This is a genomic window from Agaribacillus sp. DX54 (assembly GCF_056858335.1).
The window spans coordinates 173,015-608,763 of the sequence record NZ_JBXEQE010000001.1; the positions used below are offsets into that span (position 1 = coordinate 173,015).

A 435,749-nucleotide genomic window follows, 5' to 3' on the forward strand; every position below is an offset into this window, starting at 1 on the left:
GGTAAAAAATGGCAGGAGCCCAAAAATATGGGATATCCTATCAATACAACTGCCGATGACAATTATTTTACCTTAACTGCTGATGGGAGTGTGGGTTATTTTTCATCGAATCGTTTGGGAGGCAAGGGTGGACAGGACATTTATTATATAGATATGCCTGAGTCCGAAAGGAACATTCCCCTGACTTTGATTAAAGGTAGAATTCTGGATGGGCAAAGTTTGAAACCAATTGCCACACGGATTAAGGTAGTCAATAAAAAAACACAGGAAAAGATAGATTATGTATACAATCCCAATCCAAAGACCGGTAATTACCTGATTATATTTCCTCCTGGTGAGAATTATGATATGATTATCGAATCGGAGGGCTACCTGCCATATACCATCAATATCAATGTTCCTAATCAGGATAATTTTTATGAGTTATATCAAAAGATTTTTCTCAAGCCGATCAAGCAGTTCGGGGTGATTGTAGGGCAGGAAGTAGAGGTTAAGAATGCCTTTTTTGATACCGGGCAGGGGGATCCTATAGAGCCCAGAAAAATAAATGATGCCATGTTGGTTAACAATGACAGTCTTGATCTCTATGATATCATGGATGGTATTATCGCCTCTTCGGATACCACTGCTTTTGAATATTTGCTTGATTTGATGTACACGATGAATCCCATTGATGCCGTGGATTTTGACGATGATAACGAAAAGATTGAGTCTGCTTCACGCATATATTATTACGATGAAACCGATGAAAGTAAGCTGGAAGCAAAGCACGTGGATGGGCAAACTGTCTATTCACTGCCTACCATGTATGTTACGGAGCTTGCCGAAGCGCAGAAAAACTCAACAAAATCTTCGCTGCCAAAGGTTGATGAAAAGGTGTTGAGTTTGAAGTCCGTAGTATATTTTGATGTGGACAAAAGTGATTTAAAAGATAACTATCACAATGAATTGGAAAAAATACTGGCTACCCTGGAACAATATGAACAATTGGGAATTGAGATTTCCGGTTATGCTTCCTCTGATGGAAATGAACAGTATAACCGGGAGTTATCGGATAAAAGGGCGATCAGTGTTTTAGACTATTTTAATAAAAAGGGTGTAGTGAGACGAAGAATTGTGGCTAAGGGTTACGGTGCAAGTGGGGATCATAAGTTAAGTAATGAGGAAGCAAGGAGGGTAGAGGTCAGACTCGTGGATCTTAACAATCTTTAGGAGCATTTTTTAAGTCATAATAATCATTTTTATCATGTAAAACCTTCCGGGAGCCCCGGAAGGTTTTTTTACTGAGGTTCCTTTTTGACAATGGTAAATACCCTGCTTATATTAAATCCGAAAAAAATGTCGCCATCTGCTATATCGCCGGTGGTTTCGGAGACAAAGTAGCGTTCGAGCATTCCCCTGGAATTGGTGATATGTAATTGAAAGACATGGCCTCCGGTTTCAATGTCGAAACCCAGGGCAATGGCATTGAAGGTGTCGTCGCCGAGGTTTTCGTCATCAAAACGGTAAAAATATTCCGCATTTAAAGTGACCCTGTTGCTGAGCTTGTACCTGGCCCCAATACCCAGGGCTATCACATCGTTGTTGATTTCCGGCGTCCTTACAAGGTTTCTATGCACCAGGGTAGGGCTTAACTGAAAAGAAAAATTATTGCTGAATTTTCTGGCTAGTAATAATTGGTAAGAATAGGAAAGCCTCGAGCTGAAAACATCTTCATTGCCGGGGCTCAAATCCTCGACCCCTGTGGCAGCCATACCTGTAAAGAGCGAAAGTGTGACCGGCATGTTTTTCGCCCCGCTCGATTGCTTCAATAATTTGTATTTTGCATATGCATCGAATGTTTTTTGAAATGAACTGCGGCCTATACCTATGTTGAGATCATCTGTAATACCGTATTCCAGTCCAAACCGGATGGTGGCCTGATCGAGGCCAAACAATTCATAGAATCCATCATTGATCTTGCCGAACCGGTGTGCGATGATAAAACTCAATACCCCGCCGGCTGTGTTTTCTACGGATTGCCCGTTGATAATCCTTGTGGCTTTGAAAGTGGCATATGTATAATTGATGTTGTTCTCATCCTTTGTTTCTTCCTCCAATAACTCCAGCAAATCGTCCTGGGCCTTTAGTTGGAATAGTGTTAAAATGGATAATGTGATGAAGATTACCGGTAATTTTTTGTTCATGATTATTTGTTATAAGGTTTTAACTCTAATTCAACGCTTACCTTGACCACCTCTGCAATATTGTTAACTACGGTTTTAGGGATTTTTATATTATAGTCTTTTACTGTCACCGGGAAGGATGTTTGGGCGGTAATTGTACCATCCGATATTTCCAGGGTACCCTCCGAAGTAACTGTATTTGTCTCACCGTGAATCGTAAGTTCACCTTCGACGCTTACATGGTACTTACCATTTCCTCGCATGTTTTCCCGATCGAAGTTAACTATTTTACCTTTAAAGGTGCTTTTGGGATACTTATGCGATTCCACATAGTTTTCATTAAAGTGTTCCTGCATCAGTGCTTTCTCAAATTCAAAACCCTTCATCAACACCGACAAGGCAATCTCTCCGTTTTCACTGTTCAGTATACAGGTACCTTGATGGTTATGGGCTTCGATATTTTCCAGCGCAGCTTCTGAAAAAAAAGAGATGTGGCCTGTTCTGGTAAAATACTTGTCCTGACTATAGGAAGGTTGCACAACACTCAGACTAAAAACCAGGGTTAAAGTTAAATTTTTCATAAAATTCAGGTTCTTTGTTAATTAGTTTTAGTTATCGGGCGCCCCGGCATCGATCCAAGCCTCCAGATTTCTGATATCACAAATTGGCAAGGGGCCGTCAGGCGGCATATCCTTGTCTCGTATGGCGTGTCTCCATATGCTGCCGTTATCGACATTTTCTTTGATTTCTTCATAATTTCTTAATAAAACCCGTCCGTTGCCAGGCACATGACAGCCTTGTATGGCACAGTTGGTCAGAATAAGTGGCTCAATAGTTGCAGAGAATGATACATTGGTGGTGTCACAGTTTTGAAGACCGAAAAGCTCTTCTTCATTGTCGTAGTCACAACCGTAGACACAAATGCCTATGAAACATGCCGGCACAAGTATTTTTCTAATCATATTTCTTTTCATCATAGAATCAGTTTTCAATGTTGATTTATCATTCCTTTGTCAGGTAAGTTTATGGTTTACAGGAATAGTTACCTGCTATGGCATGATATTGCACTTTTTAAATTGTAATTCCTGCAACAGATCATCATAGCCAACACATAATCCCTTGACATTCACAAGCGTATTTTCCAATAGGTTTTCTATGTTCAGATTTAAGGTGGGATCGATTTCACAGTTCACACTTCCCTGCCGGCCTTTTAATAAGATATTGTATCCGCCGGTCTGATTTTGCTGGACAGTGGAGATAATTCCGGAAAAAGTTATTACCTTATCTACATATCTCGAAGAGGCCGTTGCCCGGTTCTTTTCAAATTCAAGGAATAACTCATCAGCAGAGAGTCGATAATCAGCCGCCGAAGAAGCAATATCCCTGTGGGGTTTGTTGTATTGGTATAAACCAAAAATTAAGATAGAGAGTGCCAGTATGATACCCGCAAATATGAGACCTCGTTTCATGTTTAAGTTGACATCAGTTTAACAGTTCAGAATAAATGGGTATAATTTTTATTAAAATAAAAGTATTTAATTCCTGGCAACCACTGAATTAATTTTCTCTGAACAGGTATAATCTTACACTGAACGGGCAATTGAGTTATTTAAGATAAACACTGAAATTCAGTCGATTTTGCCTCCGAGCCATAATTTAAATTTTCCGGACCGGTCTGTACTTACGATGGTTTCGATTGAAGAAGGGGGAGAGAGTAATATTTTTACCCTTGATTTTGAATAGCTGAACATTTGATCTATCGCCTTGATATTGATAATGAATTGCCGGTTGATTCTAAAAAAGTTTTTTGGATTAACCATACTTTCCAAGGTGTCGATGTTGTAATCAATCGGATAATTGTGCGAATCAAAGGTGCAAAGAAACACCACCTTTTCTGCTGTATAAAAATAAGCGGTATTTCCGATCTCTATGGTTTTAATCTTTTGTCCGTATTTCACTACAATTCTCTCCTGATAACTGTCCTGGTTTTCCTTCAATATCCGGAACAATTTATCATAATCAATTGCCTGAGTGGTCTTATTTTTTTTCCAATCCTTAAATTTTTCAAAGCTTTTTTCCAGTTCTTCCTGCTTGATAGGCTTTAAGAGATAGTCAATGCTATTTACTTTAAAGGCCTTGATGGCGTATTTGTCATAAGCAGTGGTAAAGACAACAGGGGCGGTGACATCTATTTTTTTAAAAACTTCAAAACTAAGACCGTCAGCCAGGTGAATATCCATGAATATCAGGTCCGGATGGGCGTGGCTATCGAACCATTCGACGCAAGATTCTATGCTGTCTTCCGAGCCAACTATTCTTGCTTCGGGAATGGTTTGCTTTATAATTTTAATAAGTCGATGTAATGCCGCTTGTTCATCTTCCAAAATGAGTATGTCTATCATGCAATTTTAGTTAACAAAGGAACGATAACTGAAAAATAGGAATCAGATCGGTAAACTTCAATTTGTTTATTGGATAATAGCAGGTACCTGTTTTTAATATTTTCCAACCCAAAACCGGTGGATCCGGAATCCGGATTTTTAGGGTTTAAGTTATTTTTAACGTAAAGTTCTTCACCCCGGTCGAAAATTTCAATAGTTAAGTTCTTTTTTTTAGACACAACATTATGTTTCAACGCATTTTCGGTAAGTAATTGAAGGGTTAACGGTGGTATAAATGTTTTTTTTGCTTTTTCACTAACGTTTACCTCAATGCTGAAGTTGTTACCATACCTCTTTTGTTGCAGGAAAAAATAATCATTCATCAACTTTAACTCCTCTTTTAAAGTAATGATTTGTTTGTCCCTGTAAGTTAAGACGTGACGAAAAAAGTCAGATAGCTTTGAGACGTAGTCTACTGCCAGTTCCTGGTTTTCTTCAATAATGGCTATCAGGGTATTGAAGCTATTAAAAAGAAAATGTGGATTTACCTGGCTTTTTAAGGTTTGAAATTGAAACTCTATGATATCTTTTTGCATTCTTTCAGATTGCTTTAACCTTTTTTCCCGGGCTTTTATATAATAAAACAAGCCTATTGCTAATCCACATATTACGCTTAAATAAAACCATGGTCTTTGCCACAGTGGAGCGACAATGGTGAAGTCAAACCTGGCGAGGTTTGATTCATACGGCTGACTGCTCAGCCTGGTTTTTACCTTAAAACTATAATCTCCGGGCGGCAATTTAGGATATGTAAAATGATAATCCTTAGAAACATTCCAGTCCAGGTCAAAGCCCTCGAGCATGTATTCATAGGATATTTCTTCCAGATGGCGGTATAAGGCACTGCGGCAGTAAAATGTCAAATGGTTTTGATCATAAAGAAATCTTTCGCCGGGGTTAACCTCGACTTTTTCAAAGAAAATGGCCACGTGCTCAATAAACGTGGTATGGCCTATTTCATCCGGGTTTTTGTATTGATCAAATTTGATCAGGCCTTTTTGGGTGGAGATCCAAATGTTACCGTGTACATCCAAATCCACTGCATTCAGCGGGTTGTCGGTAATGCTGTTTCCCAGACTGCTTTTCAGGTCATGGTATGTCGACTTATTATCCAGCAGGCCCATGCCATCCGCAAAAACTATGATAAGATTGCCGTATCTGTCTCCAATTAAACTTAAAATTGATTTTTTCTTGGGGCCTATCGCCCGGGTATGATCTTCAAATTTATCGTTGTTATACTGGTACAATTCGCCATTTGCCGTACTGAACCACATGTTTCCGTGAGCGTCTTCTGCCACTGAATAAATGACATTACTTGACAAATCATCGATAGCTCCGAAGTGTTCGATGGTTTCATTGTCAAAGACTGTGATCCCTTTTCCATGGGTAGCAAACCATGCCCTTCCCCTGGAGTCAATAAATACCTGATAAATGTAAATGGTGCCCAGGCCGTCTTCTTCGTTGAAGTTTTGGAATTTGAATGAGAAGTCTGCCGGGTTTCGGGGATTGGTTAAGCGGCACCTCGATACCCCTCCCAATGTCGCAAACCAGATATCGGATTGATAGCCGTTGATTGATAATACGTTATTGTTCACAAGGCCATGGGATTCGTTGAGGTTGGTTAATATGCCTGTGATGGGATCAAAACGGAAAACCCCGTGCTCATAGGTGCCGAGCCATAAAAATCCATAGTCATCGAGGTAGGTGCTGATGACTTTCCCCGGATCAGGCAATTGGGGAATACGAAAGTGCGTAACCTTGTTGCCTGGCTTGTTGGGATCATATTTATTGATCCCCATATCGCCGGCGTACCATATATTTCCCTGCTTGTCAGTGGCAAACGAGTTGATTTCCTGCAGGCTCCGGTTAAAGTCGACGTGAAACTCAAACCTGGGATCAGTCATTTTCAGCGTGGAGAAGTTATCACTGAACCATATGCCTCCCTGCCTATCTTTCAATAGAGACAACACCTTGGCGTTTTTAAATTCATTGGATTCTATCACCCGGTACAGGCCTCCATTATCGAAATTATAAGCAAACACCCCTTCCCGTTCTGTGGCGAGCCAGATTTCGTTCTTTTTTATTACTTCAACGTGATTGATCGGTCCGTAAGACCAGGATGGGTAATCGGTATTTATGATAGCTTCTCGTTCAAGATCATATTTGCAGAAGCCGTTTTCATACAGGCCGATGAACAGGTCACCGTCGCGGTCTGAGGTGATGGCTTTGACAATGTTGTCTTTCAGGCCATCCTCAACGTTGATCGTGCGTATCTTCGGTATACCATTTTCCAGGTGACAGATACCGATTCCCCTGTCTGTACCCGCCCATTTGCGTCCCTTTTTATCTTCAACCATGACATAAATAAAATTATCTGTGAGGCCGTCTTCCAGGTTGATATTCACAAATTCTCCGTTTTTCCGGTAAAATATACCTTCACCATATGTTGAGATCCAGATAATGCCATCTTTGTCTTCCAGGATATCGGTAACAGGTGCCACTCGAAGACTGTCTTTTTGGTTTAACCACTGCAAATGCTGATCTGCCAAAATCGCTATGCTGCCGCTTTGATAGCCCACCCATAAATGCTGTTTACGGTCCTGGTAAATACTGGTAACCACATTGCCGCCGGATTCGGAAAGCAGATACCGGGTAAAAGAGTTTCCATCATAGCGAAACAGGCCGTCGGTCGTACCCAGCCATAACAGCCCTGAGCTGTCCTGGTATATTTTGTTGATGTTGACTCCTTCGTGTTCTTTTTTGAATGGCAGCTCTTTGACCCATAGCTTTTGAGCGGTGGCAGGGCAGCGTAGGATCAAGGCGAAAAGCAAAATACCGGACCATTTGCCGGGAAAAGAATTTGTTACCATTTGTGAAGACATGTTATTCATCTTTTCACAAATTCAGCCTCTACTTCTACCGTGATCTCTTCTGCAATTTTTTGATAAACAACCTTGGGTATTTGAATGTTATGATCTTGTAAATAAACACTGAATTGGGTTGCAACCCTGATGCCTTGGTTCTTGACTGTCAATTGACACTTGATAATTCTTTCGTGAACCACGCCGTGGATGTCCAGGTTTCCTTTGGCCCGTACTTCGTACTCACCCGTTTGTTCAAGATCAATTATTTCAATCATCTTCCCCTGAAAGGTAGCGTCCGGATATTTGTGTGTTTCAAGGTAGTTTTCTCTGAAGTGCTCTTTTTGCAAAGCACTGTTAAAACCATCAAACGAATTGATGGGAATGGTAAAAGCAAACGTGTGTTTGTCAGCGTTGATTACGCCGGCCAGGTTCCTGCTGAATCCGATAATCAATTCTAACGGCGCATCGGATTTAAAGTTGACTTTTCCGGCTTTGGTAATATAAATCGTATCCTGTCCTGGAATAGTCAGTGTTAGCCAAAAGCAAAAAAATGAAACGATAGAGGAAGCCATCGCATAAAATTACAAAATTTAGACTATTCGTTAATATGATTAATTATGCAATTTAATAATTGATTTATTTGCTTAATTTTGTGGTTTCTGATTTAAATCTTCATGGGTCGGATTCATTAACAGGTAATTTTATTCAAGACTATGTTTGACAATCTTAGTGTAAAGCTGGAAAGAGCATTTAAAACCCTGAAAGGGCAGGGGTCCATTACCGAAGTAAACGTGGCTACCACGGTGAAGGAAATTCGAAGGGCTCTGATTGATGCCGATGTTAACTACAAGGTAGCCAAGGAAGTAACTGATACTATCCGTCAAAAGGCCTTGGGGCGCCAGGTACTGGTGTCGGTATCGCCCGGTCAGTTACTTACCAAAATTGTCGATGAGGAGTTGACGGCCATGATGGGTGGTGAAAAGGTTGACATCAGTATTCAGGGGGATCCTGCGGTTATCCTGATTTCGGGTTTACAAGGCTCTGGTAAAACCACCTTTTCCGGTAAACTGGCCAGTATGCTCAAGAAGCAAAGCCGGCATGTGTTGCTGGCAGCCTGTGATGTATACCGGCCGGCAGCTATTGACCAGTTAAAGGTATTGGGAGAGCAGATTGGGGTGGAGGTTTATGCTGAAACCGACCATAAAGACCCGCTTAAAATTGCCGGCAATGCCATAGCGCATGCCAAATCCGGGAACAAAAAGATAGTCATTGTGGATACCGCGGGGCGTTTGGCAATTGATGAGGAAATGATGAATGAAATCACCACACTGAAGGACCATCTGAAACCTTCGGAGACACTTTTTGTGGTGGATTCCATGACGGGACAGGATGCGGTTAATACGGCAAAGACCTTTAACGAAAGACTTGATTTTGATGGCGTAGTGTTGACCAAACTGGATGGCGATACGCGCGGGGGTGCTGCATTGTCGATAAAAACTGTTGTGAATAAACCTATTAAGTTTATCAGCACCGGTGAAAAAATGGATGCCATCGATGTTTTTCATCCCGACAGGATGGCGAAGCGGATATTGGGTATGGGGGATGTTATTTCCCTGGTTGAGAGGGCACAACAAAGTTTTGATGAAGAGGAGGCAAAAAGATTAAACAAGAAAATCAGAAAAAACCAGTTTAACTTTAACGATTTTTTATCTCAACTGGAACAAATCAAAAAAATGGGAAATATTAAAGATTTGGTGGGTATGCTGCCTGGTATGAACAAGGCTTTGAAGGGAATGGATATCGATGATGACTCATTCAGACCCATTGAGGCGATCATCAAATCAATGACAGCCAAAGAGCGGGAAAACCCTGATATCATTAATGGAAGCCGGCGAAAAAGAATTGCGAACGGAAGTGGTACTTCTATTCAACAGGTAAATAACTTATTGAAGCAATTCAATGATATGCGAAAGCTAATGAAAACCATGAATAAAATGGGGGGAAGCAAAAGAGGGTTAGCCAATTTGAATCCGTTTAGCGGATAGCCGGATCTTCATATCTTTGTGGTTAGTTTGTTATCGAATAGCGCAAGCGTCCCGTGGCTATTGCACGACTTGAGCACGTGCCTGCATGCTCATTGCTTCTGCTAAAATCTCCGTGTCTCTTTGTGTCTTGGTGCCTCCGTGGTGAAAAATGGTGAACCACGGAGGCACCAAGACACAAAGAATTTTGTCGAAAATAGTTGTGCAACACCAACACCCACGAGACGCTCGCGCCAGACGGAGGTGACAAGGAATATTTTAGCGGTACAATACGGAGTTTACCGCTTCGATGGTTCTCTTGACGTTGGGCAGGATTACTTCGATTAAAGTAGGGGCGTAGGGTAGGGGTACATCCATGTTGTTAACCCTTTTAACCGGGGCATCCAGGAAATCGAACGCATCTTTTTGTATGTTAAACGCTATGTCAGTTGCCAGCGAAGACAGCGGCCAGGCTTCTTCTACAATCACCAGCCGGTTGGTTTTTTTAACGGAATTGATGACAGTTTCGTAATCGATCGGTCTTACCGTACGCAGGTCGATCACTTCACAGGATATATCTTCCTTTGCCAGTTGATCTGCTGCTTCCAGGGCCACTTTCATCATTTTACCGAAGGAAACCAAGGTGACATCATTTCCTTCTTTTTTCACTTCCGCCACTCCTATGGGCAATAGATATTCTCCTTCGGGAACCTCACCCTTATCAGCATACATGAGTTCAGACTCCATGAAAATGACCGGATCATCATCACGGATTGAGGCTTTTAATAATCCTTTAGCGTCATGTGGGTTAGAGGGTACCACAACTTTCAAACCTGGTGTATTGGCGTACCAGTTCTCAAAGTTTTGTGAGTGCTGGGAGCTTAACATTCCCGCGTTGCCGGTAGGTCCCCTGAAAACGATGGGAACATTAAACTGTCCTCCTGACATTGATTTCATCTTGGCGGCACCGTTAATGATCTGGTCAATAGCAACAAGCGAAAAATTGAATGTCATAAATTCAATGATAGGACGCAATCCATTCATGGCAGCCCCAACGCCTAATCCTGTAAAACCAAGTTCTGCGATAGGGGTATCGACCACCCTTTCCGGCCCGAACTCGTCGAGCATACCTTGACTAACCTTATAAGCACCGTTATATTCAGCCACTTCTTCACCCATTAAAAATATTTTCGGATCCCTTCTCATCTCTTCACTCATGGCCTCGCCTAGTGCCTGCCTGAATTGTAATTCCCTCATAATACTTGAATGTTAATTTAGCGCAGTAAAAATAGGACAATGTTTGTAATTACAAAAATGAAATAGTGGTAGATTGCCCATAAATGCAAAAAAAAAGCCCTCCTGAAAGGAGGGCCCTTATATAGACTTTAGTTAATTATTTAATAGCATTTCTGAAAGCATCACCAGAAGCGTAATTCCTGAATTCAAGATCAGTCAACGCTTTTTCTTTCAGGGAGGCATCAGCAGTAACTGCTTTGGTAAGATTGCTTGTTACTCCCGATTCATTGTCAGACCTGGCGCTGGCAATGGCCGCTGCATAGTAAGCAAGAGCCATGTCGTTATCTGCCGAAGTCGCCTGCTCCAGGGTGGTGAGGGCGCTGCTGTTATCTCCGTTTAATATCTGTGCCAACCCTTTGTTAAAGAGGTTCACAGGGTTATCGGGAGCGTTTGACAGATTGCTAACAGCATCACCGTATTTGGCCATCTTTATTTCGATAGCACCTTTTACGCCATTCATTCCCCTTCTGTCTTCATTGGAAGGGCTCATGCCTTCGGCTTTTTTCAAAGCATCGTAAGCTTTAGCAACATTACCCTGCATTAAATAAGCGGAACCTAAATTCACGTAAGCTTGCGCATTTTCCTGCTTTTTGTTGGAAATTTCGAATTGTGTAATCGCTTTATCCAGGTTGCCGCCGCCGTTGTTTTTCATGGCCATTTCCAGGTAGGTAGCACCCAGATTATTATGAGACTGCCAACTATCATTTTTCTTGGTAGCGGCGGTATAAATTTGTTCTTTCTCACTTAGCGATGGGGTTAACGTAGCAGCAAAACTCAGCTCTTCATCTGAAAGCGTATCGGAACTTACCCCACCGTTAACAATACTTTTGGCCAGTACAGCTATCTCGGCATTGGTTTTTTTATCTTTAACCGTTAATATTTCTGTTTGGGCGGTTCTTAGTTTGGGATAGATATCTTTGAAAATGGTTCTGTACGATCCTAACCTTTGAAGCGCATCTTCTTTATCTTCAAACGAGCCGGCGCCATTGATTACATTCAAAATTTCAGATTTCTGATCTCCGGAGATACCATCGTAATTTTCCAATTCAGCTCTAAATTCAGTCCAATCTTCCACGACAGGCTTAAGAATGAAGTTGATGGAGTCAGCCATCCCTTTGTAGTCATATTTTCTCATTTGCCTGCGGTAGAAAGTCTCGATGGCTTCAGCTCTCTGCTGTGATAGCCGGGAGTTAATCCTTTCAGCACCTTCGGGTGAGTGAGTACCTGTAATGGTAACCGTTCTTGTGACATTTTTTTCAGCTACAAAAGCGTCGAAAAATTGGCCTCTGTCACTTCGTCTTTCAGAATATCTTAAAACCGGGCTTCCCTGCAAAAAGAAAAAATCGACGTTGGTCGGTATCAGTTCTTCCTGATCGTTATAACCGTGAGGTGCATACGCCGCATAATAGCTATTTTGCGCTAATCTTGAAGTGGTAATAATTCCTTCGGCAACATCCATCCTGGGAGTTTCTTTTGATTTGTTATTCCTTGGATCAGAAGCGACACCTTGTACCGTAAGTTTACCTGATTGCATAGCATCCTCATAAGGGAAAGAGAAATTCTCGCTTATTCTGGGCTGTTGTTCATTTGCATTGGGAAAATCCTCCTGTTTGAACTCTATACTCGTAGGTTGTGGTTGTATTTCACGATCACCAAATTCATAAAAATTGTTAACAGTGTAAACTTTACCTTTTTTCAACATCTTCACCGGTAAAGCTGCTGACATTTCAAAATTTACTGTATCAGCATGAACTTCTAGCGGGGAGGGTGTTACGGTTAGTTGCTGTTGGTCAGCCATCTTCACCATTTGGTTCAACGAACAGCCTGAAAAAGATAGAACCCCTACTAGGAATAAAGCATAAACTAGTTTTTTCATAAAAGTCATATTTAAAATTTTGGTTGTGTCGAAGTGCAAAACTATATTTATAAAATTACGAATGCAATTTATAAGTGAAAAAATCTTTAAAAAGTCGAAATAATTCCTCATTTTCTTTATTATATTTGCAAATCTTTCTTTAAAAGATACAATGCGGAAAATTCAATATTTCTTCGAGTCACAAGCTTTTGGCGTTTGCACGAAGTTAGGAGAAAAACTTAGAATACCTATTGCCAGTATTAGATTATTTTTTATTTATGCTTCGTTTTTAACCTTCGGGTCGCCAATTATTATTTATTTGTCACTCGCCTTTATCATTAACTTCAGAAAACATCTGAGGAGAAGGAACAATCGCGTCTGGTATTTCTAGAACTTCAGATCCGAAAATATCTTTGCATTTTTCAGGAAATAAGCTACCACCACAGATCCTTTATACATTTCATGCAACGGCATTGTTTTTCCCAGCTTCAACACCGCCTTTCTTTGGCCTTCAATCCTTAGAATATGTGTTAAAAAAGTCATATGGGCCCTTACAACCGCCCAAAAGTCCCTGAAAGACGTTTGACCCAGAAAGCGAATGGCTGCCACGACATCCAGCAGCCATCGCGCCGGTATTTTCCATAAAAGTTCGCTGGCAGCGGAGTTTTTATAAAGGGTTATCAGACTATTTCTGAAGTTCAAATACGTTTTAAAGGGGTTGGCTTTAGGTAAGGTGCCTCCTCCTACATGATAAACCTGGCTTTCTCCACAGTAAAATATCCTTAATCCCATCCTTTTTAACCGCCAGCAAAGGTCAATTTCTTCCATATGTGCAAAATAATGGGGATCCAATCCACCGGCTTCGAAAAAGGCTGTCGCTCTTATAAACAGGCAGGCACCGGTTGCCCAGAATATCTCCCTGTTGTCATTGTACTGCCCCATGTCACTTTCAATACTATCAAAAATCCGGCCGCGGCAAAACGGATACCCAAGCAAATCGACAAAACCGCCGGCAGCGCCGGCATATTCGAATCTGTCTCGCTCTTCGTAACTAAGAATCTTGGGTTGGCAGGCGGCAATGTCGGGGTTTTGATCCATCAGGGTAATTACAGGCTCTACCCAGTTTTCAGTAACTTCTATGTCTGAGTTAAGCAGCACGTAATAATCTGCTTCTATTTGTTGCAAAGCACGGTTATAACCCTCGCTGTAACCAAAGTTTTCAGATAGGATAATCCGTTTTATATCCTGGTGATGATTGGTCAGGAACGAAACAGAGTCGTCGGTAGATTGATTATCAGCGACGATGATTTGGTGTCCATTGCTATGTTTTTTTAACGTAGGTAAAAATTGTTTCAGATAATTCTTACCATTATAATTAAGAATGATAATAGCTACAGTGCTCATCTAAAAAAGTCCGCCGAGGTTCATGCCGGGGATATTGGGTATAATTCCTTCGGTTGATTTTTTGATTTCTTCCCTTGCCAGCTCTTCCGCCTGTTCAATAGCCTTGTTTACAGCGGCAATGATCAAATCTTTTAGCATATCCTCTTCTCCGGGCTTGGTCAGGCTGGCATCTATTTCGAGGTTTACCAGTTGCTTTTTTCCATTGGCAGTGGCTTTTACCATGCCGGCACCCGCTTCAGCGGTGGTTTCTATTTTTACCAGGTTTTTTTGTGCTTCCTGGATCTTCTCCTGGGCTTCCTTGATCTTACCCATCATTTTCATCATGTCAAACATAGTATTCATTTTTTATTGGAAGAACAAAAATATTCTTTTTAATGGTGAATTCATACTCAAAAACGGTTGTCACTACCTGCGCAAAAGTACTACGCCGCCGGTCCTGGTGGTTTTAAGGCCGGTAAAATCGGTCACATCTACCCTGTAAACATAGGTACCCTCCGGCATAAGCTTACCCTTGAAGGTACCGTCCCAGCCTACATCCGCGTTATCTGATACAAAAATGATTTCACCCCAACGGTTAAAGATCTTCATACTGAATTCCTGAAAAAATTGCCCCTGGGCTTCGAAAGAATCATTTAAGCCGTCTTCATTAGGGGTAAAGGCATTGGGCAGAAATATCAATACCTCCAGTTGTACCCTGAAAAGGTTGGACAGGCTTTCTCGGGGTAAGGGATCATTGGAAACAGCTCTTACCTGATAAAATAGAATTTGAGACCCCCTGTTCCGGGTATCGTCTGTCAGGGAAAGCCCGCTGCCTGCGGGAACTGACTCCAAAAGGTTTTGTTGATCATCGAAAATATCCACAAAATACTGATTTACCCCCACTATCCAGCCCTGGTAATCAGTCCAGTTCATAGAAACCTGGTTATCCGTTCCCAGTGAGCCTGTCAGAATTACCGGGCATGTGACCGGGCCAATGTCCGACAGGTTTCCGCATGCATCTTCATAAGCAAAGCTGTAACAATAGGAATTTCCGGGAAAACTTACATCGCTGTCTGTATAGTTGTTACTGTCCACTGTGTCTGCCACTGCTGCCGGTTCATTATTGGTTGACTTATAAACAAAATAAAGACGGGGTGATTCAGCGGATGGAATTTCCCATGTTATGTTTACCTGATCATTAGTAATGGTACTGGTCATATCCTCTACAGAGGCAGGGGTATCGGTACTGAAAGCCGTTACACAAATTTCACCGGATGTTGAAACCAAGCCGTTAGTGTAGTTACTGACGATCCGGTAACAATAGTTTTGATTACATATCACATCACTGTCATTGTAAATGGTTTGTGCAGCATTATTTATGGTACTGATGACATTGCCGTCTTTTATAATGGCATAATTGGAAAAGTTCAAATCTTCCGTAGCCCAGGTAAGGTTATTAGTATTGTTTTGGGCCACTGCGTTGAGATTTATGCTGCATATGGTATCCGAATGAATCACCGCCCCCGAGCAGGCATCTACAGCATTGATCCTGTAACAGTAATAGTTATCGACAGTATTAAGGTTTTCAATTGTGTTTAGTGAAGGATCAGTGAGGGTTTCCACCCTTTGAAAATTTTGCAGGCCGTTGACAGCCTGCTCCAAATCATAAATTATGTTGGGCGACAGGTTATAGGATAATTCAATGGTTCCGGCGCCGGCGTCAACCGCGGTCATGGTCACTGAATTGACAGTGGCCGGAACCAGGTTGTTTACCGTACTTATGTCGATAGCCCCCGTTGCGCAGTTGTCTTTCGCCCCATTGAAAATACCTCTGACAGTTATGGTATAGGTGCTTTGTGCCCCGTAGCTATGAGGGGGTACATCGTCGCCCTGATTAATAGTTAAATTACTTCCATCTCCAAAATCAATAAAAAACCGGTCATAATAGGTATCGGTAACATTGACTTTTACATTATTACCTGCACAATTCCGTACTGTAAACACTGGTTCCCTGGCTTCCGCAACTTCGATGGTAATGCTGTCTTCACGTGGGATTTGATTGGCCATGACCTCCAAAATCGTATAAATTCCCGGGGTATCGAAGGTATACGTAGTAAGATTTCCTTCAAACAGTCCATCCCTGTCGAAATCATAGGTTCTGGTTAACCCCGTGAGGCCTATTTGTGTGATATTTATTGTAAAAGGGGCACAACCTTTCAGATAATCCACTTCAAAACGGCCACCGGCACTGGTATTTTGTGCGGTTATGTTATGATGTAATAACCATAAAAAAGCCAAAAAAAAGCTATGTAGGAGTTTTAAATTCAAACCTTTAATTCAAAGACTCACCCGATGTAAAATAATATCGGTGGTGGAGATTTTACCTATAAAATGCTCTCATTTCTTATAAACGATATACTTAATTTAAAATTATTATCGGTTCAGGCGAAAGTGGGTGCGGAAATAATCACCAGCTAACAGGGAATTTTCAGCATTCAGCTATTTTTTAGGGCTTCAATGATTTCCGGCGTGGTCATTTTTTTCTGCTCGCCATTACGCATATCTTTTAAAGTCATCATATTGCTGCTCACCTCTTCTTCTCCTATCAGCAATACATAGGGTATGTTCTTTTTGTGAGCATAGTTCATTTGTTTTTTAAGCCTGGCAGGCTCCGGATAGATTTCACTTTTAACCTCAGCATTTCTCAACTGCCCCAAGACCTCGATGGCGTAAGGTTCACTGGCTTTGTCAAAATTTGTAACAAGCACAGTCGTCGTTATCGAAGTATCTTCCGGGAATAAGCCGAGCGTTTCCATGACATCATAAATCCTGTCAACACCAAATGAAAAGCCCACTCCCGAAATGCCCGGCATACCAAATACGCCTGTCAGGTCATCGTATCTTCCACCCGCGCTGACACTGCCAATATCAACATTGTTTACTTTTACCTCCAGAATAGTGCCGGTATAATAAGCTAAACCCCTGGCGAGCCTTGGGTCAAACTCGAGATGATTGTCCCCGGCTTCAAATTGGGCCAGATAGCTTAAAATGTCTTCAAATTCTCTTATTCCCTCTTGTCCTGGGCCAGAGGATGCAAGCAATGCCTTAATATTGTTTAATGTTCGATCATTGTCGCCTTCAACCTTGAGAAAGGGTTTGAGCGCTGTAATAGCCTGGTCAGAAAACGATTTGGTTATAAGCTCTTCCAGTACTTTTTCAGGGCCAATTTTATCAAGTTTGTCAATAGCTACACACAATTCACTGATTTTATCCGGTTTACCAATCATTCCGGCGATACCGGTTAATATCTTCCGGTTGTTTATCTTGATGTTATAATCCCTAATGCCCAATTTTGCAAATACTTCGTTCATCATCAGGATTATTTCCGCCTCACAGATCAGGGAGTCTGTGCCGATAACATCGGCATCACATTGATAAAATTCCCTGTAACGCCCTTTTTGAGGACGATCGGCGCGCCAGACCGGTTGGATTTGATACCTTTTGAAGGGCAGGGTAAGGTCATGGCGATTCATCACTACATACCGTGCAAATGGTACGGTTAAGTCATATTTCAATCCTTTTTCTGCGATTTTGGATGACAGGCTTCTGGCTCCTGACGTGTAATCTTCCACGGAAGTTCCGGAAAGGTAATCACCTGAATTGAGTACTTTAAAAAGTAGCTGATCCCCCTCTTCGCCGTATTTTCCGGTCAGTACAGACAGGTTTTCCATGGTAGGTGTTTCAAGTGCTTCAAAACCAAACTTTTCGAAGGTAGTTCTGATAGCATGGAAGATGAAACGCCGTTTAGCCATTTTATCCGGACCGAAGTCCCGCATTCCTTTTGGCAAACGTGGCTTTTGATTGCTCATATTTGTCTGGCATTTTTATTCAATTTCCAAAACTATTAAAAAAAAATGGATCGTCTGCAGTTTTTTAAAAGGCATTGCTGCTGTTATGAAATCTTGTTCCTGCGATAGACGATCAGTCAAAAAGACTGAAGTCAAGCTTTGGCGATTACTTGCTTTCAAAATCAGGCCACCAAAACTTTTTCCCAGCCTTAAAGATTTGTATATTTATCCTGATAACTTTTATTTTTAGCTTAAGTCAAACCTTGTCCCAAAGTGGCTTTATTTTTTAAAATTACCTTCTTAGGTGCGTGTTTGTTATTTTCCAGCCAGCAACTCAAGGCACAAAAATTTACCATTAGTGGTTACATTAAAGACAAACGTACTGGCGAAGTACTCATAGGTGCAAACATATACAATAAGGAAAATTACCAGGGCACCACCAGCAACAAGTATGGCTTTTACAGCCTTACGCTGCCAGCAGATTCCGTCAAGCTGGTCTTTTCATTTGTTGGCTATCAGCCTATAGAGACACACTTTTACCTGAATAAAGATTCGGAAATGGATGTAGGGCTGGAAGGGGTGGTCGAGCTCGATGAAATTGTTATTTCCGGCCAAGAAGAAATTGAGGAAATAACACAGATGAGTAAAATCAACATTCCTGTGGACCAGATTAAAGCGATGCCCGCACTGCTGGGTGAGGTAGACGTATTGAAGGTACTTCAGTTGCTTCCCGGTATACAATCCGGCACAGAGGGAAGCAGCGGCTTGTATATAAGGGGCGGAGGGCCAGATCAAAACTTAATCCTGCTCGATGGTGTGCCGGTGTACAATGCTTCTCACTTGTTTGGGTTTTTCTCCGTTTTCAATGCTGATGCTATCAATAATGTGGAGTTGATCAAGGGCGGTTTTCCTGCCCGGTATGGCGGTAGGTTGTCATCGGTTATTGATATTACCATGAAAGAGGGCAACAACGAAAAGCTGAGAGGCGAGGGGGCCATAGGACTGGTATCATCGAAACTAACTTTGGAAGGGCCCATTAAAAATGAGCGTACCACCTTCCTTTTTTCCGGGAGAAGGACCTACATAGATATTTTAGCCAGGCCTTTGATCAAATCTGCTACAGATGGCGATGAAATTGCAGGTTATTATTTTTATGACCTGAATGGGAAAATCAATCACAAATTCTCCAACAGGGACCGGGTTTATCTGAGTGGTTATTTTGGGAATGACGATGCCTACAGCAGATTTAGTGAAAATTATGAGCTTGATGACCACAGTGTAAGTTCTGAAGATGAATTCAGACTTGCCTGGGGCAATATTATAGCTGCGGCGCGGTGGAATCACGTTTTCAATCCTAAATTTTTCAGTAACCTGACATTGACTTACAGTCGCTATCGTTTTGATGTATCACAATATTATTCTGAAGAACGAATCTATGTCGATAGCGTTGACAGTGAGGAGGAATCTATTTCTTATTTTTCAGGAATCCGTGATTTTGGAGCAAAAATTGATTTTGAATTTATTCCGGATCCCAATCATTATATACGTTTTGGCGTTAATGCCATCAATCACACCTTTAATCCGGGCATTCTTTCTTTTCAATCTTCAGTACAAAGTGATACCACAGTGGGATCTTTTAGAACCACTGCCAACGAATTTGCCGCTTATCTGGAAGATGATATAAGGGTATCCGATAACCTGAAAATCAACGCGGGCTTTCATATTTCGGCCTTTAGTGTCGGTGATGAATTTTATACATCCTTTCAACCGAGGGTAGCTGCCAGGTATTTGCTGAACAACGGGTTTTCCATCAAAGGATCGTATGCACAAATGGCGCAGTTCATCCATTTGCTGACTAACAGTGGCATTGGCTTGCCCACTGACCTTTGGCTTCCGGCCACTGAAAGAGTGGCGCCCCAGGAAGCGCATCAATTTGCCCTGGGATTGGCAAAAACCATCAAGAAACACTATGAGGTAAGCCTGGAAGCTTATTACAAAGAAATGGAGGGGTTGATTGAATACAAGGAGGGGGCCAGTTTTCTCAATGTGGATGGGGACTGGCAGGATAAAGTTGAAACAGGCCGGGGTGATAGTTACGGTGTCGAACTGTTTGTTCAGAAAAAAACCGGCAAGTTCACCGGCTGGCTTGGCTATACCCTTTCCTGGTCCAACAGACAGTTTGATAACCTCAACTTTGGCCGGTGGTTTCCTTACAGATTCGATCGCCGGCATGATATCAGTATTACGGGCGTATTTAAAGTCAATGACCACATAGATGTCTCCGGGGCCTGGGTGTATGGAACAGGAAATTCAATCACATTGCCCAGTTCAAGGTACATAGACTACTCTAGTGTAAGTGCACTATTATTTAATGATTTTATACCGGATGGCGTAAAATATTATGATCGAAGAAATGGGTATAGAATGCGATCTTATCACCGGCTGGATCTAAGTATTGGTTTTTCAAAACAAAAAAAATGGGGTGTCAGAAAGTGGACAATTGGCACGTACAATACTTACAGCACCAGAAATCCTTTTTTCATCGATGTTCACCGCGATTTCGAGGGCAATAGAAGGTTTATCCAATATAGCCTTTTTCCTATTATTCCTGCTATAAGTTATAGTTTTAAATTTTGATTCATGAAAAAACTGCTCATAATGGTATGTGTTATTTTTTACGGTTGTGAAACCGTTGTGGAGCTGGATTTGGATTCAGGAAGCCCGAAACCGGTTTTAAATGGTATCATCAACCCGGATAGTACCCTATCAGTCCATATCTCACAATCCAAGTACATACTGGATAAAGGCCCATTTGAAATTATAAGAGGTGCAACAGTCGATGTTTATGAGAATGATCGATGGTTAGGTGAATTATTATTTGATAGTAGCACGCTCTTTTACACCCATGAAGATTTAAAACCCAAAAGAGGCATGCGTTACAGTATAGAGGTGGCTAAAGAAGGTTATGAAAACGTCATCGCAGAAACAACGATTCCTGTTGCGTTGGCTTCCATATCGGAAGCAAGCGTTGATTCGGTGTTGACTGAGGGTCTTAAACGGTTTAGATTTCATGTAACGATTGAGGACCTGCCGGGTGAGAATTATTATGAATTCGTACTTTATGCATATCTCAAAATTTTAGAATATGATAGAGAAACTCAGGTATCCACGCAAATTGACAGTATTTTGGTCCAGTTTGCGTTTTATACGGAAGATTTGAGAGCAGAAGATTTTCAGACGTCTATTATGACTAGTTATTTGTTAAGTGATAATTTGTTCAGTGGAAAAACGTATACCATTTCCTTTCATGACTCACGTGCTACTTTGTCTGGTAATCTTGCCCATGACTATTCTACGTTTATATTTGCACTAAGGCACGTAAGCAAGGACTATTATCTATACCGGCGCAGTCAGGCTTTACAATTTTGGGTGGAAGACAATCCCTTTGCCGAACCGGTTCCCGTTCACACAAACATCCGGAATGGGTTAGGGATTTTTGCCGGATACAATCAATCAACCCGGATCGTGCGTATTAAATAGAATAATTTGAAATAAATGTTTAGATTATTCAAACTATTCTATTAAATTTGCCCCTCGTTTTAGCAAAAATTACAGAAATGGCCGTTACCAGACTAAAAAGAAAAGACAGGAAGAATAAGAGCAGGGCGAATAACAGGACTAAAAGAATTCAAAATATAAACAGGCAACCTGTTATTAAACGGGTCGATATAGAAAAGATCAAGGAGGAATTTGCGAATGCAGGGAAGGCGAAGTCTTCCACTAAGAAGCCAGCCGGTACCGAGGCGCAGGATGTCGTGGCAGAGGTAAAAGAAACGGTAATTGCAGAAGAGGTAGTAGAGGCAAAAGAAGCCAAGGCCAAAAAGCCGGCTGCAAAGAACGAAGAAAGCCCTGCTAAAGCGGAAGAGGCGGTTGCTGAAGTTAAAAAAAGCCCTGAAGCAGAAGAGGTGGCCGGAAAAGCTGAAAAAAAACCTGCGGAAGCCAGTGATGTAAGTACCGCTAAGGCTCAAAAGGAGGAAACCACGGTAAAAAGTGGAAAAACAGCCGCTAAAAGTGAGGCCAAATCTGACACCAAGGAGACTAAAAACGAACCTAAGAAAGAGGCCACAGTTGCAAAAGCTATTACTAATAAAAAGGACGAAGTAAAAGAGGAAGCGGCAAAAGCTACAAAAAAGAAAGAATCAAAAAAAGAGAAGCAGGCTGAGGATAAATAATCTGAGTCTGATTTGATTGATTATGGATATAATGAGCAAGGTCAGTCACCTTGCTTTTTTTGGGCCCTTTTTCCTAATTCAATCACCTGCATGTTTTCAACTTTTTTGTTGTTGATTTCAAATCTGATCACCGTTTTCACCTTATGAAAACCATGTTTTCCTGCGGCACCGGGGTTTAAATATAACAAATTGTCCAAACGTGGGTCGGTCATTACTTTTAATATATGAGAATGACCACAAATAAAAATATCCGGGGTATGTTTCCTGAGCTTGGTATGCACCCGTAAGTTGTATTTGGGGGGATAACCGCCAATATGTGTCATCCAGATTTTCAGGCCTTCGCAATCGAATTGAAGCCATTCGGGGCAAACATTGCGGATTTCATGATTATCTATATTTCCGTAAACAGCTCTTACAGGCTTAAATTCGGATAACCGGTTGTAAAGTGCCAATGTTCCTATATCCCCTGCATGCCAGATTTCATCACAATGTTCGAAATATTGAAAGACTTTTTCATCCAGATAGCCATGTGTGTCTGAAAGTAAACCAATTTTCATATTGCTCGGAAGTGTTGGAATATCATAAAAAAAGCAGCTAATAGCTGCTAATGACATTCTAAAGTGCTTGATTATAAAATGCTAAGAACGGGGTTTAGCTTCTTTGACCACAATAGCCCGCCCGTTGATTTCGTGTTCATTCAGTGAATTGATGGCTGACCTCGCCTCAACGTCGTCAGGCATTTCTACAAAACCAAATCCTTTCGATTTGCCAGTGCCAAAATCTGTAATGATTTTAGCAGAAGCCACTTCTCCGTATGCTTCGAAGAGTTCCTTTAATTTTTCAGTCTTGACCTGATAGTCAAGATTAGCTACAAAAATGTTCATATTTTAAAATTTTTAATAAGAAAGGACTCATGTTTGGAAAGAAAAGATGTTTTGGCTAAAATTTCAGTCTAAACCTGGCAATCCTTTGTTGACTATTGTAACCAAATGTAATATTAAAAATTTGCATCTGTATCATTTTGTTAAATTTTTTCAAGATTTAATAAAATAATCCCTTTAAGCTATAAGATTACAACTACCAGTTCGTTGTTTTTAATGAAATTGCCGAAAAAAATAGCCGGTAGAATCGCGCCTATGATTTCGTCTACCGGCTAGAGGAGAGGTGTTAAGGAATAGTTAAGATTTATTATTATAAAGCCACACTTTATTTATTCATGCTTGTTACATATTTTCACTGAATATCCTGATTTCTTTAGGTTGGACGATTTCAAATTTTAGTCCCATAGGAGAAAACACCAGGTCCAAGCTTTTTTCCAAATCAGCTCTACCGTAAAAGAATCCTGTATATAACCGTTGATCGATCCCTTTTTCAGCACTTATCTTTAAGTCATATTGTCTTTCCAGTTCTTTAATCACCTCTTCCAATGGCGTCATTTCAAAATAAAATTCCCCTCTGGCCCAGGCAGATATTTTCTCAGGTTTCAGGCGCGAAATCAGTCGTAACCGGTTATTCTCTATGCGGGTAGATAGCCCGGGCGTTAAAATCTTGAAGTCATTGTGATCCTTGTTGTTCACTTTTACCTTACCAGTCAAACAATTGACAATGTACTTATTTTCCCTGGCAAATATGTTGAAGCTTGTTCCCAGCACCTCCACGGAACCATTTCTTGACATTACCTCAAATTTTTTGCCTTCTTCTACCTCAAAGAATGCCTCACCTTCCAACTGAATTTTACGGCTTTTTCCCCAAAAAAGTGCATTATATGTGATTTTGGATTCGGCATTCACGGTAACTTTTGAGCTGTCAGGAAGGTAAAAAACCACTTGTTCACCGCGTGAGGTTTCTATAATTTTGTTAGATACCTGTTGGATCACAGCGTACATGGCTATTAACAACATGACGGAAACCGCTACGCCTACCTGCCATTTAGACCACATGGGCAAAATTTTCACCTTCTTCTTCTCACGGGAAAGGATCATTCTCTCTAAATCCTCCCACACCTTATGTTTACCTCTTCCCGCCGGAACTGACAGGTGTGTCATCCACTGCATAATTTTTTCTTCCCGCTTGCTCAATAACCCTGATCTGATGTTTTTTCTTCCACTTTCCATCGTTTATATATGCATTCAAGCAATTTATTATTATTACAAGCGTTAATTTTTTTCCCCTACTTTTTTTTGAAATTTTATTAAAACTGAAAGAAAATTTTGTCTGAGGCATTTTGAAAAGCACCTTATTTGGCAAAAAGGGCAGTGTTTTTTACTTTTTCACAATCTCCACTTCAATTCTCCTGTTTTTTGCCCGTCCCTGGGCAGTTTCATTACTCGCCATGGGGTATTGTCCACCATACCCGACAATGTCTACCCGCTCTGCCGCTATACCTTTCGATACCAAATAGCTCCTTACATTTTCAGCCTGTTTTACCGTTAACTTTTGCTTTTCCTTTGTGTCACCGTTGCTGTCGCTGTGGGCGGCCAGACGGATGTGGGTGCTTTGTTTGACCTTCAGTAGTTCCACCAATTTGTCCAGGGCTTCATATGATCCGGAAGAAAGCGTGACATTATCTTCTTCGAAGAACACATTCTCCAGCACTGTTTTTGAAGGAAGGCGGTATTTGATATTTATTTTTGATACCAGTTTTCCCTTGTAATCAGGTATCTCATGTTCGGCATATTGATGGTCATAACCGAAATTTCTGTACCTGACGATGTAGGTCTGGCCTTTAGGGATCAAAATTTCAAATAAACCCCGAGCGTTGGTGATACCTTCATACATATCTTGGGTTTGCTTATTTTTGAATGTGATAATCTCTCCTTCGCTGGGGTTGTCGTCGAGGTCGGTCACCTTTACTTTTAATAAGGCTTCCGATAGGGTGGGGGCCAAAGTTTGGGAATAAGCGGTTTGGACGAGAATTGTCAGCAAAACAATAAAACCGTTTTTAACCATAGTAAGGGTAGTTAGCGTTTCATAAAAATAATCATAACTTTTATATAATAAATTTGAAAATGGTCAAACGATCACATGAAATGATAATTTTTTATTTTGTTGTTGCCGGTGTGGGTTTTCCCATTGTATGCTTAACCCGACACCAGTACTAGCTTTTGAAAGATAAAAATTTGATTTTTAATGAGTTAAATCAATATTTCGTAATTGATCCATGAGTGCTGTTGCAATAATTTTAGTATTTTAAGGTGAAGGATATTTTTTACCCTTTCCCGGGAAGAACCTTCTTTACAATTGCTCGGCAGGTTCATCTATAGACAATTTGATGGACAACATCCAAAAGAATTCTTCTCCTGGCTAAAGTTTTTTAAATTACAAAGAGACCATGTAAAGTCAGTAGAAGACAAGACGATCCAAGGACAAGCGATGAATACTTATGTAACCAAAAGCCCAGTTATTACCTCCCAACCAATTTACTGCGGCAGGAGTAACCAAAACCCTATCCCGACTATAGCAGATAACCGCTCTGAAGCATTTCAAGCGAACATGTTGCAGGATCTTGCAGGGCTTACCCCCCAAGCCCTCCGGTCAGCACAACTCCAAGCCATGGCCGATGAATATGCTATCAGCCAACCTGTTACCCTGGATAAACACTTCCTCCATAAACCCCGGCATGTGGTACAAGAGCTACAACGGAGGGCAAAGCCCGCTCACCAGTTGAAAGAAGCAGCTACTAATTTCAGTACGCGATCGACTTCCTGTCATCCGTCGTCCTATGCGCCGGTAATACAACGAAGTGTCTATGTCGGTCCAAAAGGTCAGGAGGTAAAAAAAATGCCGAAGCACCAGGAAGATCCGGATTACGATCAAGCACTTAATGAGCTGATAGAAGATAATGTACATAGGCATTTTCTCAACGAAGCTGAACTGAAAAGGTTCAAAAATCGCCAATTCGGTGATACGAGTATTGATTATATTGGCACACTTTTTTCAGCACACCTGGGATCAGATAACCCCTGGATACGGATAGATCCCACTAAGCTGACAATATTGGGGGAAGATCATTCTCATACCACTTTGTTAGATGTGGCGCGGGCTTTGCAAACCAAGCGCTTCATGTATGAGTCGATTGAAAAAATTCCTTTTAAAATGGTCAATAGGCGTTCGGGCGTTACAGAAAGTTTAAAAGACAGACATAAGCAAAAGCTAAGTAGCGTGGTCTCCCCCCTTCCCCGTGAGATCAATCCCCCGGACCACCACCTGGAAAACTTTTACAGGCGTTATGCATATGGTTTATCGTTGGTATATGAAAACATCACAAAAGATCATTCTTTGCTATCAGGGGATGCCCCCGCCGGGTTGAGCTGCTTCTTTGAAATGTTAAGAATGGCAAAAGTAATTGCTCGTCTTCCCACACCTTTCCTTTCCGGTTCGGAAAGGGAAATAAAGCAAGAATGGCATAAAAATGCAACCGAATGGAATCCTTTGATGACGAGACTCGAGGAGGAAGAAAATATTGGAGATACATTAGAGGCAGTGAGAACATCGACCGACATTTTACAACCTATGATCGAGGCATTGATCGATTACAATATTGATAACTTCGGAACTTACGGTCAACGGACATCTGTTTTCTCACGCCGTGAGCATATAGATGACGCACTAAAGAAACCCAATTTGAAAAACTTATTCCAATCAAATGATAATCATGGGGTTTTTAGACATCGTATCGACTCATGGCGTGAAAATTATATGTGGGAACGCATTCGGCATGCTGAAAAAAAACGAGACAAATATATATTGGTGGGCATGGGAGATGCCCACCGAAGGAACCTTATCAATAAGATAACAGGTTTAAATGTGGCCCGGGAACAAAGAAATATAGATCGTGGTTTGGAAGATCGAGGTCAAAGTATTGTTCATTATGGACTGGACGAATTTATAAGATCCGCTGAGACAACTGCTAAAGAAAGAGAAGATCGTGCCGGGATAGCATGAAAGGAAGTACTTTTTGAAAAAACTCCTGTCGTATAGATGAGTCAATTGAATATCTTTATAATAATACAGGGCTTTGGTGCGATTCGTTCTTCATAGAACTACTTTGTGATATATGGCTACCTTCTTTTTCGTTCAATCATGGACGATGAAACGGTGGAAAGTGACAAAGTAGTACTAGTACCGCTGCTCTAATTTGTATCTGAATACACCATCACCGGTATCTTGTCGGGCTTTTAATTTTCTGGTACCCAGATAGGTGATCTCCCATATATTGTTACGATCAAAAATTCCATTTTCCGGCTCATACAAGGTTAGGTAAAAAAAACTGTCACGATCACAGTTTCCCCCATCATCATTGCAATTACGGTCCACCTCGGTATCCCACTCCCCTTCGTCAATTTTCAGGTTTCCGGAGTCGTCCACATATTCCAGCGTTAAAAAACCATCATCATAAAAGTTAAATACAAGATTACGGTAATCTGAAGTCACCTCATTGCCGTCAATAGCCCAGCTTTCCCTGAACCTGACCCTATCAAATTCCCAGGTGCCTTCGATCCTGTCAGAAAAACTGCCGAGAATATGGTCGATATCCTGACAGGCAAAGAAACAGGAAGCAAATAAAAGTAGTATGGCGGATGGCTGTCCAATTTTCAGATACAGATTTTTCATGTGGGTCGAGGTTTGGTCTGATACACTTGGTTTACCGTTCAAAGTACAAATTCCAGGCCAAAACCATTTCAGACCGTCAAACCTCAAATTCAATCACAAATGGCGCATGGTCGGATTCGGGAAATTTGGTATCGAGGGCAAAGGCAATCGTTTCGTCATGGAGCAATTCGTTGTGGATTTCAGCGCCCCGGTAGTAGGGGATCAAAGCCTTGGAAATGAGTACATGGTCCAGCAACCGTTTATGCCCCTGGTGTAAATAGGTATACCTCGATGAATCCGGAATAGTGTTTTTCGCGGGCACCATCTCCCTCGGTATCAGGTCGGGATTACCTGTGTTTTCGACCCTTCCCCGTATGGCTTCCACCGGCACCTCACCGGGGTGGGCATTAAAATCACCGCATACTACTATTTTTGCCTTTTCATCGGCATCAAACAACTGATCTACCAGTACCCTGGTCTCCAGGGCCTGTCCCACCCGCTTCATAGATGAAATAAAAAAACCTTCACCCCAGGCATAAATCTTTTTCCATGTAAAGTTATTGATCTTTTGCCCACTGATGTTTGAAGGGATCCTGGATTTTAGATGAAGGTTGATCAGGTGAATATCAAAATCTTCTTTTACGGAGATTTTTGTGTATAAAATGGGTTTTTCCCATTGAACCGGTTTGGCTTCGGCATCGCCGGGTACGGCAGTTACCTTTTTGTAAACAGGAGCGGGAATCAGGTCGTTATGGTATTGGTTGACTTCGGTGATGGCAAACCTGCTGGCTACAACCAGGTTTCTTTTGTTAAAGGCTTCGTCGCTGTCGGTCTTGATGTGGGCCAGTTCGTAGGTAGCGTATGAAGTGGTTTGCAACAATGACTGCAGCGCCAGCAATTGTCTTTTTTCATTTGTTTTTTCCTGACCATGTACTTCCTGAAAACATAGAATATCAGCCTTTAACCTTTCAAGCTGAGGCCTCAAAACTTTTATTCGCTCCTCAAGGGAAGGGTTTTGGTCCGCTTTATCGTCCAGGTTTTCAAGGTTAAAGGTGGCAATGCGTAGTTTCATTGAATAGCAGATTTTTGACAAATTAGCGTCTCGCTAAATTAATCTGAAAACTACTGAGATTATAAAATTATTATCTTAACATGATCAAATATATTCAACCGGTGGTACGACTGAATACTACGCTCACTCAGACCTGCTTTTGCTCCTGTAAAACGGCCATGGGGGATTTATTTAGAATGGATTTGTTATGCAACCATCCGATCATGACGGTTATACTTGTGGTGAGCAGCAATAGCATGCCGATATGCTTTACATCCGGAAAAAACAACAAGTCTAAAAAGTAGGTAGTAAGCCCCCAACTTGACAAAATGGACAGTAAAATACCGGTGACCCCGGCAAACAGGCCGATAAACAGATACTCGAGCAACAAAATGGCGTTGACCTGTTTTTCACTGGCACCCAATGTACGTAACAAAACATTTTCACGGATTTTTGCCTGCCTGGTATTCAGAACCGTTGTCCCTAAAACGATCAGACTGGTAATGATACTAAATAACGCCATAAACCTGATGACGAATGCTGTTTTGTCGATGATTGTGTCTAATGTCCCCAGGATTAGCTGCAGATCTACGGAGGATACATTTGGCATCAGGTCATTGAGCTCGTTTTGCAATTGGGCTGTGCTGTTTTTGTTGGAAGAGCTGATCAGGTAGGCATAATGCTGTGGCGCTTTTTCCAGTACCCCGCTGGGGAAAACAAACATAAAATTATTTTGAATGCGTTGCCAATCCAACTTTCTGATACTGCCTACATAGGTCTTTAATGACAGGCCATGCACATTGAACTCAATCTCATCGCCCAGTTCGACATGCAGTCGGTCAGCCATTGACTTTGTAAGCGAGATAAATGTAGAGTCGGTGTTACGCTTCTTTACCGGGATAAATTGTCCTTCGATTATCTTTTCTGCGGGCAGTAACTCATCTCTGTAAGTCACCAGGTGTTCCATGTAAAGGAGCCAATTCGGAATCGGACCTCTTTCATCATTTTTCAAAGCTCCGAGCCTTTTGTTTCTGATTTTTTCAAACCTCAAAGTGATAATGGGCACAACCTGATTAACGGTCAGCTCATACTTTGTGATGAGGCTGTCTACCTCACCTTGTTGTGCTGGTTGGATATCGAACAATACCAGGTCAGTTTTATTTTGATTGCCAATAATATTGACCTGTTTTACCAGATTATTTTGAACGAGGTTTAATGTAGCGATTAAAAATGTACTCATCCCCATTACGATGACCAGCACCATGGTTTGGTTATTGGGTCTGAACAGGTTGATAAGTCCTTGTTTCCAGATAAAACCTGATCTTCTGATAAACAGGTATTTTACTATCAGGATCAAAAGCTTGGCTATCAGGTACATGGCAAGGCAAGTAAGCAAAATACCAGCCATAAAAGCGGTGCCCGTAATGAAAGATCCGGATTGAATGGTGGCCAATGTCAGGGTTACCGCCAAAATCACAACTATGATAACGATCATACCGGGAGCTTTGCGGTAATTCGTTTCCGGTTCTATTTGCAGGGCATTCAAGGGTGAGATATGCCTGATGTTTTTCAAGGGAAGAAATGAAAAAATCAGTGTAGAGGCCAAACCTGTTACGATGCCCAGAAAGACCGCTTTCCAGGAGATGTTAAAATGAAGGCTCAAAGGAATAAAATCGGATAACATCAAGGGAATATACATCTGCAGGTAATGCCCGAATATAATTCCCAACAGGCTGCCCAAAAAACCCAGGGCCATGGTCTGGATAAAGAAAATCAGCCATGCTTCCCTGGCAGCCACGCCCAGACAGCGGAGAATGGCGATGGTTTTGTGCTTTTCTTTCAGATAAATTACTACCGAACTTGCGGAGCCAATGCTGCCCAGGATCAGTGCCATAAATCCAAGCAGGTTAAGAAACCGGAATATGTTTTCAAACCCATTACCCAGGTTTTCTTTTCTGAATGCGGCCGTCTCCCAGCTTAAATTATAACTTCTTATAGCAGGTCTCAGTGAAGTTAACACGTCTTTTTCATTTTGCTGGTCTCCGGCCCTGATATATTTGCGATAGTATACCCTGCTGCCGGCCCGGATTAATCCGGTTTTCTCCAGGCTATCCAATGGCATGTAAACCGCAGGGGCCAGGGAAGCGCTGATGTTAATATTCCCGGGAATTTTGGTCACAAACCCTGCAATGGGTAGTTTTAGTTGACCTACTTTGAGCGTATCATTAACGGAAAGCCCGTATTGCAACGCGATGTTCTCATCAACTAATGCCCGGTTTCCCATGCGATAACTTGTCAAGGCACTTTCCGGGACGGTTTCGAAAGTACCATAAAACGGATAGTTTCCTTTTATGCCAACCACCTGCACCAACCGGGTGTCACCGGAGTGAGGAAATGAGACCATGGAGGAGAGTCTGGCGTCGTTGGCCTGTTCATTGGCCATGAAGTCAAAAAACAGCGAGTCCGCTTCGACAAAACTTTCATTGCCATATAAAACCACATCAGCCGCCAGAAAGGCTCTTGCCTGATTATCGATATCTTTCAACAGGTTGTCATTGAAAGAATTAACAGCAACCAGGGCAGCAATGCCGATCACGATCGAAAAAATGAACAGTATCAACCTGAACCAATTGTTTTTTCCATCTTTCCAGGCTAGTTTCCACAACCATTTATCCCTGGCAATATTCGTTTTCGGTTTTGTGACCCTAACAATTCGATCTGTGCCCATGGACCATATTTATACGCATAAAAATTATAGCTATCGTTTTCATAATTACGGAAATTAATGTTGTTTAGCTTAAAATTGAAAAATATATGGCACTGAATTATATCTGGATAGGGTTTTTTCTCGCTGCCTTTCTGGTAGGAATCGTCAGGGTAATTGGTTATTACTACAGGGATTATTTCGCCGGGGCTTTGCAAATTACTTTTGATGAAACCGATTTGTATGTTTTCCGGGATATGTTTCAAAGCACGTTTGATATGGCAGAGACAAGTGTCAGCATTGCTATCACCTTAATTGGCATCATGACACTGTGGTTGGGTATCATGAAAATTGCCGAAAAGGGAGGAGCCGTTCATATCTTGTCCAGGCTGGTAGCCCCCTTTTTCGGGAAACTTTTTCCCGAAATCCCCAAAAACCATCCGGCCTACGGGTCCATGATGATGAACATTTCAGCCAATATGCTTAGCCTTGACAATGCTGCCACGCCATTGGGCATAAAAGCCATGGAGGAATTGCAGGAAGTTAACCCTGACAAAGAGACTGCTTCCAATGCGCAGATTATGTTTTTGGTGTTGAATACCTCCGGATTAACAGTGATACCGGTAACCGTAATGGCCTACCGCGCGGCCGAGGGTGCCGCAAATCCTGCAGATATATTCATCCCGATCTTACTTGCTACCTTTTTCTCTACCCTGGCCGGGTTGATAGCCGTGGCGGTCAAACAAAAAATCAATTTATTGGATAAAACCATTTTGGCTTACCTGGGGGGAGGTACATTTTTAGTGGCCGGTATTATTTACCTCCTTTCACAAATGGATCGGCAACAACTGGAAGTAGTTACCACTTTTGCCAGCACCTTCATTATTATGGCGGTGATTACTGCTTTCATGATTTTGGGGATAAGAAGCAAAATCAATATCTATGAAACTTTTATAGACGGAGCCAAAGAGGGCTTCAAAGTGGCTGTTATGATCATTCCCTACCTGGTAGCTATGCTGGTGGGGATTGGTGTTTTCAGGGCCTCGGGGGCTATGGATTTTATCATCACATTACTCGGTGAATTTTTCGCTCTGTTGGGAGTGAATACGGACTTCGTTCCTGCCCTGCCTACAGCTTTTATGAAACCATTGAGCGGGTCAGGGGCCAGGGGTATGATGATCGAGGCAATGCGAAATTATGGAGCGGATGATTTTGTCGGAAGGCTGGCCTCCACTTTCCAGGGTTCTACCGAAACTACCTTTTACACGCTGGCAGTTTACTACGGTGCCGTAAATATAAAAAAAACCCGCTATACCGTTGGAGCCGGTTTGATTGCCGACCTGGCCGGAATCATTGCAGCGATCTTTATTTGTTATTTGTTCTTTTACCAATAAAGAAAAACTGCTATCACCCCCTGATCTTTTCAACCTTTTAAGCCAGTAGAATAGGATAAAAGTTTAAACAAATACTTAAACATTACAAGGGTATTTTATCTCCGTAATTGTATAAATCTTTTTTCCAGGCCCATTGTATTTTAGCCAACACGATAAAAAAAGATATTTATCAAAAGTAAACGATTCTAGACTATGGGCTTACCTAATCATGCACGGGAAAAAACAATTTATGACAATGCCAAAACTCATTTCTTAGGAAATTTCCCGGAGTCATTGCCGATAGAACAGGCCTATGTTCATATTGGTATTTATCTTGGATGGATTATTGAAAACCAGTTGTACTCAGAGTATTTTGAGGATGAGGCCGAGGTGCAGATGTTGCGTTTTAAAAGAAAGGAATTGAGTCCAACCATCTTAAGTGAACTTTGGGATGGCTATCTCGGGTACGAGCTCTTCAACAAGGAAGGTAACATGTTTACTTATTATTACTATGGAGGTGGCATTTATAAAAAAGACTATGAAAATTTGCTGGCATCGGATTTGCCCTCGATTTATCATGTCGAGGACTCATGGCAAAACTATGAAATGATGACTGCCAAGATTTCCGAGCGGTTCAAATCCTGGAAGGAAATGATCCGATGAAATAAAATTTGCATTAGTATTCTACACTCTTTTTATATTCTCGTTTTAAAGTTTGAAAGATCAGTTCCATTGTGAATTGGTCTTTTTTTGGGCTTGAATTTTCAACTTCAGTCAATTAAATACAAGTTAAAAACCTGCCCTATTTGGAAGCTTAAGTTTACAACTTCAGAAAATCCGGCTGAAAACTGAAAACTTATCTCTTTTTTTGAACTACTTAAACTTATTTTTTAACATAGAAAGCTTTGCCTGCAAGTCACCTTCAGGATTGTTTCCTGATTTTTCGCGCTTTTGAGTGCCACCTTTGCCGGTACTCCGGTCAGGCCCTTTTGATCTTTTGACTTTTTGAGCAGGGTTTTCATCTTTCATGGAAAGAGCGATTCTTTTTCTCGGTATATCTACCTCCAGCACAATTACCATGACCTTTTGCCGGACACTGACGACCTCCGCGGGATTGCTTACAAAACCATTTGACAGGTGGCTGATATGTACCAAACCATCCTGATGCACGCCTATGTCCACAAAAGCACCAAAATTGGTAATATTCGTGACAATGCCCGGCAACCTCATTCCAGGCCTCAAATCTTCCATTTCGTTAACTCCCTCCTGAAACGAAAAGGCCTCAAACGTTTCCCTGGGATCCCTTCCGGGTTTTGCCAACTCGTCCATGATATCCTTTAAGGTGGGAAGTCCGGTACTATCTGTGATAAAGTCCGGCAAATTTATCCCTTTGTGAAGTGATGAATCTTTTATGAGGTTGTTGACCTCACAGTTTAAGCTGGCGGCCATTTTTTCCACCACCGGATAACTTTCAGGATGTACCGCACTGCTATCCAGGGGATTATTACCACTTCTTATTCTTAAGAAACCGCCTGCTTGTTCAAAAGCCTTATCTCCCAGCCGGGGCACTTTTTTTAATCCTTCGCGGCTTTTGAAAGGCCCGTAAGTCTGCCGGTAATCTACAATATTCTGCGCTAATTGAGGCCCGAGTCCGGAGACATAGGTGAGCAATTGCTTACTGGCAGTATTTACCTCGACACCCACAGCATTCACGCAGCTCATCACCACATCGTCCAGCCCTTGTTTTAGCCAGGCCTGGTCTACATCATGTTGGTATTGCCCTACACCGATGGACTTCGGATCAATTTTTACCAACTCTGCCAATGGATCCATAAGCCGCCGCCCGATAGAGACCGCTCCTCTCACAGTGACATCATGATCCGGAAATTCATCCCTCGCTGCCTCCGAAGCTGAATAAACCGAAGCGCCGCTTTCATTGACCACTACGACCATGACATTTGATGGCAATCCCATTGTTTTTACAAAGGCTTCCGTCTCACGACTGGCAGTACCGTTACCAATGGCAATGGCCTCAATTTGATGTTCCCCGACCAACTTTTTGATAATGGCGCCGGCTTCCAGTGTTTTCTTCTGTGGTTCGTTAGGAAAAATCGTAGTGTTTTCCAATAAGTTGCCCTGTTTATCGAGGCACACCAGTTTACAACCCGTACGGAAACCCGGATCCAGCGCCATAACATTTTTTTGCCCTAACGGTGCCGCCAGTAACAACTGCCTTAAATTTTCAGAGAAAACGCGGATAGCTTCTTCGTCAGCGCGTTTTTTGGTAGACATTCTTACATCTGTTTCGATGGAAGGTTTGAGCAACCTTTTATAGCTGTCTTTGATGGCGATCTTCACCTGTTCCGTCGCCTCATTATTTCCTTTTAAAACCAGTTTTTCAATGTTGAAAATCGCGTCTTCTTCGTCAGGACCGGTGTCCAGCGTCAGGATCAACTCTTTTTCACCCCGTCTCAGTGCCAGTACCCTGTGTGAAGGGGCTGTTTTAATTTTTTCTTCCCAGTCAAAATAGTCTTTATACTTTTGTCCTTCAACCTCTTTTCCCGTAATCACTTTCGATTTGAAGGTGCCGGTCTCGAGGAACAGTTTCCGCAACTGTACTCTTATTTCCTGATTCTCGTTCACCCATTCGGCAATAATATCCCTGGCACCCTGCAAGGCATCTTCAATGGTGATTACCTCTTTTTTTTCATCCAAAAATGTGCCGGCGAAAGCCTGTACATCAAAAGGTTCCTGCTCAAAAATTTTCCTGGCCAGTGGCTCCAGGCCTTTTTCCCGAGCCATAGTGGCTTTGGTTCTCCTTTTTGGTTTATAAGGCAGGTAAATATCTTCCAGTTCTGCCATGGTTTTTGCTTCCATCACCTTTTGCTCCAGTGATTCCGTAAGCTTTTCCTGGTCTTTTAATGATTTCAGGATGGTTTCCCGGCGTTTATCCAGGTCCCTTAGTTGCTGAATCCTGTCCCTGATAGCAGTAATCGATACCTCATCGAGACTCCCGGTAGCCTCTTTTCTATACCTGGAAATAAAGGGCACCGTTCCTCCTTCATCCAATAAACTTACTGTCGCTCCTACCTGGCCGGTTGAGATGTTCAATGCTTTCGCAATCAACTGGTAATGGTTGTTTTCATTCATCATATTCCTTGTACACTTATTTGTTACTACTGTCTTGTACTACATACACTCCTTAAACCCTCATATAATTTTCTCTTCAATTGGGTGAGGACAAATTTAGGAAAAAAGGTTTACACGCAACAATTAAACCGCCTGGCCCTGAAAAAAACTGAAATCACTTGACAATATAAAAAAAGTCATGTACAAGTGGCACAGTCGATGCCTTTTGGTATGTACTGGCTCCTTTGTGCCGGGTAATTACCTCGTTGCGTCTTTCCGGATGGACTGAAAAACTCAGTGTGGATATGGATAAAAAGGCCAGGGTAATTAAACGGGATTGAGGAACACAATTACAAAATTTTTCGTTAATTCAACCTAACATTATTTTTATGCAGACATATTTATTATGACAGACAAAGTCAAAAAGATCAAAAATGAAATACTGTCCTGGTTATTACCCCTGGCTATTTTAGGGGTGATTTATATCACAGGTCTACACAGGCACATGGCGGCCGGATTGCAAAAAGCGGTGGTGGCAACCGGTATCATCAGACCTGAAACAAATCTCGATCTGGATGGAAAACCACCAATAGATTACAACTTTAAACTCAAATCTGCCGGTGGTGAAGCTGTTAATTTTGAGGATCTGAAAGGCAAAGTAGTATTTATGAATTTATGGGCTACCTGGTGTCCCCCCTGCGTGGCAGAAATGTCTGATATTCATGACTTATATGAGTCCCTCGATCGAGAGCAAGTAGCGTTTGTGATGATTTCCAGGGACAAAACTTTTGACCAAGCCAAAAAATATGTGGAAAAAAAAGGATACAACTTTCCCATCTACCAGCAGATGGAGCCGTTACCTGAATCCCTCTCTACAGATGGCATACCAACCACTTTTGTGATTTCCAAAGATGGAAAAATCGCTTTGAAAAAAACGGGGATTGCCACCTACAATACCAAAGCGTTTAAAGAATACCTTCAGGCATTAGCAAACTCATAATTGTTCATGCCCACTCGGGCGTCTTTTGTATAAAAAAAATTTAAATTCGAAAGAAAACCATCACTACTTTAACCTGATCATTCCCTTTTTTAAGGTAAACTACAGTCAGCACACTAAAAATGTAACAGATTTTTAACTTGCTTCCTATTTTTTAATTTATTTTAATTGAGTGGTTTGTTTGAAATCATAGAAAATACTGTTAACCCTTAAAAACTTAACCCCTTATGTTAATCAATGATGTAGAAAGACAGTTTGAGAAGCTGCCTACGCAAATCTTTGCCGATGCTCAGGAGGCCTCCATTTCGGTGGCCCGGACTATACGCGATTTAATTGAAAGCAAGAAAAAAAATAATGAGATGGCTGTCCTGGGTCTTGCCACAGGATCTACCCCTACCAGGGTATATGAAGAACTGGTCCGAATGCATAAGGAAGAAGGGTTAAGCTTTGCCAATGTCGCTACTTTCAACCTGGATGAATACTATCCCATGCAGCCCGAATCTTTGCAAAGCTATGTGCGTTTTATGAAAGAATACCTGTTTGATCACATCGATATAAAACGGGAAAACGTGCATATTCCGGATGGCACACTAGATCTGGGTGAAATCAATGCATTTTGCCAATCTTATGAAGAAAAGATTGCAGGATTGGGCGGTTTGGATATACAAATTCTCGGTATAGGCAGAACAGGACACATTGGTTTTAATGAACCCGGTTCCATGGCCACGTCGCGTACCAGGTTAATTACCCTCGATAAAATTACAAGGGTCGATGCTGCCAGCGATTTTTTTGGAGAAGAAAATGTGCCGAGAAGGGCTGTCACTATGGGTGTGGGAACCATTAGCAATGCAAAAAAGGTCATATTAATGGCCTGGGGAGAGGGCAAGGCCGGAATCATCAAAAAGGCAGTGGAGGGAGAGGTTACAGATATTGTGCCCGCCACGTTCCTGCAAAATCATGCTAACACCCAGGTCATTGTAGACGAAGCAGCGGCAGCAGAATTAACCAGAGTTAAGACGCCCTGGCTGGTGGGACCTTGTGATTGGACCGATACTTTAAGGCGAAAAGCCGTGACATGGCTATGCCGCAAGGTGAATAAACCTATTTTAAAGGTTACCGACGAAGATTACAACGAACACGGCATGAGTGACCTGATCACCGGGCAGGGGCCAGCCAACAAAATTAACATCAAAATATTTAATGAGCTTCAGCATACCATCACCGGCTGGCCCGGAGGCAAACCGAATGCCGATGATAGCCACCGGCCGGAGCGGAAATCCCCCTTCCCCAAGCGGGTTTTGATTTTTAGCCCTCATCCTGATGACGATGTCATTTCTATGGGAGGCACTTTGATAAGGCTGGTGGACCATGGCCACGAGGTGCATGTGGCCTATCAAACCTCCGGCAACATTGCTGTTTTTGATGACGACGTGGTGCGATTCGTAGATTTTAACCTGGATTTCAATAAGGAATTTGGTTTGGATAATGAACCGGTAGAAAAAATCAACCGGGGCATCAGGGATTTTATTGTCAATAAAACACCCGGTCAGGTAGACTCACCCGATATTCAAAAGATAAAAGGGCTGATCAGGCGAAGTGAAGCTAAATCCGCGATTCGTTACTGCGGTATTCCCGATGAGCGGGCCCATTTTATGGATTTACCCTTTTATGAAACCGGAAGAGTAAGAAAAAAACCGCTGAGTGAGGAAGACATTCGGCTTACCGCTGACCTTATCGATGAGATAAAACCCCACCAGATTTATGCTGCGGGAGACTTATCCGATCCGCATGGAACACACAGGGTATGTTTAAGTGCGATTATGCAGGCCATAAAAAGGTTGGAAAACGAAGCATGGATGCAGGATTGCTGGGTATGGTTGTACCGGGGGGCCTGGCAGGAATGGGGGGTGGATGAGATAGAAATGGCGGTGCCCATCAGTCCGTTGGAATTGCAGAGAAAGAAAAGGGCCATTTTCAAACATCAATCCCAGAAAGACCGGCCGCTTTTTCCTGGTCATGACAGCCGTGAATTCTGGCAAAGGGCCGAAGACCGGAACAGGGCTACTGCCAACGAATATGACGCCCTTGGATTAGCGGAATATGAAGCCATAGAAGCTTTTGTAAGATGGCATTTTTAAACTCCGGTAAGTCAGCAAGATTTAACTCTGATTATCTAAATCTGATAATTCTGCCAGGCAATTCATTATTTTGGCCATCTTTTTCCCACGTACCCAATGAATAGACCATTTAAAAATATATCACCCCTATTTGTACTCTGTTTTATGACATTATATTCCTATGGACAAATCAAAGAAAGTGCTGCAATAAATCGTATCTTTTCCGAATGGAATACTGCTGATTCGCCCGGTTGTGCCTTGGGAATAATGAGAGACGGACAACTCATCTATGCAAAAGGCTATGGAATGGCCAACCTGGAATATAATATTCCTAATTCGCCATCCTCGGTTTTCCGCATTGGTTCTACTTCAAAACAATTCACTGCCGCCTGTACAATTTTATTGGTAGAGCAAGGTAAACTCAGCCTGGATAAAACCCTAAAAGATATTTATCCCGATTTTCCTGATTATGCCAAAAAGATTACAATCAGGCATCTGTTAAATCATACCAGTGGCATAAGAGATTACCTTCAGTTAGCCTACTTAAAGGGTTTGGGAGATGATGATTTTTACCAGGATAAGGATATCATGAAATGGTTGGTAAATCAAAGCGACCTTAATTTTACACCCGGCAATGAATTTTTGTACAGCAACTCTGGCTACTGGTTGTTAGGGCAAATTGTGCAAGAAATAACTGGCATGAACATGGCTGATTTTGCCAAAAAAGAAATATTTGACCCTTTGGGCATGTCAAACACCCACTTTCACAACGACCACACACAAATTGTAAAAAACCGGGCTTCGGGGTATATTCCAAATGATAAGAATGGATTTAAAATTAGCATGACCACCCTTGACATGATTGGTGACGGGGGAATTTTTACCACTATCAATGATATTAAACTATGGGATGACGCCTATTACAACCCGGGTGTTTTAAGCAAGAAGTTCTGGGAGATGATGACAAAACAAGGCATACTAAATAATGGTGAAGTGATTGACTATGCTTCGGGTTTGTTCATCGGTGAATATAAAGGATTGAAAACGGTAAGTCATGGTGGTGCTTTTGTCGGGTTCAGGGCAGAGTTAATCAGGTTTCCCGAGGAACATTTTTCAGTAGCCATTTTTACCAACAGAGGTGATGCTAATCCAACAAAAATGGCTTATCAGGTGGCTGACATTCTTCTCAAAGACAAACTAGTCGATGAAGTCAATAAGAATTCTGAAAATGAAGATACAGAAATTTCCACGCCGGCCGTAGCGTTCAAACCGGAGCAACTGGTCGGTACATATGAAATAGAACCAGGTGTGGTACTAAAGCTGACTATAAAAAATGATTCTTTAAATGTGGTGCAGGAGTGGAATGATTTGACTTACAACATTAGTAGGATAAAAGGAAATACATTTGAGATATCTGAAGGTGGTGACATCCGTTTTACTTTTTTAGAATTAAAAGATGGCTTTACGCAGCAACTCGACATTTTTCAGCATGGAAGGAAGACGGAGATAAAAAGGAAGGAAGAAATCGATCTTACAAAAGTTAATTTGGAGGACTACGCAGGTAGCTATTATAGTAAAGAGCTGGATGTAAAATACCATTTTGAACTTGAAAATAACAGGCTTAAAGCCAGCATTGAAAGTAATGACCAAATGGAGTGCCGTATTTCTAAAACAGATGTATTTTCAGTGAAATTCGGACTGGTACGCTTTAAGCGATTCAAGGGTTCGGTAAATGGATTTGAATTGGATTCGGGAAGAGTGAAAAATTTGAGGTTTGAAAAAGAATGAATTGGACATGTAGGTTGAGCCCACATCTTTTTTTGATAATTGGGGATGGGCCCGGTCAATTGCTCAACAGATAAACCTGCAGACAACTTTCCAAGTATCAGTTCAATGGTAATTCCGGTACCTTTTGTTACAGGCTTACCTAACCGAATAATTAGGATCTATAACTATTCTATCTGTGTAATTCATGAACTTGTTTTGTTATGATTGCTTGATAGAACTAATTCAATCATTTATAAAGATTTTTAATTCATTTTTTACCGAGTCTATTAGCTAACCATATAGCTTAGTCTTGTATTCTTTTATTTTTGAAATTTCCTTATTTACCCGATTTATTGTTTTCATACTGTTTGGTAAAATTGTGTATCTTTGACATCAGTAAAATATGTTGGGTTTACAGCATTTTTTTGATCTTTTTCGGATTACATCTTTAAAATTTTCAGACTTTTGTCTATTTATAAAACATCCCTAAACATCAAGTCTTTTTTGCCGATACATAATCCTTTATGATGAAAAACATCTTAACGATATTATTCCTTGTTTTCACAATTAAGACATCGGGTCAAACGGCAACGATCAAAGTGGTTGCCACGAGCCATGACAATCAATATGATAAATTCGACCAGATTCTTTTTACTTTCAATGGTCAATCATTTAGCGGGGCAGACAAAGATAGCTTTAAAATCAAGTTGGAAGATGGCTTTGATTGGGGAAGGGCTGTTGTAGAAAATGATACCATAAGCTTTAAACTGAAGTTCAGACCTGACGAATCGTATACCATCAAAGCCGGTTGTTGCTGCGCGGCCTTCATTTTAACCGCCGACAGCAATCCAAACCGCGGAACCGTGCAGGTGAAAAATAAAGCAAACAGAGATTTGATAGTAGTGGTTGCCGAAGCCAACAGAGACACCATCAGATCAAAAACGACCAGTAAGCCACTGTTCGCCTATGAATCAGCCATGTGCCTTTTTAAACCGGCATCAATTTTGATTGCTGAGCCGGAGTATGCGAATGAAAAATATCAATACAATTCTGCAAAAAATATTGATTATGGTAAATTAATGAAAGAACGAAGAACATTGATCTTAAGCCGTGGCTGGTTTCATTTTCTGCACGGAGAAAAATTTGAAATTACCTATGAAGACAAAAACAACACCCTTTCTTATCAATTGAATGGATATTTGACCCCCGAAGAAATCAAAGCATATCATACATTTAAATAATCAGTATAAACGTCAATCCTCCCGCTTGCATTAACTTTCAACCCCACATTGCACCCCAAACAAATAATAATTACAACGTTTTAAATTTGAATCATCCTGGCTCCATTCAATACTTCATTTATTGATATTAAGGCCTGGCTTTCATCAACTTACCATTCCATCATTCCATAGACTCATCCACCTGCCATCTCAAGGACCCGACAACTCTCCCTTTTACCCACCTGCCATCTCCTTACCCTACATTCCATCGACCCACCTCCCGGACATTTCATCCCCTCAACAGTTTGAAAACTCACCAATATTAATCATTTTCACCACCGAAAAGTAAATAACCTCATAAACCCTTCCGAAAAGCAGCCGGAATTTCCGGCAAATTGCTGTTTATGAGAAGCAATTTATTAAGTTAGTGGCGATAAATTATTTAAATCAAAACATTTTATGAGAGACGTAGCGCTAGGCATAGACATAGGAGGCACCAACACAAAGTTTGGGTTTGTGGACAGGGAAGGTGACCTTTTGTGTGATTATTCCATTTCTACTTCAGTGCACCAGACCATCGAATCATATTTACACGCGCTGACCGACAATGTGCAAAAGGCGATGAAGACTCTGAAGGAAGAGGTAAGATTCATTGGTATAGGCATTGGGGCACCTAATGGCAACTATTACAAGGGCACCATAGAATATGCACCTAATCTTAACTGGAAGGGTGTAGTCAACTTTATTGAACTGTTAAAACAGTACTATGCCTTACCCATGGCGATCACCAACGATGCCAGCGCTGCGGCCATCGGTGAAATGGTTTTTGGAGGGGCGAAGTCCATGAAGAATTTTTTCGTGGTTACTTTGGGTACGGGTTTGGGAAGTGGATTTGTGACCAACGGCAAGCTGATTTACGGCCATGACGGGTTTGCCGGGGAACTTGGTCATGTTACCGTTAAGCCCAATGGGAGATATTGCGGATGTGGCCGGAGGGGTTGCCTGGAAACGTATGTTTCTGCTACAGGCATAAAACGCACTATCTATAAACTTCTGGCGGACTACAACGGAAACAGTAGTTTATCCGGGGTAAGTTTTAATGACCTTACTGCTGAGATGATCACAGATGCAGCAAGAGACGGGGACAAGGTGGCCCTGGAAGCATTTGAATATACCGGTAGAATACTCGGTATGGAACTGGCCGATGCTGTAGCATTGACCAGCCCCGCAGCAATTTTTTTGCTGGGAGGCCTGGCCAGGGCTGCTGATTTTATATTCGAACCGACCTACAGGCACATGGAAGCACACATGATGCCGGTCTTCAAAAATAAAGTAAAATTGCTGCCTTCGGCCCTTCAGGACAAAAACGCCGCCGTATTGGGTGCTGCGGCTTTGATCTGGAACGAACTGAAAAGTGGAAAAAATTAATGAAATAATATACACAACCTAAAATACCTTTGAAATGCCTGATCGACGCGACTTTATCAAAAAATCGGCTATGAGTACAACAATATTGGGTTCTTCACTGATTCTGGAAGCCTGTGCCAATCCGGGTTCAAAAGAACAGGCGCTTTCAACACCTGAGGTTAGTAAGCCTGTGGTGATAGCTACATGGAATAACATCAAAGCCAATGATGCTGCGTGGTCTGTACTGGAAAACAACGGTGCTGCGCTGGATGCCGTTGAGGCTGGTGTTAAGATACCGGAAGGAGACCCCGAAGACCGCAGTGTCGGTTACGGGGGAAGACCGGATCGCGATGGTAAGGTGACACTTGACGCCTGCATCATGAATCCGGAAGGGGATTGCGGGTCGGTGGTTTTTCTGGAACATATCAAACATCCGATCTCTGTAGCAAGAAAGGTCATGGAGGATACTCCTCACGTTATGCTGGCTGGTGAAGGCGCCCTGAAGTTTGCCCTGGAAAGTGGTTTCACTAAGGAAAACCTGTTAACCGAAGCGTCAGAGAAAGAGTGGCAGGAATGGCTAAAAACTGCTGACTATAAGCCGGTTATAAATATTGAAAATCATGATACCATTGGCATGTTGGCGCTTGACAATGCCGGTGATATCGCTGGGGCATGCACCACCAGTGGAGCTGCTTACAAAATGCGGGGAAGGGTAGGAGATTCCCCCATTATCGGCGCGGGATTGTACGTAGATAATGAAGTAGGAGGGGCTGCGGCAACCGGGTTGGGTGAAAAAGTAATCAAGGTAGTCGGTAGCTATCTGGTGGTGGAATTGATGCGTCAGGGCAATGCTCCCGCAGATGCCTGCCGCATGGCTGTTGAGCGGATAAAAAATAAAAATCCGGATTACAGGGATTTTCAAATAGGTTTTGTGGCCCTGAATAAAAAAGGGGAATACGGAGGTTTCAGCCTGCATAAAGGATTTGGCTACGCCCTTCATAACTCCCTGGACAAGAAATACTTCGAAGCAGCCAGCCTATTATAGCCGGCGTTTAATCATCCTGTAATTTTTCTAGAACTTTCGAACAGTTTCAATTATCCATAGTATTTACTGTTTTTAACTAAAGTTTTGGTTCTAAAAAGGATAATCAATGCGTTTTGAAGCCATTAAATCGTATGGTACATCCTGTTTGTTCCTTACGGTTCTTCTATTGTTTACCCTTAAAAACCACTATTTTGAGCCCGGAGCCGAGGCTTTGAGACTGTTTTATCGCGGAACATTTTTATTACCGATCAGTGGCTAAAATGGCGGCTAAAAACAATGCCGGAGGTACGCCATGGAGAAGATTTTTTGGTTTTGAGTGGCTACGCGCAAAAATTTGATTGACTTTTTGTAAAATTTCTGCTTTTTAGGTAAGACAATAGCCCAAATCCTCTCTGCCATCGTAAATCTTTTTGTAACTTTAAGATTATGTTAAAGTCCAATATTATTTCTTTATCAAATGTAAAACTTGCCAGGCAATATCTTTATGATCTCCTCGCTGCAAGGATAGATGCAAAGGGAAGGCAATGGCTTGACGCGAAAATTGAGCAGTTGGTCAGGGAATATAGTGAACGGGATTTTTATCTCTCCTTTAATCTTATTCCCAGGTTTACCGGAAAGCAACCATTGGCCCTGAATACCATTGAAAAGCAAAAGATGGAAAAACTAAGGGACGACCTCGATTTAAGCCATTGGACAGTAGACCAGGTTGGCCGTAACCTGATTTTGTTATATATACCATTCGATGACCTTGAATTTTACAAGAATACATTAAAGAATCTTTTCGAAACCGCAGGTGTTGACGAATTGGTGGCACTGTATGCAGGCCTGCCGCTTTCTCCTCTGGGTGAGGCGTTGAATGACCGGGCCTCAGAAGGAATACGGACAAATATGACCGCTGTATTTGATGCCATGGCCTTAAATAACCCCTATCCCAGGGACTATTTTAACGATGTGGCCTGGAATCAGATGGTACTCAAGGCTTTTTTTATGGAAAGGCCCGTCTACCGTATCTCAGGCATTGAAGACCGTCACAACGAAAAACTCGCGGGGATGATTTCAGATTATGCCCATGAACGATGGGCCGCGGGACGTATCACCATGCCGGAGATGTGGCGTGCTATTGGCCCGTTTGTCAATGATGCCGTATTAGCTGATTTGCACCGTATGCTCGAAGATCCTGATGCACTGCAACAACAGGCTGCCGCGCTTGCCTGTCACAACAGTGGTTCCGAAAGGGCGAAAACTTTAATGTTAAATCATACTGATTTGAAAGACCATATTGAAAATCATGCGATTAATTGGAACAAGATAGGTATAGAATGGGAAAGGCGTCAATATGAAAAGAAAACTTTGTACGAATAATCATAAAAACTATCGAATATGTTTATAGATCCTCATATACACATGACCTCCCGGACCACAGATGATTACACGGCCATGCGTGAAGCCGGCATTGTCGCTATTATTGAACCGGCCTTCTGGCTTGGACAACCTAGAACGGAAGTGGGATCGTTCAAAGACTATTTCAGCAGCCTGGTAGGATGGGAAAGGTTCAGGGCCAGTCAATTCGGCATTAAACATTATTGTACTATCGGATTGAATTCAAAAGAAGCCAACAATGAGGCATTGGCTGAGGAAGTAATGGATTTACTACCACTATTTGCCAGCAAGGAAGGCGTGGTGGGAATCGGGGAAATAGGATATGATGACCAGACTGATGCTGAGGATAAGTTTTTCCGGCAACAGGTTGATTTGGCGCTGGAATTAAATCTTCCTATTCAGGTACATACCCCGCACCGCGATAAAAAAGCAGGTACTTCGCGTAGTATGGATGTGCTCATTGAGCAGGGTGCCCGGCCTAATTGGGTAATTATCGATCACAATAATGAAGAAACTGTAAAAGAAGTACTTGACAGGGGTTTCTGGGCAGCCTTTACTATTTATCCCCACGCCAAAATGGGAAATGAAAGGATGGTGGAAATTGTAAAGCAATATGGCAGTGAAAGAATCTTTATCAATAGTTCTGCCGATTGGGGAATAAGCGACCCCCTGGCGGTACCTAAAACTGCAGCATTAATGAAAGAGCAGGGTATTTCTGAGCAGGCAATTCATGAAGTTTGTTACCTGAATGCCCTGGAAGCTTTTGGAAAAAGCGGACAGTTCAATGCTGTGGACTGGGAAATGGGTAATGGGGTAGATCAAAAGATGCAATTTGAAGGAAACTCTATTCTAAGAGGAGGGCAGACCCCCCTGGTAGAAGGTGCAAATGGCAACATTATCAAATAATACTGTCCGGATGCATTTAGTATTTTTTAAACTTGTCAACTAAAGCCGGACTTTTGAAAAACTCAAAATTACTTGCCTGCCTGCAATTAATGCGTCCGGCCAACATTGTCACTGCTTTTGCCGATATTATGACTGGCTTTGTTATTGGCCTGGTATCATTGGCTGAAGCTTCCGGTGTATGGAAGATCAGTGACTTTGCCAATCCTTCATTATTTTGGTTGCTGGCAGCAACATTTGGCCTGTACGGTGGGGGGGTAGTTTTTAATGATTATTTCGATGCAGAACTCGACAAAAAGGAGAGGCCTGAAAGACCTATTCCCAGTGGAAGGACCACCAAAGGAGAAGCCGCATTCCTGGGTTTTTCATTATTCGTAATCGCCCATATAAGTGCCTTGCAGGTCAATCAAATCAGCTTTTTTTTGGCCCTTGGCATCACTTTTATGGCTTTGTTTTACGACAAATATGCCAAACACCGGACATTTTTAGGTCCGGTTGCGATGGGCCTCTGCCGCGGAGGCAACCTCTTACTAGGTGTCAGCGCCTTTCCGGAAGCAATCGGGGCCAATTGGTTTCTTGTACTTATCCCACTGCTTTACATAGGAGCCATTACTTTGATAAGCCAGGGTGAAGTGCATGGTGGAAAAAAAAGCAACTTGTATATCGGACTCGTGCTTTACATTTTAGTTATTTTAATCATTTTGGTATTAGGGTTTTTCAAACAGGCAGGAAACTATTTTAGTTTAACTTTTCTCGCCCTGTTTGCATATTTAATTATTCCCCCCTTACTTAGTGCCTTAAATAAAAATGAGGCCAGGCTTATCGGCAGGGCCGTAAAAGCCGGGGTGTTGGCCTTGATTGCCCTGAATGCTTCGCTGGCAGCAACATATGGGGGTTGGTTGCCGGCATTAATTATTTTACTTTTGCTGCCGGTTTCATTGGCGTTGGCAAAAATATTTGCCGTAACATAATTTTATGCGATTGAATAGGTTATATGAGGAAAATTAGCCAAAAATTTCAGGTCCCTTTTTCATATGATGTATATTTTACTGAAAGCTTGTTTAAAGAAGGTAATGGCCTTTTGGCTGATTTGATCGATGCAAAAGATAAATCAGAAGGTGTAAAAGTATTGATAGCCATCGATGAAGGGGTGAAAGCCACGCACCCTGAATTGATTTCCAATATTACTGAATACATCGACAGCCATACCCTGAACGTTAAAATGGTTTGTCCTCCACTGGTCATGCCGGGAGGCGAAAAGGTTAAAAATGGCGGACTGCATGTGGAGAAGCTCCTGAAGGCTATTAATGAATTTGGACTGGACAGACACGCTTATTTGATTGGTATAGGTGGTGGCTCATTCCTGGACATGGCCGGCTTTGCCGCCGCCATAGCGCACAGGGGCGTGAGACATATCCGTATACCTACCACCGTGCTGGCCCAAAACGATGCGGGAGTGGGTGTCAAAAATGGCATCAACCAGTTTGGTAAAAAGAATTTTGTGGGTTCTTTCTCTCCTCCTTTTGCTGTTATCAATGATGCCTCTTTTCTCTCCACCCTTGAAGACAGGGATTGGCGAAGTGGCATCACAGAGGCCATTAAAGTGGCATTGATAAAAGACAAAGACTTTTTTTATCAAATCAGGAAAAATGCAACTGCATTGCTTCGCAGAGATGGGAAGTCCATGGCATCGCTGATTTATCATTGTGCCATGTTGCATCTGGACCATATTGCCTCCGGTGACCCGTTTGAAAAAGGTTCATCCCGACCTCTGGATTTTGGTCATTGGTCGGCACACAAACTTGAGCAGTTAACCGATTACCGCCTCAGACATGGGGAGGCGGTTGCCATTGGCATCGCACTGGACAGTATTTATTCCCATCTGACAGGTCTGCTTTCGGTTTCGGCGTTAAATGAGATATTGACATTGTTTAAAGAACTGAAATTTAATTTGTTTGTTCCGGAACTGTTGCCGGATTCCAACACACTTCCTGCTGCCAACCCACTTTTTCAGGGATTGACCGAATTCAGGGAACACCTGGGAGGTCAACTAACCATTATGTTATTGGAGGATATCGGTAAAGGGGTGGAAGTCCATGATATTGATCCGGAAAAAATGAATCGAGCCTTGTTGAAGCTGAAAAAATTTGAGGAAGACCTGACCAATGCTGCTGACAAATAAACAACACCTCACCTACTGTACAAACATCCACCGGGGTGAATCCTGGGCGGAAGTTTTTAACTATTTGAAAAAATACATTCCCGAGGTAAAGGCCCGTGTGTCACCTGACAGTGATTTTGGTATTGGACTGCGCTTATCGGATCAGGCTGGCAAAGCACTTTTAGAAGGGACAAACCTCGATGATTTCAAAACCTGGCTTAAAAAAAATCAACTATATGTATTCACACTGAATGGTTTTCCATTCGGGCATTTTCACAGGCAAAAGGTCAAAGACCACGTTCATCACCCTGACTGGACCAAACAGGAAAGGGTTGATTATACACGCAGACTTTTTAAAATACTGGCAGAAATTCTTCCGGAAGGCATGGAAGGTGGCATATCGACCTCACCTATATCCTATAAACTATGGTGGAATCACGATGATAAAGCACTCGATGAGGTGTTCGAAAAAGGGACCGATCACCTCCTGACCATTGTAAAGTACCTGATTGAAACGGCACAGGCGACCGGAAAAAAAATGCACCTGGATATTGAACCGGAGCCGGATGGCCTTCTTGAAAATACGGCCGGAGTAGTTGACTTTTACCAGCAATGGTTAATTCCCAGGGGAATAGTTTTTTTAAAGGAACACTTTGGGTTTGAGCCGGCTGAAGCCGAACGCCGTATTAAAGATCACCTGCAAATTTGTTATGATGTATGTCATTTTGCCGTGGTTTTTGAAGAACCCGCCACGGTTTTTGAGGCTTTTGAGTCGGCTGGAATAAAAATTGGGAAAATCCAGATAAGTGCTGCGTTGAAAGCCCGTTTTTCAGAAGACCATCGAAGGACAGACAGGATTCTTGAAGATTTCCGCCAGTTCGATGAGCCCATCTACCTGCATCAGGTAGTGGGAAAGGACCACAATGGCCGGAAGATTCAATACCATGATCTGCCCCACGCTATTAAACAATTCGGGGAGATTAATTTCCGGGAATGGCGATCACATTTTCATGTACCTGTTTTTTTAGATAAATATGACGAACTGGAGTCCACCAGGGAAGATATATTGAAAGTATTTTCTATCAACAAGAAGCGCCCCCTTTCCAACCATCTGGAAGTGGAGACTTATACCTGGGAAGTCCTGCCCAAGGCATTGCAGGTGGATTTAAATACGTCGATTTCCAGGGAGTTGGCGTGGGTGTTAAACAATATTTAGTCAGTAGTGTCCATGAAAAAAGTTGTGCTCATCAATGTTGTAGGCCTGACGCCGAGACTTATCGGACCTCATACGCCTTACATTAAGGATTGGATCACAAAATCAGGTTTGAAAACCATCGAGCCGGTCCTTCCTGCCGTCACCTGTTCTGCCCAATCGACCTATCTTACCGGCCAATGGCCGGCCCAACACGGTATTGTTGGTAATGGGTGGTATTTTGAAGAGGAATGCGAGGTGAAATTCTGGCGTCAGTCCAATAAACTTGTACAATCTCCGAAGATTTGGGAAGTGCTGAAAAATGAAGATCCCAAATTTACCTGTGCCAATATGTTTTGGTGGTATAACATGTACTCCACGGTAGACTATTCAGTTACCCCCAGGCCAAACTACCTTGCCGATGGCCGGAAAATCCCCGACATATATACCTGCCCGGCCGACCTGCGCGATAGTTTGCAACATCAATTAGGACAATTTCCGCTCTTCAATTTTTGGGGCCCCAAAACATCCATAAAGTCGAGCCAGTGGATCGCCGATGCCGCCAAAGAGGTAGATGTAAAATATGAACCAACCATGACCCTGATCTATTTGCCCCACCTGGATTACAATCTGCAGCGCCATGGGATTGATTTCGAAAAGATTGGCAAAGATTTGAATGAAATTGATGGGGTGTTGCAGGATTTGATAGAATTTTATGAGAACAGGGATGTCGATGTAATGTTACTATCAGAATACGGCATTACTGATGTAAACCGCGCGGTAGCCTTGAATCGTATTTTGAGGAAGGAAGGATTGCTTGAAGTTCGCTTAGAGCGTGGCAGGGAGTTATTGGATGCGGGTGCCAGCAAGGCCTTTGCGGTAGCTGATCATCAAATAGCCCATGTCTATGTTAAAGACAAGACTGATCTTGACAGGGTAAAAAACATTCTCAACGCCACAGATGGTGTGGAAAAGGTACTGGATACGGAAGATAAAAGCCAATATCACCTCGACCATCCCAGATCGGGAGATTTGATAGCAGTGGCCGACCAAAATTCCTGGTTTAGCTATTATTACTGGCTGAATGACAGCAAGGCCCCGGATTTTGCCCGTACCGTAGACATCCACCGTAAACCTGGCTATGATCCTGCAGAAATGTTTCTGAATCCCGAAATCCGGCTTCCCCTTTTACAGGTAGGATATAAACTCATCAAGAAAAAACTGGGTTTCAGAACCTTGATGGATGTCATTCCCCTTGACGATCACCTGATAAAAGGCTCCCATGGCCGCATCCCCGAATCAAAACAAGACTGGCCCCTGCTGGCAGGAAAAATTATCCCGGATACGAACCCTTCCCGTGATACCGATTCTATTGCCCCCACACAAATATTTGATATGCTGTTACAATATGTAAAAGATGACGGGTAAAAGGGTAGGATTCGGTAGGAGTCAGGAGAGAGGTCTCAGGTATTCCCGCCACCCTCAATTGCCCATTGTCAACTATAAATTGTCAATTGTTAATTGTCCATTGTCAATCCCTCCCGTTTACAAATTCTCTTTAAAATCCCTCGCATGACTGATAATTTCCGGAAAAAACTCATGAAACTCCTCGCCAAACAATTGGTAATCAGCACGGAGATCCTGGGTGGCCTTTTCCATGTGCGACTGGAATTTGGTTCTTCTGGACATGCCGAGCAAAGCCCTTTCAATGCCATCGATATGCTGGTAGGCAAGCAGCCAGTCATGTTTGACCATATAATATAATATATATCGAGCTTTCTCAGGAAGCAGGTTTTTTTTCTTCATCAAAACCGCATAAGCCTTTTGTGTAAACTCTTCCAGCGTTTCTGAGGAATAAACATACCAGTCCCTGGCCAAAAAATGATCATAAAACATATCGATAATGACACCGGCATAGTGACGGTATTTCTTCCAGAGCCTGTCCTTGCTTTTATCGACGATTTTATGGTGGTCGGTATACCAGTCAATTTCCCGGTGAAGCTTTATTCCTTTCACCATTTGGTGGGAGTAATCATGGAATTTTTTGCCTTTCACAAAATCACCAATGAAATTTCCCACCATCAAATCACCCATTTCACCGGATAAATATATGTGTGCCAAAAAATTCATCTCTTATTAAAGATAGCCATAACAATTACCAAACGAAAACCCATTTTCACATTTTATCTTTATATTTGACCATATACAGGGGTATTCATGGTTTTTGAGATTAAATATTTTGACAATAATGTTTGCAAGAATAAGAGATCTTGTTTTTGGCTATGATATCTGCTTTTTGCACGCAGGAAATCAGTTTTCAGACTATGTTGATTCCCTCGCCAACCATTTGTCTCACGATAGCTTCCGGTGTTATATAGAACGGGTTGAAGGGCTTGATTTCAGAAATAAGATAGTCGGCAATGCCATTAACAGCAGTACCCTGTTGGTGGTACTGGCAACGGAAGAAGGGGCCCATTCCGAATTTATTGAGAAAACCATAGACCTTTTTATCAAAAACCGTAAGACAGTTATCGCCATAGATATGGGTTTTTTGAAAGTGTCACAATGGTACTACCTTTTAAAAAACCAAAGGAAAATAACGGAAAAGGCTTCATTTCTTGAAAATCTTAAACCATCCAATGCTGTCTTCGATGTAATCATCAACGCTGCCACCTTCCGGGTGAAAAACAAAATTTTAAAACAAAGTAATCTGATCAGCGCCGTGCTGGTGGTAGTATCCATTTTTTTCATGCTGGGAGCTTCTTATTATATCTACTATCTGTCCGACCAGTTGACTACCAATCGTGAGTTGGTCAATGCCTCCCAGCTAACGGTAACCAGGGAGCAGGAAAATGCGAGGCTGGCCATCGAGGAGGCGGGAAAACAGCAAAATGAAGCCACCATTCAAAACAAACTGGCTTTTACCACCAGGATGGCTGTTGAGAGTAATAACATCTATGTTTCCGATCCTACGAGGGCGATTAGACTGGCTGAAACAGGCTACCGTCATTTTGAACCGGAAGAAGGCAGCAGGCCTTTAAGTATACTTTCCTCCATGTTTGATACATTTTATCAAACTTACTCTCAGCGGTATACATTTTATCAGAAGAATATTGTGTTTAACACAGCCGTGAATGATTTCCGGGAGCTCGACGGCGTAGGAAAGCTGTTGGTAGCCAATGATGATGGTAAAATCCGGATTGTCAACAAAAACGGAGCTTCGGAAGCTACCCTTGACGCGCACAGGCACAAGGTTAATAAGGTCACTTATTCCCCTGTTAATCAGTTCATTCTTACTACATCCGATGACAACACTGCTAACCTGCTGACCATTAATGGGGAGCTGATAAAGACCTTACCGGGGCATCAGGATGCCATTACCTTTGGTATGATATCCCCTCAGGGTGACCGGTTGCTGACCATGACCGATGATTCACTTCGTTTATGGGATAATCAGGGAAACCTGATTGCTACCCTTGGAGAAGAAGATGAATTCGTTAACCATGCTGTATTTTCGCCGGTAGAGGGTATTTTAGGAGCTGCTTTTGGTGATGAAGTAAAAATACTGGACTTTAAGGGGAATGTCCAGAGAACATTCACCGGCCATACTGATGAAATCATAAAGCTCAGTTACTCAGTCAATGGCAGCCGGATTATTTCGGCTTCTTATGACAGCACCGCCATTATCTGGTCCAAAGGTGGTCAAATGATCAAAAAGCTGAAGGGACATAATGGTATTGTTAACGACGCCCGGTTTTCGCCTGACAGAACGAGGGTGATTACGGTTTCTGATGATCAGTCGGCGAAGTTATGGACCTGGGACGGGCAATTTATCAGGACCATGGCCGGACACACCGATGCCGTGCTGATGGCTGAGTTTTCCCCCAATTCTTTGTACATTTTAACGGTTTCTTTGGACCATACAATAAAGGTTTGGGATAATAAAGGAAACCATTTACAAACACTAAAAGCGCATCAGGCTGCCATCACTAAAGCAAAGTTTTCATCTGACAGCAAAACCGTCACAAGCGCATCCAGGGATGGTACTATAAAAACCTGGCCTGTTGCCCCGGAATTAATCGTATCCATGGATCTTCATGCAGAGGGCGTGCAGAACATCCTGTATAGCCCGGAGGAAAAAAGTATCTGGACGGTTTCCGGCCGTGGACTGCTAAGGGTATGGGATACAAATGGAAAACTGACCAATGCTAATTTTGTGGAAAACGCTGTTGTTAACCAGATTTTTTCATCAGGTAAAGGCGAGTTTACAGGGATATTTAACGGAAAGCTCAAAAAAATGAATGCCTCTGGAAAATTTACCCGGCAATGGGATCGATTAGGAACAGAAAACCGGCTGGCTGCTATTTCTGATCAGGGACAAATTGCTGTCTTGACTGTCAACAATGCTATGAAAATTATTCCTGATCCTAAGGATACTATCATTCGATTCAGTGATTCTACCCTGGTGATTAATCACTTTACCTATGACGGTAATAAGGAACTGGTACTGGCTACCAGCAAAGGTATAGGCAAACTTGATACTGCAGGAGGCCTGAGCCTTATTGCTTTTACAAACCGGCCTGTCAGCAAGCTATTACCCGGAGGAAATGATGACCGGTTTCTGGTTCTTCTGCAAAGTGGTCAGTTGGTACTTACCGATAACCGATTCAAACCACTGCGGCAGTTCCCTAATCACTATGGGAAAATCACGGCCGCAATTGATGATGCAAAACATGAAATTGTTTTTGCCGGCACGGCGGAGGGGAGGTTGCTGCTCTTTCATTATTCGGGAGAGCTGATCGCCCATACAAAACTTCATCAGGCCCGCATTAACCGGCTTCGCCTCTCTGCCAACGGCCAACAATTGCTGACTGCTGCAGAAGATAACAGCGCTAAAATCTGTCCCACCGTGCCGGGCATCGCCGACTGGCTTGAAACATCAGGTTTGGCAGATTTTGAGAATCAATAGTTCAATGTTATTTCATCAATAAATTGGGTAGGCAACCTGCAACCCGAATCCCCGCAACCCGCTCCCCATCAAATCTTCCTCACAGAGCCACTACCAGACACCCTGCTATCAACTTTATCCGGATTTCCCTTATAATAAACACGGCCACTGCCCGACACCCTGGCTTCGATTCTTTTGGTAACATTGATTCTGCAGTTGCCTGAACCACTGATCGATATATAATACTCCTCACTTTCCAGATCTTCTGCCAATAGCCTGCCCGACCCACTGATACTTACGTCATTATAAGCACATTTCCCTGCCAGTTCAATTTTGCCTGAACCTGAAATGGAAGATTCGAGATCATCTGCTTCTGTTTCAATTTCAATTCTTCCCGACCCGCTTACAGCAAGATCCATGTTATCAGTTTTCAGCACCCCCTCCCCGAAGATTTTTCCCGAACTGCTGACTTTCAGCGCGCGAATATCTTTTATTGTGACATAGACCACCAGATCCCCACCATTCTTCCAATCCCGCCAGTTCCATCCCCTTTTATTACCTATATAAAGCCTTCCACCCCTTACCTCGACTTCCAGGTTTTCCTTTCTTCTTTCCGAAGCGTCCAGAATCACTTCCGTTTTGTTGCCTTGTTTAACAAATACCTCACCTGAAGTGGCCATGTGAACCTCATCGAATTCCAGCAATTTAAGTGTCTCCCTGTTGTCCTGGCTACGGACAGGCACAATAAAAAGGGCTATCAGTATTGTAAAAAGGTGAATTTTAAGCTTAGTGATTTTCATGATTGTTATAGGTTTGATTCTGTCCTATTATATAAGATAACACACCGCTGAAAAGGTTGCTTGCCTGCAGATTTTTTTTGAAGTCTGCCAATCATTTCATCTGAATTAATAATAATACAGTCGTAAGAATAATGCTTGAGGTTTTTCAAATTTCAAATTTTTATTTAGATTTATTGCGGTTTTATTAACAATCTGTCAATTTATACCCGGAAAATTAAAAATATTTGATAATTGGGGCATAGGGTTGCATGCTTAAATTATTGATGCCTAAATTCACGGGGTTTTTTGATGTTTTATAAAGTGATTCTTTAATTAAATTTTTATCAATGAAGATCGGTGTGCTCAAAGAAGATAATGATGCCAGAGTGGCCATCATTCCTGAAATAGCCAAGAAATTTATTGAAGAGAACAACCAGGTACTGGTGGAGACAAATGCCGGTTTACAAGCCTCTTTTGACGACAAGGCTTACACCGGGGCAGGCGCCTCGGTCATGTCCCGGGAAGAATTATTACATGATGTGGAAATATTGGTGCAGATAAATCCTCCGGGATCAGAGATTCTTTCAAGACTCGGTGAGGGCACTATTGTAGTTGCCCTGTTCCAGCCTTTTGCCGATCCTGTTGTGTTGAACTTGCCGGCTAAACATAAGTTGACAGTGATGAGCCTGGACATGATTCCGCGAATTACCCTTGCCCAATCTATGGATGTGCTTTCTTCAATGGCTTCGGTAGCAGGTTATAAAGCGGTGGTAAAAGCTATGGATCACCTGCCGAGATATTTTCCAATGCTTACCACGGCTGCCGGGAGTATACCCCCTTCCAAAGTGCTGATACTGGGTGCCGGAGTAGCTGGATTGCAGGCGGTAGCCACAAGCCGCAGGAACGGGGCTGTGGTTGAAGCTTTTGATACAAGACTGGCTGCCAAAGAAGAAGTAGAGAGCCTGGGCGCCAAGTTTGTTGAGGTAGAAGGAGCCACCGATGATAAGGATGCCGGTGGTTACGCCGTAGAACAAACCAAGGAATACAAACAAAGGCAGCAGGCTTTAATCCAGGAGAAGGCGGCGAAGGCCGATGTGGTAATCACCACTGCACAGTTGAGAGGCAAACCAGCCCCCCTGCTGGTAACCGAAGATACCGTCGACAAAATGAAGCCCGGCGCTGTAATCGTCGATTTGGCTGCCTCCGGCGGCGGCAACTGCGAGCTTACCAAAGATAACGAAGTGGTGCATCATAATGGTGTTTCTATCATCGGAGATTCCAATCTTGCCGCGAGCATGCCTATGCATGCCAGTCAGCTCTTCAGTAAAAATATCCAGAACTACTTTAAAGTTTTTTTAAAGGATGGGGTGGTGAACCTGGATCCGGACCATGAAATCATAAAGTCCAGTTGTGTGGTTTACCAGGGTGAAATCCGGTACGGTCAGACTTAATAGCTTAATTGCTTTTTTTAATCAAATTTGATCCTTAACCTAATAATTGTCATAATTATGGAACAAGCCATTCAATTTCTCGGGGACAACATTACGATGGTATATCTCTTGGTCTTCGCATCATATCTCGGAATGGAAATTATTTCAAAAGTGCCGACGGTACTTCACACCCCTTTAATGTCAGGAGCCAATGCGGTGAGTGGTGTGGTAATCATCGGGGCTATTGTTTTGATCCGCCAGGCCGATCCGGCCGATTACGCGGTGATGACCCTGGGAGTTTTGGGAATAATCTTAGCTACCATTAATGTGGTGGGAGGTTATGCAGTGACGGATAGAATGTTGGAAATGTTTAAGAAAAGAAAAAAAGCGAAGTAAAACCAAAACCTGAAATAACGTGTCTACTACAATTATCCTTAATTATACCTATTTAATCAGTATTATACTCTTCATCATCGGGCTGAAGAGATTGAGCCATCCCGATACGGCAAAAAACGGGAATTTAATTGCAGCATCAGGCATGGGGCTGGCTATTCTGGCCACCCTGGTGTACCCAATCGAAGGTGCCAGTAACAACTATGCATGGATTGCGATTGCCATGGTAATCGGGGGGGGGATCGGTTTTACGGTTGCTAAAAAGGTCAAAATGACAGCCATGCCTGAAATGGTTTCGTTGTTTAACGGCCTGGGAGGTGCCAGTACCATGTTAATATCTATTGTGGAATTTTATAACTATCCGATGGGCGTCAGTCCGCTGAACGGACAAATGATTACCACGGCCTTTGCATTGTTTGTCGGTTCTATCTCCTTCACCGGATCAATGATCGCCTATGGCAAGCTACAGGGCTTTTTAAGAGATTCATTGGTGCTTCCTTTTCCACAATTTATCAATATGACCTTGTTGATACTCGTAGTAGGTACAAGTGTTTATACCTTGATCCAGCCGGAGTTGAGTTTCAACTATGTTGTTATTTTGCTGGCCCTGTCGTTGATATACGGCGTTACTTTTGTAACACCCATCGGAGGCGGTGACATGCCAGTGGTCATTTCCCTTTTGAATTCTTTTACCGGTATCGGGGCTGCCCTGGCCGGATTGATTTACGGGAATCAGGTCATGATTTTTGGTGGTATCCTGGTGGGGGCAGCCGGTACCATTCTGACTATTCTTATGTGTAATGCCATGAACAGGTCCATATTCAATGTGATTATCGGAGGGTTTTCAGGCAGCGGCAAAACTTCTGCCGGTGATGGAAGGGAGCAGATTGTAAAAGAAGCAGCCCATAATGATCTGGCCATCCAGCTCAAATATTCTCAAAAAGTGATCGTTGTTCCGGGTTACGGATTAGCCGTAGCCCAGGCCCAGCATACCTGTCATGAACTGGAGGCCACGCTTGAAGCAGAAGGAGTAGATGTAAAATATGCCATCCATCCGGTTGCCGGCAGAATGCCCGGTCATATGAATGTACTACTGGCAGAAGCGGATGTTCCTTATCCTAAATTGCTGGAGCTGGATGACGCAAACAAAGAGTTTCCTTCTACTGATATCGTGTTGGTAGTGGGCGCCAATGATGTCGTCAATCCTGCCGCTAAGGAAGACCAGGGAAGCCCTATCTATGGAATGCCGATATTGGATGTAGAGATGGCCAAAAACGTGGTTGTCCTGAAAAGAAGTATGAACCCGGGTTATGCAGGCATTCAGAATCCCCTGTTTTTTGGGGAAAAGACCAAAATGCTTTTTGGAGATGCCAAAAGCTCCATCCAAAAGTTGATCGAAGAGGTGAACAATGCCTGATCTTTCCTTTTAACCGGGTAAGTCTCAATAAAACGGCAAACATCCTGTTATTTTCAGTGAAGCAAAATGACCCTTGTCATTTTAGGAAGGTTTAACTTTCCCTAATTTAGTTAGGCGCTGTTAAACATACTTTTCAATGAAACCATCCTGCATATTGATACTTTTCCTGATTGGCTGGCAAACCGACACATATCAGGAACAACGCAACTCCATGGTTGCCTCTCAACTGGAAAACAGGAATATCAGGGACGAAAGCACCCTTCAGGCCATGCTTAAAGTACCGAGGCACCGGTTTGTTCCCAAAGAGCAACAGCATTATGCCTATGAGGACCGGCCATTGCCCATTGGTTATGGCCAAACCATTTCTCAACCCTACATGGTAGCCTTTATGACTGAGGTGATAAAACCTCAAAAAGATTTTAAAGTGCTCGAAATTGGCACAGGATCAGGGTACCAGGCTGCGGTGCTGGCAGAAATCGTCGATAAGGTGTATACAGTGGAAATTGTACCCGAACTGGCTAACCAGGCTGAAAAAAGGTTTGAGGATTTGGGCTATTCAAATGTAAAGACCATCGATGCGGATGGTTACTTTGGCTGGGAAGAATTCGCCCCCTTCGATGCTATTGTTGTTACAGCCGCCGCAGAGTTTATTCCTCCGCCCCTGATTAGTCAATTAAAAGAAGGTGGAAAGATGGTGATTCCTGTGGGCTCGCCTTTTCTGGTGCAGACATTGATGCTGGTAGAGAAGAAAAAGGGAAAAACCACTACAAAAAGCCTGTTTCCAGTGCGTTTTGTGCCATTTACCAGGGGGAATTAGATCTATCCATGCGTCTCCTCCCAGCCCTTGCTATATTGTCAACCGCCGTTATCAGCTATCAGCTAATCCTGATGCAGATTCTGTCAATTGTGCAATGGTACCATTTTGCTTATATGGTTATTTCAATTGCATTACTGGGTTTTGGGGTGGCCGGTACGGTCATCTCACTTTTCAGGCGGGCATTGTTGAAAAATTTTGATCATCTGCTGCCCTCCTTGATGATGGCCACCGGCTTTTTCATGGCCACTGTGGTTAGTTTTTCGCAACCTTCCGGGGTAAGATTTGATTCTTATCTTTTGTTTGTGGATTATTCGCAGGCCGGAAGGCTGCTGTTTACCTATTTGGTACTGTTACTTCCTTTTTTGTCGGCAGCCCTGGCGATCGGAATGACCTTTGTCAGGTATGCAGACCGGATTGGCAAGTTGTACTTTGCCAATTTGCTGGGCTCGGGTTTAGGCGGATTGCTGGCGGTGGGTTTGAGTTGGATCATTGTTCCCCAAAAACTGCCTGTATTTATCGCCCTGCTTCCTATGATTGCTGCCTTATGGGTATTGCCGCGTCCTTTTCCCATTAACTGGCTGGCCGCTTTTGTGCTCAATCTGGGCCTCATCGTTATTTTTATTATCAGGCCTTTTTTATTATCAGGCCTTTTTCTTTTAATCTTTCTCAATTCAAAGATCTCAGCAAAACCCTGAATCTTCCCGATGTAGAGATAATTCATGAACAAAGCAGTCCTTTCGGATATATTCAGGTGGTTTCATCCCCACTTTTAAGGCACGCCCCCGGGCTAAGCCTGACCTATCCCCAAACCGTACCGGTGCGAAAGGTCATTTTTAAAAATGGAGATTGGTATGGAACCGTGGCGCCCCTTTTTCCACCGGGAGATACCACTGTGTACGATTATACGACCAGGGTGCTGCCTTATATAATCAAAGCGCGCAAAAAGGCACTGGTACTGAATTCGGGCAGTGGTGAAGATATCTCCCTTGCCAGGTCCAAAGCCACTGCCCGGATTGTGGCAGTGGAGCCAAACAGTGCAGTGATTTCTTTGCTGAAAGATGAATTGTCAAAAGAGACCCTGGGTTTGCTCGCTGCGCCTGAGCTTGTCATGCATCAGGAAGATCCCCGCACCTTTTTACTCAAAGACACTGAGAAATATGATTTGATAAGTATTCCGACCATCGGAGCTTTTGGTGGTTCTGTGGGGCTAAATGCCATTAGTGAACAGTATTTGCTGACTAAGGATGCCTTCAGGGAGATGTGGAAAAAGCTGCTTCCCGAGGGAGTGATCAGTGTAAACTGCTGGATGGATTACCCTGTCAGAAATCCTTTAAAGATTTTGGCGACTATGATCGAAGTCCTCACCGATTCAGGAGTAGAGCATCCTGAACAGTATATCGGAGCTGTTCGCAGTTGGGGTACCCTTACCATGATTGTCAAGAAAACCCCAATTTTACAGCAGGAAGCCAACCTCATACGAAGCTTTTGCGATCGGATGTTATTTGATCCGGTATTGCTGCCGGATATTAAGCGTCATGAAAGGGAGCAGTACAATATGTTGCAGGACAATGATTTTTTTCAATATGTCGATGAGCTGTTTTCTGACCAAAGGGAGACACTTTACAAAAACTATGACTTTAACATAAAGCCACCGACTGACGATCAGCCTTACTTCTCGCAGTTTATCCGTGGAAAAAGCCTTTCCCATCTGTCACAGCTCTTCGGTAATAATGCGATGGCTTTTTTCGAAGTTGGTTACCTGATGGTGATCATTACCCTGATACAAGTGACTTTAGTATCCCTGCTTCTTATAATAGCCCCTTTGTTTCATCTTGGCTGGCATGGTGGTAAAAGGTGGAGTGTATTGCTGTATTTCGGTGGTATAGGCATTGGTTTTATGTTTGTTGAGATCGTGCTTATTCAAAGGTTTATCCTTTACCTGGGTAGTCCCATTTACGCTGTCGCTGTGCTGATGTGTGCTTTGATGATTTTTTCAGGGTTGGGCAGCTATTTCACCAGCCGGCTTGAACTAAAACAGATCAGGGTTTTTACCATTTTCTTAGCGATTATTGGCCTGTTACTTGTGTATAGCTTTTCCCTTACGCCCATCCTGCAACAAACTATTGGTCTTACCGGCTTTTTGAAAATCCTGATTATGACGCTTATCATTGCTCCCTTGGCCTTCCTTATGGGGCTCCCCTTTCCCCTGGAAATAAAACGTCTGGGCCAGGAAAACCCTCGACTGGTGCCCTGGGCGTGGGCAATCAATGGCTGTGCCTCGGTAATAAGTGCCGCACTGGCCACAGTGATTGCTGTGGAAATGGGATTTAAATGGGTGACTATTCTGGCAGCGGTTGCCTACGGATTACCGCTTATTACCACAATTACTGCAAAAAAATAGAAGCATGGTTTTGCGAAATCAGTAAATAAAATATGCTCGGTGCTTTTCCTTTGTGATTTTTTATTGTGCAGAAAACACCACGTTTAGCTTCTGACCTACCTGCTTTACGATCCTTTTATTTTCCCGGTCAATCTGTTTTACCACCTTTTTTACGTTTTCAATTTCATGGTTTTTTTCGTGGCTCCTGTTGATGAACTGTTTCATGGTGTCGGCCAGGACTTGTTGGTCATGCCATTCGCCGATTAGTAATCCCAGCGGTTTGATTTCCTTTTTTAACTTTGCCCATTTGTTATCGGGCTGGTAAGTTTCCAGCAGCCTGAGTATGGCACTTATGGATTTAAGCCGTATTCTGATTTTTTGAAGATCACCGGGGTTAGAAAGTTTGGACATCAATTTTTTTATCTTTTTGATTTCCCCGGATATAAATTTTTCAGATTGGGAAATAATTTTTTTTTCTTTCATACCGGCGACCACCGACCTTATCTGGCTATTTAGTTTTTCAAACTGACCGGTATCGAATTCAACCACCGCTTTGTGAAGTTTTTTACTTGCCTGTTTCTCGTGATGCGCTAAATATTTTTCAAAAACACTGATATCATTATTCCGGAACTTTTTAATAATCAGGTGATTCACCTGTATTTCCCGAAGGTTTCCTGCATAATCAAAAAACCTCGAGAAAAGGTTAAAATGACGTTTTTTTTTGAATTCACCCTGACTCGAAATTTCTATCAGTTTCAGGATGGCACGCATCTTTTTGATGTGCACCCTAAGTTGATGAATGGGTTCTTCCTGTAGTTTCTTTTGTGTCTTTTTGAGGTATTGCAGAAACGACCGGGCGTTCCGGTCGTAGTATTTCAGTAAAACCATATTATTTTCCTTTCCCTTTATAAATGTCAACGGCTGCCAACCATGGTTAAAATTACCTAAAATCACCAGATAAAGAAAGAATACCTCCTGCTATATCCCTATATCCCCCTGCCAATCCAAACCTTAATGACACCAAACATAGTCCTCCCACCCCTAAAAAGCACCCCACCATGTCCCCTCGGGACAAAACATTGGTAGCCACACGATACGTTCGACCCACCGACATTACAACCCCGGGCCATTGAAAAGCCATCCATACGGTACACCCGATAGATGTACCATAAAATAATATTAGCAACCTTGCCCGGTTATTCCTAAATTAAGATTATATTAAGAAAATGTTAAATATAATTTAAGTATATTCTTAAAAAAAAAGTGGTCATGGTTAAGAAAAAAGAAGAAAAACAAAAAACCAAAAACAAAAAGAAACCGGCAAAATCTGCAAAAAACAAGGGGCAGGATAAGAAGAAAAAAACCGGAAAACCCACCAAAGATCAAAAGAAAACAAAGCGGTTAAAAGCCACAACGGCTAAAAAGAATACAGCGAACAAAAAGGTGGCCAAAACGGCTAAGGCAGCTAAACCAGCTAAAGTCAAGGCTAAAAAAGCAGACAAAGACAAAGCGAAGCAGGTTGAAAAGAAAGCCACAAAACCGGCAAAAAAGGCCGCCCCGAAAACCAGCGCCAAATCTGTAAAAAAAACCACCAGTGCTGCATCCCCGTCGGCGACTGCCAAATTTAATGACTCCAGTGCCCATCATAATGTCAGGATAGCTATCCGGAAGCTAAGGGCCCTTAAGAGTCTGAATGAGATTAATGCATTTGTAAAAGGGGAGAAGAGAGTGACAATTACCCGTATTATCCCGGGGGTGATTAACAGGATTAAGCGGGTTGAGCAATGAGGATAAGACAGGTGTTGAGAGGATGTGATGATGCATTGAGGGAATGATTTAGGGAGTGAGGGTAGAAGGTGTGGGTGCCGGGGTAAATTAAAAAAGGTATTGGGGAGCAGATGGTTGGGGATGCTACAAGTGTATTACCTGGTTGTCTGTGATGGAGGAGAGATCATTAAAGCTAAAAAAACGTTGTGTCTTGATTAGGTTATCCTGGCTTTTTCGGAAAAAATCGAGTAGCATGGAATCCGCGCAGGGTTTTTCGAAATGTTGATTGAAGGGGATCTCGATGGCCTGGATTTGGCTGAAATCATATTTCAGGGGGTTTTTTACAAGTATGTTCTTGATCGCAAGGGCCCGGCCTCTTTTGTCCAGGGTGTTGGAAACCCCAAAGATCAATTCCGGGTTGGTTTCAAATCCTATGTTAAAAATGTAGCTTTCTTTTTCGTTCCAGTCCAGATTTTCGCAGTCTACATACAAGGCCCCATCCCTGATGGCGATGGTTGAGTTTTTGTAGCGGTGCCCCACAGTTTTGGTCTCTATGACCACCACTTCTTTGGAATCTTCCCTGATTATAAAAGGGGCTTTGATTAATATCTGGCTGCCATCAGTTTTCTGATAATACCGGTAGTAATTCCCTTTATAATACTTTTTAAGCAATTGCAGCGCATGCCGGTCATTATGGTTTGCCCCTTTTTGATCTTCTTTGCCGTTGATTTTGAAATTTTTCCAATTGTCCCATTGTGAAAGCTCAACATCCAGGAAAGTCAGGAGTACATTGAGTTTTTTATCTTTTGCGTTGCCATTGTTCCAATAGGCCTGCAGGGTTTTACCGCTGATCCACAGGTAAGGTTTTTGCACGTTAAAATTTTGAAGGTAGCCGATAAAATCATCCATACCGGAAAGTTTGTGCCTGAAGACGATGTTCTCAAATTCATCTTCACCAAATAACAGGTATTCTTTGACCAAATAGGGAGAGGCAACGACTCTTTTCGCAACTTCCGTATTTATTTTTCTGGCTATTCTTTCGAAAAAAGTCCGTGTGAATTTCGACCAGTCATTGTCATACCTGCCTGCGTCAACCACCTTTTGAAGTAAAGGTGATTTTTCAATTTCCAGCTTGATTTTAGGTGAGATCATATTTCAAATTAACCTGCTTCATCGTTTAACAAAAGCTTAATGTCCAAGAAACGGTCGCTTAATGTGCAAGGTTTGGTTAACTTTCTTCACTAGCGTCAGAGATTTGACTTACATCTGACAGAATTTGTTATAAACATACGAATTAAATCTTTGATTAGGCGGAAATTGGAAAAGAATCAAAAATAAATCTGACCATTTTTATTTTTGATCTGACTGCTATAAATAGACCTGTAGTTAAATGAAAAAGCTACGATCATATGAAAAAACTTTTTACGCTATTAATTTCAGGTCTGTTTTGTTGTCTGGTTTTAACATCTCCGGCACAGCAACGGACGGTAAAAGGCAAAGTAACCGCAGAGGATGGCAGCCCATTGCCGGGGGCGTCGGTAAGTATTGAGGGGACCCATCTCGGTACTATTACCGATGCTGAGGAAGATTACAGCCTTCACGTACCCCCGGATGCGGCGGTGCTCGTATTCTCTTTTATTGGTTACACGAGCGCCGAAGTGATTATTGGCTCACAGGAGGTTATATAGATGCTTGACAGGGCAGAATTGCCAGGGTACGGATTAATTCATCAGGAGGCGCACAGCGGGGCCATGATTGGCCATATCGAAGATAAATTTACCATTCCGGTGGGCCTGCGCGCGGAGATTGATGCAGATCCGGGTTCCATAAAACGGGCAGAGCCGGCAGTTCAATGAATATATTAATTTAATAAATCAGGATTAATGAAATTATTTATACCATTATACTTAATCTTTTTTATTTTTCTTTCAAGTTGCATGAAAAACAATAAAGAAATCATGGAAGATAAGGATCTGCTGGAAAATCTGATGAAGTCCGAACCTGAGAAATTTGCGGAAATCCTCCAAAACAAGGATAAATATGAAACCCAGATAATCTACACCCAAATTAACCGCGACAGCAACAACGTTCCGTCTTTTAAGTCATTCTATTACAACTTTGATCATGACAGGTATTTTTACCCTGCCAGCACTGTTAAAATGCCTGCTGCCTTTCTGGCCCTTGAAAAACTGAATGAATTAGGCATCGATGGTTTGGATAAATATTCTGAAATGTTGATTGACAGTGCTTTCTCCGGCCAGTCTCCGGTTTCAGAGGACACAACTTCCGCGTCAGGAATGCCTACCATTGCTCATTACATAAAAAAGATTTTCCTGGTCAGCGATAATGATGCCTTTAACAGGCTTTATGAGTTTTTGGGACAGGAAACCATCAATAGGAAGTTGCATCAAAAAGGGTACATTGATTCCCGAATTATCCATCGACTTTCCATTCCGCTTAGTGAAGAAGAGAACCGGCACACCAATCCGTTGACTTTCAAAAGGGGAGGAGCTGTGGTTTATCAGCAACCACTGGTACGCAACGATGCGGAATTGCCGTTAAAAGGAAAGATTTTAAAAGGAAAAGGATATCTGAAAGGTGGTAATGTGGTTAATGAGCCTATGGATTTTGGCCTCAAAAATCATATTCCCCTCGACGAACTGCAACTTATGCTCCGGGCCGCCATGTTTCCGCAGTCGGTGTCTGAAGACCAGCGTTTTAACCTGACTAACCATGATTATAGGTTTTTGTACCGATATATGTCCCAGCTCCCCGCTGAGACAACTTTTCCCGCTTATGACACCACAACCTACTACGAGGCTTACAGCAAATTTTTGATGTTTGGAGAAGAAAAGGCTTCTGTTCCCCGGCACATCAGAATATTTAACAAAATCGGATTGGCTTATGGCTATATGATTGACAATGCCTATATCGTCGATTTTAAAAACAGAACAGAATTTATGTTATCGGCGGTGATACATACCAATGCCAATGAAATTTACAACGACGGCGATTATGAATATGAGCAGGTTGCCCTGCCATTTATGCAAAATCTGGGGCAAATGGTGTATCGGTATGAATTGAACAGGAAGAAAGACCACCTTCCCGATTTGTCAGAATTTATGACCGGTTATGATAAAGTGGTAGCCGCCGGTGGAGAGGTACATGCCGACTTATACCAAAACTATCCGCATTATCACCTTCCGGAATTAGATGAAAAAAGAATAAAGCGAGCAGATCTTGAACCTTTCATTGATACATTGAAAAGCGATCCGGTGTTTGAGGTCTCCAAAGTGGGCGAGTCTGTCGAAGGCAGGGAGATCAACCTGATTAAAGCCGGAAGCGGTAAAATCAAAGTGATGCTATGGTCGCAAATGCATGGCGATGAGTCTACTGCTACCCGCGCACTTTTTGAATTATTCAAATTTCTTTCAGCCCATGATGCCCTTGATTCGGTCAGGAAAAAAATTTTGCGACAAACCACCCTTTACTTTATGCCAATGCTTAATCCTGACGGTGCCGAGCAATATGCCAGAAGGAACGCCCTGTCCTTTGATCTCAACAGAGATGCCCTTAGGCTGGTCTCGCCTGAGTCGAAGATTCTTAAAAATACCCGCGACAGGTATGCGCCTGACTTTGGCTTTAACTTACATGATCAAAGTATCTATTACAATATACCTGGCACCGCCTTGCCGGCTTCCATTTCATTTCTGGCGCCAGCCTACAACTACGAAAAAGAGATCAATGAAACGCGCAGCAAGGCCATGAAGGTCATTGTTTCGATGAACAAAGCCCTCCAGGCGTATATTCCCGGCCAGGTAGGGAAGTATGACGACAGTTTTGAACCGAGGGCTTTTGGCGATAATATTCAAAAATGGGGTACCAGTGCCATTTTGATCGAATCCGGAGGATACCCTGAAGATCCTGAAAAAAAGTATCTGGTAAGGCTCAATTTCGTGGCTATCCTGACCGCCCTGGTGGATATAGCCGATGGCACCTACGCTAACCATACTGAGGAAGCTTATTACCGGATTCCTGAGAATGACAGGAAGTTATTTGATCTGCTGATCAGAAATGCGAAAATAGAAAAAAACGGTCAGCTCAACACCACCGACGTAGGCATTTTCTTTGAAGAAATGGTATCGAAAGAGACCGGAGCCATTTATTATAAAAGTGTCATTGCCGATATGGGTGATCTGTCCACCTATTATGGTTATCAGGAGATTGATGCCTCGGAAATGACATTGTCCCCTGGCAGGGTTTATCCCAACACTTTAACTGATTATAAAAAGATTGATCCCGAAGAGGCAATAAAGTGGTTAAGCCAGGGCTACACCACGATCAGGTTAAAGGCTATGCCTGCGGAAAGTGAAAAAGCAGCTTTGCCTTTGAGACTGGTGCCTGAAGGTTATAAAAACCGGCCATCTTTTACCCTTGACGATGAGGCGTATTTGCTACTGGAAAGGAATGGTAAAAACGTCATGGCCATTTGCAATGAACGAATAATAAGCTTAAATAATTAAAACCGGAACATAAAAATGATAACAACACAAAGATTGGATGACCCGGAGTTGGCTGGAACAGCGTGTATAATAACGGGTGGACTGTTGGAAACCATTCATGCCAAAACGGCACATGGTTTGATAAGGGAGTCGAAGCGGTTTGATATCGTGGCGGTTATCGATCACGAGGCTGCAAACAGGGATGCAGGCGAGGTTTTGGACGGCCGGCACCGCAATATTCCTATTCTTTCCTCCATGGCCCGGCTTATCGAGGTAAAGGGTGAAAAACCTGAGTATGCTATTATTGGTATGGCCACCAAAGGAGGCGTTCTGCCCGGGAGTCTTTACCCGGTAATCGAGGAGATATTGGCTCAGGGGATTCACATGATCAACGGGCTGCATCAACCCCTCAGTGGAATTCCTCAAATGAAAAAACTGGCAGAGGATCACGGTGCTGTGCTCTTTGATATCAGAAAACCAAAGCCTTTTGAAGATCTTCATTTCTGGAGTGGTAAGATACAGGAGGTTGATTGCCTGAAAATTGGCGTACTGGGAACAGACTGCTCAGTAGGTAAAAGGACTACCACCAAACTGCTGGACAATGCACTGAATGAAGCCGGTATCAAATCAGAAATGATCTATACGGGTCAGACCGGCTGGCTGCAGGGAACCAAGCATGGCTTCATTTTTGATGCCACCCCCAACGATTTCATTCCGGGTGAGTTGGAACATGCTATGTATAGCTGCTGGAAACATGAGCAACCGGATGTGATGCTGATCGAAGGCCAGGCCAGTCTGAAAAATCCGGGGGGGCCATGTGGATCCGAATTCATCGTTTCGGGCCTGCTGGATGGTGTAATTTTACAACACCACCCCATCAGGACACATTACAATAATTTAGAACATTTTCCGGCCACTATTTCAGATGTGATGGAAGATATAAAAATCATAGAGTTGCTCGGTAGCAGCACCTGGACTTTAACACTGAATACCGCTGAAATGACCAGCCGGCAGATTGAAGCCAGTAAGGAAGAATTATCGGCAAGAATTGGCCTGCCCGTAATTAGTCCCCTGGAGGATGGTTTAAACGGACTTGTTGAACTTATTAAAGAAAAAATGATTAAAGTATGAAAATAAAATCTATAGAGGTCTGGAGGAAAAACCTGGGCAACACCAGGCCTTACACCATAGCTTTTAAAACGGTTGACGATGTCGACAATGTATTCGTAAAAATTAACCTTGACAATGATCAATATGGTCTGGGGTCGGGTAATCCGAGTTTTCAGGTAGTTGGCGAGTCGTTGGATGACAGCCTGAATACGCTGACCGACGAAAATCTGGCATTTTTGATTGGCAGGGATATCAGGGAGTTTTACGGATTGCTTGATGAAATATTGACCCGTTTTCCCAAAACACCGGCGGCAAGGGCAGCGCTGGATATTGCTGTCCATGATGCTTTCACCAAATATCTGGATATCCCATTGGGCGTCTTTTTAGGTGGAAAAATAAAATCCCTGCCGACCTCCGTGACCATTGGTATAAAAGACGTAGCCGACACTTTGGCTGAAGCCAAGGAGTATTATGACATGGGATTCCGGGTGCTAAAGGTAAAGACTGGCAAAGATGTGGAAGAAGATATCGAACGTATGAAGAAGCTAAGGGAGTGTTATAACGGGGAAATGGCGATCCGGGTAGATGCTAATCAGGGATATACCGAACAGGATTTGATCCGGTTTTACCAGGAAACCCGTCAGCTTAACATGGAGTTGATAGAACAACCTGTACCTGCTGATCAGGTGGACCTGATGAAACAACTGCCTGCCGATATTAAGGCCTTAATTGCTGCCGACGAAAGCCTTAAGTCTGCCAAAGATGCTTTCAAACTGGCATCCCCTCCACATGCCGGCGATATATTTAATATCAAGTTAATGAAATCAGGAGGCATTCATCCGGCCAGGCAAATTGCCACGATTGCAGGGGCTTCAAACATAGATTTGATGTGGGGATGCAATGATGAAAGCTCGATCAGTATTACCGCTGCCTTACATGCTGCCTTGTCATTTAACAACACGAAATATATTGATCTTGATGGCAGCCTGGATCTTGTGGTGGATGTGGTGAATCCCGGATTTAAAATTGAAAATGGATGGATGTCAATTACGGACAGGCCGGGGCTTGGGGTGGAGTTGATATGATATCGACCACCCAATCCGGTCGAGCTGATCACCCTTTGAGCTTTGATCGTCAGTATTTTTTTGTGTTATCAGATTGTTTTGTTAGTAAATGTTTGAAATGCACTGTAATGTGTTCTTAATCTACAATTTTGTAGTCACTAGCGACAATGTATATATCATTGAAAATGCGCCACCCATTCATAGCAACTTGTCCAAATACTAGACTCCACACCATTATTTTGCATCCATTTATTGGAAGATGGGGTAAGTTAAAGGCACATACAGTCCTATTAGGCCATAGCTCGAATAAAACCATAGAAATACACACCTGAGTGACCTACTGATATGAATATTATTAAAAATCCGTTAGATTAGGATTTCGATGAAATAAATATGAGCACTACCTTGTAGTATATCGCCAATTGTTGGTAATAATTATAATAGACATAAATGATAGACAAATGATTGAATTAAGTACAGAATTATTATCACCTGATTTACTTCAACAAATAAAAAATTTACAAGGTGAAGTAGAAGAATTAAGAGAAGTTCCCCTGGATAAAATTGCTCTTGAAAAATTAAGAGAACATTTTAAAACACATCACATATTTCATAGTTCCGGAATTGAAGGAAATAGACTAACGCTTCAAGAAACTTCTATGGTATTAAAAGAAGGCATTGATATTTCTGGTAAACCATTAAAAGACAGTCTTGAAGTAAAGAACTTGGGTGTTGCATTTGATTTCCTTTATGAAATTGTCAAAGATGATGTAGAAATAACTGAACATTATTTAAAACAAATTCATAGTTTAATAATTGGAAATGATGACTCTTTGAGTCCTGGAACTTATCGTGATATTGGTGTAATTATTTCAGGTTCTGAACATACACCGCCTGAACCATTTGAAGTACCAATCAAAATGAAAGAATTATTTGATTGGATTGGAGAAAACGAAGATGAAAACCCATTAATTATTGGTGCAATTGCCCATCACGAGATGGTGAAAATTCATCCATTTAAAGATGGAAATGGTCGAACAGCTCGTCTTTTATTGAACTTAATTTTATTAAAGAAAGGATATCCAATTTGTAACATTCGAAGAGATGAGAGACCTGACTATTATAACGCATTAAGTTTGGCAGATGAAGGAGAATATGAGCCTATTGTAGAAGTTGTTACAAAAAATTGTACAAATTTATTTTCGGAGTATTTAAGAATAAAAGACGAGTCAAATAGATTGAAAGACTGGGCTAAAAGAATCGGCGCCAAAGACACTCAACAAAGGCTGGCAAAGTCAAAAGCTGAATACGAGTTATGGTTAAATAAAGTAAATCAAATTAAACTCGAATTCAAACAAGTAGTTTCAGTTATTGACCAAAATGTAGAAAGCTTTTATGTGAGTTTTTATGAATATCCTATTATAACTTTTGAAAAATATCAATTGCTAAAAGAAAATGGAATAGCTCCTAATACGAATTTCTTCTCGATCCGTTTCCATAATAACGATACAAATAGAATTTTATCAACTCTGATGTTCCGATTTTTCCGATCTGGAAATAAATATCCAAAAACGCCTAACATAATCCCATTAGAGCTAAATTATTTTGATGAGATTGATAGAGAGTTTAAGTTTATTGGATATTCAGACTATTCTAAACATATTTCTTTAAGAGCCTTTTATATTGCGGATAAGGGAGATATAGTTGTCAGATACGCTAACTCTAACCAAAAAAAACCGCATTGGGAAAAAGATAATTTTAATATGAAATTAGCAGATGTTGTCCAAAACTTTTTTGAAAATGTCTTCTCTTCAATATTAGGAGTAAAATAACTATTGCCAATCGAGTAGAAGACCGTGAGCCCTAAACCAAACCCACTTTGCGCCTCTCACCACCTAGCGTACGTGTCTCTTACTGGACGGTTCATATTTAGAATCATTCTATCTTTTCCAACGTAGAATAAGTAAAAGCACTTTTCATCAAATAAATACCGTTCATGTTTTGGACATTTTACTGGTTTCAGTAGTGTTAAAATATTATTAGGAATGATGTCACTATCAACCACTATTTTTTATAAATGCTCAAATATTATCAATTACAAAATTTCCAATCTCCGCTCCTTGTTGTATGTCCTCTCCATCTCCATAATCAATGAATCTAGCATAAGATGGTAGACTTTTTAATGACAAGGTTGGAATCATGATCCGGTTGAAGTACCCATGTTAATGAGCGATTGACCCAACCACAGAAAACCTGTTGAAATAAAGACCATAGAGGCTGCGGTAAATGTGAAAAGAAATGAGACACCGAACCGTGTTACCAGGGGCTCGAAGATTATTGGCGATAAAAACTGACCGAGGAATAAGCAGGTAGTGAGCATTCCTATATTTTTGCCTCTTAGTTCTTGCCGGCTTAGCTCCATTATCCACAGATTGGTATTTGCCATTAACAAACCAAAGCCCAATCCGGCAAAGAACATAGCCATAAGAATAACAAAAAATGAATGGGTCATACCTGTCATAAAATATCCGGTTGCCATGAGAAAAAATGCAATAGTATAGATATACGGAAAGTGCACATGTCCTTTTAATCCGGAATAAAACAAGGAAGAAATAATCATTCCAAGGGCATTGACAGCCAGTGCGGTTCCGGATAAGGTGTTCTTGTCGATGCCGATCTCATAAAGCAAAAAGGGAAGTTGGGTGGGAACAATGTAAAACAAGATCATTAAGACAATCGCATTGACGAAAATAATACGAATAAGCAGGCTCGATTCACCGGTTATGCTTCCGGTTGCGGAATAGGTTCGGGAAGGTTCATTTAAAACATTGATTATCAGTGGAATGAATGCGATAGAGGCTAAATAGAGGAGAAACGGCAGCCGCCAACTGATGTCTGCCAATACTCCGGCGACTATTAAAAATGTAACCCCTGCAAATCCAATAAAAGCTGTCTGCAACCCAATGAAATCTTTACGCTCTTCACCTTTAAAATAATCCCCAATCAGCGTTATGGTAATGGTCATAGTGATGCCAATGGAAACACCAAGCAATGCACGGCCTGTAAGGATATGGTAGATATTATTGAGATAAAATCCCGATATTCCGCTACATGCATACAGGACCAAACCTGCATACAGTAATTTTAATCTTCCGTGCTTGTCAATGTAGCGGCCTACTATGGGAGCGGTGACAGCTATGAACAAGGTGGGAAGACTAATCACCAGTTTTGATAGCAGATCTGCATGGGGTGTTTGCTTAAAAAATCGGGCAATTGCAGGAATAGAGGGAGCAACGATCGCCGCCGCCATAATAGTAAGTATGCTGAGAAAAAGCAAAGTAAGCTTTGACAAATTAATTCTGATCATCGGCGATCGGATTCATGGCTCTTTAATTTTCGGCGATAAAATGCATTACCCCATTTTTTAGTTCGAAAATGCATTATGCACTCTCGGGTTCTATCGAACTAAATTTTAGCTTACAGGTGTGCTATGGCTGTAAGTGATGGTCTAATTGGATCATTTCGCCTGTCGCCAGCCAGTGGGCACATGCTTCACCCAGCTTTTCCACAGCTTTTGTTTCATATAATTTTGAATCTTCTTCCGACAATACACCCTTCCATCTGCCGTTTTGCCCTTTATGAATAAAGGTCTTTGCCCCACCATTCCAGAAAATACCACCCAGAGGGACACTTTGATCGGCATGTGATTTCATGTAGTCAAAACTACAATGTTTAATAATTGCCTCCCAATTCAGTTTTTCCGTGTCAATGTCCAAAAACCTGGCAATCCTTCTTATTTCACCTTCCATATCTTGCTTTAGATTGGCAAAATGGACAAATAATAAATTAGGCAAATTGCGAATGTTCCACCAGGAACTCACATTTTCCCAGATCGACCACCAGGGATATCCATCTTTCTCCAGCCATTCATGATAATATTGCTTGATATCATCCACCGGTTTTTCAATGGGTGGTCCCACCAGTCCGGGGCTATCGTTTAAAGCCGCGTACCATTTTTCATTGGCTGATGCATGATGATTATACATACTCCAAACGACATCCCTTCCGTCACGCCCAATGTAAATGTACTTTGCTTTGGGTGAGTAGACCAGGGCATCTACCGGCAGGTGTGTTTTGAGGAACCGTCGATGGGTTTGAGCCTCGACTGCCGGCAGCTTTATTTCGGGCGGTGGTATCCTTAAATCAAGCCATGGTGACATTTCGGCCACAGGCAGATCTTCCGCACCATCAAACAGGAGCTGAGCAATAATCTGTTGCATCCAGGTCGTACCTGACTTTGCATAAGTGGCTATTACAATATCATCATCCCGAAATTTAAAGTCATTCCATATCGTGGAATTAAAGTGATTACTGTGCATTTCCCGGGTTTTTTTAGGCCATTTGTAATTTTCCATCATTTAAATATTTAGTTTTTTGATACGATCATTTAGGCTGATTATTCGGTGTTAGGTGTTGTATGGGCCGAGGGGGTAGCAACCGACAAGGTTTCGATCAGGTGCTTTGCCTCCATCAGGTCCCGCGTTTCGAACCCCTCCTGAAACCAGTTGTAGATACTTGAAACCAACTCGAGGCCTTCCGCAACCTTTCCTTGCGATTTCCATACTTTGGCCATACTCATTGCACTGCGCAACTCAAAGGACCTGGACTCCTGCTCTCTGGCAATTTTTATACTTTTATTAAAACAGTCCTCAACTTCCCCGAGGCTCGCTTCGCCTTTTTTTGCCAATAATAATTCACCTTTGAGCCGATAGAGCTCCGACAGAAAAAGCTGATCATCTGATTGCTTGCTTAGCGCTATTGCTTTGTTAGCTGCCTTAAGGCCTTCCGCTAATTTTGCGGTCTTCAAATACTGGTCAATGAGTACACTCATGTGCATATGAATTCCTGATAACAAGTTGCGTTCAAGTCGCCCTTTAAGGGATGTTTGTACCATTTGAAACCCTTCCTCTACTTTACCATTTTCAATCATGGTAGCCCCGAGAAACAACTTCGCTTCATTACTGAACATAGAGAGGCCGTATTCCTCACTCAACGCGATACAGGATTGTGCATGGTTCGATGTATCCTGAATATGACCACAATACAAGGATACCAAGCTGCTGATAAATGAGCATAACACCTGGGTGTAGGAACGTTGGAGTACATGGGCTTTCTCCAGTGCCCCTTTGGCTCGTGCCAGGGCCTGCTCCGGGTAACCCAGGTACCACAAGACATGGCTGCTCTGAATCATACTGAAAACCTCAGGATCTGATCCGATCAACCGGCTGAGCGTGTCCCTATCCGTAGCCTTGTATAGTGATATGGATTTGTCAAAAGACGCCAGGCTGAGTGCAAGCTTACCCACGTAGATTGAAGTTTGTCCTATCAGCCGGTATGCTTCCATAAGCACTTCATTGACCTGTAGTGATTTGGCGATGTCTAAAGCTTCCTGTGCAAAGTGGAGGGCAACCTTTGCTTTGCCTACAAATAACTGGTGGACGATCACCCCCCGAAGTGCCTGAAATAAGCTCATGCTATCTTTTTGCTGTTCGGCCAGTTCCTTCATCCGGCAACTGGCCTCGTAGGCCGCCGATGAAGAAAAACCTTCGGTCATGATGAGCACCGGCGCCTGGATGGTTAACAATTTTAATTCAAGGGTCGAACGGTCCTCTTCGTTCTCTATCTTTTCTATTAAAGTCAATCCGCGTTGCATATAAGTCAGCGTCTGGTCATAAGCCAGGTGCTGTCTTATCTTATCCCCGGCGGCGATCCAATATACCACCGCCTCGTGAAACATGCCCGCCTTTTCAAAGTGATAGGCAGCCATTTCGGGATGGTTTTCTGCCAGAACAGGTATTTTTTGTGTCAAAGCCTCGGCAATACGCTGATGAAATCGCTGTTGCTGACTCTTGAGTAGCGATTGGTAGGCAACATCTCTGATCAATGCATGTCGAAAAGTAAAAGTAGCCTTAGGAGGTACCCCGCGTTGTAAAAGTAATTCTGCTTCAACCAGTTCTCTAAGGCATGCGCCCATAGCCTTTTCCGGCATATGAGAGGCTGCATTAATAAGTTCATAGCTAAATTCCCGGCCTATGACGGCCCCAATCTGTGCCATCTTTTTGGTGTGTGACATGCTATCCAGCCGCGCGACCAGCGAGTCGTGTAAGGTAGATGGAATGGATAATGAGGAAACAGGACCACGAAGCTCATAATGATCATCGTGCTCTTGCAATATTTCCGATCCCAAAACCATTTTAGTGAGCTCTTCGACAAAAAGCGGGACGCCGTCAGTTTTTCGGATAATCTGATCAATTATTTCCCGGGGCAGTTGTTTATTGCCAGCTATTTTTATAATGATCTCCCGAACAGCTTCTCCGGGTAAATTCGACAGAGACATTGGCGTGATGTGGGGCTGCATATGCCATGGGGGATTAAGCTCAGGTCTAAAACTCAATACGGTAAGCATATTCAATGTAGGTGGCTGATCGGTCAATTGGGTAATAACCTCCAGGGAGGAAGCGTCCATCCATTGAATATCTTCAAAGACCAGCAATAAATTTTGCTCAACGGATCGCTCCAGGTACATGTGGATGAATGCGCCCATGATCTTTTGTTTTTGCTGCTCTACCGAAAATGGTGTCGGTTGATAAATAGTCCCTTCCAGTGAAAGTGCCAGGATATTGGCAAAAAGAGGGACCATCTCCTCTAAAGAAAAACCATATTGAAGCAGAAATCCTTCAAGCCGGCTTATCTTTTCAACGGAGGGCTCGTCATCACTCAATTGTAGTGCCACATGTTTGATGGCCTCTGCCAGGGGATAGAAGGCCGTTCCTTTATGATAAGGGGAGCACTGGTGAGCATTAAGCCAGGCATCACTATCTGCGGCAACATGTGCCATTAAAGCTTGCAAGATGCGGGATTTACCGACACCGGGTTGGCCGCTTAACAAAACTACCTGTGATTTGCCCTGCGTGGCATTTTGCCAAAGTTCCTTTAGTTGCTTAATTTCCTTATCTCTGCCCACCATAGGGCTCTGGTCCAGGCCATTTTGACTCGCCTCAAACCTGCTTTTTGCCATGTTTTCATGAATAACCCGGTAGATCCGCAATGGCGTGGGAATCCCTTTAACCGAATGTTCACCTTTGTCTTCACATAAAAAAAATCGTTGCAAAAGTTTGTAGGTATCGGCACTGATGAACATCGTATTCGGTTCAGCCAACCCCTCGAGCCGCGCTGCGATGTTGGGGGCAACGCCCAGGGCAAGGGGTTGACCTTGTCCGGTACCCCCCATATCGCCAATTACCACATGTCCTGTGTGAATCCCAATCCGGGCCGAAATACCGGGGCGGTTGGATTCTTCCAGATGTTTGCTGAATCGCTGAACTGCCTCTAAAATCCCCAACCCTGAACTCAGCGCCCGGTGTGCATCATTTTCATGCGCCACCGGATAACCGAAGTAAACTAAAATACCGTCGCCCAGGTATTGGGCAACATGTCCTTCATACCGGGCTACAACCTTTTCGCATACGTTCTGATATTCGGTAATCACCGCACGCAGGTCCTCCGGATCCAGTTCATTGGACAAGGCTGTAGACCCTACCAGGTCACAAAACATCACTGTCAGATGCCTTCGTTCAGCTTCATTTCCTCGTTCGGGTTGAGACACTTCGGCAGGTTGAGGCAAGTTGGATGCTTGTTTTTGCAAGATTGTCATACCACAATTGCCACAGAACTTAAACCCGGGAGGGTTTTCAAACCCGCAGGAAGAGCATAGCAAATGTTGCGGCTTACCACAATTACCACAAAATTTTATGCCATCAGGGTTCTCAAAATGACAGTTTGTACAGATCATGCCGGAATTACTACTTAACAGACAATACTCATTAGTTCGATTTAATAACTATACCTACTATCGGGCCCCGTGCATTCCATTCGGTTATTATCTACTCAATGTACCTGTCAAAGCCTTTTGGACGCTCATTAACATTGCATTCATGCGCACAAACGACTTTCCCTGAATAAAGAAATAGCATAATAAAGAAGAATGAAATGCCCTTTTCATGTAGCGACAATTAGTTGGATTTACTCTAAAATAAAGGGCAATTCCGGTATTTATAAAGGGGCTTAGGACGAAGGCCCGCATTTTTTGTCCGAATAAGCTATTTTATTTACCGGAGATGTTTTGCAAAACTTCGATCTGTTCATCGAGGATGTAAAGTTTTGTTAGTAAGCCAATTGCTATTCTCCCAACAGCTTGAATCATTCCGGATGGTTAAATTAAGATCTCCATTTAAAATTCGTAATTTCATACTTGACAATCATTACTTATGAACAATTTTTATGAAAGGATCCATTTTGAAGATTGTTTTTATAAGCATATTTTCATGGGTAGGCGCGCTTGTTTCCCATGGACAAATTGTAGATTTAGCTAGTGACAATCCTTACAAAAAAGTATTCGTAGATACCGATGATTTTGATGCTTCTTATTTAACGGTCCTGGAAGAATCGTGGGATAAAGTGAAGCATGACACAATCGGGCTTTCTATGTTAAATGATCTTGCCTATTACTGGCATACACGTAATTTAAACACTTCTCTTGCCCTGGCTAAAAAGGGGCTGGTTTTATCTGCTTCTGAAAACAATCCGTTATGGGAAGGCAGGTTTCAGATTACCTTAGGTAGTATTTTACTGAGGATGGAAAAACTAGATAGTGCTCTTACAGTACTTAAAGATGCAAAAAACAAAGTGAAGGAAGAAGATCTGGCCTTTTTAAATACACAGTTAGGGTATGTCTTCGAGCGCAAAGGTGAATTGGGCAAGGCAGCAGATTATGCATTAGCGTCTTTACGGCTAGGAGAGCAATTGGATGATAAAAAGGCCATTGCCCTGGCCTATAGCGACCTTAGCAATATTTTTTGGAAGCAATCAAAATTTGAAAGGGGGTTGGAATACGGATTGAAGTCTATCGGCATTTTTGAAAAGCGTGGCATCAAAGACCTGGATTACGATTTTACACTGTATGTGGTTGGCAATAACTATTTAGCACTTGGAAAATACGATGAGGCCCTGGCCTATTATAATCGTTCTATTGAAATGGGAGAGCAATATGGTTTTTATAACAATTTGAGCGACGTATATATTTCTTTAGTGGATCTGCATGCATACCTGAAACAATTTGAAGCCGCAGAATCTGCCGGGGCTTACGCGGTTAAATATGCCGAACTTTTGGAAAATAACTTTATGATCATGCGTTCATGGCTATCCATAGGGAAACTTCAAAACCTGGAAGGAAAAAGTAAGGAAGCCATACAAAGCCTGCAGAAATGTATTAAAGTGGCCACCCGGGATTTTGGGGATGAGTACTATTTAAGCCAGGCTTATGAAGCTTTGGGATTTGCCTTTGCAGCAACCCAGGCCTATGAAGAAGCCTATCAGGCATTTATTAAATATGATAAGCTAAAAGACAGCATTTTTACGGCTGAGGCTGACCAGCGTATCTCCCTTCTTCAAACGGAATTTGATGTCGCTCTCAAGGAAAGCACAATCAAATTGCAGGAAACAGCATTGGCGCAACAAAACACCAGGCAGATAATTATCATCGTAATCGCCAGCTTCCTGTTACTATTTGTATTGGTCCTCTATAAGAATTACCAAAGCAATAAGATGAAAAATGCTTTGCTGGAGAGGCAAAACAAAGAGAAAGAGTTTTTGTTGAAAGAGATCCATCATCGGGTAAAAAACAACCTGGAAATCGTTTCCGGTTTATTGGCTTTACAATCGGCACAATTGACTGATGCCAATGCTGTGAATGTGATGCAGGAAAGCCAAAACAGGGTGCAATCCATGAGTATGATTCATCAGAAATTATATCAGGGAACCAACCTTTCAACCATTGAAATGAAGGATTACTTTAATAACCTGGGAACGCATGTGCTGGATTCGTTCGGTATGGAAAAGCAAGTGAATTTAACATGTGAGATGCAGGCTTTGGAATTGGATGTGGATACGGCTATTCCCTTGGGATTAATTGTTAATGAGCTCCTGACCAATGCTTTGAAATATGCTTTTCCTGATAACAGGAAAGGTGAAGTAAAATTGGCGCTGGAACAAAAAGATAAGGAACATCTGTGTCTGGAAGTCTCGGATGATGGCATAGGACAAAACATGGATGAAAAGATTGGTGAGACCGGCTTTGGCATGCGGCTGGTCAATTTATTATGCCAACAGTTACAGGGTAAAATGAATCGTATGATGAAAGACGGCACCTCAATATCCTTTGAATTTAAGATCGAACATCATAACAGTTAAATCGTTTGCAGTCGTTTAAGTAATTCTTCTTTATATATTTTACTTATTGGGATAGCTCTTTTTGCCACAACAACATAAGTGCTACCCACCTCATCAATTTGTGAAATATTAATTATAAATGAGCGATGTATCCGCATGAAATGCTCTTTTGGCAATTTTTCATCCAGCGCTTTTAATGTCATTACCAACAAGTAATTTTTGTCTTTGGAATAGATACGGCAATAGTTACGCTCCGCCTCGACATAAAAGATATTGCTGATAATAATTTTCACCATCTTTTCGTGGCGCCTCACAAAAATGGAATCACTTAGTATATACTGGGAATCGGGGTTATTATTTGCAACATTTTCCCTATCCTCATGATCACCAATCCGGCTTAAGGTAAGTTCTATGGCACGCTGTAAATCAAGTTTCTTAAACGGTTTTGAAATGAATGCCTGGGGTTTCGTAGATTTAGCACGGTTAAAATGGGCTTCATCCGCATTGGCGGTAATATAGATAATAGGGGTATCGTATGCTTTTTGTATCTGTTTTGCCGTCTCAATTCCATCGAGTTTCCCTTTAAGGCGGATATCCATCAGTATTATATCCGGTTCGTTTTCTTTTATAAACAGCAATGCTTCTTCACCTCGAGGAATGATCCCAATTACTTCATATCCAAGATTTGTTAATTGTAACGAGATATTTGCCCCAATGATCATTTCATCTTCGATGATTAGAATTTTTGTTGCTGATTCTTTCATAACAAAAGGAAGCATTTCAAATTTAGATGGAAATATAACCTTTGATTACAAATTTGGCTAAATCAAACCGATGCTACATTTTCAAAATTAACATTTTCTGGTAAACAAGTTGCAAATAAACCTTACCGGAAAGTGTCCGCATTGCTGGTTCTTCGTATTGAAAGGTTCCTTTTTTAATTTGAAATAAAAATTCCTTGTGGTGCTCTTATAAATATATTAACGGCAACTTCTACAATACCATCACTAACACTAGCGTGGGCCACAAAAGCCGATATTAATGTAATTCCGAATCCGGCATAGGCCCATTCCTTCATGTTGCTTCCAAAAAATGGAAATACCAAAACTAAGGCACCTATTATTTTGGCAATTGCCAACTCAACAACTAATCCCATTTTCTCAAGTGATTTCCTGGCCGCACCGACATACGATTTTACTTTTTCAACAATACTTGCCGTTGGAATAAATGTAACCGTTTTCCATGCAGGTTATCATTGGCAAATTCCTTTTAGACAAAAAAGCCCGAGGATTTCGGGCTTTTTAATACTTAGGAAAGTGGAAGAAAATTTTGCGGGATAAAACACCAGATCCAAAAAAATCTAACTTTCCTTTTTATTTTTATTAATAATAATCTTAATTCTATAAATACAACAACGCAAAACTACCTAAAAAGTTTATAAATGCAAATTACCAAATTCAAAAACCGTACATACAATATTTTTCAAAAATTCTTTATCGAAAGGGCCCTTGAATTGTTACATGTCGGATCTATTGACTCTTACCGGGCCAGAGTAATGAATCCGAATACGATTTTGTCAGAGTTGCTGGAATGTCTTTTGCATTTCAAAAAAGGAAGAATTCTAAACTTTGAAACTGTCGAAAACATAAGGGACGAGACCAGGGAAATGCTCACAAAAGACAGCTTTATTAAGTTTAAAACATTTTCAAGAGAGTATATGATTTCATTGCTTGACGAAATGAAAAAGGACGACTATCAAAAAGTCATTAACTGCCTGAAAATCTCTATTGAAGAAAACCAAAGGTACCTCAATGAACTTATCAAAGCACTTAAAAAATTGATATTCCAAGATGACATTGATTCAGAAAACAAATTCCTGGAATTCCGGAAAATCGAATTAATCGTTGCGCCGCTGGTCACTGAATTATTAAGAAGTGGATTTTCAAAAAGTTACCTGTATCGTTTTTTATCGGCCTTCTTTGTTTATAAGCCAAAGGATACCTTTGAGCAATCTTTTGATGAGTTTATCAAGATCACAAAACGTCAAAAAAAGACTTATCATATTTATTTCAAAATCCAATCTACCAAAGAAATCAAAAAGGCTATAAATCCATTTGGAGGGAAAATTAAAGTCATCGAGGACCTTCACAGGTTAAATATGACAATGAAGGATCCAAAGTTTTCAAAAACCTTTAATAACTTTGCAACTGCTGCCTCAAGTACTACCTATTTTGAGGTGAAAGTAGATGCGCTTGACCATTTCACTGCATTAAAGCTAGCAAAAACGCCAATAGCTGAGAATCTTGATTTACTTGATCTAGGTTTTAACAATCAATATTTAAAGTTGATCCATTTAGCACTGGTAATCGATCAGTCGAACCCGCAAAACCCTGAATTTCAAACTATTCATCATCAAATGGATGGCAGATATAAAACAGGCAAAAGTATTTATGACGAATACAACAAAAAACTTCCCGAGATCATCAATAACAACAAAATATCCTCTGAGACCAAAGAGAAAATCAAATCCGCCATCCGGTATTTAAGGTTAGGGAATGAGGCGTTAGAGGTGGAACATAAGTTTATTAACTATTGGATTGGGTTAGAATATATTTTTTCAAATTACTCATCTAAATCCAGCTTTAATAGGCTTAAAAAGTTTCTCACCACCACGCACTCCGTTGCCTATCTTACAAGGAACCTTATGGAATTTAACAAATCAATTAATCGATTGGGTTTACACAAAAAACTCAAGAATTATAAAGGGCACGACACCAGGTACCTTATCAAAGAGAAACTATATGATGAATTAATGACTTATGTCACTGAATATCCATTGCTCGCATACCGGGCCTGGAAGTTTAAAAGTCGACTTTTTTCACCTGGAAATGATAAGCTTAAAAAATATATTGACAGCCATTGTAAAAATTCAGGTATACATCTGATCAGAATTTACAGGATACGAAATGAAATTGTACATGATGCCTCTATTGGCTCCAATAATGAAAACATCACTTCAAACCTTCGATACTATTTGACATTTATGCTGTATTCCCTTATAAGCCATTTCCATAAACAAAGGAAAAAAGAAAACAATATTGAAGACTTTTTTGTATTGCAGGAAATTAAACTAGGAAATTTAAAACGCAAGAAATATAACCTTGAAGACGTGTATTCGATGAAAGGTCCCATCGATTTTTTGCGCTGACCTAAGGGAAATTGAAAGATTGGGAGTCGTAAATTGCCACCTTCGGTTGGAGAAAAGCGAAAGCAGTAGCGTAGCCGCTAAGATTGATATATAAAAAAATATCCTACAACTTTTATTAAGGATTTCAAGGAATTTACAAGGCAAGTCCAAAAGGATTTTATCAAAAAAGCAATCTGATTATTTCCTCTGTGTTTTATTCTAAAAAATAAGTTGTCGCATTTTTACACTTTCAGTTCTAATCAGGATTTTAGCTTTTTTTTTAACCAAAAAACAGTTTACTAGGAAAAGTTTTATTTCGATGGTTAAGATACCGTCATTGGACTTTTCGAGGGCGGTATCTTTTTACAAAACAATTCCGGATATTGAAATAGAGGAAATAGGAATGGCCCTTCTCCCATAACCAATAGCTGAAAATATTAAAGTATCTTTTTAAATAAGATGCGGGGATACGAATCACAAAACTTCCATCATCATTAGAAATTGTTCCGACATTAGCATTTAATATCCCAATATTTACAAATGAAATAGGCTTTCCGGCGACCTGATCTAAAACGTTTCCGCTGATTTTGATTTGACCAAATGAAGGAATAATTATTACAAGAAGTAACAACTTCAACAGAAACGCTTTTTGTATCATTGCTGTACTGTTTATAAGTCAATCTAAGTGGAGGCATTTTTTATTTAACAATAATCGTACCTTACCGGGCCGATCCTGATGATAGAATGCATAAAATCCGTTACTCCAAAAATAACCATCCAAGTTTTAGGAGAAGTCACAGGTTTAAGAGGCCAACTCCTTTCAGGAATGGCTTGATTTTCAAACGCCATTTTTGATAACAGATCAAATGTTTACAATTACGAAATTTTCAACATCGACAGCACCCCGCATTATCGCTGCTACATGCACTCATTGTTCACTGATATTTTCGATCGTAGCACTTTTACTTCTTCTAAAGCTTGGATAGTTTTCTCCCACTGGCCAAAATACTTAATTGCCATTTCCTGTGTAATCACTGCATGATATTTTTCGGTGAGGAATTCTTCCTTTTTCCCCGCTAAAACCGGAAAGGAAAACATGCTGAAAAAATCAGGATCGACAAAAGAGATTTTTTCCTTAGAAGCTTTATCTCCGGAAGTAACCTCGATCCCGGGGGCTTAATGGAAACGTGTCGCATATTTCACCTGCGGGATCTCCTCTTTTACCGCAAGGGCCAGACCTACTTGCAAATAAGCGGAATATTTATAAAGATTTTCCGGATCATGGCCCCATAGGTCATAGGCCGGTCTCAAAATTTTATACTTAGTTTTTGCAGTTTCCGTAATTTTATATACATTTAGGTAATACTTATTTGTATATAAAATGAAAGGAATAAATCTTGGAGAATTTGAAGAAATAGTCATGTTGGCGGTAGCCATACTGAATGAAGATGCCTACGGTTATGCTATCAACAAAGAAATCCTGAGTCAGACAGGCCGCAAAGTTAGTTTGGGGGCCTTACATGCTGCCCTGCACAGGCTCGAGAGTAAAGGGTATTTACGTTCTCATTTAGCGGGAGCTACCACAAAAAGAGGTGGAAAAAGGCGGAGATTTTTTTGTTTGACCAATTATGGGAAAAAGGTGTTGGAAGAGAAAAGGAATATCAGGGAGAATATGTGGCTATCTATTCCGGAGGTTGTATTTAATGCCAAGTAACCCTGGTAAGTATCAACTAAATCTATTAGCAATTAAATATGGATAACCATAATAAATCCAACAGGCCAGCGTGGGCCGACAACCTATTGAGATGGCTGTGCAACCCTGCTTATCTGGAAGAAATTGAGGGTGATCTCCGGGAAGCCTTTGAAGATCGCCTGAAAAAACATAAACCCTGGGTAGCGCGGCTATATCACCTGATGGATGTGTTTAGCTTCTTAAGGCCTTCATTGCTAAAAAATCCTTTTTCCCAGTTAAACATTAATCATGCCGTTATGTTACGCAATCATTTCAAAGTCTCTCGAAGGGTCTTATTGAAAAATAAGCTTTTCTCGTTAATCAATATTGTTGGGTTGGCTATTGGTATAACCGCTTATGTGCTTATTATACAGTATGTTAAATTCGAATTTAGCTATGATCAACATCATCCTCGCGTCGATGACTTATATCGTGTGACGCTGACAACCAATTTGGGTGAGAAAGGTTTTATCACATCAGCAACCAATCATCCGGCGGTTGCCCCGGCTATGAAAGCCGATTTTCCGGAGGTGGAAAATTATACCCGTCTGTTTGAGCAGAGTATTTGGGGTACGTTTGTATTGTCCTCTACCGATAATTCGGGAGAGGTGATGAAATTAAATGCCAATGATGAGCATGTTTTAATTGCAGACAATTCCGTATTATCATTGTTTGCGGTTTCACTCCTTCAGGGAAATCCGGAAACAGCACTTAAAGACCCTCAATCGATCGTGTTGTCTGCCAGCTTTGCCGACCGTTTCTTTGGCGGTGAAGATCCAATGGGCAAAACCATCAACATCAACAATAAATTTCCTTTAAAAGTGACCGGAATATTCGAAGATCTTCCACAAAATACGCATATACATTTTGATATCCTGGTTCCATTGTCTTTCATGGATGAGGATTGGTTGAGGAACATGTGGAAATGGCCTGAATTTTACAACTACATCAGACTTAAACCAGGTACGAACCCCGGGACATTAGAGGCAAAATTTCCGGCATTTATCAAAAAATATCTCGGTGAGCTCATGAGTGAGCATGGCTTTGAAGCGAAATTCGAACTTCAACCTGTTAAGGATATACATCTCAAATCACATTTACACAAAGAAATTTCAGCCAATAGCAGCGATCGAACCTTGTATTTTTTGATCATTATCTCAGGGTTTGTGATTTTAATTGCACTTATTAATTTTATCAATTTGTCAACCGCCAAATCAATGGAGAGGGCCAAAGAAGTTGGATTGAGAAAGGTAGTTGGCGTTAGCAGGGGGGCGTTAATCGGACAATTTCTGCTGGAATCAATGATGATTAATTGTATCAGCATCATACTTTCCATCGGCCTGGTGAGTTTGTTAATTAACCCATTCAACCACCTGGTCGGATTGAATGTGTTGTCTTTAAGCATGTGGACTGAACCGGCACTTTGGCTTACACTGTTCCTTATATTCCTATCGGGAGGTATTTTGGCCGGCATTTATCCTGCTTTTGTGCTTTCAGGTTATAAACCGGTTTATGTACTGAAAGGAAAAATTCATCAAACCGGCCAGGGCGTGCTTTTGCGCAAAATTTTGGTAGTGGCGCAATTCAGCATCTCTATTACCTTGATAGTTGGCACTTTCATTGTCTATAGCCAGTTTTCCTACATGCAAAACCAGGAATTAGGCTTTGATGCAGCGCATAATGTTGTCGTTAGTGCTCCTACCGTCGTTGATTCGACCATCAACCACAAAATTGAAGTTTTTAAAAGTGAATTGCTGAGAAGCGCGCATATTAATGCTGTAACTGTTACGGATAATATTCCAGGTAAACGAATCACCTTGTCAAATACAATCAGAAAACAACATGAAGCAAAGGAAAAAGGTGTTGTCTGTTACTATGTAAATATTGATCATGACTTTTTAGATGCTTACCAGATCGATTTACTGGCCGGAAGAAATTTCACCATTGAAGATCGCTCTTCATATGGTAGAAGAAATACAAACGAAACAGAACAGCATCGGGTCATGATCAACAAAGCCGCAGCCATTGCTATGGGCTTTCCCGAACCCGAAAAGGCATTGAATGAGAAAATTATCTTTAAAGTATGGGGAACGATGGATGGAACGGCGGAAGTGATCGGTATTGTAGATAATCATCATCAACAATCTTTACAAAAAGACCTGGATCCTGTCATATTTTTGTATCCGGATTATTATACAGGTATGTATATGACTGTCAGTATAAACACACGGAATACCATAGCAACCATGGATTTTATAGGGAAACAATTTAGTGAATTCTTTCCCCATGATCCGTATAAATATTTTTTTCTGGACGAATACTTTAACAGACAATATCGAGCCGATCGCCAATTTGGACAAATATGTTTATTATTTTCAGGGTTAGCCATCTTCATTGCCGCTTTAGGGTTATTTGGGCTTGGCTCTTTTATGGCCCTGCAAAAGATCCGGGAAATCAGTGTTCGAAAAGTCTTGGGCGCCAGCCTGGTGCAGGTGGTGGTGCTACTTCCCAGGCAGCTTTTAAAGCTCATAATAATATCGGGTGTAATAGCCCTACCCATTGCTTATATTATGGTAGACAAATGGTTATCCGATTTTGCTTTTAGGATCGACATGGATTGGTGGATGTTTATGTTTCCCCTTTTGATTGTGTTCATGGTAGCCATTTTGTCTGTGCTGTTTCAATCCATAAAAGCCGGTTTGATCAATCCGGCAGATTCACTTAAGAGTGAGTAAGATGACTAATAGTTTAGATCATCATAACAATATCGCATAAATCGATTGGGAACCACATCTTAAAACAATTAGCGTGGCAATGATAGTGCTGCTTTTTTTCTCCCCACTTTTTAGCGGATTCTCATTCTAATACAGTTTTATGCAAAAAGTCCTCTTATTGTTTGCATGGCCATAAACATTTTGCCACTGTCAGGAAGCTTGATAAATCCGTACTTTTCATAAAACTTTGTGGCATCAAAATCTAATGGGGCCACAACTACTGCAAAGGAACCTATTGTTTTAGAAATTTCATAACTCCTTTTCAGGGCGTCAATTAACAATAGTTTTCCGATTCCTTTTCCCTGAAACCTTTGATCAATGGCCAATCTGCCAAGTAGTGTTGTCGGTATAGCGGTGTAGGATGTAGGAAGTTTTTTCTGAAACTTATGGGGAATCAAGTTGAATGGTATGCTATTATTCGCCAAAGTGTAATACCCTAATACCCCTTAATTAGTCGTGATTCTAAGTCTTCCAATATGAAGCAGGCTGACAATCTTCTTTTAACATCTTGATGAGCCTGGCGATGCCAATAATTGTCAGGCATATCTTTACCACAGGAGAAGTCACCTTTCTTGTGTCTTGCATTTAGTACCTCGGTGAATTGATTCATTCAGAAGATAATGATTGATATGCCCTGGCCGCTGCGAGCAAGTCTTTATTTGGTTTGACAGGGTTGGTTATGGCTTCAAAAAATATTTCACTATCTCTTTGAGAAGCAAGTATTTGCTCACTTTCCGCAATGATTTCTTTCGCCCGCTCCTGGGCTGTTAAAATAATAAAGTCTGTTAAGCTGCTGTAACCGCCAAATTAAAGCAGCCTTTTCAAAAAACTGCTTTTGTTCTTTAGAAAGCCTGGCATCAAACCTTGCCTTTTCCTGTTTTGCCATTACCATGATTATTTGTTTTGGTAAGTGTACGGAATATTTCCGTATTTGACAGAATCAGTACGGTAAAAAACAGTACGTTACAACAGTTGATAACTTTTCACCGGCTTTATTGCTTTCCCAACTGCCCCTTTAACAAAGCCACTTTTTCCTGCTCACTCTTTAACAGCTTCTCATACAATTTTTCAATTTTATCAACAGCTTCTATGTATTTATCCAAAGGGTTAAATGTAAATTGGTGATTGTGTACTCCAACCCCTTGCCCTTGGAATGCTCCTTCGTTAGTCGAACTGTCATAATTATTTTGTACAATATTATAAACTGTTGCCCCCTCTTCCAGGTTTTTAATGGATTCCGCAGTCACTCCTAAGGCTTTGGCTACACGGTCCAGCATACTGGCATCGATCTTTTCACTTTGCTCTATTTTAGAAACCGCCTGCTGACTGATGCCCAGCTTTTCGGCAACAGCTTCCTGGGTGAACCCAAGCAGCTCGCGCATTTGAAGCACTTTTCTTCCGATATGTTTTTTGAATGGTTTTGTATCAGTTTCCATGGACTAAATATATTAATTTATCATATTTCAACAAATTCGGCTTTGCCTGTTGTGCCAATACAAATAAAAGTCGTGATATCACAATTGACTATTACAGAATATACTTTCATTTGTTATTATAAATATATATTTTTTTACAAAAAAATAAATAATTATTAACAATTATTTTGATCATAAAATTATGGTAGCGTACAATGAAACAAAATTATCATCCAAATGCCCATGTTGGGATAAGGCCTATCGAATCATTGATCAAAACAAATTTAAAAAATTTGACATTCATCGATAAACTGCAAGAGAAACAGAAATAGTTATTTCATTTTTATCAGTATGCTGTTTGACCATCGATCATGCCACCGGCCTGTTTTTCCTGCAAAAAAAGAAAAAGGTTCAAATGGAATATGTCGGCACAGGGTTCTGACAAGAACAGACTTGTAAAACTTCGATTCGGCATACACACAAGTGTTGGTTATTACCTTTCCTAACGTTTGCCTGAACAACAATTCTGAAAATGAGTAATAAACAAATTGGTTTACCATAAAAACCAGTAATAACACCGGTTCATTAACTCGAATTTCCGAATCGCTGAACAGGGCGAGTGTGTAAAAAGTAAAATATCCTGTTATTCCCAAATCGATGAAGTAGTTCTTAAATCTGATGGATTTACGCGCTGAGACATCTATTGAGTTTTTACCGGTGGAGCCGGAAGCTTTGGTCATAAAATAGTATACGGTAAGTATTGATAGACTTACTATTATGATTTGAAATCCGATCATTCTAAATGGATCAAATCCTGCAGTTTCAGGTGAATTTGAACTTCCTGTAAAAATGCTCAGGCACAGATAAAAAAGATAAGCATAGATGGAAAAAATAAGCGTCAGCATCAGCCATCTGTTCAAATGACGATCTTTGGAGAAGATAAAAACCATGAGTCCAATTGTGGCAATTATCGGTATCAGCAATCCGATACTTGAACCAAGTATCGGAAACAGGGTAAAAACCGGATTTGTTAACAAATATTCTGAAAAAACACTGATAGATGCTAAATGCTCCGGAAAATAGGTAAGCTCGATGATAGTTTTTAAGGAAATTAATATCACAATTGCATGAACAATCTTCTTTTGAGTTATGTGCATACCTTTAGCCGTTGGGTATAAGAAAGGAATTATTTATCAAATTTACAGCTTAGTTTATTCAGGATTTAATTGCTCCGGGTTCAGGTTGGTATCAAAATGATGATCAATGTATTGGTGTGTTGCCATCACCAGATCAATCGGTCTCTGTTTTGAACGGCAAATACGTTTAATCCGGTTGACTTCTTCAAGGTAGTAATGCATTGCTAAGTTTGTTTTCACAATAACCACGGCTCCCGGCTATCAGCCATCCGGTGGAATACCGCAGCACATATTTTTAAATATAAGAATTTTGATTTTTCTATGATAGATTCACCGCAAGACATCTCCGGAAGGTTTGCCAGACCCGCTATACCAAAACAAATAAACCAACGACAAAAATGCAGTCACAGCTCCGGTCCAAAAGGTAGCCGGAAATTGTGTGTTATCATTATCATAGATCCATGCCGAAATCACCGCTCCGGCCCCAATGCCCAGTTCAAGTGCGATATACACGGTAGCCATAGCCTTGCCCCGGTACCTTTCGTCACTTAAGTCAATGGTCCAGGCAAAAATGGTGGGATAGTTCATCCCCATAGGAATTCCGAAAAAAAATGCTGCTATGATGAATGCTGTCCTGGAGTTGACCATTCCCAGATAGACCAGGGCCAGTGTCAACAGCACGTAGGTAATCTTCAGTACGATGACCCGTCCGTATTTGTCAGATGCCCTTCCGGCTATGATACGAACCAGCAGGGAAGATAGCGTAAAATAAGTGAAAAAGATACCCTTATTGGCGAATCCCAGGGATGAGCTAAAGTCCGGGATCACTGTCAGAATCATTCCAAACGAAAAGTACGACATCGCCATAATAATAAAAGCAGGCCATACGCTGGATTCAAAAATTTCATTTTTTTTCACCATCAGGTGATTGAGGGAAAACTTTTCCTTGTTTACCAGGCTTTCTTTCATGCCAATCAGGACTAATACAGACAGCAGCGCTGCCACGGAAGAAATCAAAAATAAGCCGTTGTATGAGTAGGCACTGGCGATGGGGCTGCCGATCGCATTGCCCAGGGCAGCACCCAGCGTGGTAAAAAAACCTAAATAACCCATGGCTTCACCTCTTACATTGACGGGGACTATATCGGCAACGTAGGCAGTGGTACCTGTCGGCTTAAAACCGGTAGAAAAGCCATGAAAAAACCTCAAAAACAGAAAGCCGGCTACATTGCTAAGCACAGGATACAATAAACCGCAGACAATGCAGACCACTGATCCGAAAATCATGACCGGTATCCTTCCGACTTTGTCTGCCATTTTTCCGCTGAAGGGGCGGGATAATCCTGCTGCCAAAGTGAATAACGAGATAAAAAGCCCCTTGTAATCTTCCCCTCCCAGGCTCGTCAGGTAATCCGGAAGTTCGGGAATGATCATGTTAAAGCTCATAGAAAACGTGAAAGAGCTTGCACACAGAAGCCAGAACTGCAAATTATAGGTTCGTTTTTTACCGGTCACGAGGCTTTCAGGTTAAAAGCCCGTAAGGTAAAAAATCTAAATGAAACCGGGATGGTTTTCCGGCTGATAATTTCGAATTTGCCGGAATGAAAACATAGCCGTCACCTTTAAAAAATCCTTGCGCATAATTGGGCCAAAACCTTTCTTAAAAATAAACCTAATTGGTAACTTAGCATCGCAAATCAATTCCGTATCACTAATTAAATTGTAAATCACAAAATGAAAGTAACAGTTGTCGGAGCAGGTAATGTTGGTGCTACCTGCGCGGACGTATTAGCCTATAGAGAAGTCGCTAACGAAGTAATATTGGTAGATATCAAAGAAGGACTGTCCGAGGGAAAGGCCCTGGATATCTGGCAAAAAGCCCCCATAAACCTTTACGATACACGCACGGTCGGGGCTACTAATGACTACACAAAAACCGCAGGGTCGGATGTGGTGGTAATCACTTCCGGTTTGCCAAGGAAACCGGGTATGTCCAGGGATGATTTAATTCAGACCAATGCAGGTATTGTTAAATCCGTCACCGAGAATGTTGTCCGACATTCGCCCGATGCGATTATCATTATCGTTTCCAACCCTTTGGATGTGATGACTTATCAGGCGCATCTGGTTTCGAAAAATGACAGAACCAGGGTCATGGGCATGGCAGGAATTCTTGATACAGCCAGGTACAGGGCATTTTTGGCAGAGGCATTAGATGTATCCCCTAAAGACATTCAGGCAGTATTGATGGGAGGGCATGGTGATACGATGGTTCCTTTACCCCGCTATACTACGGTAGGAGGCATTCCTGTAACAGAATTAATTGACGGCGACAAACTGGAGGCTATCATTAACCGTACCAAAACAGGAGGGGGTGAGCTGGTAAAATTGATGGGTACCTCGGCCTGGTATGCACCCGGCTCTGCAGCCGCCCAAATGGTTGAAGCCATCGTAAGAGACCAGCGCCGTGTATTTCCGGTTTGTGTACAATTGAATGGTGAATACGGTATTGACAACTGCTACCTTGGCGCGCCGGTTATTTTAGGAAAAAATGGCATTGAAAAGATCATTGAGCTGGATTTGAATGACGAAGAAAAAGCCCTCTTAAAGATCTCCGAAGGCCATGTAAAAGAGGTCATGCAGGTATTAGATAATATGAAGTAGCAATTTATCCCCGGTACACATGCCTATATGCTCATAAGGTAATGCTGTTTATATATTTGAAAATTGGTATGTAACCGGGTATCCTTCAGGTTAGCGGAGGGGACCTGTAACAGCCCCTTTGCTACCCTGACAGTTGAGCTTTGCAAGCCTTCCAGCCTCTTCCAACCCCAGGGAATAAGCAACCGACCAGTTCTCACAGGCCAGATTATCATCACCGGTACTTTGATAGAGCAGCCCTTGGAGGTAATAGCCCTCGGGCCGGTCGGGTCTTAAGATAACTGCCCATTCCAATGCCTCCAATGCGCCCTGATTGTCATTGATCTCCTTGGCTGCCAGCCCTAAACCGCAGTACAGGATATAATGTGAGTCAGGTATTCTTTCGGGACTAAACACCAATACAAAGGCCTTACCGTATTCCTCAATGTATTTTTTGATGGTTATTTCCTTGGCTTTCCGATAAAACCGAATAGCTTTTTCATATTCTTTCAGTTCATACGTATAAATGAGGGCTACCTGAAGGTTGGCCTCCATGTTACCGGGCATTTTCCGGGCAATGTACTGATAAGCCTCTATCGCATCATGGTAATTGCCTACCTTTCCGGAGCTTTCGGCGACTTTATTGTAAAAATCCAGAGAAAGATTTCCCTGGTACCTGAAAAGAATCTCAAAAGCATGTAAAGCCGCCTCGTAATCCTGGTTGTAATAATCATTGTACCCCTGGCGTCTTATTTCTTCCAGGTACTTTTTTTTAAGCGCGTTCACAGCCTTACGATTCCCATTTTCATCTAAATGTTTCTCTAAAATACCAAGGGCCTCGTTGAAGATACCTGCGGCGTACTTTTCGCGGGCATCTGCCAAAATATTTTCTTCCACCATCAAAAGCCTTTCTTCTTCGGCCTTTACCAGGTAGTCGTTAATGCCATCCATCACTAAATAAATTACAGAAATGACCGCCAGTATGCCAACCGCCCACCAGTTTGCTATCCTGTTTCTTTCCTTGATGTATTTGCTATAGCCCTTCTGGTAGTGATACTTTTTTGCCTGGTAATTTCCGTAACGCTTTCCAGGCTGCTCATAGGTAAAGCTTTTCTGAAATGACACATAATTAATTTTCAAATCGTAAAGTGCCCTTTTGTCCGGATCAGATAATATTTGATAAGCATTGTTAATCTCTTTGAACCTATTTTCGGCGTATTGGCTTCCCGGATTTTTGTCGGGGTGATATTGAAATGCAAGTTTTTTATACGCATTTTTTATGGCTTTTTGATCCGCCTTCTGATCTATTCCTAATAATTGATAATAATTCATTGGTTATACTTGGCTCATCAAAAAACGTTGTTTGTCAGTAGTTTCAGGTCAATACTTTATTAATACGAAAAAACGTACGCCCAGATTGCCTGAAATACTTATGATCATGCTTAAAAACTCAAATTTGCTACTAAAAATATTCAATTTATTGCTGAAAGTAGGAACAAAAAAAATTAATTTTTGTTAACTTAAAAGGTCAATGTTACAACTATGAAAAAACTAACCTTACCACTCTTTATTTTACTCGGCCTGTTAACAGGATGTTTGGGCTATAATGAATACCTGGTCGAATCGGATTACAGTTATTACGGCAAATTTAAGAATTATAAGACCTTTAATTTTATGACCAGGTCTATCAGTGATTATGACTCGTCTATGCAAAACCCTGTCATAGAACAAGCCATCAAAATAAGGTTGCAGCAGCAGGGATATAGAATGTCTGACAACAAGCCTAACCTATTGGTATCATACAAATTGTTTTATGAGGATTTTGATTTTAATGGATACAATCAGCCTGATATCGAAGATTGGGTTGAAATAGAAGATGAAGAAGAAGAATACGATCCTGTCAAATATAATCTTCGTGAAGGTACGCTACTGGTTTTATTGTTTGACAGAAAAAGGGAAAAATCCATCTGGCAGGGATATGCCTCGGGAGTTTTTGGCGGTATGGACCAGTCGCAGATCGATAAAAACATGAGGCGTGCGGTACGCTCGATTTTTGACAGATACCAGTTCCTCGCTGAAGGCTTTGTGGTGGATGACGAAGGCGACTAAGATCAGCAACCGTATATCTTATACAGTAACAGTTTACAGCAAAAACACATAAAAATAGAGGATTTAATCGGCTCCCGATAAAAGACATTAATTGTAGCGCTGGCATCACGTAGCTGTTGCACAACATTTTAGACAAAACTTTTTGTGTCTCTTTGTGTCTTGGTGCCTCCGTGGTGAAAAATGGTTAACCACAAAGGCACCAAGACACGAAGATTTTCGCCTGTAAAATATTAACCCTCCCAACCCTCATCAGACATTCGTAAAAAACTTATTGGTTTCCTCACAGACATACTGCAATGCTTCGGGCAATTCGGATAGTGACCAGGGATGTTTTCCACCGAAAGTATGATTCGCGCCGGCGACAAGATGAGTGTTTATCTTAGGGTTCCGGTTGCCCAGGTTTTTCAGCATAGCGGGTGATAGCGTTTCATCTTCTGCTCCGTGAAAGGCTACAAAGGGTATTTCAAGATTACTAACAGCTTTCTCAATGTTCAAACGATCTTCATTTTGATGGTACTGTTCATAAAACTGGTATTTCATGGGCATATTTTGATGCGTCCTTCCGTTGTAGATAAATCTTACTCCTTCTTTTTCCCAAACCGCCAATTCAGTGGCTGAAATATCGGGAGCCAGGCTATCCACCGAAGCCCATGTAGCAAGTCCCTTTACCCTTTCATCTTCGGCCGCTTTAATGATCACTACACCACCACCTCTGCTGTGACCTATAAACAATATTTTGCCGCGATTCACTTCTTCCCGAGGTACCGGAAAGGCTTTATCAAAAACATGATCAATCACCGATGTCAAATCATTCAGTTCGATCATATAGTTATTTTCCCCAAAGGCAGTTAAATCTGCAAACTCATGGGGAGCCTCCGGAGTGGTACCGTTGTGTGAAAGGTTAAATTTAAGAAACACATATTCCCTGCTGGCAAAAAATTTACTCACCAGATCAAAAGGTCCCCAGTCTTTAAACCCCTTAAACCCATGCAAAAAGAGAATGATGGGCTTGGGTTGTTGATTTTCCCGGTATCTGATGTCACAGACAATGGGCCTTTTATGAAATTTTGAACTGATCAGGGTGTTACGAATGAATTTCATGGGAAATGGTCAAATTATTGGTCTCTTTTTACTTTTGTTTTTGCATTGGGATATTTTGATTGTATAATTGTAGCACCGTATCAATGGCTATCAATTTAAAAGATATTCAAGATCCTATTGCTTCTGAAATGCTCGAATTTGAGAAGAAATTTCGCGCATCTATGAAAAGCAATGTGCTCCTCCTTGACAAAATAATGAGTTATATTGTAAAGCGCAAGGGAAAGCAGATGCGTCCTATGTTTGTCTTCCTGAGTGCGGGTGTCACAGGCCGGATCAGTGAAAGTACTTATCGAGGGGCATCGTTGATAGAGCTGCTGCATACAGCCACCCTGGTACATGATGATGTGGTTGACGATGCGAATTACCGCAGAGGTTTTTTTTCCATTAATGCACTCTGGAAAAATAAAATTGCTGTCTTGGTGGGGGACTACCTGCTGTCACGCGGGCTATTACTTTCTATTGATAATGGTGACAGCGACCTGTTGAAAATTGTTTCCGAGGCTGTAAAAGAGATGAGTGAGGGGGAATTGTTGCAGATTGAAAAGGCGAGAAAACTCGATATCACCGAGGAGGTATATTTTGAAATCATCAGGCAAAAAACGGCTTCTTTAATCGCTTCCTGCTGTGCGGTCGGCGCCTGTTCTTCCGGCGCCCCTGAGAATCAGACAAAGCGCATGAAAAATTTTGGGGAGAAAGTAGGTATGGCTTTTCAGATAAAAGATGATTTATTTGATTACGGCACCGATGAAATAGGCAAGCCTTTGGGCATCGATATTAAAGAAAAGAAAATGACCCTGCCTCTGATCTATGCCCTGAACAATGCCAGTTGGTCTGATAAGAGAAGCATTATTTATTCCATTAAAAACCAAAGCCATAAACCCAAAAAAGTGGCCGAGGTTATTCAATTCGTTAAGGCCAGCGGAGGTATAGCGTATGCGAAGGAAATTATGGATACTTATTACCAGGATGCCTGTAAAATTCTGGAAGAATTCCCTGCCTCCGACTACCGTACCTCCCTGGGCCAGTTGGTACAATTTACCATCGAAAGAACCAGGTAGTCGGGTAGTATTAATCCGCTTATTGAGTTCGCTGGCAAAGATAATCCACTACTCATCGCATAACTTAAGATCAAACAATGATTTCAGCGTATGGGCAACCCTGTGGTCATGATTCCCACCTTGCATGCATCCAACTATTCCTTTATCTGATAATGATGATTTTATATTAAAATAATTTGAAAATGTTAGATAAATTTTAGAAAAAGCAACCTGAAAACCACATGGATATTTGATTCCGGGAATTCATCCCACATTATGACCCAATGCAGGGAAATGATCTTCAGAAAGAGAAAAAAATCACAGATTAGGAGAAAAGAATTTTGAATTAATTTGTTGTAAATCAATTAAATAAACTAAATTTATGAGAAAATATCGTGATTCTTTAAAATAGACTTTATTTTTTATTGAAGCCAAAACATATGTCTGTTACCCAAAAATGTCGTTATATTTTTTGAATTATTTGAAAAAAACTTACAAAATCACTAACTTTTGTCAATTTGTGGTAGAAAGTGGTAAAAACATTTCGTAGGTTTGTGAAATAGACCGGATTCAAATTGATAAATGGCGGTAAGATTCAAGGGCGAATTTGTTTGTAAACTCGATTCCAAAGGGAGGTTGATGTTTCCTGCGCGTTTAAAAGGAGCACTGCCTGCGGTGAATACCATGAGTCTGGTTTTGAAGAAAGGTTTTGAACCTTGTCTCAACCTGTACCCTCTGGCGGAATGGGATGCTATGATGGACAAGTTTGATGATATCGATGAGTTTAGTCCCCGGGCCAGAAAATTTGAAAGGAGCTTTTTCAGGGGAGTAGAAGAAGTGGAAATGGATCGTAATTACCGCTTCCTGATACCCAAAAAGTTTATTGTAGAATTGGGTTTTGAAAAAGAAGTAAAGGTCCTTGGCGTTAATAATAGAGTGGAAATCTGGGATCCTGAGACGTTGGAGAGCTACGTGGCAGAAGGAGAGGAATTCAGTGAATTAGCTTCCGACATGATGAAAGCTGATAAAGATAAGCAAACAACCTAAGTATTTACATGGAGTACCATGATCCGGTAATGTTGCAGGAATGTATGGAGGCGCTGAATATCGATCCAGATGGAATTTATGTAGATGCTACATTTGGTGGGGGCGGTCATACAAGGGCTGTTTTGCAAAGATTGAAAAACGGCCGGTTGCTGGCCTTTGACCAGGATCATGACGCCAGGATCAATGCGGATAAAATTGACAGTCGTTCTTTTACATTTATTGAAGCCAACTTCAGGTACATAAAGCAGTTCTTAAAACTTCAGGGAATCTTGAATATCGACGGTTTACTGGCAGATCTGGGCGTTTCTTCGCATCAATTCGATACCGCAGACCGGGGCTTTTCGACGAGGTTTGATGCTAAACTTGATATGAGAATGGATAGAAAGGCAAAGGTAACCGCTCGTACAGTGATCAATGAATACACCTCAGAAGAACTCCACCGCATTTTCGGAATGTATGGGGAAGTCAGAAATGCCAAAACCCTGGCCTCGGCCATAGTCTCTGCCAGGGTCGATAAACCGATTGAAACTATTAATGATTTGAAGGGAATCATTGATCGACATGCCCCTAAAGGAAAAGAGTTTAAATATTATGCCCAGGTTTTTCAGGCGATCAGGATAGCGGTTAACGATGAGCTAAAGGCGTTGGAAGACTTGCTGTTGCAATGCGCCGGAATCATCAAAAAAGGGGGACGGCTGGTGGTCATATCCTATCATTCGCTGGAAGACAGAATGGTAAAAAATTTTTTTAACAAGGGAAAGTTTTTTGGCGAAGCTGAAAAGGACATCTACGGAAACCTGAAAAGACCCTTCGAACCTGTGAATAAAAAACCTATTGTGGCTTCGATAGAAGAAATATCCCGTAACAACCGGGCCAGAAGTGCTAAATTAAGAATTGCCAGAAAAGTTTAGAAATGCCAAAAAATACCTATAAAGTAAAAAGCAAAAAGTTAAAACAGGAGAGTGAAAGTGTTTTTTCTTTTATAGAAAATAAATTCAGTCTCAACAACTTATTCCGGAATGGCTTACCATTGAAGTATATTCCTTACATCCTTTTCATCACGGCCATAGGAGTATTTTACATCGGTAATAACCATTACACTGAAAAGACCATCAGAAAAATACATAAAGTCGAGCAACAGGTAGAAGACTTAAAAGCACATTACCGAACCTTGCAGGCAGATTATATGCATGCCAGGTTGCAATCTGAAGTAGCAAAAAAAGTAAATAAAATCGGATTAAAGGAAAGTTCGACACCACCCAAAAAGATAGTTATCAAGAAAGGTGAATATTAAGAAATCCATATTGCTAAGAGCCAGGCTGGCATTTTTATGTGTCACATTGTTTGCCGGAGCCATCGTTATGAAGCTTTTTCATATCCAGATGGTAGAGGGTGAAAAGTGGCGGAAGATCTCCGATGAAATTGGCCTGCAATATCGTACAATAAAGGCAACACGTGGCAACATTTACTCAGACAACAACAGTTTGCTAGCTACTTCACTGCCTTTTTACAAGGTAGCCTTTGATCCCACCATTGCCGAAAAGGGACTGTTTAATCAAAATATAGACTCACTAAGCTATTTACTGAGCCGTCATTTCAAAATCCACAGCCAGCTTTATTTTAAGCGTAAGATTGTCAATGCCCGTAAGAACGGCCGGAAATATGTGGTATTAAGCAAAAAGAAAATAGACTACCGGGAAAAGAAAATGATGTCAGAATGGCCTGTTTTCAGAGAAGGGCGACTAAAAGGAGGGGTTATTTTCGAAAAAGTAGGTAAACGATTCCGGCCATTTTCAGGGCTCGGACTCAGAACGATCGGATATCTGAATGAAGACAATTACGGTGCCGGTCTCGAGTACAGTTTCAATGATAAACTCGCCGGCAAAGATGGTAAGGCCTTGTTTCAGCAAATTGCCGGACGTGAATGGAAACCTGTCCACAACGGGTCGGAGGTCAGACCTGTAGAGGGACTGGACATAGAAACCACGATAGATATCAACCTGCAGGATGTGGCTAACGCCGCCTTGCTATCTGCCTTGCAGCACCTTAAAGCAGACTATGGCAGCGTGGTGGTTATGGAAGTAAATACCGGCGAGATTAAGGCTATTTCAAACCTGACCCGTTATGAAAAAAAAGGACATGTCGATTACCGGGAGATATATAACTATGCCGTACAGGATGCCACCGAGCCGGGTTCAACCTTCAAGCTGGCTTCTGTGATCGCTTTGCTGGAAGATTCCGGCGTCCTGCTCTCTGACTCTATCGATACGGGTAATGGAAAATTCAAATACCATGATCGCACTATGCCCGATGATAAACGGGGAGGATATGGAAAAATCACAGTCCGTGAGGTATTTGAGAAATCCTCCAATATCGGAACTTCAAAATTGATTTATAATCATTTCGGTTCCCATCCTCAAAAATATGTTGATTATTTAAATAGCTTCGGGTTAAACAGCTCCCTTGACTTTCAACTGGTGGGAGAGGGGTTACCTTATATCAAAAACCCTGCTGACAAATCCTGGAGCGGTACCACACTTCCATGGATGTCTATCGGTCACGAATTGCTTCAGACACCCCTGCAGACGCTTACTTTTTACAATGCTGTGGCCAACAATGGAAAAATGATTCGGCCAATACTAGTGAAAAGAATCAGTAAAGCGGGCAAAAGTGTAAAGACCTTCCAATCAGCGGTTTTGAACAAAAAGATATGTTCAGATGCTACCCTGACCAAAGTGAAGGAACTGCTGGAAGGGGTGGTGGAAAGAGGAACGGCAAAAAACATCAGGGACAGTCATTATAAAATCGCCGGCAAGACCGGTACAGCCAAAAAGGTCAAGGAAGGAGGAGGGTATAAAAGAGAATATTATACGTCATTTTGCGGCTATTTTCCAGCCGATCAGCCAAAATACAGTTGCATTGTGGTCATTGATAACCCCAAAGGATACAAACAATATGGCAGTGATGTAGCCGCCCCGGTTTTTAAAGAAATCGCTGATAAGATTTATTCACTGGATATAAAAATGCACGAGCCCCTTCCCGAAGAATTTGAAATCGAGAAGGGCATTTTCCCTGTGATACGGGCGGGGCGGCACGAGGATTTGAAAATGATTTGCAATGAACTGGGAATTGCCAATCATTCCTACACTGAGGAAGAATGGGTCAGGGCTCAGCGCAGCACTAATTTTGTTAAATGGCGCTCTAATGAAGTATCGCCTGAACGGGTGCCGAATGTAAACGGGATGACCTTGAGGGATGCACTTTACATTCTTGAAAATAACGGATTAAGAGTAAGGCATGAGGGAACCGGCAGGGTAAAATATCAATCGTACCAACCTGGTGCGAAAGCAGTAAAAGGAAGTACAATAACCCTTAAACTGGGCTAATGGCTCTATTAAAAGACATATTATATAAAGTTTCATTAGTAAGCGTTTCTGGCAAAACTGACCTGGATATCAAAGCTTTATGCTTTGATTCCAGGGAAGTTATCCGGGACAGTCTCTTTTTCGCCATAAAAGGCACCCGGGTCGATGGGCATAACTTCATCGACAATGCGGTTGATTCAGGCGCGGTAGCTGTTTTATGTGAACAATTGCCGGATCAGACGCGCGATGGGATCACCTACATACAGGTGAATGATGCCGGCCGGGCCCTTGGCGTGGTGGCATCGAACTTTTATGATAATCCCTCTTCAAAACTTAATCTTGTAGGGGTAACAGGTACCAATGGTAAAACTTCTACTGTCACACTGTTGTTCGGGCTGTTCAGGGCTTTGGGATACAATGTAGGCATGATTTCTACTGTGGAGAATCGTATCAACGATCAGGTGCTTCCTGCCTCTCATACCACCCCTGATGCGCTTAGCTTCAATCAGTTATTAACCAAAATGATCGAGCAATCCGTAACCCATTGTTTTATGGAAGTAAGTTCACATAGTCTGGTGCAGGGAAGGGTAGCCGGGGCTCAGTTTAAAGGGGCAGTTTTCACGAATATCAGCCACGATCATCTGGATTATCATGGCTCTTTCGATGCCTATATCAAAGCCAAAAAGTTACTGTTTGACGGGTTGTCCTCCAAAGCATTTGCCCTGGTAAACGCCGATGACAAACGGGGGCTGATTATGATGCAAAATACCAAGGCGAATAAAAATACTTTCGCCCTGAGAACAGTTTGCAACTTTAAAGCAAAAGTCCTTTCCAACACCTTGCATGGGTTGGAACTGGAAATCAACCATAAAAATGTGTGGTTTAAGCTTATCGGAGCATTTAATGCTTACAATTTGATGGCGGTTTATGCGTCAGCCATTCTTTTGGGAGAAAGTGAAGATGAAATCCTCACAATTTTGTCGAATCTGTCCACTGCCCCGGGAAGATTTGAACTCATTGAAAACCCAAGAAATATTGCTGCCATTGTCGATTACGCCCATACACCGGATGCCCTGGAAAAAGTGCTGTCCACTATCCGGGAATTCCGTACCGGTAATGAACAACTGATAACAGTGGTAGGCTGTGGGGGCAACCGCGACAAGAAAAAAAGACCGTTAATGGCCGAAGTTGCCTGCCGGTTTAGCGATAAAGTGATTTTCACTTCCGACAATCCGAGGGATGAGGATCCATTATCGATTATTAAGGATATGCAAAAAGGGGTAAGTCCCAGCCAATACAAAAAAACACTGGTGATTCCTGACCGGAAGGAGGCCATTAAAACAGCCGCCCTGCTTGCAGGTAAAAATGACATAATATTGGTAGCCGGAAAAGGACATGAAAATTACCAGGAAATTAAAGGTGTGCGAACACCCTTTGATGATAAACAAATATTAGGAGAAACCTTACAATAGCATAAAAAATAAGGATGTTTTACTATTTATTTAGTTATCTGGACCGCGAATTCGATCTCTTTGGAGCAGGTGTGTTTCAGTACATTTCTTTTCGCGCAGGAATGGCTGCCGTCCTTTCCTTGTTGATTACCGTTGTCTTTGGTAAAAAGTTAATAGACCTGCTGAGAAAAAAGCAAGTGGGTGAAAGCATCAGGGATCTGGGGCTGGAAGGACAAATGGAGAAAAAGGGAACACCGACCATGGGTGGTATTATCATCATTGCCGCCATTTTGTTTCCTACCCTGCTTTTTGCCCAGGTGGAAAACATTTATATCATATTGCTTTTGGTATCCACGCTTTGGCTGGGACTTATTGGCTTTCTGGATGATTACATTAAAGTTTTTAAAAAGGATAAGAGTGGCCTGGCTGGCAAGTTTAAAGTTTTTGGTCAGGTTTCCCTGGGGCTGCTGGTGGGCTTGACATTGTTTTTCCACCAGGATGTGGTCATCGGTGTATTTAACAACCTGGGAGAACAATTTCAAGACCCGGATCTGGGCAGAAACTATGAAAGTATGAAGTCGACCACCACGACACTGCCATTTTTAAAAAACAATGAACTGGATTATAAAAACATCCTGCCATTCCTCAATGAGCATTATACATGGATTACCTATACGATAGTAGTTATTTTTGTGGTAACAGCGGTTTCCAACGGAGTCAATATCACCGATGGGATAGATGGACTGGCAGCAGGTACAACAGCAATAATTGCACTGACATTGGCAATTTTTGCTTACCTGAGTGGCCGTTTTGATTTTAGTAATTATTTGAATATCATGTATATCCCTGACCTTGGAGAGTTGACAGTCTTTTGCTCGGCGCTGGTGGGGGCCTGTGTGGGTTTTTTATGGTATAATTCATTTCCCGCCCAGGTTTTTATGGGAGACACCGGAAGTCTTTCTTTGGGTGGAGTTATCGCTGTGCTGGCTCTGTGTGTCAGAAAGGAGTTACTGATCCCGATGTTATGCGGGGTTTTTCTGATTGAACTGGTTTCAGTGATTTTGCAGGTATCTTATTTTAAATACACTAAAAAGAAATATGGTGAAGGCAAGAGAATATTTAAAATGTCGCCCCTTCATCATCATTATCAGATGAAAGGAATCCACGAATCAAAAATTGTAACAAGGTTTTGGATAGTAGGGATCTTATTGGCCATATTGACATTGGCTACCCTGAAACTGAGATAATATCGCATTAGAAAAGCAGATGCAAAAAAGAATAGTCATATTAGGAGCGGGTGAAAGTGGCGTTGGAGCAGCATTATTGGCCCATGCAAAGGGCTTTGAGGTGTTTGTTTCCGACTATGGCGCCATTCAGCCCCGGTATGCGTCTGTTTTGTCGGAACACCATATTGATTTTGAGCAGGGAAAGCATACCCCCGGGCTGATTATGAATGCCCATGAGGTAATTAAAAGCCCGGGAATACCTGATTCGGCCTCTATTTTAACGGCGTTAAAAGCTAAAGGGATACCTGTGATCGGTGAGGTGGAATTTGCGGCGAGATACACCGATGCCAGCATGCTGACAGTAACAGGTACTAACGGAAAAACAACCACTACCCTGCTGCTTTACCATTTATTAAAAGAGGCAGGATTTTCAGTAGGTTTGGCCGGCAATGTAGGGCATAGCCTGGCCCGGCAGGTCATTAATGACCGTTTTGATTTTTATGTGCTGGAATTAAGCAGTTTCCAGTTGGACACACTTTTTGACTTTAAATCCGATGTGGCCATTCTGCTGAATATAACGCCTGACCACCTCGACCGCTATGATTATGACTTTGATAAATATGCAGCCGCCAAGTTCCGTATTATCAATAATATGCTGCCCGAAGACTATTTTGTCTATTTTTATGATGATGATGTCATCAAAAACAGGCTAAAAAATCATCTGCCGGATCTCACCGTATTACCCATCTCTTTAACAGAAACGTTTGAAAAAGGAGCGTTTAAAAGGAACGGTGAATTTGAATTCAGGACCGGTATTGTTGAAAATTTTAAAATTAACACTGCCGATATCCCTGTTTACGGTCAACATAACCATATCAATGCCATGGCAGCGGTACTTGCCGCCGTAGTCGCGGGGGCTGATGTTGACTTGATTAAAAAAGCACTTAAAAGCTTCAGAAATGCGAGTCACCGGCTGGAGACTGTGGGCAATATCAACAACATCTCATTTATCAATGACTCCAAAGCCACTAACGTTGACGCGGTATTTTATGCCCTGGGGGCATTTGACAAGCCGATCGTTTGGATTGCCGGCGGTACGGACAAAGGCAATGATTACAGCCAACTGAAAGCCCTTGTCAAAAAAAATGTCAAAGCCATGGTTTGCCTCGGCCTCGATAATGAAAAATTAAAGGAGGCTTTTAAACACGAAGTAAGAGAATTGCAGGAAAGTACCGATATGTACGATGCAGTGAAAAAATCTTTTGAATTTGCCCGAAGCGGGGACGTGGTTTTGCTCTCACCTGCCTGCGCCAGTTTTGATTTGTTTAAAAACTATGAGGAAAGAGGAGAGAAGTTTAAAGAAGCAGTTGCAAAACTTATTTTGAACAAAAGGGAAGTAGTTTGACATGGTAGATACAATTAAAAGTTGGATTGAAAATAATATGAAAGGTGATCCCATCATCTGGTTTATCGCCATTTCGTTGTCCATCCTGAGCATTCTTGTGGTTTACAGCGCCACCGGCACGCTGGCCTATAAAAGCTATGGTGGTAATACGGAATACTTTCTGTTCAAACAATCGTTACTCGTAATGCTTAGCCTCGCAGCGATGTGGGTAGCTCACCGTATCGACTATAAATACTACGCAAAAATATCGAGGCTGGCCCTGATCGTTGCCGCACTGTTGTTATTTTATACCTGGTCTTCCGGGGTAAATTTAAATGAGGCAACAAGATGGATTGAAATTCCCCTGATCAATCAGCAGTTTCAACCTTCTGATTTTGCTACCTTTGCACTGATCATCAACCTGGCCAGCATGCTGGCCAAAAGACAGCAAAATATTGCTGATTTCAAGGAATCATTAATCCCAATCCTTCTCTGGTGTGGGGTAATTATTACCTTGATTGCCCTGAGTAACTTTTCCTCGGCGGCATTGCTTTTTTTGACCTGCATGTTGCTGTTATTTATTGGCCGTGTGCCGGTAAAATATCTCTTCATGCTGATTGTGGTGGGAATCTTGGGCGGCATTATCGCTTTTAAGATCGGTGAACGGGGAGAGACCGTTGCGAGCCGTTTTGAGAATTGGCTGAGCCCCACAGAAATTTCCTTTCAGGCCAGGCAATCCTATATCGCCATCGCTACCGGAGGAATTACCGGAAAAGGCCCCGGGCAAAGTGATCAACGTAATTTTTTGCCTCATCCATATTCGGATTTCATCTATGCCATTATTTTGGAAGAATATGGTCTGATAGGGGGGATTTTGGTGGTGTTTTTGTACCTGGCCCTGCTATACCGGGGTATGGTGACTACGGCCAAAAGTGAGCGCCCCTTTGGAGGGCTTTTGTCGGCGGGATTAAGTTTTGCCCTTGTGCTCCAGGCCATGGTGAATATGGGTGTAGCTGTTGGGTTAGGCCCAATTACAGGACTGCCTTTGCCATTCTTGAGTATGGGGGGAACCTCTTTGTTGTTTACCGGCGTTTCTCTGGGCATCATCTTAAGTGTCAGCAGAGGTGAAAATGCTGAAAACCTTTTTAAATCGAAAAAGAAAAAAGTACCACAGTTGGTATAACATAAAAATAACGACGTTATCGAAAAGAACAGACCATATCGGGTTATTATCAGCGGAGGCGGCACCGGAGGGCATATTTACCCGGCTATTGCCATTGCCAATACTTTGAAGGCCATGAGTCCTGATATAAAATTACTGTTTGTCGGGGCGAAGGGTAGAATGGAAATGCAAAAAGTGCCTGAAGCCGGGTATGATATCATCGGTTTGTGGATCAGCGGTATCCGGAGAAAGCTGACAATTGACAATTTGTCTTTTCCTTTCAAGCTGATTTCAAGTTTGTTGAAATCGGGAAGAATCATTAACAGTTTTAAACCCGATGTCGTCATAGGAGTAGGCGGGTTTGCCAGTGGTCCGTTGTTGTACCGTGCCACCGGCAAAGGAATTCCTGCCTTGATACAGGAGCAAAATTCCTATCCGGGTATTACCAATAAGTTGTTGGCCAAACGGGTTGACAGGATTTGTGTGGCTCATGAGCACATGGAAAGGTTCTTTCCAAAGGACAAAATTGTGATTACAGGAAATCCGGTACGAAAGGATATTATTCATGCTGGCGAAAAAAGAGCACAAGCCATGCGGTTTTTTAATCTTTCGCCGATCCAAAAAACAGTTCTGATAATTGGCGGAAGCAACGGGGCCCGCACCATTAACCACAGCCTGCTCGCTGAAATTGAGCAAATTATTGAGGCCGGTATTCAGGTGATCTGGCAAACCGGCCGGTTTTACTACAAAGAAGTAAAGGAAAGCGTGCATAACTATGATCTGAGTAATTTCAGAATATTTGAGTTTTTAAAGGAAATGGATCTGGCATATGCTGCCGCCGACGTCGTCATAAGCCGTGCCGGAGCGCTCTCCATTTCGGAGTTGTGTATGGTGGGTAAACCAGTAATATTTGTGCCGTCACCCAATGTTGCCGAGGATCACCAAACCAAAAATGCCCAGGCATTGGTCGAAAAAAGTGCCGCAGTGCTGATAAAAGACAAAGATGCCAGATCGGCATTGGTGGAAGCTACCATAAAACTGATCCATGATAACGACAGGCAGATGTCTTTAAAAGCGCATATCGGAAAACTTGCCAAGCCTGATGCGGCAGATATGATTGCCAGGGAAGTTTTAAGCTTAATAAATTGAATATCAAAAACATACATATCGCTTATTTTATTGGCATCGGAGGCATTGGTATGAGTGCCCTGGCGAGGTGGTTTAAGCATCATAGTATCAAAGTAATGGGTTATGACAGGACTCCCACACCACTAACCGGTAAGTTGATAGAGGAGGGTATTGAAATTCATTTCGAAGATGATGTTGCTTTACTGCCTGCAGCATTGAGAGGCTTCAATCCGAATGCCCTGGTGGTCTATACGCCGGCCATACCGCAGGAACATAAAGAATTAAATTTTCTTAAAAATTCGGGGTATGATCTTAAAAAAAGATCAGAAGTATTAGGTATTATTACAGAAAATAAATTCACGGTCGCCGTAGCAGGCACTCATGGAAAAACCACCACTTCTTCTATGATTGCTCACCTTTTAAAAGTGGCCGGGCTTGGCAGTTCCGCCTTCCTGGGGGGAATAGCCGTTAACTATGCATCGAATTTGTTGTTAAATGACAACAAAGACGATGAAAACATCGTGGTGGTGGAGGCTGACGAGTATGATCGCTCCTTTCTAACGCTTCACCCGGATATTGCCGTGATAACATCCGTTGATGCTGATCATCTTGATATCTATGATAACGAGGCCAATATGTATGACTCATTTAAGGCCTTTATCAGAAAGATAGCAGAAGATGGACAGTTGTTTATTAATGAGTCGGTTGCCGAGTATTTACTGGACAGGCATGCCTCAAACCTGAAAGTCAGTACCTATGCGTGCAATGGTACCCGTACCTTTGCCAACAGGATCAGGATTGTTGAAGGGGATTTTATTTTTGATTTTAACTGGCCGGGAGGACAAATTAAGGATTTGAAATTGAAGTTCCCCGGTTACCATAATTTGGAGAACGCGATAGCGGCCATATCCGTAGCCCTGTCTTTAGAGGTAAGTGAGGAGCATATTCGCCATGGGATTGAAAGTTATGCCGGTGTTAGCAGGAGATTCGAGTATATCATCAAAAATGATAAATTGGTATTTATCGACGATTATGCCCATCATCCTGTCGAAATTGCGGCTTTTATCAGGTCGGTAAGGGCGATATTTCCGGAAAAAAAGTTAACGGTGATATTTCAACCCCACCTTTACAGCAGAACCCGTGATTTTGCACAGGGATTTGCTGAAAGTTTAAGCTTGGCGGATGAAGTATTTTTAATGGATATATATCCGGCGAGGGAACAACCCATCGAGGGTGTGACCGCTGATATAATATTCGATAAAATAAAGTCAAAAAGTAAAATAAAGTGCACCGCCGCGAATGTGCTGGATAAGATTAAAGCCGTGGAACCGGAGGTGTTGGCGACGATTGGGGCCGGTGACATAGATCAATTGGTTGGGCCTTTAAAACAAGTGTTAAATCCGGATGAAAATGTTGAATAAGTTAAAAATAAAAACCATCTATAAAGTCGTCTTTTCGTGCCTGGTAATCTTTTTATTGATTGGCCTTGTTGAAAAGAATCATGGTGATAAGTTTGTTCGGCAAATAGTCATCAGTGTTGAGCAGCAGTCTGACAACTTTTTTGTAGATCGCGGTGATATTCACAAACTGATTACTAACGATAACACGATTAACATCATCGGCCAGGCCATGAGTGAGGTTGATTTGAAGGAGATAGAGGAACGCATTAAAACCAATCTTTTTATAAAAAATGTGGATGTTTATAAAGATCTGAAAGGGGCGTTGATTGTCAATATCACACAACGCCGGCCCATCGCCCGGGTGATCAGGCATACAGGGCCCGATGGCTACATCAGTAAAGCGGGGGTAATCCTGCCTACATCGGAAAGGTACACGGCCCGGGTGATGCTGGTGAGTGGTGAAAATGTGGATGACATCGTGAAAGAAGGCCTGATTGCCGGTGAAGAAAACGGATCGTTGCTTGAGGTGTTGCAATACATAGATCAGCACCCATTCTGGAAGGCACAGGTCGCACAGTTAGCAATTGATAAAAACAATGAAATTACCATTTATCCACAGGTGGGAAGGCAGGTAATAAGCTTTGGAACCCCTGAGGATTACGACGTAAAATTCAGAAATCTAAAAATATTCTTTAAAAAGATTCTGCCACAAAAGGGATGGAATCATTATAAAAGAGTCAATATCAAATATAATAACCAAATTGTTTGTGAATAATTATTGAGCTATGCAACAAGAACAAATCATTGTCGGATTAGACATCGGGACTACGAAGATATGTGCCATTGTGGGGAGGAAAAATGAATTTGGGAAATTAGAGGTTCTCGGCATGGGCAAAGCAGTTTCGGATGGTGTAATCAGAGGTATTGTTACCAATATCGACAAAACCGTCAGTGCGATTGAGCAGGCGGTAAAAGAGGCAGAGGAAATGGCCGGTATCGATATCGGAGTGGTTAACGTGGGCATCGCCGGGCAGCATATCAAAAGCAGCATTCATCATGGTAGCATCACCAGGGACTCAAAAGATGGTGAGATCAATATCGAGGATGTGAAGCGGTTGACAAACGATATGCACCGGATAGTCATTCCCCCCGGAAGTGAAATCATTCATGTAATGCCCCAGGATTACATCGTGGACTACGAAGAAGGTATTATCGACCCGGTTGGCATGTCCGGGGTACGCCTGGAAGCGGACTTTCACATTATTACCGCCCAGACCAATGCGATCAATAATGTAAACAAATGCGTGCGAAGGGCGGGGTTGGAAATTGATAATTTAATTCTGGAACCTTTGGCATCCAGCCTGTCCGTATTAAGCGAGGAAGAGAAGGAAGCGGGTATTTGCCTGGTAGATATCGGGGGCGGAACAACCGATATCGCGATTTTTCAGGATAATCTAATCCGGCATACCGCGGTTATCCCTTTTGGTGGAAATATATTGACCTCTGATATTAAGCAGGGCTGTTACATACTGCAACATCAGGCAGAATTGCTGAAAACCAAATTTGGCAAAGCCATCGCTGAAACGGCTGAGGTAAACCAGATTGTTTCCATCCCCGGGTTGCGCAACCGGCCTCCTAAAGAGATTTCGGTACGAAACCTCGCCCATATCATCGAAGCCAGAATGTCAGAAATTATTGAACTGGTTCACGCCGAAATCATTACCTCGGGTTACGAGAGCAAACTTGCCGGTGGCATTGTCATTACCGGTGGTGGCTCACAACTTCAATCCCTGAAACAATTATTTGAATACATGACCGGAATGGACGTCAGGATTGGTCATCCGAACGAGCACCTGGGAAAATGTAAAATCGAAGCCGTTAAAAGTCCCATGTATGCTACTTCTGTCGGATTGGTTTTGTCAGGATTCAGGGCACTGGATGAAAGGGACAACCGGTACAACGAAGTCAAGGCGTCTTCCCCCAAAACACCTGCGAGTAAAATAGTCGACAGGGGAGGAAGCTTCTTTCAGAATATTTTAAATCGTACCAAGGGACTGTTAATTGATGACCTCGATGACAGGGACGGATATTAAACCCTGAATGAATAATCTATAGCTCAAGAATTATTATAACCAAAACACGCTAATGAAATTAAATTCTTTGGAATTTAAAATTTGTAAACCCTAAACAGGAAATCGTCATGTCAGAAAATATGTATAAATTCGATATTCCCAAGCATCATAAATCAATTATCAAGGTAATTGGTGTAGGAGGAGGTGGTAGCAATGCTGTTAACCACATGTATAATCAGGGGATTAAAGATGTAGAGTTTATAGTTTGTAATACGGACGCCCAATCCCTCAAAGGCAGTCCTATTCCTAACAAGCTTCAGTTGGGAGTAAATCTTACCGAAGGTCTTGGGGCCGGTGCTAATCCTGAAGTTGGAAAAAATGCTGCCCTTGAAAGCAAGGAAGACATAAGGGAATTGTTGAGTAATGACACAAAGATGGTGTTTATTACCGCAGGAATGGGCGGTGGCACCGGAACAGGAGCCGCCCCGGTTATCGCCAGGGTGGCCAAAGAACTTGAAATTCTTACCGTAGGTATAGTAACAGCACCTTTTGCTTTCGAAGGCCCCAAAAAGATGCGTCAGGCTGAGCAGGGTATCAAAGAATTAAAAGAAACCTGTGACACGGTACTGGTTATTCTTAACGATAATCTGAGAGAAGTTTACGGCAATTTATCTATTACCCAGGCTTTTTCGCAAGCAGATAACGTTTTATTGACCGCGGCCAAAGGAATAGCTGAAATCATCACGGTAGAAGGCTATGTGAATGTCGATTTTGAAGATGTCAAAACGACCATGAAGGACTCGGGTGCCGCCATCATGGGTTCTGCTCAGACCGAAGGTGAAAACAGGGCCCTGAAAGCCGCTGAAAAGGCTATTTCCTCTCCATTACTGGACAATAAAGACATTACCGGCGCGCAGAAAATCCTGCTTTCAATTATTTCCGGAGAGGAAGCAGAACTGCAGATGGACGAGCTTTCTGAGATCACCAATTACATCCAGGAAAAAGCGGGTGACGATGCGCAGATGATCTTCGGCCACGGCAACGACCCCGATCTTGGCGATGGCATCAGGGTCACCGTAATAGCCACGGGGTTTATGCATGACCATAACCGTTTCAACAGGGATGAAGACCGGAAAAAAGTCATCGACCTCGAGTCAAATAAGCAAATCGAGTTGTTCGAAGATGATACTATCCGTGTCAACAGCCCCCATGAAAAACCACAGGATAACAAGATAAATTACGGATTCACAGGTAGCAGCTTTGAAGTTTCCGGAGAAGAGCCCGAAAGTATCGATGGGTCTCGCCTTCAGGTTTCGGATGAGTCAGAGAATGACCGTCCGATTCGTTATTCGCTCGAGGACAAAATTGATAAAGAAGTAACTAAAGGCCTGGAGTCAAAGGGTTACGAGAGGCTGGACATCCCTGCTGACTCCAGTAATGAGTTTTTCTATAAAAAAGAGCGGCTGATCATGGAAGGAAAAAGGCGTTCTATGGAATTGAGGGCCAGCAATAACACCTCTATCAGTACTGAAAAATTCAAAAATCTGCTGGAAGTGCCTGCTTATGAAAGAAAAAAGGTCAGGTTGCAAAATATTCCCCATTCATCTGAAAAGAACATATCCAGGTATAATCTGGATGATGACTTTCAGTTGTCTAAAAACAACTCATATCTCCACGACCGGCCGGATTAGCGGTAAATGAAGGGGTGATAGCCTTCTTTGTTCGGTGGGGGCGATTTCAAATGGTATTTGGTTTAGCCTTACCTTAAAAATCAATTATTTGCCTGGCCTGGTTTTCCAGCAACTCCCGGTACAGGTTATTGGTAATGCGACCGTTGGAGGTGTTGGCTTCGATTCTTGCCAGTTTAGGTTTAAGGGCCAAAACATGCATACCACAGTAATTAAAGATATCGGTAAGATGACTGACTGCCAGCCCTCCGCCCTGGGTTCCGGAAGAAATGCCTACCAGGGCACATTTTTTGTCAGTAAAACTATCGGGGTATTTAAGACCGTCTATGAAGGCCTTGAGAACACCTGGGAATGAACCATTGTACTCCGGAACAATGAATACAAATTTTGAACAATTTTCAATAACCTGTCTGTATTTGTTAAAGTCGGCGTTCTTCCCTGAGTTTTCATATAACGCCGAGACAATGAAATCGGAAGGTACATTCGCCAGATCCAAAATGATACTTTCTTCTCCCAACTTTGACAAGATACCCTGGTATATTTTTGAGATAACCCGGGTTTTTGAATTTTTCCGATTCGTTCCGGCAATGATGACAATCATTTCAAAAGTCTCTAACTGATGTGCGAATATCTGAAAAGAATTCGGTATTACTAAGTTAAAGAACAGAAAATAAAAAAAGGAGGATTAAACAACTTAACCCTCCAAAACAAATTAGCAAGCAATTTATAAATTTATCTTTTAAAGCCGTTAGACTGCCTCGACCGTAACTTTGGTTTTGACAGTTACATTTAAGATAAAGCTTAGCGGAGCTTCTGAAACGGAGCCTGAGAAATTGATTTTTAACTGGTTTGAATCCAGCAAAATCTTTTCTAACGCATCTAACTGCTCTTCGCTTAAGGAAATTGTATAATCCTCCTCGGCAAAGAGCTTGATGTTGAGACTAGGGATATCAGCCGAAAATGTGGTCGACGCATTACCTACACTCAGTGCTCCCGACAGATTGGCGGTTTCGGGTCCTTGGTAATCAGTTACCCTGAAAGTCACGGACTCAATTTGATATTCTTTAATCTTTTCAAGGTTTTCCAGAATATCACTGTCGCTTTTTGCATCTATGGTTGTCTCATAGGCAATGTTTTGGTTAGCTTCCGTAGCGTTGACAGCAATTTGTTCTGTCAAGTCACTGTTAATATTGATTTCTGCAATGTCGTCATCACAGGAGATTACGGCAAAAACAGCTACCAGAAATCCAAATTTTTTGATAATTTTCTTCATTATTATACTCCAAATTATTTATGATCATAAAAACTTTTTAAAGTTATCATCTCAATTTTGAATTTAACGCGGACTAAATTTTGAAAAAAAACACCTGTACCAAAATTTATAGAATTCAAGAATTTTGAACGCCTGATTCCAGGCGGCCAAAGAAGAAAGTTGAGATCAGTTAAATAGATTATGCCCTATTTTGTCTTTTATAGGATTTTATGGTAAAAAACTATCACAAATTTGAGAGCTTATTTTTTGTAGAAGAAGTATTTGTTGGTTGTCCTCAATGTAATAAAACTGGCATTTTTATGCTTTACGTCAGGCTGGAATACTTTGATTTACCGATGATTACAACGCTGCTTCGATTTTGGGTTTACGATCCTTTCGGATTGATATTTCATCGGTAGTTTCATGAGCCCCATGGTATGGAACCAGGATTTTTCTTAACTTGTTATAAATAAAAGCCTTAAAAACCTGTCAGTCATGTTAAAAGATAAATCTTCTATCGAATACATTGCCGTCAAAAATGGCCTTATTGCCTTTGGCGGGCTGGTTGCTTATTTTTTCCTGATGAAAGGAGTTGGTTTAGTGCATATTGTGGAATTACGCAGTTTAAATTTCCTGATCATGGTAGGCGGTGTCTGGCTGGCCTTCCGGGAATACAAGAAGTCTCACAGTGAAGGTTTGGCCTATTTCAACGGTTTGGGTCTTGGAATAAGAACAACGGTCGTAAGTGTCGTTCCTTTCGCACTTTTTATTTTTTTCTACCTGAAACTGGACCCGGCCTTTATGGAAACCATCAGGGCCAATGAAATGTTTGGCTATCACTTAAACCCTTATTTACTCGCCTTCCTGATTGCATTTGAAGGGTCATTATCCGGTTTTTTTATTGCTTATACTTTGATGCAATATATGAAACGGAAATCTGTATCAGGGTGGTAAATTAGCCGGCCAGTAACCTACATATAATTGACAATTGACAATTGAGTTTTAATAGAAAAACTCTAATAATTGTTAACTGTCAATTCAGGCTGTGTGAAAACGAAACGCTGAAAACTTTCCTCAAAATATTATTTTAAGGAAAGTCGATAAAATCACCATATATTATTTATTTTTTCCTTCAATTAACTAAAACAGCATTTAATTTGGCTAATGTTTGCCACAATGTTGTTTTTACACGGCTTCAATGGACAATTAAGTTTTAATAAAAAAACTCCAATAATTGTCAACTGTCAATTGTAAATTGTCAATTTTAAGATCTTTAGCTGGCGAGCCGTAATTTGATTTGCAGTGTATTGCCCTAACAAAGTGAGCAACTCGAGACCGTTCGGTAGTTACTTTAAAATTAGTTTTTGTGGGGAATAGCGGTAGTTTTTGCTGTTTAATACCAGGTAGTAAATACCGGGATGTAAATTTTGAAGGTTTATTCCATTTTTGATTTCATACGAGGTATACTTTTTTCTAAGGACCGTTTTTCCCAGTCGATCGAATAGCTGCAGGTTATATGTATTTTCGGGTAAATCTTTGGTGTTGATGAAAATGGCGCCGAAGGATGGAATAGGGTAGATGAAGTTAATCTTGTCAGGAGAAAAGTCATCCAGACCGGTTACCAGGATTACGCTAAGTGATTTTTCGAGGCTGTCAATACATCCAATATTATTTGCTGTCACCAGTTTGATTACGTAATTCCCGGAAGCATCGAAGCGCTGTGAGAAAGAAGAATCAGAGGAAACAGGCAGGTGGTCCAGGAACCATTGGCGGCTTACGGAGGATGGTGAGAGGTCGCTTAATACCACTTCATTGTTCAGACCCAGGTATATGTTTTCGTTTTCAAGACTGAAATTGGCGAATTTGTCGATAACCCGGGCTTCAATTGTATTGGATTCGCTTTCAAGCAGTGAGTCGAGATTCGTATAATAAATGGTTTTTGAGGAAGTCAGATTACCGAGATCGAGGCTGTTGCCCTTGCCTATGATCCGGGTAAGGCCTTCATCTTCATAAAAATTATAGAAACTTTTATTTTGCAGGTTCAGGACAGCGGCAGTTCCTGCACAAAACTTAAACTCCCTGCTCAGAGGCCGGGGGCTTTTTTTGATGGAGATTACCTGTCCGGTTGAATCCTGACAGCCCTGGGAATTCCCGGTGATCAACGCGACAGTGATATTGGCTTCTGTCGAAGGCAGTATCTTGAATTGCTGATCGACACTTGTCAGGTTTTGACCGGTGTACCATGCCCAGGTGCTGGCATCCGGGCTTATACTATTGAAAACCAGGCTTGTCTTTTGATTGAATTCGAGCGAGTCGATATAATAGTCAAATGCCGCACTTATCTCTGAAACGTCGATAGCTACCCTTGCCGGTAGACTTTCATAAAGGGAGTCTTTATTGGATATATATAATACGGTATCTTTTTTCAGTCCTGCTACTGTAATGGCACTTCCGTTCGCAACAGGAACAGTAAGGTTTTTGTCATGATACAGGATGAGGTCGGTAGCATTGTTAGCCTGTAATATGACCGGATCATCGGGGCAAATCTGATCATCAGGGATATCGGGCCGTGGACCCCGTACCACAACCACTAATTTTTTTTCGGCAGAATCCATACAGCCTGTAACCGTTTTCACTGCTAACTTCACATTGAAAACTCCCTTTTCTACAAAGTTGATCATCGGATTTTGTGCCTTACTAAAAAAACCATTGCCAAAATCCCAATCCCAACGGATACCTTCCTGTGTCAAATCTGTGAACTGAACAGTAGTCTGGGCGCTTTCATCGATAAAAACAGTGTCAACACTCATTTGGAAATCAGCCATGGGCTCTTTAATCACTACTTTTATTTGTTCTATGTCGCCTTTGTAGGCTTCATCGGTGTTAACGACGTAGTATGATTGATCTTCGGTTAATGCATCGGTGGAGTAAAACTCTCCTTGTCCCAACAACTGGGTCGTGTCGGCATCTGCATAAAACCTGTAGTTGATCCCGGCAGAGGGATCGATATCGATGCTTTCATCCCTGCAGATATTGAAACTTTCCGAAACAGGAGGGTTTTGCAGGTAATCCGCGTAAAAATCAGTTGCCATGGTGACGGCATTTTGCAATGCGGACAGACTCTCTTCTATGGCGATAACAAAAGCCACTTTGGTGCTGTGGTTATTTTTGAGCTGAAGCGTTTTTCCCGATAAAAACTGTGCCACATCATTTCCTGCACCGATTACGCCAGCCACCTCACTTGCGCTGGTAGTCAGTAGGTTATGTTTGTCTGATTTGGCCAGTATGCCGTTATAATCGGCACTATTTCCATTTTCATCAGCCAGGTCGATCGCGTTATAAATGGCTGCATGCCCGCTGATTAGAGCGATACCCGCAAATTGATTGTTTTCAGTAGTCTCATGGATATATCCAAGTTTGTGAAGTGGATCCCAGGCCGCGGTATTGGTGGTGTATTGGCCCACGTCCCAGTCGGCATAGATGCCGGTGTATAATGCAGGTAAATCGTTACCACTCAGGTTGGTAATTCTATATTCGATGATGATAAAACTGTTGGCAGAGTCCGCCCCGGAGCCTAGCAGCTTTTGAGTGATCCTTAACCCCATCCGATCAGGTGTATTACTGTCTGCAAAGGTCGACCGCACATCGATGGGGGCCATGGAGTTACTGATGAATTGCAGGGATTCGACAGGGTTAAAGTCTGCGTTTTTTTGGCCCGACCCCAGGTCATAAATGATGTTATCAACGACTTTTCCCGCAACTGAGCCAAAAGCAATACCCATGTGGTCCAGTATTCTTTTGCCTTTAAAAATTAACCCGCTGCCAGTATCGAGGTGGCTGTCCGCATAGGCGAGGTTTCCATTACCGGCAACCGTTAACAGAATTTTTCCATTATCCAGGTTAATGTAGTCAGGATTGACTACCAGCTCAAAATATTGATAATCTGTATAGTTTATATCTTTATATCCAATGCGGAAGGTTAAGATTTCATTCGCCGGTGTTTCCGGAGCCAGGGATATGATAAAGGGAGCGTCGATATTGCTTTTCTGTTTCATAGCAGTGAGATTGCCGATATTGAAACTATCTTCAATGATTGTGACAAATGGTGAAGTGCAACTAAGCGTAGCCTCTGCGTTGGTGGTGGCGTTCAGTATGTTGATAAAACCCATGGTAATGCTGACCACATCCCCGGCGGTGGCATATGGGCCCACATTGTTGCTATAGACCAGGTCGGTCATTCTTATGGCCGGTTTATTATCAGGTGCAATAGCACTTTGTGCGTTGACACGGCCCCGGCCGAGTTTTTCAAGGTAGCTTTCATTGCCTGGTATCGTGTAGATATTGTCTGCAGTCATGCGAATTTTTTCCATCACCTGCCTGGCGTTTAAACCGGGATACCGCGATCTTACCAGGGCAGCAATTCCTGCTACCATGGGTGAGGCAAAGGATGAACCCGTCGCATTGCCATAGGCATTGCCATTCTTGGTGGTGTATTCACCCGCACCAGGCGCCATGACATCAATAAAATGGCTGTATGTGGCAAAACCGGCTTTTTGGTCATTGTTATTTGAGGCTCCTACCGAAAGCACGTTTTCGTAAGAGGCTGGGTAAAAATGGAGATCTGCGTTGGTATTTCCGGCAGCGGCAACCACAACCACATCCATTTCCAATACGGCAAAGTTAATGATATCCTGGGCGAAGTTGGAAAATGAGTTAACACTTCCCCAGGAGAGATTTACAACTTTACAGCCTTGTTGGACTGCATAAAGGATAGCCTCATAACCATTGTTAAACACGTTATTTTCTGAATCAAATATCTTAACAGGTAAAAATTTACTTTTGAAGCCAACGCCCGCAATGCCTTTCCCATTGTCGGTCCTGGCTGCACTGATCCCGGCCACTGATGTACCATGCTGGCTAAAATCTGCCGAAGGGTCATTGTCGTTGTTGGCAAAATCCCAGCCGTGGTAATTATCCACGTAACCATCTCCGTCATCATCGATGCCATTGATGGGGTCGTTTAAATTATAATAAATGTTGTCTGCCAGGTCTTCGTGATTTACATCGACACCTGTATCCAGTATGCCGATTACAACGGTGGAATCCCCTTTTTCAAATTCCCATGCTTCATAAGCGCGGATGATGGACAGATAGGTTTGATTACCACTCCCTGCGGCAGCAGGGTCATTCGGTACAAAAAGAGGCTTCGGAAGGTAGTAAGGCTCAGCGTAGAGCACATTTGGCTGTGCCAGAAGCTGATTGATTTTAGCCTCCAGGTTTTCTGTATCTTTGATGGTAATCTTATATATTTCTGACAGCTCATTTCGGTGGTTGACTGATTTTTGTCGGTAGTTTGCCGGGTTGGGTATCGCCTTTTTGAATTTACTGGCTCCGATCATGGCTGACAACCGGGCGATGCCCGGTGAGCTGGTACCACCCCTGGAGGAATATGGGGCTAATTTAACTACGATGGTATAGGGATCATAATCCAAATCAGTAACACCGTCCGGAAAACGAAAAGTCCTGGATTGCCCATTGGACGTATCTACGGGCAAGACTAAATAAAACGTAGCAAATAGTAATCGAATAAGGAGTTTTATACTGTTAAAACTGAATACTTTATCATATAATGATGACACAGGCATTGATTTAACATGGGATTATTAACTAATAGCTTTACAAAGCTAGCTTTAATATCACGGTAATATGCCGTAAAGACTTCCATAATCAGATTTGTGTAATGTTCAGGTGGAAATCGTTAGATACCGGGTCTAAAAACAAAAAGAGGGAAACCCTGCCAGGGCTTCCCACTTTTCGAATAAAACCAGGTGGCTTTAATCGATGCCTAATATTTTTTTATTTAAGACTTCATCAGAGCCAGCTCCGGCAAAGTCATCGAATGCTTTATCGGTCACGCGAATTATATGTTCTTCAATGAAAATGGCCCCTTCCCTGGCGCCATCTTCGGGGTGCTTGAGGCAACATTCCCATTCCATTACCGCCCAGCCGTCAAAGTCATATTGGGCCAGTTTGGAAAATATACCCATAAAATCCACCTGCCCGTCTCCCAGTGAGCGGAATCTTCCCGGGCGGTCTATCCAGTCCTGATAGCCTCCATAAACGCCTGATCTGCCTGTAGGGTTAAATTCAGCATCTTTAACGTGGAACATTTTGATGTAATCGTGGTATAGGTCGATATATTGGAGGTAATCCAGTTGTTGCAATACAAAATGGCTGGGGTCGTACAGCAGGTTGGCCCTGGGGTGATGATTGGTTGCTTCCAGGAATCGCTCAAATGACACACCGTCGTGCAAATCTTCACCGGGATGAATTTCGTAGCAGACGTCCACACCATGACTGTCAAATTCATCGAGAATAGGCTTCCATCTTTTTGCCAGTTCTTTAAAACCGGTTTCTACAAGGCCAGGGGTTCTTTGTGGCCAGGGATACATAGTATGCCATAACAAAGCCCCTGAAAATGTGGCATGGGCATTCAGACCAAAATTACTGCTGGCCTGAGCGGCATATTTCAGTTGTTGTACAGCCCAGGCGGTTTTTCCTTTTGAATCTCCGCTTAACGATTTGGGCGCAAACCCATCGAATAGTTCGTTGTAAGCCGGATGTACAGCCACCAATTGTCCCTGCAGATGGGTTGATAATTCAGTAATGGTTAAACCGGCTTCCTTTACGACTCCCTGTATTTCGTCCGCATAGGTTTTACTTTCGGCTGCTTGCTGCAGGTCGATGACCCGGCTATCCCAGGTAGGGATCTGAACGCCTTTGAAGCCTAAACCAGCGGCCCATTCACAAATATTTTTCAGGTTATTAAAAGGTGGGTCATCACCTAAAAACTGGGCTAAAAAAATAGCCGGGCCTTTCATTGTTTTCATATTTATGTATAAGGTTAAATCATTTAAACATATTCCATATCCGGTTAAACTGTCCCAAATTCCAGCCACTTGCTGTTTTGCTTGCTGGATGCTACTACGGTTTCGATGAACATCATGCCACGTAAGCCATCTTCAATGGCAGGAAAATCGCGGTCAACCTCTGCCAGGGTTTGATTATTCCGGTGGGCCCGTACGGCATTGGCAAAGTTGAGGTAGATGTTGGCAAATGCTTCCAGGTAACCTTCAGGATGTCCGGAAGGCAGCCTGCTGGCCTTCCGGGCGGCTTCTGAGTAGTAAGTGTAGTTGCCTCCTGTTCTGAGCACCTGCCGGGGTTGGTCTAACCATTTTAGCGTCAGGGTATTGGGATCGGACTGCAGCCATTCCAACCCGCCTTTTTCTCCGTAAACTCTTATTTTTAACTCATTTTCTTCGCCTGCTGCGATCTGACTGGCAAAGAGGATACCCTTTGCACCATTATCGAACCGGATCAGGACACTACCATCGTCATCCAGCAACCTGCCATCCACAAAGATGGTAAGATCGGCACTTAGCGCTTTCATTTTCAGGCCAGTGATGTACTCAGCAAGATTTTCGGCATGTGTTCCAATATCTCCCATACATCCTGCGATCCCTGATCTGGAAGGGTCGGTTCGCCAACCGGCCTGTTTGGAGTCAGTGTCTTCAAGTTTGGTAGACAACCACCCCTGCGGATATTCGGCCACTACTTTACGTATTTTGCCCAGCTTTCCCTCCTTAATCATAGCCCGGGCTTCTTTAACCATGGGGTAACCCGTATAATTATGAGTGAGTGCAAAAACCAATCCTGTCCGGTCAACCAATTCCTTAAGTGCTTTGGCTTCCTCTAGTGAAAAAGCTACCGGTTTATCACAGATCACATGGAAACCATTTTCAAGGGCCATTTTAGCGGGACCAAAATGCATGTGGTTTGGTGTGACAATGGAAACAAAGTCCATGCGCTCTTCTTCCGGAAGGGTCTTTTCTGTCGTGATCATTTCCTCATAACTGCCATATATCCTGCCTGGCTCCAGGTATAAAGCTTCGCCAGACCTTTTGGATTTTTCCGCAGAGCTACTGAAAGCACCGCAAACCAGGGATATTTCGCCGTCAAGATTGGCAGCCATTCGATGAACTGCGCCTATGAAAGAACCCTCGCCACCGCCTACCATTCCCATTTTTAGTTTTCCAGACATATTTATGATTGTTATTATAGTTAAAAGATGTAAAAAAATTCCGCTTCCTAATTTAACCTTTGTTTTTGATTAAGAAAACATAATCAAAACTTTCTGCAAGTGATCGTAAAATTTGACGCTTGTTTGGGAAGCTGGTTTTAGGAACGCGCATAAAAAAAGCCCTGACCTCGAGTGTCAGGGCTTAAAATTCCTGTATGATTTAACTTTTATCCCAGATAAGGGATTAAAAGATTAATATTCGAATTCGAACTTAATTTTCGAATGGCCTTGTCCTTAATTTGTCGTACACGCTCACGGGTCAGTCCCAGATCATCGCCAATTTCTTCCAACGATGATTTGGACTCATAACCGATCCCAAAAAAGCGCTTGACAACTTCTCTTTCGCGTTCTGAAAGAATTGTTAAAATTCTTTCTATTTCTACTTTCAGAGAGTCTCTGTACGCTAGTTCCTCATCTACACTCTCGGCCTCTTCATTTTCAAGCACATCGAGCAATGAATTGCTTTCCCCTTCTACGAAAGGAGCATCCACTGAAATTTGCTTGGTGGATGAATCCATGGTGTTTTTTACTTCGTCAACCGTAATGTCAAGAAATTCTGCCAACTCCTCCGCAGTAGGTTCTCTTTCGTATTCCTGCTCTATAATTGCAGCAGCATTATTTATTTTTGATAATGAACCTATTTTATTTAATGGAAGTCTGACTAGTCTTGACTGGTCGGCAAGTGCCTGCATGATGGATTGTCTGATCCACCAAACGGCGTAAGAGATAAATTTAAAACCTCTGGTCTCATCGAACTTTTTTGCAGCTTTAACCAAACCTAAATTGCCTTCATTGATAAGATCATTCAATGGTATTCTACTATTTTGGTACTGCTTAGCAACCGAAACCACAAATCGCAGGTTCGCTTTAGTTAACTTTTCCAAAGCAACTTCGTCCCCTTCTCTTATCCTCCTTGCCAAATCGACTTCTTCTTCCAAAGTCAACAGATCCACTTTAGAAATATCATTGAAGTATTTCTCCAAAGTCTGGCTGTCCCTGTTTGTAATTGATTGTGTGATTTTTAATTGTCTCATTCAGTTAACTTTTATGATGATTTAGGAACTCTTATAGTATCTTAACAATTTAATGGTTTACAAGATTTAAGTCGATTGAATTAAACTTGTAAAACCTATATATAACGAATTTATCTTGTGGTTATGCTGTTAATGCGTGATTTTAATTTGTCTTATCTACTTGTGTAAATGCAAAAAAACCTCTAAAGGTGATAACATTTTTTATTTTTTTTTGTTCCTTTGAGACCCAACAAAATATTTTAACCTTTTAATTCAAACAATTTACAACCCGTTATAAGGGCGCAAAGATACAAAAGTTCTCTAATAATATAAATGAAAATTTAAATAAAATGTTTCATTTCATGGTTATTTATTTTTCATAACTAGTTCATTATCAGTATTTACAGCATGAAAATTATCCCCTTTAGCCAAATTTAATTTTAATTTTACGTCAAAACCCCAAAAAATAAGCAAGTTTACTTAAGAAAATCACCTATTCTATTCGGAGAAATCGTATTTTCTTAAAATCCCCTCAAAACCTTTCATACAAAAAAGTTTTTTAATGGACAATTGAAAGTTGACAATGGACAATTAAATTTTAATAAAAAACCTCTAATAATTGTCAATTATCAATTATCCATTGTAAATTGTCCATTGTCAATCCCCCAAACCATTTAGTCTTTGGAGTGCCGATCTCGCCTGTTGGTCCAAACTCTGCTTATAGGGATGATTACGGAAGTTTAAAACAGTTTGAAAATACTTGTCTGCCAACGCGTAATTTTTTTGTTTTATGTATATGTGGCCGAGTTGCAGGGCAGCACTGGGTGCAAAATACCAAGGTTCTTTTTGGGTCATGCCGATGGTTTTCCTGTATTGCTGACTGGCTTCCGGTAATTTTCCCTGCAAATGTAACAACCGGGCTTTCCGGTAGACCAACTCAGTTTTATTTTTATGGGTATCGAGTCGACTGGCAGACAGACTGTTTATCAATGCTTCGGCAAGATCATAATAGCCCCCGTCGGTAGCGAGACGGATTTGCATGATCTGTACGTGTGGGAACTCATTGTTTTTAAGAAGCCTCCCGGCATATTTATCGGCTGTTGAAACAGGGGCACCCTCGACCTTGGCAATTTCATACATTTTCCTGGCTTTTTCCTGCCGGTTATTGAGCCAATAGCACAAAAACAGTTGGAACCAGGCATCTTTAATGTTATTGTCACCCTTATATCCGGAAATGAACCGGTCAAAGTAATAAGCTGCCAGTGTATAGGATTTTTTCTGGAGTAATATTTTGGCTTTTAAATAATCGAAATAATGAATACGGGCATAATCCTGTACCATTTTCTCGCTTTCCCGGATGATCTTCAGGGCTTTTTCGCTTTGATTGCTTTTGAAACTGACCGCCGCGTAAGCAAACTTTACCAAAAGGTTATCTGGAAAGGTTGCATAGACTTCACTAAATGATTGTACCAGGCTTTTATCCTGCAAAATATAAACACCGGCCAAACATTTCAGTATGGATGCTTCCAGACTGAAAAGATTGTTTTTTTCTTCAACCTGTGAGAGAAGTTGTATCCCTTCATCGATACTTCCTTTTAATCCGAACAAGTCAAGGAGCCATTGATATTTATGGGGAACAGCACCGATTAGCAGGTTTAAGGTACCCTGGGTTTTGTAGTTTGGGGTAAAACCGGGAAATTTTTCCATGTTTTCCCTCGCCAGCCTGTAAGCCTGCTTGATAGACCATCCGGCCGAAAGAGCGTCATCGAATTTCAATTTTACAAAAGCCCACTGCAACTTAATTTCACTTATTACATACAATTTATAGGGATCGTCTGAAGATAATTCCTCCAGCTTTTGAATCCGGGCTTTTTCGTTATCCCTGTATTTTTTGTAATTGGCTTGATTTTCATTTAACAATATCTCGATTATTTCGGAAAGATTGTCCAGGTAGTGAAAAAAAGCCTGTTCCTTGTCTTCGGCAGACAGTTGAAAAAGTGTATTTTTTCCATTAATTAACTGGAGGTTGAGTATCTGCTGATAAGCCAGCCTAAGGGATTCGCCCGGATTTTCAGGTTTACAATGGGCTGGAACAGCCACAAAGATGAATAAAAAAAGGTGAACGAATATGTTCACCCTCCTGAAATTTTTATCACTGTAAGTTTGAATCAATTTAACGCAGTGTTATTCCCTGATTATTTGGCTTTGCGGGATCTTTTTGTCTTTTTTTCTTCTACGAGCCCCTCTGTTTCCACATCGGCTAAAATCCTGCCGCAGTGCTCGCAGACAATAATTTTCTTTTTCTCCCTGATGTCTGCCTGCCGCTGTGGTGGCACAATGTTGAAGCAACCTCCGCAGGCCCCTCTTTTTACAGCGACTACGGCGAGGCCATTACGCGCGTTGTCCCTGATTTTATTGTAAGAGTTCAGTAATCTTTCGTCCACATCTTTGGAGGCTTTCTCCCGCGAATCCCTCAGCTTCTGTTCTTCTCCTTCGCTTTCCGAAATAAGCAGTTCGAGTTCCTGACGTTTACTATCCAAATCCTTTTTCCTTTCCTCAATCAGCGCTTTAGTAGCGTCGATTTCCTGGTTTTTATCTTCAATTTTAGCGTATGATTCTTTGATCCTTTTTTCGGAGATTTGAATTTCCAGGGTTTGTAATTCGGTTTCTTTGGTAATAGCGTCGTATTCCCGGTTGTTTCTTACATTCATCTGTTGCTCACTGTACTTTTGAATGAGCCTTTCTGAGTCTTTTATGGCATTTTTGTTTTTTTCGATCTCATTCTCCAGGTTTTCTAAATCCTGGCTGAATTTCCGCAACCTGGTATCGTATCCTTCTACTTCGTCCTCTAAATCACCGACTTCTTCGGGAAGTGCCCCCCTGACCTTTTTTATTTCGTCTAATTTTGAATCTATTTGCTGAAGTTTAAGAAGTGATGATAGTTTCTTTTCTACCGTATTGTCCATATTGTCAGTAATAACTAATCGGATTTGTTATTTGTTCTGTAAAATCGACTGCAATATTAGTAAATTTTTTACTTATAATCTCATAAATAAGTTCTTTTGTGAAAACTTCACTTTCGTAGTGTCCGATATCCATAATGATCAATTTATCCTCTGCGTCAAAAAATTCATGATATTTAAAATCGGCAGAAATATAGGCGTCAGCCCCCTGCCGCAGGGCTTTGGGCAAAAGAAAACTTCCGGAGCCACCACATACCGCCACCTTGCCTATCTTTTGGTTGACAATGCGGGTATGCCTGATGCAGGAAAGTTGCATACGCTCTTTGACATGGGTCATGAATTTTTTGACCTCCATGGGCTTTTCCAATCTGCCAATCATGCCTGCACCGACTTCCTGGTTTTGGTTTTCAACATTTTGCAGGTAATAGCCGACTTCCTCATAGGGGTGGGAATTTTTCAAAGCCTGCATCACCTCAGGGCCCTTCACTGCGGGAAAAATCATCTCTATCCGGTTTTCGGCGACCTCTTCCGGTTGATTGCGCGCGCCAATATGCGGGTTGGCAGCTTCGTTAGGTTCAAAAGTACCGGTACCTGTTACCCTGAAACTACAGTTTTTATAGTTGCCTATCTGGCCTGCACCAGCCTGATTCAATGCAGCCAATACTTCTTTTGAATTAGCCTCCGGAACGAAAGTGACCAGCTTTCGCAAGGTGTCAGCCCTCGGCGCCAATATCTTCCAATCAATTAAGCCAATTTTTTCTGCAATTTTGCGGTTCACCCCCACATGCACATGGTCCAGGTTGGTATGTGACGCGTAAATGGCGATGTCATGCTTGATGGCCTTGATGATGGTTCTTTCAACATAGTTTTTACCGTTGATTTTTTTGAGCCCTTTAAAAATAATCGGGTGGTGGGCGATCACAAGGTTGCACTTTTTTTGTATGGCTTCTTCTATTACCCCCTCCAGAGCATCCAGGCAAATCAGAATACCGGTAACATTTTCATCTTTCCGCCCGGTAATCAATCCGGCGTTGTCGTAGTTTTCCTGGTACCCCAGGGGTGCTATGGTTTCCAAATAATTGATTATGTCTTTTATTTTAGTCATATTTCACGAAATTTGCGCCCTGCATCTTTATGCTAATTTATAATTTTTATTTCTTAAACCGCTCAATTCATGCACCTGTTAGCATTATTACTGTCTCCTTTTGCCTTGATTTATGGTGGGTTAATGTGGTTTAGGAATCACCTGTTTGATATCGGATACAAAAAATCCTTTCGTTTTGATCATCCGGTTATTGCGGTGGGTAATTTGTCGGTCGGTGGTACTGGAAAAAGCCCTATGATTGAATACCTGATCAGGTTGCTGGGCGGGCGCCTGCGGCTTTCTACCTTAAGCCGTGGTTATGGAAGAAAATCAAAAGGATTTAAAATAGCTTCGGAAGGGGATAATGCTGACAGCATCGGGGATGAGCCTTTTCAGTTTTACCTGAAATACGGAGGCCATGTCAACGTGACTGTTGGCGAGGAAAGGGCCCTGGCTATTCCTGAAATACTATTTAAATATCCCGCCAATCAGGTGATACTGCTGGATGATGCCTACCAGCACAGAACAGTACAACCAAGCCTTAACATTTTGTTAACAGCCTGCAAAAAACCATTTTACAGAGACTGGGTATTGCCATCCGGCAGATTGAGGGAGCCGCGCAGTGGTGCAAAAAGAGCTGATATCATTGTGGTGACCAAGTGTCCCGAAGCCTTAAGCGAGGAGGAAATGGAAAAAATAACCGTGAAAATTCAGCCCTATGCAAAACCTGAAATCCCGGTTTTTTTTACGGCTGTAAAGTATCTTGAACCCAAGCCGGTACTGGATGATGCCAGGTTCCCCTTTGCCGATCATGTGTATTTGTTCACCGGAATAGCGCATCCCCGACCCTTGGTGCAATACATTCGCCGGAAATATAATCTTTTGTTTCATAAAAGATTTAAAGACCATCACAGTTACCGAAAGAATGACTTAAAAGAGATGATTGCTCATTACAAACAATTTAGCAATGAAAATATGGTTATGCTGACCACTGAAAAAGACCGGGTAAGACTATTATCCGAATCCGTCAGACAGGAAATCAGGCAGGTTCCCGTTTTTTATTTACCGATTGAATGCTATTTTTTAAAAAATGGCCATATTTTTGATGCGGAGGTGCAAAAAGCTTTACAGATTGATGTGTGAGCGTGATTATTATGTTTATAGAAATATTTTGTTGAAAAAAGCCTTAGTACTTATTCCATTATTGCTGGGGAGTTACTTTACAAAAGCTCAGATTGATATTGATTCATTGAGCAGGGAATCGCCATATGGTCCCTTTACCACCAGTTTTTTTACTGAAAAGCAAATCAAGTATGGCGACACTACCGGGCAATTTCTGGATACACTTCCTGATAATTTTCAGCGATTCGATCAGGTTTCGCTCAGCAATTTTCGTTTTCAGAATTTAGGAAATCTGGGTACGGCATTGTGGCCGATTTTTTATGAACCCCCAAAAATCATTGGTAAAACTTCTGGTTTTTCAAGCTACGATCATTATTTCAAGTTTCCTGACGAGATACGCTATTTTAATACAAAATCGCCTTATTCCTCTGTTACATCTGTTTTTGGAGGTGAAGGGAGAGCGGTAGTGGATGTCCGGTTTAGCAGAAACATCAATCCGTTATGGAATGTCGGATTTGACGTAACTACCATCAATGCCGATAAGCAGGTAAACTCTTCAGGGGACGGTGATAGAAATACCATATCCTGGGCGTATGATTTTTATACCTCCTTTAAAACGCCTGACGACCGTTACCAGGTGTTAGCCAATTTTTCAAGATTACGGCACCGGGTAATTGAATCGGGGGGCATTATACCACCTGAGATAGATCCTACTTCCAACCTGTTCGGATACAATGACGACGCCAAGATCTGGTTGTTGAATGCCGAAAGCAGTGAGTTGATGATAAATTATCACGTATACCATCATTTTCAGCTCACTAAATTATTTCAGGTTTATCATATTTCGAATCATACCAAAGAGTTAAATAAGTTTGAAAATGAAAACCTCAGTGCCGATGCGGCATTTTTTGACGATTTTCTTATTTCAACCGCTGAAACATTTGACCGCTCGGAACTGAAAACTTTTGAAAATGAATTGGGTGTAAAAGGCAACTATGAAAATCTGTTTTACGGTTTTTACGTAAAAAGACGGACGCTGAATTTTCAACCTAAATACCTGCCAAATCCGGGGACGGAACATGAGAATTATGCCGGAGCCTTTCTGAACTATCGGATGAGTGATAGTGCCAAAGTCAATTTTGAAGGAGAATACCTCACCGATGGAAACTATAAAATTGCTGCGACATTCCATAGCAAGTGGCTCAAACTGGGATTCGACAATACCCAATACGCACCTTCATTTTTAGTGGATAGCTATTTCGGTAATCATTATGAATGGTACAACAATTTTTCATCAGTGAATTCAGAGACGCTGACCGGCGAACTGAATGTTAAACTTGGCAAACTCAGGCTCAAACCCAAAGCCTCGTTTACCACCATTAATGATTATATTTATTTTAACACGGACAAGCGCCCGGCGCAGGCCATCGGGAGGATTACTATTTTTTCCCCGGGCGTTGATTTTAATATCAGGTTCTTCAGAAATCTTAACTTTGACAGCCAGTTCACCTATACCAGGCTTGGGGGGTCGGATGCGGATAAAATGCGTATACCTGAAATCCATGCCAGTGGGAAATTGTATTATGAAAATTTATTATTTAACGAAGTAATGTGGGCACAGGTGGGTTTTGATATGCATTGGCGATCGGCTTACTTTGCCATGAATTATGATCCAATCACACAACAATTCTTTTTACAAAACGATTTTGAAATTCCGTCCTATCTTTTGGCGGATTTATTTGTTAGTTTCAAAGTCAAAAGAATAAGGTGGTTTTTTAAGATGACCAATGTGTTACAAAACCTGGAAGCCGAAGGGTACTTTACCACACCTTATTATACCGGACAAAGACGTATCTTTGACTTTGGAGTTAACTGGATGTTTTTTGATTAAAAAATGGAAAAGAATTTACTTGGTTTAAGATTGCCTACCGATCCGAGGTGGGTTAATATCGCGGAAAAAAATATCGATGAAATTCTGATTGATCATGCTTATTGTGAGCAAAAGGCTGCTTCTTCCTGTATTTCTCTGATAGTCCAGTATCCCGACAAGGAGCTATTGGTTGAGATGCTGACACCTGTGGTGGCCGAGGAATGGAGCCATTTTGAGCGGGTGTTGGAGCAATTGCAAAAACGTGGCTATAAGCTGGGAAAACAGCGGAAAGATGAATACGTAATCGCTTTGAACAAACATATCAAAAAAGGCGGTAGCCGGGAACAGCAGCTAGTGGAAAAACTGTTGGTTAACGCCCTGATCGAAGCAAGGAGCTGTGAGCGGTTTAAAATTTTATGGAAGAAAATTCCCGATAAAGAATTACAGCAATTTTATTATGAGTTGATGGTGTCTGAAGCGGGTCACTACAAAAATTTTCTTCAACTGGCCAGGCAGTATATGGATCCTGATAAAGTGCAGGATCGTTGGAATGAATTTCTTCAAATCGAAGCGGAAATATTGAAAGGCCTTAAAGTCAGGCATGACAGAATGCACTAAAACGTTGTTTTTAGCCATAAAAATGATCGAACAAAATCAATAGATCCATGGAAATCAAATCGCTCTGTATTTTTTGCGGCTCCCGGTTGGGCCATAATGGAAAATACCATGAGGAGGCTGTGAAAATAGGGGAAATATTGGCCGAAAATGACATAAAACTGGTATATGGCGGTGGCAAGGTAGGGTTAATGGGCAGTCTGGCCGATAGTGTTATCACAAACGGCGGCGAGGTTATTGGTGTTATTCCGGGTTCCCTGGTGAATAAGGAAGTCGCACATTTTGGGTTGAACGTATTGAAGGTGGTCAACTCCATGCATGAAAGGAAGGAACTCATGTACGAGTGGTCAGATGCATTCCTGGCCTTGCCCGGAGGGTTTGGGACGTTAGATGAATTTTGTGAGATTTTTACCTGGTTTCAGATTGGTCTCCATAAAAAACCGGTTGCTTTTCTTAACAGTGGGGGCTATTTTGATTGGCTGATCAGGCATTTCGAGCATTCGGTTGAGGAGGGTTTCGTAGAAAAGGGCCTGCTTGAAAAAATACAGGTATTCAATCAAACCTCTGAAGTGGCGGCATTTCTAAACCAGTGATGCATCCCGCCAATCTGCGAATTCCAAAAAACTACTTCAAGACTATTTTTTCCAAACCTTGATACACTGTGCACTGGGAATATCACCTGTTTTTCTTTTCAGCGACAAAGCGCCTGTCTCCCGGTTGATATCAAACAACACGATGTTACCTGTGTGCCTGTTTGCAGCAACAAGCTGGTCATCAGATAAAACAAAGAAGTTCCTGGGGAAATCACCCCCTGACGGAAAATGCCCGGCAGCCTGTAAACTCCCGTCCGCCTGTACTTCGAATGATGCAAAGCTGTTGTGTCCCCGGTTGGTGGCATAGAGATACCTGCCATTTTGGGTGAGATGGATATCGGCAGACTTATTGAATTCCTGAAAACTTTCGGGCAGGGTGCCCAAGGTTTGTATTTCTGTAAGTACCCCATTGGAAGGATCCCATTTATAGGCTGTTACTGTGGCGTTTAATTCGTTAATTACATAACAAAAGTTTTTTCGGGGGTGGAAGGCCAGGTGCCTCGGACCTGCCCCGGGATGTGCCTTGACAAAAGGAAAATCATTGGGTTTCAGGGATCCTTTTTTATCATCAAATTTATAAATGAATATTTTGTCCGCGCCCAGGTCAGGGACCAGGACAAATTTATTGTTTGGACTGGCTGTAATCAGATGTGGATGAGGGGCCTTTTGCCTTTCGGGATTTACAGATGAGCCCTCGTGGTTGATTACCTGCTGCGCTTTGAGCACTTGCCCATCTTTCCCAACCGGGAAAAGGGATATGTTACCCCCGGAATAATTTGCTACGAAAGCCCATTTACCGGTTTTGTCTATGGACACATAACAAGCGCCTTTACCTTCCGAGGATTGCTCATTAATTAACGAAAGGCTGCCATTGTCTTTATCAATGGTAAATGCGGATACCTTGTTGCCAGCCACTGAGTATAAATACGGCTTTTTAGGATGAATAGTAAGGTAAGAAGACGTGCTAACGTCCCTGATTTTATGTTTGAGAGCAATTGCCTCATCTTCGAGGTTTAAGTCATAGACAAATATTCCGGCATGATTATCGGCTGTGCCCGAAGAAACAAACATAAATTGTGATGATTGACCCATCAGGTTGCTGCTCCCAATCAATAAAAACGATAAAAAGAAAAGTATAGATTTCATGATTCCAAAACTAATATTTCCGGCAGTCAGGAAAAGAAGTCCTAATTTACCGGATTTCTTTGCATGATTTTCTATTTTCACCCAAAGTTTAACCGATTATTATGCAATAATGTCTTATTTATCACAAAACTGGCGCTGGTTTGGCCCAGAAGATCCTACCGGATTATCCGAAATAAACCAAACCGGCGCCGCGGGTGTTGTTACCGCCCTCTACCATATTCCCTGCGGCGATGTATGGCCGGTTGAAGCCATAAGCCATCTCAGGCGGCAAATAGAGGCGGCAAACCTCACCTGGCAAGTAGTTGAAAGCGTAAATGTGCATGAAAGTATCAAAACGGCCTCTTCACAACGCGATGTCTTTATTGCCAATTACCAGCAAACCCTCCGGAATCTTGCTGCCCATGGGGTTAACACAGTGTGCTACAATTTTATGCCTGTACTTGACTGGACACGTACAAATTTAAATTACAGGGTGGCAGACGGTTCCTATGCTTTGCATTACAATGCATTGGCATTGGCAGGGTTCGATTTGTTCATATTGCAAAGGCCCGAAGCGGCAGATGATTACACAGAGAAACAGAAAAGGGCGGCAAAAGCCTTTATCAGTTCCCTGTCCCCTTCGGAAAAAGACAGGCTTCAGCAAACCATCATGGCCGGTTTGCCGGGAACAGATGAGGTATTTACGCTTTCTGAGTTTCGCCAACACCTGCAGACCTACCAATATATTGATGCCGGACAGTTGAAAGAAAACCTTTTTTACTTTCTGCAAAAAATAATACCGGTTGCTGAGGAGACCGGCATTAATATGTGCATTCATCCCGACGACCCCCCATTTCCGATACTTGGATTGCCCCGGGTAGTGAGTACGGAGCAGGATTTAAATGACCTGCTCCATGCAGTGGACTCACCTTGTAATGGCATCACTTTTTGTACCGGTTCATTGGGTGCGAGGGCTGAAAATGATTTGCCGGGTATGATCAGGCGGCTGGGATCACGCATTCATTTTTTTCATCTCAGGAATGTGCGGCGTACCGGAGATGGCAGCTTTTATGAGGCCGATCATCTCGATGGGAGCGTGGATATGTTCGAAGTAATGCAGGCGGTGATAGCAGAGCTCGGGAAAAGGGCGGAAAACCCTGCCAGAGGCAATGTTACGATCCCTATGAGACCTGATCATGGTCACCAACTCACTTTTGACGCAGGAAAAAAATACTACCCCGGTTATTCTGCCGTTGGCCGGTTAAGAGGGTTGGCTGAGTTGCGCGGGCTGGAGCTGGCCATCAACCGGGCCTCCTCAGAATGATTCTGAATCCGAGGCAGGGCCTTTGGCCAACCGGTTGCGCATGGACGACTGGCGTATGATCAGTTCCGTCTTAAGTACAACCGTCTCGGATTCCACCATCTCCCTGTTTTTTTTCTGTTTTAAAACCTGTTGGGCCGCAATTTTTCCCATATCTATGGCTGGGTGATTGATGGTAGTCAGTGGAGGTTCGACAATAGACGAAATCCGGTCATTATTGAAACCAGCCACAGCCAATTCTTCGGGTATCCTGATGCCCATCTCTTTGGCACACTGAATGGCACTGACCGCAGCCGAATCGTTGGCTGAAAAAATGGCATCCGGCGGGTGGGAAAGGCTGAGTAAGCGCCGGGTACCTTTCCATCCTTCTTCCATGCTCAGGTTGCTATGCAGTATAAGTTGCTCATCAACGGGCAAATTATGCTTTTTAAGCGCATGGATGTAACCGTCTTGCCTTTCTTTATAAATATTTCTGTGCTGCGCTCCGGCGAAATGGGCAATGCGTTTGCACCCCATTTCGATCAGGTGTTCGGTGGCAGTGAATGCAGCATCAAAATTATTGATAATCACCTTGTCAGTCTCCATTTCGAAACTAACCCTGTCTACAAACACGATAGGAATGTTATTTTGTCGATAGGGATAAAAATGGTTGTAGCGCTTAGTATCCATTGCCAGCGAAACGATCAGCCCTTCCACCCGGCTGGCGTACAGTGTCTGGGCTTTGGTAATCTCCTTTTCGAAAGAGTCGTTGGATTGAGAAATGATTACATTGTATCCGGCCTTGTCGGCCACGTCTTCGATACCGCTGATAAGCGATGAAATAAAAGGACGGTTTATCCAGGATACGATGACCCCAATGGCGTTGGTCTTATTCTTTCTCAAGCCCGAGGCAATGATATTGGGGCGGTAACCCATTTCTTTGGCCAGCTTTTTAACAGCCTGGGTGGTTTTCTTGCCGATGCTGAAATGATCGTTTAAAGCACGCGAAACGGTAGTCGCTGAAACGTTTAATTCTTCAGCGATGTCGTATATGGTTACTTCTTTTTTCTTTTTTTTCATGGTTTGGGCCTGCCAGCAATTAAAACTATTCGGAAGTTATCTTTTCTGTTATAAAAATGAAAAACCTCCGGAAGATTAAAATTAACACAATCGATTGTGTATTTCATAATAAATTGTTATATTTCCTCCTCATTACTAAATTATAAACTATTGCATTGACTAAATAATGGAGGAAAAAAGCATGTTTTTTTTTAAGATTTTTACGCAATCGATTGCGTAAACTGAAACTAATTCCAACCCCTGTGCAGGCTGAGCGTAGACAAATCTTTTTTACAACTGAGGATTAAAGTCCAAAACGGATTGGCAACTATTTACTTTTAACTTTAACGATATGAACTATGTTTACTGGCAGATTATTAAGCTTTCAAACCCTTTTAATGCGGACCCGGGTCATTCCCTGTGGTCTTGCAATTTTCTTTTCTATGACATTGCGAATGGTCTCTGCGCAAAATGTCGTAGTAAGTGGTACCATCACTGCCGCTGATTCCCGAGAGGGATTACCCGGGGCCAACATTATTGAAAAGGGCACGGATAATGGAACAATTTCGGATTTGAATGGCAAATTCTCCATAACGGTGAATGCCGATGCTACCCTTGTAATCAGCTCTATTGGTTACCTGACCGAAGAAATTTCAGTAGATAACCGTTCCGTAATCGATGTGGCCCTGGTACAGAATATACAGGCGTTGGAGGAAGTTGTTGTGGTTGGTTATGGCGCTGTTAAGAAAAAGGACTTTACCGGAGCAGTGGCCCAGATTGATGCCGCAGCAATATCACATCAGTCCGCCAATTCTGTTACAGATATCTTAAGGGCCAATGTTCCCGGATTGAATGTGGGTTTTTCCAACTCGCCAAAAGGTGTGAGTCAATTGGAGGTAAGGGGCAGTAACACGTTATCGGCAAGCTCCAGGCCGCTGATTGTCGTGGATGGTATGATCTACAATGGGGATCTTTCTGACATCAATCCTAATGATATTGACAAGGTGGATGTGATGAAAGATGCCAGCTCTGCGGCAGTTTACGGCGCCCGCGGGTCAAATGGTGTAATTCTTATTACTACGAAAAGGGGACAACAGGGCAAGCCGAGAGTTACGGTCAATGCAAGCGTAGGACTGGCCAGAGACTCCTTCAGGGAGCTTCCCTACGACGCACAAGGCTATGTCGATTGGAGGGTAGAGGTTTTCAAGAGTATCAATGCAGGAACTATCGAAGACACCCCCGGAAGATTCGATAACCCTGACAATCTTCCACCCGGTGTAACCCTGGATCAATGGCTGGCTTATGATGGCGCATCCGGTGACCCCACAGTGGCCTGGTTGAATAGAATCGGTTTTCAGGATATAGAAATCGAGAATTACCTGGCAGGTAGAAGTATCGACTGGTATGATAAAATCATCCAAACCGGATTACGCAGTGACCTGAACGTTAATTTATCAGGCGGCAGTGAATCATTAAAATACTTTTGGTCTATCGGTAGGATGAATAATGAGGGCATCGTAGTTGGGCGTGAATTTGGAACCATTCGTACCCGTTTAAATATTGAAGGAAAGATAAATGATTTCATTACTGTGGGGATAAATACCCAATTTGCTAACAGGGATGAAGGTTCGGTGGCTGCCAATGCCGGTGAGATATCCCGCTCTTCCCCCTGGGGTTCTGAGTTCGACGATGAAGGTAATATCAGGCTTAGTCCTCATGACGATCCGGGCGTTTCACAAAATGCTTTTCTGGCAAGAACTTTTACTGACCGTATTGAGGAATTCAACACATTAAACTCCCGTATGTACGCCAAGATAGCACTTCCATTAGGCTTTTCGTATGAGTTTGCCTTTGTTAACAGATACGAATGGAATGTGTTTTTAAACCATCGTTCCTCAAAAGATCCCGGACGTATCACCGGAGAAGCATTCCGGCAAAGCGAGAGAATTCAGGAGTGGCAAATTGATAATATCCTGAGGTGGGATAAAACATTTGGGGATCATGCTGTTAACGTTACTATGCTGGCATATGCTGAGAAATTCCAAAGATTTTTGGACCGCACCACCAATTCTTTCTTTACACCCAATGATGATTTGGGTTTTCATAATCTTTCATTGGGCACGGCTCCCGAACTGAGTGGCAATGACGAAAAAAGTACCGGAGATGCCTTAATGGCAAGGGTGAACTATTCCTATAAATCCAAGTATTTGTTGAGTCTGACGGCAAGAAGGGACGGGTATTCTGCTTTTGGCCAGGATAACAAAAGAGCAAACTTTCCCTCTGTTTCAGGTGGTTGGGTAATTTCGGAAGAAGGATTTTTTGATTTTGAGCCGATAGATTTTCTAAAGGTGAGAGCGTCATGGGGAGAAAACGGAAATCGTGAAATCGGACGTTATGCGGCCTTGTCCAGGTTAAGTTCCGGCAATAATCTGATTGTGGACGGATCCGGGAATGTTCAGTTGGTAGGTACTTTGAATAATTTCGAAATGGAAAACCGGACACTCAGGTGGGAACGTACCAGGGCCTGGAACCTGGGAATTGATTTTAGTTTCATGGGAGGCAAAATTGAAGGTTCGGTAGATGCGTATCACATGATCACCAATGATTTGCTTGTTCGAAGGGCACTGCCCAATATCATAGGATTCTCCTCGGTTTTCTCTAACCTGGGAGAACTGGAAAACAACGGCCTGGAAATGGTGGTAACTTCCCGCAACATCGATAAGCCCAATTTTTCCTGGAATACAACCTTTAATTTTTCCCTGAACAGGAACAGATTGAATAGTTTGTATGGAGATTCGGATGAAGAGGGTAATGAGTTGGATGATATTGCTAACCGGTGGTTTATAGGGCATGCTATTGATGAGATATGGGGGCAGAAGGTGTTGGGAGTATGGCAGTCGGATCAGGAAGAGGAAGCCGATGTATACGGCGTTCGACCCGGTGATTTCAGAATTTTGGACAAAAACAACGATGGCATTTTCACTATAGAGGATAACGAATTTCTGGGGTTTGCCAAACCAAGATTTCGCTGGACCATGGTCAATAGCTTTAGGTTAAGAAAAAACATTGACTTTTCTTTCGAGGTATATTCACACCTGGGAATGCGAAGAGCGTTTAATGCGGCCAAAAACAGAAGTGGTTTTATTGATCGTACCAACTCATTTCAAACGCCGTTCTGGACACCGGAAAACCCTGCCAATGACTGGGCGCGCTTGTTTTCCAGTGAGGGAAGCGCGAATTTCAACGTTTACAGAAACAACTCATTTGTGCGGTTACAAAATGTCACTTTGTCTTACACTTTCCCGCAAACAATGCTCGATAGGTTGTCTATAGAAAGTTTAAGAGTATACGGCAACATTAGAAATGTAGCAGTCTGGTCTCCGGACTGGGATCTGTTTGACCCTGAACCCTCGGAGATTGACGGGACGGCAGGTTTTACATCGACGCCCCGGTTTTTTACGCTGGGGCTGAACGTGACATTGTAATGTTTAACCCTCTAATGAAAAAACAATGAAAAGAAATAATATTAAAAAGTACGGTTTACTACTGGTGTTTTTGTTCATGTTCCTAACCATATCAAGTTGTGAAGAGGACTTTTTGGATACTGATCCGCAGTCATTTTTCACGCCGGAGAATTCGCTCAATTCCGCAAATGGTATGCGAGCGATTTTGTCTTCTGCGATGGCCAATTTAAGGGCAGAATACTATGGGGATGGTGCTCCGTTGATTACAGAAAACATCTTTTCTGAGGTAGCTGTGGAAGGCACCACCGATAAATCTGGCCCCGCCCAGGATTTGAATCTGTTGATACTGCCCGATGCGAATTTGAACAGTAACAATACCAATAGAATAGGTTGGTTTTGGAGAGAGTGGTATGAAGGAATAAAATTAGCCAATACGGTGATCACCCGGATCGATGATGCAGCATACGAATCGGAGGAAGAGAGAAATGACATATTGGGCACGGCTTACTTTCACAGAGCATACAGGTACTACAGGTTGACGCAGCAATTCGGAGATGTCCCCCTGCTGCTCAGGGAATACACACAACCGAGGTTGGATTTTGCTTCTGCGGAAAGGGAAACTATTCTGGAAAAAATGAAAGCAGATTTGGAATTTGCTGCACAATGGGTCCCGGAAGATGTACCCCGGGGGGAGGTGAGCAAAGGAGCCGTCAACCATTTGTTAACAAAGGTCAACCTCGCTTTGGCAGATTTTGATGGTGCCATTGCCGCTGCCAGCCATGTAATCGATGGTGGCAAATATGCCCTTATGACAACACGTTTCGGAGCAGAAGCAGGAGATCCTTCGAAAAATGTAATCTGGGATTTGCACAGGCCGGAGAACAAAAGTACACCGGAAAATACAGAAGCCATTATGAATGTGATTTCCAGGTTGGGGTTTGAAGGTGCAGGAAGTACAACCAGTCTTATGAGACAGGCCGTACCGTTGTGGTGGCGATTCATCAACACACCGGATGGCGCCAATGGCATGAGTGACCGCCCCAACATCGAAATTCCTCATGTGCTTTCTTTTGGCAGAGGTATCGGCCGCAATCGCGGTGTTATATATAGCACCAAGATGATCTGGACCGACCCCAATGATCTGAGACATGCACCGGGTAACTGGATGAACATGGAGGATCTTACCTATAACGCTGAGTCGCTCAGGGACGCTGATAATCCCTTCTACAATCAAAACCTGCAACTATTTAATGACGAGGGAACCATACTATGCTCCGATACCATACGTAACTGGTACGGATGGCCACATTACAAGCTATTTATACCTGATCCTGAAAGCGTCCAACCCGCAGGAGGACATTCGGACTGGTATGTTTTCAGGTTAGCGGAAACGTATTTGCTCAGAGCAGAGGCATATTTTTGGAAAGGTGACCCTGGCAGCGCAGCCGCTGATATCAACGCAGTAAGAAACCGTGCAGGCGCTGCCGATATGGCACCGGCCGAGGTTAACATTGGCACTATCCTTGACGAAAGGGCTAGGGAACTTTACTATGAAGAAAACCGGAATACTGAATTGACCAGGATGGCTTTCATTTTTGCTAAAACGGGTAAAGCCGCTTACAATGGTAAAAGCTATAGTCCGGAAAATTTCCATTTGGACAATTTTTGGTACGATAGGATCATGGAGAAAACGGATTTTTATAACCGGGGGGTGTTTACCATTCATGGCGATGAGTACACCATGAGTCCGTACCATTCATTGTATCCAATCCCGGCAAGTGCGATCAATGCCAATACACAAGGCCGGATTAATCAAAATCTTGGATATCCGGGGGCTGAGAATAACGTGCCTCCTTTAACAGAAATAGTCGATAACTGAAATCGAGTGTGGAGAGTGGGTTTGAGTGTGGGTGTGTGTTTTGTTTTGTAGGGATGTTTTGGGTGGATGGGGGGGTGAGGGTGTGGCGACGATAGAGGGGAAATATTGGGTGATTTTGGATATTTGTCTGGGTAAATTTATTAACTTTTGGAATCGATGTTTGGCAAAAAGAAAATTAAAATAGGTTCATGAATCAATTATTTGTATTAGTTATTCTTGTTTTTTCATCATTAGGATGTTATGGACACCACAAGTCCCCTGCAAAGGAAAAACCTGGGGTTTTAGCTTCATTCCGCGTATATGCCGGGCAGTATGACAGGGTCGATACGCCTGTATCTGCGGACCTCTCGGGGGTTTTTTTGAGAACCGGCACTTACGATCTGCAACTGGTAGAAACTACCGACCGTGCCAGCAGGGAAGTGGCTTCTCAAATAGAACCGGGCTATCAGGACAGGCTGTGGTGGATATTGGATGGAAAAACCGCTGCGGGAACGGTACGTGAATTTGAGTTAAGATCCATACCGCGTGATGATAAGAATAATAATTCTAAAGTGGCTTTACAAGATGTGGGTGAGGCTATTAAAGTAAAAATCGGAGGGAAAGATGTCTTAACCTATCAGTATGGGATAACCCCTGTTCCCGAAGGTGTGGACGAACTTTACGCCCGGGGAGGCTACATTCACCCGTTGAAGTCGCCTGAGGGAGAAATTCTTACCCGTATTCAGCCACCCGATCATTATCATCACTACGGTATCTGGAACCCATGGACCAAAACCGAATTTCAGGGGCGGGAAATTGATTTCTGGAACCTTATCAAGGAAGAAGGTACTGTGAGGGTAAAATCTGTAACCTCGCAGGTTCAAGGGGATGTTTTTGCCAGAATTACTGCTTTGCATGAACATATTGACTTAAAAGCACCTACGCCCGAAGGTTCGCAGGTGGCCCTGAACGAACAAATAGATATTCGCGTATGGAATTCCGTTCCTGATAACAAAGTGTGGCTGATAGATTTTATCTCAACTATGAATTGTGCCACCACAAGTCCTTTAACCATCAAAAAATACCGGTACGAAGGGTTTGGTTTCCGTGCCACAGAGAAATGGGATGACCAAAATGCCCGGCTGATGACATCGGAAGGGAAAGGCAAGGCTGACGGTAATGGCACCAGGGCCCGGTGGTGTGATGTGAGGGGGCCATCGATCGCAGGGACCTCTGGTATTTTATTTATGACACATCCTGCCAACTTTAACTTTCCCGAGCAATTGCGAATCTGGCCGGTAGGCGCTAATGATGGTAAGGAAAATGTTTTTTTAAATTTTAACCCCACCCAGGATCGCGACTGGGTTATGGAACCGGGTAAAAACTACAGGTTGAGGTACCGCATGATGGTTTACGACGGAGCGATCGATGTCAGAAGTGCTGAGAACTACTGGCAGGATCTGGCCTGTCCGCCGGTGGTGAAAGTCGAATTATACGATATGGGAGAAGAACCCAAAAGGGTGCTGGTATACACCAAAAACGGGAAGGGTTATGTACATGAAAACATTCCTCACAGTGTTGAGGCAATCAAAAAAATGGGTCAAGAAAATGGCTTTCTGGTGGATACATCAGCAGATCCCGGGGTGTTTACTGAAGAAAACATGGCCCGTTATGATGCCCTGATTTTTTCCAATACCAACAATGAAGCATTTGATACCCAGGAACAAAAAGACGTCTTCAAGCGCTACATCCAATCCGGAGGGGCCTTTGTCGGCATTCATTCTGCCTGTGGTTCTGAGCGTGATTGGCCCTGGTTCTGGAAGGTCGTGGGCGGAAAGTTTCACAGACATCCCCCAAGGCAGGATTTTGACGTGAAGGTACTGAATAAATATCACCCTTCCACCAACTTTCTGCCCGAAATCTGGAAAATAAAGGACGATGAGTGTTACTACCTCAAGCATCTTAATCCCGGGATTAATGTGTTGCTGGCAGCAGATTTAACAACTGTGAAGGACGAAAAAAACGATGGATACCCAGGCGAAGTTTTTGGTGATTTATTTCCCCTTACCTGGTATCACTATTTTGATGGTGGCAGACTGTGGTACACGGCCCTTGGGCATAAACCGGAGCACTATTCTGATCCCACATTTGTCAGACACCTGTTGGGGGGTATTGGTTGGGCTCTCAAAATACCGATTGGAGAGTGAGTTGGAGTGTGAGTTTGGGTGTGAGGGAGGGGGGGGTTGGGATATGGATAGTATTGATAAATTAAATTAAAATATGAAAAGAGAACTTAAGAAATTTGAAAAATCGCGGGTGGGGCAGGAGATGAGTAGGAGGGATTGTCTGAAGAAGTCTGCGATTGGTATGACAGGGGCGGTTTTTATGCCTGCCATTGTACCGTCAACGGTATTTGGTAAAAATGCTCCGAGTAATAAAATTAATATCGGACAGATCGGGTTTGGGCGAATAGCGCGAAGTCACGATTTGCCGGAAACCTTGAAGCACGATGTGAGCAGGGTGATAGCGGTGAGTGATGTGGATAGCAAAAGAGCGCAATTGGGTAAGGAATATGTGGAAAAATGGTATTCGGATAAAAAAGGTAAAAAGAAGTATGTCGATGTAAAAATGCATCAGGATTACCGGGAGATGCTGCTCAACAAAGATCTGGATGCTGTCATTATAAGTACCCCTGATCACTGGCATGCGCGTCCGGCTATTGAGGCGGCGCTTCAGGGTAAGGATATCTATTTGCAGAAACCCACCTCATTGACAGTAGCCGAGGGCAGGGCCTTAAGTGACGCTATTAAACAGCAAGGTGTAATTCTGCAGGTGGGGACACAGCAACGATCTACACCGCAATTCAGAATCGCGGCTGAATTAGTCAGGAATGGAAGAATAGGTAAATTACACACTGTAAAAATTGGTCTTCCGGGGGATCCGTCGGGCCCTGAAGCTCCGGAGATGCCCGTACCGAAAAACCTGGATTATGATATGTGGTTAGGATCCACACCGGAAGCATACTATACGGAGATGAGGGTACATCCCCAAAATGGTTTTTCCAGGCCGGGTTGGCTCAGGTGTGAGCAGTTTGGGGCAGGTATGATTACAGGATGGGGCCAGCATCACATAGACTCAGCGCATTGGGGAATGGATACGGAGTATACTGGCCCGGTGGAGGTTCAGGCTGTGGCCGAATTTCCAAAATCCGGATTGTGGAATGTACACGGGGATTTTATGGTTAAAGCCAGGTATGAAAATGACCTATCAATGTATATTACAGGAGGTTATACCAATGGTATCAGGTATGAAGGAACCGAAGGATGGATTTTTGTTTCACGAGGCAGCTACTCAGCTACTGCCAGCGATCCGGTTTCCAAAGAAAAGAGCAGTAAGGCGCTGGATGCCAGTAACCGTGACATCCTGACTTCAGCAATAAAGAAAAACGAAATCCATCTTTATAAAAGCGAAGATCAGCACGGTAACTGGCTGGATTGTATCAAAACCAGGAAAGAGCCTATTTCACCGGCTGAAATGGGACACAGAACCTGCACCGTGTGCCTGATAAGTCATATAGCGATGAAACTATCCAGAAAGCTTTATTGGGATCCAACCAATGAAAAATTTCGTGATGACGATGAGGCCAATGCCATGCTGATGCGACCTCAACGGTCGCCCTGGGGATATGCGCACATTGATAAACCCCGTAACTGATTAATGAAGTTTTTAACAACTAAGAAAAATAATGGTATCAAAAACCAAACACTTTTTTATGGTATTTGCCATAGCTATGGCATCATGCAGCTCACCTCAGACCCATTCAAATGATCAGGGTGGGAGTACAACAGGTACTGCACCTAAAACTAATTTTACCGGTGCCATGAATGAGATTAAACTGATGACATTAGATCCGGGCCATTTCCATGCGGCGCTCGTGCAGAAATTCAGGTATGCCCAGGTAGATCCTACCGTGCACATATTTGCACCGGGAGGAGAGGATTTGAAGCAACACCTCAATAGAATTGAACAGTTTAACAACCGGCCGGAAAACCCCACCGACTGGGAGTCGAAGCTATATACCGGTCCTGATTTTCTGGACAAAATGCTGCTTGAAAAGCCTGGCAATGTCATGGTGGTTTCCGGCAACAATGCCAAAAAAACCGAATACATTCACAAAGCAGTCAACGCAGGTATCAATGTCCTGGCAGACAAACCCATGATTATCGATCCCGATGGTTTTTTGCTGCTGAAAGAGACCTACGACCTGGCTGCCGAAAAAGGGGTATTGTTGTACGACATCATGACTGAGCGTTATGAAATTACCACTATGTTGCAAAAGGAGCTTTCAAGGCAAACCGGTTTATTTGGTGAATTGGAGAAAGGTACGCCCGATAACCCGGCTATTTCCAAGGAAAGTGTGCATCATTTTTCTAAGTATGTGGCTGGGCAACCTTTGATAAGGCCGACATGGTTCTTTGATGTTACGCAGCAAGGTGAGGGAATCGTTGATGTTTCCACGCACCTTGTCGACCTGATCCTTTGGGAGTGCTTCCCGGAAGAAGGGATAGATTATAAAACCGAAATTGCACTTATCTCTGCCGAACGGTGGGCTACGCCCCTTCATCCGGCTCAGTTCCAAAGGGTAACCGGACTAAGTGATTACCCGGATTATTTGAAAAAAGATATCATCAGAGATTCTGTCCTGAATGTTTATGCAAACGGCGCCTTTGTTTTTACCACACGGGGTGTACATGGCAAAGTATCCGTTACCTGGAATTATGAGGCCCCGGAGGGCGCAAAAGATACCCATTTCTCGGTCATGCGTGGGACAAAGACCAACCTGGTAATCAGGCAGGATAAAGCGCAACAGTATCAACCTACATTGTATGTGGAACCGGTAAAAAGCACCGGAAAGGACCATCTGGAAACCGCTCTCAGGGATGCTATCGACAAACTGTCCGGCAGATTTCCGGGATTGTCCTTTAAGGCCTCAGCCGGTGGCTGGGAAATAATCATACCGGATGTATACAAGGTTGGGCATGAAGCACATTTTGCCCAGGTAACTGAAAAGTACCTGCAATACCTCGTTGACGGAAAACTGCCCAACTGGGAAGTTCAGAATACCCTCACCAAGTACTATGTCACCACACAGGCTTACGCCATGAGCCGTTAACGACCTCCCCTTGAAGTCATAGCATGGCTCAAAGCCATACTATGACTAGAAATGTAATATGAAAGGTCAGGTGCCGGACAGATACAATATGTAAAGCATCATGAGGATAGCAGGAGTCAGGAGAGAGGTGTCAGGACACTGATTAGGGGAGGTTTTTAACTTTAGTGGATCATGCGCAAGTTAAAGACTTACAGGGGCTAATAAGTATTGTATAATGGCAGTAGCTAAGAATTCGGTGACTTTACATCGACTTCATACACCACTGCATCCATGGCCACCGTATGGGTGTTTTCCATACCAGGTTGCCAGTGGTTCGGTAATATTTGTTGAAAGCCTTCCAGTTTTATGTGTTGTGAGATGCGTTTACGAATATAGGTGAGCAGACGCATGTCCTTAATGCGTTCGTTCAACTGGAATTGACGACCGCACAACATTGGCAGCTCCCGGTCCGAATTGGTCCGCTTTAACAAGTGTTGAAAGGGCGGGGCCTTACAGTCTTTTAACCCTGGGTTCAAGGTCGGTTAATTCCGCGATGCGGACCGGATTGCCCGACTCAATACTTTTTCGCGCTGCTACCCCGATGAGGATCGACATGGCGCCGTCTCTTACACCGGCCGCCCTGTCAAAGGGGTCCTTTTGCTGTGGGTTTTTAAAGATTTTATCGTGAAGCCGTTTGTCTCCCCCTCCATGGCCACCACGTTCCATGCCCACCTGGGTGGTTTCAAAATCACTCCAGAGCTTATGCACAATAATGGGCTCGGAAGACTGGTCTTCTTTGCGGTTCTGGTTCATTTCCGCTGCGTGTAGTTCAGACTGACTTAAGTTTTCCTTTTTATAATAGGGAATATCCAGCCAGGCCTCCAGCCGGCCTTCTGTTCCATTAAAAGCAATACGCCAACCCTCAAAAGGCGAATAGGTGGTAAGGGAATAATTTACAATGGCATCATTGGCATATTTAATCTGGGCAGACATTTTATCATAGATGTTTATTTCAGGGCGAAACAAACAACTATCCCTCACGTAACCGTCATACTTTTCATTAGCCACGTACAGTTCCATGGACCGTTTGCTTTTAGTAATGTCCCAATGAAATTTACATTCCTTTTTATAATCACAGGTCCGGCAGTTTTCACCTCTGAAAGGACCATTGTGGCCATAATGCTCAAGGGCTCCATAAGCAAATACCTCTGCGGGGTCTGAGTCCAGCCACCAGTTGAGCAGGTCAAAGTGGTGGGTTGACTTATGCACCCAAAGCGTACCCCCTTCCTGCCTAAGACCATGCCAACGTCTGAAATAAGAGGCCCCATGATAGGTATTCAGATACCAGTGAAAATCGACAGAGGTTACTTTACCAATGGCACCATTCATCAGCAGTTCCTTGATTTTGGTGCTGTAGGGACTCCAACGGTAATTAAACCCGACGATCAGGTTCTTATTGGATTTTCTTTCAGCCTCGAGAATCGCCTGGCACTTCACTTCATCGATCGTCAATGGTTTTTCAGTGAGCACATCACACCCCATGTTCAGTCCTTTGATGATAAACTCATGGTGATTAGCGTCCTTGGTGGTGACGATGACCAAATCTGGTTTGGTGGTGGCCACCATCTCCTCAAAATTCGTAAACGTAGGGCAATTTACTCCTATATACTTTTTGCCATAGGCGAGCCTGCCGGGATTATTGTCACACAGGCCAACGAATTCAAGAATATCGCCATATTCTTCCACCAGGCGTTTTCCCCAGAAGCTGGTGCCCCGTACCCCTGTGCCCACCAGAGTGACCTTCAATTTTGCGCCGCCCAAACCAAACCCCCATGAGGGCAGTGATACCATAGAGCCACCCGCCAGCATGCTTACTGTGGTTAAAAAAGTCCTTCTTGAGTTTTTCATGGTTAAATTATTTACGATTTAAATTTACTGTGTGAGTTTAAGTAGATGGCATGATGATATACCCCGGCAGGGAAACCTGAATACTGCATATCCGGTTTTAAAATCATAGTAGCCCATTTATATGTCAATCTTGAAATTAAAGCTTTATCCAATACAATGCAATCGATTGCAATAAATTATTTATTTCGTCATTCGAGTAAAAGGGAAAATTTTGACAAATGTTAAAAAGTTTTCCACGTGTAGCTACCTGATTATGCTTTAATTCTGTATTTTTTAGGTCTGTTAAGCCGATCAGCCTATGAGTAATAAAAAAGTCAGTATTTACGATATTGCCGATTACCTGGGAATAGCCTCCTCCACGGTTTCCCGCGCGTTAAATGACCATGCCAGGATCAGTGAGAAGACCAAAAAAGAAGTGAGAAGGGTTGCCAAGGTACTGGGATTTGAAAAGAACCACCTGGCTACCGGCCTTATCACCAACCAATCTTTAACCATTGGTGTGGTGGTGCCTGCGGTCAACAGGAATTTCTTTGCATCCGCGATTACCGGTATCGAAAAAATAGCCTCGGAAAACGGGTACACCGTGCTCATTTGTCAGTCACATGATCTTTACGACCGGGAAGTCGAGCTCTTCGATACTTTAATTGCCAACCGGGTTGACGGTATAATAGTTTCCCTGGCCATCAATACTGAACAGTTTGACCATTTCAGAAAGGCCAGGGATGCTGGTATCCCGTTGGTATTTTTTGACCGGGTTTGTGACGAAATTGAAGACACCTTTAAAATTGTGGTGAAGGACTTTGAAGGGGCGTATCTTGGCACCAGTCACTTGGCTGAGCAAGGCTTTAAAAGAATAGCCCATATAGCCGGATATCAAAGTCAAAAGATTTTCAGAGACCGGTTGGCAGGATATAAGCAGGCATTGCTCGATGCCAACCTGCCCTACGACGAAAAGCTTGTGAAATATTGCCAGCTAACCACTGAAGATGGCACCGGAATCGCAGAAGAATTGCTTCAGCATCCACCCGGACCCGATGCTTTTTTTTGTGCCAATAACCTCACCGCAATCAGCGCTATGGCCTATGCGCTCAACCATCATATCAAAGTACCTCAGGAAATGGGCATCGTAGGCTTTAGTGAAGAAACAGTCTCGTCTCTGTTAAAACCTTCAGTGACTTCAGTGAGACAGCCATGCGAGGAAATGGGAACGCTTGCCGCCCAAAAGCTGTTGGAAGAAATAAACCAGGAGCCCGCCGGCCAGCTTGATTTTAAGGAAATCGCCCTTAGCACCGAATTGATCGTCAGAGAATCCTCGACCCCCCGTTAATCTATGTGAACACCCCCTCACCACCAATCCCAAACCTCCATCACCCACCACCAATCCCCCATTACCCACTACTAATCCCCAATCCCTCATCACCCACTACCAATCCCCACTCCCCATCGCCCACCACCGATCCCTCATTGTCAACTGTCAATTGTCAATTCCCCCTCCCCCCACTGTCTTTTCGAAGCGTTGATTTCCTCGGAATGAGTTTAGGTGCTATGATAATGGTTTTGGGAATGTAAGCGGTATCATTTTCTTCAATGGATTCTACCAGGGTTTTGGCGATGGTTTTGCCCATTTCAGTGCTGAACTGGTCAATAGAAGTAAGGCCGAAAAGTTCGGTAAAAGGTTCGTTGGCATAACCGCAAATGCCTACATCGTCCGGAATAGTATAACCCATTTCGTTCAACCGTATCATGGCACCCAGGGCGGAATAGTCACTGGAGGCAAATATGGCATCGGCACATCCTCGCTTTGTAAAAAGTTGGGTTGTAATGCTCTCTCCGTCTTCTTTGGTAACACCATTTTGAATCACTAACTCCGGCAAAAAAGGTATGCCATAATCTTCAAGCGCCTGTTTGTAGCCCAGAAAACGATCTTCAAAAATGTTAATATGCTGTGGGCCGGCGTAATGTGCGATTTTGCGATAACCTTGATCTATCATATGTTTGACGGCATCGTACGCCGCACCAAAATTATCGTTCATCACCTTATGGCCCTTTACTTTTTTTAAAACCCTGTCAAATTGAATGAGAGGAGTGCCTCTGGCAATGATACCTTCCATGATTTCCGAATCCGTGGTTTCTGCGGATATGGAAACCACCAGGCCCTCTACATTATTTCTTAGCAGGGTCTGAAAGCTGGCTTTTTCCTTTTCAAAATTTTCATTGGATTGGCAGATCAAAACATGATACCCCCGTTCGTATAAATAGGTTTCGACAGCGTAGATGACATTGGAAAAATACTCCCGGTCTACCCTCGGTACTATTAAGCCGATGGTGTGGCTGCGACCACTTCGCAATCTGGAGGCCAGTGAATTGAAATTGTAATTCAATTTTTTAGCGGTCTTCCTGACCAGGTTCTTTGTCCTGCTATTGGTGCCCGGATGATTATTTAAGGATCTGGAAACGGTTGACGCAGAGATATTGAGCTCACGGGCAATATCGTGAATCGTAGTACTCTTTTTTACCTTTTTATTGGACTTACTCATTATCTGTACGCTTATGCCTTACCGGAGCCTAAACCATAGCCATTGGTTTAACCCATTAAAATATCCCGGCTATTAGTTTTTAGGTGACGAAAACCCCGGGTTATTATAATAATACTTATATTACCTTTTTAAGTCAAAGCAAAATTGTTATTTTTGTGCAATCGATTTCATAAATTTTGCCATCATAAAAAACTTAAACGATTAGTAATTCGCCAATCTCAGGCATGGCTGCAATAACCTCGACGTCATGAAGTCTCTTAACAGAAATACCTTACAGAAACCGGCATTACCGGTAAAAATTCTACAATTTGGAGAAGGGAATTTCCTTCGCGCATTTGCCGACTGGATGCTTGATATTTTAAATGAAAGGGCCGGTTATCAATCGGGAGTGGCAGTGGTGCAGCCCATTCCACAGGGTATGGTGGCCAGGCTTGAAGAGCAGGACGGCCTTTACCACCACCTTTTGAGAGGGTTATCAGACGGAAAAATTGTAGACGAAACCCGTTTGATAACTTGTATCAGTCAATGCATCGATCCTTTTAAAGAACCAGCCCAATATTTTGCTCAGGCGGTAAACAGGGATTTAAAAATTGTCATATCCAATACAACAGAGGCAGGCATCAGGTTTGATGAGCGTGATAGGCCAAACCCCGGTGACCTGGCAGCAACTTTTCCGGGAAAACTGTCGCAGTTACTGAAAGTAAGATTTGATCATTTTCAGGGCGCCCCTGAAAGCGGATTGGTATTTATTCCATGCGAACTGATAGACCGCAATGGCGATAAACTGAAAGAAGCTATTCTAAACTATTCGGAGATATGGAACTATCCGGAGGAATTTGTTTATTGGCTGGAAAACTACAATTTTTTTGGCAATACCCTGGTAGACCGGATTGTGCCTGGTTTCCCTTCAGATGAAATTGATACCCTTCGGCAAAACCTCGGCTACCGGGATGATTTGATGGTTTCCTCCGAGTCTTTTCATCTTTGGGTCATTGAAGGGCCAGGAGAAATTGCCAGGGCATTTCCGGCTGATAAGGTTGGTTTAAATGTGAAGTTTGTACCCGACATGGAGCCTTACCGTACCAGAAAAGTAAAAATTCTGAATGGTGCTCATACCGCAATGGTGCCAATAGCACTACTCGCAGGCATTGAAACAGTCAAAGATGCAGTTGAAGATGAGGTCATTGGCCAGTTTATCAGGGAAATGCTTTTTGAAGAGATCATGCCTACCATCGATATGCCGGAAAGTGAATTGAGGGCTTTTGCTGAAAATATTATAGAGCGCTTTCAAAACCCTTTCATTCGTCATGCGCTCGAGTCAATCTCTTTAAACGCCATATCGAAATTTAAGGTACGGGTATTGCCTTCCCTGACAGGATATTTTAAAATAAAACATCAATTGCCAAAAGGATTGGTGCTGGCGCTGGCAAGCCTGATAAAACTTTATCTTTCTCCTGATTTTGAAGCAAAGGATGACAGGAAAAACCTTGAGTTTTTCAGTGAGGCAAGCGAACAAAGTACCTCAAATGATGATTTGATACAAGCCCTACTGGGCAATATCTACTTTTGGGAGATGGATCTTAATACAATACCCGGTTTAACCAGGGAGGTTCTAAGTGTATTTAACGCACTGGAAATCGGGTCTCCCCGTAATTTATTAGCAAGACAAAAATATGAATAAGGCACTGACCATTAATGATACAGATAACGTAGCGGTTGCATTGACTGACCTTCTGAAAGGTGATGTCATCCGGATAAATGGGGAGGAACTATCGCTGGTAACCAATATCAGGGCTAAACATAAAATTGCCCTTAAAGATTTTGGAAAAGGTGAAAAGGTGTACATGTACGGAGTCGTTGTAGGTGAGGCCAGCCGGGAAATTGCAAAAGGTGAGCCCATAACTACACAAAATGTAACCCATCGGGCGTCCTCCTATGAACTTGGGAACCGAAAACAAGTTACCTGGACGCCTCCTGATGTTTCTACATGGAAAGACACCACCTTTGACGGCTATCACCGTAATGACGGACAGGTGGGTACGGCCAATTATTGGCTTGTTTTTCCACTGGTGTTTTGTGAAAACCGCAACATCGAGGTGATTAAAAAGACTTTTGAAAAGACTTTGGGCCTGGAAAAGGAGGTGCGGTACGAGTCCTATCTGAGATCGCTGGTTGAGCAATACAAATCCAATGATCAAAGGTTGACAGGGATCGAACCACCATCCATCCCTGCAACACAAAATTATGTTTCTGACAAACCTGAGCTATTTGAGAACATTGATGGAATCCGTTTTTTGACCCATCAGGGGGGGTGTGGGGGGATACGTCAGGATGCGGAAACACTTTGTGGGTTGCTGGCGGGATATGTGAACAATCCCAATGTGGCGGGGGCCACCGTGTTGAGTCTTGGCTGTCAAAACGCACAAATTCAGTTGTTTAACGATGCGCTTAAAAAGATAAATCCGAATTTTGATAAGCCTGTGATTATGCTTGACCAGCAAAATACAGGCACAGAGCAGGAACTGATTACCAAAGCCATCAAAGAAACCTTTTTGGCATTAATCGAAGGCAATAAAATCCAAAGAAAACCCGCACCTCTTTCCAAATTAACCATTGGTCTGGAATGCGGTGGTTCTGATGGCTTTTCCGGTATTTCCGCGAACCCTGCAATTGGCTATACCTCTGATCTGCTGGCGGCATTGGGCGGCACGGTGATTTTGTCAGAATTCCCGGAGCTTTGCGGCGTTGAACAGGAACTTATCGACCGCTCGGTCAGGCCGGAGTCTGCAAAAAAGTTTGTCGAGCTGATGAGGGCCTATGAAAAAGCGGCAGAGAATGCCGGTTCCGGGTTTGATATGAACCCATCTCCGGGCAACATAAAGGATGGCCTGATCACAGACGCCATGAAATCAGCAGGAGCCGCTAAAAAGGGGGGCAACTCTCCGGTGAATGACATTCTGGATTATACCGAATATGCGACCAATCCCGGCTTAAACCTGCTTTGTACGCCTGGCAATGATGTAGAGTCAACGACAGGACTGGCTGGTTCCGGGGCTAATATTATCCTGTTTACTACCGGGTTGGGTACACCCACCGGAAATCCGGTTACCCCGGTAATCAAAATTTCTTCCAACTCCCGACTGGCACAGCGTATGCCTGACATTATAGACATAAACACCGGCCCTGTGATCGAAGGTAAAAAAAACATTGAGGCAATGGGCGCCGAAATACTGGATCATGTCATTCAGGTGGCTAGCGGTAAACGAATTACAAAGGCCATGCAACTGCGTCAATATGATTTTATTCCGTGGAAACGGGGGGTGTCATTGTAAATGAATGGATGACTTTAAAAATGTCTCATTAACTTATTGAACAATCACTTCGATCTCATCACCGATGTCTATTTTTCCTGTCCTTCGCGGAATAAGATGCACACCAAAGGATACACCTCCCCTTGGATGTTTCCGGTAAGTAGCCAGTGTCCTAAGTGGCTCCCGATGGGGTGATTTTTTATAGGTTACCGGATCTATGGTGCTAAAAACACATCGCTTACATGGCTGACTTACTTCAAATTCACAATGCCCGATGCGGATTTTCTTCCAGGTATCCTCCTCATAAGCCAGGCAGCTTTCTATTGTTAAATTTGGCCTGAAATGTTGCATGGTCACCGGCTGGTCGAGCCGCTGGTTGAGATCCTGCAAGGATGCATTGGATATAAGGAGCAGGGGGCATTCGTCTGCATAGGTTACCACATCGTCCGGTTTGCCTCCATATTTCGGTAAAACTTTCCTCGCAAAGTCATGGCCCATGTATACGAAAAAACACCGTACGCCCAGATACTTTGAAAAAAAACGATGGACAGCCTCACCTGTATCATAACCGCTGGCATTTTGCCCGAAGACCTCTAATTCAGGAAGTTTTTTACCGGTGTCGAATGGGACCTTCAGGGCTTGTTTTTGATCATGGAAGATAATAAGACCATCATCCTCGATCACGGTTGAAATTCCCAGCAATTCAGGAAACTCACGAGCAGTGATTACTTTTAAATTTTTGTCAAACAAAGCCCAGTTACGGTCATACTGCAATCCGTAATGTAGCACCTCGCATTCCTGCATGGTGATGCCCTTCGCTGATTTAATCGGATAAGTGGTAATTGTCGCTATTTTCAATGCGGTAAAAAAAGTTGGTTTAGCTGATGCAAAAATAAATCACTGCAAACAAATTCGGGCCTGATGTTGCATTTGATTTATGGTCAGAAATTCCGAACCTGCCAATGCTATTATTTACTATATTCATAACATAATCGTAAAAAATAATATCAAAGTTTGTATATTTCTTTTTTTTAAAGTATCCTTGTTTTTAAGTGCTATCGGATCATATGGATTTGTTTGTAGAGATTTTTGAACCTTTCGGTTGGTATGATTGCCTATTGGATTGAAAGGTCCGGATCAGATTCCACCCTAAAATTAACCTTTATTTAAACGATTTATATTTTTAAATAAATGCTATAATTCTATTTTAGATTGTTTTTTGGAATTATGAGCCCTTTTTTGGTAGAATTAACAACAATCGATAGGGAAACGGAAACTATATGAAACAATTAGTGTTACTGCTTTTTCTGTTTAATTCCGCAGCTTCTGCTGTCTGCGCGCAAATTATCAGGGAAAATTTTGAAACGCATAATCTCAAGGATGCCATATTTCTTTTTTCAGAAGCCCGATTTGGAAACTTTATCTATGAATTCGGATGCGATGGGGCTCCGGTAGACAGTTCCTCATTAGCCACTTATTTTGATAATGACGGCAGTATTTTTGTGGGCCAGCAAAAAAGAGTGACCGATTTCAGCATTAAAAGTTATAATGGTCATGTCTTTGCCCTTAACTCGCTTCAACTCTCCTCAAATCATTCTTTCTCCAATCCGGATGAGAAGGTAGTGGTAAGAGGTTTTCGTGCCGGCAAATTGGTAACTACACCTGTGACGCTTGAAATCAGGAAATTTGAACCGCCGGGACGTGATTACGATATGGCCGCTTACAAGGGATTTGAAAAGGTCGATGAAGTAAAAATTACCGGTAATGACCTGCAGTTCACCCTCGAAAGTTTTGCCTACACGCCTGGGGCCACCGGTGGTTAAAAGAAAGCTCCCCAAAAAGGATGGAAATAAAAAAAGGTAATCACCCAAATGCACCATGGTACCCCATCATGGTTTTTCTGCTTTAAGCAAATCCCGTAATTCTGATTTTCAGTTGTTTTACTGATGCGAAGAACCCATTTTTCGCCTTAGCTTTGAGAGTTGATTAACCAGAATTATTGGAATTTTTATGAAGCAGTTAATATTATTGTGGGCGCTGTTGAGCGCTGCGAGTGCAAAAGCGCAGGAACAGATAACCAAAGAGAATTTTGAAAACCAAGACCTCGGAAATGTTACATTTTTGATGTCTGAAGCCCGTTACGGAAATTTTATATACGAATTCCGGCATGATGGATTACCCGTAGACAGTTCTTCACTGGCCACCTATTTTGACAACGACGGGAGTATTTTTGTGGGTCAGCAAAAAAAGGTTACCGATTTCAGGATTCGAAGTTTTAATGGTGATGAGTTTTCCCTTAATTCTTTTCAGCTCTCTTCAAATCATCCTTATCCTAATCCGGATGAAGAGGTAATGATACGGGGATGGCGTGATGGAAAGGTAGTAACTCCTCCGGTCGCCGTTGAAATCAAATTGTTTGAGCCGCCTGGAAATGATTATGACTTCACATTATACCAGGGCTTTGAAAAAGTAGACGAAGTAAAAATTACCGGAAGCAATCTTCAATTTACCCTGGAGAGTTTTACATACAAGCTCGGCGGTGCATCTGTGGCTAAGGAAAAAGGGGAAAAAGGAGGGAAGCACTAAAAATAATTGTTGAGTATATATTAATTGAATATGATAGATTATGGAAGGGCAGCAACTTATAGACCTTAGTTACCTGGAGCAAGTGTGCAGTGGCAATAAAGCTTTGGTAGCAAAAATGATTGATTTGTTTATTCAACAGACGCCATTGCAAATGAAACAGATGTGGGAATACTCCTTAGCCGGTGATTGGCATAAATTTTTTAATGTTGCCCATAAAGTGAAGTCCTCATTGGCCATGATGGGCGTAAGGTCATTGGAATCTTCAATGGAAAATCTGGAAGAGTATTCAAAACATAAAATCCAATTACATGCTGTGCCGGATTTACTTAAACACGTAGAAAGTATGTGTACACATATTATACAGGAAATTGAAAGAAGTTATCGCCCTTCTTAAGAAAAAGACAGCTTCAAAACATGCATGCAGCAGTTAACCAATAAAATCAAAACAGGTATGATTAAAATATTTATTGTGGAAGATGATACCATGTTTGGTGAACTGATGAAAATGAAGTTGGAGGAAAATGATACATTCGATGTCAGCCTTTTCAGGAGCGGTGAAGAAATGTTCCGGGAACTTCATCAACAACCGGATATAATCATTCTTGATTATTTTTTGCCTTACAAAAACGGGGTACAAATTATCAGGGAATTAAAAAACCTCAGCAATGACCTCTCGATTATATTACTTTCCGGTCAAAAAAATGTTGAAGTCGTAGTGGAGGCTTACAATCTTGGTGCAAAAAACTATATTATCAAAAATGAAAATGCACTGGTGGAGTTGGATAATAGTGTTAGAAACCTTTGCGATACCATTAACCTGAAAAAAGAGATTGACTCGCTCAAGGGCCAGATGATCAACCGTAACAGGTACAGTAATATTGTGGGGGAAAGTGAATCCATGAAGCAAGTCTTTAGCTTAATGCAAAAAATCGAAAACTCAGATGTGCTTACCCTTATCACAGGAGAGAGCGGGACCGGAAAAGAGGTAGTGTCCAAAACTTTACATTACAACTCGTTACGGCGGCGTAAACCTTTTGTTGCCATCAATGTGGCAGCTATTCCCGATGACCTGATAGAAAGCGAGCTTTTTGGTTATGAAAAAGGTGCATTTACAGGGGCCACAGGCAGGCGGATAGGAAAATTCGAGCAAGCCAATCATGGCACCATTTTTTTAGATGAAATTGGGGAAGTAAACCTCAACGTTCAAAAAAAACTATTGAGGGTACTACAGGAGAAGAAAGTTAGCAGACTGGGCAGTAATAAGGACATCGATTTGAATGTCCGCGTCATAGCTGCCACTAATCAAAGCCTGGGAAAGCTTGTGAAAGCGCAGAAGTTCAGGGAAGATTTATATTACCGGCTCCAGGGCTTTCTGATACACCTTCCCCCGTTGCGTGAAAGAGGAAATGATGTCATTATTTTAGCCAAATATTTTCTGGAAGATTTTTGCCAATCTAACAAAATTAAAAACAAATCTTTTAGCTCCGGCACACTGATGGACCTGGTCAAATACCCATGGCCTGGCAATGTCAGGGAACTTAAATCAGTAGTGGAAAGGGCCTGTTTAATCAGCGAAGGCGAAAAAATAAACCTCGAAGATCTCATTTATTCCGAAGCCATCGACTGATTTTTTTCATTTCAAGATTAAAATGAAGAATACCCGGTTTAAGTGTTTATCTTAAACAGGTATCCGGATTAGGAAAATTACCTAATCGAAATTTAAGAAATTCCTCTATTTTTTAAATGCATTTAGGCTGCTAATTTTGTCGTAGAAAAACAAAAAGTTATTAGATGTTATCCAGTATCTTCCCTAAAAAAATTGATCGGCAGCTAGCATCACTATTACTTAAGATTTTAAATAGTCAGGCTGAAAGATTTTCAGGAATAACTATACGATCCTGTGACGTTAAAATACTCAATCTGAATCTGTTCAGAAAGCCCCTTTTATTGACCCCCGCTTCGCCCGAAGTCAGGGGGTCGATATTTTCCCGTAGTTACCGAATATTTGGTTTGGCAGAAAAGTTGACCGACAAAATTAGATTAAAACAGCATATTTGACTGGAAATTTTAAATTTCGAAAGTTCCCTATAATTGAGGCCGTCTCAAAAGTAATTTGAACGGCCTCAGTTTTTTGTATTGGGGAATTTTCTCAGGTAGGTACCCGAATATGTTTACCCTTTTGAGACAGCCTCTTTTTTTAATTCCCCGGTAACTTTAGTTGCGACGTTCACCGGTCGATCGGTAGTCTGCGGCTGCATTGCTGAATAATGTCGATTTTTCCAAACTGTCAGGGTTAAGTGAACCGATCCGTGGTTGCGGATTGTCAAAGGTTGTAAAACCCGAGGGATTAGATTGGTTGCGGTATGAGGTTGTTATCCATTGTTGGGATCTGGCTACATTGGAAACCCTCACCTCATCAATGATTCCGTCAAAAGGGTTGCTTTTGATGGCCTGGTTTAATTGTGATCCTATATTCAATCCGCCGGTTGTATTCCGGGCGACTGTATTGTTTACTTTGCTTCCATAATCGAAACCATTGACATATAGGCGAATCTTTTCCTGATCCCAGGTGAAGGCGATATAATACCAGGTATTGGTTTCCAGGTCAATAGCAGACCGTTCATAGCTATACACACCGTTATCGCCGGTGATTCCAAAGGTTAACCGCCGGCGCTCATTGCCGCCCAGAAATTGGATGAAGTAAGCATCATCACTAAAGTCAGGTTTATCCCCTTTGTAAACTACTCCGGCCCAATCCTGAAAGGAATTGACATAAATCCAGGCCTCGATGGTACCTTCTTTACCAAGATCCAGAGAGTTATGATCATTGATATGAACAATAGAGCCACTTTTGTTTTTAGTGCCTTTAAACTGTCTGGCAAGTCCCACTTTACCCGGTACCGGCTCAGTGCCAATGCTATTGCCGGAGTTCCGGCTTCCGGTAGCATCTTCCATGTTTTCGTTTAAATGCCAGATACCGGTGTAATGCGAATCCCAGGTGAACGAGGTGGATAAATCTTCCTGTATGTTTTCATTGCCGTAATACATGCTGAATCCGGTATCCGTAAACGGAGATAGTTCCTGTAGCCTTACCCAAACCAATAGCGAACCACTATCAGGATCATAGTTTTCAATTTGATGGTCCATCAACTGCCCAAACTCATCCACAAAGACAATGTCGTAGCCATGGATTTCTTCAACCATCCCGCCTTGAGCGCTGGATCTGAGTGTAGGTTCCTCAAGTTGTATTAGCAGTGGAAAGTTAAACAAAACCTGGCTGCCCCTGACTTTGGTATGATCAGCAATAAAGACTTTTTCCCACTTGAAACCCTCCAGGTCCACCATACGTTTTTCCCGCTCCTGCTCATCTTTTTTCTTTTGTCCGTAGTAAATGGCCAGGACGATCGCTGTTGCCAGGGTACCACCTATAGCCACATACTTCAGCGTTGTTTTTAACCTGGTACGATTGGACGGCCCCGGATTTAACCCTGATTTTAAACCCATAACTTAAAATACTAGTGAACTTTAAAACTAATTGCGCTTTCTGCCAGGGTGGGATGGGCCTTGTCTTTATCGGAAACCACCATCTTTTCCCTTTCTATCTGCCAGTTGATTCCCAATGCGGGATCATCAAAGGCAATTCCCCTTTCTGATTCCGGGTGATAATAGGCGTCGGTCTTGTACATGACAACGGCACTTTCACTTAATACCGAAAATCCATGGGCAAACCCTTTTGGTACAAACAGTTGTTTTTGATTCCAGGCAGAAAGTTTAATGGCTTCATAACATCCGAAACCGGGTGAGTTTTCCCTGATGTCTACGCAGACATCCAGAATCTCACCACATAACACCCGTACCAGCTTGGACTGTGCATAAGGAGGAAGTTGATAATGCAATCCCCGAATTACCCCATAGCAGCTTTTGGACTGATTGTCCTGAATGAAATTTGTGCTTATACCTAGCTCATTAAGCTTTTTCTCATTAAAGCTCTCGAAAAAATAACCCCTGGAATCACTGTACACCTTTGGCTCAATGATTACCAACCCCTCAATTTTACCTTTAATAACATTCATGGTTTACGTAACAGGCTTTTTTATCTACCAAATTCATCGGCTATGCTCCGTATTGCGTTTCAATCAGCGGCGCTGCCAGATTTACCAGTTGCTTTTCATTGATCGGTGAAAACCTCTGTGTCTCTTTGCACCTCCGTGGTGAATAATGGTTAATCACAAAGGACAATTGACAATTGATAGTTGACAATTATTTGCACCTCCATGGTGAATAATGGTTAACTACAAAGGCACTAAGACACAAAGAATTTTGTCAAAACATTGTGCAACAGTCACGAGACGCTTGCGCCAATGGTGTATTTCCACACGCCACGTATTTTGTTATTTCTTTGTAGTAGTTATGAATAACCATAGGCTTTCATCTTTTTGATACTTTTCGGCCAGTTTCCATTCGGAACCGCTAATCTTCCCCTTAATTAAATTTTTGATCTCTAAAAGGGTAAACCTGTCAGCGCTACAAACCTTTGCAGCCTCATCTCTTTCGCACGCACGCTCCGCAACCCAACCGCACTTCAGTCCCCCTGACAGGTTATTTCCTATTAGCATTTGAGTTTATATTTATAATTTAATCGCTTCGTTACGTCTCAGATCATCACTGGAATGGATCGTCCTGATCCCAATGCAATGGTAATCGAGGCCCACGCTTTTCATTTTGATGGGATCCAACACATTCCGTCCATCAAAAACGGCTTTGCCGTTCATGAGTTCAGGTATTGCTTTGTAATCCGGAAACCTGAATTCTGACCATTCTGTGATCACCAGCAGAAAATCGGCAGCAATAAGGGCATCATATTGATTTTCACAATATTCCACTTTACTGCTCAATATTTTTTTTGCTTCCTCTTGGGCAACCGGGTCGTACACCTGGATTTTACAACCTGCCGCTAACAACTTGTCAATGAGAATCAAAGAAGGTGCTTCACGCATGTCATCGGTTTGCGGCTTGAATGACAATCCCCAGAAAGCAGCTTTTTTGTTTTTTAGTTCTTCATAGCCGAAATAATCTTCCACCTTGTTATAAAGCACCAGTTTTTGGGAAGTGTTTACAGCTTCTACCGCTTCCAAAACCCGCATTTGATAGTTGTTTTCGTTGGCCGTTTTTATCAGTGCCCTGACATCTTTCGGAAAACATGAACCGCCATAGCCGATACCCGGATAAATAAATTTATTACCGATCCTTGAGTCACTGCCGATTCCTTTTCTCACCTTGTTGACGTTTGCACCCAGTAATTCGCATAAGTTGGCAATGTCATTCATGAAACTGATCTTGGTCGCCAACATGGCATTGGCTGCATATTTGGTCATTTCTGCCGATGGAATGTCCATAAACAAAATGGGATGACCATTGAGCGTAAACGGTTTGTATAAATTTTTCATGATCTTTTTTGCCCGTTCTGACTCAATGCCTACTACGATGCGGTCGGGTTTCAGAAAGTCTTCCATAGCCGCCCCTTCTTTAAGAAACTCCGGATTAGATGCCACATCGAACTCGATAGACTCACCCCTGATGTCAAGTTGGTCCTGAATGGTTTGCCTCACGATCTTTGCCGTGCCCACCGGAACCGTGCTTTTGGTGACAACGATATGATAATGGTGCATAGCCTGGCCTATTTCTTCCGCAACGGCCTTTACATGCTGCAAATCTGCGCTTCCATCCCCATCCGAAGGCGTTCCTACCGCAATAAAAATTACACCGGCGCCCTCTATTACCTTACAGATATCAGTTTCAAAATGTAGTCTTCCCTTTTCCTGATTTCTTTTTACCATGAATTCCAAACCTGGCTCGAAAATGGGTATGATACCTTTTTTAAGATTTTCGACCTTCTTTGCATCGACATCGATACAAGTGGTTTCAATGCCCACTTCAGCAAAGCAGGTTCCTGTGACCAACCCTACATAGCCGGTACCTATTACTATGATTCTCATATATGTGCTTTAATTTTTAGAATGCCCGCCTGTAGCGTACAAGACAGGGCCATTTTGATAGCGATCATTACTTTATGTTAAGTCTTGAATTAAAAAATTAATCTCCGGAGTAAATATTGCATACAAATTTAACCGGTTGATTGCCTGTATTTCAATAGAGTAAAGACCTAAATGGACATTTACGTGATTCCTTTAACCACCTGAAGTCCCATATCTAGTCATAGCATGACTATCACGCCCCCGCTGTTCTGAAAAAATCCTGTAGTGAGTCATACTATGACTCCTATGATAAGGCTACCATGTAGGAAATCCCGTATCTAGTCATAGCATGACTATCACGCCCCCGCTGTTCTGAACAAAATCCTGTAGTGAGTCATACTATGACTCCTATGATAAGGCTACCATGTAGGAAATCCCGTATCTAGTCATAGTATGACTATCACGCCCCCGCTGTTCCGAACAAAATCCTGCAGTGAGTCATACTATGACTCCCATGGTAAGCACCGGTCCTCCTGACACTACCATCATTTCAGCGCTGGATGAATAAATTCCTAATTATGGAATTAAGCATTTCCTCTATTGAATACCGGTTGCCGTTCTTATAATTTTGATAGTTGCTTAAACTGTAAGACACCTCCCTGCTTCAAAACCAATGAATTCATAATCTATTATTAGTGCCGAAGAAATGAAGGAGACAAATTTGAGGAAAATGCTGATTGCCGATGATGATCTGGGAATGAGAATGTTACTGGAAAATTTTTTTAGTCAGAAGTTTGAGGTAACGGTTAAGGAAAATGGTTTGGAGGCATTGAAATGGATGCAGAAAGGAAACGTTCCGGATTTTATCATTGTTGATATTGTCATGCCTGAACTGGATGGCTACGAATTTATTAAAAATGTAAGAAGCAGCGGCTATTTTAAAAGAGTACCGATCATTATGCTGTCAGGATTGGAAAACAGTAAAGAGAAAATTAAATGTCTGAAGTTAGGGGCCGATGATTACATGAGTAAGCCATTTAATCCGGAGGAACTGTCGGTCAGGGTGGAAAACATCATCAACAGAATGTCAGATTTTTATTCTGAAAATAACTGACAGCACTTCTTGTAAAATCAGTAGGTATGGAAGTTAAAAAGATTTTATATGTGGGTGGGGATAGCAGGTTTGCAGAATACCTGCGTTCAAACATCCCTGATTCCATTGAAATTCACTGTGAAGAAAATGGCTTAAAAGCGACGGAGTATCTGTACAATGCCAAAGAAAAACCGGAAGTAATACTTGCGGAATATGATATCCCCGGGGTTTCGGCTTTCCAGTTTCACCAGGCCCTGAGAAATGAGAGCCAGTTTGACACGGTCTCCTTTATACTCCTGACCGGTGCCAATCATCGGAAAATTAATGAAAGGGCTTTTGGTGAGGGCATAGATGATGTTGTGATCAAGTCAATTGAATTTGACAGCTTTCTGTCAAGGTTGGGTTTCCTGGTCACCTTTAGAAATGACTATCATAATTTCACTGAAAATCAAAAAGTAAATATTTACAAAATTCCAATGATTAAGCGGATTTTTGATATAGCAGTGGCATCCAGTGTACTTTTGCTTGTCTCACCTATTTTGATTATAGTGGCTATTTTAATCAAATTAGAATCCAAAGGCCCGGTTTACTATATTTCAAAAAGGGTAGGTACCGGCTACAAGATATTTGATTTTTATAAACTCAGATCCATGTATGTAGATGCCGATGCCAGATTAAAGGATTTATCACATCTCAATCAGTATACACAAAATCAGGAAACTGAGATAGTTATATCTGATCATTGTCCGGAATGTGAGCGGTTAGGGATACCGTGCTCACCGTTGTTATACATCGACGGAAAGGAACTTTGTGAAAGTTTGCATATCCTCAGAAAGAAAAGACAGGGCAGCAGTGCCTTTTTAAAAATCAAAGATGATCCCCGGATAACTAAGATCGGACAGTTTATTCGCAAAACAAGCATCGACGAACTGCCCCAGTTGGTGAATGTCATCAAGGGTGATATGTCTATTGTAGGTAATCGTCCTTTACCGTTGTATGAGGCAGAACAACTTACTTCCGATGCCTGGACAGAGCGATTCAACGCACCGGCAGGTATTACAGGTTTGTGGCAGATTTCAAAAAGAGGCAAAACGGATATGTCGGATGAGGAAAGGAAAAGCCTTGATAACCAATACGCCAGAAATAATTCCTTCGGTAAGGATCTGGCGCTGATTATCAGGACAGTACCGGCTTTGTTTCAAAAAGAAAATGTTTAGGCCGGTGAAAGAGGGGAGAATTGCTTTTTGCAGCCTGCTCATTTTGGGTCTCTTTTTCACGGCGATGGCGCCAGCCCAGATAACTCTTAATGACTCCAACGACTTTGTTCAAGCCGATCAATTATTAGCTGGTGATTTCGTGCTAATGCCTTTAGCAAAAGTAATAGATTCTGCACACTTTCACTCTCCCTCTCTTAAAAATGCCGAATTGGATCTGCAGTCACAGGAACTGGCTTTGCAAGATGCAAAACGGGTCATTTTAAAGGCTTTGAGCTTTAACGGTAGCTATGCTTATGGCACGAATGCCCGTTTCAGCAGTTCTGAAAGTTCTTCAAGTGAGCTAAACAATTCCCTGAGCGTCACCGAAAGTGCTAATTATTCACTTGGGTTAAGCATAAGGGTGAGCCTCTATGATATATTAAACAGAAAAAATGTGCTCAACCGTACTACCCTTGAAATAGAAAAGTTTAAACATAACCGGGAAGTTTTGCTGCTGGCCATCAATGAATTGGTAGTTGCCGCATACCATGATTGCCTTCTTAAGAAAAAGCTTATGGACTTGTATGCCTCTGACAAAGTGTCTGCCAGTTTAAACCTGCAGATGGCCAGAAAGCAATTCCAGTCAGGTGAAATTACCATTGTCCAGGTTACTGATGTGGTTGATTCCCATTCCAAATCCATTATCAACTTCGAATCAGCCAGGGTAGAACTCCGGATGAGCCTTTTCAAATTAAGTCAATTGTCAGGTATGCGTGTTGAGGACCTGATCATGAATGTGAATTAGTGAAATTATTAGATTTTATACGGCTTATTATCCATAACTTAAGGATCCTTCTTGTGGTGCCTGTGGTTTTGAGTACGACCGTGTTTATGCTCACGCGAAATGAAACTAAAACCTATACCTCCGGCACTACCATTTATACTGGCTTTGCCTCGGGGTATACGATTGAAGGGAATAATAAGGCGGATTTTTTTAATACCGCCATGGCATTTGATAATCTTTTAAATATTACCAAGGCCCGGGAAACACAGGAAATGGTGGCCATCAAATTGATTGCCCGTCACCTGATGCTGGAACAACCGGATATCAGGTATATTGCGCCAAAGTCATTTGTAGAGTTTCAAACACTTTTTGCCCCACAGTTGAAAGAGCGGTTGAAGGACCCGAATTCTTACGAGAATACTGTGAACAATATTATTGAATTCAAGGAAAGCAGTGATACCAATGACCTTTTCAACCTTTTAAATTCCGATCATAAATATTATTCCATTGCTGCTATCTCCACAGCGAAAATCAGGCGGGAAGGGAATAGTGACCTGATATCTGCCGAATATACCTCTGAGGATCAAAGTATTTGCAAAAACACGCTGGAAATCCTTACAGAAGTATTCATCAGCAAATATAAAAGCATCAGAGAGGATCAAACCAGTACAGTGGTCAATTATTTTGAAGACCGGCTTAACAAGGCTTTTAAGAGGTTGGCAAAAGCCGAAGATGCCTTGCTGGATTTCAGAACCAAAAACAGCATTATCAACTATTATGAACAAACCCGTTTTATTTCTTCGGAAAAGGAAAAACTGGATAAAGATTATAATGACGAAAAAATAACGCTGGCAGCGGCCCAGGCAAGTATGAACAGTATCAACAAAAAACTGAATGCAAGGGAAAAAATGATACTCAATAGCCAGGCTGTGATGCAAAAACGAAACGAACTGGCAGGTATTTCCTCCAATATCGCTATGAAAGAAATTAAGAACCCTGATTCCATAGCAACTTCCTACAAGGACGTCGGTGAAATCAGGCAACTTAAAAACAGGGCTTCTTCTATAAAGCGTGAATTACAGCAACTGGTTAGCGATTTGTATGGTTCGACTAATTCCACCAATGGCCTGCCAATACAGGGTTTGCTGGAGCGGTGGATTAACAGCGCTATAGTTATTGACGAAAGCCAGGCCAAGCTAAAAGTATTGGAGAATCGCCAGAAAGACTTTGAAAAAATATACAAAACTATGGCACCCCTGGGGGCGGAAATCAAAAAAATAGAAAGGGAAATTGAGGTTTCGGAGCAGGAGTACCTTTCATTGCTCCGCAGTTTGAATCAAAGTAAGCTGAAACAACAGAATGTTGAGCTATCTTCGGATCTCAAAATTATCGATTCACCTTTTTATCCAACCAAAACCAAGGCTTCGGCCAGAATGATTATGGTGATCGTTAGCGGGTTTGGTGGTTTTGTCTTCACACTTGGCATCGTGGTGGCCATGGAGTTTTTGGATAGTACGTTGAAGTATCCTTCCAGGGCTGAGGAGCAAACGGATTTATCCCTGGCGGGGGCTTTTCCCAAACTGGGTTCAGGTGGGGCTGGTGTTGACATGAATTATATCAACCACCGGCTCGTTGAGCAAATCGTGCAGGAAATCAAGCTGGGTGCCCGATCACTCGATTTAGCCGAAGGGCCTTGTTTTGTGGTGTTTTTTAGCAATCGCAGAGGTGAGGGAAAAACTTTGCTGATGCAAATGATCACCAGGATGCTGAGGTCACTGGGCTATAAGGTGGCCAGGGTTTCACCCGCTGGTGATGACAGTATTCCGGCTAATGACGCTGTCCATCATATAACCTATCCGATCGATAAGGATTTTTATGAATTTAAAAAGGTAGATCGACTTTTCAGACATTCTGATTTCAAGACGGCCGATTTTGATTTTGTTTTTACTGAAATGCCACCCCTGTTACATTACCAATATCCTATTGCCCTGATTGAAAAGGTGCATTTATCTTACCTGATCGTGCGGTCCAACCGGAAGTGGAACCGTGCCGATGAAACCAGTTTGAACACTTACCGTCAGATTGTTTCTCATAAACCACGGGTGATAATCAACGGTGTGAAAATTGAAACGCTGGAATCAATTATCGGGGAAATTCCTAAAAAACGGAGCTGGCTCAGGAAGACTATAAAGAGATGGGTGAAATTCGAATTCAGATCCAGAAAGCATTTTTAAGGTCATGTTAAAGAGAATTATCAGGGACAATCACTTTCTATCATTAAGCACCAACGGCTTTACGGCGCTGTTTGGCCTGTTATCCTTTATGCTCCTGGCCAGGGGCTATCACAAACAGGATTTTGGTTCGTGGGTATTGTATTTAACCGGTTTTTCTTTTGTCGAAATGCTCAAAGCAGGTATTGTACATGCCGCACTTGTAAAATTTCTCGCGGGAAAATCAGGAGAAGAGCAAAAAGTCATTATCGGATCGAGCTGGCTGATCAGTTTATTACTAAACACTGCTGTAATAGCTATTCTTTATCTGGCATTTTTTCTTATTCCTCAGAAAATCGAGTCTTGGGGTCTTTATTTGTTCTTTAAATATTATCCCCTGCTTGCCTTGTTTAACCTGCCTGTCAATTATACGAACTGGATTTACCAGGCCAGGGAAAATTTTAACCGTATTTTGCAAATAAGACTTGGGTTTGCTACGGTATTTTTATTGGTGGTGGCAGGTAATCTATGGATGAATTACTCCATTGAAAATCTGGTACAATATCATGTTCTTCTGCATCTGATGCTGGGTGTTTTGTTAATAATCACAGGAAAGAGTGGAATCGGGTATTTGCGCTATTATCAAACTCACACCTGCAAAGCGCTCTTTGGGTTTGGAAAATATAGTTTAGGCACTTTGATAGGTACTAACCTCTTAAAGAGCGCAGATACACTTCTCATAAGCTTCTTTCTCGGCCCGGCTTATGTGGCGCTTTACAGTGTTCCCTTGCGTTTGACGGAAATGCTTGAAATCCCGCTGAGAAGCCTTGTTGCCAATGCGCTTCCTAAAATCTCAACAGCCGGCAACAAGAATGACAGACAGCAGGTGAAGTCCCTCTTTTACCGGTATGCGGGGATCCTTTCGATCCTTTTTGTCCCCTTTATGCTGGCAGCCTTTGTTTTTGCGGAGGAATTGGTGACGTTGGTCGGAGGCATTGAATATGTGGATACTGCCATCGTGTTTAGAATCTTTTGTGTTTATGGTTTGTTGCTGTCCCTGGACCGGTTTACGGGAGTAACCCTGGATGCGATCAACAAACCACATTACAACCTGAAAAAAGTAATCCGGATGGCAACAGCCAATGTCGTTGGCGATATGGTGGCCATTTTTGTGATCGGAGAAATCTGGGCCGTGGCGCTGGTTACGGTTTTAAATGTGCTGGTTGGTGTTATTGTGGGCTATTACTTTTTGAAAAGACATGTACCTGTCCGGTTAAACGAGTTATTGTACGAGAGCTGGAAAGGGTTGGTCCGCCTGCTTAGGTGCCACCGAAACCCATTACCCGATAAACCTTGATTGTATGGAAAGTTTTACCAGAATCACCGGACCGGATCAATTGCGTAGCAAGGTAATTTTCATCTTGCTGACCGGCATGGGCGTAGTTCTGGGATTCCTTACGGTCAAAAAAGGCATGACATTGCCAGTCATGCTGATCGTTTTACCACCCTTGGCAGGATTCGTTGTATCGATTTTTCTGAATCCGAGAGTTGGGGTTTTATCTTTTATCATTTACTGTTTTTTCGTCACAGGTATATCCAGGTATGTCCCTGGCATTCCTTATGGTTTGGGGATGGATGGACTTCTGGTTTTATCATTGCTGGCAGTATTTTTTGGGGGATTCAGGAAAACCGACTGGTCTCCCGCCAAAAATGACCTGACCATCCTGTCGCTCATATGGTTTGTCATTAATATCCTGGAATTGGGTAATCCTTATGGGGGCAGCCCGGTCGGATGGTTTTATGGAATGAGATCAGCTACCCTATACTGGACTTTGGTAACGCCTTTAACCTTCATGCTTTTAAACAGGAAGAAAGATCTGGACTTGTTTTTATGGATAATATTAGGCCTATCCTTGTTTGGGGCACTCTGGGGAATACGGCAATACCTCTTTGGAGTTGATGCCATGGAACAACGCTGGCTTGATAATGGCGCAGCAAAAACCCATGTATTGTTTGGCAAACTAAGGGTTTTTTCCTTTTACAGCGATGCCGGGCAGTTTGGCGCCTCCCAGGCACATGTGGGCATCATGGCATTATTTCTGGCGTTTGGCCCTTTCAGTATGAAAAGGAAATTGTTATATGGGCTGATGGGTTTGATTATCATCTACGGTATGCTCATTTCCGGTACGCGCGGAGCATTATTTGTTTTGTTTGTGGCAGTAGCTGTGTATTTGTTTTTAACAAAAAATATTAAAATTCTGGTAGTGGGTGGCATTTTGGGAATAGGAGCGTTTGTCTTTCTCAAATATACCAGTATCGGGAGTGGCAATACCGAAATAGTGCGTATGAGAACCGCTCTTGACCCCAACGACCTGTCTTTTCAGGAAAGGCTTAAAAATCAACGAATATTGAGCGATTACCTCAGCACAAGACCTTTTGGAACCGGGGTGGGAACTATTGGTAACTGGGGAGTTAAATACAATGAACATAGATTCATTTCCCAAATCCCTCCTGATAGCTTGTTTGTAAAAGTCTGGGCCGAATATGGCATAATAGGATTCCTGGTGTGGCTTGGCACTCAGCTTTATATCCTGGGCAAATCCTGTGGAATTATCTGGAACCTCAGGGACCCCGGGCTCAAACAGAAACTCATGGCCCTGACTGCGGGTTCGGCCGGAATTTTACTGGCCAGCTATGGCAATGAAGTGCAAAATCAGATGCCAAGCTCTGCGATTGTTTATATGAGCTGGGTATTTACATTTATGGCGGTTAGGTGGGAAGCACAGGATAGTATATCAAAACCGAAGAAAGAGTAAAAACTTAAATAAAGCATAAAAATACAATTATGGAACCGTTGATATCTGTTATATCCGTCAACTACGATCAATCTGAACTTACCTGTTTGATGATTGCATCTTTGAAAAAATGTTCTTATAAAAATATCGAGGTGATTATTGTCGATAACGCCTCTCCCAACGATGATCCCTATTTGATTTCAGAACAACACCCCGATGTAAACCTGATCGTTTCTCCATCGAACCTGGGATTTGCGGGAGGTAACAACCTCGGGATGGAGTTGGCAAGGGGAAAGTATATCCTTTTTCTGAATAATGACACTGAGGTGGAGCCGGGTTTTTTGGAACCCATGGTCAAGGCACTTGAAAATAACCCGGACATAGGAATGGTTTCACCTAAAATCATTTACCATAATACCGGCAATATCATTCAATATGCCGGGGCAGTTGCCATTGATAGGGTTACGGGAAGGGGAAGAAAAATTGGGCACGGGGAAATAGATATTGGCCAGCATGATCAATCCGGGATAACTGATCTGGCTCATGGGGCCGCTTTGATGATTCCCATGAAGGTGATCCATGAGGTAGGCCTGATGCCCGATATATTCTTTTTGTATTATGAAGAACACGACTGGTGTGAAATGGTCAAACGGGCAGGCTACAAAGTCATGTATGTGGCCGAAGCTACCATTTATCATAAGGAGTCAATGTCGGTGGGAAAGCATTCACCCCTGAAATCTTATTTCATGGGAAGAAACAGGCTGATGTTTATGAGAAGAAATTCGCGAGGTATCGACTTTATCATGAGTCTCCTGTATTTTTTTATAATTGCTTTCCCCAAAAAAATTGTAACGCATCTGATAAAGCTTGAGTTTAAGCTGCTTTCCTCCTATGTGAAGGGGGTAAGCTGGAATTTACGTCATCGGGATGTGCGCCGGAATCCCCGGATATCGAACAGACCTGACGGTACCGGTACCGTCATTAATACCTACAAACATGAATCAGTTGGTTTTTAATTTAAAACATTTCAAATTATGGCCCTGACCGCGATTATTAAACACAGAGTGAGGGACAAATACCAGTCCTTAAAGTCGGAGCATCACGGGCTATCTTCAATAAAGATCCTGGGGTTGTTCATACGACAGTTCACCCTCGGGCTCTGGCGCCTTTTGTTGGCCAGGATATACCTTGCCCGATGTAACCGGGTAGGCAGGCTTGTATCAGTGAATGGTAAACCATTGATCAGGAATAAGGGAGCCATCCACCTGGATGATGAAGTGAGGGTTTGGTCTGACATTAACCGCGCAAAAATATTTGTCGACAAAGGTGCCTCGCTGGAAGTAGGCAGCAACTCGAGGATCAACGGTGTGCACATTTCAGTCAGCAATAAAGTCATTATTGGCCAAAATGTGAGAATGGCTCCTTATACAGTAATTATGGACAGCGATTATCACGACGTAAATAATCACTTTGCCGAAGGTGCCAGGTTACCGATAATCATTAAAGACAATGTATGGCTTGCTTTGAGGTCAACCGTTCTTAAAGGTGTGACGATCGGGGAGGGGGCGGTAGTAGCTGCCGGTGCCCTTGTTACTAAAGATGTACCGCCCTATACGGTGGTGGCGGGTGTGCCTGCGAAAGTGATTAAAAAGCTTGACAAACAACCCTTATCATCTGACTAACACTTTAAATATTTAAGTTATGGAAATAATAGCATTGATGTATAAAGTATTATGTATGATCTTTTACGGCTATTTTGTGGTGAGTGTCGGTTATATTGCTTTGCTGGCGGTCGCAGGGAACTTTACTTACCGGCCTCAAATTAAAAATAGTCCGTTAAAATCCGGAATGGCGGTATTGATCCCTGGTTATAAAGAGGATGAGGTGATTGTCGAGGTAGCCAGGGAGGCGCTTAATCAGGATTATTCCCAAAAAAACTATGAGGTTTTTATCATTGCGGATTCCTTTGCGCAGAACACCCTGGATAAACTGAGCCAACTGGCTGTTACAGTTATTCCTGTTAAATTTAAAAATTCCACCAAAGCAAAATCCATAAATTTTGCCCTGAATACACTCAATTCAAGCGATTTCGAGCTGGTAGTTATTTTGGATGCCGACAATGTTATGGCCCCTGACTTTTTGGCATGTGTCAACCAGGCCTTTCAGCGTGGCTATAAGGTCATCCAGGGACATCGTACCGCCAAAAATAAGAATACCCCGTTTGCCATCCTCGATGCGGCCAACGAGGAGATCAACAACCATTTTTTCAGAAAAGCACATCGGGTGTTGGGTATGTCCAGCGGACTAATTGGTTCGGCAATGGCTTTTGAACTCAGTTATTTTAAGAAAATCATGGCCGGTATCCATGATGTGGCCGGGGAAGATAAGGAAATCGAGCTGAAGATTTTAAAAGACAAAGTGAAAATCGAATATCTTGAAGATGCGTATGTCTATGATGAAAAGGTGCAAAGTGCGCAGGTATTTTCAAAACAAAGAACGAGGTGGATCGCCTCTCAGCTTTATTATTTCCGGAATTATATGGTCAAAGGGATACGCGATCTGCTGATAAAAGGAAATATTGACTTCTTCGACAAGGCTTTTCAAACAGTTATCCCCCCACGCATATTAATGCTGGGTGCATTGGTGATACTGAGTGCGGGGGCCTATTTTTTAAAGGTTTGGCCTGGGTTTGCCTACTGGTCCAGCCTGCTGGGTATCAACATCGTTTCCTTGTTTTTAGCCTTGCCGCGGAAGTTTTATAACAAGGATTTAATAAAGGCCCTGATCAATATTCCCAAAGCCTTTTTTTATATGTTAAAGGCCTTATTTAGTATCAGGGGGGCTGACAAGAAATTTATTCATACGCCGCACACTTCTTCCGATCACCTAAAACCATAACCACTATGCCCTGGGGAATTATAGCTATACCGGCCATGGCCTGTCTTGTTTATGGTTTTTTGTTAGGCTTAAAGTCTTTGGAAGCGGAGGAAGGGCGTTTAGTGAAGCAACAAAAACTGAATGATGAGGATCGGCATTGAAGCGCAGCGGTTGTTCAGAAGAAAAAAGCATGGCATGGATATCGTCGTGCTTGAATTAATAAAAGGTTTACAAAAAATTGATAAAGTAAATCAATATTTTATATTCACCAAGCAGGGTGCTGATGAAGGCTGTCTTGTACAGCAAGAGAATTTTACGATCATTAAAACACGCTTTGCCCCGTATCCGGTTTGGGAGCAGGTCATATTGCCCGTTTTGGCGAAAAGACACCGGCTGGACCTGCTGCATTGTACCAGCAATACCGGCCCCCTGTTTATTAATATTCCGGTTTTATTAACATTACATGATATTATATTTCTAAACAGCGAGGATAATATAAGAAACGGAGGAAATCTCTATCAAAAGTTGGGCAATCGTTACAGGAGATTTATTGTACCCAGGTTGGTTCCCAGGTGCAGGTTTATCATCACTGTATCGGAATATGCCAGGGCTGAAATACGCCGGCATTTTAATTTGGAAGCGCGAAAGGTAATAAAGGTGTATAACGGTATCAGCGAAAGGTTTAAAAGTTTTCCCTCCGGTGAAGTGTTATCGCAGGTAAAAAGAAAATACGATTTGCCTGAAAAATTTGTTCTCTTCTTCGGCAATACGGCCCCCAAAAAGAACCTGCCTGGCACGCTGGATGCTTTCCTGAACCACACCTCGCCCAACATCGGGCATGAATACAAACTGGTCATCGCCGACCTTGGTGAAAAAGACCTCCTTAAAGTGCTCAGGTCGTTAAATGCCCTCCATTGCCGGAATAGAATACATTTGGTAGGATACATCAGCCATAAAGACCTGGTAAGTCTTTTTCATGCTGCAAAACTGTTTTTATACCCTTCACTGGCAGAGAGTTTCGGGCTGCCGGTACTGGAATCCATGACTTGCGGTACTCCTGTTGTTTCATCCAACCTATCCTCTATTCCTGAAATAGCCGGGGATGCGGCCATTTTAATTGATCCGTCTCAACCCAGGGCCCTGGGTGATGCTATGGAAGATGTCCTTTCTGTCGGCCAATTGTACCAAAGGCTGGTTACACTCGGTTTTGAAAGGGCAGGACAGTTTTCAAACCTGACAATGGCACGGCAGATATGGCGATTATATTCATCTGCCAGTCAGATTTCACAGGTTGAAAGCTAATAGATATCAGAAAAATGCTTACAATTAATTACCAAATCCGTGGCATTAGGACTTTTTCCTAATTTGGGTTTTTGGAAATCCCTCTATTGAAAGCGCGTTCGAAACGGCCTATTTTTACCGAAATGATGCTCCTGCCAAAAAGGTTTACGGAGACCATTAATTCCTCTGGGGATAAAAAATTTTGTACGCTGAATCGATAGGGTAATATGGGTTTGAAAAGATGCCTGACTGGAATGGAAAAATATTAAAATTTAGTTGCTTACTGATGTGTGTGATTAACATGGTAGTGGCCGAGGGGACCAAAGAATATCGCCCCGCGATTACCAACTTTGGCAACATACGCATTGGCGACGCTTTACAACCTGACCTTGCCATCAGGTTTGCCACCTATGCAGCACTGCCGTCCGAACAATTGAGAGTAAAGATTAAAGATCCTTCCAGGGAAGTTATCTATTATGGATTTGATATTTCTTTAGGAAGTAATGTATATGTAAGGATCAAAGACCCGAACGGTAACATTGTAGTAGGCGCAACCTTGATACCCGGCAGTGGAACAGGGCATATTGGCAGTCATAGCCAGGCAATTATTGGCCCCGATCAAATTAACGGCGGCGGATATGACGCCTGGCTTTACGAACCCCTGATGGCAGGAGACTACCTGTTCGAATTCAATGCCGGTAACCCCAATACACATACGGGTAATGAGTTTATTATTGATCTATTCGATATCACTGTTTATGACCAGTCAGCCGGCCAGGTGCGAACAGGTAGGTTGTGGTCTCAAAAATGGGCAGGTAATACAGACAGTTTTGATAATCCCTTTGTGGGAAAATACTACATTTATTCACCGTCAGATAGTACTTTATCCGTATTTGAGCCCAACGGTATGAAGCCGTTTACCTTTGAAATCTTCGCCAACTCTACAGGCCCGTTTAATACAGGGGATGTAATCACTGATAGAAAATCAGCCAATAGCAAGGCTGGGATTCCGGAATACCTTCTGTTTCTCAACATGCCCGATTCTACTGTTTTTCCCTATGCAAAATCAGAGGCACTTTTTACCGGCCAGCCTACCATTGAAAAATGTCCGGGTGGTTTTTGTATTGATTTTGAGGTGAATAAAAGCGGTTTTGTAGAAATATTCATAGAATTAAACGGGGTGCCGGAATACCAGGCCGACACAGAAGATGTAACCCTGTTTCTGCCGGCCACCGCGGGCGCTAACCAGGTCATCTGGAACGGACTTGACAATTTTGGAAACGATGTTTCCGAAATCGATGATATAGTGGTAAATATTGATTATGGCACTTCACCCACCCATATTCCCATATTTGATGTAGAGTCGAATCCCAACGGTTTCAGGGCCACGACATTGAAACCCGCATTTCAGGTGGAAGAGCTGCATTATGATGACTCGAATCTTGCAAACGGCACGTTGAACATAGAAGGTTGTGAGACCCCCTGCCACAGTTGGGTGCCGCTATCTGGTTGTTGCAACTCGATTGGCAACGCCAGAACGGTGAATACATGGTGGTTTAGCAATAAAAGTACGGAAGCTTACTGGATAAATTCCACCAATCTTGCGCCGTCAGTTCTGGCGGATTATGCTGATACCATTCCTGCAGGCTCACCGGTCACCGTTAATTACCTCAACAATGATACCGATCCTGATAATAACCTGGATCCGGGAAGTTTTGAAATCATTGTAGATCCCCGGCACGGAACTATCGAGCTGGATATTGTCAATGGTATCATCACTTTTACGCCCCGGGAAGGCTACTCGGGGCCGGATAGCCTCACTTACAGAATTTGTGATGAGGGCTTACCGGTACGCTGTGGCCAAGCCATGATCTTTTTTACGGTTGGGGTGGCAAATTTGCCACCGGTGGCTGTCGATGACCAATATATTGTTGAAAATTCGGCATTACTCATCATTGATAACCTTGCCAATGATGAGGATCCCGACGAAAACCTGGATCCGGCTTCACTTACGGTTTTGTCAGGTCCATATACTGGTAACCTGATCAATGATGAAGAGGGCAAATGGGTTTATGTTCCTATGGATGCTTTTGTCGGAAAAGATTCGATTCAATATCAGGTTTGCGATAGCGGAACACCCCCACTGTGCGATCAGGCGATGATAAGTATTGAGGTATTGCCCTCATCGAGGTGTCGGATTAACATATACACCGGTATCTCACCCAATGGTGATGGGGTAAATGATCAATGGGTCATCGAGGGTATCGATTGTTTCCCTGACAATGAATTACAAATATTTAATCGCTGGGGTAACCTGGTTTATAAAGCATCGGGATATAACAACCAAAGCGTGGTTTGGAGCGGTGAAGTAAACGCCGGATTGTTGATCAAAAGTGAAAAATCGGCACCCAATGGCACCTACTTTTACCTACTTCAGGTGAAGGAGTTAAATGAAAAATATACCGGATACATAGTTTTAAGCAGAGAATGACATTAAGAATTTCCATATTGATAGCCTGTTTGGCATACATGGCAATAACTGCACCAAAGGTTTTGGCGCAGTCCGAGCCCATGTTTTCACAATATATGCTGAATGGATTGGTCATCAATCCAGCCTATGCCGGGGTGCATAAGGTGACAGACATTGCCTTGGTATACAGAAATCAGTGGACCGGTATAAGTGGGTCCCCTGAGACCCAAACCTTAAGCCTGCATACCTTGTTGAAAGATGGAAAATCAGGCCTTGGTTTTAATTTGATCCGGGACAACATCGGTGTTACCTCTCAAACCATGGCCAACGGCAGTTATGCCTATAAAGTTCCTTTACGCAAAGGGATACTATCTCTCGGTTTGATGGCCCGGTTGAATTTTATCAACTTTGATTTTCCTGATCTGCATTTGCAGACAAGCAATGACCCGGTATTTACCGGAAAAGAAAACACCCGGGAGGTGAGCTTCGGGGCAGGGATGTTTTACCACACGGAGCGTTTTTTTCTTGGGCTGTCAATGCCACACCTCACAAGATCGGATCTGTTTAGCCGCCATTGGTTTTTGCACGCCGGTTATGTTTTGGAGGTGCAACCCTTTGTAAAGCTGAAACCTTCGGTACTTATTAAATATGTGGACGGGGCTCCCCTGGAGATCGACCTGAATGCTACTGTTTTCTGGAAAGATAAGTTTTGGTTAGGCGTATCTTTGAGATCTTTTGACGGCGTGTATGCCCTGACCGGTCTCAACATCACCCGGCAACTGGGTATTGGGTATGCTTTTGACCTCGCACTCACCGATTTAAACGCTTATGCCAAAGGTACGCACGAGATAATGCTTAAATACAGATTTTCTTTCAATAAGTCAATGATACTTAGTCCAAGGTACTTTTAGAAAGTAAAATGCTATATAAAAAATATACATTGATTTTATTTTTGCAGGGCTTTACACTCATGGTTTTGGCTCAAAAATCCATGGTAGCCAAAGGTGATTATCATTTCTCCAGGCTTGCTTATAAAGATGCCGCCAAGGCTTATGAGGAAGCATTGGCGACACAGGATGACTTTTTGATTCATTTGAAACTTGCTCATAGCTACGTAAAGTTAAATCAGCCGGCAGAAATAGAATTTTGGTATAAAAAAGCGCAGGAAAGTAAGCCGTTAATATCGGAAGACAAGTTTAACCTTGCTGTTGCATTGACTAAAAATAAAAAGTATGATGAGGCCATTTACTGGTTTGAGGTTTACAAACAGGAAAAACCGGACGATAGGAGGGCTTTAAACTATCTTAAGTCCCTAAATAACCTCAAAAGCTTTTATCATGATGCGGGGCAGTTCAAAATAAAAAACCTCTCGATCAACTCCGGTCAGGCCGATTTCAGCCCTGTTTATTATCGTAACGGAATTATATTTGTTTCTGGCCGAAAGCAGTCATCCTGGAGCGAAAATCTGCATTTGTGGGATCAGACCCCGTTTTTGGATCTGTACTATTGGGAATTTGACAATAATGAAATTGTCAACTTCAGCAAAAATTTAAATACCAATGTGCATGAGGGGTCAAGTACTTTTTATCAAAATGAAAAATACTTGTTTTTTACCCGGAACAGTTATTCAAACGGAAAAGCCTCTGAGAGTATTGACGGCATAGTAAAACTGAAGATTTACCAGGCGCAAAATGAAGGAGGAAAATGGAAGAAGATTAAAAAACTTCCATTTTGCCGTGATGATTATTCGGTGGGGCACCCCACCATTACCCCTGGTGGGAAGCGGTTATATTTTGTATCCGATATGCCTGGTGGCGTCGGGGGCACGGATTTGTATTTTTCGGATAAACTGGAAAATGGCAACTGGTCAGAGCCGGTGAATCTGGGGGAAAAGATCAATACGGCAGGAAATGAGATGTTCCCTTTTATTCATCGGGACAAGACTTTGTATTTTGCCTCGGATGGGCTTGGTGGCTTAGGAGGGTTGGATATGTTTGAAGCCCATTTTGGTGTAAACAACGAGGTTTTGTGGGTCAAAAACCTGGGGGCTCCGCTCAATTCCAATGGCGATGATTTTGGATTGATATTGGATCAAAACAAATCCTCGGGATATTTTACCTCTGACCGCCCCGGGGGCAAAGGGCATGACGATATCTATCAGGTCGAACTTTTGAAAAAAAGTATCACGATAGAAGGCATAGTAGTAGATAAGCATACAAGGGAGAGACTGCCCAATGTCCGGATAAAAGTGCTGGAAGAACATATCGAGCATAACTATTTGCTTACCGACCGGGAGGGATATTTCGGGTTCAGCATTGAGCCTGAGAAAATGTACCGGCTGGTTCTTAAGAAGCTACAATATCTCACCAAAAAGGACAGCCTTTCTACTCACAACATCAAACCCGGCCAAACCATTACGGTTGAACTGGTTATGGAAAGAGCGGATTTTATCGTCAATGCGAGGACTATCAAAAAAAACAATCACATGCCGATCAATGAAAGTGTAAAGGTTACCCTGTTAAATAAAACATCCGGTGACATCGACTCATTGGCAGCAGACCCTGATGGCGAGGTCGAATTAAGCTTACAACCCAACAGCGATTACCTGCTGAAGGCAGAAAAAGAGAACTACTTTACACTCACCAGGAGATTTTCGACTCATGGGTTAAAAGATCCGAAAACCTTTGAATTTGAATTTCCCATGCAGGAAATAGTGCTGGAAAAACCGATTAAAATAGAAAACATTTACTATGATTACGATAAATGGTATATTCGCGAGGACGCGCTGCCCGAGCTGGACAAAATATTTCAACTGCTCATCGATAATCCTGAACTCAAAATCGAACTGAGCTCCCACACAGATTCAAGGGGAGAGGCGGCTTATAACCTGGAACTTTCACAAAAGCGCGCCGAGTCAGTGGTAAATTATCTGGTTTCACGGGGTGTAAGCCCTGAAAGGCTCATCGCAAAAGGTTATGGCGAAAGCGCACTACGGAATTATTGTGGTGGCTTTGTAGATTGTGATGAAGCAGATCATCAGATCAACAGAAGAACCGAGTTTAAAGTGATCGGTAAGCTGCCCGGAAAGAAAAGTTAGCAATCAAATATGCTGAAACAGAAAACCTATGTTGTTTAATTCACCTGAATTTCTTTTTTGCTTCCTGCCCCTGGTACTGACCGGTTATTTTGGGCTCAACCATTTTAACCGCACTGACCTGGCCAGGGGCTGGCTGTTTCTGACGTCACTCTTTTTTTACAGTTGGTGGAACCCGCTGTATCTGCCTGTTATTCTTGGATCGATGCTATTTAACTACCTGATGGGCAAGGTGCTGAGCAACCCTTCAGGGAACAGTAAAAAGAAGCTGGTACTTATTCTGGGAATAAGCTGCAACCTTTCACTGCTGGTTTTCTTTAAATACACGGATTTTCTCATTGAAAACCTTAACCTCGCCGCAGGCACGCAGTTATCCCTGCTTTACATCACTTTACCGTTAGCAATTAGCTTCTTTACATTTCAGCAAATCGCCTATCTGGTGGATAGCTACCGGGGGCTTACAGGCACTTACAATTTCTTTAATTACGGGCTATTTGTAGCCTTCTTTCCTCAGCTTATCGCCGGCCCTATCGTGCACCACAGCGAAATGATGCCGCAGTTTTATACCAAAGAGAATAAAAGTTTCAGCTACGAAAACTTCACCAAAGGGCTTTATGTCTTTTTTATGGGACTTGGAAAAAAGGTAATCATCGCAGATACTTTTGCAATTTTTGCTAATTATGGTTACGGCAACACGGCCCACCTGACGATACTGGATGGCTGGATTACTTCATTGTCTTACGCCGGACAGCTATATTTTGACTTTAGCGGGTATACCGATATGGCCATCGGCGCGGCTTTGATGTTTAATATTAACATTCCGGTCAATTTTAATTCCCCCTATAAAGCCTTGAGCATTCAGGATTTCTGGAGGCGTTGGCACATTACCTTGAGCAGATTTCTTAGGGATTACGTATATATACCGTTGGGAGGAAACCGCCGTGGTGAATTGAAAACCTTAAGCAACCTGATGATCACATTTATCATCGGTGGTATCTGGCATGGTGCAGGATGGACTTTTGTGTTTTGGGGGTTTTTACATGGTGCAGCTTTGATTATCCACCGTCTTTGGAAAAAGGCCGGGTTGGAGCTACCTGATATGGTTGCCTTCATAGTGACTTTCAATTTTGTCAACATCGCCTGGGTGTTTTTCAGGGCGCCGAACCGGACAGATGCCACAAATGTACTGTATGCGATGTTTGGCATTGGCAAAACGTTCAACATCGATGTTACGGTGCTCAACGATGTTTATGCTATCCCAATGGCTTTATGTGGTATTGCATTATTGTTTTACAAAAACACTCATCAGTTGTTACAGGAATTTACCTTTAGCAAAAAGCAAATGGTTTCGGCCATCGGCTTGATCACGTTAGGCATGTTGTTTATTAACTCAACGACGGCCAATGACTTTTTATATTTTGATTTTTAACTGTAAATCGATGGAGGCAAAAAAGTTCTTATTCAGGGTTTCAGGTATCAGCTTCTTACTGATGGCCGCTTTTGTTACATTCAATTATTTTCAGGATGTATACGGGTTGTTCCACCCCTGCAAAGACCTTGAATTAAAGGTTTACACCAACGAAAGAACCTCAAAATACCTGCTTTCCCATCGTTACATCCCGGAAAATTTTGAAGGTATTGTTATCGGACCTTCCCTTTCCGCCAACCTGAATACGGAAACTATAAAGGATTACAAAATATACAATGCCAGCATCATGGGTGCCAACATTTCCGAATTGCGATACCTGGTGAACAATATTGTAGAACGGGGCAACCTGCGATTTGTGATCATTTGCCTTGATCCTTACCTGACCAAAGACCATGGTAAAAAAAGCGCCAGAATAGACCCCAAGGAAGTTTACGGTGCCCTTGGCTCCACTAATCTGATTAAAACTTATTTGTTTAAAGTTATCCGGGATAATGAGCTATTGCCCGGTAAATTTCCCCCGGATGCTACAAATGCTTATGGATTTAATAATTTCAATCCGGAGCTGGCCAAGGGCGACGCCAGGGAAAAAATATTGGAAAAAGTCAGGCTGAAATCAGCAGAGTCAACCTGCATTGATCCTGTGGCCGAAAAAGAATTAGGGGAAACCATAACTTATCTAAGGCAGCATCAAATCCAGATAATTGCTTACTTCAGTCCGGTTCCTCATCAGATTCTTTCTATTAATCACCAAAACTATAAAGCCTATCAGGACAGAATGAGGCAATTGTTTTTCAGCGAAGATATCTTGCTGGACCTGAACCATGAACGTTATCAGGCAATTACTGCCGATTTTGATACCTACATCGATCACGGACATTTGAGTAAAAAGGGTCGGGATTTTGTACTGGGCGAATTAAGACAAGCCCTTTTGAAGCATGTTCAACCAAAGAATTCGAGCTATAGTGAAAGGTAAAAATATCATCATCGTAGGGCAGCAACCATGGGACATCGACATCGGCAGCAATGCTAAAAATATAGCTATGGAGTTTGCCAGACACAATCGTGTGATCTATGTAAATGCCCCGCTGGACAGGATAACTATCTTGAAGAAAAGGAAGGATCCAAAGGTACAAAAGCGGCTAAGGATTTTACGCGGAAAAGAGCCGCACCTGGTAAAAATTGCTGGTAACCTTTGGAACCTTTATCCCAGGATGGTAGCTGAGTCAGTGAACCGGATCCCTTTTCACAGCATATTTAAAATTTTTAACCGGAGTAATAATCAAAAGTTTGCCAGGCAAATAAAACTGGCGGCAAATGAGCTGGGTTTTGATACGTTCATTCTCTTTAATGACAGTCTGATGTTCAGGGGATTTTATCTGAAGGAGTTTTTGCGTCCTGAAAAGTATATTTATTATACCAGGGATTATCTGATTATACAGCCATATTTTAAAAGACATGGCGAAAGGTTAGAAGGGCAGTTGATGAAAAAATCGGATCTCATAGTCGCTAATTCAACCTATCTGAGGGATCATGCTGCTAAATTTAATGAGCGCTCGTATTATGTGGGACAGGGCTGTGATGTAGCTGATTTCGATGATACAAAAATAGCGGAAATACCGGCAGACATGTCCCTGATGAACCGGCCGGTGATCGGATACATTGGTTATCTGACGGCTATGAGGCTGGATATTGAATTACTTAATCACGTGGCAACATCAAAGCCCGATTGGTGCCTGGTGCTGGTGGGGCCTGAAGATGAGGTTTTTCAGAAAAGTAAGCTACATCAACTGCCCAATGTTTTTTTCCCGGGTGCCAGGGAGCCGGATCAACTGCCGGCTTATGTCTGGCAGTTCGATGTATGCATCAATCCCCAGGTGGTCAATATGCTTACCATGGGCAATTACCCAAGAAAAATTGATGAGTACCTGGCCATGGGAAAACCCGTGGTAGCGACAAAAACCAAGGCTATGGAAGTATTTGAGGATTATGTATACCTGGGAAAAACAAAAGAACAATGGGTGGAATTGATTGAAAAGGCACTGGAGGAAAATACACCTCGAAAACGTGTGGCAAGGAAGAAATTTGCTAATTCCCATACCTGGGAAAACAGCGTAAAAGAGATTTACCGGGCCATCGAGCACGCAGAAAAACAGAAATATGGCCATTAAAAAATCAACATACTTTCCCGGGATTGATGCGCTGAAAGGGTGCCTGATTCTGCAGGTAGTGCTTACCCACGCCCTTGGTGACAACAACCTGAGGTTTCTGATGTATACCTATCATATGCCCCTGTTCATGGCTGTGTCCGGTTTTTTAATCAAGCAGGAGAGGCTAAGAAAACTGTCATTCGGTGCACTGATCAAAAAGTATTTGTACAGATTGATTATACCCTGGTTGGTAGCCTTTGTTTTTTACAATGGCATCGTTTACAGGAGCCGGATTCTGTCATTCGGCATGCCCGAATTAGTCGAAAGGGTCATATATCCTTATTACCACCTGTGGTTTATTCCGGCCCTGTTGGTTATGATCATATGTCTTTGGCTTATCGAAAAATACCGGATTAATCCGACAGTGGTTTTAATCAGCTCTTTGATAATTACTACCGTGTGGTTTGCCTGGTTTCAGTGGATTGACAAGCACTTGATGCAACAAAACCTTATCTATAAATTCCTGGGCGACAAGCGGAATTTTATCTACTTCTTTTTCTTTTATTTAAGTTATCTGCTTAAAAATTACCGGAGGGATTTGCTGGGGTATTTCAGTTTTAAAAGACTGATCGTTACCATACTGGTTATCACCCCCTTGCTGATTTTGTCCAATTACATGAAGGGCGACCCGGTAAGGCCGTATTACTATACATTTTTTTATCTTTTGTTTAATGTATCCATCATCTTCTTTGTGTTGTCTTATCTGATCGGCTATACAATTAAAAACAGCATCCTGCAGTTCAGTAATAATTATTCCATGGTCATTTATCTGTATCATTATATCATTCTGGTTACCCTTCATAATATGGTTGCCAGGTTCATCGGAGAAAGCCTTGTCCAGACCGTGTTGTTGTTTACAGGTACCTGTGTCATTTTGTTACCGGCAATCAGGATATTATCGAAAATTTACTTCATAGACCTTTACATATTTGGAAACACCAGGCGACTGGACAAAAAACCTGTCGCCGGAAAAGATGCCTTACAGGGTCTGGAAATTGTTAACACAGAATCAAGTCATCATGTCAATATTTGAAGCTATTATTTGGGGATTGATTCGAGGCCTGACGGCATTTGTTTCCGGCTTTTTGGCCTGTAAACGGGTGATCGAGATCGTGAAGAAAGGTAAACCGACCTATTTTGCGGCCTACTGCTTTATTGCCGGTGTGATTACCATTTATCTCGGTACGCAATGACCTCCTGTTACCGTATTTGAGAACTGACCCGGATCGGAGATTAATATTAAATGAAGTTCAAAGAAAGTTAGAAAGCGAATTATGAATTATGTGGAATGGACCTTTTGGGTATTGCTTTTTGTCATATTCTACGCTTACCTGGGATATGGCCTGGTGCTGTTTCTGCTGTTAAAAATTAAAAACCTGTTTAGAAAAGGTAAAAATCAGGAACAGGAACAATTTGAACCGAAAGTAACCCTCTTTGTCACTGCGTACAATGAGGCAGCATGCATCAGGGAAAAAGTAGCAAACACCCTGGCCGTAGATTATCCGAAAGACAAGTTAAGAATTGTTTTTGTAACCGACGGCTCAGATGATGGCACGCCTGACATTTTGAAAGAATACGACGGGATTTCAGTCTACCATCGTCCTTTCCGCGCCGGAAAAATCGGGGCTATTAACAGGGGGATGGGCTATGTCATCTCACCTGTCGTTATTTTTTCAGATGCTAATGCGATGCTGAATAAGAAAGTGGTGAAAGAGATGGTGAAACACTATCGGGATCCGGCTGTAGGGTGTGTGGCCGGGGAAAAGCGGATTCTGAAAAAAGAACTCGATACGGCCTCCGGTGCCGGTGAAGGGATTTACTGGAGATATGAATCGGCACTCAAAAAAATGGACGCCGGGTTGAATTCTGCGATTGGGGCGGCAGGGGAGTTGTTTTCTATACGTACCTCATTGTTTGAACCGGTAGAGAAGGATACGATACTGGATGATTTCATGATTTCCATGCGCATTGCCGCCCGTGGTTATAAAATTGTCTATGAACCCGGAGCCTATGCTTCGGAATCCGCATCAGCTTCAATAGGGGATGAGATGAAAAGAAAAATAAGAATATGCGCTGGTGGACTACAATCGATGGTCAGGCTCAAGCCCTTGCTTAACCCTTTCAAATATGGTTTACTGAGCTTCCAGTATATATCGCACCGGGTGTTGCGATGGACGCTGGTACCTTTGTTTTTATTACTCATTATTCCCCTGAATTATATCCTGATGCAGTATGAACAAGGGATTTACACCTTCCTGTTTTATGGCCAGTCGGTGTTTTACACGGCTGCCGTAATCGGTTGGTTTTTGGAAAAAAAGTCATTGAGAAATAAACTGGTTTTTGTACCCTTCTATTTTTCCATGATGAATATTGCCGCCTTCAGAGGTTTTTTCCGGTATGTGAAAGGCAGACAGAGTGTTCTGTGGGAAAGGGCCAACCGGGCGGATGCGTAATTATTTATTAAATGTTAAACATACTTTTAAATGAAAAGACTTGACTATTTGAAGAAGAGTAATGCCTGCTACCTGATCATGGTTTTCATGTTTGTAGCGGCATGTGTGGACCGGGATGTAAAACCGCAAAGTCCTGCAGGTGAAGAGAACCTGGATACGGTTGAAGTACCTGAGGAGTTTGAATTTGAGACTTCCGGTATGGTGGAAATAAACATTCAGGATGTCAATATAGATGAACTCATCAAATACAGCATCTATAGTTTTGGAGCAGATACGCTCAACGATTTGGTAGCAACCGGTTTCACCGATAACAGCGGTTCGTTCAGTACCGTGGTAAATCTGCCAAATTATCTGCAAAAGGTCTATGTGGTTCGAAACCACAAAGGAAAGTTCGATGGTTTTGCGTTGCCTATCGAGTCAGGGACAGTTAGCCTTAACTATACGGAACCCGGTGGAAAAACAGGCCGGTATTTTAGCAGTCAGGAAGGGTGCACCGAGGTACTTTATGCGGTTAATAGCAAGGGCCGGTTTTTCACAATTGACAATGAAAGTGGAAGTTATGCGGAGACAGCTTTGCCTGATCTGGATGGGGGTGGCTCTATTGCCTGTGCCGTAGACCGGGCCAATAGAAAAACCTATTATAATACAGGTACTACCTTGCGCTACTACGATATTGATAACAATACTTTCCATATTGTTTCTCAGGGAAATCCTTTTAATGGGAATTACCCCCGGATGGAATACAACAATACCGATGGGTTTTTGTACATCGCTAAAAATGAAAATATGTATATCATTGATCCTTTAAGCAACCGGGTAATTTCCAATATCTCCATATCCGGTATTCAATCCCCCATCAGCGGTGGTGATCTGGCTATTTCCCTGGATGGAACTATTTACATGTGTACATTTTCAGGGTTGTACCGGATCGAAATAGCCGGTGAAGGAAATACGGCCGAGGCGATCAGAATCAGTGCTGAAGGGTTGCCTTTTCGACCTACCTCTATGGCCATAGACCGTTACGACCGGTTGTATCTGGCCACCAACGACAGCAATTCCCGGTTGATTGAAATGGACAAGTTTGACGGGGCCTGGCAGGTGGTTCAGACTTATAATCACACAATCAATGATTTGGGCTCATTACCATGCCGGCTGGATGAGTTAGACGACACAGATTCAGATGGTGATGGTATTAATGATCCGCTCGATGAGTTTCCGGATGATCCCGAACGTGCTGGCGAGACCTTTACGCCTAGTAAATATGGGTGGGGATCCCTGGCCTTCGAGGATCTTTGGCCGGCCAAAGGTGATTTTGATTACAATGATCTGGTGGTGAATTATCGCTTTATTGCAGTCATCAATGCCAGTAACAGAATTGTGGAGTTGAAGGCAAAGTTTAACGTGAGAGCTATTGGCGCTTCTTTTAAAAACGGGTTTGGTTTTGAAATGCCTGTAAGCCCCGCGCTGATCAGCAGCGTATCGGGCTTCAGACTTAATGAAAACATTGTCACTGTGGATGCCAAAGGCCTGGAAGCCGGCCAATCCAACGCAGTAGTCATAGTCTTCGATAATGCCTTTAATGAACTTCCGCATGTGGGAGGGCGGTTTATCAACACCGAACCCGGCTTTCCTGTATCTACAGGTGAGGACATAGAGATAAATATTGTTTTTGAAGACCCCATCGACCCCGAATCGCTTGGAGCTGTTCCTTTTAACCCCTTTATCTTCATTGATGGAGAACGCGGTAAGGAATTACATCTGAAAGACAAAAAACCCACTGACCTGGCTGATAACTCTTACTTCAATACCCTGAGCGATGCCAGTAATGTGGAGGCTGCACAGTACTATAAAACCAGTAACAACGTTCCGTTTGCCATTGACATCATTCATGAATTCAGATACCCGATCGAGCAAAAGCCAATTAACGAGGGATACAATTATTTTGTCCGATGGGCTACTTCCGGGGGCAATATTTATAAGGATTGGTACAAGGATAATGCGGGTTACCGAAACGACAGTAAGATTTATGATTAAATCTAAAACCAGTAGTAACAAAGATTTTTTTACTTCCTTAGCATGTTAGTAGCCGCAGGCATTCCCAGGCCTGCGGTTATTTCTATCAATTGGAAACTCGTCCTGAATTGGGAAAGACTTTAATAGGGAGAATATTTAAAATATTGACAATCAGTAATATGAATTCCTGGCATCCAAATGGTTCTCATATAACCAAACATAAAGGTTATATGGAAGCACTAAATCATAATAAAATTAATCCACTTGTTTATTTACTGGCAGGTTCAGTGCTGGAAAACAAGTACCTGAGAATATGCCTTGAGGATATGGGGTTAAAAAAAATTGTCACCATAGTAAATACCGAACATTTGAAACAGGAATTGTATCGCCAACCGGATATTGTGATGATCGATGCCGAATTGAGTAACCCTTTGATTCCGGATTTAATTCAGGCCATTAAAGCAGAAAACCCTCAAACTCACCTGGTATTTTTGATTGATCGGGAGAATCATGTGGAGATTACCGATCTTTTGAAATTCGGGGCTTTTGACTTTGCTGTTAAAGACATTCAGTTTGCCCAAAAAATCACCAGAATTGTGAATACAGTGGTTAGATTAAAGCAACAAATAGGATAATTCAATGGCATTAATTGACCACTACGTTGATCAGTTTGCCACCTTCAAGATCGTGGACATTGATCTTTAACTTGTCACCTTCATTAAAATGGTTAGCAATACCTTTAATTAGCCCTACCCCCAGACTGTGCATTTTCCGTTTTGAGTAATATTTGATGTTCACCTCTTTTTTATTGATTCTTTCGACCAACAATTCGGGTGGGGCAGCTTCGGGCTGGGATAACCTGACGGTTCTATGCATGGTTGTTTCTATGTTTGAAAGGAGGTCTATGGTTCTCCAGCTAGGGAGTAAAAATGAACGGTAGGTTTTCATCAAAGCCGGCACAAGAAATTGACCAAACCCCTCAAGAACCTCATCTTTATTTGTGTTCAAACGCTTACAGGCAGCATTGACAATCGCCAGGATTTCCCCATCAGGATGACTCCTGGTGGCATCATAAAACTTTCCTTTTAAGCCTGAATCTTCCATGATCCCATTTAATTCTTCAAAGCCATGATGCTCTCTGACGAATTTAAAGAGCTGATTAAAAATTATACCGTGCATATTTTATTATCATTTAAATATTCTATTCTTTGTTCACCCTTTCCGGTTTGTTTTTTCTTGGATCGAGATAGCTGGCGATTTTCAAAAAAAGCTCATTGTGATCAAATGGCTTCGATACGTAATCATTCATACCTGCGTTGATGCACGCTTCCTTGTCTCCTTTCAGGGCGCCGGCGGTCATGGCGATGATGGGTATGCTCCGCTTTGGTTCATCCAACTTCTCCCTGATCAGTTTTGTAGCTTCCAAACCTCCCATTTCCGGCATATTTACATCCATCAGGATCAGGTCGTATTCGTTTTCCCGTATTTTTTCAAATGCCAGTTTGCCATTTTCTACAATTTCAACCTCAAAATTCCAGGAGGACAGGGTTTCATTAATCAATAACTGGTTCATAGGATAGTCTTCGGCTACCAACACCCGTATACCGCTCAAATCCATTTCAAGTTCAGGTTTTTTGCTTTCTTTGATAATACTCTGATCTTCTGCTACCCCCAGGTTCAGGTTAAATATGAAAGTGGAACCGACTCCTTCCGTACTTTCAACCCTGATTTCCCCGTCAAAAAGGTTGACAATTTTTTTAACGATTGCTAGCCCCAATCCGGTACCTCCGTATTTTCTGGTAGTGCTGGATGATGCCTGGGAAAAACTGTCAAAAATAGTGTTGACTTTGTTGGGAGGTATACCAATTCCCGAGTCTTTGATTTTAAACAACAGGTCGACACAGTTGTTGACCCTGCTGCTTTCCTCAACAGACAAATGAATGGAGCCTTTTTCGGTGAATTTCAAGGCATTGCTCATCAGGTTGGTGATTACCTGGTTGATCTTTACCGGATCTCCCAATAAGCTTTCCGGTATTTTGTCTGCAATTTCCTTGGAGATGATCAACCCCTTACCCTCTGCTTGGAATACAAAAGAGTTAAAAATTGATTCTATCAAATCCCGCAAATAAAATATAGTTCTCTCGATTTCCATTTTACCGGCTTCGATCTTAGAAAAGTCGAGTATATCGTTTATGATGGCCAATAAATTTTTGGTGGAAAAACCGATGGCCTCCAGATACTTTTCCTGTTCGGGGTAATGCTTGTTTTTGACCAGCAGATCGGTAAAACCTTTTATACCGTTCAATGGCGTGCGAATTTCGTGGCTCATGTTGGCCAGGAATTCCTCTTTCACCCTTTTGGAGTCTTCGGCCTTTTCCTTGGCGAGGGTCAATTCCTGCTCTACTTTTTTATTGGCGCTGATATCGGATTCAATGGCAATTACTTTGTTGATATGACCATCCACATCCATAATAGGTGTCAAAGTCGTTAAAGCCCAGTACGCTTTGCCTGATTTCGTGTAGTTAAGGTTTTCGTAGGTAAAGGATTTTTTACCATTAAGCACATGGTTGATAATTTCTCCGGAATCAAAGATCTTTTTTGAGTCTTTCCTGAGTATTTCCCCCGAAGAGCCTTTTACTTCCAGAAAACTGTAACCTGTCATGTTACAAAAGGCCTCATTGACCCATTCTATTTTTAATTCATTGTTAAAAATGATGACAGCGTTGCTGGTTTTACTGGCTACAATCGAGAGCTGCTTGAGTTCTTCCTCAACCGCGGCAAGCCGTTTTTCGGCCAGGCTTCTCCGGATGGTTTTTTCTATGGTCAAAGGAAGCACTTTCAGGTAATTTCTCGCCGTATCTTTAATAAGATAATCAGAGGCACCTTTTTTCATCGCCCTCACGATGATTTCTTCATCACCTACACCAGAGGTAAATATGAGCGGTATTTTGAACCCTAAATCCAAAATATCGAAGGCATTGCCATCCCCCAGCATATAATCTGTAATAATTACATCATATTGATTGGCAGATAATTTTGTCTGCGCTGTCTGAACCGAATCGGCGATATCATATTCGAAATTCAGCTTTTCCATCTTCACGAACCTTTCAAAGGCCATTTGATCTATCGGGTCATCCTCGATCAGTAATATTTTTGGACTATGCATGATGTGTAGGTTTATACAGTCTCACTAAAAGACCAATAGTTTTTGATAGACTTTATTATTTCCAGGAATTGTTCATAATCTACCGGCTTGATCATGTATCCCGCTACTCCGAGTTTAAAGCTTTCAACCTTATCTTTTTCATGTTTAGAGGTGGTGAGCACGATTACAGGAATGGTTTTATACTCCTTATAGTTTTTAATCTCTTGCAGAAACTCAATACCATTCATTTTTGGCATGTTTAAATCCAGCAATATGATGCCGGGCTTGTCGGTCGCTTCATCCTTCAGGATTTCCAGCCCCTCTTCCCCATTATTGGCTACCAGTAATTCATTGATGACTTTCAGCTCTTTAAAAGCCCTTTTGACCGTCATTTGATCCACAAGATCATCTTCAATCAATAAAATTGGTTTGTTCAAAATCATGTTTTGAAGAATTTAATGTCCGTAATTAAAACTAAAACTAAAGGTTGAACCTTGGCCGGATGCTGAATCAACGCTGATTTCACCTCCATATATTTTAACAATTTTTTTCACCATGGCGAGGCCAATTCCGTTGGTTTCCAATTCGTCTTTGGATTTAAGGGTTTGAAAGATTTTGAATATCTTTTGGTGATATTTCTCCTCAATTCCCGGCCCGTTATCTGAGACCGAAAATTCCAAATTCCGCCCTTTTTCCCTGAAATCGATTTGAATTTTTCCCTCCTTTTTGTCCATAAAAAAAACAGCGTTTTTAATTAACTGCTCAAATACGATATATATATGGGTTTTAATGCCCATTACCCTGGGTAAGGGCCTCACCGTCTTAACAGTTATATGTTCGGGTATTTGAATGGTGTTGACAATTTTTGAAATGATAGAATTGGGGTTTACCATTTGTCTTTCTTCTTCATCCGAAGAATTTATGCTCATGTAAAGTGAGATACTGTCGATCAGGTTATACAACCTTTCAACCCTTTTAATAAGAATGTCGATTTGCTCTTTGCTTAATTCATCAAAGACATGCTGGTAATCTGTTTTTATCCATGAAGCAATGGAGCCAATCGATCGCAAAGGAGTTTTAAGATCATGGGACGTTATATAGGCAATTTGTTCCAGCTCCTCGTTCATGGATTGCAATTCACTGAGCATTTGATTTTTACTTTTTTCATCTTCTTTTCTGGGCGTAATGTCCCTCGAAAACACCGAAACTCCGGTAATCTTATTTTCGGCCTGAATTGGGTTAAATGAGGTTTCGAAGTAACGGGAACTGCCATTTTTTTTGTTCAGGACTTCTTCTATGATGAATCTTTCACCTTCTTTGGCCTTAAGCAAAAAACCTTCCAGTTCCTTATATTCTTCCGGAGGCATGATGTTGCTTAGCTTGTCTCCAAGCACAGGCTCGATATTGTATTTGGCAATGGTTTTTTTCCGGAAAAACGAGTTGAAGATATTCAGGCGAAAATCCTCATCTACCGACCAGATAATATCGGCAGTATTTTCGACGATAGCCTGAAATTTTAACCTTGAAACTCTCAGCTCTTCTTCAAACTCTTTGGTCATCCGGATTTTTTCCTGGAGTAAATCTACCATTACAAGCATGTTGTTTTCTTCAATATCCTGCAAGGTGTCCGGTAATTCCTGGATTTTTAATTCTGCAATAGCCTGTTTCAGTTTGTCCAGTACGATGTCACGTTGCTTATACTCATTGCTGAGCTTCTCATTGGAATCATAAAGTTCATTGAAATTTGTATCCATAGACCTTTTCAATAACTGCCGGTCTTTTTCATATTTTTCGTAGGTGCAGCTAATGGTTTGAAAAAGTTTATCTAAATCCGGACCTATCTTCAGGTCACCCTTTAAGTAATTTTTAATCTGACGTTGCAATATTTTATGGTACGAGGTCATGCTTTGGAAAATATGATAAGTCCGGGAAACCCTTCTTTTGCCTTTGACACCGGTCTTAGCCTGACTGTTTCCTCTATCCATTTTTTTTGTGCGGCTCTCATAGTCTGTACTTTATTCAATTACAGGTTGTAGTTTGGAAATGCAAGGCAGCGAAAAGTAGAATGTGGTGCCCTTACCGATTTCAGATTCAAGCCAGATTTCTCCCCCGTGCAATTCAATGGTTTTCTTAACAATCGTTAATCCGATACCGGTACTTTCATAGGACGCCTTGACACCGAGTGTCTGAAAGATTTGAAACACTTTGTCAAAATACCGCTTTTCTATTCCAGGGCCGTTATCGGCAATACTGAATACGTATGCTTCCTCTTCTTTTTGGCATCTGACTGCTACCAGACCTTCCTTTTTGTCGTTGTATTTAATAGCGTTACTAATAATGTTTTGGAATACCTGCTGAATTCTGGTTCTGGCCACCAGCATAACTGGCAAATCGCCTTGTATTTCTACTTTAATATGATCGGGAGGGGAAAGCATATCTATCACTTCTCCCACGATTAACTTGAGATCGACATCCTCTTTTTCTCCATTTTCGTTACTGGCCCTGGAGTATTGCAGAATGCCGTCGATCAGGTTTTCCATTTTTTTGACACGGCCGGTCAACAGGTCGAACTGGGTTTTACCCTCATCATCCAACTGGTCGCCGTAATCCTGAACGATCCACTGGGACAAGGAACTAATGGCCCGTAACGGCGCTTTCAGGTCGTGTGAAACGATATGGGCAAAGTCTTTAAGCTCATCGTTGATTACCTGCAATTTCTCACGCGAGTTTTTCAAAGCTTCTTCTGCTTCTACCTGGGCGGTGATATCATTTTGAAATCCGACGAAGTGGGTCACTTTCCCCCCGGTATCGTATACCGGAGAAATGGATAATTCATTCCAGAACATGGTCCCGTCTTTCCTGTAATTCCTGAGTATGACTTTGCATTCTTTTTGGTTTTCGATGGCGTTTCTTAATTTTTCCAACCCTTCCTGCTCCCTGTCTTCCTGTTGTAATATCCGGCAATTTTGCCCTATCATCTCATGAGATTCATAACCGGTGATCGATTTATTGGCAGGATTGGAATAGATAACAGGATGGTCAGGCATTGAACAATCAGTGATCACCACACCGGTACTGGTAGAGTTTAAAGCCCTCTCATTGATTCTTAACATTTCCTCTGCCTTTAATTGAGCAGTGATATCCCTTCCTGTAGCATATATTAAACCATCCACCAGATCGGGGAACAAGTTCCACTGAATGTTTTTACGTTTATCGTCTTTGGCGATAAATGTGACATTCAACTTGGATACATTTTCTCCCTTCCTCAACTGTTCGGCATTACTCAATGACAATTTATGATCCTTTGGATCCACAAACTTGGTGAAATGTTTGCTCACCAATTCCTGCGGTGAATAGCCAAGTAAGGTACTCCAGGCAGGATTTACCTTTGTGAAATAACCTTTGAAATTACCAATCACAAATAAGTCGCTGTTGAGTGTGAAAAACCTTTCCAATCTTTTTTCAGATTGAATATTAATATAAGTTAAGCCATACATACACGCCAACCCCGAAAATACAGCGAATGTGTGGGTGACAACCCCGACCCATCCAAACCGGAATATGGTGGTATCTGCTTCAATAGTGACTATTTTAACAAACCAGGGGTATCCTGAAATGAACAAAATCGATACCCCGGCCATAAACAACAAATTTCCTTTTTCCCTGAAATCATACAGTACAAATGATACCAGCGAGAATGACAATTGCAATAAAAAAACACCGGCAATGGGGGATTCTCCCGGACGGGTAAGTACAAAGTTGTAACTCGAGGCCAAAATTAACGGACCGATGGCCAGTAAGAATCTTGCCAGGTTAATGTGACCGGACCGGTTGAGTAAAATAGCGCCAAACCCCACAAATACGCCCAGACCTGGTATGATAGCAGTGATTTTTGGTAAATAAATCAAAGAGATAATGGCAAACGGAATGGCGGCAGTTGAAACCAACAATAATGCCAGAATATTGGTAGGCCTTACCCGCCTTTTGATGTAAGCCGGATAGTCGTACTTTATTCCTGAATTGATGATTCTTTCAAGCAAATATTTCATTTTTGTGTTATGGAATATTTATGGCCAGTGGATAGCTCGGGTCTCTCTGAAACTTCAGATCATCGCATATTTCCAGCAGGTTTGTGAATTTTCAATTGACAGTATGAAAAAAATTCACCCAAATTTAGGTGTCTGTACTGCACCTTTCAATAGAGTATCCTTTGAAATGCGCAATTAAGTAAAACCCTTAGCAGTGTATTATTCTTTTACTCATTCTGTCGACAGACACTTTATTAAAAAATAATCGATTTAGAGGTCATTCAACGAGAATTGGAAGCAGGTTAACGGTAAAATAGCGTCTCTACACTAATTATTCCGTGCCGGCCGCAAAAATCAAGTACTTTGGTGCATTGTTTAAACTGGCTATGAATAATAATCATTGTAAACTAGCTGTACGCTTATCCATGTTTAAAACTAATCGTGAATTTTTTAGCTTGTGCTATGGGAGATTTAAATATTCTGATTTTAGAAGATGTCACCAGCGATGTAGCGCTTATTGAGCTTGCCTTGCGAAATGGAAAGCTCGCTTTTGATTCCAAATGGGTAAAAAACAAAAGCGAGTTTGAGAATGCACTGAAAACCTTCCATCCGGACTTGATTTTGGCTGACTATGACCTGGCTTCATTCAATGCTGCCGATGTCTTTAAAATTGCCAGCCTGAAAGTTCCTGATATACCATTTATCATTGTTTCCAGTGAGCCACAAGACAATGATGCGTGGAAATTCTCTAAACATGTACCGACAGATTATGTATTAAAAGACAAGTTATCCGGATTACCTGTAGTTATCAGAAGGACACTTGCTGAAACGGCAGCCGGCCAAGTGAGGGGTTTATCCAAAACTGTTTCTAAAAAAAATGGCAATCCATTGAAAAATGTATTAAAATCAGTTGGCATGATTACCTGGGAATGGCATGTGACTGATAATGTGGTTAAATTTGGTGACGGCCTGAGTGAATTATTTGGGTGTGAAAAGAGACAAAGGGAGTTGGAGGTAGATGTACTGAAAGGTATGATACATGCCGATGACCTTCCCGAAATGTTACACAATCTCGCCGCACACCTTAATGGTTCTTTGTCCATATACACCGCCAAATACCGGGTTAGGCACTGTAACGGGAGATGGATTTCAATGTCGGACCGTGGTAAGGTAACAATGACCGGTCCGCTTGGAAAACCTGTGATGGTTTCCGGCGTTTTGACGAGCGCAGATCCTGAAAAAGAAAACAACTATTTTACTCCCATAGCCAAGGAAGAAAAGGAAAAATCCTGGGTTTTACTTGACAGTGTGTATAAGGCAGTGCCCACAGCCATTACCTTTCTGGACAGTGAGTTTAGAATTGTATCTGCCAGCAAGGCTCTTTGCCGGCTGACAGGATTGCCTTTGGCAGACCATTACGGAAAGTATTTAAAGGAGGTAGTACCGGAAATCGCCAAAAAATCAGAAACTTTTCTCAAAAGGGTGATGAAGTCGGGAAGACCCATCTTCGATTTCGAAATTACAGAGAAAACACCGGTTTCGAATAACAAAGTGGGACATTTTCATGTATGTTTTTACCCACTTAAAAACCTCGACCATCATTTGGTGTGTGTAACTATCAATGATATAACCCCTGTCAAAATAGCGGAAGCATCCAGGTTTGAAAGTGAGATGCGATTCAGGCAGATGGAAGAAAATCTTAATGCCGTCATCTGGATTATTGAAACGGGTTCCAATAACCTTCAGTATATAAGCGCTTCTTATGAAAGATTCTGGGGAATGTCTACAGAAAGCCTGCACGATGACCCTTTTTCTTTTGTTGAAAAGGTGCACCCTGATGACCAGGAGTACGTGGAAGAGTTTTTGATCGCCCTGCTGAATAATGAAAAACCAGCGTACGAAGCTATTGAGTTCAGGATTATTTGCCCGGGTGAAAAGATCAGGTGGCTAGGTGGTAAAGGGTTTACAATTCCTGACAAAAATGGGAACATTAAGAGTTATGGTGCATTGATGCAGGACATTACCCAAAGAAAACTGGTGCAGGAGGAGCTTGCGGAAAGCCAGAGTATGTTATCCGATACTCAAAAAATAGTTCATTTGGGGAGCTTCGAGTGGAACATTGGTGACAACAAAGTGCATTGGTCCGATCAGTTGTTCAGGATTTTTGGTTATCAACCAAAAGCATTCCCAACCTCAATAGCTTCTTATCCGGATTTATCTTATCCTGATGACCAGGGATTGATAAAGAAATCGATAAACGCAGCTATTAGCCAAAAGGAAGGTTTTGAACTGGAACATAGAATAGTTTTACCGAACGGCGTCATACGGATTGTGGCTTTAACGGTAAGGGTAAAAATGGGAGATGACGATCTTCCTGTGCAATTGATTGGTTTGGTGCAGGACGTGACGGATAAAAAACAGGCGGAGGAGGTAGCCCAGCGGTTTGGCAGGATATTGGACAGTGCATTAAATGAACTATATATTTTCAGAGAAGATACCCTGCACTTTATCCAGGCCAGTAAAAGCGCCCTTCAAAATCTTGGTTATCAAATGGAAGAGTTAAAATCCCTGACGCCCCTGGACATCAAAGTCGGGGTGGATGAGCAGAAAATAGCCCAATGGATTTCGGTTTTAAAATCAGGTGAGAAGGAGGGAATAGTTTTTGAGACCACCCACCGGCGTAAAGATGGTACTACTTATCCGGTAGAGGCAAGGTTACAATATTTAAGGTCGGAAACACCACCTGTTTTTCTGGCTGAGGTATCGGATATTTCCGAAAGGCGAAGAACACAGCAGGCCAGGTATGAAGGCCAGGAAATGGAAAGGAAGAGAATTGCTATGGAAATTCACGATGGTATCGGTCAAATGTTGATTGCTATTAAACAACGTGTGCTAAACCTGGAATTTGAAGGTGTTGAAAAGGAAGAACTGCAAGAAAAAATCAATGAAATTGACAAAATTCTGTCAATGACCATTGAGGAGGCGAGAAGAACATCCAACAATCTGGCACCCATTATACTCAAGAAAATGGGCATTGAAGATGCCATCGAAATGTTATGTATTCAGACTGCCAAAATAAGTGATACACAAATTCTCTTTGACCACAAAGGCCCTAAAATAAGGGCCGGAGAGAAAATACTGCTGGCTGTTTACCGCATTTTGCAGGAAGCCCTCAACAACCTGGTCAAGCATTCACAGGCCAGCCAGGCAAAAGTTCAGTTTTTCCGCGATAAAACCGGTATTTGCCTGATTATCGCTGATAATGGGATAGGCTTCAACCTGAATGGAAATTTGAGAAAGGGCAGTAACGGGCTAAACAATATGCGGGAAAGAGCCAGCCTGGTGAATGGAGAATTTTATATTGAAACTAAAGAAAACTCGGGTACTTACATAAAAGTCGATATTCCTTTTGACCCTAACGATTATAACGATTAAAACATATGAGCAAGATAAGTGTTGTGATAGTTGATGATCACGCATTGGTAAGAGACGGCATAGCCGCTATGCTGAAAAACGAAGATAACATTCAAATTATAGGAGAAGCCGTGGACGGAGAGGAAGCTGTCTCAAAAAATAATGAATTGATGCCGGACATTATCATAATGGATATTATGATGCCAAAATTCAATGGGCTGGAGGCTGCCAAAATGATCAAAGTGCAACACCCTGATTCAAAGATTATTTTTCTTTCTATGGAAGTGAAAGAAGATTTTATCTCTGAGGCCATCAAAGCCGGTGCCTCCGGATACATCCCCAAAGATTCTAACAAGGTTATTTTGATAAATGCCATCCGTGCGGTTTATCAGGGAGAGAAATATTTTCATAGCATGGTGTCAGAACTGATTTTCAACCAGTTTTACAAAAAGTCAGTAGGCAATGAAAAAGTTAAAAAAAACTGTAGTTCGGGAAAGATCAGCAACCGGGAGGTTGAAGTACTTAAATTGATCGCCTCAGGATTCAGCAACAGTCGGATTGCCGAAAAACTTTTTATCAGTGTAAGGACAGTGGATGCCCACCGTAATCATATCATGCAGAAGCTTGAGCTCAACAATACCGCGGAATTGGTGAAGTACGCCATTAAAAATGATATCATAGCATTGGATTAAGGGCAAGATAATTATAATACGGTATTTACCTAGGTTATCACCTCAAACTTTAGTGTCATTACCTATTTTTTATTTTACGTTTTTACCTTATTGAATCCCCCTGAATTAAGCGATAATTTCAATCCATAAATAACGGCCATCAGGAAGGTTTTTTACTTCAAATAATGGGCCGGCATAAATAGTTGAATTATGGAGAGAATAAAAGTCTTAGTAGCGGATGACCACTTGTTGGTAAGGGAAGGCATTGTGGCTATGCTGAACAATGTAGAAGACCTCAAAACGGTGGCAGTTGTTTCAAACGGGAATGAAGTAGTCAAAGAGATAAAAAACGCCACAGTGGATGTCGTGGTCATGGATGTGATGATGCCCGTTTCAAACGGTATTGAAACCGCCAGATTGGTCCGGGACATGGATTCCGGTATAAAAATTATCCTGCTGTCTATGGAAGTAAACAGTGAGCTTATCGCGCAGGGGATAAATGCAGGGGCTTCGGGATATCTTGCCAAGGACTCCCCTAAATCAGTTTTGGTGGATGCCATAAGAAAAGTTTATCAAGGTGAACTGTTTTTTAACTATCAGATAACCAACACGGTTTTCAGGGATTTCTATGAGCAATCGAAACTTGGAAACAAAATGACTGCCAAAGACAAGAGTGTGGTTAGCAAGAGGGAGTTGGAGGTGCTTAAATTGATTTCCCAGGGTAAGAGTAACCGTGAAGTAGCCGATGAATTGTTTATCAGCGTCAGGACAGTAGATGCCCATAGGAATCACATCATGAAGAAAATTAATGCCAAGAGCACCGCAGATCTTGTTAAGTACGCTATTAAAAACGACCTTGTAACCCTCTGAACGAAGATTTTATCATGAATTTTAACGTTTCATGCCAAAGCCTTAGGAAAACTACTTAAACCTTAATGGAATTGCATAATTTTCTAATTACGTATTTACTCTATTGAATCTGGCAGGAAATCGAAATAAATTTGATGTAACATTTGAAAGCATAAATATAATTAAAGCAAAATATGAGTCAGGCTTAACAATACTTCAAAAACAAGTAAAAAGAGTTTGCCATAACAACCGGAATGACATGAATTTAAAATTGGAAGACATGAGTGTAACGACGCGGCTACTAATATTTGGCATTCCTTTTTTGGGGATTATAACCCTTACTTCCTGTAAGAAAGACGATGACGTAAAGCCTGCTTCTGAGGTTATAGTAATTAATGAAACGCAAAAATCGTTTATACAGGGGCTTGAGTTATTTTATTATGGTGAAAGCATCAATATATTGGAGGAATCCAAAAGGATTGTGGGGGCCGATGGCGCTGTGGCGTACGAAATTTATCAACCCGAAAAATATGATGGTACCGACTTTGTCACGGTAACCTTTCACTTAAATGGTGCTACCTACGCAGATTTTAATAATCTTAACTTTAAGCTGAAGGTCGATATGAGTAAACAGTCGGTGGACGAGATCGAAGAGGTTTCACTGGATGGTGAATACCTTTCTGCAACCAACCTGATTTTAATGCTGGGAGACTGGTAAAAATATTTATTATATAATTATGACTGATGACTATATGTGTGATTGAAGATGAACCTGATTTAAATATGAGGTTGGAAAGTTTCAAGTTTTGGTTGTTTTTATTTTAAATGCAGGTTAGTTAACCGTATCAATGCAAATTGGTACGGTTTTTTTACTTTTCTTCCATATCACTTAACTCTAAATTCAACGCCTTGGTGGAAATATGTGTTTCGACCAGGGAAATGCCCAGTGAAATGAGCAGCGCCATCAGGCTTGCGGCAAACAAATAACTGGCAACTTCCGGCAGCCTTTCGAATAACAGAAACATACAAAGTACCACCAGAAAAAAACTAAGTATACCGAAGGCCTGCATATAACGGATCATATTCAACCTTATTCTCAGGTTTTTGATCTGATGAATAATGATCGTATGATCGCGATCGTTTAAGTGTTGTTTGTGGAGATTGCGAATAAGTGTAGCGATCGCCAGAAACCGGTTAGTATATGCCAGCAATAACAAAGTAATGGCGGGGAACAAAAGTGCCGGCGTGGTAATATCTAACAACATCTTAAAATAAGATTAAATAACTGTTTAATTTTAATTTGTGCTAAATTAACTTTAAACCCGGAATTAATCACCCAAATATTTGTCCAATTACCTCATATGAGATATTTAAGCATTTTTTCTTTTTCGATCGCTTTATGGCTGTTTTTTTCGTGCTCAGACAATACCGATAAAAGTAACCTGGAAAGTGTGGCAGACAAGAAAGCCATTGAATGGGTAAAATATGCGGACAAAAATATTGTTGAAGAGGCTCCGTCCTGCCTTGCCTCGCCAGACCGTTGTGCGGTGGTCAGGATTAATTATCCGGGGATTACAGAGGCACCTGCCAGCTTACCTAAAGATTTGTTAAACAGCCATATACAAAAGGCCATACTGAAAGGTTCGCTCGACCCCGAAGGGCAGGCCGGAGAAGTTACAAAAGCGTGTAAAAAGTTCATCGAAGATTTTACAACATTTGAAAAGGAAATGGAACAGGAGGTCGCGGCCTGGTCTATTGAGATCGGTATCGAGGTCATTAACAATGATGCCAATTATTTTTCCCTGCGCATCGATGAAAACGCTTACCTTGGCGGTGCGCATCCGAATCAACATACCAGCTTTTTGAATTATAATATTGTAACCGGCCAAAAAGTAACCCTGGATCAACTGATTAAAGATACCGACCGGTTAAGGGCGTTAGCAGAACAGAAATTCCGGGAAGCTAAAAAACTGCCTCACGGAGCAAATCTGAGCGAGGCAGGATATTTTTTTGAAGAAGGAGAATTCACCCTCACCCATAATTTTGGTATAAGCCAGGGGAACCTTTTGTTGTATTATAATAACTATGACATCGCCCCTTACGCACTCGGCCCGACTTTATTGGAATTGCCATTGGAAATTATATTATAAAACCGGTGCATGACGCACAAACACTCATGGACGGCGGGTGTAAAAAAGATGTGTGGTATTCGAAACGTGATTCGAATTTTACCGGAAAGTGTATAACCGGTTGCCATTGAGGCTAGTAGCCATAACTTCCACCCAAGAGATTTTTTAGAATAATCGGGTAAATAACCACTCACTTGTCGATGACTTCTACAGAAAAATCAACCTTCACATTCAAGGAGGACGCTACGGAACAGTATTTGTCTATGGTCAACCTGGCTACTTTCCGGAGTTCTTCCTCGGTGGTATCGGGCGAGATCAGGATATATTTGGAATGAATTTTATTAAACTTTTTCGGAGGATCCTCATTGCGCCAGCCTTCGGTTTCAACTATGATTTCTTTGATGGTTTTCCTTTTTTTCCTGAGCATGGAAACGATATCCACAACGGCGCAACCTGCAACAGCAGATAGCAGCAATTCAGTGGGTGACAACCCTTTTTTTTCATCTTTTTCCCGCATGTCAATTTGGATGCTATCCCCATTTTCATTGGTCGCTTCGTACACGTAGTCTGAAATATACCTTGTTTTGTTGATCATATGAATTGATAAAAAGTGTTTTACATATTTCTTCGATATTGTCCGCCCACCTCAAACAAGGCATGGGTTATTTGTCCAAGGGAGCAATATTTTGTTACTTCCATCAGCGAAGCAAACAGGTTTTGGTTCATAACGGCGGCTTTTTGCAATTGATTCAGTAATTCTGCCGATTTTTTGGCATTTCTTTTATGCAAGGCCGCGAGCATTTCGATCTGGAATTCTTTTTCATCTTTTGTAGCCCTTATTACTTCTCCGGGTATGATGGTGGGAGAGCCTTTTGAAGAAAGGAAGGTATTAACACCGATAATAGGATATTCACCGGTATGCTTGAGGGTTTCGTAGTACAGACTTTCTTCCTGAATTTTACTTCGCTGGTACATGGTTTCCATGGCACCCAGCACCCCGCCCCGTTCTGTAATCCGGTCAAATTCCATTAAAACTGCTTCTTCCACCAAATCTGTCAATTCCTCGATAATAAAGCTACCCTGCAGTGGGTTTTCGTTTTTTGCCTGTCCCAATTCCTTGTTGATGATGAGTTGAATGGCCATGGCCCTTCTTACCGAATCTTCCGTAGGGGTGGTTATGGCTTCATCATAGGCATTGGTGTGAAGGGAATTACAATTATCATATATGGCATATAGCGCCTGCAATGTGGTCCTGATATCGTTAAAATCTATTTCCTGCGCATGCAGGGACCTGCCGGAAGTTTGAATATGATACTTAAGCATTTGTGACCGTGCATCCGCACCATACTTGTTTTTCATGGCCTTGGCCCAGATCCTGCGGGCTACCCGTCCGATTACTGCATATTCCGGATCGACGCCATTCGAGAAAAAGAATGACAAATTAGGCGCAAATTTATTAATATCCATTCCCCTGGAAACATAATACTCCACAAAGGTGAACCCATTGGCCAGGGTAAAAGCCAGTTGTGAAATAGGATTGGCTCCGGCTTCTGCTATGTGGTAGCCTGAGATGGATACGGAATAAAAATTGCGCACATGATGATCGATGAAGTATTGCTGTACGTCTCCCATCAGTCTTAGTGAAAACTCCGTGGAAAATATACAGGTGTTCTGGGCCTGATCTTCTTTCAGAATGTCGGCCTGTACCGTGCCCCGTACTTTGCCGAGGGTATCGGATTTGATTTTTTCATACACTTCTTCCGGTAATACCTGATCGCCGGTAAGCCCCAGCAACATCAGGCCCAAACCATCATTTCCCTCGGGAAGATCACCATTGTAGGTGGGCTTTGGAACGCCCATGTCCTGAAAAATCTTGTCGATTTTTTGATTAATTTCTGCTTCCAGCCCGTTTTCTTTGATGTATATTTCACATTGCTGATCAATGGCTGCATTCATGAAAAAGGCACAAATGGTGGCTGCTGGCCCATTGATAGTCATGGATACAGAAGTTTTGGGATCGGCAAGATGGAACCCGGAATAAAGTTTTTTGGCGTCGTCGAGGCAGCAGACATTTACACCCGAGTTGCCAATTTTTCCGTAAATGTCGGGGCGGTGGTCCGGATCTTCACCGTACAAGGTAACAGAATCAAAGGCGGTGGACAGGCGGTTGGCGGGTAAACCCAGTGATACGTAATGAAATCTTTTATTGGTACGCTCGGGGCCCCCTTCGCCGGCAAACATGCGCGTTGGGTCTTCACCTAGCCTTTTAAATGGAAATACCCCTGCTGTGTAAGGGAATTCTCCCGGCACATTTTCCTGCAAAAGCCAGGTCAGTAAATCACCCCAGGCTTCGTATTTGGGCAAGCTGATTTTGGGTATTTTTGAATGGGATAACGATTGGGTATGTGTTGCTATCTTTATTTCTTTCCCTCTGACCTCGTAGGTAAAAAACGCATCTTTGTATTGTTTAACCTTTTCCGGCCATTCGTCCAGCAGTTTTTTGTTTTTTGGCACCAGATCAAGGGTCAATTCTTCAATCAGTTGATCCAGGTGACCGTTCAGGACGGCCTTGTCATCCCGTTGGCTGTCATCGATGACAGCCTTTGTTTTGTATAAGCCAAAAAGCTTTTGGGCAATTGCCGCCTGTTCGCGTACCCATTGATCATAAGCCCGGTTATTTTCGGCTATTTCAGACAAATACCTGGTTTTATTGGGAGGAATGATGTAGATCTTTTCCGACATTTCCTCCGTAATTTCAAAGCCCGATGGCAGATCTGCGCCTGTCTTTTCACTGATTTCATCTATGACGGTCCGGTAAAGACGATTCATACCCGGATCGTTGAACTGAGAGGCAATGGTGCCAAACACCGGCAGGTCATCGTCATTGGTTTCCCAAAGGCCATGGTTCCGCTTGTATTGCTTTTTTACATCCCTTAATGCATCCAGGGCGCCTCTTTTGTCAAATTTGTTAAGCGCTATGATATCTGCAAAATCCAGCATGTCAATCTTTTCCAGTTGTGTGGCAGCACCATATTCCGGGGTCATTACATACAGCGACAGATCCGAATGCTCTATGATTTCCGTATCCGATTGGCCGATCCCCGAGGTCTCGAGGATAATGAGGTCATAGCCCGCTGCTTTCACAACATTGACAGCCTCCCGGACATACTTTGACAAGGCCAGATTTGATTGCCGGGTAGCCAGCGAACGCATATAAACCCGGCTGTTGTTAATGGCATTCATCCTGATCCGGTCGCCGAGCAGGGCTCCACCTGTTTTTCTTTTTGAAGGGTCGACAGAGATGATGGCGACGGACTTTTCCTTGAAATCTATCAAAAACCTTCGCACGAGTTCATCTACCAGCGAGGACTTACCGGCACCACCGGTTCCGGTAATGCCGAGCACAGGTGAAGAGGTGGGTGTTGCTTTAATATCTGCCAAAACCTTTGCTGATTTTTCAGGATAGTTCTCCGCAGCAGAAATCAACCTGGCAATGGTTTTCGGCTCTTTATTTTCCAGAGGTGTAAGCGCGCCGTTTAATTTTTCTCCGATGGGATAATCGGATTTTTCCACCAGGTCGTTGATCATGCCCTGCAGCCCCATGGCACGGCCATCGTCGGGTGAATAGATGCGGGTGATGCCATAGTGGTGCAATTCTTCGATCTCTTCAGGAAGAATGGTGCCACCCCCACCTCCGAATATTTTTATGTGCCCTGCACCTTTTTCTTTAAGCAGGTCATACATATATTTTAAGTATTCGACATGGCCTCCCTGATAAGAGGTGATCGCTATAGCCTGTGCATCTTCCTGAATAGCACAATCGACTATTTCCTGAACGGAGCGGTTATGGCCAAGGTGTATGACCTCCACACCGGTGGACTGAATGATCCTTCTCATGATGTTAATGGCGGCGTCGTGGCCATCGAAAAGTGAGGCCGCCGTAACAATCCTAATAGGGTTTTTAGGTTTATAAATTGCCTTAACAGTTACTGACATATCGGGTTTTGCTTGTTTATTTACTGGCAAAAATACTCAATAATTTAGAAGCTTCTTAATTTGTTGTAAGGCAATTTGGTTGTCATTGCTTTCTATGCTTTTCATGATGTGCTTTTTTTCTTTGCTGGTGAGGCGCCAGCTTAATGAGGCGCGCTGAGTCGTATATTCTTCCTGTGAAATCGGTTGGTCACTGTGGGTATTTTTAGTCTGGGGCCTGTATGTCATCGGCTGGTTCACATACTGTAATTCTATTTTCCGAAGAGGGCCGCCAAACCATGATTGGGCAAATTCCACAAGGTTATCATTATTAAAATCCTGGATATTGTCCCAGTTGACATAAAGGCTTCGGATGGGGGTGAAAAACTTCTGAAACAACGAGAACCCACGGCTTTCGGTGATAGGGCTGTTTTTATCTGAGTCGCGCAAAGACAGTAGGATGACCCCTCCGGTATTCTCATGAATCCAGTCTTTAAAAACAAATAAAAACCGGATGGCATCGGCAATCCCAAAATTGTCAGAAATGCCTGAATCCATGATTTCCATGACCGGTTCACTGGGTAGTGTGATGTTTGGGGTGATGTAGGGAAAGGTAGCACTCATCCTTAAAGCACTTAAAAACCGTAAGTTGTCTCCCCCTTGTCCATGGAAAAATTGGCTGAATTCTATGCCTTTGATTCTATCCAGGTTAAATCTTTGACTGTTGATATCAGCAGTGTTCATGTAAGCAATACCCTGCGGGGAAATAAACAGCTTTCTGCCGTCATTGATGATGGTGGGTGACATGATCAACATCGGAATGCGGGATTGCTGCTCAGGGAGCTTGTAGGCTGATAGCGGTTTATCGAGTATGAAGTTCGTATTCCTGTTTAGTTGTTGCTCAAAAGCATAACCACGGTCTTTCAGATATTTTTTGCCCTCATACCTGAAAAATTGTGGAAACGGGATAAAAAGATCATTGACGAGCAGGGTAAAAATAATGGGATTTAAATGGTCGGAGGCAATATTGTAAAGGTGGCGGTCGTCGTAAATTGAAACCTGCTCGCCGTTCTTTTTTCTCAGGGTCAATTCCCTGAAGTAACTTAGTCCCAGCAACCCGCCCGAAGCGCCGGTCATGAGCATGGTATGATCCATCAATTTGCCGCCGGTAATGCTATCTGCCTTTTGAATCGCCGTGGTTGTCCAAAGGGCGGAACGCAAGCCTCCACCGCTGGAGCAAATTAAAACCATAGGAGGTTTTGAGTTCGCAGGAAATTTACGCCTCCAGTTATTTAAAATTTTGTGAGTATTGGTGATGTCAGTATTGATGCGCTCCAGGGTATTGGATTCTTTTAGGGCCTGTAAAGTATAATTAGCCTTATCCGACCCATATTCCAGGCCGTATGCCTGGTATGATCTTTCGAGTATTTCAGCTTTTACCACTACATTCAGCACAACAATGAATACGATAATAGAAAATATGGTCCAACCCCTGAACCAATAAGTGATAGCGCCGGCAATCATGATAAGAATAGTTAAAAACAACACCGAGCTGGCCGCTGCAGGTATTTGAAAAAAACCAAAATCCCGAAATACCCCCAGCACCAGAATAAGTACGATGATAAAAGCCTGAAGAATCACGGAATTCAGATGATTTTGATCAAAAACTTTCAACAATACATCTTTGTCATATTTATGCAGAATGTTTTTGGTTACCTTTCTGCGTCTGAACTTTAGCCTCAATGAAAGATTAATGTAGTTATCTACCCTGATAGGGTTTTTGGGCTCAAACAAATATTTACTCATGATCTGCGCCCGGGTGGCTTTGACCTTTTTTAAGCGTTTGTCTACATTGGAAGCCAGGATTTTAAATACATCCTTGTTGGTGCTCCAGAAATACGTAAATGTCAGGCCAATGATAAAAATCATGCCCGTACTAAACCCTGATAACAGAAAAAGAATGGTCAGAATGTCTTTGTTTTCAGCAAAATACTGAAACCGGAAAATGTTGGTGACATAAGTAAAAACAAAAATTAACGGTATAATACTGTTGTTGATACAGTACTTGGTAAAAGGCCTGGTAAGCCCGGCCAGAAAGCTGAACCTTTCTGCATCGATGATATAACTGGTAGTGTGAAAAGCCATGATAAACACACCGATTGAAATACCCGTAATAAAAAAACTCCAGAAATTAGTGCTGCCCAGATATTCAGGGTCCAGAAACAAGTAAGGTATACCCAGCAACCTGCCGAAACTATTGGTAACAATAAAGAACAAAATGACCCAGCTAAACAGTAATGCGTGGTTTTTTCTTATATGATTTAACAGTAGTTGAACAGGAAAGGAATAAACTATTTTATCTATCATTCTCTTTTACTCCATAAAACAAAGATGATAAAAAAATAGTCAAATCAGGGATAAAAAATTCAAAAATCCGGTCTTCGTGCTATTTTTCCAATTCTTTTTCTGAGCCGGCGTACAACTCATATTTCAGTAAGCGGCATTCGATTTTACCATTAAAAAACGGTATCTTTCTTTGAGTCCTTAATCCGACTTTTTTGCCCAGTTGGGAGTTGCCTGTAAAAATATAGCCAGTTTTTCCGGTGCAGTGATTTTTAAAAAAGTCACCAATAGCGGTATACAGGGGCTTCAGCATTTTTACCTCTCCGATTCTCTCCCCATATGGGGGGTTGAGGATAACGATGCCGTTTCCGGGAGGAATGGTGGCCGATGAAAAGTCACGGTGTTCAAATTGGATGATATCTTCAACCTGAGCGGCGCGGGCGTTGCTTTTTGAAGCATCCAAAGCGCGGGTATTGTTGTCGCTGGCCATAATCTTTCCCTTTATTTTGTTTCTGATGTTTTTTTGGGCCGACAGTTTTATCCTTTTCCATACGTTGGCATCATACATTTTCAGATGCATAAAACCGAAGTTTTTCCTTGATAGCCCCGGGGAGATGTTCAGGCCTATCAAAGCCGCTTCTATGGCTAAGGTACCGCTACCGCACATAGGATTGATGAAATGATCTTCAGGGGTCCATTCTGTACTTAAAATAATCGCTGATGCCAGTGATTCCATGAGCGGAGCCCTGAAGGGTATTTTCCGGTAGTTATGCTTCGCAATGGTTTCGCCGCTTGTGTCAAAATAGACCGCTGCCCGGTCCTCCACCCAATGAAGAAATATAACAGCCCTGCTTTTCTCCGGGCCTGAGTCCGGCCTTTGCCCGGTTTTTGCTATCATCCTGTCAGCAATCGCATCCTTGACACGGAGGTTGGCAAACCGCGTATCCCTGATATGTTGGTTATGAACATAGGAATTAATACTTACATAACCGTCTTGATACAAGAATTTTTCCCAGGGAATGACCTTGATATTTTTGTAGAGTCTGTCAGGATCAAAGGCTTTGAATTCGGAGATTAAAAACAGCACCCGGTGGGCTGTACGCAGATGCATGTTCAGAAAGAGACAATCTTCAAAAGTACCCCTTATTGTAACATCGAACCTGTTTTCAGATTCAATTTTGTAGCCCAAACCGATCAGTTCGCGACTTAATATCCGGGTTGTTTCCCTGGCACATGTGATAACAATTTTTGACCTGGCAATCATTGGTAATCCTTTGGTTCGCCAAAGGTAATATTGTTGCGGTCAAAAAATGCACAGGTAAAATATTTATGTTGACAAAATACCGGGAAAAGCTTGAATTATAATCGCAACGCCTTATCTTCACACTGTACAAAAAGTTTATTTCTAATGAGAACCTGGTTTATCTGTAAGGCGAAATATCAAAAAGAAAATGAACAGGGTCAGATAAAAAATGTCACCGAACCTTATCTGGTAGACGCTTTCAGCTACACTGAAGCGGAATCAAGGATTTATGAAGTGCTTGAGAACATGATAAGTGGTGATTTTTTAATTGCGCAGATTACCAAAAGTAATATTAGTGATGTTTTTTACTTTGAAGGATTTGATCTATGGTTTAAAGGCAAAATCATTTACCACGTCACTGACGGGGATTCGGGTAAGGAAAAGAAGGTAACCAATTACATGTTTGTTTCAGCGGAAAATGTAAAAGATGCCTACGATAAGCTCGAGGAAAGCCTTCAAAACATGATGGTAAGTTATAACATAACCAGCATTTCAGAAAGCCCGGTATTGGAGGTATTCCCCTACAACAGTTCGGATGAAAACACGACTGATGAGGTGCCTGCCAATCTAAAACCATTGTCAGAGATTAATTAATTATCTGAATATCAAAATATTAACTATCTTGGGGCCTGTAAATTACAGTCAAAAAATACCGGAAATTGCATAAACATGGCCGTTTTTCTCCCCAATAGGTAAATTTCTTACGTGGCCATTACGCACGTTTCTTACATAACTTCCCGGTATTTTAAGTTTTTTAATAAAATTTAGGGTATTTTCGTAGGTAAATTGTATTTTTCTTATATAAATGGGAATGATACAAACAGGTTATTGCAAAAGTTGGCTGAATTATTGAGAGGAAGCATATGGGAATAGTGATTATGGATCTTGAAAAAGAAAGAAAAGATCAACTGCAGATAATCAAAAGATTTGCAGCCTCTTTAACCGACAAAAATACGGTTGAGGAGATCATTTGGGATGTGGCCGATAATGTCATTTCCAAATTAGGGTTCATTGATTGTATCATTTATTTATTAGATACTGAAAAGGAAATACTGGAGCAGAAGGCCGCCTACGGCCCGAAAAGTCCGGAGCCTTATATGATCAAAGACCCGATCGTGCTGCGACTTGGCCAGGGAATTGTAGGTAAAGTGGCTGCTTCGGGCCAATCACAAATTGTCAATGACGTTTCGACCGATCCTGACTATGTGGTAGATGATGCGTACAGGGCATCGGAAATTGCTGTGCCGATATTAGTACAGGACCAGGTGATCGGCGTTATTGACTCGGAACATTCCGAGAAGGATTTTTTTAAAGAAGAGCACCTGCACCTGCTGGAGACAATAGCTGCTATCATAGGTTCCAAAGTTTTGATGCTCAGGGCTTATGATACACTTAAAGTACAAACGAGGGACTTGCAGATTATCAATTCTCTTTACAAACAGAGTGCTTTTGTCATATCACATGACATCAAATCCCCTTTGGCCAACATTCGTGGCCTGATCGATATCTACCGGTTAAACCAGAAAAACGGCAATGAGGAGGAAAATGATCAGATCATTACACTGATTGAATCTTCCGCCAAAAAACTTACAAGTAAGATCGATGACCTAAATAAAGTAATTGATGCCAGAAATGAGCCTTCCAAAACCGCTGAAACCATAGATTTCAGCCAGCTCCTTTACAACATCAAAATGGTCATTTCGCTTGAGATAAGAAACAAGCAAGCCATCATTAAAGAAGACTTTTCAGCAGCAGAAAATGTCAGATATCCACGGAGTTATCTTGAAAGCATTATTCTGAATCTTTTAACCAATGCTATAAAGTACAAAGCCAAAGACCGTAATCCGGTCATTGATCTTAAAACAGAAAAAATACCTGGTTACACGCTGCTTACCGTAGCTGATAACGGCATCGGTATAGATCTGAAAAAAAATGGAGAAAAGCTTTTTCGCCTTTTCCAAAGATTTCACCGCTCGGTCGAAGGTAAGGGGCTGGGGCTGAACCTCGTTAAATCCCAGGTAGAATCCCTTGGCGGCAAAATAGAGGTCGAAAGCGAAGTAGGGGAGGGTACGGTTTTTAAAGTATATTTGAAGGATTTGGGGTAGTGGTCGATACTCCCTGCTTTCTTCCGGCCTTAACAATTTCGTAATCATCTGACAACCTCGTTCCAAAGCGCAGGACTTGACTTTCATTCGAATTTTCTGTTATGATGCTTTATGGCCTGGTTCTTATTGGGGTTTTATGTATTTCGGTTATTTTCAGTCAGTTTGGGGTGAAAGACCTGGATATTCCTTACCTCCTTTCCGGACTGTTCGGGGTTTATCTGCTTTTATGTGCCTACGCAGCCATCGGCTTATTCATGTCCTCTTTAACTTCTTATCAGGTCGTTGCCGCATAGGAACCCTGGCCTTACTGGCTTTGTTGAATTATGTCGGTGGCGTTGGGCAGGACATCGATTTTGTCAGGGACATCACTTATTGGATTTCTATTTCGGGCCGCGCAAAGGAAATGGTTGGCAGTTTGATTTCCAGCGAAGACGTACTGTATTTCCTTATTATCATCGTCATGTTTATCTCTTTTACCATGGTGAAATTGCAATCGGGTAAGGTCAGGAAAAAAGCAGTTATTGCAGGAAGGTATGCTTTAATCTCACCCCTGACTCCTCTCTCCTGACCCCAGACTCCTACAAATCTCCTCTTTTCGCCGCTTTTTTCATTTTTTCATTGGCGTAGATGGCCACCTCGACCCGCCGGTTTTTCTGCCTGCCTTCGGCGGTTTCATTCTCAGAAATGGGTTGATTTTCTCCATAGCCAATAGTAGTAAGCCTTTGACCGGATACCCCGAGCGTCATTAAGTATCCCGATACCGAGTTGGCCCTTTTTTCCGAAAGGGTTTGATTATAAGATTCGGAGCCTGAACTATCGGTATGCCCTTCGATCAGGATATCCGTGTCCTCGTATTTTTTTAAGGTTTCCGCAAGGTCGGAAAGATTGTTTTTTGTAGCCTGGTTAAGGTCTGATGAATTAAGTGCAAACATCAGCCCTGAATCAAAAGTAATTTTAATACCTTCGCCGACACGTACTATTTCTGCACCTTCGAGGTCTTGTCTTAGTTCTTCGGCCTGTCTGTCCATTCTTCTGCCGATCAGGGCACCGGCCGTGCCGCCAACGGCTGCGCCGATTATGGCACCTACAGCAGTATTGCCGGCAGCTTTGCCTACCAGTGCTCCGACAGCACCTCCGGCGCCGGCGCCGATAGCTCCACCTTTTACCGTTCTGCTCGCGTTACAACTTGTCAGCGTTCCGGAGCTTACAGAAAGCATTAGCAAAATGCTCATCGTTAAAATTGATATTGACCGTACTTTCATAGTAGTTATATTTGTTTTAGTTGTATAATTTGAATTAATGTTTCAAAAAGAATACCTGACTGTTCAACAATCTGTTGCCTGTTTTACAATCAGTTAGGTAAATCTGACTTTTTGAAGTCTTTTAATCGCGTAGAAACTTCTACATATTGAGGATAAGTGAAGTAAGTTATTCCAATGGAATTTGTTGAAATTTCACCATAGCTTCACCTTTAAATGCTTCACGAGGTTTTAAATTGAGTATTTGAAACATTTCCTTATCACTGTCTTCGCCAGGATTAGGCGTGGTCAATAATTTGTCGCCTGCAAATATCGAGTTGGCACCAGCCAGAAAACAAAGGGCTTGTTCCTCAGTAGTCATTTTTACCCTTCCGGCCGAAAGCCTTACCATAGCCTTGGGCATCATGATACGGGCTGTTGCTATCATTCGCACCATTTCCCAAACAGAAACCCTTTCTTGGTTTTCCAAGGGGGTGCCTGCAACAGGTACCAATGCATTTACCGGTACTGACTCAGGATGTTCCGGCAGATTAGCCAGTGTCAGTAACATGCCGATGCGGTCCTGGTCACCTTCGCCCATGCCTATGATGCCACCCGAGCAAACCGAAATTTTGGCATTTCTTACATTATCCAGCGTTTTTAACCGGTCATCATATTTTCTTGTACTGATAATTTCACCATAATGCTCCTCGCTGGTGTCGAGATTGTGGTTGTAGGCATACAATCCTGCTTCTTTTAATTTTGCTGCTTGTTCAGCGGTTAACATGCCCAGTGTACAGCAGACTTCCATGCCCAAATTATTAACCCCTTTAACCATCTCCAGCACTTTATCAAAATCGCGGTTGTCCCGCACTTCCCGCCAGGCGGCACCCATGCAAAACCTGGTACTACCCGCTTCCCTGGCTTTTTGTGCATGATCCAACACTTCCTCTACCGGTAAAAGTTTGTGTACATCAACATCGGTGTGGTATCTGGCAGCCTGAGGACAATAGGCGCAATCTTCAGGACAACCCCCGGTTTTCACCGATAATAAGGTACATACCTGCACCTCCTGCGGATCATTATGTTGCCTGTGTACCGTTGCTGCCTCATAGATCAGGTCCAAAACAGGCCTGTGGTAAATGGCCGATACTTCCTCCCTGTTCCAGTTATTTTTGATTTCGCTCATGCAGTTATTATTTAAAGCATAAATATAATAACATTCAGACTTCGCAGGTAATAAGTGTTGATAAAAAAAGCGGTTATTCCAGTGTTATTTCATACATCATCCGGGCCTGCAGGCCCTTCAGATTTTCCAGGGATTTAATTTTTTTGATCAAAGGATAAAGATCACCGGTTTTGCCTTTTAACAACCTTGATTCCAGGTCACTGCTAAACTCTTCCTTGACCTGCTCAAAGAAGCTTTTTTGCCTTGGATAATACCTCACTTTGTAGTCGTCTGCGATTCCTGCTGCGTTTACGGCAACCTCGATGGCGTCGTCCAATCCACCCAGCATATCCACCAATCCGTTTTCCTGGGCCTGTTGACCCGACCATACTCTGCCACTGGCAATTTTTTTGAGATCTTCCACAGTCATATTCCTGTTATTGGCCGCTTTTGTGACAAAATCCTCATAACCCTCATTAACATTACTTTGCAGGATTTGCCTTTCTCCTTCTGTGAGGCTTCGTGTGAAAGTATAAATGTCAGAGTACCCCCCGGTGTTGACCACATCGGTGGTGATACCAAGTTTATTGTCAAGGAACTTTTCAAGATTGAACATCGTCATAAAAATGCCGATGGATCCGGTGATGGTAGATGGCTCAGCTACGATTGTATCACAGCCCATGGCAATATAATAGCCTCCCGAGGCAGCATAATCCGACATAGAGGCAATGACTGGTTTCACTTCCCTGGTTAACATTACCTCCCTCCAGATAACATCAGAAGCCAACGCACTACCCCCGGGGGAATTTACCCGGATCACAACTGCCTTTATCTTGTCATTTTTTCTGGCTTTTCTTATTTCCTTGGCAAAGGCCGTAGACCCAATGCTGGAATTGTCACCATTGCCCCCCATAATTTCGCCCGAACCGATAATGACAGCCACCCGGTTTTTGGAGGTATTCTTTTTAGAGATTGATTTATGGTATTTTTCAAATCCGATAAAATTAATTTTATCGTCTTCGCCCAGTTCCAGTTTAGTTTTTATATCGTCCAATACCTCATCGAAATATTTAAGCCCCGTAATCAATTCCGATTCCAGCGCATGTTCTGGTGTTCTTACCAACATCGAATCCGAAATATTAGTCAACCGTTCTACCGGTATCGATCTGGAGGCGGCCACTTTTTCGAGGTAATTGCCATAAATGGAATTTAACAGCGATTCCAGTTGTTGCCGGTTTTCGTCGCTCATATCTTTTCTCAGAAAGGGTTCTACCGCACTTTTAAAATCCCCGACCCTGAAAATCTCAGGCTCGATTTCCAGTTTGTCAAGCATCCCTTTGAGAAAGGTTACATTGGCACTGATGCCGTTCAACTCAAAATAACCCCGGGGGTTTAAGTAGATGTCATCAGCCGTGGAGGCGAGATAATAACCGCCCTCGGTGTAGATTTCGGCGTAGGAAGTAATGAATTTTCCGGAAGTTTTAAAGTCTTCCAGGGCCTTATGAATCGCTCCAATACTGGCAAATCCACCCATTGGAATCCCTGATTCCAGATAAATGCCTTTGATTTTTTCATTTTCCTTGGCATCCCGGATGGATTCGATCAACTCAATCAGGCCTACGTTGCTTGAATATCCTGTAAATAGTTCGTTAAAAGGATCCTTAAAAGCACGCTCGCCGATTGGTTTGTTTAATTTTATATGTAACACGGAGTTTTCCTTGACGGTAACCACTTCCTCGGAAGTAGCCAAGGAAACAAAAGCTCCGATAAAAATGATCACGATAACAGAGAAAATAAATAATCCCACTAATGTCGCTAACAGATTTCTTAAAAACTTCATTATTTAGATTGGTTTGTTGTATGTTGCGCGTAAAAATACGCATATTAGTCGCTTTTTAAAATTCATTTTATACAACTGGAGGCACTGTAAGATGGACGGAATATATTTATTGCTGGGAACTAATCTGGGAAATAAACCCTTGAATCTGCAAAGAGGTAAAACCGGGGTTGAGGAGTTAATGGGGGCAATTATTAAACAATCCTCTGTTTATCGAACCGCCGCCTGGGGCGTCGAAAATCAGCATTCGTTTTTGAATCAGGTAGTGAAAATCAAAAGTGAGCTTTCACCGGAGCAAATACTTGAAAAGATTTTTATGATTGAAAAATCCATGGGTAGGGTTCGTGAAGGTAAATGGTCGGAAAGGATTATCGACATCGATCTATTGTATTACTATGACAGAATTATCGACACTCATCAGTTACAGGTTCCGCACCGTGAATTGCAAAACAGGAATTTTACCCTTGTTCCCCTGGTAGAAATTGCAGCCAATGAAATCCATCCGGTATTTCACAAGACTCAAAAAGAACTGCATAAGTTGTGCAAAGACCGACTGGAAGTAGTCTCGTTAACCGGTAAATAAATTATCAGAAGTTTTTGGCAAACCTCTAAACTTCTGCTGCCTTATCTAAACTTCCGCCACTTCGGCTTCCCGGTAGATTTTTTTCACCAAACCTTGTAAAACCTTTCCCGGACCACATTCAATGAATGTTCCGGCACCATCTTCAACCATTTTTTGCACCGATTGCGACCACCGGACCGGTGCTGTGAGCTGTGCGATGATGTTGGTCTTGATGGCTTCAGTATCAGTCGATGGCAAGGCATTTACATTTTGATATATGGGGCATGCAGGCCTGCTGAAAATGGTGTTTTCAATCGCTTCCGCTAGTTCCTGGCGTGCAGTTTCCATCAAAGGTGAATGAAATGCACCTCCCACGGGAAGAGGGAGTGCCCTTTTTGCCCCTGCTGCCTTTAGTTTTTCACAGGCAATCTCTATTCCCCGGTTAGACCCTGAAATTACCAATTGCCCCGGGCTATTGTAATTAGCGGGTACCACCACTTCTTCTATTTCCAGGCATATTTTTTCTACCACATCATCATCGAGCCCCAAAATAGCAGCCATACCGGAGGGGTTTGTCTCACAGGCCCTTTGCATGGCCATGGCTCTTTTCGATACCAGTTTTAATCCATCCTCAAAAGAAAGTGTTTTGTTGGCTACCAGGGCTGAAAATTCCCCCAGAGAATGGCCAGCTACCATTTCGGGTTCAAAATCCTCTGTAGTCCTCGCCAATATGACCGAGTGCAAAAAGATGGCAGGTTGGGTGACTTTAGTTTGTTTTAATTCCTCGGCAGTACCTGCAAACATGATTTCCGAGATGTTAAATCCGAGTATTTCATCAGCCTGCATAAAAAGTTCTCTGGCCTCATCAGCGCTCTCGTAAAGGTCATTTCCCATGCCGGGGAATTGAGAGCCCTGTCCTGGGAAAATATAAGCTTTTTTCATGGGTGTATGTTTGTTTAAAGTGACGGCAAAAATATAACTTTTCCGGTAATTCCGCTATCTATTGACAAAAATGTGCACCCAAACTTTTTATCTCACCAGATGAATCCAGCCATTTAATTTTATCTTTGCCGTATTTTGATCGTAAACCTCAAAGGTGACGCCGGCCTCATAATCATATACTCAGGCTGCCAATTGGGTGCCCATCTCAGCGTCGTCATTCCTTGCTATGAAAATCTCCTTCTTACTGTCGATTGTTAATTCCAAATAGTCATACTATGACTTGGAGTCATAGTATGACTAAAAAAAGCCAAACTCCGGAGTCATACCATGACTGTTGCGTAATCACATTATTTCGTTAATACTTTCTGACAAGAAACGGCCTTACCTGCTAAACCTTACCTGACTAAATGAATCCACCCGTTAAGCTTCCGGGTTGAGAAATTGGGGTCCAGAATATCGAAGGTGACATCTGCTTCATAGTAGTATATCCCCGAAGACAACTGCTGACCGGAGTCTGAGTTGCCGTCCCAGTTGATGAAGATGTCGTTTTCACCACTTGATTCGTATTCAAAAAGTTTCCTGCCGTGCCGGTTGTAAATGGTAAATACCACTTGTTCAACAAAACGCGGGCATCTTTCAGGAATACCTTTGAAAGCCTGGAAAGTATCATTTTTTCCATCTCCGTTAGGTGTGAATACATTAGGCAACTCGTAAAAAGCACAGGTTTCAAAATTAGCTACACAAATGGGATCGGTGCGTACACTTTCGTTACCCGATCTGTCGACCGATGCTAGCTGGTAACAGCCTCCCAGCGAAGTCAGGCCAAATATATTATTGTCACTGTCATGAATGAATACGGTATCTATTACATTTCCTATGAGCACATAGTCACCATCCGGTACCGGTGAGAAATAGATGTTGTAGCTTCTGACATCACTTTGGCAACCATCAGACAGGTCAGCCTGCCAGGATATGGTATTGGCATATTCATCATTGGCACAAGGCCTGTTTCTCAGGAAGTCGTCACAATCCAGCAGTGTTATGTTAACAGGTGTACATGGGGGGATAGTGTCGTTAGGTTGAGCGCAAACTACCTGTGAATTATTGATTAATGGTTCAGGGATAAGGTCGTTGCCATAGCCACCCTGAGTGGTGACAAAATAACAATACTCTATTTGATCCGATAGCGGAATGTTGTTAAAAGATCCATCATCGAGATACATGAAACCCCTTTCGTTGACATTTACGCTGTCAATAAGTACCAACTGACCGGGATTGTTTCCCAGCACCCGGTCGCGGTAGATATAGTGATATGGAAAATCTTGTATATTGTTGGACCAGGGTACGTCGGCCTGCCAGTTCAGTTCCACGCCTCCCAGAAATGACTGGAGATCCAACCGCACGGTGGAAGCAGTTGCAGATGAGTCAACCAATGTATTGGCGTTATCGTAGAGGTAAATTCTATAGTTGAAAACCTGGTCACGTGTATTGATACCGGTATCGGTAAACGTAGTATCGGTTGTAGAACCGAGGACTTCCAGCCCGCCATTGCCGTTAAACCCTTGTGCCCGTGCTACTTCGTATCGATAAGGTGGTGGAAACAACGCCGGATCCACATCGAAAGGCCGGGTCCAGCGAATAAATACCTCTCCATCATCGACACCGGTATTCTCAATGCTTACATTGGTAATTATCGGTGCATCTGCTTCCAGTAGCATACATACTTCCTCAGAAACAATGCTTTCACCACCACCGGGTAACGGAAATACAGCTACTAAACGGTAACAATAATTAGCTCCCGGATTAAGACCTCTGCCATCGTTGTCATCCAAAAAGGATCTGTTTCCAATGTCCACGCTGCCGATTAACTCGTAACCACCATTCTCGGGAATACCTGTTTCACAGTGCTCCGGCACATATTGAAAACTATCTACACGGCGATAAATACGCATTTCTATGGCGTTGTTACAGAGATAGTTGTCCCAGTTAAGCTGAATTTCCCTGCCTGGTCTTACGGTGGCTGTCAGACCTTCCGGCGCTGGTGCAATGACCGTAACATTCCAGGTTTCGAAGGTGGCCAGCGCAGGCCGGTTCAGCGGCGGTGGGTTATCTTTTACTTTAAACTGGATTTCGTAGGGCCTTTCCCTGATATGGGTACAGTTGGTTTGCCAGCTAAAATCCAGTTGTCCGGGTGAGTTTTGAATGGTGGGGGGATTGGGTGAAAATGTAGCCGGCGAAGAGACCAGGTCATAAACCCCGCCGAACGTTTCGAGTACAATATCGTGATCGTCGGGATCCTCCCCAATGATGGTAGCGTCAAGCAAAGTGCCTGCTACCACACAGGTGTCATTCGGTATGATCAATTCCGGCCGTTTATTATCTGTTTCTTCTACGATGATTTGCATGTCCCTCGTAACATAACCCAGGCGTTGCCATTGGCCTCCGACTCTTCTCCACTCCTCCACTCTGAATGCCACATTATATTCCCCCGCCAGACCCGGAGCATCCCAGATCAGGTCACCGTTCACCTCGTTAAGTGTGTAGGTCGGCGGGCCTGTTTGGGCCTCATTAGCCGTCTGATAATTGAAACCTGTATAATGTATAATGTTGTTAGGAAAAGTGTAAGCGTTAACTTCCAGATCGATGTCCTGTTTGGGAATCACAATTGTGTAGGACAAACTATCGCCATCGGGATCGAAAGCCCCCGGATTGTGGAAGAAAGTGGCTCCTGTAGCTGCCCTGTCAATGGGTGGTATGAGAAGCTGCGGTGAATTGTTGAGCCCGACAAAGGGATCGATGGTGATATTGGTTTCTACATAAAAGGGCGTTTCCACAGAACTGGCCATATTTAAAATGCCTCCGTTCCTGTTGAATTCCTGAAATCTTAAGGTATAATTTCCAGGTGCCTGGTAGGTATGAGAGATAACAAATACATTCAAAGCAATTTCATTTCCCAGATCTTCTTTCAGGCTGAAGTCTTTTTCCGTATCGATGTCAATGACCGTTCCATCGCCAAACTCCAGTCTTCCCCCTCCAAACTCTACAGTAGATCCCGTATCCGTATATCCGATGATGGTAATTCTGAAAGTTAAGCTTTGCGTTGAAATTCTTTCCACAATAATCTCACCCGCACGAATATGGGTAGCATTTACTTGTTTCACCCCTACCAACAAGATGATTGATAAAATCAGGACTCCCTTTCTATAAAATTTACTCATTAGGTCTTTTTATATATTTATAATATATAACGGCAAAAATAAGTTCGCAATGATTAAAACTTTATATTTTTTGTTTAAAGTTTAAATTTTTTAACGAATAAGGTGGTCATAAGTTAATTAAAAAAAACCTTTTTTTAGCTCTGAACACACCGATTTGCTTACTTACTTATACAAATAGTTGTCGTTTTACCCCACTAATTTCCTAACGGGGCGCTCATGTTACATGAATTGTTCTGACGACCATTTCCCTGATACAAAGTGTGAAACAAAGTCTGTAAGAATCCAGGAATCAACGAATGAGTGTCAGCAAAACCTTTAAATTCGGTTGAAATCATATTTCAGTAATGTGGGCGACAAAAAGTTACGAACATTGTACAGCTTTTCATTGTTATCATCACATCTAATTTAGAATGCTTCAAAATAGTTTTTACATTTTGTTCATAATGATTCCAAATGTACCTTTGATCGATTTTAAATGTTCATTTTAAATTTTTGTTGAAAGACAATGAGTTGGCTTACCGAAACACTCACCAGCACACTCGGCCGCAAGGTAATTATGGCGTTGACTGGTATTTTTCTCATCCTGTTTTTAGCTGTTCACCTTACCGGAAATTTACAATTACTCAAAAACGATGGCGGCGAAGCATTTAATATTTACGCAGAGTTTATGAGTACCAATCCCCTCATTCAATTTGTTTCCAAAGGAAATTTCTTTTTCATCCTGTTACATGTTCTTATTTCAATTTTCCTGACCAGAAAAAATAGGCAGGCACGGCCCGTAAGCTATCAGGTGGCCGTTAAATCCGAAACAAGCACCTGGTCATCCAGAAATATGGGCATTTTGGGGACACTGATTTTTGTGTTCCTGATCATACATTTGAAAGGGTTTTGGTATGAAATGCATTTTGGGCAAATCCCCTATAAAAATTATGACGGATTTGAAGCAAGAGACCTGTATGCAGTAGTTGATCAGGCGTTTTCGCAGTGGTACTGGGTGGCCGTGTATCTCGTTGGTATGTTAGCAGTGGCGTTTCATCTTTCTCATGGGTTTCAAAGTGCCTTTCAAACCCTTGGGCTTAACCACGTTAAATACAGCCCGGCCATCAGATTTGTGGGACTTGCTTTTGCGATTCTGGTACCTGCCGGATTCGCCGCTATTCCCATTATGATGTTTTTCACCTAAAAGAAAAAATATATTATTATATAATATGAATTTAAATTCCAAAATACCGGAAGGACCGATAGCAGAGAAATGGACCAAGCACAAATTTAATATGAAGCTGGTTAATCCTGCTAACAAAAGGAAGTATGATATTATTGTTGTAGGTTCGGGACTGGCAGGTGCATCGGCTTCGGCTTCTTTTGCTGAGCTTGGGTACAATGTGAAATGTTTTTGTTTTCAGGACAGTCCCCGAAGGGCGCATAGCATCGCTGCACAAGGTGGTATTAATGCAGCCAAAAACTATCAGAATGATGGTGATAGTATTTACAGGCTGTTTTATGATACGGTTAAAGGAGGGGATTACCGGTCCAGGGAGGCCAATGTACATCGATTGGCTGAAGTTAGTGTAAATATTATCGATCAGTGTGTCGCTCAAGGCGTTCCTTTTGCCAGGGAATATGGTGGGTTGCTGGATAACCGGTCTTTTGGTGGCGCTCAGGTTTCCCGGACATTTTATGCACGCGGGCAAACCGGACAGCAGCTTTTGCTGGGGGCCTACAGCGCACTGAGCCGCCAGATAGCCAACGGAAAGGTTAAAATGTACGCGCGCACTGAAATGCTCGATCTGGTGCTGGTAGAAGGCAAGGCGAGAGGGATAGTCACCAGAAACCTGGTTACCGGAAAAATTGAATCCCATAGCGCCCATGCCGTTGTTTTGGCTACCGGTGGATATGGCAACGTGTTTTTCTTGTCAACCAACGCCATGGGGTCTAATTGCACTGCCGCCTGGAGAGCTCACAAAAAAGGAGCCCTGTTTGGCAATCCCTGCTTTACCCAGATTCACCCCACCTGTATTCCGGTGTCGGGTGACCATCAATCCAAGTTGACATTGATGTCAGAGTCCCTGAGAAATGATGGCAGGGTTTGGGTACCGAAAGTGGCTAAACCTAAACTAACTGCCAGAGAAGCCACTAAAATTCCGGAAGAAGAGAGAGACTATTACCTTGAAAGAAAATACCCGTCTTTTGGAAACCTCGTGCCAAGGGATGTGGCCTCGAGGAATGCCAAGATGGTTTGCGATGAAGGCAGGGGAGTGGGAAATACCGGGCTTGCCGTGTTTCTCGACTTTGCAGATGCTATTAAAAGGGATGGTAAAGATGTGATAGAGGCCAAATATGGCAACCTGTTCGATATGTATGAACAGATAACCGGCGATAACCCTTACGAAATGCCGATGATGATTTACCCGGCCGTTCACTACACAATGGGCGGGCTGTGGGTTGATTACAACCTGATGACAAATATTCCCGGGTTGTATGCTATCGGGGAAGCAAACTTTTCCGATCATGGCGCCAACAGGCTGGGAGCCAGTGCGCTGATGCAGGGTTTGGCAGATGGCTATTTTGTGATCCCTTATACCATCGGAGATTATTTGGCAACCATGCCTTATACAAAAATAGATACCGATCATGAAGCCTTCAGGGAAGTGGAATCCAAGTTGAAAGCTAAACTGGATAAGCTCATGAGTATCAAAGGCAAACAGACAGTGGATGATTTTCACAAAGCCCTTGGAAAAATCATGTGGGAATATTGTGGTATGTCAAGAAATGAAGAAGGACTGAAACTGGCAAAAGGTAAAATTCAGGCGTTGAAAAAAGAATTCTGGGAAGATGTGAAAGTACTGGGAAGCCAGGACGAGTTGAATATGTCGCTGGAAAAAGCCAACAGGGTCGTAGATTTTATTGAACTGGGTGAACTGATGATAGATGATGCTTTACACAGATCCGAGTCTTGTGGTGGACATTTCAGGGAAGAATCCCAGACCGGGGAAGGTGAGGCCAAAAGGAAAGATGACGAGTTTTCATTTGTTTCCGCCTGGGAGTATAAAGGGGAAAATCAGGCCGAAGAACTTCATAAAGAGGAGTTGGTATTTGAGAACGTAAAACTGACACAAAGGAGTTATAAGTAGTTGTTATATCAATGGCTGGTGTCAAAGTAAAATCGAAAGGATAACACAATTAATATGAATTTAACATTAAAGGTTTGGAGACAAAAAAACAGTGCTGACAAAGGTAAGTTTGAAACCTACGAGGTAAGCGATATATCGCCTGATATGTCCTTCCTGGAGATGTTTGATGTGCTGAACGAGCAGCTTGTTAATGAAAGCCGGGATCCTATTCATTTTGATCATGATTGCAGGGAAGGTATTTGCGGGATGTGCAGCATGTATATCAATGGGAAACCACATGGTCCGAAAGATGCAATTACCACCTGTCAGTTGCATATGCGGTCCTTTAAAGATGGTGACACCATCGTTGTGGAGCCCTGGAGGGCCAAGGCTTTTCCAGTGTTGAAAGATCTGGTGGTGGATCGCAGTTCATTTGACAGGATCATTCAGGCCGGGGGTTATATTAGCGTGAATACAGGGGGGGTGCCGGATGCCAATGAAATCCCGATCAGAAAGGATATTGCTAACGAAGCCATGGATGCAGCCCAGTGTATCGGCTGTGGCGCCTGCGTGGCGGCTTGTAAAAATGCTTCAGCCATGCTTTTTGTTAGTGCCAAGGTTTCGCAACTGGCTTTGTTACCGCAGGGGCAGGTTGAACGTAAGTCGAGGGTAGAAAATATGATTGCCCAGATGGATGGGGAAGGATTTGGGGCTTGTACCAACACCGGTGCCTGTGAGGCGGTTTGTCCTAAAGAAATCAGCATTTCTAACATAGCCAGGATGAACCGCGAATATTTCTCAGCGAAGGTGAGTTCACAGAAGGTTTAACCGAGGACGTTCAGCGAAGTTGTCCATAGGTGTGTTCACCGTGCGCCTTGCGCTGTTATGCGCTGAATAAACATACCAGGCCAATGATTTTGTCAGGCTCCTGAGCCCATCTGAAAGGCGGTCGCTGAAGCATAAATTCAGGGATTATCATCATTCCTTTTCCACACAAATAGCCATGTCATCTCAAAATCGCCGGGCGGTTTTGCAGGAGGTAGTTTCGGTGGTGGTGGCACCGGTAAACAATACATTTCCCCAATCTTCGTTATTAGCACAGGTTACTTTTGGTTGGTTATATCATTAACAGAATAATCTTATTTGATGACCAAAACAACCGAATATATGAAATACCTACGTTTGCTGGCCTGGCTTGTCCCCTTTATCTTACTTATGGGATCGATGACTTTTAATATTGCCTGCGGAGGAGGTGGTAACAGCGGCAATGGGAGTGACCGGAATGATCCTGTTTCATACAGTTTAAGCATTGAACGCCATAACACCTCCAACCTGGACAACAACCGGTCGGACGCCATTTTAAGGGATATGCAATCTATCATTACCATTAACGACGGACCGGGCGATGTAGCCTGCGATGTTAATTTCAGCAGAAATGGTGAAGTAGGGGTTTTTAACATCGGTTCAGGTTTTATTAACTCCGAATCTGACTTTGTGGCGGTAAACGGATTGCCGGGAGAAATCAAAGTAGTTAATCAGATCAATTGGTGTGGAGGTATAGCCCCCAATATTATAGGTTGTGCGCCGGTTCCCGGGGTTTCTTTTGTAGTGGTACGGTTTGATGAAAGCCAGGAAGGAATATTATGGCTCCATGAGTATGGTCATAACAAAGGGCTCAACCATCGTAACAACCCCAATGCCGTAATGAATGGGGTTATTGGCCCCACCCATAAGAGAGTAAACCGGCAGGAATGTGATGCCTTCAGAAATAACGCTTCCCCGGAGCTGGCACCTGCCCGGTTTCCCCGGTATGAAATCCTTCAGGATACCATGACGATCGATGATTTTGTAAAACAACAATATATCAGGGGTGTGCCTTACGAAGAAGCGATTAAGTATGGTGAAAAACACGTTCCTGAGCTTTTATTGATGCTTTCTGATTCTGCCAACATGGCCTACTGGTCCAATATCATTGTGACGCTCGGCATCATTGGAGATGAAAGGGCCGTGATTCCACTCATTGATCTTATCAAAGCAGATCACGAAGGCCTGTTGTCCGGGGATCTTTATAATGCAAAAACCAGTGCCATTATGGCTCTGGGTTACCTGATCAATAAAAGTGGTAACCGCGAGGCATTAGACTTCCTCAAAGACTGCCTGAGTCCTCATAATTGGGACGAATCACAGCCGGATTGGGAAAGCCCCTTTCAATCGGCCAAAGTTGACAGAAATATACAGCTTTCTTCTGTAGCTGTTTTGGGATTGACACTGTCAGGACACCCCGAGGCTATCGAGGCTTTGCAGGCATTGAAAGAGCCCATGGCATCGGAAACGGAAAAAAAATTTCAGTCCCGGATCAGTAACACCCTCGATCAGGCCATCCGGGATTGCGAAGCCATTTCAAGGGATGGACTTCTGCAATATTACCGGGAACGAATGAAGCAGTAGTAGTATAAAACCTTTAAACTTTGGCCATCCGGAGCTTTCCAATGAGTAATATATTTTGATTCATTACCCCCAAAGTCATCAGGCGTATTTATAACTCCTGCACCACCCGGAAACCAATATTTTCCTCCTTCGGTTGTACCTCTTTCCTAACCGGATCAACGTAATCGTAAGCCGAGTAGCCATAAGTTTTCAATTCATTCCTATCCAGATAGTACTCAGCTACATTACCTCCCAGGTCATACACCTTTCCTTCACCGAGTCTGGTCGCTTTAAAGCTCCCTACTGCTTTGACAAGCTCACTTTTTACCTCTTCAACTTTTTTATAAAACAAATTCACCTCATCCCTGGTGATCTCATAGCCGGCCCAATAGTTGAGCGTATTTTCCTTGGCCCTGGACTTATGTGCCGAAGTGTGTAATTTTTTTGCCTCAGAGGGGTTTGGAAGCCGGTATTTGCTGCCCGTTTTTTCACCTAGCCAATCCAGATAGGAAAGAATAGTTTTTTTGTCTAATCCTTTTATGGGGTAATTGCCTTTTCCCGGCTCAAATTCATGTTCCGGTTTAAATGCTTTAAACTGCGAGTTTGTCAGTTCAAATTTTGAAATAGCAATGGAGTCTTTTTTCACAGTTACCATTTCGGGAAGTAATGCTCCTTTTTTCTGTACCCCATAGAAACCACCGGAGGTTGAGGCTTTGTCGATTTCCAGTACCATGGCTAATGGGCTTTCTTCGTTAAAAGTTTCATTGTCAGGTTTAAAGGTTTTAAACAGAAACCTGTCAAACCATGCGATCTCCTCATTCATTTTGCGCAACTGGTGCGTAACTTTTTGAAGGCCGTGAGGCTGTCCCGGAAACCACAGGAATCTAACGGGGGCTTTGCCAACCTGCTGCATAGCCCTGTAATATTCCCAACCCTGATCACGTGGCACCGCGCGGTCCTCGCTTCCATGAAAAATAATGGTCGGTGTTTTTATTTTCTCCATATCAAACAGTGGCGATTTGGTAATGTAGGTTTCATTATAATTTTTGCCGTCTTTATCGTCCCATGGTGCGCCGCCAAAGTAGCTTTGGTCGAATTGCACACCAAACCGGCAGGTACCAAAATCAGAAGTCCAGTTTACATCACCGGCACCCGGTGCCGCCGCTTTGAACATATCGGGATATCTCAATGTCAGCATGGTGGTTAGAATGGCCCCATTCGACCAGCCCATTACGCCCAGTTTGTCCATATCGATCATCCCCTTTTTGTTAAGCGCCTCTATGCCGTTGACAATGTCGACCATTTCCAGGTCGTAGTAGTGATGTTTGATGGACTCCACAAAAGCCTGGCCGTGGTTTGAAGAGCCATGATAGTTGGGTTTCAGCACAAAAGCTCCTTTTTGTGCATAAATGCTGGGATAGGAAGACCAGTTCTGGCTCCACGAATCCATGCTCACACCGGCAGGCCCACCGTGAATGGATAGGATGAGGGGATACTTTTTACCGGATTCATAATTTTCCGGGTAATACAATATCCCGTTCACTTCTTCGTCTTTGGCTCCTATCCAGCGAAAAACCTCAGATTTCGTCATATGTTTTTTCCTCAGATGCTGATTTAACGTAACCAGTTCCCTGGGATTACTGATCTGCATTTTACGCCTCCCGGTAGTTATATCGGCGATAGCGTATTCAGGTAATCTGGATCCTGTAGCGTATACATATACCAGTTTTTTCCCGTCCTCACTGCAATTCAGGATGCTGATATGATTGGTTTTACTCCCAAAATCCAGCTCCTGCTTTTCCCATTTACCATCTGTCAACAGATAGTAGGCCAATGTATTTGTAGCGCCGTTGGCAAGGGAAACGATCAACTGGCTACCTGCCAGGTAAAACCCACTTCCTATGCCATTTTCCCAATTCAAATTAACCTTTCTGTGCTGCTTGTCTGCCAGATCAAAATAGTAAAGCTCAGAAATCCCGGCCCCCTGCCATTCAGGGTCGGAAGATTTGATAGCGGTAAAATAAAATCCTCTGTTATCTGAGGTAAACCGGAAGCGGGACGGAGTCTGTAACCCTTTTAGGATTTCTGTTTGTTCCTTATTTTCGAGGTTGCGCAGATAATATTTCGGCGCTGGCTGTCCGTCTGAAGCGTAATGCCGGCTCATAGTGTGGGCTGTAACCATATATTTGCCGTCTTTTGAAACAGCATAGGCGGAGACCGGAAACCTGTTATCGGTGAGGCGGTTAACGGTTTTGTCCTTTAAATTAAAGGCATAAACTTTGCTAATCTTCCAGTGTACCGAATCTTCCACCACCACGGTATTATCTTTAATTTTTTCCGCTTTCTTTTCATGCAGCGTTTTTCCGTCGTTACTGGTAAAAGTAAGGGTATGATCATTGAGCCATTGCAGGTTTGAAATGCCGTTTTCAAAGGAATGGACTTCCTCCGGTTCCCCGCCAAAAATACTCATGGCCCAGAGTTTTTTACCTTTTTCGCGACTTGACAAAAAATAGATCGTCTCATTATCTCTCGAAAAGACCGGGCTGGCGTCAGAGAATTTGCCCCTTGTCAACTGAAATGTCCGGAATTTGCCATCTTTTTGCAGATCCAGCCGGGTTAAGTAAATGTCGTTAACAAATTTGTCCTCCTTTTTCAGGGATTTTATTTTGGTCCAGACTACCATTTTTCCATTGGGTGAAAAATGTAAAGATCGTACGTATTGCGTATTGATAATATCCTTAGGCGTCCATTTGTCGGAGTCGCTGTTTTCTTGTGCCCAAAGACCGGGGTTAGTCAGCAGTAGCAGCAGTAATGCCACGAATAATATGCTTTGGTAAGGGTTAGTTTGAAACATATGGATTGTATTTTGAATGTTTTTAATATTAGGTGCTGAATTTAACCAATGCAGAAAATTTCACAAAGCCGATAAAGCCGTAAATGTCGGTGTCTCATATATACATTTCCTCTACCGGTTAAAGTTTGTCATCAACCTCTGAGTTTTTCATTTTAGCCAAAAATAGCAACAAATTATCATTTGTGTATGTTCCTGCGCGGTCTAATAAGGTTCGAATCATCAGAGCGAAACCGGTGATCCCGGGCCCAGCAATTTCATCACTTTATAAAAATCGAAACAGCTATCTGAAAAAAGTGGATAAAGCGGCTGAATTATTAATCAATGGAGGATTGCTGCTAAGGGTAGATAAGGAATGCGTTATGCAAAATGCTGAAAAATACTGGAAATAGGTAATGGCTAAACAGACTAGCTGGCAGTCATAGTATGACTCCAGGTCATACTATGACTTTAACCAAATTAATTCTTAAAAAACTAACTCAGCACTTCTTTCACCTTTTCTGCCGCGTCCCTTAATAAAATGGCAGATGTAACCTGGAGCCCGGACTCTTCGATAATCCTGGCACCTTCTTCAGCATTAGTTCCCTGCAGTCTCACGATGATGGGAACATTGATTTCTCCGATATTTTTATAGGCTTCTACAACCCCGCTGGCTACCCTGTCGCATCGTACGATTCCACCGAAAATATTGATCAGAATCGCTTTCACATTCGGATCCTTCAGGATAATTCTGAAGCCCGCTTCAACCGTTTCAGCGTTAGCGCCCCCGCCGACATCCAAAAAGTTGGCCGGGTCTCCGCCCGATAATTTAATGATATCCATAGTGGCCATCGCCAATCCGGCTCCATTGACCATACAACCAACATTCCCGTCTAGCTTGACATAATTCAAACCATTTCTCCCGGCCTCAACTTCCAGCGGATCTTCCTCTGAAATATCCCTCAACTCAGCTAAATCTTTATGTCTGAATAAGGCGTTTTCATCCAGATTTACTTTGGCATCGACCGCCAGGATTTTATTATCGGAGGTTTTTAAAACAGGGTTAATCTCAAACATGGACGAGTCTGTTGCCTGATAGGCTTTATAGAGAGCAAAAATGAATTTTACCATTTCTTTCATGGCTTTTCCTTCCAATCCCAAGGCAAATGCCACTTTCCTGGCCTGGAAAGGTTGTAAACCTACCGATGGGTCGATCCATTCCTTGATTATCTTTTCAGGCGTTTTTTCTGCGACCTCTTCAATGTCCATTCCTCCTTCTGTCGATGCCATGATCACATTGAAACCTTTGGCCCGGTCAAGTAAGATGCTTAAATAGAATTCTTTGGGCTCAGACTCCCCGGGATAATAAACATCTTGTGCTATCAGTACCTTATTGACTTTCTTACCCTCGGGCCCGGTTTGATGGGTAACCAAAGTTCCTCCCAATATGTTTTTCACTTTATTAGGAACCTCTTCCAGGCTTTTAGCCAAAACCACCCCATTTGAGTCTGTTTCCTTCACTTTTCCTTTACCCCGGCCACCGGCGTGAATTTGGGCCTTTAACACGTACCAGCTTGTTCCGGTTTCATGATTTAAAGTTTTGGCAGCTTCAGTGGCTTTCTCAGGATTCTCAACAACGATCCCTTCCTGGATAGTGACTCCGTAGCTTTTTAATATCTCTTTTGCTTGATATTCGTGTATATTCATGCTTAAAATTTTGCACGAAGATAGACCATTTGGGTTGATATTTCAAGGGTTGACAATTAAATAAATGTAGATAAATCCCTGATAATAATTTGAATTCAGGCAATAATATATTTATAACATTTGTTATGTTTAGAAATTGTTTTTTCCAGATATTTGTCGCTTATTTAAAAGTTAATGCTTTCGGCTAAAAATATAACCAAGTCCTATGGCGACCTTCAGGTTCTCAAAGGAATTGATATGTCGATTCAAAAAGGTGAGATAGTCTCGATTGTAGGCGCTTCCGGAGCCGGAAAAAGTACACTGCTCCATATTTTAGGCACGCTTGACCGTCCTGATCAAGGCTCCCTTTTTTTGGAAAATCAGGATTTAATCCATTTAAGAAACAGTGATTTATCTAAATTGAGAAATCAAAAGATCGGCTTTATCTTTCAATTTCACAATTTACTCCCTGAATTTACAGCATTTGAAAACATCTGCATCCCCGGTTACATCGGAAATCTGAACGAAAAGGAAGTCCGGAACCGCGCCAAAGAGCTGATGTTATTATTAGGGATCGACCAAAGGGGGGATCATAAACCCTCGGAGCTTTCAGGCGGTGAGCAGCAGCGGTCAGCAGTAGCCAGGGCCCTGGTGAACAGCCCTTCCATCGTTTTTGCCGATGAACCCAGCGGCAACCTGGACTCCAAAAATGCGGAAGAGCTCCACAAACTATTTTTTAAACTTCGCGATGAACTCGGCCAAACTTTCGTCATCGTGACCCACAACCGCGAACTCGCGGAACTCGCCGACCGCAAAATCGAAATGCTCGACGGGAAGTTAGTTTGAGAGTGAGTTTGAGTTTGGGTGTGGGTGTGAGTAGGATTAAACAGTTTGGGTGGAAGGGGTAAATGCGGCAGTGCTGCTAAATTTAACCGAACCTGGTTTTTATATTCCCGACCATTTCATGGACATGTTGGTTGGCATTAAACAGGCTGTCGTATACAGCCGCGATTTTGTGATGTTCATCGAGTAAATAGGTGATCCTTTTGGTAAATCCGACAATGGGTATCTGAGCCTTGTATTTTGCGGCCACCTGGCCATCGAGGTCGGCCAAAAGATCGAAGGGCAACTGGTGTTTTTCTTTGAATTTTAAGTGCGTGGCCACTGAGTCGCGGCTAATACCGTACACGGGAATGTCAATAGCTCTGAACGCAGCAAACTGATCCCTGAATTCACAGGCTTCTTTGGTGCAGCCAGGGGTAAAATCTTTGGGGTAAAAATAAAGGATACATGGTCTGCCCAAATGTTCATGCAAAGTGAAATTAGCTCCATCCGTGCTGGGCAAGGTGAAATCCGGGGCCTGGGTCGCAATTTTTAATGACATTGGTATTCCGGTTTTTTGTAAAAAAAAAGGATAACCTCATATTACAAACTGATTTTTAACTAATATTGTTCGTCCTTTACTAACCACAAACCAAATATTTTATGACAAGAAAAAAATTCGTCCAACCGGAGTACGCGATCCATAATCAAAAACCCAACAGAGACTCCTGTTATGACGTTGGTCAGGCAATGGCATGCCTTTCGCTTCAGGCTACGGAAGAGGGGTTGTATATTCATCAAATGGCCGGTTTTTTTCCTGAAAAAGCAAAGGAACTTTTTGGTATTCCCATGGATTATGAAGCTATTGTGGCCGCCGCGATGGGCTATTTGTATGACCCGGAGACTTTAAGTGAAAAACATAGGAACTCCGAACTTGCTGCCAGAACCAGGAAGTTCCAGTCTGAAATATGTTTTGGGAGTGAGTGGGGTGAAGCTTTTTAAAGGAAACCTAAGAAGGTGCTTTCAGCGGGTGTAAAAAATATGCTATTGGCAACTTTGCTGTTTTCGCTCATGAATGTGGGGGTTAAGCTGGTGCCTGATATTCCGGCCATTGAAATTATCTTTTTCAGATCGGTTATTTCGCTGATTATCAGTGCCGGTATGCTAAAATTCCGCAAGGTAAACCTTTGGGGAAATAATCACGCCTGGCTGATCTCCAGAGGGCTGGTGGGGGCCACGGCTTTGATCCTTTACTTTATTACACTTCAAAAAATACCCCTCGCCAGCGCAGCCACCATTCAATATACATCCCCGGTTTTTACAGCCATCCTGGGAATTTACATAGTCAGAGAAAGAATTAAACCCCTGCAATGGTTGTTTTTTCTGGTTGCTTTTACCGGAGTGTTAATCGTACAGGGGTTCGATACACGGGTGTCGGGGTTTTACCTGACATTGGGACTGCTATCCGGTATGTTTTCCGGGCTGGCCTACAATATTATCAGAAAGCTCAGTACTACGGAGCATCCGTTGGTTATTGTATTTTATTTTCCCCTGGTGGCGCTGCCCGTCAGCGGACTTTATTCGGTTTTTAATTGGGTACCACCCAATGGCTGGTTTGAGTGGGTAGTTTTAATAGCTATTGGTATTCTGACCCAATTTGCGCAATATTTTATGACCAGGGCCTATCAGTCCGAAGAGTTGTCAAAAGTTGCCATCCTGAAATATGTGGGTTTAATTTTCGCCCTCATTTTCGGTTTTATCATTTTTGATGAGCATTTCAACTTCCTGACTTATCTTGGAATGACCATTGTAATGGCAGGTGTGATTGGTAATGTTGGCTACAAAGAATATCTTCGCAGCAAAACCGCCGATTAAATTGAAAGGCGGTCGACACCGATTGCTTTGAAATTTTTTGAAAAGAATTATTTTTGTTTCCTAAACAGAAACGAATAGTGACTGGAAACAATTTAATGTAATACAAATGGCAGGACATAGTAAATGGGCCAACATTAAGAGGCGAAAAGGTGCTCAGGATGCCAAAAGGGGTAAGATATTTACTAAAATCATCAAAGAAATTACCGTAGCCGCCAAAGAGGGTGGACCCGATGCGGATGGCAACCCCAGGCTTCGCCTGGCCATTCAAAATGCCAAGGGAGTGAATATGCCCAAAGACACCATCGAGCGGGCGGTAAAGAAGGGTTCGGGCGCCGAAGCAGCTAATTATATGGAAACTACTTATGAAGGTTATGGCCCTTTTGGTGTAGCGGTTTTTGTCGAATGTACCACTGATAATCTCAATCGTACAGTTTCGGATGTCAGGGCCGCTTTTTCCAAATATGGCGGTAGCTTGGGCACCAATGGATCACTCGAATTTATTTTTGACAGAAAAGGGGTATTCAGTATTCCGCTTTCCGAATCGTCGAATGAAGACGAATTAACCCTCGCTTTGATCGACGGAGGTGCCGAAGAGGTAGAAATCGACGAGGGGTATTTAAACGCTACCTGTGCGATGGAGGATTTTGGCAATATGCAAAAAAAGGTCGAGGAATTGAATCTGGAAGCGGAGACGGCAGAACTGCAACGAATACCCAATAACCTGAAAACATTGGAAGATGACCAGCTATTGAGTGCCATGAAATTGGTAGAAGCGCTGGAGGACAATGATGATGTACAAAAAGTATATCATAACATGGACATTAAAGATAGCCAGATAGCTTTGATTTAAGCCGGTCTACAGATGATTCATAAACTTGCGTTTTACTATAATTTATAAATTCGCGCCATCATACAATTTATAAACTGGTGCAACTGCCACCTCTCGCTTGTGTTTATTAACGCTTTGGAAGCACAAGCCACACGCTTGCGCTATAAGCAGGGTACTTTTTATAATTTCGGCGCTTTTGTTTTTTCCTTTAATTTCTAATAGCTGACATATGAAAATTATAGAACGGTTGTATGATGGATCGATGACCTTGTTGACCGATCTGTATCAATTAACTATGGCATACAGTTACTGGAAATCCGGAAAAGCCGGGCAGCAGGCGGTGTTTAATCTTTTTTTTAGAAAAAATCCTTTTCATGGCGGGTTTACCGTTGCCTGCGGCCTGGAATATGCAGTGGATTTTTTAAATAATTTCAGGTTTTCAGAGGACGACCTCAGCTATCTGGCTACTGTCAGAAACCAGCGGGGAAAACCGATGTTTGAAAATGATTTTTTGGACTACCTGCAAGACTTGTCATTTACCTGCGATGTGGATGCTATGAGCGAAGGAACGGTGGTTTTTCCCCATGAACCCATGATAAGGGTAAAAGGCCCGATTATCCAGGCGCAACTTGTGGAAACCCCCTTATTGAATATTATCAACTTTCAGTCGCTCATAGCCACTAAAGCCGCCAGGGTCAACCTTGCCGCCCAGGGTGACCCGGTGATTGAGTTTGGCCTGCGAAGGGCGCACGGAATAGATGGCGCTTTATCAGCCAGCAGGGCCGCTTATATCGGCGGGTGCTCCACCACCTCCAATGTATTGGCGGGTAAGCTATTTGGCATTCCCGTAGGTGGCACCCATGCCCATAGCTGGGTCATGAGTTTTGATTCGGAACCGGAGGCTTTTAAAGCCTACGCACACGCTATGCCGGATAATTGTATTTTTTTGGTTGATACTTATGATACTTTGAAGGGGGTGGAGCATGCCATTGAGGTAGGTAAATCCTTGCGGGAGCAGGGTAAAAAAATGATTGGGATAAGAATTGATTCAGGTGACCTGGCTTATTTCAGTATAAAGGCGAGGGAAATGCTCGACAGGGAGGGGTTTGAAGATACGGCAATCGTTGCTAGCAATGATTTGGATGAGCATATTATCAGCAGCCTTAAAACCGGGCAAAATGCCGCCATCAATGTCTGGGGCGTGGGCACCAAGCTGGTGACTGCCTTTGACCAGCCTGCGCTGGGTGCGGTTTACAAAATGTCGGCAATCGAAAGCCGGCAGGGGGAATGGGATTACAAACTAAAGTTATCCGAGCAGGCCATTAAAGTAAATAATCCTGGCATACAACAGGTCAGGCGTTACTATGAACATGACAAAGCGCTGGCCGACATGATCTATGATATCCATCATTTGCCGGGGGAAAAAATGCGAATTATCGATCCTATGGATGCCACCAGGAGAAAAAAGCTGGATACCCGGTCACTTACTTTTAAAGACCTGCTGGAACCCATTTTTCGCAATGGCGAAATGGTATACGAGCTTCCTGATATCCGGGAAATAAGGCAGGGGGTTAAAGATGAATTGGGCCTATTCCATACAGGTGTCAAACGGTTTGTCAACCCTCACAGTTATCCGGTTGGTCTCGAAGAGTCATTGTACGACCTCAAAACTAACCTTATTTTGAAACTTAGAAACACAGAAAATGGCCATTGAAAACAACCTGATATTCAGTACAGGTAATTATAGATATTTGAAAGACAGAATTATAGCCCAGGGAGGGTTTTTATATGGGGAAATTGAAAAGAAAACTTTTCCCGACGGCGAAAGATACCTGAGAATATTGACGGATGTAGATGGAAGGGATGTGGTTTTAGTAGGTGGTACCATTTCGGACAGTGATACGCTGGAGTTATACGATTTGGCTTATGCTATCGTGCGTAATGGCGCATTGTCGCTTACCGTGGTGATCCCATATTATGGTTATTCAACCATGGAAAGGGCTGTAAAACCAGGGGAGATTGTCACGGCCAAAACAAGGGCCAGCTTGTTTTCTTCCTTACCACAAACCAGCCGGCGTAACCGCTTTATGTTCATGGACTTACATTCCGAGGGATTACCCCATTATTTTGAGGGTTCAGTACTGCCGATGCATTTATATTGTAAGTCGATCATTTTGGCCTCGGCCCAAAAACTGGGAGGCGATAACTTTGTTTTAGCCTGTACAGACTCAGGACGGGCCAATTGGGTAGAGTCACTGGCCAATGACCTGAAAGTCAATGCCGCTTTTGTCTTTAAGAGAAGAATCAGTGGTGAAGCAACGGAAATCACGGCCATCTCCGCCGATGTCGAGCACAAAACGGTGGTTATTTACGATGACATGGTAAGGACCGGGAGTACCCTGATTAATGCAGCCAATGCGTATAGTGAGGCCGGTGCAAGCAGGATTTTTGTCATAACAACACATGGCTTATTTACCAGAGATGCTTTAAACGAAATCAGGGATAAAACCAGTATTTCTGCCATTATCTGCACGGATACCCATCCCAATGCCGTCGCCCTGGAGAATGATTTTCTTAAGGTGGAAAGTGTTGCATCCCTTATTGCCGAAAAACTGAAAGAGTTTTAGCGATGGCTTATGAATATGAATTTCCCAGACCTGCAGTGACGGTAGATTGTGTGGTATTTAACTGGGATGGCAGGCAATTATCTTTGTTACTGATTGAAAGGTCCAATGACCCATTTAAAGGTTGCCGGGCTTTCCCCGGTGGCTTTGTTGATCCCAACGAATCATTGGAGGAGGCTGCCCGGCGGGAGCTTCTGGAAGAAACAGGGCTGGCCATCGGGCCGTTGACATTGTTTGGCGCCTTTGGCGATCCGGGCCGTGACCCGCGGGGCCATACGGTTACCATTGCTTATTATACGATGATCAGGGATCAGGAAAAGCCTGCCCGGGCAGGGTCCGATGCTAAAAGTTTATCCTGGATGCCTCTGGCACATTCGGTTAACCTCGCCTTTGATCATCAAAAAATCCAGGCACGCGCATGCGGGCGGCTGAGAGATGATATTCGACTGAGCCTGTGTGATAAAACTGAATTATTTGAGCTGAAAACCCATGAAAAAGAAATATTGTTAACGATTTTATCAGACTATGAAAAAAGCTTTAATATTGGTTGATATCCAAAACGATTTCCTCCCGGGGGGTGCGCTCGCCGTGCCTGAGGGCGACATGATCGTGCCACTGGTAAACCGGATCCAGGAAAAATTTGACCTTATCCTGGCTACACAGGACTATCATCCTGCCAATCATGCCAGCTTTGCCATTAACCATGAAAACAAAAAACCTGGTGAAATAATTGATTTGCATGGATTGGCGCAAGTTTTATGGCCGGCTCACTGCGTTCAGCATTCGGATGGGGCCGCATTCGGCAAAGATCTGGATATGGCTAGGGTGACTAAAATCTTTTATAAAGGGGAAAATCCGGACATTGATAGTTACAGTGGTTTTTTTGACAATGGCAAAAGGAAAAAAACCGGCCTGGCTGAATATTTAAAATCTAAAGGTGTCGATACAGTCTATATTGTGGGCCTCGCTACAGATTTCTGTGTTAAATTTACCGCTCTCGACGCCGTTGATCTGGGTTTTGAAACCTACGTAATCAAAGATGCCACCAGGGCTATAAACCTGCAGCCGGGAGATTTTGAAGCGTCATTGAAAGAAATGGAAAAGGCAGGGGTGAAGGTGATTGAGAGTGAGGGTTTGTGAGTTACAAGCTGCAACTGCTTTTTTGATTGGTTTTCTCCTGGCGGAATGAAAAAAAAACAGGTGCCGTTAATACCTTAACAACACCTGTTTTATGCAATATGTTTGAATTAATCTTTATCCTAATTTGGTGATCAGATCGGCGGTCCGGCTTGAATAACCGGCCTCGTTGTCGTACCACCCTACTACCTTCACCAGACTACCGTTGGCTGAGGTCATCAATGAGTCAAAAATACAGGAATGAGGATTGCCAATGATGTCAACAGAAACAATAGGATCCTCAGTGTACTCCAGAATGCCATTCAGTTCAGCATCTGCTGCTTTTTTCATGGCGGCGTTTACCTCTTCCTTGGTTACCTCTTTCTTGAGAATAACAGTCAGGTCTGTCAACGATCCATCGGGAACAGGCACCCGCATAGCTACCCCATCCAGTTTACCTTTGAGGTGAGGCAACACCAGTCCAACCGCCTTGGCGGCGCCTGTCGAGGTGGGAACAATAGAAATAGCCGCTGCCCTTGCCCTTCTCAAATCCCGGTGCGGAGCATCCTGAATTCTTTGATCGGCTGTGTAAGCGTGAATGGTAGATATATATCCTTTTTCGATGCCAAAATTATCATCCAAAACCTTGGCCATGGGTGCCAGGCAGTTGGTGGTACAAGAAGCATTGGAAATAACGGTTTCAGAACCTGTCAATGAGTCGTTGTTTACTCCTAATACAATTGTAGGAATGTCTCCCTTGGCAGGTGCAGAAATAACGATTTTTTTTGCTCCCGCGCTTATGTGTTTTCCCGAACCTTCCTGATCAACAAATCTGCCGGTTGATTCCAGAACAACATCGATGTTCAGCGCTTCCCATGGAAGTTTGGCAGGGTCGGGCTCTTCAAAAATTTTGATTTTCTGACCATTGACAACGATCCCCTCGTCATCGGAAGATACCGAACCATTAAATCTACCATGAATGGAATCATACTTTAAAAGGTGTGCCAAAGTGGAATTAGCTGTGAGGTCGTTGATAGCAACGATTTCTACATTGTCTTTTTCCAGCAAAGCTTTAAAGGTAAGTCTCCCTATTCGACCAAACCCGTTAATTGCTACTCTAATTTTTGACATCAATTATATGCTTTAATGTGACAGTAAAATTTCGCTACAAAAGTAATATTACTCATGACTAAAACAAACATAATTGGGCAACCCTTTTGAAGATTATTTTCCGTGAAAATTTTTAAAAACTTTTTTTGCAATTTAAAAATCCACGTCTATATTTGCATTCCAATTTTATTGGTCCGTTCGTCTAGGGGTTAGGACGCCAGGTTTTCATCCTGGTAACAGGGGTTCGATTCCCCTACGGACTACTGAAGGGGGTAAATTGACTGAAAATTCTTTTATCCCCTTTTTACTTTTCTCATAACTCATTGATAGAGAACGGCTAATATCGAATATTGTATTCACTCTATTGGTTCGATAATGGTCATTTTTAAGGTCATATTCAATTCCTTCCGGGAAGACCATCTTTTGAAGTTTCTGCTTCACAGAGTAATTCCCTAACTCCCATATTTCCAATGAATTAGTTATAATATCGACGGCATGATCAATCCCTGTTTCAAGGTTCGATAAATCAAACTGTGAACTTTCGAGTTGACTGGCAATTTCGTCTTTTTCCTTACGGTATTTCGGCATGTATTTCTCGAACAATTCTTCGCTGATTTCTTCTAAAACAAATCGTTCTTCGATACGCTCGATTTTCTTTTCGATCTCCATCAATTGCTTTTCCATCTGTCCTTTTACCTCCGCTTTATCTTTCGTGTAGTATTCAAGATAATTTTGCAAAGTACATTTGAGCGGTTCGGCTAGGATCGGGTTCAGCGTATACTCGTTCAAAAGGTCTTGAAAGGACTCATGCATCTTTTTAGCACTCCGATTACAAGCGCATCCACGTTTGTTACACTTATAGTAATAAAGCCCTTTCTTTCTAACCAGATATCCCGTCCAAGCTGTACCACAGACAGCACATCTAACAAAGTTCTTCAATGGTATATTGACAATGTGATCTTCTTGCCGGTTTTGTTTGTAGCCTTGTGGATTTCTTTTAAGGATCTCATTGGCTTTGAGGAAGGTCTCTTTACTGACCAAAGGAGGTTGATTTCCCGGAACGATCTTACCGTTTAGCGCTGAATGAGAAAGTAATCCGCAATAGAATGGATTGCGTAGTATTCGTGAAAGGTGCTGTGAATAGAGTGTCAGGCCCAAGGCTTTTAATTTCCTTAATATTTCAGCACTTGTATCTCCTTGTGCTTTCCAGTGAAAAGCCTTCTTCAATAACCTTCCTTGTTTGTTGATTACGTACTGTTGCTTTTTCTTGAAACCTACTTGATCATAACCGAAAGGGACAGTTCCCATCCAGTATCCCTTTTGGAGATGCTCACGTATACCGACTTCACAACGCTCCTTTCTAACATCATTCTCATACTTGCTCATGAGCAGTCGCATGTTTTGGTTAAAACTGCCCGATGGGGAGAAGGAGTCGCCCGGCTCCGTGACCGAATGAATGGCGTGACCTCCCTGTCTAAGTTCCTCTGCCAGTGATATACCCCCGGCTCCTGACCGGGAAAAGCGGTCTACTTTAAATACAAGTATGTTGGATATTTTCCTTCGCTTTACGAACAGCAGCATTCTTTTGAGTTCCTGCCGTTCATCGGTTTTGGCACTTCAGAAATATTATGTTAGTCTTATATTTAGATAACTAACATAGATTTCAAACTTTTTCTCCATACCATTCGTCTATATTTAGAAATATCATAAACCCCAATTATTTTTAGTTTAATGCCAAATTGTTACATCTGCTCAGGCCCAATAACCCCACAAAACCAATCATTGGAGCACATCATTTTAAATGCCATTGGTGGCAAACTTAAATCCAAGAACCTAATATGCAAGGAATGCAATAGTAAACTTGGTAGTGAAATGGACGCTCATCTTGCTGAAGAACTCAATATTTTAGCTGGAACTTTTATGGTTTCCAGAGACCGTGGAAACATTCCTACCATAAAAGGCTTAAAAACTGTCAAGGGTGAAAGCTATGACCTGGTTGACGGAATAAAACCGGTGATGTCAAGTCCTAAATTTGAGAGGATTGAAGAGGGAGAAAATACTAGGATCAAAATGGCTATGAGAAGTGAAAAAGAAATGAAGGCAAGACTAAAAGATCTAAAAAAAAAGTACCCCACATTCGATATTGAAGAAGCAAAAAAACATACACAGTGGTATCGCTACTATATGCAAGACCCATTACAGATTTCTTTTTCAACTGGAGACTCTTTATCCGCCAGAGCATATTGTAAAACTGCTACAAATGCCTATATGTTTTTTGGGGGTGAACGTAAGTACATAAAGCATTTAATTCCGTATTTACAAGGCGAAATGGATAAAGAAGATATTCTTATTTCTTATTTCCCCGATTCTTATGAATATTTCAATAGTGAGGTATGTCATTTAATTCATTTGGCTGGAAACTGCCAAGAGAACACTTTATATGCCCTCGTTGATTTCTTTTCATGTTGTTGCTTTCTGATTATCCTGAATGAAGAATATGACGGCCCAAATTTTCAGAAGACTTATTGTTACGAGCTTTCAGAAAACAAAGAAATTGAAAAAAAACTAAGCTTTGAGCTGACCAAGCAAAAGCTTCATAGTATTCGAAATTCCAATTCTCATGATTCCCAAGTTGAATTTAAAAAAAGACTAGCCAGATTTCTGAGTATATCACAAAAACGCCAAATAAATATTTCAACGAAGGAAATCATCAAACAAGCTTATGATAAAGTATTCAAGGATCATCCTAAAGAAACACCTTTAGGAGAAAAGAAACTCCAAGAATTCATCAACGAAGTTTCCGAGAGGTATGCTCCTTTTCTTTTGCATCTTTATGGCAAGTCTGATGAAGAAAATAGATCGGATATTAGATAATAGACAATAATATTATATGCGAAAAATGATCTCTACTGAAATGTCTACTAGGATGCGAGGCTGTGTGAAAACTAAATTCTGAGGCCTAAGACTTGGGTTAACAACCTTTTGGACAATCTTAGAGCCTAGTTGTTCGGGTATTCAAATTCATTCTCCATTAGCAAAATATGGATCAAACTCGTAAAGGTTCTGTATACTTACTTGTTTTACTCCGATTTGCTTTTCAAAACAAGTATCGACAATTAAGTTTCCATCAATCAGAACAATTGATCTTTGATTTTGACTTGGGGCAGCTTCCTCAATGGCTTTGTCTGAAAAAGCGGATGAAGTCACAATGATTCCCGTGTCGGCATTACCTTTAATCCCCCGTAATCGTTGGATTTCGGAGGCGTTTATTACATTTTCCTTCCAGTGTTTTGCTGAAACAATTGCTTCGCTTTTCACAAGGCCTCGTCTATAGCTACAATAGGCGTCTTTTCCTCCGTCCCTTGTGGACGGGGTTATTTGAATGTCTTCAAAGCCTAATGCATCAAGAATTTGTGTCAAGAATGAAGATTCAAATTCTCTCCACGTTATCTGGCTTATTGCTTCTTTTAGTTGCTTTTTAGCCTTAACATTTGCAGCTTCAACCAATGCAGGGATTTGCGTATATGGATTGTCGATTATCTGCTTTTTACTTCCAATTGATACCTGTTTGATTAGAGAAACAAACCCTCTGTCTTCATCACCATCACCAAAGAACTTAAACCTTTTGACCAATCCTTTGTTGCTCCGAGTCCTATTGTCTTGTCTAACAGTGGAAGAAACTATGGAAGAGTTAAAATCATCTGATTTGAAACCTTCTCGTAATGCCAACTTAGCCAATACTTCCGAGACGGATAGCCTACCCTGATGATCTTTTAAAATTTCAACTATTAGATCAGCTCTTGTCGTCATTCAAAATACTCATATTTTATCACATCGTTTCACCACGAATATAATAAAAAATAAATCCCATTAGAACGAAATGCCATTTCACTCGTTACTGTAGTATTATAAAATAGTATTTTCAAGGCGGTTAAAATAGCGCTGTAATAGGGATTAATTTATTTCTTATTTCTTCTATGGAATAACCTTTATCATCAAATTCTTTTTGAATGAATTCTTTCCAAAGCCCAGTTTCATCTCCTGCATACTTCACATGAAGAGCTTTTACAAAATTTAAAAAATTGGTTGACCAGTTTACAAACTCAGCATGATTCCAATAGAATAAATCATCACAAAAGTGATGGGCCTTCTTTTCTACGCCTTTACTATTACTGATGATGGCTTTTATTATTTGTGCATCTTCATTAATTCCTTTCAGATGTTTTTTTATCCAAACGTCATGTAAGGCTGCTTGTCTAATGTGTCTTGTAATAAGCTCCTTATTTTCATTTTCATATAATTTATCTTCGAAGACTATAACCAAGTTTTCGTCTAAAATCCAATAAGGATCAGGTGCAGTTTCTTCCGATGGGTTTCCAGTTTCGAACCCAAGGAATTTGCCCACCAGTTCATGTGCATTTTCAAAATTTATCCCATCCTCTTTCAGCGTTTCGATTATATGGTCAATGTTTTTTGAGAATTTCCTTGCAGAAGCGATTTTTTGGTCCCTCAAGTAATTCATGATATTCTGAATTCTTTTCTCCAACGATGGATCAGCATTGGGAGCTTGATCAACACCTTCAAAATTTTTTAGAAATGGAAAAGCACTGGATATTTTATGTGCTTTATTAAAGCAGTTAGACGCTAGTAGTTTTGCCTGATCGTCGTTGTGGGATTGAGCTCTTAATAAGTGAGCACATCCGGCCAGGTATTGCCAATAGGCTCGGTATCCACTTAGTTCAGAACCGCCTTCCAGTCCCTGAAAAATCTCAGTTGCTAATTCAGCCGCACTTTCGTATTGCTTTTCCCAAAGTTTGTAGAGGTAGTCTACCTCCTTAGATACGACATTTTCTAATTGCTTTTCTCCAGGTATTTCTTTTTTTTCTAAATCATTCCTCAGGTCAATAATATGATTATGACACTCCTGCCAACTTTCATTTTGCAGCAAAAAATCTTCAAAATTTTCCTTAAAATCTTTGGCCGTTGCCAGCTTCGAATTTTCAAAACCAAATTCTAATTCTGCTTGAAGCTCTGGATGAAAGTATTTTATCTTATCTGGAAATATCAGCCATTCTGAAAGGCCCCTGTAACCCTCCCAAAAACTCGGACTGCTTAAAAACAGAAAATAGTTATTGAGGATGAATTGAACTAGTCTATATTCATATAAATTATGAATTTTAAGCAGCTTTCAGATACTTTGCCAGTTTGGATATTTTCTCCAAGTCCTCATCAAAAGGGTTCGACATTTGTCCTGCCAGGTCTACCAGAGAGGACAAAGTCAAATAATTGAGATTTTGTCTTCTTTTTATTTTAATTCAACCCACTGATTACCAGCAATTTTCTCCTGAAGAGAGCCCTTACTACTAAAAGTTCGACACCTCTTTAATTTTCTGGAATTTTAATCAGTTTTGATGCTTATTCTGGTATAACTATTTATTATTCAGGTTTTTACATGGATTCGATTCCTTTTTGAGTGGTTATTTGAGACATAATTTTGCTTATATTTAGTAGCCAGTTACTTAGATAGATTGGCAGCATTCAGATTTTTTATTTTAATCAAACTTATAATATCATGTTAAGTATCGAAACAGCATAAAAAAATTAGAAAACCTCTTTGATGCCATTTCGGGGGATAAATTTGAAAATCCTAATGAAGTACTGAAAGAGGAAAATGTTGACCCTCAATTATTGGTTAAAAAAGGGCTTAAAAAAATTGAATCCTTTAAAAAGAAAGCGAAAGAATCTTTTGAAACGGATCGTAAAAGTTTGCTCAACACGGCAATCTTCTTTTTTTAAACAACTGATAAAAACTGCCGAAGCGGTTATTACAAAAATCCGGTTTATGTGTTTCATATTCATTTTTTGATGAGCCAAACATCCGAAACTCTCGAATAATCCCTCCAATTCAAATGAGATTCTTCGGGCCTGTCAAAGGACACAGTGATTTTACTGTCTCCTACAAGCCTTTTTGGAACGACAAACTCTTTAAACCCTTCCAGTTGCTTATCATATTTCACCGGTTCCAGTCTATCTCCGTCAATTCTCAGCAGCGCATCCCCGGATCCGGTAATCCGAATAATATATCTGCCGTTGGGATCGAGGTTTTCATATTTCAGAATAGGGTCATTTTGATATACCAAAGAAGAAAGGCGCCAACGGCTCTTACCTGAGTCCCACCAACCAAAATCAACGGCATCATACACCGTGGTGGTGACATGGGGGCTGTTTGAAATATTGGAAACATCATCGTAATAATGCTCTTTACCTGGGTCTTCCCAAGTACGGATTACTTCCAATCGCTCTTTTTTCTCTTTGTCTGTAGCCATTTGGCTAATTTTCTTAAATTCATCCTCATACCACCATCTGTTATTCAATGGATGATTCACGAAATCTAATATACAGCCTCTCTGCGGACTGCTGGCCTTGTACAATTCAACACTTGTTTGGAGGCCTGTTAAGTTGAACAGGGCTTCCGCATATTTGATAATTTTATGATAAATATCCTGATCGATGGGTTTTGAAACTCCTTCACTGATCTTATCCAGGGCTTTTTTCATGGCTACTTCAATACCAAGTTCATCGACTTGCCCCAGAATTTTATTCGCCTTTTTTTCAAGGTCTTTTTCATGAATGAGTCTCCTGCGAATATAGGTATCATAGTTGGCTCTCATGGTTAGTAAAAGCCACCTCCAGTTGTCAGAAAGTTCCACGTGATTTTTCTCCAGATTATTCCAAAAAGCAAAGGTGGTTTCTACACTTCCATTGGCTATTAATGGCCCAAACCAGTTTTTTTCCAAAGCCAAAATACCATCAGCCACGGCTTGATCATCCTGGGAATTGAAGAAAAAACGGCCGTATTCAGTCAATATATCCCTGACGTTTTTTTCAGGGTTCCAACCACGCTGACTCCATATGACTTTGTTGACATCGTCATGGCAGCCATCGGAATAACTCACAAACCCATCGGTAAACCGGGCATAATTGCGATGTATCTTCGCATAGTATTCCGGTTGAGGGTTGATCCCTTCCCGCCCGATGGTGAGTGCAAAAGCCTGATCGAAATTGGGGGCAGGGTAATCACATCTTACATTATGTGTTATATCGGGGTAATGCCGGTGTTTGTATTGTTTGGGTAAGCGAAAGTGCGTCTCGGAAAGTGGAGGACTGCTGGGGCCTGAAACCACTCCTCTCAGCCATCCGGGTTTTTTATCTTCAAGGTATTTATAGAAATAATCGATTTGTTCTTCGCTGAATCCCTGCAGTGAAAGCCATATGCCTGCTTTGGGATGGTACTTTGTCAATTGTGTATGTAATTCTTTGAGAAAAGGCATTACCTCTCTCGGGTGATTGTGCCCCGGGTCACCTCCCGGGATGAAAACATTGTTTAATCTGGGCGTGTCCCTGTAGAATTTGTGGTGTTTTTGAAGCTCCTTTTCCCGGAGTTTTTTATCAGTGAGGTCAATGGTTGCAGGAATCCAAACCCAGTAGTCTATATCATAAGCCTCGCATATTTTACTGATTTCAAAATTCATCTCCTTACGGGAAATACCCATATGCACACTTTTATCCCCTTTACCACCAAGTGGAATGTTTTCAATGGCATTGGTACCGAAAATCACCAATTCCCTGATATACTGTTCATATTGCGCCACACTCCAGGCATCATAAGAATTCGCGAGATTCCTGTAACCTATCTGATGACCGCGAATGGGGTAGGCCGGAGCTGAAGAAAAATCAAGCGGTAGATCGAGAGAAATCCGGTTTTTACGCATCCTGGCTTTTCGAAGCAACTCGCCAATACCAAACAAAATCCCCCGGTGGTCAGCGCCAATTATCCAGATTATCTTTTCATTTGCCTGGTTTTGGTACAAAAGACGGAACCCTTCAGGACTCATCCCGGTTGAAAAACCATTTTCGCTTTGAGGAATGTCTTTACCCAACAGTTCCTTTGAGCTTTCAAGGCATAGCGCCATGACGGCTTTGTCTGATACCCAATTGTTTATTGGTTCGATTTTGATAGAAGTCCTTTTTTGAATTTCTTCCTGTAAAACTTTCAGACAAGTCTTGCTTATGGTGGACGAAATGTCTTGTGAAATAAGAACCGTGGCTTCGGAGAAACTAATGTCTTGAGCCTGAACACGCTCATCAAACATGAGAATAATTAATAGTACTATCCATTGGAATCCAGTAAAGCTTTTAGAAATCATATTATTATCTACAGGGTTAAAACTATTTTACCGAAGAGCAAGATCAATTAACAGCGATGCCTTTTTATAAATTCTTGCAAACAGCTATAGCGGACACTTTTAGTTTTAGTATCTAGAGTGCTTTGCTACTATATATTAGGCCAAAAAGTGAAAATAGTACTAATGGGGGCTCCAAAATCTTTGTAAAAAATAATGTCTTATATCTAAAACATGCTTTCCCCTATAAAATCCGGTGCTATCTCGGTTAAATAGAATAATATTTTATAACTCAGAAGAGTGAAGGATGAAATATTTTTTGGAGATGTCTGAGTTAGACACTCATTTTGGCCGAAAATGCCGCCTTGTTGTCAATAAAATCACATTTTTTTGAGTCGGCAACATCCCCCTGCCATAGAGCGACATGCAAATACGACGTATAAGCGTAAGTAAATGAAATCCTTGAGATATTATTGCCAGCACTTTTGATATGCCAATTTGGAATATCAAAACAATGAAAGATTTTTAAATGTCAAATAAAATAAAATGGGAGAAGAAATTATATTACCGGAAGAAACAGTAATCAATAAAATTTATGTAATCAGGGGACTGAAAGTTATGTTAGATAAGGATTTGGCAGGGCTTTACGGAGTAACAACAGGGAATTTAAACAAAGCGGTAAGAAGAAATATCAAACGGTTTCCTGTAGATTTTATGTTTCAGTTAACTCATGAGGAGTTCGCAGACCTGAAATTACAAATGGAAACACCTGGCAGGGGAGGTACCCGTAAGATGCCAAAAGCATTTACTGAACAGGGAGTTGCTATGTTGTCAGGTATGGACGCTGCAAAATGGTTTAGCCACAAAGGTCCAGGATCAATGGTCTGGTCAATTCAACATTATCCTTGTAAAGAAGCTCAGGGAAAATGGTGTGACCATCGTGGATGAAATCGAGGAATATGAATATGGTAAATTCGTGCATATTATGGATCCGGAGGGAAATAAAATTGAACTGTGGGAACCTGTTGACAGCTTTTTTACACAAATGGGTGGTATAACAACCAAATAATGTGATTTGATCACCCCTTGTCAGGAAAACCCCACCGCCAAAAGAATGAATTTTGGTGAAAATTAATAACCACCTTCAGGCCATATGATTAAGTTTAAGATATCTTTGTATGGTATTACCGTATAACTTAAAAATGGCTGAGATGGAAAATGAAATTAAACTTGATCCGATAGGGGAAGTTCACGCTGAAAATGGGGTTTTCTCTATTCAGGTAAAAGAAAAATACAGAGACGGGCTAACCAATATCCACGGTTTTTCCCATTTGCAAATAGTATGGTGGGGGCATTTGGGTGATAAGCCGGAATACCGTAACCATTTGATCAATGAGAAGCCTTACAAGGCAGGCCCTGAAAAAGTAGGCGTATTTGCCACCGATTGACTTTGAACCATATTATGACAAAAATGTCTTGTTAATTGACGAAACCAGGACAACCATCTACTGGGGTGTATTCAGTGGAGGCTTTGGCACTTCGTATGGTAGCTGGAATACCTGGCATTGTGGAGCGAGAAATGACATTGCGGCTTTTAGGATCCCTGCTTCCTTCCATCAAAGTTATGCCAGCCAGATAAAACATTTGGGTGTCTTATTGCAAAGCCATCCGATGGAACTTAGAATTCCCAACCAAAAAGCCCTGGTGGATAATCAAACCAGTGGCCTGGAAAGAATACTGGCCAACTCGGCGACAGACAGTAGCTACCTATATGTCTATTCACCCAAAGGCGCCCCTTTCAAAGTGGATTTGAGTTTTATAAAAGGGAAAAAAATCAGGTACCAATGGTTTAACCCCGGAAATGGCCGTACCTTGCGTAAAGGATCATTTAAAAGAAAAGTAGCTATCAAAGCATTTATTCCCCCCACACAAGGCGAAAGCTTCAGCGGAAACGATTGGGTTTTAATACTTGATTAGAATAGGGAAATAGGATTTTTTGACTATGTATTACCTAATTTTTAATTTTGGTTATTAACATAGGGTAATCATAATCACGGATCGATTGGCACAACTTTTTTAAAAATCAGCTTACTATCTGTTTCATCAAGTTCCACTTTGTATAAATCATCTGATTTAATACATGCCAAAACCTTTTTGTACAGGTATGCTTTAGATTCATCAGTGATATTGTCAGATCCCATTGGACCGGTTTTAGGATGGACAAACATTAAATAAATGCTTTCATCTTTTAAAATCAACAGAAAATAGAATCTGAATCCGCCTCTACCTTTCAATCGTTTTTTTATATAAGGAGTTTTTTCACTGTTGTTTAATCTGGTCCCTGAACAAAGCTGTGGAAATGATTTATTGAAAAAGTAATCGATTATGTCACTTTCCAGTGTACTGTCAGGCTTTTTTGAAAACAATTTTTCAAATTCAACCTTAAAATCCTCCAAACAAAAAATCTCCATCAGACAAGTGATAGCTGTCTGGTAGTTTCTACAAAATCAGGAATTTTAGGGAGAAAAAAGAAAACCGACTCTAAGTCTTCGTATCCTTCTTTCAGTTCACCCATTGAATCCTTAAAATTTTTTATTTCGTCTTTGGCTATACCTTTTTTCCTGATATAGCTCATAGAGGCATATTGCCGGATGAGTGATGAATGTAAATCTTTAGCGGCTGAAATCAAATCATTAGTCAACATCAGGCATTCCTCATCCAAATCGTTGAGCCATGTTAATTTTTCAATACACTCATTTATATGATGAATTCTTTCAGTTTTTTTTATTAATGAGTCCTTGAAATCAAGGATTGTATCCAAAAGAGCATTGATCTTTTCTTCATCAAGCATTGAACTCTTCTTCTCAAGAAAAGAGAACATCCTTACATCAGAGAATGTGTTTTCTATTTCGGATTTGTGAGATAGACATGCCATAATCTTTATTTTAACACATAGTAAATATAATAAACAGCCGTAAAATTAAATAACTTTAATCAGTGATAGTGTGCTAAAAACATTTAAATCTGAATTGAGACATATTGAATATAAAGTTAAAAAAAATTGAAACAGGTGAGAAATATGCCATTTTAACACATCATGCCATTCATTTTTAAATTTTAAAACTGTTGGAATCTATTACCATTCCTTATCATTTTCATAATATGAAAGTGCTAAATCAAGAATGGTCGAAGGATGAACTTTGAACGCTCTCGCTATTCTGATAAGCATAGGAATTTTATGAATCCTTTTTCCCGCATCGTATCTCTGATAGGTGATTGTAGTAAAATCATGGTTACTGGCAATGACAACTTTTGCCTGTGATAAATTCTTTTTTTCTCTCAATTCACGTAAGGCTTTTCCAAAGGCTCGAGCCAATCTTTCATTATCGTCCATGCCCTAAAATAATTATGGCAGAACATTTATCCTATTCACAATATGAAAGTTATCCAAAAATTCATTGACATTTTTGATATTTATTATTTAATTAATATCAATATTATAGTTATTCTTTTGGATAATAAAACAATACATGATTTGATATAGCATCAGACTATTATCCGCTCATTATAAATGTATCGATGAAAATCCTGAAACTATGAAAACAAAAATCTTTGAAAACCCTCCTGTTTTGCCTCTTCCACCAAACATTGAGTTTCCCGTTTCCCTGATTAAAGAAGAATTAAAGAATTTAAAATTCATAAGTGATTGAAATAAAGCAGAGGTCGATGCCAGTGCTGGTTTATTGGACTTTAGTGAATTGATTTTGAAGGTTATTGGCTTCGATAATAATCTTCCTGATAAGTTTTATGAATGGTATTTCAGACGTCAAAACAGACTGATTGAAAACATTGACAAAGCTAATGCTCAGGAGTTTCACTGTCGGGCTTTAATTTTTTACGTTGATCTAATAGACAAGAAACGTGAATGTCAGTGACATGGAAACCGGATTCAACATACGCAGACACCGCAAAGTAGCAATGGTAACAGAAATAGTATTTCAGGTTGTTGTCTTGCTCTGATGTTAGAAGAATTTTTTAGTTTTAATAACCAAAGACTTCCTTATCTTTATTTTTTAAAAAGACTATTTAAAATGAAAAGAAGAAATTTCCTGGCCGGATTGGGGCCTTTAGCGGCAGCACCGGTCGCTTCCTTTACGAACATTCATACAACCGCCGAGCATGAAGGACAATACCTGGAATGGATCAAATATGCCTTGCCGCCCGGTACCAACAAAAAGCGAACTGAAAACTACTATCAGGAAGCGGCTATTCCAGCCCTGAACAAATTAGGAATTAAAAATATCGGTGTTTTTAATGTGATGCACGGACCTAACGAGCCCTCCTTGTACGTGCTGATCCCTCACGATAATCTCGATTCCTTAATGACCTATCAGCAAAAACTGTTGGATGACAAAACCTACGGAAAGGCGGCTAAAGATTTTTTGGAATCATCCATTTCCAATCCTGCTTATACGCGTTTGGAAAAAGGATTGATGAAGGCATTTAAAGGTATGCCCAGGGTAGAGCCGGCCATTAATACGATAGGGGAGCAGCGGATTTTTGAATGGCGTATTTACGAAAGCCACAACTACATGAAAGCTCAGAAAAAGATCGATATGTTTAATGAGGCCGGAGAAATACAGATTTTCAGAGACACCGGCCTGACCCCGGTTTTCTTCGGGGAAACATTGTTTGGTGACCTTATGCCCAATCTGCAGTATCTGCTGGTATTTAAGGATATGAATGAGCGGAATAAAAGCTGGGAAACCTTTATCAGAAGTCCGCAGTGGGCCGCTATCAAAGATCTGGAAGCTTATAAAGATACCGTTTCCAATATCTCTGATATCATTTTGAGACCGGCAAAATGTTCCCAGGTATAGCAGTATCGATTGCTTAAAACCCAAGGGTAAATGTCCTGCTTCGGGATGAGGTGAAAAACGGTTATTTTTATAACCGTTATTTCTACGTTTAATTTTTTTCTTTTAAATTGCAAAAGAGAGCCCTGCGCTTTCCATAGCTAACTATTTACCTTTCGAAACCCTGATACGCGCTATGAGAACCCTATTGACCTGCTTGTGTTTGCTGACTGTAACCATAGGTGCCCGGGCCCAGGAACGGCTTGATTGGGAAAACCCTGAAGTCTTTCAAATCAACCGTGAAAAGGCACATGCCTCTTTTTACCGTTTTACAGACCGGCAAACAGCCATTGAAAATGACTACGCAGCTTCGCCATTTTATCAGTCCCTGAATGGCCAATGGAAGTTTAACTGGGTGAAAAGACCTTCCGACCGCCCTGTCTTTTTCTACAAAGAAAGCTTTGATGTTTCGGAATGGACAGATATCACCGTACCATCCAATTGGGAGTTGCAGGGGTTTGGTGTCCCTATCTACACCAACATTATTTATCCTTTTCCCAGGAATCCGCCTTTTATACCTCATGACTATAACCCGGTCGGTAGTTACAGGAAAAACTTTCAGCTTCCCGAAGATTGGCAGGGAACGGATATTTTCATCCATTTCGGGGCGGTAAGAAGTGCTATGTATATTTGGGTGAATGGCCATAAGGTCGGTTACAATGAAGGCAGCAAAACACCTGCGGAGTTTAACATTACCCCCTATCTCAAGGCAGGTGAAAACTGGGTCGCTGTGGAAGTGTACCGGTGGTCAGATGCAAGTTATATGGAAGATCAGGATTTCTGGCGGCTTAGTGGCATGGACAGGGATGTATACCTGTATGCAACTCCTAAAACCACTTTACAAGACTTCAGGGTGATCGCAGATCTGGATGGAAACTATCGAAACGGGCTGTTTGACCTTGAGCTTACCTACAGGAATTCTTCCGGGGAAAATGTATCGGGTTATGCGGTGCAGGTGGATTTGGCTGATGGCGGAACGAACCTGTTTTCTGTTACAGAGACTGTTGATATCGAAGCCGGGGCCGAAAAAAACATTTCCATTAATCAAACGGTTAGCAATGTCAAAAAGTGGACTGCTGAGACCCCTGATTTATATACCCTCATTATACACCTGAAAGACCCGCATGGGGCTACTGTGGAGGTGGCCAGTCATAAGATTGGTTTCAGAAAAATAGAAATAAAAAATAATCAGTTTATGGTGAATGGTGTAGCTGTCTGCTTAAAAGGGGTGAACCTGCATGATCATGATGAAAAAACAGGTCATGTGGTCAGCGAGGAACTGACATTGAAAGATCTCAGGATCATGAAAGAAAATAATATCAATGCCGTCAGGTGCAGCCACTACCCGAAAGACGCCAGCTTTTACCGGTTGTGTGACCAATATGGCTTTTATGTGATCGACGAAGCGAACATCGAAACCCATGGTATGGGCGCCACCAATCAGGGATCATTTGATGAGTCAAAACATCCGGCCTACCTGCCCGAATGGAAAGCCATGCACCTGGATCGCACTGAAAGAATGTATGAGCGGGACAAGAATTTCACCAGCATTGTAACGTGGTCGTTGGGAAATGAAGCCGGCAACGGGGAGAATTTTTTTGCTACTTATCGATGGTTGAAGGATCGCGATAAAACAAGGCCCGTCCAATATGAAGGGGCAACCCAATTTGAAAATACCGACATTCAGGCACCTATGTACCCATTGATTCCGCAACTCGTCAGGTATGCCGAAAACAACCCTGAAAGACCTTTAATTATGTGCGAGTATGCCCACGCCATGGGCAATAGTGTTGGAAACTTACAGGAATATTGGGATGTGATTGAGAAATATGATGTATTGCAGGGGGGATTTATCTGGGATTGGGTGGACCAGGGGCTGCTGGCAAAAACTCCGGAAGGCGAGTCGTACTGGGCTTATGGAGGTGATCTTGGGGGGCAGGCTTATCATAATGACGCTAACTTCTGCCTCAATGGCCTGGTGAACCCTGACCGCACCCCTCATCCGTCTTTGTTTGAGGTCAAAAAGGTTTATCAATACATTAAATTCCGCGAATTTAATGCTGCTGACGGGACATTTACTGTTTACAACGGCTACGATTTCACCCATCTTGACAATTTCAATTTTCAGTGGGAGTTGCTGGAAGATGGGGTGGTGGTTAAAAAACAGCCGCTGCCAGGAGTCACGCTGGGGCCCCGGGAACAGACCACCTTATCCATAACACTTCCATCCATGCAGTCAGGAAAGGAATACTTGTTAAATGTCACTGCGTCATTAAAAACTGACGGAGATTTATTAAAAGCCGGTCATATTTTGGCCAGAGAGCAATTTAAACTGAGCGATGCCGGAACGGCTGATTTTGATAAAAATGCGCCGGGCCATCTCTCTTTGTCATCTGACGATGATGATTATCTGATCAGTGGCCAGGGTTTTGATATTCGTTTTGACCGTAAGACAGGAAAACTGTATTCCCTGCGTTATGAAGGCAAAGAAATTATCAATTCAGCCATTGCCCCCAACTTTTGGAGGGCCCCCATTGACAACGATTATGGTTTCAACATGCCTAAGCGACTGGGGGTATGGAAAACCGCAAGCCTGAATCAGCCTTTAAAAGAGATGTATATTACCAATCCTGCCAAGGGTAAAAGAAAGATCGCCAAAGGGAATGTTAAAAATGGCACCTTTTCAGTGGTGACAGCTTACAAGTTGCCTGCTGTACAGGGAGCAGTATCTGTCACATATGATATCAATGCAAGAGGAGAAATTTTAGTCACCACCAAGGTGTCTGATCTGGCTGATAATTTACCTGTTTTACCAAGGGTAGGCCATGTTTTTGCCATTGGAAAACAGTTTGAAAATGTGTCATGGTATGGACGTGGACCCCATGAAAACTATGAGGACCGGAATACGGCGGCATTTGTAGGTACCTATCGGGCGAAGGTTAAAGATCTTTATTACCCTTACAGCAGACCACAGGAAAACGGGTATAAAACCGATATCCGGTGGGTAAGCTTTCAAAATGGTGATGGCTTTGGCATAAAAATCTCCTCGACCGGTGATTTGATCAATTTTAGTGCCCATCATCAGTTGAATGACGATTTTGACGGAGGATCCAAGAAAACCCAAAAACACACTTTCGATGTCCCCGTCAGGCCGTTGGTTAACATCAATATTGACCACCGTCAAATGGGCGTAGGAGGGGACAACAGTTGGGGGGCTATGCCATTGGAGAAATACAGGATGAAGCCTGGAGATTTTGCTTATGGCTATTTGATCCAGCCTGCGGGTTTGGAAAGGTAGTAATTAGCTATGACACCCGCTCGATGATGGTAGCATATCCTTGACCGACCCCCACACACATGGTAACCAAAGCGTAGCGCTTGTTTTGCCGATGCAATTCCAGGGCGGCTGTGAGCAGGATTCGTGTACCGGATGCACCCAGGGGGTGGCCTATGGCGATAGCACCGCCATTGGGATTGATCCTGGGATCGTCATCAGCCAGTCCCCATGTCCGGATGCAGGCCAGGCACTGGGCTGCAAAGGCTTCATTCAGTTCGATGATATCCATCATTTCCATACTTAAACCGGCCTTTTTAAGTGCCTTATTTGAAGCCTCTACCGGGCCAATACCCATAATTTTTGGCTCAACACCTACTACGGCCGAACTGACAATTCTGGCGAGAGGCTTCAGTGAATGTGCTTTGACAGCTTCATCGGAGGCTACCAGGATGGCGGCGGCGCCATCGTTTAATCCGGAGGCATTGCCGGCCGTAACAGTGCCACCTTCCGATAGTTTTTTAAATGCCGGCTTTAATTGGGCCAGCCCTTCCATAGTGGTGTTGGGTTTGATAAACTCATCCTTGTCAAAAATGCGTGGATCGGCCTTACGTTGTGGAATTTCCACTGCCACAATTTCTTCAGACAGCCTGCCCGAATCCTGTGCGGCGGATGCCTTCATCTGTGACCAAAAAGCAAACCGGTCCTGGTCTTCACGGCTGATTTTATGGATTTCAACAAGATTTTCTGCAGTCTGCCCCATACTGTCCACACCATAAAGTGCTTTCATTCCGGGATTTATAAAACGCCAGCCAAAACTACTGTCATACATTTCCGAATCCCGCCCAAACGACTTTGAGGCTTTGGAAATTACCAGCGGCCCCCTGGTCATATGTTCCACACCGCCGCTGATGAAAAGATCCCCATCCCCGGATTTGATAGCGCGGTTCGCATGCACCACTGCTGACATGCCTGAGGAACACAATCGATTGACCGTCTCGCCAGGAACCGACCACGGCAGGCCCGCCAGCAACAGGCACATTCTGGCAACATTTCGGTTGTCTTCCCCGGCCTGGTTGGCGCAGCCCATGACCACCTCGTCATAGGCTTCCAGGGGAATGCCGCTTTGGTTTTCTACTAACTTTTTGATAACCAGGGCTCCAAGATCATCAGCCCTGACAGGTGACAGGCTACCACCAAACCGCCCAACCGGGGTTCTGACACCCTCCACAATGTATGCTTCTTCAGTCATTTAATTTTCAGGTTATGTTTTGAATGGCCAAAAATAAGCGATTTGCAGAAATTTCAAGAATTTTGATGATCATCCGGACAAAATTGCGTTAAATGGTAGTGTAAATGACATTTTGTCTAAATTCTGAATTCTTTTATTGTGAATTTACGTTAAATTATAAAGCGGTACATTATTTGTAACCATGTTGTAAAAACAAGGAGGATAACATGAGATTTGAACGAGATGGAATAGACCAGATAATGTTGAACATTGATGTAAATAATACCATCAATGGAGGAATGATTCAAACGAAAGTAGACATTGAAGAATATAAAAACGAGACTATTATCACTATAAAGGTTCCCAGCATATCGCCAGACCGGCTAAAACTGAGAGTATTCAATAATCTGTTGCTATTGATGCACCGGATGAACTATGAGGTATCCCTGGGCGGTCAGGTAATACCTTTGACGCAGATTTTAAGAAAAATTCCTGTTCCTAATAAGGCGATCGTTGCTGATATCGATGCGGTTCACAGGGATAATGAGTTGATCATTTTTGTTCCTACGGGAAATGAGCGTCAAAAATTGGATCAAAGCAGGGATATTCAGATTAAATAGTGGTTGATTTAATTTTTGAAATAATCAGTCATTAAGTCCGAAAGCAGGCGGAATTGCCATGTACTTCAACCGATGTTTTTTTTCACCAAAAGAAAAAAGCTGCAAAACATAGTCTTTAAAAACTATATTGTTGCAGCTTTAACCGGTTTTAGGTTTATTATTTTATTCCGCAATCAGGCAATGCTTCTACTTTATTGTAGGCAAGTGTACTTTTCAATAAATGCTGGTTATCGTATACATCATAAGAATGCTGAGCAATAAGTGACCCCTGAAGTTCGACATTGGCCCACTGCCAGGCTTTTTCGAATCTGTTTTTCGCGTCTTCGGCCTCCTCTTTTTTATTTTGTTTTTCAAGACTGACCATCAATCCGCTTAACGCCCATCCATTTTCGGGATATTTAACCAAATCTTCTTTCAAAACCTTTTCTGCTTCTTCATACCTGCCCATTTCCAAAAACAAAGCACCCAGATGATGTCTTACCGAAAAGAACCAGTCCGGTGGTTCATTATAGATGAGGTGATCTTCCGTGTGGATAGCAGCTTTCAGATTTTCTACAGCCAATTCATAATTTCCGGGCCAGTATTACATCGGTAGTAATCTCCAGATGATGTTGTCCAAGGTTATCAAACAAAGGCGCTTCCGGCTTGGCCTTATTTTTACTGTTATTGTATGATACTATCACCAATAGCAAGCCTGCAATCAAAAAGATTCTTTTCATGGTCTTAGAATTAAGTTTCTCGTTTGCTTTTCCCCACCAGTGTTTTTGTACGATAGTGTTTTTACACAATAGTAGTTGCCTGATTTTATAATTCATGCTTACTGCAATGTTACGACAATCATTTCTTTAGGATGATTTTTGGGGGTATACAATTGGTGAACAAGTTGAAAAGTTCTGGTTTTCAGATATCCGTATGTCAAAGTCAACCATTTATTGAAGTTGGTTCTTCAGCGAAATGGTTATTTCTCATAGTCATAGCCCCATAACCATAACCCAACTCAACCAGTTGCTTGTCTGTCAGTTTATCTCAGGCGTATTTAGCTCGGCCAGCGAGGCGTTGATGTCATCCGTGGTAATTTCATGTTTGACCAGATTGCCCTGGAAATAGGCATCATAAGCTGCCATATCGAAATTTCCATGACCACAAAGGTTAAACAGGATGGTTTTGGAGATGCCTTCTTCCTTACACTTCATAGCTTCCTTGACCACGGTGGCAATACCATGATTAGCCTCGGGTGCAGGAATGATGCCTTCGGCCCTGGCAAATTTAACGCCGACCTCGAAGCATGCCAGTTGATCATGGGATTCGGCTTCAATAAGATGATCTTTCAATAACTGACTTACCACCACACCGGCGCCGTGATAGCGTAATCCGCCGGCGTGGATAGGGGCGGGCACGAAATTATGACCCAGCGTATACATAGGCAACAGGGGCGTCATGCCCACGGTGTCCCCGAAATCATATCTGAACACTCCTCTTGTCAGTTTTGGACAGGAGGCAGGTTCACTGGCTATGCAGCGGATATTTTTCCCTTCATCGAAGTTGAGCCGTAAAAACGGAAAAGTTAATCCCGCAAAATTGGAGCCACCACCGAAAGGAGCAATGACTATGTCAGGTAAATACCCGGCCTTTTCCATTTGTAACAATGCCTCTTGCCCAACTATGGTCTGGTGCATCAGTACATGGTTCAACACACTTCCCAGGGAATACTTTGTGCTGTCATCCATGGCCGCCCTTTCGACAGCTTCAGAAATAGCAATGCCAAGACTTCCCGGAGAGCCGGGATCCTGCGCCAGTATTTTTCTGCCGGCTTCGGTTTTATCGGTAGGTGAGGCAAATACCTCTGCCCCCCAGGTGTTCATCATTATTTTTCGATAAGGTTTTTGCTCATAGCTGATTTTTACCATATAAACCTCACAGTCAATGTTAAATAGATGGCAGGCAAAGCTCAATGCACTACCCCACTGACCGGCCCCGGTTTCGGTGGTGATACGTTTTACTCCCTCCTGCCTGTTATAATAGGCCTGTGCTACGGCAGTGTTGGGCTTATGCGATCCGGAGGGGCTTACCCCCTCATATTTGTAATAAATCCTGGCGGGGGTATCCAGCATTTTTTCGAAGTTGTAAGCTCTGTAAAGCGGAGTAGGGCGCCATAGTGAGTAGACATTGCGGACTTCATCAGGTATGTCGATCCATTTTTCAGCACTGACTTCCTGTTTAATCAATTCCATGGGAAAAAGCGGTGCCAACGCCTCGGGACCAATGGGTTCTTTAGTGCCAGGATGTAATGGGGGCAACGGTTTATTGGGCATATCAGCCACAATATTGTACCATTTGTCGGGAATCTCGTTTTCGGAAAGTAAGATTTTTCGCGCCTTCATGTTTACAGATGTTAATTAGTGTTTTATGATGAACAAAATTCTTAGAATTTAAAAAATTTTTATGAAAAAAATTCCCTGTTGTCGATCTTATTTGTTCTGACCGGTCATTCATCAGAATTGTTACGGTATAGTTTTTTGCCGGTTTTCCATAGATCGATACTCTTGTGGGCCATCCGGGTGTTTTTAAAAAGTGTGTGTTAAAAAATCGATGGATTAAAGGGTAAATGTAGATTTTTTTGATTAACTAGTAGTAATGGAAGAATATTGGGATATAAAAAGCAGTTTGTATGAACAGTGCCGGGCAACTGTTGAAGCCAGGATTACTTCCACCGGGAACGCTATGGATACAGCCCGTCAGGCCGCTAACCTGGAGGCTAAGAGTAGTGTGGGAGATAAATATGAAACAGGCCGGGCTATGATGCAATTGGAAATGGAAAAACTGACTTTTCAAATGGAGGAGGCTTTAAAGCTTAGAAAGGTCCTGCATCGGATAAGTATAGAAGAAACAAGCCGGAAGGTTGATTTGGGCAGTGTGGTTAAAACTTCCATGGGAAATTTTTTTGTTGCGGTGCCTGCCGGTAAGATGGATGTTAATGATACCGTTTACTTTACAATTTCTTTGGCCTCACCCATAGGTCAGGCCTTGTATGGGCACAAAGAAAACGAGAAAATTGTTTTCAATGGTAAAGAGGTTACCATCCATCAAATATTCTAATGGCAGGATAAGGTTTTGTCGCTTTCCGGTTTTTTGGCTTCCTGATCAACTGGCCTCACTATCTTGTTGCTGATCCATACAGTAGCCCTGAAATCTGTTGTGAGAAGATTTCGGATGGCTATTAGTGGAATTTGTAACTCACAATTTCTTTGGGATTTTGCCGGTAATATATGGCGTTTAAAATATCATCTACCTGGTAGCTAGGCTCTTTTTCACACCTCATCCTGATGGTTTCAAAAATTTCTCCGGTGTCTTTGCTGACCCTTACCAGGCCGTAATTAAGGCCTCCCTGAGATCCGGGAGCACTAGTGTTTTGCTTCTCCAGGCTGACCAGCATAAAAATGAAGTCCGATGAACGTGTGCTTGCTTTGAACCTCCGCTGTGCGGCTATCATGGCCGCAGGTGAATAAGCACGTGCCTTTTGTCTCTGGCTGTCATAAGTATTGTTAATTAATGCCTGATTTCCCTTTTCCAGGTTGTTTTCAGACTGTGCTATAGGCTGACCAGGGACTGCTCCTGCCATTTGTGCTGGCGGGCGACATAGCGCGTCTAAAACAGCATTCATATTATGGAAGGCTCTTAAAGTACCCGGCTGATCAGGGGGCGGATAATACTTCTGAAATCTCATCTGTCCGTCAAAACCAATCAATGCCATGTTTTGCGCCGAATTTAAAAGTAAACCATCATTCCTTACTTCCACATGGGTAGGTGTTTCCTCTCCTTCAAAGGTGATTTTCTCTCTGAGGATACGCAACTGAGCGTTATCCAGATTAACTTCATAAAGGGTTCGTTCCTCACTGGAGAAAACGTAAAGAAAATTTTTCTTAAAAACCCTTAGCAATCTGAACCGGTCAGCTTTATATTGAGTTTTGCCCGCCATTATTCCGGACTTAATGGATTTTGCCAGTTTAGGCTGACCGGTTTGTAAATCGAAAATGTTAATTTCGCCACTGTTGTCGGGGCCAGGTCTTGTGATGTATAGCAAACCGCTGTTGGTCATTTCGGTATACTCTAACCCCCCATTGATTGGCAGGGAGTGCTCAAACTTCAACTTTCCATGGTCAGTATCCAGGATGTTTAAGTATGAAACATCACCCTTGGTCATGGTCAATAAGAAGTCATTATCAATGCGACCGATGTTCACCACTGCCCCTGGTACATGAATACCCCCAGCCTTTTTGTTCCATAGATTCCTTTTGCCCCATAAGGTATGCCCGGTCTGATAATCTACTAAATGAATATTGGTCTTTGACATAGTATTGAGCGTATCGATTCCAGGCAAAATGATTAATCCTTTTTGATGGCTGATAATTTCATTGTCCGGTCCGTTGATGTTTACAACCTCAGGCCATAGTTGCCGGCCATCGATTACATCATAACCCATGAGGTATCTTGATTTAAGGTAATAAAAATAAGCGCCGGACGCGGATCGGATGAGCCTGGATTTACCGGAATCCGAATCCACCCCCTCCGGTTCAGGTAGCTCTGCTTTCCAGATTAACTGACCGGTTTGTGTGTTGATATTAAAAATACCCTGGCTGTTAACCATAATAAATCCTTGTCCGCCGGCTTCTATCAGGTTAAAGGCCGCGACTTCATGATTTTCCGGTGAAGCCTGCGTAACTTTTAAACTGTTCATGACTTCTCCTAAACCACCGGAGCCGGTAAAAAATTCGCCGTTATTCCATAATTCTTTACCTGTCGCGATATCGAAAAGGCTAAACGATGTCTTCAGTTTTTCTTTGTAGCCGCAGATGAGAATAGTTCTGGATTCAAACAATACATTTTTGGCTATTACCGATGTAAATCCTGCTTTTTTGGTATCCGAAAGTATTTTACCCTCATAGGGGTCCAATATGATTACCTGGTTTGCCAGTGATATTTGTGCGTAAAAGGTATTTGGCAAAACCTGGTAACTATCAGCAGGGATATTTCCCAGCCTTTTAATCTGCCAAGTAATCCGGCCTTTCTCAGGGTCGATGCCATATAAGCCGTCATTGGTACTTACAACGAGGTTACCAAAGGGTGTAATCTGTTGCCAGTTAATGGAGCTCGCAAATTTTAACTTCCAAGCTTCTGAAGGATTCGGATCAAGCCTTTTACCCACTACATTATTAAGCAATAAGCATAACACCACGCCAACTGCACCGAGCCTGAACACATGTAAAAGTCTCATACATTTATTTTTGCGATAATTTCACATGATTAGGGGGAAATCCCTAACCTTTCTTCCGCTAAACAGTACCAGGTAAGAAAGTTGGCAATATTAATTCCTGCGCAGTGGTCGAGGGGGGTATCACTGCACGCCGGCCTTTTTAACTTCTACCCATTTTCCTGGCTTTCTGGCATTAATAGTGTTGTCATACATTGCCTCACAATAAATAGCAGGGAGATAAAACCGGCCTGCGTAACTGGCGTTGAGCATAATACGGAATGTTTTTCTTTTGTTAGCCTGTAAGTCGAAATAAGTGTAGACCCTGTCGTCCCTGATGTCCTGATACTGTGGCTGATCATTTTCCCTGGGGTAGTCGGTGTTATCCATACGGTTATTGATGATTTCCCACCCTGAGGGAAAGATTTGTGTAAGGGCCAGCTCATGATAATGTCCTCTCAGGCCGGGGTTACTCAAAGTAACTTCTGCAGTGAAGTCGGTACCTTGTTCCAAGACAACCGGATCGATGATGTTACCATCCATGTCTTTGTAGATTACCGATATGCTGAGGTTATTCGAGGCCTGGGTATTATCGCCTGTTTCAGGTGTACCTTCCAGCACAAGTCTGGCATACATTTGCTGCTTGCCGGTATTGGTCACACTCATTTTGCCCATGGGCCTGGCATCGACTTCCAGGGTCTTTTGGGCCATAGACAAGGCGGTTGTCGCCGATGTTTCCTGTTGGTCATTCAGTTTGAATTTGAATGCAATTCCCCCTTCCGGTTTTTCCAATTGAATAAATTCGGTAGCCGCAACAAGGCAGAAGGCAGTGGTTTGTGTGCTCATCCAGTAATTGTTGTTACTAAGATGTTCAGATAGCATTTTCATCAGGGCAAAACCTTTTTCTTTTTCCCCCATTAAACTCAAAGTTTGCAGGATTATCGCCTGATCTCTGATATTGGAACCGTATGTGTAGGTTTGTTCCTGGTAAGGTTGTATGGTGGTAACAGCGTTGTTAATAAGGCTTTTGGCTGCGCCGGATTGCCCGGCCAACTGATAAGCTGCCGCTAGCTGCCATTTAGCCACATTGGAAAGGTCTTTACTTTCCCTAAGCCGGTTCATCGCGCCTTTTTCAGGGGAGTTATCCAGTGCCAGCGTATACAAACGGTAAGCCTGGATGAGGTCACTTCTGCGATAGTTGGGGTTTTTACGCCATTTTCTGGCAGCTTTTCTTTGGAATTGTTTCCACTTTCTTAATAATTCGGCAGGAATCAAATAACCCTTGCTCTGGGCTTCTATGAGAAAATGGCCGACATAGCTGGTCGACCAGTCATCATAGTGTGACTGACCAGGCCAATAACTAAAGCCGCCATCACTGTTTTGAAAGGACTGCAACCTCGCTATGGCCGCGTTTACATTTCGCTGAATTTTTTGTATACCGGTTTCATGCATTTCCATTACGTCAGTAAGATACAATTGTGGAAAGGCAGAAGAAACAGTTTGCTCAATGCAGCCATGAGGATAACTAAGTAAATACCGTAATCTTTTTTCCAGATTGATAGGAGGGATGCTGTATACTTCCAGCATGCCTGAATTAGTCCCTGCCATCCCCACATTTTCAAAATCAGTTTCCCAGGTTTGTCCGGCAGGGATGAGCCGGTCTATCACTTCAACCACCGGAGGGTTTGGATTCCTTACCTCGATTTCTATGTCATACCGGGCTTTTTCATGGCCGGATTGGGCATTGATCGTAACTTTTCCTACACCCAGGTGTGGTTTGACCTGCAAGGCGAAGTCCACCAACTGATCGGAAGGGCCGTTGAAACGTAGTTTTTTGGTTTGTGGCCCTTCCAGTCTAAACCGGTCATTGGTGCTGACATCGACATTGACATTTTCGATCGATGCATCGGACACAAAGATGTTAGCGGGCAGGAAGACGTTTTCGCTAGGTCCAAGTACCCTGGGTAATGTGCCCAATACCATCAATGACTGCCTCACCGGGGTTACTGCTTCTGCTTTGCCATAAGCCCCGTTATGGGCGGCGACTACCATAGTTTTTACCGAACCAATGTATTGAGGCATCATAAATGTGTGGGTAGCTTTTTTGTTGGCTTCCAGGTAAAAGGGACCAAGATATCTTACTACCGGTTTAAAGCGGTTTACTTTGGTACTTGCTTCCTCGCCTCCGCTTTCGTCACCACCAATCGCCAAAATACGTTCCAGATTTCCTCCGTAAGCGCCGATTACATCTTCAAAAATATCCCAGGTCTTTACACCCAATGCTTCGCGGGCGTAAAAGGATTGCCAGGCGTCGGGTGTTTTAAACCGGGTAAGATCCAGCAAACCTTCATCAACTACTGCCACGGTGTAGGCCATCGGCTTGCCGTCAGTTTCGGAGATTTTAATCGTTACTTCTTTTTCAGGCTCCAGTTCAGCGGCCATATCTATGACCGGATCGAGGTGTGTGTCGGAGTTGTCAATACGGATGGGTAGAATGCCATAAAGCCTGACCGGCAGGTCGTTAGCAGTCTGGGCATGTGGTTGTATGAGACTAACGTTCACATAAATATTGGGGGCCATAGCTTCGGTAACGGTGAATATAAAAGGTGTTTCTCCTTTTTGCGTTTCCAGCCAATACCGGTCAATGATCCCTGTACCATTTTCTATGCTGATCAAAGCCCTGCCGTTGTCACTTGCGGGGATGCTGATTTTCACATCTTCACCCACCTTGTACTTTTCTTTATCAGCCGAAAATGAGAGCATCGATGCCGCCCCGGGAAATTCCCGCTGGCCACGTCCTGCCCAGCCGGGCCAGTCCATATAGATTACTTTTCCGGCACAATGTCCTGATATCGGATCACAAACCCTTATGAAAAACCTTCCCCATTCCGGGTAATTCACCCTGAACCGCCAGCTACCCCGGCCGTTGGTAGTATTGATTTTGGCCTTTTCCAGTGGAAGGTTGTGTGACCGCCCGATGTAGTTGGAAATGTTCTGGCTCGATTGATCCCACCACCATCGCCACGATAATTTATACAATTCCACCTCGACGCCGGTTCTTGAAACCGGCTTGCCGTTGGCATTGACCGTGACAATATCCACGCGATGGGTGGTATCGGTCAGCAACATACCCCTCGCCCGGTCTCCTTTAGGTGTTCTCAGTCCGGCAAATGAGGTATACGGGTAATAAGGAATGCTGAACCGGTCCACGCTGAATCCGCCGCCACTTTCAAAAACTTTTCCTTTAAAATGTGCCATTAGCACACCTGGTGCTGCGTTTTCGGGACTCAGGGAGGCGTTAATGGTTGCATTGCCTCCGGCATCGAGGAAACCCTCGAAAATCTTCTGACTTTCACTGTAAAATTCCCTTGCCGGATCGTCGAAGGTATATTCGGCATATTTAGGAAACGTGGTGGTACCCTGGTTAAGAACTACCTCGAATTCAGCCTTTAAATTTCTGGCCGGGGCGCCATGGAGCCAGTTGACCTTGAGCTGACCGGCCAGGTTTTGCTGGCCGGCTGTGATTTTGTCCGTGCCAAAATCCAGATTAATTTTTAACCGGTTGGGTTTGATGGTTTCAATTTTTAATGTCTTTGTAAACGTGGCTCCGCCTACCTGTACCGTGGCAAGCCAGTTACCGGTGAGGTCGCTATCTTCTGTGCGGGAAGCAAAATGATACATGCCACCTACCGATGAAGTCCTGACCTGCCTTTGTTTGATCTGACCTTTGGGATTTTTCAGTTCAAAAGTAACCGGATGCTTATCGGGAATCCGATCATTTTTATCTTCCAGAATAAAGGTAAGAAAAATGTCGTCACCCGGCCTCCAGACACCTCTTTCCCCATACAGAAATCCTTTTATGCCTTTTCGGACCACCTGTCCCGAAACATCAAAATTGCTCAATGACAGTGCATTGCCATCATCTACTTTGAGGTAACCTCTTTCTTCCTTATTTTTGGCGATGATCAGGTAAGGCTTTTTGGTAAGGTCAACTTTCACAAAACCCTCTGTGTCTGTGAAGGTGCTTTCAATCAATTGTTGCTGGAAATCATACACTTCAATCGTTACTCCCGATAGTGGTGTGGTGGTTTGAATATCAGTAACTGCGACCATCAATTGCCGGTCATTGCCCATCTTGGCAATCAACCCCAGGTCAGAGGCCAGCAAATTCCTGGTTACGCTCCTGCGCCCGTAAGCGTAATAGGAGGAATGGCAGGGGTTGTCCCGTTCCTCCCAACGATAATCGGGATCATAGGAATAGTTTTCATAGGAGTCCCAGTAACTAAATTCATCTTCTTCGTAATCATCCCGGTTTTCTTCGCCCACACTTGTCATTCCTTCCTCGGTGATTTCCTGGCCCGGACAATTGTAAGCTGCGTGCTTTTGACCGAACCCCAGTTGTACCTGATAAATAGCCCCTGGTTCGGCTGCAATCAACTGACTAAGGTCCAGGGTGAATCTGTTCCATTTACCTAAATCTGTGACACCCTGATTACTTAAAGGAATAGTTTTCTTCAAAAGAGGTCTGCCCACCCGGTGGATTTCCCGGTTGCCTTCCAGGTTATTGACCTGTAAAAACTGGGGTACGTTGCTTTCGTAAATCTTGGTTACCTGCACCTGTATTGCTTTCAGGCTCACTGCTTCAAAGGGCAATACCAACCCGTCAGTGCTGGGCAAAACAACACCTTTTCCCACCAACCTTACGGCCGGTTTTATTTGTTCAAAAGCTACCGCTATCCTTTTGGCCTCCTTCATTTTGTAGTTTTGAATGTTTTTTATACCTGGGAAGAGGTTGACAGTCATTTGGCCTGTCTGTCTTACCGGGGGATAAACCCTGATTTCATTGTCATCGATGACAAAACGAAAATCACTTAAATTACCTATCGTTATTAACCCATTTAAATCTTGTTTTTCCAGCAGGGGATCTGAAAATTGCAGGCTGACATATTGTTCCGGGTTATGAATTACCCTGGCATTTAACAATTTAAAATCTCCTATAGCCGGAACCTGAATGATTTGTTCGCCTCGCTTTTTGATAGCAAGCGGGGAACCGTCCCATTTGACCTCTACCCGGCCGGCGGCGTCGCCTCTTATGATGTCTTCTATAATGAAGGAATGATTTTTCTTATCGGGGTCATGCTCCCAGATGATGGAGAGATTTTTATTGTCTTGGCTGCCCGACAGTATTTTCTCTACCTTTTGGGCATCAGCGATGTCGGCCGTAACAAGGTTGCCAACCAGCTTTTGTCTTTTCAGGTTGGTTTTGTCATAAACAGTAAGCCCCTCAAACGTTACCTCAAAATTTTGTGCCAATGTTTGAAAACCGAATTCAAATACTGACAGTTCATCAGGCACCTCCATCATATCACTCAGTTTAAAAGCCACCTTGTATTCTTTCCCTGAGTCCAGCCACCCGGCAGGTTTAAATTCAATGGTTTTGCTGTCCGTCCAATAGGCTTTCCCTTCAACAGCAGGCTTTATTTTGAAGAGGGCCCTATCAGCCTCTTTTCCAACAAGTGTTGGGTCTTGAAACGCTTCGGCAAACCGTACTCTGATGGACGATTCCCGGGATATTACGCCGGCCGTATAAGCTGCCACATAGGCGCCGAATGCCGGGTCCACCGAATCCCGGGGGCCCTTGGCAGCCTCTGTTCTACCGGAAAAATAAAAGACTCCTGTAACAGTTGCCGTTAATACCAGGAAAAATAAGATCAGGTGACGGATGCCGTATTTGCGAGCGCCTGGCGTTTGGGTATGACTGGTCATGGTGTCAATAATTTAAAAAATCTACTAATCAATAAATTTCGCAAATAATTATCAATAAAAAAGGAACATGTAATATTGTCTGATGATTTGAGATCAGGTATTCTGAAATGAAAAGGCCCGGGGCCAAATAAAAGAGGCCCCGGGCCCTTTGCCCGCGAGGTAGCTGAAAGCAGAAAACTGCCGCTATGCTTATTTGGAAGGCATTTTAACTGGCATTTTCTCTTTTAGGTGGCGGTCGAGATACGCCATATATTGGCTGTATAACAAAATGTAACTTTTGCCGCTATATGCCACACCATGGGCTCCCGGGGGATAAATCCTTAAGTCCGCGTCTTTCCCGTTATCGATAAGTGCCTTAACCAATTGCATTGTATTTTGCATATGCACGTTTTCATCCATACCGGAATGTGCAATAAACATGTTGTCTTCCAGCTTACCTGCGTGTGTGGAAGATGAACTTTGCATGTACCCCTCTTCATTTTCACTCAACAGTCCCATATACCTTTCGGTGTAAATACTGTCATACAGGCGCCAATCAGTGACAGGGGCCCCGACCAATGATACTTTAAAGACACCGGGATGATTAAGCACTGTAAAACTGGCCATGTATCCGCCATAACTATGCCCTCTTATGGCCATATTGTCTTCATCGACCCAGGGTTTACCACCCAGAAATTTTGCCGTTTCCACAAAATCATGGCTTTCCCATTTGCCCAGGTTTTCGTAAACTATCTTTTCGAATTTACTGCCATAACCACCACTACCCCGGTTATTGACATTGGCCACCACGTAACCACTTTGTGCCAGATACTGCTCCCAGCTATTGGTGCCAAACTCGTTGTAGACAGATTGTGCCCCGGGGCCACCGTAAATGTTCAGTACCAGGGGATAAGGGGTGTTCGGATCGAAATCGATGGGTTTGACTACATAAATATCCAGGGTTTGACCGTCGGTTGTGGTGAATTGCATCAATTCCCTAGGGGCGTAAACATGACCATTAATGAATTCTGAAACCTCATTGTTATCCTCAAACCGGTGTAACATTTTGCCCCTCGTAGACCATAAAGCCACCTGCGTAGGAGTGTTTACATTGGAAAAGCGATCTATCAAGTACTTGCCATTGGGTGAGAGATCGACATGGTGTCTGCCGTCGCCCTCAGTTAGCCGTTTTTTGCCATTTCCATCGAAGTTAATGGTGTAAAGATGCCTTTCAAGGGGTGATTTTTCTGTGGAGGTATAGTAAATTGTGTTTTTCCTGGTATCTACAGCCTCGACAGTTACCACCTCCCATTCTCCCCGGGTAACCTGGTTTAGCAATTTACCATCATAGTTGTACCTGTAAATATGGCTCCAGCCGTTTCTGTCTGAAATCCACAAAAATGATTCCGTATCTTCAGGAAAGAAAAACAGGTGATTGACACCGGCAAAGAAATCAAAAATGTCAATCCATTGTTCGGATGTCTCCTGCATAATGGTCTTCCCTTTACCGGTTTTTACATCATGAAAACTGAGTGTAACTCTGTTTTGTTTCCTGTTGAGGTGTGTAATCGCCAATTCTCCGGCCCTGGCAGTCCAATAAATCCTGGGAATATACCCGTCATTCAGGGCTACATCCATCCACTGATTGGATTGTGAGGCGATATCGATGACACCAATTTTCACTACAGGATTTACATCTCCTACTTTTGGATAGCGGACGTTGACATATTCGGCGTGTTTGCCGCTGTAATCTGTCATTTGAAATACCGGAACTTCCCGCTCATCAGACTGCCAAAAGGCAATAAACTTGCTGTCAGGAGACCAGACCCACGCCTGGGCCAATCCAAATTCTTCTTCATAGGCCCAGCCAAACCTTCCGTTATAAAAATGCTCGGCGGCATCATGGGTCAGTTGGGTCTCTTTGCCTGATGTGAAATCGAAAACAAACAAATTCCCTTTCCTTTCATAACCTATTTTTTGGCCGTCGGGTGATAGTTCTACCGTCTGGGCATCCCTGGCTACCAGCCGTAAAGACTTGTCTTTCAGTGAATAAAAATAATAATCGGAGATGCCGGAACGCCTCCAGATCTTTCGAAAGTTGCTTTGAAAAAGTATATGTTTCGAATCCTGCGACCAATGAAAGGAAACATACTGAAAAGGTTCATCGGTACCGGGAAAAGTTAATCCCTTTCCATCGAATACCAGCGCATCCTGCCCGTTTTTGGGGACAAAAGATCTGATTTCGCGGGAACCGTCATCCCTATTTCTCTTCACATATGAAAATTTATCCCCTCCGTCGATCCAATTGATGTTTTCAGGGCCACTTGCCCCTCTTAATTTCGCCCCTGAGTATAGAGCGTCCTGCAGGTTTTCATAGGATTTTTTTTGGGCCGGTAAAAGCAGGGAAGTCATCGCCAGTACGATGCCTGAGATTACCACGGGCCAGTTTAACGGTTGCTTCAGTTGTTTATGCATTGACATTGATTTGTATAGTTAACAAAGTCTGAATTTAATGAATGCTGTACAAATAATGGAACTTCCACCAATATTTTACTGTACTAAGTAAAGTCAAAAAGACGTTCTAAGATCGGAATTTAAATTAAAAATTAACCTTTTGCGGATTTGTTTATTTGTACGGCAAATACTTTATTTAGAAGTAGATATTTTACCGATTTGTGGATATAAAAAAGTGTAAGTGGATGAGAAAGGGTCTTGCAGCAATTTTTTATTTTTTATTTTGTGCCGTTTTAGCCGCTAATGGTCAGGCTGGACTTTTGGAGAATAATCCCACTTCTTTAAAGTGGCATCAGATCAACACCCCCAATTTCAAAATTTTGTTTCCCCATGGTTATGAAAAAAATGCACAACGTGTGGCCAACCTGATGGAAACAATTTATGAGCCTGTATCCAGGACCCTGGAATCACGTCCGCGGAAGTTGTCATTAATCCTGCAAAATCAGAATTCAATACCCAATGGCTTTGTAGCTCTGGGGCCCCGCAGGTCAGAATTTTTTACTACCCCGCCACAGGATTACAATTTTCTGGGCACCAATGATTGGTTTGACCTGCTGGCGGTACATGAATTCCGCCATGTGGTCCAGTTCGATAAGAGCCTGACCGGGTTTAACAAGTTTTTTTACCTGCTTTTTGGTCAGGCGGCGCAGAGCCTGTGGGCAGACCTCTCGGTGCCTGATTGGTTTTGGGAAGGTGATGCGATAGGCATAGAAACTGCGTTAACGCCCAGTGGAAGGGGCCGGATACCACGCTTCGACCTGGTTTTCAGGACAAATTTACTGGAACGAGGTGCTTTTAATTATAATAAGCAGCATCTGCGGTCTTTCAAACATTTTGTGCCGGACCATTATCGTCTGGGATATTTCCTGACCACCCATGTCAGAAATGAACACGGGGCCGAAAGCTGGTCCGGAGTCACCCAAAAAGCCTTTGGCTGGCCTTTTATTCCTTTTACGTTTTCTAATTCATTAAAAAAAGTGACTGGGAAGAACCTGCTGGAAACCTACGATAATATGATGACGGAGATGGAGGGGCTGTGGACGTGGCAGCTTGACGGTTTATCGGAAACACCAGTGACTGTAATTAATCAACGGAAAAGTAAGGCTTACACCAGCTATCACAACCCACTTGTACTGGATTCCGGCCATGTGCTGGCCCTGAAATCCGGGATCGGAGATATTGACCAACTGGTTAAACTGGATGGTATGGGAAATGAACGAGTAGTTTTCATCCCCGGAATTGTCAATAACACAGGTATGTTGTCTTTACAAAACGGTATCGTGGCATGGAATGAATTTGAGTTCGATCCAAGGTGGGGCGCCAAAAACTTTTCTGTGATCAAACTTTATGATTTGAAAAATAAAAAGCTACGCACGCTGGGAAGAAAAAATCGTTATGCATCAGCCGCCTTGTCCCCGGATGCTACCCGGGTAGCCACGGTTTTAACCACTGATGAAAACCAATACCATCTGGTAATCCTGGATACGAGCTCCGGAAAAGAGATAAAACGTTTTCCCAATCCGGAAAACCGCTTCTTGAGCATGCCAAGATGGACGGACGATGGAGGGGCAATTGTCGTGCTTAAAGCCGGCCAGGCAGGCAAATCCATGATTTCAATGGATGTGGTCAGTGGAAAGGAAAGTATGATCATTCCTGAGTCGAATGAAAATATCGGACATCCGGTGCCTTATAAGCATTTTATATTTTACAATTCCCCTTACAACGGCATCGATAATATCTACGCGATCAATCTGCGTGATAAACGGCGCTATCAGGTGACTTCCAGAAAACATGGTGCCTACAACCCCGCGGTCGCAGAAGACGGGCAATCCATCTGTTTCAGCGATTTTCAAAAAGATGGTTTTAATGTGGTAAAAATGCCTTTGGACACCATGCTTTGGAAACCCATTGAAAACATAGAAGACCGGAATGTGCGGTATTATGAGCAAATTGTGGAGCAGGAACAAAATGAGCACATCCTGGAGGATGTTCCTAATAAAAGCTATCCTGTTACCAATTATGCGAAAGCCACCGGATTCATCAATCCCCATAGCTGGGGGCCTGAAATCAATACGACTAACAGTTCGTTGTTTGTGGGGTTGGAAATGCGTGATGTATTAAGCACAATTTCCACATCGTTGGGATATGGCTATGATGTGAATGAAGATGCAGGCTCCGGCATTGTCAACATCAGTTATCAGGGGTTGTATCCGATTCTTGATTTTGAGTACCGGTTTAGTAATCGTTCTACCTTTGAAAATGTACCCAATGAACAAACGAACCGCATTGACCGGGTTAATTTCAGGTGGAAGGAACAAGGTTTTAGTTTTGGCTACCGTTTGCCGTTCACTTTGACCCGCTCCAAATATTTGACGGGGCTTTCATTCGGGAGCAATGCGAGTCTCACACAGGTGGAGGACTTTAACCAGAGCTTCCGCATTATCGATCAGCTTTCTGACGGAAATTTAAAGGCATTGGAACATACGATAACCTTTAACAGGCTGCTAAAAAGGGCCAGACGCGATATTTTCAGTAAATGGGGGCAAACATTTTTTCTTAATTATCAGCATACGCCCATCGGAGGTGATTTTGAAGGTAAATACCTGGCTACTGAGGTGCAGCTCTTTTTGCCCGGCCTGGTTAAACATCATTCTTTGCGGCTGAGAGGAGGGTATCAGTACCAGGAAATTATATTTCAGGGCCCGGAACCAAGGGAAAATACGTATTTGTTTCCCAGTTACTTCTTTTTTCCCCGGGGTTATAGTGCTACCAATTTTCAGAACCTATACCATCTTAAAGCGGATTATATGCTCCCTTTGATTTATCCCGATCTGGCGCTGGGGCCTGTTCTGAATTTTCAGCGTATTAAAGCCAATTTGTTTTACGATTATGCCTATGGAGAGATTCAAAGATTCAACGACACGTTTAACTCCTACGGTATAGAGTTGAGTTCAGATTTAAACATTTTGCGATATAACCGGTTATTTGATTTGGGCGTTAGGGTAAGTGTGGTTCCGGAATTGAATGACGTTAAAGTTGAATTTACCATAGCCAATATTGGGTTTTAGAAAAAGCACTTATTTGGAGTAAGAGGAAACAGACAAAAAATCCTTGATTGAATCAAATAAAAGTAAATTTTATTTTTATAAGTTATTACTTCATCTTTATTTTGAGAAAATTATTATTTACTGGCACATACTTTATATAGAATAAAAAATGGCAGAAGTTATTAAAATGCCCAAAATGAGCGACACCATGGAAGAGGGCGTGATCGCGAGTTGGTTGGTAAAAGAAGGGGACACGGTCAAATCAGGTGATGTTTTGGCGGAAGTTGAAACCGACAAGGCGACCATGGATCTGGAATCTTATGAAGACGGCGTGTTGTTATACATCGGTGCAAAAGAGAAAGAGGCGGTTCCTGTAGATGGTGTAATTGCTATTATAGGTCAAAAAGGGGAGAATATAGACGATATTTTAAAAGATATTGAACAGGGCGGCTCTGGTAGTCAGGCTGCGGCGGCGCCACAATCGCAGGCATCTGAACCCGCTCCGGCAGCTACAGAAGATGTTGACACTTCCGGTATCAATGCCAGTGTTATCACCATGCCTAAAATGAGCGATACCATGGAAGAGGGTACCATAGCGGTATGGCATAAAAAAGTGGGCGATACGGTCCAGTCCGGCGATATATTAGCGGAAGTTGAAACCGACAAAGCCACGATGGACCTTGAGTCATACGAAGACGGTACTTTGCTTTATGTTGGGGTCGAGGATGGTGAAGCCATAGCAGTTGATGGTGTAATCGCCATCATTGGAGAAAAAGGCGCAGATTATGAAACTTTACTTAAAGCTCATAGTGCTCCTGCCCAACCATCGGCGTCACCGACGACTTCATCACCGGCACCATCAGCACCGGCTGCAGCCACCACCGCCAGTGCAACTGTGACAGCGCCGGTTGTAGCCGAAACAAAGGTCGAAGCGCCGGCCGGCACTTCGTCGAATGGCCGTATCAAAGCGTCTCCGTTGGCGAAAAAACTGGCCAAAGAAAAAGGTTATGATCTGTCGCAGATACCGGGGACAGGTGATTATGGCAGAATTATTAAAAGGGACGTCGAGGCCTTTGTGCCCGCTAAAGCGCCCTCTGTCAGCACGGCGGCCCCTGAGGGTGCTCCTGTTGTTAGTCTTCCGCAGGTAGTCGGTGAAGAAAGCTTTGAAGAGGTGGCGGTGTCTCAGATGAGGAAAACAATCGCCAAACGATTGGCTGAAAGTAAATTTACCTCGCCCCATTTTTACCTTACCATGGAGATAAACATGGATAAGGCTGTTGAGGCCAGAAAAAGCCTTAATGAGGTTTCTCCGGTAAAAATCTCATTCAACGACCTCGTTATTAAAGCTGCAGCCGCAGCATTGAGACAACATCCTGATGTCAATGCCGCCTGGTTAGGTGATAAAATTAGAAAAAACCATCACATTCATATCGGAGTGGCAGTTGCCGTGGAAGACGGTCTGCTGGTACCTGTTGTCAGGTTTGCGGACAATAAACCACTTTCGCATATTGCCGCCGAAGTCAAGGATTTGGCTCAAAAAGCCCATAACAAAAAGCTGCAACCAGCAGACTGGGAGGGCAACACCTTCACCATTTCTAATCTGGGAATGTTTGGTATAGAAGAATTCACGGCCATTATTAATCCTCCTGACGCTTGTATTATGGCTGTGGGCGCTATCAAGGAGACTGCCATAGTGAAAGACGGCCAGTTGGTTCCCGGGAATGTTATGAAGGTCACCCTGTCCTGTGATCACAGGGTAGTTGACGGAGCAGTGGGCTCGGCCTTTCTTAAAACTTTTAAAAGCATTCTTGAAGATCCCATCAGGATCCTCGTATAAATTTCTTTATAGTCATAGTATGGCTGGAGCCATGCTATGACTGACCAGACCATCGGTATCCCCTGCTGACAACCTTTAGCAACAAAATCGTTGCTGTGGGTTGCTATCAGGTTGCTATTGCCTGCACTGTGGCTGAATTCACTGATAATTTGTCATGAATTTTAACTTCTGCATCATTATTGTGTAATATTGGAAGGCCGATGAAAATTCATGGGCCAGTAATTTCTAAAAAAAGAATTTGTAATGACAAAAATAAAATCAACTACCGTAGTCGCTATCAAACATAATGGCGAGGTGGCTATTGGTGCTGACGGACAGGCTACTATGGGTAACACCGTTGCCAAAAGCAATGTAAAGAAAATCAGAAAATTGCAGGAAGGTAAAATTGTCACCGGTTTTGCCGGCTCTACTGCTGACGCATTTACTTTGTTGGAAAGGTTTGATGAAAAGTTGAGTGCTTATGGGGGAAACATGAAGCGGGCGGCGATTGAATTAGCCAAAGACTGGCGAATGGACCGTTATTTAAGAAGGCTGGAAGCTATGTTGATTTTGGCCAATAAAGAAGAAATCCTTATACTTTCCGGTACAGGTGATGTCTTAGAGCCGGATGATGAAATAGCAGCTATCGGTTCCGGCAGCATGTTTGCCAAGGCTGCTGCGGTCGCTTTGAAAAAACATAGCACCTCGCTAAGTGCTGAAGAAATGGTAAAGGAAAGCCTCGGGATTGCCGCTGATATCTGTATCTATACCAACCATAATGTGGTGGTGGAGACTGTCCGTAAAACCAGCGAATAATTCAAGGAAGTGAGGAGGTTTGTTCGTAAATTCGTTGCCTCCTTTATTCACTACTTATTCACTGCGCAACGAATTCACAGGATTTGCCGTGGCAGCTTTAAATGATTGATAGCTGACCGTTAGCCAGGCGATTAACAAAGAAATACATCCACCGGCCAGAAAGCTGACAATGCCAATATCTACCTTATAAGCAAACCCTTGCAGCCATTTTGACAGAAACAAATAGGCCAGCGGAATGGCGAGCATAAACGAAATCAACACCAATTTTGTAAATTCCCCGGACATCAGGATCACTACATGACTTGCGGTTGCACCTAATACCTTGCGGATCCCTATTTCCTTAGATCGCTGCTCGGCGGTGAAAGTCGCCAGTCCCAGCAGACCCAGGCAGGCGATCACGATGGCTAAAGTGGTAAACAACACAAAGATTTTAGACAGGCGCTGCTCTGCCCGGTACAGGCTCTCCAGGTTTTCATCCAGAAAATAATAGTCGAAAGGTGCACCGGGTACATATTGCTTCCATTTGGTTTTAATCAGATCGATTTTTTCCTGAAGGTCACCGGGCGCAAGCCTTACTGAAAGCAGATTGCCACCACCCGGAACAATCGCCATTGGCCTGATTCTGCTTTTCAGACTTTCAAAGTTAAAATCTTTTACCACCCCTATTAAATTCAATACTTCACCTTCCGGGCTTTTTCTAAACGTCATAAGCTTTTGGTTTTCATAATTGTCCCAGCCAATGGCCTTCATGGCTGTTTCATTCAGGATAATAGCGGATGAATCGGAAGGGAAGTCTACTGAAAAAAACCTGCCATCCTTTAACTCAATATCCATGGCAGCCAAATGATCCTGATCCGCATAGTACCACTGCAATAGCCGGTCTTTCTGATTTTTTCCCATTGCCCTGAAAATGGTGTTGTTATCCAGGCCGGGTGGTAGTGAACTACTACTACTTACATGGGTAATTCCGTGATAGTTTTTTAAATCGTTTTTAAAAACTTCCCGGTTTTCACGCAACTGGGAAGCATTATCAATGACAAGCACATTTTCCTGATTAAATCCCAGATTCCTGGTTTGCATCATATTCAGTTGCTTATAAACTATCAGTGTGCTGATAATCAGGCCTATGGAGATGGTAAATTGAAAAACTACCAGGACACTTCTGATACCCTTGCTTTTAAAGCCAGCCCGTATTTTACCTTTCAATACTTCAGCAGGTTTAAAAGATGTCAAATACAAAGACGGATAACTTCCTGCAAGCATTCCAATGATGATAATGATGCCTGCTATTCCTCCCAGGACGGTACCGTCCAATAACATCAGAAAAGATATTTCTTTACCGGCAAGGTTATTAAAAAGTGGCAACAAAAGTAAGATTAATCCCATGGCCAGTAGGGTGGAAACAAGGCTGAAAAGCATTGACTCCGTTAAAAACTGATTGATCAGGCCTCTTCTCTCTGCACCTGAAGCCTTCCTGATTCCTACTTCCTTGGCGCGGTTTGCCGATCTCGCAGTAGAGAGATTCATAAAATTGATGCAGGCAATAGTGACGATGAAAATGGCAATCACCCCGAAGATATACAGGTAGTCGATATCTCCATTGGGGCCCATCTCATCATCGAGATTAGATTTTAAATGAATATCGGTCATCGGCTGCAAGGCATACCCATAGTCACCACCTTGCTCTCTGAACTTTTGCAGGAAAGCTCCCAGGTACTGTTCAATTTCCGGCCCGACGTATTTTTCCACCAGTGTGTTAAACTTGCGCGCTAAATCCTGCTGGTTGGATTCGGGATTCAGTACGAGATAAGTGTACAAATTATTGCTGGTCCATTCCCGTTTGCTGACATCACCCAAAGTACTTATGGACACGACCATGTCAAAGTCCAAATGAGAGTTACCCGGAGGGTCAGTGGCAATACCACTCACCTCACAGGGACTGTCGCCGATTTGCAACGACTTGCCTATTGGCGACGAATCACCCCTTCCTGTATAGGCAAAATACTTTGTGGCCATTGATTCGGTTAAAACAACTTTATCGGGGGCATTTAACACTGTTTCCGGATCTCCCTGTAATAGTTCGAAAGAAAATACCTTAAAGAAATTGGAATCGGCTAGCAACAGGTTTTTTTCCGTAAAGGATTTTTCTCCCAAAGAGACCACAACATTGGATTGTGGGGTTAATCTTACGGCTTCATTCACTTCCGGAAATTCCTCGAGCGCCGTGGGGGCCAATGGGCCGCAACTGGTGGCTAATTCTGAGGCTTGTCCTGCAATCACGGCTTTTACAGTAACCCGGTAAATCTGGTCAGCTTTTTTATGGAAACGGTCAAAACTCAATTCATCTGCGATATAGACAACGATTAACAGCGTTGATGCTATGCCAATGGTTAAACCCAGTATGTTGATAAAAGCATAGAATTTTTGCTTTTGAAGATTCCTGAAAGCGATCTTAAGGTAGTTTTTGAACATGGTTTTAATTTTAGTTCTCCGGTTCGCCTATAAAGATGTGCTATCAGGGCCAAAGGTTGCAGTAAACCAAACTTTTATTTGATGTCGTGGGAACTAGTTACCAACCATGATATAGCGCAAGCGTCCCGTGGCTGTTGCACAACGTTTACACCAAAATTCTTTGTGTCTCTTTGTGTCTTAGTGCCTTTTTGGTTCACCATTTTTTACCACGGAGACACTAAGACACAAAGAGGTTTTCGCTTATAAAATAAAAATACAGGCACAAAAAATCATTACCTAAACATCCTTCCTGCTTCATGAAAGGGGATTCTGGAAAGCATCAGGAGCAAAGCAATCAAATAAAATACCGTAACGGTTTTAAACTTCTTTTTGCTGGAACTCACCTTTTTGGACCTGGAGCGGCCTATTTGTGCTACTATCACAGCCAAAATCATCACAAAAATATGCTCTACGGCCCAATATCTGATACTGGCGGCTTTCATGGCCCCTCCAAAATCCTGGAAAGCATTGGTGGTTATCGGACTCAAAAAGAAATAAAGTACCAAACCGATTAATAATTGTAAATGCAATGATCCTACAAATGAAGCTGACAGGGCATTGTCACTCCTGCCATATTTTTGCTTTAATTGCCAGCCTAAAAAGGATTTAATAATGACCAGCACAGCCAAGACAAGGACAATCCACCTTAGCCAGGAATGAATAAACAAAAAAGTTTCGTACATGGTAGTAGTTTTAGTTAGGTTTTGAATTTGCCTCTAATTTATAGTAATCCATTCAGATTATCGATTTTTTAGGTATTATTCATCGACAATGTGCTTATTCATACAACCAGCAAAGAATTATCTGCTTCAACCTGTTTACGTGTTTCATTGGGAATAGCCCGTTCGCAGGGATTGTTGTCATAAATATGAAGGGCTACTACAGGCGTGGCGAGTCATACTATTTGGCCTATCGACAGGAGGAGTAATCATGATGACTTCCGGCCTGGATTTTTTGCCATAAAAAAGAACGGTTTGTAAAATAAACCGTCCTTCAAAAGATTTGATCTATGAATAAAATCACAAATGTGATTGAAAAATCTAACCAGGCAATAGATCTATGCCGGATTTGAGAAAGTAGATTCATCCTGATTTTCTTCCACAGCCTGCGTGGCTGGGGGAATTGTCAGGTTTCCTGTTTTTGTATCCTCTTTTTCTTCGATCGACTCAATTTTTTGAGAAATCAAAAGATTGTACTTTTCGATACGACCGGGAATCATAAAGGCCTCTACAACCCACCATATTCCAAGTCCGCCAAGTGTTAACCAAAAAAGTATTTGGAGTCCCCATTTACCTAAATAGGCAAAATGAGCCATTAAAAAGAACCATAATGCGTAAGCAACGCCTGGTGATTTCATTTTTGATTGATAAGCATGTTCGTTCATAACCATATTGTTTTAAGTACATGGGCTAGCTGAATTGGCGAAATATAGACTACTCATGATCAATAATAACTTGATTTTTCAATACAATCTTTCATATGTAACCTTATCGGACTTATATTTTTGTGTGATCAGTATAGTAATTGGCGCTTAATTTTTAAGAATGGTTTTTACAAATATTTTCTAAAGCTGATAGGCCACATCGCTATCGATAAGGGTGGTCTTGATAGGTGAAAATTTATTCCCGGGCTTTAAAACAGGCGTATTTGTAACCGGGTGATTAGAGAACTATGGTTGAACTGAGAATAACAGACGGCGGTAGATCTGAAAATAATTTTTGATTATGTAATTTTGTCCTGATTCACAAACAGTTGATAATATGTTAAAAATTTATCATAACCCCAGGTGTCGAAAGAGCCGGGAGACCTTGCAACTAATCAAAGATCAGGGAGAAGCGGTGGAGGTGGTTGAGTACTTAAATGAAGTTCCTTCGGTTGAAACACTTAGAACTGTTTTGGAAAAGCTTGGATTAAAACCCCTGGATATTGTGAGAAAAGGAGAAGCGATATTTAAGGATCACTTTAAAGGGAAAAACTTTGATGATGAGGGGTGGTTGAAAATTTTGCATGAAAATCCGAAATTGATCGAACGGCCGATTGTTGTAAAGGGGAATAAAGCAATTATCGGGCGGCCTCCGGATCATGTAAAACAGCTCTTTTAACAGCAATCTGTAATGGCCTGATTGATGATCTGGCAGGCTTGATGAATTTCATCGGTGGAGATTATAAGGGGAGGGGCAATGCGCATGGCCTTGTCACAATGCAAAAACCAATCAGTGATCACGCCCAGATCGATAGCCCTGTCGATAATGGGTTTCAATATTTCAAAGGATTCAAACCCAACCGCCATCATTAATCCTTTATTACGAATGGATTTGATGGCAGGGTGTATGAGTTGCTCTTTAAACAAATTTGCCTTTTCTTCTACGTCTGAAAGCAGGTCTTGATCAATGATAACATTCAGGGCTGCCAGCGAGGCTGCGGCGGAGACAGGATGGCCACCAAAAGTGGTAATGTGACCCAAAACAGGATTGTTCTTTAACACCGACATGATTTCCTCCGAGGCGATAAAAGCGCCAATGGGCATACCACCACCCATGGCTTTGGCGGAGACCATCATATCCGGAATTATTTCATAATGTTCGAAAGCCCAGAATTTTCCGGTTCGGCCAAAACCACATTGGATTTCATCCAATATCAACAAAGTTCCGGACTGATGGCATTTTTGTCTCAATTCCTTAAAATAGGCCGAATCGGCTACCCTGACCCCGGCCTCACCCTGCACAGTTTCAACTAAAACTGCCGCAATATCTTCGTTAATTGCCTGTAGTTCCTCGGTATTTCCGAATTCAATTTGTCTGATTCCAGGCAAAAGAGGGCGAAATGCCCGTTTGAAAACCTCACTGCCTCCTACCGAAAGCGCTCCATGAGAAGATCCGTGATAGGCGTTTTTGAAAGATATTATTTCCCTTCTTCCGGTATATCTTTTGGCTAATTTCAATGCACCCTCTATGGCCTCGGAGCCTGAATTGACCAAATAAACATTGTTTAATGTATCGGGTAACGTATCTGTCAGCGCCTTGGCCAGTTGGATCTGCGGTGTTTGTACAAACTCACCATAAACCATCAGATGCATATAAGTCGATGCCTGTTTGACCACCGCTTCTACCACCCTGGGGTGGCAGTGGCCCACATTGCTGACACCAATGCCGGAAATGAGGTCAATATATGCTTTGCCATGCTTATCATAAAGTGTTATTCCTTCTGCCCTTTCAATTTCAAGCATCAGGGGAAAATCAGAAGTCTGTGCTACATGATTAAGGAAAAGTTGCCGCTGTGATATCATGCTTAAATCTAACTATAATTTAGATCATATAGCAGGCTTTGTAAGATAGTCTGGTGCTGTATCGGTTGTTATGGCAAATATCTAAAAAAACAGATACTTTGAAAGTAGTCCGGAAAAAAATGTAACCCGCTGTTATTTCCTTCCAATGACTTTTTCCGCAGCGTTTACGATGCTTTCAGTGCTTAGGCCATATTTGTCGAGTAGCTCCAAAGGTTTGCCACTTTCTCCAAAAGAATTATTTACGCCTATAAATTCAACCGGGGCCGGATGGTTTCTGCATAAAGTCTGTGCCACACTATCGCCGAGGCCACCGTTAATCTGATGTTCCTCAGCAGTAACCGCACAACCGGTTTTTGCTACCGAATGGAGTATGGCTTCCTGATCCAACGGTTTTATAGTATGAATATTAATGACTTCTGCGCTGATTCCCTTCTCACTTAAAATAGCTTCTGCTTCTATCGCATACCACAACATATGGCCGGTAGCAAAGATGCTCACATCGTTACCCGCTATAAAGTTTATAGCTTTGCCGATCCGGAACGTTTGATCCTCAGGAGTAAATACAGGCATTTTGGGGCGCCCGAATCTAAGATAAACCGGACCATGGTGATCTGCAATAGCAATGGTGGCTGCCTTGGTTTGATGATAGTCACAGGGATTGATCACTACCATATTGGGCATCATTTTCATCATGCCCAGGTCCTCGAGTATCTGATGTGTGGCACCATCCTCACCCAGGGTCAACCCTGCGTGAGAGGCACAAATTTTAACATTTTTCTCCGAGTAGGCAATGGATTGCCTGATCTGATCATAGACACGGCCGGTTGAGAAATTGGCAAAAGTACCGGTATAGGGTATTTTACCTCCAATAGTCATACCCGCTGCCAGCCCCATCATATTGGCTTCGGCGATGCCGGTTTGAAAAAAACGGTCCGGAAACTCTTGCTGGAAGGCAGTCATTTTTAGTGATCCGGTCAGATCCGCACACAGGGCGACTACGTTTTCATTGCTCCTGCCGACTTCCAGCAAACCTGCTCCAAACCCTGACCGGGTATCCTGTTTTTCAGTAAAAGTGTATTTTGTCATCCGCCGATTAATTTAATGTTAGTTGTTGTACCTGATTTTATTGTAAATTTTTTAATTGTTGTATACTTACTTCCAAAGGCATTTTCTGCCCGAAATACCAGCTTATAGTTTCCTGGTTGTATGGCCATGGTAAACCTGGTTTTATTCCTGTCCAGGTTTTTAACCCACCATTGTATGCCATTTTCATCTATGGTATACAAACTTCCAAAACCTTTAACGTTAGCGTACAGATTCATCACGCCGGGATCAGGAATCTTTATCTCTTTTAATTTTCCCTCCTCGATTTCCACGCCCCTTAGAAGAATTTTAGGCAAAGTAAGGATTTCCAGGTCGTATTTCCCAATTAAAAAGTTTTCTTTTGTCTGAATGTCCGCCGCGTGCAGAACTTTACCCTGCTTATGTCTCCGGATGATGAGCTTTACACCCTTACGGTACTCTGTATGTCCTGGTTGAAGTACGGTCATCTGTCCCTGTGGGGCATTAACTTTCAAAACATTGTGCCTTCCCGGTACGATCCGGATATATTTCTTTAAAATACCCGGAATGGTATTGATCATCAGATCATACCCCTGTACGGCGTCAATTTCAACCGAGTCAGGCCGGCCTTGCCTGTCACGGTAATGTACAAAATCATAAGCAGGTTCCCGGGTTACATTGTTTATGAAGGTGACATTGACATTGGTAACAGTAGGTTTGTCCTGCTGGTCCAGCAATTCCACGCTTACAGTGGTTTTATCCAGGGTTTGCTGAATGGCGGTATTTAAGACTTTCCGAAATGTTCTGATATTTGCGGCGTCAAAAAACTGCCCGAGGCAGTCGAACTCGCCCTCAAAGCTTTTATTCATACCCAATCCTATGATAAACGGTTTAAGAAATATTCGCTTTTTTTGTAGAGCCAGTGAAACGGCACAGGGGTCGCCGTCGCAAGACTCCAGTCCATCGGTAATGATAATAACAATGTTTCTTACGTCCTTCTGATCAGGAAAATCACCGGCGGCCTGTTCCAGGGAGTAGGCCAGGGGTGTGGTACCTTTGGGAACTATTGCTGCCAGTCTGTTTTTTATTAAATCGTGATTGACTGTCTTAAAACCCACTTCAAGCTTGGTATCCTGGCAATTTTGTAGCCGCTTGTTAAACTGATGCCCATAAACCCTCAGACCAAGCTCCAGGTTTTGATTGACTTTTAAGGAGTCTGCAAGGTCTGAAAGTAGTTTTTTTGCTGCGGTGATTCTGTTGGTTCTTTCCCACCCTCCAAGCATACTTCCTGAAGCATCCAATAAGAATAAGATCCTGGTTTTGTCCGGTAGTTTTTGTTGGTTAATCTGGCTTAAGGCAATATCTTGTAGCCATATCAGTATTAAAGACAGGAAAATCAGCCGGAATGACATGAGTTATTCAGTAATCTCCCAATGTCTCCTCCAGTTGGTTCAATGCTGATTGCAACTGCTCATCATTGGGCGCTACGCCATGCCATTTATGACTGCCTGTCATAAAATCCACACCGTTGCCCATTTGAGTCCGCATGAGGTTAACTACAGGCTTTCCTTTACCAGTCAAAGTTTTGGCATGGGTCAAAGTATTTATCACCTCTTCCATATCGTTACCCTTGGATTCGATTACCTGCCATCCAAAGGCCTGCCATTTCTCTTTTAAATTTGCTAAAGACAGGATTTGATCCACAGGGCCGTCGATTTGTTGTCCGTTGTGGTCTACCGTGACAATTATATTGTCTACCTGGTTATGGGCCGCATACATGATAGCTTCCCATACCTGCCCTTCCTGCAGTTCGCCGTCACCTGTTAAGGTGTAAACCAAATGGTCGTCTTTGTTGAGCTTTTTGGTTTGCGCCGCGCCGATAGATACTGACAACCCCTGACCTAACGAGCCTGAAGCCACCCTGATTCCGGGCAAACCTTCCTCTGTGGCGGGATGTCCCTGCAATCTTGAGTTGATTTTTCTGAAAGTCGCCAGCTCTGACAGCTCAAAATAACCTTTTCTAGCCAATACACTATACCAGACTGGTGAAATATGGCCGTTGGACAGGAAGAACAAATCCTCATTAATACCCTCCGCATTGAAGGCCGGGTCGGCGCTGAGTATTTTAAAATATAAAGCTACGAAGAACTCCGTACACCCCAGTGAACCCCCAGGGTGCCCTGACTGAACGGCGTGAACCATCCTTACGATGTCTCTTCTGACCTGTGAGGCTATCTTTTTTAACTCTGCTATCTCGGTTTGGTCAATTGTTGCGTTTGTTTGGTCAATCATTGTTTAAGCAAAATGGATCGAAAAAAAGTTACTCCAAGTATGATTGGCCAAATTTAGTATTTTCTTTCCTATAACTCAGAATTTTTGGCGCTTAAATGGCATAGAAAACCAATAAACTTCGTACCCTTTTGTGTCTTTGTGTCTCCGTGGTTCAATTTTTTTTACCACAAAGGCGCGAAGACACGAAGGGGCACAAAGGGTTTATGAGCGTGTTTAGGATAAAATTTGGTTGGTATGTTCCTTGGCTTTGACCTTTTCCACGATGTTTTCGATCTTTCCATCCTCGTTAATAACAAAGGTATTTCTGGCAGTGCCCATGTATTTTTTACCATACATCTGTTTTTCCACCCATGTGCCAAACAATTCATGGATTTTTTTATCGGGATCGGAGACGAGGTTGTAGGGCAAATCAAATTTATCGATGAACTTTTGATGTGATTTGGTGCTGTCTGTACTAACACCTAAAACTTCATATCCCAGCTTCTGAAACTCTTCGTAGTTATCCCTGAGGTTGCAAGCTTCTGTGGTACAGGTTGGGGTATTGTCTTTCGGATAGAAAAATAAAACAAGTTTCTTTCCTTTATAGTCTGAAAGTTTGATATTGGATCCGTCTTGAATTTCCGCTTCAAAATCCGGAACCTGATCGCCAATGTTTAAATTCATAATTTTAAAAATTAGTTTTAATGCCGAAGCCAAAGCCAGGGCCGATAGTTTAATTTTTATGATTAAACCAAATTTTCACTGTTCTGTTTGATGGGGGCAAAAATAATTATTTAATTGTTTTGGTGTATACATTTTCATTACCGGAATTGTCCACTACCCGTAACACCATCTCACCTTTGAAGGGTATTGCCGGGTCCAGTTTTTCCGACCATAGTAACTGGCGTTTGTAATCATAGTTCATAAGTACCCAGTTGCCATCTACCGTAAGCCTGAAATTTTTTATGCCGGAAAGATCATCATCTATTTCCATCCTGATCTGACCGGTACTGATACGAAGCGGATTAATCGTGGGGGGGATGGAGTCTTTTAAAAGCGTGTAAACGCCAAAGTCTCTGGTTTTGATCGCAAATTCATTTCTGTTCCAATTTCCTCCCTGATAGCTGTAGTTGTTTTTTCCTGTAACCAAATAAGCTTTGTACCGGGTTTTATCCTGATATTCCAATTTTGGTTTGAAAGTAAAACCAGCAAATTTCCTCATTGGGGTATTGACAGGCCCTACTTCAAAATATTCCATGGTGGAGTCACTGTTCAATCTGTAGTCAGTGGTGAGGAATAGCGTATCGAAAAGTGCTTTTTGGGGAAAGCTTATTTTCAGACTTTTATCATAAAAATTAAAGGCACTGTTGGAAGGAACCATTGCTTTGAAATTAAAGTAAAGGCTGTCTCCACAAATATCGGCAGAGTCGGGCAGGGCATATTTTAAATTCCAGAGGTACACGGCCTGATTATTATGATAATAAGAAGGGGTTAATCGATGTTTCATCCGGTTGGCATAAACATTGGCAAAAGGGGCCTGGCCTTCTTTGATTTTTGCTGATAAAATAAGGGTATTATTTAAAATCTCAAACGTTCTTTTTTTAGGGGGAAGTTTGGTAAAAACCTGGTTACCTGAGGGCAATGCTTCTCCGGTCACTGTGAAACTAAGTTCACTTTTATTGCCGTAAGTGTCTGTCAGGTGAACGCTTATCTTGTGATCTTGGCCATTCAGCATATTAATTATTCCCTTGTTTACGGCATTTTTGTAGAAACCTAATCCGTTGCCGTCGTCGATATAAAGTTTATTGAACCTTGTACGCCGCGTTTTCATCACTCCATAATTGGTCAGGGCCAAAATGTCACGTGTATTGGCGAAGGAGAACCGGTTAATCTCTTGTTTTAAAACCAGTCTGTCGTCTACATACAAGGCGATTACCTGAACACCATTTTTGTTGGGGCTTCCATCCTGGCGATCATAGGTTAAAAGTTCTATGCCGAGTTGTCCTGAGGCACTTATGTTCCTGTTGATAGTGTATTTGCTACCGTTCCTGACCGGGGTCAACTCTATCCTTTTAAATGCCTTGTTGACCCTGGAGTTGATATCCATGGGCACCAGGGCAACTTTTCTAACGGAAGGGGGGGTATTGTCTATGATTTCGGAAAATCCATAATTCAGGGGATTCATCACATGCTGGCGCTGGTCCCTGATCTCAAAATGCAAATGCGGACCACTCGATGAACCACTATTGCCGGAGTAGGCGATCACATCACCCCTTTTAAATTTAAATTGTCCCGGTGCTGGAAACAACTCAATACTGAAGCTTTCCTTTTTATATTGTTCCTTTCTGATATAATCCCCGGTTTCTTCCTCAAACTTGCTCAAATGAGCATAGACTGAGGTGGTGCCGTTGGGATGAAGCATGTAAAGGGCATTGCCATAACCACCGGTCGATATCTTGATTCTGGATACATATCCGTCGGCGGTTGCGTAGATAGGCAGGCCTTCCACGCCGTCGGTTTTGATATCCAGTCCAGCGTGAAAATGGGTGGCTCTCAATTCTCCCATGGTTCCTGCGAGATAGTTTCTGTTACCTGGCTTAATAGGAAAAAGATAATAATTACTGCCACCATTCTGGCCCGCCGCCGGATTCATCAGCCCTGCCAGCAATAACATAGAAGATATGTATTTACTTAACTTCAACGTTCAACAATTCTTTATCCTCGATAAATGCTTCAAGCCTGTCACCTATTTCCACAGGCCCCACACCCTTAGGTGTGCCGGTAAAAATGATGTCTCCTTTTTTTAACAAAAAGAATTTTGATAAGTAAGCGATGATATAATCAATGGAAAACAGCATAAGTTCGGTGTTACCCTGCTGCCTTGTTTCCCCATTGACTTTTAAACTGAAATTCAGATCCCCGATATCGCCAAAATCTCCGACAGGAAAGAATGAAGAAATCGGTGCAGAACCATTAAACCCTTTGGCAATGGCCCATGGCCAGCCTTTTTCCTTGGCTTTTTGCTGCCAGTCCCTTGCGGTAAAATCGATGCCTATGCCGATTTGGCTGTAATATTTGTGAGCAAATTTTTCATCGATATTTTTTCCAGGCTTGTCAATTTGCACCAGGATTTCCACTTCGTGATGGATATTGGTGCTGAAGTCCGGATAAAAGAAAGGGGCATTATTTTTTATAACGGATGTTTCGGGTTTTAGAAAAATTAGTGGTTCATCCGGCCTTTCGTTCTGTAACTCTTCAATGTGCTCGGCATAATTCCTGCCTATAGCGAGAATTTTCATCGATTATAATCGTTTATTTAGTTGTTAAATGGTCCGTGCGGTATACTTTTGCAACCGGATTCGGTATATTTGAATCCCTGAATTGCAATATTACCTGCCAGGTACAAAACTAAATTTTATTTGCGAGAATAAAACTTTGGTTTATAGAATTTTATAGAAAGTATCGGCCTTGTAGTAAATGACTTTATATTTGTCCTCAATTATAATAATTTTTGTCTTAGATTTTCTGGTTATTAAGGAGTGATAAGGTACATATATGATCTATTTTGTCGATTTATGGTTATATTAATGTATAAAACTGAGAGGGTATGGTGATTGATTACAAAATGTTGTTGGTGGGGTGTTTATGCTGGTTCCGGCCGATGGATTCAGTGGCCGCGCTGATGGCAGATTTGAAAACGGCCGGGGCTGATTATGAGGCGACATCGGCAGAATTCTTGCCTGGAAAGCGCTTGTTATCGGATGAAAGAAGGCCACGGCATTATGTAATCATCGGTGCTTTCAGGGAACTTAAAAATGCCGATAAACTGATTAGAAGGGTAACCTCCGTAGGGTTTGAACCCAAGTATTTCCTCAACAAGGAAAAAAGGCTTTATTATGTATATATCGTGATTTATGACGATATAAAATCGGCGCACAGGGTGAGTGCCAAGCTCAGGGATATAAACTTCATTAAGGATGCCTGGGTGTTTTCAACAGAAACCGGTGAACCGTTATCAGAGCGGCTGATCGCCAGTGCAGAGGTCAAAAGCAGTGTATTGTTAAGTGACGCAGGTACCAGTCAGGCTGCACAACGTACAAGTTCCGCTTCTGCATCTTCCAATGAAATAAAAAAGGAAAACAGGGGCACAACACCCTCTGAAACAACCGGTAGTCCGGCACCGGAAGCAAAGAAGGCGAAACCAAAAGAGGAAGCAACGCCGACCACCTTTAAGTCAACGTCTTCGGCGGCCATCAACCAGTTGGTCAGGGCAGACAAAGGGGACATTGTGGTTTTTAATAATTTACTCTTCCATAAGAATTCATCCGTGCTGAGAAAGGTTTCAAAAGATGAAATGGAACGCCTGAATGACGTATTGCAGACCAAGTCGAACCTCCGTATTAAAATTCACGGACATACCAACGGGGATTTTAAGGGGGAAGTTTATTTGCTTGCGGAAAATGATGACAGGTTTTTTAAACTCAGCGGAAGGAACAAAGTGGTCAGGGGTGATGACAAATTACTGTCGGCCGAAAGGGCCAAGGTTATTAAACGTTACCTTGGCGCCCGCGGAATCAGCGGGGAAAGGATTGAAATCCAGGGCTGGGGAGACCGCAGGATGTTATATCCCAAAGGCCATTTGAAAGCTCCGCTCAATAGGCGGGTGGAGATTGAAATACTTGATAATTAAAATTAGCATGAAAATTAAAATGAAAATGGGGGTGTTGATGGGCTACGTAGCTGTGGGTTTCGATTGCTGCAGGATGCCGCTTTTACAGGTTATTTAGCAACCGGTAACCCTTCCTCTCACCTGCCTCCGGCTCCCGCTCACCGCCATATAATAACCTCTCCGACTATCCCGCCCACACTTCACCTGACCCCTGCCTCCCGCCCCCTCTCACCTAACTCCGGCTCCCGCTCACTGACCCCTTCCATTGTACTCACAGATTTCTATCTGCTGTTAATTCGAAAAAAAACCTTTAAACCTCGACTCTTTTTATGAATTACCGTATATTTATTTAAATATTGACCAACCGGTCAGTCATTAAATAATATGAGTCCAAGATCCAAAGAACAAATAGCGAAGATCCGTGCACAAAGCGAGAACAAGATTCTCATGGCGGCTTTTGATCTTTTTGCCAAAAGAGGTTATCATAACACCTCCGTGAGTGCTATTGCTAGGCATGCAGGCGTTTCCAAAGGACTTATTTACAATTATTATAACAGCAAAGAGGATCTTCTGAAAGGGGTAGTGGTCATGTTAATGGAGGAAGGGGGCGAATTTTTGGAGGCTATGCACAGGGCGGATCCTAATGAAGCATTGAAGGAGATGTTCATCTTGTCGAAGGAACATCTCATTAAAAAAAAGGAATTCTACCGGTTGGCTATATCACTGTCAGTGCAGCAGGAATTAGGAAAGGTTGAATTCCTGAAGCATACCATCGAGGAAGAGGTCAAGGTGTATTTTACCACATTTCAAAACATGCTTAAAAATAAGGGAATTGAAAACCCCAGAGGTGAGGCATTACTTTTGGCAGCTTTGTTTGACGGCATTAGCGTGCAATACATCACCTCCGGAAACAAGGAGCAATTAGAAGAAATCATTGATTTTTTAATAGAAAAATACTGTAATTAGTCATGAAGATATTTACAAATGTCTTATTCATCTTATTATCTCTCAGAGTCTGTGGGCAGGATGCCACCGAAATCATCAGAAAAGCCGATGAAAAAATGCAGGGGAAATCCAATCGTGCCGAAATGACCATGACCATACAACGCCCTGATTGGCAGCGGGAGATAAAAATCAAAAGCTGGGCCAAAGGTCAGGAATTAAGTCTCATTTTAATCACCGCACCAGCTCGTGACAAAGGGGCTGCGTTTTTAAAAAGGGACAAAGAGCTATGGAACTGGCAGCCGCGTATTGACCGGTTAATCAAGTTGCCCCCCTCGATGATGATGCAATCCTGGATGGGATCAGATTTTACCAATGATGATTTGGTCAAGCAGTCGTCGATTGTTACTGATTATCACCATCAGCTATTAGGCGATACACTTATCGATCATTACGACTGTTATAAAATTGTTTTGATTCCCAAAGATGATGCACCTGTGGTTTGGGGAAAAATCGATGCCTGTATCACCAAGGAGGATTTGCTTCAAAAGCTGATCAAATACTATGATGAGGATGGCTATTTGATCAATACCATGATTTTGAAAGACATCAGAGATATCGGTGGGCGGGTGATTCCTACGCGGCTGGAGATGATACCTGCTGATGAGGAAGGACAAAAAACGGTAATCCAATATGTGAATATAGCTTTTGACGTTGATATTCCGGATCAGTTCTTTTCCCTGCAAAACATGAAAAAGGTGCGTTAAACCTAAAACACTGTAGCCATGTATTTAAAATTAGCCTGGCGAAACATCTGGCGGAATAAAAGAAGAACCATCATCACCCTGATGTCTATTGCGTTTGCCGTATTTTTTGCCTCTGTGATGCAATCTATGCAATTGGGCACCTATGCCAATATGATCAGCAACTCAGTCAGATTTTATACAGGTTATGCGCAAATCCATAAAACGGGCTATTGGGAGGAGCGAAGCCTGGATAACAGTTTTTCCCTTCCTGAAAATGTTGAAAAGGCCCTGATGGCCAGCGAATCGATTGTCACCATAGTGCCCAGGATAGAATCTTTTTCCCTGGTATCTTTTGGAGAAAAAGCCAAGGGAGCCATGTTGATCGGTATTGACCCTTTTAAAGAAAATGAATTAACTTCTTTAAAAGAAAAACTTGTTCAAGGTCAATATTTAACGGAAAACGGGAATTCTCTGATCATAGGAAAGGGTTTAGCCGAGTACTTAAATGTTCAGGTGGGAGATACGCTGGCACCTGAATTATCGTTAATTGTCGAGCAATCCGGCACAAATATCTATATTTTGGTGATCATTTTTATGACAGCACTAATTTTCGGTATTATCAATACCATGCTTATGGCCGTGTTGGAAAGAATAAAGGAATTGGGAATGCTCATGGCCATTGGCATGAATAAGCTGAGGTTGTTTTTCATGATTACCATCGAAACGGTTTATTTAGGCCTGGTAGCCTGTCCTGCCGGACTATTCCTGGGCTACCTGACCATTAATTATTTCCATCGATTCGGACTGGACCTGTCAGCCTATGCCGAGGGTTTGCAGAAGGTTGGTTACGAGGCTGTAATTTATCCCATAATTTCAGGAAATCATTATTTTATTCTTTCGCTGGGAATTTTTATTACCACGATTATTGCATCCATTTACCCTTCGTTGAAGGCTATAAAATTAAAGCCGGCCGAAGCGCTGAGAAAAGTCTAAAATCAACATGATGAAAGTAATTGAGGCCCATAAAATCACCAAAGTCTATAACGCTGACAAAGTACCGGTTAACGCACTAAGAGGTATCAGTTTTTCTGTGGACCGGGGAGAATTTACGGCGATTGTCGGTCCTTCCGGATGTGGCAAATCGACCTTGTTAAATATGGTTGGGGGATTAGATAACCCTACAAAAGGCAAAATCACGATTGAGGGAAATGATCTTTCCAATTTAAAGGAAAACAAATTGATTGATTTTCGCCTGGATAAGATTGGCTTTGTTTTTCAATCCTACAACCTTATTCCGGTATTAACAGCCAGGGAAAATATTGCCCTGATTATGGAATTGCAGGGAGTAGGCAAACGTGCAAGGAATGATCGGGCTATGTATTTATTAAGGGCGGTTGGCCTGAAAGGAAAAGAGGATAAAAGACCCACGGAGCTTTCAGGAGGGCAGCAGCAAAGAGTGGCGGTAGCCAGGGCCCTGGCATCTGAGCCAGCGTTTATTCTGGCCGATGAACCTACCGCCAACCTGGATTCAGTAGCTACCGCCAACCTCCTGGATATTATGGCAGGGATCAATAAAGAGAAAGGTACCACTTTTATTTTCTCCACACATGATCAGCGTGTTATTGACAAAGCGCGAAGGGTGATCCGCCTGGAAGACGGTCTGATTGTATCCGATAATAATCTTGTAACCAATAAAGCGCATGAAGACCGGCCTTAAATGTTTGTTGTTGACGATTTTAATAGGGTATAGTCGAACACAGGCACAGGAAAAGGAGATAAAATGGGAGTTAAGTGGCTATGTCAAAGATCTGCGCACCCTTTTTTTCGTAGATGGTATGGACTCGGTAGTTACGGATAACCTGTTACATAACCGCCTGAATTTTCAATGGTATGCCCATGAAAACCTCACCGCCAGGATAGAGCTGAGAAACCGTATATTTTATGGCGAATTGGTGCGGCAGATTCCCGGGTTTGGCCGGTTGCCTGATATAAACAATGATTTTTTTGACCTTAGTTTTAACCTGATTGATGACAGGTCACTGGTTTTTAATACCACTATTGATCGTATATACCTGGAATACAATAAAAACAACTGGGAAGTAAGAGTTGGCCGCCAGCGGATCAACTGGGGGATTAACCTTGCCTGGAATCCCAATGATGTTTTTAATGCCTATTCCTTTTTCGACTTTGATTATGAAGAGCGTCCGGGTTCTGATGCCATTCGCATCAAGAAGTATACAGGGATTGCCTCAAGTATGGAGTTAGCGGCTAATATTACCGATGATATGGATGAATGGGTGGTGGCAGGGTTATGGAAAATTAATAAATGGAACTACGATTTTCAGTTTTTAGCTGGGGTGGCCAGGCAGGATATTGTATTGGGCTCCGGGTGGGCCGGAAGTATCGAGGATGCAGGTTTTAAAGGAGAGTTTACCTGGTTTAAGCCTTTGAACGATCATGAAGAAGGCGCTTTTGAAACTTTTTTGGTATCGCTTTCAGCCGATTACTCATTTGTTAACGGGTTGTATTTAAATGGCTCTTTTTTAATTAATACCGGATTGGAGTCTGCGGCGGGGCTGGAGGGGTTCAATACCCTGAATTTTGATCGCCTTGACACCAAAAGAGTACTGCCTTTTCCTTATGCCACTTTTTTACAAACCAGTTATCCCGTCAACCCACTTTTAACTGCCGCATTCTCATGGATGACGTTTCCCGGAGAGGCGTCATTCTTTGTCAACCCTACACTGACGGCTTCGGTATTCAGTAACTTTGACCTGGATCTGATCGGCCAGATTTTTTATGAGAAAAAAGAAAAGGGCTATGAGGCCAATTCCCCGGCGTTTTTCCTCAGGATTAAATGGAGTTTTTGACAGCGAAAATTGTGCTTATTTTGAGTTAAACCCACGCAATTTGATTTCTGTAAGCCTTCGTTTTGTCTCCAGTGGAAAGTCACCCTTCATCATCCAGTCATAATAGCTGGGTTCATTTCGGAATACTTCGATAACCTTTTTGTTGCGATGTTTACCAAAGTTGAATATTTCATCTCCGTTATTGTCATAAACCATCCTGCCGGCCAGATCCACCATATTTTTATTAGTCAGTTGGTGCAACGTGTCAATGTTGTTTTCAATAATTCCCACCTTGTTGCCTTTCATATCAGTGACATCCATACCGTCGTATTTTTGCACCTGGGCTTCCAGTATCTCCATGGTGGCGATAGTATCTGCCTCGGCACTATGGGCATTTTCAAGGGTTTTCCGGCAATAAAACTTATATGCTGAACTTAGATTCCTTTTTTCCATCATATGAAAAATCTTTTGAACATCCACGATCTTCCGTTTGCCGGTATCGAAATCCACATCAGCCCTCAAAAATTCCTCAACCAATACAGGAATATCGAACTTGAGTACGTTGAATCCTGCGAGGTCACTGCCTTCCAGAAATTTGGCAAATTCTTTCGCCATACTCTTGAAGGTAGGTGCGTCCTTGATATCCTCGTCATAAATGCCATGAATCATACTTGACTCTGCCGGAATAGGAATGGTCGGATTAATCCGTTGGGTTTTTTTTATGATCTCCCCATTCACCATCATTTTCACAATAGAAATCTCCACTATCCTGTCAGTAACAATGTTTATGCCGGTTGTTTCAAGATCAAAAAATGAAAGCGGGTTTTTAAGTTTTAATATCATTGAGTTTGTCAATTAATTATTTCTTTGCCAAGTTCCTGCAGGTTGATCCCCCCAAAGTTACCCGAACTCATCATTACCAGGTTTTTATTCTGCCAGTCGATGTTCTTCAGGTAAGAAACAAGTTTGTCCTTGTCGGTAAATACTTCCAGTGATCGATGGTTAAAAGCCTCTTTTATGTTGTCCTCATCCAATTCGGGCAACTTTTTACTGGCCAGGGTGTCGGGATTAAAATATACAATCGGATAGTCCGCATCATTTAACTTGCCACTGTACTGTGGCAGAAAGTTTTTGTTCAGGCTACTGTAAGTGTGCAATTCCAGACATGCTACCAATTCCCTTTGAGATTGCTCCTTCAGGGCTTTAATTGTAGCTTTTGCTTTGGAAGGTGCATGGGCAAAATCTTTATAAAACGCGGTAGTGTGATTTTCATTGACCATTTCCAGCCTTTTAGCAGCACCTTTGAACGAACTAATAGCTTTGTAGAACTGCTCTTCGGTCACACTTAATCGAATTAGAACTTCTTTGGCAGCCGCAATATTTTGCATATTGTGTGAACCGAAAATTTCCAGTGACACATCTCCTTGGGCCGTGGTTAAATAGGTTTTTCCCTCCTTAACATAGTGGGGATGGGTTTTGTATTCAAATCTATTGACGTCCGCTCTTTCCTTGTTACCGATGACCGAAGCCATAGCGTCTTCTTCGCAAAATATGATGGAGCCGGCCTTCGGGATCGAGTCGGCAAATCTGTCAAATTGTCTCACATAATTTTCCTCTGTCGGAAAAACATTCATATGGTCCCAAGCGATGCCACTGATCAGGCCAATATGATGCTGATATTGTAAAAATTTGGGAGTCGGGTCTAGGGCCGATGACAAGTACTCATCCCCCTCTATAATGATCACCGGCGCTTCGCTCAAACGGATCAGGTTGTTAAATCCTTCTACTTTTGAGCCTATTAAATAATCAAAATCTTTATTTAAATGTTGAAGTACATGAATAATAATGGCGGTTATTGAAGTTTTCCCATGGCTGCCGGCAATGACTATTCGTTGTTTGTCCCTGCAATGTTCCATGATGTAGGTGGGATAGGAGTAAATACTTAATCCTAATTCCCGGGCCTTAAGTAGCTCCGGATTATCACTTCGGGCATGCATACCCAAAATCACCGCATCCAATTCGCCGGTAATCCTGCTTTCATCCCATCCCGGTTCTGGCAACAGTCCATATGCTTCAAGATTCATTTTGGATAACCCAAAAATCTGATCGTCCGATCCGGTTATTTCATAGCCTTTTTGGTGCAATGCAATCGCCAAACCGTGCATAACACTTCCCCCTATGGCAATAAAATGTACTTTCTTACTTTTCTTCTGCATCAACCTTGTATTAAGCTCTCAAAATTAAGATAAAATAGAGGAGTGACAAATTTAATCGTTTTTTAAATGTCGATAAAATGTGGATATTTAGAAAAATTTTGTGTATAAATACCAGGAAAAGTATTTCATATGTGGAAAAATCCGCTTATTTTCTGTGGATAAGTTTTTGATAATAAATAGCAGGGGTTAAACAGGATTTTGAAAATGATTTAATAGGTTTGTTTCGGGATTTGACATTACACCTATACAAACATTCAATACATTTAATACTTACCGGATCACATGGAAAAGGACAAGTCCGCTGCTTCAAGACTACCGTTGAAAACCCGTAGTTTTTTATCTGCTGACCTAAGCAGTCAATTGGGAAAACTGCCCCCTCAGGCCACTGAAATAGAGGAAGCCATTTTAGGTGCTTTGATGCTGGAAAAAGATGCGCTTACCACTGTTATCGATATTCTTAAGCCTGATAACTTTTATAAGGATGCCAATAAAGAAATATACCAGGCCATTGTTACCCTTTTTAATAATTCTGAGCCCATTGATTTGTTGACTGTTGCCAATCAACTTAAAAAAGAAGGGAAACTCGAACTGGTAGGGGGCGCCTATTATATTACCCAGCTAACCGCCAGGGTCAACTCCGCCGCCAACATTGAGTTTCATGCCCGCATTGTGACAGAACGATCCATTAAGCGGGACTTAATCCGGATTGCTTCAGAAATACAAAAAGATGCTTACGAGGACACCACCGATGCCTTTCATCTGCTGGATCACACAGCGCAGGAGATTTTTGAGGTGACCGAGTCTAATATCAGGAAGAATTATGCCGACATGAAATCGCTCATGTATCAGGCCATGAAGGAGCTAGAGGCCAGAAAAGATCACAAAGACGGATTAACCGGCGTGCCCAGTGGTTTCACTGCGCTGGATCGCCTTACTTCAGGGTGGCAAAACTCCGACCTGGTGATTATTGCTGCCCGTCCGGGTATGGGTAAAACGGCTTTTGTCGTTTCCGCTATGAGAAATGCTGCGGTGGATTTTGACCATGCTGTCGCCATTTTTTCTCTGGAAATGTCCTCGATCCAATTGGTTAACCGGTTGATTTCCGCTGAAGCTGAGCTGGAAAGTGAAAAGATAAAAAAAGGGAATCTAGCTGATTATGAATGGAAACAATTGGTACACAAAACCGATAGGCTCAGCAAAGCCAAAATTTTTATCGATGATACCCCAGCGCTCAGCATTCTGGAACTTCGTGCCAAATGCAGGCGGCTTAAAGCCCAGCATGATGTCAGGCTGATTATTATCGACTACCTGCAACTGATGTCCGGCGAAAGTTCCAAAAGCAGTGGCGGTGGCAACAGGGAACAGGAAATTGCTTCTATATCCAGGGCATTAAAGGGAATTGCCAAAGAGTTAAACGTTCCGGTAATTGCCCTTTCACAATTGAGCAGGGCCGTGGAAACCCGCGGGGGCGACAAAAGGCCTCAGTTATCTGACCTCAGGGAATCGGGTTCTATTGAACAGGATGCCGATATGGTGATGTTTTTGTACAGACCGGAATATTATGGAATAACGCAGGACGAAAGTGGTATGCCTACTCAGGGGGTAGGGGAGGTGATCATAGCAAAACACAGAAATGGCTCCCTCGATACGATCCAACTGAAATTTATCGGAAAATTCACCAAATTTATGGACCTGGATATGGGCGTTTATGGGGATCAGTATGGCACTTCCTTGCCAGGTGCAGGAGGAGTGTCTTCTTTTGAATCCAGTGCTAAAACAGTGACTTATGGCAGTAAAATTAATGACCCTGAGAGCGGCACTCCCAATCAGGAAAGTGAAGGCTCCAAAGATAGTGAAGAAGCCCCTTTCTAACTTAATCATTTTAAAGACCTTTGTGCCTCCGTGGTTAACCCTTTTTTACCACGGAGGCACAAAGACACAAAGGGAGGGAATGGGGTGGCTTTTAGGGCATGAAAGCAAATGGAACAGAAAAAATATTCTTTCCGTTGATCCAATGTTTGTTTTTTGAAAGTTATATTTGGGTTTTCGATGATATAAACCCCAAACGATGAAAGCATTACTTCTTGTAGATCATGCTGACGAACAGTTGCAATTAACCGAAGTTGATCGACCGGAACCAAAACCAGGGCAAGCCTTAATAAAGATTAAAGCCGCCGCCCTTAACCGGCGGGATCAATGGTGCCGGGAAGGAAAATATCCGAACCTTGTATACAACTGTATCATGGGTTCGGATGGCAGTGGCGTAGTAGAAAGTGTCGGGCATGCTGAAGACACCTCGTGGGTCGGAAAGGAAGTGATTATCAACCCGAACATCAACTGGGGCTATAATCCGGCAGCCCAGTCTCCGGATTACCGGTTATTAGGGATGCCCGATAACGGCACCTTTGCTGAGTACATTGTAGTGAATGTGGATCGTTTACATTCAAAACCCGCCAACCTTGACATGGAAGCGGCGGCGGCTTTGCCGCTTGCAGGCGTAACCGCCTACAGGGCCGTGTTTACCCAGGGGCATGTGAAATCGGGAGATAACGTCTTAATATCCGGCGTAGGAGGGGGGGTGGCGCAATTTGCTTTCCTCTTTTCTGTGGCCGCCGGTGCTAATACCTATATCACTTCAAGCAACAACCAAAAACTGGAAAAAGCTATCGAACTGGGTGCCAAGGGAGGTTTTAATTATAAAACAGTTGATTGGCCTAAAACAGCCCTGAAGCAAACCGGAGGGTTTGACGTTGTGATTGATAGCGCCGGAGGTGATCAGATTAACGACTTTATCCGTATGATCAATCCGGCCGGGTCCATTGTATTTTACGGTGCCACCAATGGCCTGCCAAAATCACTCGACCTGTATCGTCTGTTTTGGAGCCAGGGAAGGTTACAAGGGTCTACAATGGGCAGCGACGAAGAGTTTGAGGCCATGATTGCCTTTATCGAAAAATACAAAATTAAACCGGTTATTGACTCGATAAGGCCTTTTGATGATATTATTTCAGGATTTAACGATCTGAAGGACGGTAAACAATTCGGCAAGATTATCATTAAAATCAGTTAGTACCACGAATATTTATCAGTCATAACAAGACTTAAATTTCTCAGTCATAGCATGACTCAAAGTCATACTATGACTACTGCCACTCCTGCTCTGTAAACCCCTTACTGCCAGCATATCGATGAAGTTTAAAAATTTTTTTTGCAAAAAACCGCTTCAAACAAAGATTTCATCTCTGTTCTTAAATCCTTTCCATTTGAAAATTGTATTTTATAATTAAAATTTATAATTTTAGAAATCTAAGGTGAATTTATACCATCACTTTGACCTGAAAACGTGCGCAGGGGTCTATAAAAATCAACGGAATTTTTTGAGGAAATGGATACGGTGGTATTTCTCCATTAAAATAAAAATTGTATTATTTTGAGGAAAATATACATTAATCTAAGCAAATCTATTAAATGGAGATTTCCGGTTTATTCGGAATTACGATACCCGGTTCGCTTATCCAAGAAAATGAATTTGCCCCTGCATAAGACTTTGCTTTTCCTGCATGATATTATCGTTGTCTTATTTGCGGAGGTGGCATCATTGGCGATCTATTATTTTTATTACGATGATCTTAAGTCCGATTATGAGCTTATAGTCGGCGCAGGCATCATTTTGTTATCTTTATTGTGGTTTATCGCAGAAAATAATCTGTATAAATATCAGGTAGTCTTAAACAGGGCCGCTCATGTTACAAGTCTCCTCAAAGCGTTGTTCTTTAGTTTGCTTTGTGTAATTTTCCTGTCTTTTATTTTCAAAATAGCAGAGATCACCGCTAGCAGGGTATTGATAGGGCTTGTATATACATCGATTTTTGGTATATTTCTAATAACCAGGGTAACTTTGGCTCCGGCCATATACTTTTGGATGGTAAATACCAAAAGAATTAACCGGAATATGCTCATCGTCGGGATTGGCAAGGAGAGTATGCAGCGGGCTCAGTACCTTTCTTCTATCAAAAACAGCAACTTTAATCTGGTGGGATTTGTGGATGACGGCGAAGACGAACTCTACGAAGACGATAATAACATGGTTGGAAAAATTCCTGTTTTGGGTACCCTCGATGATTTGAAACACATTGTATCGAGGTTCAGAATATGCGATATACTGGTAACCGCCAACTATCAAAGTGTAGAACGACTGCATGATATCATTAACCATTGCAAAACTACCAACCGTACCATACACATTGCATCGGATTTCTACAGCATCGTTAATGAAAAAATAGAGATCGAACAGATCGGGATGGTTTCTTCATTCCGTTTCCACCCTCCCAGAAAGCTGTATTTTTATCATGTTTTCAAGAGGGTTTTTGATGTGGTGGCGGCCAGTATGATTATCGTGGCCTTGATCCCGTTGTGGATTTTTATAGCGGTCTTAATTAAACTTTCTTCTCCCGGACCTGTATTTTACAAAGCCAGATCTATAGGGCTCAACGGTGAAGAGTTCATGATGTTTAAATTCCGGTCTATGAGAGCAGCCGCAAGCAATCGGATTCATCAGGACAAGGTGATTAAAATGATCCTTAAAAATGAGCCCACCACAAAAATCAAAAATGATCCCCGGATAACCACGATCGGTAAGGTACTGAGAAAACTGTCTTTCGATGAATTTCCCCAACTCATCAATGTATTGAGGGGTGAAATGAGTCTCGTGGGACCCAGACCTAACCTGCCCTACGAATATAAGCATATGGCGGACTGGCAGAAAAAGCGATTTAGCGTATTGCCGGGGATGACAGGTTTGTGGCAGATTAAGGGACGTGATGAGGTACTCTTCAATGATCAAATTGTTTTGGATTTATATTATATAGAACATAGATCGATCAAGCTTGACTTTGAAATACTATTAAATACCATACCTGTTGTGATTTTTGGCAAAGGAGGTGGTTGATATCTTTCTGCTGATCTAATTTAATTATTATTTTTTTGCTTAAACCAAATATTTTAAATGATAAATACCGGTGTAATTGGCTACGGTTACTGGGGGCCAAATATTGTCAGAAATTTTGTTGCAAATTCTGATCTGAGGGTTGTCAAGGTGTCAGACATGGCTCCTGATCGACTTAAGCTGTTAAAGACCAATCATCCTGACATTAAAGCAGAAGCTGAAGTTGAAAGTATTTTAAATGACCCGGATATTGAGTTGGTGGCGATTATTACGTCGACTTCAACCCATTATAAGCTTGCTAAACAGGCCCTGCTCAATGGAAAACACGTTTTTGTGGAAAAACCATTCACAGCCAAAGTGTCAGAGGCAGAGGAACTGATAGAGCTGGCGGAAAAGAGGGGTCTGCTGATCATGGTTGATCATACTTTTTTGTTTACGGGTGCTGTGAGAAAAATGAAGGAACTGGTGGAAAATGGGGCGCTGGGTAATCTTTACTATTATGACTCAGTCAGGGTAAACCTCGGGTTATTTCAATATGATGCCAATGTAATATGGGATCTGGCACCGCACGACCTGTCGATTATGAACTATCTCAACAAAGACATAAGGCCCATTTCTGTTAATGCAGTAGGATCAGATCATATTGGTAAAGGTTTTGAAGACGTTGCGTATCTTACTGTGAAATGCGAAAACAACTTTATCGGCCATTTCCATGCCAACTGGCTTTCTCCGGTAAAAGTAAGAAAGACCCTGGTGGCAGGAGATAAAAAGATGTTGGTATGGGATGATCTCGAGGCGGATGAAAAAATTAAAATTTACAATAAACGTGTGGAGGAGGTGAAGGAAAAAAGTGAGTTTTACAAGTTACAGGTAAAGTATCATTCGGGAGATATACTGGTTCCGGTAGTTGAAATGACCGAAGCCCTTAAACTGGAAACTGCGCATTTGGTTGATTGTCTTACAAATAATGCTACACCGATTAATGGAGGTCCGGAAGGCCTGGAGGTAGTGAAAATATTGGAGGCTTCGGACATTTCCCTCAGAAATGGTGGAAAAGAAGTAAAACTTTAAATTCCGGGAACATGCAGTATTGTTTGATGGCCGATGACGTTAAGCTTGGGGAAGATGTAAAGATTTATGCTTTTGTCAATTTGTACGGCTGCGAAATAGGTGACCGTACCAAAGTGGGCACTTTTGTGGAAGTCCAGAAAGGGGCCAGGATCGGTAAAGATTGCAAAATATCTTCTCATACTTTTATTTGCGAAGGTGTTACCATTGAAGACCGGGTTTTTGTAGGACATAATGTTACCTTTACCAACGATAAATATCCCCGATCTACCAATCCTGACGGTAGTATGCAGACTGAAGCAGATTGGGTTTGTGAGCCAACCCTTGTAAAAGAAGGGAGCTCTATTGGTTCCGGTGTTACCATACTTTGTGGGGTAACTATCGGAAAAAATGCCACAATAGGTTGTGGGGCGGTAGTGACTAAGGATGTCCCTGATAACGCTGTGGTTGCCGGTGTGCCCGCCAGATTTATGAGATCGGTTTGATCTTAACCGGTTGATAGCAAAAAAAAACCATTCCGTCCGGAATGGCTTAACTTGGCTTAATTGGTTCAATCTTGTTATTGCGCAGCCAGCACCGTTCTGAAAGGAACAATATCAATCTTCGGGACGTTGGCACCGAATGACGCGTTGATAACCGCGATAATTTCATTGGCAATAATGGCATGCCCTTTGGGATTAGGATGTACCGCATCGGTTGAAAACACGCCGTTAGGAGTAAAATCGGGTTGGTAGTTGAAACCATCTATTTCCGCACCGATAATACCATCACTTGCCCCGAAAATATCGAGAAACAAACCATCGGGCGTATTGGTATTGTAAAGTGCCACACGGTCACTATTGGCAATTGCCGCATTAGCAATGGTAGTATTGAAGCTTAGGAATCTATCATTTATGGCGCTTTGCTCTTCTAATGTTAATATATACTCGTCACCAAATGGTACGCTGATGCCATTCAGGAAGGTATCAGGCATGGATGGATTCAAATCTCTTCCGATTTCGGTTGAAGCTGTTAAAATCACCAAATCATCAGAGGTGGCTGGTCTGGCCTGAACAAATGGCTGCAGGGCTGCCCGCTCACCGGCGTTAATGGCCCCTGCCATTAACAGCATATCGAATTTGTCTCCCAAATCTTCCAGATCCTCATCAAATATCAAAAGCGGATTATTGCCGGCAGCATAAGTAACCCTTCTTCTGTTTGCTTCATTGGCAGTTATTTGGGAAATGCTGACTAATCCGTTCAAAGCATCGTTAAAGCCGGTGAAGGCTGCATTTAAGGTGGCAGCAGTAGTTTCATCCAGTGGTACCGGGTTATAGGGTACTGCCCTGAAAACCGGTAAAGCGAGAATAGGAGGGATGTTCACAATCACTCCTTTGGCCTCAGTGTTGGTTAACAACGAATCCATGGCGGTATTATACTGAAGATCAAAATTGGCCGCCGAGGTAAAAATGGTCTCATTTGTTGCACCTGATAGCGCATACCCTAATAAATCGTTATTGCCTATCCACAAGGTGAAAAATGTGGGTTGAGCGGCAATGGCGTCAGCGATGATCGTTGATCCATTCATCCCATCGGTGCTTGGCTCGGAGGCAAAACGAAAGTAATAGGGGTTGTAAGCAGGGTTTGCATCTGAATCAGGCCCTCCTGTGGCAGGTGTCAGTAATTGGCCTAACTGTATCCCCGGGGCACCGAAGTTATTGACAGGTGGGCCTGAATAAGGCGTAAAAAGCGCATTGGCATCTGCAACGGAAGCGATGGCAGGCACAGGGCCGGGAATGCTTAAATCAAGCTCAAACCTGCCCAGTATAGCCCCCGTTTCCGGATCGGGATTTGTGAGTATGGTATTAAACCCTAACACTGAATTAATATCCGGTTGATTGAATTCACCCCCATCCAAGCCGGTAATCCGGAATTGAGTGGCCAGGAGGTTGGGAAAGGCGTGCGCCTGACCATCGTTATACAGGGCACCGTCCATATAACCGGCGGTAATCGAGTTGCCGATAGCGATATATTTACTAAAATCTGCGTTACCCGGGGTTCCGCTCAGGGGCGGCTCGGGAATAATGGGGTTGTCATCGTTCCTTTGTTGTATCAGGTCATCTTCGGTATCACAGGCAACAAAAGCAAACGCCAAAACCATTAGCAATGAATGATATATATTTTTCATTTTAATTCAGCTATGTTATTAGTTGAAAAATTCGTCGAAAGTAAGCGAGACGTAGTATAAGCCACCTATTCTTGGATTACCAAAAGAGGTGACATACCTTTCGTTGAAGATGTTCGATCCCCCTACTTTGAGTACTGATTTAATGCTGGGTAACCGGTAACTTACCTGCGCATCCACGGTACTGAACGCCGGAACGACGCCCTCTCCGAACGATGACTCCCAGAGGAAAGCATCCTGCCATCTGAATACTACATTGAATCCAATGTTATCGGTTACCTTTCTATTGGCAAACTTGATATTGTATCGGTATTCAGGGGTACTGAAAAAGGTATTCAATCCCTGCGCGATTAGCTCTTCCTGGTCAATCAGTTCGTTAAAGGCCACGTTTCCTCCCAACACATACCCTTTTGGTAAGGAATACTCCGCGCCAATGGCCCAGCCCTGGGATTGAACGTCATCATCGAAGTTTACGTCGAATCCGTATCTCTGTAAAGCTACTGTACTATTCACTATATCTTCTTGAGTAGACCCTCCTGGCGCTTGTGTAAAGTCGATTTCCGTAATAAAATCCTTGTACGTACTGTAATAATAATAAGCGTCAATCAGCAATTTATTTTGGATCAACCCCTTGTAACCGACTTCAAAAGTATTCACCTTTTCGGTTTCAAAATCGTCGAAAACCACCAGCTCCAGGTCGTTGACATCACCGGTTTGCTGCGCTCTGGCCACGCTGGAGGTAAGGTAAACGGGGTTGGTTTCAAACTCAAACCTATCTACAAGGGCTCTGTTGCTGCCAACCAACCTTCTGGTTACCACATCCAGATCTATAAACTGGTCCTGGGTGGTCGGTATCCGGAAGCCCCGCTGGAATGAACCCCTTATGTTGTGATTGCGGTTTTCACCGGCACTATATACACCCGAAATCCTTGGGGAAAACTGTCCGTCAAAGTATTCATTTTTGTCATACCGCATAGAAGCTGTTAAGTCCAGCCGTTCATCCAGTAACCTTTTGGTGATTTGCGCATAAGCCCCCCATTCGTCAATATCGAACTCTTCACCATTATCCTGTAAGGCAAATAAAGTACCCTCTGACTCGAGGGCGTATCTCCGGTAGTTCGCGCCAACGATGATTTCGGCAAAATCGATTTCTTTAGAGAAATTATACATGCCTTCATAGTGGAATAAATCGGTTCGATCCAGAAATCTGGCGCCACCCTCTGAAATCGGGACTACCCTCAGTGAATCATAGAGGCGCTGAAAGGTTCCATTAGCCAGATTATCGGCTCTCAGGGCATCACTTGCATTTCTGGCGGCAACGTGGGCGGCATCGACACTTGCCCCTGCCAGCCTTGCATTGGCAAAGGCGCCGACATATTGTGGAATGGTTGTCTGGGAGTTGATCAATGATGCCAGTGTGTTGGCAGCAAAGGTATCTCCTGAGTTTTCCTGGGTTGTGTAACCTCTCAGGAAAAAGTTACTTCCCCTTAACTCGAGCTTCGCTGTCCAGATAACAAAGTCATCCAGAACAAACCGGTCATTGGCCGTGTAAACTGTGCTGCCTCTTCCGTAATTAAATTGCCCTAAAGCTTCTATTTTATCATTGATACGATAATGGAGGGCTGCCCCCGCTTTGATACTTTCCGTAGTATTATCGACAAATTCGGATTCGGTATAACCTGTGGGCGTAAAGTTTCCTGTAGCATTGGTAGGCAACAACGCTGCAGCCGGAGAGCCCTGTCCGAGTATTCCGACATTCAGCAAGGGATCACCATACACATTAACACCGTCATAGGTTCGTGAAGGACGGTTATCCGGATCGATATTTTCCTCGCTTCTTTCTACGATATCAGACTGGTCCCTGTAGTCGACACCCCTCCAATCACTGGCCCGCAGGTAGCTACCGGTGACTTTGAAGGCAAATTTGTTGTTAAAGGCTTTGGCATACCGGAAGGAATAATCCTGATAGAGCGACAGGTCGTCATCCTCCTCATCTACATGATTGATACCTGTTTTTATACTGGCACTCAGTCCCTGGTAATCAAACGGGCTTTTACTATTCATCAAGATGATACCTTGTATAGCATTGGGCCCATACAAAGCTGAGGCAGCACCTGGCAGGATTTCGACACTCTCCAAATCCAGGTCGCTGATACCCACAATGTTACCAACGGGAAAATTCAACCCAGGTGCCTGATTGTCAATACCATCTATCAATTGAACCGTACGGGTATTTCCATTGGCACCAAAACCACGGGGATTGATAGAAGTAAACGTCATACTCTGTGTACTTACGTCAATTCCTTTCAAGCTTTTGATCTGATCATAGAAACTGGGCGAAGCAGACTCCCGTATCGCCCTGATATCCAGTCGTTCAACTGACACAGGGGACTCTAATATGCTCTCTTCCACACGTGAGGCCGAAACGACAATTTCCTGGCCCAGAATCAATTGTTCTTCCATGGTGATTTCCAATCCTTCCACGTTATTGTCCGTGATCTCTATCTCCTGCAAAACATAACCGACAATGGATACCTGCAGGGTAATTGGCGGTGGCTGATTTACATTGAGACTAAAACTACCATCTGAGGCTGAGATGGTTCCTAAAACTGTTCCTTTTACTAGCACATTGACACCTACCAGCGGGTCATTACTTTGGGAGTCATAGATTTTTCCTGAAATGCTGGTCGTCTGTGCTAAGCTTTGAATACTAAAAATAAATACCAGGCCTGTAAAGTATAGGGCCGGCAGAGTAAAAGTTTTCTTCATCTTTCTGCACGTTTAATGTTTTGGTAAATAGCGACATCATCACTATAGACAAGGCTAAACATACGAATATTAATTTAAAAATAGTAGGCATGCATACAACATTTTGAGTCAATCGAAGTGATGTTCTCTGGTTGATTTTTTTAGATTTATAAAATAATATCTTTTTTTTGAAAAAAAATATTATTTTATTCCCCTCATAAGTTAAATAATTGTAAAAAAACTAATCTGATTTTCGCAAGTAAACAAAGAAGAAATTAAGGTATATTGACTGTTAGTCCGGGTTTCTTTCGAGGTATTCTACCAGTTTTTCGCATAGGTTATTCATTTCCGTAGCCATAAATTCATCTCCCGTAGCCTGCAAAATGTTTTGAGCCAACCCACCCAAAGAATCAATGTAAAACCTTTTCATTTCAAAAACCGGCATTTCCTTTGTCCACAGATCGATTCTTAAAGTATTTTTGTTTCTATGATCCCAGAGGGAAATATTGATTGCTTTGGTTTCTGAAAGTTCATTGCTGCTTTTTTCTGTGGCATCCCAGGTTATTTTTTCAGGTACCCTCTCATCGTCTAGCTGAATTGTAAATTTTATTTCTGAATTTTTCATGGTACGAAATTATAAATAACTAGACAAAAGAAAGAAAAATTGTCGTTTGAAAAAAAGAAGTAACTACGGAATTCAGGCATTCAGGATTTGAAGGGCCTTTTTTTTGTCGTCGGTCAGTTGTTTTTTGAGCTCGTTTAAATCGTCGAATTTCCTTTCCCTTCGGATTTGATCGATGAGCTGAATTTTCAGGGTGTGGCTGTATATCTCCTGGTCGAAGTCAAAAATATTGATTTCAATGGTTCGTTCTCTTCCATTCACCGTAGGACGATAGCCGATGTTCATCATTCCCTGGCTTTGCTTACCCTGGTAATTAGCATACACGGCATAGGCCCCATCGGCCGGTATAAGTTTGGCACTTTCGTAAACCTGCAGATTGGCGGTTGGGAAGCCGATTTTTCGGCCTAGTTGATTGCCTTTAACCACCATTCCTTCGAGGTCATAGGGTCTGCCTAAATATAAATTGGCATGGCTAATATCACCTTCTGCCAGTGCTTTTCTGATAATGGTGGAACTTATTGCCACATCGTCCAGATCCTGCTTAGGGATTTCTTCCACCTCAAAACCGTAATGTTTGGCATTCCTGGCCAGATAATCGAAGCTTCCTTCCCGGTTGCGACCGAATCTGTGGTTATACCCGATTACCAGCTTTTTGGTTTTTATCCTGTCAACCAGGTATTTCTCTACAAATTCAGCAGATGACAATTTCGAGAATTCGGGTGTAAAAGGTATTTTGACAAGGTGATCGACACCAAACCTTTCCAGCAGCTCAGCTTTTTCCTCAAAGGAAGATAACAACTTCAGTTGATCGTTTTGCGGAGATAAAATTATTCTCGGATGGGGCCAGAAGGTAATCAGAACTGTTTCCCCGTTCGAATGCCCGGCAATTTCTTTAATCCGGGAAAGGATTTTTTGATGCCCGATGTGTACGCCATCGAAGGTGCCACTGGTGACTACCGGATACTTTAACTCCGGAAAATCATCAACTCCACTATAGATATTCATCAAAATGACATGTTTTTAGGCTGATGAAACAACTTCCGCAATGATAAAAATTTTTTTTGATCTTTGATTCAATACATTTATTAACTTTTGGCATACAGGGTTTATCTATTTCGGAAACACCTTATTCATGTTTTAATCTGCCAATGAGATCGGTCAGTTGAAATGCCTGATTTAAGCTAAAATCACCGATTCTTGTTCTGGTTAGCGCTTTCAGGTAAGCCCCGGTCTTTAGGGTTGCACCAAAATCCCGCACCAGACTTCGGATATAGGTGCCTTTGGAACAAACGATTTTAAAGTGCACTTCGGGCAGCTCGATTTTGGTGATAACAAATGCTTTTATGAACACATCCCTTGGTTTTATCGGCACCTGAATACCTTTTCTGGCCTTTTTATAAACCCTTTCCCCTGCAACCTTGACAGCAGAATACTGAGGAGGAATCTGGCTGATGCTTCCTTTGAACTTTTCGGCAGTATCGACCACTTCCTGGCTGGTTATGTGGGAAATATCTGTTTCACTGTCAAAGGATGTTTCAAGATCTATCGAAGGCGTGGTTTTACCCAGCACAAGTATGCCTTCATACTCTTTTTCCTGTTGCTGATAACTATCGATTTTCTTGGTTAGTTTTCCGGTGCAAAGGATTAACAACCCGGTAGCCAGTGGGTCCAAAGTGCCGGCATGACCAATTTTTTGTATTTTGAGGGCACACTTCAGCTTTTTCACCACGTCAAAGGAAGTCCATTCATAAGGCTTGTTTATCAATAATACTTCCCCCTCGTTAAAATCAAAACTTGTTTTGATCATTGCAAACTTACGTAGATGGCCGTCATACCGATTATAAAACAATAAATGGCAAAGTAAATCAATTTACCCTTTTTTACAATATTGACCATCCAACTGCAGGCCAGCAAACCGGCGATAAAAGCAGCCAGAAAGCCGGCGGTCAAAGGCCAAAAACCTATTTTTTCATTGCCAAAATCACCAAATATCAGATCCTTTAAATTTGCGGCAATAATGGGAATCAATACCATTAAGAATGAAAACTTGGTGGCAACCTCTTTTTTTACCCTTAGTAACAGGGCCGTGGCAATGGTCGAACCCGAGCGTGATATCCCTGGCAGTAAGGCAAAGGCCTGTGCCAATCCAACGATGAATGCGTTTTTGAAAGTAATATCCCTGGTGTGATCCCTCGAAAAATACGTAAAGACCAACATCCCTCCGGTGACCAGCAACATGTTTCCTACCAGGAATATATTTCCAAAAAAGAAAGCTTCAATTTCCTGCTGGAACAGAAGCCCTACGATAACGACCGGTATCATTGAAATAAAGATTTTTGCTAAGTATTGCGTTGATTCGTTCCACACTCCCTCCCTTATATCCTGGTAAATCTCGGCAATATCCTTACGGAAAACTACAATTGTACTTAGCACCGTTCCCCCATGGACCACCACTGTAAAGGTTAGATCTTTTCTGGCTTCAATTCCTAAAAGAGCTTTTCCCAACTCGATATGACCACTACTACTGATAGGCAAAAATTCTGTTAACCCCTGGACTATACCAAGAATGATCGCCTGAATTATATTCATTTATTTTGTTTTGATTTTGCGAAAATGGCAAAAAATTGGATGATAAATCCAGCCATGACCACGATCGGACCAATCGTCAGCCCCACCACACCAAATCCATATTGCTCTTTATCCATGGTCATTAAAGTAAAGCCGGCGATTAGCACTGCTATACCCACCAGCATCAATGTGTAATTCTTTTTATCGAAAGCCAATTTATTTTTATTATCCATTTCAATATAGTTCGTCTAGAGATAGTTTTAAATATTTATTGATAGCCAGAAGCGTACTGAAATAACCCACCACTGCCCCAAACAGGATTAAAATAGCATACAATATAACAATCCTTTCTTGAATTTGTAATATTTTTAACGCTTCAACCTTGTTATTCGCATAATTAATAAACAAAAACAATAGTACGCTTGCTAAAACGCCTGAAAGCATACCATGTAATATTGCCCTCAAAAGAAATGGTTTTCTTATAAAGCTGCTCTTCGCCCCGACCAACTGCATACTTCTTATGAGAAACCTTTGGGAAAAAAGTGCCAGTTTAATGGTATTGTTAATGAGTATGGCTGAGATTATCAACAAAAGCGCCGCGAAGATAATCAGAAAAAAGCTGATTTTGGCAACATTTTCGTTGACAGAATTAATAACGCTTTTTACATAGCTCACTTCGAAAACTCCCGGAATCGCCTCAATATCTTTCTTTAACGATACCATTTTTTCCTCTCCCTGAAATTCAGGTGAAACTTTCAAAACATAGGCATCTCTTAGGGGGTTATCATCCAGAATAGCGAGAAAGTCTTCTCCGGTTTCACCGATCAGTTTTTTTGCCGCCTCATCTTTGGTAATAAAACTTATTTGTGGCGATTGACCGGATTTTAATACGTACTCTTTGGAGGACAATGTTTTATTGATGATAATTCTCTCGTTTTCAGTAATATGCCTGTCCAGATACACCTGCACCTCAATATTTTCCTTGAAGTATTCGGTTAGTTTATTGGTGTGAATTAAAAGCCAACCGAATAGGCCAATTACAAATAATGTAAGCGAAATACTGAATATGACACTCACAAAAGGGTAGCTACCCAGTCTTTTTTTTCTTCGAGGTTTTACTGATTTGGACATGTTAAAAGTAATTTTTCAAATTTAACAATAAATTTAAAACCTGGATATGCTGGTATACCTAAAGTTCAATAAAATCGAAAATAGCGGCTGTTCGATCCCAATAAAAAAGGCCATCTAACAGATGGCCCGGGGTAGAATATATTGTGAATGTTTAATTCTCACGGATCGTTTTTAAATCCCTCATTAGTGCGCTATCCCGAATAGCCTTAAGAGGGGTGATTTTTTCCTGATTTTGCTGTAGTTCATAGAAATTATCTCCGTAGAACATATAGATAGAGATACCTGCTGGCGTGTTCAGCTCCAAAATTTCGTATTTGTTATTAAACTCACCATATAGATACAACTTGTTATTGTAAAACTGGTAATGGAAAGCATATTTGCGGTGACTCATTTCCACAACCTCTGTTTTGGGCAGATAAGTTTCAGTAACTTTATTCAGCTTATTTTCAGGGACTTTTATGTTCTCGGAAATTTGTCCCTCGCCTTTATCAAAATCTTCTACTACTTCCGGCAATTTGATTTCCGGTTGCCGGGGTTTTTTTATCCCCGGTGATATAACCTCATGAACTGCACGGTCGGTGATCTTAACATCTTTTTCGGCCTGCTGCTCTATTGATGAAGCAGATTTTTCCTCATCTGTCACTTTGGCAATTGGCTCGTTGACCTTTTCAATCAGCACATCAGCTTCCGTTTCCGGAATGACCTCATCTGTTTTTTCATTTTCAACCACTACTGCGTTTTGATGGGCGGGACTGGCTCCTTGATCACCATCGATACCTGAAAAATAGTAAACACCAAATCCCAGTAAAGCCATGACCCCGATTCCAGCAGCGATCTTTAAAGCCGTAAAAGTTCCCCCAACCCCAACATCGACCGCATTTAGCGTAGCCTTCAACTCCGCTTGCCTGAAATCCCTTATTGAATTTACTATGTCGTGCTGCCACTGAAATTCATTTTCCAGGAGAGGGTCCTTCTGTAGTTGATTTTCGAATTCAATGGCTTCCTGATCGGTCATTTCACCATTTAAATAAGCGTCAATTAAGTCGAAATAGTTTTTATTCGTATTCATGCTAATCTAAAAAATCACTTGCTGAATATTTTTGCTTCACTAATTGGTCTAATCGTTTTTTGCATTTATATTTTTTTGTTTTAGCAGTGTCGGTGTTGGCAAAGTCAAGCTTTTCGGCTATGTCCTGCATCGACATCTTCTCAAAATAATAATATGTCAAAATCTTTTTGCAGGTATCTCCCAATTCATTGATGCATTCATGGATAATTTTTTCGCGCTCCTCCTTGTCGTTATCCATATACTGCGCCTCATCTTTCTCTTCGTGAGATAACCTGTTTTTTCTATCCAATTCCTTTCTCCAAAGATTCAAACAAACACTGTATAAATAGGTACTGATCCGGGAGGTAAGTATTAGTTGTCCCCCAATTACTTTTTGCCAGAAAACAATCAGGGCATCCTGATATATATCCTTGGCTTCTTCTTCCGAACCATTATTCGAGATGACAAGTTTTGTCATCATGCGATAATACTTTTTATAAAGATATTTCAAGGCACTTTCATCTCCCTTGGCGATCTTATCAAGAATCTCCCTGTCCTTCATAAAAAAGCAACGCTTTAAACTTTAATACTATTTAAACTTGAAAAGTAACCGGTGGAATCACAGTATTTGGTTTTAAAATAATATGATTCGTCTTTTTTAGATTTGTCCCAGCAACAATCTAATACTCATTCAATCAGCAAATTACTTAATTTGTCTTACATAAGTAAAACATCGCTTGTTTTTTTTGATTGCCCGGGAATCCGTCAATGTCATGTATCAGGGATAAAGTTAAGAAATTGAAGCCAAATTCTGAAAAAAGTTGATTTTATCACTTTTTCTTAGCTGGGTTCTCCACTAAAATTTTTGGGCTCAACCAATATTACTTTCTCTTTTTCCACTTTAACCTGACCCGGAGAAAGCGACTTAGGCTTTCTGACATACTTTTTTAATGTATAAATTACAGGGCATAAACTATCATTTTTTCTCTTGGAATAAAAGGCGGCCAATTCTGCGGCTTTCTCAATTAGCTCCTTTGGGAATTCTTTTCCGGGCCGATTTTTCACGACCACATGCGATCCGCTTACATCCTTTGCATGAAGCCATAAATCTTCTTTTTTGGCTACTTTTTGTGTAAGTATGTCATTGCTTCCGGCACTTTTCCCAACCAGTATTTCATAATTCATGAAGTCGAATTTTTTATATGGGAGGGATTTTTGCTGGCCCGGACCTTCTGTGGCGGTACTGCCTTTACCGGCTATTTTCCTCAGTGTTTTAATATCTCCGGTATTTTCGATAGCGGCAATCTGGTTTTCCAGTTGGTGTAAGTCTTGTTTTCTTGTCTTCAGGTTGGTATTGAGGGCGTCAATTTCAAGCTTCCGGTTTTTTGCTTTACGGTAATAGTTTTCGGCATTTTTTTGGGGTGAAAGTCCCTTTTTTAACTTTATGTCAATTTCTTTGTCATGATAAAAATCATACAAAGTTACCTGAGAGGTGTTGGGAGAAATCTGGTGCAGGTTGGCCATAATGATGTTGGCTATTTCTTCATTTTTTCTTCCTGCCCTGATACTGTCGAGTTTCGATTGCGTTTTTTGAATATAATTTTCGGTCTTACGCTTTGCACTTTGTAGTGTTTTAAGAACGCCGGATTTTTCCTTATTGAACTGGTTTTCTTTTATGTAGGTGTAATAAAACTGCGTAACGGCCTCCACCGGATCATGATAACTTTGCAAAACCCGACCGATTTTTACCAGGGAGAAGACTATTTTTCCCTGGTAATTTATCATATAGTAATTGGGGGAATTGAGCTGTTCGAGCAATGACCGGATCATTTGCCATTGCTCTTTTAAGCTTTTTTGTGCATACTTCTGCTGATCCAGATAGGTTTTTACCACCTTGCCAAAGGTGGGGAATAAGCGGGAAAAATTTCCGCCGGTTTCTTCAAAATGTTGCCATTCCTGATTTAGCTCACGGTCCAGATGTCTCAGATCTATTTCTTTATCTTTTGTCAGATTATTTTTAAACAGCGATATCAGTTTGTCACTGTGAAATAACAAAATGTTGGACCTGTTACCATGCATCTTGAAAAGCAGGCTTACTTCATCTTCCAGGTGTATGATGAAAGACCGTTCGTTTAAAGACTGGTCGATGCTTCTGAATCCTTTATTGAGAGCCGAAGGGAATATGTTAATACTGTTTCTTTTGGTACGATGGAATTGATCATGAAAAGACAGGCAACAAAAATCGGCACTTAGTGTAGCTTTCAGGTATATACCGAATTCCGGTTTGCTGAAACCCATGATGAGCTCGTCTTTTTGCTGGCTAAAGCATACGGTCAATTGGGTGCCTTTCAATAACTGCCCTAATTTGCCGGTCAATTGCCTTAGAAAGTAATAATTGTTTTGCATGTTTAAATGCTGATCTTCATGCCATCCCAGGCTAATTGAACACGTTCGGGCAATTTCGTGGAAACCTTTTGGTGGCGTCCCAACTTATGGCTGATATGTGTGAAATACGCCAATTCCGGATCGATTTTTTCTACCATGTATAAAGCTTCCTCCAGGTTAAAATGGGATATATGCCGATCAATTTGTAAGGCATTCAGAACCAAAACCTTGCTTCCCCTGACTTTTTCTATTTGCTCCTCGCTGATGTAATTAGCGTCGGTGATGTACGTAAAATCATTTATACGGAAGCCTAACACCGGAAGTTTGTAATGCATGACTTCTATTGGCTGGATCTCGATGTCACCAATCTTAAAAGGGTGGTGGTCTATTTCGTTTACCTGTACCCTTGGAACCCCCGGGTACTTCACCGGCTCAAAGACATAGGAAAACTCCTGTTTTAACTGTTTTATGACGCTTTGTGTACCATAAATAGGCATATCCATCTTTTGTTTAAAATTAAAAGACCTTACATCATCCATACCTGCGGTATGATCTTTATGCTGATGCGTGAAAAGTAATGCGTCCAACCTTTCGATCCTTTCCCTGAGCACTTGTTGCCTGAAGTCGGGACCACTGTCAACAATGATGCTTTTACCCTGAATCTGGATATGAATGGAAGTCCGAAGTCTTTTATCCCGGTAATCAAGTGAACTACAGACTTCACAATGACAGCCAATGACCGGAATCCCCTGAGAAGTACCGGTGCCTAAAAAAGTTACAGTCAAATTTCAAGTTCAGTTTGTGAAAGTTCAAGAAAAAGCTTTTTGTTTTTGTCACTGAGGCCCGCAGCATCGATCTCTATGGATTTTAGAATTTCGAGCAGGCAGTTGATTTTACCTTCGGTGGTAAAATACTTGTTTACCACTGCTAGCTTCTGGTGGTTTAAAACACAATAACCGGCCTTAAAATTCCCCTTTTCATACCTCAGCACATAGTCGGATTCTGCAAAAATATCTTCCAGTTTATGCAAAAAATGATTAGTGAATTTAATGTTCATTGCTCAGAATATCTTTTTACTGTTTCTACCAATTTATCAAAATTCAGGGGTTTGGGTAGATAGTCATTGAAACCTGCGCCTTTAAAGTCTTCCATGGTGTAATTTTTTGCATTTCCCGAGATGGCAATAATCGGTATCCGGGATTTGTCCGGGTTAGAAAGGTTTCTGATTTCCCGGGCACACTCCATACCATCCATCACCGGCATATTTATATCCATCAAAATAACATCAAAGTCTTCACTTTGAATTTTGTCCAAAACTTGTTTTCCATTTTTCACAGCAGATATTTCAAAACTTTGAAACTGTAATATTTTTTTTGTAAGGTTTTGAATGACTGAGCTATCTTCTGCTACTAGTACTTTCCTTGTTTCTGACATGGTTAATATTATTTAGTATATTCTTGTAGTTTAACCTGTAAGTTGCAAACTGCTCCATCAACACGGCGATTTGCTCCTTCGCATTTACATATTGTTGTGTTTTAAAATTACTCTCAATTTTGGAGGCTGATTCATGCATTTTGGCAATTCCAAGGGTGCCTGCATTTCCTTTAATGGTATGCAATATACTTAAAATCTCTGTATAGTTTTTGTTTTTCAAAGCTTTCATCAGATCCTCGAACTGCTGTGAGGCCTCTTTTTCGAAATCCTCATAGACTTTGTCAAGTGTTTCTTTACCTCCATATTTTATCAATTGAGACATTACTTCTTCATCGATAATGGTATTTTCATTAATTTTCAGGCTGGTTGTTTCTTCACATTCTTTTTCTGAAGACACCCTGCTTTTTTTATAGCCATCCTTTAACACCATTTCTTTTACTTTGTCAATCAGATTATGTGCTTTCAGAGGTTTAGGAATGTAGTCATCCAGCCCTTCCTTTAAAAACCGTTCCCTGTCTTCTTTCATGGAATAGGCCGTCATGGCAACAATAGGAGGATGATCTTTCATAGCCAGCTTTTTTATTTCCCTGGTAGCGGAAATTCCATCCATTTCCGGCATTTGGATGTCCATAAAAACTACCTCGTACGATTTTCTTTTAATCAGATCGATAGCATCCGGCCCGCTGTTGGCCGTATCTACCTTACAACCTGCTTTTCGCAGAATCTGGCTGGCCACCTGACGGTTGATCTGGTTGTCATCGACGACTAGTATCCTGGGTGTCACTTTTTCAAACTCCCTGTGCAGAACCGGATCGACTTTCTTTTTACTATCCTGTTGAAAGGCCGTTTTGGTACTTTTTTCTGCCCTGAAGGTGAACCAAAAGGTACTGCCGAATCCAGGGGTGCTGTAGACGCCTATTTCACCACCCATCAATTGGGTCAATTCTTTGGAAATGGCCAAACCAAGCCCGGTGCCTCCATATGACTTTGTTGACGAGTTGTCCAACTGACTGAAATTGTTGAATAATTTGTCGATGTTTTCTTTTGAAATGCCAATTCCGGAGTCCCTGATTTCGGCTTTGATCAAGACGGATTTTTTTTCATTGGCTGACAACTTTAAATCGATATTGATAGCCCCACCACCTTTGGTAAACTTGATGGCGTTGGAGATCAGGTTGGAAAATACCTGCAACAATCTGATCTCATCCACTTTTAAATAGGTTGGTATTCTCTCGTCGATGTGATAAAACAAATTGATATTTTTTGCCAGTGCCTGCTGGGAAAACAGTGCGTATAATTTTTCAAGGGTATCGATTAAAAAGATGGTGCTGATTTTCAACTTCATCTTGCCGGCTTCAATCTTAGAAAGATCCAGAATGCTGTTCAGAATGCTTAAAAGGGTTTCTGACGATTTTTTAATGATTTGAACATATTCTTTTTGCTCGTTGGCCAATTCGGTACTGGCCAGGAGGTCGATCATGCCTATAATCCCGTTCATGGGGGTTCTGATTTCATGGCTCATATTGGCCAGAAACGTTTCTTTCACTTTTAAAGACCTTTCGGCAATTTCTTTGGCATGTAACAGATCGAGGTTGGCTTTCTTGAGTTTTGTAATGTCCCTCGCCACCCCTTCGATTTCGACAGGTTGGTTTTGTTCATTATATACCAGCCTAACGTTACAAATACATTGCAGTATATTTCCTTTTTTGGTAATTACCGAAGCTTCGAAGTTACGCACGCTTTTTCGTTTCACCAACTGCCTGACAAGATCCTTGGTTTTTGTGTTGTACAGATAATAATCTGTTATGTTCATACCCAGCACCTCTTCTTCGGAATACCCCACTAACTCATTGATGGAAGGGCTGACGATGGTGATTTCGCCATTGACTTTACACCGGAAATAGATGTCCTGGAAAGATTCAAATATATGCCTGAATTTTTTTTCGCTTCTTAATAAGGCGAGCTCGGCCTGTTTCCTGTCAATGGCAATGGCGACCTGTCCCGAAATAAAGTCCAGCAGATCCAGGTCCTTGAAATCATATTTTACGCGTTCGTCATAAGACTGAATAGCAATTAAACCGATACTTTTATTCTCCAGCCTTAAAGGCACCCCCAGCCAAATGTTGGGTATTTTACCTTCATGGGTAATGACTTTCTCGCGGATCAGTGCCTTGATATCGGTTTTATGTAGAAACAAAGGCCTGTTGTATTTAATGGCGTATTCGGTGATACGCTTACCTACCGGCCGCCTGATAGAGCCAGGGTCACCCGGGTAATATTCGTCAACGAAATAGGGAAAATTGACTTTTGCATCACCGGATTGATAAAGGGAAATATAAAAATTATTTGCCGGTATTACTTTGGCCAGCTCGCCATGAATATTTTTGAAGAGTTCGTTTAGATCCTGGCTTTGCGAGGTGAGGTTAGCGATACTGTAATAAAGATTCTGTGCTTTTTCGGCCCTTACCCGTTCGGTAATGTCATGAAATATTCCTCTGTATTCTATTTCTTCTTCCCCGATAATACTGCAATTGACACTTCCCGAAAGAAAGATGCTGCGTCTGTCTTTCGATAGAAAAACCGTTTCAATTTTTTCTATATCTTCACCTGTAGCTATGAGCCGTAAATTTTCAAGCGTAGCCGATTTGTAGATAGGATGAATGACATCCATGAATTTTATTTGCCGGATTTCCTCATCCGAGTAGCCCAGCTTTTCTTTCCAGGCAAGGTTTACAAGCAGAAAATCGCCGGCGTGGTTAAAAACCTGGATCAGGTCGTTGGAGTTATCAAACAGTTCTTTTAGCTGGGCGTTGGTTTTATCCAGGGCCTTTTTGACTTTGACTTTCTCTGAAATGTCCTCGCCGATAATTGTCATTCCGGAAATCTGACCTTTTTCATTGTTCAGGATCATGGAGTTGAACCGCACTTCCACCAATTCACCGGAGGCGGTTTTTACAAAGGTCTCCAGGTTATTGGAAAACCCGCCACTTTCAATGAAGTTGCCGAAATCAGGTTTTTCTCCCTGGCTCTTTTCTGCCGGTACAACGACCATGTCAAACAGGTTTTTGTTGACTATTTTGGATTTTGAAATGCCGATTAACTTATTTAAGGCTTCATTGCAAAAAGTTATATCTCCTTTATTGTCAACAGTAACAGCCAGAATGTTAGCCTTTTTGAGGGAAGAGTGCAGCCTTTTTTCTGATTCTGCCAGGGCCAGTTTACGGCTTTCTGTCTCCTCGAGCCTTTTTCTGTCCGATATGTCGACCGTTGCGGAAATGTAGCCGGCAAATTTGCCATCTTCATCAAAATGCGGAATGCCGGTATCCTGTACCCACCGGTAAGCCCCATCAAACCTTTTAAGCCGGTAAATAACCTGATATTTTTGCCTTCTTTTGAAAGCCAGATCAATTTGAGAAAGAATTGTGTCGACCTCTTTGCTGTAAATACCTTCAATCCATCCATTATTTTGCTGTTCCTTTTCGGTTTTACCTGTAAAGTCGAGCCATTGCTTGCTGAAATAGTAAAAATAATTGTTAGGGGTGGTCATCCGTAGCAGCACAGGGGCATTATCTGCCAGTGTCTTAAACTTTGATTCTCCCTCTTTCAAGGTTTTTAAGGCCACTTTTTTGCGGCTAAGATCCTTTATTTGTGCTATCAGAAAGATTTTCCCGCCAATTGTCATCTCATCGAGCACAGTGCGTGCATAAAAAACATCACTTTCGGATCTTACAAATTGCCAGTCGAATATCTGCCGCTCACCCCTCAGGGCAGACTCCATGAATATTTGGCTCTTCTGCACGGATTCAACCCCATCAGGTTGCACTTTGGGTGAAAAATCAAATATATTCCGGTTGATCAGTTCAGCTTTGTTTCTTTTAAAAATACGCGTACTTTTTTTGTTGCAGTCCACAATGCCCATACCCTCGAGAATCAATACGGCATCATTAGCTGACTGAAATACCTTCTCGAATTTTTTCTCTGCCCGCTCTACTTCTTTTTTAAGCCGCTGAATTTCTTGTATTAATTCATCTGTAGTTTTTGACTGATTATTCATGGCAGATCTGATGGTTGCCTTTTAAATTTATGCAAAAATAGCCTATTTATACTGTTTTGTTAAACTTCCTGCGCCTGTATCTCATGTTAAATGTACAAATCCTTCTCAATTTTGTCCATATTAAAAATTTGTTTATCTCTGGCAATGATTAATTTTGACGATACTATGTCCGCTAAAAAGACTTTATTGGTGATTACCGGCCCCACAGCCGCGGGCAAAACAGCGCTAAGTATTTCACTGGCCAAAAGGTTTGAAACCGAGGTGATTTCTGCTGATTCCAGGCAGTTTTTCAGGGAAATGGACATAGGCACTGCCAAACCCACTGCCAACGAACTAAAGCAGGTAAAGCACCATTTTATTAATCACCTGTCGATTCATGATGCGTACAATATCGCTGTTTACGAAAAGGAAGCATTAGCGTTGATCGATGCCCTTTTTTTAAAGAAAAGTCTTCTTATTTTAACAGGAGGTTCAGGTTTATATATCAAGGCGGTTTGCGAAGGCATTGACGATATTCCCCCGGTTGACCTGCGGGTAAGGCAGGACCTGAACAAACTGTTAAAGGAAAAAGGAATTGGTCATCTTTCTGCAAACCTGAAAAAATATGACCCCGATTATTATCGTAAAGTGGATTTGAACAATCCTCAAAGGGTAATACGAGCATTGGAAGTATGTTTGGCAACGGGTGAAGCTTATTCCACTTTTTTGCAAGGGAAGAGGCAGAAAAGACCCTTTGAAATCATAAAAATCGGACTGAACCTGAACAGGGAGTTGCTCTATGAGAGAATCAATTTAAGAATGGATCAGATGCTATCAGCCGGTTTATTCGATGAAGCCAGGAAATTATATCCCTTCAGAGCATTGAATGCCCTCCAAACGGTTGGTTATAAGGAAATTTTTGATTACCTGGATGGCCTGTACGATAGGGAGGAGGCCATTCGCCTGCTCAAGAGAAACTCACGGAGGTATGCAAAAAGGCAATTGACATGGTTTAACCGCGATCCTTCCATCACCTGGTTTTCACCTTTCGAGGAGGATAAAATTTTAGCATATGTTGAAAAAATTGTTGGTCCGGGCCTGTGACCGGTGGTTAGCGGGTAAAAGACCATCAGCTCACCATGTGAGTAGAACCGCTAAATGTGGTTATGAGCTAAGATTTAAAACCGAACAACCTCGCTATAAACCGCGATGGAGGCTTATCGGTCATTTCATGATAATTGTGGTAAAGATCTGTGATTCCGGGGTGAATTTCATTTAACTCATTGGTAAGTCGGATAAGGGAGTCTACTAATTCCCGAGGGTGCCGGTCGGTTTTGCTAAGCTGCAATAAGGCATTTAACTCAGTAGTAAGCTGGGTGCGACTGACTTCATTGCGTAGTGTCTGGCCAATGTTTTTCTTGTCAATCGATGGAATTTCTGCAATTTTCATGATAATGGCAAGATTATCCTTATCGGCTTCATCAATGCTTGTTCCGGACAAAAGCCTGGTGCACAGATCTTTTCTTTTCAGGGAGATAGTGATGATCCGCTCCTGTAGCTGAGTAATTTCATTCCTGGTTTTACGCAGACTATTGTAATTCACTATTCCCCAGAGAAAAATAAACGCCAGTGTGAACAATATGATAGGTATAAAACCCATTGATTGTGATTATTTTTTATACCGGTTATTGAAAATGTCTACCATCCTCAATAAGTCACGGCTTAATGATTTTTTGATTGTAATAGCATGTTCGATGGGTGTAAACACCAATTCATCTTTCATAACACCTGCCATAACATTTTTGCGGCCATTTAGCAAGCCTTCTATGGCACTAAGTCCCATCCTGCTGGCTAAAATTCTATCTTTGGCCGACGGAGCTCCCCCTCTTTGCACATGCCCAAGGGTGGTTACCCTGATGTCGGCTTCTTTCAGTTTTGTTTTGACCTTAGCGGCCACTTCCACAGCGCTTCCGGCTTCACCCCCTTCGGCCACAATGATGATCGAAGAAGTTTTGGATCTTCTCTTTTCCCTTTTCAGGGCGTCGATCACGTCTTCGACAGAGGTCGACATCTCCGGAACCATTACCAATTCCGCGCCGCCACAAATGCCTGACCTGATGGCGATGTAACCGGAGTCGCGACCCATAACTTCTACAAAAAAAATGCGGTCGTGAGAATCGGCTGTATCCCTGATTTTATCGATGGCTTCAATGGCTGTATTTACTGCAGTATCGAATCCTATGGTGAAGTCAGTGCCATAAATATCGTTATCAATGGTTCCGGGCGCACCGACTAGAGGCATGCTGTATTCTTCATAAAAAACTTTGGCACCTCTGAATGAACCATCACCACCAATGCACACAAGCCCTTCGATACCGTAAGCCTGTAACTGGTCAAAAGCCTTTTTTCTGCCCTCATTCGTCATAAATTCAGTGCTTCGGGCAGATTTCAAAATGGTACCTCCCTTTTGAATGATATTACTGACCGAATGGGAATTCATTTCAACTATATCCCCCTTGATCATGCCGTTGTAACCATACCTAATTCCATAAACCTCGGCACCATGATAAATCGCTCCCCTGACCACAGCACGAATACACGCGTTCATACCCGGGGCATCCCCTCCTGATGTAAATACTCCTACTCTTTTCATTCTAAATTAACCTTTTAAGTGTTTAAGTGGAATTTACGATGTTTATTTGGTCTTTTTAACGTTTTAGCCCCAAAATCAAAGCCTCGGCAATTAATCATACCGGCTTTGAATTTTGACCGCCCAATAATAAATAAAATTTACTTATCATAAAATTTTTTAGGTAGATTGCATCGCTATAATTTGTAATTATTAGCGCAAGAAATGAATAAAGTACTGGTTATAACCTATTACTGGCCACCGCATGCCGGGGTAGGGGTCCAAAGATGGTTGAAGTTCTCAAAGTACTTGCCCCTTTACAATTGGGAACCGGTGATTTTTACCCCGGAAAATCCCGCTTTCGACATGAAGGATCAAAGCCTGGGAGGAGAAGTCCCCGAAACAATAGAAGTGATCAGGTTTCCGATTTGGGAGCCATTTTCAATATTTAATAAAATCACACGTGGCAAAGACAAAAAAAACCTGCAACAAGGATTGGTATTGGAAAAAAAGAAACCTTCTTGGAAAGACCAGTTGTTCATCTGGCTCAGAGGAAATCTTTTTATTCCTGATCCCAGGGTGTTTTGGGTAAAACCTTCGGTGAAGTTTCTCGAAGAAATTGTCAAAAAGCAAGGTTATCAAAACATCATTACGACCGGCCCTCCTCACAGCATGCATTTGATAGGCCTGGGATTGAAAAAGAAATGCAATGTGCAATGGATAGCGGATTTCAGGGATCCATGGTCCCATTGGGATTTACTCGGTAAACTGAAAGTCAGTAAATTTTCCAGGTTTTTGCACCGGAGGCTTGAAAAGAAAGTGCTTGGCCGGGCAGATGTGGTAGTCACAGTCAGTAATAAGCTGGCAGCGGACCTGATATCCCTGGGGGCAGAAAGGGTAGAGGTGGTAACCAATGGGGTAGATGTGGACCAGATTAACCTGGATTTTTCGAAAACCGGTATGGTCGACAAATTCCGGATCAGTTACCTGGGACTATTGAATGAATTGAGAGATCCGGGGTTTTTGTGGGAAGCATTGACAGAGTTAGTCGCTGAAAACGAAGAATTAGCTGATGAAATTGAATTTAATCTCGCGGGTATTGTGAGCGAAAATATTCTGGTAAAACTGAATAATAATCCCACACTAAAAAAGATAGTAAACTTTAAATCCTATATTCCCCACCATCAGGTTTTTGATGAAATTCAAAGATCGGCGGTGCTGCTGGTTATTTTGAACAAGTCGGACAACGCTAAATGGATAGTGCCGGGAAAGTTGTACGAATATCTTGTGGCCCGTAGAAAAATATTGCTTATTGGCCCGGAAAATGGGGATGCAGGTAGGATCTTGGCCCAAACAAAAACCGGTGAAACTGTGGAATTCGACGATAAAGCGAAATTGAAAAAGGTGCTGTCGGACTGTTTTGAAAATTACAAATCGGGCCAGGTAGTACTCAAAAATGCTGACATAGAGAAATATTCGAGAAGAAAGCTTGCCGGTAAGGTAGCGGAAATTTTAAAAGGTGATGAATAATTTGCTTCATAGATTGGTAAAGTCAGATTAAAAATATTTATTTTTGTTTAGAAGTATGATTATTGCTTTAAAAAATATAATTATTTGTATTAAAACTGTGAAAGGTCAAAAAAACATTAAAAGTTCACATCCGGATAAAATCCTGGAGGCAGGTATCCGGGAGGTGGCATTTGGAATGGGTGTGACGGTGGTACAGCCTGTGAACATGTATGGGTGTCAGATCGATGATCAGGCCTTCATCGGCCCTTTTGTGGAAATTCAAAAAAATGTAAGGATAGGTAAAAGGACCCGGGTGCAATCTCACGCTTTTATTTGTGAGTTGGTAACTATTGGGGATGACTGCTTTGTGGGGCATGGGGTGATGTTTATAAACGATACTTTTTCAGGGGGCGGCCCTGCTGGTGGGGATCCGTCTCTTTGGAAGAAAACCGATATTGGAAACAACGTATCCATTGGATCGAATGCCACTATTCTGCCAGTTACCATTGCCGATAATGTAGTGATAGGTGCCGGTGCGGTAGTGACCAAAAACATAGAAGAATCAGGCGTATATGCTGGTAATCCGGCTCAAAAAATAAAAGACATATGAAGATACCCTTTGTAGATTTGAAATCACAGTACCTGTCCATCAAAAACGAAATAGACAGCGCCATTCAGGAAGTAATCAGCCATACCGCATTTGTCGGTGGCCAAACAGTAAAAAGCTTTGAAGATGCCTTTGCCGGATACAGCGGAGCTGCCTATGCTGTTGGCTGTGCCAATGGAACGGATGCTATTGAAATAGCCTTGAAAGCCATGGGGATCAAGCCTGGTGATGAGGTCATAGTACCTGCCTGCACCTGGATTTCCACAGCAGAGTCTGTCAGTGCTATCGGGGCCATACCGGTCTTTGCCGATGTGCTACCGGGGTTATACACCATCGACCCTGAAGATATCAGCAGAAAAGTAACCTCTGAGACCAGGGCCATTATTCCGGTACATTTATATGGCCTGCCTGCGGAAATGGATGAGATCATGGATGTGGCCGATAAACACGGTCTTATGGTTATGGAGGACTGCGCACAGGCACACGGTGCTACCTACAAAGGGAAAAAAGTAGGCACTTTCGGAGAAGCCGCTTCATTCAGTTTTTATCCGGGTAAAAACCTGGGAGCCTATGGGGATGGTGGGGCTATGATCACAGATGATGAGCGGATAGCAGAAACCATGAGCATGATTTGTGACCATGGGCAAAAAGGAAAACATAACCACCTCATAGAGGGAAGAAACAGCAGATTGGACGGAATTCAGGCTGCGGTTTTGAAAGTCAAACTCAATCACATTGAAAAATGGACCGACGCCAGAAATGGTAATGCAAGATACTACAATGAAAAGTTGGCAGACACCGGGCTGTTAATACCCGTCATTCCGGATTATTCCCGTCATGTATTTCATCTATATGTTGTCCAGGTAGAAAACCGGGAGCAAATCATGAAGCTTCTGGGTGAAAAGGGGATTGCCACTGGTATCCATTACCCAACGCCACTTCCTTATCTGAAAGCCTATGAAAAACTGGGGCACCAACCCGGAGACTTCCCTGTTTCTTACAGGCAAAAAGACAAAATTCTGTCCTTGCCCATGTTTCCTGAATTGACCAGGGAACAAATAGATTATGTTTGTGAATCTTTAATGGGGGTGGCGGTTTCTTAGTTTTTAGCGATCCCAAACAGGTCTTAATTCCTGATTTTAACCCTGACCAGAATTTGATCATAAAGTCTGTTGACTTCTTCAGAGATTTTCAGCCTGATGACTGCCAGGCTGTAGATCAAGGTGATTACTGAAGATCTGACAAGAATGTCTACAACCGGGTTGGCGTTTCTGGGAATGGCATAAACCACCAAAAAAACGACTGCCCCTAAAAAAAACACTTTCAAAGTATTGATTGAAAACGGCTGCATATCAAATTTAACTTTGATGAAGATCAATTTGCTAAGGTTGAAGACGAAAACGGACAGAAGGGAAGCCATAGCCGCCCCAGCCAATCCATAAGCAGGTATCAGATAATAGTTACCGGTGATAATAAAAACGGCTAACAAAGAAATGGCCAGTATATTGAATTTATAATATTTTGACATGACAATAATTTCACTATTGATGCCAGTAACCATATCGATTATTTTAGCTGCTCCTATCAGGATTACCACTACCTTGCCCGGCGCAAATTCCTGCCATTTGGGGATCAGGAAGTAAAGACTGTCCAGGTTTGAGACAATTCCCAGGAACAATAAAACCCCGATAATCAGCAAATTGATAGAAGATTTTCGGTACAGGCTTTTAACTTCGGGATTTTTACCTTGCTTGAAATTGGAAGAAACCAGCGGGGACATAATCTGGCTTATGGAGCGTCTGGGCATTTCAATGACTGTGGCTATATAAAAAGCCGTCGTATAAATAGCATTTTCGTTGAGCCCCAGCATGGCTGCCACCATAATGCTGTCGATCTTCATCACAATAAGCCCACTACCGCTGCTGAGGATTGCAAATAAAGAGAATTGCAAAATACTTTTGACCAAGGCTTTGTCAAAAATGCTGAAGTCGAGCTTTAATGACAACTGTCTTAAATATCCCAGATAAACAATCAGGATCACCATAGCTGTAGCATACACCAGTACAAGGCTGACCAATAATTCGTCCAGATCCAGGATTTTCAGAAAGTACAAGCTAACAATAACCCCTGACAACACCCGGATCAGGACCTCCTTAATAAAATTGGGGACGATAATTTTTAGCAGTGAACGGGAATACGCTTCAAGTATTCCGGTGATTACAAAAATAAAAATCAGGGCTAATACTATCCTCAAATATGGGACCACTTCAGGAGAATTATGACCGATATACTCTTGAAAGGGTTTTTCAAACCAATGAAAAATCACATAAAAAAGCAGGAAGCTTACCACACCACAAATCAGGAAAGTATTTAAAAGCACTTTGGTGTGCTCAGGTTTGTTTTTGAAATGGGGAAAAAATCTGACCAGTGTGGTGGACAAACCCATTTGTGCAAAAGGCACCAATAAGATGGCGGTATCGGTGATGACCCTGAAAAGGCCAATTTCGTCAAGCCCACTAAAGAATTTGGGATATAGCCAAAGAACATTAAAAAAACCCACTACAGCACCAACATAGGTAAGGGCTGAGGAGATAAAGCTTTGTCTGATTACTACTCCCATTAAGATTCTATTGTTCCATCCGGTTCGGAAAAATGAAGACAGAAAATTTCATTTTGGCCAATCAAATATAGCTGATTAATATCAAATTCTTAGAGGCAACAATCTGATTTCGGGCCTTGACCAACTTTTATCCCGGACAGGATTGAATATCATGATAAAGTGCCTGCAATTTTTTGGCAGTGTTTTCCCAGTGGCAGGAACCTTTCAAGGTGGCCTGCAGACCATTGGATCCGAGTTGTCCGGAAAGTTGCTGATTGGTGTACAGCATGGTGACTTTACTCGCGAAGTCCCGGGCATTTCCGGCCTCGAAAACCAGCCCTGAACCGGTTGCCTCAACTATCCGTTTCAGGCTGCGGCTCGAACTTACTAACAGCGGTTTTCCGGTCATCATAGCCTGAAACAATTTGTGTGGCACCGTATTGTCGGTGTGGTCATTGCTGTGATGAGGTATCGTATTGACGTTTGCCATTTTCATGAAAGAAAAAAATCTGGAGAAAGGTTGATACCCCATCATTTTCACCTGATCACTGACGGCATTTTCTTTAATTAAAGTATGTAGCTTTTCCATCACACTTTTACTGCCGCTGCCTACTATGTACAGTTTGATTTCCGGTTTGTCTTTAAGATAAGTCATGGCCTTTATGGCTGTATCTATACCCCGGTGAGGTCCAATGTTACCTGTGTAGGTAATAATGTATTCATCCTTAAGACCATAGATATCCGTATCTATCGGGCTGTTGGCAAATGATTTTTCCTCTGTATTGGTCACCACAAAAATTTTTGTCTCATCGCATATATTCTGGTCTACGATCCTGTTTTTCATTTCTTCAACCACTGTGATCAGGTAATCCGCTTTTTTAATAGCAAAAGTCTCATAAGACTTCCATCGGTTGTAGCTAAAAAACAGCCTGTTTTTCAATCGTAACAGCTTATTTTTTTTCCAGGTAAACCAGACCTTCAGCGCCTCCGGGTAGTTTTCATGAAAATCGGCCACCAACTTAAGGTTATATTTGTGCTTCATTTCAAAGCCGGTCTTAAAAAGAGGCAAATCATGAATATGTAAAACATTGATTTCATTGGAAGTAATAAAATCTGGCAGGGCCTTACGGAAAAATGGGTTGACAAAATTTATGGCAGTAATAACATCCACTATTCCTTTGGCCATGTTTGATTTTCCGGCATTTATCCGGTGTACTTTGAGCCTGTCCACCTCCTCATAGGTTTGTTCACCTTTCCTCCTTTTACACAAAAGGTGGACCTCATAACCTGCCTGAATCAACGCTGTTGCCTCTTTATATACCCTGATATCGGTGGGGTAAAACGCATCCAACAACATGCCTATTTTTAATTCCATATACCTGTTTACTTGTCTTTTGTAGCATAAATGGCGTAATAGCGAGGCGTAAAAAGCCTCAAAATTGGCCTGAAACCAATTTTTTTTACCAGAGCCGTCCATTTTTCGGTTTTCCGTATTTTCCACCCCGATTTTTCCAATAACCAGTCAAATTGCCAGTCTTCAAATTCATGAAAGTGCCGGTCCCATAGGTCGTTTTTGTTACGATAGGCCCTGGCAAACCAAAGACCCGAAGGAACGGTGACCACCAGTTGTTTGGCACGGATTTTCCTCAACACATTAAAAGGTGATACCAGTTGTTCCAATATTTCAAACCCTGTAATTACATCATAGGCTTCCGAGGCCGCTGCTTCCGGCTGGATGTCGAGGTCTTCCCCTTTGGTGTTATCCACTTTGTAGCCCTGGTTTTTCATGATTTCGGAAAGCGGGTTTTCTACGCCCAGGTCGAGAATATACGCAGGGGGGCTGACTACTGATTTTAAAAATTTAATGGTTTGGTTGTATCTCTTTTGAAGAAAATTGTGCTCGTACATGGTGAAAAATTGCTATTATCGATCAAAAAAGTCCGGTATCCGGAATGATTTGAAACCGCTAAATTAATAATTATGAGTTGGATAGCCAGGGCTAAATATGAGATTATCCAAATCTTGAGGTGGGGCTGTCAATTTTCGTCATGGCATTTAATCATCTCTTCATAAACGGTATTATAGACCCCCATTTCAATCAATAATTTTTCAACAAACTCCCTGAACACACCCTCTCCGCCTTTTTTTGTTAAAACCCAATCAGCCTCCTGTTGAATAATCTGGCTGGCGTCAGCGGGTGTGGCGCTACACCCCGCTTTTCTGAGTAAAGGTACATCATTAAAATCATCACCGATATAGGCAATTTCTTCAAAAGACAGATTCAACATTTTTACAAGCGCTGAAATGGCCCTGATTTTATCCTCGACACCTTGATAAAGGTAATCGACCCGCAATTCCTTCGCCCGTTTTTCTACCATGGGAGAGTTTTTAGCGGTGATCACACAAACAGAAATTCCCGCTGTTTTCAGTAGTTTTACCCCTGCCCCGTCTTTTACATTAAATTTTTTTAGTTCATTGCCATCTTTATCATAATACAATCCACCATCGGTCCACACGCCGTCAACATCCGTTGCTACTAATTTAATTTGCATAGTGTCTGGTAATTAGTCGGCAGCTACTTCCTTTGCGGCAGGCTGCCTCATTTGCTTCAGGGATAAAACCAAGCCAGTTCCCAGCGATAAAAGGAGAATAATGCTAAAGATCAGGCTAATTGTATTTCCCAGGTAGTAGGATTTAGGCTCGAATGTGAATTGGACGGTGTGCTCACCCTGTGGTACTTCCAGCGCTCTCAATACGTAGTTTACCCTCAGAATTTTCGCTTCCTCTCCATCGATAGCAGCCTTCCAGCCTTTTGGATAATAAATTTCCGAAAACACCATAAGACTACTTCCTCCCAGACTGGCTTCATAGGTAAGTGCGTTGGGTTGATAGTCAGTCAGTGTGACTGTTCCCTGATCATTAAAACTTTCTGATGCTACTGGAAATTTACTGGCATCGATTACGGCCTCATTTTTGGTATCCAGCGACCGGAGCTTTTCAATTTCCTCATCGGGGCTGTTCACCTTTATCACTTTCGATACCAGCCACGCGTTGCCATTGTGGTCGGGATTTGGAACCACCGCATTCTCTGCGGGACCAACCATGATATACTTTGTATTAAGCATATTTAAAACACCGTATTTATCCATATCCGTGCCTCCGCTTTTCTGCAGGTCACCGATCCATGCGTTGATCTCCGGGCCGATCCCCTTTTCAATCAGGTCTTGGTATCGCCTCATTTTTGCGCCGTGATAACCACCCAGTGATTGGTGAAAATAGGAGGTACGGGCATTGCTGAAGGGATCACCTCCCAACTCAAATACCCGGAAATTCTGAGCGTCATCATTTTTTATCAGCTTATCAGCAGGAGTTTCCTGAAAAAATGACCTTTCCGGACTTTTTTTAAACTTATCTGCGTTCAAAAAGCGACTGCTGACCAACCCTGAATCCAGTACTGTCAGCAGCATAAACAGGGTGGCAAAATATATTTTCGATAGCTTGTTTTTAAAATAGAAATAGATCAGGGAAGTGCTTCCCACAATAAAAAAGAGTGACCGCAGGGCATCGGTTCTTAATAAAGCGGCCCTGTCCTTTCTCAATGCATCTGTAAACCATAACGGAGCACCCAGTTGTTCATCCACAGCCCCTCTGAAACTACCGATCCATGAGTAAAATACCATCGACAGGGTTATCCCACCGGTGATAGCTACCCCAAGCAGCAAATATCTTTGCGTTTTTTTGTTCAACCCGGCTTGAAGCAGTTTTTCCAGTCCTAAAAAGCCCAATAGAATGATGCTGAAGATGGATAGTATGATGGTAAAAGTCACAGATCTGAATTTGTTGTAGCCAGGTAAATAGTCAAAAATCAAATAGTTTAACGCTGCAAAATTATCACCCCAACTGAGAATAATTCCGAGTACACAGCAGGTAATTAACCAGATTTTCAGTGGTTTATCCACCAGAAAGAGGCCTAAAACAAACAAAAAGACCGCAATGGCTCCTACATAATAGGGCGCTGTGTTAGGTTGTTTTCCCCAATAGGTGGGAATCGATTTTAACTGTTGCGACACCTGGGCCGGTGCGGCACCATTGGCTTTCAGGGCCCTGCCCAGGTTGGAATCTTTTTCCAAAGCCTGCTGGCTTGATCCGCCCATAAAATTGGGCACAAACAATACCAAGGGCTCCATGATGCTATTGCTATATTGAAAAGCATAATCTTTTTCCAGTCCACCCTGGTTTTGTTCCGGGTTTTCTTTTTGTGTCAGCTCGCTTTTTCCCCGCGTTGAATACCCGCTGTACTCTGTGATAGTCCACATTCTTCCAAAATTACAGCCCACGGCTATCAGGGCCGCCACCGAAAGCAGCCCCACTTTTTTGGCGAAAAAGTTTACCTCTTTTTCTTTGATGGCAAAAATCAATCGGATCAGACCGTAGATGACAACGATGAGCAATAAATAGTAGGTGATCTGGTAATGATTGACCCGCAGGTGAAAACCCAGGCCCAGGGCAGTCAGGCTAAACCCCCACAAATATCTGTTTTGAAATGCGAGGTGCACCCCGGCCACCACCAATGGCATGTAGGCCACAGCCGCTATCCTCGCGTTATGACCGGCATAAAATCCAATGGTATTATAGGACGAAAGACCATATATTAATGCTCCTGCCATAGCGAGGTAAGGCCTGACTCCAAAAGCCAGCAACAGGATGTAACACGATAGCAACGATGCGAACATTATCCTGGTCGGATGAGGTAAAAAAACTGTAAACAGCTTTTCAATGTGTATGAGCAAATTTCCACTAAAGGTTGTGTTGACCAGATAGCCCGGCATGCCTCCAAACATGGAATTGGTCCAGAGTCCCTCTTCACCGGTTTTTTTCCGGTAGTCGAGCAACTCTTTTGCTCCTCCTTCCCATTGCAAAATATCATGCTGCGAAAGGGTTTTACCTTCAAAAAAAACAGGACGGAAAAATATCAGGGTAATTACTAAAAACAGGATAACTGCGATTAAATGCGGCAGCACATCGGCTTTAAAGTCTACATTTATTTTTTTCATAAAAATTTCATTAGCCAAAGTAAACTTAAAAATTTATGGGAAATTTGCAGCCGCTACCCTTAGTTATTTTCAGAAGCCATACCGGTGGCCGTAGATTCCTGCCTATGCTTGTTGATATTCCCCATCCATTCAAACCCGGATTTAAAATGCAGGTCTCTTTGAGGGAAGGGGATTTCGATTTTATTGTCCCGGAATTTTTTGAAAATGGCATAATACAATTGACTTTTTAAAATTCTGGGCTTTTCGGTGTATGTGTTGGTCCAAACTACCAGGTAAAATGATAAAGCGCTGTCATCAAAAGCATCGAACAACACATCAGGCGGAGGTTTACTTAATACACCATGATTTTCCGCAGCTACTTCAAGCAACAATCTTCTTACAAACCTGGGATCTTCTTTGTAGGAAACCCCTACGGGAAATGTAAACCGGACCTTCCTGTCATTATGACTCCAGTTGATAACCTGACTATCGATAAAATCCGAGTTAGGAACGATCACCGAAATATTATCGTTGGTTAAAATTGTTGTCGCCCTGGCGGCGATGTTGACAACATCGCCATCCAGATCACCAACCTGGATACGGTCACCGACCTTAATAGGTCTTTCGAAAAGGATAATCAATCCCGAAATGAAATTGTTAGTGATATTTTGCAAGCCAAATCCTATACCTACACCCAATGCACCAAAGGCAAGCCCCAAGGCGCTCAGGTCAATACCAACAGTTTGCACAATGACCAAAAAGCCTATCACAAGTATAATGTACTTGGTCATCGTGCCAATGGTCTGGGCCAGACCGGCATCGATTTTTTTTGATCTGGTGAGAATGCGGTTGACTAAAAAATTTCTAAACCGGTTGGCAAAAAAGATCACTCCGATGATCGAAAAGATCAGGATGATTATTGAAATAAAATTGATTGGCGTTTCCCCTATTTTAAAAAGGGTTTTGGTGAAAACATCCTTAACAGGACTTAGAATTTCGCTAAGGAGTTCGAGAAATTCGTAGATTTTTTTCATAATCCAAATCGGAACGCATGTAAATATAATTATTTTCCGGTTTTTTTACCCGGGAAGTAATAATGAGCTGTCGCCGTAGCTTAAAAACCTGTAATCATTTTCCAGTGCTTCTTTATAGACTTTGCGCCAGTCTTCTCCGATAAACGCCGCCACCAGCAGCATCAGTGTCGATCCCGGCATGTGATAGTTGGTAATCAGTCCCTCGCAGACCCTGAATCGATAGCCTGGAAATATCATCATTTCCGTTTCCCCGTAAATGGTTTCTGCCTGGATGTCTTGCATATGTTTGACAACAGCTTTTATCGCCTCATTTTTATCCGGTAGCGATTTTTGATCCATTTCGTAGGCCATAAGCTTGCTGATTTGAAATTTTCCCCCCATGCCTTTTAATAGTTTCACACCAAACCAATAAATGCTTTCCAAAGTACGCATGCTGGTGGTGCCTACGGCAATGACCGGCGCTTTATGGTTACACAGATTTTCGAGATTTTGCAGAGAAACGCAAAGTTGTTCGCAGTGCATCGGGTGATCCACCATGTTTTTTTCTTTAACGGGTTGAAAAGTTCCGGCCCCAATGTGCAAGGTGAGGTAGTCCAATACGTGCCCGTTTTTTTCCAGTTGTCTCATGAGATGCGCATTGAAGTGTAAACCCGCTGTAGGAGCGGCTACAGCGCCGTCATGGTGTGAATAAACGGTCTGGTACCTGGGCAAGTCGTCATCCTCGGCGTCCCTGTCGATGTAGGGAGGGAGCGGCACTTTTCCAAAAGCCTCTATTAAATCCACAAAGCATATCCCGGTATTATCCCATTGGAAAGCAATAATTTTGTTTTCCCTGTTTTCAATCTTAGCCCTCAGCCGCACAGGCGTTTTTCCACAATCTACCAATTGTTCCAACGTTTGACCATCCTTCCATTTTTTCAAGTTGCCCACCATACATTGCCAGGAACATGCTGATTTTACCTGCATCGCCTGATTGATATCTTTGACCGGTGCCTCAGGCTGAAGTAAAAGCACCTCTATAAGGGCCCCGGTTTCCTTTTGAAAAAAAAGCCTGGCCGGAATGACCCTTGTATCATTAAAAAAAAGAAGGCTTTTGGGCGGTAAATATCGCCCTATATCTTTAAAAATACCATGTTGGATGGTCCCCTGATGGTAGACCAGTAATTTGGACTCTTCCCTTTTTTCCAGAGGATATTGGGCAATTTTTTCTTCCGGCAAGGTATATGAAAACTTCTCTAAGTCTAATTTGGGCAATTTAACCATGACATTTATTTAACCGGACACCTTAGGCTTTGCTATCGATGTATCGCTGTCGGGCACTTTTGATCACCGCAATGGCTTTCTCCTTTTGCTCCCAGCCCTCGATACCGACTTTTTTGTTTTCCAAATCCTTGTAAACCTGGAAAAAATGCTCGATTTCATTGATCAAATGGGGATTTACCTCTTGTAGCGTTGTGATTTTATTCCATTGTGGATCATGTACCGGAACACATAAAATTTTGGCATCCGGCCCTTTCTCATCGGCCATCCGGAACAACCCGATAGGACTTACTTCAATGAGACATCCCGGGAAAGTAGGCTCGGTTACCAGCACCAAGGCATCCAGGGCATCACCATCCATCGCCAATGTTTCCGGGAAAAAACCGTAATCACTTGGATAGTGCATTGAGGAAAATATCATTCTATCATACCGGATCATTTTTTTTTCATAATCATATTCATACTTGTTCCGGCTTCCCTTGGGAATTTCAACCACTACATCCAATGTAAAAATTGAGTTATCTGACATGTTTATTTGGTTAAGATCAAAATGTTTAGGCGAAAGTAATCATATTGCCTTGTTGCTTCAAAAGATTAAGTAAAAAGAATTCGTAAAATAAATTCTAAAATTTCAATGTATTGATTTCGAATGATAACTTAGATGCATGGCTTTGCATTTTCACCATAAAAAACACACACTTCATTTTAAGTTTGAAGCAGGTACTTCACGGGGTAGCCTCACATCGAGGGATAGTTATTTTATATTTTTAACAGACAGGCAAAATGGTATTCAAGGAATTGGGGAAGCAAGTCCGTTAAAAATGCTTAGTGTCGACGACAGGGGTGATCTGGAGGAGCTTATTACTGAATTTGGTTCCCTTTTCAGCGAAATTCCGGATGGGACCCGACCAGAAGACATATACAAACTGGTGGCGGATATTATTCCGGCGGATTTGCCTTCCCTTCGATTCGCGTTTGAAACAGCTTTGCTGGATTTGATTCATGGTGGCAAAAGGATCATTTTTAAAAATGATTTCAGTGTTTCAGGAGCATCTATACCCATTAACGGGCTCATATGGATGGGTAGTGAACCCTTTATGCATGACCAGGTAACTGAAAAACTAGCGACCGGATATGATTGCATTAAAATGAAAATCGGCGCAATTGATTTTGCTAAAGAGTTAGCCATCCTGTCTGCGATAAGATCATCTTATTCCAGCGGGCAGGTTATCTTGCGGGTTGATGCCAATGGTGCTTTTAAGGCCGTTGAAGCAAGAAAAAAATTAGCAGAACTGGCAGCCCTGCAAATTCATTCTATTGAGCAACCCCTGGCTGCCGGACAATGGAAGGCGATGGCGGAACTGTGTGCACTTAAAATCCTGCCTGTCGCACTGGATGAGGAGCTGATAGGTGTAAATGGCTGCCAGGACAAGTTGAAGCTCCTGAAAGCCATAAGGCCACAGTATATTATACTAAAACCGACATTGCTGGGCGGATTTCACAGCACAAAAGAGTGGATCGAAGTGGCCGAGTCGTTGAAAATAGGATGGTGGATTACTTCCGCACTCGAGTCGAACATAGGTTTAAATGCTATCAGCCAGTTTACCGGGCAATTTAAGGTAAGTTTGGCACAAGGCCTGGGAACCGGCCAGTTGTACCATAACAATGTGGCATCGCCCTTGGTGGTTAAACAAGGTAAAATTTTTTACAGCCCGGAGAAAAACTGGGACTTGTCTTTGATTCGATAAACTTAAGAAACTATGAATGAAATTGATTTGCACGCCACAGGCAAAATTCCGTTTTTTCGATCGGAGTACATCGGGGAGTTTGTTTATGGTGGAATTGATGGTGCTATCACCACATTTGCCGTAGTGGCAGGCGCTGCTGGAGCGGGTGCTGATATTTCCTGGGTCTTGATCTTTGGTTTTGCCAACCTGCTGGCCGACGGCTTCTCCATGTCCGTTGGTAATTATTTTTCAAGCAAGGCCGAGCACGATAACTTTGAAAAGCACAAAGCCATTGAATACTGGGAGATAGAACATAAAAGGGAATCTGAAATTCAAGAAATTGAAGATATCTTTAAAGCCAAAGGATTCAAGGGCGAATTACTCGACCGGGTCGTGGAGGTGATCACCTCAAACAACAAAATCTGGGTAGATACTATGATGAAAGAAGAGCTGGAAATGATTAAAGATCACAGAAAACCGGTGAACACTGCCCTGGCTACTTTTATCGCCTTTGTTGTGGTGGGATTGATCCCCCTGAGCTCCTACCTGCTTGCCATCTGGGTAGAAATGGAGCGTAGTTTGCTCTTCCCCATTTCATGCCTTGCCACCGGGTTTGCCATGATGGTAATCGGATATCTCAAGGGCAAGGTCACACATGCCAATGCTTTTAAATCTATTACGGAAACTGTATTGCTAGGTGGCTTGGCGGCCTTTCTGGCTTATTTTGTGGGTGAAATTCTGGGCTCCTACCTCAATTGACATTTTTACGGGGCAGTTTGACTTTTAGAGGTCGGGCCATTTTTCCCCCGTACCGGCCAACCGGTTACAAATATCACCTGTCTGGTATTAATTACAAGAAGTAAGAGGCAAATCATTGCCATTTTTTAATTGTAAAATCCGGCCAGCTAAATTACCCCCTTCACCATTTTTTGGTGTAAAGGCGCTGGTTCACAAGAAATTAATAAAATCCAAACTATAAACTTTATGAAGAAAATTTTGACTGCTTTGTTGATGTTACCAACACTGGTTGCATTAGCCGGCGATCCCGAACCTAAACAAGAGGCCAATGCAGAGGACGCATCTGCCATATCAGATTATCTGGATTTTTTATTGGAAGCCGATTCACTCAACAACCTGTTAAAATATCAAAAAGGTGAGATTGGCATTGGTGATGACCTTGCGGTATTGCAGATACCTGAAAATTTTAAGTACCTGAACCCGGGAGAGACCGACAAAATCCTTGTGGATGCCTGGGGGAACCCACCCAGGGAAACCCTTGGTATGATTTTGCCTGATTCTGTAAACCCCTATGGCTATGATGGCTGGGGTGTTGTCATTACTTATCGGGAAGAAGGATATGTAGATGATAAAGATGCCCGGAAAATCGACTATGATGAATTGCTGACAGACATGCAAAAAGACATCGAAGAGGCCAATAAGCAAAGAATTAGTCAGGGTTATGGTTCCTATGAACTTCTGGGCTGGGCAGAACCTCCTCATTATGACAGTGAGCAACACAAATTATACTGGGCCCTCGACCTGAAATTTGATGAGGATGTTGATCAAAATACCCTTAATTATAATGTCCGCATCCTTGGAAGAAGAGGTATTTTAGTACTGAATGCCGTTGCAACCATGGATCAACTGGATCATGTCCGGGAAGGTATGGGTGATGTCATGGCCCTCGTGGATTTTAGGGAAGGAAACCGTTATGCTGATTTTAACCCCGGTGTTGACAAGGTAGCCGCTTATGGTATCGGAGCCCTGATTGCCGGTAAAGCTGCGGCCAAGGCCGGCTTTTTCAAGGTCATCGGTATGTTCCTGTTAAAAGGTTGGAAACTTATTGCCCTTGCCCTGATAGGTATCGGTGCCTTTCTGAAAAAAGTCTTTTTCGGAGACAAAAAGGAACAAAGAGATATCGCAACATAACTTAATAACTTAAGATTTGTAATCACACTAAAAAAAGGCCTGTTATCGTTAGCAGGCCTTTTCTTATTCCAATACCTTTCCTCCGATATTCCACCCTGATCCTCTCAAAAAAACTACGCCAACCACTTCATTGCCCAAGACCTCATCCTTCCATCCTTCTAAATCCGGTCATTACAATTTTTATCATTCATCAGGGATTTTTCTTTCCTCCTTACTTTGATTTTTAGAAATCTAAAATTTGCATATATTTAAGGGAATCTAAAACATAAAGCTTAAAAATAGTATTATTATAATTTTTTTATTAATTATTCCTTGTATTTCAGGGAAATAGATTTTAATGTAGTCGTTAACAATTGTATTTTTTCTTAATTCTGCTACAATTCCGGCTAATTTATTACAACTGAGGGAGATAGTAATATTTTAATTTTTTAGCTTCATTGTTTATTACAAAATTTGGTTAGCTGTGAACCAAATCAGGGTTTTTGCTGTTAACCTACTAAAAGGTATAATACTATGATGCTGTTCTTAGTTTTTGTTGGCTCTCTGTTTTTACTGATTAATTTAATCCTTATTATGCGTATTGTGTTTGCCTATCTGGAACAGAGTTATGAAGATCAAAGGGAGGAAGAAGGCAAAAAGATCGATCTCACCATATTTAACAAGACCACCTAGTCATTCCGTTTACACCCTTCACAGTACCCGGTCTATATCCTTTATAGCCAATCACTTAAGTTTCTCATTTTCTTTACCATCCTCAAAATTGTAATTTTTGAAGTAAATTTTTAATTAATTTAATTAGCTTTATTAATAATTTTTTATTTATTTGTATTATTAAAAGATTGTAGGGACATGGCAGGAATTCAAATTATAACTTCCATAGGGCAGGTTTTTTAAGATCGTGACAAAAATCACCGGTTATTATCAAAAAAATGGGGTACGTTGAAGTTTGATTTGCCTTATTTTTATATTCATTGATAAGATTCCAATAAAAGTTCCAAGAAATGATAGATATAAGTATTGCTGAACCCACCATTGAAGAAAAAGAAGAAATCGTCGAAAAATGCCGCCAGCTAAAAGAAGTATTTGCCAAAAGGGCTCCAAAATATGATCAGGAAGGAAGCTTCCCCGTCGAAAACTTTGAAGATCTGAAAGCCTCTGGTTTGCTCGGTATCATGATACCGAAAGAATTCGGTGGTTTTGGAGCAGATTTTGTTACTTATACAAAGGCCTTGGAGCAACTTGCCATGGGTTGTTCATCAACGGCCCTGACCTTCAATATGCATAACATTGCCGTAGGTAGTATTGCAGAACTTAATCTGGAAGGAATCGGGGGAAGCAGGGGAAGGATCATGAAGGAATTCAGGGATTGGGTGTACCATCAATCAATCAATGAAAAAAAGGTATTTGCCTCTGCCTCTTCAGAACCTGGCATAGGGGCCCATTTCAGTAAATTGAAAACGACCTACCGGCGGGTAGATGATGGGTTTGTCATTAATGGTATTAAATCATTTGTATCGATGGCCGGTTATGCTGATTATTATGTGGTGGCTGCAAAATCTGCCGACAGCACCAGTGAAATCCCGGCCATATCTTATCTGGTGGTGGAAAAAGAAAACCCAGGCACCCGTATCGAGGAGGTTTGGGATGTTCTTGGCATGAGGGGTACAGCTACCAATCCGGTATATTTTGAAAACTGTTCGGTACCTAAAGAAGCACTTTTTTTAGGTAGTGAGGGAATGGCACTGTATAAAATTGCCAGGGAACCTCATTGGCTGGTAGGGGGTTATGTTGGGGTTTATTTAGGTATCAGTACAGCCACTTTTCAGTTTTTGATTGCATATTTAAAGAAGAAAAAGAAACCTGGCACCGACACGCCACTGAGCGAGGATCCAACCATTCAATATAGAGTCGGAGCGCTGTTTTCCGCCTTGGAATCTGCCCGTGGCATTACCTACAATGCCGCAAGATTGGTCAAAGAAAAATTAGGCTCACAGGAAGCCAATAACGCCATTCATCATGCAAAATATTTGGTGAGTGAACTGGGGCCGTGGCTTACTTCACAGGCGATCAGGATGTGTGGGGCCAGCAGTCTTGCCAAAAGACTTCCCCTCGAGCGGTACTACCGGGACGCTCGCTGTGGTGGCTTAATGCCTGCTACCAGCGATGAATGTCTGTCTTATTTAGGGAAGGCAGCATTCGGTACCGATCTCAGTAAACCTTCCGAAACCTACTGGTAATATAAATTAGTCATATGCAACCTTGGGAAAATCCCGAAATTGATGCGATGAAGGGAAAATACCATCAGCTTGCGCTTGATTATTTTTCAGGCGATTTCGCTGAAAGAGACAAAACCGGGGATTTTTCCCTGCAGCGCTGGAAAAAGGCGGCAGAAATAGGCTTACTGAGCATGATGATGCCCGCTTCACTGGGAGGTATGGAAGTCCCTGTCACTCATGTAGTAGCCGCTTTTGAAGGATTTGGAGAAGGTTGCCGGGACGGTGGCTTTGTGTATGCTTTGGGTAATCAGCTTTGCGGAATTCAATTGACGATCAAGCAGTTTGCCGATGAAGCCCTGAAAGAAAAATATTTACCTGAATTGATGAATGGAAACCGGTTGGCTGCTTATGGATTCACAGAAGAAACTTCCGGAAGTGATGCCTATTCTATGCAAACCACTGCCACAGAAGAAGGAGATAATTACCGGATCAATGGCCGAAAATGCTATATCACCAATGCCCCTTACGCAGATTCAGCCATTGTTTTTGCCAAAACTTCGGAAGCCAGGAGCCCTTTTAGCCTGACGGCATTTCTGGTGGACATGAATAATGAGGGCGCATCGCATGGCCGGGAATTCGAAAAAATCGGGCTGCGGACTGTTAGGATGGGAGAACTTGTTTTTGATAATGTTCTGGTGCCCAAATCAAACATCCTGGGTGGAAAAGGTGGCGGTTTGAGAGTTTTGGCTGAATCTACCGGTTGGGAAAGGGCAGTCCTCATCTCAAGTGCCCTGGGGCCGATGAACAGAGGGCTCAAAGCATGTATTGAGCGGGCTAAAACAAGAAATCAATTTGACAAGCCTATTGGGGCCTATCAGCAAATTTCATCCAAAATTGCCGATATGGTGATGAGGCAAAGGTTAAGCAGGCAGGTAATTTATGATCTGGCCTCCAAACTGTCAAGTGGTAAATCCATGCACACCTGTGCACAGGACGCGGCCATCGCCAAACTTTTTGTTAGCGATAACTTTATCCGGTTTGAAATGGATGCCATGCAGATATTTGGTGTCAGGGGGTATTTACTGGAGTCATTTATCAACCGGGATTTAAGGGATAGTCTTTCTTTTAACATCTGGTCAGGTACTTCAGAAACACTCAGAAATACCATCGCCAAGTTTGAAGGTCTTCCGGTTTAATATTCTTAAGGCATTTTGTTTAAATAAGTTTGAAATATTGAATAATAAAATTAATTTGCCAAAAAGTTAGATTATTTCAATAAGTAATTTAACTTTTGGTGGAAATCATTAAATAATTTATAGCATAATATTTTAGTAGGAGCACATGGAGATTAAAGAGTCAATCAGGAATTACATCAAATCGGAGCTTGTTAACAACAAAGATCATCGTGAGTTATCCGATAGTGATCAGTTAATTGAGTCAGGGGTGATCGATTCATTGGGCATGATGAAACTTATTGGTTTTCTGGAGGACAATCATTCCGTGCAAATAGATGACATGGAGTTAGTACCGGAAAACTTCTCCTCCATTGATGCCATCGCATCCCTGGTTGAAAAGAAAATGGCTTAGGTACTCTGGGTTTTAATAAAAAGGGAATCTGATCTGTCGGGCAGTATGGTAATCGTATGCGTATAGTTAAAGTAGTCGACCCCAGGGTTATCAAGGGGTGGAATGAACAGGTGCTGAGGTTGAAAGGACATTCTATCTTCCACTCTTCAAATTGGGCGGAGGTATTAAGTGGCGTATATGGTTACAAGCCCGTTTATTTCACCTTGTATGAAGCCGGTGAAATTAAAGGTGTGATCCCAATACTTGAGGTGGACAGTTTCATTACCGGAAGAAGAGGTGTGTCATTGCCTTTTTCAGATACTTGCGAACCGTTGGTACAGGATGGAAGTGCATTTCAATCCTTGCTGGAAGCCGTGAGGAATTATGCCAAAAGCAATGATTGGAAATACTATGAAGTGAGAGGAGGAAGTCAATTTTTTGACACCGGTATAAAGCCTTCTTCGGTTTTTTATGAGCATAAGCTACCATTGGTAACCAACCTGGAAGAATCGTTTAAGGCATTGCGTAGTAATACCAAAAGAGGCATCAAAAAATCGGTGAAAGAGCAAATTAAAAATGAAGTATCGAAGCGTAAAGAGGCAGTTGAAGCTTTTTACAGACTAAACTGTCTTACCAGGAGGCGTCATGGTTTACCTCCCCAACCTGTAGCGTTTTTTAAAAAGCTGCATGAGGTGATTATCCAAAAAGATCTTGGATTTATTGTAAACACCAGTTTCGAAGGCCGGGCGGTAGCCAGCGGTGTATTCCTGCACTTTGGAGATGAGATAATTTATAAATACGGCGCTTCTGATTTCAGCTATCAATTAAAAAGACCCAGTTATGCCATGCTTTGGCAGGGCATCTCAAAGGCTCATGAACTTGGATTTAAAGCATTGAATCTGGGTCGAACGGATATCGATAATCAGGGATTACGCAACTTTAAGCTCGGCTGGCGTCCACAAGAGCATGAAGTCAACTACTATAAATATAGTATGAAAGCAGGTAGATATGTTAAAGACAGTGCAAAGGTAGGAAGTTTTTACAATACCATTTTTCGACATATGCCGGATTTGTTATTAAGGCTGACCGGTAAGCTGGCTTACAGGCATATCGCTTAGCAGGCGCCTTCGAAAGGTTAAAAACTTATCAGATAAATTGTTTGATATTTAATTAAATTTTAAGTTTTGCCATGAGTTATGTACTGCAACAATTACTGATAACCAGTGCGGAAAAGTATCCGGAAAAAGATGCTGTAATTTTTGGTGATGATAAGATTACCTATGCTGAACTGCACGACAAGACCAACAGATTGGCAAGTTTTATGACCCAAAATGGCGTTGACCGGGGCGACCGTGTCGGCATTTTTCTCAACAAATCCGTTGAGTCCATTATTTGCATATTTTCCATTTTAAAGGCCAATGCAGTATACGTGCCCCTCGACCCTGTTGCACCGGCTGCCAGAATCTCTTACATCATCGATAACTGCCAGATAAAATGTTTACTCACCTCCTCGGCAAAATCAAAGGCACTCCCTGATATCCTTTCAAAAACAGCAGTAGAGACAATCATAGTTACAGACAACAGGCATGAGGTTGCAGAAGGTATTGATAAAAAGCCAATATTGTGGGAGGAGGTGCTGGCGGCCCGCTATGCAGGTGTACCTGAAATCAGAAATATTTCATCTGACCTTGCTTACATTCTTTACACTTCCGGTTCTACAGGTACCCCAAAGGGAGTAATGATTTCGCATTTGAACGCATTTACTTTTGTCAACTGGGTTGTAGACTACCTGAAGGTGGATGAAAATGACATTTTTTCCAACCACGCCCCCCTGCATTTCGACCTTTCCATATTGGACATTTTTTGTTGTATGAAAGTGGGAGGTACATTATGTCCTGTGCCGGAAACTTTGTCCATGTTTCCAATAAGGTTGTCAACATGGATACAGGATAACCACATATCTGTCTGGTACTCTGTGCCTTCTATCTTATCAATGATGGTATTGCACGGACAACCGGATCGAAAAGATTTTTTAAGTTTACGCATGATCATCTTTGCCGGTGAAGTATTTCCCGTTAAATATCTCCGTCAATTGATGACCCTAATACCGGGCAAACAATACATTAACCTGTATGGCCCTACTGAGACCAATGTAATCACCTATTACCGTGTTCCCCCGATTCCGCCCGATCAAACCAAACCGATTCCTATCGGAAAATGCTGTGAAAACATGGAGGTATTTGCCGTGACAAAAGAGGGAAAAATTGTCACGGAAGCAGGTGAAGAAGGAGAACTACTGGCCAGGGGCACCTGTGTGGCCCGGGGTTATTGGGGGGCTGAGGACCGGACCGGCAAAGTGTTTGTTCCCAATACCTTTCAGAAAAATTTTGATGAGAAAATATACAAAACCGGAGACCTTGTCGCACTGAATGAAGATGGGGATTATGTTTACATTGGCCGTGTGGATCATATGATCAAAAGCCGCGGCTACAGGATAGAAATCGGGGAGATCGAAGCAGCACTTTACACGCATCCCTCGGTGAGTGAAGTTGCGGTAATCGCCATACCCGACGATTTGATCACCAACCGGATAAAGGCCGTGATTACCTTAAAAGCAGGTCATTTCCTGGAAGCAACTGATGTGCGCATGTATTGCTCCGAGAAAATTCCAAAGTATATGGTGCCGGAAATCGTGGAGTTCCGGCAGAGCTTACCTAAAACCTCGACCGGCAAAGTTGACAAGCCGGCACTGATGAGGGACTCGGTGACATGATGCTATTGCATATATGATTTTTTCTATGGCAAAAAAAACAAAAAAAATCTGGATAGACCTCGATAACTCTCCTCATATCCCGTTTTTTAATCCGATTATTCAGGAACTTCAAAAAAAGAATTATGAGGTGTTAATTACTGTGAGGGACTACGCCCAGGCTATTGGCTTAGCGGATTATTTCCAGTTTGACTACCGGCCATTAGGCAAGCATTTTGGGAAAAATAAGCTTTTGAAAACTTTAGGTGTACTTTTCAGAGCAATGCAAATGTTACCGGTTTTTATCAGAGAAAGACCGGACCTGGCGTTGTCACATGGCTCGAGGTCCCAGTTTTTATTCGCAAGTTTGGCAGGAATGAAATGTGTGGTAGCGACTGATTACGAGCATTCCGCCGAATTCCCATTGTTAGTACCTACACTGGGTATTGTACCGGAGGTGATGCCTGAATCCTTCACTAAAAAATATTTTAAAAAAGTAGCGAGGTTCCCTGGAATCAAGGAGGATGTTTACAAACAAAACCTGCAACCCGACCCTTCGATACTATCTTATCTGAATATCCATGAAAACCATATCGTAGTTTCTGTAAGGCCCCCTGCTACCGCCGCCCACTACCATACCGAATTGAGCGACCGGCTATTTCAAATGACTATGGAGCATGTTTTGGCCAATGAGCATACCAAACTGATCATTTTACCAAGAACGACGGAACAGCAGGCTGATATTGAAAAAAAGTACAGGAAATATCTTGGAAGTGGAAAAATCATTATTCCCGGTAAAGTATTAGATGGCCTGAACCTCGTTTGGCACTCCGATTTGGTGATCAGCGGAGGTGGTACTATGATCAGGGAATCTGCGGCCCTTGGCGTACCTGCCTATAGTATTTTTGGTGGAAAAATTGGCGCTGTGGACCATTATCTTGAAACTTCCGGCCGCCTCTTTTTAATCAGGTCAGAAGAAGATATACAGCATAAGGTGATGTTGAAAAAAAGCGAAAAAAAAGCAGATACCCTAAAAGGCCAAAGCCCGGCTTTGCAAAAGATTGTCGAGGAAGTGATAAACCTTGTTGAAGCATAAAAGCGAATATTAATTTTAAGCACATGTTTGGAGTTCTGTTTACTTTAGATTACGAAATACACGGCAATGGTGAGGGAGCACCCGGGCAACTGATGGTGTCACCTACCGACCGGATGCTGGAACAATTTGACAGGTATGGCGCCAAACTGACAATTATGGCCGATGTAGCTGAAATACTTAAATTCAAGGAACATTTTGAAACCACAGGAAAAGACACTTTTGATTATCTTAAAATCGAAGAGCAACTGAAACGGGCGGTTGCTACAGGTCATGATGTGCAACTGCATATCCATTCATCTTATTTTAAATCCAGGCTGGTAAACGGCGCATGGCAACAACATTGGGACGAATATAGCCTGGCCGATTTGCCTTATTCCCGTGTTTTGGAAATGATCGGGACCTGCAAGGCTTATCTGGAGTCCTTGCTGACCCGTGTAGATCCCAATTACCGGTGTCATACCTTCAGAGCAGCCAACTGGTCGATGAGCCCCTCTGAAAACATCGTCAGGGCTTTGATAGAACAGCATATTAAAATTGACACTTCGGTATTTAAATACGGAAAGCGAAATGACCGGGTGAAATTTGATTACACCGATTCTTACAGTGATCTCGTGCCCTGGCCTGTCGATATGGAGGATGTATGCAAAAGAGACCCCGATGGGGCTTTGGTCGAAATACCAATTTATTCGGAACTGAAAAATGTATGGGCATTTTTAACGCCCAACCGGGTTTTTCGTGTGTTTCAGGCGAGTCAACACAAACATGCAAAACACCGGGATCTGGAAGATGAACCCCCCATGAGTGGCCAAAAAGCATCTAAACTTGCCGGATTAGTCTCCTTTTTTAAGGATAAACACGCCTGGAAGCTTGATTTTAACCAATGTACCGGTACCCAGTTAATAAAAGGATTAAAGCGAATAAACAGGGAGTATGGCCATCTCGGAAAAAAACTGCCGGTGGTATCGATAGGGCATTCCAAACTTTACACAAAAATCAATGAAAAAAGCCTTGAGTCATTTCTTGATTTTATAGCCGCTGGTGGAGACAAATATAGTTTTGCTAAATTTGAAGATTTCGACCTGAAATCGTTAAAACAGGAAACAGTCCAATGAGATGAAAGCGAAGTTTTATTACCTGCTAAGAAATGTATTTGACCAAAAAACCCGCAACAAACTAAAAATGGTCAAGTATGACCTGGAAAAAAAATTACGCCCTTTGAAGGAAAAGCGCTATGGTAATTTTTCATCACAGGATTTAAAACGAGCATTGGAAAAAAAATTGCCTGCTGAATTCGACATTTTGATGGTGCATAGCTCTTATAACACGATGCTGCCCATGTACAAAGGCAGTCCCAGGGAGTTGCTTGAGTTGTTGTTGTCAATTTGCGGGCCTGAAAAAACTTTGGTTATGCCGGCTTTCTTTTTTGGAGGAAGGGCTTACAATTACAATATCAGGCAATACTTTACCGATAAACCCACTTTTTACGTGGACAAAATGCCTTCTCAAATGGGGGTACTTACTGAAATCTTCCGGAATTATCCCGGTGTTAAGGTGAGCCGGCATCCTACGCACCGAATTACTGCCTATGGCCCAAAAGCCGATTACCTAACTGCTGATCATGAATTGTGCCTCACTGGCTGTGGAAAGGGGAGCCCTTTTGATAAAATGTCACATGGTAATACCTTAATCCTGGGTGTGGGGGTGAGATATTTTCATTGCATGACGCAAACCCACTCAGCAGAAGACGTCTTAATTGAAGAAGACAGGTATCCAACAAAATTTGATTCTATCCAAATTCCTGTTACCCTGCAATGTGGTGGGGACGAAAGCTTCTCCTATTCCTTGCTTTACCCGGATAAATCAGCCTATCGACGAAAATTGCATCCCATGGTAAGGAAGATTTTGGATAAGGAGGATTTGTTTGAATGGCGTTATTCAGGGGTAGATCTATTTTACGCCAGGGCCCGATCCGTTCAGGAAAAGCTCATTGCAGCCGCCATCAGTGGTCATTCTGCCTATCATAAGTAGTTTTTAGAAAAATCATTTTCCAATGGCACGTAATTTACATTTAATGGGCAAATCCAAATTTATCAATGTTGTTTTTTACACCTTGAAACCCCTGATTCCAAGAGGGTTACAACTCTGGTTAAGAAGGAAGTTGATTTACCGTAAACTGTCAAAATATGCAGATGTCTGGCCGATTTTGGAAAAGGCCGGTGCCCGGCCCGAAGGTTTTTCCGGATGGCCGGATGGCAAAAAATTCGCAGTGGTACTGACCCACGATGTTGAATTGCAAAGAGGGCATGACCGCTGTAAATCCCTGATGGCTTTGGAACAAAAACACGGTTTTGTTTCTTCCTTTAACTTCGTTCCTGAAAGGTATAAGGTGTCGCCGGCTTTGAGAAATCACCTGCAAGCCAATGGATTTGAGGTTGGGGTGCATGGATTAAATCACGACGGTAAACTTTTTCAATCCAGGAAGACTTTTCTGGAAAGGGCCAAAAAAATCAATGCTTATATCAAGGAATGGCAGGTTGTTGGCTTCAGGGCACCTGCAATGCACCATAACCTGGATTGGATACATGACCTGGATATTGCGTATGATCTTTCCACCTTTGATACCGACCCTTTTGAACCACAATCTGATGGCGTAGCAACAATTTACCCTTTTTGGGTGGCAAAAAACGGCAGTGGCTATGTTGAATTGCCTTATACGATTGCCCAGGATTTTACGCCCTATGTTTTGATGAGGGAGAAAACCATTGACATCTGGAAGAAAAAAGTCGACTGGATTGTGTCCAAAGGTGGTATGGTTTTGGTCAATGTTCATCCTGATTATGTGGCTTTCGATAATAAGAAACCAGGCCTTGAAGAATTCCCTTCCGCTATGTATGAGGAATTGTTGATGTATCTTAACAGCCGTTATTCCGGGCAGTTTTGGAATGCCTTACCTAAAACCCTTTCAAGGTTTTGGAAAGAGCAGGTTTTGTCAGTTTAAAGTAAAATTTTTATATTTTTTTGTACTATTTATAGGTTAATTTTGAAATTTTCAATACCTTGTCTGACATAATATTGACCTAGTTACCTTGAACTATAATATGAAGCCGGAATCCGTGTTAAAATTTGGATCATTGCTATGACCTGATTGTTCTGAAACAGGATTTTATTTTCATTTGAAAAAATTTTTAAAGGAACATGGATTGGCGGAAAGAATGCTCCTGTTTTTAAGATGCCGGATGTTCTATAATGATTTTATCGATGATGAAATTAACTACCCTTAAATCAAATTTTATTTTACTCTCGATATCGACGGTTTTTGCCCTGTTCCTGGGAGAAGTTATGGTTAGGCTTTTTGTGGTACAGGAAACCAAAAGACTGGCTACCTATGACCACGAGCTGGGCTGGAGAGGTAAACCCTTTGGAGAAGGAGTCTACATCCGGACCAAGGATACCATAGCGTCGTCTTACCGGTATAATAATCTGGGATTCAGGGATGATGATGTTGAAGCGTCGAATGCCGGGGGCTTAAGAATCGCCCTACTCGGGGACTCATTTCTGGAAAGCCTGGAAATGGATTACAATCGGATCTTTCATGAGCAATTTGAAAAAGCCTTGCAGCAAAAGGACGATCCTGACGCCAGGGTTATTGCCATCGGTTCACAGGGATATTCTACCGCTCAGGAGTTGCTGGCATTCAGAAAGTACAAAGATTTGGTAGACCCCCAATTTGTTTGGCTACTATTTTATACAGGCAATGATTATACCGATAACCTGAGAAAATCCTTTGCCTACCTGGATAAGGAGGGTGAACTTGTATTTCCTGAGAATAATACGGGTTGGATGAAAGTGCAATATCTGACCTTTAAAAGATGGTTATATGAACACTCTCATGCGGTTTTCTTTCTCAAAAACCTGATAGAGTCAAAAATGAATGTTAAAATCACTACCTCTGACAAGGCTGAGTCCGGCGGTTCGTCTGATTACAAATATGATATTACCCGCAAGCTCATACTTCGGTTCAATGAAGAAGTCGTCACGAGCGGCGCGCAATTCGGGGTAGTCGTTATCCCTTTTAGGGAGGATCTACTCAAAAAGGATGGAAAAAATGTGGATTTCATTATGAATATCTGTGAACGGGAAACAATTGCCTGCCTGGATTTAAGCCAAAGTTTACAAGCCAGCGATTATTTCAAGCACGACGTTCATTTTGTGGAAAGGGGGCATGATATTGTTGCCGACAAATTATATGAATTTTATAGTACTATGAAATAAGTACCTCACCTGTAAGTATTAAATTTCAGATTGAACCATGAACCATGAAGTAAAGATTTTGCACCCTGCAAAAACTGAAAACTGGGATAACATCATTCATGAATTGGGAGGCAGTATATTTCACACGGCGAATTGGTGTGAAGTATTATCCCAATCCTACAAATACAGGGCAAGATATTTTGGAATTTTTGATCATGATCAAATTGTGGGGGTTGTTCCGGTTATGGAAATAGACAGTTTTATTACCGGGAAACGGGGGGTTTCCTTACCGTTCTCGGATTATTGCTTCGCCTTGTTTCCGGACAAAGTCGATGTACAGACCGTATTATCGGATATCGCTGATTTTGGAAAAAAAAGCGGATGGAAATCTATTGAATTCAGAGGACTGAACTATCCCGGTGGAAATGAGTTTGTATCAGATTCCTATTATGTTCACCAGATCGATCTGAAAAAGCCTTTTGAGGAAGTAGTGAAAACATTTCGACGTCAAAATCGCATGAATATTAAAAAGGCTGTTAAAAATAATATTCGGATTAAGATAGAAAATACAAGGGAGGCGATCACAAAGTTTTATCAGCTAAACTGCAAAAACAAAAAGAAAAATGGGGTTCCTCCGGCGCCGTTGCATTTTTATCAGAAGATTTATGAGTATGTAATTTCCGAGGGGTTAGGAAATATCTTTGTGGCCAAGCTTGCCGATAAAACAATATCCATGGGAATGGCATTTCAATTCGGAGATCAGGTATTATTGAAATATATGGCGCAGGATTATCAATATCACCAATACCGTCCTAATAACCTGCTAATACATGACGCCATTAAACATTACGCCGGTTCGACCTGGAAAACGTTTTGTTTCGGTCGTACCGGAATGGATAACGAAGGCTTGTGCCAGTTTAAAAAAGGTTGGGGTACAAATGTCGATGTAATTAATTATTATAACATTAGTCTCGAAAAAAAAACTAAAACGGGTTATATGGGAATTTACAAAAACAACAAGAAGTATTTTAGCAAAATGCCGCTATGGATGCTAAAAATGGTTGGCAATATGATGTACAAGCATATCGGATAGGGTTGACCTCAGCAGGCTTTATGGAATTATTTCTTGAAATAATTCCAAATTATATTAAAATAATTTATTCTTTTACAGGTTAATTTAATATTTTAGAGCATGAAAAGAGGGTGGGCCGGGTATTCCTGGCTAACTGGTATCCATCTCTCAGCGGGTGAATCATTATTTTTAAGCAAACAACATCTAAAATATCATTAAACACTTCTTATCAGCAATTTTTAAACAAATTGAAAGCAAGAGATTACAACAATAATCCTACTGTTCAGGAAGATAACCTGGAAAAACATCTGGACTTTAAGAAGGTATTTCTGAAAATTATCAGGCATTGGCCCTGGCTGATAGCCTCGTTGATAGTGGGTATTGCCATAGCGGCCAGTTTAAACCGTTACACGACCCCGGTCTATATTGTTGAATCTTCTCTTTTAATTAAAGCTCCCAAAGAGGTGACCAACTCGGTTTCGGATTTACTTTACGGGGAGGAATTTTTTGGCAGAAACGTTACTAACCTGGAGAATGAATCGATATTATTCCGGTCATACAACCTGATAGAAAAAACCTTGAGGGATTTGGAACTGAACATTTCATATTTCGAGGAAGGAGATATTCATAACATTGAATTATATAAGAAAAGCCCTGTCAGGGTTGAAATCGATACTTCATCGGTTAAAAACTTATGGGGACTTCATTTGAGAATAAACCGGAATTCTGATTCCATTTTTACCGTGGAGGCAGCCGAAAAAAAAACCTCTCTTTTTCAGAAAGACGAAAAAGTGGAAAGAATAAATGCCCTGGTACAAAACAAGCAGTTCAGGACCGGGGAATTAGTAGATATTCAGGGCTTCAGGTTTAGGGTATTTTTTACATCGGGCAAGGGAAAGAAGAAGATTGATAACGTTTTGTTTACTGTTCAGCCCTACGAGCGGCTGAAAAAGATTTATAGAAGGGCCTTACGAATCGGACCGGTCGGTGAAAATTCCTCCATATTGTCTATATCTATCGAAGGCCCTACACCTGCTAAGTTGATTGACTTTCTGAACCGGTTAATTCTGAATTATATTGAAAATGAACTTTCTCAGAAAAACGAAAGGGCCAGCAAAACCATTCAGTTCATTGACAACCAGATTCTTTATATGAGTGATTCGCTCAATGTAGTAGAAGAACGACTGGAAACTTTCAAAAAAAGCAACAGGTCTACAGATATCAATACTGATGGAAGTGCGTTGTACAACGATATTCGCGACCTGGAAAAAGAGAAGTCTTTAGTGGAGCTTGAAATGACTTACCTGAACGATTTGGAAGAGTCTGTTTCGTTAAACACCACCGATCAGTTGGTCAACCCTTCTTCCCTGGGTATCGAAGACCCCACCCTCAATGAGGCCACCAAAGAATATTCCGATATCATCCTTAATCTGAATGTCATTGATCCGAACAAAAAGTTGAACAATCCTCTAATCCGTCAAAACCAGGAAAGACTCAGAGCCCTGAAAACCACCATCTTAGAAAGTATCAGAGGATTAAAGCAGAAGAATGAACTCAAAGTAAACTCTATAAACACTTCAATAGGCGGGTTAAAATATTATGTAAGAAACCTTCCTACTGCTGAAAGAGAACTTATTAATATTCAAAGAAATTATGATTTAAGTGAAGATCTCTATTTGTTTTTAATGCAAAAAAGGGCAGAAGCAGGGATCGCCAAGGCTTCTAATAGCAAAGACTATATCATTGTAGACAGCCCGATTATCAAAGGAACTTTACCTGTCAAACCCAGCCCGGTACTGAATTACACGATGGGAATCGTGTGTGGGCTGACCATCCCTGCTGTTATCATCCTGTTGATACAGGTCTTTAACAATAAGATTAGTTCAAAAGAAGAACTGCTTAAACTTGCCAGCTTACCATTGTCTGGTTTGGTGGTAAAAAACAAAAAGAACGATTCGTTCATCGCCAATGTAGCTTCAAAATCGCCGTTGATGGAGTCATTCAGGACTATCAGGTCCAATCTCAGGTACCTCATTGAGAACGATGACCAACATGGAAAAATCCTTTTGGTTACTTCATCTATGTCCGGGGAAGGAAAAACATTCTGCTCAAACAACCTTTCTTACATCTTCTCCAACTACGGTAAGAAAGTGCTCCTCATTAACTGTGACATGAGAAAATACAATGACCACACCATCTTTGGTGTGGAAGAAGGGAGTGGTTTGAGCGATTATCTGGCCGGTATTGCCAGTAAAGAGAAAGTAATACAACCCACTTTCTACCCGAATTTAGACGTTATTGTTCCCGGTGGAATTCCACCGAATCCTACGGAACTGATATTAAGTGAGCGGATGGGAAGAATGCTGGATGAACTCAAGTATGAATACGAATACATCATCTTAGACACACCACCCATAGGAGTCATTTCAGATGGACTCGAGTTGATGGATAAGAGTGATATTATCATCTACGTTGTAAGAGAAAATTACACACTTAAAAAACAAATACAGGAGGCCAATCAACTTTATCAGAACAGGAAAATTAAACACCTGACAATGATTTTGAATGATGTTAAACTCAGGGAAATAAACTACGGTTATGGTTACCTGTCAACCGACAAACCCAAAAGAAAGTCAAACAGGCGAACTGGCAAGTCCTATTCAATCCCCGTAAGCAGACCCCATCAAGCCGAAAGTCAGGTAGGCAAAAAGAGTGAAGATTCCATAGTGACTTAAGCCTTGATTGTTGCACTTCAGTGATTGAATAATCAATTAATATTTGCGAACTGCTATTTGGTGCCAATGAACACTATTACATTTTTAACAAAAAAAATATCTTCATTTTTTACCACTGGCCATAAACGCAGTCAAAAGGCAAAACTAAATATTGTAGCATCACTGGGGATCCGGGGGGTGAACATTCTCATTGGTTTTTACCTCGTACCGCTGACCCTTAATTATCTCAATGAAACCAAATATGGTATCTGGCTTACACTAAGCTCAGTCATAGGGTGGTTTACGTTTTTCGACATTGGTTTGGGCAATGGCCTGAGAAACAAGTTTGCAGTATCTATGGCGAGGGACCAGGATCATTTGGCAAAAACCTATGTAAGCACCACTTATGCTTTGATATTGGTCATTATGGTGGTCTTGTTTCTTATATTCAATGCCATTCATCCCTTTCTGAACTGGGCCGCAATACTCAATGCCGATCCGGCGTTGGAGAATGAACTTAACAGCCTGGCCTATTATGTGTTTGCTTTTTTTTGTTTGCAATTTGTTTTGAAACTGATCGGCAGCATCCTTTTGGCGGATCAGTTGCCTGCCGCCAATAACCTGATGAACTTTGCCAGCCAGCTTATCTCGCTTATTGTGGTCATAATTCTGATCAATACCACCGAAGGATCTTTGTTGCTTTTAGGCGTAACCATCTCTGCGGCACCGGTATTGGTGTTTCTGTTGGCAAGTGTCATTTTGTTTCGAACAAAATATAAGGCTTACGTTCCGGATTTTAAATCTGTTGATTTTAAAGAAGCCAAAACCCTGATGAACTTTGGCCTGCAATTTTTTATTATTCAGATTGCCGCGGTTGTACTGTTTGCTACCGATAATATGATCATAACCCAGATCCTCGGCCCTGAATCTGTGACGCCCTACAGCATTGCTTACAAATGCTTTGGGATGTTTGTAATGGTTTTTACCATTGTCATGAGTCCTTTTTGGTCTTCTTTTACCGAAGCCTATGAAAAAAAAGAGTACCAATGGATAAAAAACGTCATCAACAAGCTGTTGAGGTTTTGGTTTCTTTTTACAATACCGGTTTTGGTAATGCTATTACTGGCAGATACTTTTTATGAGTTTTGGGTGGGAGAGGAGATTATCGTACCTTTTTCCCTGTCTTTATCGATGGCGCTGTTTGCCATTCTACAGTCATTTAACCTCATATTTGTAAACTTTATCAATGGTGTTGGCAAATTAAGGCTGCAATTAATGACCGGCATTTTTTCCATTCTGGTCAATGTACCCTTGTCTATCCTGTTTGCCAAAGAATTCGGGTTAGGGGCCACAGGCGTCATTCTGGCTACTATAACTTCCATATTAATCAGCATTGTTTTAAGGGTGATCCAGTATCGCAAAATAATTGAAAACAGGGCGGTGGGCCTATGGAATAAATAAACATTATCGAAATGAGTAATAAACCAAATTTTTTTATTGTGGGTGCGGCAAAGTCCGGCACGTCATCTCTTTGGCAATATCTCAGAGAACATCCTGAGATTTATATGCCAGAGGATGAATTGTTTAAAGAGCCGAGATACTTTAGCAACCCTGAAAGGTTTATCGATGAAGAAGCCTATTTTAAAGTATTTGAAAGGGCAAAAAGTGAACATAAAAGAATCGGTGAGGCTTCCACGGCTTATTTGACCTGTCCCGATTGTCCGGAAAAAATCCACAGATACATGACCGGTCATAACCTCGATGTGAAGATCATCATTTTGTTAAGAAATCCTATAAACCGAGCCTATTCGATGTATAACTGGATGGTTCAGGATGGGTATGAATATTCTGCCTCATTCGGCAAAGCATTGAAAAGGGAAAAGAAGCGCATTCACAAAATGTCCGGGTTCTGGGAGCCTAATTATTATTATAACTATCTATACCTGAACTCAGGGATGTATCTGGATCAGGTGAACCGTTATTTAAAAACTTTTGGCAAAGAGCATGTCTATGTGGGATTATTTGAGGAGTTCACCCGTGACACACCAAAAATACTGAAAGAAATTCTTGATTTTTTAGGCGTAAACCCGGCGTATTTGCCGGATATCTCAAAAGTTTATAACAGGTCTTACAAGGTTATTCATCCCAGCCTTCAGTTTTTTCTCAGAAAATCTACCAAAATATTATGTAGATTGAGAATCATTAAATTCGAGAGTAAAGAAGAAAGGGACAGACTACTTAAATTAGGTTTAACCAGGCAAAAAATTCCTCCCCTGAACGAACGGTTGAAAAGTGAGCTTGCCGACACCTATGAATCGAATATCAGGAAACTCTCGGGTTTAATTAATAAAGATCTGTCAATTTGGTTAAAGAACCACTAATTCGAAAAGAGCGATATGAGTAGCAGCGCCGGTTATTCGCGCAAAACATAGTCAGGTAATGAGCGCGCTGATGCGGGTTTCAAAAAGCTAAAAACGAAATTTGAATCTATGAAAGTTATGCTTGTCAATACGGTTGATGCCGGTTCCGGCGCTGCAAGGGCCTCTTACAGGCTGCATACAGGTTTGCTGTCAATTGGCGTGGATTCCAGGTTTTTGGCAAAGACAAAATTTTCTAATGATGATGCCGTAATCCATTATGGTTTGCCTTATGGTAAAATCATCGATAAAATATTTAATCGTTATGTCAGGTTCAAAAAAAGAAATTATCACATCAAAAATGATGTGAGTTATACGATGGCCATTCATCCGGACCGTTTTTCATCTTTTGTCAGACGGTATAATCCGGATGTCATACATTTACACTGGTTTAGCAAAGGATTTATAAAACTGGAGTCCTTGCTAAAAGTCAGCCAACCCATTGTTTGGACCTTACATGATATGTGGGCCTTTACGGGGGGGTGTCACTACACACAGGGATGCGATAAGTACTTAAACCGGTGTGGAGCCTGCCCTGTATTAAATTCTCATGAGCCCTGGGATCTTAGCGCCGAAATCTTTCAGCGCAAGGAAAAGGTCTATCGGAAAATTTCCAAACTGCATGTTGTTACCCCCAGTCATTGGCTGGGACAGTGTGCTAAGGAAAGCTCATTACTGAAAAATATTCCTGTCCATGTCATACCCAATGGCATTGATACTGATTTGTTCAGGCCTTTATCGAGGGAAGAAGTGAGGCAAAAATGGCATATTCCCAAGGACAAGCGCTTAATTCTGTTTGGGGCTTTGAAACCAACCGGTGACCCCAGAAAAGGGTTTGCACAACTGCGTGAGGCATTGCATATCCTTTCCAATAAAGATGGCATTGATCGTAGTGCTATCGAACTAATGATATTCGGAGCGGCTGAGTCGAAAGAATTACCTGAGTTTGGGCTAAAAATAAACTTTATAGGCAGGGTAAATGACGATCGATCCCTGGCAGAGCTTTACAGTGCCGCTGATGTGATGATAGTGCCATCTCTACAGGAAAATTTAAGTAATACCATCATGGAATCTTTGTCTTGTGGGTTACCGGTCGTAGCTTTTGACATAGGAGGAAACAGTGATATGATTGAGCATCAAAAATGTGGCTATCTTGCCCGTGCCTCTGATAACCATGATCTGGCCCATGGTATTGAATGGGTGCTGCAGGAAGCCGGAAAAAACCGGAATTTGTCAAAAAATGCCAGAGAAAAAGCTGTAAGGGCGTATGCCCGGACCTCCGTTGCACAAAAGCATGTGGATTTGTATCAGGAAATAATGTGATCCTAGTTTATTATGAATCTCGCCAGAAAATACGCATTGATTTTCTTTTTGTCGGTACCTTTTGCAGGTGGCCTGATTCCTGAATTCCAGTTTGGACCCATTCTTATGGAGGGAGAAAGGCTCTTTTTACTTTTGATGGCTTTATTTGTACCCTATCTTTTTGTGATTAATAATTTTGTATTAAAGGTTTCCTCTCTGACGGTATGGCTTTTGATCTACTACGCTTATCTCTTTATAAACCGGCTGATACAGGATACACTGGTGATGCCTGAAGTCATCAATTTTTCATTGCCGATTTTTTTGATGTTGTATTTTGATAACATTGATTTTAAACCGGAGGATTATAAAAAGTTTACGATTGTTTTGGCTATTGTGGGGGTGGGGTCTTTTTTAGCGAGCTTTATACAACTGACGATTGACCCTTTTTTCTATAGTGGGGGTACGCAAGAGGCCATTGACCATATCACACATTACGAAGTAATGCCCGGGGTTTACAGGAACAATTCACTTTACCGTGGACTAGGGGCCAATGAGGGGGCGATCGCCCTGGGCTGTTTGTCAACCTATTTTCTGTTTCAAAATTTTTACCGGTATCAGACCAAATACCTGATATTGACGGGCATGCTGGCTTTTGGTGTGTTTGTAATATTCGCCAAGTATTGCTGGCTGATGTTTCTGATAGCAGGTATGTTTTTTCTCTATCACCGGTATCCGAAAAGTCGCACGAGCCTCATGATTATCGGAGGCATTGTGCTGTTTTTTATTTATTTCTTTCTGTTTGAGCAAATCGAGCAATCGGCGATTTACAAAAACAGGATTTCAGCAGAAACCTATACCGGAAGAACCGAGTCATCCAGAATATTTTTTGAAACCTTCTTTGCCCGTAAACCGATATTTGGTTTTGGGGTAAGTAGCTGGGATTTTCCTGAGTACCTTAGCATGTTTTACATAGGTATTCATGTTGGCTTCTTCGATATTCTTTTCAGGGGCGGCATCATTGCCATTATCTTACTCATCATCTTTTGGATACAGGTTTGGAGGAAAAGTTATAGGGTCTATGAAAAAACCGGAAACCCGATGTTTTTCGCTTTTATAATGAATTATTTTCTGATTAACAGCACGGCAGTATTTATTTCTATATCTTTCTATGGTTACTATATGATGTTATTCGCCCTGGCTATGTATTATAAATTATTTGTGATTCAAGGATATGCTTTTCCTGCCAGTATCGACCAGATTAAGACAAAATGATTATCGACAAACCGGACAGATATCCCCGTTAACCTTGCAGAAATATTTTTACGAAACAAGAAATGTTAAAAAGCGGTTTTGAAATGAATAACAACATAGAACACATTGTTTATTTGGGTGGATTTGGATTTCCTGTAGGGCTGGCAGAAATACAAAAGATTAAGCTGGTAAGCAAAAGTTTAATTGCCGCGGGCGCCCGGGTTTTGGTCATCTGCAGATATGGTGTGCATAAAAGAAAAAAAGGCATTGAGATTCAAAAATCAGGGAGTTACGGGCAGATCAGGTATGTACATACAAGTGGTACTCCCTTTCGGCCGAAAAGCTTCCTGAAAAGAAATTTTTTAAAGATGTATGGAGTCATTGGGGAAATTGCACTTCTGATGAAATTATCATTTAAAAAACAACTGGATGTTGCCATCATATCTTCCAAGCGATTTGATTCGATTTTGTTATATTTTTTACTGTCGAAACTGTTAGGTTTCAAAACTGTGCTCAATTTTGCTGAGTTTAATTCGGCATTGTCCAGGGAAAAAGGTAAGAAGACAGGTTTTAATGATTACTTGTTCGAGCGGTATGCGTTTGGTTTGGTAGATGGGGTAATCCCGATCAGTGAGTTTTTGGAAAATATGGTTAAAGAAAAAAGCCCTCGAAAGCCGTGTATAAAGATTCCTGCCCTCTGTGATTTTTCAAAATTTAACCCTGATCAAAAAAAAACGGTTGAACCCTATTTTTTGTTTTGCGGTCTTTTAAACAGGGAGCTTATTGAATTTATTCTCGAGGCATTTGACAGGATCGATGAAGACACTCCGTATTATCTTTATTTGGTAGTAAACGGGTCAAAAGAGGGATTGGCACTATTGCAACAGGAAATTGCACATCGCAAAAAGGCGGATTTGATTAAAACTTTTAAAGAATTACCGTACCGGGAACTGGTGGACTTATACCTCAATGCCAAGGGATTGTTGATCCCATTGCGGCCGGTACCCCGGGACATCGCCCGTTTTCCGCATAAAATTGGTGAATATAGTGCTTCATCTAACCCCATTATTACCACTAATGTCGGAGAAATTGTTCATTTTTTTGAAGACGACAAAAATGCCTATGTAGCGGCCAGTTACGATGTCAAAGCGTATTCGAAAAAAATGGAGATGGTTGTTAAAGACCCTGAAAAGGCGAAGTTAATTGGCCAAAACGGGTGGAAATTAGGCAATGAACATTTCAATTATCTGCGCTATGGCGATAAACTGATAGATTTTTTTAAAAAACTATGACCCGTAGCCTACTTAGAAGTACTTTCTATCGCCCCTAAATCGGGATAACCCAGAATCGGATTTTCCAGGAAGTCCTGTTTTACATCGTATCTGATCCCCTGATCAATCGCAGGTGAATTGGCTAAAAGACTGAAATCCTGACCTTCCGGGTCTTTGAGCCTTGGGTTGAGGATGCTATTATTTTCATGAAGCTTAGAAAAATCTTTAAACGTAAACCCTCCCTGGGCAGGGGTATTAAAAAAGTCAATGAAGGAGTCCTGAACCACCCGGACCAATAATAAACGCTGATCATCACCACCGTAGATAATATTCCTTTGAATTTTAAAATTGATGGTATCATTCCAGATTGTATTGGGTTTGCCGCGTTTATTACCCGGGAATCTGACGACTGTCTGTTTTGGGTTGTGTGTGTTACCAAAAAATATGTTGTTGGTGATTTGATTGCCTGCAATCCAATCTGAGGGGTTGTACATGTTGTCATTGGCGGTGCCTAAAAGCAGAACGACCTTACTGTCCGGATGATTTTGATAAACCGTATTATTGTAAACCTTAATGTTTCTGGCATCCTGGATTTGAATTCCATGCTGAATACAATCATAAATAATATTATACCTGATGGTTACATTCTCAGTATCATGAATTTTATTCCCGGTTTGTACATGGGTTTTTATCCCTCCTGAGTCGATATATCCGTTTCCATCGATCTTGTTGTATTCTACCAGGTGGTTTTTACCGGCCCCAATATCGATGGCCTCAGAAACATTATTGAAAAACGCGTTATGGTGGATATGGGCATTTGATTGAATATTTGGGGCATTGATTCCGTCAGATACGTCATTGAGCCCCTGTCCGGCGTTTTCAATGTAGCAGTAGGCAATTTCAATGTCCCTGCAACCATAATATTCCGGGCCTTTGGGATTGGTGTGAAACCTGATGGCATTTTTTCCTTTTGTACCATTGACATGACACCTGAGAATTTTTATGCCGACGCAAAAGGTGTCCTTGGGATTGATCATAAATTGATGAGAGGTACTGCCCTGGATTTTTAAATCCTGAATGGTCCAGTAACTCATGTTAGTGATGTATAGTGCCTTGTTTTCGGCACCTTTGGAGTCCAGCACGGGTTTTGGAAGATCAGGATTACCATATGCGCCCAAAATGATAGGCTTCTCTGCGGTTCCATTACCGTTTTCCTTGAGAAAAACAGGATCAAACTGATCCCCTCTTTTGAAGCGTATTTTGTCACCGGGCCCAAAAATGTGCTTTTCTAATTTTTTGAATGATTTAAAGGGTGTCGATTCTGACAAACCATTAAAACTGTCATTGCCATCTGAGGATGACAGGTAATAAGTTTTTCCGGGATTTTCTTTCGGCTGACAACCTATCAAAAAGATGGGAAATAGTGTAAAGAACAGTAACTGCAATAAACTTAAGCATTGAAGTGTTTTTACACCTTTACTGACTTTAAAAGGCTTTGACAAATGTTTTTTCATGGTAATTCTATTCAGAATGCACCGGATTCCCTTTCTCCAAAATTAATTAAATCTTAAAAATAAGCTAAAATTCAAAGACCCCCAAATCGGGCTTATCTTTGAATATCTTATTATTTGAAATCAGAAACGAGCCCCACATCTGGCCCCTTGTTTATAGCGGATGCGTTGCTTTTCATACTGAAATCGCCATTATCCGGATCATTAAGTAAAGGGTCCGTATTGTAATCGTCAGGTTCATTCATCGTCAGACTCCATGGCTTTAATCACCTTCACCAGGTTTTCACCGAGAATTTTGTGCCCTTTCTTTCCCCAAATATGCCCTTCCGGGGATCCATAATCGCGCATACTTGCAAACCATGGGTTTACATTAACATATTTGAAATGTTTGGTTCGGTTTAAATGGTTCACCACTGATTTCAGGTAATCGGATTTTTCAAGGTCGCCGTTGACCGAAATCATAATAACGCTTATTCCCTGACTTCCAAGCTCTTCGGCAAACAAGGTTAGTAAATCTGCGTAAAATATCTCCGCTTTCGGGGCGTTGTTATTTTCAGCCTTGCGCAGATTTAACTGGGCATCTACTTCCTTATCTTTATAGAGTTTATAAATATTATTCCTGAAAAGATTATAAATCTGGCTCTTTTGGATAAACGATTTGGACATGTATATTTTTACCCAATTAACCGATAATTCACTATTTACGAATTTAAATTCATCGTTTTTAATCACGGTTACTCTGTTAGAGAAATTGTCCCTGAGGTCATTTTTACAATATTGTAGTATGACAATTTTGGGTTGGTAAAGTTTCCCAAATTCATAAAATCTGCGAATGTGTTGCGTTAATCCCCATCCTCCTACACTCAGGTTGATGACCTCATGGTTTTCTTTTAATTCACGACCCAAAATGGCAGCAAATTCTTCGCCGTCATTTACGCCTGTGCCAAACCCATAGGAATCTCCCAAAACCACAATATTGTTTTTACGGTAAACCTTTGCAATTGGAACAGGCTTTCCCCGGTACCGTAAGCTGTTGATTTGGTATTTGAACTTCCAAATACCTGGCCTTTTGTTGACCATAGTAACATTTGGATACAAAATGGCCCCATAGCTGCTCGAATACTGCCACCGGGGGTACAAATACGGTTGAGGATTTACAATTCTGATCAAAATTTCGCCAAACGCAATGATGACCATAAAACCCAGTAACAGGGAGATTATAGTAAACTGGATTTTTCTTTTTACAGTTAATACCCGCTTGGTTTTTTCTTGATTCATGTTTTTTCACTTTCCAGCATTACTGGAAAAGTGGAAATAAATATTTAGAAAATACTAAAAGTACAAAAAAATCTTGAAAAGATAAAAGCTTTGCTTTTTCTTAACGCAAAATTAACGTAGGGAGGAATAATCTGTATTGTAAGATGAATGCAAATGAGTAAGTACAATTTTTTTGGAAATTGACAATTGATAGTTGACAATTATTTTAGGGTATACACCTTTGGGGCCGTGATTATGAAATCATCGCATCCTCTTATTATTAAGGCTATCTGAGAGGGCAAGGGGCGCGGTGGTGCTCTTTCGGTGTGGAGGCACTAAGACACAAAGAATTTTACGAAAACGCTGTGCAACATCCATGGCTCGCTTGTGCCATACTTTTAACCCCGGATCTGGCAGCCTGGAAACTGAACAACCTGTGGGGGTGAATAACCTGGCGGGCTTAATAAAAATTAGCTTAAAACGCATGAAGCATTTTAAGCTAATTTTAAGATGTCAGGCAAACAGAAAATTTTAACTGTCTACATTGACGAAAACTCACTATGGTTTAACAATATTTCATAGGATATCTTAAAAGGACCGCTTTACTAAGATCGAAGTTGCTTTTGCACCATCGTACCTGACTTTCAGGTAATAGGTACCACTTTCGAGCGAAGATAAATCCATTTTCAGTGACGATCTGTTGGATCGGGTTTTGCTGATACAGGCCTTTTTTCTTATCCTGCCTCTCAGGTCATACACCATTACATCGACACGCCTTTTTACTTCTCTTGTATCGACTTTGATGTAGTTGCTAAAAGGGTTCGGATAAATTTTCAACTTTGACCGTAACCATCCGGGCATGCTGCTTATGGCTGAAATTTCAAGGTTAAAAGATTCTTTGGTTACCGCTGATTCATCCGCAACTTCGATGGTGATTTTGCAGGAACCGAAGGCCCTCTGCCTTGGGCAGATCGTAATTGACCTGCTTTCTCCCGATCCTTTGACAAAAATTCTGTTGTTGGGTACAAGCCTTTGATTACTTGATTTCACACGGACCACAAGGTCTTTGGCTGGAGTCTCCTCATCTCCGACTTTAAAGCACAACGGCCCCAACTTTTTATTCATGGATATTACCTGATTTTTGATCTCACTTATTGTGGGAGGGGTGTTTTTATCCAATATGGTATTTACAGTTACCGTGAAGGCCTCAGAAGTATGCATTTCACCATCAGATACCTGAACAACAATGGTAGTGATACCGGTTTGATCCTTTTGTGGAGAAATCCTGATGTTCCGCTCAGCTCCTGATCCACCCAGTTCAATATCACTGTTCTTAACCAGAGACTGGTTACTTGAAGTGGCGGTTACCATCAGATCACCGGGACCGGTTTCTGCATCTCCCACGGTAAAAGACAGCTTTTTGGTGCAAGAATTTTCCCCAATGGACAGATCTTCAATGTCACTGATGGTAGGAACTGTGTTGACAATCACATCATTTACCGTTACGCTAAATGACGTTGATGTTTCCTTATCCCCGTCAGATACTTTCAAAGTGATTTCGGTTGTGCCGGTCTCGTCTGATTTTGGGGTTAATGTAATAGTTCTTTGCGTGCCATTTCCACCCAAAACAATATCCTCATTGGCAAGCAGCGACTGATTGCCTGAGGTAGCTGTTACCGTAAGCGCATTAGCTTCGGTCTCAGAATCTCCAACTGTAAAATTCAAGGGCCCCAGTGTAGTATTTTCATCTATTTCCTGATCGCCCATGCTGCTGATAGCAGGTGCAGTGTTGACAGGCGCTGAGCTTTCGCAATCACCCGGAATAACACAATTAAGAAACTCTTCCAGGTTAGTATATCCGTCTCCGTTGCGGTCGCCATTTCTATCATCCGCCTTATTTGGATCCAACCCAACCGCCTTTTCCCAGTTATCATCCATTCCATCTTTATCCTGGTCCGGGTAAGCGCTTCCCATGGCAATACTTGGCCAACCGCCCACCGAAGCCGGTGAAGCTATATCATTTTGTCCGGTCCCACTCTTTACCTGATTGACAATTCTCTTATCGACTGCATCACGGAATATTGAAGCACCTCCGTCTTCCAGCACTTTATCATAGGCATCAAAAGCACTCAATACCTTAATACCCTCATTATAATTATGAGGAGAACGCTTTCGATGCTTTGCTTCACTGTTATCAGGATCGAAAACCGACCATTCATTGTTATCATTTGGATTGGTTCTTCTCTGGGAATGATAATTCCCTTTGACATAGAGCTGATTATCGGAGGGAGTACCTCCTTGTCCACCTATCACCATATAACCTTGCTCAACTTTTTTAACGGTGGGCCCTACTTTTGCGTAATTGCCAATGATATTTAGTTTGGCAGTGTTGTCCACTGTGAGCCCGCGTCCGGCCCAATTATATACAATATTATTGGTAACACTGCCGGTGGCTCCATTTATGTTAGGATTTCTTTGGGTATTATTAGCAAACAGATTTTTGATTACAGAAATTTTGGTAGCCTGATACTTTACAAATCCACCAAAAGCATGGCCCTTCAGACCTTCGGTGACAAAACTCCATTGCAGTGTAACATTGGTGACGCCATAATAAGGAGGATCGTTGGCATCGTAGGGAGTACCTACCACAGAAAAGCATTCGTCCCTGGCCCAACTGATAGAGCAGTGGTCAACCATAACGCCTGATACATTATGGCTTATGCCGCGTATACTGAGGGCGTCGTAGCCACTCTTGCCGGCCTCACCTCCCAACCTGAACCGCAAATAGCGAATAATTACATTATCCGCCGAGATATAAACCGGGTGCCGGCGAATGGTAATTCCGTTGGGAGAAGTTTGTCCGGCGATGGTTAGATCACCATTTTTCACCGAAATGGGCGAATTAAGTGTGAGGGTACCGGACACATTGAAAACTACAGTTCTTGGCCCTGAGGCGGTTAATGCAGCCCGGAAACTTCCTGCACCGCTATCATTCAGGTTGGTCACATAAATCACCTTACCACCTCTACCACCGCTTACGAAGCGTCCATATCCTTCCGCAGTGGGAAAAGCCAATTGTTGGGCTTCTATGGTTGGGCTGGTTAGCAGTGATATCAGGAGTAAAAATAAGTAGTTCAGTGATTTTAGTTTAGACGACGACTTGTCTAGTTTGATTGGTAATTGTCTCATTATAAGCATTAAAGAAAAAGTGGAAAATAACTGTTGGCAAGGAATGCTGGGATAGTTAAGCAGGGAATAGGTTGTTCATGTCCAATGATCAGTGTATCACAAAATATCAACCAACCATTGACAGGTCAAGGTTTTAGTGGTAGTAGTAGTGGTCAAATTGTTTCTAAACACTCATTGCCGATCGAACATCGCAATGGTAAATTTCATGCCAAACTTTATGGAAAATATAAATATTTGATTTATAGATAGTTACATTTCAAATGGGCACAAAATGACAACCCCGATACGTGGACTGAATATCCAAAATGATGAAAAACTCCACAGATTGTTTATCCGATTATTTTTTTCTTCTTCATTACTGCATCGATGATGGTCAATCCATCCGATTTATTGAAGGTATGCAGGCCGCTTATCCCTTTCAGATCCTTGGGTGTGTAGGAAATGCTTTCAATTTCTTTGTATGAAGATGGGGTCAGATCAGTAATCTCCTGAATAGATAACCCATAACCATACCGATAAGAACAGTTTTGAGCAGGCCTGAATATTTTGTTGTTTTGTGTGAATATTTTTCCTGCAGGCCGCGCTTTGGTCACATCCGAAACAATTGGATTGTCAGGATGGGGAGTCCAATCGGATGATATTGGGTCATCAGTATAAAACAGGAATAATTCATCCCAAAGTGATGCCTGTTTGTGTTCCTTCATATTGGTAAATATCCACCATGTACTGTTGTGAAAAAACAAAGTGGTGTCAACCGCTGAAATATGCTCTTTCAGGTTTTTGACGAACTCCCAGTGGTATGGAAATTCTTTACATTGATATAGCTCGATAGTATAATTTTGATTTGTTTCGGGAATCATGTAATGCTTCCCCAGATGTTGAAAGACAAAAGGGTAAGACATATGATATGACCGTTCAATTACTTTCCGGGGTTGGGACATCACCCCTTTGGAATTAATTTCTGATACTGAGATGAATCCCTTCTTTTTTTTCCCAGTATAGGATTCTTCCAAAAAAATATAATATCGTTCATTGTTTTTGTACACAAAGGGGTCAGCCCAGAATTTGTTTTTTGGAGGCAGCAAAGGCTTCATGGCATTTAACACAGAAGTTTCCTGCGAATTAAATTGAAACTGCAAACCCCATTTTTGTGAATACAACCTGTTGATGAACTTTTCCTTCAGGTACCTTTTCATAAAAACCAGGTTTACACGCATCAAATCAGTGAGATCTGGTATTTTATGGTTATTTCCCTGCATTTCGGATTCCGGATGACGGATTGGACTTAATGTTTGCTTTCGATAAAGCTCATTTAATTTTCTATGGGTAAATCCGGCACTTTTCCAAAAGCAAGATTCGCCGGTAGCGTTGATGGAAAACCTGTTTACGGGGCCTTTGCTTTCGTAAAGGATTTGCTCCTGAAGCGGATGAGTTTGAAAAGCCCTCAAACCGGAAAAAATGAAAGGCGATCCTTTAAGAAACTCCCATAGGCCCACCAATGATCCCCCTCTGCAACCGGCCATCCCAAAATGATTATACCAGACACCAAACCGGCTTGGATTGGCCGATTCAAATCTTAAAGGAATATAATCTAAAAGATAGATAACATCTAAACGGGCATTTACTAACCTGGATAAACCATCTTCTTTCAACTGGTAGCAGCCCTCTGTTTTTTCCAAATCAAATTTTACCGTCTCCTGTTTTTCCGTAAATAAATCTTTGATATTTTTAAGTACCGAAGCCTTCGCAGAACCTTTCCATTTTAATTTTTCTAATCGCAAATAGGATCGATACAAAAAGGCATTGTACCATTTTTTATCGGCCTCTGAGGATTGAAGTCGAAACTTCGCTGTAAATGCGATTTCGGCTATTCCGGATTTAATAATTTCTTCTACTGCGTAATACTTCCATGAGGAAACTTTAAAGGATCGTGTCAGAATGGCAACCCTTAACTTTTTTTTCTCCATTGAATAGGGTTTTTCAACCGCCAAATTTATAACAATTTCACCTGCTTCCAAATGAAGAATAGGCATGCTGTGCCCAATTGGCGTAGCTATATGATGATTAGGAATTGTAGTTTTTAATCAACACTTTTGTGATAATTCAATATTAAGTTTGATTTAAACAATAAGGATGAAGATAACCATTGTTGCCGGAGCCAGGCCGAACTTCATGAAAATTGCTCCGCTGATTCACGCCATAAACAGGGCTAAAGATAAAGGCTCGTCAATCTCTTATCGTTTGGTGCATACCGGGCAACACTATGACAAAAACCTCAGTGAAACATTTTTCAAAGATTTAAATATTCCCAGTCCTGATCTTAATCTGGGTGTTGGTTCCGGCTCGCAGGCAGTGCAAACCGCCAATATCATGATTAAATTTGAAGAGGAACTACTGAGCCATCCTTGCGATTATGTGCTGGTTGTAGGTGATGTTAACTCCACCCTGGCTTGTACCATTGTGGCTAAAAAGCTATGCACCAAGGTCATCCACGTAGAAGCCGGGCTGCGATCCTATGATTTGGCCATGCCGGAAGAAATTAACAGAATGGTAACCGATGCCCTGGCAGATGTTTATTTTACCACAACGCCAGAAGCCGGTTACAACCTAATTAACAGTGGGGTTAATAGTAAACAGATTTTTTTTGTGGGGAATACCATGATTGATTCCCTCATAGCCAATCAATCGAAATTTACCAGACCGGCGGTTGCAGATCAATTCAACCTGTCGTCAAAAGGCTTTCTGGTCATGACCTTACATCGTCCCTCCAATGTGGATGAGATGGATAAACTTGCCCGGATCATCGATCTGATTGATCGTAAATTCAGTGATAAAAAAATAATCTTTCCAGTCCATCCCCGAACCAGACAGGTACTTGAAAAATTAAAACCCGAAACCAACAATATCCACCTGACAGAACCACTCCGTTATCCTGAGTTTATGTACCTGGTTAAGGAAAGTTTTGCGGTCATCACAGATTCGGGTGGCATACAGGAGGAAACTACTTTTCTGGGCATTCCTTGTCTGACACTCCGGGGCAATACGGAAAGGCCGGAAACTGTTGACATTGGAACAAACATTTTGCTTTCGTTTGACGAAAAACTAATATCGGAGGCCATAGATCAATTGTTGGCCGGTGATTGGAAAAGTGGTAAAGTTCCTTTGTTTTGGGATGGTAAGGCTTCGGAAAGAATTGTGGAGGTGTTGGAGCGTATCGATTTAACATTGCAGGGAGCTGGTCGCCCTTTGTTGCAAAAATCTGACAGTTGATGAGGTATGTTCATTCATTTAGGCGTAGCGTTCATCCAGTTACCTTCGCCTGATTACGGTTTGAAGGTTAAACCAATAGTATGGTATAAAGATAAGCCAGAAATTCTGTCAGCACTTCTTTAAAACCGTGACTACTTTTCCACCATCGATCGCCGTCATAGGCAATATTGTCAATGGATATTATGCCCACATTATACTGGTCTCCAAGATATTTGCTGAACAAATAATGGCTTCGTCTGGCATGAACACCGATGGAAATCACATTGATGGAACAGAAACCCGAGGGATGGCCACCCAGCCATTCATTGGTGGCGATTGAAGACGCCTCGGTACGATTCTTTTTACCCGGCTTTACTTTGATGATCCGGATCTTTGTACTATCGATCCCTCTTTCCATGAGTTTAGCGGCCAGTAATTCAGCAGTCGATTCATATTTAGTCGCATTCCAGCCAAACAATTCCTGCCCTCCGGTAATAATCAGTTTTTGATAGTTTTGTTTATTAAACTCTTTCAGCGCTTCATCGAGGGCATAATCAGGAAGCCAATCGTCGACAAGCAATGCTTCGGCATCGAGAACCGGACTGTTTGGGGATAAAAAGGAATTAATATTTATGACAAACAAGAAAAACATGGACAAGACGAGCAATACACCTGCCAGCCAACCTTTCCAGGTAGGTACCCAAACTTCTCTTTTTTTGAAAAAACCCGGATTGGCCATTTAAAGATATTTTAAATTCCCCGGCTCAACTTTCTTGGCCGTTTCAACTTCTTCGCCAGCCCCGATGATAGGCCATCAAACGGCCTTTGGCATCAGAGGAAGTTATTAATTTCTTTATAAAATTAAATAAAAAATAAAAATAATTTAATTTTAGTTGTGTTTAAATTTATTCTTTCTTTATATTTAACGTTTCAAAACGGGTGAAAGAAGTTGCTGCCATCGCAACCGTCAGGTGAAGGGCTATGTGTCAAATGCCACCATAAATTTTTTTTAATTTGGTACCTATAAAAGTATTAATGCTGATAGACAAGCTGGCCGACGGTGGTAAAGAGAGGAGGTTGATTGAGTTGTTAAAGGGATTGTCCGATGCAAAGGAGATAGCCTACGAGGTAGTTGTTTTGTCAGATCTGGTTACCTATGAGGAGGCTTATCAATTAAAAGGTGAAATCCACTGTATCAGGAGAAAGTCAAAAAAGGACTTGACTGTTTTTAAGCAATTGTACGATATCTGTAAGTCATTCGGACCGGATATTATTCAGGCCTGGGAGTCCATGGCGTCTATTTATGGTATTGTTACCGCCAAGCGGATTAAAAGCAAATTTATCAATGCTTCTATTACCAACGCGCCGGAGAAAATCGAGGCTTTTAGTAAGTTATGGTTGAGATCCCGGTTGACTTTTCCATTTTCAGATGCCATTATTGGCAACTCAGAGGCGGGATTGGATAGTTACCAGCCTCCGAAGGCCAAAAGTTATTGTATCCGTAACGGATTTGATTTTAAACGGATAGAAGGGTTGACTCCGGAAAATGACGTAAAAGAGCGTTTAAAAATAGGGAATGAGAGGGTTATTGGAATGGTTGCGGCTTTTAACCCGAAAAAAGATTATAAAAGTTTTGTTCTTGCCTCATCCTATATACTGGAAGAAAAAAACAATGTAATTTTTATTTGTGTAGGTGAAGGCCATCAAAAAGAGGATATAAAGAAATTGGTTCCTTCAAAGTATTTGTCCCGGTTCAGGTTTTTAGATTGGCAAAAAAAAGTAGAGTCAGTTATTAATATTTTTGACATCGGCGTTTTGTCATCTTATTCAGAAGGAATTTCCAATGCGATTATGGAATATATGGTGCTTGGATTGCCGGTGGTGGCTACCAGGGCAGGAGGAACTAAAGAACTGGTGGTTGATGGGGAAACTGGTTTTTTGGTGGAAAAGAATAGCCCGGATAAACTTGCCGGGCAATTAAAAATTTTGTTAGATGACCCTCAGAGGGCTGAGTTAATGGGCCGAAAGGGCAAAGAAAGGATATATAATCAATTTTCACTGGACAAAATGGTAACTGACTATATCCGGTTGTACAAGCATTTAATCTATGGCAATTCAAAGTAATGAAAGTACTTTTTATTAGCAGAAAACGGCCAAGTTTTGATATCATGCCTTTCATCAGAAGCCAGGCAAATTCTTTGATTGAAAACGGCATTGATGTGCGGCATTTTATGATATCTTCAGGAGGCATGAAAGGATATACCGGGGCATTGCGTGAGCTGAAACAATATTTAAAAAACAACGATGTGGATATCCTCCATGGGCATTATTCCTATTCCGCGTGGTTGGCATTGTTAACATTTTCAGGCAAACCAGTGGTGGTATCTTTTATGGGGGCAGATGTGTATGGTTCAAAGGGTGTAAATGGTCAAAGACTTGCCGGTAAATTATTTGATGTTTATTCATCGAAATTGCTTCAGTTTTTTGTGACAAAAATAATTGTGAAGTCTAAAAACCTTTACGATAGCATATTTTTAAAAAAGAAGGCTTACATTATTCCCAACGGCGTCGACTTTGCGCACTTCAAACCCGGAAACAGGCAAGCAGCCAGGGAAAAGTTTGAACTGCCATGCGATAAAAAGCTCATTTTGTTTTTAGGCCATCCGACTTATCCAAGAAAAAATTTTGCGCTGCTGCAGGCAGCCATGGAAATAATCGATGACGAAGGAATAGCGGTGGTTAATCCTTATCCCACATCACCTGAAAATATTCCTTTTTACTTGAATGCCGTCGATTTACTGGTATTGACCTCTACCTCTGAGGGATCACCGAACGTGATTAAAGAAGCTATGGCCAGTAATCTCCCGATCGTATCGACCGGCGTGGGCGATGTGGCAGAGGTAATTGAAGGTACCCAAGGGTGTTATCTTACAAGTTTTGAGGCAAAGGATGTTGCCGATAAGATTTTATTGGCTTTGAAACACGGCAATACCACCCATGGTCGCGAAAATATTAAACACTTGGAAATTAATGTTATAGCCAATAAATTGATCGATATCTATAGCAATACCTTGAAAAAATAGTACTATCATGGTAGGAAGGAGGTAGTATGCAATCTGTGAAAATAATATAGAATATTTAAGACCAACGAATCATATGAAAACATATACATGCTTATTAGTTTTGATTGTTGCTGCCAGCGCCTGTGTTCCCGTAAAAAGACAAATAATGTTGCAAAGTACCGAGGATGTTAACAAGCTTGCAGAGGGTAGTGGTTTGATGCGGATGATTGAGGAAAATAACATCGAATACCGGCTCCAGGCGGGAGATGTTATTCAAATTAGAATATCGAGCCTTACGCCGACACAATTTGATGTTTTTTCCAGTATGGATGACCAGCAGAATGACCGGTTGGATCCTGTTTTAACCGGTTTTTTGATAGACAAAAAAGGATACATCACCGTGCCGCATTTAGGTAAAATCAATGTGGTGGAGCTTACCATAAGCGAAGTAGCGGATAAAATTGAGTCCCTTGTCAATGAAATTGTGGACACACCCACCGTGTATGTCCGGTTAGTCACTTTTAGTGTTTCTGTGCTAGGCGAGGTAGAACAGCAAGGGCGATACTCAATTTTTGAAAACAGGTTGAATGTTTTGGAAGCTATCGGAATGGCAGGAGGGTTGACAGAATTTGCGGATGGCAGCAAAATCAAGATCGTACGTTCAGAAGCGGGGGTATCGGGTTTGACTGAGTTGAATGTTTTGGAAGAGTCTATTATTTCTTCCAACTTTTATTATTTACAGCCCAATGACATCATTATTGTCCCCGCACTCAGGACCAAAAACTTCAGGCAAAATCAGGCTAATAATATTGGGTTGATTTTGTCAGGTATTGCTACGGTCGCCTCTATTATATTGGTATTTGAACGTGTGGAGAATTAGTACGGCAACAGAAGCCTTGAAAAGGCCTCGAAAATTATTTTTTCAAATATTCTCTTGTGTGTGCAAATTGGTTAAAATACTCATTAAAATGTTTTTTTCCGTATCGGCGCCATAATCCTTTAAAGCGTCGTCCAGGGACTCTTTTTTTTCCTTGTTGTCCATATCGGCCGTGATTATTTTTTTAATTTCCCTGTACTGCGAAACCGTCAATTCTTCTTCCAGGGCGTTGATGATTATGTTAAAAGAGTCCTGCTCTTTCAAAACACTTTGGGGTAAACCGAAATTCTCCAGCTCGCTGATACACATTTCCAGAATTTCTTTCCCTCTTTTTTTACATGAGTCCAATTGTGACATCGAGCCGCTGGCATCTCTCAATGACCAGGAGCTATAATCATACTTGATAGCTTCAATATGTTTGACACGCTGATTATTTTCGCCGAATATCCTTTCCAAAAGCACAATGGTTGAACTTTTCCATGCTTCCAGATCCATATCTTTGGCTTCGAGCTTTTGAATTTGCTTTTGCAAAAGGTCAATTTGTTTATCAATCATATGATCAAATATTACGGAGCTTGCATTATTCAGCCATGCTTCACCGCCTACTAATATACAGAATTAATTACAACTTATGTATTTTTGAGATTTGTTGAAAAAATGCCTTTATAAATTGCTTTTTGGGAGACAAATTCATGATTTTGATTTCCTCAAAAAGGTTGGTTTCTTCATCCAGAAACCTGAAAACCCTGACCGACCCGTTTTTTTTAAATAATTCCGTAAAAATGTCTTTTGCCGGATAGGTTTCATTGGCCAAAATATTGAGCAGAATACTGTCATACAACCGGAATCTTTTGGAAATCAAGGAAGATGACCGCAAAGGAAATTTGCCATCTGCGAGGTTTTGGACTATTTTCCTGGCCGCTTTTTGTATCCTTAGAAAAGTGAATCCGGTCGATGCTTTGGTATGCCCACCCATCGTGCCGATGTTGATAACATTTTTCCCTTTTTTCCTTGGAAAAGGAAAGTCACTCATAGGAATAATACCGGATTCTTCTTCGAGGATTCTGTAATCCTGAATATGGAGGTGATCCTGTATATAGCGCTCCAGGGCCCGGTCATACTCACTGTTTTCCAATACCTGATCGGTAAACAGGGTATACTCGACCAGGGCTTCCTTTTCGGAAAATGGCAGTACGTAACAAAATCTGGTTTCCCGGCCATTTGCTACCCTGAAATCCATGTAAGTCATTTTGTCCGGGTCAAAGGTCGGGGTTTCGGTTTTGATAATCCAACCTTTAAAATGCTGGAGCAGGGTGTAATAATCTTCTGATATATTCAGTTGATCTGCTGAATGATAGCTGTTAAATACATATTCCGATTGATATGTTCCCCGGTTGGTGATAACTTCACCCTCATCTGTTATTTGCTCGATACGGGCTTGTAAAAATTCAAAATTCGGATAGCTATCCAGTTCGTTGTAAACATGGGAATAAAAGTCGATACCTCTGATCATTTTATATCTGTAAGGTGAAAGATTCATTTCCTGCTTAAAACCATGGCCGTAAAAGTTGGCCGTATCCCATGACTTGAACACCAATTTTTCAAGGTGATTATCACCGGTTTCCCAAAAACACCAGGTGCGGTCATTGGTAGTTTTTTTTTCTTTATCAATGATAAGTATTGATTTATCCTTTAAAGGACTGTTTATTAACTCCAGGGCCAGCATGAGTCCTGAACAACCACCCCCTGCTATAATATAATCATACCGCTTCATTATATGCTTTGAATAAAGAACTTATTTTGTTGCTGGAAACTGATTTTCATAATGATAACCTATACAGCTTATTTTTTTCAAAGATAGCAAAATTGTTGAACAGCTTCTTATCAAACGAAAAAGGTCAACCACTTTTGGTTGACCTTTTTAAACAATAGTGTGTGTGTTTTACTTCTTATATAATCTGATCGTCTTATTTTGACTTCCTGATTGCAATTTGATAAGGTAAATACCTGTGGGATAATTTGCTACATTGATATTTAGTTGCCCGTTGTTTTCCCTGCTTAGTTGCCCTTCATAATATATTTAACCTTCGGTATGATAGATGACGACATTGGTGGTATTTGAAAACTGATTTTGTAATGGATTGATGGTCAATCTATCAATAGCAGGATTTGGATAAGCGTTTACCTCAAATGCCCGGGAAGCAGCACTTTCGCTGTCAACTGCATCGGAGGGTGGCAATAATACCTTGTCAATGACATGGATAACACCGTTAGTAGCAACAAGGTCCGGGTTAACAACATGGCTGCCGTTAACAGTAACACCGGTTTCATCTTTTAAAACCACAGCGCTACCCCCATTAAGTGTTGGGACTATTTGTCCCGCATCCAAATCGGTGGATAAAAATTGACCGTTTAAAACATGATAAAGCAGTATGGGAGTTAATTCTTCTTTGCTTAAATCTTCTATTCCTTTAATGCCAAGTAAGTGCCTCGAATAAATGATGAAATGCAGCGTTATCGGGGGCAAATACGGTTAGCGGTCCATCTGCCGAAAGTGCGTCGACCAACTCTGCTTTGACTACGGCGTCCACCAAAATGCTCAAATCGGGAGTTTGCTGAGCCAATTGAACAATGTTAGCGTTATTCACAACAGTAAATGAAAGGGAATCGGCAGGTCCTTCGACACCCATTGCCTTGGCCTGGCTGAAAGGTGTGGCTGTTAAGGTGTAGTCAATTAATTCGGGTTCCCATACGATATAATCACCATTTGAGTCACTGAAGGCAGCATAAATAAGGGAACACGTTTTCAGTTTTCAATTCACGGCCGTTTAAAGTAAACCTGACACTTCCTGTGGTTTCAGGCTCGATGTTTGCCCTGATGTTTAACCGGTTGGTACCAATCATGGCGATATCCAGGGTATCGCCGTCGTTGATTTCCATGATATCTTCATCGGTTTCGGCATTGACCAGCGTGTAGCTGAGAACGTTTCCGGCGGGAATCAAAACCTGGTTGATCACATGAACCGTTCCATTGGTGGCTATCACATCGGGTTGAATGACCCTGGAGTCGTTAATTTTAATGACATCTCCTTGTTTGCTGACGGTCACATCATTCCCAAACAAAGTACCTGCTGTTTGTCCATCAGACAGTTCTTCTGACAAAATATTAGCATTGATGACATGATAAAGGAGGACGGGCGTTAATTGCTCTTTGCTCAGGTCGTCAATGCCTCGCACGCCTAAAGTCCTGAACAAACGGTGAAAGGCGGCATTAGTGGGGGCAAAAACGGTCAACGGCCCGTCTCCTGAAAGTGCTTCAACTAAATCAGCTTTGATAACTGCCTCTACTAAAATGCTTAATTCTTTATTTTCTGAAGCAATATCCACAATCGTTTGCTCCGGACATTTTGACTGGTTAAGGCAAATGCGCTAATAATCAAAAGCAACATGAATGCCACTGGCCTGGGATGGAAATAGGGTAATTTTAAGTTCATTTTGTGTGGTGTTTTAAGGTTTTTAAAAAGCAAAAAGACAATTTTTTGTGGTCGACTTCTTGTTACCTTAAACACCCTTCGGGTTTGCAGGTTTTTCCCGATTCTCCAAACTGTCGAAAACCAGGCTTCAACCAGAAATGATTGGCCCTGAATTGTAGATACGATTAAAACTTGCCAATCTTTAAGGTGAGGAAATAGTTGAGGTTATTAAAATCTTTATTTTTTGTATCGACCAGCTCAAGATCCTGGGTAAACCTTTTGGTTACACCAAAATTCATTCTAAAGTGTCTGGTTACATTTATCTCCATACCCACACCGGGCTCCACATACCAAAATACATCATCATCTATCAGCTCATTGTTGCGTCTTATGCTGTCGTCTTCCCAATCCTCGTGATACCCAAGCCAACCGGCACCCGATGCGATGGGGAACGTGATATGTATTACGTTGTTTGAAAACAACACCGGTTCTATAAACAGCCCGCCATATCCACCGAGAAGAATTGCCTTTTCATCCGGGTCGGGATTAATATTTTCAAATTTGGCAGAAGGGATGATGCCCTGGGCCTCAATGCCAATAGCCACGGAGCGGTTGATGATCCATCCCCCACGTAACCCCATCATCGCGAAGGTTTTATCCTTAAATTCCGAGGCCTTGAACATCACCGCTCCAAAAGCGCCGGAATGGTGACCGGAGCCGGTTAATGTTTTAATATCACTTTGTCTGTCAATATCCCCGATTGGCTCACTTTTATACGCTTGGGCCACAGAAGCTACGCCTGAGAATATCAGCATAAAAAAGAGTGTTAAAGTTTTCATAATTCAGTATGCTTATGTTCAATATATTTTGAGTTTATGCTAAAGACATGAACCCGTGGTGAAGGTTTCCGGTAAAAGGTAAAAATTTGAAAAAATCTCAGGTATGCCCATCAGTTTAAGCACACAAAATCGCACCATCGCATTGTGCAACACCCACGGGACGCTTGCGCCGGGTGTTGATAATTTCCCTGTGATATTATATATCCTTGATGACTTCAAGCCAGCCGGCGGCTTTACCTTTTGGCCTGACTACTACCATGGGAATGGTATCGTTCATCTGAATTAACCTTTCTGCCATGCTGCCAATAAACAATGCTGTGGATGCTGTGCGGCCCTTGGCACCGATGATTACGAGGCTGGCCTTCACCTCTATGGCTTTTTCATAAATATCGGCAACAGGGTCGTCGTCATTGTCCAGAGAGTAACAATCTGTAATTTTTAACCCCTGCAGGTCGATTGGCTTGATGAACTTTTTGAAATCTTCCTCGGCGTTTTTCTTCATGATCTGGCTGAATTCCTCATATGATTTCCCTGTGTAGTGATAGCCCACCGGTACATTGTACACGTTTTGACAAATGATCTCGACCTCATTTTCCACCCTGGTGGCGATGGTGATGGCCTGTTCCAAAGCATTTTGAGCGTAATGTGAAAAATCTATGGGGACCAGGATTTTATCAGACCGGAGATGACTGTTTTCAGGAACAATCAACAGTGAACAAACCGCCCGTCTTGCCAGCCTCTGACTCAAAACACCACTACCCTTTAAATGGTTTTTTCTGCCCACGATAACCAGGTCAATGTCGTATTTTTCATTCATCTCCAGAATCTTCCTGGCAGGCTGGCCATTTTCAACAATGCAGATTTTGTTGATGTCAGTATCTCCCATTTCCCTGGCCACTGATGTTTCAATCTGTTGTTTCCGTTCGCACAAGGCATTTTCAATAATACCGGGAAATTCTTTCTCGACTTCGGGAGGTATATTCCAATGCCTGATAACATTCACAAAATAAATGGTGTGAGTATCTGAAGCCCTGGTTATAAAGGAGGCAAATTTTAAAATGGTTGAGTCCAACTCGCTACCATCCAGGGCGACTAGAACTTTATGTAAAGGATACATGACCGGAAATGGAAAGTGTTTTGTTAATAATTTTGATAAACTGAAAAAATAAACTGCAATTTAAAATCATTCATGAGAATATTCATCTAAAAAGTCTGCCAACATTTCAAATTGCTCTTTGGAGTGGGTGGGGAAATTAGCTATTCTCAGGTGCTTATTTTTAAACTGCCCGTATCCACTGCCTATCACCATGCCTTTTTCCCCTGCCTTGTCGATAATTTTTTTACTGTCAATGGCTGTTTTCGCCACAATCACAGTTTTAGAACGGTATTTGGGATTGGTCACAAAAGGTTCCATAAGCGGATGGTTTTCTAATAAATTGTAGGATAACGCAGCTTTATATTCGGTCTCCTTGCGGATTTGTGTTATTCCTTTGCTGAGCATGTCTTCTGCCACTTTTCCTAACAAATACATGCCCAAAACATTGGGTGTCTCCGGTGTTTGATGGCGTCCTGATTTGGATAGAAAGGAAGGAATACTGTGATATGAACCGATAGAAAGCCCTGAACGTTGCATGGATTTGGCTTTTTCTATCCCTTTTTCATTAATGATCCAGACCCCAAGTCCTGCAGGCAAGCCGAAGCCTTTCTGTACTGAAAAAAACAATGAGTCAATCCTGCTAAAATCAAGGTCTATATAAGGAACGGCTGACACAGCATCTACTGCCATCAGTTTATCGGGATGCTGGTCTTTTAAAGCATAGATATCTTCCAATGGCTGAGCTACTCCGGTACTTGTTTCGTTTTGTGTAACAGCTATTAACTCCACCGACTCCGGAATGTTTGTTTCCGAAGGGTCGATGCAATGGCCGGGCTCCACTTCTGAAATCACCGCATCACGGCCCAAATCGCGGGATATCTCGTAAAACCGTCTGGAGAAGGCACCATTTACCAGGTGAAAAGAGCTATTTTCAACACAATTCTGAATGAGTCTTTCCCAGACCTCTGTTGCCGAACTGGTAAAGAATATTTCAAATTCTCCGGGCACATTCAGAAGTTCCCTTAATTGGTCTACTGCATGGGAATAAATGTTTTCAAATTGCTTGCTGCGATGAGAAATAGATGACACCTGGGATTTTAAGGCATTTTTGACATGCCCTTCAACGGTGTAATACAGTTTGGATGGCCCCGGAGTAAAATATATTTTATGCATATGGATTCTGAATTATTCTGAACTTGGATTGATACGGTTTAAGTTGTAATGTTTAAAGCCCACCGAAAAAAAGTAAATTAATGGCAAAATGAGTAAAAGTCCCGCCATCAAAAACATATTACCAATACCAATAATTTTGGCTACGTAGCCCAAAATTATTGATCCCAGGCCGATGCCCATATCGGTGGCCGAATAAATAGTTGAGTTGGCAACCCCCCTTCTGCCGGCATCTACAAGGTTGGCAGTCATGGTTAAAATGGTAGGCATGATCAGCCCGTTACCAACGCCGGTGATAAAACATGCCAGCAAAAACAAAGACTCGGTTTTGGTTTGCGATAAAAGCACATACCCGAAAATCGTAATCAAAAAGCTGATTAAGATAATCAGACCAGGTCCTCTTTTATCCATATACTGTCCTGAAAATGGCCTCAGGCAGGCTACTCCGGCGGCATAGACCAAAAATACCAACGGAATATTGCTAATAGTTAATTCCTTTGCATACAAAATGATAAATGACATTAATCCGCCATAGGTCACTGCCGTCACCAGCATAACCAGCGTGATGTGCAGCACTTTTTTTTCAAACACATTATTCCAGCCTAATTTTTTGGTGGTTTTAGGAAATTTGATATAACTAACCATCAATGCCATTAGCAAAGCCAGCATGGCAACAAGGAAGGTTGAGATAAACAACATTTGAAAGTTACCTTTCTCCAGGATGCTTAGCCCCACCAAGGGCCCGATAGCCATCGACAAAGTGATGGAAAGGCTGAAATAGCTGATGCCTTCACCCCGCCGTTTTACCGGCACCAGATCTGAAGCAATCGTAATGCCACCATTGGTAATTACACCCCAGCTCAGGCCATGTAAAATTCTCAAAACCAGCAAGGAAAAATAGGTGTCTGCCCATATGTATAACCCGGAAATCAGGACATAGATCGACAGTGACCATAGATAAACCTGCTTGCGGCCGTAAGTATCCAGGGCATATCCGGCTATTGGCCTGATCATCAAAGCAGAAAGTGCGTAGACGCCAATTATGTAACCAACGCGGCTTTCATCCTGTCCCAAATCATTGACCACAAAAAACGGCAACGTCGGGAGAAGAAAATAAAACCCTGAAAATATCAGCAAATAGGACAGCGTATGGATAGCAAAATCCCTGTTCCAAAGTTTTGCCTTTTTTGTTGTTGTTATAGTCATCGTGGCAATTTCGACCGGCAAATATACCCCTAAATACTTTTAAGAATAATAGTTTCCAAAACTATTTACGGTAATTGGGTCACCATGTATGGTTTAACTTGTAAAATATTTCTTGAATAGATACAAATGCGCTAGCTTTGTAATCAAGAACCGGGTTTTAAAAAAATTCAGAAAGATATCCCACTTGAGTCTGGACAGTTTTTTTAAACCTAACAATTTAGAAATAACGGGTGACTTCGTCTTCAAAACCGGGCCTCACCCTGACTTGTCGGGGCCTCGTAATACCTATGGTATTGCAGGATAACAGTGGATTGTTGCGATGCACGGATAGCCTAAATCTTGTCTTTTAGGGGTTTAAATTTAAACCTTTGGGCTCTTGTGGGGCTTTTTTAATTTTTATTTCTTTCCTTTCCGCCTCTCTTTATTTACTTAAAACCTCGATGGTCCGTCATGATTTATTATCTTCGTGAGGTAATCCTATTAAAACTATCTTACCATGAAAGCATTTTTTTATACCTTGTTTATGATTTCCCTCTCATGGGCCTGTGTTACTTCAGGTCAGACCAACCAGCCGTTCAACTATGATGATGTTTTTCAGCTTGAGTACGCTTCCGGTCCACAGATATCACCGGATGGCAAGCAAATCGTCTATGCCAGAAATTTTATGGATATAATGGACGACCGGGTAAAATCTGATTTATGGATCACCGATTTTGAAGGGGCTGATAACCGGCCTTTGACTACCGGTAACCCGAATGATTATTCACCACGATGGTCTCCGGATGGAAAAAAACTGCTGTACCTTTCAAATAATAATGGCAGTACGCAGGTATACCTGCGGTGGATGGATACCGGACAAACCGCCAGGCTGACAAACCTGATCGGGAGCCCTGGTAGTCTTAGCTGGTCACCTGATGGCCGTTGGATTGCCTTCACCATGTTCGTTCCTGCAAAAAATCAGGCCTTACCAACCATGCCAGCAAAACCTAAAGGGGCTAGCTGGGCGCCGGCAGCAAAATACATCGATCAACTTATTTACCGGTCCGATGGAAGTGGTTTCCTGGAGCCTGGTCATACACATGTTTTTATACTGCCCGTGCAGGGAGGGACGCCAAGGCAGATCACTTCCGGAAACTACAACCACTCCGGTCCGATTTCCTGGACAAATGATAGTAAATCTTTGTTGTTTTCTTCCAACAGAAATAAAGACTGGGAACTGGAACCACTAAATTCGGAAATTTACCAGGTCAGCATTGCCACGGGTGAAATCAAGGCACTGACCCGCAGGAAAGGTCCGGACAGGTATCCTTTGGTATCGCCATCTGGGAAGCAAATCGCTTATCTGGGATTTGATGACCAATACCAGGGCTATCAGGTGACCAAACTGTATGTAATGAATGCGGATGGCACTAACGCAAGGTTATTGACCGGTTCGCTTGATAGAGATATTGAGGCACCGAGGTGGAGTGCGGATGGCAAAAGTATTTATTTTCTGTACGATGACCAGGGTAATACAAAGCTGGCCAGTATTTCTATGTCCGGAAAGTTGCAACAGCTAACAGCCAATGTAGGAGGTTTATCTTTGGGGAGACCTTATAGTGGTGGTGCTTTTTCCCTGGCTGATAATGGAAGTTTTGCCTTTACACAAACCACTCCATATCATCCGGCAGATGTGGCGGTTGGTGATAAAAGTGGCAAAGTAAAAACCCTCACGAACCTGAATGACGACTTATTCGGTTTTAAACAATTGGGAAAGGTCGAGGAAATAAAATACCCTTCTTCCCACGACCAGCGCGAAATTCAGGGCTGGTATATCACCCCTCCCGGTTTTGATCCCTCCAAAAAATATCCACTGATCCTGGAGATACATGGTGGACCCTTTGCCAACTATGGGGACAGGTTTTCCACCGAGATGCAACTGTATGCGGCTGCCGGTTATGTGGTGTTGTATATCAACCCCAGGGGAAGTACCGGTTATGGTGGGGAGTTTGGTAATCTGATCCATCATAATTATCCTGGTGAAGATTATGATGATTTAATGTCGGGCGTTGATGAAATGATTAAAAAAGGTTTTATAGATGACCGGAAGCTATATGTAACAGGGGGTAGCGGTGGCGGTGTATTGACAGCCTGGATCGTTGGAAAAACCAATCGTTTTAAGGCGGCAGTGGTAGCCAAGCCGGTAATCAACTGGTACAGCTTTGTGCTTACCTCGGATGGCTACAATTTTTTCTATAAATATTGGTTTCCCGGATTGCCCTGGGATCATAGTGAGCATTACCTGAAAAGGTCTCCGATTTCTTTGGTGAAAAATGTGACTACTCCCACGATGCTGCTGACAGGAGAGGTTGATTACCGTACTCCCATGTCCGAAACGGAACAATATTATCAGGCACTGAAATTGCTAAAAGTAGAATCTGCCATGGTCAGAATTCCGGGAGCTTCTCACGGCATTGCCCGGCGTCCGAGCAATTTGATTACCAAGGTGGCCTACATCTTAAAATGGTTTAAGGAGCATTAGCCACCTGAATCCCTTAGTGCCTCTTTGTGTCTTGGTGCCTTTGTGGTTCACCATTTTTCACCACCAAGACACGAAGGCACAAAGGAGAAGGGTTCCGGGGTACGAATTAGTAAAGGACACGGAACCAGATGGTACCCTCGATGGCCTTCATTTTTTTAATGACCTCCTTGTTGTAAGCCTTGTCGATGTCGGTGATGACGTAACCAATCGTTTCATTGGTCTTCAAATACTGGCCAACGATGTTCGTTTCAAATTCAGCGAGAATGTTGTTGATCTTTGCCAAAATGCCAGGCATATTATGATGAATATGTATCAAACGATGCGCATTTTTGAATTCCGGTAGTCTTACATTTGGAAAGTTTACACTGTTGGTAGTGCTTCCCGTATTCATGTAATCCATAATCTGCCCAGGTACAAAATGGGCAATGTTGACCTGTGCTTCCAAGGTGCTCCCTCCTATATGAGGCGTAAGCAAGGTATTGGGAAGTCCCTTTAACGCCGTCTTTAATTCATCTTTGTTGCTTTTGGGCTCCTCGGGAAACACATCAATTGCCGTACCCCTGACTTTGCCGCTTAAAATGTTTTTTTTCAGTGCTTCAATGTCCACCACCTGGCCCCGGCTGAGGTTCAGAAAAATTACCCCGTCCTTCATCTTTTCAAACTGAGGATCACTAATGAAGTTTTTGTTTTCCTTTCGTCCGTCGACATGCAGGCTGATCACATCAGACAGAGACAGCAACTCATCGAGGGAGTTGCATTTAGTGGCATTCCCAAGCGTGAGCCTGTCTACCAGGTCATAGTAATACACGTCCATTCCCATATTTTCCGCCAGAACAGATAACTGGGAACCAATGTTACCATAGCCGATAATGCCAATTTTTTTTCCTCTGATTTCATAGCTGTCCCTGGCAGATTTATCCCATTTACCCTGATGCATTAACATCATTTTATCAGGTAAATTCCTCATCAACAAAATGATTTCAGCAATAGCCAGTTCCACTACTGAGCGGGTGTTACTGTAAGGGGCGTTAAAAACTGTGACCCCGTTTTTCAGGGCTTCTTCGAGATCGATCTGGTTAGTACCGATGCAGAAGGCACCAATGGCGATCAGGCGATTGGCACTTTCCAGGACTTTTTTGGTCACCTGGGTTTTGGACCTGATCCCTAAAACAGAAACATCCCTGACTTTTTCACACAGTTCATCTTCATCCAGTCCAGTTGGATGTTTTTCCACGGTATAGCCTTCTTCCTTTAAAATTCTAACGGCATCCGGGTGTATATTTTCGAGTAACAATACCTTAATTCTGTTTTTGGGGTAGGATAGGGCTGTATTCATTTTGTTAACATATAAAACTTCGTCCAAACTCGGAGCGATATGATCTGCTTTTTGTAAAACCGGTGTCCTTTCGACATTTTCCGTAAAGGCATAAAACATATTGGCCAGACCGCCTGCTTTAATTTCGTAGTCATTATAACCGTCTCCAATGACGTATACTTCCCCGGCCAGTTTCAACTTTTTTATTACCTCGACTTTTCCATTGTTTGAGGACAACTCATTGCTGGGATCAAAACCCACAATGTTGCCTTCTGCGTCGAATTCAAATTTGTTCGCAAATACATTTTCTTTCTTAACGCCATAGTCTGTTACAATGGGGACAATAAAATCACTGAATCCGTTAGAAATAATGTAGATACGGTCGGCGTGTTCTGAGAAAAATTCTTTGTTTCTCTTAAAGGAGGTGGAGACTTTCTCTTTTAAACGGGTAATTAAGTCTTCGATGTGATCTTTTTTAGCTTCCAGCAACTTAATGCGTTCGTTCAAAGACTGCCTGAATGATAGCTCCCCCTCCATACAGCGGTCAGTAATCGCCTTGATTTCTTCCAGTATGGTATCTTTTTGATCATTGGTCTTCAAAGATATTTCTCCCAGTACGTCCAGGGCTTCCACTTTGGTGAAGGTGCTGTCAAAATCTATGACGAAATACTTCTTATTTTTCATTGGAATAAGTGCTTCTCGCAGAATTTTTCCGCAAAATTAGTCAATTGTAACGGATGATTACCCACTAATCATTTGAATATTTGTAAGAATAGCAATATGATAGATTTGAGCCTTGCGCTGGGACTAAAGTTAGAAAATTTGCAATGAAAGCTGCGTTAAATGTCAAAATTAATAATTAGCCTGCTTTAATGCCCCTGACCGATCATCCCAAAAATAGGATCTTCCACTTGCACCACCGATAGTAAAATCTGATTTTTCAATAGTAAGGAAATTCACTGCTCCGGACAGTATGTTATTTTCTTCTGCACTTAAGGATCATTCGTGCTGCCGTTCGTGATATAGCGGTTTAAGTCGATGGAGCATTGCAAAATACTGAACATCTCCAAAACCGTAATGAAAGTCGTCTTTGAGCATGCTGCTTACCAGTTTCATTTTCTGCTCATAGTCCTGAAGATCGGGACCTTTTTGAAAATAACCTTTATAGCTATCGACAATGTACCGGGCCCGGGTCTCCCAAAAATCTCGGGTGCCGATTTCACCCTGTACAGGCCCACCACAAATCCCGGGTGAAATGGTTAGCAACACCCGCCGCCATCATAAAAGTAGGTGGAATCGGAGGTAAATATATCTTTTCGGTCCAATGCTGCCAGGGCGCCGGCGGTTTTGTCACACACTGCCAGCGGCATGTTTGGCAAGAGTACATGGCCTTTTCCATCATCAAAATACTCCTGATCTCCAAAGTAGATAGCGGTTTTTCCCGTAAAAACACAGGGACCATCATCGGGCGTCGGGTCTTTGATCGCACAAACTTCGACGCTCTCAATAATGACCAGCTCTTTCGTATTGTACTGATTGGGTGACAGGACGCGGTAAGGCCTTTTGGCCCTGATTTCAACAGTGCCGAAACCGCAATCGGTAATTAACCGGATATATGCATTTAATGGAATGGCCCCTGTCAGGCACATGGCCCTCAATCTTTCGTCATTCCTGAGACTATCCGACATGGGTGTCTCGCAGATAGGGTCAGAAAGTACCAACCTGCCGTTAGGTTTTAGCACCCGATACATTTCCCTGAGTGCCTGCTTCATATCTTCGGGTTTAAATATATTGAAAAGGCAGTTTTGCGCCGCCACATCGATGGTGCTATCTTCTATAGGCAGATGCAGGGCATCGCCCCTTCTCAGGTCGATAAATTCAGCATTGAACCAGGGATTCAGCTTTTCCGCCTCTTTGAAATTTGTTTTTGAAGCTTCCAGCATTTCTTCGACTACATCGATGCCTATGGTGCCACCGGGGGTTCTGTTGAAATATGAAAACTGCAACAATTCCATGCCTCCACCCACTCCTACATATAAAACGGTGGGATTATTTACCAGGTCCCTGGGGTTAACCGTGCTTCCGCAACCGTAATTCATGTCCAACATAATTTTCGGAACTTCCAGAGCCGGCAGTTGCCAGACTGGTGTGGTGGTGCAGCACAGGCCTATATCAGGATTTTTGGCGGCTTCTTTGTAAATATTTTTTGTGGTTTCTAAATAGGATATATCTGACATTCTTTCTTTTTTATCGGTAATAACTGATTTATACCTGTAATAACTGAAAAGTACGAAAGATGGGTTTTTGTAATCCAAACAATCTTATCATTTGTCAGGTTCCCGACCTAAACTTTTTTAAAATATGCTGTGGTTATGAAGTTTCCTGTTTCACGAATAACCGGCTGGTACCTGAAGGAGCTTAATCCGGAATTGAATATGCTGACGATCGCCTCTGCGGAACAGGCCCGTGCAGACGCTCTCAAAGCAAAAAATGAAGGTGTTGCTGATTTTATTCCGGTGATACCTTCAACGATGACAAAAACCTATTGAGGATCCCCTGCCTGTCAGGCGGAAGGACGCCCGGAACTTCAGGATTAGCATCGAGGTTTTTTTCAGTAAAAGATAAACCAGTAACAACACCTTCTTATGTCTTAGTTTTTCAGAATTCTATCCGGTAACTTAAATTTGGAAATAAACCAAGCTGCTCATCCGTCCGGATAGCCATGGCGTCTGCATCGTAAAACGCTTCCGGTACATTATATCTTCCGGTAAAATTTTGTATGTTGAGGGCTATGATACTTGCATGCTTTGGCTTGTTTCTTTGGTATCTTATGCCGATGTTCATTCGTCGGCAAAATGATTGGGATTGGGTACCTCGATGCCTTAATCACAATTTCTTCCATCTGCACAAATGACTCCCGCAATTCAATGTTCAGTATTACTTCCTTTCCTGACCCTACCAATAACTCCGGCATGTTGCTTTCTTCATAGCCTATGTAGGTTATCTTCAGGTTATGCCTGCCTACAGGTACCGGTGTAATCCTGAAATTTCCCCCGGCATCTGTGATAGCGCCCAGCAAAGGATCAGTACCGATAATTATAACATTAGCACCGATGATCGAAGAGCCGGATTGCTGGTCAACAACTTTACCGCGCACTGTTTGTGTAAAGTTTTGGCCAATAACACTGGAGATAAGCCACGTAAATGCGATTATAAAAAGTATTTTTAGCAGAAGTTTCATAACGTGAAGTCAATTTTCTTCGGTATAAAATTTGATTCAATGACAAGGTGCCATTACGAAGGTTTCCAGTAAGGTTAAATTTTTGGTTTTCTTAATAATTATGGCCGATTCATCGTTTTATGGTCGAATCAACTATATTTAAGCCCAGTTACTGATAATATTTTATGCAAGTTTTTAGTCACCACTTTCGTGTTTTTAATGTTTTTTTTACTTTTCTATGGCTTGCAGGTGGCCTTTTGCTGGTTACTTGTAGGGATGAAGACGATTCTGAAATACAGTTTACCCCGGCACAAATCGAAAGGCTTTTGGCAAGTGACAGCACCAAAAGCTGGAATCTGATAAGCAAGAAAATTGACGGTCAGCAGGTTATAATCGATGGTTGTCAGTTGGAAAATGAATTGATATTTACCCAGGGCACCGGAGAGACTGCCAACATCCTGGTGTTTGACGACTCATGCGAGGAAGACAAGATACTGGACGGATACTGGGAAGTAATCAACCAAAGTGATCTTCCTGTTACTGACACATTACTTTACCTTTTTAATCCCGATACTTTATTTCAAAGCGAAGATTCGCTGGTGGTGGACCATGATACTGTTATAAATATCGTTGACAGGATCACTTCCCGGTTTTTAACGATATCAAGGACCGAAATGATCAACCGTATTTCAGTAGCGGTTACAGAGGATTACGAAGTGCATCGACATCGCTAGCCGGAGGTGGCCCTGGCACACCCCAAAATTCTCACCACCCTCTGTGTCTCTTTGTGTCTTGGTGCCTTTGTGGTTAACCATTTTTCACCACAAAGGCACCAAGACACAAAGAGACACAGAGGTTTTCGCCGATAAAATAAAAATAAAGGCCCATGTTTGAGTTGTGCAACATCAGCGATTACAGACTGGCCTCGTTTATCAAATTTAAAATATGACAGGCCGCAATACCTGCTGTCTCTGTTCTTAGCCTGTGGTTTCCCAGACTGACAGTCTGAAAGCCAAGTCTGGTGGCATTGGTTACTTCTTCGCTGCTAAAATCACCTTCAGGACCGATTAAGACGAGGTATTGTCCGTCTTTTTTTGCCAGATTGATTAAGTGGGGACTCGGTAAATCATCCAGGTAGGCGATATATTTTTCGGATTCTGCATGGTGTGCCAGGAGGTCAGAAAATGGTATCGGCTCCGAAATTTCAGGTGTCCTGGATTTCAGGGATTGCTTCATGGCACTGATTGCCTTTCTTTGCAGACGATCAGTCCGGAGCGTCTTTCTTTCTGATGTCCGGCATAAGATAGGCGAAATCTTATCGATGCCCAGTTCTACTGATTTTTCTACAAACCATTCCAGCCTGTCGAGGTTTTTTGTCGGGGCGATGGCTATGTGAATAAAATAAGTTTTAGCCGGTTCCTGTTTTCTTTCAACGATTTCGAAAAAACTTTTTCCCGGGTCGGGCCTTGTAAGCCTGCAGGTATAAATGCTTCCTTTTCCGTCAGCAACATAGATAAGGTCTCCCTGTTTTAACCTCAGCGCTTTGACGCAGTGACCCGATTCATCGGTATCGAGAAAAGTGTCACCCGCATCAATATTAGGCTGGTAAAACAAACGCATGATAAGGTACCCTCAACAAGATGAAAGGGAACAGGAAGCACCCAAAAGCTGTCAGGCAGCTATTCTTTCCGGAAAATCCGCATTAACGCTTTTGCCCTTTCTCATTTTAATAATTCCCAAAAAGTTAAAAAGCTTTATGAATTGATAGGTAGGATCGATTTCATGCCATCTGATCCCACCAAAATTGGGGCTGCCACCGTTTTTGTGGTGGTTGTTGTGATAACTTTCACCCATCATCAGAAAATCAAATGGCAGAAAATTCCTTGATGTGTCTTTCGTTTCAAAATTTCTGTAGCCATACTTGTGCGCAAACCAGTTGATGATCGCTCCATGTATGGGAGAAACGGCAAATTGAATGGGCAATAATAAATACATCCACCAGTGTGTGGCAAATTGCACATAGAAAAGGATATAAAGCCCCCCCCAGAAAATTCTCGAAGGCCATGACCTGGCCATTTTATCGAACCATGTCCATTCCGGAATATCTTTAGTAAACCTGGGATCAACCACCATTTTTTTATTGGCAATAGCTGAATAAATCGTTTTAGTTTTCCACATCATTTTCCAGATGCTTTCATCGTAGGTTGGGGAATGCGGGTCATTTTCGGTGTCAGCATAGGCATGGTGCATTCTATGCATAATTCCATAACCGTAGGCACTCAGATAATTGGATCCTTGAAAAATCCAGGTCAACACAAAAAATACTTTTTCCATGGGTTTTGACATGGTAAATGCTCTATGGGCAGCGTACCTGTGCAAAAAGAATGTCTGAAAGAACAAAGATAAATACCAGTGTGCTATGAAAAATGCAATAACAATCATGCTCCAATTTTTACGAGTTTACTTAATTTAATTTCCCGGACAGCAAGTCCCTTTTTTGTTAAGACAACGAAATGTTGAGTTTGTGACAAAAGTGTGATAAAAATTTACGATTAAATGTTATTTAATTTTTGGGAGATGTCTTTTTTCAGGTTGTCTATGAAATTTCCCACTTCACCGAACGTGCAAGCACTTTTAAATTTTTCAACGAATTGTGAGTGAACATCGAGATTGACATGAAACCGGTCTTTTTCCTGATTTAGCTTTTCTTTAGCCCTGCAGAACAACTGCCTGCAATGTTCTTTCTTTTTATCCAGGATTTCTGTCAACTCGCCATAGTCGAAATTAAAAATCTCCCTCAAAATAAAAACGGCCCTTTCGGTCGGTTCCAACTTTTTTAGGATAACACTAATAGCTTCGGAAAGTTCATTTTTCAGGTCAAAATTGGGTAATTCAATTTTGTCGATAAAGGAAGGGTGGTTGATGGCTTCCAGTAAATTTTCTTTTGTTTTATTAAGCTGTTTGATATGATTGAGGCAAGTATTTGTTACGGATTTAATTAAATAGGCCTTTGTATCATTAATCTTTTTTTGTTCTGTTTTCAACCATTTCAGAAAGGTGTCCTGCACGATATCCTCCGCATCCATAACAGTACCGACCATTTTGTAAGCAATGGCGTAAAGCAAAGGCCCGTACAATGTTATTGTTTCATTCTGACTCACATCTACATATTTTAGGTGCAAAGCTAAGATTTTATTTAGTCTTTAGCTATTAAATCATTAAATTTTCAACAAATTCGGTCAAACACTTAACGCTCCACCGGTTTTCGCAAAATTTGTGATCATGGAAAAATGTTTTTTATTCATATTGTTAGGGGCTTCATTGGGTGCCTGTAACAGGAAGGAAGAAAATAAAGGATTCCTGATTAACCAGGTAACACAACTTTCTTTTCCCAACGGAAGCTGGATAGATCTGACCTATGATTTTGATTATCAAACGGTCTATTGGCCTACTTCCGAGGCTTTCAAACTGGATACTGTATTTGAAGGGCAAACGGATAATGACTACTATTATTCCGCCTTCAAATTTAGTACAGCCGAACACGGAGGAACACATCTGGACGCGCCGGTTCATTTTTCTGAAGGGAAAAAAACAGTGGATCAAATTGATATTGATCAGCTTAACGGCCAGGCTATGGTGATAGATGTGTCAGGAAACTGCCTCGATAACCGTGACTACCAAATCACCCGGCAGGATATCGAAAACTGGGAAAAGGAAAACGGGCGGTTGCCTGAAAATTGTATTCTGCTCTTTAAAACCGGCTACGGCAAATTCTGGCCTGATAAAAGCAAGTACATGGGCACCACGTTGTCGGGGCTGGAGGGTATCCAAAATCTGCATTTCCCGGGTATTGCACCTGCCGCGGCAAAATGGCTGGTTAACCAGCGCAACATCAAGGCAGTTGGCCTCGATACGCCGAGCATTGATTATGGGCAGTCAAAATTATTTGAGACTCACAGAATACTCTTTGAAAAGAACATACCGGCCTTTGAAAATGTGGCTAACCTTGATTTACTGCCGACTAAAGGTGCTTGGGTGATTGCTTTACCTATGAAAATTAAAGGTGGCAGCGGTGCTCCCTTACGCATTGTGGCTCTGATCCCTTGATTTCCGTTAGCCGGCCGCCATCATATGATGATTTGTTTTTTCACAAACCTCTTTCAACCGGACTAAAAGTGTACGTATATTTTTTCGGAATTTGCTTTTTAAAACCGGCAGCATGATCCATCCAATGACAGGTTTGGGATGAATATGAATCTCAGCCGATACCATGGTTCCTCCATTTTGAGTTGCCAGAATATAGTAAAAGGCAGCTTGTTTTGCGACAGGTAAATCGAGAATGTTTTCCCCATAAACCATTTTACCCTCGCCGAAGTGGTTACTGGTTGTTTCGAAATTCAGTATCTGATTGCGGCCAATGACACAGCGGTGCCTGGTACCAATGCGGTTGACCCGGTTCTTCTCATATTCGAGCTTTTCAACCCCCTTGTTCCATTCGAGCCTGTAATTAAAATTGGTTAATTTTTCAAACACCGTTTCTACCGGAATCTTAATGAAGATTTGATCGGTGATTGGATTTTTCACTTTTTTCTGAAGGGGCGGCGGCGGAGGGTCTTCCACCCATTGGTGTAATGGCTGTAAGGGGGCATAGTGATACACAACTTCACCCATGTGCTCATAGCTCACAGTACCTTCTTTGTACTCCAGCCACGCTTCGTTGCCTGTCGGCCCGATCCGGTAGCCATTTGATTGAAAGGAGTCGGTTAAAAGCAGGTATTCCTTTTTAGGCACATTGTTTTTCAACAACCGGTGCACCAGGATCAGATCTGCGCCAAATGGTTTTTTCTTGTCTTTAACCGAGGTAAAACCTATTTCACCGATGTGAATGATAAATTTAAGGGACAAATTAATAGCAGTACTACAAGCACCACAGGAGCAGATCCTTTTTGATTCATAAGATCTCAGGTGGTTATGGAAATCCAGGAATGTTTTTTTGACCTGTCTGATAATTTCATCCGGCTCTGGCACTGAGTTGTGCTTGAAAAACAAGACCGCATCACCTTCTACTTCTGCCACTTCCATACCCACTATATTAGAATCAATGATCAATTCCAGCAATTCTGATATAATATGTTGGCTATGCTCTATCTCTGTTTGCTTCACAAAATTTGTAAAACCGGTAATATCAGGGATAAAAAGCAGGGAATGATTATTTTCACCCATTACTTCATAGTTTCAATCATAAAAAACGGGCTGGCGCCTTATTGGTTGTTTTGTGGATTAATTTAATGTTGCCTACTTGAAAAATTTTGTTCCAAAGTGCTTGGCAATGAAATTATTTTATTCATCAAAAAAGTTTTATTTTCACGGTGAGAACCTAATTTAACTTTTTTGGTATGAAAGCAAACTCTAATAAACCATCCCCGGTAAACAGGCGTAGATTTATCCGGGATTTTTCACTGGCCGGTGCCGGCTTTATGGTTGTACCCCGCTATGTGCTCGGCGGAGAAGGGTACGTAGCACCGAGTGACAAGTTGAACATTGCAGGTATAGGTGTCGGTGGCAGAGGCTGGGGTGTCCTGGAAGGTGTTTATAATGAGGGCACTGAAAATATAGTGGCTCTTTGTGATGTTGACGATGCCAGGGCGGCAAAAACATTTGAAAAGTACAATAAAGCGGCCAGATACCGGGATTTCAGGGTAATGCTGGAGAAACAAAAAGACATTGACGCGGTAGCGATCGCTACCCCGGATCATACACATGCTGTCGCAGCTATGGCCGCCATGCACCTGGGCAAACACGTTTATGTGGAAAAACCTTTGACCCACAATGTATACGAGGCGAGAATGCTGAGGGAAACGGCCAAAAAGTATAAATTAGTTACGCAGATGGGTAACCAGGGGGCTTCCGGGGAAGGAACCTGGAAGACTGTAGAATGGATTGAGTCCGGAGTGATCGGTGATATTACCAAGGTGCATTGCTGGACCAACCGGCCTATATGGCCTCAAGGTGTTGCCACGCCTGCCGGTGATCACAAAGTACCCGATACACTGGACTGGGATCTTTGGTTAGGGCCGGCTAAGTTCAGGAATTATCACCCGGACTACCTGCCGTTTAAATGGAGAGGATGGTGGGACTATGGTACCGGTGCATTGGGGGACATGGCCTGTCATATCGTGGATGTGGTATTCCGAGCCCTTAAACTGGGTTATCCTACGTCGGTAGAAGCCAGCGTTACGGCGGTTTATGAGCGTGATTTTGTCCTTGCCAATTATGATGACAGCATACCGCCTTCCACAAAAATTCATTTTGACTTTCCGGCAAGGAAAGGAATGCCTCCGGTAAAACTGGCATGGTACGATGGTGGAATCAGACCTGAACGTCCCGATGAGTTAGGCAGTGATGAACAAATGGGGGATTGGAATGGCGGAGTCATTTTCGAAGGTACCGAAGGTAAACTGATGTGTGACACTTACGGTGACAACCCAAGGCTACTGCCAACCAGTAAGATGAAAGACTTTAAACCCCCAAAGCCAAAGTATCGCCGAATTGAGGAGGGACATTACCAAAGCTGGGTTAAGGCCTGTAAAGGTGGTGAAAAGCCGGTTTCTAACTTCGATATTGCCGGACCTCTGACCGAAATCATATTGATGGGTAACCTCGCTGTGAGAAGCTATAACCACAGGGTTTTGAAAGAAGGAAAAAAACCTACCGACTGGAATCCTTGGGAATACCCTGGCCGTAAGCAATTGGAGTGGAACGGTAAGGCTATGAAAATCACAAACCTCGACCTTGCCAATGAATTTGTAAACAGGGAATACAGAGAGGGCTGGTCTCTCGGAGTCTAAAAAAACTTTGTGCCTTAAATAGCGCAAGCGTCCCGTGGCTGTTGCACCACGTTTTCGACAAAATTCTTGGTGTCTCTTCGTGCCTTGGTGTCTTTGTGGTTCACCATTTTTCACCACAAAGACACGGAGGCACAAAGGCACTAAGTTAAGGGTTGTTTTGGGCTAATCCAGTCTTGTACTCATTTAATTGACAGACCTACCCGACACGGTCCTGCTGTGCACTTTGAATTGATTCAGCTTTTTGAGATTTACCAACAGCATTGACTCGGAACTCCGGGCAGCAAGTTTGAACTCCTTGCCGTCATAGTCAATGGTTGCGGTATTATTTTTCCAGTCCCTGGCGAAAATCGTGTAAGTGCCAGCTTTTCCGGGGTTTAATCCAAAAACAAGATACCTGTCCGGGCCTTGTTCAAAACTAATACCAAAACGCTTGCCATCGGAAGAGTCGACCAATACCCCAGGCGTAAGCGGGTTGATCACAATTTGTTCTATTTGCTTACCATCGATAATTTTTATTTCTCCGGAAACTATCTCACTGGTACTTTTACCCAATTCCCGGAATAGCACAATCCTGTGGGAGTTGTAAAACTGAACCTGCCTCAACTGATCCTGATCCAGCCCTGTTTCCCTTTGCAGCCTTTCGGAATACGGAACCAACTGAGGCGTACAGGAGGCGGTAACGGCAAGCAGGATTAAATAAAGTGTGAAATTCTTCATGTTTTTAGCTTCAGTATAAAAAAACTATCCAGGCAACCAAATGTTCAACTATTATGCCAATTTCTTTTGTCGCGACATTGACTAATTGATGAAATAACCGGTAATTGAAGTACAAAGTCTTGCATAGTTCGTTTACTTTGATTGAAATTTAAATTAAACACTAATCACCTGGAAATGAAAAAAAATATTATCGGACTTTCTATGATGTTGATTATAGGCAACATAGGCTGTCAAACGCAAAACAAAGACACCGTTGTCACTGAAACCACTGGAGAAAAACCGGAAAATGCAGCGAAGTATGAACATATACCTGATGAACTGTTAGCTGGGCTCAAGGCCCATGGCGGAATTGATTTTTGGAAAAAATACGGCCAGCTTAGCTATGTTTTAATGAAACGAGGGACTACCGAACAACTGGTGACAGATTTGCACTCCCGGAAGGTGCTGCTCACCCTGCCAGACTACAAAATTGGCTATGACAGCAAAAATGTTTGGATTACACCCAATAAGGCCGCAATGGGTGGAGGCTCCCCCAGGTTTTACCATAATTTAAACTTTTACTTTTTCGCACTCCCTTTTGTCTTGGCCGATCCTGGTATCAAATATGAGGTGCTGCCTGACAGGGAAATCGATGAAAAAGTTTATGACGTGGTGAAAATATCATTTGATGAAGGGGTAGGTGATGCTTCTGGCGATTATTATATAGCCCACTTTGATCAGGAAACACATCAATTGTATCTTTTACTTTATACGGTAACCTATTTTTCAGGCGAGTCCAACGAAAACTATAATGCCATCATTTACCATGAGTGGCAAAATGCCGGGGGATTGTTGGTGCCAAAACTAATAAAAGGATACAAGTATGCAGCCGGTGAAATTGGTGAACAGCGTTATGAAGCCAGGTTCGAGCATGTGGTTTTTGAAGAAAACACACCGGATCCATCCCTGTTTGCTATGCCTGAAAACGCTGAGATTGATTCATTGAAAGCTGACGCCTGATACATATCCGGATATTATGAAGACAGTTAAGGTAGCAGTAGTCCAGGCGGCCCCTATTCTCTTTAATCTCCGAAAGACCCTGGAAAAAACAGCTATGCTGGTGGAGGAAGCTGCCGGCACCGGGGCACGCCTGGTTTTGTTTCCGGAGGCTTTTATTCCGGCCTATCCCAGGGGATTTACTTTTGGTACGGTGGTAGGAAGCCGGACCGATGAAGGCAAAGCATTGTGGCTCAGGTATTGGGAAAACGCTTTGGAAATTCCTGGCAAGGATATGGAATATCTTGGCGCCATTGCGCGGAAACACAAAATATACCTGGCCATCGGTGTGATTGAAAAGGCCTTACAAGGAGGAACATTATATTGCACCTTACTTTATTTTTCCCCTGAGGGTGAATTAATGGCAAAACACAGAAAACTGAAACCCACTGCTGCAGAAAGAATTATATGGGGTGAAGGGGATGGCAGTACTTTGAGTACGGTAAAAACCGATTTCGGGGTATTAGGAGGGCTTATTTGCTGGGAGAACTATATGCCCCTGGCGAGAATGTCGATGTACAGGAAGGGGGTTCAGGTTTATCTGGCACCTACTGCAGACCATAGGGATCTATGGCAGGCCACCATGCGGCATGTTGCTGCAGAGGGCAGGTGTTTTGTTTTAAGCTGCAATCAATTTGTAACCAGGAATATGTATCCTGAAGATTTGCCCGTCATTGGCGAACTGCAGAATCAGCCGGAGATCATGTCAAAAGGCGGCAGTGTGATTATTGACCCGGAGGGAAAAACACTCGCAGGCCCGCTATGGAATAAGGAGGGCATTCTCTATGCCGATCTGGATATGCGTGATCTTTATAAAAGTAAAATGGATTTCGATGTAACGGGGCACTACGCAAGACCTGATGTATTTCAACTATCTGTCACCCATCAGCCTGAAACGGTCGATGGATCCGGCTAAGTTGTAAAGCCATTCAAATGCCTTATATCATTTGTCCATTCAATAGAGAACCGCTTGCCGGAATAATTGATTTTATAGAGCCCGAGGTTAGTATGGGGGAAAGTGTCCATGTATCTAAGGTGGTAATTTAACAATTCGCACAAAAGTATTCTCATCGCCCTGCCGTGCATGCAAATAAGAATGGTTTTTTCATCGGTTTGGGTTATAATGTGCTTCAGGGCTACCTTCTGCCGGCTTTGCACATCCAAAGGGCTTTCGCCACCGGCAATACCCAAGTCAACCTGACCGCTTTCCCAGGCAGAAGTTACTTTCAGATAATAGTCATGGTCTTTCTCAGAGAGGGGCATTCCTTCTTTTTCACCCCAGTTAATTTCATTTAACCCGCTTAATCTTTCATAAGGAATACCGAGATCGAGGAAAGACTGTACCGATTGCAGGGTACGTTGCAAGGTGGAAATGTAAATTTTATCAAAAGAGATATCCCTGTAGGCCTTAAAAAAAGCCGTAGCTTGTCGATAACCGGTTTCATTCAGCGGCGCATCGATGCCACTGCCCTGTACCATGCCCCGTTTGTTGTAATCGGTTTGGCCGTGCCTAATCAAATATATTTTTTTGCTTTTCAATTTTAATTTACATTTGTGCGAATTTGGGCGCAAAATAAACTTTTTTTAGATTAAACATATATGATAAACCCGAATATTACTGTAGAACAACTAAATGCTTTGAATAAAAATACAATGATGGAGCATTTGGGTATTGAATTTACTGCGATAGGAGAAGCATTTATTAGCGCCAAAATGCCTGTTGATCACCGAACACATCAGCCTTTTGGATTGTTACACGGAGGGGCTTCCGTAACACTGGCGGAAACACTGGGAAGTGTAGCTTCGTCATGTATGGTGGATGACACAAAACGGTTCTGCGTAGGCCTGGAAATTAATGCCAATCACCTCAGGGCAGTAAAAGAGGGTTATGTATACGGAACAGCCAGACCGGTTCATCTCGGTAAATCCACGCACGTATGGGAGATCAAAATTGAAAACAGTAAAGATCAACTCATATGCATCAGCCGGATTACCATGGCAATTTTAGATAAAAAATAGGGTATGGAGCATTTAAAGGAGTGGGAAGTCATAAAACAACACCTGATTAATGGTAAAAGCCATAAAACACTCGTAAAGTTTTTTGATTTTGCACTTCATAATAGTTTATCTATTGCGCTATGGCGCCAGCCCAGGCAACTGGAAAAACACCTGATTCTGGATCTGACCGGTGAGGTCAATTATGTAAAAGCCGATCTCGAGGAGTTAAATGATGGCTTTATTTTAAGCCCTTTCTCCAATAAAAATGGTGTTCAAAGTATTTTCATCAACAATCATTTTTATTACAGCACTCGCAATAAGCATTTGGCCATAGCCCCTTATTTAGATAGTTCGGTGCATGGCCGTCCGGATTTGGAAAAGTTGTTAGCAAGCCTGGGCGAAAGCTTTATACAACCGGTTCTTCCTAAAACTCGTTATCATGTAAATCCCTCATCACCGAGCGATTCGAGTAGTAAGGCACATTATATCGATACAGTAAACAGCGCGATAGAGGCGATCAACCAGGGAGCATTTACAAAAGTTGTGCCCGCACGTGTGGAAAAGATAACGCTGGACGATAGCTTTGATTTGGTAGCGGCTTTTGAAAAGGCATGCCAGCTTTATCCTAATGCGCTTGTTTCAGTAGTTTCTGTCCCCGGTATCGGCACTTGGATGGGGGCCACCCCGGAAGAGCTGATAAGTTTTAATAAGGCAAAACAATTTAGTACCGTCTCCCTGGCGGGTACTCAGAAAATCGATGATGATACCGATCTGATGGAAGTAGCGTGGCGACAGAAGGAGATCGAAGAGCAAGCGATGGTAAGCCGGTACATTATCGATTGCTTCAAAAAAATCAGGCTGAGGGAATATCAGGAATATGGGCCCAGAACTGCCCGTGCAGGCAAACTGGCCCATTTAAAAACCGATTTTGTGGTAGATACCATTGCCACTAATTTTCCGCAACTGGCCACGGTAATGCTTGGACTGTTGCATCCTACATCTGCGGTGTGTGGCATGCCGAAAGCGCCGGCCACGCAGTTTCTGCTGGCTCATGAAAATTTCGACAGGTCTTTTTTCAGTGGTTTTTTGGGGCCGGTCAATATGTTTGAGGAAACTCATCTGTTTGTAAATATCCGGTGCATGCAATTATTTGACAAAGAAGCAATACTTTATGCCGGGGCAGGTGTTACGGCATTTTCTGATGTTGAAAAGGAGTGGGAAGAAACCCATCTTAAATGCCAGACAATGCGTAAAGTATTGCATTGAAGGTGACATGTTAACGCTTATACCATTGACATGATGTATTGGCGCATTGTTCTTGAACAAAGTCTTTTTCTCATTCTAAATCCTGAAAATTGTTTTATATTTTTACGAGGCTTTATACAGGCACTCCATGATTTTACAACCCATAGTTGATATTGCAGAGATTTGCGCCAGAAAAAAGGTGTTAAATGCGATACTGTCTCCCGGTTCCCGGTGTGCCCCGCTTACCTTGTCTTTTTCCAGGCACCCCGCTATTGACGTCAAAACCGTAAGTGATGAGCGTTCGGCAGCTTTCATAGCCCTTGGCATGGCACAAATGTCTGAAAAACCCACTGTTTTGGTTTGCACCTCCGGCTCTGCCGCCCTCAATTATGGCCCGGCGGTGGCAGAGGCATTTTATCAACAGGTGCCTTTATTGCTCCTTACGGCCGACCGGCCACCGGAGTGGATAGACCAACTGGACGGGCAAACCATTCGACAACCTGACATCTATGGCAATCATGTGAAGAAAAGCTACCATTTACCTGTAGCATACAACCATGCAGATGCCCATTGGCATATCAACAGGGTGATCAACGAGGCCATTAATCTGAGTCAATCTTTCCCTCCCGGGCCGGTGCATATCAACGTGCCTGTACGGGAACCTTTTTATCCCGAAACCAATGAAAAACTAACCTACAATCAAGAAATAAGGGTGATAGATCAGCACTATCCGGCAGTTGGATTACCGGATGAAATGAAGAACATCCTGCAGCAAAAACTCAAAACCTTCAAAAAAACATTGATAGTGGCAGGGCAGGGCAGGGCAGATGCGTCACTATTGTCTTTTCTGGAATCATTTACTATCAGCCACCACATTCCGGTAGTCGCCGATGTCATTAGTAATTGTCAATCATTAGAAAATGCCATCATACATCAGGACGCGTTCCTGGGGATAAAAGAACAAACATTATTATCACAACTGGCACCGGAACTCTTAATAACTTTCGGCCAATCAGTTATTTCCAAACAGCTAAAATTATACCTCAGGAAATACCGCCCCGCCAGGCACTGGCATATTCAGCCCGGTGGTGAAGTCGCCGATACTTTTCAATCACTAACGGATGTTTACAGAACTACTCCCGCTGAGTTTTTCAAAGCATGGTACGCCTCATCCGGGCCCGCTATGGTAGAACAAGAAAGCTATCTGAAGCAATGGAAAAATGCGGATCAAATGGTTGCGCAGTCCTGGGACAGTCATTTCCCCGGCCATACTTTATCTGAATTTGCCGCAGTTAGATCCGTACTCGAGGTAATTCCTGAAACTTCAATTTTACATTTGGCCAATAGTATGCCGGTGAGGTATGCCAACTATTTAGGGGTTCGTGGTAAGGGAGTGGAAGTCTTTGCCAACCGGGGAACCAGTGGTATCGATGGGAGTGTTAGTGTGGCAGTGGGGTGTGCCCTGGGTACGGATAAAATAGTGACCCTCGTTACCGGTGATATGGCTTTTTTTTATGACAGGAATGCTTTTTGGAATAATTATCTCCCTTCCAACCTGAGAGTGATTATTTTAAATAACCACGCAGGAGGTATTTTTGGCTTAATCAAAGGGCCTGACCGGCAGCCTGAACTGGAGGAATTCTTTGAGACGCATCAACCCCTGAAAGCCAGGCATTTATGTGATGAATTTCACATTGAATATCGTTACTGTGACGATTTTTCATCTTTGCAAAAACATTTAAAGGGATTCTTTGAAGATGGCAATCAGCCAAAAGTACTTGAAATAGAAACTGATAAAAAAATTAATAAAAAATTTTTCACTGAATTTAAATCATCAATAGAAAAAATATATGGAAACTAGTTTTGAATGGAAAACAGTCAAGGAATTCGAGGATATAAAGTTTGAAGTATTTGATGGAATTGCCAAAATAACCATCAACAGGCCTGAAGTGTATAATGCCTTTCGCCCGGAAACAAACATAGAAATGATCGAAGCTATGGACATGGCCAGAGAAAGGCAGGATGTGAGGGTGGTGGTGTTGACTGGAACCGGTGACAAAGCTTTCTGTTCCGGTGGCGACCAGAATGTTAAAGGTGAGGGGGGATATATAGGAAAAGACGGGGTTCCCAGGCTCAATGTACTTGATCTTCATAAGCGTATCCGGTCGCTTCCCAAGCCGGTCATCGCCATGGTTAACGGCTATGCCATAGGAGGAGGACATGTATTACATGTGGTTTGTGATCTGACCATTGCCTCAGAAAACGCCAGGTTTGGCCAGACCGGGCCCAAGGTTGGAAGTTTTGACGCAGGTTTCGGATCTTCTTATCTGGCCAGGCATGTAGGGCAAAAAAAGGCCAGGGAAATCTGGTTTTTATGTGAGCAATATACGGCCGCCGAGGCAGAAAAGATGGGAATGGTCAATAAAGTTGTGCCGCTAAAAGAACTGGAGGCTACCACGGTTGCCTGGTGCAGGACCATTATGAAAAGAAGCCCTATGGCTGTAAGAATGATTAAAAGAGGCTTGAACGCCGAACTCGACGGACAAGCGGGGATTATGGAACTGGCAGGTGATGCCACCTTGATGTTTTATTTGATGGAAGAGGCGCAGGAAGGAAAAAATGCCTTCCTGGAAAAACGTGCTCCGGATTTTGATAAATACCCCAAATTCCCTTAATTCGACAATGTTAGACCTGCAACCTGTTTTATCATGGATCGAACTGTTCCAAGTGCGATATTGCTCATTCATTGCCCTGATCAAAAAGGAATCATTGCCAGGGTCACTGAGTTTTTAAGCAGAAATAAGGGCAATATCATCGACCTGGATGAACATGTCGATGGACATGAGAAAATATTTTTTATGCGGGTGGAGTGGGAGTTAGAAGGTTTTGTGATCCCCATGGAGCAAATTTCAGATCGTTTCAGAGAGGAAATCGGGGATCGGTATCAAATGGTCTGGGCGCTCCATTATAAAGGCACCAAGCCCAAAGTCTGTGTGTTTGTTTCTAAATATCCCCATTGTCTGTACGATATTCTATCGAGATATCAATCCGGTGAATGGAGCATTCAAATTCCCCTGATCATTAGCAACCATGACCATCTTTCAGACATTGCAGCCAGGTTTGATATTCCATTTTATCATATTTCTATAAACCGTGACAATAAACAAGCCCGGGAGCAGTATCAGCTATCATTACTTAAACAACATGAAGTCGATCTGATCGTGCTGGCCCGTTATATGCAGATTTTATCGGAAAACTTCGTCCGGGAGTATCCCAATAAAATCATTAACATTCACCATTCGTTTCTGCCTGCTTTTCCGGGGGCAAAACCTTATCATTCCGCTTATGCCAGAGGCGTGAAAATTATTGGTGCTTCCAGTCACTATGTAACTACCGAACTGGATGAAGGTCCGCTGATAGAGCAGGATGTGGTCAGGGTGAGCCATAAGGACTCCATTCAGAGCCTGATGAGAAAGGGGCGCGATCTTGAAAAGATTGTGTTGTCCCGGGCCATCTGGCACCATCTCCGGCATAATGTTCTTGTTTTCAAAAACAGAACCGTCATTTTCGACTGAACTACTGTGATGATAAAGTCAAAAATGTTGTGCCACTAAGCAATAAAAAGGATGTCTGAAGGAAACAAATATCTTGAAATCAATGGGAAAAAGGTTTTTTTTGACGACCTCATACACATGCGGGTAAGTGAAAAGTGGAAAGACGCGTATGAAAGGGATACTTTGCAATTCATACAATCCTGGTTGAAAGGAAAGAAAGAATTTACCATCCACACCTCAGGTTCTACGGGCAAGCCGAAAGCCATCGAAATTAACCGCGATATCATGAAAAAGAGTGCGAAAATGACAGCCCGCGCCCTTCACCTCACTGCGGGAGATACGGCCTTGGCCTGTATCAATGCTAATTATATCGGAGGAAAAATGATGCTGGTGAGGGCGTTGACACTGGATATGCCTCTAACAATTATCAGCCCTGCTTCTAACCCGTTTACCCATCTTAAAGCAGGTGTTTATTTCGATTTCATAGCGCTGGTGCCTTTGCAGTTAGATAACCTGTTGGGAAACGAAAGTTCCGTAAGAACACTTAACAAGGCCAAATCGATCATTGTAGGCGGGGCGCCGGTAGGCAAACACTTAAACCAGAAACTTCAGATTGTAAAAGCACCTGTTTATGCCACCTATGGTATGACCGAAACGGTTTCTCATATCGCGCTGAAGAAATTAAACGAACCTGGCAAGGGCCGGTATTTTAAGGTTTTACGGGAGGTAACCATTGGACAGGATCACAGAGAATGCCTGACGATACAGTCACCGGTCACCGGTGGGGAAAAAATAATAACCAATGACAGGGTGAAAATAATCAATGAGCATGAATTCGAATGGCTTGGCAGAATTGATAATGTGGTAAATACCGGTGGTATCAAAGTCCAGTTAGAGGAATTGGAGTCAAAAATTGAAGCATTACTGGCTGGATTAGACCGTAAGGAAAATTTTATGATCTGCGTGAAGGAAGATGCCAAGTTAGGGCAAAAACTGATTTTGTTGCTGGAAGGGGATGAGCGGGAAGAAGACGAGCTGGAGGCTTTGTTAAAAACGAAATTGTCGTATCATGCCCCCCGTGAAATAATAAGTGTTCCGGAGTTTTCCAGAACCGGCACCGGAAAAATAAACCGGCTTTTAACGATGAAAAAATACCTGGATTAAGATCGTTGCCTGCACACCCTCCTGGTTTGTAATACCAGGTCTCTCATCCCTTCTACAATTTCCTGCATCATTATTTTATATCCACCCATGATTTTGGGGGGAAGATTATGTACGTAGTTGAGGGTGTAATTTAAAACCAATGTCCTGTTTTCCCCATAGGGATAATAAGCAAACACTGCTATGGACATTTTGGAGGTTTTTTGAAACAAAACCTTACCGAAATTGTAGTTATGCTGCAATGTAAGCGTTTTGGGTACCCCCAGCTCAGGATTCAGCTTTTTAATATATTCGATTACAGGAAGTATTTGTCGGTCAGTATAAGGTGCCTGAAAATAGGCAAGACTGTAGTCAAAATCAGGGGCGAAAGTGCCGCACTCGATGTGGTATTCTTTATCATCCACCCTGGTAATATTGTACTTAGGTAGTGTCTGCTGAATAAAGCCTTCATTGGTCAATAATGATTCAGTAAAATAATCGACCTTTTCCTCCATCAGATAAATGGCTTTGTTAAGAATGATATAATAATCCTCTTCTCCTTTTTTACCCCAGTAATCATAAACATCCAATGGTTTAAAATAATACTCGAAATCTTTTGTCTGTCGGTTGTACCCCTCGATGGGTTGCATATTTTTATCTCTGATTTCAATATAATACTGCAGGTCATAGTCATTGATCACACGGGAGTTGGTTCCGAAATGGATGTTATTCTCCCGTACTACATTGAGCTGAGAGGTGTATTTTGAAGATGAAAAATTCAGAATAAAAAACAGTGAAATTATGCCGGCCTGGGTATGTAACATATTTCCCTTTTCATTTTGTCATTCATGGATACGAAATAAATAAAGTAAATTGTAAAAAAAACTTTTTTCACGTATATATCCTACATTAATGATTTTTGAGTTTGATAACTTCCTGTTGAAGATCGATAACAATCCCAGTCAGTTTTTCCAGCGTCATTTCACCGTCAGGTTCAGGGAAAGATACACTGATAAATGCTTTGGCTTCCCATACTTCCAGTACGTCACCAATTTCAATTTCATAGGGGGAATAAACCTTATTATCAGAAACCAAAAATAACTTTCCATTTTCCTCAACATAGTTAAATACACGTTTGTATACTATGCCTTCTTTTCCCGTTACCAATACGTAGGTTCTGCCATTGACAATATCAGCAACACTTTCCAAATACCTGCCGATTACCACCGTTCCTGATTCAAGGGGAAGCATGGAGTCACCGGTAACCTCAAAAGCCCGGTAGGTACTGTTTTTAGGAAGAAAGGGAAGCTGGAATTTTGGCAGTTCCTTCAGGTACTCCGGATCGGCATACCCGTTTAAGTATCCCGCCGAAGCTTTTTGTGGTATCAATTCAATATTCTCTTCATCATGCTGGTCGGTGGTGATGGCCAATACCTTAAATTTCTCGTTTTTATCAGACTGTTCCGGGGGATGAAGCGCAGTTTCAGGTGTGGTTTCTACATTTTTACTGATAAGTGTGTCTACACTTACATTGAACTCTTTCGCAATATTCATCAGGTTATTGAGCCTTGGATCAGCCCGCCCTTCTTCATAGGCTCCCAGCAAAGATCGTTTGATACCAATCTTTTCTGAAAACTGTTCTTGCGTATAACCATGCTTTTTTCTCAGATATTTAATGTTTTTACTGACTAGGGTCATGGGATTGTTGTTCTTGTTGGAATTAGCTATTTACTTTGTAATAAATTCATTAACCTGCTTGAATCGGCTAAATTTAACAATTATACATTTTCAACACTATACTAAACTTCAAAAATCATAAAGTTAGCCCAGTCTTCCTGTTTTTTGCCCAACTGGAATAAATGGGCATGGTAATAACTGCCGATTTTCTGCTTTTGTTTTAACTTTTCCGTAATCGTTTTTACCACATCTTTCAAAGTATCCTCAGCCTCCACCAGCGTGTAACCATACAAACATTTCCGATCGTTGGTATTTGCGTAGAATTTTACCTGGCATTTTCCCGAAGCCAATTTTTTACTGTAAAGCTTCAAACTGAATTGCCCATTGCTTTTTTGTTGTTCATTCATAACTGTGTTACTGTATTAAAATCCACCCCCCTTTCGTCCCCCGGAAGAGGGGTGGTGGTTTGCCCCAGTGTTACCATTTATGCTATAAATATTAGTATAATTTGTGATAAAATTAGTAAATATCTGAACAAAAAACCAATGAAAGCTAAAATAATTAGTAAAAAACACTTAATTTTAGTTTCCTTTTCAGGAAGAAATGTAGTGAATGATGGAAACTAACAACGAAAACCGATCTATTATTCATATGGACTTGGACAGCTTTTTTGTCTCGGTAGAATGTTTAATTGACAGTAGCCTGAAAGGTAAACCGCTTTTAATAGGTGGTAATGGTGGCAGGGGTGTAGTGGCTTCGTGCAGCTATGAAACCAGAAAGTTCGGGGTGCATTCAGCCATGCCTATGTCTTTGGCCAAGCAGTTGTGCCCTGATGCCATTATCATCTCGGGTGATATGGAGGCTTACACCAGATATTCTCATATGGTTACAGAGATAATTGCCGATAGCGCCCCGCTTTTTGAGAAATCCTCTATTGATGAATTTTATATAGATGCCAGTGGCATGGATCGCTTTTTCGGTTGTTTTATGTGGGCAAAGGAACTTAGGCAAAAAATTATGAAGCATACCGGCCTGCCGCTGTCCATGGGGCTGTCTGCCAATAAAATGGTCTCCAAAGTGGCAACCGGCGAAGCCAAACCCTGCGGTGAAAAGCGTGTGATAAGAGGTACTGAAAAAGCCTTTCTGGCCCCGATGCCTATCCGGAAAATCCCTATGCTGGGTGACAAAACTGCGCGTTTTCTGAATGATATGGGCATCGGGACAGTAAAGGTTTTACGAGAGATGCCCGTGAATATGCTGGAGCATATTTTAGGGAAAAACGGCCGCCTGATATGGAACCGGGCCCACGGTATCGATCATTCGCCCGTTGTTCCCTATACCGAAAGAAAGTCAATTTCCAGTGAGATAACTTTTGACAGCGATACTATCGACGTACAGAAGCTCAAGGCTCTTTTTGTGGCGATGATCGAAAAACTGGCTTTCAAATTACGCAAGGAGAAACACCTTACTTCTTGCCTTACAGTTAAAATCCGCTATTCGGACTTCGAAACTGTTACCAGGCAGAAGCATATCCCTTATACATCCTCTGATCACACCTTGATTAATCTGGCGCTGGCGCTGTTTGACAAACTGTATGATCGACGGCTGCTCATCAGGCTTATCGGTGTCCGCCTCAGCAATCTGGTACACGGACATTACCAGATTGACCTTTTTGACGATACCCAGGAGTGGATCCGGCTATACCAGGCCATGGACCACATCAAACACAAATACGGCCAGGAAAAAGTGGTAAGAGCCAACACCCTGGGTTTATCGAAGCGTGTACGTATGGACAATAATGTGTTTATGGGGTGACCCTTGCACTGATTTTCATATTATCCGGAACTACTGAATATGCTCCAGTGCATTATCAATCAGTAGCTTGAGATGCCTTTTATGGGCAATGGTTTCCAGGTTACCCTGTGGTATCTGTACCCAGTTTTTTATTTGCCAAAGATTATTGATGGCCATGGAACGGCTTCTGGGCGAATACTTATCCTTGTTATTTCCGGTCAGAAGTGTAATAACCTGCCTCGTATAAGTGAGTTGAAGATTCTGACGGAAGGAGTTGACGTCTCCTTTGATATCATCGGAAAAAATAGCGTCGTTGAGATCTTCCATGAATGTGGGTAAAGCATAACTGTTTCCATACAATTCGGAATCACTGATTCTTTGCAGGGTGTGGTGGTGCAACAAATGCTTTAACACACTTTCCTGTATGGCCAGAATCCTTTGGTGTATTTTTGGATCCTCGGGGCTGTTAAAATGATTATATCCCCTTCTTTGTTTTTGCAGGTGATTATATAGCTCGTTAGGCACTAAAAAAGCATCGGCGGCAAATACGTAGCTGCCCAGCGACTCCATGGCAAGCTTTTGCTTTTCTTTTTCTACAGGCGTAAAGGGGCTTATTTCAGGATTCTGTCCGGCGAAGGAACGGTCAATGTAAACTCCCCCGATGTACCTCGATATAACGTGGGCTGCGTTATATTGCTGGGTTGTTAAAAGCAGGTAGGCATTGCGAAGCTCATGAAAAGATTTCCCTTCCTTCCGGTACTTGAACAGCAACTCTTTGGCTACTTCCCGGGTGAGTTCTATTCTTTGTACGGCGTAATTGATAGCATCTTTTGACATGTCCCCCACATTAACCCGTGGGTCGATAGCTTTGCCTGGCCAGCGCATGTCATCTGCATCATTACCAAAGGCCAGGGTGGAATCTGTCGAATGCGCTAGCAGGCTTTCCAAATCCTCCTCATTTTCAAAGCTTTGATAGCCAAATGCAATGGCCCACTGATCATAAGGCCCTGGTCTTGTCGGCCAGTATTGCCCTTGCTTATCCCGGTCCGGTGAGAAGTTTATAGCCGGATAGTCCATCACAGACCCCACCAACCCCAAACTTTCGGTGACTTTTGGATCGTTTAAATCTGACAGGGTGTGCAATTGGCTGGCTTTCATGTTGTGATTAAGCCCTAGTGTATGCCCCAGTTCATGTAATATCAGGAAGTACAGATATTCTTCTATCATTCTGTTATTATCAAATTCCGATTTTCCAATGGCACTGAGCGCGATCTGCCCAAACTGATTTTGGGCCTGGGCATAGGTGCTGAATGTACAATGCCCTGCATATTGATGACTTTCTGCGCCTGATAACGGTCCTTGTGACTCGTGAAGTGAGAGCCCGGCTTTTTCAAAAACTTTTTCTCCTTTTAATTGCTGTGACAAGGTAGTGTATTCCAGGGTAATATCAGCCCCCAGAATCTGTCCTGTACGCGGGTTGACAAAGCTGGGGCCATAGCCGCTGAATCTCGGATTTGGGGAGGAAACCCAGCGTATCACATTGTATTGGATATCACCGGCATCCCATTCGGCGCTGTCCGGCTGTTCCTTTATCACTATGGCGTTTTTATAACCAATTGATTCAAAAATCTCATTCCATTTTTCTCCGGCCTTTTTTATGATGGGCCTCAGGTTGTGAGGAGTGGTATTTTCTATCCACCAGGTTATCGGTTCTACCGGCTCTGAAAGACGAGCCGAGGGATCCTTTCTTTGCAAATGCCAGCGGTGAATGAGATCGCGGTATGGGGTAGCGCTGGTGGAGGTCATGTCGTTCACCTGGGTGGTAAAATAACCGACCCTGGGATCATCATAACGCGGCTGATAATCATTCTCAGGCATTTCAACGAAACTGTGCCAGATGTCGATGCTTACGTTTCTGGCGTCGGTAATGGCTTTGCTTCCGGGGTTTAATACCGAAGATTTGCTATAAACATATTCAACGGCTACGTCAGTATTTTTAGGATAACTTCGGATCTGATTTACCCTTGTTTTCTTTTTGTCAAGTGTGCCCAGGCTAAATGAGAAGAATTGTAAAAAGGGAAGCTTGGCAGGTTTGATCTGTGATAAAGTTTCGGTCAGGAACAAATTATCTGCTTTAATGAGGTAACGGCCGGTATGCTCATCACTGGCCAGGATCTTCTCGCTTTCTACGATACTGTTACTGATATTGGCATCTGCAGCCTTACTTAATGGATGTGCAGGATCATGATAAAAGGAGGTGTTTTGAAATTCAAATTGCAGCTTATCGAAATATTTGGTGATTTTGAATACCTTGGACGCTTTATAGGCACCCCTAAAGGTAGCAGCATCTGCTACACCATTGGCAACCTGGCTGAAATAAATAAACTCTTTATGCAGTTGTTTATCTGATACCAGCAATTGCAGGGTGCCTGTGATCGTATCCTGATAAATGGTAAATAAACCCTCGAACTTTCTCGAGGATTCGACCAACTCCTCAATGGTGGGAGGTTTTTCTTTGTTTTTTCCTTTCTGATTTTGTTTTTGGGCTTGTGTTGAGTAAACGACAAACCCTGTAAGAAAAAGAATAAATGCTAAATGTTTATATAGTCTTCCCGGCCACACGCCCGCTAAGAAATGCTTCATAACTTACTCCAAATATATCCAATAATTTATAACCAATGTCTCTCCCAATAAAATAAGAAATTTAGCGCAAAAATCCCAATTTATTGCGTGTAAAAAATGTGCAAACTTACATGAGTTAAAATAATCTTATTACGTATAAAACGATAATTTAAGGTTTTGTATTGTTGCTGTTTTTTTTGTGGAAAAACGAGCTGGCAACCTGGTTAGCATAAATGGTCGGTTACGGATTGCGAAAATGGTGCAGGTAGGATTTTCCGTATAAGTAGTTTCTCTCACTTTTTTGTCTTGAAAGTGACAACATACTACATGAAAAAACCGGCGTTTACAGAAAAATTAAACGCCGGTTTTTTAATTGGGTTTAAGTTGTTAAAACAGCCTTTTATTATATTTCTTCCAGGGCATTGTCAATCAAGGTTTTCAGATGTTCTTTATGTGCCCTGGTGGCTGTGTTGCCTGTGGCACTGCCAGCCATTTTACGGACATTTTTCAGATTATATAAGGCCATCGACCTGGCAAGGTGGCTATACCTTGTTTTTTGTGTGCCGGTGATGGCGTTGATAAGCATAGTGGTATACTCAATTTGTAAATTCTGCCGGACCGGACTTACATTACCATAGATATCGGCATTGAAAATGCCCTGGTTTAAATCGCTCATAAAACCGGATAAGGTATAACCGTTACCATACATTTCAGAGTCAGATATTCTTTGCAACGTGTTGTAGTGCAATAAGTGACGTAGCACGCTTCGTTGCATAGCCAATACGCGGGCATGGATCTTAGGGTCCTCAGGACCGCGGAAGAAGTTGTAACCCCTTCTTTGCATCTGGAGATAATTATATAACTCTGAGGGAACCGCAAACGCGTCAGGGGCAAAAACATAATCGTTGAGCGCTTTCATAGCCTTTTTCTGTTTTTCCACCTCTACAGGTGTAAAAGGTTTTGTGGCACCTTCCTGACCGATGAAGGCCCGGTCGACATAAACCCCACCAATGTATCTTGAAATTGTATTGGCGGCACCAGCCTGCTGACCTGTCACAACAAAATAGGCATTTCTTAATTCATGATAGGATTGATTGGGCTTTTTGTACTTTTCGAGCAATTCTTTTGAGACTTTCCTGGCCAGTTTCATTCTTTCGATTGAATACTCAATGGCATCGTGGGTCATGTCATTTACATTTACCCTGGGATCAATGGCTTTGCCGGGAGACCGCATGTCATCAGCGTCATTGCCAAAAACCAATTCGGATTTTGTGGACTTGTCCAAAATGGATTTCAATTCGCCCTCTGAGCTGACAGGTTTGTAACCGAATTCTATGGCCCAATGGTCGTAGGGACCCGGCCTCGTAGTCCAGTACAAACCCTGATTGTCGCGGTCCGGTGAGAAATTGATGGCCGGGTAGTCCATCACCGATCCTACCAGTCCTACCTTTTCGGTAATCTTCATGTTGTTAATGTCCTTTATGCCATGGAACTGGCTGGCCTTCATGTTATGGTTGAGACCCAGTGTGTGGCCCATTTCGTGTAAGATAAGAAAATGAAGAAATTCATTCACCATTTTGCTTTCCTCCAGTTCGTCACTTCCAAAGACATTGAGTGCTGTCATGCCAAATAGGTTATTGAGTTTGGCCATTTGACCTACAGTGCAGAAAGCCGGATCATGATCCAGCAAGGCTTTTTCATGTGCATGATCACCCGGATACATATCCAGCGTGGCCTTGTCAAATACTTCTTCGTTCATTAAACTACCTCTAAGGGAAGCATATTCAAGCATGATGTCTGCTCCCAGTATTTGCCCGGTTCTCGGATTGACAAAACTCGGTCCATAACCACCGAAAGGTGGGTTTGGGGAGGACGTCCAGCGTAAAACATTGTAACGTATATCTCCTGCGTCCCAGTCAGCGTCATCGGGTTGTTCTTTGATCACCACCGCGTTTTTAAATCCGGCCTTTTCGAAGGCTTCATTCCAACGCAGACCGGCCTGTTTGATTATCGGACGTATTTCCTTTGGGGTAGTGTTTTCTATCCACCAGGTGATGGGCGCCACGGGTTCGGAAAGTGTGGCATCAGGGTCTTTCTTTTTAAGAAACCACCTGTGTACCAAATCCTTGTATGGGGTAGGGCCTGTGCTGGTCATGTCAGTTACCTGTGTGGTAAAATAACCTACCCTCGGATCATCGAACCTTGGTTCATAATCGTTTTCAGGTATTTGAATCAGACTGTGGTAAACTTTTATGGTTACGTTTCTTCCATCGGTTACTCCACGGCTTCCTCCATTGAGTACGGATGGTTTGCTGTATACATATTCTATCTTCAAGTCTGTGTTGGCAGGATAGTTTCTTATGCCACCTATTTTGGTTTTATCCCTGCTCAGGGTACCGAGTGTGAAGGCATCAGGTCTTTGACCGGGAAACTTTGGAGGCTTGACCTGCATTAATGTTTCTTTGAGAAACAGGTTATTAGCCTCAATCAGGTAGTTGCCGGTCACTGTATCGTGAGCAGCGATTTTTTCGGTGGCCATGACGCCTTCACTGATATTGGCATTGGCAGCTTTAACCAGTGCATTGTCCGGATCGAAGTAGGAGGAAACATTTTGAGTGACAAATTCAATTTTATCGAAGTATTTTTTGATTTTGAAAATTTTCGACCCACGATAAGCTCCTCTGAAGGAAAAAACATCAACCACCCCATCTGCAATTTGGCTGAAATATATGTATTCCTGACCTATCTGGTCCTCATTGATCAGCATTTTAATAGAACCATTGGTGGTATCCTGATAAATCGTAAAAAGGCCCTCTATCTTTTTGCTGGCCTTGGTAAGCGCTTTGATGCTCTTTTTGTCATTTTTCTTTGAAGCTGGCTTGGCAGGCGCCTCGGTCTGCCCTTTTTTGTCTTTCTTTTTTTTCTTTTGTGCGGTTACAGGACTGGTCACTACAAAGGATAGTAAAAGTAGCAACAACAATCCCCATTTAGGGTTTAGTTTTTTTTTTGACATTGTGTGTTGTTGTTAAATTTAGAACAAACTATAAAGATAGTTCAATAATTAAATTTTAAGATAAATTATAAGTTTTTTTCAGTAAAAATCACTTGAAATCTCCCTTGCCAGGGGTTTATATCATTTGTAATTTGCCCTGGGAAACCGCCATTAAATTGGCAAGATTATACAATACCCTTGCTCCCACATTCCCATCCCACTCGCTATTTTTGCCCGGTGCCACTTCACAAACGTCAAAGCCAATTATTTTTCTGCCACTTTTTACCAGGGTGTTCATCAGGAAAATGGTTTCATCAAATTCAAAGCCGCCCGGAACAGGGGTGCCTGTATTGGGGCATAACTTTGGATCTAAACCATCTATGTCAAAACTTATGTATACATACTCCGGGAGATTTGCTACGATTTCATCACAAATATCTTTCCAATGCTCCCCTGTAAAAAGCCTTCGTTGCACCCCCGGATAAAAGTAGGTGTTTATTTTTCCTTCCGAATTTTGGATAAATTCATATTCGAACTGAGAGAAATCACGGATACCGACCTGCACAAGCTTTGAAACGGCGGGTAATTTTAACGCGTTGAACATGATCGAAGCATGCGAATATTCAAAACCCTCATAAGCATCCCTTAAATCCGCGTGGGCATCAAATTGTAATATTCCGAATTCCTTGTATCGTTCGCTCAAGGCCTCCATCAGCCCCAATGGTGTACTATGATCCCCACCCAGTATTCCCACCATTTTGCCTTTCTGCAACAACTCCATGGATTGACTTTTTACCCAATGGTTGAGCTTGCGGCACACTGTATTTACAGCTTCGGGTGTACTTTTTATGGTAGCGTTCGGGGTTTTTTTCTTGCCTGATTCCAGCCATTTGATGTAGGGCCAGGTATGTTTTCGCCACTGGGCATTTTCCTCTTTCCACTCCTCGGATATGGGCAACATGGCTATGCCCAGTTCCCAGGCATCACGTATATTTTCCAATGCCAGATCCAACTGCGGCGAGGCTGTCAACACTGCCTCGGGACCTTTGGCTGTACCAGACATGTAGGAAACGGTCACCTCCCACGGCACTGGAATAATCACCATCTGTGCATCTTCTTCTGTAAAGGGCAAACCGAAAAGTTTACCCTCTACGCCTACATTATTCGGGTCAAAGTCAGGTGGCGTGTCTTTATTTCTCATTCTTTCAACAAAATATGTATTTCGCTTTGCCAGTCATTTTGAAGCTTTAAGAGGTAGGCCCCTTTTTGCAGATTTTTGAGGCAGCCGTTTATTCGATCCCTAATTTTAACTAAATCTCCTTTGCTTTGCAATATTTTTTTTCCATGAATAGACAATAGCTCCATTTCAACAGGCCCTGATTGTATGTCATCAGCAGTGGTAATGTCAAGCTTTTGCCTTACCGGATTAGGACTAATTAGAAAGGATGAAACGTGGGGTTTTGGCCTTTTCAGGGAAATGACCGGGCTAAAACTGTACCTGCCGTCATAGTCGATTTGTTTGAGCTTGTAGTAGCAGGATTCTGAAAATTTTTCATCGGTAAAATTATAGGTCAGTGGTTCGCTGGAATTGCCTTTTCCGGGAATAAAACCGATTTTTTCAAATGGATCCCTCTGAATGGATTTTTGGATTTCGAATCCCAGGTTATTCACTTCCGTTAAAGTTTGCCATGACAAAACAGCGGTGCTTCCCTGCCGGATGGCATTGAAGTGGCCAAATTTAACCGGCAAAATCTGATTACTGTTCATGTGTCCTGGTGATTCCAGGCCTGTTGTCCACACAAAGTCTTTATACTTCATACCTGACCCCTGAATAACATCACCTGTGAGACCACTGTTCTCTAGTTGCAGCGATAAACCTTCAACGGTTGTTTCATCGGATTCTTCCAGACCGATATCTGTTGAGGTCGCACCCATTGCAAGGCCATCACCAGCCGTGAAAACACCTTCATAACTTAAAAACATGATCACCTGGTCTTCAATACCCAGCACCATACCGTCCGGCCCTCCGGGTTGCCCGTTTTGGATGTCAGGGGCCGGCCAGAAGTATATCCCAAAATTATTGATCTTTTCTCCGGGTATAAAATTATCGACGGACTTCTGGCCATAGACCAGGCCTGAACTACCGTTACAGAGTTGAAGCTTGAAAGCTGAGAGGTCGTATTTTTCCGGATACTGTAGGGTTATTTCAACAAATTCACCCACATCTGCCCCAATGTTATCATAGTGGAATTCATTGATCCATGCGTTTGGAAACGCAGTTCCCCGTAAAGGGCGGGTTATTTCTTCCGCTCCCGGAGAGCTCAGCGTCAGTGTTTTCTGATGAATACCATCAGCCTGATCCGGTGAAAATCGAATATACATGTTGATAACCCCACTTTCTGAAAAAGGAATGATCATTTCACCGGCCCAGTTGCCTTGATCAGAAGAAATTTCAAAAGGATCGTCCACAGTGGCGGTAATCCCGGACTTCAGGTTTTCCCAACTGACGGTAATTTGAGAAACGGTGCTACTGTCGCCGGCGTGCACCAAGCCGAAATCCAGCCCACTTGCCTCTAAAGTTGTAAAAATCCGTGGAATCGGGGCAAGTGTTGTTTCCTGGCTATTGGCAAAAACAGTGGTATAATATTGCGGTGGACTACAACTGAATTCAAATATGCTGATAAAATACGGGGTTGACGGGATAAGATTTGTCAATGAAAACGAGTTTTCCCAGCCACTGTACACCACAAATCCGCCATCAAATGCATCCCCGGAGCCAAATGCAGCGCTTCCATTGTAGCTCACACCGTTCAAGGGAAGCGCTGTGACAGCCTGGTAGGCCCTGGCTATTACCAGCCTGCTCGATCCGTCGCCCTGATCCCATTGGACATCCAGCGATGTATCTGAAATGTTTGAAAAAGTAATGTTGGATGAGGCGAAAGTAGGTTGCTGGCAATTGTAAAAGTGATAGCCGAGTCTTTCCACGGCAGTTTCCCCTGCTCCATTTACCATGGCAAGGGTGATTTCCACCCACTCATCCGGTGTATAGTCAGGGTTAGGCTTTTCAATCGTTATTTTGCGGTAAAAAGATTTATCGATGCCCCAATCCCCGCTATGGCCTATGACATCGATACGGTTTTGCCAAGCTGTTTCATCTTTTGACGTAGTAATAACCAGCACATCGTTTCCATTAACCCCCCCTATCAGGGCTCCTATTCCTTCATGTGCCGCATGACCGGGATTAACGGCCAGTGGATTTTTATAAGTCACAGTTTCCCCGGGCAAGAGGTTTACTTCAATTCTGGTGGATAATCCGGGCTTTTTGCCCAGTGGGTCGGCAGCATTTTCGTTAGAAAACACACAAATAAAAAACCGGCTGTTGGCCTGATCGATTAAAACGCCGCTGACATTGGTAATTTCGAGGAATTTATCGTTGACATCGCCTTCATAATACTGTGAAATAATGATTTGAGCAGATAAGAGCTGGCAAAAAAAGGTGGAAAAAATAAAGCATTGATAGCTGCGAAGCGCTTTCGTTGAAAAAATAAACATGACAATTTTGTTTATAAGTTTAAAAAATTTTAAGCTGGGGGAATGAAGGGGGATAAATCAAAATTGAAGCTAGGCAATTTTCATAGGTTAAGCAATTTTAAAGCATATAAAAAATAAAGCGCATGAAAAATAAAGGGGAGTAATTTTAAAGACGCTGATTGATTATGAGCGTTACGGTGTTTATGGTTCATCTCATTCATTGTGGTTATAACAAATAAATGGTACGATTCCGGTGGAATTTATAATCTGAAAATTATAATTTGTTTAATTACTTCCGTTATTTTCAGGTGGGTATTGAATAAATCGAGGTTTTCATGATTAGTCAGGCCAAATTAACGGATATTAGAAACAATACGCCGGGTTGTAAAAATAACATTCATTTAAACAATGCCGGAGCGGGATTGATGCCATTGCCTGTATTAAAAACTATTAAAGACCACCTGGATCTGGAGGCTGAAATTGGCGGTTATGAAGCAGCGAAGCAGGAGGTACACCGCACCCGGGCGGTTTACGAGGCTGCAAGCCGGCTATTGAATTGTAAGGCGGAAAATATAGCTTTCACTGCCCATGCCACAGATTCCTACGCCAAGGCATTATCATCCATTCCCTTTGAAAGGGGAGATATCATCCTGACGACCCATGAAGATTATACTTCCAATCAGATCGCCTTTCTTTCACTTAAAAAACGGTTCGGTATTGAAATTGTAAGAATTCCCGGCACTCAAAAAGGTGGTGTTGATCTTGACGAGGCCTGGCAACTCATCCGGCGCCTACGGCCTGCGCTGGTGGCTGTCACTCACATGCCCACCAATTCAGGGTTGATACAACCTGTGGAGGAGATTGGGAAATACTGCCATGATCAGCATATTCTTTACCTCGTGGATGCGTGTCAGACCGTGGGACAACTGAACCTCGATGTACAACAGATAGGTTGTCATTTTTTAAGTACTACCTGCCGGAAATTTCTGCGGGGTCCCCGTGGGATGGGCTTGCTGTATGTTGCAGACAGTATTTTAGAGGGAGGTTATGAACCACTTTTTATAGATATGCATGGGGCAAAGTGGGAGGAGAAAGATGTTTACATTCCTTCTGAAACCGCACGACGGTTTGAGGATTGGGAATTTCCCTACGCGTTGATATTGGGTACGGGAGCGGCCATCGATTATGCTTTAAAACTGGGTATGGACAGGATTGAAGAAAGCGTCAGGTTTTTGGCCGATTATATGCGGGAAAGCCTTGGCAGTACAGATAAAATCAGGCTGTTGGACCGGGGAGTAGATCAGGGGGGTATTATTACGGTAAGCCTTAAGAACCGGGAGCCAGAGGAGCTGAGGGCCATGCTGCATGAGCACCATATCAATACTTCGGTGAGCTCAAGGGGGGCCGGAGTTATTGATTTTGACGAAAAAGGGGTAAATTCAGCGTTGAGAATTTCGCCGCACTACTATAACACCGTGGAAGAAATCGATTTTTTTACTTCAATCATAAAAAAACTTTAAACCTGAACAACCCCTGACTGTATGCGATCCCGTTACCTCATCCTATTGCTGGTTACCAATTTCCTTCCTGGCTGCCATAAATCCGGGGACAAGCATTCACGAAGTCAGGGGATTGATTCCGATAAAAAGAACCGGTACAAAATAGCCTACAACGTGTTGAAGGATGCCGAAGCTGATGACTACGAGGTATTTATTATGAACCAGGATGGTAGTGGTCAAAAAAATATAAGTAACCACAAGGGTGTGGATTGGGTCTATTATGCCTACCTGGATAAAGTCTACTTTATATCAGACCGGGACACTACCCACAGGGTATTTTTTCTTTACGAAATGGACACCAATGGAGAAAATGTCAGAAAAGTCACCGATATGCGATTGGATGATAGCCAGATTAGCGGCAGGAATAACGGCAGGGAGCTTATCGTAAAACCACATGCGACCGTTGATACGGCTTTTTACCTTATTGACCTCGAAAATCAACAACGGCAAATCATTAAACCGGCTCTGTCTTATTTTCACGATCCTTGTTTTTCACCGGACGGGAAGCAGATCGTTTTCAGAGGGGCCCGTGAAAGATCATCCCGGAGTCAGGCTTTTGATGATGAACTGTATATTATGAATACAGACGGGTCAGCTATGAGACAATTGACCTACTACCCGAAAGATGACAATACTGCAGAATGGTTTGATTACCGGGCTGCCCCCCCTGTTTGGTATCTGAAAAATAAGATTTCCTATGCCTCTAAACAAGATGGCAGCTACAGTATATTCAGCATAAATACCGATGGCAGCAGTTTAGTACAGTTAACTTCCGGCAAATACAGCCAGGTTTACCATGACTGGACACCTGACGGCGCCAAAATGGTTTTTGAACAAGCTTCCAATGAATTTGAGTTGTACAATATTTACATCCTGGATGCAAAAACCGGTAAAATCAAACAATTAACCGATGACACAGCCGCCCGGCAGGCGCCGGTTTTTGTGTTGACAGATTAACCTCCATAACAGTATGCTTTATCTATATTTGTACAATGAGCAACGAAAGAAAAAAAAGAACGGCCTATTTATCATACATAGCGTAAACCCGTAAACACCTCACTACTTTACAAAAAACAGCCTTCCAGGCAACCGGAAAGGCTATCCTTCTCGCCAAACCGAAAAATCTGTATATCACCTGTAAAGAAGGAATTCATATCGTTCGGGCATACAAAAACGGCGATAAAGAAATAATCGGAGTAATTGCCGAGCCATCCACTAATGTGTTTTAAACTGATTTCAATGCTGAATATTTGGTGATGCCGGAGCCAAACCTACTACGTTTTTCAAAAATTTTATGGTTTCGTCTTCTACGCCCTGGTAGTCTTTGGAGGTAAGATAAGAAGCGATGACATGATCCCCGGATTCCGGAAACGGGATGCGCACCTTGTTCTTTTCAGGGGTGCCAAGCTGATCGAACATTTCAAGCATGGCAGGAACTGATACTGTGTTATCCTGCAAAGAGTCGTTTTTATAATAATACCCGAGAAAAAACGGGCAAGTGATTTTTCGGAAAGTCTCCTCTACCATGGTTTCACTGACCAACGATTTCAGGGCGATCACACCGTCAATCATATAGGTTGTGGCCCAGTATTTTTTTATCTCGGCAGGCTCATCATATACCATAAACTCTGAGCCTATAATCATTTTCATGATATTCCTTCCCCAGGGTTTGTTGATGATAAAAGTATTCTGATCATAAAAGTCAATGATCGGTGAATAACAAACAAGTGCTTTGATGGCAGGATTTTCAGCGGTTATGTAAATACCGAGCGCTCCTCCCGTGGAAGTTCCAACGATAATTACGCTATCCCCAATTTGTTGACCAATGGCCACTGCCTCTTTGGCCGATGAAAGGAGTGCCTCGGGGGTTAATTTCTTAAAAATACTGTCCCCTTTAACCCCATGCTCCACCAGCCTGGATAAATACAGGTTGCAACCAAATTTTTTGGCCAGATTGCGGTGAACCGGGATCCCTTCTCCCTGACTGGCGCTGAATCCATGCAAATAGACAATACTGTAGGGGGTTTTTTTCCTTGCTGCGCTATCATACCAGATTATTCTGGCCTGATTGTCTTCTTTCATGCCCTCCACCCTGGCTTCTCTGTTATTTATTGTATTTTCAAGTTCGAGGAGATTGCTGCTTACACTGGGTAAGCTACCATTTAATACAGGTTCGGAAGGCTTCGGCCCTGCCATGTAAATAAGAAACAGTACAACCGGTACAGCCAGCCATTTTAAAGTTTTTATCATCGTTTTATTTATTACCAGGTGGTCAAAAGTAAAATTTTTTTGCCAAATATAGCGTTGAAAACAACACAGTTTTAGTAGTATGAAATAATTTTCTCAAGATTAGCATAAACTCGAATCTCCTGTTATTTTTGTGCCATGAGTGAAATGATATTGATTTTGGATTTTGGCTCCCAATATACTCAATTAATTGCCAGACGCGTCAGGGAGCTAAATGTCTACTGTGAAATTCATCCTTACAACCGTATCCCCCAGCACTCTGATCATGTGAAAGGTGTGATTCTCTCCGGAAGTCCTTGTTCTGTGAGAGATGACAACGCCCCGGCGGTTGATCTTAATAAGCTTACCGGCCAGCTTCCGGTTTTGGGCGTTTGTTACGGTGCACAGTTAATCGCTCATGCAAACGGGGGCCATGTTTTGCCTTCTGAAATCCGGGAATACGGCAGGGCAAAATTAAATAAGGTAGATACCCATAATGAATTGATGAAGGAGATGTCACTCAACTCGCAGGTCTGGATGTCACATGCGGATACCATTGCCGACTTGCCCGAGGCTTTTGAGGTAATTGCCAGTACCCCTACCGTGGATATTGTTGCATTTAAACTAAAGGAAAAGGATACGTACGGGATCCAATTTCATCCGGAGGTGACACATTCTGTTGAAGGAAAAACTGTTTTAAGAAATTTTGTCGTTCATATATGTGGCTGCAGCCAGGATTGGACACCGGATATTTTTGTGGAAACCACCGTTGAAGCATTAAAGGAAAAATTGGGAAATGACAAAGTTGTTTTGGGACTGTCAGGCGGGGTGGACTCCAGCGTTGCCGCAACATTGATCCACCAGGCTATCGGCAGTAATTTGCATTGCATCTTTGTCGATAATGGCCTGCTGCGAAAAAATGAGTTTGAGGATGTGCTGAACTCCTACAAAGGCATGGGGTTGAATGTGAAGGGAGTAGATGCCAGGCATCAGTTTTATGAAGCATTAAAAGGCCAGACTGATCCTGAAAAGAAAAGAAAAGCCATTGGAAAAGTATTTATCGATGTATTTGATGCAGCGGCCCATAAAATTGAGGGTGTAAGCTGGCTGGCCCAGGGCACTATTTACCCTGATGTAATCGAGTCGGTGTCTGTAAAAGGGCCATCGGCCACCATCAAATCCCACCACAACGTTGGCGGGTTGCCTGATTTTATGAAGTTAAAGGTAGTAGAACCCCTGAATACCTTGTTTAAAGACGAAGTGAGGCTTGTCGGTAAAACGTTAGGGATCGATGACACTATTCTCGGACGCCACCCGTTTCCCGGCCCTGGTCTCGCCATTCGTATTCTAGGGGAGATCAGTGAAGACCGGGTAAGAATACTGCAAGAGGTCGATCATATCTTTATTCAAAGTTTAAAGGCCTCCGGCTGGTATGATAAGGTCTGGCAGGCTGGCGCGATTTTATTGCCCATACAATCAGTGGGTGTCATGGGTGATGAAAGAACTTATGAAGGGGTCGTAAGTTTACGTGCGGTAAGTAGCGTAGATGGCATGACAGCAGACTGGAGCCATTTGCCATATGACCTTCTTGGCGAAATTTCGAATGAAATCATCAACAAGGTAAAAGGGGTGAACAGGGTGGTGTACGACATCAGTACCAAGCCACCGGCAACTATCGAATGGGAATAATCAGTTAAATAATGAGACCAATTCTTAATCTTTTTCTCTTAATTCTTTTCCTGGCAACCTTGCCGGTTTTAGGACAGACTAATACCAACCTTATCAACAAGTACAAAAATGGTAAGGATCTGTTTGCGCTCGGCAAGTACAAATTGGCCATGGAGGAATTTAGGCAGATCATTACCAGAACAGACAATAACCCTTATCTTGAATATGCTTCCTATTACTTTGCGGTGGCAGCTTACCGATCCGGTCAGGTTTCGGTTGCCAACAGTATGTTTCACCAGATTGAGCGAAAACATACGCAATGGGATAAAATTGACGAGGTGTTTTTTTGGCTGGCTAAGATAGACTTTGAAGGAGATGATTATTTGAGTGCACTGGTTAATGTGAACAGAATAAAAAGCCGCACTGTCGCTGAACAGGCCAGGGAAATGAAAAACTATTTTCTCGCTCAATTGAATGATGCCGAAGCACTGAACCTGTTACTGTCCAAAAACCCTTATGATAAAGATATTGCCGAAGCCCTGGCCACTTTTATTATCAATCAGCCCATTATGGATCAGGACCGTAGTTTACTTGAATTTTTGGTGAATGAATTTGAGCTTAATCCAGTCAGGTATGACAAGGGTAGAATTATGGCCTCCAACAAAAAAGATAGTTATAATGTTGCGGTGGTTTTGCCTTTTATGACTGATAAGCTGCAATCTGAGTCTTTAGCTTTAGGTAGAAACCTCGTAATTGACTTGTATGAGGGGATAAAAATCGGTGTTGAAAAACTGGAGAAATCCGGTATAAAAATAAACCTGTTTGCTTTTGATACCAAAAGAGACAGTTTAACCACCCGGCAATTAATAGATAATGGAGAGCTAAGCAGCATGGATTTGATCATTGGTCCGTTGTCAGAGGTCACCAGCAATATACTTTCAAACTACTGCTTTGAACAGCGCATTAATATGGTAAATCCGCTTTCGTATAATTCAAAAGTGATAGGTAACAATCCTTTTTCGTTTTTATTCAAGCCAAGCCTGGAGACCCAGGCGATCAAAGCTGCTGAATTTGCGGTTAACAATTTTGAAAATCCCAGGCTGAAAATTATTTACGGAGATGCCGTGAAAGATTCGATATTGGCGCATAGCTACAAGGCACGAATTCAGGCGGATTCGTTTGAAATAGCCGGCATTCACAAAGTATCGAGCGCCAATGCCAAGGATGTACTGCGGTTGCTGAATGCTCATGTTGTAGCTGATGAAGAAAATCAGGATTTAGACAGTCTGGGACATGTATTCCTGGCCTCGGATGACAGGCTGCTCATGGCAAATCTCATCACGGCCCTCGAGGCAAGGGGTGATAATCTGCCGCTGATAGGCACTGAATCGTGGCTCAACGCCAGGGCTATTGAATATGATCAGATCGACAGATTGGGGGTAAGCATTATATCTCCTAACTATATTGATTTCAGTAAAGAAAGTGTGGATAGTTTCAGGGAGTTTTATCATTACAGGACAAACGTGTTCCCCTCCAAACATGCTTACAACGGATATGCATTGATTTCTTTTTTTGGAAAGATGTTATATGAAAATGGGGTGTATTTTCAGATTGCATTCAGGGACATGGGCTTTGTAGGAGGTGAAATTTATGAAGGTTTCAACTATGCTACCGGTAATGACAATCAACATACTCCATTGGTTAAATTTGTGGAATCGGAACTAAAGGTGATAAACAAATAATGGCAACATCATTCATGTTAGAAAACAGGATCAGCCGGGCGTTATTTAAAAGGGCAAAGGAATATATTCCCGGGGGGGTTAATTCTCCGGTGCGCGCTTTTAAGGCCGTGGGAGGTGATCCGTTATTCATACAAAAAGCATCGGGTGCCTATCTTTACGACGAAGATGGTAATCGATTTATTGATTATATAAATTCCTGGGGGCCGATGATCCTGGGGCATGGTAATGGGCTGATAGAGGAAGCGGTATCTACGGCGATTAAAAACTCGTTGTCATTCGGCGCACCCACCAAAAAGGAGGTAGAGATCGCAGAATTGATTACCGAAATGGTACCCTCGGTGGATAAAATCAGGATGGTTAACTCAGGTACCGAGGCCACCATGTCGGCCATCAGAGTAGCCAGGGGCGTGACAGGCAAAGATAAAATCATTAAATTTGAAGGTTGCTATCATGGCCATGGGGATTCTTTTCTGATAGCCGCCGGTAGTGGTGCTGTTACTATGGGGACGCCTGACAGTCCGGGTGTTACCCAAGGAACCGCAGGGGACACCTTGCTGGCGCCCTTTAATGATCCGGATACGGTTAAAGATCTGGTAGCGGCCAATGAGGGGCAGATCGCCTGTATAATTCTTGAACCTGTCGCCGGAAATATGGGTTGTGTTCCTCCGGAGCCGGGATTTTTGGAAGGATTAAGGGAAATGTGTGATAAACACGGTATAATTCTGATTTTTGATGAGGTGATGACCGGATTTCGACTGGCCAGGGGAGGGGCACAGGAACGGTATGGCGTAGTGCCCGATCTGACAACTTTGGGCAAGATTATCGGGGGAGGAATGCCCGTGGGCGCCTATGGAGGCAAAAAGGAAATTATGGATTACGTGTCTCCGGAAGGGCCGGTATATCAGGCGGGTACCCTATCGGGAAACCCGGTGGCGATGTCGGCAGGCTATGCAATATTATCTTACCTGAACGACCACAATGAGGTTTATGATCAAATAGAAGATACCACCAACAAAATCGTGCGAGGTATCAGCAGCAACCTTAAACAACTGAATCTGAATTATACCATTAACCAGGTCGGATCAATGTTCAGCTTGTTTTTTTCACCCGGAAAAATAACCGATTTTAACCTGGCAAAGCGCTGTGATACAGAAAAATTCGGTGCTTACTTCAAGCTTATGCTTGATCAGGGAATTTATCTGGCACCTTCTCAGTTTGAGGCTTTGTTTGTTTCATCGGCGATTGGTGATGCGGAAATCGAAAAAACCATCAGGGCTAATTATGCGTCATTGAAGTCATTGATATAACAAAAAGGAAAGAAAGGGCTCTGCCAGAAAGAAAAAGAACAGGCAATAAATATACATAAAACCTGACAGATTGAATTTCATCAACGGGTTTTATCAAATTTCAGCCTATGACCATCTCATGGCATTAGGATTAGCTTCACCGGATTTTCCTTTTCAACACTATGAAATTCTCCTAAGTAATTATTTCAAATCCCGTTAAATTGAATTATATTCACAACGTCCCTACTTTTTAAACATTTACCAATTAAAGGAAAGATTCGAAGCGTATTGTATCGACTACTTCTATATTATCTTATTAGCAGAGTATTTTAAGGGTTACATATCTTTAATCAGGAAGATATAATGATGAGGTCATGAAGCGGTTTTTTAAAAGCTTAAAAATTCTTCCGCGCTGGATTATCATGTTGATTGATTTAATGATCATTTTTGGCGCTGTGATGCTGGCTTATGCCTTGCGGTTCAATTTTGTGATTCGGGACATTCTGAATAATGATTTTGAAGTAGGCTGCCTTTTGTACCTGGCATCTTCTTTTATCGCTATTCTGATCTCACAGAGTTATGCAGGCATTATTCGTTTTACCACTTTGCAGGATGGATTGCGCATTGTATACATGTGTACGATGGCCACGTTGTTTGTATTGATAGTCAATTTAATATCACTCAATCTGGGTGTCAGCCTCATGCCGAGGTCGGTGATTATTATTAGTTATTTCAATTCGATTATTTTTCTGTTTTCTTACCGTCTCACGGTAAAATATGTTTTTAACTACTTCACCAATGCCATTAAACATTTTTCCAATGCGGCTATTTTTGGTGCCGGGGAATTTGGAATTATTACTAAACAGGTGATCAATCATGATCAAAAATCCAACCTGAAAGTGGTGGCATTTCTCGATGATGATCCCCGTAAAATCGGGAATGTTATCAATGGTGCCAGGGTGTATAAAGCCACTACTGAACTGCCTTATCTGATTGAAAAGTATGAGGTAAAGGAGTTGATCATCACCATCCGTGACTTGCCGCTGGAGCGTAAAAATCAAATTGTGGATCTTTGCCTGACGTATGGCGTAAGGGTCCGGATAATTCCTAAAACCGATCAGTGGGTAAAAGGGGAGTTGGATCTTAATCAAATCCGTGAGATTAAGATTGAAGATTTGCTGGGGCGGGAATCGGTTAAACTGGATAACCGGGAGGTAAGGGAACAGATAAGAGGTAAGACCGTGTTGATAACCGGGGCGGGTGGTTCGATAGGGAGTGAAATGGTCAGGCAGGTGGCCGCATTTCTTCCCGATACGCTGATTTTGCTGGATCAGGGTGAAACCCCGCTGTATGAAATTAACAGGGAGATAAAAGATTTTTCAGGACATGTAAAGGTGATCCCGGTTATTGCGGACGTTTCGGATATCTGTAGAATGGAAAAGGTATTTGCCACTTTTCAGCCCGGACTTGTGTTCCATGCCGCTGCCTACAAACACGTGCCTATGATGGAAAAAAATCCCTCAGAGGCTGTTTTGTGTAATATTTTGGGAACCCAAACCCTGGCTGATCTCGCAGTCAAATACAAGGTCAGGAAATTTGTGATGATTTCTACCGACAAGGCCGTAAATCCTACCAATGTAATGGGAGCTACCAAGAGAATTGCAGAAATATATGTACAGTCACTGAACGTTTTTTTAAGTAAAGCCCAGCCTGATTGTACGGCCTTTGTGACCACGAGATTTGGTAATGTTTTAGGTTCTAACGGTTCGGTGATACCTTTATTTAAGAAACAAATCGAAAGTGGAGGGCCTGTAACAGTAACACACCCGGAAATGACGCGGTTTTTTATGACAATCCCGGAAGCCTGTCAACTTTCGCTCGAGGCCGGCATTATGGGGCAGGGAAGCGAAATTTTCATTATTGATATGGGTGAATCAGTAAAAATTGTGGACCTGGCCCGAAAAATGATCCGGTTATCCGGTAAAAAGCTGGGAAAGGATATCGAAATTGTATTTACAGGCATCCGGGATGGGGAAAAACTCTACGAAGAGTTGCTTAGCAATAAAGAAAATACACTTCCAACACATCACTCCAAGATATTAATTGCCAGTGTGAGGCCTGAAGCTCATAAGCAAGTGAGTAAGAAAATCAACAAGCTCATTGAGTTGGCGCAAAGGGGATTGGAATATGAACTGGTGGATTTGATGAAGGAGATTGTGCCGGAATACATTAGCCATAATTCCGGATTTGAAAAACGTAATAAAAGACCCCGAAATCTATGACCATCTCTGCCCGTGCCGGTAATCCCCTGATAGTCTGATTTATACCCCAAAAAATAACCCTGTCAAAATGGAATAAAACCAAAAATGGCCAATAATATTGGATTAATACCTCAATTTTAGGTACTACCTTCTATTTATATATAACTAAAAATACGTTACTATAATATGGGGGATAATAAAAATTCATTTTTTCCCTACATTCCCATTTATCTATATTTAGTTTAAATTTTTATTAAAATAATTCTAACTACTATTACCCCCTTTTAAATCGTATATCGAAAAAATCGATATGGCTTCAAATTTTTAAACTGCCAAAATACTACAGATCTGGTGATTTATCTGCGGCATTGATATCCATACATTTGGTACAGGTAACAAAAGCATTCCTACTAGTAAATCAGCGCTATTCTTCAAAAATCGGCTGAAAACCACTTTTGTTTCTTTTAGTCTTTTTATTAACCAGATAAATTTTAACCTATGAAAAAAAATCTACTGTTTTTGATTTTGCTCTTATGTAGTATTCCCTTCAGTCAAATAAGGGCACAGGAACGAACTGTATCGGGTAAGGTTACCACCGCCCCTGATGGTGAGGGATTGCCTGGTGTTAACGTGCTGCTTAAAGGAACTACCGTAGGAGTCGTGACAGACATTAATGGCAATTACAAAATCAATGTTCCTAACGAAGGAGGTACACTGGTTTATTCATCTATCGGTCTGATCTCGCAGGAAATAGCAATCGGCAACCGGTCTGTCATCGATATAGTCATGGTCGATGATGTCAGGCAACTTTCTGAGGTAGTTGTTACTGCGGTTGGTTTAACGGCCAATAAACGCGATCTGGGTTATTCCATTCAGGAAGTTAAGGCGGAGGAGATTACCCGTTCCGGTGAAACTAATCTTGTGGCTGCACTGGCCCAAAAGGCGGCGGGCGTGCAGGTGATCAGTTCCGGTGGCACAGCCGGGGCCGCTGCCCAAATCAGAATCCGGGGAAATAAGTCATTTCAGGGAAGTAATTCCCCATTGTTTGTTGTAGACGGTGTCCCGATCGATAACAGTACTTTCACCACCGCTGACTCTCCGGAGGGTGCGGTCAGTGATCTTGGTTCAGGTGGTGTGAACAACTCCAACCGTGCGATTGACATAAACCCGGACGATATTGCCTCTTTAACAGTTTTGAAAGGCCCATCGGCCACCGCTCTTTACGGAATACGGGCAGCGAATGGGGCTATTATTATTACCACAAAAAAAGGTTCCGATACCGCTGGTAAGCCAAAAATCAGTTTCAGTACCTCATTTACCGCTGACCGGGTCAATAGACTGCCTGATTTGCAGAAAGAATTTTCACAAGGCCGCGTAAATCAGGGGGAGACTTTTCCTACATACCGGGGACCGGAAACCGGAAATTCTACCTCATGGGGGCCCAGTATATCTGATCTCAGATATTCGGATATCCCTTCCGATTTCGATAGAAATGGAACAATCGTTTTGGCGACTGATCCAAGTGCTACCGATCGCAGGGTCAATGCTTATGACAACGAAGGTGATTTTTTCGAAACCGGAACCACCTTTAATAATCATTTAAGTGTAACCGGTGGCGGCAAAAATATAACCTACTACGTTTCTGCCGGAAGAATGGATCAAACGGGTATCATTCCAAATACAGATTTTACAAGAACCTCCTTTAAAGCCACCATCGGTGCTAATTTAACCGATCGTTTAAAAACGTCTTTTTCCGCCAACTACATCAAATCCGGCGGCAAAAGATCGCAAAACGGCTCCAACACTTCCGGAGTAATGTTGGGATTGTTGAGAACCACCCCCACTTTTGATAACAGCAATGGTGTTGATCCTGATAAAGATCCATCTGCTTATGAATTTGAAGACGGGGCGCCAAGGTCCTACCGCGGTCTTACCAGCTCACGTGGTGCCAGGTACGATAATCCATACTGGACGGTCTATAAAAACTTCTTAACCGATGATGTTAACAGGTTGATCGGTTTTGCACAATTCTCCTATGATGTAATCCCAGGATTTACGGTAACGCTGCGACAAGGTATTGACACTTACAGTGACTTCAGAAAGTTCAGAAATGATATAGGCTCTGCTACGCTTGCACAAGGCCAGGTAGTCAATCACAGTATCAGCAGTACCGACTTAAATACAGACTTGCTGGGAACTTTTAGCAGAGATTTGGGGCAGAACTTCTCCCTTAACGCCACTGCGGGCTGGAATTACTATAAAAAGGAGGTGGACAACAGAAGAGACGATGGACAAGGTCTGGCATCCAGAGGCTTTTTTAATATGGCTAGCGCCGGAGCAGTAAGTTCGGTGGAAAGACCTACCGAAAGACAGCTATATGGCGTTTATGGAGATGTTAAAATCAGTTATAAAGATCAACTTTTTCTCAACCTGACAGCCAGAAATGACTGGTCGTCCACATTGACCGATGACAACAACTCATTTTTCTACTCGGCTGTTGCAGCGGGCTGGGCATTTACTGAAACCCTGGATATCGGCGGCAATGTATTGCCTTATGGCAAAATACGGGCTTCTTATGGCAGGGTAGGGAATGACGCTGGTTTTGCCCTGACAACCACCGGTTTTGCCCAGGCTCGCGTCAGAGATGGGTGGACCTCCCCCAATGGCGTCATTTTCCCGGCGCTTGGGACCAACTCTTTCATTCCTGATATCACACTGGGAAACCCCGATTTAAAACCGGAGTTTACTACTACGCTGGAAATTGGGGCAGATCTTAGGTTTTGGCAAGGCAGGATAACCGCCGATATCACCTATTATAATGCCAAGTCAGAGGATATGATTATCCTGATAGATATCCCGCGGTCTTCCGGTTTCCTTCAAAGGGCCATCAATGCCGGAGAGATTGAGAATGAGGGTGTGGAAATTGCCCTGAATACCACCCTGATACAGAATAACCGTTTCAGCTATGACCTGGGATTTAACTTTAACAAGTACACAACTATCGTAAATGAGCTGGCTCCCGGATTAAACGCTATTACTATTGATCCATTCGGAACACAGAGAATTCAGGAAGGGGAACCTTATGGTATTTTTTTCGGCACCAGGTTCCTGAGGGATGACCAGGGGAGAATGGTGATTGATCCCGGTACAGGAATGCCTTTGCAGGACCCTGTCGATGGAAAAGTAGGGGACCCCACCCCGGACTGGACCCTGGGAATCAGAAATACCTTTAGCTATAAAGGACTCTCACTGTCGTTTCTTCTGGACATCAGACAAGGTGGTGACGTCTACAATGGCACCTCCGGAGTGCTTAACAACTTTGGTGTAGGTATTGAAACTCTGGACCGGAATGAAAGGGTAATCTTTCCCGGTGTGCTGGCTGATGAGGATGGCAACCCAACCAATATCATCAATAATATCGAAGTTGTGAAAGGAGGAACCGATGGAGGTACTAATTTTTACCAGAATTACGGTTTTGTCAACCTTGATGAGCTAACCGTCCAGGATGCATCTTGGGTCAGATTGAGGGATATTTCATTGTCTTATACCTTGCCGACCGCCCTGATTGAAAAATTACCTTTTGAAGGGGCAAGCATCGGTTTCAGTGTTAGAAATGCCTTCCTGATTACAGATTACACCGGGATTGATCCTGAAACAAACCTGACAAGTGATGCCAGCAACGTATTCGGATATGATTATTTCAACAATCCGAATACCAGAAGTTTTGGTGCTAACTTAAACTTAAAATTTTAGCAGGGGAATGCGTGAGAACGCAGCAACGTTAATTTGAAGGTTTATTTTTAAATATTGAAAAATGAAAAATATAAAACATAAAATATCTTTTATTTTACTCGGTGTGTTCATTTTATCTTCGTGTGACTTTGGCGACACCAATATAAACAAGGCATTGCCAAGTGATGTATCGGCACAGGCTATTGTGCCGGCAGCCCAGGCCGGTATGGCCTTCGCAGTGGGAGGTGAAATGGTCAGGATCAACGGGTTGTTTATGCAACATTTTGAAGGAGTTAACGCCCAGCAACAAGACAATTATAATTACCTGGTATTTTCCAGTGATATGGATGGCGTATGGCGAAGAACCTATGCAAATGCTTTGAATCCTTTGGTCACTGTATTGCGAAAGGCTGAAGATGAAGACTCCCGGCACACTGCTGCTATGGTGCAGGTACTGATCGCACATAGCATCGGCAGCCTGACCGATATGTTCGGCGATATACCTTATACAGATGCCTGGCAGGGATTGGATGAAAATTTCTTTCCCCAGTATGATACCCAGCAGGACATCTATGTCGAAATTCAACGGCTTCTGGATGATGCCATTGCCAAATTCGAAGAAGATGGCGGTAGTGGTATTGTCCTGGGTGATGAGGATCTAATGTATGAAGGAGATGTTGAAATATGGGCTAAAATAGCCAGATCGCTAAGGGCTAAATACCATCTTCGTACCTCTAAGGTCTATCCTGATGCTTACGCAAAAGCCCTGGCTGCATTAGAATCAGGCATTGCTTCTAATGATGATGATTTCCAATTTGTTTTTGGTTCAGCAGCCAATGAAGCCAATCCCCAGTTTCAATTCACTCAGGACAGGGCTGGCAATATGGAGATGGATCAATTCTTTGTAGATTTGCTGGAGGCCAGAAACGACCCCAGGCGTGATTTATTTGTGGCAGGTGAAAAGGACTTTGACAGGGATGGTTTTTATACGAGTATTAATTCCCCGGTAGTGTATATGAGTTATGCCGAGGTTAAGTTCATTGAAGCTGAAGCAGAGCTTATGGGAAATAGTAACGTTGTTGCTGCTGAAACTGCATTACAGGAAGCGGTAGAAGCCTCTTTGTCTAGAATCACCGGTGAGATCGATGAAGATTATGTGAATACTTACGCAAATTTTGATGGTCTTACCACCAATAATGAAAGATTGGAACGAATAATCACCGAAAAATACATTGCTTTGTATTCTCATGGGCTTGAAGCGTGGTCGGATTTCAGGAGAACAGGATTTCCTGCTATTACTCCTAATCCGTTGGGTTCCAATGCATTCAATCTGAATGGCGAGGTGCCGAGAAGGTTGCCTTATCCTCAGACAGAAATAGACCTGAACCCGACTAATGTTCCGACTAATGCGCCTAATTTCCAGGACAGGTTTTGGTGGGATCAGTAACATAACTTTGTGAGCATAGCAAATGGTGCGGTATTTAACCGGCATTTCAACAATGCTTTAGTTCAACTTCTCCGTGT

At 42.3% G+C, this 435,749-nt stretch carries 352 protein-coding genes, 1 tRNA gene and 5 pseudogenes (1 of these 358 cut by a window edge); 192 read left to right on the forward strand and 166 right to left on the reverse strand.

The genetic code is table 11. The features are described 5' to 3' along the window. On the forward strand, positions 1-1,212 hold the 3' portion of the coding sequence (locus AC04NP_RS00685; protein ID WP_482857374.1) for an OmpA family protein. 1,098 nt of this gene lie to the left of the window's left edge; only the last 1,212 of its 2,310 coding nucleotides appear in the window; the start codon falls outside the window, past its left edge; the stop codon is at positions 1,210-1,212. Positions 1,213-1,280: 68 nt separating this feature from the next. Here the strand turns inward: AC04NP_RS00685 and AC04NP_RS00690 are convergent, their stop codons facing one another. The 7 genes from AC04NP_RS00690 to AC04NP_RS00720 all read right to left on the reverse strand — a co-directional run bounded on the left by AC04NP_RS00690 (position 1,281) and on the right by AC04NP_RS00720 (position 8,042). After that, the gene (locus AC04NP_RS00690) at positions 1,281-2,186 is read right to left on the reverse strand and encodes a DUF5777 family beta-barrel protein (protein ID WP_482857375.1); all 906 of its coding nucleotides are present in this window, start codon (positions 2,184-2,186) and stop codon (positions 1,281-1,283) included. Positions 2,187-2,188: 2 nt separating this feature from the next. Continuing rightward, positions 2,189-2,746, reverse strand: a complete 558-nt coding sequence (locus tag AC04NP_RS00695; protein ID WP_482857376.1) for a YceI family protein — start codon at positions 2,744-2,746, stop codon at positions 2,189-2,191. A 27-nt stretch (positions 2,747-2,773) separates the two neighbouring features. Beyond that, positions 2,774-3,142 (reverse strand): hypothetical protein, encoded by a 369-nt coding sequence (locus AC04NP_RS00700; RefSeq protein WP_482857377.1) that lies wholly within the window; start codon positions 3,140-3,142, stop codon positions 2,774-2,776. A 72-nt stretch (positions 3,143-3,214) separates the two neighbouring features. Beyond that, on the reverse strand, positions 3,215-3,634 hold the full coding sequence (locus AC04NP_RS00705; RefSeq protein WP_482857378.1) for an OB-fold protein: 420 nt from the start codon (positions 3,632-3,634) through the stop codon (positions 3,215-3,217). A gap of 159 nt (positions 3,635-3,793) precedes the next feature. Further along, positions 3,794-4,567, reverse strand: coding sequence for a LytR/AlgR family response regulator transcription factor (locus AC04NP_RS00710; protein ID WP_482857379.1), 774 nt, complete (start codon positions 4,565-4,567; stop codon positions 3,794-3,796). Beyond that, positions 4,564-7,476, reverse strand: coding sequence for a ligand-binding sensor domain-containing protein (locus AC04NP_RS00715; protein WP_482857380.1), 2,913 nt, complete (start codon positions 7,474-7,476; stop codon positions 4,564-4,566). The genes AC04NP_RS00710 and AC04NP_RS00715 overlap by 4 nt, the downstream gene beginning before the upstream one ends. A 17-nt stretch (positions 7,477-7,493) precedes the next feature. Continuing rightward, positions 7,494-8,042, reverse strand: coding sequence for a YceI family protein (locus tag AC04NP_RS00720; protein WP_482857381.1), 549 nt, complete (start codon positions 8,040-8,042; stop codon positions 7,494-7,496). Between the two features lie 141 nt (positions 8,043-8,183). On the opposite strand from AC04NP_RS00720, the gene ffh reads away from it, so the two are divergent. Then, positions 8,184-9,515, forward strand: a complete 1,332-nt coding sequence (gene ffh, locus AC04NP_RS00725) for a signal recognition particle protein (RefSeq protein WP_482857382.1) — start codon at positions 8,184-8,186, stop codon at positions 9,513-9,515. Between the two features lie 255 nt (positions 9,516-9,770). On the opposite strand, the gene AC04NP_RS00730 is transcribed toward ffh, so the two are convergent. Both AC04NP_RS00730 and AC04NP_RS00735 read right to left on the reverse strand, forming a co-directional pair. Continuing rightward, entirely contained in the window at positions 9,771-10,748 is a 978-nt protein-coding gene (locus tag AC04NP_RS00730; protein ID WP_482857383.1) for a pyruvate dehydrogenase complex E1 component subunit beta, read from the reverse strand. Positions 10,749-10,884: 136 nt separating this feature from the next. Then, entirely contained in the window at positions 10,885-12,663 is a 1,779-nt protein-coding gene (locus tag AC04NP_RS00735; RefSeq protein ID WP_482857384.1) for a tetratricopeptide repeat protein, read from the reverse strand. Positions 12,664-12,814: 151 nt separating this feature from the next. Between AC04NP_RS00735 and AC04NP_RS00740 the strand changes: the two genes are divergently transcribed. Then, the gene (locus tag AC04NP_RS00740; RefSeq protein ID WP_482857385.1) at positions 12,815-13,033 is read left to right on the forward strand and encodes a PspC domain-containing protein; all 219 of its coding nucleotides are present in this window, start codon (positions 12,815-12,817) and stop codon (positions 13,031-13,033) included. Here the strand turns inward: AC04NP_RS00740 and AC04NP_RS00745 are convergent. The 4 genes from AC04NP_RS00745 to hisS form a co-directional block, all read right to left on the reverse strand. After that, on the reverse strand, positions 13,030-14,046 hold the full coding sequence (locus AC04NP_RS00745) for a glycosyltransferase family 2 protein (RefSeq protein WP_482857386.1): 1,017 nt from the start codon (positions 14,044-14,046) through the stop codon (positions 13,030-13,032). The two genes, AC04NP_RS00740 and AC04NP_RS00745, sit on opposite strands and share 4 nt — an antisense overlap. Further along, the gene (locus AC04NP_RS00750) at positions 14,047-14,379 is read right to left on the reverse strand and encodes a YbaB/EbfC family nucleoid-associated protein (RefSeq protein ID WP_482857740.1); all 333 of its coding nucleotides are present in this window, start codon (positions 14,377-14,379) and stop codon (positions 14,047-14,049) included. Positions 14,380-14,451: 72 nt separating this feature from the next. Next, positions 14,452-16,323, reverse strand: coding sequence for a T9SS type B sorting domain-containing protein (locus AC04NP_RS00755; protein ID WP_482857387.1), 1,872 nt, complete (start codon positions 16,321-16,323; stop codon positions 14,452-14,454). Between the two features lie 197 nt (positions 16,324-16,520). After that, positions 16,521-17,894: a histidine--tRNA ligase gene (gene hisS / locus AC04NP_RS00760; RefSeq protein ID WP_482857388.1), complete on the reverse strand. Its 1,374-nt coding sequence runs from the start codon at positions 17,892-17,894 to the stop codon at positions 16,521-16,523. 252 nt (positions 17,895-18,146) lie between these two features. Between hisS and AC04NP_RS00765 the strand changes: the two genes are divergently transcribed. The 3 genes from AC04NP_RS00765 (at position 18,147) to AC04NP_RS00775 (ending at position 22,105) form a co-directional block, all read left to right on the forward strand. Further along, positions 18,147-20,510 carry a TonB-dependent receptor gene (locus AC04NP_RS00765; RefSeq protein ID WP_482857389.1) on the forward strand — a complete coding sequence of 788 codons (2,364 nt, stop codon included), beginning with the start codon at positions 18,147-18,149 and terminating at the stop codon, positions 20,508-20,510. A gap of 3 nt (positions 20,511-20,513) precedes the next feature. Beyond that, a complete protein-coding gene (locus AC04NP_RS00770) occupies positions 20,514-21,413 on the forward strand; it encodes a DUF4249 domain-containing protein (RefSeq protein WP_482857390.1) in 900 nt (299 codons plus the stop codon). A 77-nt stretch (positions 21,414-21,490) separates the two neighbouring features. Beyond that, entirely contained in the window at positions 21,491-22,105 is a 615-nt protein-coding gene (locus AC04NP_RS00775; protein WP_482857391.1) for a hypothetical protein, read from the forward strand. 41 nt (positions 22,106-22,146) lie between these two features. Here AC04NP_RS00775 and AC04NP_RS00780 read toward each other — a convergent pair whose 3' ends face one another. The 4 genes from AC04NP_RS00780 to AC04NP_RS00795 form a co-directional block, all read right to left on the reverse strand. Further along, entirely contained in the window at positions 22,147-22,662 is a 516-nt protein-coding gene (locus tag AC04NP_RS00780; protein WP_482857392.1) for a metallophosphoesterase family protein, read from the reverse strand. 81 nt (positions 22,663-22,743) lie between these two features. After that, positions 22,744-22,989: an RNA recognition motif domain-containing protein gene (locus AC04NP_RS00785; RefSeq protein ID WP_482857393.1), complete on the reverse strand. Its 246-nt coding sequence runs from the start codon at positions 22,987-22,989 to the stop codon at positions 22,744-22,746. Between the two features lie 339 nt (positions 22,990-23,328). Beyond that, on the reverse strand, positions 23,329-24,219 hold the full coding sequence (locus AC04NP_RS00790) for a FecR family protein (protein WP_482857394.1): 891 nt from the start codon (positions 24,217-24,219) through the stop codon (positions 23,329-23,331). A 148-nt stretch (positions 24,220-24,367) separates the two neighbouring features. Beyond that, positions 24,368-25,054 carry an OmpA family protein gene (locus AC04NP_RS00795; RefSeq protein ID WP_482857395.1) on the reverse strand — a complete coding sequence of 229 codons (687 nt, stop codon included), beginning with the start codon at positions 25,052-25,054 and terminating at the stop codon, positions 24,368-24,370. A gap of 423 nt (positions 25,055-25,477) precedes the next feature. Here AC04NP_RS00795 and AC04NP_RS00800 point away from each other — a divergent pair, with 423 nt between their 5' ends. Continuing rightward, positions 25,478-27,049 carry a hypothetical protein gene (locus tag AC04NP_RS00800; RefSeq protein WP_482857396.1) on the forward strand — a complete coding sequence of 524 codons (1,572 nt, stop codon included), beginning with the start codon at positions 25,478-25,480 and terminating at the stop codon, positions 27,047-27,049. Positions 27,050-27,223: 174 nt separating this feature from the next. On the opposite strand, the gene AC04NP_RS00805 is transcribed toward AC04NP_RS00800, so the two are convergent. The 3 genes from AC04NP_RS00805 to AC04NP_RS00815 form a co-directional block, all read right to left on the reverse strand. Beyond that, positions 27,224-27,718 carry a hypothetical protein gene (locus tag AC04NP_RS00805; protein ID WP_482857397.1) on the reverse strand — a complete coding sequence of 165 codons (495 nt, stop codon included), beginning with the start codon at positions 27,716-27,718 and terminating at the stop codon, positions 27,224-27,226. A gap of 76 nt (positions 27,719-27,794) precedes the next feature. After that, on the reverse strand, positions 27,795-28,769 hold the full coding sequence (locus AC04NP_RS00810) for an endonuclease/exonuclease/phosphatase family protein (RefSeq protein ID WP_482857398.1): 975 nt from the start codon (positions 28,767-28,769) through the stop codon (positions 27,795-27,797). Positions 28,770-28,896: 127 nt separating this feature from the next. Beyond that, on the reverse strand, positions 28,897-31,476 hold the full coding sequence (locus AC04NP_RS00815) for an ABC transporter permease (protein ID WP_482857399.1): 2,580 nt from the start codon (positions 31,474-31,476) through the stop codon (positions 28,897-28,899). A gap of 86 nt (positions 31,477-31,562) precedes the next feature. Between AC04NP_RS00815 and AC04NP_RS00820 the strand changes: the two genes are divergently transcribed. Together AC04NP_RS00820 and AC04NP_RS00825 are read left to right on the forward strand one after the other, a co-directional pair. Continuing rightward, positions 31,563-32,846, forward strand: a complete 1,284-nt coding sequence (locus AC04NP_RS00820) for a nucleoside recognition domain-containing protein (protein WP_482857400.1) — start codon at positions 31,563-31,565, stop codon at positions 32,844-32,846. A gap of 192 nt (positions 32,847-33,038) precedes the next feature. Beyond that, positions 33,039-33,488, forward strand: a complete 450-nt coding sequence (locus AC04NP_RS00825) for a DUF7832 domain-containing protein (RefSeq protein ID WP_482857401.1) — start codon at positions 33,039-33,041, stop codon at positions 33,486-33,488. Positions 33,489-33,698: 210 nt separating this feature from the next. Here AC04NP_RS00825 and AC04NP_RS00830 read toward each other — a convergent pair whose 3' ends face one another. After that, the gene (locus AC04NP_RS00830; protein WP_482857402.1) at positions 33,699-35,978 is read right to left on the reverse strand and encodes a Tex family protein; all 2,280 of its coding nucleotides are present in this window, start codon (positions 35,976-35,978) and stop codon (positions 33,699-33,701) included. A 382-nt stretch (positions 35,979-36,360) separates the two neighbouring features. Between AC04NP_RS00830 and AC04NP_RS00835 the strand changes: the two genes are divergently transcribed. The 3 genes from AC04NP_RS00835 (at position 36,361) to AC04NP_RS00845 (ending at position 40,856) form a co-directional block, all read left to right on the forward strand. After that, a complete protein-coding gene (locus tag AC04NP_RS00835) occupies positions 36,361-36,954 on the forward strand; it encodes a TlpA family protein disulfide reductase (protein WP_482857403.1) in 594 nt (197 codons plus the stop codon). 224 nt (positions 36,955-37,178) lie between these two features. Further along, positions 37,179-39,089: a glucosamine-6-phosphate deaminase gene (gene nagB, locus AC04NP_RS00840; RefSeq protein ID WP_482857404.1), complete on the forward strand. Its 1,911-nt coding sequence runs from the start codon at positions 37,179-37,181 to the stop codon at positions 39,087-39,089. A gap of 144 nt (positions 39,090-39,233) precedes the next feature. Then, the gene (locus AC04NP_RS00845) at positions 39,234-40,856 is read left to right on the forward strand and encodes a serine hydrolase domain-containing protein (protein WP_482857405.1); all 1,623 of its coding nucleotides are present in this window, start codon (positions 39,234-39,236) and stop codon (positions 40,854-40,856) included. Positions 40,857-40,921: 65 nt separating this feature from the next. On the opposite strand, the pseudogene AC04NP_RS00850 reads toward AC04NP_RS00845, so the two are convergent. Beyond that, a pseudogene (locus tag AC04NP_RS00850) lies at positions 40,922-41,014 on the reverse strand (DUF433 domain-containing protein); the annotation flags it as partial. 345 nt (positions 41,015-41,359) lie between these two features. On the opposite strand from AC04NP_RS00850, the gene AC04NP_RS00855 reads away from it, so the two are divergent. From AC04NP_RS00855 to AC04NP_RS00895, 9 genes are all read left to right on the forward strand, one after another. Beyond that, on the forward strand, positions 41,360-42,076 hold the full coding sequence (locus AC04NP_RS00855; RefSeq protein WP_482857406.1) for a hypothetical protein: 717 nt from the start codon (positions 41,360-41,362) through the stop codon (positions 42,074-42,076). A gap of 438 nt (positions 42,077-42,514) precedes the next feature. Beyond that, positions 42,515-43,483 carry an ROK family protein gene (locus tag AC04NP_RS00860; RefSeq protein WP_482857407.1) on the forward strand — a complete coding sequence of 323 codons (969 nt, stop codon included), beginning with the start codon at positions 42,515-42,517 and terminating at the stop codon, positions 43,481-43,483. 34 nt (positions 43,484-43,517) lie between these two features. Further along, positions 43,518-44,507 carry a glycosylasparaginase gene (locus tag AC04NP_RS00865; protein WP_482857408.1) on the forward strand — a complete coding sequence of 330 codons (990 nt, stop codon included), beginning with the start codon at positions 43,518-43,520 and terminating at the stop codon, positions 44,505-44,507. Positions 44,508-44,933: 426 nt separating this feature from the next. Further along, complete coding sequence (locus tag AC04NP_RS00870; RefSeq protein ID WP_482857409.1) at positions 44,934-45,869, forward strand: EboA domain-containing protein; 936 nt, start codon at positions 44,934-44,936, stop codon at positions 45,867-45,869. A gap of 18 nt (positions 45,870-45,887) precedes the next feature. Further along, positions 45,888-46,793 carry a TatD family hydrolase gene (locus AC04NP_RS00875; protein WP_482857410.1) on the forward strand — a complete coding sequence of 302 codons (906 nt, stop codon included), beginning with the start codon at positions 45,888-45,890 and terminating at the stop codon, positions 46,791-46,793. A gap of 53 nt (positions 46,794-46,846) precedes the next feature. Further along, on the forward strand, positions 46,847-47,761 hold the full coding sequence (gene eboC, locus AC04NP_RS00880; RefSeq protein ID WP_482857411.1) for a UbiA-like protein EboC: 915 nt from the start codon (positions 46,847-46,849) through the stop codon (positions 47,759-47,761). 23 nt (positions 47,762-47,784) lie between these two features. Further along, complete coding sequence (locus AC04NP_RS00885) at positions 47,785-48,972, forward strand: 3-dehydroquinate synthase (protein WP_482857412.1); 1,188 nt, start codon at positions 47,785-47,787, stop codon at positions 48,970-48,972. Beyond that, positions 48,956-50,167 (forward strand): metabolite traffic protein EboE, encoded by a 1,212-nt coding sequence (eboE, locus tag AC04NP_RS00890; RefSeq protein ID WP_482857413.1) that lies wholly within the window; start codon positions 48,956-48,958, stop codon positions 50,165-50,167. Before AC04NP_RS00885 ends, eboE begins: the two co-directional genes overlap by 17 nt. Before the next feature lie 12 nt (positions 50,168-50,179). Next, positions 50,180-51,571, forward strand: coding sequence for an alkaline phosphatase family protein (locus AC04NP_RS00895; RefSeq protein WP_482857414.1), 1,392 nt, complete (start codon positions 50,180-50,182; stop codon positions 51,569-51,571). Between the two features lie 117 nt (positions 51,572-51,688). Here the strand turns inward: AC04NP_RS00895 and AC04NP_RS00900 are convergent, their stop codons facing one another. Next, positions 51,689-52,273, reverse strand: a complete 585-nt coding sequence (locus AC04NP_RS00900) for an acyl carrier protein phosphodiesterase (RefSeq protein WP_482857415.1) — start codon at positions 52,271-52,273, stop codon at positions 51,689-51,691. A 118-nt stretch (positions 52,274-52,391) separates the two neighbouring features. Here AC04NP_RS00900 and AC04NP_RS00905 point away from each other — a divergent pair, with 118 nt between their 5' ends. Beyond that, positions 52,392-55,112, forward strand: a complete 2,721-nt coding sequence (locus tag AC04NP_RS00905; protein WP_482857416.1) for a WD40 repeat domain-containing protein — start codon at positions 52,392-52,394, stop codon at positions 55,110-55,112. A 68-nt stretch (positions 55,113-55,180) separates the two neighbouring features. Here the strand turns inward: AC04NP_RS00905 and AC04NP_RS00910 are convergent, their stop codons facing one another. Beyond that, positions 55,181-55,891, reverse strand: coding sequence for a head GIN domain-containing protein (locus tag AC04NP_RS00910; RefSeq protein ID WP_482857417.1), 711 nt, complete (start codon positions 55,889-55,891; stop codon positions 55,181-55,183). A 326-nt stretch (positions 55,892-56,217) separates the two neighbouring features. On the opposite strand from AC04NP_RS00910, the gene AC04NP_RS00915 reads away from it, so the two are divergent. The 6 genes from AC04NP_RS00915 (at position 56,218) to AC04NP_RS00940 (ending at position 62,328) form a co-directional block, all read left to right on the forward strand. Continuing rightward, entirely contained in the window at positions 56,218-57,321 is a 1,104-nt protein-coding gene (locus AC04NP_RS00915; RefSeq protein WP_482857418.1) for a Re/Si-specific NAD(P)(+) transhydrogenase subunit alpha, read from the forward strand. A gap of 57 nt (positions 57,322-57,378) precedes the next feature. After that, positions 57,379-57,696, forward strand: coding sequence for an NAD(P) transhydrogenase subunit alpha part 2 (locus AC04NP_RS00920; RefSeq protein WP_482857419.1), 318 nt, complete (start codon positions 57,379-57,381; stop codon positions 57,694-57,696). 19 nt (positions 57,697-57,715) lie between these two features. Next, a complete protein-coding gene (locus tag AC04NP_RS00925; protein WP_482857420.1) occupies positions 57,716-59,110 on the forward strand; it encodes an NAD(P)(+) transhydrogenase (Re/Si-specific) subunit beta in 1,395 nt (464 codons plus the stop codon). 136 nt (positions 59,111-59,246) lie between these two features. After that, positions 59,247-59,927, forward strand: coding sequence for a protein-L-isoaspartate(D-aspartate) O-methyltransferase (locus AC04NP_RS00930; protein WP_482857421.1), 681 nt, complete (start codon positions 59,247-59,249; stop codon positions 59,925-59,927). A gap of 8 nt (positions 59,928-59,935) precedes the next feature. Continuing rightward, positions 59,936-60,622 carry a hypothetical protein gene (locus tag AC04NP_RS00935; protein ID WP_482857422.1) on the forward strand — a complete coding sequence of 229 codons (687 nt, stop codon included), beginning with the start codon at positions 59,936-59,938 and terminating at the stop codon, positions 60,620-60,622. 122 nt (positions 60,623-60,744) lie between these two features. Next, positions 60,745-62,328 carry a polyamine aminopropyltransferase gene (locus tag AC04NP_RS00940; RefSeq protein WP_482857423.1) on the forward strand — a complete coding sequence of 528 codons (1,584 nt, stop codon included), beginning with the start codon at positions 60,745-60,747 and terminating at the stop codon, positions 62,326-62,328. Between the two features lie 60 nt (positions 62,329-62,388). Here the strand turns inward: AC04NP_RS00940 and AC04NP_RS00945 are convergent, their stop codons facing one another. After that, positions 62,389-63,225: a CHAD domain-containing protein gene (locus AC04NP_RS00945; protein ID WP_482857424.1), complete on the reverse strand. Its 837-nt coding sequence runs from the start codon at positions 63,223-63,225 to the stop codon at positions 62,389-62,391. Positions 63,226-63,576: 351 nt separating this feature from the next. Between AC04NP_RS00945 and AC04NP_RS00950 the strand changes: the two genes are divergently transcribed. Then, a complete protein-coding gene (locus AC04NP_RS00950) occupies positions 63,577-64,095 on the forward strand; it encodes a hypothetical protein (protein ID WP_482857425.1) in 519 nt (172 codons plus the stop codon). 123 nt (positions 64,096-64,218) lie between these two features. Here AC04NP_RS00950 and AC04NP_RS00955 read toward each other — a convergent pair whose 3' ends face one another. Next, on the reverse strand, positions 64,219-65,226 hold the full coding sequence (locus AC04NP_RS00955) for a hypothetical protein (protein ID WP_482857426.1): 1,008 nt from the start codon (positions 65,224-65,226) through the stop codon (positions 64,219-64,221). Positions 65,227-65,483: 257 nt separating this feature from the next. Here AC04NP_RS00955 and AC04NP_RS00960 point away from each other — a divergent pair, with 257 nt between their 5' ends. The 6 genes from AC04NP_RS00960 to AC04NP_RS00985 all read left to right on the forward strand — a co-directional run bounded on the left by AC04NP_RS00960 (position 65,484) and on the right by AC04NP_RS00985 (position 72,582). Further along, a complete protein-coding gene (locus AC04NP_RS00960) occupies positions 65,484-65,762 on the forward strand; it encodes a carboxypeptidase-like regulatory domain-containing protein (protein WP_482857427.1) in 279 nt (92 codons plus the stop codon). Then, the gene (locus AC04NP_RS00965; protein WP_482857428.1) at positions 65,763-65,930 is read left to right on the forward strand and encodes a hypothetical protein; all 168 of its coding nucleotides are present in this window, start codon (positions 65,763-65,765) and stop codon (positions 65,928-65,930) included. 81 nt (positions 65,931-66,011) lie between these two features. After that, on the forward strand, positions 66,012-68,597 hold the full coding sequence (locus tag AC04NP_RS00970; protein ID WP_482857429.1) for a M14 family zinc carboxypeptidase: 2,586 nt from the start codon (positions 66,012-66,014) through the stop codon (positions 68,595-68,597). 15 nt (positions 68,598-68,612) lie between these two features. Then, positions 68,613-69,707: an N-acetyltransferase DgcN family protein gene (locus AC04NP_RS00975; RefSeq protein WP_482857430.1), complete on the forward strand. Its 1,095-nt coding sequence runs from the start codon at positions 68,613-68,615 to the stop codon at positions 69,705-69,707. Continuing rightward, positions 69,704-70,771 (forward strand): mandelate racemase/muconate lactonizing enzyme family protein, encoded by a 1,068-nt coding sequence (locus AC04NP_RS00980; protein ID WP_482857431.1) that lies wholly within the window; start codon positions 69,704-69,706, stop codon positions 70,769-70,771. Before AC04NP_RS00975 ends, AC04NP_RS00980 begins: the two co-directional genes overlap by 4 nt. A gap of 440 nt (positions 70,772-71,211) precedes the next feature. Beyond that, positions 71,212-72,582 carry a Fic family protein gene (locus tag AC04NP_RS00985; RefSeq protein ID WP_482857432.1) on the forward strand — a complete coding sequence of 457 codons (1,371 nt, stop codon included), beginning with the start codon at positions 71,212-71,214 and terminating at the stop codon, positions 72,580-72,582. Positions 72,583-72,947: 365 nt separating this feature from the next. On the opposite strand, the gene AC04NP_RS00990 is transcribed toward AC04NP_RS00985, so the two are convergent. From AC04NP_RS00990 to AC04NP_RS01005, 4 genes and pseudogenes are all read right to left on the reverse strand, one after another. Continuing rightward, positions 72,948-74,117, reverse strand: coding sequence for an MFS transporter (locus tag AC04NP_RS00990; protein WP_482857433.1), 1,170 nt, complete (start codon positions 74,115-74,117; stop codon positions 72,948-72,950). Between the two features lie 121 nt (positions 74,118-74,238). After that, complete coding sequence (locus AC04NP_RS00995; RefSeq protein ID WP_482857434.1) at positions 74,239-75,168, reverse strand: sulfotransferase domain-containing protein; 930 nt, start codon at positions 75,166-75,168, stop codon at positions 74,239-74,241. 38 nt (positions 75,169-75,206) lie between these two features. Next, positions 75,207-78,455: an AAA family ATPase gene (locus AC04NP_RS01000; RefSeq protein ID WP_482857741.1), complete on the reverse strand. Its 3,249-nt coding sequence runs from the start codon at positions 78,453-78,455 to the stop codon at positions 75,207-75,209. A gap of 21 nt (positions 78,456-78,476) precedes the next feature. After that, positions 78,477-78,602: pseudogene (locus tag AC04NP_RS01005) on the reverse strand (zinc-ribbon domain-containing protein); the annotation flags it as partial. 488 nt (positions 78,603-79,090) lie between these two features. On the opposite strand from AC04NP_RS01005, the gene AC04NP_RS01010 reads away from it, so the two are divergent. After that, on the forward strand, positions 79,091-81,058 hold the full coding sequence (locus AC04NP_RS01010; RefSeq protein ID WP_482857435.1) for a sensor histidine kinase: 1,968 nt from the start codon (positions 79,091-79,093) through the stop codon (positions 81,056-81,058). On the opposite strand, the gene AC04NP_RS01015 is transcribed toward AC04NP_RS01010, so the two are convergent. From AC04NP_RS01015 to AC04NP_RS01025, 3 genes and pseudogenes are all read right to left on the reverse strand, one after another. Next, positions 81,055-81,801, reverse strand: coding sequence for a LytR/AlgR family response regulator transcription factor (locus AC04NP_RS01015; RefSeq protein ID WP_482857436.1), 747 nt, complete (start codon positions 81,799-81,801; stop codon positions 81,055-81,057). The two genes, AC04NP_RS01010 and AC04NP_RS01015, sit on opposite strands and share 4 nt — an antisense overlap. A 173-nt stretch (positions 81,802-81,974) precedes the next feature. Beyond that, a complete protein-coding gene (locus tag AC04NP_RS01020; RefSeq protein WP_482857437.1) occupies positions 81,975-82,193 on the reverse strand; it encodes a DoxX family protein in 219 nt (72 codons plus the stop codon). Further along, positions 82,188-82,265 (reverse strand): annotated as a pseudogene (locus AC04NP_RS01025) (hypothetical protein); the annotation flags it as partial. The gene AC04NP_RS01020 and the pseudogene AC04NP_RS01025, both read right to left, overlap by 6 nt. 213 nt (positions 82,266-82,478) lie before the next feature. Here AC04NP_RS01025 and AC04NP_RS01030 point away from each other — a divergent pair. From AC04NP_RS01030 to AC04NP_RS01040, 3 genes are all read left to right on the forward strand, one after another. Beyond that, positions 82,479-84,245, forward strand: coding sequence for a hypothetical protein (locus tag AC04NP_RS01030; RefSeq protein ID WP_482857438.1), 1,767 nt, complete (start codon positions 82,479-82,481; stop codon positions 84,243-84,245). A 1,360-nt stretch (positions 84,246-85,605) separates the two neighbouring features. Beyond that, positions 85,606-85,938: a PadR family transcriptional regulator gene (locus tag AC04NP_RS01035; RefSeq protein WP_482857439.1), complete on the forward strand. Its 333-nt coding sequence runs from the start codon at positions 85,606-85,608 to the stop codon at positions 85,936-85,938. A gap of 38 nt (positions 85,939-85,976) precedes the next feature. Then, the gene (locus AC04NP_RS01040; protein ID WP_482857440.1) at positions 85,977-88,691 is read left to right on the forward strand and encodes an ABC transporter permease; all 2,715 of its coding nucleotides are present in this window, start codon (positions 85,977-85,979) and stop codon (positions 88,689-88,691) included. Positions 88,692-88,828: 137 nt separating this feature from the next. Here the strand turns inward: AC04NP_RS01040 and AC04NP_RS01045 are convergent, their stop codons facing one another. From AC04NP_RS01045 to AC04NP_RS01075, 7 genes are all read right to left on the reverse strand, one after another. After that, positions 88,829-89,128, reverse strand: coding sequence for a GNAT family N-acetyltransferase (locus AC04NP_RS01045; RefSeq protein ID WP_482857441.1), 300 nt, complete (start codon positions 89,126-89,128; stop codon positions 88,829-88,831). A 208-nt stretch (positions 89,129-89,336) separates the two neighbouring features. Next, complete coding sequence (locus AC04NP_RS01050; RefSeq protein WP_482857742.1) at positions 89,337-89,507, reverse strand: type II toxin-antitoxin system TacA family antitoxin; 171 nt, start codon at positions 89,505-89,507, stop codon at positions 89,337-89,339. After that, positions 89,458-89,622, reverse strand: a complete 165-nt coding sequence (locus tag AC04NP_RS01055; RefSeq protein ID WP_482857442.1) for a hypothetical protein — start codon at positions 89,620-89,622, stop codon at positions 89,458-89,460. Before AC04NP_RS01055 ends, AC04NP_RS01050 begins: the two co-directional genes overlap by 50 nt. Positions 89,623-89,722: 100 nt before the next feature. Next, the gene (locus AC04NP_RS01060) at positions 89,723-90,166 is read right to left on the reverse strand and encodes a helix-turn-helix domain-containing protein (protein ID WP_482857443.1); all 444 of its coding nucleotides are present in this window, start codon (positions 90,164-90,166) and stop codon (positions 89,723-89,725) included. Positions 90,167-90,477: 311 nt separating this feature from the next. Continuing rightward, entirely contained in the window at positions 90,478-91,302 is an 825-nt protein-coding gene (locus tag AC04NP_RS01065) for an RDD family protein (RefSeq protein ID WP_482857444.1), read from the reverse strand. Between the two features lie 54 nt (positions 91,303-91,356). Next, positions 91,357-91,503, reverse strand: a complete 147-nt coding sequence (locus AC04NP_RS01070; RefSeq protein ID WP_482857445.1) for a hypothetical protein — start codon at positions 91,501-91,503, stop codon at positions 91,357-91,359. 108 nt (positions 91,504-91,611) lie between these two features. Continuing rightward, on the reverse strand, positions 91,612-92,796 hold the full coding sequence (locus AC04NP_RS01075; RefSeq protein WP_482857446.1) for an MFS transporter: 1,185 nt from the start codon (positions 92,794-92,796) through the stop codon (positions 91,612-91,614). Between the two features lie 219 nt (positions 92,797-93,015). Between AC04NP_RS01075 and mdh the strand changes: the two genes are divergently transcribed. Continuing rightward, positions 93,016-93,945 carry a malate dehydrogenase gene (mdh, locus tag AC04NP_RS01080; RefSeq protein WP_482857447.1) on the forward strand — a complete coding sequence of 310 codons (930 nt, stop codon included), beginning with the start codon at positions 93,016-93,018 and terminating at the stop codon, positions 93,943-93,945. A 90-nt stretch (positions 93,946-94,035) separates the two neighbouring features. On the opposite strand, the gene AC04NP_RS01085 is transcribed toward mdh, so the two are convergent. Next, a complete protein-coding gene (locus tag AC04NP_RS01085; protein WP_482857448.1) occupies positions 94,036-95,253 on the reverse strand; it encodes a DnaJ domain-containing protein in 1,218 nt (405 codons plus the stop codon). A 210-nt stretch (positions 95,254-95,463) separates the two neighbouring features. Between AC04NP_RS01085 and AC04NP_RS01090 the strand changes: the two genes are divergently transcribed. After that, positions 95,464-96,030 (forward strand): DUF4136 domain-containing protein, encoded by a 567-nt coding sequence (locus AC04NP_RS01090; protein WP_482857449.1) that lies wholly within the window; start codon positions 95,464-95,466, stop codon positions 96,028-96,030. A 249-nt stretch (positions 96,031-96,279) separates the two neighbouring features. Here the strand turns inward: AC04NP_RS01090 and AC04NP_RS01095 are convergent, their stop codons facing one another. Continuing rightward, a complete protein-coding gene (locus tag AC04NP_RS01095; protein WP_482857450.1) occupies positions 96,280-97,131 on the reverse strand; it encodes an alpha/beta hydrolase family protein in 852 nt (283 codons plus the stop codon). Between the two features lie 83 nt (positions 97,132-97,214). Here AC04NP_RS01095 and AC04NP_RS01100 point away from each other — a divergent pair, with 83 nt between their 5' ends. The 14 genes from AC04NP_RS01100 to ftsZ all read left to right on the forward strand — a co-directional run bounded on the left by AC04NP_RS01100 (position 97,215) and on the right by ftsZ (position 114,094). Beyond that, positions 97,215-98,189, forward strand: a complete 975-nt coding sequence (locus AC04NP_RS01100) for a polyprenyl synthetase family protein (protein ID WP_482857451.1) — start codon at positions 97,215-97,217, stop codon at positions 98,187-98,189. Positions 98,190-98,750: 561 nt separating this feature from the next. Next, a complete protein-coding gene (gene mraZ / locus AC04NP_RS01105) occupies positions 98,751-99,215 on the forward strand; it encodes a division/cell wall cluster transcriptional repressor MraZ (RefSeq protein ID WP_482857452.1) in 465 nt (154 codons plus the stop codon). Positions 99,216-99,223: 8 nt separating this feature from the next. Further along, positions 99,224-100,126: a 16S rRNA (cytosine(1402)-N(4))-methyltransferase RsmH gene (gene rsmH, locus AC04NP_RS01110; RefSeq protein ID WP_482857453.1), complete on the forward strand. Its 903-nt coding sequence runs from the start codon at positions 99,224-99,226 to the stop codon at positions 100,124-100,126. A gap of 2 nt (positions 100,127-100,128) precedes the next feature. Next, positions 100,129-100,509 (forward strand): FtsL-like putative cell division protein, encoded by a 381-nt coding sequence (locus tag AC04NP_RS01115; protein ID WP_482857454.1) that lies wholly within the window; start codon positions 100,129-100,131, stop codon positions 100,507-100,509. Continuing rightward, a complete protein-coding gene (locus AC04NP_RS01120) occupies positions 100,499-102,601 on the forward strand; it encodes a penicillin-binding protein (RefSeq protein ID WP_482857455.1) in 2,103 nt (700 codons plus the stop codon). The genes AC04NP_RS01115 and AC04NP_RS01120 overlap by 11 nt, the downstream gene beginning before the upstream one ends. After that, the gene (locus AC04NP_RS01125) at positions 102,601-104,052 is read left to right on the forward strand and encodes a UDP-N-acetylmuramoyl-L-alanyl-D-glutamate--2,6-diaminopimelate ligase (protein ID WP_482857456.1); all 1,452 of its coding nucleotides are present in this window, start codon (positions 102,601-102,603) and stop codon (positions 104,050-104,052) included. The genes AC04NP_RS01120 and AC04NP_RS01125 overlap by 1 nt, the downstream gene beginning before the upstream one ends. Before the next feature lie 14 nt (positions 104,053-104,066). Further along, entirely contained in the window at positions 104,067-105,278 is a 1,212-nt protein-coding gene (gene mraY / locus AC04NP_RS01130) for a phospho-N-acetylmuramoyl-pentapeptide-transferase (RefSeq protein ID WP_482857457.1), read from the forward strand. A gap of 19 nt (positions 105,279-105,297) precedes the next feature. Continuing rightward, positions 105,298-106,662: a UDP-N-acetylmuramoyl-L-alanine--D-glutamate ligase gene (murD, locus tag AC04NP_RS01135; RefSeq protein ID WP_482857458.1), complete on the forward strand. Its 1,365-nt coding sequence runs from the start codon at positions 105,298-105,300 to the stop codon at positions 106,660-106,662. Position 106,663: 1 nt separating this feature from the next. Next, positions 106,664-107,824 (forward strand): FtsW/RodA/SpoVE family cell cycle protein, encoded by a 1,161-nt coding sequence (locus tag AC04NP_RS01140; protein ID WP_482857459.1) that lies wholly within the window; start codon positions 106,664-106,666, stop codon positions 107,822-107,824. Positions 107,825-107,842: 18 nt separating this feature from the next. After that, on the forward strand, positions 107,843-108,952 hold the full coding sequence (gene murG / locus AC04NP_RS01145) for an undecaprenyldiphospho-muramoylpentapeptide beta-N-acetylglucosaminyltransferase (protein WP_482857743.1): 1,110 nt from the start codon (positions 107,843-107,845) through the stop codon (positions 108,950-108,952). Next, positions 108,949-110,352 carry a UDP-N-acetylmuramate--L-alanine ligase gene (murC, locus tag AC04NP_RS01150; protein ID WP_482857460.1) on the forward strand — a complete coding sequence of 468 codons (1,404 nt, stop codon included), beginning with the start codon at positions 108,949-108,951 and terminating at the stop codon, positions 110,350-110,352. Before murG ends, murC begins: the two co-directional genes overlap by 4 nt. Beyond that, positions 110,342-111,106, forward strand: coding sequence for a cell division protein FtsQ/DivIB (locus AC04NP_RS01155; RefSeq protein ID WP_482857461.1), 765 nt, complete (start codon positions 110,342-110,344; stop codon positions 111,104-111,106). Before murC ends, AC04NP_RS01155 begins: the two co-directional genes overlap by 11 nt. 10 nt (positions 111,107-111,116) lie before the next feature. Beyond that, positions 111,117-112,424 carry a cell division protein FtsA gene (gene ftsA / locus AC04NP_RS01160; protein WP_482857462.1) on the forward strand — a complete coding sequence of 436 codons (1,308 nt, stop codon included), beginning with the start codon at positions 111,117-111,119 and terminating at the stop codon, positions 112,422-112,424. 107 nt (positions 112,425-112,531) lie between these two features. Further along, the gene (gene ftsZ, locus AC04NP_RS01165) at positions 112,532-114,094 is read left to right on the forward strand and encodes a cell division protein FtsZ (RefSeq protein WP_482857463.1); all 1,563 of its coding nucleotides are present in this window, start codon (positions 112,532-112,534) and stop codon (positions 114,092-114,094) included. A 73-nt stretch (positions 114,095-114,167) separates the two neighbouring features. Here the strand turns inward: ftsZ and AC04NP_RS01170 are convergent, their stop codons facing one another. After that, positions 114,168-114,692, reverse strand: coding sequence for an NADPH-dependent FMN reductase (locus AC04NP_RS01170; protein WP_482857464.1), 525 nt, complete (start codon positions 114,690-114,692; stop codon positions 114,168-114,170). 147 nt (positions 114,693-114,839) lie between these two features. Then, the gene (locus AC04NP_RS01175) at positions 114,840-115,364 is read right to left on the reverse strand and encodes a hypothetical protein (RefSeq protein WP_482857465.1); all 525 of its coding nucleotides are present in this window, start codon (positions 115,362-115,364) and stop codon (positions 114,840-114,842) included. 474 nt (positions 115,365-115,838) lie between these two features. On the opposite strand from AC04NP_RS01175, the gene AC04NP_RS01180 reads away from it, so the two are divergent. Further along, positions 115,839-116,297, forward strand: a complete 459-nt coding sequence (locus AC04NP_RS01180; RefSeq protein ID WP_482857466.1) for a DUF4199 domain-containing protein — start codon at positions 115,839-115,841, stop codon at positions 116,295-116,297. 392 nt (positions 116,298-116,689) lie between these two features. Here the strand turns inward: AC04NP_RS01180 and AC04NP_RS01185 are convergent, their stop codons facing one another. From AC04NP_RS01185 to AC04NP_RS01215, 7 genes are all read right to left on the reverse strand, one after another. Then, a complete protein-coding gene (locus tag AC04NP_RS01185) occupies positions 116,690-120,982 on the reverse strand; it encodes a S8 family serine peptidase (protein WP_482857467.1) in 4,293 nt (1,430 codons plus the stop codon). 195 nt (positions 120,983-121,177) lie between these two features. Then, positions 121,178-122,233, reverse strand: coding sequence for a sugar phosphate isomerase/epimerase family protein (locus AC04NP_RS01190; protein ID WP_482857468.1), 1,056 nt, complete (start codon positions 122,231-122,233; stop codon positions 121,178-121,180). A gap of 44 nt (positions 122,234-122,277) precedes the next feature. Beyond that, the gene (locus tag AC04NP_RS01195) at positions 122,278-123,426 is read right to left on the reverse strand and encodes a Gfo/Idh/MocA family protein (RefSeq protein WP_482857744.1); all 1,149 of its coding nucleotides are present in this window, start codon (positions 123,424-123,426) and stop codon (positions 122,278-122,280) included. A gap of 224 nt (positions 123,427-123,650) precedes the next feature. Beyond that, positions 123,651-124,517: a sigma-70 family RNA polymerase sigma factor gene (locus tag AC04NP_RS01200; protein WP_482857469.1), complete on the reverse strand. Its 867-nt coding sequence runs from the start codon at positions 124,515-124,517 to the stop codon at positions 123,651-123,653. Positions 124,518-125,153: 636 nt separating this feature from the next. Further along, on the reverse strand, positions 125,154-126,632 hold the full coding sequence (locus tag AC04NP_RS01205; protein WP_482857470.1) for a tetratricopeptide repeat protein: 1,479 nt from the start codon (positions 126,630-126,632) through the stop codon (positions 125,154-125,156). Between the two features lie 59 nt (positions 126,633-126,691). After that, the gene (locus AC04NP_RS01210) at positions 126,692-127,462 is read right to left on the reverse strand and encodes a zinc ribbon domain-containing protein (RefSeq protein ID WP_482857471.1); all 771 of its coding nucleotides are present in this window, start codon (positions 127,460-127,462) and stop codon (positions 126,692-126,694) included. 4 nt (positions 127,463-127,466) lie between these two features. Continuing rightward, positions 127,467-128,564, reverse strand: coding sequence for a Nif3-like dinuclear metal center hexameric protein (locus tag AC04NP_RS01215; protein ID WP_482857472.1), 1,098 nt, complete (start codon positions 128,562-128,564; stop codon positions 127,467-127,469). A 69-nt stretch (positions 128,565-128,633) separates the two neighbouring features. On the opposite strand from AC04NP_RS01215, the gene lpxK reads away from it, so the two are divergent. The 4 genes from lpxK to AC04NP_RS01235 are packed head-to-tail and all read left to right on the forward strand — an operon-like array spanning position 128,634 to position 132,743. After that, positions 128,634-129,686, forward strand: coding sequence for a tetraacyldisaccharide 4'-kinase (lpxK, locus tag AC04NP_RS01220; RefSeq protein WP_482857473.1), 1,053 nt, complete (start codon positions 128,634-128,636; stop codon positions 129,684-129,686). A gap of 31 nt (positions 129,687-129,717) precedes the next feature. Beyond that, the gene (locus AC04NP_RS01225; RefSeq protein ID WP_482857474.1) at positions 129,718-131,556 is read left to right on the forward strand and encodes a putative porin; all 1,839 of its coding nucleotides are present in this window, start codon (positions 129,718-129,720) and stop codon (positions 131,554-131,556) included. Positions 131,557-131,559: 3 nt separating this feature from the next. After that, positions 131,560-132,153 (forward strand): MiaE family protein, encoded by a 594-nt coding sequence (locus AC04NP_RS01230; RefSeq protein ID WP_482857475.1) that lies wholly within the window; start codon positions 131,560-131,562, stop codon positions 132,151-132,153. A gap of 47 nt (positions 132,154-132,200) precedes the next feature. Continuing rightward, the gene (locus tag AC04NP_RS01235; RefSeq protein WP_482857476.1) at positions 132,201-132,743 is read left to right on the forward strand and encodes an LOG family protein; all 543 of its coding nucleotides are present in this window, start codon (positions 132,201-132,203) and stop codon (positions 132,741-132,743) included. Between the two features lie 42 nt (positions 132,744-132,785). On the opposite strand, the gene AC04NP_RS01240 is transcribed toward AC04NP_RS01235, so the two are convergent. After that, positions 132,786-133,970: a lactonase family protein gene (locus tag AC04NP_RS01240; RefSeq protein ID WP_482857477.1), complete on the reverse strand. Its 1,185-nt coding sequence runs from the start codon at positions 133,968-133,970 to the stop codon at positions 132,786-132,788. 28 nt (positions 133,971-133,998) lie between these two features. On the opposite strand from AC04NP_RS01240, the gene uxuA reads away from it, so the two are divergent. Further along, on the forward strand, positions 133,999-135,192 hold the full coding sequence (gene uxuA / locus AC04NP_RS01245; RefSeq protein WP_482857478.1) for a mannonate dehydratase: 1,194 nt from the start codon (positions 133,999-134,001) through the stop codon (positions 135,190-135,192). On the opposite strand, the gene AC04NP_RS01250 is transcribed toward uxuA, so the two are convergent. After that, complete coding sequence (locus AC04NP_RS01250; protein ID WP_482857479.1) at positions 135,184-136,248, reverse strand: LacI family DNA-binding transcriptional regulator; 1,065 nt, start codon at positions 136,246-136,248, stop codon at positions 135,184-135,186. The two genes, uxuA and AC04NP_RS01250, sit on opposite strands and share 9 nt — an antisense overlap. Before the next feature lie 422 nt (positions 136,249-136,670). Here AC04NP_RS01250 and AC04NP_RS01255 point away from each other — a divergent pair, with 422 nt between their 5' ends. The 5 genes from AC04NP_RS01255 to AC04NP_RS01275 all read left to right on the forward strand — a co-directional run bounded on the left by AC04NP_RS01255 (position 136,671) and on the right by AC04NP_RS01275 (position 146,722). After that, complete coding sequence (locus AC04NP_RS01255) at positions 136,671-139,712, forward strand: SusC/RagA family TonB-linked outer membrane protein (RefSeq protein WP_482857480.1); 3,042 nt, start codon at positions 136,671-136,673, stop codon at positions 139,710-139,712. Between the two features lie 25 nt (positions 139,713-139,737). Next, on the forward strand, positions 139,738-141,570 hold the full coding sequence (locus AC04NP_RS01260) for a RagB/SusD family nutrient uptake outer membrane protein (RefSeq protein ID WP_482857481.1): 1,833 nt from the start codon (positions 139,738-139,740) through the stop codon (positions 141,568-141,570). Positions 141,571-141,758: 188 nt separating this feature from the next. Beyond that, positions 141,759-143,756, forward strand: a complete 1,998-nt coding sequence (locus AC04NP_RS01265; RefSeq protein ID WP_482857482.1) for a DUF6807 family protein — start codon at positions 141,759-141,761, stop codon at positions 143,754-143,756. Positions 143,757-143,877: 121 nt separating this feature from the next. Further along, positions 143,878-145,263: a Gfo/Idh/MocA family protein gene (locus tag AC04NP_RS01270; RefSeq protein ID WP_482857746.1), complete on the forward strand. Its 1,386-nt coding sequence runs from the start codon at positions 143,878-143,880 to the stop codon at positions 145,261-145,263. A 31-nt stretch (positions 145,264-145,294) separates the two neighbouring features. Further along, entirely contained in the window at positions 145,295-146,722 is a 1,428-nt protein-coding gene (locus AC04NP_RS01275; RefSeq protein ID WP_482857483.1) for a putative oxidoreductase C-terminal domain-containing protein, read from the forward strand. Positions 146,723-146,946: 224 nt separating this feature from the next. Here AC04NP_RS01275 and AC04NP_RS01280 read toward each other — a convergent pair whose 3' ends face one another. Both AC04NP_RS01280 and AC04NP_RS01285 read right to left on the reverse strand, forming a co-directional pair. Further along, positions 146,947-147,192 carry a hypothetical protein gene (locus tag AC04NP_RS01280; protein WP_482857484.1) on the reverse strand — a complete coding sequence of 82 codons (246 nt, stop codon included), beginning with the start codon at positions 147,190-147,192 and terminating at the stop codon, positions 146,947-146,949. A gap of 19 nt (positions 147,193-147,211) precedes the next feature. Next, the gene (locus AC04NP_RS01285) at positions 147,212-148,609 is read right to left on the reverse strand and encodes a Gfo/Idh/MocA family oxidoreductase (protein WP_482857485.1); all 1,398 of its coding nucleotides are present in this window, start codon (positions 148,607-148,609) and stop codon (positions 147,212-147,214) included. A gap of 298 nt (positions 148,610-148,907) precedes the next feature. Here AC04NP_RS01285 and AC04NP_RS01290 point away from each other — a divergent pair, with 298 nt between their 5' ends. After that, the gene (locus AC04NP_RS01290; protein ID WP_482857486.1) at positions 148,908-149,936 is read left to right on the forward strand and encodes a LacI family DNA-binding transcriptional regulator; all 1,029 of its coding nucleotides are present in this window, start codon (positions 148,908-148,910) and stop codon (positions 149,934-149,936) included. A 154-nt stretch (positions 149,937-150,090) separates the two neighbouring features. Here the strand turns inward: AC04NP_RS01290 and AC04NP_RS01295 are convergent, their stop codons facing one another. After that, entirely contained in the window at positions 150,091-151,146 is a 1,056-nt protein-coding gene (locus AC04NP_RS01295; RefSeq protein ID WP_482857487.1) for a LacI family DNA-binding transcriptional regulator, read from the reverse strand. Positions 151,147-151,393: 247 nt separating this feature from the next. On the opposite strand from AC04NP_RS01295, the gene AC04NP_RS01300 reads away from it, so the two are divergent. Together AC04NP_RS01300 and AC04NP_RS01305 are read left to right on the forward strand one after the other, a co-directional pair. After that, positions 151,394-152,827 (forward strand): tagaturonate reductase, encoded by a 1,434-nt coding sequence (locus AC04NP_RS01300; RefSeq protein WP_482857488.1) that lies wholly within the window; start codon positions 151,394-151,396, stop codon positions 152,825-152,827. Further along, complete coding sequence (locus AC04NP_RS01305; RefSeq protein WP_482857489.1) at positions 152,820-154,478, forward strand: UxaA family hydrolase; 1,659 nt, start codon at positions 152,820-152,822, stop codon at positions 154,476-154,478. Before AC04NP_RS01300 ends, AC04NP_RS01305 begins: the two co-directional genes overlap by 8 nt. Before the next feature lie 33 nt (positions 154,479-154,511). Here the strand turns inward: AC04NP_RS01305 and AC04NP_RS01310 are convergent, their stop codons facing one another. Continuing rightward, entirely contained in the window at positions 154,512-155,315 is an 804-nt protein-coding gene (locus AC04NP_RS01310) for an MOSC domain-containing protein (protein WP_482857490.1), read from the reverse strand. A 422-nt stretch (positions 155,316-155,737) separates the two neighbouring features. Here AC04NP_RS01310 and AC04NP_RS01315 point away from each other — a divergent pair, with 422 nt between their 5' ends. The 4 genes from AC04NP_RS01315 (at position 155,738) to AC04NP_RS01330 (ending at position 158,670) form a co-directional block, all read left to right on the forward strand. Then, positions 155,738-156,280: a hypothetical protein gene (locus tag AC04NP_RS01315; RefSeq protein ID WP_482857491.1), complete on the forward strand. Its 543-nt coding sequence runs from the start codon at positions 155,738-155,740 to the stop codon at positions 156,278-156,280. Between the two features lie 187 nt (positions 156,281-156,467). Beyond that, positions 156,468-157,043, forward strand: coding sequence for a hypothetical protein (locus AC04NP_RS01320; protein WP_482857492.1), 576 nt, complete (start codon positions 156,468-156,470; stop codon positions 157,041-157,043). 40 nt (positions 157,044-157,083) lie between these two features. Continuing rightward, positions 157,084-157,437 carry an Hpt domain-containing protein gene (locus tag AC04NP_RS01325; RefSeq protein ID WP_482857493.1) on the forward strand — a complete coding sequence of 118 codons (354 nt, stop codon included), beginning with the start codon at positions 157,084-157,086 and terminating at the stop codon, positions 157,435-157,437. A gap of 57 nt (positions 157,438-157,494) precedes the next feature. Then, complete coding sequence (locus AC04NP_RS01330; RefSeq protein WP_482857494.1) at positions 157,495-158,670, forward strand: sigma-54-dependent transcriptional regulator; 1,176 nt, start codon at positions 157,495-157,497, stop codon at positions 158,668-158,670. 587 nt (positions 158,671-159,257) lie between these two features. Here the strand turns inward: AC04NP_RS01330 and AC04NP_RS01335 are convergent. The 4 genes from AC04NP_RS01335 to AC04NP_RS01350 form a co-directional block, all read right to left on the reverse strand. Next, positions 159,258-160,547 carry a DUF2341 domain-containing protein gene (locus AC04NP_RS01335; protein WP_482857495.1) on the reverse strand — a complete coding sequence of 430 codons (1,290 nt, stop codon included), beginning with the start codon at positions 160,545-160,547 and terminating at the stop codon, positions 159,258-159,260. Between the two features lie 11 nt (positions 160,548-160,558). Further along, positions 160,559-161,116, reverse strand: coding sequence for a dTDP-4-dehydrorhamnose 3,5-epimerase (gene rfbC, locus AC04NP_RS01340; protein ID WP_482857496.1), 558 nt, complete (start codon positions 161,114-161,116; stop codon positions 160,559-160,561). 318 nt (positions 161,117-161,434) lie between these two features. Beyond that, on the reverse strand, positions 161,435-161,659 hold the full coding sequence (locus AC04NP_RS01345; RefSeq protein ID WP_482857497.1) for a hypothetical protein: 225 nt from the start codon (positions 161,657-161,659) through the stop codon (positions 161,435-161,437). Between the two features lie 12 nt (positions 161,660-161,671). Continuing rightward, complete coding sequence (locus tag AC04NP_RS01350) at positions 161,672-163,039, reverse strand: UDP-glucose dehydrogenase family protein (protein ID WP_482857498.1); 1,368 nt, start codon at positions 163,037-163,039, stop codon at positions 161,672-161,674. A 685-nt stretch (positions 163,040-163,724) separates the two neighbouring features. On the opposite strand from AC04NP_RS01350, the gene AC04NP_RS01355 reads away from it, so the two are divergent. The 22 genes from AC04NP_RS01355 to AC04NP_RS01460 all read left to right on the forward strand — a co-directional run bounded on the left by AC04NP_RS01355 (position 163,725) and on the right by AC04NP_RS01460 (position 189,555). Then, positions 163,725-164,132, forward strand: coding sequence for a response regulator (locus tag AC04NP_RS01355; RefSeq protein WP_482857499.1), 408 nt, complete (start codon positions 163,725-163,727; stop codon positions 164,130-164,132). 26 nt (positions 164,133-164,158) lie between these two features. Continuing rightward, positions 164,159-165,328, forward strand: a complete 1,170-nt coding sequence (locus AC04NP_RS01360; RefSeq protein ID WP_482857500.1) for a sugar transferase — start codon at positions 164,159-164,161, stop codon at positions 165,326-165,328. Positions 165,329-165,332: 4 nt separating this feature from the next. After that, positions 165,333-166,112, forward strand: a complete 780-nt coding sequence (locus AC04NP_RS01365; RefSeq protein ID WP_482857501.1) for a TolC family protein — start codon at positions 165,333-165,335, stop codon at positions 166,110-166,112. Continuing rightward, on the forward strand, positions 166,112-168,325 hold the full coding sequence (locus AC04NP_RS01370) for a GumC family protein (protein WP_482857502.1): 2,214 nt from the start codon (positions 166,112-166,114) through the stop codon (positions 168,323-168,325). Before AC04NP_RS01365 ends, AC04NP_RS01370 begins: the two co-directional genes overlap by 1 nt. Positions 168,326-168,329: 4 nt before the next feature. Further along, positions 168,330-169,658: a lipopolysaccharide biosynthesis protein gene (locus AC04NP_RS01375; RefSeq protein ID WP_482857503.1), complete on the forward strand. Its 1,329-nt coding sequence runs from the start codon at positions 168,330-168,332 to the stop codon at positions 169,656-169,658. A 4-nt stretch (positions 169,659-169,662) separates the two neighbouring features. After that, positions 169,663-171,117, forward strand: coding sequence for an O-antigen ligase family protein (locus tag AC04NP_RS01380; RefSeq protein ID WP_482857504.1), 1,455 nt, complete (start codon positions 169,663-169,665; stop codon positions 171,115-171,117). A gap of 29 nt (positions 171,118-171,146) precedes the next feature. After that, complete coding sequence (locus AC04NP_RS01385) at positions 171,147-172,112, forward strand: glycosyltransferase family 2 protein (protein ID WP_482857505.1); 966 nt, start codon at positions 171,147-171,149, stop codon at positions 172,110-172,112. A gap of 18 nt (positions 172,113-172,130) precedes the next feature. Continuing rightward, on the forward strand, positions 172,131-172,778 hold the full coding sequence (locus AC04NP_RS01390) for an acyltransferase (RefSeq protein ID WP_482857506.1): 648 nt from the start codon (positions 172,131-172,133) through the stop codon (positions 172,776-172,778). A gap of 19 nt (positions 172,779-172,797) precedes the next feature. Continuing rightward, complete coding sequence (locus tag AC04NP_RS01395) at positions 172,798-173,994, forward strand: glycosyltransferase family 2 protein (RefSeq protein ID WP_482857507.1); 1,197 nt, start codon at positions 172,798-172,800, stop codon at positions 173,992-173,994. A 5-nt stretch (positions 173,995-173,999) separates the two neighbouring features. Then, positions 174,000-174,134, forward strand: a complete 135-nt coding sequence (locus tag AC04NP_RS01400; RefSeq protein WP_482857508.1) for a hypothetical protein — start codon at positions 174,000-174,002, stop codon at positions 174,132-174,134. Next, positions 174,115-175,275, forward strand: coding sequence for a glycosyltransferase family 4 protein (locus AC04NP_RS01405; protein ID WP_482857509.1), 1,161 nt, complete (start codon positions 174,115-174,117; stop codon positions 175,273-175,275). Before AC04NP_RS01400 ends, AC04NP_RS01405 begins: the two co-directional genes overlap by 20 nt. A gap of 265 nt (positions 175,276-175,540) precedes the next feature. Further along, a complete protein-coding gene (locus tag AC04NP_RS01410) occupies positions 175,541-177,745 on the forward strand; it encodes an Ig-like domain-containing protein (RefSeq protein WP_482857510.1) in 2,205 nt (734 codons plus the stop codon). Beyond that, positions 177,742-178,635: a PorP/SprF family type IX secretion system membrane protein gene (locus AC04NP_RS01415; protein WP_482857511.1), complete on the forward strand. Its 894-nt coding sequence runs from the start codon at positions 177,742-177,744 to the stop codon at positions 178,633-178,635. The genes AC04NP_RS01410 and AC04NP_RS01415 overlap by 4 nt, the downstream gene beginning before the upstream one ends. An 8-nt stretch (positions 178,636-178,643) precedes the next feature. Continuing rightward, complete coding sequence (locus AC04NP_RS01420) at positions 178,644-180,821, forward strand: OmpA family protein (protein WP_482857512.1); 2,178 nt, start codon at positions 178,644-178,646, stop codon at positions 180,819-180,821. A gap of 28 nt (positions 180,822-180,849) precedes the next feature. Further along, the gene (locus AC04NP_RS01425) at positions 180,850-182,247 is read left to right on the forward strand and encodes an MBOAT family O-acyltransferase (protein WP_482857513.1); all 1,398 of its coding nucleotides are present in this window, start codon (positions 180,850-180,852) and stop codon (positions 182,245-182,247) included. 10 nt (positions 182,248-182,257) lie between these two features. Further along, positions 182,258-183,220, forward strand: coding sequence for a hypothetical protein (locus AC04NP_RS01430; RefSeq protein ID WP_482857514.1), 963 nt, complete (start codon positions 182,258-182,260; stop codon positions 183,218-183,220). Next, positions 183,210-184,415 (forward strand): glycosyltransferase, encoded by a 1,206-nt coding sequence (locus tag AC04NP_RS01435; RefSeq protein WP_482857515.1) that lies wholly within the window; start codon positions 183,210-183,212, stop codon positions 184,413-184,415. The genes AC04NP_RS01430 and AC04NP_RS01435 overlap by 11 nt, the downstream gene beginning before the upstream one ends. Further along, positions 184,405-185,487 carry an acyltransferase family protein gene (locus tag AC04NP_RS01440; protein WP_482857516.1) on the forward strand — a complete coding sequence of 361 codons (1,083 nt, stop codon included), beginning with the start codon at positions 184,405-184,407 and terminating at the stop codon, positions 185,485-185,487. The genes AC04NP_RS01435 and AC04NP_RS01440 overlap by 11 nt, the downstream gene beginning before the upstream one ends. Further along, the gene (locus AC04NP_RS01445) at positions 185,474-185,647 is read left to right on the forward strand and encodes a hypothetical protein (protein ID WP_482857517.1); all 174 of its coding nucleotides are present in this window, start codon (positions 185,474-185,476) and stop codon (positions 185,645-185,647) included. Before AC04NP_RS01440 ends, AC04NP_RS01445 begins: the two co-directional genes overlap by 14 nt. A gap of 81 nt (positions 185,648-185,728) precedes the next feature. Further along, positions 185,729-186,907, forward strand: coding sequence for a glycosyltransferase family 2 protein (locus tag AC04NP_RS01450; RefSeq protein ID WP_482857518.1), 1,179 nt, complete (start codon positions 185,729-185,731; stop codon positions 186,905-186,907). A 30-nt stretch (positions 186,908-186,937) separates the two neighbouring features. Continuing rightward, positions 186,938-188,941: an LruC domain-containing protein gene (locus AC04NP_RS01455; protein ID WP_482857519.1), complete on the forward strand. Its 2,004-nt coding sequence runs from the start codon at positions 186,938-186,940 to the stop codon at positions 188,939-188,941. A gap of 209 nt (positions 188,942-189,150) precedes the next feature. Then, the gene (locus AC04NP_RS01460; RefSeq protein ID WP_482857520.1) at positions 189,151-189,555 is read left to right on the forward strand and encodes a hypothetical protein; all 405 of its coding nucleotides are present in this window, start codon (positions 189,151-189,153) and stop codon (positions 189,553-189,555) included. A gap of 10 nt (positions 189,556-189,565) precedes the next feature. On the opposite strand, the gene AC04NP_RS01465 is transcribed toward AC04NP_RS01460, so the two are convergent. The 5 genes from AC04NP_RS01465 to AC04NP_RS01485 are packed head-to-tail and all read right to left on the reverse strand — an operon-like array spanning position 189,566 to position 196,114. Next, positions 189,566-190,099: a heme NO-binding domain-containing protein gene (locus AC04NP_RS01465; RefSeq protein ID WP_482857521.1), complete on the reverse strand. Its 534-nt coding sequence runs from the start codon at positions 190,097-190,099 to the stop codon at positions 189,566-189,568. 22 nt (positions 190,100-190,121) lie between these two features. Further along, positions 190,122-192,086, reverse strand: a complete 1,965-nt coding sequence (locus AC04NP_RS01470; RefSeq protein WP_482857522.1) for a hybrid sensor histidine kinase/response regulator — start codon at positions 192,084-192,086, stop codon at positions 190,122-190,124. A gap of 11 nt (positions 192,087-192,097) precedes the next feature. Continuing rightward, a complete protein-coding gene (locus tag AC04NP_RS01475) occupies positions 192,098-192,508 on the reverse strand; it encodes a response regulator (RefSeq protein ID WP_482857523.1) in 411 nt (136 codons plus the stop codon). Between the two features lie 12 nt (positions 192,509-192,520). Further along, positions 192,521-194,050, reverse strand: a complete 1,530-nt coding sequence (locus AC04NP_RS01480) for a sensor histidine kinase (protein WP_482857524.1) — start codon at positions 194,048-194,050, stop codon at positions 192,521-192,523. Between the two features lie 30 nt (positions 194,051-194,080). Then, positions 194,081-196,114 carry a PAS domain-containing sensor histidine kinase gene (locus tag AC04NP_RS01485; protein ID WP_482857525.1) on the reverse strand — a complete coding sequence of 678 codons (2,034 nt, stop codon included), beginning with the start codon at positions 196,112-196,114 and terminating at the stop codon, positions 194,081-194,083. Positions 196,115-196,555: 441 nt separating this feature from the next. On the opposite strand from AC04NP_RS01485, the gene AC04NP_RS01490 reads away from it, so the two are divergent. From AC04NP_RS01490 to AC04NP_RS01505, 4 genes are all read left to right on the forward strand, one after another. Continuing rightward, the gene (locus tag AC04NP_RS01490; RefSeq protein ID WP_482857526.1) at positions 196,556-199,528 is read left to right on the forward strand and encodes a PAS domain-containing protein; all 2,973 of its coding nucleotides are present in this window, start codon (positions 196,556-196,558) and stop codon (positions 199,526-199,528) included. A 5-nt stretch (positions 199,529-199,533) separates the two neighbouring features. Beyond that, on the forward strand, positions 199,534-200,199 hold the full coding sequence (locus AC04NP_RS01495; protein ID WP_482857527.1) for a response regulator transcription factor: 666 nt from the start codon (positions 199,534-199,536) through the stop codon (positions 200,197-200,199). A 189-nt stretch (positions 200,200-200,388) separates the two neighbouring features. Then, on the forward strand, positions 200,389-201,048 hold the full coding sequence (locus AC04NP_RS01500; protein ID WP_482857528.1) for a response regulator: 660 nt from the start codon (positions 200,389-200,391) through the stop codon (positions 201,046-201,048). 238 nt (positions 201,049-201,286) lie between these two features. After that, positions 201,287-201,745: a hypothetical protein gene (locus AC04NP_RS01505; protein WP_482857529.1), complete on the forward strand. Its 459-nt coding sequence runs from the start codon at positions 201,287-201,289 to the stop codon at positions 201,743-201,745. Between the two features lie 151 nt (positions 201,746-201,896). Here the strand turns inward: AC04NP_RS01505 and AC04NP_RS01510 are convergent, their stop codons facing one another. Next, complete coding sequence (locus AC04NP_RS01510) at positions 201,897-202,292, reverse strand: DUF2721 domain-containing protein (RefSeq protein WP_482857530.1); 396 nt, start codon at positions 202,290-202,292, stop codon at positions 201,897-201,899. Positions 202,293-202,388: 96 nt separating this feature from the next. Here AC04NP_RS01510 and AC04NP_RS01515 point away from each other — a divergent pair, with 96 nt between their 5' ends. Beyond that, positions 202,389-203,177, forward strand: coding sequence for a DUF3298 and DUF4163 domain-containing protein (locus tag AC04NP_RS01515; protein ID WP_482857531.1), 789 nt, complete (start codon positions 202,389-202,391; stop codon positions 203,175-203,177). A gap of 169 nt (positions 203,178-203,346) precedes the next feature. On the opposite strand, the gene AC04NP_RS01520 is transcribed toward AC04NP_RS01515, so the two are convergent. The 4 genes from AC04NP_RS01520 to AC04NP_RS01535 all read right to left on the reverse strand — a co-directional run bounded on the left by AC04NP_RS01520 (position 203,347) and on the right by AC04NP_RS01535 (position 210,735). Continuing rightward, positions 203,347-203,751, reverse strand: a complete 405-nt coding sequence (locus tag AC04NP_RS01520) for an OsmC family protein (protein ID WP_482857532.1) — start codon at positions 203,749-203,751, stop codon at positions 203,347-203,349. A gap of 20 nt (positions 203,752-203,771) precedes the next feature. Next, complete coding sequence (locus tag AC04NP_RS01525) at positions 203,772-207,152, reverse strand: methylmalonyl-CoA mutase family protein (protein ID WP_482857533.1); 3,381 nt, start codon at positions 207,150-207,152, stop codon at positions 203,772-203,774. Positions 207,153-207,188: 36 nt separating this feature from the next. After that, positions 207,189-209,495, reverse strand: coding sequence for a patatin-like phospholipase family protein (locus AC04NP_RS01530; RefSeq protein WP_482857534.1), 2,307 nt, complete (start codon positions 209,493-209,495; stop codon positions 207,189-207,191). Between the two features lie 79 nt (positions 209,496-209,574). Next, complete coding sequence (locus AC04NP_RS01535; RefSeq protein WP_482857535.1) at positions 209,575-210,735, reverse strand: THUMP domain-containing class I SAM-dependent RNA methyltransferase; 1,161 nt, start codon at positions 210,733-210,735, stop codon at positions 209,575-209,577. A gap of 144 nt (positions 210,736-210,879) precedes the next feature. On the opposite strand from AC04NP_RS01535, the gene AC04NP_RS01540 reads away from it, so the two are divergent. The 3 genes from AC04NP_RS01540 (at position 210,880) to AC04NP_RS01550 (ending at position 213,447) form a co-directional block, all read left to right on the forward strand. After that, a complete protein-coding gene (locus AC04NP_RS01540; protein ID WP_482857536.1) occupies positions 210,880-211,368 on the forward strand; it encodes a DUF4494 domain-containing protein in 489 nt (162 codons plus the stop codon). 269 nt (positions 211,369-211,637) lie between these two features. Next, positions 211,638-212,879 carry an ATP-binding protein gene (locus AC04NP_RS01545; RefSeq protein ID WP_482857537.1) on the forward strand — a complete coding sequence of 414 codons (1,242 nt, stop codon included), beginning with the start codon at positions 211,638-211,640 and terminating at the stop codon, positions 212,877-212,879. A gap of 226 nt (positions 212,880-213,105) precedes the next feature. Next, the gene (locus AC04NP_RS01550; protein ID WP_482857538.1) at positions 213,106-213,447 is read left to right on the forward strand and encodes a hypothetical protein; all 342 of its coding nucleotides are present in this window, start codon (positions 213,106-213,108) and stop codon (positions 213,445-213,447) included. 10 nt (positions 213,448-213,457) lie between these two features. On the opposite strand, the gene AC04NP_RS01555 is transcribed toward AC04NP_RS01550, so the two are convergent. The 3 genes from AC04NP_RS01555 to sppA all read right to left on the reverse strand — a co-directional run bounded on the left by AC04NP_RS01555 (position 213,458) and on the right by sppA (position 217,125). Continuing rightward, the gene (locus AC04NP_RS01555) at positions 213,458-214,111 is read right to left on the reverse strand and encodes a YiaD family glycine zipper/OmpA-like lipoprotein (protein ID WP_482857539.1); all 654 of its coding nucleotides are present in this window, start codon (positions 214,109-214,111) and stop codon (positions 213,458-213,460) included. A gap of 196 nt (positions 214,112-214,307) precedes the next feature. Further along, a complete protein-coding gene (gene bioB, locus AC04NP_RS01560; protein WP_482857540.1) occupies positions 214,308-215,306 on the reverse strand; it encodes a biotin synthase BioB in 999 nt (332 codons plus the stop codon). 73 nt (positions 215,307-215,379) lie between these two features. After that, entirely contained in the window at positions 215,380-217,125 is a 1,746-nt protein-coding gene (sppA, locus tag AC04NP_RS01565; RefSeq protein ID WP_482857541.1) for a signal peptide peptidase SppA, read from the reverse strand. A 91-nt stretch (positions 217,126-217,216) separates the two neighbouring features. On the opposite strand from sppA, the gene folK reads away from it, so the two are divergent. Continuing rightward, positions 217,217-217,705, forward strand: a complete 489-nt coding sequence (gene folK / locus AC04NP_RS01570) for a 2-amino-4-hydroxy-6-hydroxymethyldihydropteridine diphosphokinase (protein ID WP_482857542.1) — start codon at positions 217,217-217,219, stop codon at positions 217,703-217,705. 45 nt (positions 217,706-217,750) lie between these two features. On the opposite strand, the gene fabD is transcribed toward folK, so the two are convergent. Together fabD and AC04NP_RS01580 are read right to left on the reverse strand one after the other, a co-directional pair. After that, positions 217,751-218,626 (reverse strand): ACP S-malonyltransferase, encoded by an 876-nt coding sequence (fabD, locus tag AC04NP_RS01575; protein WP_482857543.1) that lies wholly within the window; start codon positions 218,624-218,626, stop codon positions 217,751-217,753. 395 nt (positions 218,627-219,021) lie between these two features. After that, on the reverse strand, positions 219,022-221,844 hold the full coding sequence (locus AC04NP_RS01580) for a T9SS type B sorting domain-containing protein (protein WP_482857544.1): 2,823 nt from the start codon (positions 221,842-221,844) through the stop codon (positions 219,022-219,024). Positions 221,845-222,349: 505 nt separating this feature from the next. On the opposite strand from AC04NP_RS01580, the gene AC04NP_RS01585 reads away from it, so the two are divergent. The 4 genes from AC04NP_RS01585 (at position 222,350) to AC04NP_RS01600 (ending at position 227,402) form a co-directional block, all read left to right on the forward strand. Then, positions 222,350-223,027 (forward strand): succinate dehydrogenase cytochrome b subunit, encoded by a 678-nt coding sequence (locus AC04NP_RS01585; RefSeq protein ID WP_482857545.1) that lies wholly within the window; start codon positions 222,350-222,352, stop codon positions 223,025-223,027. A 25-nt stretch (positions 223,028-223,052) separates the two neighbouring features. Then, positions 223,053-224,975: a fumarate reductase/succinate dehydrogenase flavoprotein subunit gene (locus tag AC04NP_RS01590; protein ID WP_482857546.1), complete on the forward strand. Its 1,923-nt coding sequence runs from the start codon at positions 223,053-223,055 to the stop codon at positions 224,973-224,975. A gap of 54 nt (positions 224,976-225,029) precedes the next feature. Then, positions 225,030-225,782 (forward strand): succinate dehydrogenase/fumarate reductase iron-sulfur subunit, encoded by a 753-nt coding sequence (locus AC04NP_RS01595; protein ID WP_482857547.1) that lies wholly within the window; start codon positions 225,030-225,032, stop codon positions 225,780-225,782. Positions 225,783-226,121: 339 nt separating this feature from the next. Next, positions 226,122-227,402: a HEAT repeat domain-containing protein gene (locus AC04NP_RS01600; protein ID WP_482857548.1), complete on the forward strand. Its 1,281-nt coding sequence runs from the start codon at positions 226,122-226,124 to the stop codon at positions 227,400-227,402. Positions 227,403-227,490: 88 nt separating this feature from the next. Here the strand turns inward: AC04NP_RS01600 and AC04NP_RS01605 are convergent, their stop codons facing one another. Together AC04NP_RS01605 and sucC are read right to left on the reverse strand one after the other, a co-directional pair. Beyond that, positions 227,491-230,235 (reverse strand): S9 family peptidase, encoded by a 2,745-nt coding sequence (locus tag AC04NP_RS01605; protein ID WP_482857549.1) that lies wholly within the window; start codon positions 230,233-230,235, stop codon positions 227,491-227,493. A gap of 471 nt (positions 230,236-230,706) precedes the next feature. After that, complete coding sequence (sucC, locus tag AC04NP_RS01610; protein ID WP_482857550.1) at positions 230,707-231,918, reverse strand: ADP-forming succinate--CoA ligase subunit beta; 1,212 nt, start codon at positions 231,916-231,918, stop codon at positions 230,707-230,709. Between the two features lie 174 nt (positions 231,919-232,092). On the opposite strand from sucC, the gene AC04NP_RS01615 reads away from it, so the two are divergent. Continuing rightward, a complete protein-coding gene (locus tag AC04NP_RS01615; RefSeq protein ID WP_482857551.1) occupies positions 232,093-232,743 on the forward strand; it encodes an ABC transporter ATP-binding protein in 651 nt (216 codons plus the stop codon). Between the two features lie 82 nt (positions 232,744-232,825). Here AC04NP_RS01615 and AC04NP_RS01620 read toward each other — a convergent pair whose 3' ends face one another. Next, positions 232,826-233,281 carry a peroxiredoxin gene (locus AC04NP_RS01620; RefSeq protein WP_482857552.1) on the reverse strand — a complete coding sequence of 152 codons (456 nt, stop codon included), beginning with the start codon at positions 233,279-233,281 and terminating at the stop codon, positions 232,826-232,828. A 101-nt stretch (positions 233,282-233,382) separates the two neighbouring features. Between AC04NP_RS01620 and AC04NP_RS01625 the strand changes: the two genes are divergently transcribed. The 7 genes from AC04NP_RS01625 (at position 233,383) to pncA (ending at position 239,187) form a co-directional block, all read left to right on the forward strand. Then, positions 233,383-233,721, forward strand: a complete 339-nt coding sequence (locus tag AC04NP_RS01625; protein WP_482857553.1) for a nitroreductase family protein — start codon at positions 233,383-233,385, stop codon at positions 233,719-233,721. A 39-nt stretch (positions 233,722-233,760) separates the two neighbouring features. Then, complete coding sequence (locus AC04NP_RS01630) at positions 233,761-234,594, forward strand: DMT family transporter (RefSeq protein WP_482857554.1); 834 nt, start codon at positions 233,761-233,763, stop codon at positions 234,592-234,594. Between the two features lie 106 nt (positions 234,595-234,700). After that, complete coding sequence (locus AC04NP_RS01635) at positions 234,701-235,444, forward strand: YebC/PmpR family DNA-binding transcriptional regulator (protein WP_482857555.1); 744 nt, start codon at positions 234,701-234,703, stop codon at positions 235,442-235,444. 208 nt (positions 235,445-235,652) lie between these two features. Continuing rightward, the gene (locus tag AC04NP_RS01640) at positions 235,653-237,137 is read left to right on the forward strand and encodes a nicotinate phosphoribosyltransferase (protein ID WP_482857556.1); all 1,485 of its coding nucleotides are present in this window, start codon (positions 235,653-235,655) and stop codon (positions 237,135-237,137) included. Then, positions 237,127-238,050 carry a ribose-phosphate diphosphokinase gene (locus AC04NP_RS01645; RefSeq protein ID WP_482857557.1) on the forward strand — a complete coding sequence of 308 codons (924 nt, stop codon included), beginning with the start codon at positions 237,127-237,129 and terminating at the stop codon, positions 238,048-238,050. Before AC04NP_RS01640 ends, AC04NP_RS01645 begins: the two co-directional genes overlap by 11 nt. Positions 238,051-238,052: 2 nt before the next feature. After that, on the forward strand, positions 238,053-238,598 hold the full coding sequence (locus tag AC04NP_RS01650) for an NUDIX domain-containing protein (protein ID WP_482857558.1): 546 nt from the start codon (positions 238,053-238,055) through the stop codon (positions 238,596-238,598). Continuing rightward, entirely contained in the window at positions 238,573-239,187 is a 615-nt protein-coding gene (gene pncA, locus AC04NP_RS01655) for a bifunctional nicotinamidase/pyrazinamidase (protein ID WP_482857559.1), read from the forward strand. Before AC04NP_RS01650 ends, pncA begins: the two co-directional genes overlap by 26 nt. A 114-nt stretch (positions 239,188-239,301) precedes the next feature. Here the strand turns inward: pncA and gap are convergent, their stop codons facing one another. Continuing rightward, the gene (gene gap, locus AC04NP_RS01660) at positions 239,302-240,294 is read right to left on the reverse strand and encodes a type I glyceraldehyde-3-phosphate dehydrogenase (protein WP_482857560.1); all 993 of its coding nucleotides are present in this window, start codon (positions 240,292-240,294) and stop codon (positions 239,302-239,304) included. Positions 240,295-240,464: 170 nt separating this feature from the next. Here gap and AC04NP_RS01665 point away from each other — a divergent pair. After that, positions 240,465-240,536 (forward strand) — tRNA-Glu (locus tag AC04NP_RS01665). On the opposite strand, the gene AC04NP_RS01670 is transcribed toward AC04NP_RS01665, so the two are convergent. Further along, positions 240,499-241,581: a recombinase family protein gene (locus AC04NP_RS01670; RefSeq protein ID WP_482857748.1), complete on the reverse strand. Its 1,083-nt coding sequence runs from the start codon at positions 241,579-241,581 to the stop codon at positions 240,499-240,501. The two genes, AC04NP_RS01665 and AC04NP_RS01670, sit on opposite strands and share 38 nt — an antisense overlap. 15 nt (positions 241,582-241,596) lie before the next feature. Then, positions 241,597-241,878: pseudogene (locus AC04NP_RS01675) on the reverse strand (recombinase family protein); the annotation flags it as partial. Between the two features lie 126 nt (positions 241,879-242,004). Between AC04NP_RS01675 and AC04NP_RS01680 the strand changes: the two are divergent. Next, a complete protein-coding gene (locus AC04NP_RS01680; protein WP_482857561.1) occupies positions 242,005-243,147 on the forward strand; it encodes an HNH endonuclease in 1,143 nt (380 codons plus the stop codon). A gap of 147 nt (positions 243,148-243,294) precedes the next feature. On the opposite strand, the gene AC04NP_RS01685 is transcribed toward AC04NP_RS01680, so the two are convergent. The 3 genes from AC04NP_RS01685 to AC04NP_RS01695 all read right to left on the reverse strand — a co-directional run bounded on the left by AC04NP_RS01685 (position 243,295) and on the right by AC04NP_RS01695 (position 248,480). Next, a complete protein-coding gene (locus AC04NP_RS01685) occupies positions 243,295-244,083 on the reverse strand; it encodes a restriction endonuclease (protein ID WP_482857562.1) in 789 nt (262 codons plus the stop codon). Positions 244,084-244,204: 121 nt separating this feature from the next. Then, complete coding sequence (locus AC04NP_RS01690) at positions 244,205-245,221, reverse strand: hypothetical protein (protein ID WP_482857563.1); 1,017 nt, start codon at positions 245,219-245,221, stop codon at positions 244,205-244,207. A 907-nt stretch (positions 245,222-246,128) separates the two neighbouring features. After that, positions 246,129-248,480 (reverse strand): hypothetical protein, encoded by a 2,352-nt coding sequence (locus AC04NP_RS01695; protein ID WP_482857564.1) that lies wholly within the window; start codon positions 248,478-248,480, stop codon positions 246,129-246,131. 594 nt (positions 248,481-249,074) lie between these two features. Here AC04NP_RS01695 and AC04NP_RS01700 point away from each other — a divergent pair. The 4 genes and pseudogenes from AC04NP_RS01700 (at position 249,075) to AC04NP_RS01715 (ending at position 250,433) form a co-directional block, all read left to right on the forward strand. After that, a complete protein-coding gene (locus AC04NP_RS01700) occupies positions 249,075-249,404 on the forward strand; it encodes an ORF6N domain-containing protein (protein WP_482857750.1) in 330 nt (109 codons plus the stop codon). Continuing rightward, a pseudogene (locus AC04NP_RS01705) lies at positions 249,361-249,525 on the forward strand (VOC family protein); the annotation flags it as partial. The gene AC04NP_RS01700 and the pseudogene AC04NP_RS01705, both read left to right, overlap by 44 nt. 142 nt (positions 249,526-249,667) lie before the next feature. Next, the gene (locus AC04NP_RS01710) at positions 249,668-249,904 is read left to right on the forward strand and encodes a TrmO family methyltransferase domain-containing protein (RefSeq protein ID WP_482857565.1); all 237 of its coding nucleotides are present in this window, start codon (positions 249,668-249,670) and stop codon (positions 249,902-249,904) included. Next, the gene (locus AC04NP_RS01715) at positions 249,891-250,433 is read left to right on the forward strand and encodes a putative collagen-binding domain-containing protein (RefSeq protein WP_482857566.1); all 543 of its coding nucleotides are present in this window, start codon (positions 249,891-249,893) and stop codon (positions 250,431-250,433) included. The genes AC04NP_RS01710 and AC04NP_RS01715 overlap by 14 nt, the downstream gene beginning before the upstream one ends. A 74-nt stretch (positions 250,434-250,507) precedes the next feature. On the opposite strand, the gene AC04NP_RS01720 is transcribed toward AC04NP_RS01715, so the two are convergent. From AC04NP_RS01720 to AC04NP_RS01730, 3 genes are all read right to left on the reverse strand, one after another. Beyond that, positions 250,508-250,927 (reverse strand): hypothetical protein, encoded by a 420-nt coding sequence (locus AC04NP_RS01720; RefSeq protein ID WP_482857567.1) that lies wholly within the window; start codon positions 250,925-250,927, stop codon positions 250,508-250,510. After that, positions 250,927-251,391 carry a hypothetical protein gene (locus tag AC04NP_RS01725; protein WP_482857568.1) on the reverse strand — a complete coding sequence of 155 codons (465 nt, stop codon included), beginning with the start codon at positions 251,389-251,391 and terminating at the stop codon, positions 250,927-250,929. The genes AC04NP_RS01720 and AC04NP_RS01725 overlap by 1 nt, the downstream gene beginning before the upstream one ends. 201 nt (positions 251,392-251,592) lie before the next feature. Beyond that, entirely contained in the window at positions 251,593-251,850 is a 258-nt protein-coding gene (locus tag AC04NP_RS01730; protein ID WP_482857569.1) for a helix-turn-helix domain-containing protein, read from the reverse strand. Between the two features lie 697 nt (positions 251,851-252,547). On the opposite strand from AC04NP_RS01730, the gene AC04NP_RS01735 reads away from it, so the two are divergent. Together AC04NP_RS01735 and lacZ are read left to right on the forward strand one after the other, a co-directional pair. Beyond that, complete coding sequence (locus AC04NP_RS01735; RefSeq protein WP_482857570.1) at positions 252,548-253,336, forward strand: NIPSNAP family protein; 789 nt, start codon at positions 252,548-252,550, stop codon at positions 253,334-253,336. A gap of 172 nt (positions 253,337-253,508) precedes the next feature. Beyond that, positions 253,509-256,670, forward strand: a complete 3,162-nt coding sequence (gene lacZ, locus AC04NP_RS01740; RefSeq protein WP_482857571.1) for a beta-galactosidase, LacZ type — start codon at positions 253,509-253,511, stop codon at positions 256,668-256,670. 7 nt (positions 256,671-256,677) lie between these two features. Here lacZ and pcaF read toward each other — a convergent pair whose 3' ends face one another. Then, positions 256,678-257,898: a 3-oxoadipyl-CoA thiolase gene (gene pcaF, locus AC04NP_RS01745; RefSeq protein ID WP_482857572.1), complete on the reverse strand. Its 1,221-nt coding sequence runs from the start codon at positions 257,896-257,898 to the stop codon at positions 256,678-256,680. Positions 257,899-258,104: 206 nt separating this feature from the next. Between pcaF and AC04NP_RS01750 the strand changes: the two genes are divergently transcribed. Beyond that, complete coding sequence (locus AC04NP_RS01750; RefSeq protein ID WP_482857573.1) at positions 258,105-258,497, forward strand: hypothetical protein; 393 nt, start codon at positions 258,105-258,107, stop codon at positions 258,495-258,497. Between the two features lie 157 nt (positions 258,498-258,654). Here AC04NP_RS01750 and AC04NP_RS01755 read toward each other — a convergent pair whose 3' ends face one another. From AC04NP_RS01755 to AC04NP_RS01765, 3 genes are all read right to left on the reverse strand, one after another. After that, positions 258,655-259,059, reverse strand: a complete 405-nt coding sequence (locus AC04NP_RS01755) for a tetratricopeptide repeat protein (protein ID WP_482857574.1) — start codon at positions 259,057-259,059, stop codon at positions 258,655-258,657. Between the two features lies 1 nt (position 259,060). After that, positions 259,061-259,216 carry a hypothetical protein gene (locus AC04NP_RS01760; RefSeq protein ID WP_482857575.1) on the reverse strand — a complete coding sequence of 52 codons (156 nt, stop codon included), beginning with the start codon at positions 259,214-259,216 and terminating at the stop codon, positions 259,061-259,063. A gap of 297 nt (positions 259,217-259,513) precedes the next feature. Continuing rightward, positions 259,514-260,878 (reverse strand): TrpB-like pyridoxal phosphate-dependent enzyme, encoded by a 1,365-nt coding sequence (locus tag AC04NP_RS01765; protein WP_482857576.1) that lies wholly within the window; start codon positions 260,876-260,878, stop codon positions 259,514-259,516. Between the two features lie 253 nt (positions 260,879-261,131). On the opposite strand from AC04NP_RS01765, the gene AC04NP_RS01770 reads away from it, so the two are divergent. After that, the gene (locus AC04NP_RS01770) at positions 261,132-261,593 is read left to right on the forward strand and encodes a 3-oxoacyl-ACP synthase (RefSeq protein WP_482857577.1); all 462 of its coding nucleotides are present in this window, start codon (positions 261,132-261,134) and stop codon (positions 261,591-261,593) included. Between the two features lie 121 nt (positions 261,594-261,714). Here AC04NP_RS01770 and AC04NP_RS01775 read toward each other — a convergent pair whose 3' ends face one another. From AC04NP_RS01775 to AC04NP_RS01785, 3 genes are all read right to left on the reverse strand, one after another. Then, positions 261,715-263,769, reverse strand: a complete 2,055-nt coding sequence (locus tag AC04NP_RS01775; protein ID WP_482857578.1) for an outer membrane protein assembly factor BamB family protein — start codon at positions 263,767-263,769, stop codon at positions 261,715-261,717. A gap of 120 nt (positions 263,770-263,889) precedes the next feature. Continuing rightward, on the reverse strand, positions 263,890-269,511 hold the full coding sequence (locus AC04NP_RS01780) for an alpha-2-macroglobulin family protein (protein ID WP_482857579.1): 5,622 nt from the start codon (positions 269,509-269,511) through the stop codon (positions 263,890-263,892). A 189-nt stretch (positions 269,512-269,700) separates the two neighbouring features. Further along, on the reverse strand, positions 269,701-271,965 hold the full coding sequence (locus tag AC04NP_RS01785) for a S9 family peptidase (RefSeq protein WP_482857580.1): 2,265 nt from the start codon (positions 271,963-271,965) through the stop codon (positions 269,701-269,703). 224 nt (positions 271,966-272,189) lie between these two features. Here AC04NP_RS01785 and AC04NP_RS01790 point away from each other — a divergent pair, with 224 nt between their 5' ends. The 3 genes from AC04NP_RS01790 to hslV all read left to right on the forward strand — a co-directional run bounded on the left by AC04NP_RS01790 (position 272,190) and on the right by hslV (position 277,683). Continuing rightward, the gene (locus tag AC04NP_RS01790; protein ID WP_482857581.1) at positions 272,190-275,072 is read left to right on the forward strand and encodes a hypothetical protein; all 2,883 of its coding nucleotides are present in this window, start codon (positions 272,190-272,192) and stop codon (positions 275,070-275,072) included. A gap of 148 nt (positions 275,073-275,220) precedes the next feature. After that, positions 275,221-276,888 carry a pyruvate dehydrogenase complex dihydrolipoamide acetyltransferase gene (locus tag AC04NP_RS01795; RefSeq protein ID WP_482857582.1) on the forward strand — a complete coding sequence of 556 codons (1,668 nt, stop codon included), beginning with the start codon at positions 275,221-275,223 and terminating at the stop codon, positions 276,886-276,888. Positions 276,889-277,131: 243 nt separating this feature from the next. Then, a complete protein-coding gene (gene hslV / locus AC04NP_RS01800; protein WP_482857583.1) occupies positions 277,132-277,683 on the forward strand; it encodes an ATP-dependent protease subunit HslV in 552 nt (183 codons plus the stop codon). A 54-nt stretch (positions 277,684-277,737) separates the two neighbouring features. Here the strand turns inward: hslV and AC04NP_RS01805 are convergent, their stop codons facing one another. The 3 genes from AC04NP_RS01805 to AC04NP_RS01815 all read right to left on the reverse strand — a co-directional run bounded on the left by AC04NP_RS01805 (position 277,738) and on the right by AC04NP_RS01815 (position 281,578). Further along, a complete protein-coding gene (locus tag AC04NP_RS01805) occupies positions 277,738-280,155 on the reverse strand; it encodes an ABC transporter permease (protein ID WP_482857584.1) in 2,418 nt (805 codons plus the stop codon). Between the two features lie 272 nt (positions 280,156-280,427). Continuing rightward, the gene (locus AC04NP_RS01810) at positions 280,428-280,877 is read right to left on the reverse strand and encodes a hypothetical protein (RefSeq protein WP_482857585.1); all 450 of its coding nucleotides are present in this window, start codon (positions 280,875-280,877) and stop codon (positions 280,428-280,430) included. Positions 280,878-281,251: 374 nt separating this feature from the next. After that, positions 281,252-281,578 (reverse strand): TM2 domain-containing protein, encoded by a 327-nt coding sequence (locus AC04NP_RS01815; protein WP_482857586.1) that lies wholly within the window; start codon positions 281,576-281,578, stop codon positions 281,252-281,254. Between the two features lie 376 nt (positions 281,579-281,954). Between AC04NP_RS01815 and arsC the strand changes: the two genes are divergently transcribed. Beyond that, complete coding sequence (arsC, locus tag AC04NP_RS01820; protein ID WP_482857587.1) at positions 281,955-282,296, forward strand: arsenate reductase (glutaredoxin); 342 nt, start codon at positions 281,955-281,957, stop codon at positions 282,294-282,296. Here the strand turns inward: arsC and AC04NP_RS01825 are convergent. The 7 genes from AC04NP_RS01825 to AC04NP_RS01855 all read right to left on the reverse strand — a co-directional run bounded on the left by AC04NP_RS01825 (position 282,293) and on the right by AC04NP_RS01855 (position 290,112). Continuing rightward, on the reverse strand, positions 282,293-283,477 hold the full coding sequence (locus tag AC04NP_RS01825) for an aspartate aminotransferase family protein (RefSeq protein ID WP_482857752.1): 1,185 nt from the start codon (positions 283,475-283,477) through the stop codon (positions 282,293-282,295). The two genes, arsC and AC04NP_RS01825, sit on opposite strands and share 4 nt — an antisense overlap. A 135-nt stretch (positions 283,478-283,612) precedes the next feature. Next, positions 283,613-284,566 (reverse strand): transketolase family protein, encoded by a 954-nt coding sequence (locus AC04NP_RS01830; RefSeq protein ID WP_482857588.1) that lies wholly within the window; start codon positions 284,564-284,566, stop codon positions 283,613-283,615. After that, positions 284,563-285,954, reverse strand: a complete 1,392-nt coding sequence (locus AC04NP_RS01835) for a vWA domain-containing protein (RefSeq protein WP_482857589.1) — start codon at positions 285,952-285,954, stop codon at positions 284,563-284,565. Before AC04NP_RS01835 ends, AC04NP_RS01830 begins: the two co-directional genes overlap by 4 nt. A gap of 7 nt (positions 285,955-285,961) precedes the next feature. Beyond that, positions 285,962-286,834: a transketolase gene (locus AC04NP_RS01840; RefSeq protein WP_482857590.1), complete on the reverse strand. Its 873-nt coding sequence runs from the start codon at positions 286,832-286,834 to the stop codon at positions 285,962-285,964. Between the two features lie 213 nt (positions 286,835-287,047). Then, complete coding sequence (gene bcp / locus AC04NP_RS01845; RefSeq protein ID WP_482857591.1) at positions 287,048-287,497, reverse strand: thioredoxin-dependent thiol peroxidase; 450 nt, start codon at positions 287,495-287,497, stop codon at positions 287,048-287,050. A gap of 106 nt (positions 287,498-287,603) precedes the next feature. Continuing rightward, the gene (locus AC04NP_RS01850) at positions 287,604-289,514 is read right to left on the reverse strand and encodes a M23 family metallopeptidase (RefSeq protein WP_482857592.1); all 1,911 of its coding nucleotides are present in this window, start codon (positions 289,512-289,514) and stop codon (positions 287,604-287,606) included. After that, entirely contained in the window at positions 289,501-290,112 is a 612-nt protein-coding gene (locus AC04NP_RS01855) for a fumarylacetoacetate hydrolase family protein (RefSeq protein WP_482857593.1), read from the reverse strand. Before AC04NP_RS01855 ends, AC04NP_RS01850 begins: the two co-directional genes overlap by 14 nt. Before the next feature lie 308 nt (positions 290,113-290,420). Between AC04NP_RS01855 and AC04NP_RS01860 the strand changes: the two genes are divergently transcribed. From AC04NP_RS01860 to AC04NP_RS01885, 6 genes are all read left to right on the forward strand, one after another. After that, complete coding sequence (locus AC04NP_RS01860; protein WP_482857594.1) at positions 290,421-291,503, forward strand: OmpA family protein; 1,083 nt, start codon at positions 290,421-290,423, stop codon at positions 291,501-291,503. Positions 291,504-291,866: 363 nt separating this feature from the next. Continuing rightward, positions 291,867-292,448, forward strand: a complete 582-nt coding sequence (locus tag AC04NP_RS01865) for a TetR/AcrR family transcriptional regulator (protein WP_482857595.1) — start codon at positions 291,867-291,869, stop codon at positions 292,446-292,448. Positions 292,449-292,450: 2 nt separating this feature from the next. Next, positions 292,451-293,191, forward strand: a complete 741-nt coding sequence (locus AC04NP_RS01870; RefSeq protein WP_482857596.1) for an outer membrane lipoprotein-sorting protein — start codon at positions 292,451-292,453, stop codon at positions 293,189-293,191. A gap of 18 nt (positions 293,192-293,209) precedes the next feature. Next, entirely contained in the window at positions 293,210-294,163 is a 954-nt protein-coding gene (locus AC04NP_RS01875; protein WP_482857597.1) for an ABC transporter permease, read from the forward strand. A gap of 7 nt (positions 294,164-294,170) precedes the next feature. Next, positions 294,171-294,887: an ABC transporter ATP-binding protein gene (locus AC04NP_RS01880; RefSeq protein ID WP_482857598.1), complete on the forward strand. Its 717-nt coding sequence runs from the start codon at positions 294,171-294,173 to the stop codon at positions 294,885-294,887. A gap of 10 nt (positions 294,888-294,897) precedes the next feature. After that, on the forward strand, positions 294,898-296,040 hold the full coding sequence (locus tag AC04NP_RS01885) for a hypothetical protein (protein ID WP_482857599.1): 1,143 nt from the start codon (positions 294,898-294,900) through the stop codon (positions 296,038-296,040). Positions 296,041-296,055: 15 nt separating this feature from the next. Here AC04NP_RS01885 and AC04NP_RS01890 read toward each other — a convergent pair whose 3' ends face one another. After that, positions 296,056-296,862: an exonuclease domain-containing protein gene (locus tag AC04NP_RS01890; RefSeq protein ID WP_482857600.1), complete on the reverse strand. Its 807-nt coding sequence runs from the start codon at positions 296,860-296,862 to the stop codon at positions 296,056-296,058. An 8-nt stretch (positions 296,863-296,870) separates the two neighbouring features. Continuing rightward, entirely contained in the window at positions 296,871-298,235 is a 1,365-nt protein-coding gene (locus tag AC04NP_RS01895; RefSeq protein ID WP_482857601.1) for a UDP-N-acetylmuramate--L-alanine ligase, read from the reverse strand. 282 nt (positions 298,236-298,517) lie between these two features. Between AC04NP_RS01895 and dnaB the strand changes: the two genes are divergently transcribed. The 5 genes from dnaB to AC04NP_RS01920 all read left to right on the forward strand — a co-directional run bounded on the left by dnaB (position 298,518) and on the right by AC04NP_RS01920 (position 304,733). Beyond that, positions 298,518-300,107: a replicative DNA helicase gene (dnaB, locus tag AC04NP_RS01900; RefSeq protein ID WP_482857602.1), complete on the forward strand. Its 1,590-nt coding sequence runs from the start codon at positions 298,518-298,520 to the stop codon at positions 300,105-300,107. Positions 300,108-300,303: 196 nt separating this feature from the next. Continuing rightward, on the forward strand, positions 300,304-301,305 hold the full coding sequence (locus tag AC04NP_RS01905) for a zinc-binding dehydrogenase (protein ID WP_482857603.1): 1,002 nt from the start codon (positions 300,304-300,306) through the stop codon (positions 301,303-301,305). Positions 301,306-301,665: 360 nt separating this feature from the next. Next, positions 301,666-303,183 carry a sugar transferase gene (locus AC04NP_RS01910; protein ID WP_482857604.1) on the forward strand — a complete coding sequence of 506 codons (1,518 nt, stop codon included), beginning with the start codon at positions 301,666-301,668 and terminating at the stop codon, positions 303,181-303,183. A 57-nt stretch (positions 303,184-303,240) separates the two neighbouring features. Beyond that, positions 303,241-304,251 (forward strand): Gfo/Idh/MocA family protein, encoded by a 1,011-nt coding sequence (locus tag AC04NP_RS01915; protein ID WP_482857605.1) that lies wholly within the window; start codon positions 303,241-303,243, stop codon positions 304,249-304,251. Positions 304,252-304,262: 11 nt separating this feature from the next. Next, entirely contained in the window at positions 304,263-304,733 is a 471-nt protein-coding gene (locus AC04NP_RS01920) for an acyltransferase (RefSeq protein WP_482857606.1), read from the forward strand. Between the two features lie 74 nt (positions 304,734-304,807). On the opposite strand, the gene AC04NP_RS01925 is transcribed toward AC04NP_RS01920, so the two are convergent. From AC04NP_RS01925 to AC04NP_RS01995, 15 genes are all read right to left on the reverse strand, one after another. Beyond that, positions 304,808-306,415, reverse strand: a complete 1,608-nt coding sequence (locus tag AC04NP_RS01925; RefSeq protein ID WP_482857607.1) for a hypothetical protein — start codon at positions 306,413-306,415, stop codon at positions 304,808-304,810. Between the two features lie 18 nt (positions 306,416-306,433). Next, entirely contained in the window at positions 306,434-309,181 is a 2,748-nt protein-coding gene (locus AC04NP_RS01930; protein ID WP_482857608.1) for a TonB-dependent receptor, read from the reverse strand. A 271-nt stretch (positions 309,182-309,452) separates the two neighbouring features. Then, positions 309,453-309,785, reverse strand: a complete 333-nt coding sequence (gldC, locus tag AC04NP_RS01935; RefSeq protein ID WP_482857609.1) for a gliding motility protein GldC — start codon at positions 309,783-309,785, stop codon at positions 309,453-309,455. Between the two features lie 72 nt (positions 309,786-309,857). After that, entirely contained in the window at positions 309,858-310,787 is a 930-nt protein-coding gene (locus AC04NP_RS01940; RefSeq protein ID WP_482857610.1) for a bifunctional riboflavin kinase/FAD synthetase, read from the reverse strand. A gap of 121 nt (positions 310,788-310,908) precedes the next feature. After that, positions 310,909-311,589, reverse strand: coding sequence for a tRNA pseudouridine(55) synthase TruB (truB, locus tag AC04NP_RS01945; RefSeq protein ID WP_482857611.1), 681 nt, complete (start codon positions 311,587-311,589; stop codon positions 310,909-310,911). Next, positions 311,586-312,371, reverse strand: a complete 786-nt coding sequence (locus tag AC04NP_RS01950) for an undecaprenyl-diphosphate phosphatase (protein WP_482857612.1) — start codon at positions 312,369-312,371, stop codon at positions 311,586-311,588. The genes truB and AC04NP_RS01950 overlap by 4 nt, the downstream gene beginning before the upstream one ends. Further along, entirely contained in the window at positions 312,368-312,583 is a 216-nt protein-coding gene (locus AC04NP_RS01955; RefSeq protein ID WP_482857613.1) for a DUF3098 domain-containing protein, read from the reverse strand. Before AC04NP_RS01955 ends, AC04NP_RS01950 begins: the two co-directional genes overlap by 4 nt. Position 312,584: 1 nt before the next feature. Further along, positions 312,585-313,481: a cell division protein FtsX gene (locus AC04NP_RS01960; protein ID WP_482857614.1), complete on the reverse strand. Its 897-nt coding sequence runs from the start codon at positions 313,479-313,481 to the stop codon at positions 312,585-312,587. A 151-nt stretch (positions 313,482-313,632) separates the two neighbouring features. After that, positions 313,633-314,550 carry a hypothetical protein gene (locus AC04NP_RS01965; protein WP_482857615.1) on the reverse strand — a complete coding sequence of 306 codons (918 nt, stop codon included), beginning with the start codon at positions 314,548-314,550 and terminating at the stop codon, positions 313,633-313,635. A gap of 1 nt (position 314,551) precedes the next feature. Continuing rightward, complete coding sequence (locus AC04NP_RS01970) at positions 314,552-315,091, reverse strand: RNA polymerase sigma factor (RefSeq protein WP_482857616.1); 540 nt, start codon at positions 315,089-315,091, stop codon at positions 314,552-314,554. A gap of 278 nt (positions 315,092-315,369) precedes the next feature. Continuing rightward, positions 315,370-316,935, reverse strand: coding sequence for an NFACT RNA binding domain-containing protein (locus AC04NP_RS01975; protein ID WP_482857617.1), 1,566 nt, complete (start codon positions 316,933-316,935; stop codon positions 315,370-315,372). Positions 316,936-316,937: 2 nt separating this feature from the next. After that, positions 316,938-317,699, reverse strand: coding sequence for an MBL fold metallo-hydrolase (locus AC04NP_RS01980; RefSeq protein WP_482857618.1), 762 nt, complete (start codon positions 317,697-317,699; stop codon positions 316,938-316,940). Beyond that, the gene (locus AC04NP_RS01985) at positions 317,696-317,971 is read right to left on the reverse strand and encodes a hypothetical protein (protein ID WP_482857619.1); all 276 of its coding nucleotides are present in this window, start codon (positions 317,969-317,971) and stop codon (positions 317,696-317,698) included. The genes AC04NP_RS01980 and AC04NP_RS01985 overlap by 4 nt, the downstream gene beginning before the upstream one ends. Then, the gene (locus tag AC04NP_RS01990; RefSeq protein WP_482857620.1) at positions 317,968-318,348 is read right to left on the reverse strand and encodes a response regulator; all 381 of its coding nucleotides are present in this window, start codon (positions 318,346-318,348) and stop codon (positions 317,968-317,970) included. The genes AC04NP_RS01985 and AC04NP_RS01990 overlap by 4 nt, the downstream gene beginning before the upstream one ends. Beyond that, a complete protein-coding gene (locus tag AC04NP_RS01995) occupies positions 318,311-322,402 on the reverse strand; it encodes a PAS domain S-box protein (RefSeq protein ID WP_482857621.1) in 4,092 nt (1,363 codons plus the stop codon). Before AC04NP_RS01995 ends, AC04NP_RS01990 begins: the two co-directional genes overlap by 38 nt. Positions 322,403-322,567: 165 nt before the next feature. On the opposite strand from AC04NP_RS01995, the gene miaA reads away from it, so the two are divergent. Then, positions 322,568-323,485, forward strand: coding sequence for a tRNA (adenosine(37)-N6)-dimethylallyltransferase MiaA (miaA, locus tag AC04NP_RS02000; RefSeq protein ID WP_482857622.1), 918 nt, complete (start codon positions 322,568-322,570; stop codon positions 323,483-323,485). Positions 323,486-323,552: 67 nt separating this feature from the next. On the opposite strand, the gene AC04NP_RS02005 is transcribed toward miaA, so the two are convergent. Both AC04NP_RS02005 and pfkA read right to left on the reverse strand, forming a co-directional pair. Beyond that, entirely contained in the window at positions 323,553-324,041 is a 489-nt protein-coding gene (locus tag AC04NP_RS02005; RefSeq protein ID WP_482857623.1) for a LemA family protein, read from the reverse strand. Positions 324,042-324,050: 9 nt separating this feature from the next. Then, positions 324,051-325,034 (reverse strand): 6-phosphofructokinase, encoded by a 984-nt coding sequence (gene pfkA / locus AC04NP_RS02010; protein WP_482857624.1) that lies wholly within the window; start codon positions 325,032-325,034, stop codon positions 324,051-324,053. Between the two features lie 201 nt (positions 325,035-325,235). Here pfkA and AC04NP_RS02015 point away from each other — a divergent pair, with 201 nt between their 5' ends. From AC04NP_RS02015 to AC04NP_RS02025, 3 genes are all read left to right on the forward strand, one after another. After that, positions 325,236-326,540, forward strand: coding sequence for a glycosyltransferase family 4 protein (locus tag AC04NP_RS02015; protein ID WP_482857625.1), 1,305 nt, complete (start codon positions 325,236-325,238; stop codon positions 326,538-326,540). A gap of 97 nt (positions 326,541-326,637) precedes the next feature. Next, positions 326,638-327,129, forward strand: a complete 492-nt coding sequence (locus tag AC04NP_RS02020; protein ID WP_482857626.1) for an acyltransferase — start codon at positions 326,638-326,640, stop codon at positions 327,127-327,129. After that, positions 327,126-328,229 (forward strand): DegT/DnrJ/EryC1/StrS family aminotransferase, encoded by a 1,104-nt coding sequence (locus tag AC04NP_RS02025; RefSeq protein WP_482857627.1) that lies wholly within the window; start codon positions 327,126-327,128, stop codon positions 328,227-328,229. The genes AC04NP_RS02020 and AC04NP_RS02025 overlap by 4 nt, the downstream gene beginning before the upstream one ends. Positions 328,230-328,252: 23 nt before the next feature. Here the strand turns inward: AC04NP_RS02025 and AC04NP_RS02030 are convergent, their stop codons facing one another. From AC04NP_RS02030 to AC04NP_RS02065, 8 genes are all read right to left on the reverse strand, one after another. Then, the gene (locus tag AC04NP_RS02030) at positions 328,253-329,746 is read right to left on the reverse strand and encodes a lipopolysaccharide biosynthesis protein (protein ID WP_482857628.1); all 1,494 of its coding nucleotides are present in this window, start codon (positions 329,744-329,746) and stop codon (positions 328,253-328,255) included. 127 nt (positions 329,747-329,873) lie between these two features. Continuing rightward, entirely contained in the window at positions 329,874-331,100 is a 1,227-nt protein-coding gene (locus tag AC04NP_RS02035) for a glycosyltransferase family 4 protein (RefSeq protein WP_482857629.1), read from the reverse strand. An 8-nt stretch (positions 331,101-331,108) separates the two neighbouring features. Next, positions 331,109-331,633: a class I SAM-dependent methyltransferase gene (locus AC04NP_RS02040; protein ID WP_482857630.1), complete on the reverse strand. Its 525-nt coding sequence runs from the start codon at positions 331,631-331,633 to the stop codon at positions 331,109-331,111. A gap of 128 nt (positions 331,634-331,761) precedes the next feature. Beyond that, positions 331,762-332,277 (reverse strand): KdsC family phosphatase, encoded by a 516-nt coding sequence (locus tag AC04NP_RS02045; protein WP_482857631.1) that lies wholly within the window; start codon positions 332,275-332,277, stop codon positions 331,762-331,764. Between the two features lie 12 nt (positions 332,278-332,289). Further along, on the reverse strand, positions 332,290-334,779 hold the full coding sequence (locus AC04NP_RS02050) for a YfhO family protein (protein WP_482857632.1): 2,490 nt from the start codon (positions 334,777-334,779) through the stop codon (positions 332,290-332,292). Positions 334,780-334,838: 59 nt separating this feature from the next. Next, complete coding sequence (locus tag AC04NP_RS02055; RefSeq protein WP_482857633.1) at positions 334,839-335,792, reverse strand: mechanosensitive ion channel family protein; 954 nt, start codon at positions 335,790-335,792, stop codon at positions 334,839-334,841. 45 nt (positions 335,793-335,837) lie between these two features. Continuing rightward, the gene (locus AC04NP_RS02060; protein ID WP_482857634.1) at positions 335,838-337,055 is read right to left on the reverse strand and encodes an S-adenosylmethionine:tRNA ribosyltransferase-isomerase; all 1,218 of its coding nucleotides are present in this window, start codon (positions 337,053-337,055) and stop codon (positions 335,838-335,840) included. A gap of 22 nt (positions 337,056-337,077) precedes the next feature. Beyond that, the gene (locus AC04NP_RS02065; RefSeq protein ID WP_482857635.1) at positions 337,078-337,581 is read right to left on the reverse strand and encodes an inorganic diphosphatase; all 504 of its coding nucleotides are present in this window, start codon (positions 337,579-337,581) and stop codon (positions 337,078-337,080) included. 136 nt (positions 337,582-337,717) lie between these two features. On the opposite strand from AC04NP_RS02065, the gene AC04NP_RS02070 reads away from it, so the two are divergent. The 21 genes from AC04NP_RS02070 to AC04NP_RS02170 all read left to right on the forward strand — a co-directional run bounded on the left by AC04NP_RS02070 (position 337,718) and on the right by AC04NP_RS02170 (position 362,634). Further along, positions 337,718-338,800, forward strand: a complete 1,083-nt coding sequence (locus AC04NP_RS02070; RefSeq protein ID WP_482857636.1) for an o-succinylbenzoate synthase — start codon at positions 337,718-337,720, stop codon at positions 338,798-338,800. 12 nt (positions 338,801-338,812) lie between these two features. After that, on the forward strand, positions 338,813-339,538 hold the full coding sequence (locus AC04NP_RS02075; RefSeq protein ID WP_482857637.1) for a VIT1/CCC1 transporter family protein: 726 nt from the start codon (positions 338,813-338,815) through the stop codon (positions 339,536-339,538). Between the two features lie 225 nt (positions 339,539-339,763). Beyond that, positions 339,764-340,708: a DUF2167 domain-containing protein gene (locus tag AC04NP_RS02080; RefSeq protein WP_482857638.1), complete on the forward strand. Its 945-nt coding sequence runs from the start codon at positions 339,764-339,766 to the stop codon at positions 340,706-340,708. Between the two features lie 513 nt (positions 340,709-341,221). Then, entirely contained in the window at positions 341,222-341,380 is a 159-nt protein-coding gene (locus AC04NP_RS02085; protein ID WP_482857639.1) for a hypothetical protein, read from the forward strand. A 329-nt stretch (positions 341,381-341,709) separates the two neighbouring features. Beyond that, positions 341,710-342,945: an acyl-CoA dehydrogenase family protein gene (locus AC04NP_RS02090; RefSeq protein WP_482857640.1), complete on the forward strand. Its 1,236-nt coding sequence runs from the start codon at positions 341,710-341,712 to the stop codon at positions 342,943-342,945. 14 nt (positions 342,946-342,959) lie between these two features. After that, entirely contained in the window at positions 342,960-344,120 is a 1,161-nt protein-coding gene (locus tag AC04NP_RS02095) for an acyl-CoA dehydrogenase family protein (RefSeq protein WP_482857641.1), read from the forward strand. 145 nt (positions 344,121-344,265) lie between these two features. Next, a complete protein-coding gene (locus AC04NP_RS02100) occupies positions 344,266-344,511 on the forward strand; it encodes an acyl carrier protein (protein WP_482857642.1) in 246 nt (81 codons plus the stop codon). 56 nt (positions 344,512-344,567) lie between these two features. Next, positions 344,568-345,608, forward strand: coding sequence for a lipid II:glycine glycyltransferase FemX (locus AC04NP_RS02105; RefSeq protein ID WP_482857643.1), 1,041 nt, complete (start codon positions 344,568-344,570; stop codon positions 345,606-345,608). A gap of 71 nt (positions 345,609-345,679) precedes the next feature. After that, positions 345,680-347,263 carry an amino acid adenylation domain-containing protein gene (locus AC04NP_RS02110; RefSeq protein WP_482857644.1) on the forward strand — a complete coding sequence of 528 codons (1,584 nt, stop codon included), beginning with the start codon at positions 345,680-345,682 and terminating at the stop codon, positions 347,261-347,263. 25 nt (positions 347,264-347,288) lie between these two features. Continuing rightward, positions 347,289-348,335 carry a DUF354 domain-containing protein gene (locus tag AC04NP_RS02115; protein ID WP_482857645.1) on the forward strand — a complete coding sequence of 349 codons (1,047 nt, stop codon included), beginning with the start codon at positions 347,289-347,291 and terminating at the stop codon, positions 348,333-348,335. 23 nt (positions 348,336-348,358) lie between these two features. Continuing rightward, positions 348,359-349,447 (forward strand): polysaccharide deacetylase family protein, encoded by a 1,089-nt coding sequence (locus AC04NP_RS02120; protein ID WP_482857646.1) that lies wholly within the window; start codon positions 348,359-348,361, stop codon positions 349,445-349,447. Between the two features lies 1 nt (position 349,448). Further along, positions 349,449-350,363, forward strand: a complete 915-nt coding sequence (locus AC04NP_RS02125; protein ID WP_482857647.1) for an AAC(3) family N-acetyltransferase — start codon at positions 349,449-349,451, stop codon at positions 350,361-350,363. Positions 350,364-350,385: 22 nt separating this feature from the next. Beyond that, positions 350,386-351,333, forward strand: a complete 948-nt coding sequence (locus AC04NP_RS02130) for a polysaccharide deacetylase family protein (protein WP_482857648.1) — start codon at positions 350,386-350,388, stop codon at positions 351,331-351,333. A 260-nt stretch (positions 351,334-351,593) separates the two neighbouring features. Continuing rightward, positions 351,594-352,607 (forward strand): SGNH/GDSL hydrolase family protein, encoded by a 1,014-nt coding sequence (locus AC04NP_RS02135; RefSeq protein WP_482857649.1) that lies wholly within the window; start codon positions 351,594-351,596, stop codon positions 352,605-352,607. A gap of 37 nt (positions 352,608-352,644) precedes the next feature. Then, positions 352,645-353,679 (forward strand): GNAT family N-acetyltransferase, encoded by a 1,035-nt coding sequence (locus AC04NP_RS02140; protein WP_482857650.1) that lies wholly within the window; start codon positions 352,645-352,647, stop codon positions 353,677-353,679. A 227-nt stretch (positions 353,680-353,906) separates the two neighbouring features. Next, positions 353,907-356,393 carry a GumC family protein gene (locus AC04NP_RS02145; RefSeq protein ID WP_482857651.1) on the forward strand — a complete coding sequence of 829 codons (2,487 nt, stop codon included), beginning with the start codon at positions 353,907-353,909 and terminating at the stop codon, positions 356,391-356,393. A gap of 66 nt (positions 356,394-356,459) precedes the next feature. Then, positions 356,460-357,833, forward strand: a complete 1,374-nt coding sequence (locus AC04NP_RS02150) for a lipopolysaccharide biosynthesis protein (protein ID WP_482857652.1) — start codon at positions 356,460-356,462, stop codon at positions 357,831-357,833. 11 nt (positions 357,834-357,844) lie between these two features. Continuing rightward, positions 357,845-358,753 carry a sulfotransferase family protein gene (locus AC04NP_RS02155; RefSeq protein ID WP_482857653.1) on the forward strand — a complete coding sequence of 303 codons (909 nt, stop codon included), beginning with the start codon at positions 357,845-357,847 and terminating at the stop codon, positions 358,751-358,753. A 108-nt stretch (positions 358,754-358,861) separates the two neighbouring features. Further along, positions 358,862-360,112, forward strand: a complete 1,251-nt coding sequence (locus AC04NP_RS02160; protein ID WP_482857654.1) for a glycosyltransferase family 4 protein — start codon at positions 358,862-358,864, stop codon at positions 360,110-360,112. A 12-nt stretch (positions 360,113-360,124) separates the two neighbouring features. Then, positions 360,125-361,363 (forward strand): O-antigen ligase family protein, encoded by a 1,239-nt coding sequence (locus AC04NP_RS02165; RefSeq protein ID WP_482857655.1) that lies wholly within the window; start codon positions 360,125-360,127, stop codon positions 361,361-361,363. Positions 361,364-361,446: 83 nt separating this feature from the next. Continuing rightward, a complete protein-coding gene (locus AC04NP_RS02170) occupies positions 361,447-362,634 on the forward strand; it encodes a glycosyltransferase (RefSeq protein WP_482857657.1) in 1,188 nt (395 codons plus the stop codon). Between the two features lie 8 nt (positions 362,635-362,642). Here the strand turns inward: AC04NP_RS02170 and AC04NP_RS02175 are convergent, their stop codons facing one another. The 5 genes from AC04NP_RS02175 to AC04NP_RS02195 all read right to left on the reverse strand — a co-directional run bounded on the left by AC04NP_RS02175 (position 362,643) and on the right by AC04NP_RS02195 (position 370,537). Beyond that, a complete protein-coding gene (locus tag AC04NP_RS02175; RefSeq protein WP_482857658.1) occupies positions 362,643-364,127 on the reverse strand; it encodes a right-handed parallel beta-helix repeat-containing protein in 1,485 nt (494 codons plus the stop codon). A gap of 110 nt (positions 364,128-364,237) precedes the next feature. Further along, entirely contained in the window at positions 364,238-364,369 is a 132-nt protein-coding gene (locus tag AC04NP_RS02180) for a hypothetical protein (protein WP_482857660.1), read from the reverse strand. Then, entirely contained in the window at positions 364,362-365,402 is a 1,041-nt protein-coding gene (locus AC04NP_RS02185; protein ID WP_482857661.1) for an SGNH/GDSL hydrolase family protein, read from the reverse strand. Before AC04NP_RS02185 ends, AC04NP_RS02180 begins: the two co-directional genes overlap by 8 nt. 567 nt (positions 365,403-365,969) lie before the next feature. After that, positions 365,970-368,570: a T9SS type A sorting domain-containing protein gene (locus tag AC04NP_RS02190; RefSeq protein WP_482857663.1), complete on the reverse strand. Its 2,601-nt coding sequence runs from the start codon at positions 368,568-368,570 to the stop codon at positions 365,970-365,972. Between the two features lie 329 nt (positions 368,571-368,899). Further along, on the reverse strand, positions 368,900-370,537 hold the full coding sequence (locus AC04NP_RS02195; protein WP_482857664.1) for a glucosamine inositolphosphorylceramide transferase family protein: 1,638 nt from the start codon (positions 370,535-370,537) through the stop codon (positions 368,900-368,902). A gap of 166 nt (positions 370,538-370,703) precedes the next feature. On the opposite strand from AC04NP_RS02195, the gene wecB reads away from it, so the two are divergent. Next, positions 370,704-371,840: a non-hydrolyzing UDP-N-acetylglucosamine 2-epimerase gene (gene wecB / locus AC04NP_RS02200; protein WP_482857666.1), complete on the forward strand. Its 1,137-nt coding sequence runs from the start codon at positions 370,704-370,706 to the stop codon at positions 371,838-371,840. Positions 371,841-371,907: 67 nt separating this feature from the next. Here the strand turns inward: wecB and AC04NP_RS02205 are convergent, their stop codons facing one another. Next, positions 371,908-372,558, reverse strand: a complete 651-nt coding sequence (locus AC04NP_RS02205; protein WP_482857668.1) for a YdcF family protein — start codon at positions 372,556-372,558, stop codon at positions 371,908-371,910. Positions 372,559-372,833: 275 nt separating this feature from the next. Here AC04NP_RS02205 and AC04NP_RS02210 point away from each other — a divergent pair, with 275 nt between their 5' ends. From AC04NP_RS02210 to AC04NP_RS02220, 3 genes are all read left to right on the forward strand, one after another. Further along, complete coding sequence (locus tag AC04NP_RS02210; RefSeq protein ID WP_482857670.1) at positions 372,834-373,943, forward strand: glycosyltransferase; 1,110 nt, start codon at positions 372,834-372,836, stop codon at positions 373,941-373,943. Next, positions 373,943-374,902: a glycosyltransferase family 4 protein gene (locus AC04NP_RS02215; RefSeq protein ID WP_482857671.1), complete on the forward strand. Its 960-nt coding sequence runs from the start codon at positions 373,943-373,945 to the stop codon at positions 374,900-374,902. The genes AC04NP_RS02210 and AC04NP_RS02215 overlap by 1 nt, the downstream gene beginning before the upstream one ends. A gap of 73 nt (positions 374,903-374,975) precedes the next feature. Beyond that, the gene (locus AC04NP_RS02220; protein WP_482857673.1) at positions 374,976-375,761 is read left to right on the forward strand and encodes a polysaccharide biosynthesis/export family protein; all 786 of its coding nucleotides are present in this window, start codon (positions 374,976-374,978) and stop codon (positions 375,759-375,761) included. A gap of 42 nt (positions 375,762-375,803) precedes the next feature. Here AC04NP_RS02220 and AC04NP_RS02225 read toward each other — a convergent pair whose 3' ends face one another. The 10 genes from AC04NP_RS02225 to AC04NP_RS02270 form a co-directional block, all read right to left on the reverse strand. Further along, positions 375,804-376,313, reverse strand: coding sequence for a hypothetical protein (locus AC04NP_RS02225; protein WP_482857675.1), 510 nt, complete (start codon positions 376,311-376,313; stop codon positions 375,804-375,806). A 67-nt stretch (positions 376,314-376,380) separates the two neighbouring features. Further along, entirely contained in the window at positions 376,381-377,532 is a 1,152-nt protein-coding gene (locus AC04NP_RS02230; protein ID WP_482857676.1) for a lycopene cyclase family protein, read from the reverse strand. 168 nt (positions 377,533-377,700) lie between these two features. Next, positions 377,701-377,838, reverse strand: a complete 138-nt coding sequence (locus AC04NP_RS02235) for a T9SS type A sorting domain-containing protein (RefSeq protein WP_482857753.1) — start codon at positions 377,836-377,838, stop codon at positions 377,701-377,703. Then, positions 377,839-378,285 carry a fasciclin domain-containing protein gene (locus AC04NP_RS02240; protein ID WP_482857678.1) on the reverse strand — a complete coding sequence of 149 codons (447 nt, stop codon included), beginning with the start codon at positions 378,283-378,285 and terminating at the stop codon, positions 377,839-377,841. Then, positions 378,230-378,448 carry a fasciclin domain-containing protein gene (locus AC04NP_RS02245; RefSeq protein WP_482857680.1) on the reverse strand — a complete coding sequence of 73 codons (219 nt, stop codon included), beginning with the start codon at positions 378,446-378,448 and terminating at the stop codon, positions 378,230-378,232. Before AC04NP_RS02245 ends, AC04NP_RS02240 begins: the two co-directional genes overlap by 56 nt. 82 nt (positions 378,449-378,530) lie before the next feature. Beyond that, entirely contained in the window at positions 378,531-379,145 is a 615-nt protein-coding gene (locus AC04NP_RS02250) for a fasciclin domain-containing protein (RefSeq protein ID WP_482857681.1), read from the reverse strand. A gap of 271 nt (positions 379,146-379,416) precedes the next feature. Next, positions 379,417-380,070 (reverse strand): hypothetical protein, encoded by a 654-nt coding sequence (locus tag AC04NP_RS02255; RefSeq protein WP_482857683.1) that lies wholly within the window; start codon positions 380,068-380,070, stop codon positions 379,417-379,419. Between the two features lie 196 nt (positions 380,071-380,266). Further along, positions 380,267-381,187 carry a universal stress protein gene (locus tag AC04NP_RS02260; protein ID WP_482857684.1) on the reverse strand — a complete coding sequence of 307 codons (921 nt, stop codon included), beginning with the start codon at positions 381,185-381,187 and terminating at the stop codon, positions 380,267-380,269. 66 nt (positions 381,188-381,253) lie between these two features. After that, complete coding sequence (locus tag AC04NP_RS02265) at positions 381,254-382,339, reverse strand: aminotransferase class V-fold PLP-dependent enzyme (protein ID WP_482857686.1); 1,086 nt, start codon at positions 382,337-382,339, stop codon at positions 381,254-381,256. Between the two features lie 12 nt (positions 382,340-382,351). Next, the gene (locus AC04NP_RS02270) at positions 382,352-383,542 is read right to left on the reverse strand and encodes an MFS transporter (protein ID WP_482857687.1); all 1,191 of its coding nucleotides are present in this window, start codon (positions 383,540-383,542) and stop codon (positions 382,352-382,354) included. Between the two features lie 496 nt (positions 383,543-384,038). Here AC04NP_RS02270 and AC04NP_RS02275 point away from each other — a divergent pair, with 496 nt between their 5' ends. Then, positions 384,039-386,063 carry a prolyl oligopeptidase family serine peptidase gene (locus tag AC04NP_RS02275; protein WP_482857688.1) on the forward strand — a complete coding sequence of 675 codons (2,025 nt, stop codon included), beginning with the start codon at positions 384,039-384,041 and terminating at the stop codon, positions 386,061-386,063. A gap of 106 nt (positions 386,064-386,169) precedes the next feature. Here the strand turns inward: AC04NP_RS02275 and serA are convergent, their stop codons facing one another. From serA to arsM, 3 genes are all read right to left on the reverse strand, one after another. Beyond that, a complete protein-coding gene (gene serA, locus AC04NP_RS02280; protein ID WP_482857689.1) occupies positions 386,170-388,062 on the reverse strand; it encodes a phosphoglycerate dehydrogenase in 1,893 nt (630 codons plus the stop codon). Between the two features lie 315 nt (positions 388,063-388,377). Continuing rightward, positions 388,378-388,647, reverse strand: coding sequence for a hypothetical protein (locus tag AC04NP_RS02285; RefSeq protein ID WP_482857690.1), 270 nt, complete (start codon positions 388,645-388,647; stop codon positions 388,378-388,380). Then, positions 388,638-389,615 carry an arsenosugar biosynthesis arsenite methyltransferase ArsM gene (gene arsM / locus AC04NP_RS02290; protein ID WP_482857691.1) on the reverse strand — a complete coding sequence of 326 codons (978 nt, stop codon included), beginning with the start codon at positions 389,613-389,615 and terminating at the stop codon, positions 388,638-388,640. The genes AC04NP_RS02285 and arsM overlap by 10 nt, the downstream gene beginning before the upstream one ends. Before the next feature lie 135 nt (positions 389,616-389,750). On the opposite strand from arsM, the gene AC04NP_RS02295 reads away from it, so the two are divergent. Beyond that, a complete protein-coding gene (locus AC04NP_RS02295) occupies positions 389,751-389,927 on the forward strand; it encodes a hypothetical protein (protein ID WP_482857692.1) in 177 nt (58 codons plus the stop codon). A gap of 206 nt (positions 389,928-390,133) precedes the next feature. On the opposite strand, the gene AC04NP_RS02300 is transcribed toward AC04NP_RS02295, so the two are convergent. Beyond that, the gene (locus AC04NP_RS02300) at positions 390,134-390,619 is read right to left on the reverse strand and encodes a carboxypeptidase-like regulatory domain-containing protein (RefSeq protein WP_482857693.1); all 486 of its coding nucleotides are present in this window, start codon (positions 390,617-390,619) and stop codon (positions 390,134-390,136) included. A gap of 164 nt (positions 390,620-390,783) precedes the next feature. Between AC04NP_RS02300 and AC04NP_RS02305 the strand changes: the two genes are divergently transcribed. Beyond that, complete coding sequence (locus tag AC04NP_RS02305; RefSeq protein ID WP_482857695.1) at positions 390,784-391,332, forward strand: hypothetical protein; 549 nt, start codon at positions 390,784-390,786, stop codon at positions 391,330-391,332. A 178-nt stretch (positions 391,333-391,510) separates the two neighbouring features. Here AC04NP_RS02305 and AC04NP_RS02310 read toward each other — a convergent pair whose 3' ends face one another. The 3 genes from AC04NP_RS02310 to AC04NP_RS02320 all read right to left on the reverse strand — a co-directional run bounded on the left by AC04NP_RS02310 (position 391,511) and on the right by AC04NP_RS02320 (position 393,780). Next, positions 391,511-392,218, reverse strand: coding sequence for a 16S rRNA (uracil(1498)-N(3))-methyltransferase (locus AC04NP_RS02310; RefSeq protein ID WP_482857696.1), 708 nt, complete (start codon positions 392,216-392,218; stop codon positions 391,511-391,513). A gap of 51 nt (positions 392,219-392,269) precedes the next feature. After that, a complete protein-coding gene (locus AC04NP_RS02315) occupies positions 392,270-393,040 on the reverse strand; it encodes an acyl-CoA desaturase (protein ID WP_482857697.1) in 771 nt (256 codons plus the stop codon). 110 nt (positions 393,041-393,150) lie between these two features. Further along, positions 393,151-393,780, reverse strand: coding sequence for a sigma-70 family RNA polymerase sigma factor (locus AC04NP_RS02320; RefSeq protein ID WP_482857698.1), 630 nt, complete (start codon positions 393,778-393,780; stop codon positions 393,151-393,153). A 100-nt stretch (positions 393,781-393,880) separates the two neighbouring features. Between AC04NP_RS02320 and AC04NP_RS02325 the strand changes: the two genes are divergently transcribed. Continuing rightward, entirely contained in the window at positions 393,881-394,705 is an 825-nt protein-coding gene (locus AC04NP_RS02325; RefSeq protein ID WP_482857699.1) for a cyclase family protein, read from the forward strand. A 6-nt stretch (positions 394,706-394,711) separates the two neighbouring features. Here the strand turns inward: AC04NP_RS02325 and AC04NP_RS02330 are convergent, their stop codons facing one another. Beyond that, entirely contained in the window at positions 394,712-395,821 is a 1,110-nt protein-coding gene (locus AC04NP_RS02330) for a DUF2652 domain-containing protein (protein WP_482857700.1), read from the reverse strand. A 173-nt stretch (positions 395,822-395,994) separates the two neighbouring features. Between AC04NP_RS02330 and AC04NP_RS02335 the strand changes: the two genes are divergently transcribed. Beyond that, positions 395,995-397,446, forward strand: a complete 1,452-nt coding sequence (locus AC04NP_RS02335) for a Gfo/Idh/MocA family protein (protein WP_482857701.1) — start codon at positions 395,995-395,997, stop codon at positions 397,444-397,446. 183 nt (positions 397,447-397,629) lie between these two features. On the opposite strand, the gene AC04NP_RS02340 is transcribed toward AC04NP_RS02335, so the two are convergent. Beyond that, positions 397,630-398,163, reverse strand: a complete 534-nt coding sequence (locus AC04NP_RS02340; RefSeq protein ID WP_482857702.1) for a hypothetical protein — start codon at positions 398,161-398,163, stop codon at positions 397,630-397,632. Positions 398,164-398,337: 174 nt separating this feature from the next. On the opposite strand from AC04NP_RS02340, the gene AC04NP_RS02345 reads away from it, so the two are divergent. Continuing rightward, positions 398,338-399,162 (forward strand): DUF6503 family protein, encoded by an 825-nt coding sequence (locus AC04NP_RS02345; RefSeq protein WP_482857704.1) that lies wholly within the window; start codon positions 398,338-398,340, stop codon positions 399,160-399,162. Positions 399,163-399,178: 16 nt separating this feature from the next. Then, positions 399,179-400,114, forward strand: coding sequence for a carbon-nitrogen hydrolase family protein (locus AC04NP_RS02350; RefSeq protein ID WP_482857705.1), 936 nt, complete (start codon positions 399,179-399,181; stop codon positions 400,112-400,114). Here AC04NP_RS02350 and AC04NP_RS02355 read toward each other — a convergent pair. Continuing rightward, a complete protein-coding gene (locus AC04NP_RS02355; RefSeq protein ID WP_482857706.1) occupies positions 400,111-400,716 on the reverse strand; it encodes a histidine phosphatase family protein in 606 nt (201 codons plus the stop codon). The genes AC04NP_RS02350 and AC04NP_RS02355 overlap by 4 nt on opposite strands. Before the next feature lie 81 nt (positions 400,717-400,797). Between AC04NP_RS02355 and AC04NP_RS02360 the strand changes: the two genes are divergently transcribed. From AC04NP_RS02360 to AC04NP_RS02385, 6 genes are all read left to right on the forward strand, one after another. Beyond that, a complete protein-coding gene (locus AC04NP_RS02360) occupies positions 400,798-401,217 on the forward strand; it encodes a hotdog fold thioesterase (RefSeq protein WP_482857707.1) in 420 nt (139 codons plus the stop codon). A 3-nt stretch (positions 401,218-401,220) separates the two neighbouring features. After that, complete coding sequence (locus AC04NP_RS02365; RefSeq protein ID WP_482857708.1) at positions 401,221-402,462, forward strand: chorismate-binding protein; 1,242 nt, start codon at positions 401,221-401,223, stop codon at positions 402,460-402,462. Between the two features lie 127 nt (positions 402,463-402,589). Beyond that, on the forward strand, positions 402,590-404,302 hold the full coding sequence (gene menD / locus AC04NP_RS02370; RefSeq protein ID WP_482857710.1) for a 2-succinyl-5-enolpyruvyl-6-hydroxy-3-cyclohexene-1-carboxylic-acid synthase: 1,713 nt from the start codon (positions 402,590-402,592) through the stop codon (positions 404,300-404,302). Beyond that, complete coding sequence (menB, locus tag AC04NP_RS02375) at positions 404,292-405,116, forward strand: 1,4-dihydroxy-2-naphthoyl-CoA synthase (protein ID WP_482857711.1); 825 nt, start codon at positions 404,292-404,294, stop codon at positions 405,114-405,116. The genes menD and menB overlap by 11 nt, the downstream gene beginning before the upstream one ends. A gap of 33 nt (positions 405,117-405,149) precedes the next feature. Further along, on the forward strand, positions 405,150-406,016 hold the full coding sequence (gene purU / locus AC04NP_RS02380) for a formyltetrahydrofolate deformylase (protein WP_482857712.1): 867 nt from the start codon (positions 405,150-405,152) through the stop codon (positions 406,014-406,016). Positions 406,017-406,067: 51 nt separating this feature from the next. Then, entirely contained in the window at positions 406,068-407,159 is a 1,092-nt protein-coding gene (locus AC04NP_RS02385; protein WP_482857713.1) for an AMP-binding protein, read from the forward strand. On the opposite strand, the gene AC04NP_RS02390 is transcribed toward AC04NP_RS02385, so the two are convergent. The 3 genes from AC04NP_RS02390 to AC04NP_RS02400 form a co-directional block, all read right to left on the reverse strand. Then, complete coding sequence (locus tag AC04NP_RS02390; protein WP_482857715.1) at positions 407,156-407,959, reverse strand: hypothetical protein; 804 nt, start codon at positions 407,957-407,959, stop codon at positions 407,156-407,158. The genes AC04NP_RS02385 and AC04NP_RS02390 overlap by 4 nt on opposite strands. Positions 407,960-408,044: 85 nt before the next feature. Continuing rightward, positions 408,045-408,833, reverse strand: a complete 789-nt coding sequence (locus AC04NP_RS02395) for an XRE family transcriptional regulator (protein WP_482857717.1) — start codon at positions 408,831-408,833, stop codon at positions 408,045-408,047. A 101-nt stretch (positions 408,834-408,934) separates the two neighbouring features. Continuing rightward, on the reverse strand, positions 408,935-409,219 hold the full coding sequence (locus tag AC04NP_RS02400) for a hypothetical protein (RefSeq protein ID WP_482857718.1): 285 nt from the start codon (positions 409,217-409,219) through the stop codon (positions 408,935-408,937). Between the two features lie 208 nt (positions 409,220-409,427). On the opposite strand from AC04NP_RS02400, the gene dinB reads away from it, so the two are divergent. Then, positions 409,428-410,627: a DNA polymerase IV gene (dinB, locus tag AC04NP_RS02405; RefSeq protein WP_482857755.1), complete on the forward strand. Its 1,200-nt coding sequence runs from the start codon at positions 409,428-409,430 to the stop codon at positions 410,625-410,627. Between the two features lie 30 nt (positions 410,628-410,657). Here the strand turns inward: dinB and AC04NP_RS02410 are convergent, their stop codons facing one another. From AC04NP_RS02410 to AC04NP_RS02425, 4 genes are all read right to left on the reverse strand, one after another. Continuing rightward, a complete protein-coding gene (locus tag AC04NP_RS02410) occupies positions 410,658-413,249 on the reverse strand; it encodes a zinc-dependent metalloprotease (RefSeq protein ID WP_482857720.1) in 2,592 nt (863 codons plus the stop codon). A 382-nt stretch (positions 413,250-413,631) separates the two neighbouring features. Then, entirely contained in the window at positions 413,632-416,241 is a 2,610-nt protein-coding gene (locus tag AC04NP_RS02415; protein ID WP_482857721.1) for a zinc-dependent metalloprotease, read from the reverse strand. A 115-nt stretch (positions 416,242-416,356) separates the two neighbouring features. Then, positions 416,357-417,421 (reverse strand): agmatinase family protein, encoded by a 1,065-nt coding sequence (locus tag AC04NP_RS02420; RefSeq protein WP_482857723.1) that lies wholly within the window; start codon positions 417,419-417,421, stop codon positions 416,357-416,359. Further along, positions 417,418-419,772 carry a T9SS type A sorting domain-containing protein gene (locus tag AC04NP_RS02425; RefSeq protein ID WP_482857724.1) on the reverse strand — a complete coding sequence of 785 codons (2,355 nt, stop codon included), beginning with the start codon at positions 419,770-419,772 and terminating at the stop codon, positions 417,418-417,420. The genes AC04NP_RS02420 and AC04NP_RS02425 overlap by 4 nt, the downstream gene beginning before the upstream one ends. A 314-nt stretch (positions 419,773-420,086) precedes the next feature. Between AC04NP_RS02425 and AC04NP_RS02430 the strand changes: the two genes are divergently transcribed. Beyond that, entirely contained in the window at positions 420,087-421,271 is a 1,185-nt protein-coding gene (locus tag AC04NP_RS02430) for an aminotransferase class V-fold PLP-dependent enzyme (protein WP_482857725.1), read from the forward strand. Positions 421,272-421,292: 21 nt separating this feature from the next. Then, entirely contained in the window at positions 421,293-422,267 is a 975-nt protein-coding gene (locus tag AC04NP_RS02435; protein WP_482857727.1) for a TolB family protein, read from the forward strand. A gap of 279 nt (positions 422,268-422,546) precedes the next feature. On the opposite strand, the gene AC04NP_RS02440 is transcribed toward AC04NP_RS02435, so the two are convergent. Further along, positions 422,547-423,560, reverse strand: coding sequence for an alpha/beta hydrolase (locus AC04NP_RS02440; protein ID WP_482857729.1), 1,014 nt, complete (start codon positions 423,558-423,560; stop codon positions 422,547-422,549). Positions 423,561-423,695: 135 nt separating this feature from the next. Between AC04NP_RS02440 and guaA the strand changes: the two genes are divergently transcribed. The 6 genes from guaA (at position 423,696) to AC04NP_RS02470 (ending at position 435,672) form a co-directional block, all read left to right on the forward strand. Next, on the forward strand, positions 423,696-425,225 hold the full coding sequence (guaA, locus tag AC04NP_RS02445; protein WP_482857730.1) for a glutamine-hydrolyzing GMP synthase: 1,530 nt from the start codon (positions 423,696-423,698) through the stop codon (positions 425,223-425,225). A gap of 11 nt (positions 425,226-425,236) precedes the next feature. After that, on the forward strand, positions 425,237-426,946 hold the full coding sequence (locus AC04NP_RS02450) for an ABC transporter substrate-binding protein (protein WP_482857732.1): 1,710 nt from the start codon (positions 425,237-425,239) through the stop codon (positions 426,944-426,946). Next, the gene (gene hemL / locus AC04NP_RS02455) at positions 426,946-428,253 is read left to right on the forward strand and encodes a glutamate-1-semialdehyde 2,1-aminomutase (protein ID WP_482857734.1); all 1,308 of its coding nucleotides are present in this window, start codon (positions 426,946-426,948) and stop codon (positions 428,251-428,253) included. The genes AC04NP_RS02450 and hemL overlap by 1 nt, the downstream gene beginning before the upstream one ends. A gap of 353 nt (positions 428,254-428,606) precedes the next feature. Beyond that, on the forward strand, positions 428,607-430,514 hold the full coding sequence (locus AC04NP_RS02460) for a polysaccharide biosynthesis protein (RefSeq protein ID WP_482857735.1): 1,908 nt from the start codon (positions 428,607-428,609) through the stop codon (positions 430,512-430,514). 477 nt (positions 430,515-430,991) lie between these two features. Further along, a complete protein-coding gene (locus AC04NP_RS02465; RefSeq protein ID WP_482857737.1) occupies positions 430,992-434,246 on the forward strand; it encodes a SusC/RagA family TonB-linked outer membrane protein in 3,255 nt (1,084 codons plus the stop codon). A gap of 61 nt (positions 434,247-434,307) precedes the next feature. Beyond that, positions 434,308-435,672, forward strand: a complete 1,365-nt coding sequence (locus AC04NP_RS02470) for a SusD/RagB family nutrient-binding outer membrane lipoprotein (RefSeq protein ID WP_482857739.1) — start codon at positions 434,308-434,310, stop codon at positions 435,670-435,672. Positions 435,673-435,749 lie beyond the last annotated feature (77 nt).

Coding starts and splice junctions, on each gene's coding strand:
- mraZ (WP_482857452.1), top strand. CDS start 98,751: ATGGCGGTAAGATTCAAGGGCGAATTTGTTTGTAAACTCGATTCCAAA.
- AC04NP_RS01940 (WP_482857610.1), bottom strand. CDS start 310,787: ATGAATATCTATAGTGGAGTTGATGATTTTCCGGAGTTAAAGTATCCG.
- AC04NP_RS02460 (WP_482857735.1), top strand. CDS start 428,607: ATGAAGCGGTTTTTTAAAAGCTTAAAAATTCTTCCGCGCTGGATTATC.
- AC04NP_RS01230 (WP_482857475.1), top strand. CDS start 131,560: ATGGAAAAGAATTTACTTGGTTTAAGATTGCCTACCGATCCGAGGTGG.
- AC04NP_RS01375 (WP_482857503.1), top strand. CDS start 168,330: ATGTTAAAGAGAATTATCAGGGACAATCACTTTCTATCATTAAGCACC.
- AC04NP_RS01395 (WP_482857507.1), top strand. CDS start 172,798: ATGGAAATAATAGCATTGATGTATAAAGTATTATGTATGATCTTTTAC.
- AC04NP_RS01925 (WP_482857607.1), bottom strand. CDS start 306,415: ATGAAAAATATATATCATTCATTGCTAATGGTTTTGGCGTTTGCTTTT.
- AC04NP_RS00865 (WP_482857408.1), top strand. CDS start 43,518: ATGCCTGATCGACGCGACTTTATCAAAAAATCGGCTATGAGTACAACA.
- AC04NP_RS02470 (WP_482857739.1), top strand. CDS start 434,308: ATGAAAAATATAAAACATAAAATATCTTTTATTTTACTCGGTGTGTTC.
- AC04NP_RS00975 (WP_482857430.1), top strand. CDS start 68,613: ATGATAACAACACAAAGATTGGATGACCCGGAGTTGGCTGGAACAGCG.
- AC04NP_RS02095 (WP_482857641.1), top strand. CDS start 342,960: ATGCAACCTTGGGAAAATCCCGAAATTGATGCGATGAAGGGAAAATAC.
- AC04NP_RS02450 (WP_482857732.1), top strand. CDS start 425,237: ATGAGACCAATTCTTAATCTTTTTCTCTTAATTCTTTTCCTGGCAACC.
- AC04NP_RS01795 (WP_482857582.1), top strand. CDS start 275,221: ATGGCAGAAGTTATTAAAATGCCCAAAATGAGCGACACCATGGAAGAG.
- rsmH (WP_482857453.1), top strand. CDS start 99,224: ATGGAGTACCATGATCCGGTAATGTTGCAGGAATGTATGGAGGCGCTG.
- AC04NP_RS00930 (WP_482857421.1), top strand. CDS start 59,247: ATGAAACCATCCTGCATATTGATACTTTTCCTGATTGGCTGGCAAACC.
- ffh (WP_482857382.1), top strand. CDS start 8,184: ATGTTTGACAATCTTAGTGTAAAGCTGGAAAGAGCATTTAAAACCCTG.
- AC04NP_RS01870 (WP_482857596.1), top strand. CDS start 292,451: ATGAAGATATTTACAAATGTCTTATTCATCTTATTATCTCTCAGAGTC.
- AC04NP_RS00870 (WP_482857409.1), top strand. CDS start 44,934: ATGTTAAAGTCCAATATTATTTCTTTATCAAATGTAAAACTTGCCAGG.
- AC04NP_RS01090 (WP_482857449.1), top strand. CDS start 95,464: ATGAAAAAACTAACCTTACCACTCTTTATTTTACTCGGCCTGTTAACA.
- AC04NP_RS02395 (WP_482857717.1), bottom strand. CDS start 408,833: ATGACCCTAGTCAGTAAAAACATTAAATATCTGAGAAAAAAGCATGGT.
- AC04NP_RS02180 (WP_482857660.1), bottom strand. CDS start 364,369: ATGAATGAACCTGACGATTACAATACGGACCCTTTACTTAATGATCCG.
- AC04NP_RS02040 (WP_482857630.1), bottom strand. CDS start 331,633: ATGTACGAGCACAATTTTCTTCAAAAGAGATACAACCAAACCATTAAA.
- AC04NP_RS01500 (WP_482857528.1), top strand. CDS start 200,389: ATGGAGAGAATAAAAGTCTTAGTAGCGGATGACCACTTGTTGGTAAGG.
- AC04NP_RS01540 (WP_482857536.1), top strand. CDS start 210,880: ATGAGAACCTGGTTTATCTGTAAGGCGAAATATCAAAAAGAAAATGAA.
- AC04NP_RS00785 (WP_482857393.1), bottom strand. CDS start 22,989: ATGAACATTTTTGTAGCTAATCTTGACTATCAGGTCAAGACTGAAAAA.
- AC04NP_RS01955 (WP_482857613.1), bottom strand. CDS start 312,583: ATGGATAATAAAAATAAATTGGCTTTCGATAAAAAGAATTACACATTG.
- AC04NP_RS02385 (WP_482857713.1), top strand. CDS start 406,068: ATGTCTGAAGGAAACAAATATCTTGAAATCAATGGGAAAAAGGTTTTT.
- AC04NP_RS01685 (WP_482857562.1), bottom strand. CDS start 244,083: ATGACGACAAGAGCTGATCTAATAGTTGAAATTTTAAAAGATCATCAG.
- AC04NP_RS01355 (WP_482857499.1), top strand. CDS start 163,725: ATGAAGGAGACAAATTTGAGGAAAATGCTGATTGCCGATGATGATCTG.
- AC04NP_RS01495 (WP_482857527.1), top strand. CDS start 199,534: ATGAGCAAGATAAGTGTTGTGATAGTTGATGATCACGCATTGGTAAGA.
- AC04NP_RS00800 (WP_482857396.1), top strand. CDS start 25,478: ATGAATACTTATGTAACCAAAAGCCCAGTTATTACCTCCCAACCAATT.
- AC04NP_RS01595 (WP_482857547.1), top strand. CDS start 225,030: ATGAATTTAACATTAAAGGTTTGGAGACAAAAAAACAGTGCTGACAAA.
- fabD (WP_482857543.1), bottom strand. CDS start 218,626: ATGAAAAAAGCTTATATTTTCCCAGGACAGGGCTCTCAATTCCCCGGC.
- AC04NP_RS02050 (WP_482857632.1), bottom strand. CDS start 334,779: ATGAAAAAAATAAATGTAGACTTTAAAGCCGATGTGCTGCCGCATTTA.
- AC04NP_RS00965 (WP_482857428.1), top strand. CDS start 65,763: ATGCTTGACAGGGCAGAATTGCCAGGGTACGGATTAATTCATCAGGAG.
- AC04NP_RS02005 (WP_482857623.1), bottom strand. CDS start 324,041: ATGGGTTTTATACCTATCATATTGTTCACACTGGCGTTTATTTTTCTC.
- AC04NP_RS00830 (WP_482857402.1), bottom strand. CDS start 35,978: ATGATGAATGAAAACAACCATTACCAGTTGATTGCGAAAGCATTGAAC.
- AC04NP_RS01730 (WP_482857569.1), bottom strand. CDS start 251,850: ATGGACGATAATGAAAGATTGGCTCGAGCCTTTGGAAAAGCCTTACGT.
- AC04NP_RS01350 (WP_482857498.1), bottom strand. CDS start 163,039: ATGAGAATCATAGTAATAGGTACCGGCTATGTAGGGTTGGTCACAGGA.
- AC04NP_RS01015 (WP_482857436.1), bottom strand. CDS start 81,801: ATGAAAGAATCAGCAACAAAAATTCTAATCATCGAAGATGAAATGATC.
- arsM (WP_482857691.1), bottom strand. CDS start 389,615: ATGTCAGATATATCCTATTTAGAAACCACAAAAAATATTTACAAAGAA.
- AC04NP_RS01915 (WP_482857605.1), top strand. CDS start 303,241: ATGATAAATACCGGTGTAATTGGCTACGGTTACTGGGGGCCAAATATT.
- AC04NP_RS02225 (WP_482857675.1), bottom strand. CDS start 376,313: ATGATTGATAAACAAATTGACCTTTTGCAAAAGCAAATTCAAAAGCTC.
- AC04NP_RS02310 (WP_482857696.1), bottom strand. CDS start 392,218: ATGCGTTTGTTTTACCAGCCTAATATTGATGCGGGTGACACTTTTCTC.
- AC04NP_RS00905 (WP_482857416.1), top strand. CDS start 52,392: ATGTTTGCAAGAATAAGAGATCTTGTTTTTGGCTATGATATCTGCTTT.
- AC04NP_RS02270 (WP_482857687.1), bottom strand. CDS start 383,542: ATGACTATAACAACAACAAAAAAGGCAAAACTTTGGAACAGGGATTTT.
- AC04NP_RS02160 (WP_482857654.1), top strand. CDS start 358,862: ATGAAAGTTATGCTTGTCAATACGGTTGATGCCGGTTCCGGCGCTGCA.
- AC04NP_RS01750 (WP_482857573.1), top strand. CDS start 258,105: ATGAGATTTGAACGAGATGGAATAGACCAGATAATGTTGAACATTGAT.
- AC04NP_RS01405 (WP_482857509.1), top strand. CDS start 174,115: ATGATGAGGATCGGCATTGAAGCGCAGCGGTTGTTCAGAAGAAAAAAG.
- AC04NP_RS02120 (WP_482857646.1), top strand. CDS start 348,359: ATGTTTGGAGTTCTGTTTACTTTAGATTACGAAATACACGGCAATGGT.
- lacZ (WP_482857571.1), top strand. CDS start 253,509: ATGAGAACCCTATTGACCTGCTTGTGTTTGCTGACTGTAACCATAGGT.
- hslV (WP_482857583.1), top strand. CDS start 277,132: ATGACAAAAATAAAATCAACTACCGTAGTCGCTATCAAACATAATGGC.
- AC04NP_RS01065 (WP_482857444.1), bottom strand. CDS start 91,302: ATGCACATAACTCAAAAGAAGATTGTTCATGCAATTGTGATATTAATT.
- AC04NP_RS02105 (WP_482857643.1), top strand. CDS start 344,568: ATGCGTATAGTTAAAGTAGTCGACCCCAGGGTTATCAAGGGGTGGAAT.
- AC04NP_RS02305 (WP_482857695.1), top strand. CDS start 390,784: ATGCAAGTTTTTAGTCACCACTTTCGTGTTTTTAATGTTTTTTTTACT.
- AC04NP_RS00875 (WP_482857410.1), top strand. CDS start 45,888: ATGTTTATAGATCCTCATATACACATGACCTCCCGGACCACAGATGAT.
- AC04NP_RS01640 (WP_482857556.1), top strand. CDS start 235,653: ATGAAAATTATAGAACGGTTGTATGATGGATCGATGACCTTGTTGACC.
- AC04NP_RS01100 (WP_482857451.1), top strand. CDS start 97,215: ATGGCTATCAATTTAAAAGATATTCAAGATCCTATTGCTTCTGAAATG.
- AC04NP_RS01425 (WP_482857513.1), top strand. CDS start 180,850: ATGTTGTTTAATTCACCTGAATTTCTTTTTTGCTTCCTGCCCCTGGTA.
- bcp (WP_482857591.1), bottom strand. CDS start 287,497: ATGAATTTAAACATTGGCGATCAGGTTCCGGATTTTGAAGCGGAAATT.
- AC04NP_RS01880 (WP_482857598.1), top strand. CDS start 294,171: ATGATGAAAGTAATTGAGGCCCATAAAATCACCAAAGTCTATAACGCT.
- AC04NP_RS01265 (WP_482857482.1), top strand. CDS start 141,759: ATGAATCAATTATTTGTATTAGTTATTCTTGTTTTTTCATCATTAGGA.
- AC04NP_RS01520 (WP_482857532.1), bottom strand. CDS start 203,751: ATGATCAACAAAACAAGGTATATTTCAGACTACGTGTACGAAGCGACC.
- AC04NP_RS01805 (WP_482857584.1), bottom strand. CDS start 280,155: ATGTTCAAAAACTACCTTAAGATCGCTTTCAGGAATCTTCAAAAGCAA.
- AC04NP_RS02265 (WP_482857686.1), bottom strand. CDS start 382,339: ATGCATAAAATATATTTTACTCCGGGGCCATCCAAACTGTATTACACC.
- AC04NP_RS02175 (WP_482857658.1), bottom strand. CDS start 364,127: ATGAAAAAACATTTGTCAAAGCCTTTTAAAGTCAGTAAAGGTGTAAAA.
- AC04NP_RS02435 (WP_482857727.1), top strand. CDS start 421,293: ATGCGATCCCGTTACCTCATCCTATTGCTGGTTACCAATTTCCTTCCT.
- AC04NP_RS01360 (WP_482857500.1), top strand. CDS start 164,159: ATGGAAGTTAAAAAGATTTTATATGTGGGTGGGGATAGCAGGTTTGCA.
- AC04NP_RS00745 (WP_482857386.1), bottom strand. CDS start 14,046: ATGAGCACTGTAGCTATTATCATTCTTAATTATAATGGTAAGAATTAT.
- AC04NP_RS01035 (WP_482857439.1), top strand. CDS start 85,606: ATGAAAGGAATAAATCTTGGAGAATTTGAAGAAATAGTCATGTTGGCG.
- AC04NP_RS01855 (WP_482857593.1), bottom strand. CDS start 290,112: ATGAAAATTCTCGCTATAGGCAGGAATTATGCCGAGCACATTGAAGAG.
- AC04NP_RS02070 (WP_482857636.1), top strand. CDS start 337,718: ATGGCTTTGCATTTTCACCATAAAAAACACACACTTCATTTTAAGTTT.
- AC04NP_RS01415 (WP_482857511.1), top strand. CDS start 177,742: ATGACATTAAGAATTTCCATATTGATAGCCTGTTTGGCATACATGGCA.
- AC04NP_RS01055 (WP_482857442.1), bottom strand. CDS start 89,622: ATGGTAATGGCAAAACAGGAAAAGGCAAGGTTTGATGCCAGGCTTTCT.
- truB (WP_482857611.1), bottom strand. CDS start 311,589: ATGATCAAAACAAGTTTTGATTTTAACGAGGGGGAAGTATTATTGATA.
- AC04NP_RS00935 (WP_482857422.1), top strand. CDS start 59,936: ATGCGTCTCCTCCCAGCCCTTGCTATATTGTCAACCGCCGTTATCAGC.
- AC04NP_RS00815 (WP_482857399.1), bottom strand. CDS start 31,476: ATGGGCACAGATCGAATTGTTAGGGTCACAAAACCGAAAACGAATATT.
- mraY (WP_482857457.1), top strand. CDS start 104,067: ATGTTTTACTATTTATTTAGTTATCTGGACCGCGAATTCGATCTCTTT.
- AC04NP_RS00805 (WP_482857397.1), bottom strand. CDS start 27,718: ATGAAAAATCTGTATCTGAAAATTGGACAGCCATCCGCCATACTACTT.
- AC04NP_RS01320 (WP_482857492.1), top strand. CDS start 156,468: ATGAAGCAGTTAATATTATTGTGGGCGCTGTTGAGCGCTGCGAGTGCA.
- folK (WP_482857542.1), top strand. CDS start 217,217: ATGGACGGAATATATTTATTGCTGGGAACTAATCTGGGAAATAAACCC.
- AC04NP_RS01920 (WP_482857606.1), top strand. CDS start 304,263: ATGCAGTATTGTTTGATGGCCGATGACGTTAAGCTTGGGGAAGATGTA.
- AC04NP_RS01895 (WP_482857601.1), bottom strand. CDS start 298,235: ATGCAGAAGAAAAGTAAGAAAGTACATTTTATTGCCATAGGGGGAAGT.
- AC04NP_RS01720 (WP_482857567.1), bottom strand. CDS start 250,927: ATGGAGATTTTTTGTTTGGAGGATTTTAAGGTTGAATTTGAAAAATTG.
- AC04NP_RS01300 (WP_482857488.1), top strand. CDS start 151,394: ATGAAGTCTCTTAACAGAAATACCTTACAGAAACCGGCATTACCGGTA.
- AC04NP_RS01995 (WP_482857621.1), bottom strand. CDS start 322,402: ATGAATAATCAGTCAAAAACTACAGATGAATTAATACAAGAAATTCAG.
- AC04NP_RS01815 (WP_482857586.1), bottom strand. CDS start 281,578: ATGAACGAACATGCTTATCAATCAAAAATGAAATCACCAGGCGTTGCT.
- AC04NP_RS01215 (WP_482857472.1), bottom strand. CDS start 128,564: ATGACTAAAATAAAAGACATAATCAATTATTTGGAAACCATAGCACCC.
- AC04NP_RS02345 (WP_482857704.1), top strand. CDS start 398,338: ATGAAAAAAAATATTATCGGACTTTCTATGATGTTGATTATAGGCAAC.
- AC04NP_RS01385 (WP_482857505.1), top strand. CDS start 171,147: ATGGAACCGTTGATATCTGTTATATCCGTCAACTACGATCAATCTGAA.
- AC04NP_RS01700 (WP_482857750.1), top strand. CDS start 249,075: ATGTTAGATAAGGATTTGGCAGGGCTTTACGGAGTAACAACAGGGAAT.
- AC04NP_RS01735 (WP_482857570.1), top strand. CDS start 252,548: ATGAAAAGAAGAAATTTCCTGGCCGGATTGGGGCCTTTAGCGGCAGCA.
- AC04NP_RS01615 (WP_482857551.1), top strand. CDS start 232,093: ATGCTTTCGGCTAAAAATATAACCAAGTCCTATGGCGACCTTCAGGTT.
- AC04NP_RS02255 (WP_482857683.1), bottom strand. CDS start 380,070: ATGAAAACTTTAACACTCTTTTTTATGCTGATATTCTCAGGCGTAGCT.
- AC04NP_RS01095 (WP_482857450.1), bottom strand. CDS start 97,131: ATGAAATTCATTCGTAACACCCTGATCAGTTCAAAATTTCATAAAAGG.
- AC04NP_RS02170 (WP_482857657.1), top strand. CDS start 361,447: ATGAATAACAACATAGAACACATTGTTTATTTGGGTGGATTTGGATTT.
- AC04NP_RS00845 (WP_482857405.1), top strand. CDS start 39,234: ATGACATTATATTCCTATGGACAAATCAAAGAAAGTGCTGCAATAAAT.
- AC04NP_RS01635 (WP_482857555.1), top strand. CDS start 234,701: ATGGCAGGACATAGTAAATGGGCCAACATTAAGAGGCGAAAAGGTGCT.
- AC04NP_RS00700 (WP_482857377.1), bottom strand. CDS start 3,142: ATGATGAAAAGAAATATGATTAGAAAAATACTTGTGCCGGCATGTTTC.
- AC04NP_RS01510 (WP_482857530.1), bottom strand. CDS start 202,292: ATGTTGTTAGATATTACCACGCCGGCACTTTTGTTCCCCGCCATTACT.
- AC04NP_RS01140 (WP_482857459.1), top strand. CDS start 106,664: ATGGTAGATACAATTAAAAGTTGGATTGAAAATAATATGAAAGGTGAT.
- AC04NP_RS00705 (WP_482857378.1), bottom strand. CDS start 3,634: ATGAAACGAGGTCTCATATTTGCGGGTATCATACTGGCACTCTCTATC.
- AC04NP_RS01620 (WP_482857552.1), bottom strand. CDS start 233,281: ATGTCATTAAAAATTGCGACCCAGGCCCCGGATTTCACCTTGCCCAGC.
- AC04NP_RS01545 (WP_482857537.1), top strand. CDS start 211,638: ATGGGAATAGTGATTATGGATCTTGAAAAAGAAAGAAAAGATCAACTG.
- AC04NP_RS01445 (WP_482857517.1), top strand. CDS start 185,474: ATGTCAATATTTGAAGCTATTATTTGGGGATTGATTCGAGGCCTGACG.
- AC04NP_RS01170 (WP_482857464.1), bottom strand. CDS start 114,692: ATGATTGTCATCATTGCCGGAACGAATCGGAAAAATTCAAAAACCCGG.
- AC04NP_RS01695 (WP_482857564.1), bottom strand. CDS start 248,480: ATGATTTCTAAAAGCTTTACTGGATTCCAATGGATAGTACTATTAATT.
- AC04NP_RS01625 (WP_482857553.1), top strand. CDS start 233,383: ATGACAAGAAAAAAATTCGTCCAACCGGAGTACGCGATCCATAATCAA.
- AC04NP_RS01255 (WP_482857480.1), top strand. CDS start 136,671: ATGACATTGCGAATGGTCTCTGCGCAAAATGTCGTAGTAAGTGGTACC.
- AC04NP_RS02215 (WP_482857671.1), top strand. CDS start 373,943: ATGAAAGTACTTTTTATTAGCAGAAAACGGCCAAGTTTTGATATCATG.
- AC04NP_RS01990 (WP_482857620.1), bottom strand. CDS start 318,348: ATGTCAGAAACAAGGAAAGTACTAGTAGCAGAAGATAGCTCAGTCATT.
- dinB (WP_482857755.1), top strand. CDS start 409,428: ATGGAAACTAACAACGAAAACCGATCTATTATTCATATGGACTTGGAC.
- AC04NP_RS02420 (WP_482857723.1), bottom strand. CDS start 417,421: ATGAGAAATAAAGACACGCCACCTGACTTTGACCCGAATAATGTAGGC.
- AC04NP_RS01250 (WP_482857479.1), bottom strand. CDS start 136,248: ATGAAAAAAAAGAAAAAAGAAGTAACCATATACGACATCGCTGAAGAA.
- AC04NP_RS00750 (WP_482857740.1), bottom strand. CDS start 14,379: ATGTTTGACATGATGAAAATGATGGGTAAGATCAAGGAAGCCCAGGAG.
- AC04NP_RS02410 (WP_482857720.1), bottom strand. CDS start 413,249: ATGAAGCATTTCTTAGCGGGCGTGTGGCCGGGAAGACTATATAAACAT.
- AC04NP_RS01950 (WP_482857612.1), bottom strand. CDS start 312,371: ATGAATATAATTCAGGCGATCATTCTTGGTATAGTCCAGGGGTTAACA.
- AC04NP_RS01485 (WP_482857525.1), bottom strand. CDS start 196,114: ATGAAATATTTGCTTGAAAGAATCATCAATTCAGGAATAAAGTACGAC.
- AC04NP_RS02080 (WP_482857638.1), top strand. CDS start 339,764: ATGAAGAAAATTTTGACTGCTTTGTTGATGTTACCAACACTGGTTGCA.
- AC04NP_RS00900 (WP_482857415.1), bottom strand. CDS start 52,273: ATGAATTTTTTGGCACACATATATTTATCCGGTGAAATGGGTGATTTG.
- AC04NP_RS02115 (WP_482857645.1), top strand. CDS start 347,289: ATGGCAAAAAAAACAAAAAAAATCTGGATAGACCTCGATAACTCTCCT.
- AC04NP_RS02295 (WP_482857692.1), top strand. CDS start 389,751: ATGAAGTTTCCTGTTTCACGAATAACCGGCTGGTACCTGAAGGAGCTT.
- AC04NP_RS00810 (WP_482857398.1), bottom strand. CDS start 28,769: ATGAAACTACGCATTGCCACCTTTAACCTTGAAAACCTGGACGATAAA.
- AC04NP_RS00690 (WP_482857375.1), bottom strand. CDS start 2,186: ATGAACAAAAAATTACCGGTAATCTTCATCACATTATCCATTTTAACA.
- AC04NP_RS02075 (WP_482857637.1), top strand. CDS start 338,813: ATGAATGAAATTGATTTGCACGCCACAGGCAAAATTCCGTTTTTTCGA.
- AC04NP_RS01155 (WP_482857461.1), top strand. CDS start 110,342: ATGTTGAATAAGTTAAAAATAAAAACCATCTATAAAGTCGTCTTTTCG.
- AC04NP_RS01680 (WP_482857561.1), top strand. CDS start 242,005: ATGCCAAATTGTTACATCTGCTCAGGCCCAATAACCCCACAAAACCAA.
- AC04NP_RS01115 (WP_482857454.1), top strand. CDS start 100,129: ATGCCAAAAAATACCTATAAAGTAAAAAGCAAAAAGTTAAAACAGGAG.
- AC04NP_RS01460 (WP_482857520.1), top strand. CDS start 189,151: ATGGAAGCACTAAATCATAATAAAATTAATCCACTTGTTTATTTACTG.
- AC04NP_RS01325 (WP_482857493.1), top strand. CDS start 157,084: ATGGAAGGGCAGCAACTTATAGACCTTAGTTACCTGGAGCAAGTGTGC.
- AC04NP_RS02195 (WP_482857664.1), bottom strand. CDS start 370,537: ATGGAGAAAAAAAAGTTAAGGGTTGCCATTCTGACACGATCCTTTAAA.
- AC04NP_RS01480 (WP_482857524.1), bottom strand. CDS start 194,050: ATGGATAGAGGAAACAGTCAGGCTAAGACCGGTGTCAAAGGCAAAAGA.
- AC04NP_RS01125 (WP_482857456.1), top strand. CDS start 102,601: ATGGCTCTATTAAAAGACATATTATATAAAGTTTCATTAGTAAGCGTT.
- hemL (WP_482857734.1), top strand. CDS start 426,946: ATGGCAACATCATTCATGTTAGAAAACAGGATCAGCCGGGCGTTATTT.
- AC04NP_RS02025 (WP_482857627.1), top strand. CDS start 327,126: ATGAAGATACCCTTTGTAGATTTGAAATCACAGTACCTGTCCATCAAA.
- AC04NP_RS01650 (WP_482857558.1), top strand. CDS start 238,053: ATGGCTTATGAATATGAATTTCCCAGACCTGCAGTGACGGTAGATTGT.
- pncA (WP_482857559.1), top strand. CDS start 238,573: ATGAAAAAAGCTTTAATATTGGTTGATATCCAAAACGATTTCCTCCCG.
- menD (WP_482857710.1), top strand. CDS start 402,590: ATGATTTTACAACCCATAGTTGATATTGCAGAGATTTGCGCCAGAAAA.
- AC04NP_RS01770 (WP_482857577.1), top strand. CDS start 261,132: ATGGAAGAATATTGGGATATAAAAAGCAGTTTGTATGAACAGTGCCGG.
- AC04NP_RS01085 (WP_482857448.1), bottom strand. CDS start 95,253: ATGAATTATTATCAATTATTAGGAATAGATCAGAAGGCGGATCAAAAA.
- AC04NP_RS01840 (WP_482857590.1), bottom strand. CDS start 286,834: ATGATTGACCAAACAAACGCAACAATTGACCAAACCGAGATAGCAGAG.
- AC04NP_RS01390 (WP_482857506.1), top strand. CDS start 172,131: ATGGCCCTGACCGCGATTATTAAACACAGAGTGAGGGACAAATACCAG.
- AC04NP_RS01830 (WP_482857588.1), bottom strand. CDS start 284,566: ATGACAAAATACACTTTTACTGAAAAACAGGATACCCGGTCAGGGTTT.
- guaA (WP_482857730.1), top strand. CDS start 423,696: ATGAGTGAAATGATATTGATTTTGGATTTTGGCTCCCAATATACTCAA.
- AC04NP_RS01860 (WP_482857594.1), top strand. CDS start 290,421: ATGGTGATTGATTACAAAATGTTGTTGGTGGGGTGTTTATGCTGGTTC.
- AC04NP_RS01550 (WP_482857538.1), top strand. CDS start 213,106: ATGTGCCTACGCAGCCATCGGCTTATTCATGTCCTCTTTAACTTCTTA.
- AC04NP_RS00960 (WP_482857427.1), top strand. CDS start 65,484: ATGAAAAAACTTTTTACGCTATTAATTTCAGGTCTGTTTTGTTGTCTG.
- AC04NP_RS01335 (WP_482857495.1), bottom strand. CDS start 160,547: ATGGGTTTAAAATCAGGGTTAAATCCGGGGCCGTCCAATCGTACCAGG.
- AC04NP_RS00790 (WP_482857394.1), bottom strand. CDS start 24,219: ATGGAAAGTGGAAGAAAAAACATCAGATCAGGGTTATTGAGCAAGCGG.
- AC04NP_RS01590 (WP_482857546.1), top strand. CDS start 223,053: ATGAATTTAAATTCCAAAATACCGGAAGGACCGATAGCAGAGAAATGG.
- AC04NP_RS00720 (WP_482857381.1), bottom strand. CDS start 8,042: ATGGCTTCCTCTATCGTTTCATTTTTTTGCTTTTGGCTAACACTGACT.
- sppA (WP_482857541.1), bottom strand. CDS start 217,125: ATGAAGTTTTTAAGAAATCTGTTAGCGACATTAGTGGGATTATTTATT.
- AC04NP_RS02090 (WP_482857640.1), top strand. CDS start 341,710: ATGATAGATATAAGTATTGCTGAACCCACCATTGAAGAAAAAGAAGAA.
- AC04NP_RS01260 (WP_482857481.1), top strand. CDS start 139,738: ATGAAAAGAAATAATATTAAAAAGTACGGTTTACTACTGGTGTTTTTG.
- AC04NP_RS02400 (WP_482857718.1), bottom strand. CDS start 409,219: ATGAATGAACAACAAAAAAGCAATGGGCAATTCAGTTTGAAGCTTTAC.
- AC04NP_RS01345 (WP_482857497.1), bottom strand. CDS start 161,659: ATGCTAATAGGAAATAACCTGTCAGGGGGACTGAAGTGCGGTTGGGTT.
- AC04NP_RS01630 (WP_482857554.1), top strand. CDS start 233,761: ATGCTATTGGCAACTTTGCTGTTTTCGCTCATGAATGTGGGGGTTAAG.
- AC04NP_RS00915 (WP_482857418.1), top strand. CDS start 56,218: ATGAAGATCGGTGTGCTCAAAGAAGATAATGATGCCAGAGTGGCCATC.
- AC04NP_RS02340 (WP_482857702.1), bottom strand. CDS start 398,163: ATGAAGAATTTCACACTTTATTTAATCCTGCTTGCCGTTACCGCCTCC.
- AC04NP_RS01200 (WP_482857469.1), bottom strand. CDS start 124,517: ATGAGACAATTAAAAATCACACAATCAATTACAAACAGGGACAGCCAG.
- AC04NP_RS01890 (WP_482857600.1), bottom strand. CDS start 296,862: ATGATATTAAAACTTAAAAACCCGCTTTCATTTTTTGATCTTGAAACA.
- AC04NP_RS01875 (WP_482857597.1), top strand. CDS start 293,210: ATGTATTTAAAATTAGCCTGGCGAAACATCTGGCGGAATAAAAGAAGA.
- AC04NP_RS02440 (WP_482857729.1), bottom strand. CDS start 423,560: ATGATAAAAACTTTAAAATGGCTGGCTGTACCGGTTGTACTGTTTCTT.
- AC04NP_RS02165 (WP_482857655.1), top strand. CDS start 360,125: ATGAATCTCGCCAGAAAATACGCATTGATTTTCTTTTTGTCGGTACCT.
- AC04NP_RS00955 (WP_482857426.1), bottom strand. CDS start 65,226: ATGATCTCACCTAAAATCAAGCTGGAAATTGAAAAATCACCTTTACTT.
- AC04NP_RS00770 (WP_482857390.1), top strand. CDS start 20,514: ATGAAAAAACTGCTCATAATGGTATGTGTTATTTTTTACGGTTGTGAA.
- nagB (WP_482857404.1), top strand. CDS start 37,179: ATGTTAATCAATGATGTAGAAAGACAGTTTGAGAAGCTGCCTACGCAA.
- AC04NP_RS00740 (WP_482857385.1), top strand. CDS start 12,815: ATGCGGAAAATTCAATATTTCTTCGAGTCACAAGCTTTTGGCGTTTGC.
- AC04NP_RS01380 (WP_482857504.1), top strand. CDS start 169,663: ATGGAAAGTTTTACCAGAATCACCGGACCGGATCAATTGCGTAGCAAG.
- AC04NP_RS01525 (WP_482857533.1), bottom strand. CDS start 207,152: ATGTCAGTAACTGTTAAGGCAATTTATAAACCTAAAAACCCTATTAGG.
- sucC (WP_482857550.1), bottom strand. CDS start 231,918: ATGAATATACACGAATATCAAGCAAAAGAGATATTAAAAAGCTACGGA.
- AC04NP_RS02140 (WP_482857650.1), top strand. CDS start 352,645: ATGAACCATGAAGTAAAGATTTTGCACCCTGCAAAAACTGAAAACTGG.
- AC04NP_RS01275 (WP_482857483.1), top strand. CDS start 145,295: ATGGTATCAAAAACCAAACACTTTTTTATGGTATTTGCCATAGCTATG.
- eboE (WP_482857413.1), top strand. CDS start 48,956: ATGCTGCTGACAAATAAACAACACCTCACCTACTGTACAAACATCCAC.
- ftsZ (WP_482857463.1), top strand. CDS start 112,532: ATGTCAGAAAATATGTATAAATTCGATATTCCCAAGCATCATAAATCA.
- AC04NP_RS01040 (WP_482857440.1), top strand. CDS start 85,977: ATGGATAACCATAATAAATCCAACAGGCCAGCGTGGGCCGACAACCTA.
- AC04NP_RS01515 (WP_482857531.1), top strand. CDS start 202,389: ATGAGATATTTAAGCATTTTTTCTTTTTCGATCGCTTTATGGCTGTTT.
- AC04NP_RS01490 (WP_482857526.1), top strand. CDS start 196,556: ATGGGAGATTTAAATATTCTGATTTTAGAAGATGTCACCAGCGATGTA.
- AC04NP_RS00855 (WP_482857406.1), top strand. CDS start 41,360: ATGATGAAAAACATCTTAACGATATTATTCCTTGTTTTCACAATTAAG.
- AC04NP_RS01180 (WP_482857466.1), top strand. CDS start 115,839: ATGTTAAAAGATAAATCTTCTATCGAATACATTGCCGTCAAAAATGGC.
- AC04NP_RS00990 (WP_482857433.1), bottom strand. CDS start 74,117: ATGATCAGAATTAATTTGTCAAAGCTTACTTTGCTTTTTCTCAGCATA.
- AC04NP_RS02245 (WP_482857680.1), bottom strand. CDS start 378,448: ATGGGTGTCGAAGGACCTGCCGATTCCCTTTCATTTACTGTTGTGAAT.
- AC04NP_RS01060 (WP_482857443.1), bottom strand. CDS start 90,166: ATGGAAACTGATACAAAACCATTCAAAAAACATATCGGAAGAAAAGTG.
- AC04NP_RS02085 (WP_482857639.1), top strand. CDS start 341,222: ATGATGCTGTTCTTAGTTTTTGTTGGCTCTCTGTTTTTACTGATTAAT.
- pfkA (WP_482857624.1), bottom strand. CDS start 325,034: ATGAAAAGAGTAGGAGTATTTACATCAGGAGGGGATGCCCCGGGTATG.
- AC04NP_RS00730 (WP_482857383.1), bottom strand. CDS start 10,748: ATGAGGGAATTACAATTCAGGCAGGCACTAGGCGAGGCCATGAGTGAA.
- gap (WP_482857560.1), bottom strand. CDS start 240,294: ATGTCAAAAATTAGAGTAGCAATTAACGGGTTTGGTCGAATAGGGAGA.
- AC04NP_RS01410 (WP_482857510.1), top strand. CDS start 175,541: ATGTGTGTGATTAACATGGTAGTGGCCGAGGGGACCAAAGAATATCGC.
- AC04NP_RS02330 (WP_482857700.1), bottom strand. CDS start 395,821: ATGGGTGAAAATAATCATTCCCTGCTTTTTATCCCTGATATTACCGGT.
- AC04NP_RS02350 (WP_482857705.1), top strand. CDS start 399,179: ATGAAGACAGTTAAGGTAGCAGTAGTCCAGGCGGCCCCTATTCTCTTT.
- AC04NP_RS02110 (WP_482857644.1), top strand. CDS start 345,680: ATGAGTTATGTACTGCAACAATTACTGATAACCAGTGCGGAAAAGTAT.
- AC04NP_RS01305 (WP_482857489.1), top strand. CDS start 152,820: ATGAATAAGGCACTGACCATTAATGATACAGATAACGTAGCGGTTGCA.
- AC04NP_RS02260 (WP_482857684.1), bottom strand. CDS start 381,187: ATGTATCCTTTACATAAAGTTCTAGTCGCCCTGGATGGTAGCGAGTTG.
- AC04NP_RS01775 (WP_482857578.1), bottom strand. CDS start 263,769: ATGAGACTTTTACATGTGTTCAGGCTCGGTGCAGTTGGCGTGGTGTTA.
- AC04NP_RS02125 (WP_482857647.1), top strand. CDS start 349,449: ATGAAAGCGAAGTTTTATTACCTGCTAAGAAATGTATTTGACCAAAAA.
- AC04NP_RS01985 (WP_482857619.1), bottom strand. CDS start 317,971: ATGAACATTAAATTCACTAATCATTTTTTGCATAAACTGGAAGATATT.
- AC04NP_RS01835 (WP_482857589.1), bottom strand. CDS start 285,954: ATGTCATTCCGGCTGATTTTCCTGTCTTTAATACTGATATGGCTACAA.
- AC04NP_RS01535 (WP_482857535.1), bottom strand. CDS start 210,735: ATGATTGCCAGGTCAAAAATTGTTATCACATGTGCCAGGGAAACAACC.
- AC04NP_RS02335 (WP_482857701.1), top strand. CDS start 395,995: ATGAAAGCAAACTCTAATAAACCATCCCCGGTAAACAGGCGTAGATTT.
- AC04NP_RS02390 (WP_482857715.1), bottom strand. CDS start 407,959: ATGTTACATACCCAGGCCGGCATAATTTCACTGTTTTTTATTCTGAAT.
- AC04NP_RS01670 (WP_482857748.1), bottom strand. CDS start 241,581: ATGGGAACTGTCCCTTTCGGTTATGATCAAGTAGGTTTCAAGAAAAAG.
- AC04NP_RS00885 (WP_482857412.1), top strand. CDS start 47,785: ATGAGGAAAATTAGCCAAAAATTTCAGGTCCCTTTTTCATATGATGTA.
- uxuA (WP_482857478.1), top strand. CDS start 133,999: ATGTCTTATTTATCACAAAACTGGCGCTGGTTTGGCCCAGAAGATCCT.
- AC04NP_RS02045 (WP_482857631.1), bottom strand. CDS start 332,277: ATGCAAATTAAATTAGTAGCAACGGATGTTGACGGCGTGTGGACCGAT.
- AC04NP_RS01645 (WP_482857557.1), top strand. CDS start 237,127: ATGGCCATTGAAAACAACCTGATATTCAGTACAGGTAATTATAGATAT.
- AC04NP_RS00710 (WP_482857379.1), bottom strand. CDS start 4,567: ATGATAGACATACTCATTTTGGAAGATGAACAAGCGGCATTACATCGA.
- AC04NP_RS02465 (WP_482857737.1), top strand. CDS start 430,992: ATGAAAAAAAATCTACTGTTTTTGATTTTGCTCTTATGTAGTATTCCC.
- AC04NP_RS01905 (WP_482857603.1), top strand. CDS start 300,304: ATGAAAGCATTACTTCTTGTAGATCATGCTGACGAACAGTTGCAATTA.
- AC04NP_RS00820 (WP_482857400.1), top strand. CDS start 31,563: ATGGCACTGAATTATATCTGGATAGGGTTTTTTCTCGCTGCCTTTCTG.
- ftsA (WP_482857462.1), top strand. CDS start 111,117: ATGCAACAAGAACAAATCATTGTCGGATTAGACATCGGGACTACGAAG.
- AC04NP_RS02220 (WP_482857673.1), top strand. CDS start 374,976: ATGAAAACATATACATGCTTATTAGTTTTGATTGTTGCTGCCAGCGCC.
- AC04NP_RS01960 (WP_482857614.1), bottom strand. CDS start 313,481: ATGTCCAAATCAGTAAAACCTCGAAGAAAAAAAAGACTGGGTAGCTAC.
- AC04NP_RS01455 (WP_482857519.1), top strand. CDS start 186,938: ATGAAAAGACTTGACTATTTGAAGAAGAGTAATGCCTGCTACCTGATC.
- AC04NP_RS01450 (WP_482857518.1), top strand. CDS start 185,729: ATGAATTATGTGGAATGGACCTTTTGGGTATTGCTTTTTGTCATATTC.
- murD (WP_482857458.1), top strand. CDS start 105,298: ATGCAAAAAAGAATAGTCATATTAGGAGCGGGTGAAAGTGGCGTTGGA.
- AC04NP_RS02060 (WP_482857634.1), bottom strand. CDS start 337,055: ATGGTTAAATTGCCCAAATTAGACTTAGAGAAGTTTTCATATACCTTG.
- AC04NP_RS02230 (WP_482857676.1), bottom strand. CDS start 377,532: ATGAAGCGGTATGATTATATTATAGCAGGGGGTGGTTGTTCAGGACTC.
- AC04NP_RS01765 (WP_482857576.1), bottom strand. CDS start 260,878: ATGAAGGCGCGAAAAATCTTACTTTCCGAAAACGAGATTCCCGACAAA.
- AC04NP_RS01295 (WP_482857487.1), bottom strand. CDS start 151,146: ATGAGTAAGTCCAATAAAAAGGTAAAAAAGAGTACTACGATTCACGAT.
- AC04NP_RS00950 (WP_482857425.1), top strand. CDS start 63,577: ATGGTTAAGAAAAAAGAAGAAAAACAAAAAACCAAAAACAAAAAGAAA.
- AC04NP_RS01070 (WP_482857445.1), bottom strand. CDS start 91,503: ATGCATTACTACCTTGAAGAAGTCAACCGGATTAAACGTATTTGCCGT.
- AC04NP_RS01440 (WP_482857516.1), top strand. CDS start 184,405: ATGGCCATTAAAAAATCAACATACTTTCCCGGGATTGATGCGCTGAAA.
- AC04NP_RS02300 (WP_482857693.1), bottom strand. CDS start 390,619: ATGAAACTTCTGCTAAAAATACTTTTTATAATCGCATTTACGTGGCTT.
- AC04NP_RS01195 (WP_482857744.1), bottom strand. CDS start 123,426: ATGGGAATGGTAGGCGGTGGCGAGGGTTCTTTCATAGGCGCAGTTCAT.
- AC04NP_RS01710 (WP_482857565.1), top strand. CDS start 249,668: ATGGAAAATGAAATTAAACTTGATCCGATAGGGGAAGTTCACGCTGAA.
- AC04NP_RS00985 (WP_482857432.1), top strand. CDS start 71,212: ATGATTGAATTAAGTACAGAATTATTATCACCTGATTTACTTCAACAA.
- AC04NP_RS00735 (WP_482857384.1), bottom strand. CDS start 12,663: ATGAAAAAACTAGTTTATGCTTTATTCCTAGTAGGGGTTCTATCTTTT.
- wecB (WP_482857666.1), top strand. CDS start 370,704: ATGAAGATAACCATTGTTGCCGGAGCCAGGCCGAACTTCATGAAAATT.
- AC04NP_RS01465 (WP_482857521.1), bottom strand. CDS start 190,099: ATGCACGGTATAATTTTTAATCAGCTCTTTAAATTCGTCAGAGAGCAT.
- AC04NP_RS01725 (WP_482857568.1), bottom strand. CDS start 251,391: ATGGCATGTCTATCTCACAAATCCGAAATAGAAAACACATTCTCTGAT.
- AC04NP_RS02190 (WP_482857663.1), bottom strand. CDS start 368,570: ATGAGACAATTACCAATCAAACTAGACAAGTCGTCGTCTAAACTAAAA.
- AC04NP_RS00895 (WP_482857414.1), top strand. CDS start 50,180: ATGAAAAAAGTTGTGCTCATCAATGTTGTAGGCCTGACGCCGAGACTT.
- AC04NP_RS01175 (WP_482857465.1), bottom strand. CDS start 115,364: ATGAAGAAAATTATCAAAAAATTTGGATTTCTGGTAGCTGTTTTTGCC.
- AC04NP_RS02325 (WP_482857699.1), top strand. CDS start 393,881: ATGGAAAAATGTTTTTTATTCATATTGTTAGGGGCTTCATTGGGTGCC.
- AC04NP_RS01865 (WP_482857595.1), top strand. CDS start 291,867: ATGAGTCCAAGATCCAAAGAACAAATAGCGAAGATCCGTGCACAAAGC.
- AC04NP_RS01600 (WP_482857548.1), top strand. CDS start 226,122: ATGAAATACCTACGTTTGCTGGCCTGGCTTGTCCCCTTTATCTTACTT.
- serA (WP_482857689.1), bottom strand. CDS start 388,062: ATGAAAAATAAGAAGTATTTCGTCATAGATTTTGACAGCACCTTCACC.
- mdh (WP_482857447.1), top strand. CDS start 93,016: ATGAAAGTAACAGTTGTCGGAGCAGGTAATGTTGGTGCTACCTGCGCG.
- miaA (WP_482857622.1), top strand. CDS start 322,568: ATGTCCGCTAAAAAGACTTTATTGGTGATTACCGGCCCCACAGCCGCG.
- AC04NP_RS02130 (WP_482857648.1), top strand. CDS start 350,386: ATGGCACGTAATTTACATTTAATGGGCAAATCCAAATTTATCAATGTT.
- AC04NP_RS02055 (WP_482857633.1), bottom strand. CDS start 335,792: ATGAAAAAAATCTACGAATTTCTCGAACTCCTTAGCGAAATTCTAAGT.
- AC04NP_RS01585 (WP_482857545.1), top strand. CDS start 222,350: ATGAGTTGGCTTACCGAAACACTCACCAGCACACTCGGCCGCAAGGTA.
- purU (WP_482857712.1), top strand. CDS start 405,150: ATGGATCGAACTGTTCCAAGTGCGATATTGCTCATTCATTGCCCTGAT.
- AC04NP_RS02185 (WP_482857661.1), bottom strand. CDS start 365,402: ATGAATCAAGAAAAAACCAAGCGGGTATTAACTGTAAAAAGAAAAATC.
- AC04NP_RS01555 (WP_482857539.1), bottom strand. CDS start 214,111: ATGAGCATTTTGCTAATGCTTTCTGTAAGCTCCGGAACGCTGACAAGT.
- AC04NP_RS02015 (WP_482857625.1), top strand. CDS start 325,236: ATGAATAAAGTACTGGTTATAACCTATTACTGGCCACCGCATGCCGGG.
- AC04NP_RS01475 (WP_482857523.1), bottom strand. CDS start 192,508: ATGATTTTGAACAAACCAATTTTATTGATTGAAGATGATCTTGTGGAT.
- AC04NP_RS01930 (WP_482857608.1), bottom strand. CDS start 309,181: ATGAAGAAAACTTTTACTCTGCCGGCCCTATACTTTACAGGCCTGGTA.
- AC04NP_RS01290 (WP_482857486.1), top strand. CDS start 148,908: ATGAGTAATAAAAAAGTCAGTATTTACGATATTGCCGATTACCTGGGA.
- AC04NP_RS01530 (WP_482857534.1), bottom strand. CDS start 209,495: ATGATAGATAAAATAGTTTATTCCTTTCCTGTTCAACTACTGTTAAAT.
- AC04NP_RS02030 (WP_482857628.1), bottom strand. CDS start 329,746: ATGGGAGTAGTAATCAGACAAAGCTTTATCTCCTCAGCCCTTACCTAT.
- hisS (WP_482857388.1), bottom strand. CDS start 17,894: ATGAGCAATCAAAAGCCACGTTTGCCAAAAGGAATGCGGGACTTCGGT.
- AC04NP_RS02315 (WP_482857697.1), bottom strand. CDS start 393,040: ATGATTGTTATTGCATTTTTCATAGCACACTGGTATTTATCTTTGTTC.
- AC04NP_RS01270 (WP_482857746.1), top strand. CDS start 143,878: ATGAGTAGGAGGGATTGTCTGAAGAAGTCTGCGATTGGTATGACAGGG.
- bioB (WP_482857540.1), bottom strand. CDS start 215,306: ATGAGCGAAATCAAAAATAACTGGAACAGGGAGGAAGTATCGGCCATT.
- AC04NP_RS00795 (WP_482857395.1), bottom strand. CDS start 25,054: ATGGTTAAAAACGGTTTTATTGTTTTGCTGACAATTCTCGTCCAAACC.
- AC04NP_RS01235 (WP_482857476.1), top strand. CDS start 132,201: ATGGAAATCAAATCGCTCTGTATTTTTTGCGGCTCCCGGTTGGGCCAT.
- AC04NP_RS02155 (WP_482857653.1), top strand. CDS start 357,845: ATGAGTAATAAACCAAATTTTTTTATTGTGGGTGCGGCAAAGTCCGGC.
- pcaF (WP_482857572.1), bottom strand. CDS start 257,898: ATGACTGAAGAAGCATACATTGTGGAGGGTGTCAGAACCCCGGTTGGG.
- AC04NP_RS01430 (WP_482857514.1), top strand. CDS start 182,258: ATGGAGGCAAAAAAGTTCTTATTCAGGGTTTCAGGTATCAGCTTCTTA.
- dnaB (WP_482857602.1), top strand. CDS start 298,518: ATGGAAAAGGACAAGTCCGCTGCTTCAAGACTACCGTTGAAAACCCGT.
- AC04NP_RS01970 (WP_482857616.1), bottom strand. CDS start 315,091: ATGAAGGACAGGGAGATTCTTGATAAGATCGCCAAGGGAGATGAAAGT.
- AC04NP_RS02275 (WP_482857688.1), top strand. CDS start 384,039: ATGAAAGCATTTTTTTATACCTTGTTTATGATTTCCCTCTCATGGGCC.
- AC04NP_RS02065 (WP_482857635.1), bottom strand. CDS start 337,581: ATGTCAGATAACTCAATTTTTACATTGGATGTAGTGGTTGAAATTCCC.
- AC04NP_RS01285 (WP_482857485.1), bottom strand. CDS start 148,609: ATGAAAAACTCAAGAAGGACTTTTTTAACCACAGTAAGCATGCTGGCG.
- AC04NP_RS01470 (WP_482857522.1), bottom strand. CDS start 192,086: ATGCATAGTCCAAAAATATTACTGATCGAGGATGACCCGATAGATCAA.
- AC04NP_RS01330 (WP_482857494.1), top strand. CDS start 157,495: ATGATTAAAATATTTATTGTGGAAGATGATACCATGTTTGGTGAACTG.
- AC04NP_RS01810 (WP_482857585.1), bottom strand. CDS start 280,877: ATGTACGAAACTTTTTTGTTTATTCATTCCTGGCTAAGGTGGATTGTC.
- AC04NP_RS00775 (WP_482857391.1), top strand. CDS start 21,491: ATGGCCGTTACCAGACTAAAAAGAAAAGACAGGAAGAATAAGAGCAGG.
- AC04NP_RS00715 (WP_482857380.1), bottom strand. CDS start 7,476: ATGGTAACAAATTCTTTTCCCGGCAAATGGTCCGGTATTTTGCTTTTC.
- AC04NP_RS02100 (WP_482857642.1), top strand. CDS start 344,266: ATGGAGATTAAAGAGTCAATCAGGAATTACATCAAATCGGAGCTTGTT.
- AC04NP_RS00825 (WP_482857401.1), top strand. CDS start 33,039: ATGGGCTTACCTAATCATGCACGGGAAAAAACAATTTATGACAATGCC.
- AC04NP_RS02035 (WP_482857629.1), bottom strand. CDS start 331,100: ATGGAATTAAAAATAGGCATGTTGTTGGATGCGTTTTACCCCACCGAT.
- AC04NP_RS01420 (WP_482857512.1), top strand. CDS start 178,644: ATGCTATATAAAAAATATACATTGATTTTATTTTTGCAGGGCTTTACA.
- AC04NP_RS00860 (WP_482857407.1), top strand. CDS start 42,515: ATGAGAGACGTAGCGCTAGGCATAGACATAGGAGGCACCAACACAAAG.
- AC04NP_RS02430 (WP_482857725.1), top strand. CDS start 420,087: ATGATTAGTCAGGCCAAATTAACGGATATTAGAAACAATACGCCGGGT.
- AC04NP_RS00995 (WP_482857434.1), bottom strand. CDS start 75,168: ATGATGGAAAATTACAAATGGCCTAAAAAAACCCGGGAAATGCACAGT.
- rfbC (WP_482857496.1), bottom strand. CDS start 161,116: ATGAATGTTATTAAAGGTAAAATTGAGGGGTTGGTAATCATTGAGCCA.
- menB (WP_482857711.1), top strand. CDS start 404,292: ATGGAAACTAGTTTTGAATGGAAAACAGTCAAGGAATTCGAGGATATA.
- AC04NP_RS02365 (WP_482857708.1), top strand. CDS start 401,221: ATGGAGCATTTAAAGGAGTGGGAAGTCATAAAACAACACCTGATTAAT.
- AC04NP_RS01400 (WP_482857508.1), top strand. CDS start 174,000: ATGCCCTGGGGAATTATAGCTATACCGGCCATGGCCTGTCTTGTTTAT.
- AC04NP_RS00695 (WP_482857376.1), bottom strand. CDS start 2,746: ATGAAAAATTTAACTTTAACCCTGGTTTTTAGTCTGAGTGTTGTGCAA.
- AC04NP_RS01785 (WP_482857580.1), bottom strand. CDS start 271,965: ATGCATAAACAACTGAAGCAACCGTTAAACTGGCCCGTGGTAATCTCA.
- lpxK (WP_482857473.1), top strand. CDS start 128,634: ATGCACCTGTTAGCATTATTACTGTCTCCTTTTGCCTTGATTTATGGT.
- gldC (WP_482857609.1), bottom strand. CDS start 309,785: ATGAAAAATTCAGAAATAAAATTTACAATTCAGCTAGACGATGAGAGG.
- AC04NP_RS01780 (WP_482857579.1), bottom strand. CDS start 269,511: ATGACCAGTCATACCCAAACGCCAGGCGCTCGCAAATACGGCATCCGT.
- AC04NP_RS02360 (WP_482857707.1), top strand. CDS start 400,798: ATGATAAACCCGAATATTACTGTAGAACAACTAAATGCTTTGAATAAA.
- AC04NP_RS01965 (WP_482857615.1), bottom strand. CDS start 314,550: ATGAATACGAATAAAAACTATTTCGACTTAATTGACGCTTATTTAAAT.
- AC04NP_RS00780 (WP_482857392.1), bottom strand. CDS start 22,662: ATGAAAATTGGTTTACTTTCAGACACACATGGCTATCTGGATGAAAAA.
- AC04NP_RS01605 (WP_482857549.1), bottom strand. CDS start 230,235: ATGTTTCAAACTAACCCTTACCAAAGCATATTATTCGTGGCATTACTG.
- AC04NP_RS01210 (WP_482857471.1), bottom strand. CDS start 127,462: ATGGACAATACGGTAGAAAAGAAACTATCATCACTTCTTAAACTTCAG.
- AC04NP_RS01760 (WP_482857575.1), bottom strand. CDS start 259,216: ATGAAAAGAATCTTTTTGATTGCAGGCTTGCTATTGGTGATAGTATCA.
- AC04NP_RS02205 (WP_482857668.1), bottom strand. CDS start 372,558: ATGGCCAATCCGGGTTTTTTCAAAAAAAGAGAAGTTTGGGTACCTACC.
- AC04NP_RS02425 (WP_482857724.1), bottom strand. CDS start 419,772: ATGTTTATTTTTTCAACGAAAGCGCTTCGCAGCTATCAATGCTTTATT.
- AC04NP_RS00910 (WP_482857417.1), bottom strand. CDS start 55,891: ATGAAAATCACTAAGCTTAAAATTCACCTTTTTACAATACTGATAGCC.
- AC04NP_RS01190 (WP_482857468.1), bottom strand. CDS start 122,233: ATGAAAACAATGAAAGGCCCGGCTATTTTTTTAGCCCAGTTTTTAGGT.
- AC04NP_RS01315 (WP_482857491.1), top strand. CDS start 155,738: ATGAAACAATTAGTGTTACTGCTTTTTCTGTTTAATTCCGCAGCTTCT.
- AC04NP_RS01030 (WP_482857438.1), top strand. CDS start 82,479: ATGCAAATTACCAAATTCAAAAACCGTACATACAATATTTTTCAAAAA.
- AC04NP_RS01505 (WP_482857529.1), top strand. CDS start 201,287: ATGAATTTAAAATTGGAAGACATGAGTGTAACGACGCGGCTACTAATA.
- AC04NP_RS00835 (WP_482857403.1), top strand. CDS start 36,361: ATGACAGACAAAGTCAAAAAGATCAAAAATGAAATACTGTCCTGGTTA.
- AC04NP_RS00920 (WP_482857419.1), top strand. CDS start 57,379: ATGGAACAAGCCATTCAATTTCTCGGGGACAACATTACGATGGTATAT.
- AC04NP_RS01580 (WP_482857544.1), bottom strand. CDS start 221,844: ATGAGTAAATTTTATAGAAAGGGAGTCCTGATTTTATCAATCATCTTG.
- AC04NP_RS02150 (WP_482857652.1), top strand. CDS start 356,460: ATGAACACTATTACATTTTTAACAAAAAAAATATCTTCATTTTTTACC.
- AC04NP_RS01975 (WP_482857617.1), bottom strand. CDS start 316,935: ATGCAAAACAATTATTACTTTCTAAGGCAATTGACCGGCAAATTAGGG.
- AC04NP_RS00970 (WP_482857429.1), top strand. CDS start 66,012: ATGAAAAACAATAAAGAAATCATGGAAGATAAGGATCTGCTGGAAAAT.
- arsC (WP_482857587.1), top strand. CDS start 281,955: ATGTTAAAAATTTATCATAACCCCAGGTGTCGAAAGAGCCGGGAGACC.
- AC04NP_RS01020 (WP_482857437.1), bottom strand. CDS start 82,193: ATGGGATTAGTTGTTGAGTTGGCAATTGCCAAAATAATAGGTGCCTTA.
- AC04NP_RS02415 (WP_482857721.1), bottom strand. CDS start 416,241: ATGTCAAAAAAAAAACTAAACCCTAAATGGGGATTGTTGTTGCTACTT.
- AC04NP_RS00980 (WP_482857431.1), top strand. CDS start 69,704: ATGAAAATAAAATCTATAGAGGTCTGGAGGAAAAACCTGGGCAACACC.
- AC04NP_RS02135 (WP_482857649.1), top strand. CDS start 351,594: ATGATGAAATTAACTACCCTTAAATCAAATTTTATTTTACTCTCGATA.
- AC04NP_RS01010 (WP_482857435.1), top strand. CDS start 79,091: ATGAAAGGATCCATTTTGAAGATTGTTTTTATAAGCATATTTTCATGG.
- AC04NP_RS01790 (WP_482857581.1), top strand. CDS start 272,190: ATGAGAAAGGGTCTTGCAGCAATTTTTTATTTTTTATTTTGTGCCGTT.